General features: G+C 43.9%; 325 protein-coding genes, 16 tRNA genes and 2 pseudogenes. 171 read left to right on the top strand and 172 right to left on the bottom strand.

What is annotated here, in order from left to right; genetic code table 11:
- Positions 1-202: 202 nt before the first annotated feature.
- Positions 203-505: a 4a-hydroxytetrahydrobiopterin dehydratase gene (locus tag ACHUFN_RS01615; protein WP_394220578.1), complete on the bottom strand. Its 303-nt coding sequence runs from the start codon at positions 503-505 to the stop codon at positions 203-205.
- A gap of 172 nt (positions 506-677) precedes the next feature.
- On the bottom strand, positions 678-3,383 hold the full coding sequence (locus ACHUFN_RS01620; RefSeq protein WP_394220579.1) for a TonB-dependent receptor: 2,706 nt from the start codon (positions 3,381-3,383) through the stop codon (positions 678-680).
- Positions 3,384-3,802: 419 nt separating this feature from the next.
- Here ACHUFN_RS01620 and ACHUFN_RS01625 point away from each other — a divergent pair, with 419 nt between their 5' ends.
- Both ACHUFN_RS01625 and ACHUFN_RS01630 read left to right on the top strand, forming a co-directional pair.
- Positions 3,803-4,789 (top strand): mechanosensitive ion channel family protein, encoded by a 987-nt coding sequence (locus ACHUFN_RS01625; RefSeq protein WP_394220580.1) that lies wholly within the window; start codon positions 3,803-3,805, stop codon positions 4,787-4,789.
- Positions 4,790-4,806: 17 nt separating this feature from the next.
- Positions 4,807-4,971, top strand: a complete 165-nt coding sequence (locus ACHUFN_RS01630; protein ID WP_394220581.1) for an entericidin A/B family lipoprotein — start codon at positions 4,807-4,809, stop codon at positions 4,969-4,971.
- A gap of 79 nt (positions 4,972-5,050) precedes the next feature.
- Here the strand turns inward: ACHUFN_RS01630 and ACHUFN_RS01635 are convergent, their stop codons facing one another.
- Positions 5,051-5,500, bottom strand: coding sequence for a MaoC family dehydratase (locus ACHUFN_RS01635; RefSeq protein ID WP_394220582.1), 450 nt, complete (start codon positions 5,498-5,500; stop codon positions 5,051-5,053).
- Positions 5,501-5,732: 232 nt separating this feature from the next.
- Between ACHUFN_RS01635 and ACHUFN_RS01640 the strand changes: the two genes are divergently transcribed.
- Complete coding sequence (locus ACHUFN_RS01640) at positions 5,733-6,635, top strand: LysR family transcriptional regulator (protein WP_394220583.1); 903 nt, start codon at positions 5,733-5,735, stop codon at positions 6,633-6,635.
- 345 nt (positions 6,636-6,980) lie between these two features.
- Positions 6,981-8,027 carry a CobW family GTP-binding protein gene (locus tag ACHUFN_RS01645; protein WP_394220584.1) on the top strand — a complete coding sequence of 349 codons (1,047 nt, stop codon included), beginning with the start codon at positions 6,981-6,983 and terminating at the stop codon, positions 8,025-8,027.
- Between the two features lie 44 nt (positions 8,028-8,071).
- Here ACHUFN_RS01645 and ACHUFN_RS01650 read toward each other — a convergent pair whose 3' ends face one another.
- The gene (locus ACHUFN_RS01650) at positions 8,072-8,356 is read right to left on the bottom strand and encodes an amidohydrolase family protein (protein WP_394221029.1); all 285 of its coding nucleotides are present in this window, start codon (positions 8,354-8,356) and stop codon (positions 8,072-8,074) included.
- A gap of 99 nt (positions 8,357-8,455) precedes the next feature.
- Positions 8,456-8,908 (bottom strand): Fur family transcriptional regulator, encoded by a 453-nt coding sequence (locus ACHUFN_RS01655; protein ID WP_394220585.1) that lies wholly within the window; start codon positions 8,906-8,908, stop codon positions 8,456-8,458.
- A 350-nt stretch (positions 8,909-9,258) separates the two neighbouring features.
- Between ACHUFN_RS01655 and ACHUFN_RS01660 the strand changes: the two genes are divergently transcribed.
- The 3 genes from ACHUFN_RS01660 (at position 9,259) to ACHUFN_RS01670 (ending at position 11,265) form a co-directional block, all read left to right on the top strand.
- Positions 9,259-9,651, top strand: a complete 393-nt coding sequence (locus ACHUFN_RS01660) for a DUF3718 domain-containing protein (protein WP_394220586.1) — start codon at positions 9,259-9,261, stop codon at positions 9,649-9,651.
- A 535-nt stretch (positions 9,652-10,186) separates the two neighbouring features.
- Positions 10,187-10,585, top strand: a complete 399-nt coding sequence (locus ACHUFN_RS01665; RefSeq protein WP_394220587.1) for a DUF3718 domain-containing protein — start codon at positions 10,187-10,189, stop codon at positions 10,583-10,585.
- A 284-nt stretch (positions 10,586-10,869) separates the two neighbouring features.
- Positions 10,870-11,265 (top strand): DUF3718 domain-containing protein, encoded by a 396-nt coding sequence (locus ACHUFN_RS01670; protein WP_394220588.1) that lies wholly within the window; start codon positions 10,870-10,872, stop codon positions 11,263-11,265.
- Between the two features lie 95 nt (positions 11,266-11,360).
- Here ACHUFN_RS01670 and ACHUFN_RS01675 read toward each other — a convergent pair whose 3' ends face one another.
- The 4 genes from ACHUFN_RS01675 to ACHUFN_RS01690 form a co-directional block, all read right to left on the bottom strand.
- Complete coding sequence (locus ACHUFN_RS01675; RefSeq protein ID WP_394220589.1) at positions 11,361-12,254, bottom strand: alpha/beta fold hydrolase; 894 nt, start codon at positions 12,252-12,254, stop codon at positions 11,361-11,363.
- Positions 12,255-12,507: 253 nt separating this feature from the next.
- A complete protein-coding gene (locus ACHUFN_RS01680) occupies positions 12,508-14,307 on the bottom strand; it encodes an acyl-CoA dehydrogenase C-terminal domain-containing protein (protein WP_394220590.1) in 1,800 nt (599 codons plus the stop codon).
- 9 nt (positions 14,308-14,316) lie between these two features.
- Entirely contained in the window at positions 14,317-15,498 is a 1,182-nt protein-coding gene (locus ACHUFN_RS01685; protein WP_394220591.1) for an acetyl-CoA C-acyltransferase, read from the bottom strand.
- Between the two features lie 138 nt (positions 15,499-15,636).
- Positions 15,637-17,760, bottom strand: a complete 2,124-nt coding sequence (locus ACHUFN_RS01690; RefSeq protein WP_394220592.1) for a 3-hydroxyacyl-CoA dehydrogenase NAD-binding domain-containing protein — start codon at positions 17,758-17,760, stop codon at positions 15,637-15,639.
- Positions 17,761-18,004: 244 nt separating this feature from the next.
- On the opposite strand from ACHUFN_RS01690, the gene ACHUFN_RS01695 reads away from it, so the two are divergent.
- The 3 genes from ACHUFN_RS01695 (at position 18,005) to ACHUFN_RS01705 (ending at position 20,196) form a co-directional block, all read left to right on the top strand.
- Positions 18,005-18,916 carry a haloalkane dehalogenase gene (locus ACHUFN_RS01695; RefSeq protein ID WP_394220593.1) on the top strand — a complete coding sequence of 304 codons (912 nt, stop codon included), beginning with the start codon at positions 18,005-18,007 and terminating at the stop codon, positions 18,914-18,916.
- Between the two features lie 13 nt (positions 18,917-18,929).
- Positions 18,930-19,694: an SDR family NAD(P)-dependent oxidoreductase gene (locus ACHUFN_RS01700; protein WP_394220594.1), complete on the top strand. Its 765-nt coding sequence runs from the start codon at positions 18,930-18,932 to the stop codon at positions 19,692-19,694.
- 226 nt (positions 19,695-19,920) lie between these two features.
- Entirely contained in the window at positions 19,921-20,196 is a 276-nt protein-coding gene (locus tag ACHUFN_RS01705) for a hypothetical protein (protein ID WP_394220595.1), read from the top strand.
- Between the two features lie 130 nt (positions 20,197-20,326).
- Here the strand turns inward: ACHUFN_RS01705 and ACHUFN_RS01710 are convergent, their stop codons facing one another.
- Positions 20,327-20,692, bottom strand: a complete 366-nt coding sequence (locus ACHUFN_RS01710; protein ID WP_394220596.1) for a DUF4870 domain-containing protein — start codon at positions 20,690-20,692, stop codon at positions 20,327-20,329.
- Between the two features lie 351 nt (positions 20,693-21,043).
- Here ACHUFN_RS01710 and ACHUFN_RS01715 point away from each other — a divergent pair, with 351 nt between their 5' ends.
- From ACHUFN_RS01715 to ACHUFN_RS01725, 3 genes are all read left to right on the top strand, one after another.
- Positions 21,044-22,864 carry a M2 family metallopeptidase gene (locus ACHUFN_RS01715; RefSeq protein WP_394220597.1) on the top strand — a complete coding sequence of 607 codons (1,821 nt, stop codon included), beginning with the start codon at positions 21,044-21,046 and terminating at the stop codon, positions 22,862-22,864.
- A 163-nt stretch (positions 22,865-23,027) separates the two neighbouring features.
- A complete protein-coding gene (locus ACHUFN_RS01720; RefSeq protein ID WP_394220598.1) occupies positions 23,028-25,979 on the top strand; it encodes a ligand-binding sensor domain-containing diguanylate cyclase in 2,952 nt (983 codons plus the stop codon).
- 185 nt (positions 25,980-26,164) lie between these two features.
- Positions 26,165-26,797: an SDR family oxidoreductase gene (locus ACHUFN_RS01725; RefSeq protein ID WP_394220599.1), complete on the top strand. Its 633-nt coding sequence runs from the start codon at positions 26,165-26,167 to the stop codon at positions 26,795-26,797.
- 208 nt (positions 26,798-27,005) lie between these two features.
- Here ACHUFN_RS01725 and ACHUFN_RS01730 read toward each other — a convergent pair whose 3' ends face one another.
- From ACHUFN_RS01730 to yceD, 14 genes are all read right to left on the bottom strand, one after another.
- The gene (locus tag ACHUFN_RS01730) at positions 27,006-27,563 is read right to left on the bottom strand and encodes a pyridoxamine 5'-phosphate oxidase family protein (RefSeq protein WP_394220600.1); all 558 of its coding nucleotides are present in this window, start codon (positions 27,561-27,563) and stop codon (positions 27,006-27,008) included.
- Between the two features lie 48 nt (positions 27,564-27,611).
- On the bottom strand, positions 27,612-28,382 hold the full coding sequence (locus tag ACHUFN_RS01735; RefSeq protein WP_394220601.1) for a TatD family hydrolase: 771 nt from the start codon (positions 28,380-28,382) through the stop codon (positions 27,612-27,614).
- Positions 28,383-28,446: 64 nt separating this feature from the next.
- Positions 28,447-29,334, bottom strand: a complete 888-nt coding sequence (gene holB, locus ACHUFN_RS01740) for a DNA polymerase III subunit delta' (protein WP_394220602.1) — start codon at positions 29,332-29,334, stop codon at positions 28,447-28,449.
- On the bottom strand, positions 29,334-29,999 hold the full coding sequence (gene tmk / locus ACHUFN_RS01745; RefSeq protein ID WP_394220603.1) for a dTMP kinase: 666 nt from the start codon (positions 29,997-29,999) through the stop codon (positions 29,334-29,336). Before tmk ends, holB begins: the two co-directional genes overlap by 1 nt.
- Positions 30,000-30,062: 63 nt before the next feature.
- Positions 30,063-31,082, bottom strand: coding sequence for an endolytic transglycosylase MltG (gene mltG / locus ACHUFN_RS01750; protein ID WP_394220604.1), 1,020 nt, complete (start codon positions 31,080-31,082; stop codon positions 30,063-30,065).
- 149 nt (positions 31,083-31,231) lie between these two features.
- Entirely contained in the window at positions 31,232-32,083 is an 852-nt protein-coding gene (gene pabC / locus ACHUFN_RS01755) for an aminodeoxychorismate lyase (RefSeq protein WP_394220605.1), read from the bottom strand.
- A gap of 170 nt (positions 32,084-32,253) precedes the next feature.
- The gene (fabF, locus tag ACHUFN_RS01760) at positions 32,254-33,492 is read right to left on the bottom strand and encodes a beta-ketoacyl-ACP synthase II (RefSeq protein ID WP_394220606.1); all 1,239 of its coding nucleotides are present in this window, start codon (positions 33,490-33,492) and stop codon (positions 32,254-32,256) included.
- A gap of 78 nt (positions 33,493-33,570) precedes the next feature.
- Positions 33,571-33,810 carry an acyl carrier protein gene (acpP, locus tag ACHUFN_RS01765; protein WP_012518211.1) on the bottom strand — a complete coding sequence of 80 codons (240 nt, stop codon included), beginning with the start codon at positions 33,808-33,810 and terminating at the stop codon, positions 33,571-33,573.
- A 199-nt stretch (positions 33,811-34,009) separates the two neighbouring features.
- Entirely contained in the window at positions 34,010-34,750 is a 741-nt protein-coding gene (fabG, locus tag ACHUFN_RS01770; RefSeq protein ID WP_394220607.1) for a 3-oxoacyl-ACP reductase FabG, read from the bottom strand.
- Positions 34,751-34,759: 9 nt separating this feature from the next.
- Positions 34,760-35,689: an ACP S-malonyltransferase gene (gene fabD / locus ACHUFN_RS01775; RefSeq protein ID WP_394220608.1), complete on the bottom strand. Its 930-nt coding sequence runs from the start codon at positions 35,687-35,689 to the stop codon at positions 34,760-34,762.
- Between the two features lie 69 nt (positions 35,690-35,758).
- The gene (locus ACHUFN_RS01780) at positions 35,759-36,724 is read right to left on the bottom strand and encodes a beta-ketoacyl-ACP synthase III (RefSeq protein ID WP_394220609.1); all 966 of its coding nucleotides are present in this window, start codon (positions 36,722-36,724) and stop codon (positions 35,759-35,761) included.
- Complete coding sequence (plsX, locus tag ACHUFN_RS01785) at positions 36,721-37,746, bottom strand: phosphate acyltransferase PlsX (protein ID WP_394220610.1); 1,026 nt, start codon at positions 37,744-37,746, stop codon at positions 36,721-36,723. The genes ACHUFN_RS01780 and plsX overlap by 4 nt, the downstream gene beginning before the upstream one ends.
- Before the next feature lie 15 nt (positions 37,747-37,761).
- Positions 37,762-37,932, bottom strand: coding sequence for a 50S ribosomal protein L32 (gene rpmF, locus ACHUFN_RS01790; protein WP_012518206.1), 171 nt, complete (start codon positions 37,930-37,932; stop codon positions 37,762-37,764).
- Positions 37,933-37,935: 3 nt separating this feature from the next.
- Positions 37,936-38,469, bottom strand: coding sequence for a 23S rRNA accumulation protein YceD (gene yceD / locus ACHUFN_RS01795; protein WP_394220611.1), 534 nt, complete (start codon positions 38,467-38,469; stop codon positions 37,936-37,938).
- Positions 38,470-38,621: 152 nt separating this feature from the next.
- Between yceD and ACHUFN_RS01800 the strand changes: the two genes are divergently transcribed.
- A complete protein-coding gene (locus ACHUFN_RS01800; protein WP_394220612.1) occupies positions 38,622-39,251 on the top strand; it encodes a Maf family protein in 630 nt (209 codons plus the stop codon).
- A 16-nt stretch (positions 39,252-39,267) separates the two neighbouring features.
- Here the strand turns inward: ACHUFN_RS01800 and ACHUFN_RS01805 are convergent, their stop codons facing one another.
- Complete coding sequence (locus ACHUFN_RS01805; RefSeq protein ID WP_394220613.1) at positions 39,268-39,975, bottom strand: HAD family hydrolase; 708 nt, start codon at positions 39,973-39,975, stop codon at positions 39,268-39,270.
- Positions 39,976-39,978: 3 nt separating this feature from the next.
- On the bottom strand, positions 39,979-40,920 hold the full coding sequence (gene rluC / locus ACHUFN_RS01810; protein WP_394220614.1) for a 23S rRNA pseudouridine(955/2504/2580) synthase RluC: 942 nt from the start codon (positions 40,918-40,920) through the stop codon (positions 39,979-39,981).
- Positions 40,921-41,763: 843 nt separating this feature from the next.
- Here rluC and rne point away from each other — a divergent pair.
- The 4 genes from rne (at position 41,764) to ACHUFN_RS01830 (ending at position 48,760) form a co-directional block, all read left to right on the top strand.
- On the top strand, positions 41,764-45,105 hold the full coding sequence (gene rne, locus ACHUFN_RS01815) for a ribonuclease E (protein ID WP_394220615.1): 3,342 nt from the start codon (positions 41,764-41,766) through the stop codon (positions 45,103-45,105).
- Positions 45,106-45,230: 125 nt separating this feature from the next.
- Positions 45,231-46,385 carry an oxidoreductase family protein gene (locus ACHUFN_RS01820; RefSeq protein ID WP_394220616.1) on the top strand — a complete coding sequence of 385 codons (1,155 nt, stop codon included), beginning with the start codon at positions 45,231-45,233 and terminating at the stop codon, positions 46,383-46,385.
- A gap of 98 nt (positions 46,386-46,483) precedes the next feature.
- Entirely contained in the window at positions 46,484-48,073 is a 1,590-nt protein-coding gene (locus tag ACHUFN_RS01825; protein WP_394220617.1) for a sensor histidine kinase, read from the top strand.
- Between the two features lie 9 nt (positions 48,074-48,082).
- Positions 48,083-48,760, top strand: coding sequence for a response regulator transcription factor (locus tag ACHUFN_RS01830; RefSeq protein WP_394220618.1), 678 nt, complete (start codon positions 48,083-48,085; stop codon positions 48,758-48,760).
- A gap of 106 nt (positions 48,761-48,866) precedes the next feature.
- Here ACHUFN_RS01830 and ACHUFN_RS01835 read toward each other — a convergent pair whose 3' ends face one another.
- Entirely contained in the window at positions 48,867-49,331 is a 465-nt protein-coding gene (locus tag ACHUFN_RS01835; RefSeq protein ID WP_394220619.1) for a GNAT family N-acetyltransferase, read from the bottom strand.
- A 232-nt stretch (positions 49,332-49,563) separates the two neighbouring features.
- On the opposite strand from ACHUFN_RS01835, the gene ACHUFN_RS01840 reads away from it, so the two are divergent.
- Positions 49,564-51,888, top strand: a complete 2,325-nt coding sequence (locus tag ACHUFN_RS01840) for an FdhF/YdeP family oxidoreductase (protein WP_394220620.1) — start codon at positions 49,564-49,566, stop codon at positions 51,886-51,888.
- Between the two features lie 109 nt (positions 51,889-51,997).
- Here ACHUFN_RS01840 and fdhD read toward each other — a convergent pair whose 3' ends face one another.
- The 5 genes from fdhD to topA all read right to left on the bottom strand — a co-directional run bounded on the left by fdhD (position 51,998) and on the right by topA (position 58,050).
- Positions 51,998-52,870 (bottom strand): formate dehydrogenase accessory sulfurtransferase FdhD, encoded by an 873-nt coding sequence (gene fdhD, locus ACHUFN_RS01845; RefSeq protein ID WP_394220621.1) that lies wholly within the window; start codon positions 52,868-52,870, stop codon positions 51,998-52,000.
- Positions 52,860-53,408 (bottom strand): molybdenum cofactor guanylyltransferase, encoded by a 549-nt coding sequence (mobA, locus tag ACHUFN_RS01850; RefSeq protein ID WP_394220622.1) that lies wholly within the window; start codon positions 53,406-53,408, stop codon positions 52,860-52,862. The genes fdhD and mobA overlap by 11 nt, the downstream gene beginning before the upstream one ends.
- A gap of 200 nt (positions 53,409-53,608) precedes the next feature.
- A complete protein-coding gene (locus tag ACHUFN_RS01855) occupies positions 53,609-54,424 on the bottom strand; it encodes a zinc metalloprotease (protein ID WP_394220623.1) in 816 nt (271 codons plus the stop codon).
- 281 nt (positions 54,425-54,705) lie between these two features.
- Positions 54,706-55,257 (bottom strand): DUF2058 domain-containing protein, encoded by a 552-nt coding sequence (locus ACHUFN_RS01860; protein ID WP_394220624.1) that lies wholly within the window; start codon positions 55,255-55,257, stop codon positions 54,706-54,708.
- A gap of 135 nt (positions 55,258-55,392) precedes the next feature.
- Positions 55,393-58,050 carry a type I DNA topoisomerase gene (topA, locus tag ACHUFN_RS01865; RefSeq protein WP_394220625.1) on the bottom strand — a complete coding sequence of 886 codons (2,658 nt, stop codon included), beginning with the start codon at positions 58,048-58,050 and terminating at the stop codon, positions 55,393-55,395.
- A gap of 394 nt (positions 58,051-58,444) precedes the next feature.
- Between topA and astB the strand changes: the two genes are divergently transcribed.
- Positions 58,445-59,785, top strand: coding sequence for an N-succinylarginine dihydrolase (astB, locus tag ACHUFN_RS01870; protein ID WP_394220626.1), 1,341 nt, complete (start codon positions 58,445-58,447; stop codon positions 59,783-59,785).
- 605 nt (positions 59,786-60,390) lie between these two features.
- Here the strand turns inward: astB and ACHUFN_RS01875 are convergent.
- Positions 60,391-62,718 (bottom strand): winged helix-turn-helix domain-containing tetratricopeptide repeat protein, encoded by a 2,328-nt coding sequence (locus ACHUFN_RS01875; protein WP_394220627.1) that lies wholly within the window; start codon positions 62,716-62,718, stop codon positions 60,391-60,393.
- Between the two features lie 276 nt (positions 62,719-62,994).
- Positions 62,995-65,544: a beta strand repeat-containing protein gene (locus ACHUFN_RS01880; protein WP_394220628.1), complete on the bottom strand. Its 2,550-nt coding sequence runs from the start codon at positions 65,542-65,544 to the stop codon at positions 62,995-62,997.
- A gap of 114 nt (positions 65,545-65,658) precedes the next feature.
- On the opposite strand from ACHUFN_RS01880, the gene ACHUFN_RS01885 reads away from it, so the two are divergent.
- Positions 65,659-67,005 (top strand): dicarboxylate/amino acid:cation symporter, encoded by a 1,347-nt coding sequence (locus tag ACHUFN_RS01885; protein WP_394220629.1) that lies wholly within the window; start codon positions 65,659-65,661, stop codon positions 67,003-67,005.
- A 158-nt stretch (positions 67,006-67,163) separates the two neighbouring features.
- Here the strand turns inward: ACHUFN_RS01885 and ACHUFN_RS01890 are convergent, their stop codons facing one another.
- The 9 genes from ACHUFN_RS01890 to dnaQ form a co-directional block, all read right to left on the bottom strand.
- Positions 67,164-68,390: a lipoprotein-releasing ABC transporter permease subunit gene (locus ACHUFN_RS01890; protein WP_394220630.1), complete on the bottom strand. Its 1,227-nt coding sequence runs from the start codon at positions 68,388-68,390 to the stop codon at positions 67,164-67,166.
- Entirely contained in the window at positions 68,377-69,087 is a 711-nt protein-coding gene (gene lolD, locus ACHUFN_RS01895; protein ID WP_394220631.1) for a lipoprotein-releasing ABC transporter ATP-binding protein LolD, read from the bottom strand. The genes ACHUFN_RS01890 and lolD overlap by 14 nt, the downstream gene beginning before the upstream one ends.
- Before the next feature lie 87 nt (positions 69,088-69,174).
- The gene (locus ACHUFN_RS01900) at positions 69,175-70,728 is read right to left on the bottom strand and encodes an EAL domain-containing protein (protein ID WP_394220632.1); all 1,554 of its coding nucleotides are present in this window, start codon (positions 70,726-70,728) and stop codon (positions 69,175-69,177) included.
- Positions 70,729-71,019: 291 nt separating this feature from the next.
- Positions 71,020-71,096, bottom strand: a tRNA-Asp gene (locus tag ACHUFN_RS01905).
- Positions 71,097-71,126: 30 nt separating this feature from the next.
- Positions 71,127-71,203, bottom strand: a tRNA-Asp gene (locus ACHUFN_RS01910).
- A 30-nt stretch (positions 71,204-71,233) separates the two neighbouring features.
- Positions 71,234-71,310 (bottom strand) — tRNA-Asp (locus ACHUFN_RS01915).
- A 30-nt stretch (positions 71,311-71,340) separates the two neighbouring features.
- Positions 71,341-71,417 (bottom strand) — tRNA-Asp (locus ACHUFN_RS01920).
- Between the two features lie 215 nt (positions 71,418-71,632).
- Positions 71,633-73,120, bottom strand: coding sequence for a TIGR03503 family protein (locus ACHUFN_RS01925; RefSeq protein ID WP_394220633.1), 1,488 nt, complete (start codon positions 73,118-73,120; stop codon positions 71,633-71,635).
- A 64-nt stretch (positions 73,121-73,184) separates the two neighbouring features.
- Positions 73,185-73,904: a DNA polymerase III subunit epsilon gene (dnaQ, locus tag ACHUFN_RS01930; RefSeq protein WP_394220634.1), complete on the bottom strand. Its 720-nt coding sequence runs from the start codon at positions 73,902-73,904 to the stop codon at positions 73,185-73,187.
- A gap of 97 nt (positions 73,905-74,001) precedes the next feature.
- Between dnaQ and rnhA the strand changes: the two genes are divergently transcribed.
- Positions 74,002-74,472: a ribonuclease HI gene (gene rnhA / locus ACHUFN_RS01935; RefSeq protein WP_394220635.1), complete on the top strand. Its 471-nt coding sequence runs from the start codon at positions 74,002-74,004 to the stop codon at positions 74,470-74,472.
- 4 nt (positions 74,473-74,476) lie between these two features.
- Here the strand turns inward: rnhA and ACHUFN_RS01940 are convergent, their stop codons facing one another.
- Positions 74,477-75,454, bottom strand: coding sequence for an NAD(P)H-quinone oxidoreductase (locus tag ACHUFN_RS01940; RefSeq protein ID WP_394220636.1), 978 nt, complete (start codon positions 75,452-75,454; stop codon positions 74,477-74,479).
- A gap of 160 nt (positions 75,455-75,614) precedes the next feature.
- On the opposite strand from ACHUFN_RS01940, the gene ACHUFN_RS01945 reads away from it, so the two are divergent.
- A complete protein-coding gene (locus tag ACHUFN_RS01945; protein ID WP_394220637.1) occupies positions 75,615-76,808 on the top strand; it encodes a class I SAM-dependent rRNA methyltransferase in 1,194 nt (397 codons plus the stop codon).
- A 103-nt stretch (positions 76,809-76,911) separates the two neighbouring features.
- Here ACHUFN_RS01945 and ACHUFN_RS01950 read toward each other — a convergent pair whose 3' ends face one another.
- The 6 genes from ACHUFN_RS01950 to ACHUFN_RS01975 all read right to left on the bottom strand — a co-directional run bounded on the left by ACHUFN_RS01950 (position 76,912) and on the right by ACHUFN_RS01975 (position 85,425).
- Positions 76,912-77,142 (bottom strand): DUF2061 domain-containing protein, encoded by a 231-nt coding sequence (locus ACHUFN_RS01950; protein ID WP_394220638.1) that lies wholly within the window; start codon positions 77,140-77,142, stop codon positions 76,912-76,914.
- A gap of 282 nt (positions 77,143-77,424) precedes the next feature.
- Positions 77,425-77,727, bottom strand: coding sequence for a PilZ domain-containing protein (locus ACHUFN_RS01955; protein ID WP_015067025.1), 303 nt, complete (start codon positions 77,725-77,727; stop codon positions 77,425-77,427).
- Between the two features lie 237 nt (positions 77,728-77,964).
- The gene (gene hrpA / locus ACHUFN_RS01960; RefSeq protein ID WP_394220639.1) at positions 77,965-81,960 is read right to left on the bottom strand and encodes an ATP-dependent RNA helicase HrpA; all 3,996 of its coding nucleotides are present in this window, start codon (positions 81,958-81,960) and stop codon (positions 77,965-77,967) included.
- A gap of 100 nt (positions 81,961-82,060) precedes the next feature.
- Entirely contained in the window at positions 82,061-83,407 is a 1,347-nt protein-coding gene (locus ACHUFN_RS01965; RefSeq protein WP_394220640.1) for a Na+/H+ antiporter NhaC family protein, read from the bottom strand.
- Between the two features lie 453 nt (positions 83,408-83,860).
- Positions 83,861-84,280, bottom strand: a complete 420-nt coding sequence (locus tag ACHUFN_RS01970; protein WP_394220641.1) for a CBS domain-containing protein — start codon at positions 84,278-84,280, stop codon at positions 83,861-83,863.
- A gap of 161 nt (positions 84,281-84,441) precedes the next feature.
- A complete protein-coding gene (locus ACHUFN_RS01975) occupies positions 84,442-85,425 on the bottom strand; it encodes an isoaspartyl peptidase/L-asparaginase family protein (protein ID WP_394221030.1) in 984 nt (327 codons plus the stop codon).
- Positions 85,426-85,758: 333 nt separating this feature from the next.
- Between ACHUFN_RS01975 and sbcB the strand changes: the two genes are divergently transcribed.
- Together sbcB and ACHUFN_RS01985 are read left to right on the top strand one after the other, a co-directional pair.
- Entirely contained in the window at positions 85,759-87,189 is a 1,431-nt protein-coding gene (gene sbcB / locus ACHUFN_RS01980; protein WP_394220642.1) for an exodeoxyribonuclease I, read from the top strand.
- Between the two features lie 129 nt (positions 87,190-87,318).
- Positions 87,319-88,974 (top strand): FapA family protein, encoded by a 1,656-nt coding sequence (locus ACHUFN_RS01985; RefSeq protein ID WP_394220643.1) that lies wholly within the window; start codon positions 87,319-87,321, stop codon positions 88,972-88,974.
- Between the two features lie 32 nt (positions 88,975-89,006).
- On the opposite strand, the gene ACHUFN_RS01990 is transcribed toward ACHUFN_RS01985, so the two are convergent.
- The 5 genes and pseudogenes from ACHUFN_RS01990 to ACHUFN_RS02010 form a co-directional block, all read right to left on the bottom strand.
- Entirely contained in the window at positions 89,007-90,446 is a 1,440-nt protein-coding gene (locus ACHUFN_RS01990; protein ID WP_394220644.1) for a diguanylate cyclase, read from the bottom strand.
- Between the two features lie 94 nt (positions 90,447-90,540).
- Positions 90,541-91,776 (bottom strand): annotated as a pseudogene (gene kynU / locus ACHUFN_RS01995) (kynureninase).
- On the bottom strand, positions 91,766-92,182 hold the full coding sequence (locus ACHUFN_RS02000; protein ID WP_394220645.1) for an alpha/beta hydrolase family protein: 417 nt from the start codon (positions 92,180-92,182) through the stop codon (positions 91,766-91,768). The pseudogene kynU and the gene ACHUFN_RS02000 overlap by 11 nt, the downstream one beginning before the upstream one ends.
- A gap of 15 nt (positions 92,183-92,197) precedes the next feature.
- The gene (locus tag ACHUFN_RS02005; RefSeq protein ID WP_394220646.1) at positions 92,198-92,959 is read right to left on the bottom strand and encodes a hypothetical protein; all 762 of its coding nucleotides are present in this window, start codon (positions 92,957-92,959) and stop codon (positions 92,198-92,200) included.
- A 94-nt stretch (positions 92,960-93,053) separates the two neighbouring features.
- Positions 93,054-94,229: a thiolase family protein gene (locus ACHUFN_RS02010; protein ID WP_394220647.1), complete on the bottom strand. Its 1,176-nt coding sequence runs from the start codon at positions 94,227-94,229 to the stop codon at positions 93,054-93,056.
- 348 nt (positions 94,230-94,577) lie between these two features.
- Here ACHUFN_RS02010 and ACHUFN_RS02015 point away from each other — a divergent pair, with 348 nt between their 5' ends.
- The 7 genes from ACHUFN_RS02015 (at position 94,578) to ACHUFN_RS02045 (ending at position 103,109) form a co-directional block, all read left to right on the top strand.
- Positions 94,578-94,985, top strand: coding sequence for a MerR family transcriptional regulator (locus ACHUFN_RS02015; RefSeq protein ID WP_394220648.1), 408 nt, complete (start codon positions 94,578-94,580; stop codon positions 94,983-94,985).
- Positions 94,982-96,151 carry an isovaleryl-CoA dehydrogenase gene (locus ACHUFN_RS02020; protein WP_394220649.1) on the top strand — a complete coding sequence of 390 codons (1,170 nt, stop codon included), beginning with the start codon at positions 94,982-94,984 and terminating at the stop codon, positions 96,149-96,151. Before ACHUFN_RS02015 ends, ACHUFN_RS02020 begins: the two co-directional genes overlap by 4 nt.
- 236 nt (positions 96,152-96,387) lie before the next feature.
- On the top strand, positions 96,388-97,995 hold the full coding sequence (locus ACHUFN_RS02025) for a carboxyl transferase domain-containing protein (RefSeq protein ID WP_394220650.1): 1,608 nt from the start codon (positions 96,388-96,390) through the stop codon (positions 97,993-97,995).
- A gap of 11 nt (positions 97,996-98,006) precedes the next feature.
- Entirely contained in the window at positions 98,007-98,807 is an 801-nt protein-coding gene (locus ACHUFN_RS02030) for an enoyl-CoA hydratase/isomerase family protein (protein ID WP_394220651.1), read from the top strand.
- A complete protein-coding gene (locus tag ACHUFN_RS02035; RefSeq protein ID WP_394220652.1) occupies positions 98,797-100,806 on the top strand; it encodes an acetyl/propionyl/methylcrotonyl-CoA carboxylase subunit alpha in 2,010 nt (669 codons plus the stop codon). The genes ACHUFN_RS02030 and ACHUFN_RS02035 overlap by 11 nt, the downstream gene beginning before the upstream one ends.
- A gap of 3 nt (positions 100,807-100,809) precedes the next feature.
- Positions 100,810-101,706 carry a hydroxymethylglutaryl-CoA lyase gene (locus tag ACHUFN_RS02040; RefSeq protein ID WP_394221031.1) on the top strand — a complete coding sequence of 299 codons (897 nt, stop codon included), beginning with the start codon at positions 100,810-100,812 and terminating at the stop codon, positions 101,704-101,706.
- Positions 101,707-102,131: 425 nt separating this feature from the next.
- Positions 102,132-103,109 (top strand): transposase, encoded by a 978-nt coding sequence (locus ACHUFN_RS02045; protein ID WP_394220653.1) that lies wholly within the window; start codon positions 102,132-102,134, stop codon positions 103,107-103,109.
- 4 nt (positions 103,110-103,113) lie between these two features.
- Here ACHUFN_RS02045 and ACHUFN_RS02050 read toward each other — a convergent pair whose 3' ends face one another.
- The gene (locus tag ACHUFN_RS02050) at positions 103,114-103,899 is read right to left on the bottom strand and encodes an MFS transporter (RefSeq protein ID WP_394220654.1); all 786 of its coding nucleotides are present in this window, start codon (positions 103,897-103,899) and stop codon (positions 103,114-103,116) included.
- A 447-nt stretch (positions 103,900-104,346) separates the two neighbouring features.
- Entirely contained in the window at positions 104,347-104,880 is a 534-nt protein-coding gene (locus ACHUFN_RS02055; RefSeq protein WP_394220655.1) for an SRPBCC family protein, read from the bottom strand.
- A gap of 752 nt (positions 104,881-105,632) precedes the next feature.
- Between ACHUFN_RS02055 and glgC the strand changes: the two genes are divergently transcribed.
- On the top strand, positions 105,633-106,919 hold the full coding sequence (glgC, locus tag ACHUFN_RS02060; RefSeq protein ID WP_394220656.1) for a glucose-1-phosphate adenylyltransferase: 1,287 nt from the start codon (positions 105,633-105,635) through the stop codon (positions 106,917-106,919).
- A gap of 53 nt (positions 106,920-106,972) precedes the next feature.
- Here glgC and ACHUFN_RS02065 read toward each other — a convergent pair whose 3' ends face one another.
- Complete coding sequence (locus tag ACHUFN_RS02065; protein ID WP_394220657.1) at positions 106,973-107,776, bottom strand: alpha/beta fold hydrolase; 804 nt, start codon at positions 107,774-107,776, stop codon at positions 106,973-106,975.
- A gap of 70 nt (positions 107,777-107,846) precedes the next feature.
- Entirely contained in the window at positions 107,847-109,169 is a 1,323-nt protein-coding gene (locus ACHUFN_RS02070) for a spinster family MFS transporter (protein ID WP_394220658.1), read from the bottom strand.
- 170 nt (positions 109,170-109,339) lie between these two features.
- On the opposite strand from ACHUFN_RS02070, the gene ACHUFN_RS02075 reads away from it, so the two are divergent.
- Positions 109,340-110,155 (top strand): acyl-CoA thioesterase, encoded by an 816-nt coding sequence (locus ACHUFN_RS02075; protein ID WP_394220659.1) that lies wholly within the window; start codon positions 109,340-109,342, stop codon positions 110,153-110,155.
- Positions 110,156-110,183: 28 nt separating this feature from the next.
- Here the strand turns inward: ACHUFN_RS02075 and ACHUFN_RS02080 are convergent, their stop codons facing one another.
- Positions 110,184-111,029: an HDOD domain-containing protein gene (locus ACHUFN_RS02080; RefSeq protein ID WP_394220660.1), complete on the bottom strand. Its 846-nt coding sequence runs from the start codon at positions 111,027-111,029 to the stop codon at positions 110,184-110,186.
- A gap of 494 nt (positions 111,030-111,523) precedes the next feature.
- Here ACHUFN_RS02080 and ACHUFN_RS02085 point away from each other — a divergent pair, with 494 nt between their 5' ends.
- The gene (locus tag ACHUFN_RS02085) at positions 111,524-112,804 is read left to right on the top strand and encodes a glycosyltransferase family 4 protein (RefSeq protein WP_394220661.1); all 1,281 of its coding nucleotides are present in this window, start codon (positions 111,524-111,526) and stop codon (positions 112,802-112,804) included.
- A 57-nt stretch (positions 112,805-112,861) separates the two neighbouring features.
- On the opposite strand, the gene ACHUFN_RS02090 is transcribed toward ACHUFN_RS02085, so the two are convergent.
- Positions 112,862-113,254, bottom strand: a complete 393-nt coding sequence (locus ACHUFN_RS02090) for a SufE family protein (RefSeq protein ID WP_394220662.1) — start codon at positions 113,252-113,254, stop codon at positions 112,862-112,864.
- A gap of 14 nt (positions 113,255-113,268) precedes the next feature.
- On the bottom strand, positions 113,269-113,664 hold the full coding sequence (locus tag ACHUFN_RS02095) for a DUF2750 domain-containing protein (protein ID WP_394220663.1): 396 nt from the start codon (positions 113,662-113,664) through the stop codon (positions 113,269-113,271).
- A gap of 171 nt (positions 113,665-113,835) precedes the next feature.
- Between ACHUFN_RS02095 and ACHUFN_RS02100 the strand changes: the two genes are divergently transcribed.
- From ACHUFN_RS02100 to ACHUFN_RS02110, 3 genes are all read left to right on the top strand, one after another.
- On the top strand, positions 113,836-114,543 hold the full coding sequence (locus ACHUFN_RS02100; RefSeq protein WP_394220664.1) for a heme oxygenase-like domain-containing protein: 708 nt from the start codon (positions 113,836-113,838) through the stop codon (positions 114,541-114,543).
- 139 nt (positions 114,544-114,682) lie between these two features.
- Positions 114,683-115,492, top strand: coding sequence for an exodeoxyribonuclease III (gene xthA, locus ACHUFN_RS02105; RefSeq protein ID WP_394220665.1), 810 nt, complete (start codon positions 114,683-114,685; stop codon positions 115,490-115,492).
- A 37-nt stretch (positions 115,493-115,529) separates the two neighbouring features.
- Positions 115,530-116,171 carry an energy-coupling factor ABC transporter permease gene (locus ACHUFN_RS02110; protein WP_394220666.1) on the top strand — a complete coding sequence of 214 codons (642 nt, stop codon included), beginning with the start codon at positions 115,530-115,532 and terminating at the stop codon, positions 116,169-116,171.
- Between the two features lie 120 nt (positions 116,172-116,291).
- On the opposite strand, the gene ACHUFN_RS02115 is transcribed toward ACHUFN_RS02110, so the two are convergent.
- Together ACHUFN_RS02115 and ACHUFN_RS02120 are read right to left on the bottom strand one after the other, a co-directional pair.
- Positions 116,292-116,855, bottom strand: coding sequence for a phosphoribosyltransferase (locus tag ACHUFN_RS02115; RefSeq protein WP_394220667.1), 564 nt, complete (start codon positions 116,853-116,855; stop codon positions 116,292-116,294).
- Between the two features lie 77 nt (positions 116,856-116,932).
- Positions 116,933-118,237 carry a lipoprotein-releasing ABC transporter permease subunit gene (locus ACHUFN_RS02120; protein WP_394220668.1) on the bottom strand — a complete coding sequence of 435 codons (1,305 nt, stop codon included), beginning with the start codon at positions 118,235-118,237 and terminating at the stop codon, positions 116,933-116,935.
- Between the two features lie 174 nt (positions 118,238-118,411).
- Between ACHUFN_RS02120 and ACHUFN_RS02125 the strand changes: the two genes are divergently transcribed.
- From ACHUFN_RS02125 to ACHUFN_RS02140, 4 genes are all read left to right on the top strand, one after another.
- The gene (locus ACHUFN_RS02125; protein ID WP_394220669.1) at positions 118,412-119,011 is read left to right on the top strand and encodes a PilZ domain-containing protein; all 600 of its coding nucleotides are present in this window, start codon (positions 118,412-118,414) and stop codon (positions 119,009-119,011) included.
- Positions 119,012-119,072: 61 nt separating this feature from the next.
- On the top strand, positions 119,073-122,570 hold the full coding sequence (gene mfd / locus ACHUFN_RS02130; protein ID WP_394220670.1) for a transcription-repair coupling factor: 3,498 nt from the start codon (positions 119,073-119,075) through the stop codon (positions 122,568-122,570).
- Between the two features lies 1 nt (position 122,571).
- On the top strand, positions 122,572-124,248 hold the full coding sequence (locus ACHUFN_RS02135; RefSeq protein ID WP_394220671.1) for a CsiV family protein: 1,677 nt from the start codon (positions 122,572-122,574) through the stop codon (positions 124,246-124,248).
- Positions 124,249-124,402: 154 nt separating this feature from the next.
- Positions 124,403-124,918 (top strand): cob(I)yrinic acid a,c-diamide adenosyltransferase, encoded by a 516-nt coding sequence (locus ACHUFN_RS02140; RefSeq protein ID WP_394220672.1) that lies wholly within the window; start codon positions 124,403-124,405, stop codon positions 124,916-124,918.
- Between the two features lie 71 nt (positions 124,919-124,989).
- On the opposite strand, the gene nagZ is transcribed toward ACHUFN_RS02140, so the two are convergent.
- Positions 124,990-126,000, bottom strand: a complete 1,011-nt coding sequence (nagZ, locus tag ACHUFN_RS02145; RefSeq protein ID WP_394221032.1) for a beta-N-acetylhexosaminidase — start codon at positions 125,998-126,000, stop codon at positions 124,990-124,992.
- A gap of 98 nt (positions 126,001-126,098) precedes the next feature.
- Here nagZ and ACHUFN_RS02150 point away from each other — a divergent pair, with 98 nt between their 5' ends.
- Positions 126,099-128,471 carry a penicillin acylase family protein gene (locus tag ACHUFN_RS02150; RefSeq protein ID WP_394220673.1) on the top strand — a complete coding sequence of 791 codons (2,373 nt, stop codon included), beginning with the start codon at positions 126,099-126,101 and terminating at the stop codon, positions 128,469-128,471.
- Positions 128,468-128,938, top strand: coding sequence for a Cys-tRNA(Pro) deacylase (ybaK, locus tag ACHUFN_RS02155; protein ID WP_394220674.1), 471 nt, complete (start codon positions 128,468-128,470; stop codon positions 128,936-128,938). The genes ACHUFN_RS02150 and ybaK overlap by 4 nt, the downstream gene beginning before the upstream one ends.
- A gap of 62 nt (positions 128,939-129,000) precedes the next feature.
- Here the strand turns inward: ybaK and ACHUFN_RS02160 are convergent, their stop codons facing one another.
- The 5 genes from ACHUFN_RS02160 to pheS all read right to left on the bottom strand — a co-directional run bounded on the left by ACHUFN_RS02160 (position 129,001) and on the right by pheS (position 134,530).
- Positions 129,001-129,594, bottom strand: coding sequence for a hypothetical protein (locus tag ACHUFN_RS02160; protein ID WP_394220675.1), 594 nt, complete (start codon positions 129,592-129,594; stop codon positions 129,001-129,003).
- A gap of 590 nt (positions 129,595-130,184) precedes the next feature.
- The gene (locus ACHUFN_RS02165; protein ID WP_394220676.1) at positions 130,185-130,730 is read right to left on the bottom strand and encodes a hypothetical protein; all 546 of its coding nucleotides are present in this window, start codon (positions 130,728-130,730) and stop codon (positions 130,185-130,187) included.
- Positions 130,731-130,844: 114 nt separating this feature from the next.
- Positions 130,845-131,144: an integration host factor subunit alpha gene (ihfA, locus tag ACHUFN_RS02170; RefSeq protein WP_014949129.1), complete on the bottom strand. Its 300-nt coding sequence runs from the start codon at positions 131,142-131,144 to the stop codon at positions 130,845-130,847.
- 3 nt (positions 131,145-131,147) lie between these two features.
- Positions 131,148-133,535 (bottom strand): phenylalanine--tRNA ligase subunit beta, encoded by a 2,388-nt coding sequence (pheT, locus tag ACHUFN_RS02175; protein ID WP_394220677.1) that lies wholly within the window; start codon positions 133,533-133,535, stop codon positions 131,148-131,150.
- 14 nt (positions 133,536-133,549) lie between these two features.
- Positions 133,550-134,530 carry a phenylalanine--tRNA ligase subunit alpha gene (gene pheS, locus ACHUFN_RS02180; protein ID WP_394220678.1) on the bottom strand — a complete coding sequence of 327 codons (981 nt, stop codon included), beginning with the start codon at positions 134,528-134,530 and terminating at the stop codon, positions 133,550-133,552.
- A 310-nt stretch (positions 134,531-134,840) separates the two neighbouring features.
- On the opposite strand from pheS, the gene ACHUFN_RS02185 reads away from it, so the two are divergent.
- From ACHUFN_RS02185 to ACHUFN_RS02195, 3 genes are all read left to right on the top strand, one after another.
- Positions 134,841-135,698, top strand: coding sequence for a class I SAM-dependent methyltransferase (locus ACHUFN_RS02185; protein WP_394220679.1), 858 nt, complete (start codon positions 134,841-134,843; stop codon positions 135,696-135,698).
- A 461-nt stretch (positions 135,699-136,159) separates the two neighbouring features.
- Positions 136,160-137,011: a glycosyltransferase family 2 protein gene (locus tag ACHUFN_RS02190; protein WP_394220680.1), complete on the top strand. Its 852-nt coding sequence runs from the start codon at positions 136,160-136,162 to the stop codon at positions 137,009-137,011.
- A gap of 43 nt (positions 137,012-137,054) precedes the next feature.
- Positions 137,055-138,185 (top strand): glycosyltransferase, encoded by a 1,131-nt coding sequence (locus ACHUFN_RS02195; protein ID WP_394220681.1) that lies wholly within the window; start codon positions 137,055-137,057, stop codon positions 138,183-138,185.
- On the opposite strand, the gene ACHUFN_RS02200 is transcribed toward ACHUFN_RS02195, so the two are convergent.
- Together ACHUFN_RS02200 and ACHUFN_RS02205 are read right to left on the bottom strand one after the other, a co-directional pair.
- Positions 138,168-139,292, bottom strand: a complete 1,125-nt coding sequence (locus tag ACHUFN_RS02200) for a glycosyltransferase family 4 protein (protein WP_394220682.1) — start codon at positions 139,290-139,292, stop codon at positions 138,168-138,170. The genes ACHUFN_RS02195 and ACHUFN_RS02200 overlap by 18 nt on opposite strands.
- 133 nt (positions 139,293-139,425) lie before the next feature.
- The gene (locus tag ACHUFN_RS02205) at positions 139,426-140,523 is read right to left on the bottom strand and encodes a glycosyltransferase (RefSeq protein ID WP_394220683.1); all 1,098 of its coding nucleotides are present in this window, start codon (positions 140,521-140,523) and stop codon (positions 139,426-139,428) included.
- Positions 140,524-140,825: 302 nt separating this feature from the next.
- Here ACHUFN_RS02205 and ACHUFN_RS02210 point away from each other — a divergent pair, with 302 nt between their 5' ends.
- The 3 genes from ACHUFN_RS02210 to ACHUFN_RS02220 all read left to right on the top strand — a co-directional run bounded on the left by ACHUFN_RS02210 (position 140,826) and on the right by ACHUFN_RS02220 (position 145,165).
- Entirely contained in the window at positions 140,826-143,333 is a 2,508-nt protein-coding gene (locus ACHUFN_RS02210) for a right-handed parallel beta-helix repeat-containing protein (protein ID WP_394220684.1), read from the top strand.
- Between the two features lie 165 nt (positions 143,334-143,498).
- On the top strand, positions 143,499-144,335 hold the full coding sequence (locus tag ACHUFN_RS02215; protein ID WP_394220685.1) for a polysaccharide pyruvyl transferase family protein: 837 nt from the start codon (positions 143,499-143,501) through the stop codon (positions 144,333-144,335).
- Between the two features lie 20 nt (positions 144,336-144,355).
- On the top strand, positions 144,356-145,165 hold the full coding sequence (locus tag ACHUFN_RS02220) for a Stf0 family sulfotransferase (protein WP_394220686.1): 810 nt from the start codon (positions 144,356-144,358) through the stop codon (positions 145,163-145,165).
- A 50-nt stretch (positions 145,166-145,215) separates the two neighbouring features.
- Here the strand turns inward: ACHUFN_RS02220 and ACHUFN_RS02225 are convergent, their stop codons facing one another.
- The 7 genes from ACHUFN_RS02225 to ACHUFN_RS02255 form a co-directional block, all read right to left on the bottom strand.
- Entirely contained in the window at positions 145,216-145,815 is a 600-nt protein-coding gene (locus tag ACHUFN_RS02225) for a hypothetical protein (protein ID WP_394220687.1), read from the bottom strand.
- 193 nt (positions 145,816-146,008) lie between these two features.
- Entirely contained in the window at positions 146,009-147,451 is a 1,443-nt protein-coding gene (locus ACHUFN_RS02230; protein ID WP_394220688.1) for an oligosaccharide flippase family protein, read from the bottom strand.
- Between the two features lie 10 nt (positions 147,452-147,461).
- Positions 147,462-148,424, bottom strand: a complete 963-nt coding sequence (locus ACHUFN_RS02235) for a glycosyltransferase family protein (RefSeq protein WP_394220689.1) — start codon at positions 148,422-148,424, stop codon at positions 147,462-147,464.
- 66 nt (positions 148,425-148,490) lie between these two features.
- Positions 148,491-149,351: a glycosyltransferase family 2 protein gene (locus ACHUFN_RS02240; protein ID WP_394220690.1), complete on the bottom strand. Its 861-nt coding sequence runs from the start codon at positions 149,349-149,351 to the stop codon at positions 148,491-148,493.
- A gap of 46 nt (positions 149,352-149,397) precedes the next feature.
- Complete coding sequence (locus ACHUFN_RS02245; RefSeq protein WP_394220691.1) at positions 149,398-150,495, bottom strand: glycosyltransferase family 4 protein; 1,098 nt, start codon at positions 150,493-150,495, stop codon at positions 149,398-149,400.
- A 4-nt stretch (positions 150,496-150,499) separates the two neighbouring features.
- A complete protein-coding gene (locus ACHUFN_RS02250; protein WP_394220692.1) occupies positions 150,500-151,822 on the bottom strand; it encodes an O-antigen ligase family protein in 1,323 nt (440 codons plus the stop codon).
- A 2-nt stretch (positions 151,823-151,824) separates the two neighbouring features.
- Positions 151,825-152,964 carry a glycosyltransferase gene (locus ACHUFN_RS02255; protein ID WP_394220693.1) on the bottom strand — a complete coding sequence of 380 codons (1,140 nt, stop codon included), beginning with the start codon at positions 152,962-152,964 and terminating at the stop codon, positions 151,825-151,827.
- Positions 152,965-153,312: 348 nt separating this feature from the next.
- Between ACHUFN_RS02255 and ACHUFN_RS02260 the strand changes: the two genes are divergently transcribed.
- The 5 genes from ACHUFN_RS02260 to ACHUFN_RS02280 all read left to right on the top strand — a co-directional run bounded on the left by ACHUFN_RS02260 (position 153,313) and on the right by ACHUFN_RS02280 (position 158,580).
- On the top strand, positions 153,313-154,041 hold the full coding sequence (locus ACHUFN_RS02260; protein WP_394220694.1) for a transglutaminase-like cysteine peptidase: 729 nt from the start codon (positions 153,313-153,315) through the stop codon (positions 154,039-154,041).
- Positions 154,041-155,978, top strand: coding sequence for a bifunctional diguanylate cyclase/phosphodiesterase (locus tag ACHUFN_RS02265; protein ID WP_394220695.1), 1,938 nt, complete (start codon positions 154,041-154,043; stop codon positions 155,976-155,978). Before ACHUFN_RS02260 ends, ACHUFN_RS02265 begins: the two co-directional genes overlap by 1 nt.
- A 112-nt stretch (positions 155,979-156,090) precedes the next feature.
- On the top strand, positions 156,091-156,660 hold the full coding sequence (locus ACHUFN_RS02270) for a hypothetical protein (protein WP_394220696.1): 570 nt from the start codon (positions 156,091-156,093) through the stop codon (positions 156,658-156,660).
- 42 nt (positions 156,661-156,702) lie between these two features.
- Positions 156,703-158,112: an O-antigen ligase family protein gene (locus tag ACHUFN_RS02275; RefSeq protein ID WP_394220697.1), complete on the top strand. Its 1,410-nt coding sequence runs from the start codon at positions 156,703-156,705 to the stop codon at positions 158,110-158,112.
- 57 nt (positions 158,113-158,169) lie between these two features.
- Entirely contained in the window at positions 158,170-158,580 is a 411-nt protein-coding gene (locus tag ACHUFN_RS02280; RefSeq protein WP_394220698.1) for a 3-phosphoshikimate 1-carboxyvinyltransferase, read from the top strand.
- Between the two features lie 18 nt (positions 158,581-158,598).
- On the opposite strand, the gene ACHUFN_RS02285 is transcribed toward ACHUFN_RS02280, so the two are convergent.
- The 5 genes from ACHUFN_RS02285 to ACHUFN_RS02305 form a co-directional block, all read right to left on the bottom strand.
- Positions 158,599-159,372 carry a VpsP family polysaccharide biosynthesis protein gene (locus ACHUFN_RS02285; protein WP_394220699.1) on the bottom strand — a complete coding sequence of 258 codons (774 nt, stop codon included), beginning with the start codon at positions 159,370-159,372 and terminating at the stop codon, positions 158,599-158,601.
- A 1-nt stretch (position 159,373) separates the two neighbouring features.
- A complete protein-coding gene (locus ACHUFN_RS02290) occupies positions 159,374-160,105 on the bottom strand; it encodes a tyrosine-protein phosphatase (RefSeq protein WP_394220700.1) in 732 nt (243 codons plus the stop codon).
- A 9-nt stretch (positions 160,106-160,114) separates the two neighbouring features.
- Entirely contained in the window at positions 160,115-162,331 is a 2,217-nt protein-coding gene (locus ACHUFN_RS02295; RefSeq protein ID WP_394220701.1) for a GumC family protein, read from the bottom strand.
- A gap of 24 nt (positions 162,332-162,355) precedes the next feature.
- Positions 162,356-162,817, bottom strand: coding sequence for a polysaccharide biosynthesis/export family protein (locus tag ACHUFN_RS02300; RefSeq protein WP_394221033.1), 462 nt, complete (start codon positions 162,815-162,817; stop codon positions 162,356-162,358).
- 83 nt (positions 162,818-162,900) lie between these two features.
- Entirely contained in the window at positions 162,901-164,106 is a 1,206-nt protein-coding gene (locus ACHUFN_RS02305; protein ID WP_394220702.1) for an outer membrane beta-barrel protein, read from the bottom strand.
- 677 nt (positions 164,107-164,783) lie between these two features.
- Between ACHUFN_RS02305 and ACHUFN_RS02310 the strand changes: the two genes are divergently transcribed.
- Both ACHUFN_RS02310 and ACHUFN_RS02315 read left to right on the top strand, forming a co-directional pair.
- Positions 164,784-166,238 carry an undecaprenyl-phosphate glucose phosphotransferase gene (locus tag ACHUFN_RS02310; protein WP_394220703.1) on the top strand — a complete coding sequence of 485 codons (1,455 nt, stop codon included), beginning with the start codon at positions 164,784-164,786 and terminating at the stop codon, positions 166,236-166,238.
- A gap of 32 nt (positions 166,239-166,270) precedes the next feature.
- Positions 166,271-167,680, top strand: coding sequence for a mannose-1-phosphate guanylyltransferase/mannose-6-phosphate isomerase (locus tag ACHUFN_RS02315; protein ID WP_394220704.1), 1,410 nt, complete (start codon positions 166,271-166,273; stop codon positions 167,678-167,680).
- Positions 167,681-167,981: 301 nt separating this feature from the next.
- Here ACHUFN_RS02315 and rplT read toward each other — a convergent pair whose 3' ends face one another.
- From rplT to thrS, 4 genes are all read right to left on the bottom strand, one after another.
- Entirely contained in the window at positions 167,982-168,338 is a 357-nt protein-coding gene (gene rplT / locus ACHUFN_RS02320; RefSeq protein WP_012518092.1) for a 50S ribosomal protein L20, read from the bottom strand.
- 18 nt (positions 168,339-168,356) lie between these two features.
- Complete coding sequence (rpmI, locus tag ACHUFN_RS02325; RefSeq protein WP_012518091.1) at positions 168,357-168,554, bottom strand: 50S ribosomal protein L35; 198 nt, start codon at positions 168,552-168,554, stop codon at positions 168,357-168,359.
- Positions 168,555-168,671: 117 nt separating this feature from the next.
- Positions 168,672-169,211 (bottom strand): translation initiation factor IF-3, encoded by a 540-nt coding sequence (gene infC / locus ACHUFN_RS02330; protein WP_394221034.1) that lies wholly within the window; start codon positions 169,209-169,211, stop codon positions 168,672-168,674.
- 121 nt (positions 169,212-169,332) lie between these two features.
- Positions 169,333-171,249 (bottom strand): threonine--tRNA ligase, encoded by a 1,917-nt coding sequence (gene thrS / locus ACHUFN_RS02335; RefSeq protein WP_394220705.1) that lies wholly within the window; start codon positions 171,247-171,249, stop codon positions 169,333-169,335.
- Positions 171,250-171,687: 438 nt separating this feature from the next.
- Between thrS and ACHUFN_RS02340 the strand changes: the two genes are divergently transcribed.
- The 3 genes from ACHUFN_RS02340 (at position 171,688) to ACHUFN_RS02350 (ending at position 174,551) form a co-directional block, all read left to right on the top strand.
- Positions 171,688-172,572 carry a fructosamine kinase family protein gene (locus ACHUFN_RS02340; protein ID WP_394220706.1) on the top strand — a complete coding sequence of 295 codons (885 nt, stop codon included), beginning with the start codon at positions 171,688-171,690 and terminating at the stop codon, positions 172,570-172,572.
- A gap of 132 nt (positions 172,573-172,704) precedes the next feature.
- Positions 172,705-173,454, top strand: coding sequence for a pteridine reductase (locus tag ACHUFN_RS02345; RefSeq protein ID WP_394220707.1), 750 nt, complete (start codon positions 172,705-172,707; stop codon positions 173,452-173,454).
- Positions 173,451-174,551 (top strand): DUF3080 family protein, encoded by a 1,101-nt coding sequence (locus ACHUFN_RS02350; protein ID WP_394220708.1) that lies wholly within the window; start codon positions 173,451-173,453, stop codon positions 174,549-174,551. Before ACHUFN_RS02345 ends, ACHUFN_RS02350 begins: the two co-directional genes overlap by 4 nt.
- Positions 174,552-174,583: 32 nt before the next feature.
- On the opposite strand, the gene ACHUFN_RS02355 is transcribed toward ACHUFN_RS02350, so the two are convergent.
- The gene (locus tag ACHUFN_RS02355; protein ID WP_394220709.1) at positions 174,584-175,900 is read right to left on the bottom strand and encodes a mechanosensitive ion channel family protein; all 1,317 of its coding nucleotides are present in this window, start codon (positions 175,898-175,900) and stop codon (positions 174,584-174,586) included.
- A gap of 99 nt (positions 175,901-175,999) precedes the next feature.
- Positions 176,000-176,626: a CPBP family intramembrane glutamic endopeptidase gene (locus tag ACHUFN_RS02360; RefSeq protein ID WP_394220710.1), complete on the bottom strand. Its 627-nt coding sequence runs from the start codon at positions 176,624-176,626 to the stop codon at positions 176,000-176,002.
- A 410-nt stretch (positions 176,627-177,036) separates the two neighbouring features.
- Between ACHUFN_RS02360 and ACHUFN_RS02365 the strand changes: the two genes are divergently transcribed.
- The 10 genes from ACHUFN_RS02365 to ACHUFN_RS02410 all read left to right on the top strand — a co-directional run bounded on the left by ACHUFN_RS02365 (position 177,037) and on the right by ACHUFN_RS02410 (position 190,145).
- A complete protein-coding gene (locus ACHUFN_RS02365) occupies positions 177,037-177,870 on the top strand; it encodes a MurR/RpiR family transcriptional regulator (protein ID WP_394220711.1) in 834 nt (277 codons plus the stop codon).
- Between the two features lie 213 nt (positions 177,871-178,083).
- Positions 178,084-178,647 (top strand): DUF924 family protein, encoded by a 564-nt coding sequence (locus ACHUFN_RS02370; RefSeq protein ID WP_394220712.1) that lies wholly within the window; start codon positions 178,084-178,086, stop codon positions 178,645-178,647.
- Between the two features lie 215 nt (positions 178,648-178,862).
- A complete protein-coding gene (locus tag ACHUFN_RS02375) occupies positions 178,863-180,092 on the top strand; it encodes an amidase (RefSeq protein WP_394220713.1) in 1,230 nt (409 codons plus the stop codon).
- Between the two features lie 117 nt (positions 180,093-180,209).
- A complete protein-coding gene (locus tag ACHUFN_RS02380) occupies positions 180,210-181,787 on the top strand; it encodes a gamma-glutamyltransferase family protein (protein ID WP_394220714.1) in 1,578 nt (525 codons plus the stop codon).
- A gap of 177 nt (positions 181,788-181,964) precedes the next feature.
- Positions 181,965-182,783, top strand: coding sequence for a sulfite exporter TauE/SafE family protein (locus tag ACHUFN_RS02385; protein ID WP_394220715.1), 819 nt, complete (start codon positions 181,965-181,967; stop codon positions 182,781-182,783).
- Positions 182,784-182,793: 10 nt separating this feature from the next.
- Positions 182,794-184,062, top strand: a complete 1,269-nt coding sequence (locus ACHUFN_RS02390) for a pyridoxal-phosphate-dependent aminotransferase family protein (RefSeq protein ID WP_394220716.1) — start codon at positions 182,794-182,796, stop codon at positions 184,060-184,062.
- Positions 184,055-185,290 (top strand): allantoate amidohydrolase, encoded by a 1,236-nt coding sequence (locus ACHUFN_RS02395; RefSeq protein WP_394220717.1) that lies wholly within the window; start codon positions 184,055-184,057, stop codon positions 185,288-185,290. The genes ACHUFN_RS02390 and ACHUFN_RS02395 overlap by 8 nt, the downstream gene beginning before the upstream one ends.
- Before the next feature lie 36 nt (positions 185,291-185,326).
- Positions 185,327-185,692 carry an AraC family ligand binding domain-containing protein gene (locus ACHUFN_RS02400; RefSeq protein WP_394220718.1) on the top strand — a complete coding sequence of 122 codons (366 nt, stop codon included), beginning with the start codon at positions 185,327-185,329 and terminating at the stop codon, positions 185,690-185,692.
- Positions 185,693-186,051: 359 nt separating this feature from the next.
- Entirely contained in the window at positions 186,052-187,512 is a 1,461-nt protein-coding gene (locus ACHUFN_RS02405) for a uracil-xanthine permease family protein (protein WP_394220719.1), read from the top strand.
- Positions 187,513-187,754: 242 nt separating this feature from the next.
- The gene (locus tag ACHUFN_RS02410; protein ID WP_394220720.1) at positions 187,755-190,145 is read left to right on the top strand and encodes a TonB-dependent siderophore receptor; all 2,391 of its coding nucleotides are present in this window, start codon (positions 187,755-187,757) and stop codon (positions 190,143-190,145) included.
- A gap of 154 nt (positions 190,146-190,299) precedes the next feature.
- Here ACHUFN_RS02410 and ACHUFN_RS02415 read toward each other — a convergent pair whose 3' ends face one another.
- From ACHUFN_RS02415 to ACHUFN_RS02425, 3 genes are all read right to left on the bottom strand, one after another.
- The gene (locus tag ACHUFN_RS02415) at positions 190,300-192,303 is read right to left on the bottom strand and encodes a hybrid sensor histidine kinase/response regulator (RefSeq protein WP_394220721.1); all 2,004 of its coding nucleotides are present in this window, start codon (positions 192,301-192,303) and stop codon (positions 190,300-190,302) included.
- A gap of 136 nt (positions 192,304-192,439) precedes the next feature.
- On the bottom strand, positions 192,440-193,360 hold the full coding sequence (locus ACHUFN_RS02420; RefSeq protein WP_394220722.1) for a diguanylate cyclase: 921 nt from the start codon (positions 193,358-193,360) through the stop codon (positions 192,440-192,442).
- 224 nt (positions 193,361-193,584) lie between these two features.
- On the bottom strand, positions 193,585-195,690 hold the full coding sequence (locus ACHUFN_RS02425; RefSeq protein ID WP_394220723.1) for a two-component system response regulator: 2,106 nt from the start codon (positions 195,688-195,690) through the stop codon (positions 193,585-193,587).
- 220 nt (positions 195,691-195,910) lie between these two features.
- Here ACHUFN_RS02425 and ACHUFN_RS02430 point away from each other — a divergent pair, with 220 nt between their 5' ends.
- Positions 195,911-196,273, top strand: a complete 363-nt coding sequence (locus ACHUFN_RS02430) for an Hpt domain-containing protein (protein ID WP_394220724.1) — start codon at positions 195,911-195,913, stop codon at positions 196,271-196,273.
- Positions 196,274-196,353: 80 nt separating this feature from the next.
- Here the strand turns inward: ACHUFN_RS02430 and ACHUFN_RS02435 are convergent, their stop codons facing one another.
- A complete protein-coding gene (locus ACHUFN_RS02435; protein WP_394220725.1) occupies positions 196,354-197,367 on the bottom strand; it encodes an adenosine deaminase in 1,014 nt (337 codons plus the stop codon).
- Between the two features lie 319 nt (positions 197,368-197,686).
- Between ACHUFN_RS02435 and ACHUFN_RS02440 the strand changes: the two genes are divergently transcribed.
- Positions 197,687-199,018 (top strand): NCS2 family permease, encoded by a 1,332-nt coding sequence (locus ACHUFN_RS02440; RefSeq protein ID WP_394220726.1) that lies wholly within the window; start codon positions 197,687-197,689, stop codon positions 199,016-199,018.
- A 102-nt stretch (positions 199,019-199,120) separates the two neighbouring features.
- On the opposite strand, the gene ACHUFN_RS02445 is transcribed toward ACHUFN_RS02440, so the two are convergent.
- The 3 genes from ACHUFN_RS02445 to ACHUFN_RS02455 all read right to left on the bottom strand — a co-directional run bounded on the left by ACHUFN_RS02445 (position 199,121) and on the right by ACHUFN_RS02455 (position 201,049).
- The gene (locus tag ACHUFN_RS02445; RefSeq protein WP_394220727.1) at positions 199,121-199,387 is read right to left on the bottom strand and encodes a DUF3862 domain-containing protein; all 267 of its coding nucleotides are present in this window, start codon (positions 199,385-199,387) and stop codon (positions 199,121-199,123) included.
- An 89-nt stretch (positions 199,388-199,476) separates the two neighbouring features.
- On the bottom strand, positions 199,477-200,403 hold the full coding sequence (gene puuE, locus ACHUFN_RS02450) for an allantoinase PuuE (protein WP_394220728.1): 927 nt from the start codon (positions 200,401-200,403) through the stop codon (positions 199,477-199,479).
- Position 200,404: 1 nt separating this feature from the next.
- Complete coding sequence (locus tag ACHUFN_RS02455) at positions 200,405-201,049, bottom strand: TetR/AcrR family transcriptional regulator (protein ID WP_394220729.1); 645 nt, start codon at positions 201,047-201,049, stop codon at positions 200,405-200,407.
- A 450-nt stretch (positions 201,050-201,499) separates the two neighbouring features.
- Between ACHUFN_RS02455 and xdhA the strand changes: the two genes are divergently transcribed.
- The 7 genes from xdhA (at position 201,500) to ACHUFN_RS02490 (ending at position 209,768) form a co-directional block, all read left to right on the top strand.
- Positions 201,500-202,945 (top strand): xanthine dehydrogenase small subunit, encoded by a 1,446-nt coding sequence (gene xdhA, locus ACHUFN_RS02460; protein ID WP_394220730.1) that lies wholly within the window; start codon positions 201,500-201,502, stop codon positions 202,943-202,945.
- The gene (gene xdhB / locus ACHUFN_RS02465; RefSeq protein ID WP_394220731.1) at positions 202,938-205,310 is read left to right on the top strand and encodes a xanthine dehydrogenase molybdopterin binding subunit; all 2,373 of its coding nucleotides are present in this window, start codon (positions 202,938-202,940) and stop codon (positions 205,308-205,310) included. Before xdhA ends, xdhB begins: the two co-directional genes overlap by 8 nt.
- Positions 205,310-206,221 (top strand): xanthine dehydrogenase accessory protein XdhC, encoded by a 912-nt coding sequence (xdhC, locus tag ACHUFN_RS02470; RefSeq protein ID WP_394220732.1) that lies wholly within the window; start codon positions 205,310-205,312, stop codon positions 206,219-206,221. The genes xdhB and xdhC overlap by 1 nt, the downstream gene beginning before the upstream one ends.
- Positions 206,208-206,711, top strand: a complete 504-nt coding sequence (gene uraD / locus ACHUFN_RS02475; protein WP_394220733.1) for a 2-oxo-4-hydroxy-4-carboxy-5-ureidoimidazoline decarboxylase — start codon at positions 206,208-206,210, stop codon at positions 206,709-206,711. Before xdhC ends, uraD begins: the two co-directional genes overlap by 14 nt.
- A 95-nt stretch (positions 206,712-206,806) precedes the next feature.
- On the top strand, positions 206,807-207,133 hold the full coding sequence (uraH, locus tag ACHUFN_RS02480; RefSeq protein WP_394220734.1) for a hydroxyisourate hydrolase: 327 nt from the start codon (positions 206,807-206,809) through the stop codon (positions 207,131-207,133).
- Between the two features lie 5 nt (positions 207,134-207,138).
- Positions 207,139-208,422 (top strand): guanine deaminase, encoded by a 1,284-nt coding sequence (gene guaD, locus ACHUFN_RS02485; RefSeq protein WP_394220735.1) that lies wholly within the window; start codon positions 207,139-207,141, stop codon positions 208,420-208,422.
- A gap of 59 nt (positions 208,423-208,481) precedes the next feature.
- On the top strand, positions 208,482-209,768 hold the full coding sequence (locus tag ACHUFN_RS02490; RefSeq protein WP_394220736.1) for a urate hydroxylase PuuD: 1,287 nt from the start codon (positions 208,482-208,484) through the stop codon (positions 209,766-209,768).
- A 41-nt stretch (positions 209,769-209,809) separates the two neighbouring features.
- Here ACHUFN_RS02490 and ACHUFN_RS02495 read toward each other — a convergent pair whose 3' ends face one another.
- The gene (locus ACHUFN_RS02495; protein ID WP_394220737.1) at positions 209,810-211,087 is read right to left on the bottom strand and encodes a diguanylate cyclase; all 1,278 of its coding nucleotides are present in this window, start codon (positions 211,085-211,087) and stop codon (positions 209,810-209,812) included.
- A gap of 364 nt (positions 211,088-211,451) precedes the next feature.
- On the opposite strand from ACHUFN_RS02495, the gene ACHUFN_RS02500 reads away from it, so the two are divergent.
- A complete protein-coding gene (locus tag ACHUFN_RS02500; RefSeq protein ID WP_394220738.1) occupies positions 211,452-212,036 on the top strand; it encodes an NAD(P)H-dependent oxidoreductase in 585 nt (194 codons plus the stop codon).
- A gap of 109 nt (positions 212,037-212,145) precedes the next feature.
- Here ACHUFN_RS02500 and ACHUFN_RS02505 read toward each other — a convergent pair whose 3' ends face one another.
- Complete coding sequence (locus tag ACHUFN_RS02505; protein ID WP_394220739.1) at positions 212,146-212,505, bottom strand: winged helix-turn-helix transcriptional regulator; 360 nt, start codon at positions 212,503-212,505, stop codon at positions 212,146-212,148.
- A gap of 168 nt (positions 212,506-212,673) precedes the next feature.
- Between ACHUFN_RS02505 and ACHUFN_RS02510 the strand changes: the two genes are divergently transcribed.
- The 4 genes from ACHUFN_RS02510 to ACHUFN_RS02525 all read left to right on the top strand — a co-directional run bounded on the left by ACHUFN_RS02510 (position 212,674) and on the right by ACHUFN_RS02525 (position 217,013).
- Positions 212,674-213,375 carry a glutathione S-transferase family protein gene (locus tag ACHUFN_RS02510; RefSeq protein WP_394220740.1) on the top strand — a complete coding sequence of 234 codons (702 nt, stop codon included), beginning with the start codon at positions 212,674-212,676 and terminating at the stop codon, positions 213,373-213,375.
- 95 nt (positions 213,376-213,470) lie between these two features.
- Positions 213,471-213,962, top strand: a complete 492-nt coding sequence (locus ACHUFN_RS02515) for a (2Fe-2S)-binding protein (protein ID WP_394220741.1) — start codon at positions 213,471-213,473, stop codon at positions 213,960-213,962.
- The gene (locus ACHUFN_RS02520; protein WP_394220742.1) at positions 213,959-216,256 is read left to right on the top strand and encodes a xanthine dehydrogenase family protein molybdopterin-binding subunit; all 2,298 of its coding nucleotides are present in this window, start codon (positions 213,959-213,961) and stop codon (positions 216,254-216,256) included. The genes ACHUFN_RS02515 and ACHUFN_RS02520 overlap by 4 nt, the downstream gene beginning before the upstream one ends.
- Positions 216,257-216,266: 10 nt before the next feature.
- Positions 216,267-217,013, top strand: coding sequence for a hypothetical protein (locus tag ACHUFN_RS02525; protein WP_394220743.1), 747 nt, complete (start codon positions 216,267-216,269; stop codon positions 217,011-217,013).
- 89 nt (positions 217,014-217,102) lie between these two features.
- Here ACHUFN_RS02525 and ACHUFN_RS02530 read toward each other — a convergent pair whose 3' ends face one another.
- Entirely contained in the window at positions 217,103-217,597 is a 495-nt protein-coding gene (locus ACHUFN_RS02530) for an acyloxyacyl hydrolase (protein WP_394220744.1), read from the bottom strand.
- Between the two features lie 236 nt (positions 217,598-217,833).
- Between ACHUFN_RS02530 and ACHUFN_RS02535 the strand changes: the two genes are divergently transcribed.
- The 6 genes from ACHUFN_RS02535 (at position 217,834) to ACHUFN_RS02560 (ending at position 226,811) form a co-directional block, all read left to right on the top strand.
- Positions 217,834-218,472, top strand: a complete 639-nt coding sequence (locus ACHUFN_RS02535) for an NAD(P)H-dependent oxidoreductase (RefSeq protein ID WP_394220745.1) — start codon at positions 217,834-217,836, stop codon at positions 218,470-218,472.
- Between the two features lies 1 nt (position 218,473).
- Positions 218,474-220,402 carry a monovalent cation:proton antiporter-2 (CPA2) family protein gene (locus tag ACHUFN_RS02540; RefSeq protein WP_394220746.1) on the top strand — a complete coding sequence of 643 codons (1,929 nt, stop codon included), beginning with the start codon at positions 218,474-218,476 and terminating at the stop codon, positions 220,400-220,402.
- 273 nt (positions 220,403-220,675) lie between these two features.
- Complete coding sequence (locus tag ACHUFN_RS02545; RefSeq protein WP_394220747.1) at positions 220,676-221,830, top strand: efflux RND transporter periplasmic adaptor subunit; 1,155 nt, start codon at positions 220,676-220,678, stop codon at positions 221,828-221,830.
- A gap of 3 nt (positions 221,831-221,833) precedes the next feature.
- Positions 221,834-224,878, top strand: a complete 3,045-nt coding sequence (locus tag ACHUFN_RS02550; protein WP_394220748.1) for an efflux RND transporter permease subunit — start codon at positions 221,834-221,836, stop codon at positions 224,876-224,878.
- Between the two features lie 133 nt (positions 224,879-225,011).
- Entirely contained in the window at positions 225,012-225,437 is a 426-nt protein-coding gene (locus ACHUFN_RS02555; RefSeq protein WP_394220749.1) for a hypothetical protein, read from the top strand.
- 351 nt (positions 225,438-225,788) lie between these two features.
- The gene (locus tag ACHUFN_RS02560) at positions 225,789-226,811 is read left to right on the top strand and encodes an MBL fold metallo-hydrolase (RefSeq protein ID WP_394220750.1); all 1,023 of its coding nucleotides are present in this window, start codon (positions 225,789-225,791) and stop codon (positions 226,809-226,811) included.
- Between the two features lie 209 nt (positions 226,812-227,020).
- Here the strand turns inward: ACHUFN_RS02560 and ACHUFN_RS02565 are convergent, their stop codons facing one another.
- Together ACHUFN_RS02565 and ACHUFN_RS02570 are read right to left on the bottom strand one after the other, a co-directional pair.
- The gene (locus ACHUFN_RS02565; RefSeq protein ID WP_394220751.1) at positions 227,021-228,739 is read right to left on the bottom strand and encodes a sensor domain-containing protein; all 1,719 of its coding nucleotides are present in this window, start codon (positions 228,737-228,739) and stop codon (positions 227,021-227,023) included.
- A 408-nt stretch (positions 228,740-229,147) separates the two neighbouring features.
- Positions 229,148-230,689 (bottom strand): flavin-containing monooxygenase, encoded by a 1,542-nt coding sequence (locus ACHUFN_RS02570; RefSeq protein ID WP_394220752.1) that lies wholly within the window; start codon positions 230,687-230,689, stop codon positions 229,148-229,150.
- Between the two features lie 150 nt (positions 230,690-230,839).
- On the opposite strand from ACHUFN_RS02570, the gene ACHUFN_RS02575 reads away from it, so the two are divergent.
- Both ACHUFN_RS02575 and ACHUFN_RS02580 read left to right on the top strand, forming a co-directional pair.
- Positions 230,840-231,832 (top strand): AraC family transcriptional regulator, encoded by a 993-nt coding sequence (locus ACHUFN_RS02575; RefSeq protein WP_394220753.1) that lies wholly within the window; start codon positions 230,840-230,842, stop codon positions 231,830-231,832.
- Positions 231,833-231,931: 99 nt separating this feature from the next.
- Positions 231,932-233,137 (top strand): saccharopine dehydrogenase family protein, encoded by a 1,206-nt coding sequence (locus ACHUFN_RS02580; RefSeq protein WP_394220754.1) that lies wholly within the window; start codon positions 231,932-231,934, stop codon positions 233,135-233,137.
- A gap of 37 nt (positions 233,138-233,174) precedes the next feature.
- Here the strand turns inward: ACHUFN_RS02580 and ACHUFN_RS02585 are convergent, their stop codons facing one another.
- The 4 genes from ACHUFN_RS02585 to ACHUFN_RS02600 all read right to left on the bottom strand — a co-directional run bounded on the left by ACHUFN_RS02585 (position 233,175) and on the right by ACHUFN_RS02600 (position 237,694).
- The gene (locus ACHUFN_RS02585; RefSeq protein ID WP_394220755.1) at positions 233,175-234,911 is read right to left on the bottom strand and encodes a PAS domain S-box protein; all 1,737 of its coding nucleotides are present in this window, start codon (positions 234,909-234,911) and stop codon (positions 233,175-233,177) included.
- Between the two features lie 893 nt (positions 234,912-235,804).
- A tRNA-Val gene (locus ACHUFN_RS02590) sits at positions 235,805-235,881 on the bottom strand.
- 155 nt (positions 235,882-236,036) lie between these two features.
- Entirely contained in the window at positions 236,037-237,113 is a 1,077-nt protein-coding gene (locus ACHUFN_RS02595; RefSeq protein ID WP_394220756.1) for a patatin-like phospholipase family protein, read from the bottom strand.
- A 152-nt stretch (positions 237,114-237,265) separates the two neighbouring features.
- Complete coding sequence (locus ACHUFN_RS02600; RefSeq protein ID WP_394220757.1) at positions 237,266-237,694, bottom strand: MarR family winged helix-turn-helix transcriptional regulator; 429 nt, start codon at positions 237,692-237,694, stop codon at positions 237,266-237,268.
- A gap of 312 nt (positions 237,695-238,006) precedes the next feature.
- On the opposite strand from ACHUFN_RS02600, the gene hmgA reads away from it, so the two are divergent.
- A complete protein-coding gene (hmgA, locus tag ACHUFN_RS02605) occupies positions 238,007-239,302 on the top strand; it encodes a homogentisate 1,2-dioxygenase (protein ID WP_394220758.1) in 1,296 nt (431 codons plus the stop codon).
- A gap of 257 nt (positions 239,303-239,559) precedes the next feature.
- The gene (hppD, locus tag ACHUFN_RS02610; protein WP_394220759.1) at positions 239,560-240,633 is read left to right on the top strand and encodes a 4-hydroxyphenylpyruvate dioxygenase; all 1,074 of its coding nucleotides are present in this window, start codon (positions 239,560-239,562) and stop codon (positions 240,631-240,633) included.
- A gap of 90 nt (positions 240,634-240,723) precedes the next feature.
- Here the strand turns inward: hppD and ACHUFN_RS02615 are convergent, their stop codons facing one another.
- Positions 240,724-241,089, bottom strand: a complete 366-nt coding sequence (locus ACHUFN_RS02615; protein ID WP_394220760.1) for a VOC family protein — start codon at positions 241,087-241,089, stop codon at positions 240,724-240,726.
- 539 nt (positions 241,090-241,628) lie between these two features.
- Between ACHUFN_RS02615 and ACHUFN_RS02620 the strand changes: the two genes are divergently transcribed.
- The 7 genes and pseudogenes from ACHUFN_RS02620 to ACHUFN_RS02650 all read left to right on the top strand — a co-directional run bounded on the left by ACHUFN_RS02620 (position 241,629) and on the right by ACHUFN_RS02650 (position 246,808).
- Entirely contained in the window at positions 241,629-242,018 is a 390-nt protein-coding gene (locus tag ACHUFN_RS02620) for an ACT domain-containing protein (RefSeq protein ID WP_394220761.1), read from the top strand.
- Between the two features lie 4 nt (positions 242,019-242,022).
- Positions 242,023-242,523: a PTS sugar transporter subunit IIA gene (locus ACHUFN_RS02625; protein ID WP_394220762.1), complete on the top strand. Its 501-nt coding sequence runs from the start codon at positions 242,023-242,025 to the stop codon at positions 242,521-242,523.
- Positions 242,524-242,829: 306 nt separating this feature from the next.
- Entirely contained in the window at positions 242,830-243,177 is a 348-nt protein-coding gene (locus tag ACHUFN_RS02630; RefSeq protein ID WP_394220763.1) for an ArsC family reductase, read from the top strand.
- Positions 243,171-244,307, top strand: coding sequence for a succinyl-diaminopimelate desuccinylase (gene dapE, locus ACHUFN_RS02635; RefSeq protein WP_394220764.1), 1,137 nt, complete (start codon positions 243,171-243,173; stop codon positions 244,305-244,307). Before ACHUFN_RS02630 ends, dapE begins: the two co-directional genes overlap by 7 nt.
- A 15-nt stretch (positions 244,308-244,322) precedes the next feature.
- Entirely contained in the window at positions 244,323-245,021 is a 699-nt protein-coding gene (locus ACHUFN_RS02640; RefSeq protein WP_394220765.1) for a M15 family metallopeptidase, read from the top strand.
- Positions 245,018-245,260, top strand: a complete 243-nt coding sequence (locus ACHUFN_RS02645; protein WP_394220766.1) for a DUF2897 family protein — start codon at positions 245,018-245,020, stop codon at positions 245,258-245,260. Before ACHUFN_RS02640 ends, ACHUFN_RS02645 begins: the two co-directional genes overlap by 4 nt.
- A 338-nt stretch (positions 245,261-245,598) precedes the next feature.
- Positions 245,599-246,808, top strand: a pseudogene (locus ACHUFN_RS02650) (dicarboxylate/amino acid:cation symporter).
- Between the two features lie 150 nt (positions 246,809-246,958).
- Here the strand turns inward: ACHUFN_RS02650 and ACHUFN_RS02655 are convergent.
- From ACHUFN_RS02655 to seqA, 7 genes are all read right to left on the bottom strand, one after another.
- Positions 246,959-247,285: a heavy metal-binding domain-containing protein gene (locus ACHUFN_RS02655; protein ID WP_394220767.1), complete on the bottom strand. Its 327-nt coding sequence runs from the start codon at positions 247,283-247,285 to the stop codon at positions 246,959-246,961.
- An 88-nt stretch (positions 247,286-247,373) separates the two neighbouring features.
- On the bottom strand, positions 247,374-247,784 hold the full coding sequence (locus ACHUFN_RS02660; protein ID WP_394220768.1) for an HIT domain-containing protein: 411 nt from the start codon (positions 247,782-247,784) through the stop codon (positions 247,374-247,376).
- Positions 247,777-248,808, bottom strand: a complete 1,032-nt coding sequence (astE, locus tag ACHUFN_RS02665) for a succinylglutamate desuccinylase (RefSeq protein ID WP_394220769.1) — start codon at positions 248,806-248,808, stop codon at positions 247,777-247,779. The genes ACHUFN_RS02660 and astE overlap by 8 nt, the downstream gene beginning before the upstream one ends.
- 172 nt (positions 248,809-248,980) lie before the next feature.
- Positions 248,981-250,285: a putative bifunctional diguanylate cyclase/phosphodiesterase gene (locus ACHUFN_RS02670; protein WP_394220770.1), complete on the bottom strand. Its 1,305-nt coding sequence runs from the start codon at positions 250,283-250,285 to the stop codon at positions 248,981-248,983.
- A 210-nt stretch (positions 250,286-250,495) separates the two neighbouring features.
- A complete protein-coding gene (locus tag ACHUFN_RS02675) occupies positions 250,496-252,973 on the bottom strand; it encodes a glycogen/starch/alpha-glucan phosphorylase (RefSeq protein WP_394220771.1) in 2,478 nt (825 codons plus the stop codon).
- A 214-nt stretch (positions 252,974-253,187) separates the two neighbouring features.
- Positions 253,188-254,840 carry a phosphoglucomutase (alpha-D-glucose-1,6-bisphosphate-dependent) gene (pgm, locus tag ACHUFN_RS02680; RefSeq protein WP_394220772.1) on the bottom strand — a complete coding sequence of 551 codons (1,653 nt, stop codon included), beginning with the start codon at positions 254,838-254,840 and terminating at the stop codon, positions 253,188-253,190.
- Positions 254,841-254,886: 46 nt separating this feature from the next.
- Positions 254,887-255,690 carry a replication initiation negative regulator SeqA gene (gene seqA, locus ACHUFN_RS02685; protein ID WP_394220773.1) on the bottom strand — a complete coding sequence of 268 codons (804 nt, stop codon included), beginning with the start codon at positions 255,688-255,690 and terminating at the stop codon, positions 254,887-254,889.
- A 386-nt stretch (positions 255,691-256,076) separates the two neighbouring features.
- Between seqA and ACHUFN_RS02690 the strand changes: the two genes are divergently transcribed.
- Genes ACHUFN_RS02690 through ACHUFN_RS02700 form a run of 3 tightly spaced genes read left to right on the top strand, consistent with a single transcriptional unit; the run spans position 256,077 to position 260,255 of the window.
- A complete protein-coding gene (locus tag ACHUFN_RS02690; protein WP_394220774.1) occupies positions 256,077-257,024 on the top strand; it encodes an AAA family ATPase in 948 nt (315 codons plus the stop codon).
- Entirely contained in the window at positions 257,014-258,180 is a 1,167-nt protein-coding gene (locus tag ACHUFN_RS02695) for a DUF58 domain-containing protein (RefSeq protein WP_394220775.1), read from the top strand. Before ACHUFN_RS02690 ends, ACHUFN_RS02695 begins: the two co-directional genes overlap by 11 nt.
- On the top strand, positions 258,177-260,255 hold the full coding sequence (locus tag ACHUFN_RS02700; RefSeq protein ID WP_394220776.1) for a transglutaminase TgpA family protein: 2,079 nt from the start codon (positions 258,177-258,179) through the stop codon (positions 260,253-260,255). The genes ACHUFN_RS02695 and ACHUFN_RS02700 overlap by 4 nt, the downstream gene beginning before the upstream one ends.
- A 97-nt stretch (positions 260,256-260,352) precedes the next feature.
- On the opposite strand, the gene ACHUFN_RS02705 is transcribed toward ACHUFN_RS02700, so the two are convergent.
- Entirely contained in the window at positions 260,353-261,126 is a 774-nt protein-coding gene (locus ACHUFN_RS02705; RefSeq protein WP_394220777.1) for a transporter, read from the bottom strand.
- Positions 261,127-261,668: 542 nt separating this feature from the next.
- Between ACHUFN_RS02705 and ACHUFN_RS02710 the strand changes: the two genes are divergently transcribed.
- The 3 genes from ACHUFN_RS02710 (at position 261,669) to cynS (ending at position 264,940) form a co-directional block, all read left to right on the top strand.
- A complete protein-coding gene (locus ACHUFN_RS02710; RefSeq protein WP_394220778.1) occupies positions 261,669-262,517 on the top strand; it encodes a formate/nitrite transporter family protein in 849 nt (282 codons plus the stop codon).
- 98 nt (positions 262,518-262,615) lie between these two features.
- The gene (locus ACHUFN_RS02715; RefSeq protein WP_394220779.1) at positions 262,616-264,472 is read left to right on the top strand and encodes a protein kinase domain-containing protein; all 1,857 of its coding nucleotides are present in this window, start codon (positions 262,616-262,618) and stop codon (positions 264,470-264,472) included.
- A gap of 18 nt (positions 264,473-264,490) precedes the next feature.
- Positions 264,491-264,940 (top strand): cyanase, encoded by a 450-nt coding sequence (gene cynS / locus ACHUFN_RS02720; protein WP_394220780.1) that lies wholly within the window; start codon positions 264,491-264,493, stop codon positions 264,938-264,940.
- Here the strand turns inward: cynS and ACHUFN_RS02725 are convergent.
- From ACHUFN_RS02725 to ACHUFN_RS02765, 9 genes are all read right to left on the bottom strand, one after another.
- Complete coding sequence (locus ACHUFN_RS02725; protein WP_394220781.1) at positions 264,903-265,817, bottom strand: peptidoglycan-binding protein; 915 nt, start codon at positions 265,815-265,817, stop codon at positions 264,903-264,905. The two genes, cynS and ACHUFN_RS02725, sit on opposite strands and share 38 nt — an antisense overlap.
- A 12-nt stretch (positions 265,818-265,829) precedes the next feature.
- Positions 265,830-266,255, bottom strand: a complete 426-nt coding sequence (locus ACHUFN_RS02730) for a hypothetical protein (RefSeq protein ID WP_394220782.1) — start codon at positions 266,253-266,255, stop codon at positions 265,830-265,832.
- 11 nt (positions 266,256-266,266) lie between these two features.
- Positions 266,267-267,331: a hypothetical protein gene (locus ACHUFN_RS02735; protein WP_394220783.1), complete on the bottom strand. Its 1,065-nt coding sequence runs from the start codon at positions 267,329-267,331 to the stop codon at positions 266,267-266,269.
- Positions 267,328-268,458 carry a hypothetical protein gene (locus ACHUFN_RS02740; RefSeq protein WP_394220784.1) on the bottom strand — a complete coding sequence of 377 codons (1,131 nt, stop codon included), beginning with the start codon at positions 268,456-268,458 and terminating at the stop codon, positions 267,328-267,330. Before ACHUFN_RS02740 ends, ACHUFN_RS02735 begins: the two co-directional genes overlap by 4 nt.
- Positions 268,459-268,723: 265 nt before the next feature.
- A complete protein-coding gene (fusA, locus tag ACHUFN_RS02745) occupies positions 268,724-270,811 on the bottom strand; it encodes an elongation factor G (RefSeq protein ID WP_394220785.1) in 2,088 nt (695 codons plus the stop codon).
- Positions 270,812-270,994: 183 nt separating this feature from the next.
- Positions 270,995-272,092: a 23S rRNA (cytidine(2498)-2'-O)-methyltransferase RlmM gene (rlmM, locus tag ACHUFN_RS02750; protein ID WP_394220786.1), complete on the bottom strand. Its 1,098-nt coding sequence runs from the start codon at positions 272,090-272,092 to the stop codon at positions 270,995-270,997.
- A complete protein-coding gene (locus ACHUFN_RS02755) occupies positions 272,085-272,552 on the bottom strand; it encodes a DUF423 domain-containing protein (RefSeq protein ID WP_394220787.1) in 468 nt (155 codons plus the stop codon). The genes rlmM and ACHUFN_RS02755 overlap by 8 nt, the downstream gene beginning before the upstream one ends.
- A 35-nt stretch (positions 272,553-272,587) precedes the next feature.
- The gene (locus ACHUFN_RS02760) at positions 272,588-273,295 is read right to left on the bottom strand and encodes an alpha/beta family hydrolase (RefSeq protein ID WP_394221035.1); all 708 of its coding nucleotides are present in this window, start codon (positions 273,293-273,295) and stop codon (positions 272,588-272,590) included.
- Between the two features lie 2 nt (positions 273,296-273,297).
- The gene (locus ACHUFN_RS02765) at positions 273,298-274,200 is read right to left on the bottom strand and encodes a transcriptional regulator GcvA (RefSeq protein ID WP_394220788.1); all 903 of its coding nucleotides are present in this window, start codon (positions 274,198-274,200) and stop codon (positions 273,298-273,300) included.
- A gap of 216 nt (positions 274,201-274,416) precedes the next feature.
- Between ACHUFN_RS02765 and ACHUFN_RS02770 the strand changes: the two genes are divergently transcribed.
- Positions 274,417-274,695 (top strand): hypothetical protein, encoded by a 279-nt coding sequence (locus ACHUFN_RS02770; RefSeq protein ID WP_394220789.1) that lies wholly within the window; start codon positions 274,417-274,419, stop codon positions 274,693-274,695.
- A 59-nt stretch (positions 274,696-274,754) separates the two neighbouring features.
- On the opposite strand, the gene kdsA is transcribed toward ACHUFN_RS02770, so the two are convergent.
- The 6 genes from kdsA to hemA all read right to left on the bottom strand — a co-directional run bounded on the left by kdsA (position 274,755) and on the right by hemA (position 281,235).
- Complete coding sequence (gene kdsA, locus ACHUFN_RS02775) at positions 274,755-275,609, bottom strand: 3-deoxy-8-phosphooctulonate synthase (protein ID WP_394220790.1); 855 nt, start codon at positions 275,607-275,609, stop codon at positions 274,755-274,757.
- 20 nt (positions 275,610-275,629) lie between these two features.
- Positions 275,630-275,995, bottom strand: a complete 366-nt coding sequence (locus tag ACHUFN_RS02780; protein ID WP_394220791.1) for a SirB2 family protein — start codon at positions 275,993-275,995, stop codon at positions 275,630-275,632.
- 290 nt (positions 275,996-276,285) lie between these two features.
- The gene (locus ACHUFN_RS02785) at positions 276,286-277,851 is read right to left on the bottom strand and encodes a DUF3369 domain-containing protein (RefSeq protein WP_394220792.1); all 1,566 of its coding nucleotides are present in this window, start codon (positions 277,849-277,851) and stop codon (positions 276,286-276,288) included.
- A gap of 149 nt (positions 277,852-278,000) precedes the next feature.
- Entirely contained in the window at positions 278,001-278,840 is an 840-nt protein-coding gene (prmC, locus tag ACHUFN_RS02790) for a peptide chain release factor N(5)-glutamine methyltransferase (protein WP_394220793.1), read from the bottom strand.
- A gap of 19 nt (positions 278,841-278,859) precedes the next feature.
- A complete protein-coding gene (gene prfA / locus ACHUFN_RS02795; RefSeq protein ID WP_394220794.1) occupies positions 278,860-279,945 on the bottom strand; it encodes a peptide chain release factor 1 in 1,086 nt (361 codons plus the stop codon).
- Between the two features lie 15 nt (positions 279,946-279,960).
- Entirely contained in the window at positions 279,961-281,235 is a 1,275-nt protein-coding gene (gene hemA, locus ACHUFN_RS02800; RefSeq protein WP_394220795.1) for a glutamyl-tRNA reductase, read from the bottom strand.
- A 131-nt stretch (positions 281,236-281,366) separates the two neighbouring features.
- Here hemA and lolB point away from each other — a divergent pair, with 131 nt between their 5' ends.
- The 4 genes from lolB to ACHUFN_RS02820 all read left to right on the top strand — a co-directional run bounded on the left by lolB (position 281,367) and on the right by ACHUFN_RS02820 (position 283,949).
- The gene (gene lolB, locus ACHUFN_RS02805) at positions 281,367-281,993 is read left to right on the top strand and encodes a lipoprotein insertase outer membrane protein LolB (RefSeq protein ID WP_394220796.1); all 627 of its coding nucleotides are present in this window, start codon (positions 281,367-281,369) and stop codon (positions 281,991-281,993) included.
- On the top strand, positions 281,993-282,859 hold the full coding sequence (gene ispE / locus ACHUFN_RS02810) for a 4-(cytidine 5'-diphospho)-2-C-methyl-D-erythritol kinase (protein WP_394220797.1): 867 nt from the start codon (positions 281,993-281,995) through the stop codon (positions 282,857-282,859). The genes lolB and ispE overlap by 1 nt, the downstream gene beginning before the upstream one ends.
- A 33-nt stretch (positions 282,860-282,892) precedes the next feature.
- A tRNA-Gln gene (locus ACHUFN_RS02815) sits at positions 282,893-282,968 on the top strand.
- A 33-nt stretch (positions 282,969-283,001) separates the two neighbouring features.
- Positions 283,002-283,949: a ribose-phosphate pyrophosphokinase gene (locus ACHUFN_RS02820; RefSeq protein WP_394220798.1), complete on the top strand. Its 948-nt coding sequence runs from the start codon at positions 283,002-283,004 to the stop codon at positions 283,947-283,949.
- Between the two features lie 74 nt (positions 283,950-284,023).
- Here the strand turns inward: ACHUFN_RS02820 and ACHUFN_RS02825 are convergent, their stop codons facing one another.
- Entirely contained in the window at positions 284,024-284,329 is a 306-nt protein-coding gene (locus tag ACHUFN_RS02825) for a hypothetical protein (protein WP_394220799.1), read from the bottom strand.
- A 599-nt stretch (positions 284,330-284,928) separates the two neighbouring features.
- Here ACHUFN_RS02825 and ACHUFN_RS02830 point away from each other — a divergent pair.
- The 15 genes from ACHUFN_RS02830 to ACHUFN_RS02900 all read left to right on the top strand — a co-directional run bounded on the left by ACHUFN_RS02830 (position 284,929) and on the right by ACHUFN_RS02900 (position 293,020).
- Positions 284,929-285,384, top strand: coding sequence for a ribose-phosphate pyrophosphokinase (locus tag ACHUFN_RS02830; RefSeq protein ID WP_394220800.1), 456 nt, complete (start codon positions 284,929-284,931; stop codon positions 285,382-285,384).
- A gap of 87 nt (positions 285,385-285,471) precedes the next feature.
- Positions 285,472-286,473 carry an NADPH-dependent aldehyde reductase Ahr gene (ahr, locus tag ACHUFN_RS02835; protein ID WP_394220801.1) on the top strand — a complete coding sequence of 334 codons (1,002 nt, stop codon included), beginning with the start codon at positions 285,472-285,474 and terminating at the stop codon, positions 286,471-286,473.
- A 345-nt stretch (positions 286,474-286,818) separates the two neighbouring features.
- A complete protein-coding gene (locus ACHUFN_RS02840; RefSeq protein ID WP_394220802.1) occupies positions 286,819-287,451 on the top strand; it encodes a 50S ribosomal protein L25/general stress protein Ctc in 633 nt (210 codons plus the stop codon).
- 5 nt (positions 287,452-287,456) lie between these two features.
- Positions 287,457-288,038, top strand: a complete 582-nt coding sequence (gene pth, locus ACHUFN_RS02845; protein ID WP_394220803.1) for an aminoacyl-tRNA hydrolase — start codon at positions 287,457-287,459, stop codon at positions 288,036-288,038.
- Between the two features lie 42 nt (positions 288,039-288,080).
- Positions 288,081-289,172 (top strand): redox-regulated ATPase YchF, encoded by a 1,092-nt coding sequence (ychF, locus tag ACHUFN_RS02850; RefSeq protein WP_394220804.1) that lies wholly within the window; start codon positions 288,081-288,083, stop codon positions 289,170-289,172.
- A gap of 312 nt (positions 289,173-289,484) precedes the next feature.
- Positions 289,485-290,321 carry a peptidylprolyl isomerase gene (locus tag ACHUFN_RS02855; RefSeq protein WP_394220805.1) on the top strand — a complete coding sequence of 279 codons (837 nt, stop codon included), beginning with the start codon at positions 289,485-289,487 and terminating at the stop codon, positions 290,319-290,321.
- Positions 290,322-290,492: 171 nt separating this feature from the next.
- Positions 290,493-290,569: transfer RNA gene (locus ACHUFN_RS02860), tRNA-Met, on the top strand.
- A 35-nt stretch (positions 290,570-290,604) separates the two neighbouring features.
- Positions 290,605-290,689, top strand: a tRNA-Leu gene (locus tag ACHUFN_RS02865).
- Between the two features lie 2 nt (positions 290,690-290,691).
- Positions 290,692-290,767, top strand: a tRNA-Gln gene (locus ACHUFN_RS02870).
- A gap of 34 nt (positions 290,768-290,801) precedes the next feature.
- Positions 290,802-290,886, top strand: a tRNA-Leu gene (locus ACHUFN_RS02875).
- Between the two features lie 2 nt (positions 290,887-290,888).
- Positions 290,889-290,964: transfer RNA gene (locus ACHUFN_RS02880), tRNA-Gln, on the top strand.
- 52 nt (positions 290,965-291,016) lie between these two features.
- Positions 291,017-291,093, top strand: a tRNA-Met gene (locus ACHUFN_RS02885).
- Between the two features lie 35 nt (positions 291,094-291,128).
- Positions 291,129-291,213, top strand: a tRNA-Leu gene (locus ACHUFN_RS02890).
- Between the two features lie 2 nt (positions 291,214-291,215).
- A tRNA-Gln gene (locus ACHUFN_RS02895) sits at positions 291,216-291,291 on the top strand.
- Positions 291,292-291,613: 322 nt separating this feature from the next.
- Positions 291,614-293,020: an alanine/glycine:cation symporter family protein gene (locus tag ACHUFN_RS02900; protein ID WP_394220806.1), complete on the top strand. Its 1,407-nt coding sequence runs from the start codon at positions 291,614-291,616 to the stop codon at positions 293,018-293,020.
- Positions 293,021-293,193: 173 nt separating this feature from the next.
- Here ACHUFN_RS02900 and ACHUFN_RS02905 read toward each other — a convergent pair whose 3' ends face one another.
- The gene (locus tag ACHUFN_RS02905; protein ID WP_394220807.1) at positions 293,194-293,850 is read right to left on the bottom strand and encodes a cupin domain-containing protein; all 657 of its coding nucleotides are present in this window, start codon (positions 293,848-293,850) and stop codon (positions 293,194-293,196) included.
- Between the two features lie 16 nt (positions 293,851-293,866).
- Positions 293,867-294,487, bottom strand: coding sequence for a flavin reductase family protein (locus tag ACHUFN_RS02910; protein ID WP_394220808.1), 621 nt, complete (start codon positions 294,485-294,487; stop codon positions 293,867-293,869).
- A 92-nt stretch (positions 294,488-294,579) separates the two neighbouring features.
- Here ACHUFN_RS02910 and ACHUFN_RS02915 point away from each other — a divergent pair, with 92 nt between their 5' ends.
- A complete protein-coding gene (locus ACHUFN_RS02915; RefSeq protein ID WP_394220809.1) occupies positions 294,580-295,137 on the top strand; it encodes an acyl-CoA thioesterase in 558 nt (185 codons plus the stop codon).
- Positions 295,138-295,210: 73 nt separating this feature from the next.
- Here ACHUFN_RS02915 and ACHUFN_RS02920 read toward each other — a convergent pair whose 3' ends face one another.
- Positions 295,211-297,772, bottom strand: coding sequence for a TonB-dependent receptor plug domain-containing protein (locus ACHUFN_RS02920; RefSeq protein ID WP_394220810.1), 2,562 nt, complete (start codon positions 297,770-297,772; stop codon positions 295,211-295,213).
- A 670-nt stretch (positions 297,773-298,442) separates the two neighbouring features.
- Positions 298,443-298,613 (bottom strand): hypothetical protein, encoded by a 171-nt coding sequence (locus ACHUFN_RS02925; protein ID WP_394220811.1) that lies wholly within the window; start codon positions 298,611-298,613, stop codon positions 298,443-298,445.
- A 205-nt stretch (positions 298,614-298,818) separates the two neighbouring features.
- Between ACHUFN_RS02925 and ACHUFN_RS02930 the strand changes: the two genes are divergently transcribed.
- Positions 298,819-299,001, top strand: a complete 183-nt coding sequence (locus ACHUFN_RS02930) for a hypothetical protein (protein WP_394220812.1) — start codon at positions 298,819-298,821, stop codon at positions 298,999-299,001.
- Positions 299,002-299,159: 158 nt separating this feature from the next.
- Here ACHUFN_RS02930 and ACHUFN_RS02935 read toward each other — a convergent pair whose 3' ends face one another.
- Complete coding sequence (locus tag ACHUFN_RS02935; RefSeq protein ID WP_394220813.1) at positions 299,160-299,711, bottom strand: carboxymuconolactone decarboxylase family protein; 552 nt, start codon at positions 299,709-299,711, stop codon at positions 299,160-299,162.
- 152 nt (positions 299,712-299,863) lie between these two features.
- Here ACHUFN_RS02935 and ACHUFN_RS02940 point away from each other — a divergent pair, with 152 nt between their 5' ends.
- The 5 genes from ACHUFN_RS02940 to ACHUFN_RS02960 all read left to right on the top strand — a co-directional run bounded on the left by ACHUFN_RS02940 (position 299,864) and on the right by ACHUFN_RS02960 (position 307,985).
- Positions 299,864-300,454 (top strand): TetR/AcrR family transcriptional regulator, encoded by a 591-nt coding sequence (locus ACHUFN_RS02940; protein ID WP_394220814.1) that lies wholly within the window; start codon positions 299,864-299,866, stop codon positions 300,452-300,454.
- Positions 300,455-300,784: 330 nt separating this feature from the next.
- On the top strand, positions 300,785-301,510 hold the full coding sequence (locus ACHUFN_RS02945) for a TetR/AcrR family transcriptional regulator (RefSeq protein WP_394220815.1): 726 nt from the start codon (positions 300,785-300,787) through the stop codon (positions 301,508-301,510).
- Between the two features lie 13 nt (positions 301,511-301,523).
- The gene (locus tag ACHUFN_RS02950; RefSeq protein WP_394220816.1) at positions 301,524-302,621 is read left to right on the top strand and encodes an efflux RND transporter periplasmic adaptor subunit; all 1,098 of its coding nucleotides are present in this window, start codon (positions 301,524-301,526) and stop codon (positions 302,619-302,621) included.
- 2 nt (positions 302,622-302,623) lie between these two features.
- Positions 302,624-305,710, top strand: a complete 3,087-nt coding sequence (locus ACHUFN_RS02955) for an efflux RND transporter permease subunit (RefSeq protein ID WP_394220817.1) — start codon at positions 302,624-302,626, stop codon at positions 305,708-305,710.
- Positions 305,711-305,930: 220 nt separating this feature from the next.
- Positions 305,931-307,985 carry a tetratricopeptide repeat protein gene (locus ACHUFN_RS02960; protein ID WP_394220818.1) on the top strand — a complete coding sequence of 685 codons (2,055 nt, stop codon included), beginning with the start codon at positions 305,931-305,933 and terminating at the stop codon, positions 307,983-307,985.
- A 100-nt stretch (positions 307,986-308,085) separates the two neighbouring features.
- On the opposite strand, the gene ACHUFN_RS02965 is transcribed toward ACHUFN_RS02960, so the two are convergent.
- Complete coding sequence (locus ACHUFN_RS02965; RefSeq protein WP_173358796.1) at positions 308,086-308,262, bottom strand: hypothetical protein; 177 nt, start codon at positions 308,260-308,262, stop codon at positions 308,086-308,088.
- A complete protein-coding gene (locus ACHUFN_RS02970) occupies positions 308,262-309,464 on the bottom strand; it encodes an FAD-dependent monooxygenase (protein WP_394220819.1) in 1,203 nt (400 codons plus the stop codon). Before ACHUFN_RS02970 ends, ACHUFN_RS02965 begins: the two co-directional genes overlap by 1 nt.
- A gap of 304 nt (positions 309,465-309,768) precedes the next feature.
- Here ACHUFN_RS02970 and miaB point away from each other — a divergent pair, with 304 nt between their 5' ends.
- The 5 genes from miaB to lnt all read left to right on the top strand — a co-directional run bounded on the left by miaB (position 309,769) and on the right by lnt (position 315,424).
- Positions 309,769-311,202: a tRNA (N6-isopentenyl adenosine(37)-C2)-methylthiotransferase MiaB gene (miaB, locus tag ACHUFN_RS02975; RefSeq protein WP_394220820.1), complete on the top strand. Its 1,434-nt coding sequence runs from the start codon at positions 309,769-309,771 to the stop codon at positions 311,200-311,202.
- A gap of 29 nt (positions 311,203-311,231) precedes the next feature.
- Positions 311,232-312,359, top strand: coding sequence for a PhoH family protein (locus ACHUFN_RS02980; protein ID WP_394220821.1), 1,128 nt, complete (start codon positions 311,232-311,234; stop codon positions 312,357-312,359).
- Positions 312,356-312,832, top strand: coding sequence for an rRNA maturation RNase YbeY (ybeY, locus tag ACHUFN_RS02985; RefSeq protein WP_394220822.1), 477 nt, complete (start codon positions 312,356-312,358; stop codon positions 312,830-312,832). Before ACHUFN_RS02980 ends, ybeY begins: the two co-directional genes overlap by 4 nt.
- A gap of 116 nt (positions 312,833-312,948) precedes the next feature.
- Positions 312,949-313,806 carry a CNNM family magnesium/cobalt transport protein CorC gene (gene corC / locus ACHUFN_RS02990; RefSeq protein ID WP_394220823.1) on the top strand — a complete coding sequence of 286 codons (858 nt, stop codon included), beginning with the start codon at positions 312,949-312,951 and terminating at the stop codon, positions 313,804-313,806.
- 103 nt (positions 313,807-313,909) lie between these two features.
- Positions 313,910-315,424, top strand: coding sequence for an apolipoprotein N-acyltransferase (lnt, locus tag ACHUFN_RS02995; protein WP_394220824.1), 1,515 nt, complete (start codon positions 313,910-313,912; stop codon positions 315,422-315,424).
- A 186-nt stretch (positions 315,425-315,610) separates the two neighbouring features.
- Here lnt and pta read toward each other — a convergent pair whose 3' ends face one another.
- Positions 315,611-317,752 carry a phosphate acetyltransferase gene (gene pta, locus ACHUFN_RS03000; protein ID WP_394220825.1) on the bottom strand — a complete coding sequence of 714 codons (2,142 nt, stop codon included), beginning with the start codon at positions 317,750-317,752 and terminating at the stop codon, positions 315,611-315,613.
- A 45-nt stretch (positions 317,753-317,797) separates the two neighbouring features.
- The gene (locus ACHUFN_RS03005; protein WP_394220826.1) at positions 317,798-318,979 is read right to left on the bottom strand and encodes an acetate kinase; all 1,182 of its coding nucleotides are present in this window, start codon (positions 318,977-318,979) and stop codon (positions 317,798-317,800) included.
- 379 nt (positions 318,980-319,358) lie between these two features.
- Here ACHUFN_RS03005 and ACHUFN_RS03010 point away from each other — a divergent pair, with 379 nt between their 5' ends.
- Positions 319,359-319,808, top strand: a complete 450-nt coding sequence (locus ACHUFN_RS03010) for an Hsp20 family protein (RefSeq protein ID WP_394220827.1) — start codon at positions 319,359-319,361, stop codon at positions 319,806-319,808.
- A 106-nt stretch (positions 319,809-319,914) separates the two neighbouring features.
- Here the strand turns inward: ACHUFN_RS03010 and ACHUFN_RS03015 are convergent, their stop codons facing one another.
- The 6 genes from ACHUFN_RS03015 to dapB form a co-directional block, all read right to left on the bottom strand.
- The gene (locus ACHUFN_RS03015) at positions 319,915-320,454 is read right to left on the bottom strand and encodes an NUDIX domain-containing protein (protein ID WP_394221036.1); all 540 of its coding nucleotides are present in this window, start codon (positions 320,452-320,454) and stop codon (positions 319,915-319,917) included.
- A gap of 56 nt (positions 320,455-320,510) precedes the next feature.
- The gene (locus ACHUFN_RS03020) at positions 320,511-322,544 is read right to left on the bottom strand and encodes a methyl-accepting chemotaxis protein (protein WP_394220828.1); all 2,034 of its coding nucleotides are present in this window, start codon (positions 322,542-322,544) and stop codon (positions 320,511-320,513) included.
- A gap of 249 nt (positions 322,545-322,793) precedes the next feature.
- Positions 322,794-323,270: a transcription elongation factor GreA gene (gene greA, locus ACHUFN_RS03025; RefSeq protein ID WP_394220829.1), complete on the bottom strand. Its 477-nt coding sequence runs from the start codon at positions 323,268-323,270 to the stop codon at positions 322,794-322,796.
- A gap of 117 nt (positions 323,271-323,387) precedes the next feature.
- Positions 323,388-326,609, bottom strand: a complete 3,222-nt coding sequence (gene carB / locus ACHUFN_RS03030) for a carbamoyl-phosphate synthase large subunit (protein ID WP_394220830.1) — start codon at positions 326,607-326,609, stop codon at positions 323,388-323,390.
- 13 nt (positions 326,610-326,622) lie between these two features.
- Positions 326,623-327,753 (bottom strand): glutamine-hydrolyzing carbamoyl-phosphate synthase small subunit, encoded by a 1,131-nt coding sequence (carA, locus tag ACHUFN_RS03035; RefSeq protein WP_394220831.1) that lies wholly within the window; start codon positions 327,751-327,753, stop codon positions 326,623-326,625.
- A gap of 368 nt (positions 327,754-328,121) precedes the next feature.
- Positions 328,122-328,925, bottom strand: coding sequence for a 4-hydroxy-tetrahydrodipicolinate reductase (dapB, locus tag ACHUFN_RS03040; protein ID WP_394220832.1), 804 nt, complete (start codon positions 328,923-328,925; stop codon positions 328,122-328,124).
- 349 nt (positions 328,926-329,274) lie between these two features.
- Here dapB and ACHUFN_RS03045 point away from each other — a divergent pair, with 349 nt between their 5' ends.
- Positions 329,275-329,958, top strand: coding sequence for a cytochrome b/b6 domain-containing protein (locus ACHUFN_RS03045; protein WP_394220833.1), 684 nt, complete (start codon positions 329,275-329,277; stop codon positions 329,956-329,958).
- A gap of 85 nt (positions 329,959-330,043) precedes the next feature.
- On the opposite strand, the gene ACHUFN_RS03050 is transcribed toward ACHUFN_RS03045, so the two are convergent.
- The 6 genes from ACHUFN_RS03050 to grpE form a co-directional block, all read right to left on the bottom strand.
- The gene (locus tag ACHUFN_RS03050) at positions 330,044-331,948 is read right to left on the bottom strand and encodes a propionyl-CoA synthetase (RefSeq protein WP_394220834.1); all 1,905 of its coding nucleotides are present in this window, start codon (positions 331,946-331,948) and stop codon (positions 330,044-330,046) included.
- Between the two features lie 168 nt (positions 331,949-332,116).
- Positions 332,117-334,693 (bottom strand): bifunctional diguanylate cyclase/phosphodiesterase, encoded by a 2,577-nt coding sequence (locus ACHUFN_RS03055; protein ID WP_394220835.1) that lies wholly within the window; start codon positions 334,691-334,693, stop codon positions 332,117-332,119.
- Positions 334,694-335,186: 493 nt separating this feature from the next.
- Positions 335,187-335,672, bottom strand: coding sequence for a c-type cytochrome (locus tag ACHUFN_RS03060; RefSeq protein WP_394220836.1), 486 nt, complete (start codon positions 335,670-335,672; stop codon positions 335,187-335,189).
- 271 nt (positions 335,673-335,943) lie between these two features.
- Positions 335,944-337,074, bottom strand: coding sequence for a molecular chaperone DnaJ (dnaJ, locus tag ACHUFN_RS03065; RefSeq protein ID WP_394220837.1), 1,131 nt, complete (start codon positions 337,072-337,074; stop codon positions 335,944-335,946).
- Between the two features lie 201 nt (positions 337,075-337,275).
- Positions 337,276-339,198: a molecular chaperone DnaK gene (dnaK, locus tag ACHUFN_RS03070; RefSeq protein ID WP_394220838.1), complete on the bottom strand. Its 1,923-nt coding sequence runs from the start codon at positions 339,196-339,198 to the stop codon at positions 337,276-337,278.
- A 118-nt stretch (positions 339,199-339,316) separates the two neighbouring features.
- Complete coding sequence (grpE, locus tag ACHUFN_RS03075; RefSeq protein ID WP_394220839.1) at positions 339,317-339,940, bottom strand: nucleotide exchange factor GrpE; 624 nt, start codon at positions 339,938-339,940, stop codon at positions 339,317-339,319.
- Positions 339,941-340,162: 222 nt separating this feature from the next.
- On the opposite strand from grpE, the gene ACHUFN_RS03080 reads away from it, so the two are divergent.
- Positions 340,163-343,609, top strand: coding sequence for a hybrid sensor histidine kinase/response regulator (locus tag ACHUFN_RS03080; RefSeq protein ID WP_394220840.1), 3,447 nt, complete (start codon positions 340,163-340,165; stop codon positions 343,607-343,609).
- 64 nt (positions 343,610-343,673) lie between these two features.
- Here ACHUFN_RS03080 and ACHUFN_RS03085 read toward each other — a convergent pair whose 3' ends face one another.
- The 3 genes from ACHUFN_RS03085 to ACHUFN_RS03095 all read right to left on the bottom strand — a co-directional run bounded on the left by ACHUFN_RS03085 (position 343,674) and on the right by ACHUFN_RS03095 (position 347,967).
- Positions 343,674-344,567, bottom strand: a complete 894-nt coding sequence (locus ACHUFN_RS03085; RefSeq protein ID WP_394220841.1) for an aspartyl protease family protein — start codon at positions 344,565-344,567, stop codon at positions 343,674-343,676.
- Between the two features lie 218 nt (positions 344,568-344,785).
- A complete protein-coding gene (locus tag ACHUFN_RS03090; protein WP_394220842.1) occupies positions 344,786-345,451 on the bottom strand; it encodes a response regulator in 666 nt (221 codons plus the stop codon).
- A gap of 149 nt (positions 345,452-345,600) precedes the next feature.
- Entirely contained in the window at positions 345,601-347,967 is a 2,367-nt protein-coding gene (locus ACHUFN_RS03095) for a TonB-dependent receptor (RefSeq protein WP_394220843.1), read from the bottom strand.
- Between the two features lie 262 nt (positions 347,968-348,229).
- Between ACHUFN_RS03095 and ACHUFN_RS03100 the strand changes: the two genes are divergently transcribed.
- The 6 genes from ACHUFN_RS03100 to ACHUFN_RS03125 all read left to right on the top strand — a co-directional run bounded on the left by ACHUFN_RS03100 (position 348,230) and on the right by ACHUFN_RS03125 (position 354,826).
- Positions 348,230-349,525, top strand: coding sequence for a GntP family permease (locus tag ACHUFN_RS03100; protein WP_394220844.1), 1,296 nt, complete (start codon positions 348,230-348,232; stop codon positions 349,523-349,525).
- 156 nt (positions 349,526-349,681) lie between these two features.
- Positions 349,682-350,860 carry an E22 family MetX-like putative esterase gene (locus ACHUFN_RS03105; RefSeq protein WP_394221037.1) on the top strand — a complete coding sequence of 393 codons (1,179 nt, stop codon included), beginning with the start codon at positions 349,682-349,684 and terminating at the stop codon, positions 350,858-350,860.
- Positions 350,860-351,936, top strand: a complete 1,077-nt coding sequence (locus ACHUFN_RS03110; RefSeq protein ID WP_394221038.1) for an extracellular catalytic domain type 2 short-chain-length polyhydroxyalkanoate depolymerase — start codon at positions 350,860-350,862, stop codon at positions 351,934-351,936. The genes ACHUFN_RS03105 and ACHUFN_RS03110 overlap by 1 nt, the downstream gene beginning before the upstream one ends.
- Positions 351,929-352,696: a 3-hydroxybutyrate dehydrogenase gene (locus tag ACHUFN_RS03115; protein ID WP_394220845.1), complete on the top strand. Its 768-nt coding sequence runs from the start codon at positions 351,929-351,931 to the stop codon at positions 352,694-352,696. The genes ACHUFN_RS03110 and ACHUFN_RS03115 overlap by 8 nt, the downstream gene beginning before the upstream one ends.
- 130 nt (positions 352,697-352,826) lie before the next feature.
- Positions 352,827-353,339, top strand: coding sequence for a PAS domain-containing protein (locus ACHUFN_RS03120; protein ID WP_394220846.1), 513 nt, complete (start codon positions 352,827-352,829; stop codon positions 353,337-353,339).
- An 8-nt stretch (positions 353,340-353,347) separates the two neighbouring features.
- Entirely contained in the window at positions 353,348-354,826 is a 1,479-nt protein-coding gene (locus ACHUFN_RS03125; RefSeq protein ID WP_394220847.1) for a methyl-accepting chemotaxis protein, read from the top strand.
- Between the two features lie 135 nt (positions 354,827-354,961).
- Here ACHUFN_RS03125 and ACHUFN_RS03130 read toward each other — a convergent pair whose 3' ends face one another.
- The gene (locus ACHUFN_RS03130) at positions 354,962-356,122 is read right to left on the bottom strand and encodes an iron-containing alcohol dehydrogenase (protein WP_394220848.1); all 1,161 of its coding nucleotides are present in this window, start codon (positions 356,120-356,122) and stop codon (positions 354,962-354,964) included.
- A 259-nt stretch (positions 356,123-356,381) separates the two neighbouring features.
- Between ACHUFN_RS03130 and ACHUFN_RS03135 the strand changes: the two genes are divergently transcribed.
- The 6 genes from ACHUFN_RS03135 to tmpT all read left to right on the top strand — a co-directional run bounded on the left by ACHUFN_RS03135 (position 356,382) and on the right by tmpT (position 363,784).
- Positions 356,382-358,724 (top strand): fatty acid cis/trans isomerase, encoded by a 2,343-nt coding sequence (locus ACHUFN_RS03135; protein WP_394221039.1) that lies wholly within the window; start codon positions 356,382-356,384, stop codon positions 358,722-358,724.
- A 90-nt stretch (positions 358,725-358,814) separates the two neighbouring features.
- Entirely contained in the window at positions 358,815-359,690 is an 876-nt protein-coding gene (gene nadK, locus ACHUFN_RS03140) for an NAD(+) kinase (protein ID WP_394220849.1), read from the top strand.
- 254 nt (positions 359,691-359,944) lie between these two features.
- Positions 359,945-360,454, top strand: coding sequence for a DNA starvation/stationary phase protection protein Dps (dps, locus tag ACHUFN_RS03145; protein WP_394220850.1), 510 nt, complete (start codon positions 359,945-359,947; stop codon positions 360,452-360,454).
- 410 nt (positions 360,455-360,864) lie between these two features.
- Positions 360,865-362,550, top strand: coding sequence for a DNA repair protein RecN (gene recN, locus ACHUFN_RS03150; protein ID WP_394220851.1), 1,686 nt, complete (start codon positions 360,865-360,867; stop codon positions 362,548-362,550).
- 124 nt (positions 362,551-362,674) lie between these two features.
- On the top strand, positions 362,675-363,031 hold the full coding sequence (locus tag ACHUFN_RS03155) for an outer membrane protein assembly factor BamE (protein WP_394220852.1): 357 nt from the start codon (positions 362,675-362,677) through the stop codon (positions 363,029-363,031).
- 99 nt (positions 363,032-363,130) lie between these two features.
- Positions 363,131-363,784: a thiopurine S-methyltransferase gene (gene tmpT, locus ACHUFN_RS03160; protein WP_394220853.1), complete on the top strand. Its 654-nt coding sequence runs from the start codon at positions 363,131-363,133 to the stop codon at positions 363,782-363,784.
- Positions 363,785-363,906: 122 nt separating this feature from the next.
- Here the strand turns inward: tmpT and ACHUFN_RS03165 are convergent, their stop codons facing one another.
- Positions 363,907-365,193: a DUF445 domain-containing protein gene (locus tag ACHUFN_RS03165; protein ID WP_394220854.1), complete on the bottom strand. Its 1,287-nt coding sequence runs from the start codon at positions 365,191-365,193 to the stop codon at positions 363,907-363,909.
- Positions 365,194-365,894: 701 nt separating this feature from the next.
- On the opposite strand from ACHUFN_RS03165, the gene ACHUFN_RS03170 reads away from it, so the two are divergent.
- Positions 365,895-366,566: a DUF4097 family beta strand repeat-containing protein gene (locus tag ACHUFN_RS03170; protein ID WP_394220855.1), complete on the top strand. Its 672-nt coding sequence runs from the start codon at positions 365,895-365,897 to the stop codon at positions 366,564-366,566.
- Between the two features lie 41 nt (positions 366,567-366,607).
- The gene (locus tag ACHUFN_RS03175; RefSeq protein ID WP_394220856.1) at positions 366,608-367,186 is read left to right on the top strand and encodes a sugar O-acetyltransferase; all 579 of its coding nucleotides are present in this window, start codon (positions 366,608-366,610) and stop codon (positions 367,184-367,186) included.
- A gap of 220 nt (positions 367,187-367,406) precedes the next feature.
- On the opposite strand, the gene dkgB is transcribed toward ACHUFN_RS03175, so the two are convergent.
- The 6 genes from dkgB to ACHUFN_RS03205 form a co-directional block, all read right to left on the bottom strand.
- Positions 367,407-368,210 carry a 2,5-didehydrogluconate reductase DkgB gene (gene dkgB, locus ACHUFN_RS03180; protein WP_394220857.1) on the bottom strand — a complete coding sequence of 268 codons (804 nt, stop codon included), beginning with the start codon at positions 368,208-368,210 and terminating at the stop codon, positions 367,407-367,409.
- Positions 368,211-368,437: 227 nt separating this feature from the next.
- Positions 368,438-369,334 carry a 23S rRNA pseudouridine(2605) synthase RluB gene (gene rluB / locus ACHUFN_RS03185; RefSeq protein ID WP_014948949.1) on the bottom strand — a complete coding sequence of 299 codons (897 nt, stop codon included), beginning with the start codon at positions 369,332-369,334 and terminating at the stop codon, positions 368,438-368,440.
- Between the two features lie 40 nt (positions 369,335-369,374).
- Positions 369,375-369,968: an SMC-Scp complex subunit ScpB gene (gene scpB, locus ACHUFN_RS03190; protein WP_394220858.1), complete on the bottom strand. Its 594-nt coding sequence runs from the start codon at positions 369,966-369,968 to the stop codon at positions 369,375-369,377.
- On the bottom strand, positions 369,955-370,818 hold the full coding sequence (locus ACHUFN_RS03195) for a segregation and condensation protein A (protein ID WP_394220859.1): 864 nt from the start codon (positions 370,816-370,818) through the stop codon (positions 369,955-369,957). Before ACHUFN_RS03195 ends, scpB begins: the two co-directional genes overlap by 14 nt.
- A 146-nt stretch (positions 370,819-370,964) precedes the next feature.
- Positions 370,965-371,585 carry an L-threonylcarbamoyladenylate synthase gene (locus ACHUFN_RS03200; RefSeq protein ID WP_394220860.1) on the bottom strand — a complete coding sequence of 207 codons (621 nt, stop codon included), beginning with the start codon at positions 371,583-371,585 and terminating at the stop codon, positions 370,965-370,967.
- A 178-nt stretch (positions 371,586-371,763) separates the two neighbouring features.
- Positions 371,764-372,621, bottom strand: coding sequence for a PHP domain-containing protein (locus tag ACHUFN_RS03205; protein ID WP_394220861.1), 858 nt, complete (start codon positions 372,619-372,621; stop codon positions 371,764-371,766).
- A 278-nt stretch (positions 372,622-372,899) separates the two neighbouring features.
- Here ACHUFN_RS03205 and ACHUFN_RS03210 point away from each other — a divergent pair, with 278 nt between their 5' ends.
- From ACHUFN_RS03210 to ACHUFN_RS03255, 10 genes are all read left to right on the top strand, one after another.
- Entirely contained in the window at positions 372,900-374,612 is a 1,713-nt protein-coding gene (locus ACHUFN_RS03210; protein ID WP_394220862.1) for an anthranilate synthase component 1, read from the top strand.
- Positions 374,609-375,241, top strand: coding sequence for an aminodeoxychorismate/anthranilate synthase component II (locus ACHUFN_RS03215; protein WP_394220863.1), 633 nt, complete (start codon positions 374,609-374,611; stop codon positions 375,239-375,241). The genes ACHUFN_RS03210 and ACHUFN_RS03215 overlap by 4 nt, the downstream gene beginning before the upstream one ends.
- Positions 375,234-376,265 (top strand): anthranilate phosphoribosyltransferase, encoded by a 1,032-nt coding sequence (gene trpD / locus ACHUFN_RS03220; RefSeq protein ID WP_394220864.1) that lies wholly within the window; start codon positions 375,234-375,236, stop codon positions 376,263-376,265. Before ACHUFN_RS03215 ends, trpD begins: the two co-directional genes overlap by 8 nt.
- Complete coding sequence (gene trpCF, locus ACHUFN_RS03225) at positions 376,258-377,667, top strand: bifunctional indole-3-glycerol-phosphate synthase TrpC/phosphoribosylanthranilate isomerase TrpF (protein ID WP_394220865.1); 1,410 nt, start codon at positions 376,258-376,260, stop codon at positions 377,665-377,667. Before trpD ends, trpCF begins: the two co-directional genes overlap by 8 nt.
- A 20-nt stretch (positions 377,668-377,687) precedes the next feature.
- Positions 377,688-378,869 (top strand): tryptophan synthase subunit beta, encoded by a 1,182-nt coding sequence (trpB, locus tag ACHUFN_RS03230; protein ID WP_014976090.1) that lies wholly within the window; start codon positions 377,688-377,690, stop codon positions 378,867-378,869.
- Positions 378,869-379,678, top strand: coding sequence for a tryptophan synthase subunit alpha (gene trpA, locus ACHUFN_RS03235; RefSeq protein ID WP_394220866.1), 810 nt, complete (start codon positions 378,869-378,871; stop codon positions 379,676-379,678). Before trpB ends, trpA begins: the two co-directional genes overlap by 1 nt.
- 4 nt (positions 379,679-379,682) lie before the next feature.
- Positions 379,683-379,982, top strand: coding sequence for a YciI family protein (locus tag ACHUFN_RS03240; protein ID WP_394220867.1), 300 nt, complete (start codon positions 379,683-379,685; stop codon positions 379,980-379,982).
- 462 nt (positions 379,983-380,444) lie between these two features.
- Positions 380,445-380,714 (top strand): PepSY domain-containing protein, encoded by a 270-nt coding sequence (locus ACHUFN_RS03245; RefSeq protein ID WP_394220868.1) that lies wholly within the window; start codon positions 380,445-380,447, stop codon positions 380,712-380,714.
- Between the two features lies 1 nt (position 380,715).
- A complete protein-coding gene (locus tag ACHUFN_RS03250; RefSeq protein ID WP_394220869.1) occupies positions 380,716-381,390 on the top strand; it encodes a response regulator transcription factor in 675 nt (224 codons plus the stop codon).
- The gene (locus ACHUFN_RS03255) at positions 381,387-382,718 is read left to right on the top strand and encodes an ATP-binding protein (RefSeq protein WP_394220870.1); all 1,332 of its coding nucleotides are present in this window, start codon (positions 381,387-381,389) and stop codon (positions 382,716-382,718) included. Before ACHUFN_RS03250 ends, ACHUFN_RS03255 begins: the two co-directional genes overlap by 4 nt.
- Positions 382,719-383,143: 425 nt before the next feature.
- On the opposite strand, the gene ACHUFN_RS03260 is transcribed toward ACHUFN_RS03255, so the two are convergent.
- Complete coding sequence (locus tag ACHUFN_RS03260; protein ID WP_394220871.1) at positions 383,144-384,184, bottom strand: AI-2E family transporter; 1,041 nt, start codon at positions 384,182-384,184, stop codon at positions 383,144-383,146.
- Positions 384,185-384,257: 73 nt separating this feature from the next.
- On the opposite strand from ACHUFN_RS03260, the gene folX reads away from it, so the two are divergent.
- Together folX and ACHUFN_RS03270 are read left to right on the top strand one after the other, a co-directional pair.
- On the top strand, positions 384,258-384,626 hold the full coding sequence (folX, locus tag ACHUFN_RS03265) for a dihydroneopterin triphosphate 2'-epimerase (RefSeq protein ID WP_105931964.1): 369 nt from the start codon (positions 384,258-384,260) through the stop codon (positions 384,624-384,626).
- A 23-nt stretch (positions 384,627-384,649) separates the two neighbouring features.
- On the top strand, positions 384,650-385,546 hold the full coding sequence (locus tag ACHUFN_RS03270; RefSeq protein WP_394220872.1) for a TIGR01777 family oxidoreductase: 897 nt from the start codon (positions 384,650-384,652) through the stop codon (positions 385,544-385,546).
- A 103-nt stretch (positions 385,547-385,649) separates the two neighbouring features.
- Here ACHUFN_RS03270 and ACHUFN_RS03275 read toward each other — a convergent pair whose 3' ends face one another.
- Together ACHUFN_RS03275 and ACHUFN_RS03280 are read right to left on the bottom strand one after the other, a co-directional pair.
- Positions 385,650-388,172, bottom strand: coding sequence for an ABC transporter permease (locus tag ACHUFN_RS03275; protein WP_394220873.1), 2,523 nt, complete (start codon positions 388,170-388,172; stop codon positions 385,650-385,652).
- A complete protein-coding gene (locus ACHUFN_RS03280) occupies positions 388,173-388,871 on the bottom strand; it encodes an ABC transporter ATP-binding protein (protein ID WP_394220874.1) in 699 nt (232 codons plus the stop codon).
- Positions 388,872-388,887: 16 nt separating this feature from the next.
- Between ACHUFN_RS03280 and ACHUFN_RS03285 the strand changes: the two genes are divergently transcribed.
- The 3 genes from ACHUFN_RS03285 (at position 388,888) to ACHUFN_RS03295 (ending at position 391,024) form a co-directional block, all read left to right on the top strand.
- A complete protein-coding gene (locus ACHUFN_RS03285) occupies positions 388,888-389,544 on the top strand; it encodes an arylesterase (RefSeq protein WP_394220875.1) in 657 nt (218 codons plus the stop codon).
- A gap of 45 nt (positions 389,545-389,589) precedes the next feature.
- Entirely contained in the window at positions 389,590-389,772 is a 183-nt protein-coding gene (locus tag ACHUFN_RS03290) for a hypothetical protein (RefSeq protein ID WP_394220876.1), read from the top strand.
- A 277-nt stretch (positions 389,773-390,049) separates the two neighbouring features.
- Entirely contained in the window at positions 390,050-391,024 is a 975-nt protein-coding gene (locus ACHUFN_RS03295; RefSeq protein WP_394220877.1) for a transposase, read from the top strand.
- 28 nt (positions 391,025-391,052) lie between these two features.
- Here the strand turns inward: ACHUFN_RS03295 and dusC are convergent, their stop codons facing one another.
- From dusC to ACHUFN_RS03325, 6 genes are all read right to left on the bottom strand, one after another.
- Entirely contained in the window at positions 391,053-391,991 is a 939-nt protein-coding gene (dusC, locus tag ACHUFN_RS03300; RefSeq protein ID WP_394220878.1) for a tRNA dihydrouridine(16) synthase DusC, read from the bottom strand.
- A gap of 268 nt (positions 391,992-392,259) precedes the next feature.
- Positions 392,260-392,436, bottom strand: a complete 177-nt coding sequence (locus tag ACHUFN_RS03305) for a DUF1289 domain-containing protein (RefSeq protein WP_394220879.1) — start codon at positions 392,434-392,436, stop codon at positions 392,260-392,262.
- Entirely contained in the window at positions 392,433-392,654 is a 222-nt protein-coding gene (locus ACHUFN_RS03310; RefSeq protein WP_394220880.1) for a hypothetical protein, read from the bottom strand. Before ACHUFN_RS03310 ends, ACHUFN_RS03305 begins: the two co-directional genes overlap by 4 nt.
- Before the next feature lie 59 nt (positions 392,655-392,713).
- A complete protein-coding gene (locus ACHUFN_RS03315; protein WP_394220881.1) occupies positions 392,714-393,619 on the bottom strand; it encodes a M14 family metallopeptidase in 906 nt (301 codons plus the stop codon).
- Between the two features lie 393 nt (positions 393,620-394,012).
- Positions 394,013-394,088, bottom strand: a tRNA-Glu gene (locus ACHUFN_RS03320).
- A gap of 157 nt (positions 394,089-394,245) precedes the next feature.
- Positions 394,246-394,321: transfer RNA gene (locus tag ACHUFN_RS03325), tRNA-Glu, on the bottom strand.

The following is a 394,321-nucleotide window of genomic DNA, read 5'->3' on the forward strand; positions in this document are numbered from 1 at the left end:
CGCCAGAAATTACTGTTGAAACTGATTCAATTTCTGCCTCGCTTCAACGTGGTGCGTATTATACATAGGGACTTTCGCAACACAAGTGCCAAGGTGCGAAATATTTCATTTTTCTGACGGTTCGCAGTTTAATTGAGCAACATGTACAAACTTAATACAAAAAAGAGGGGCAAAACCCACTTCACCACTCTTATTAATTGCTTTATCTAAATTTTTCCATCTTTTCAGCAAGCGAAAAGTCTAATTCAGTTAGCCCATCAGCATCATGAGTTGTTAGCGTTACCTCTACTTTATTATAGACATTGAACCACTCAGGATGGTGCTTTAATTTCTCAGCCCAAATCGCTATTTGAGACATCCATCCAAAAGCGCGAATGAAACTTTTAAATTTGAATGTCTTTTTAATAGTGTCGCCGCTTTGCTCCCAATGCGTTTCGTCCGTCACTAACGCATTCAAGTCTTCAAGTTTTTGGCGAATTTCATTGTCAGACAGTTTCGTGGCCATTCTTCTCTCCTAATACGATGGTATTTATTATTAATCGATACTTTAATAGAAAGGTAAAAGATTTGAAGAGCTGCACAATTAATAAATGAAGGTGGGTGGAGAAATTGCTTTACAAAAAAGCCGGCTTGCTAGTGTTACCTAACGAAAGCCGGCTTAACATTCTGCTTAGTTATTAAAACTCAATAGCTAATCGAGCGTAAACCTGTCGTCCTCTTGGGTCATGCACTTTAGAGTCGAAGCCACTGTTTGTGAACAACTGAGGTGGCTCTTCATCAAATAGATTAATTGCCCCAACAGTTAACACATAGCTCTGCTCGGTGTCGTACAAACCGCCTAAGTCGATATTGTATTGCGCATCAACGGTTAAATGGCTATCCACTTCGAAGAAACCATTGGTACACCCCGTTAAATTAGCGGTGCCATCCGAACAGTTCTGGTCATCATCATAAGATGAGATGTAACGAAGGAAGATATTGGCAGCGTGAATATCATTTTGCCAAGCAAGACCTAAGTTTGCACGAAGCTCAGGTGAAGACACACCAATGTTGTTAAAGTTACGACGTCCAGCACCATCGATGTTACCGGCCTGAGGGTCCATCAGGTCGTATTTTGCAATGTAAGTTGCATTTAACGATGGAGTGAAATTACCAAAATCCGTTTCTATTTTGTAACTAGTCACGAAATCAACGCCCGACGTCTCAAGCGAACTTGCATTCACATAGGTATTATTAACTTGCAGCACAGGCCCAGTTAACGGGTCGCCTGCACGGACAATACGGTCAGCATTGGTTGGGTCTTCATTTAATACAGCCTGAGCATTTTCTTGGATAATTAAATCTTCAAATTCGAAGTTCCAGTAGTCCACCTCAACTGACATATCTCTAAATGGTTCATAAGAAAAACCAATATTGTATGCCGTTGACTCTTCTGGCTTAAGATCTTCATTACCCGATGTACGCACTGCAACAAATGCTACCGCACCCTGCACTGGGTCGATTAGCTGTTGTAACGACGTAGCGCCACCTTGTGCAAGAAATACTGTAGGTGCTCTAAACGAGGTTGAAATTGAACCTCGAAGTGAGAATTCATCCGTTGCACGCCATGACACTGCTAACTTAGGGTCGACCGTACTGCCAATTGTACCGCCGTAGTCTTCGTAACGCACTGCCAGCTGAACATCTAACTCATCATTTATTGGGAGTGCAAGTTCACCGAATGCAGCCCAAACATCCTGGCTTCCGTCAATATCGGGGTTACCGATAACGAAGGTAAAGCTATCTTGGTTTGAAAGCGCGTCGTAGTCTTGTTGAAGTTGGTTTTCACGATATTGCAAGCCAAGAGCAAGTGCAGCAAAACCACCATCCATTTCGAAAACATCAAACGAAGTAAATGCCTCAAATACTTCAAGGTCTGCTTTGGAATCGATGGTTTGTCTACCCGTGAATGAACTCACTACATAGTCAGAGTTTGGTGCGCTTGTGTATGACGTCGCGAAAGGATTGAAGAATTCACAACTTCCTTCACCTGGTGTACCTGTTATCGGATTACAATCAGAGCCGCCGAAGCCCAACAAAGCTAGCTGAAATTCAGTATTTAACACATCTGGTACAGTGAATATAAAATCATTCACTGCGCGAGTGTAGCTCACTTCCCAAAAACCTGAATCGGTCACGCCTTGTAAGTTAGTGCTAAAGCGTAAAGTATCTGATTCAGTGTTAGCAGGGTCTCCCGGGAAGCCATTTCCTTCCGCTCGTCCGAAAAAGGCAACAGATTGGCCGAATGGGTTTTGAGGATGATAATCAGGAACAATGGGTGACGTTAAAATTGGGAAGCTAGGTGCGCCACCACGCTCTGCACGGTTTCTTGCCGTACTGAATTCAGATGTCCATGTAATATCATTTCCGAACTCATATTCTGCACGCACGTAGGCGTTGGTGCGGCTTTCATCTGCAACATAAGAGTAGAATTTACCGAAATCGAAGCCACAGAAGCCAACCTCTAGCCCAGGAATAGTACCGCTTGGTGCTCTTAAGTCAGGTGCGCCGCCAAATTCTTCACATCCATAAGGGTCAATAATAGGTAATGGTCCCACTCCCGGGATATTCAAAAAGTATGAGCCTGGATTACCTAATGCGCTTGTATCGTCCTGTGGACGGCTCAAGCGTCTGTCACTTAAGAATAGTGGTGATCGATTGGTATAACTGATAGCCGCTAGCACACTGCCGTTGTCACCGGTTGCCCCCCACAAGCCTTGCAGAATGTACTCTTTATTGTCGCCATGAGCACCGTCTTGATAGTCAGCGCTGACCATAGCTCCGTCATAATTACGCTTTGTTATGAAGTTAACAACACCTGCAACCGCATCTGAACCGTACAAAGCTGATGCACCGTCTTTCACAACTTCCATGCGGTCAATTGCAATCATTGGCACAAGCGAGCTTGTATCTACAAAATTTAACCCTTCGTTTGTGGGCTGTGCGGTGACAACTTGGCGTTTGTTATTAAGTAAAACAAGGGTAGACGCGACACCCAAGCCACGTAAGTTAATATTCGACGTACCCGCCGTTGCGTTTTGTGTAAATGCGTCTGGATTGTTTTCTGCCCCCGTGTTGATGGTAAGGGTCTGTGTAATATCTGCAATATTTTTAGCGCCTATAGCTTCGATAGCGACGCTATCGACTACGGCTAGCGGTGAGGGTGATTCAAAGTTTTCGCTACGACGTACAAAACTACCGGTAACCAAAATAAGTTCAACGTCTTTCTTAGCTTCTTGCTCATTATCGACGTCAGATTCTTGGGCTGATGCGAGATAAGGCGAACAAAATAAAGCAGTACCGACCATTGCGGCAACTGCGGTCTTACGCGTTTTAAATTTCATAGTGTGATTCCAAATCTGGGCTTATCACTACCGGCACTACTATCCACACTCTCCGCTAGCAACAGGCTGTTCGATTTCGTGTTGTTATTGTGTGTAGCCAGAACAAAACACTGACCTACGTAATTGATACTATGCTTGAAATTCACCTTTGTAAATTTATTGTGAATAATATGTTTACATTAATTTTACGCATGGTCTGACCAGATTAATCTTTCAAGTAAGACTATTCGCGCATTCACCCCTGGGTGCTTGCGATTGAGAAGATGTTTCCCACAGTGAGAAATTTATTCACTATTCACTTACTTTATTTGGCCCGCATAATTATTTTATACCAACGTAATCAGTAGGTTAGGCAAAACTATCGAAAGGAATGATTTTTGTAACACCCTCGTCAATGTAAAAACAAGTGATTGAGGTCTATGGAATTTCCGAAAATAGATGAGGTATACAAACTATTAAGTGAAAAGCTCGAATCGTGGATAGAGGGCGGTATTACACTTCTTCCTAATATCGTTGTCGCATTTTTAATTGCTATTCTGTTCGGCATTCTTGCCAAAGTGCTTGGTAATGTTGCTGGAAAACTCATGCGCCGAACGTTTGAGTCTCGCCAAATCGCCAGCCTTCTTACGTCAATAATTAAAACCATCATACTGGTTGCAGGCATTTTCATAGCGCTAGATTTTGTAGGATTGAAAGGGACAGTTACATCATTACTGGCAGGTGCAGGTATTGTTGGTTTAGCAATCGGCTTTGCTTTCCAAGACATGACTGAAAACTTCATTGCAGGCGTTGCAATGGGCATTAGAAAGCCGTTTGAGATTGGTGATGTTATTGAGGCTGAGGGTGTTTTCGGCAATGTTAAAGAAATTAATTTAAGAAACACACTAGTTGAGACTTTCTATGGCCAACTGGAAGTTATTCCAAACAAAATACTCTTCCGCAATATTTTAACCAACTATTCTTATTTAGGGTATCGAAGAATAGAGGTACCCGTTGGTATTTCTTATGCTGATGATATTGAAAAAGCGGCTAAAGTTATAACTGATGCTATTAACGAGAAAGATTACGTAATCAAAAAGGAAGAGACTGCCGTTTATGCTGAATCATTTGGCGATTCGAGTATTAACCTGTTGCTATGGTTTTGGATTAGATATCCAGGCGAACCTGGCTTTATGGTGGTACGCCACGATGCAATAAGTACGGTTAAAACGGTACTTGAAGAAAACGACATTCTCATTCCATTCCCAATCAGGACCTTGGACTTCAACGCCAAGGGCGGGGATAAACTAAATGCAATGCTAAATAAGCAAGAAAAGCGCAGTTCAGATAGTAGTAAAACAACTTCATCAAACCCAAAGGCTGATGGAAAAGCGGGTGACAACCCTGAGCAACCCGCAGAAGAGTAAATATTAAGGAGATGCAAATGGAAATATTAGATTCAAAAAGACTAAGACACGCATTTTTTGTACTTACACTGGCGGCGAGCTTCGGTAGCTTGAGCGGTTGCGCCACAGTGGAAGGTGCTGGCAAAGATATACAAAGTGCGGGCGAAGCGATAGAGGAAGGAGCTGAAGAAGCATCTAACTAAGCAAGAAACCTTAGCAAAGAAACAAAAACCTGACGTGCGCAGTCTGCGCGCCTCAGGTTTTTTTATGCGCTTGCAAATTTTACGGCTTTAACACAGCCAACATAAGAAACCCACCAATTAACGCGGGATTACCCGTCGATTTCAAAAGGCATTTTGCCTCTACTTTAAACAATTTGCCTTGAGGCTTGTCACTCACGTCCACCAGTTTAAACTGGTATCTAACAGCATCATTACATTTGACAGGCTCAAGAAAACGCAGCTTATCAATGCCGTAATTAATCATAGAAGCGATTCGCTCGTTGGGAGCAATGACCTGAGCGAAAGCTTTAGGCATGAAGCTAGCGGTTAAAAATCCATGTGCAATTGTTGTTTTAAATGGACTTTCTCTTTCACAGCGCGCGACATCTAAGTGAATCCATTGGTGATCGCCTGTTGCTTCGGCAAACTGGTTAATCATGCTTTGTGAAATAGCTTGCCATTCAGGCTGTTCAAGCGTTTCCCCTACCGCCAAATCTAAAAGTGTTTTCATTTTAAAGTCCAATCTCCATTTATTCACGACAAAACTACTATTATTCACTTGAATGTTTCAATTAACTTTTAATAATAGGTATTTATAAACATTCTTGTTACACTAACGTAAATTTATCGTAGATGCTATGTAGCAACGCGTCACAGTTACATATTTATCGGCTGTGATTATCACCCGCGACTCTTCATCTATTGGCTTATTTTCAGGGGCATTCGCTCTTAAAGGATTAGTTATGAATCTCAATAGAATCGATTTGAACCTTTTTGCAGTATTCGACGCCATTTATACGGCAGGAAGCTTAACCAAGGCCGCAGATGTCTTATGTATTACCCAACCCGCTGTGAGTAATTCTCTCGCAAGACTACGCGAAATGTTAAATGATCCACTTTTCGTGCGTACTGGTCACAGCATGACACCAACGCCCGTGGCCCAAAACATTATTGTTCCTGCACGTCAGGCGCTGGCGCTTCTACGTAAAAGTGTTCAAGAAAGCCACACGTTCGATCCGCTTACCGCAGAAAAATCTTTTAATTTCGCAAGTAGAGATTTGCTTGAAGCGAGCATTATGCCGCGCTTGGTTGCTCGACTACAAAATTTAGCTCCTAACATTGGTTTAACCAACTACGAAATTCCCAGAAGCCAAGTTGTGTCGGCTATGGCGGCTGGTACGTTAGACTTTTTTGCTGATGCATCAACATTCACCGACCCGCACCTGTGCAAAGAAAAAATTGCACAAGACAGGTTTGTAGTATTGGCGCGTAAAAACCACCCTGCCCTTAAAAACGGATTAGACTTAGACACGTTTTTACGATTGGGCCATATCAACGTTTCTCAAAGAAAGTCTGGTGCAGGCCCCATTGAAATTGCGCTTGATAAAATGGGAAAAAGACGAAAAGAAGTGATGCGTGGGCAGCACTTTTTAACCGTGCCAAGCACCATTGTAAAAACCGACCTAATCGCTTGTTTGCCGTTTCATTTAGCTAAGCATTACGACCTAGCAATTTACGAAATGCCGTTCGAGCTACCACCTGTAGAATACTATTTATATTGGCACGTGAGCGCGGACCACGATTACGCTCATATGTGGATGCGTGAGCAGATTATGGAAGTTGCAAGCAACTTTAAGCCACATTAGTGCTTGCTGACACCATACTTAACAGCCCTGTCTTAAACAGGGCTTTTTATTATTGAGGTAACGACGACTATCTACCACTATCCATCGGTTAGGCCTTACCCATTAGTGCCTGTACCGCTGTACCGCCGCCCCGCGCTGCGGATGATTCAGGGGATAACGCGGGAAGGGACACTATCTCAATTCCTCTATTCGTATACTTAGTTTACCGACTATCAATAAGCAAACAATTTATAATTGTTATAGTATAACATTGCAAGCATATATAATAGGATTAGACGTAAGCTGAAACATCTCGTTTATGTAAGCTAACTTAATAAACCCAGCGCAGAAAAATAGGCATCAACAATGATTAAAGCAGTTCCAACCAATATCATCACAGGTTTTTTAGGTGTGGGGAAAACCTCTGCACTACTGCACCTTTTAAAACAAAAACCCAATAACGAACGCTGGGCAGTTCTCATAAATGAATTCGGAGAGATTGGAATTGATGGTGCCTTAGTAGAGGGTTCGAGTGTACAAAGCGCAACTAATCAACCAGATATTGGCGGCAACGCAAATACCCAAAACAAGCACAAACAAGTTTTTATAAAAGAAGTTCCAGGTGGATGTATGTGCTGTGCTGCTGGCCTGCCGATGCAAATTGCCCTGAACCAATTATTAGCGCAATCAAAGCCAGATCGTCTTTTAATTGAGCCCACTGGCTTAGGACATCCAGTAGAAGTGCTTCAAACACTTGCCGCCGAGCATTACCAAGACGTGTTAAACATTCAAAAAACAATAACGCTTGTTGACGCCCGTAAACTAAAAGACCCTCGTTACACTAATCACGATACGTTCAACCAGCAGATTGATATTGCCGACATCGTGATAGGCAATAAGCGCGATCTTTACGATGAATTCGACGCTGAACTATTATCAAAATACGTCGCGCAGAGAGGTAAGCAAAGCACGCCAGTGATGGCATGCGTAAAGGGTGAATTACCGCTCGCTCTACTCGAGGGAAAATCTTCTGCGTTAATCGAATTACAATCTCACTCCCATCACCACCATTCTGTAAACGATGTGCCATCAATCAATGAGCAGCCCTTCCCCGACTCTGGCTTTTTAAGGGTAGAAAACGCTGGTGAAGGCTTTAAATCGCTAGGTTGGCGATATTCGCCAGCCATTGAATTTAACCGCAGTGCGTTGTTACATTGGATAAAGTCACTAGATGTTGAGCGACTTAAAGCGGTGGTGATCACCAGCGACGGTATTTTTAGCTATAACCTTGTAGACAATACCGTCACTGAAAACGAGCTGAACGAATGTTCAGAGAGCAAGATAGAAATTATTGCCACCGAGCTTAGCCCGAGTTGGGATGAAGAGTTAGCGAATTGCGTGGTCTCTCGTTAACTCAACCTTCAAACTTTCTCGTTTCGCTACGTTTTATGACAAGGTTAGGCCTCGAAAAGCCTAACCGTTTTAGGATTATCAGCAGTCGGTGAGGTATTTGGCATTGAAACCACCGATGTAAAACCACCTTTAACCGCGGCCCTACTTCCTGATTCGATGTCTTCTTTATACTCCATTCCCGGCTCTCTGAAATGAACTTGAGGGTCAAGCAATCCAGGAGATAGAAACAAACCCGTAGCATCTATCGTCTTAATATTTTGAGATTCTATAGGTGTTTCTGAAATAGAAGTGATTTTGTTCTCTTCAATTACTACAGAAACACTAACCATTTCATCCACGTGTCTTCCCAGAAACTGGGTTGAAGTTGTTGCATTGTTTATAATTAATTTCATTACACTGGCAAATTGAGTTAGTGAGTAAAATGAACGCTATTTACAACGTTTACAGATACACGCCACTTCGAGGTGCGGCGTAATAATTTCGCATTCCAATGAATTGGCCTGATGAATAAGGTTGTCGTAGATTTTCGCATCTACCGACACTTCTTCAACACTGCCACACTGAACACAGATAAGAAATTGTGAGTAACCGTGGTGCTCGCAGCATTTTGCTCTAGAGCAGCCTATATACTTGTTATTCAAATTCAGCTTATGCACCAAATTTGCTTCCGTAAGAAACTCTAAAGCGCGATAGATAGTCATGGGCTTAACATCTTCTTTATACTGCGCTATATAAAGATCTCTAATTTCATAGGCGGAAAGAGGAAGCGCTGAGTCAATCAATAAACTTAAAACTTTTTTTCGATTTTCGGTTAACCTCAAACCGTCTGAAACGCACCGGTCTTTCGCAACAGCAAGTAAATTTTGAAATCGTTGCTCCATTTTTACCCCAAGGTCATACTGACAGATTTTCCGTATCGAATGTTTGTTTTAAACAGCACAATGAGTGAACAAATTTTGAATAGACTCAATGGCTTTCGACTGCAATCGTTACAGTATAACATAACGCATGCTAGACAGGTAAATTACATTAATCAAAAATAAATCTCAATCTCCCTCACCCTTTGCCATTACTGGGTTTTGGCGGTGTTGACTCTACTTTTTAAACGCGAAAAGTCATAACTTATAAATCTATATACCTGAGTATTGCTTGCGTTGTATTCAAGAATTATCTTTTGTCGTTTAATCCGCCCGAACAAAAATCCAACACGTAAATATTTGAGGAATTAGCCATGTTGAAAATTGTTAAAACTTCCTTTGTAATAGCTGCGACACTAGGTGTATCGGGCGTAGCACAAGCTGACATTAATGAAGCTTTAGCGAACATTTGCACTATCGTACAAGCAGACGATAAAGGTGAATTACGTAAGAAAATGCGCTCAGTTGAATCTGACTACAGCATGAAGTTAAAAGATTACTATTCTGGTATTAGCTGCAGCGGCAACAGCCTTATCCGCACCGCATTACTAAGTAATGCTGTAGAGGCAGGCGAACTGTTAGTAAAGAAAATGCCAAAAAGCGATTTAGAAGCACCTGAAGCAGATGGGAAGACATTGCAAGCTTGGGTTGCAGAAAACGGATTACAAGATAATCCAATTAACGCTGTAATTAACGGCCGTTTATAAGACCGTTTCACACCATGTGAACAATTCAACATGGTTGCAGAGAAATCTGCACTTTAAGAAGCGACCTTCGGGTCGCTTTTTATTTCCCTTTTAAAGTAGATGAATCTTGTTATTCAATTAGACTTTTTCAGCTCTAAGTGGAACCCTTAAGCTAGAGTGAACCAATACAAAGTGAAAGGCCTTAAACACACTCACTTGGCAGTGACTCCTAGGTAGGCAACAACAGTGCTTTTGGTTAAACAATAACGCTTCAGTGACAAATATTTACTTCTACAGTAAGTAAATAACTAAAGCAAAGCTGCTTTTTTGAACTTTTTCTGATTAATTTTCACGCTGAAAATTCCTTGTTTCATTTTGCCCTAATCCTTTAGGCGTAGAGGGCTTCAGAGCAATCTGCCGTTTCTACGCCTTTAGTTTAACGTATAACAGCACATACTTTGTTATTTGAATGAATGTTTTTCATTCAAATTGGTTGTTCTTTAATTAATTCCGAACAGACAAAACAAATAATTAAACAAACGAAGGAAATTTAACCATGTTGAAAATTGTTAAAACTTCTCTAGTCATCGCAGCTTCTACTCTAGCTTTTTCTAACGCAGCACAGGCTAACGATGTAAACGAAGCCTTAGCTAACATATGCACCATCGTTCAAGCAGACGACAAAGGCGAATTGCGCAAAAAAATGCGTCGCGTACAATCTGACTTTAAGCTCAAGCTTCGCGATTACTATTCAGGCGTCTCATGTGGTGGTCAAAGCTTAATTAGAACCGCACTTACCAACAATGCAGTAGAAGTAGGCACATTGCTTGTTAAGAAAATGCCAAGTAAAGATCTTTCAGAGCCAGAAGCAGATGGTAAAACGCTACAAGCGTGGATTGCCGAGCAAGGCCTACAAAGCTCTCCAATATCTGCCGAGCTTAACGACCGAATTTAAGAACAATTTCACATCACCATGTGAGTCGATTCAACATGGTTGCAGCGAATGCTGCAATGAAAGGCCCCGCTAACCCGGGGCCTTTTTATTTGTTTCGCAAATTCTACAACACCGTTTTGGAACTTGTTTGCAACATATCGCCAGATAGTTAAAACACCACCAGTTAGGTATTGTTTCGCATACCTCGTTATTTTACAGCATGTTTTCCAATTAGTTACTTTCGGGTTTAATGCCCCTCAACGAACGAACACAACCATATCAATTTTAACCGAAGGAATTTAACCATGTTGAAAATCGTTAAAACTTCTCTAGTAATTGCGGCATCTACTTTTGCTTTTTCTAATACAGCGCACGCTGACATCAATGAAGCGCTAGCTAACATCTGCACTATCGTACAAGCAGATGATAAAGGCGAACTACGCAAAAAAATGCGTAGCGTTCAATCAGATTACAAATTAAAGCTTCGCGATTACTACTCTGGCATTTCGTGCAACGGCCAAAGCCTTATCCGCACTGCACTTACAAGTAACGCTGTTGAAGTTGGTACTTTACTTGTTAAAAAAATGCCAAGTAAAGACTTAGCTGAACCAGAATCAGACGGCAAGACCCTTCAAGCTTGGATTGCTGAACAAGGTCTTCAAGACTCTCCTATCTCAGCAGAGCTTAACGGCAGAATCTAATAAAAACTAGTTAGTCACACCATGTGATAAAACGTTTCAACATGGTAGCGGCAGGACGCCGCGCTCGAGGCCCCTTTTATGGGGCCTCACCTTTTTCAGGCTTCAACAAAATCTACTATTCTTTTTAGTACCCATTGGGGATGTTCTCTGTGCAACCAATGTGATGCCGCTTTGTTAAAATGCATCTCAATCATTGGCACGTAGTGCTCTATGTTGTCAAGAACACTTATATCAAACGCATCGTCCTTTTCTCCCCACAACACTAAAGTGGGAATACGAATAAACACTTGTGGTATGCGGATCTTATCAAGTTCAGCTTTTGCCGCGTTCGCGCAAGGCACTTGCTGAGGCATTTGCCGATAGTAATTGAGCATCGAGGTTAGCGTGACTGGTCTGGCCCAATCCTTTTGCAACATAATTGCATAGTCAGACTCAGACTCGAATAACTCCTCGCCGAGCATCTGCTTTAGAAGTCGAAAGCCACTATTCTCAAGCTTTTGCTCTGCATTTAGAGCCGTGAGATTATGGATGTACTGACTTTTTTCTCGCTGCAATGAAGAGTTTTTTAAGGAAAGCGTGAACGTAGAGGGGTGCGCAGCATTTATAATAATGAGCTTTTTGAACAAAGTTTGATGGAAGGCCGCAAGCGGCCAAGCTACTGCCCCACCCCAGTCATGGCCAACCAGTATAATCTCTCTGCCCTTTTGGATATTCTCTATAAACGCAGCCATACGAGCAATTAATGCAGGCAATTGGTAAAGGCTAATGTCTGAAAGTGGACTTGAATGGTGATACCCAGGCAAGTCGGGAGCAATAATATCAAGGTAGGGGGGCATTAGAGATATCAAGCCCTCCCACGTATGAGCGTTTTCAGGGAAGCCATGCAGCATGACCAGCAGCTTTTGGTTCTTTTGGTTTTTTTGGTTACTTTTGCGATATAAGTAATGAATCGCGTGCCCGTTAATTTCAGCATAGTGTGAGGTAATCATCTGAGCTCCCTTCATTAATTTTGCGCTATTTTTATCAATTTGCGGTTACGCGTTTTATGCTTGAGAAGCATTAGCTTCAGCCACAGATGATTTTCGTCAAGCTTTCATTCAACATTTTGCGCGCAACAAAAATAGCCTAAAACAAAAAAGCCGAGCGAAATAACGTATCCAGAGTTTCGCTGGTTACCTCATTTGCTCGGCTTGTGTCTGCGTTTAATTTTGGCAGACACGTTGCGTTCAATTACCGCAATAATTACTCAATAGCAAACATACTCTCTGGCATAGACATCAAGTTATCAGCGCCTGATTGCATTGCAGAAACTAAAGAGCGAGTGCGTGTTAACAATCGGTCAAAATAAAAACCAGTGGTTAAAACCTTACCCTTATAAAATTCTGTTTCTGTGCTGCCCGCATCAAGCTGCTCTTGCGCTTTTACTGCCATTTTCAGCCAGAAATAAGCAACGGTTACGTAACCAGAGTACATGAGGTAGTCTACCGACGCCGCACCAATTTCATCAGGGTTTGATGCTGCCGCCTTACCAATATCCATGGTAATTTGCTGCCATTCGTCAAGGTGTGAACTTAGTGCATTAGTCCACGCACTAAACTGTGCGTTGTCACGTAGTGAGTTACAGTAGTCGCGTACTTCTTGTACAAACACGTTCAGTAATTCGCCATTTGAGCCCATAACTTTACGACCAAGCAAGTCTACTGCCTGAATACCGGTTGTGCCTTCATACATTGTACAAATACGGGTATCGCGGGCTAGCTGCTCCATTCCCCATTCTTTTATGAACCCATGTCCACCGTAAACTTGCATGCCGTAGCTTGTTGCTTCTTGCGCTGTTTCGGTTAGGAATGCTTTAACGATTGGCGTTAGAAACGCTAATTTTGCTTCCGCTACTTGCTTCTCAGCCGCGTCGTTACCGTATAGTGTTACATCTACCAATTGCATGCAATACGCCGCTAGCGCGCGATTACCTTCAGCAAACGCTTTTTGCGTTAGTAGCATGCGGCGTACGTCAGGGTGCACGATAATCGGGTCGGCAGGGCCGTCTGGGTTTTTGCGCCCAGTAAGCGAACGAAACTGTATGCGATCTTTAGCATAGCGAAGCGCACCTTGAAATGCTGCTTCAGACGCAGCCAAGCCTTCAAGACCAGTGCCAATACGCGCTGTATTCATAAACGTGAACATACAGTTAAGACCGCGGTTTGGTGGTCCAATCAAAAAGCCTTTTGCGCCATCGAAATTAATAACACAGGTTGCGCTAGCTTTAATGCCCATTTTGTGTTCAATGCTACCGCAGCTCACCGCATTACGGTCTTGTTTTTCACCATCTTCAGATACGTTGAACTTAGGAACAACAAACAGTGAAATCCCTTTTGTGCCTTCTGGTGCATCAGGCAAACGCGCCAACACAATGTGCACGATATTTTCAGACATATCGTGTTCACCCGCAGAGATAAAGATTTTTGTGCCTGTTAAGCTGTAGCTACCATCTTCTTGAGGCTCAGCACGACATTTAAGCATGCCCAAATCTGAACCGCAGTGCGCTTCCGTTAAGCACATGGTACCTGTCCATTCGCCGCTAACCAGCTTATCAAGGAACATCTTTTGCTGTAGCTCAGTACCGTGCGCTTTTAGCGTTTCCATACAGCCTTGGCTAAGGCCCGGATACATTGCCCAAGAATGGTTCGCACCAGAAAACCATTCAGCAATAATAGACGACAGTGAGTAAGGTAGTGCCTGACCACCAAACTCTTCCGGGTGAGACATGCTTGGCCAACCGCCTTCGACGTAGGTTTGATACGCTTCTTTAAAGCCTTTTGGCGTGGTAACTTCGCCATCAACCCACTTACACCCTTCCTCATCACCCGACGCGTTGATAGGTGCTAGTGTGTTTTCTGAAAACTTAGCCGCTTCTGCAAAGATAGCCGACACTAAGTCTTCGGACGCTTCATCGAAACCCAGTTTTTGATAATGATTCTGATAATTTAGTAGCTCATGTGTTACAAACATGGCGTCACGTTGTGGAGCTTTATAACCTTCCATACCCAATACCTATATAACTTCAAATAGACCAGCAGCGCCCATGCCGCCGCCGATACACATGGTGCAAACAACATATTTCGCACCGCGTCGTTTACCTTCGATGAGTGCATGACCCACCATGCGAGCACCGCTCATGCCGTAAGGGTGACCAATTGAAATGGCACCGCCGTTTACGTTTAATAATTCGTCTGGAATGCCCAACTTGTCGCGGCAATACAGTACTTGTACTGCAAACGCTTCGTTAAGCTCCCACAGACCGATATCGTCCATGGTTAATCCATGCTGCTTTAATAGCTTAGGAATGGCGAACACTGGGCCAATTCCCATTTCATCTGGCTCGCAACCTGCCACTGCAATGCCGCGATATATGCCCAGTGGCTGCGCATTGCCTTTAGCGGCAGATCGCTCATCCATAATGACAGTGGCACTTGCACCGTCTGATAACTGACTGGCGTTACCTGCGGTAATACAGCCACCTTCAATTACTGGATTAAGCGCTTTTAACCCTTCCAAAGTAGTCTCAGGGCGATTACCCTCGTCTTTAGACAGCGTTACTTCTCGCTCCGATGTCTCGCCCGTTTCTTTATTGAACAACGCTTGTACTGCTGTAATTGGCACAATTTCATCGTCAAACCTACCCGCTTCTTGGGCAGCTGCCGTGCGCATTTGACTTTGGAAGCCGTACTCATCTTGCACATCACGGCTTATGTTGTAGCGTTTGCCTACCACTTCCGCTGTTTGAAGCATAGGCATGTAAATGTCCTTGTGCTTGGCTACAAGCGCTGGGTCAACCGCGCGAAACATATTCATGTTCTTATTTTGAACTAAAGAAATTGAATCTAGGCCACCTGCAACCATGATATTGGTATCGCCCGTTCGGATTGAGTTTGCAGCAGAAGCAATGGCATACATGCCAGAACTACACTGACGGTCTAACGTCATTCCTGCTACCGTCACGGGCAAACCACCAGCGAGGCCGGCCAACCTACCAATGTTCATGCCGCCACTGCCTTGAGTTAACGCCGCGCCCATTACCACGTCATCGACACTGGCTGGGTCGATACCCGCACGTGCTACTGCATTTTGAATAGCATGGCCACCTAATGAAGGTGCCGGTAAATTGTTCAGTGCGCCTTTGTAGGCGCGCCCGATTGGCGTTCGAGCCGTACTTACAATCACTGCATCACGCATATTAATATTCCTTTCAGTTGAGCTGAAAGATCAGCTTAAAATTAACTCAGGCTTAATGCTTTGCTAAATGCAGCCGAGCCTTTCCTAATTCATTTAAGTAAAAGGCGTAAGCAAAAAAACTTACGCTCTTTCCTATAGCTACTTCGACTTATAGCTTTTGAATGTACTGCCTTCTTGCGCTAGTTTGACAAGTAAATCACTTGGCTCCAGCCACATTTTGCCGTACTCGCCTAGTTGGTCACGGTAGGTAGTTAATTTATCCAAAATGGTGCCAAGCCCTACTTCGTCGGCAAATTGCATAGGGCCACCGCGATACACAGGGAACCCATAACCGTAGACATAAATGACGTCGATATCGCTAGATTTAGCCGCAATACCTTCTTCTAAGATGGCGGCGCCTTCATTAATGAGTGAGTACATTACGCGAACAAGAATTTCTTCATCACTGATATCTGAACGCTGGACAACGCCTAAACGCTCGGCTTCTTGTTTAGCAATTTCTAGTACTTCTGGATCTGGGATAGGTACGCGACTGCCTGGCTCATAGTTGTAAGCACCGCGTCCTGTTTTAAGCCCGTTACGTCCCATTTCTACTAAGCGGTCAGCAACAACGCCGTAGGCGGGATCATGAGAAATATACTCTTGGCGAGACTGCCTCACGTAATAGCCGATATCTAACCCAGCCATATCACCCATAGTAAATGGCCCCATGGGCATGCCAAATTCAGTAAGCACCCTATCCACTTGCTCGGGCGATGCCCCTTCTAACAGCAAGCGGTTTGCTTCGCGGCCATATGGCTCAATCATGCGGTTGCCAACGAATCCAAAACACACGCCAACCAGCACCGCAACTTTCTTGATGCGTTTAGCCATTTTCATGCACGTTTTGATGACTTCTGGCGATGTTTTCTCTGCCTTGACGACTTCTAACAGTCTCATTACGTTGGCTGGAGAGAAGAAGTGAAGGCCAATCACATCTTCAGGACGTGATGTTGCTGTTGCAATCTCATCAATGTCCAACGTTGAGGTATTTGAAGCCAAAATAGCGCCCGGCTTACAAACTTTATCTAGTGTTGAGAAAACGGTTTTCTTCACTTCCATTTTCTCGAACACAGCCTCTATAACCAAATCAACATCGGCCAAATCGTCGTATGACGTGGTACCCGAAAGCAGCGCCATGCGGCTTTCTACTTGCTCTTGGGTTAACTTGCCTTTTTTGGCAGAGTTCTCGTAGTTTTTACGAATTAGCGCAAGTCCTTTCTCTAGCGCTTCCTCTTTAAGTTCGAGCATAGTTACTGGAATGCCTGCGTTAGCAAAGTTCATTGCAATACCGCCTCCCATCGTGCCAGCACCTATAATGGCGACCTTCTCAATATTGCGTTCAGGGGTGTTTTTATCAAAATCGCTTACATGACCAGCTGCTCGTTCAGCAAAGAAGAAATGTTGTTGAGCACGCGCTTGAGGCGTTTTCATGCATTCCATGAAAAGCTTGCCTTCGTTTTTAAGGCCGTCTTCAAACGATAATGTATAAGCGCCGCGCACTGCTTCAATACACTTAAGCGGTGCAAAAAAACCTCGGGCAGCCTTTTTTGTTTGCGCGGTTACTGCATCGAATACAGCATTTATTTCATCTGATAGTGTTAATTCAATATCGCTAGTGCGCTTAATCGCATTATCTGGAGTGATAGCTTGCAAATATGCTTTCGTATCTTCGAGTAAGTGCTCAGGCTTGTCTGAAATTTTGTCGAATACACCCGGAAGCTTCACAACTGAGGTAGGCTTGCCTGTAACAATCATTTCTAGTGAAGTTTTCACGTCGGCAAGGCGAGGAAGACGCTGCGTGCCGCCTGCACCAGGTAGTATGCCAAGATTTACTTCAGGCAGACCAACTTTGTTATCGGCAAAGGTAATGCGGTGATGACATGCCAGTGCTACTTCTAAGCCCCCGCCAAAGGCAGGTCCAGGCAGCACCGCGACAACAGGTTTGGAAGCATTTTCAATTTTATCTAATACTTCCGGCAACATCGGAGATAAATCGCCGCCAGAAAACTCACTTATGTCTGCACCACCAGAGAATATTGGCAGTGAAGAGGTAATAACAATTGCACTGACGCTTTCGTCGTTTAAGGCATTGTCTATGCCTTCTATAAGCCCTACTCGAATAGCACGAGAGAGCGCATTTACGGGTGCGCTTTGCATCGTTAGCGTAGCGACACCATGCTGCACTGCATACCCTACAACTTTATTTTCCATCTCAGTCATAACCATGTCCTGTTTATCACGTTAACTGGATGTTATGGCAGTGTTGCCAATCATCCAAGTTTATTGGTGTTATAGACATTCATCATAATATTTAATAATAACTGCCAGGCCCTTTATGAAGTCGTTTTCGCTCACAGAGCCTATTAATCCTCGCTTAAGGTTTATTTGACAGCCAGTGAAACCAGTGTTTTTGTTAACCGGTGAATATCTACACTTACAATTTATTTACAAAGGATGGTTAGCTATGCAAGTGCTGAAAACTCCAGAAAGTGCGTTTGACAAAATTACCGACTTTTCTTACACGCCTCATTACATACAAGTGACAGATACAATTAGCAGTGAAATTACAATGGCGTACTATCAGTGCGGCCCAAAAGATGGTCACACCGTGCTTCTTATGCACGGCGAGCCCACATGGGCATATTTGTACAGAAAAATGATGCCAATTTTGGCAGATGCTGGATTCAACGTAGTTGTGCCTGACCTTATAGGGTTTGGCCGCTCTGATAAGCCTGTACGAAAAGAAGATTACAGCTATGCAAGGCACTTTATTTGGCTTAAAGATTGGTTTACGCAAGTTGTCAAAGGCCCTACCACCTTATTCTGTCAAGACTGGGGCGGCTTACTTGGTTTGCGATTGGTCGCTGACATGCCAGATCAGTTTGCCAGTGTCATGGTCTCCAATACTGGCCTACCTACTGGTGATCATACGCCAAGCGAAGCGTTCACGAAATGGCGCAGGTTCTCACAAGATGTTCCTGTATTTCCTACATCAAGTATTATTCAAAATGCCACCGTAACGCCATTAGATGATGTCACGCTTGCTGCTTATGATGCACCTTTTCCTGATGAAAATTACAAAGCAGGAGCGCGGATGTTTCCCCTCCTGGTCCCTACAACTCCAGATAGTGCTGAGGCACAGGCCAATAGAGATGCGTGGGGAAAGCTAAAGCAATTCGACAAGCCCTTCATGACTGCCTTTGGTGATAGCGATCCTGTCACAAAAGGCGGCGACAAAATATTCCAAAAGTTAGTGCCAGGTTGTGAAGGCATGCCGCACACGGTGATCGAAAATGGGGGTCACTTTATCCAAGAAGATCAGGGTGAATTGCTTGCCAAGCTACTTATCAATTTCATTCAACAAACATCAAATTAATAGGAGTTACACAATGGATGCTCTACTCGATTTTACAGGACAAGTGGTATTAATCACCGGCGCAGGAAGCGGTTTTGGGCGCTTGTTATCTACAGGACTGGCTAATCGCGGTGCGAAGCTCGTACTAAGTGATATTAATGAAACCGCCCTTGAAGAGACGTATCAAGAAGTAAAAGCGTTAACCGATGTGGTGACTTTGGCGGGAAATATCGCAAGCGAGGCACTTAACAAATCCTTGGTGGAGAAGGCAATGGACAGCTTTGGCCGCTTAGATATTGCGGTTAACAATGCGGGGATTGCGCACACGCCTGCGCCCGTTCATCAAATGACAGAGGACATTATAGACTCTCAATTCGCGGTAAATGTCAAAGGCGTTATGTTTGGTATGAAATATCAAATTCCCGTTATGCTTGCGCAAAAACAAGGCCATATTTTAAATGTAAGTTCGCTGGCGGGCCTAGGAGGCGCACCAAAAGGCGGTGCCTACGCTGCTGCAAAGCACGCTGTGTCTGGTATTACAAGAACAGCCGCAGTTGAATACGGGCGTAAGAACGTTCGAGTGAATGCTATTTGCCCTTTCTACAGCCCAACAAACATTCTAAATGTTGATGGCTACAACACGCCCGAAGCGCGAGAGCAATTAGGTTTGGGAAGCCCAATGAAACGTCTTGGAGAACCGCAGGAAATCGTAAATACTATGATGTTGATGTTATCGCCAGGCAACAGTTACATGAACGGACAGACAATCGCTGTAGATGGTGGTGTAACCGCTTGGTAATGCCAGCTACATTTATGTTTCCAAAACCAAAGGTATTGATTGAAATACCTTTGTATAGCCCGCTATGCTTTCCTTTTAGTTAATTTCTTGTGTAATGGAAAGGAACAAGCAAAATCGACGAACGAGGCGCCTACAACCGCCTCTGCAATCGAGCTTCTTAAGCAAAAGTGACGGTGTTGTAGCCGTAATTCGATTTCACAAGCATGCTCAAAATAGAGAGAATGTAATGAAAAAGCAAAGTAAAAACATTTTATTAGCAATTACACTTTGCTCTGTGTTGCCTTTTCTCAACACTGGATTTGCGCAAGAACTGCAGCCCTCATTGCTTACAGAAAAAAAAGAATTATCTTCTCAACATTTCAAAAAAATTCGTCAGAGTAAGGCACTGGCCATTCACACGGTAAAACGTGCGTCTGTACCCACGTCAAAAGCGCCTAAACATAATAAAGGCCAATATCTTATTCATGGCTCGCTTCCTAGCGACCGCTACGACGCTCAGTAAAAAGCGATTTAATCGATTTACAATCAATTCATTATTCGCTTATTACAGCAAACGGTTGTTCTCGTTATCTGATACAAACATTTCGCCTTAAGAAACATAGCCTTTAATAAAACGGTTTTTCACTGCCAATCTAGCTTTTAAAAAACGTTATGCTTAGTGGGTAAACCCACAACTCCCCATTGTTGGCTTTCATTGCAGCAACAATAGCAAAAATGATATTCATCAAGCCAAGAACTAAAAATCCGAATGCACCGATTATTATAAACGTTAATACGAAACAGATTACCGAATAAACAAGCAAGCTTAATAGCCAGTTGGCCGTTACCCTCCCATGCTGGTCAATATTTTCATTTTGATCCCTGTGCGCTATCCACAGAATAAACGGTAAAATAAAGCCGAGCCCTGGTAAAACAAAACTAGACAATTGCGATAAATGAATGAGCGTGCAATAACTCCGTTTGGTTAGCCCCCAATAAAGAGGTTCTTCTGTTGGCATATCAATCCCTTATAGTAGGTGTGGCTTAAAATTGTGGATATTTATGTCCATGAATACACTATTTTGTGCTTTTCGAAAATGCGGCGAATAAAGCGATTAATTTAAAGGTGAACCCGCTTCTATATACATTTTTTGAAAGCCAATCGCTTTAATCACGAAACCTGACATTTTCTCTTTGTTTAACAGCAGCACTAAATCAGCATTAACTTTATACTAAACCTGAAGACAAAATAGCCAGACGTTCGCCTAATTTCAAATTTGTTTTACAAAAGGCACACACCGTTACACAATGCTAAAGCATGTCTTTGTGAACGCAGATTCACGACAAAAACAAATAAATAAGGACAACGTATGCTCAATCATAAACGTACTCTAATAGCAGCACTAGTAAGTGTAACGCTTATGGGGTGTGGTGAAAGTACTACACAGACAGAAACAAAACCTCAACTAACAGCACAAGATGCCAAGCAATTTTTGGTACAGGCACAAAGTGATATTGAAAAAATGCAGGTTCCTGCGGCTCACGCGCAATGGAGTTATGCAACAAATATTAACTTCGATACAGCTGCCGTAAGTTCGTATTTTAATGAAGTGCTGTCAACGAAAGTCGCCAGTCTAGCCAAAGAAGCGGCTAAGTTTAACGATGTTGAAGTAGACGCTGATACTCGTAGACAGCTCGATCTACTTAAAAATGGTTTGACTATGCCGCCTCCGGCAGACGAGCAAAAAGCAGAGCGCTTAGCGAAAATTGGTTCAGAGCTTAGCGCTATGTACGGCTCAGGCGAGTACTGTAGCGAAGATGGTTCGTGCAAAAGCTTAGTAGAAATGAGCGCGGAAATGGCGACGCTACGTGATGCCGACAAACTGTTGGAGTACTGGAAAGGCTGGCGTGAAGTATCTAAACCTATGGCGCCTCTTTATGCCGAACAAGTATCGCTAGCGAATGAAGGTGCAGCAGAGCTTGGTTTTGAAAATGTAAGTGCGCTTTGGCGTGGTAAATACGATATGCCAGCTGACGAGTTTCCAAAAGAGCTAGACCGCTTGTGGACACAAGTTGAACCCTTCTACGAGTCGCTTCACTGCCACGTTCGTGCAAAACTCGGTGAGCACTACGGTGAAGATGTCGTGCCACAAGATAAACCTATTCCAGCCCACCTTTTAGGTAACATGTGGGCGCAAACATGGGGCAATGTTTACGATATCGTAAAACCTCAGCAAGAAATGCAAGTGCCTGATGTTACCGCTGCGCTTGTTGAGCAAGGTTACGATGAAATTGCTATGGTAAAACAAGCAGAGTCATTTTTCTCATCGCTTGGTTTTGAAGAGCTTCCTGAAACGTTTTGGGAACGTTCGATGTTTCAGAAACCAGAAGGAAGAGACGTTCAATGTCACGCGTCTGCATGGGACTTAGATGACAAAGACGATCTGCGAATCAAAATGTGTATCCAAAAGACAGGTGAAGAATTTAACGTTATTCATCATGAGCTAGGTCACAATTATTACCAGCGTGCGTACAAGGGGCAACCATTGCTTTATCGCGGTTCTGCAAACGACGGGTTCCACGAAGCAATTGGTGACACCATCGCCCTTTCGATTACGCCAAAATATCTTAAGCAAATCGACCTCATTGACGAAATTCCTGACGCGTCAAACGATATTGGTATGTTGATGCAAGTTGCCTTAGATAAAATCGCCTTCATTCCTTTTGGTTTGATGGTTGATCAATGGCGCTGGAAAGTCATGGCCGGAGAAGTTACACCAGAGCAGTACAACGAGCTCTGGTGGGAACTAAGAGAGAAGTACCAAGGTGTTATGGCTCCCGTAGAAAGAAGTGCAGATGCATTTGATCCGGGCGCTAAATATCATGTGCCTGCAAACGTACCTTATACACGTTACTTCCTAGCACACATCCTTCAATTCCAGTTCCACAAAGCGCTTTGTGATATTGCTGGTGATGAGGGCCCACTGAACCGTTGCTCAATTTACGGTAGTGAAGAAGCGGGTAAAGCACTGAACCAAATGTTAGAGATGGGTATGAGCCAACCATGGCAAAATGCACTTGAAACATTAACAGGTTCACCAGAGATGGATGCGAGTACTATTGCTGATTATTTTGCACCATTGAAAACCTGGCTAGACGAGCAAAATGCAACTCGCCAATGCGGTTGGTAATTGATTGCGTAAAATAAAAATTGCACTAATTTTATATTAGTACTGCAAAAGACCTCGATTTATCGAGGTCTTTTTTTATACAAATTAAACTTTAGTCGCATTGTAAGTCTTGCTTATTAGCGTAACGTTGTTGTATAAAATTTAATAAAACTCTGAATGGATTATGAGCACCTTAACGCTGGTGAGATACATTGGATTTACGTTACTGCTAAACTGTTTTCTATTGCGCGCTGAAGCAATTTCACCGGCTTTTTATACATTTGACATGGACAGCGGAATTTCCCATGTTTCTGTAGCTGATATCGCAGAAGATAAATATGGTTTCATATGGTTAGCCTCACAATCAGGTATTGATAAATTTGACGGCTACACTTTTAAAAACTTTGGAATGTGGGGTGAAGACAAGTCTACGGGTTTGCAAACACTAACCGCACTTCAGGTTGAAGCAAGTACCGATGGGCAGTACATATGGATTGGAACGTTTAGCGGGTTGAGCCGCATCAACGTCGATACAGAAAAGTTTCAACATTTTGCGTTGCCCGCGTCAGAACCGTTTAATAAACAAGTCATTAACCGAATAAAGACTACCCATAACGGGCAGCTTTGGATTGTTTCTGAACGTAACTTGTACACCTACTCCCCTGCCTCTGAAAATGTGGAGCTGGTAGCCTATCTCCCCAATACAACGAGTACGCTGACAGACGTTGAACTAATTGGAAATACCGTTTACGTAACCTCTACCTCAGGTTTGTATAAACTTGATCCGTTTAAAAAATCCCTCGAACTGTTCGCTTTTGGTGACACCAACATTTCACGGCTTTTAAAAGCTGAAAAATCACGAATCTGGCTTGGCACGGCAACCCATGGAATATGTATGTTTAACCCTGACATACAAATCTCTGTCATTGCTAAAAACTGTACCTCAGAAGAGCACGGTTTGTCCGACAACTATGTGACCGATATTCTTCAGCAAAACAATGGGGATATTTGGGTCGCGACTGAGCGCGGGCTAAACATTATTGACACTCACACGCCGGACACTGTCACTCGCGTACAAATTAGTGAAAAAGATGCCGCAAATGAGCGCGTTTCTAGTCTCTATCAAACTAAAGCGGGTCTCGTGGTGGTAGGTACGAAAGATGATGGGTTCGCAATAAGCAATCCACAGCTAAGCAATTTCTTTTCAAAAGAAATTGGGGAAGGCCGAATAATTTCTTCGATTGCGAAATACAAAGATAACCAGGTGTGGGTGGCCAATGAAAAAGGGCTTTGGCTATATGACAGTACGAGTAAAAATCACCTAGGCCCCTACACGTCAAGCAATGATAAAAAAAACGATGAAGGCACCAATGACAAACTTCTCAGTGTTTTATACCAAGAAGAAAACGATACGCTTTGGGCAAGCACGAGAACGGGGCTTGCAAAGCTCAATAAACAAACCAACAAACTCGACATTGTCGCGTTTCAAGGGAAATCTGGATACACCATCAATATCGATCACGAAGGTGATATATGGTATGGGGGGTATAGCGATGGCGTATTCGTTTATCGCCCGTCAGAAGATAAAGTAGTAAGACAGTGGCCTTTGTCGTTAACAACACGAATTGTGTCTGAAGACAAGGAAACGGCGTGGTTAAGCACTGTATCTGGTTTATATATTGCAAATAAGCGTACTGGTGAATTAAAGAGTATCAGCAACTTCACTGACAAAGTTACCGATCAAACTGTAGTGACATGGATTTCGCGCTCTAAACGCGGTGGGTATTGGATTGGCACACAAGCAGCTGGGCTTTACTTCATGACTAAAGAGGGCGACAACCTCTCGTCTGTAAAAGTCACACAAATTAAACCCGAAAGCCGGCTGAGCAAAGTTTCTATAGGCGCTGTAGTCGAAGATGACGAATATGGCCTCTGGATTTCAACCATTGAAGGCATCACCTATTTAGCACCAGATTTATCTTCTCTGTCTTATTACGGTGCTGAAAATGGTGCACTTTCTACCGGATACTACATTGGCTCTGTGGCTGTAACTAAAAATAACACCATTTTATTTGGCGGAGCCGAAGGACTGACGCAGTTTACTCCTTCCCAGGTGGCTAAGGTGAAATGGTCTCCAGGTGTTCACCTAACCAACATTGAGGCTGTAAGAAAAAACGAAAGCGACGGCACGACTACTCAGCAACGCCGTAAATTGGGCAAAACAATAGAGCTAGATCATAATGACATTGCGCTTACCATAGAATTTGCCGCAACCGACTACATGAATGCAAATGAACTACAATACGCTTATAAACTTGTCGATTTCGAAAACAGCTGGCGATTAACCGATTATAAAACCCGAACGGCGACTTACACGAATTTAGATCCTGGCCGTTATCGTTTTACAGTAAAGGCAATAAATCAAGAGAATGAATGGAGCAACAACGAAGCACAGCTTGAAATAGTTGTAATACCGCCATGGTGGGATATGCCGATGTGGCGCGCGGTGATGGCGCTAGTGGGGTTGTTCTTTGTCTCGTCAATAGTATGGCTTCGTATTGCTTCACTAAAAAAACGATCAGCAGAACTGGCATTAAAAGTAGAAGAAAAGACCAAAGACCTAGAAGAAGCCGTTGAAAAACTAACGTTACTTTCAACGCAAGATGCATTGACGGGGCTTAAAAACCGACGCTACTTTACCCAACGTGCAAAAGCAGCATGGCAGGAATACCAGCGCCACAATCACACGTTTTCACTACTCATAGTTGATATAGATTTCTTCAAACGAATTAATGATGAGTATGGCCATCATGTGGGTGACATTGTGTTGGTTAAAATCGCAAGAATCTTGGAAGATAACTTAAGAGAAAGCGATGTAATTTCTCGTTGGGGCGGCGAGGAATTTCTCATTCTTTTACCATCACTTAAAGTGCAGGAAGCGTTTTGGGTTGCCGAGAAACTTCGCAAAACCATTGCAGAGCAAACCTTTGACGCACCTCCCCACTCAGTGAGCGCAACTATTACCTGTGGTGTAGCCGATATCAGAGACTATGATAGCGTGGAAGCCTGTATTCACGCCGTTGATAAGAAGCTATACATCGGCAAAGAATCTGGACGAAATGCTGTTATTAAATAAGGCCCAGCACGCCATTTAAAACCTTAAGTGGAGCGCAGAAAAAAACGCTTACACTGACCTAACCGTATTATGTCGACAATCTTCACCAGATGTATTTCATCGCAGTGATTGATCGCTTTCCCCTCTCCTGCCCTATGAATTCATGAATTCACATTATGTAAATACGAATGCAAGGAGGATAAATCATGGCAAATGTATTAGTCATTGGTGCATCGGGACAAATTGGCAAACAGGCAACCGTTAAATTGTTAGACGCAGGACACAAAGTACTGGCACCAGTAAGAAGCCCCGATAAACTGTCTGACATTCAAAACGATAACCTGACTGTTGTAGAGCAGGACCTAGAAAAGGATTTTTCGGCGCACTTCGAAGGGGTTGATGTTGCTGTATTCACCGCAGGCTCTGGTGGGAATACAGGCGCAGACAAAACCTTAATGATTGATCTCTGGGCTGCACGCAATGCGGTAAATTACGCAAAGGCGGCCGACACATCGAAATTTATCATGGTAAGTTCCATTGGAGCGGGCGACCCTGATGCGGTTTCTTCTGACATAAAGCCTTATTTAGTTGCCAAGCACATGGCTGATGAGCACCTTATCAACAGTGGGTTACATCATGCCATTTTAAGACCTGGCACACTGTTAAATGAACCTGGTACGCATTTAGTGCGCACAGATATGCCTAGCAACAAAGACGATGCTGTAATTCCAAGAGAGGATGTGGCAACGGCTATCGTAGAATGTGTTGCCAAGGAGAATAAAGAAAATGTGATCACTTATCTATTTAAAGGTGACACACCAATCTCTCATATTTTTTAATTCGTCTATCGCTATGTGTATGCGTTTAGTGAGATTTGAAAATTAATAGTGGATGCAAAACGTTGCACTAGATGATTGTTATTTTTTTAAGACCCGCTCGCGCCCTGATTAATTGTGATGAACTATAAGGGCAAAGCGAGCGGGCTTCTCTTTTTTGACGACACTTTGTACCCATGAATATCGTTAATGCTATTAAAGCCTGAGAGGCTTACGGAATTAACGACTGACAGACCCAATTGCCGTTTTCGTCTTTTTGATGCCACTCACGATTTTGTGGATTCCCTCTCAGGTTTAAATAATCTACGCCTTCAATTTTAAAGAGAATAGTACAGAAATGAGATGGCACCTGATCGAAGTCTCCTTCCACTTGCAACGCTGAACTGTCTTGTCTTGGCGTGCCGGGTTCCCCCCACAAAAACTGTTTTTTTCCAGCATCAGACAGCTTATTCCACTGGTGCGATACTAAATCAGCGTCCTGTACAGCCGTAATTAAGGTAGCTATACAAGAGAAGCGGTACTGCTCTCTGGTTTTTGAAAAATACCAGCAAGCTTGAGCATTAGGTTTTTGCCCTAGTTGTGCGAATTTTTCAGAGCGGGTATCTGAAATTACAATCAATTGGTTGTCGTCAGTAATACCTCTAAATACCACGGTTCGGCAATGGGGAACGCCGTCACTGTCTACTGTAGCCAGCTGAAAATAACGACTTTCAGGCATATTTCGGGTTTGATGCAAACTCTTGGTCAATCCTTGTCGCCATTGGGGCATGCGCACCTCCGCGTGCTTAATCGCTAATTATTTGCGGCCTGCCGCTAGCTATTTAGCGGCAAGAGAAAACAATGAATAAAAATTACGGGTGGTAATTTCGGCCAACTCCTTTACCGACACACCCTTTAACTCGGCAATGAACTCGGCCACTTCAACCACATAACCGGGCTGGTTCTGCTTCCCCCGATGAGGTACTGGCGCGAGCCATGGTGAATCGGTTTCAATCAGTAAACGCTCTAATGGAATAGCTTTAACAACCTCGCGTAACTCATCTGCCGAATTAAAGGTAACAATGCCAGAAATTGAAATATAAAAATCCATTTCAATGGCGGCCTGCGCCATTTCAAGCGATTCGGTAAAGCAATGCAGCACACCTTTTGTATGCGGTGCTTTGTGCTCGCGCAGTAAATTAATTGTGTCTTCTCGTGCATCACGCGTGTGAATTATTAGCGGCTTATTGGTTTCGTTGGCCACTTTAATATGGTCGACAAATGATGTTAACTGAACATCCTTGCTTTCTGGGCTGTAAAAATAGTCAAGGCCAGTTTCACCTATTGCAACCACTTCTTTACGCTGCGCTTTCTCTAGAAGCTCGTCGTAGCTACACGCCTCGTCTTGATGTAATGGATGCACGCCACACGACACCGAAACGTCGTCAAAGCTTCCTACTGCATCGAGCATTCTGTCGTAATCGCTGACAGATACACAAACACACAGGAAGTGCTCTACGCCCCGCGCTCTTGCAAAATTTAATGTTTCAGCCAGCTCTTCTGGCCCTTGCTTTAGTCGGTCTAAGTGACAATGAGAATCTACGAACAAACTACACCTGTTTATATTGAAACTAACAGACTGCGAGGTTGGTGGTTAGCGCAACCTGAATCTATTAGCGTTGAAACTGTTTTAGTAACCCAAAAAGAACCATAGACTTATTCACACCGGCATGTTGAAGTGTTTTAACTGCTTCAACGCAGGCCAAATAGCGTGAATAATCTGTACCTTGCTGACGTTTGATGTATTCGTCATGGGCCATTTGCTGACACCACAATGCAACTTGCTGTGCATTGTCTTGCCATTTGTTTGCAAGTGTTTGAACTTGCATTTTCGCATCACCCGCCAAGAGTGCCTGCATGCCATCGCTAAAACCGCGATAGCTTATATCCTCTTCACCAGACAGCGCTTCTTCAACGCGAAGTGGCGCATAGCCGTAAGCGGCGAGCAGCGCTTCACTTGCATCTTCTACGCCTTTGGCGCTTAAGTAGTTCAAACTGTCTGATACTGACGGTAACGTAAGTATTTGCCGCTCACATCGACTTAGAATGGTCGGCATGATCTTGTTAATGCTGTCAGTAATAAGTAGCAAGAACGTATTATTTGTGGGCTCTTCTAACGTTTTCAACAGAGCATTCGCAGCCGCTTCTGTCATGGTATCGGCCCGAGGGATCAGCAGCACCTTGTTCCCTCCCATTTGCGCAGTTCCAGACAGCTTCGCTATACCTTCGCGAATTTTATCTACGCCTAACTGCTTTTCACTTTCAAGAATATGAAAGTCTGGATGGTTTCCTGCCAGTCTTAAATGGCAGCTTTGGCACTGCCCACATGGCCCTTCAACACTTGGATGTTTGCACAAAAGAGTATGGCTAAGCCCCAACGCAAGTTGGTTTTTACCAATACCCTTAGGCCCCGTTAACAGTAAACCGTGGTGCAGTTTTTTTTCTAGATAACGAGAAACCAGCGTTGTGTAAGTGGCAGTAAACCAGGGCAACACTTGCATTAATTATTCCCTTGAGACTCGTGGCCTTGTGTAAGTGTATTACTGTGATTGTTAACGTAATCATTGATGATTGCGACAACGTCTTGATGAACCTTTTCCATGGGCTGCATTGCGCTAATTACGACAATACGCTCGTCTTTCGCTGCGAGTGATAGATATTTCGCTCGGGTGCGCTCAAAAAACGCAAGCCCAGCTTGCTCGATACGGTCTAGCTCTCCGCGTCCGCGCGCTCGTTCTAACCCGACAGCGGGCTCAACATCTAAATACACGGTTAAATCGGGTTTGAACCCTTTTAACGCGATATCACTGATAGCGGTCATTGTTTTTTCGCTCACACCACGACCGCCGCCTTGATAGGCCTGAGACGATAAGTCGTGTCTATCTCCTACCACCCATGCGCCTGAATCTAGGGAAGGAAAAATTTTATTGGTAAGTAGCTGAACTCTGGCAGCGTACATAAGTAATAACTCGGTTTCTTCGCTTACCGTTTCGTCCCAGTCGTGCTTTACACATTCACGAATGGCTTCTGCCATAGGTGTACCGCCTGGCTCTCGAGTTTGCTCTACGCGTTTGCCGGCATTTTTCAGAGATTCCACGATTAGCCCTATTACAGAGCTTTTTCCCGCTCCTTCAAGGCCTTCTACTACAATAAACTTTCCGCGCATTACTTTTAAACTCTATTCATTTTTTACTTTATCTGTGCAGAGATACTTATTCTTCCTGCACGTTTATCGTTTTAATTGGTATTTTCGCACAGCTGCGTTGTGGTCAGCTAGTGTTGAGGAAAACTGATGACTGCCATCACCCCTCGCAACAAAATACAACGCATCGGTTGCAAGTGGATGCAGCGCTGCCTTTATCGCAGCCTTTCCGGCCATTGCTATAGGCGTTGGCGGCAACCCTTTAATCACGTATGTATTATACGGTGTTGCTGTGCGCAAGTGCTTACGCGTGATGTTGCCATCAAATGAGGGTCCAATGCCGTAAATTACAGTAGGATCGGTTTGAAGGCGCATATTTTTGTTTAACCTGTTTACAAACACCCCCGCAATCATGTCTCGCTCTTCGGGCACAGCCGTCTCTTTTTCGATTATACTGGCCAAAATAAGTGCTTCGTACGGTGAGGCTAGCGGCAAGTCAATGGCGCGTTCTTCCCACTCACTCGATACAAAATCAACTAGCGCACGGTGGGCTCGTTTCAGTACCTCACTCGCTTTTGTCCCTAGAGTAAAAAAGTACGTATCTGCTAAATAAACGCCTTCTGTTTGCTGCATAATATTGCAACACCATTCTACGCCGTTATCTTGCGTGAGCTGACCTAAAACTTCTTCGTCTAAATCAAACACTAAATCGCTGTTTTGACGGAGTGTTTCAACCCATTGCTTAAGCGTAAGTCCTTCAACTAAACTTACGGCGAACAGGTGCTCCTCACCTTGCGTAAAGAGTGCAAACGCATCAACCATCGATTGACCAGGGCGTAACATATATGTGCCAGATTTAACCGATGTGCTACCCGCAAAAAACTTAAGCCACACTTTTGCAATAAACGGTGGCACATCACTCATACCAGTTTTACGCAAGTGCTTAACTGTCCTGTACGCATTGCTTCCCTTATCGATGGTAAACAACATCTCGGTTTCTAGTTTAAGCGGAGTCGTCACCTTCTCAGATACGTAAATTACGCCCGACGCTGCACCAATAACAGCAAGTAAAACCAGCGAGATTAAGACAACAATCAATCGCTTCATGCGTGAACTTCTCCGTTTTGCATTATTTTTAAATCCATTCTTTTTCTTTATGACAGTTTCTTTCGTCGTTAACGGGCTGTTTATAAGGTAAGTCCGCTAAGGACCGCTTCTCTCAAACGTGAATATTTGTGTCTTTAACTATGCCAGGTTTAGGTAGCCTTAACTTTAGCGAGCCGCGTTTTTAAAGCGTCAATAAGGCAGCTTTGCACTTCAAAGTTAACCACCGAAAAATCGGGCATGCGTAATTGCTTTACCGGCATCACACCCATTAAGGCATTCGTTATCACCACTGCACGCGCATTATGCAAATGTGAAAGATCATATTCACCAACCTGAAGCTCTTGGTTATCGTTTAACAGGGAATCGATAAGACACTGTCTTACAACGCCGTTCACCCCACTTCCTTTCAAGGAGGGGGTATACCACCTATCATTTGAATAAAAGAAAATATTACCTGCACTTGCTTCAACGACGTTGTCATAAGTATCGCAAACAATGGCATCGTCAAATTTGGCTTCATCAATCTCGTGTTTTACTAAAACTTGCTCTAACCTGTTCATGTGCTTTACGCCAGCAAGCATTGGCTGGATAGCTAAACGTGTTTGTGCGCAAATTAAAGATACCCCTTCGGTCACCATCGCATCATAATGAGCAGGATAAGGATGATTACTCAATCTTACTAACGCCTCACTGTCACTACTTCTTGCATACCCTCTTCCCGCTTGACCGCCGGAAATATGCACTTTCAGTACGTATTTTGAAAGAGCAGCGTTACTTGAGGTTTTGGCGAATGTATCGATGTACTGATTTATCGCCGACTCAAGAGCAAAGGTATCTATCTTGAGTTTTATTGCAGTGGCATCGTGCTCTAATCGAGAGAGGTGGTACAAGAACAATTCTGGCTTGTGGTTGTGTACCAAGATAGTGGTAAATACACCGTCACCATAATTGAACGCCCTATCACTAGATGAAATAGGCGTAGCGCTAGGAATTATTCTCACTGCCTACTCTTTTTCGTCATTATTTCGTAAGGGGGAGTATACCAACTTGCGATGGTCAGACAACTTATAGCTTATCTGATATTGACCAAGCACTCGTTATTCCAAGGCTAAACAAAAAAGGCAGCGTTGAGCTGCCTTTGGATAAAAGTGATTTTCACATTAAGTGAGCGTTAAATACGCTTGAAGATTAAAGAGCCGTTTGTGCCGCCGAACCCAAATGAGTTACACAGTGCATAGTCTTCGTTGAATGCTTTCGCTTTGTTTGCAACAAAGTCTAAGTCACAACCTTCACCCGGCTCATCTAAATTGATGGTCGGTGGTGCCATTTTGTCACGTAGTGCCAAAATAGTGAAAATCGCTTCAACTGAACCTGCAGCACCTAGCAAGTGACCTGTCATCGACTTGGTAGAGCTAACTAGCAGATTATAAGCGTGTTCGTTAAATACGCGCTTCACTGCAGCTACTTCAGCAATATCACCAGCAGGAGTTGAAGTACCATGGGCGTTAACATAACCAATTTCATTGGCGTTAACTTTGGCGTCGTTAATCGCGTTTTGCATTGAAGCCGCTGCGCCCTCTCCATCTTCTGGTGGAGAAGTCATGTGGTATGCATCACCGCTCATACCAAAGCCAACAAGCTCGGCGTAAATGGTAGCACCACGTGCTTTTGCTGATTCATATTCTTCAAGCATTACCACACCAGCGCCCTCACCCATGACAAAACCATCTCGGTCTTTATCCCATGGACGGCTTGCTGCTTGCGGATCGTCATTACGAGATGACAACGCGCGTGCTGCGGCAAAACCAGCCATACCAAGAGGAGTAATTGACGCTTCAGCGCCGCCTGCTAGCATGGCATCTGCATCACCGTAAGCAATAGTTCTTGCGGCAATACCGATGTTGTGAACGCCTGTTGTACATGCGGTCACAACGTTTAAATTTGGTCCTTTCAACCCTTCCATGATAGACAAAAAGCCCGAAATCATGTTGGTAATGGTTGATGGTACAAAAAATGGCGACACGCGCTTAGGGCCGCTATTTGTCAGCTTTAAGTGGTTTTGTTCAATTTGTTCTAAACCACCAATGCCTGAACCAATAGCCACACCTACTCGGTGAGCATTATCTTGTGAAATAGTTAAACCAGAATCGACCAAGGCTTGTTTGCCTGCTGCTATACCCAGCTGGATAAAGCGGTCCATTTTTTTGGTTTCTTTCTTTTCAATGTATTCCTGCGGATCAAAGTCGTTAATTTGACCTGCAAAACGGGTTGAATAGTTACTGCAATCAAAATGGGTGATTTCACCGATGCCGCTCTCGCCCGCGAGCAATTTGCGCCATGTGTCTTCGCTATTAAGACCCAATGGTGAAAGCATTCCAAGACCAGTAACCACTACGCGACGTTTTGTCACAAAAAGTCCTCGCTTTGGAACTAAGGTAGGAGAAACAAAAACGGCTCCTTGAAGAGCCGTTTTGTCGCTACTTAAGACTTAAGCGTCTTTGTTAGCGTTGATGTAGTCAATTGCAGACTGAACAGTAGTAATTTTTTCTGCTTCTTCGTCAGGAATTTCAGTATCAAATTCTTCTTCCAAAGCCATTACTAGCTCAACAGTGTCAAGTGAATCAGCGCCTAAATCGTCAACGAATGAAGCTTCTGCTTTTACTTCTTCTTCTTTCACGCCAAGTTGTTCAACGATGATTTTCTTAACGCGTTCTTCAATGTTACTCATAATTCTAGGTTTCCCTTAAACGTCACTAGATAATAAAAGTGCCGCTAGTTTATTTTGCAAGGTGCGTCCTTGCAAGCACCAGTTCAAACAAATTTTCTGGTCAAACCAGCGGCATTCGAAATTCGTAAAATACTATTTTTACATTCAAGTTCGGGTAAATACCACCCCAAACTAAGGAAAATTCGCAATTTTTGCGAATTTAACCCATATACATACCACCATTTACATGGATAGTTTCGCCTGTAATGTAGGCTGCACCATCGCTCACTAAAAAGGCAACGGTGGCTGCAATTTCATCAGGCTCGCCTAAACGGTTTGCCGGAATGTCTTTAAAAATGGCGTCTTTTTGGTCATCGCTAAGCGCCTTGGTCATATCGGTATCGATAAAGCCCGGTGCAACTACGTTGATTGTGATACCTCGAGAGGCCACTTCTCGAGCCATAGATTTAGAAAAACCAATAACCCCCGCTTTCGCCGCAGCATAGTTTGCTTGTCCAGCATTACCTGCACTGCCCACCACAGAACCAATATTTACAATACGACCAAAACGCTTCTTCATCATACCGCGAAGTACTGCTTTTGACAGTGTGAAAATCGACGTTAAGTTGGTGTCGATTATATCTTGCCACTCGTCATCTTTCATGCGCATTAGCAAATTATCGCGTGTGATACCTGCATTATTAACCAAAATATCGATACCACCGAAAGCTTCATTAATCGCTTTTAATGTGGCATCTACACTGTCTTTATCTGTAACATTTAGCGCAAAGCCCTTGCCGCCAAATTCAGAAAGATAATCACTGATCGCTTGTGCTCCATTGTCACTGGTTGCAGTGCCAATAACCGTTGCGCCTTGCTGAGCAAGCTGCATTGCTATCGCTTTGCCTATACCTCGGCTTGCGCCAGTAACAAGCGCAATTTTACCGTCTAATTGACTCATTGCGTTTCCTTATTGTTTTATTGCTTCAACACCATCAGGTGTGTTAACTGCAAGAGACACTAGGCTCTTATCAATACGTTTGTTCAATCCGGTAAGTACTTTACCAGGGCCTACTTCAATAACGCGCTCAACGCCTGCTGCCGCCAAGTATTCAACGGTACGCGTCCACTGAACTGGGCAATAAAGCTGTCTTACTAACGCGTTCTTGATGGCATCACCTTGAGTTTCAATGGTGACATCAACATTGTTCACAATATTGATTGCAGGCTCATTAACGTTCAATGACGATAGTGCGTCTTCTAGCTTGTCAGCTGCTGGACGCATTAACTCGCAGTGTGATGGAACACTTACTGCGAGAGGCAGTGCTCGCTTAGCACCTGCTTCTTTACAAGCGTTTGCGGCTTGCTCGGCTGCGTTCTTTTCTCCAGCAATAACCACTTGGCCTGGAGAATTAAAGTTTACTGGCGCAACAACGTCCCCGGTAGCAATTGCAGTTTGCTGACAGATATCAGCAATTGCAGCATCATCTAGTCCAATGATGGCATACATGGCACCGGCGCCTGCTGGTACAGCTTCTTGCATATATTTACCACGGGCTTCTACAAGCTTAATGGCATCAGCAAAATCCATTGCGCCGCCACATACTAATGCTGAGTACTCACCAAGGCTATGACCTGCTAAGTAATCTACATCTATGCCCTGCTCGCGAATAACACGCCAAATTGCAACACTAGCAGCTAGTAGCGCTGGCTGAGTGATATGCGTTTCATTCAGTTTACCGTCTGCATCGTTTTGGACTAAATCCCAAAGGTCATAACCTAGTGCGTCAGACGCTTCTTTGAACGTCGCTTCGATAATAGGAGAAGTCTCAGCGAGCTCTTTAAGCATGCCAACAGATTGAGAACCTTGCCCTGGAAATACACAGGCTGTCTTTGTCATGTCGATTCCTTATTATTTTTAATGTACTAGAAACGAGAAAACGTCGAAGATTGAATGCGTTTTGCAAGCTTAATAGCGCACAAGCGCTGATGCCCATGCAAATCCGCCTCCGAACGCTTCTAGTAATAAATGCTGCCCGCGCTGTATACGCCCGTCTCTGATAGCCGTATCTAGCGCTGTAGGTACGGTGGCTGCAGATGTATTGCCGTACTGCTCTAATGTAAGCACAACTTGATCTAGGGACATATTCAGCTTTTTGGCTGTGGCTTTAATAATTCTAAAGTTTGCTTGGTGTGGTACCAGCCAGTCAAGATCAGATTTTTGCATACCGTTTGCAGCAAGGGTCTGTTCAACCACTTCTGAAAGCTTGGTCACTGCCACCTTAAACACTTCATTACCACGCATAACACCCCAGTTCTCGTGAACGGATTGTTCGTCACCACGAGTTGGGTTGCCCACGTATAATAGATCACCGTACGAGCCCGCCGCGTGAATATGCGTAGAAAGAATACCTGGCTCGTCACTGGCTTCTATGATAGTTGCACCAGCAGCATCTCCAAAGAGTATAACCATGGTTCTGTCTGCTGGGTCTATCAAACGGCTCAAACAGTCGGTACCTACTACCAGAATGCGTTTCGCCATCCCCGATTTTATGTATTGGTCGGCAACGCTTAATGCGTAACAATAACCCGCACATGCGGCTGCAACATCAAATGCAGGGATGCCGTCTAAATCGAGAATACGTTGGATTTCACATGCTGTGCTTGGAAGCGCATAGCGACCACTTGTGGTAGCGCACACAATCATGTCAATTGATTTTGGGTCTATACCTGCCATCTCAATGGCTTTTTTGCTGGCTTCTGCCCCCATGGTAGCAGCGGTTTCATCTGCTCCAATAATACGTCGCTCTTTTATCCCGGTACGGTCAGTGATCCAATCGTCACTGGTGTCTACCATTTGCTCTAGATCTGCGTTCGTACGCACGTCGCTGGGATAATAGCTACCTGTTCCTATAAAGCGTGAATATTTGCTCAAAGCTGCTCCAACAATACCGTTTCTATCTTTGTCTTTATCTTTTCAGGTAAATGCATCTTTGCTTCTTTCATTGCTTGCACGATGGCGTAATAAAAGGCGTCTTTTTGTGCATTTCCATGACTCTTGATAACAATGCCGCGCAATCCTATCAGACTCGCACCGTTATACTGGTCGGGGTTCACGCTGTTATAGATAGATTTCAGTAATGGGAAGGCAATTTTTGCCAATAATCGGGTGTAAAAGTTCTTCTGTGACTGGCGTTTTACTTCGTTTATCACTAACTTAGCCAGCCCTTCGCTCGATTTAAGCGCTACATTTCCGGTAAAACCGTCCGTTACCACTACATCGGCATGATCGGTGAAAATGTCATCACCCTCTACATAACCAATATAATTAATACCTGGCGCATCTTTAAAAAGCTGGTCAGCAGATTTTACTTGCGCGTTTCCTTTGATGTCTTCTTCACCCACGTTGAGCAAAGCGACACGTGGCGATTCAATCCCGGCCACTTCTTGAGCAAGCACTGATCCCATAACACCGTATTGGAAGAGTATTTCAGGGGTACAGTTAACATTTGCGCCCAAGTCCAGCAGGAATACATTATGGTGCCCTGTTGTCGGCATCATATTAATAAGTGCGGGCCTATCAATGCCAGATAGGGTTTTAAGCAAATAGAAAGAAAGGGTAAGCAGCGCTCCAGTGTTTCCTGCACTAACGCATGCATTCGCTTCGCCGCTTTCGACAAGTTCGATAACGCGACGCATAGAAGAGTCTTTTTTATGTCGTAATGCAGATGTTGGGGCTTCGCCCATTTCAACTACTTGTGAACAATGCTCAATCGTAACGCGTGTGCGCTCTGCATCAGTAAGAGGTTGAATACCTGCTTTGATAGTGTCTTCGTCACCGCACAACGTAAAATGCACATCGGGGTGAAGTTGGATAGCCTTTACGGCTGCGGAAAGGATAACAGGGGGACCATGATCGCCCCCCATGATATCTAACGCGATGGTTAGTTTAGACAAAATGTAGTCGCCGTATTACGCGCCGATTACTTTCTTGCCTTTGTAATAACCGTCAGCGGTCACGTGGTGACGACGGTGAGTTTCGCCCGACGTTGAATCGACAGACAAAGTCGCGCCTGTCAATGCATCGTGTGAGCGACGCATACCGCGCTTAGAACGCGTTTTACGATTTTGTTGTACTGCCATAACTTACTCCTGGTCTCGCTTAAGTTCTTTCAAAACCGCGAAAGGGTTTTGTCGCTCTTGTTCCGGTTCAATCTTTCCAAACGACATATCGTCTTGCTTCACTGTACACTCCGACTCTGCATGAAGGGGCACAATTGGCAAAGATAACAGTAGCTCGTCTTCAAAAATTTGAAGCAGATTAACTTCTCCGTGGTCGTTGACCTCTACCGGTTCGTAAGCCTCGGGAATGATGTCATCGCTTTCCTGCTCTTCTCCCTGCACTGGAGTAAAACAGAATTCCGCTTCCACGGGATAATCGAGTTCACCATTACACCTTTGACAGATAAGTGTTACCTGCGTGGCTAAGCGGCCTTGAAAGACAGTAAGACCCTGCGCGTCTTTTTCAAACTGTACTTCTGCGTCCACATAGTCGTTGCATCGGACAACTGCTTCACTCAATCGTTCCATATCTTTAGACGCAATCACGCCCCGATAATCGGAACGTTTCATGGCACTTTTAGTCGGTTCAACCGAATGAGGGAGTTTCACTTTCTGCATAGGGCGCGCATGATATAGGGTCAACCCCTTCCTGTCAAAGCAAAATTGCGTTTAGAGCGCAATAAAAGACTGTATGTCTGTTATGGTGATAATGTAACATGCCTTATAAATCGCTTCATCGCAACATATTGATTTTACTAAAAGGAGTATTTGTGGCTCACCTTATCCTCGCTTCATCATCACAATACCGAAAAATGCTGCTTGCTAACATTGGAATACAAGTGGATACGCACGCCCCTGACATTGACGAAACGCCCCTGGAAAATGAAAGTCCTACGGCATTAAGTCTACGCCTAGCCGAACAAAAGGCACGTAAAGTTGCCGATGAATTAGAAAGTGTAACTAACAGCCCAATTATTATAGGCAGTGATCAAGTTGCGTTGGTGCAAACAGTAAGTGGTCCACAATTTTTAGGCAAACCAGATACATCTGAAAATGCGGTTAAGCAGCTTATGTCATGCCAAGGTAAGCAGGTTTCATTTTTTACCGCACTGTGTCTTCATCAACCTAGCACCAACACGACCATTACACAGGTGGATGAAACCCGAGTCATTTTTAGACATAACAGTGAAACAGCCATTCGCGCCTATGTGGAAAAAGAACAGCCTCTCGATTGCGCAGGTAGTTTCAAAAGCGAAGGCTTAGGTGTATTGCTGTTTGATAAAATAGAAAGCCGCGACCCTAACAGTTTAATTGGTCTTCCTATTATGCTGCTAAATGAATTATTGGACGCGCATTTTGATGTAGATTTATTAGCGATGGCAGCGCAGAAGAATAGCTGATTTATTTAAAACAGCGCTATGTAAATAGCGCTGTTTCTAGCTCACTAATGGAGTGAACTAGGGCTACTGGAGACAACGCCTCTAAATGAACCTGCGCATGCACGCCGTATGACACCCCTATTCTATCCATACCAATTGTTTTCGCCATTTGCATGTCGTAAGTTGTATCACCAATCATTACAGCATCTTCTATACCTATGCCAAGCTCATCTAGAAGCTGAAGCAACATGTCGGACGAGGGCTTAGACTCAGCCTCATCGGCTGTTCGAGATGCGCTAAAAAAATGACCCGTACCAGTTTGCTTCCATGCACGGTCAAGTCCGCGACGCGCCTTTCCGGTAGCCACGGCTAGGGTGCAACCTGCCTCTTTCAAATTACTCAGCAACTGGTTAACACCCTCAAATAAAGGGCATGGTGTTGTGTCACTGGTTACGAACGCCTCTTTATACGCTTGAACTAAACGCTCGGCCAATTCGTCATCTTGAATTTTAAAGAGCTGCTTAATAGCAGGCTTTAAACTAATTCCGATGATATGACCCACTTCTTCGTAGGTTGGAATTGGCATCGCACATTGTTTTGCTGCAATCTGCATGCAGCTAACAATTTTGTCAGCTGAGTCCATCAGGGTGCCGTCCCAATCAAAGATGACCAGCTTATAACGAGATTGCTTTTCACAAAATGAATGAGAAGGCTGCGGGTTGGCAGCCTGATTGTCTGAATTCATAACTTATAGTGCTTTAAGTGTATTAGAGAGAGCGTCATCCAAAGGCGCGGTAAATGTTACGCGTTCTTCGGTTGCCGGATGCAGCAGTGAAATACTGCGAGCGTGAAGAAACAGTCTGTTTAGCCCTTTTTGGCGCATTGACGCATCAAAATCCGCATCACCGTATTTTGGGTCGCAAGCAATAGGATGACCTGCATGCAAACAGTGAACGCGAATTTGGTGGGTTCTACCGGTAATTGGTGACGCTTCAACCAAAGTTGCTCCCGCATACTCTTCTAATATGCGATAGCGAGTTTCCGATGGTTTACCATCGTCACTAACACTTACCATTCGCTCGCCGGACTGAAGCACATTTTTACGAAGCGGCGCCTTCACTTTGAATCGGCTCTTAGGCCACTCACCTGCAACCAGCGCATTATATCGTTTGTCCATCTTGCCAGTACGAAGTTGTTCATGCATATGACGAAGTGCGGAGCGTTTCTTAGCAATTAAAATACAACCCGAGGTGTCGCGGTCAAGACGATGTACCAGCTCCATAAATTTGGCTTCTGGGCGTAAAGCTCTTAAGCCCTCGATTAACCCAAAGCTTAAGCCACTACCGCCGTGAACGGCCATTCCCGATGGCTTATTTATAACGAGAATACGATCGTCTTCAAACAAAATATGTGACTCTAATGAAGCGATCTTATCGAGCTTAGGCGATGGCGCAGGCGCACCTTCCGATACACGGACAGGTGGTATTCTAATTAAGTCATCGGCTTGTAACTTGTACTCAGGCTTAACACGACCTTTGTTCACTCGCACTTCACCTTTGCGCAAAATGCGATAAATCATGCTTTTCGGCACACCTTTTAGCTGAGTGCGTAAAAAATTATCGATACGTTGACCAGCCAAGTCGGCTTCAACCGTTACAAAACGAACTTTTTTGGGGGCTTCTTCTTTCATGGGCGCATTATACCTTAATGCAAACACCCCACCATACTGAAACTTACGTTTTACTGAAATATTTCGCACTTATGTAGCTATGCGAGGGTCAAGTCAACCGGCATTAGCGCACAGTTTTTAGACAAGACGAGTATTTTCCTTATTTAAGTACTCAATTAATACGAATTATTCATTCGCTTTCCTTGCTAAAATTCAAGTTTTAATGCGATAATTATCGATGTTTTTGACACGGTTAAATTCACGTAAAACTAAAGGTGTGGAACAGGCATTACGTTGCCGCACTTTAACAATGTGAAACGCAGCGTTATAAAAACAACAACAAGACCGAAAATCAGCACGCGCTAAAAGCGTGTTGTTTTAACTTGTAAACGATAAGAGCATGGTTTGAGCGTCGGTGACATCAGTAATGATAGGTGTTTAATGAAATAACACATTCATACCGACCCCGCGAGAGAGGCAACGACTACACTGCCGTAAGAAGCGAAACTGTGCTTGCGAACATAAAATAAGTTTGCCGTTTAGCTAACAGAATTAAATGACAATCGAGCGCTATAAACGATAGCGCTCGAATTAATGAAATGAGTAATAAGGGCTAGTCGCTCCCGACATCCTTAAAGCAGTGTGATTACGAATGCACCTTTACGACAGTAAGTGTCAATTCACAAGCGTACAGGTTTGCGCATAAGAAATGCGCTTGTTTTTTTCGCATAAGTGTTCACCCACCAGGGATAATGCGACGTTACAACAAGGTCCCCGTCCAGCCGTGAGGTTGCGCGGCGAGGGTTTGCACATGTCACTTTAATTTTGTGTCTTAACGGCTGTACGAAAACAGAGTTAGATACAATGAAAAGAATGTTAATTAATGCAACTCAGCAAGAAGAGTTGCGCGTTGCCCTTGTTGATGGGCAGCGGTTGTACGATTTAGATATAGAAAGTCCTGGACACGAGCAGAAAAAAGCAAACATCTACAAGGGTAAAATTACCCGTGTTGAACCAAGCTTAGAAGCTGCTTTTGTTGACTACGGCGCAGAGCGCCATGGTTTCCTACCCCTCAAAGAAATCGCCCGCACTTACTTCCCTAAAGGTTATAAATTCGAAGGCCGCCCCAACATCAAAGATGTGATTAAAGAAGGCCAAGAAGTTATTGTTCAAATTGACAAAGAAGAACGCGGACAAAAAGGCGCTGCATTAACCACATTTCTATCTCTAGCGGGTAGCTATTTGGTGCTCATGCCAAACAACCCACGCGCAGGCGGTATCTCGCGCCGCATTGAGGGCGATGAGCGCACTGAGCTTAAAGAGTCTCTGAGCAAATTAGATCTACCAGACGGCATGGGCTTGATTGTTCGCACTGCTGGTGTAGGTAAATCTTACGAAGAATTAGAGTGGGATTTAAAAGTACTGCTTACCCATTGGGAAGCCATTTCAAGCGTAGCTGAGGAGCGCGAAGCCCCTTTCTTAATCCACCAAGAAAGTAATGTAATTGTACGTGCTATCCGTGACTACCTACGCCGCGATATTGGCGAAATCCTTATCGATAAAACCAGTATTTACGAGCAAGCCTTACAGCACATTCAATTGGTACGTCCAGACTTCGCTAACCGCGTAAAACTATACCGCGGCGAAGTTCCGTTATTCAGCCACTACCAAATTGAAAGCCAAATTGAATCTGCATTCCAGCGTGAAGTGCGCTTACCATCTGGCGGCTCAATTGTTATCGACCCTACAGAAGCGCTGACTTCAATTGATATTAACTCTGCCCGCGCAACAAAGGGTGGCGATATTGAAGAGACTGCGCTTAATACAAACTTAGAAGCGGCAGACGAAATTGCACGTCAGTTACGTTTACGTGACTTAGGTGGCTTAGTTGTTATTGATTTCATCGACATGACACCAGTACGCCACCAGCGTGAAGTTGAAAATCGCATGAAAGATGCGGTAAGAAGCGATAGAGCACGTGTGCAGCTAGGTCGTATCTCTCGCTTTGGCCTTCTAGAAATGTCTCGTCAGCGCTTACGCCCTTCTTTGGGCGAGTCAGCGCATATTGTGTGCCCGCGCTGTTCTGGCCATGGTACTATTCGCGGTACTGAGTCTTTAGCACTGTCTATTCTTCGCATTTTGGAAGAAGAGAGCATCAAAGAAAACACCGGCCAAATTGAAGCACAATTACCTGTGCCTGTTGCAACCTATTTGCTTAATGAAAAGCGTAAATCTATTCAACAATTAGAAAAGCGTCATGGCGTTGATTTACTGCTTATTCCTAATGCAAACTTGGATACGCCGCACTACCAAGTACTGCGCCGCCGCCCAGATGACGTTGTGTCTGAAGCAAGCTACGACGTAGAGTTGATGCCAGCCGTAGAAGCAGAAGCAGAAAAAACCACCACGTCTGCACCTGTTAAGCGTGAAGAGCCTGCCCTTAAAGGCTTAGTTGCACCAACCGCTGCACCTGTTGTTGCTCCTAAAGAAGAGCAAGCCAAGAAAGCTGACGATGTGCCATCACTATTTGCTCGATTCGGCAAATGGATAAGCGATTTATTCGGTAGCGAAAGCGAAGAAGAAACGAATAAAGACAAGAAACCACAGTCAGACAATAGGAATAGAAATAACCGCAGCCGCAACAACGATGATCGTCGTCGCAAGCCGCGTAATAAGAATAACCGTCGTGGCAATCAGTCTCAAAACCGAGACCAAAGTAAAGATCAAAACCGCGATGGCGAGCAGCAAGATAACCGCAAACCGCGCAATGACCAGCGACAAGAACAGCGCCAAGACCAAGACGACAAGCGCAATAATAAGGGCCGCAAGCCTCGAAAAGCGCAACAGCCTCGTGACGAGCAACAAAAGGCTAAGCAAGACAAGCATGACGGCGAACAGCAAGAAAACCAAGCGCAGAAAAAGCGTGAAGTTGCTGAGCGCAGAAAACGCCGAGATAAACGCCGCAGCGTTCGCGTGAAGAAAGACGACAATGCAGTAAATACTGCAGAGCAAAACGACGCTCAGTCTGCTTCAACGTCACAAGAAGCGCCAGCGCAGAAAAAGCAAAAGGCCGATGCAAAGCCTCAGTCGCAAAAGCCTTCGAAAGCTGATAAAGCAGAGGCTCAAACTGACAATGCGGCAACACAAACGCAAGAAGTCAAAAAGCCTGCACCGAAAGCAGCTGAGAAGCCAGTTGAAGAAAAACCAGTAGCTGATGTGGCCGTTGTTGATGAAAAACAAACCACAGAAAGCGCAGAAGCAACTGAAACAAACGGTGAAGACAATGGGCAAAAACGTGAAGGCCGAGGCCGTTCTCGTCGTTCGCCTCGTCATGTTCGCGCAGCAGGTCAACGCCGTAAGAAAGAGTCTCAGCAAGTTGATGATGCAGAAACTCAGGCCAAACAGCCAGGCGAACTTGCACCTCAAGACGCCGAAGCTACCGTAAGCGCCTCTTCAACAACAGAATCACCTATTGTTGAGGAAACACAAGCGCAAGAGCCTGGTCAATTAGCACCAGCCGAAGCGCAGCCTGTAACGAAACAAGAGAAGCAAGAACAAGCGGCACTTGATGTAGAAGCTGTTCAGGATGAGCTTCAATTTGATGCAGAGCCTCCAGCGGCAGATAAACCTTCAGCGGCAGAAAAGCCAGCTTCAGCGCAGGAAGACGCGCCTGAAGACGTAGCGCCATCAGCTAGCACCAAGCCTGAAGTTAAAGCTGAACCTAAACCAAGCGAAGTGAAAGCCCCTTCTGTAAAAGAAGATGCTAAAGTTGACGCACCAAAAGCTAAAGACGACTCAGAAGCATCACCTGAACAAGTTGAAATCAACTTGGCAGATGCAGCTGAATCTAAAGGCTCAGAGCAAGTGAACGAAGCAAGCGCTGAATCATCGACTCAAGAAGCACAAGAAACAGCGACAGCAGTTGCTCAAGATAATACTGCGAAAGCAAAGATTTCTGTGGTAACAAGCCTTGCAGCGAGTGGCAAAGGTAAACGCGGTGCCTCGCACCCTATGGCGCTACCAGCAGCTGTTAGCGATGCGTTCATCGACGTAGCCCTTACTGCGAAAGCTGATGATTCAAGACCTAAGCTTGCTGTATCAGGTAAAACAGCGGCAATGGCTTATGTAACATCTCGAGCATCTGCATCGACAACGCTACCTCAGTCGGTTGACGCTGTAGTTGAGGCGAAAGCCGTGGCTGAATAACTGTTCAGGCACGCTAGCGTTTAGCTAGGCAAATGATTTAAAAGCCGCTTTCGAGCGGCTTTTTCTTTTGCTACAGTATTTTAAGTCACCTTTTTAGTTCACTTAAGGCGAAGTTAAGTAAAACAGTGAAAGATGCGGTAAACGAAAAATTTCTACATTGGTTAAACCAAGTATGCGGCGCGCGGGTTGTAGAAGCAGAAATGATCCAACCTCTATGGAGCGGTTTTGGTGCCTGCTTTCGTGCCAAATTAAACCGTTCTCACGACATTGCTATAACCAACAGCAAGCAAGCCAACAAACAAAACGAACACCACATTAAAGACCAACCCAGCCATGTAAATATTCCCAAGGAAGAGCCATGGGAAGATAACACTGCGCGTGTGGTTGTTAAATGTGCATCGCCGCCTAAAAACTTGTCGCATCCTAAGGGGTGGAATGGCTTAGCCAGTCACAAAAGAAAGTGTCGTTCATTTCGCGTGGAGAACCATTTTTACAGCGCGATGCAGTTGCAAACCAATGAAAAATGCAGGACAGCAAAATATCTCACACACGATGAAAATGGCGAAGCCAGTCTTCTTGTAATGGAAGACCTAGCCCACAGTGGTTATTCACGAACCGCAACGTCGCTAACCGTAGAGAGCGCCAAAACTGTACTAACGTGGTTGGCTTATTTTCACGCATGCTTTTTAACGGTTAAACGTGAAATCGATGGCCAAGATACTACGCTTTGGCGCGAAGGCACTTACTGGCACCTAGGCACGCGTGAAGATGAATTTAAAGCAATGCCAAGTGGCCCACTAAAACTGAACGCTCGCACTATTGCCAAACGCCTTAGTGACGCGCGTTATCAAACTTTAGTTCACGGTGACGCTAAAGTTGCTAATTTTTGCTTTTCTCAAGACTTTGCATCTTGCGCCGCCGTCGACTTCCAATACGTGGGCTATGGTGTAGGCGTTAAAGACGTCGCTTATTTTCTTGGCAGCGCGTTAACAACCGAGCAGCACATTGCTCATCGCGACTTACTGCTAGATTGCTATTTCAACGTACTAGAAGAGGCTCTGTGTGTGAGATTATACCAAAGTAAACATACTTGCCCTTTTGATGACATCGACATTAAGCACGTTGTTGAACAATGGAGAGGGCTTTACGCTTTTGCCTGTGCAGACTTTTACCGCTTTTTAGCCGGTTGGAGCCCTGAGCATTGGAAAATTGATACTGAATTGCAATATCAAACAGACATTGCTTTAGCAGCGCTGGCAGCGCTGGCAGCGAGTGGGTAAGTCAATTTACGGTAACAGCGCGTTTTTTATCAGTAAAAACTGTTCCATTAAATAAAACTTAGCGTATGTACAGGCAAATAATCATAGTGTATTTGCCAATGTATAAACGCAAACTTTATCTTTTTGGCTTGCTATCAACGTTTATCTTGCTGATAGCTTTAGCTAGCGCTGCTGTTTCGGCCCACTTGACGCGTAGTAACCTAACCCAAGCACAGCTAGCCCAATCACTTTTGTCTGAGCATCAGCAACTTTCCAGTATTTCATACCGACTCTTTAAGCAACTTACTGATGAGCTAATTTTTGGTAAAAACGCAAACCAAGCCAAAGTGCGCAATAAGCAACAACAAATTGAGAATTCACTTGAGCGTATAAAATCGTTAGAACTTGCGCAACGCGACGCCTTGGGGATAGAGGCGACACTAGGCAGCGTTGAAGATACTGATGAGTTAGAAGCGCTCATAAAAAGTATTGTCGAAGAGTTTAGAGAGATTGCACTTAGCAATGATAAAACACCGCTCAACCAGCAACAACGGCTTCAAACGCTACTTGAAGTAACAATAGACAACCAATTTAGAGAGGCCATTAACGCCGCTGTAAATCGACAAACGGGTGTGGTTTCTCGTATTAGCGCGAGCATTGAAACGCTCAATACCAGCATCGTCTGGTTTACAATTTGTCTAGGCCTTATTACCTGCCCATTTATATTATTGGGTTGCTATTGGCTTTTTCACGCACTCTATCAGCCCTTAACCGTAATTCGCACAGGCACAGATGCCATTGCGTCAGGCAATTATCACTATCGGCTTCCCGAGACACTCGACAGCGAATTTACAGACTTAGTGAAAGCACTAAACTCTATGATTGTTAGGCTGCAAGAACATGAAGATCAAGCCGACGCACACCGAAAACATTTAGAGTTTGAAGTAGAAAGCAGAACGCGGGCGCTCAAAGAGGCTAACAATAAACTCACTCAACTAGACGCCAAACGTCGTCAATTTATGGCCGATGTTAGTCATGAACTGCGTACACCATTAACCATTATTCGCGGTGAAGCACAAGTGACACTAAGACAAGCAGCGGCAAGCAATGAAATTTACAAAGAAACGCTAGAAACCATACTCGAACAGGCCATCAACTTAAGTAAATTGGTTGACGACTTGCTGCTTTTAGCCCGTGCCGAAATGCACGAATTCACTGTGGATTTGGTAAAAACCAACCTATATTCATTGTTAAATCAGCATATGCCGTTATGGCAGAAGCTAACAAAACCCAGAGTATTTAATATAGACTGGCAGGCACAACAAAATCTTCAAGTACTTGTCGACAAAGACCGTATTATTCAGGTTTTAACCATTCTTATTGAAAATGCGCATAAGTACTCTGAAATTAATGCACCTATTTCCTTGCGAATTGAAACTGACTCTCCTTACATAAAAGTCTCGGTAATAGATACAGGTGAAGGTATATCATCAAGCGACTTGCAACATGTATTCGAGCGATTTGTTAGGCTTAAGCGTAAAGGCAATGGTATGGGTTTAGGCTTATCAATAGCGAAGGCGATCGCACAAGCGCATAACGGAACATTAACCGCAGAATCTACGCTGGGTAAGGGCTCACAATTTACGTTAGCGTTGCCTATGTTAGAGGAAAATACTGAAATGCAGGCAGCGTTACCATCTAAGAAATAGGGTCACAATATGAAAATTCTTATTGCCGATGACGAGGCACCACTATTGCGTTTTCTATCAAGAGGTTTGAGCGCTGAAGGCTTTGAATGTGTTGAAGAACCTGCCTTGCATAACTTGGTTACTCGTATACGCCATGAATCACCAGCCATCATAGTTCTTGATAGAATGTTTGGTGATGAAGACAGTGTGGAATTGTTACCCGCCATCAAATCGCTGCCACAAGCGCCCATGGTTTTGTTGCTCACTGCGGTTGATGAAGTTCGCGAACGCGTGAATGGTTTGAAACAAGGTGCCGATGACTATTTGTGTAAACCTTTTGATTTCGACGAATTGCTGGCACGCATAACGGCGCTCAGTCGCAGAGTAACGCACAACCCCGTTTCTAGTAGCTTACTTCAAATTGGCCCTCTGGTAATTGACGACGAATCTCGTATAGCTACGCTGGGTGACCACGAAATGACGCTCACTAAGTTAGAATACGACATGCTGTACTACTTTGCGGAAAACGCTGAGAAAGTACTTTCCCGTGAACGGATTTTAAGCAGAGTGTGGCGAAGCCACAGCGATCCACTCACTAACGTGGTAGATGTATATATAAGTCGGCTACGTCAAAAGCTACAAGACAATGAAGCTGTTTCGATAGAGACACTGAGGGGTAACGGGTACCGATTGACCATCAAAAACTAGTCACGTCCTCTCATTGCCTATTGCGTTACAGTTTATCGAAGATTAAAAACCAACTTTCTTTGCACTGGTCGTCAATAGACGCCGACCAGTACCTCTAATACCCTTTTTAGGGCTTATTAGCGCCAAGTCGCTTCATATCGATATGGGGAATATCGTCTTCTAAGTACATAGGTGATGTAGCTTCAAACCCAAAGCTATTGTAAAAGCCCTTTAAATATTCTTGCGCGCCTATTTCAATATCGCAGTTTGGCCACAAGGCTTCACAGTGTTTTATCGCTTCACGCATAAGCTGTTTACCAGCGCCCTTCCCTCTGAACGCTTCAGTTGTGGCAACCCGGCCAATACTCACCGACGGATAACTCACACCTTGCGCCAGTAATCTTGCACACGCTACTAACGTATTATCTTGAAATCCCATCAGATGGCGTGTTTGTGGATGACGGTCTTTTTCATCTAGCTCTGGGTAGGCACAGTTTTGCTCAACAACAAAAACGTTTACACGAAGTTTAAGTAAATCGAAGAGTTGATGATTGGTAAGTTCATTAAATGTTAGAGCGTGCCAAGAAACCATGTTACCTCAATGAATTGTTTGTATAACTAAATGAATGGAGCGCTGCCCCAGAACCTTTACGAATGCGAAAATTCGACGCCCCTTTTTTACGTGTAACCCTAACAGATTTTTCTAAAAAAGTGCCCTTCAAAATGTGTATAACAGGATGCCGAACTTGTAGATTTCATACTATGGTATCGTTAAGGTGTTACCATATCATAGACACGCACTAATATCAGACGCAGCACTAAGCATGAGCGATCATCGCAATATCAGAAAATACAACAAACCCGCTGGTGGATGGGGCGCACTAAAAAGCATAACCCAAAGCTGGATTAAAAGTGAAAAGCCGATTAAAAACTTTCGGGCCATGCTAAAAACCAATCAGGACAAAGGTTTTGACTGCCCGGGTTGTGCATGGGGTGAATCACCAGAAAGTGGTTTAGTTAAGTTTTGTGAAAATGGCGCTAAGGCGGTGAACTGGGAGTCTACTGGCCGCTATGTTGATCCAGAATTTTTCTCTAACTATTCGGTCGCATCCCTAAGGAAGCACAGTGACTACTGGCTGGAGTCACAAGGCAGACTCACTCACCCAATGCGTTACAACGCTCAGACAGACTATTACGAGCCAGTGTCATGGGACGATGCTTTTTCGCTTATCGCCAAACATTTAAACGGTTTACGCTCACCTCACCAAGCGGAATTTTATACCTCTGGACGAGCGAGTAATGAAGCAGCCTATTTATACCAACTTTTTGTGCGCGCATTTGGTACTAATAACTTCCCTGATTGCTCAAATATGTGCCACGAAGCGTCAGGCCAAGGCATGAAGTCTACAATAGGTGTAGGCAAAGGCACGGTCACCTTCAACGATTTAGCAGAAGCAGACACCATACTTGTTATCGGCCAAAACCCAGGCACCAATCACCCTCGAATGCTAGAGCCCCTTCGTGAAGCTGTGCGACGAGGTGCGCAAGTAGTCTGCTTTAATCCATTAAAAGAGCGTGGCCTTGAGCGATTTCAGAACCCGCAGCATGCTGTGGAGATGCTAACCAACGGTTCAGAGCCAACCAATACCGCTTACTTTAGGCCAGCTCTAGGCGGCGACATGGCTGTAATGCGCGGCATTGCTAAATGGCTTTTCACCTGGGAACAAGAGGCGAAAGCTAATGATATGCCTTCGGTGTTAGACCACGATTTTATTAATACGCATACCAACGGAATGGATGACTATTTAGCGGCAGTAGATGCGACAAGCTGGGAACATATTGAGGCGCAAAGTGGCTTGTCGAAAGATGAAATTCATCGCGCAGCAACCATGTACAGACGCGGTAAACGAGTGATCATGTGTTGGGCAATGGGAATAACGCAGCACAAACACTCAGTTGCTACGGTTCAGGAAATAGTAAATGTTCAACTTTTACGTGGCAACGTTGGCAAGCCTGGGGCGGGGCTATCACCTGTTCGAGGTCATAGCAATGTACAGGGCGATAGAACCGTAGGTATTAACGAAGTGCCGCCTAAAGCGTTACTCGACGCGCTAGAAAACAAGTTTAAGTTTGCAGTACCTCGGGAAAAAGGTCACAACACCATACAAGCGATCCAAGCCATGGAAAAAGGTGAAGCAAAAGTGTTCATTGGCTTAGGCGGTAATTTCGCACAAGCAACACCCGATACACCTCGCACCCACGCCGCGCTCTCGAAATGCGAGTTGACCGTACATATCGCTACGAAGTTGAATCGCTCTCACCTGACCACAGGGAAAGATGCACTTATTTTACCTTGCTTGGGTAGAACTGAAATTGACATGCAGGCAGAGGGACAACAAGGCGTGACCGTTGAAGATACGTTCTCTATGGTCCATATCTCTTATGGTCAGCTTCCACCAAGCTCTCCTTCGCTGCGTTCTGAACCCGCTATCATTGCAGGTATCGCTAAGGCGACGCTCGGCAACACTCCCGTTGACTGGGATTTTTTAATTAGCCACTACAATAACATTCGAGACCTCATCGCAGATACCATAGAAGGCTTCGAAGATTTTAATACTAAACTTGCCCAACCGGGTGGCTTTCATTTAGGAAATGCAGCGAGCGAAAAACGCTGGCTTACGCCTTCAGGGAAAGCCGATTTCAAGCCTAATAGCCTGCTCGCTTCGTTGCTAAATGCCGAAATGCTTGCATTGGGTGAAAAGCCCGATCTTATCTTGCAAACACTGCGTTCACACGATCAATACAACACTACTATTTATGGGATGGATGACAGATATAGAAATGTATTTGGCGCAAGAGATGTATTGTTTGTCAATGAAAGTGATATTAAGAAGCTAGGGTTTAGTGATGGCGATAAAGTAGATATAACGTCGCTTTGGAATGATGGTAAGACCCGTAAAGTAAAGCAGTTTATGTTGGTGGCATATGATATCCCTGAAGGCCAAGCCGCTGCGTATTACCCAGAAACTAACCCGCTAGTTCCACTAGAAAGCTATGGCGATGGTTCTTTCACACCTACGTCTAAATTTATTGCAATTAAGCTTTCAAAAGCCGAACCTGATGGCCGAATTGCGGTATCTGCGCTTTAGTTTGATAGAAATGGGTCTATGAAGAAAGCTATGTTAGAGATCGTAAGGACTCCTTGGCTAGCGGTGCGATATTATGTTCGCGGGGCTATATTACGCATGCAGGGCAATTTTAAGCGTGCGGCGCATACGCCCTCGGTGGGTCGTGCTTGGGCACATGAATGAGAGTAACACCATAGCGGTTTGCCCACTTTACTGATAAAGCAGTGGGTGCAGATAACGTTACTAATATCCCTAACTTAGCGCGAATAGCTTTTTGCACCAGTTCTAAACTGCAGCGACTGGTTAATACAACAACATTTTCTGGTAAATACAATTGCTTCACTGCAATAGCACCAATTAGCTTATCAAAAGCATTATGTCTGCCAATATCTTCGCGGCAAGCCAGTACATTTCGCTTTGTGTCAATGTAAAGTGCTGCGTGCACTGCCCCTGTTACTTTGGCTTGCACTTGGGCGCTAGAAATAAGGCCCCTTAGACCTTTAAACCAACCGCTGTTTAGCGTAGGTAGCTGAGTTTTAATGAGGCTGGCATTCAATGGCGTTAGCTCAGGCATGGCACTTTCAAGCGCTTCAATACCACAAAGCCCGCAGCCCGACACCCCTGTCATCTGTCGTTTTTTTTCTTTTAATTTCCAAAAAGCCTGATTCGAAATTTCAACGTCGGCATTGATATGTTCGTTGTGATGCGCAATTTCAATACCGTATAGTTGCCTTGGGTGCTCAACAATATGGTTGCTTAAGCTAAACCCAACAATAAAGTCTTCAATATCACAGGGAGTAACCAGCATTACCGCAAAATTAATGCCGTTGTAACTAATACTTAAGGCAACTTTTTCTGCCAAGTCAAAAGCTTGTGTGTAAGGTTTTTCACTTAAAACCTGTGCGAGAGGCATCAACTCATCGGATCTTGAAAGTGCTGTTAGCTTCTTTTCACTTCTTTCTAACTTACATGAGGTCGCATTGGGCTTAATGTTATCGGTCATGTGGCCAGTCACTTGGTGCATTTACATTCAACCAGTGTGCAGAACTTTGGCCTGATTTTTCTTGAAGCGCCGCGGCTCCTACTTCTTCTAAGAACCCTACTACACGCCGTTTTTTTTCTTTAACCAAGTAACTGTTTAGCGCATTTTCGGTTGCCTGAGTAACGGGTAAATAAAAAGGTAAGAAGCGATTTTCAACATAGCACGCTGCGTTATGCTCACGACCGCTAGAAACCAACTGTGTTAAAAACTGAGGAGTCATTTGTGGCATGTCTACGGGCAGCACTAAAAGCTCGAAAAACGAGTTTGAGGGGCATAATGCATGAAGCGCAGCATGAACGCCTCCTAAAGGACCAACATCTTGAATTTTGTCATTTAAAAACCCCGGTTCATTTCTGCTAACCATGATTTCACTGCACTTCGCGCTTTGTAATAGCGAAGTCGCGCGGTCAATTAATGTATTACCTTTATAGCACATTAACGCTTTATCTTGCCCCATTCTGCGTGACTGCCCCCCGGCTAGCACAAGACCTATAAGCACATTGTCATCTTCCTATGTTTATCTATTACATCACGCATTATTACTTACAAAAATAACGTAATGCATATTTTTAACACTTGCTACAGTTTGCCATAAACTCGATTGTGAGTTTACAAAGGAAACAGCATTAATAAGCGCCACGTTAGTTAAATTTAAAAAAATGGAACACGTGGGCGACAATACTCGTCACTTTTGGGACTTTACATACTGTATTGTTTTTGACGTTGCGCTTTGGGTCGTCTTCTTTTAATAACCATTCCTGTAGAGAGTAAAAACAGCCAGACAGTCGCAGCTTCACTTACCGCATGAGTAACCGAAGTTAAATAACCAATATCGGCAAACGACGCCACTGTCGTATCACTTAACGTAATAGGAAAAGGGCCAATAAACCCCGTCATTAAATCAGAAGCGCCCCCAGGCCATGGTTCATCCCAATGGCTATTTGCCGTCCCATCTCCACCATTGAGCTCGACAGGAACAAACTCTGCATTTTCAACAAACTCTTTACGGTAAATATCCAAAGCATATTGCCCTGTATAGCGACCAGATCCATTGATATAGTTTGATTGACTGCCTGGAATAAAAGAATCGGTTGTCCACAACGTTCCGAACCCAATCACATGGGCCATTTCGTGAACAATGACATCAAATAGCTGATCGCGATTTTCCAATCGTGCTAAATCTGCGCTATCGAATTGCATTCTTCCTCTGTTCGAAAATACATACGGGCTATCTGAAAAACGGGTTATTCCTGTAAAAAAAGCAGAGCCTAAAACACCTCCAGGTCCATCAATGTTAACGCCACTTGCTTCGATGACAATGCTATGATTAAACGAACTTTGAACTCCCGTTAAATAAGATTCCCAAAAGTCAATGGCTTCACCGAAGAGGCTTGACTGAGACAGTGTTAAACCTCCGCGATCATTTATTGAAATGCTAAACAATCCGGCATTTACTGGGAATGAAATACCTACAGCAACCACAAAACTTAGCACTAACTTAAGTGAGCCATTCATGGCTTTCCTCCAAAAAACTAAGAAACAACGTAATAAGCGGATGAAACAGTAATGTTTGAAAAATTATAGTAGTAAAAACAGGAGTATGTAATTTAATTGAAGTTGTATATGTAGCGGCAGAATTGAAGAATTCTGAAGGAAGTCATTAAGTATTTATAAAAAGAAAGCGTATTTAGTGCAAATTACTTTCTACCACAAAGTTTTGGCTTCACATAAATAACAAAAAATTTGCTTGTCGCCGCAAGTTGATATTCTTCGATGACAAGCAAATTTCGCAATGGTTACCAGGTTAAATCATCTGGAATTTCATACTCGGCGTACCAATCGTCTTCATCTTCGTCTTTACCGTCACTGCCGCTTTTATCTAGGTCAGCGCGGTAGACAACGGACGCTTCGTCTCGCTGGGCAATTTTGTCAGCAACAGGGGTAGGCACAAGTTCGTAGGCATCGTCTAATAGCACAACGGCCAAGCGCCCCTTTGTCACTTGCTTATGCACTTCGTCGCTAACGTACATCCTCTTAACTACGTTATCGTGGGTAAAGTTAAGCAAGGTTTCCCCGTCTCGTGGCTGTTTATTTACAGTAATAAGCTGTTTTACTTGCGCCACAATTGAGCGTTTTTCTCGCTCTTGCTGCTGAAGTTGATTTAACTCGCGAGAGCGTGCTTTCTTCTCTTCAGCCGCTTGTTGCGCAGCAATGGTCGCTTCATCCACAACGGGCTGCTTCTGCTTATTTTTCTGCTTTTGCTTTTTACGCTTATCGGCGCGAGCTTGCTTTGCAGACGCTTTATCGGCCAAACCGGCTTTCAAAAGTTGGTCTTGTAACGAGGCCATAATTAACTCTCTATCAATCTGGGAATACGCTTCCGTCATAAAATCATTATCGACATTTCATGACGCAACAAGCCCGAACAAGTTCGGGCTTATAGATATTGGCTTAAGGCTTATTTTACCCTTGCTCTACTTAATTTACTTACTTTTTTTCGCTTTCGCTGCAGGCTTTTTGGCAGCTTGTTCTTGCCACTTTCCATCGTCATACCAAGCAGACCAACCTGTGGCTTTTCCGTTGTCATTTTCGGACATTACGTATTGCTGTTTAGTCTTTCTACTGTAACGGACTATCGCAGCGTTACCGTCCGGATCAGTCTTTGGTGCATCAGCAAGATAGTAGAATTTCGGCGAAATTCTATCCCTGAAACGTGCAAGTTCTTCCACTTTCGGCGCACGAGTCTCGCGCGACTTCGGGAAGTTATGAGCCGCCAAAAAGATTCCAGACGCACCGTCTCTAAGCATAAAGTGGGCATCGGATTTTTCACACGGTAGTTCAGGTAAGTCTACCGGATCTTCTTTAGGCGGCGCAGCTTCACCGTTTCTAAGCAGCTTACGCGTATTTTTACACTCTTCATTGGTACAGCCGAAATACTTTCCAAATCGACCGTTCTTAAGCTCCATATCGCTGCCACATTTGTCGCACTCGATAATTGGGCCATCGTAACCTTTAATTTTAAATGTTCCGGTTTCTACCAACGTACCGTCACAGGTTGGCGTGTTACCGCAAACATGGAGTTTACGTGTCTCGTCAACCAAGTAGCTATCCATGGCGGTGCCGCATTTTGGGCAACGCTTTTTAGAACGAAGCGCTTCTGTTTCAAGCTCTTCCTCATCGTCCACCTTAACCACTTCATCACCTGGGGTTAAGTTCATGGTATTTGTACAACGTTCTTTAGGAGGCAAGTTATAACCTGAGCAACCTAGGAACACCCCGGTTGATGCAGTTCTAACGTTCATTTCGCGACCACATTTATCGCATTCAATGCCCGCAGGAACAGCTTGATTCAGACGCATACCGCCCTCTTCAGGGTCTTTTTCTGCGTTTAACAGTTTGCCGTAGAAACCGCTGTAAAAATCGTTAAGGACATCTTTCCAGTCTTTATTGCCTTCGGCAATATCATCGAGATGCTGCTCCATGTTGGCAGTGAAATCATAACTCATTAAATCGTCAAAGTTTTCCATTAGACGATCGTTGACAATTTCCCCCATTTTCTCGGCATAAAAACGTTTATTTTCTAAACGTACATAGCCACGATCTTGAATCGTGGAAATAATACTGGCGTACGTTGACGGTCGGCCAATTCCACGTTTTTCAAGCTCTTTCACCAAAGACGCCTCGTTAAAACGCGCCACTGGTTTGGTAAAGTGCTGTTTAGGGTCAAGCGCCTTTAAGTCCAGTACATCGCCTTTTTGAACATCCGGCAGCATAAGCTCTTCTTCGCCTTTCTTGCGAAGCTGTGGCTGTACGCGGGTCCAACCGTCAAATTTAAGGACGCGGCCTTTTGCGGTTAGCTCGTAATCGCCTGCGGCAACTTTTATGGTAGTTGCATCGTATTTAGCTGGCGTCATTTGACACGCCAAGAATTGACGCCAAATCAGCTCATACAAACGCTGTGCATCACGTTCCATATCACCTAGGCTAGCCGCGCTAACATTTACATTAGAAGGGCGAATAGCCTCGTGCGCTTCTTGCGCCCCTTCTTTGCTGCCGTAGCGATTTGGCGAGTCAGGCAGGTACTTATCTCCAAAATTATCCGAGATGTATGACCTTGCACTGTCTAACGCTTCTTGACTTAAGTTCGTCGAGTCGGTACGCATGTAGGTTATGTAACCTGCTTCGTACAAGCGCTGCGCCATCATCATGGTTTTCTTTACACCAAAACCTAAGCGCGTACTTGCTGCTTGCTGCAGTGTAGAGGTAATAAACGGCGCTGACGGTCGGCTTTGCGTTGGTTTTGACTCGCGGCTTTCTACTGTGTAATTTGCCCCTTCTAATTCAGCCAACGCTTTATCAGTCTCAGCTTTATTTTTGGGCTTAAAGCCGCTGCCTTGGTACTTAGCAACCAACATGCGAAGTGCCGCTTTTTGCTGGCTGCTTAGGTCGGCGTGCACGTCCCAGAACTCTTCAGGAACAAAAGCTTTGATTTCTCGCTCGCGCTCAACAACCAAGCGAACGGCTACCGATTGAACGCGTCCCGCAGAAAGGCCTCGAGCAATTTTTTTCCACAATAGTGGAGATACCATGAAACCAACCACGCGGTCTAAGAATCGTCGTGCTTGCTGCGCATTTACGCGAGAAATGTTTAACTCACCGGGGTCTGAGAACGCGTCTTGAATAGCATTTTTGGTGATTTCGTTAAACACCACGCGCTGATAAGTCTTATCTTTTTTACCCAATAACTCTTGTAAGTGCCACGCAATCGCCTCCCCTTCGCGATCCAAATCGGTTGCGAGATAGATAGTGTCGGCATCTTTGGCTAGCTTTTTAAGCTCGTTTACAACTTTTTCTTTCCCTTGCAAAACTTGATAATGAGCCTTCCAGTCTTTTTCTGGATCTACACCCATTCTGTCTACAAGTTTCAAATATTCGTGACGACGAAGATATTCTTGGCGCTCTTCTTCGCTCAAAGTTTTGAGTTCTTTAGCCGGTTTTTTAGGCTCAACTTTGCCTAATGCCTTCGTTGGAAGATCTCGCACGTGGCCAACTGAACTTTTTACGATAAAATCTTTACCGAGATATTTATTTATCGTTTTCGCTTTGGCTGGTGACTCGACTATGACCAGTGATTTTGCCATATAATTGAACTAAACCTATTGATTTTAAATGACTAATTAAGTCAATTACTGAAAATTGGAGCAGCCTTGTACTATATATAGGGTGCTCGCTCTTTTTTAACATATATCTACAAAGTGAATGGAAAACAAGATCTTCTTCATACTTATTCTTCCCTTCGCTTTAAACGCACTCAAAAACTGTACAAAAAACAACCTCTGCGATTGGCATCGGCCTTAAAAGCCGTATAATGCCAGCCATTCCAAGCAAGCCTGACATTGATTTCAGGTTAAAAAAGTGCGTCGTTAGGCCCCGTGTAAAAACGAAAGCGTAGCCGATATTTGGAATAATTTTGGCAATACGAATGAAAAAATAGCATACGGGTCAAACGTAAAAACACCAAGAAAGAGGGAAAGTATGAAGCAGTTTGAAGTTAATTTTGATGGTTTAGTAGGTCCTACCCATAACTATGCCGGTCTGTCATTTGGCAATGTTGCTTCCCTGAACAACGCGAATGCGATAAGCAGTCCAAAGCAAGCAGCCAAACAAGGTCTTGCTAAAGCAAAAGCTTTATCTGACATGGGCATGGTTCAAGGCGTTTTGGCACCGCAAGAACGCCCTGACATTGCTGCACTTCGTCGATTGGGCTTTACAGGCTCTGATGCCCGCGTACTAGAAAGCGCTGCAAAGCATTCTCGCGAGATTTTCCTTGCTTGTTGCTCTGCTAGTAGCATGTGGACTGCAAATGCCGCTACTGTGTCTCCTAGTGCCGATACTGCCGATGGACGCGTTCACTTTACCCCTGCCAATTTAACTAATAAGTTTCATCGTTCGCTTGAACCACAAGTAACGGGCAATATTTTGCGCGGCACTTTCGCCAACGAAAAGCACTTTGCACACCACCAGCATTTACCCGATAACGAACACTTCGGGGACGAAGGGGCAGCTAACCATACCCGCCTTTGCAGTAATTATGGGCAAGCTGGCGTTGAGTTATTTGTCTACGGTCGTCACGCATTCGATACCAGCAAGCCTGCGCCGAAGAAATTCCCGGCCCGTCAAACCTTGGAAGCATGCCAAGCGGTTGCGCGCCTTCATGGCCTAGACGACGATGGCGTGGTTTATATGCAGCAGAACCCAGACGTAATCGACCAAGGTGTATTCCACAACGATGTGATCGCCGTTGGTAACCAAAACGTGTTGTTTTTCCACGAACAAGCGTTTTATCAAAAAGATGCTGGTTTCAAAGAACTTCAAGCCAAGTTTGGTAGTGAACCACTTCACTTTATTGAAGTTCCTACTGCCGAAGTGTCTGTTCAAGACGCAGTTAAAACGTACTTGTTCAATACACAAATTATTACGCTTCCTAGCGGCGATATGACAATAATCGCTCCTACAGAATGCGAGGAAAACGAAGCGGTTAAACGCTATTTAGACAAGCTTGTTACACTGGGTACCCCCATCAAGTCTGTAAACTATTTTGATGTCAAACAAAGCATGCGAAACGGCGGCGGACCTGCTTGCTTACGACTACGTGTTGCCATGAATGACCAAGAGCTTGCAGCTGTGAACCAAAATACGTTAATTAGCGACGCCCAATTTACTCGTTTAAATACATGGGTCGACAAACACTACCGCGATGAATTAAGCGAAGATGACTTGCGTGATCCGCAATTATTAATTGAATCACGCACAGCCCTAGATGAGCTTACTCAAATTTTGAAAATTGGCTCTGTTTATCCGTTCCAGCAAAGCTAGATAACGCAAGATACTTAGAAAGTCGGAACAAGACAGTCGATTCGCCCTGTTTAAAATCAGGTCAAGTAGGCGTTACCTTTAAGCTGTCGTTCCCCGCATAAAAAATCCAGTAGCATTTTTGTTTACTGGATTTTTTTATGCCATGAATTCGGCCTAGTCAAACAAACTCTCTTCAATCGCCTCAAATAAATGTGTGATGGCGCTAGCGCAAGTCCATTCTTCAGTTTTTTTCACCTTTCTTTCAAAAAATACTGCCGATTTACTCTAAACATACAAAGACCTGAAATCGACACGCTACTGGCAGAGGGGCCACCAGCGTCAATTCAAACGTTGCAATTTTTGTTAGTTTTGAACGTGTTTTTATCGATATTTTGTTTATACGTACTTTTTAGAAAGTGGCGGTTATTGAACTGGCACCTAGTATCTAGAGTTTTCCATTTAATTTTCTTGTGCGCGTCGGCCTTGTGTCTTATGTGGGCAGCACATCTAAAGCTCTTAATGCCAATAATAATGCTTAGTTGAACAACGACATCTGGGGTAACTCCTTTGACAGCTATTGCCGCTGTTGAAGGAGAAGCGCAGCTCTTGCTGCTTTCTTCAATTTATTAAAGCGAGTACTTTTCTTTCATTCGCTTGAACAATGCCCTTTTTTCTTCTTTATTCATTTCCAAAAATGCGTTTACACGAGCATTTATTTTGGCTCTGCGTTTGTTCTCTCGGTCAATCATTGCTTTAAATCGAGGATCGTCAGACAGTGGCTGAATCATGGGGCTTTCCCAATACATAAATGGAGAAAATGAAGCAACTGTGCTTTTACCAATACCCTGCTCAATCAACGCTAGATGCTCGAACGCCTTGTCGAAATTATCAAGCATTGTAAATGACTCTGCATGAGCTAAATGGAAATCATATTCATCTTTGTAAGACGGGTTAAGTTTGAAGTTAAAGACATCGTCTAAATGCTCTTGCCAACCTTCTTGGTTACGCAATTTCATTAAGTAAGCCATGAACGTATGCTCCCGCGGAGACCTTGAGCGTTTTATTGCGCGTATCAGCTTGTCGTAATTTTTGTTTATCTCTCCTGCATCGGCAAATTTCAGCATGATTTCAGCATATTGTCTTGATAACCACGACCTATAGGTTACATTTTCATCTATTTGTAATATCAAATCGACAGCTTCTTTTGGAGCGGAACGGCCTAAGCCAAATAAACGGTAGATAGGCCCTAGCTCAGCATTTAGTGGAAGTTCAGCCAACCCATTCAAGTTAAGGTCTCTGCCTAATTCTGTTTCTATCCTGATTTTGAGTTCTTTTATATTGGAAGCGGCAATTTTACTCTCGATCATATAAGCCAAGACATAAGCGTCGAAATAGCGGCGTTTGTGAAACAATTCAAATGCCTTTTCAGCGGATTGGGATACGCCTGTACCATTTGACATTACTGCGACATATTCTTCTTTTAGCTTGTTGTACGAGTCATTATCGTTTTGCCGTAAGTAGATATCCGCCATGCTGACATAAGGGCCAGTCACGTTCGCATCTAGCTCTTTTGCCCGTTTATAAAGTGCTAATGCCTGCGCTAAATCATCTTGTTTTTCAAAAATTAACCCTTTTACATACACTGGCGCCCAATACTCGGGTGCCAGCGTAATAGCTTCGTGAATAAACAACAATGCTTCTTCTAAGGAGCAGCGTTCTTTCTCGGCGCCAGAACTGGCACACGCGAGATGATACAGCGCTTCCGCACCCAAGTACTCCACATCTGAAGCGTTGGATGCAATGGCTCTATCAAGTAGACTTCTCGCTTTCATCAAATGGTCAGACCTGCCTCCAAAATATGATGAAAGTGAATAATAAGCTGCAAGCGACACTAACGGAGGATAAAAGTCAGGCTGAATATCCAAGGCCCTATTTAGATAAGGTATAGCCTCTGCCCACTCATACCACAGCTGACTGCGCACAGTTTGCATACCTTTAAGGTAATTAGCGTACGCACTAGGCTTGATAGCTTGATGATCTGAATAACCTATGGGCAACGCTTTTGCGTCGCCGAGATAACGAAAATTAGTTAGAACACTTTTATAGATTTCAATGAGACTATTTTCATCAAACTGATGCTGCTCGGTCCAAAGCATTTTTTGTGTATTAGCGTGAACAAGCGAGATAGAAATAGTTTTTTCATTTTTGACCGTGTTTACAGAGCCAGTAATTATATGGGAAACGTCCAAAACGCTGGCAATCTCATCGAGTTTCAAACGTGAGTCGAGCCTATCTACCGCCATCGGAGAAGCCACTCTCACATGCTGTTGAAAACTAATTTGCATCGCAATTTCATACCCTAGTCCTTTTGCCAAGTTACTTAACTCCGGGTCTGAACCAATCACTTCGAACGGCAGAACTGCAATACTATCTATGTGTTTAGGTGCAAATTTATTGTGAGCGAAGTAGCCAGCCAAAACGATAATAAAGAGGCATAGGGCCGATATAATTAAATTGAACGTGGTTAGCCGTCGCGAAAGCCCTGCATAACGCGCAGTTTTTGGTGGCGTGCTTTCTCTCACCACATTTTCATCTAATTCCCCACCTTGCTGGTCGACTTCTGCGAATGCTTCTTCTAATAAAGCAGTATTCAATAAGTAGCCGCGCTTAGGGACGGTCTTAATAGCTTTTTCTGCTCCGGGTTTAAAGTCTTTTAAAGCCTTGCGAATATCTGAGATTGCGCGAGTCAACGACTCATCAGCGCCAAAGCGACCTGGCCACACTATTTCAAGCACATGCTCTTTTTCAACAAGGTTGTTTGCGCTCTCAGCGAGCAGAGCAAAAACACGGGTACATTTGGGGGAGAGTCGAATCTGACGATTATGTTTCAAATAATGAAGAGAAGTGTTCAGCGTGAGACTGCCAAAGCTATAAATTTCCTTAAAGTCATTCATCAACCCTTCCTTGTAAACAGATAAATGCCGAACGTTAATTTGATTTATATTGCTAAAAACTGAGATGCGTTACAAGTTTTCGCGCATTCGCGATAGTAGTTTGAAGTTAAGCACGAAAATGAGCTACAAACAAATCCGTTTGCTCTCTCATTCCAATAGATAAGAGTGAAGAGATAGATGAGTTATCGAATAAAGAAGCTGCTCTGGCTTACATCAAAGTAAGTAGTGTTAAAGAGAACGGCCCTTAAGAAAGACCGTTCTGATAAATGAAATGCGCTATGGCGAAACCAGCGTACATTGGTCGGTAACCCCAAATGGATTCGCAGGTGGTGACGCTCCCTCATCGTTTAAGTCGTCACCAGAGATGCTCAATGTGTAGCGCATTTTAGCGCTTGCTTCACTGCCTGTAGATTGACCAAACACAGAGATGACCGCGTCGTACCAAACCGCGTAACTTCTTGGGTATCTATATTCTAACTCTGCATAGCCGTTTTCATCCGTTACCGCCGCACCATTCGCAAAAGAGATAGTGCCCACTAAACCAGGAGTAAGCATACCGTCACCATTGGTATCTTCATCACGTGGTGTGGTGTCTAGAATGCCGTTGTCGTTTACATCTTCTGTTTCACAGTTTTGGTTAACCACTGCAGCCCATTGCGATGCATCATCGTCAAACACCCAAAAGCCTGTTCTGTATTCACCACCGTTCACATACTTAACTGGCGCTACAGATGCAGTCAAATTCACGCCACTCACTGGCTGACCTGCTGAATCTGAAACAAATACACCGAAACGTTTCAAATAAGAAGTTGCCGTGGCTTCTTCTAACTCATTGCCCGTACCTAATGAAATATCAAACGCACGAGCACCTACTGTTAGTACAACATCGTCATCAATTGCAGGGTCGTCTGCTACAAATGCAGTTACTACTACCGCATCTTGTGTCGATACCGATCCAGAGGTAAACACTGTCGTCGCTATACCTTTGCTGTCTGTTGTAGACTGCGACGGAGAAACAAACCCAGTTGAAACGTCTGATACAGAGAAGTTAATAACGCTGTTCTTAACTAAGTTACCATCAATATCTCGCACTACTGCGCTAATGGTACTAGTTTGACCATCTGGGCCCAGAATGTCTGGCGACGCATCTGCAATAAGGGTGTGAGGCGTAGTTGCAATAAATTCAATTTGCGTTAATGCGGATACCAGCACATTTCCGCTTCCGTCGCTCGCTGACGCTGTAATAGATGAGATACCAGCGTTGTTTGCACTAATATCAATACTCGCCTGCCCTTGTGCGTCTGTGGCCACGGTTGAGCTTCCTGAGATAACACCTCTAGAAGCACTGAACGTTACGTTCTCCCCCACTACCGGAGAATTATTTTGTCGCCATTGAACTGTAATGGTTTGCGATTGACCCAGAGGCACTTCTTCAGTTGGCAAATTAACAAAGTTAAACTCATCTTGCTGTACTTGAACGGTAAAACTAGCCTCAGCATTAAGCGCTGTTGCAGTAATTGTATCTTCACCTGATGCAGATGCCGTGTAAGTTACCGTTGCTTGACCGTTTGCGCCAGTGTTGACAGTGGTGCTACTTAACGTGCCGTTGGCCGCACTTAATACAACGTTCTGATTCAGAATTGATGTACCGTCTGAGTCTTGAACACGAATGGTGTAGTCTACGCTATCGTTCAAAATAACTGATGAAGCGCCATTGATGGTGACTTCCGTACCCGAGATCGTGATATCAACCGTTTGAGAGAGGCTGCCAGCCCCTGCAGTAATCGTAATAGTGCGGTTAGACGCATCGTTTTGCGATGTTAAAATAGCGCGCGCAGTGCCGTCAGCAGCAGTTTGAGGCTGCGTTAACTGTATTTCAACGCCATCGCCAGATGCTGCAGAAAAACTCACGTCCACGCCTTCCATTAACACGCTTTGTTCGTTTTTAACCAAAGCGATTAGCTCAACTTGGTCGCTACCACTTGACGCAAGCTGAATGCTGTTTGCATAAAGTTCTAGCGATGCTGGTTCTTCACTTACTCCCGTGTTACCTGTAGAGCTAAAGGTTGTTGAATCTGATTCACCCGTAGCGAGCGTAGCCGTTACTTCACCATCGCCAGAAGCACTCCCTACTGACATTCCAATTGTCGCCACACCATCTGCATTCGTAAGTGCTGTAGCGGTATCGTTTGAAAACGTAGCGAGTTGGTCATTACTTAGTGAGAAAGTAAGTAGTAAGTCAGCTTGAGGTTCACCCAACGAGTTGGTGACCGTTGCTAAAGCAACCAACGCATTGCTTGGCGACAAACTATTGTCCGCCTCTCCTGATGAGTTCTGCAACGCTAAAGAAACACCAATGGTGGTTGGGTCAGTGGTATTAACAGCCGTTGCCGAAAAAGTTGTTGTTCCTGTCTCACCAGAGCCAAGTGTTGCCGTTATTTCCCCATCGCCAGACGCGGTACTGGCATTAAGGCGTAGCCTGGCAACACCGCTTGAATTTGTGCGAGCCGTGCCCGTGTCATTACCAAACTCAGCTAAATTTTCGTTACTTAGCGTGAATGTGAGCAACGCATTACTGTGAGGGCTGCCGTTTTGGTCTGTGACCGTCGCTACAACAAACAAACTGTTATCTTCTGATAGATTGTTATCGCTTGCGCCGCTCGAATTTTCCAATGACAAAGCAATTGAATAAGAAGGTGTTGGCGTACCGCCGCCCCCATTTCCGTCATCTGAGTCATCTCGAGAGACTGATGAACCACTCCCACCGCATGCTGCTAGCATAAATAATGCGCTAATAAGGCTTAGCGTTTTCGCTAATGTCGACATAATTCGTTCCTGAACCTCTTTTATTGACAATTGCGTCGTTTTTTATGTTTAAAAATCAACTGAATCTGGCAAACTACGGAAGATTAGAAATATAAAAATGTACAGGAAACATTAATGTCTTCATCTGCACACAAGTTAAGTCTAACCGCCCGCATATTTATCGGCATGGCTGCCGGTATCTTGACTGGCGTCTTACTCCAAGTATTGTTTGATGATAGCGGAGATTTCGCTTTTTCGATATTCGGTTTCGAGTTCTCAACGTATAACTTTCTTGTCGAAGGTATATTTTCCACTCTTGGTCAGATATTTATCGCCAGCTTGAAAATGCTGGTAGTCCCTCTAGTTTTCGTTTCTCTTATTTGTGGCACTAGTACGCTTACCGATCCAAGTAAACTAGGTAGACTTGGGGCGAAATCCGTTGGTTTATATATTGTCACAACGGCCATTGCGATAACACTGGCCATGAGTATGGCATTATTGTTCTCACCTGGCGAAGGTGCAAACATGATGACAGAAGTTGTCTACGAGGCTAAAGAAGCGCCCAGCCTTTCTGACGTTATTGTTAATATGTTCCCAAGTAATCCTATTAACTCGATGGCGCAAGGCAATATGCTTCAAATTATAGTTTTTGCAGTGCTATTTGGCATAGCAATGGCCATGACTGGCGATGCAGGGAAGCGACTGACTGCTATTTTCGAAGACATTAACACCGTTATTATGCGCCTTGTAACCATTATTATGAATTTGGCACCTTATGGCGTATTCGTTTTAATGGCTAAACTATTTGCAACCGTTGGCGGTGATACCATATTTAAGCTGGCTAAATACTTCTTCTTGGTGTTTGCTGTGCTGATTATTCACGGCTTAGTAACCTATTCGGCGTTGCTTAAGCTTTTATCTGGCTTAAGCCCCGTGATGCTGTTTAGAAAAATGCGCGACGCCGCTTTGTTCGCATTTAGTACATCAAGCAGCAGCGCAACCTTACCTGTCACAATGGAAACAGCGAGAAATAAACTTGGCGTAGGTAAATCTGTGTCGTCGTTTACATTACCGTTAGGTGCAACCATTAACATGGACGGCACTGCAATTATGCAAGGTGTAGCTACAGTGTTTATTGCACAGGTTTATGCGGTAGATCTCACAATGAGCGATTACCTAATGGTTATTCTTACCGCTACCCTAGCTTCTATTGGCACTGCGGGTGTTCCGGGCGTAGGTTTGATTATGCTGGCAATGGTCTTGCAACAAGTGAACTTACCTGTTGAGGGTATTGCGTTGATTATCGGCGTGGACCGACTGCTTGACATGACGCGTACCGCGGTAAATATCACAGGTGACTGCATGGTGTCGTGTATTGTAGCGAAAAGTGAAGGTGAACTTGACGCATCAGTCTTCAACGACCCGAAAGCTGGACTGAAAGAAGAAGATGTTGATTTCCAACACTTCGATAAAAATGGGTAACATGCTTTTATTGCAAAATTTCGAAGCTTGTACCACCTCAGATTGATACACCGCAAATGGGCCAGCTCTCTCGCTGGCCCTTGCATTTGGACTAATCAGGCACATTTTGCCCGCCGTTACGCAAAGTCTAGAACGCTCAACGGTAAAGTCTTCGGCGCCTAATGAAGTGCAGATGACGGAGAAACATTCGCCGCCTTGTGCGCAGGATAAAGGGTTGCCCCAATGCTTAGGCACATGGCAACAATTACCGTCACCAACACGTCATTGAAATGTAAGCTAGACGGTAAAAAGTCAATGAAGTAAATGTCGCCCGATAGGATCTCAACTCCTAAAGCTGACTCAATAAAGCGTACTATATCTGACAAATTTGGCGCGACAAGTAAAGCTAACGCCACGCCCACGGTTATTCCTACAACACCATTAATCACGCCTTGCAATATAAAAGTGTTGCGAATTAGGCTGTCTGTCGCCCCCATTGTTTTCAAAATCGCAATAGCGGCCTGCTTATCTCTTACTGCCATCACCAATGAAGAAACAATGTTAAAGCAAGCAACCGCAATAACTAAAGTCAGTGCTATATAAACTACTGCCCTTACCAACTGAATATCGTTATATAAGTGCCCTTGCGTACGAGTCCAGTCAGACATGTAAACCGCCTGCGGATAACTGTAACCGATTTCTCGCATTATGTCGTAGGCCGAAAAAGGGTCGCTTAACGTGAATCGGATCCCTTGCGCAACCGATGTGATTCCTATGGCTTCAGAGGCCATTTGCAAGTGCATAAGACCTAGTTGATTATCCAACTCTCCCCCAACTGATAGCACGCCAGATATGACAAGCGTAATTGAGCGAGGCGCTTTGAAAGTTAAATCTTGCGTTGTTTGAGGAATTAAAATTTGAACAGTGTCTCCAACGTTTAATCCCATCGACGAGAAAATGCCTTTGCCCACTATTAGTCCGTTGTTCTGTGATGCGAACCTCTGCCAATCTTCGCTTGTTATTCTCTCACTATATCTGTGGGCAACGCTCTCTGGAGAGACTCCAGTTACACTTATCGCTTTCAATTCACCTTTCGATTGCAGCATGCCTGTTAACCCTGTGTAAGGCGTAACACTCGCAACTCGGCTGTCTTGAGAAAGACGATAAATCTGCGCTTCTAAATTCTCTATCCCACTTTCACTTTTACTAAATAGTTCACCATGAGGAACCACACTTAAAATACGACTTGTCAGCTCTTTTTCAAATCCGTTCATCACACTAAGCAATACAATAAGGACAAAGCAACCCAGCCCTATTCCAATTGTTGAGGACATTGAAATAAAGGAAATAAAGCGCTGCTGAGAGCGCGTTTTCCTGAAACGCTGAGCTAGTTCAAAGGCGAGCATCTTGTCTCTCCTTGGATAACGTTTCGCTCGCCAACTGACCATCTTTAATTTTAAGGACTCTGTCCATTTTTCTAGCTAACCCAATATCGTGGGTCACTACCACGAAGGCTGTGCCTTTTTTCTCACTTAAACTGGTAAGTAACTTATAGATTTGCTCGCCGGTAGAGTCGTCGAGGTTTCCAGTGGGTTCATCGGCCAGCACTACTGAAGGCGCGGTGACGAGAGCTCGCGCTATTGCAACGCGCTGACGTTCTCCGCCAGACATGGTAGAGGGTAAGTGGTCGACACGGTGCGATAACCCTACTTCCTCTAGCATTTCATGCGCTTTTGCATGGGCAGCTTTTACAGACAAGCCTCGTATCCTCAGAGGCATTGCAACATTTTCTAAAGCGGTAAACTCGCCCAACAAATGATGGAACTGATAAATAAAACCCATTTCGTCATTGCGCAACTTAGCCAACGCATTGCTAGATAGCTTACCAAGAGGTTTGCCGTTAAACTCTACGTCGCCGCTAGTGGGTTTATCTAGACCGCCCAAAATATGTAAAAGTGTACTTTTACCCGATCCAGAGCTGCCCAAAATCGCGACATGTTCGCCGGTTTTTATAGATAATGAGACGTCGTGTAAAACGGGGGTAGCATTGCTGCCATCTTGATAGGTTTTGTTAATATTGCGGCAAATTAGCACGTCCTGCATGCGAGTGTTCTTCTATATTTTCCAGACGGTGAATGGTAGCGCTAAACACTACCAACACCAACCGAAAAATGACAGGGCTAAAGTGTGTTATTGTGTGTTTTGAATGCTTTTGACAAGAGCGCTAACGGTTTGCGGTTTGCCAAACAACCACCCCTGACCAAACCCAATTGTTAACTCTTTTAGTTCGTTGCACTGCTCAATGTTTTCAACACCCTCCGCGATTAAATCAACGTTTAACCCGTCTGCTATGCTCACAATATGAGGGATCAGCGATGAACGAATGCTATTGTCTTCCATGTCCATCACAAAACTGCGATCAATTTTGAGGTAATCACAGTTCAAAACCTTCAACTGGCTTAAATTTGAATAACCAACACCAAAGTCATCAATTGCAAATAAGAATCCTTGGCTCTTTAGCGACTTAATATGTTTAACTGCGCTATGTGTAGCAATTTGCTCATCTTCGGTGATTTCCAATACCAGCTTGAAGTTTTTTGTATTGATTTCAAGGAGGAAGTCTAAGTCCAAACATCCTTCACGGGTAAAGTCGAAAGGAAATAAATTGAACGACACCTTAAACCCTCCGGGGATATCAGGATTCTCGTTAAGTTCCTTCATTGCCGCAGTGATCATCTCTACTGTAAATTCCCACGTCATATCTTGTTCTTTAATTTGGGGAATAAATTCATCGGGATAAATTGGACCAAAGTCATCTTCAAACCGACTCAGTACTTCACAGCCAATTACCTGTCCAGACCTCAAGTCAACAAAGGGCTGGTACAAACAGTAAAATTTGTGCTCGCGTAATCCCTTGCTCACTCTCGATTCTAGTGAACGCCTGTTCCTTAAGTAGTTAAAGCTAAGCATGTGAGTTAGCGCTGCTGTCATCAGCATTATGAAAACAAACAACACGATTTTACCCATATGCAAATCGATGACCCGTCCTTGGTCTGATTTAACTTTTAGGCAGGTTTTTGTATAGCGCTCATCGCATTGCATAAACTGTAATGAAAAAAAGCTTGCACGGTTTTTCAATTCTTTATGACTCAGCGTTGAATCAACCAAATCTGGATTACCGGCCATGTGATAAAACTGCTCGCCGTTGTAAAAAAGCTGCCAATCTTGTGTATAGCTGTACCCAATAACACTATCCATATCTAAGACAGCATTGTAGCGCCCACGCTTAACAATTGTGCCCGTTGCTTGCTTGTCAAAGAGTTCTAGAGGGGTATTTATCCAAAATACGTCGCCAAGCTGTGTATGGAAGTCTGGTTCGGCTTCTTTAACGGGTTCTTTCAAAAGACCTAAATAAGTACTACACAAAAGCTTACCATCTTCATAAAACCCAATTTCTTTTACGAACCGAGAGCGAAACAACGTTTTTCTCATTTCAATGAGGTTATCTATATCGCATTTCTGATATGGCAGCGCGTTAAGATAATCAAGGGTTATCTCAGCATCCCTGAATACCATGCGTACACTATCTAAAATTTCTGAAGCACGGCTTTCTTCTCGTTCTTTAACAAACGTGAATATAGTGATGCCAAGAATCAGTGTTATTGCCACAACGCTTAGTGTTGAAAATCCAATCGCTTTGAGGTTGTCAGTGAAAAAGTACTGTTTTTGGTCGTTTTTGTTCATAAACCTTGTGTAGTTAAACAATTACGACGTAACTCTAGTACAAATTTAGAAAAATACACTACGACTTTAGGGTATGTGGCTGTTTGTTAGATATTTTTATGCTTTGTTGGAAGAATTTAAAAAACGAATAAAGAAAGATATCTGAGGGAAAAATTGGCTTTGCAGCACGAATAAAATCAAAATATACAAATAGCTATTCGTAGCAATGATTTGGCAGATGAAAAATAAAGCTTTCAGAAAAGAAAATTTTTATCCCCGAGGAGGGGAATAGGATTTATGACGTCTCATTAATGGCGGAGCGGACGGGACTCGAACCCGCGACCCCCGGCGTGACAGGCCGGTATTCTAACCAACTGAACTACCGCTCCGCATAATGGGAATGCGCTTTATTCGATTAATGGCGGAGCGGACGGGACTCGAACCCGCGACCCCCGGCGTGACAGGCCGGTATTCTAACCAACTGAACTACCGCTCCACATAATCGAGATTGCGCTGTATAACTAAATGGCGGAGCGGACGGGACTCGAACCCGCGACCCCCGGCGTGACAGGCCGGTATTCTAACCAACTGAACTACCGCTCCGCATAATGGGAATGCGCTTTATTCGATTAATGGCGGAGCGGACGGGACTCGAACCCGCGACCCCCGGCGTGACAGGCCGGTATTCTAACCAACTGAACTACCGCTCCACATCTTCAATGTTATCAGTAAGTTGACTTGGCTGTTGTTGCCCTGTCCCCTGACTGCGGCGCAGATAATACGTATTCCCCTATGTAGAGTCAACGCTTTTTATTAATAAAATTGTCATCTGCGGTTTGTTTGCCTGTTAAATAGGCATTATGTCGAAATAAAATTCAATATGAACAAATTAACAACGCAATCAATTATGCTTATCTCCCTTCACTCAAGCATCATCTTGCTTATTGCGCTTTTTAAACATATTAAGCAGTTTTTTCACCCCTTTTGGTTCTGGTTCCATAGTGAGGTCGGCATCAGTTGTTTGAGGTTTAGGTTTAGTAGCGCTTTCAGCCTTTAGAGATTTTGCCGGCTTTTTACGCAGGACTATTATGACCACTGCCGCTATTGCACCTAAAAGTACAATAGAACCATTAACTGCTACTAAGATAAGAGTAAGCGTATCATCATCCATTCCCTCCTTCGTCACTTCTGACTCAGTAGGGTCGCTTATTGTTGGTGCTGCTGTTAACGGTGTGCTGCCATCAATAATAGGGTCCTCGCTTTCAACTAATGGATCTTCTATCTCAGGTTCAGGAGGGCCTTCTGCTACAAAACTATACTCAGGCACATCTAAAATGAAGTCTCTTCCATCCATGGTCGTACCGTATGCGGTGAGCTTGACTCTGAAAACACCTTCTTCGTAAGCTACAATTAAGTGTTCGCGTGCTTCTGCTCCCCCTTCCGTAAGAGAGAAGTTTTGCATGTCTGTATTCGGAAACTTAATCTTGCCGTCAACAAGCAACGACTCTATATCCACTAACTCACGGTCAACATCAATAATAATTTTGTGATAGCCCTCACCACCACCATCCAGTTCAACGTCAATTACAACTGGATTCTCGTGTAAAACGATAAGCTCGCCAATCTGCTCACGCGTATACATTGGTGTGCTAACACGAAAGGTGGGTTTCCACTCCCCCGCTGGAATTTTTAAATTAAACTGGCCAGTAAAAACACCGTCACCAGGTCGTTCATCCATTCCTCGTCCATCGTCTTTAAACGTGGCGATGCTTTGGTCGCTAGAACCAAAATTCCCATAGTTGGGGTTATTAGTGCTTTTAAACTCAATATCTAAATCTACAACATTCCTAAATTGCTTGTTTTCAATAGGCTTGCCGTTATTTGTAAGGTAGGCAGTAGATTTGAGGATTTCACCAGCGAAAAGAATATTAGGTAAAGGGTCGGCGTGTAATTCTACGTCAGATAACACCATGACACGACTTTGCGGTAAAATTTGCCCTACAGCTTGCCATGGACCAGGCACGGGATTTTTTATCGTGATCATGTCGAAGGTATCAGAGTCGAACCACTGAACCTTCTCTTCATCGACGCGTCCTTGGAACAGTTTCGAGCCATCGGGCCTAACAAGCACGACTGGCGCTGAACCATACTCTCTAAAAAACACCATCGTAATTTCTTCCACGTTGTAATCAACGCGAAAACGGTTTTTTAGCAACTCTATAGAGTTGGTGTATTCGTCACCGAGGTCGGTTAGAGGCGACGTGTCAACGGGTTGATTCGTCGCCTGAGCGCTTTGAACTACGCTGTCAGCTAGTTCCCGAGCAGCATCACGCTCTTCTTCTTGAGATTGCGCCCCTGCGCTTAGGTGTATCAACAATAATGAAAAGACTGTCCATTTCAACCACACTCTCACGCTAAGCTGCTCCTGCCCTGTTACTATTCACATATATCTATTAGGTTATTCACGAGGAGTTAGTTTAAGACACCTCTTCCGGCTTTGGTCGCCATAGGCACTTGCCTCCCGCCTTTTCTACAATATCTAAGCGAGCCTCATGCTGTGTTATCTCATCGGCGGTAGCTTTTATAACCTTTAATTTATTTGCACTACGCTTAACTCTTCGAATTGCCGTAGAGTCAGCATCACTGCCTGAGCTCGACGCTAGCTTAAGTTTGGTTTGACCACCGGTCATCAAGAGATAAACGTCGGCCAGAATTTCAGCGTCCAGCAAAGCCCCGTGAAGAGTACGATGGCTGTTGTCTATACCGTAACGCTTACAAAGTGCGTCAAGGTTGTTTTTCTGCCCCGGATGCATTTGTCGAGCAAGGGTAAGCGTATCGAGTACATCACAAATTTGATGGGTAATTACGCCACTTGTCGACGCTTCCATTTTAAACTCGTGATCCATAAACCCAACGTCAAAGGGCGCGTTGTGGATGACGAGCTGTGCCCCTTTAATGAAATTTACAAACTCTTGAGCAACTTGTGAAAATGTAGGCTTATCAGCAAGGAATTCGTTAGTAATACCGTGAACTTCAATAGCTTCTTGTTCAATATGACGGCCTGGATTGATGTAAACGTGAAAGTGATTCCCCGTCAACCGGCGGTTTACCACTTCTACACAACCAATTTCGATAATGCGGTGGCCTTCTTTGGGATCAATACCAGTGGTTTCAGTATCGAGAACAATTTGGCGCATGGAACCTCTACTATAATTACGCTTTCGTTTTTTGATAGTATATCAACCCCTTCGCAATCCGCTAAGGGAAAAGACAAGTTAAATTAAAGGAAGCGCTGTGGCTCAAAAGACCATTCACATTTACACCGACGGCTCGTGTTTAGGCAACCCTGGACCAGGCGGGTATGGAGCTGTATTGATTTATAAACAGCATAGAAAAGAGTTGAGCGATGGCTTTGCACACACCACCAACAATCGCATGGAATTGCTGGCCCCCATTGAAGCACTAAACAGTTTAAATGAGCCATGTAAGGTTGAGCTAACAACCGACAGTCAGTACGTAAAAAATGGCATCAATCAATGGATCCATAACTGGCGTAAGAATGGCTGGCGTACCGCAGATAAAAAACCAGTTAAAAACGCAGACTTGTGGCAGCGTTTAGACGACGCGGTTAAAAAGCATGAGGTAAATTGGCATTGGGTAAAAGGTCATTCAGGGCACCCCGAAAACGAACGCTGTGATGACCTAGCACGCAAAGCGGCAGAAGCAAAGCCAACCAAGCCGGACGAGGGCTTTGTTGGCAACTAATCAATTACCAAGAGATAACTAACTTGCCTTGTGTGTCGTTATTTTCTAATCGCACATGGGGCTTGTCGATGTCGTCAATGTGGTAATGGGTGTCAATGTTCACCTTTAGTTCTTTATTTTCGAATGCAGGTAAACATACGGTGCTAAAGTCTCTTATCAAATCAGCCTTGTAATCGTCGCTTCGATTCCTAAGCGTTGTACCGATAATTGATGCTCTTTTGCCTAACAACAACGCCATATCCAAGTTATCGGCATATCGACCGGCGAGCATAGCAAGATACACTAACTTGCCATCTTGCTTCAGCACTTTTAGGTTTCGATTTAGATAGTCGCCGGCCACCATATCTAGCACCATATCTACGCCTTCAGGCCACACTTTAGTAAGCACATCATCAAACTGCTGCTGTTTATAGTTAATAAGGTGCTCTGCACCATAATCTTCACAAAGTGTAAGCTTACTCTGGCTTGATGCGGTAACTGCACTGTGTACGCCCCAATATCGACATAACTGAGTTGCAGCAAGCCCCACACCACTCGCACCGCCATGAATTAACGCCCGCTCGGCGGGTTTGATGTGGGCAATAGTGCGTAAACATTGAAATGCGGTTAAAAATACTTCGGCAAGTCCCGCTGCTTCATAAAAAGGCATACCATCAGGAATGAGCATTAAATGGGCAGGGTTAACAATAACTTCAGTGGCATAGCCACCACCCGCCACCAAGCCAAATACTTTATCACCTTCTTTAAATTCACTGACATCGCTGGCAACCTCAGCCACTACACCTGCCACTTCAAGCCCCAAAATTTCGCTTTCACCAGGCGGTGGTGGATACTTCCCTTGGCGCTGAAGCGTATCAGCTCGATTTACACCGAACGCTTTTACATCAACTTTCACTTTTTTGGATGTCAGCGACACCCCTTCACCTTCCTTAACGGTCAGTTCGTCAGGGTTACATCCTTTTTCAAAATCGACATAGAGCATAGTAAAATCCAATTTATTCAACAAAAGCTTGGTTACGTACCATATCAACAATCAGTTCGAGAATCTTCGCGTTTATTCAACACAGACCACATGAAATTGCGTATAATCCCGACCAATTACAATACTGTTTAATACTCATTTATTTAGCACGAGAGCCTTCATGTCAGCACAGGTCATATTACAACCCTCACGAGATAAATCACTTCGCCGTAAACACCCTTGGGTATTTGAAAGTGCGGTAGCTGAACTAAAAGGCCGAGCCCGTGTTGGCGATACGGTAGACGTGTTCGACTCTGAGGGCGACTGGCTAGGTAGAGGCGCATATTCTCCCAATTCTAAAATTCGCGTTCGCATGTGGACGTTCAAGAAAGACGAAAGCATAGACAATGGATTTTTCTTACGCCGACTGGAAACAGCCCTTCGCTTACGTAAGCGTTTGTTTGACCCTAGCAAAACTAACGCGTTTCGCTGGATTGCGTCAGAAAGCGATGGACTGCCGGGGATCACAATCGACCTTTACGACAATGTTGCCGTATTGCAGCTGTTAAGTGCGGGCGGTGAGAAGCACAGAGACAAAATAGTGTGGGCCATTACAAAATTAATGCCTGAGGTACATATTTACGAACGAAGCGATGTCGATGTTCGTAAAAAAGAAGGCTTAGAGCCTGTAACAGGCGTGCTTCATGGTGAGCCACCTATGCAAGTTACCGTTAAAGAAAACGGTATTAACATAGTGGTTGATATTGAAAATGGCCATAAAACAGGGTTTTACTTAGACCAGCGTGACAGTCGTGCTGCCGCAGCCCATTATGCTAAAGATGCCGACGTACTAAACTGTTTTAGCTATACAGGCACTTTTTCATGCTACGCTCTCTCTGGCGGTGCTAAATCGGTAACCAATGTCGATGTATCTCAGCCTGCGTTAGACTTAGCTAAGCATCACGTTGCCATTAATGGCTTAGACGAAGACAAAGCACATTACGTAAACCAAGACGTATTCAAAGCACTTCGCGAATATCATGAGCAAAACAAGCAGTTTGATATGGTTATCTTAGACCCACCAAAGTTTGTTGACAGCAAAGCCACCCTCAATCGTGCCGCACGTGGTTATAAAGACATAAACATGTACGGCATTCATGCCGTGAAATCTGGCGGGTTATTGCTTACCTTTAGCTGTTCTGGCCTGATGCCTGCTGACCTTTTTCAAAAAGTCGTGGCCGATGCAGCACTTGACGCTGGCCGTACTATAAAGATTATCGCACGACTGAATCAAGCTACCGACCACCCTATCATTGGTAGCTACCCAGAAGGCTATTATTTGAAAGGCTTGGTATGTGAAGTAACTGACGAATAAAAAGAAAATAGCGCCTAAACAGTTTATGTTCAGGCGCTTTTCATATTTTTCATTGTACGCTTCAATCTATGATGCCTAATTTTTGAAATGTTTTTAATAGTCTTCAAGAGACGAAAGTTATGTCTTGATTAGATGCCTTCGGAACCAGTACCGACTTCTCTTCGTTCGATTCAATTTTCTTCCACACCAGTTCATGGAAGTAAAACGCCACTGTGTTAATGGCTGGCTCAACTAATGCAACAGCGCCACCAACTACAACGCTGCCGGTAAGTATATATGCAACGGTAAAAGCCACAGAAAAGTGCATAACAGCAAAAGTGATAGTCTTTTTCATAATCTTACCCTCTTTCAATAATTCAGTTCGCTTTAGCAGTTTTTCTGCGTTGTTGAGAATTATCGTTCAGCAGAGCGTCAAATAGAAAACAGAAAAAATCGAACGCGCTGTTCAGTTTATTAAATGAAAGCGACGGTTGAGTATTTTTGGCAGATTAAAGAAGGTCAAAAAAGATGAATACGGTGAGATGCGTTGCCTTTCAACGGGCAAGGCGGCCTTTAACTATAAGGAATAAACACAAAAGGCGAAGTTTTAACCTCGCCCGAAAATCAAATGAACCGGCTACTTCATTTGAGAAATTTCTACGCCAATTATACAGCTAGACTCTGACTCGGGCTCACACCGAACAACCGTAGCCAAAGCAGCTAAAGATGGAATCTGTGAGCTAGAAGACTCAATAGCCACACTTACTTGCGTGCCTACTTCAATAGAAGGCTCATCGACTTCTAATGACATTCCAGTTGCACTAATATCTTTGCACATTGCCTGCATCGTACGGCTCGACTCATCATCAGTTATTTGTAACTGACAAGGCGAATTTACCATCATCCTGAAAAAATTTCGCTTATCGTCGTATCCCAACATCTCTACTTCTCCCGATTTTTAGCATTACGCTGACGACTACATCTGTTGTTATAGGGCGACGGCGATAACTTGTCAATCCAACTGCCCAAATTTTATTCAACAAACTTTAAAAGTAGACGTTGGTCTACCGCCTTAAAAACAATTTTCTGGTTAAGTTTTAAAAGCCCTTCGTCACCCCAGCACGCCCCATTATTGGGAAGCATGCCCGATTAAAACTAAATGCGAAAAACTGGTGCATTAAAAATCGGCAAGATAAAGCGTAATTCGTTTTGCCGAAATCGGATAGGCAGTACCGAGCTGCTGAGCAAACAACGACACTCGAAGCTCTTCAATCATCCAACGTGCATCTTGTAAGCCTTGTGGTACTTTACCCTTAGGATATTTGCCGCACGCTTTTTCCCATTCTTTAATCGACTTTTCTACAGTAGCCTGATGCATTCTGTCTTTATTCGGGTCGATAGGAAGCTTCTCTAGCCGGCGAGCTAAGCCTTTAATATAGCGATTCCAGTCATCTAGCCTACTCTCGCCAATTTCAGATACAAAGCCTGGGAAGACTAACGATGCCAAGTGAGCTTTGCAGTCGCCTAAAGCGTTGATCATAGTCAGGGGTACGTTGCCTTTCATTTGCTTTTGGCATTGATGGGCAAGGGTAAGCCCCTGCTCCACCTGCTTGGCTATCTCTAACACTCTGTCGTTAATGTTTGCACGCGCAATCTCTAAACAGGCATCGAAATCGACTTTGCTGCGAATGTCGGTGTTATTGGTTTTGCAGTAATCACTGACAATGGCGTCGATCCCCGCAAAAATACAATCATCAATTAATGCTTTCACTTGCCCAAATGGATTGAAATACAAACCCAGTTTGGCTTTGTTAGGTAATTTGCTTTGCAAATAATTAAGCGGCGACGGCATCGCGTTCTTGATCAAGACATTCACGCCTTGCTTGTGCAGCACTTGGGCCTTATCTGCCTCTTCAATTAACGCAATATCTACCTTATCACCCTTTTGCACCAGAGCCGGGAACGCCTGAACTTCAAACCCGCCAACTTTCTGCACAAAGGTTTCTGGCAAGCTTTCGAAATCCCATTGTTCTATGTTATTTCGCTCTAATTCCGGTGTTGCGGCTTTCTCAAAGGTTTGCTTCACCTGCCCTGCACACTGCTGTTTAAGCGCGTGCAGGTCGTCACCTTTGGCAATATCATCACCATTGTCATTAACTACCGCGAAGTGCATTTTTAAATGCTTATCAAGCTGATCTAAATTCCACTCTTCGCTTTCAATAATAACGCCTGTCATTTTGCGTAACTTATCGGTTACAGCTTCAAGCAAAGGCACCGGACGGTTGTTCTTATCCGTTTCACTGATATCAGCAAGACATGCTTCAGCAAAGTTGGGCGCAGGCACAAAGTTACGGCGCAAACGTTTAGGCAAGGTTTTAATTAACCCCACAATTAGGTCGTGCCTTAGCCCCGGCACCAACCAATCAAAACCTACGTTATCGACCTGATTGAGCACAGGCAATGGAATTACCACGGTAACGCCATCGTCTACTGCGTTAGGTTCAAAGTTATAGCGAAGCGGCAGCGTAATATTGCCCTGACGCCATACATCTGGAAACGCGTTTGCTACCGATTGCCCCGGCTGCTGGCGATATACGTCTTCTTCTTTGAAGGTTAAACTGTCGTTGCTTCCGTGTTGCTTAAACCACTTCTTAAATTCCGCGTCGTTATTGGCTTCAACCGGAATACGTTTCGCGTAAAAGCTAACAAGCTCTTCGTCATCAACTATCAAATCGCGGCGACGGGTCTTTTGTTCAAATTCGTCTGCCTGCTCAAGCAGTGCCTGATTTTCCTGTAAGAAGCTGTAATTTAGCTTTGTATTGCCCTCAACTAACGCTTCGCGAATAAAAAGCTCGTGGCAAATTGGCGGGTCGATAAGGCTGTAAACCTTCGCACGCTTCATCACTATGGGTAGCCCGAACAAGGTAACCTTTTCAAAGGCAATCACCGCGCCGCGTTTCTTCGACCAGTGTGGCTCTGAATAGCTTCTTTGCACAACATGCTCGGCCAAGAGCTCTACCCATGCTGGGTCTATTTTTGCCACCATACGAGCAAATAGCTTAGAGGTTTCTACAAGCTCGGCTGCCATTACCCATTTTGGCTGAGATTTTGATAATCCCGAACCCGGGAAAATGAGAAAGCGCGAGTTACGCGAGCCCATATACTCGCGTTCTTTGTCTTTAAAACCCATGTGCGACAGCAAACCGCTGGCAATGGCTTGGTGAATAGCTTGATAGTCGGCTTCTTGTTTTGAAATGCCAAAACCCAGTTCGGCAATAGATTTTTTGAGCTGGCTAACAATATCTTGCCATTCGCGCATACGTAAGTAGTTGATGAAATTCTGTTTACACCATTTGCGTAGTTGATTTTGACTCAGCGCGTTTTGCTGCTCTCTAAACGCCACCCACAAATTGTAAAGGCTGATAAAGTCAGAGTCTTTATCGTGGTATTCGCTGTGCTTCTCGTCTGCTTGTTGACGTTTCTCTTGTGGACGCTCTCGCGGATCTTGAATTGATAAACCCGCCGCAATCACCATGACTTCGCTAAGCGCATTAGTGCGCTCAGCTTCAATCACCATGCGCGCATAGCGAGGGTCGATAGGCAATCGTGCCACTTGACGACCTAATGGAGTGAGCTGCATTTTGCCGCTTTGCTTGGTCTTTCGGTTATCTTTGCCTTTCGCGATAGCTTGAATTTCTTCAAGTAAGCGGAAACCATCATTAATATTGCGATTATCCGGCGGCTGTACAAACGGAAAAGCGGCGATATCGCCTAACCCTAAAGCAAGCATTTGCAAAATAACCGACGCTAAGTTGGTTCGTAGGATCTCTGGGTCAGTAAATTCTGGGCGGCCTAAATAGTCATCTTCACTATAAAGGCGAATACAAATACCGTCAGACACACGGCCGCATCGCCCTGCCCGCTGATTCGCTGACGCTTGAGAGATGGGCTCAATAGGCAATCGCTGTACTTTACTTCTGGCGCTGTAGCGTGAAATACGGGCAAATCCAGGGTCGATGACGTATTTAATGCCAGGTACCGTAAGCGAGGTCTCTGCCACGTTGGTGGCAAGTACAATGCGTCTGCCGCTGTGAGATTGAAATATGCGGTTTTGCTCTGCCGCCGACAACCTCGCGTACAGTGGAACAATCTCAGTGTTGCGATAATGCTGTTTGCTCAAGGCATCTTGGGTGTCTCGAATCTCGCGCTCTCCGCTTAAGAACACTAAGATATCGCCCGGCGCTTCACGCATTAGCTCGTCGACAGCGTTTACGATGGCATCGCTTTGATCAATATCGTCATCATTATCTTCTGGCGCGTGGTAACGGATCTCTACCGGATAAGTACGTCCGCTCACTTCAATAATCGGCGCATTATTAAAGTGTTTAGAAAAACGCTCTGGGTCGATGGTGGCCGAGGTTATGATAAGTTTTAAGTCAGGCCGCTTGTCTAAAAGCTGACGAAGATAGCCCAGTAAGAAGTCAATATTAAGGCTTCGCTCGTGGGCTTCATCAATGATGATAGTATCGTACTGATTCAAGAAGCGGTCTTGCTGCATTTCTGCTAGCAGCATACCGTCGGTCATAAGCTTAACGTAGCTTCGCTCGCTTACCTGATCGCTAAAGCGAATTTTAAAACCCACCTTTTCGCCAAGTGGCGTGTTGAGCTCTTCAGCAATACGCGTAGCTACGCTTCGCGCCGCTAATCGTCTTGGCTGGGTATGGGCAATCATGCCATTTACACCGCGACCCAATTCTAAGCATATCTTGGGTAGCTGTGTAGTTTTACCCGACCCTGTCTCACCGGCAACAATAACCACCTGATTGTTAGCTATTGCTTCTTTTATGTCTTCTTTTTTATCGCTTACCGGCAGCGGCGGATATTCCACGTTAGGCAGATTGTCTTTGCGCCAATTGCGCTTTTCTATTGATGAATTAATGTCGCCTTCCAGCTTTTCAAACTGTGCTTTTAAGCTTTCTTCGCTGTAAGTGTTATCCTTTTTTGAGCCAATAGGCTTAGTTTTGTTTTTCTCTGCGTCTTTTCCTTCAACACTCGATGCATTATTTACTTTTTGCGCAAGCTGCGTAATGCGGCGCTTTAAGCGAAATTTATCAGCGCTTAAGCATTCATCAAGTTTGTTATAAAGAGGTTTTATTGCAAGTGGTGAAGACAAAGTGACATCCTAAAGCGTGTTTCTAATCATCAATAAAATTCGGGCGGTGATCCTAGAAGATACCGCCCTAAAAAGCCAGTGTGTTAAGCGTTACGAGAATTTAAGCGCTTTGGGTTAATTCATCGTTCTGCATGGTTTTAAAACGGGGAAATCCAAACCAAATGGCCGCCACACCAAATACAAAGATAAGCATGGGATACCAGCAATATGGCGTAATGGCCAACGGTGAAATACCCACTATGGCTGCTGCACTTAAAAGCTGGGCACCGTAAGGCACCAAACCTTGAAAACTACATGAAAAAATATCTAAAAGTGATGCTGTACGCCGTGGGTCAACGCCGTATTTCTCATTAAGGTCTTTAGCAATTGGGCCCGCGGTAACAATCGCAATGGTGTTGTTCGCCGTTGTAATGTCTAAAAAGCTGACCAAGCCAGCAATACTAAACTCAGCGCCTTTCTTTGACGTAACTTTACGGGTTAAGCGCTCAATTAACCAGGTTATACCGCCGTTAGCATGCATCAGCGCCACAATGCCGCCAATGGTAATGGCAATCATGGCTAAGTCTTGCATCCAGCCCATACCTTTTTGAATGCTTTGCATCATTGTTAGTGGCGTAAAGCTGCCCTGGACCAAGCCCACTAAACATGCACTGGCAATACCCACTGCAAGCACGCTTATTACGTTAAACCCTGTCAGCGCAAAAGCGATAATGCATAAGTACGGTGCTATGCGCCAAAAATCGTAGCTGCCGCCTTCAACAATACCTAAGGTATCAACATCGACCATAAGCAACAATGCCATAGTGACAATACACGCTGGTACGGCAACCATTAAATTCGCTTTAAACTTGTCTTTTAGCTGTACGCCTTGGGTTCGTGTCGCTGCAATGGTGGTGTCTGAAACAAACGAGAGATTATCACCAAACATAGCGCCCCCCACTACAATGCCTAGCGCCATTTCCACCGGCAGCCCAAGGCTTGTAGCAAGTCCAGCACCTATGGGCGAGAGTGCGGTAACGGTGCCCATAGACGTGCCCATAGAAAATGAAATGAAACAGCAAATTAAAAACAGACCGGGAAGTATCAGTGCAGAAGGCACAAATTGAAGGGCCATATTTACCGTTGCATCGCGAGCGCCAATATCGATAGTCACCGCGTAAAACGCGCCAGCAAGTAAGAAAATGAGCACTAGCAGAATGATGTTCTTATCCCCACCACCTTTGCAAAATGTTTGTACCTTTTCAGAGAAACTGACTTTCTTGTCCTTCGGATTCAAACATAAGCCATACCCGGCACTTATAAAGAACGCCACCAAAATAGGCATCGCGGTAATATCATTGGTCGTGATACCCGTTACTACAACAAGGATCACGAACAGTAAAATAGGCGTTAAGCCTAAAGGGTTTGGAGTTATCGGCTTTGCTGCAATGCCATTATTTTCCTGCACAGAACACTCTCTTCTTGTTTGATAGCTTGGTTGGACGTAGTAAAAAGGCTGCGTAAAAATGGCCAAAGTTCTGGCTGAGAATGCGCATAAAGCTTAAACAGGGTCATGTTAAGGCGTTTATACACTGTTTAAAGCTAAAGCGAGAAAGGATAAAAGTTTTTATCCAGGTTGAAAAGGAAATTGGCACAGTTTATACAAGGCTTTCTGTTCTATGAAAGATAAAGTGGCAAGCTATACAGAGGTGCGGCGCTTTTGTTTGGTTAAATAGCCACGTCACGAAGAGTAAGTGATAACTCGTTAGCCAAAGTGAAGATGTGAGATTTGTGATTGCACCGCCAAATCACCTAAGCGGACATATTCTCGATTAGTAATTGTTCTTTCAATAGAGACTGTTTAACACGCTAACAAGCGAAAAAATACAATGCTTGTTAACGTGTAACATCTCAAATGAATTTAGCCTGCGCGTTGATATCCATCGTGCAACTGCACGTCAATTGCACGAAGTACTTCCGTTCGGTTAATTGTGCCTAACAGCACGCCATCATCATCCACTACCGGATAAACACGTGGCTTTTCTTCTAATAACATTTGCGCCAGCTCGATCACTGACATGTAAGGTTTAATTGAAAGCACAGGCGTCCTCATGATTTCACCTACCCTACAAATCTGCTCTCTGTAATAACTTGACGCAATCATCTGAGCAATACAATCTTGTTCAGATAAAAAGCCAACTACTTTCCCTTTATTATCGAGTACTGGACCACCACTTTGCCCACTGGCTAGCAACACCTCGACCGCCTGAGCTACAGGCATGTCAATATTAAGCTTCACCGGATGAGTATTCATATAATCACTGACTTGCAACGATTCCATTTTCATTTCTCCAGCCGTGGCGCCTAATGTGACCTATATTGCTAACTATTGACGATACGGCACTTCAAATATTTTAACCACATGTGAAAGCTATTCCCCCACACTTAAAGATTAGACGCTTACGCGTTGACTAGCCAGAAAAATGAGCATTTTGACAGCATTTAGTTTTTGTAAATTGCAACTGTAACTTTACCCCCTTTACTCACGCTAGCTCGGTACATACCAGCTGAGTTAAAAGGCATTGCAATATTTCCTTTACTATCAATGGCTATCACGCCTCCTTCCCCACCAGCGTTAACTAATACCTCATTCACCACTGTATTTGCAGCATCGTCTAAAGTTAACCCTTGGTATTTCATGCGGGCGCAAATATCTGCAGCAACATTGTATCGAATAAAGTATTCGCCATGCCCTGTCGCAGAAACGGCGCAACTTTCATTGTCGGCAAACGTACCTGCACCTATGACAGGGGAATCGCCTATACGCCCGTATCGCTTCGCAGTCATTCCACCTGTTGACGTTCCGGCTACGATATTACCTTCGCTATCTAATACCACCGCCCCCACTGTTCCAAAGCGTTCATTGCCTTGCTGTGTGCCATACCCATTAGACGCTTGCTGCATACGCGCTTTAACTCTATCCAGTGCTTGCTTACGAAACTCGGTATCAAACACGGTATTCTCTACCTGCTCTAGGCCATTTTCTTCTGCAAAGCTTTCTGCACCTTCACCCGAAAGCATCACATGTGGCGATTCGTTCATAACCAATAACGCAGCTTCAATAGGGCTTCGTATTGTTTTTACTCCAGCTACTGCGCCGGCATTTTTGTTGCCACCGTGCATTATTGACGCGTCTAATTCATGTTCACCATCAAAAGTGTAAACGGCACCTATGCCCGCATTAAACAATGGCGATGTTTCAAGAATTTTAATAGTTTCGACTACCGCGACTTCTCCTTTTCGCCCTTCCTGTAACAGCGAATAACCATGCTTAACGGCTTTAGCTAACACGTTCTTATAGGCCGCTTCTTTCTGTGGCGTCATGGATGACTTTAAAATAGTGCCGGCCCCGCCGTGTATAGCTATGGCAACGTTCGATTTTTTCTGAAGCGTTTCAGCTGCTTGGGCAGCATTGCTTAACTGCATAGATGCTGCGATAACTGTACTAAGCGCAGCAAAGGTGTGACGAAACACCGCTTTTTTACGGATAAGGAAATGATTCAACGGGTTTACTCCAAATAGCAGTTTGATAACGACGATTAATCTTCAAATAGCAAACTAATTACTACGCGAAAATTGCCAGTTGCTAAACCTAACATGACACAATTTACGAAGGTTATCTAGGTTACCTCATGTAGGTCCAAGTCTCGCTAAAAGAAGAGCTGATTACGTATCGCCTATATAAACAGCAGTATTTGGTATTCAAATTTTTGCGGTGTACACTGCACACATTATTCAATTTATTACGCAACGGTGGTTATGCACACACCTACATTTTTGTGGCACGATTTTGAGACATTTGGCACTAGCCCACAAAAAGATCTCCCCTGCCAATTCGCAGCAGTAAGAACGGATATGGATCTAAATGTGATTGGCAAACCTATCAACATCATGAGCGCCATAGCCAACGATTACTTACCTCATCCTGAAGCCTGCTTAGTAACGGGTATTACACCTCAACAAACATTAAGAGATGGCAGTAACGAAGCTGATTTTGCTGCACGCATCTATCAAGAAATGTCGGTATCTAATACATGTAGCGTGGGCTTTAACAGTATCCGGTTTGATGATGAAGTTTCGCGTTATTTGTTTTACCGTAACTTCTACGCCCCTTATTCACGTGAATGGCGCAATGGCAATAGTCGTTGGGACATTATCGATGTAGCTAGAGCGTGCTATGCACTAAGGCCTGAAGGTATCAACTGGCCTTTACGAGAAGATGGTGCGCCGAGTTTCAAACTTGAAGCACTATGTGCTGCAAATAACATTGGCCATGAAAATGCGCACGACGCTTTGAGTGATGTTTACGCTACGATTGCTTTTGCCAAGCTGATTAAAGAAAAGCAGCCAAAGTTGTTCGAGTATGCACTTTCTTTACGCAGTAAGCATACAGTTATGCAAAAAATTGACGTGAGTAAACCGTCTGTGCTGCTACATATATCATCAAAGTTACCTGCTTCTCAGGGCTGCTGTACGTGGGTAATGCCAGTAGCAAAGCACCCGACAAATGGAAACGCCTTTATTGCCATCGATTTGTCTCACAATATCGAAAGCCTGATAAACGACACGCCGGAAGAAATTCGACAGGCTTTGTATGCTCCTTCAGATACATTTGACGATGCGCTAGAGCGCCCCGGACTTAAATTAATTCATGTTAATCGCTCACCCTTCATTACTACGGCAAAGGCGATGACAGAGGAAAACGCTGAGCGCCTTGGTCTAAACCGAGAGCGCTGTTTAGCTAACTATAAAATGCTTGCTGCTATGCCCGACCTTGGGGCTAAGCTTTTTGAAGTATATAACGAAGAAACTTTGGTAAGTGAACAAGATATTGACTACGCGCTTTACAGCGGTGGATTTCTTAATGATGAAGAGAGGCGTTGGTGTGAGAGCGTTATTAATACACAACCAAATGACTTAGCGATATTGGCTGAAAAAACGCAGCACGAAGGGCTAAGAAAACAACTATTTCGCTATCGCGCGCGCAACTTTCCCAACACACTTACCGCAGATGAAATGACAAAATGGCAGTATCACCGACAAGCACGTCTTACCGATCCCGCCTTTAGCGGTTCGATAACGCTCGACAGTTTTATGATGCGACTGGAAGCGTTGGCACACGAGCACAGTGAAAACCCTGAAAAACAGGCAATACTACGTGCACTATATCAGTATGCGGAAAATCTTTGACGAGGCTACTAGAACGTCTTAAATTAACAGGTACTACAGAAAATGGGCAGGCCGAAATAAGTCAACATCAAGAAATCAATTGATGCCGCCGATAATAAGAATATATGTGCGCAAGGGAATTAAGATGTTATGAATGGCGTTACAATAAGCTTTGACGAATCAAGAACTTATATTAACTTAACATTAACTCCTTCTGAGTTTTCGTCAGAGGTTGATATTAGGGAAATACGGAAGCAACTTGAAAGCGGAGAAACAAAGCGACTATACGTTTCAGAGAAATCGTTAAAGTCAGCATGTGATACTGCGAACCATTATTTCAAAACTGGCGATAGTACAGTTGTTCAAGAGCGCATAGGCGAACGCAAAAATGCCGAGGTTGAATTCCGTATTCCAGAAGACGGCATGCAGGCCAACCTTGTTCTTACCACACCCTACGGCGGCAAACTTCCTACACTAGGTGCCGTTACAACCCTTGCCCAAAAAAATAAAGTTGTTCGTGGCTTAAGCACTAAAGTCATAGAGTCTATGTTGAATGCGGCGAAACAATCTCCTCCAGGTACAGTGCTTGAACAAACTGTTGCTAAAGGTCTCCCAGCCAGAAATGGTAAAAATTCTAAATTTATTCCTCTAGTTCCCAATGCACTTGAACGAGTTTTAAAGCCTCAAACTGGTGATGGTGAACGTGTGGATATGCGAAATTTGGGCGAAGTTATTTGCGTCAAAGTTAATACACCTGTGCTACGCCGGACGGCCCCAACCAAAGGCCGCTCTGGGTTCGATGTGAAAGGTAACAACATGCCCGCCATTAGTGGTGAGTGGATTGATTTCAAGATGGGAAGCGGCACCGTTGTGTCAGATAGCGACGCAAATTTGTTGATGTCTGCAATTTCCGGGATGCCAAAATATCGCGACCAAATAATGAACATTGACGACACCTTTATCTGTAGTGGTGTAAATGTAGGGTCAGGCCATGTCAATTACGAGGGTGCAGTGCTTGTCAATGGCGATGTCACAGAAAAGATGCAAATAAAAGCATCCGGCGACGTCACCATAAACGGCTTTGTGGAATCTGCATACATTGAGTCTGGTGGCGATATCATCATCACCGAAGGTGCTATGGGTAAAGTTAACGATGCCCAAGGCGAATTTCAGTGCAGGTTAGTTGCAGCGGGCAGTATTCACGTTCAGCATGGTCAGGGTATAGATATTCAATGTAATGGCAATATTACCGTAGGTCGTCAGTTGGCATATAGCAGGTTGCGCTGTGGTGGCGCTGTTATTGTCGGGCAAATCGACAAACCTATGGGAAACCTGTTCGCATGCGATATCATTAGCCAAGACCGTGTCGAAGCTGGAACACTGGGCGCTGTTTCAGGTAGCACCTTGAAAGTTGATTTCAGTCCTGGCTTTAATCAATTGTTAGAGAGAAAAGAGTCTCTGGACGAGTTATTGCGTCAAATTCGCGAAAATAACCTTAAGCACAAGGAAAAAATTAATCTTATTCAAAGTAAGAAAGTGCCTAAAGAGTTACAAAAGAAAGTCGCTGAAGCACTGGAACTGTTTAACAATGAAAGTGCATTACTAGAGTGGCTTGAAAATAAAGCAAATGACGTAAAAGCTGCTAAAGAAAACTACCAATCGGACATCAGACTCATTGCAAACAAACGGCTGTACCCTGGTGTTTCGGCGAAACTAAACAATAGAAATTGGCGCTCAGAGCGGGAATATGACAGAGCGTGCATACGTTATGAGTCGCATCAGTGGCATTATGACCCGTTGATGTAGGCATTGCAGTTAACGGCTTTGCTTTTTTACAGTTACTCGGCAACGAATACGTTGCCGTAACCTTGTCTTTTTGATTGATACACAGCTTTAATCGTTCTCTCAAACCATTCTGCGAACTCTTCTGACTCACTGAGCTCGGAGATCCCCATTGCTGTTCTAAAGTTTTCATTTAAAATGTAGTGAGAAGTTAGGCTGTCCAATAACCTGACTGCAAGCGTATTGGCTGCGGTAAGCTCTGTTTGAGGGCATAGAATAATAAATTGTTCGCCACTAAACCTCGAAACGACATCCACCTCTCTGACCGTGTTCAGACAGTTTGTGGCCACTGCCTTCAAGGCTTCTTCCTTTAATGGCGAGTCAGAGAGGTCAGCACTCACATCCGCAGGCGATAACTCAATCACAATTAAAGACGCAGTGGTGTGAAAACGGTGAAATCGAGAAATTTCTTCCTCAGCACGCTGTATCATATGATTGCGATTGTACAACCCTGTTACGGTATCGTGAGCTGACAAGAATGCCAATGTTTTATTTTTTTCTAAAAGCGCAGCCTGAAGTGCACTAATTTCCTCGTTCTTTTGACTGATGATACGCTTGAAGCCACTTTTGTTGCGACTTTTTGTAATAAACAACAATAAAAACAACAGCACAATAACGGTACTCAGAAGCATCACAGTATAATTTCGGCTGTAGCGAACTTGAACATTGTTCCACTGCTTATAAATGTCAACTTTGCGAGTCTCTGGAATACGCTCTATTGCATAATCAATCTTGTCGACTAAATGGCCATAAGACTTATTTACACCATAAGCTAAAGAATCAAAAGGCTCTGCATACCCAACAATGTTTAAGTCTTTCAGTTTCAGGTTGTTGATGTGCATATTAACGCTCATCAGTGAACCTACCATGACATCAAACTCATCGTTAGCAAGCTGTTTAAGCCCTTCCTCTTCAGATGGAATTAGCTTTAAACGCAACCCGGGATAGTGTCGAGAGATATATTCAACCTGACGGTATCCTTGCACAATACCAACAGTGCGATTTCCAATTCCCGAGTAGCCCTGCAACATTGGCATTCCCGCCTTGGCAACAAGCACGTTTGGAGCTTCGAAATAAGGCTGACTGAAGTCTAAGAACTGCTTTCGATAGTCTGACGTGTTCATCATAGGGATAACCTGGCACTTCCCTTGTTGAACAAATTCTAAGCTCTGTTGCCAACTTTCGGTAGGAACAAGAGTGAACGTTAATTCTGATATCTCAGCAATAAGCCGCATATATTGTGCAGAAATACCTACATGTACACCATTTCTGATAGCTTCATACGGTGCCCAGTTTGGATCAATGCAATAAGTGACATCACTAGATTGCTCAGAGTCTACTTTCTGACCAGCAGCAACAAGGAAAGCGCTGAAAGCACTCGTTCCCAGAAACAATATTGTGCAAAGTAGATATCTTTTTATTTTTTTCAACCGCACACCCAAAACTTTTGAACACATCAACGACAACCGCGAAGTATTAAGCGTAAACCACGAAAATGCAATTAATTAGCTGATTTTATTCTTCAATTTTTCACGTAACGCTTTGTCTTTGCTGAAAATATGCGTTTTCATAACGTTTTTCTTTCATAATTACAGAAAGTAATGAAACAGCTTTTTCGATATCAGCAAAGCTCAGGTACAAAGGCGCAAAACCAATACGCAAAATATTAGGCGCACGAAAGTCAGCAATTACACCTTCTGCAATCCATGCCTGGCATATCGCGTAAGCCGCATCATGAGCGAGCGCAAAGTGACTACCACGGTAATCTATACTCGGGCTCACTATCTTTAATTCTTCTAATAGGCCAGCCCGCTTGGCTTCAGCCTCAAAAAAGGCCTGTAACTTTTTGGATTTCTCATCAATCGCTTTTAGAGAAACCTCTTCGAATACATCTAGTGCAGCATCTAAAACACTCATTCCAATGATGCCAGGAGTACCACACAGGTTTTGCTTAATAGAATTGTCGCCGTTGTAATCAGGCGAAAATGAAAACGGCGAGCTGTGTCCCATCTAACCAGATAGTGGCTGCTTGTATCGTGCCTGATGACGTTTCGCTACATAGATAAATGCTGGCGCACCGGGCCCACCATTAAGATACTTGTAAGTACAGCCTACCGCGAAGTCTACATTGCACTCGTCTAAATTAACGGGAAAAGCCCCCGCACTGTGTGCCAAATCCCATAAGGTAAGAATGCCTTTTTGGTGTGCTTGCTCTGTGACGGTTTGCATATCAAGCTTGTTGCCGGTTCTGAAATTAACTTGAGTTAGCATTAACACTGCTATGTCGTCGGTAAGATGTGCAGTAATGCTAGCCTCATCAATGTAGCGAATGGAGTAGTCGCCACCAAGTAAGTCTAAGAGCCCCTGTACCATATAGATATCGGTTGGAAAGTTATCGCGAGTGGTCGCTATTACCTTACGCTCCGGGTGCATTTTAAGTGCGGCGCTCAACACCTTAAACAAGTTGATAGAGATAGAGTCGCAGCAAACAACTTGTCCGTTTTTAGCACCAATCAAGCTGCCTATTTTATCTCCCACTTTCAATGGTAAAGAAATCCAATGGTGTTTATTCCAGCTGGTGATAAGGTCATTACCCCATTGGTGACCAACTACTTCATCAGCCCTCTGCTGAGCACTTTTCGGGAGAGGGCCAAGAGAATTACCGTCTAAATAGACAGTGTTCGCTGGCAACGAAAACAGCGAGGCCTTGTCGCGCAATGGATCTTTCGTATCAAGCTGTTCAGCTGAAAAAACCTTATTCATCATGTTCACTAATAACCTCAAGTAAAGCATCAAAGGATATGGATCTAGGGTGCAACCAATCGAAATGGCCACCATTTTTAATTAATTTTTTTTGTGCACCTGCTAGCACTGCATGTGCAGCAGGTACAATGCTGTCTGCGTCACCTTGTAATAAGGTGATAGGTGTTTTGCTAAGACGTGCTTCCGGCGTTGCTTTTATATAAGCCTCGGCGTTTTGTGTTGGCGTTGAATTCATAAACTGCTTTGTCGCTGTCTGACAGCTATTTTTGCCCATGGCATAGGCCTTTATATCGGTGATAGCAGCAAGCCCGATAGTGCGCTTGAGCACTGTTTGCGAATGTTGCAATGACAATGTTGAAAGTTGCTGTGCAGCCAGCAAAGCTAAATGACCACCTGCAGAGTGCCCCACAAGATACACGTTACTTTAACGCCCTTCATCCTCAATTCTTTGTAACGATGCTCTTACCGCATTCGTGACATCGTTCAAGCTTCCGGGCCAACCACCACCGTCATCGCCAACTCGTCGGTATTCAGTTGCGTAGACACCCATCCCACGGTCAGCCAACGTATTGTATAGCCCCTTAGCATGCTCATAACCATATGCATTTAGCCAGCAGCCACCGTGCACAAAAATAATGGCCGTATCTGTAAACTCCGTAAATGAAGACCGCTGGCCATGCCACACGTACACAGACTGCAATTTGTCGTTGCCATAGCTGAATTGCTCACTAACCTCGCTTGTTTGCAAGACACCCAACGCAGAGTACGGCACTTGCTCTAATTTTTCAGACGTACTTTTTTCTGACATGCCATCGTTTAGGTGGGTGTCATTCAACCTTTTTTGGGGCTGATTCGAGTGGGTGTCAACCGAAGTGTTAATTAACAATTGAGTAGGCTCTTGGCTAACAGCCGTTTGCATCGCGCTGGGTTGGGTCTCTTTGTTATTTCGTTTGTTAATTCTCTGCGTATTAGCGTGGGTGTCACTGTTGTCAGCGGCCGTAAAGTTAGTGGCAGCGCTTGCACTTTTATCGGTGGTCACATCGAATAGGTGATGGAGGTTGGTTTGATTGGATGAGGTGAGCTGATTGCCCAGCGTTTCGCTTGCATGGCTGATTGAAGCAGTCAGCATCACTATGATTGTTAGGGTAAATGCTTTCAAAAATAAAAAAATGTTGAAGTTTTTCATGCTTATTCGTTTTTATTTTATTAAAACACAGAGTAACGCGAAGTTGGCGTTACTCTGAGATTAAATATTCTACATTTAAGCTATGAAATAAGACTTACAACATTTCCACTGCTAGTGCTACACCCTCTCCGCCACCGATACAAAGTGATGCAATGCCTTTGCGAGCATTTTTTTGCTTAAGCGCATGAAGCAAAGTAACAAGGATACGCGCACCCGATGCACCAATTGGGTGGCCTAAAGCACACGCTCCACCTTTGATATTCACTTTGCTTTCGTCAAGGCCAAGTTTTTTAATCGCTAGCATAGTAACCATGGCAAAGGCCTCGTTAATTTCAAATAAATCAACGTCTTCTTTTGTCCAGCCAGCTTTGTCTAATACTTTTTCCATTGCGCCCACAGGTGCAACTGTAAAGTTTTCTGGCTCAATTGAATTAGTCGCATGAGCCACCACACGAGCAAGCGGCGTCAAACCAAGTTCTTTCGCTTTACTTTCACTCATCACAACAAGCGCTGCCGCACCGTCAGATATCGAGCTAGAATTTGCCGCTGTCACTGTACCGTCTTTTTTGAAAGCCGGTCTTAACGTAGGTATTTTTTCAGGGCGAGCTGAACCTGGGCCTTCATCAGTATCAACCACCACATCACCTTTTCGAGAAGATACTGTTACAGGCACAATTTCATCAGTAAATGTACCACTGTTAATTGCTTCATGTGCCTTTGATAATGAGCTTAGTGCAAACTCATCCATTTCACCTCGAGAAATGCTTTCATCATCGGCCGTGTCTTGGGCGAAACAACCCATTGCTTTTCCATCATACGCATTTTCCAACCCATCAAGCATCATGTGATCGAGCACTTGACCATGGCCCATGCGATAGCCCGTTCTTGCTTTTGGCAGCATGTACGGCGCATTGCTCATACTTTCCATACCACCAGCCACAACAGCCGTTGCACTACCTGCTTTTATTAGGTCGTGCGCCATCATCACAGCTTTTAAGCCAGAGCCACACACTTTGTTGATAGTTGTAACACCTGCACTTAACGGAAGGCCTGCACCTAGAGAAGCTTGTCGCGCTGGAGACTGGCCTAGCCCTGCTGGTAGTACGCACCCCATAATGACTTCATCTATTACAGAGACATCCACGCTTTCACACGCTGCTTTTATCGCAACTTCTCCCAGCTTTGTCGCAGCTAGCGATGACAAACTACCGTTAAACCCACCCATTGGAGTGCGTTTTGCTGCGACTATCACTACCGATTCGTTACTCATACTCGTGCCCTTAAAATTCATTAAAATTATAGAGTTAAGTGAAGAAAGCTATGCAGATGTATACAAAAGTAAACACCACTTACAGCCACAACGTCTTGCCTTCACCATGAAAAATTGACGTTAGCAAAATGTTACTTTACCTTAACGTAAAATGTAATTAACGTTAACGTAAACCTGTACTAAGTATGTGTCAACCAAACACTACGTTTAATATAGCGCCAGAAAACTACTACGGCTCTAAAACGATAGTGCTATTGCAAAGACACCCAACTTAACACAGTCGATTAATTACAAAGACACCCATGCAATACTCTGGGTGGTAAGCAGCGCTGATACAAGGTACGTGTAATGAATAATTACGACGATAAAACAACATACGCAATAGGCGAGCTCGCTAAAGAGTTTGATATTACTCCCCGCTCTATCCGCTTTTATGAAGAGCAAGGGTTGATGTCCCCGTCCAGAACGGGTCAAAACCGAGTCTATTTAAATAAAGACAGAGTAAGGCTAAAGCTGATTTTGCGAGGAAAACGCCTAGGTTTTTCACTTGCAGAAGTCAAAACGTTGTTCGACATGTACGACACAAACCCTAATTCGGCGGTTCAGTTAGAAGCCATGCTTGAAATGACTGAGCAAAAAAGAGCGGTGCTTAAACAGCAGTTAGAAGACATCCAAATGCTAATGACAGAACTGGATGATGTTGAAGCACGTTGCCGTGACGAACTCGCAGAACTAAAACGAGGAAATATCGCATGAACACCTCCTACCCTACTTTGAATTTTGGACTTGGTGAAGACATTGAAATGTTGCGCGACCAGGTCTATCAATTTGCACAAAACGAAATTGCTCCTTTAGCTGAACAAGCAGATGCAGATAACCAATTTCCTAACCAGCTATGGACCAAACTGGGCGATATGGGATTGCTAGGTGTTACCGTTTCAGAACAATACGGTGGCTCGGATATGGGATATCTTGCCCACACCATTTCAATGGAAGAAGTAAGCCGCGCCTCTGGCGGTATTGGCCTTAGCTATGGTGCCCATTCAAACCTCTGTGTAAACCAAATTTATAAAAACGGTAATGATGCCCAGCGAGAAAAGTACCTTCCAAAGTTGGTAAGCGGTGAGCACATAGGTGCGCTAGCTATGAGCGAACCAAATGCAGGTTCAGACGTTGTTAGCATGAAATTAAAAGCCGAAAAGCGTGGCGACAAGTACATTCTTAACGGCAATAAAATGTGGATCACTAATGGTCCTGACGCACACACGTTTGTTATCTACGCAAAAACCGATCCTAATGCAGGCCCTCGAGGCATCACTGCATTCATCGTTGAGCGTGACTTCCCTGGATTTAGCCGTGCACAGAAGCTAGACAAACTAGGAATGCGCTCTTCAAACACTTGTGAGTTAGTCTTTGAAGACTGTGAAGTTCCTGCTGAGAACATTCTTGGTAGCGAAGGTGAAGGTGTTCGCGTGTTAATGAGCGGATTGGATTACGAGCGCCTTGTGCTATCGGGTGGCCCGCTAGGTATTATGCAGTCTTGTATGGATATTGTTGTTCCTTATATTCATGATCGTCAGCAATTTGGTCAATCTATTGGCCAGTTCCAACTTATTCAAGGCAAAGTGGCTGACATGTATACCCAGATGAATGCGGCCCGTGCCTATGTTTACACGGTTGCACAGTCGTGCGATCGCGGTGAGACAACGCGAAAAGATGCGGCTGGTGCCATTTTATATTCTGCGGAACTTGCCACAAAAATGGCGTTAGATGCTATTCAATTACTTGGCGGTAACGGTTATATCAACGAATACCCTACTGGTCGCCTTCTTCGTGACGCAAAGCTTTATGAAATAGGTGCTGGTACGTCTGAGATTCGCCGAATGCTGATTGGCCGAGAATTGTTTAACGAGTCTAAGTAACCCGTTTTAGGGTGTCTGGTTTAAACCTCTTCATAGGTCGACAAAATACCTGTGGCGAGTAGCGGATTATTTCGCAAAGGTTTAACAAGACACCCAAGTTAAGAATCAAGACAAAATTCTGTAATAAGCTACTACACTGCATAGACACCCAACATACTTAAATTTGCTTAACGTGAGTGTCTTGCTAACTACGGTTAATGCGGCATCTTTATCGATGCACAACACAAGGAGGGGTTATGCCCGTTCTTCGCTCAAGTATAAATACCAAATCTGAAACATTTGTCGCTAATGCAGAACACATGCAGGCGCAGGTAGATGATCTTCTTGAAAAGATAAAACAAATTTCTTTAGGTGGCGGCGAGAAAGCGGCTGAGCGCCATGTGTCTAGAGGAAAGCTGTTACCACGTGACAGAATCAATGCACTTTTAGATGAAGACACGCCCTTTTTAGAAATAGGCCAGTTGGCAGCGTGGGAAGTGTATGACGACTATGTGCCGTGCGCTGGCGTGGTAGCAGGGATAGGCATCGTAGCTGGTATCGAATGCATGATTGTTGCCAATGACGCTACCGTAAAAGGCGGGACATACTACCCTCTTACTGTAAAAAAACACTTAAGAGCACAGACGATTGCTGAACAAAACAATCTTCCGTGCATTTATTTAGTCGACTCGGGCGGTGCTAATCTGCCGCGTCAAGATGATGTTTTCCCTGACAGAGAGCACTTCGGACGTATTTTCTTCAATCAAGCGAATATGTCGGCGAAGAACATCCCTCAAATTGCGGTTGTTATGGGGTCGTGCACCGCAGGTGGCGCTTATGTTCCAGCTATGGCGGATGAAAGTATTATTGTAAAAGAGCAAGCCACCATATTTTTAGGTGGACCACCGCTTGTAAAAGCTGCAACGGGTGAAGTAGTAACCGCAGAGGAACTTGGGGGTGGTGACGTACACACTCGAATTTCAGGCGTGGCTGATCATTTAGCGAACAATGACCATCATGCCCTATCTCTTGCTCGAAATGCCATATCGCGGCTAAACAGGAAAAAGCCCGAGTGCTTAGACGTAGCCGATGTGAAACCTCCACGCTACGATACTAAAGAGATATACGGCATTGTTCCGGCAGACAGCCGTCAAACCTTCGATGTGAAAGAAATCATCGCACGAGTTGTGGACGATTCAGACTTTGACGAATTTAAGCCGCTCTACGGCACTACGCTCGTCTGTGGCTTTGCTCGAATTTTCGGTTTTCCTGTTGGCATTGTTGCCAATAATGGCATTTTGTTTGGCGAGAGTGCCCTTAAAGGTGCGCATTTCGTTGAGCTATGTGCAATGCGCAAAATCCCACTTGTATTCTTACAGAACATCACGGGGTTCATGGTAGGCAAGCAATACGAGCATGGCGGTATAGCTAAACATGGCGCCAAAATGGTGACAGCAGTAGCGTGTGCAAATGTACCGAAACTTACTGTTCTTATCGGAGGAAGTTTTGGTGCAGGTAACTATGGTATGTGCGGTAGAGCTTACGACCCACGATTCCTCTTTATGTGGCCAAATGCGCGAATTTCAGTTATGGGCGGTGAACAGGCTGCAGGTGTACTCGCTCAAGTTAAACGCGATCAAAAAGAGCGCGCTGGAGAATCATGGAGCCAAGAGGAAGAAAAAGCCTTCAAGCAGCCCGTTATCGACACCTACGAAAAGCAGGGACACCCTTACTATGCCTCAGCAAGGCTTTGGGATGATGGCGTTATCGACCCTGCTGATACTCGATTAGTACTTGGACTTTCGCTATCAGCCACACTCAATAAGCCAATTGAAGATACCCAATTTGGCATATTTAGAATGTAGGAGCATGGGTCATGGATCAATCAGTATTATACAACGTAGATGAAAGAAACATTGCCACTGTCACACTTAACAGAGCTGACAAGCACAATGCTTTCGACGATGAAATGATAAGTGAACTTACTCGCGTATTTAAGTTAGCCGGTGAAGACCCAAAGGTAAGAGCGCTCATTTTACAAGCAAAGGGCAAGAGTTTTAGTGCAGGTGCAGATCTTAACTGGATGAAAAGAATGGCCAGTTACACTGAACAGCAAAATGAAACTGATGCTCATGCATTGGCAACTATGTTGCAAACACTTTACGCAATGCCCAAGCCGACAATAGCACGTGTTCAAGGTGCAGCTTTCGGCGGCGCCGTTGGCTTAATCGCGTGTTGTGATATTGCCATTGGCAGCAAGCTCAGTAAATTTTGTTTAAGCGAAGTCAAGATAGGACTTATTCCCGCAACAATTAGCCCGTACGTGGTAGAGGCGATGGGCGCGAGAGTATGCCGACGTTATTTCCAAACGGCTGAAGTATTTTCTGCACGCAGAGCAAGGCGACTTGGGTTACTGAGTGAGTCAGTTACAGAAGATGAACTCGATAGCACGATAGATAACATCTTATCCAATATTCTCAAAAATGGTCCTCAGGCAGTTGCTAAAGCAAAAGACTTGGTGCAATGGGTGTCTACGCAAGAAATTAATGATGCGTTGCTCACTAAAACAAGCAAACTTATTGCTCAAGTAAGAACCTCTGAGGAAGGGCAAGAAGGTTTATCAGCCTTTCTAGAAAAACGTAGTGCATCGTGGGTGGAGTTGAACAATGATAAATAAACTATTAATCGCAAACCGCGGTGAAATTGCCTGCCGTGTTATCAAGACAGCCAAGGCACAAGGCGTAAAAACCGTTGCGGTTTATTCGGAAGCTGATAAAAACGCGCTGCATGTTCAAATGGCAGACGAAGCTGTTTTCTTGGGGCCGTCACCGTCGAAGGAAAGTTATTTACGTGGCGATTTCATAATAGAAAAAGCTAAGCAACTTAACGTCGACGCCATTCATCCTGGTTATGGCTTTCTCTCTGAGAACGCTGAATTCGCTAACCTGTGCGCAAAAAACGATATAATTTTTGTAGGCCCACCAGCATCAGCAATTGAAGCGATGGGCTCAAAGTCTGCTGCTAAAAGAATTATGGAAGACGCTGGTGTTCCCCTTGTTCCTGGCTATCACGGTGATGAACAAAGTGAAGCAGTATTGAAAAGTGCAGCCGATGAAATGGGGTATCCAGTGCTTCTTAAAGCCGCTGCTGGCGGCGGTGGTAAAGGCATGCGCCAAGTTTGGAATGCGAAAGAGTTTTCTCAAGCGTTGAACGCGGCGAAACGTGAATCAATGGCCAGCTTCGGCGACGACCATATGTTGGTAGAAAAATACCTGACTCGCCCTCGCCATGTTGAAATCCAAGTTTTCTGTGACACCCATGGCAATGGTGTCTATCTCTTTGAGCGCGATTGCTCTGTACAGCGTCGTCATCAAAAGATAATTGAAGAAGCCCCTGCCCCAAATATGTCGCCTTCTGTACGTAAAAAAATGGGCGAAGCTGCAGTTCTTGCAGCTAAGGCGATTAACTACGTTGGCGCTGGCACTGTAGAATTTTTGCTGGACGAAGATGATTCATTTTACTTCATGGAAATGAATACACGTTTACAGGTTGAACACCCGGTTACCGAAATGATAACCCGTGAAGACCTTGTTCATTGGCAGTTAACAATTGCCGAAGGAAAGCCAATTCCAAAGCAACAAGATGAGCTAACGCTAACAGGACACGCATTCGAAGCTCGTATTTATGCCGAGGATCCTAGCAATGAGTTTCTTCCTTCTACCGGCACGCTGTCATTGCTACAGACGCCTATTGAGAGTGATGTAGTTCGCGTAGATACAGGTGTTGTTGAAGGTGATGAAGTAAGTGTGTTTTATGACCCGATGATTGCAAAGTTAGTCGTGTGGGCCGAGAACCGTGAAATTGCACTAAAACGCCTAATTAGTGCGTTGGGCGAATACTATATTGACGGGTTGAGCACGAACATCGACTTCTTAAAACGTGTAGCTTCACACCCTGCATTCGTTGCTGCCGAGTTAACGACCACGTTTATTGAAAAGCATTACGACTCGTTGTTTAGTGATACTAATAAGAAAGACACCCAAGCTAACTTAGCGGTGATGGCTTTACTTGCACTTCTAAACAGAAAAAATGACGCTGTTGATACTCATAAAACGCCAACGCCATGGTCAAATGCTGGTGCTTGGAGAGCCAATCATCAGCATAAAGAGACACTCACGTTAAATCACGAAAACGAAGAAACGTTAGTCGAAGTAACACATCAATATGAAGGCGGCCATAGCTGGCTAGTGTCAGTAGACGAACACGACTTCCAAGTGTCGGGCTCTATTGTCGATGGTAAGTTGCTAGCAACAATCGACGGCTACAGAACGACATTCTCGTTTTCTGACAACGGTGGCCAATATACCCTGTTCAACAAAGACACCCACGCTAAGTTTACTGTTGTACCGGCGTCTCTAGGAGAAGACGACCATGCAGATGATGATGCTAATTTTAGCGCGCCAATGAACGGTACTATTGTTGCTCATTTGGTTGAGAAGGGGCAGCTAGTTGAAAAAGGCGATCCCATTTTAGTTATGGAAGCGATGAAAATGGAGCACAGCATCATAGCCCCCTATGACGGTTCGGTTGAAGAGTTTTACTTCCAGCCAGGAGAATTGGTTGATGGTGGAGCGCTGTTGCTAGCATTTTCCGCAAAAGAAAACGCCGAGGCATAAATGATGTTTCCGCAAAAAGTTAGCATTGTAGAAGTTGGTCCAAGAGACGGCTTACAAAATGAAAAGTTAGCATTAAGTGCATCTCAAAAGGTGGAGCTAATAAACCTTCTATCTGAAACTGGTTTGAGACGTATTGAGGCTGGAAGCTTCGTTTCACCGAAGTGGGTGCCACAAATGGCTAATTCGGACGAAGTTTTCAAGACTCTGAACTATCAGCCTGATGTGCAATATTCTGCGCTTACTCCAAACCTGAAAGGACTTGAAGCGGCAATTGAAGCAGGAGTTAAAGAAGTGGCTGTATTTGGCGCTGCTTCAGAGTCTTTTTCTCAAAAGAATATCAACTGTTCGATTGCCGAAAGCCTAGAGCGCTTCGAAGCCGTTTTTAAGTTGGCCAGCGACAACAACATAAAAGTGCGAGGCTACGTCTCTTGTGTGATGGGCTGTCCATATGAAGGTAGTATCGAGCCTAAAGCAGTGGCGCAGGTAAGCAAATCTTTACTTGATATGGGGTGCTACGAAATCTCTCTTGGCGATACTATAGGTGTTGGTACACCAAAAGCGACCAGCCTCTTACTCGACGAAGTTCTCAAAGACATTGGAGTAAATAAGATCGCTGCCCATTTTCACGATACATATGGGCAAGCACTTGTTAATTTGTACACAGCCTTAGGCTATGGCGTATCTACTATTGACTCAGCTGTTGCCGGATTAGGTGGCTGCCCCTACGCAAAAGGCGCCAGTGGAAATGTAGCAACTGAAGATGTGCTTTACATGCTAAATGGCATGGAGGTTTCAACTGGTATAGAAATGGACAAGTTGCTTGTTGCATCTTCGTTTATTTCAAAAATCCTGGGACGCTCCCCTGTCTCTAAAGTCGCAAATGCATTGTTAGCGAAGTAAAAAAATCAAGAGCATGATTCTCATGGATCATGCTCTTTTCGCTTTCATCTGGTCCGTGATCATAACCGCCCAAACCAGACCCATTAATACCATTTCAGTAACGATGACACCCACTTCAAGCCTCTTAAGGTTATCGTGACGTACCTAATTCAAGATTTAAAAAACTCTCTTGAAGAATTTTTTAGTTTGGAGATTGATTTTTGAGAAATATTAAGAAGTCTGCATTGGGTGTCACTGGTAGTCAGAGAACTCTAAAAGATTCTCCTATCCCTCCTTAGAATGGGTGTCTTGATTAGACTTCTTTATTAGATTGCCTCTCTATTAGACCGCCTAATGTCTAAAAACACTCCTTGCGATCAGGTCACAAGACCCTCTGCAACTGATATGGTCTTACTCCCTTAATAACTTCAATGGTGTATATCATCATGGCGCGAAGTAGAAAATCGCTTATAAGCCTTACAGACACACCTTATTATCACTGCATTTCTCGTTGCGTGCGTCGCAGTTTCCTTTGTGGGTATGACCGGAATACTCAGGTTAGCTATGAACACAGAAAGTCTTGGGTAGAAGAACGTTTGCTTTTTTTGGGTCAAGTGTTCGCTATTGATATCTGTGCTTATGCGGTAATGAGCAACCATGTGCACGTGGTGCTATGTGTTAACAAAGAGTCAGCTCTTTCTTGGCCGCTCAAAACAGTTCTATCACAGTGGCATAAAATGCATAAAGGTACTCTGCTCACTCAAAAGTATTTAAAAGGCGAGCTTGTCAGTGAAAGTGAACTGAAAACTATCAAAAGTACCGCTGAAGTGTATAGAAAAAGACTCTACGACATCAGTTGGTTCATGAGAAATTTAAACGAATATATTGCAAGAAAAGCCAACGAAGAAGACGAGTGCACCGGAAGGTTTTGGGGGGGTAGATTTCGTTCTCAAGCGCTTCTTACCGAAAAAGCACTCATTTCCTGCATGGCTTATGTCGATTTAAATCCAATACGAGCGAAAGTTGCAAAAGGCCTCGGGGACTCTTTATACACAAGTATCAACCGTCGACTAAGCAAAACTCCCCACACTAAACGCACAAAGGGTTTAATGTCATTTAGAGATAATATTCAAAGCAAGCAACGAAGAGGTATAAATTTCACCCTAAAAGCTTACTGCGCACTGCTCAGAAGCTCTATCGAAGTGTTGGATACTAAAGAGTCACAAAGTGTAGCGGATGCAAAGGCTATTGAGCTCAAGTTGCTAAACATTAATAAAGAACAATGGCTTCAGGTTATAAGTAACTTTGAAAGCGCCTTTTCATTTGCTGTGGGCGATACCAAGTCAATGCTAATGTTTAAACAACACACCAGTAGAAAGCGAATAGCTAAACTAAAGACTACAGCGCTTTGCTTTAATAGTTAGGTGCTCACTTTTCATCAGGGAGAATCACCGAGGCTATAATTGCGCAAAAAAGCATGCCCGACATGATGTATACTACAGAAAACGTTAATATCGGCGTCAGCGCCGCATAAAGAGCGCCAAAGCCAAGCAAAATCAATCCGATTGCAGTATTTGAAAAGCCAACCAATTCAGTTCTGCCCTGCCCTTCTTTGACGTCTAAACTATAAGTTTTTCTGCCCGTTCTCACGCCAGCGTGAGCGACAGAGAGAATGAAAAACAACAGCGCTGAAGTAAAAATAGAAGAGGATTCAGATACAAGAAGCCCAATGCAGGCTGAAAGCGCCAATACCCCCGAGAGCCGTAGTGTAAGTTTGGCACTTTTGTCAGCGAGTTTTCCCCAGATGATAGATGAAAGTAACGCTGCAAGTGCCTCTGCGCCTATATATATTGGGAGAAGCTCTTGCACTTCGTCACTTTTCTCTAACATAAAATAGGGTGCTACTAATGCAGAATGAACAAATAGTCCTCGAACAAATATAAACTTGTAAATCGTAGCATTAAAATTTAGCCTAAATGGATTCTCCTGTGATTCTTTCACCTCTACCTTTGTCTTGATAGGCCACACGCAAATCAACGTAAAAACGAAAGACAAAAAACTTCCACTTAAGATCAATAGAAGTATATCTGAAGTGAAGGCGTCTCCGTAAATAACCAAAGGTACCGCAATAATAAGTGTAAGTATTCCAGAGACGGTAGATGCCACCCCAATTAAGCTGCCTCGCTCCCCCTTTTTAGCAACATTAGCCTCCATGTCTTTTACCGTAAGCGAGCAAGCTGAACGCCCTAAGCTCAATATTACAAGTGAAACTAGTACGAGAGCGCCTGCCTCAAACCCGGTAAACAAAACAGTAGACAAAAGTATACAAACAACTGAAAGCGCTTGTATCATCATTCCCAGGCGCCAAACAATATGTCTTTTGGGATGCTTTCGAAGATATATACTCAATAAAACTTGAGGAAGAAGGGCTCCCGACTCTCTTATAGGTACCAACCAGCCGACCATCCAAGCAGGCGCGCCAATGCTAATTAGAAGTGCAGTCAGTGTTGTTTTTGCTGAGATAAGCAAGTCAGCTAGTTTATTTAAAGATAATCCTGCGACGAGCCGAGTTTTTTGTTTCATTACGTTGAGATGTGTACCGCATTTTTGTTCATAAATTTACGGTACATATCCCGCAACAGATCATTGAATTGGCTTTGTTCAGTCTCCGTTTTCCACTAGGACTTTAAGGTTTTCTAACCCCATTTCAAAATCAGGTCCTATCATACTGTCCATCATTAAAGCAAAATATCGGTTGATTGGATTGTTATCAACTGATCCTTCGTCTCGCCATGTTACTCTACTCCCACTCGCCGTCGGTTCAATTTCCAGTGTCCCCGTCGAGCCCATGTCAAAGTCTGGAAAATACAAGCGATACAGAACACGTTTATTATGTTCTAACTGTGCAATTTCCATTTCACCGTTACCTTCTGTTTCACTTTGCCATTCAGAACGCATGCCAATTGCGCGGTCGGGACCAGAATAATTTAGCTTCATGTCGGGGTCACGCTTAAACCACACTCCCCACTTCTTCCACTCCCTGAGGTCAACAATGTATGGGTAAATTTCCGATGGCTGTGCATTAATTGTTATCGTTCTCTCAACGCTATAGTCTTTTGGAATAAAAAAGCTAGCAACTACAAGCATTAACACGACAACGCCAAGCACCGTAAAAAGTTTTTTCAATGCTCCCATTTAAAACTCCATAATCGAATTGACAATCCAAATATAACATTTAATTAACATTTGTCACTTAAAGTTAAGCGTTTTGATGCAAAGCTCAATTAACCCGTAAAATAGATGCCTAATTAAACATTATCAAAGAAGATAATTACAAATACACGCTAGATGCAACTTCAGCCTGTTGGTTTGTTTGCCCTTAATCTTTCTCAAATTTTCAAACTACCTCTTGCTCTCGGAGGAGATAGTCTGAAATCTTCAATCAGAAGCATTTTTATGCTGCATGGAGTTTCTAGGGTTAGCGATGGATGTCTTTGTGAATTTTGGGGTGGGTGTCTCGATAAACCCTAAAATGAACTCCCGTACTAGAAAGACGTTGTCTAAAGCCTTCGATTAGAAGCTTTTACATTTGCACGAAATTCATAAGGTTAACGGTGGGTGTCTTTATAAATTTCTTTGAATTTTGGGTGGGTGTCTCTATAAAACTCCGTCTCTCAAAAGCTTTGCTTGAAAGCTTCTGTTGGGTGTCATCGTAAATCTAGGAAGCTTGCCGCATAACACTATTTTAAAATTCTTTACAATTTCGACACAAAGCTCAAAATTCGCGCTGTCATTATAAAATATCTTGTGTAATATGGGGTTAGGTTATCAATAAAACCCGTTTGAACGGGTCTATCAAGCATAGCGCAGTCAATCGCAGCACTTCGTTTTCTTTTTATATTTCTATCGATACACAGTTATCGCTTTATTACAGGAGTTTATAGGAAATGGCAGATCAAAGTTCTCGTTACATCAGTAACCTAACTCGCGACACATATGCGCTCATCCTCGCGGGGGGTAAAGGTTCTAGGCTACACGAACTCACTAATTGGCGAGCCAAACCAGCCCTTTATTTTGGCGGAAAATTTAGAATCATCGACTTTCCGCTATCAAATTGTGTAAATTCAGGCATTCGACGAATAGGTGTAGTCACTCAATATAAATCTCATTCACTCATTCGTCATCTAGTGAGAGGCTGGGGTCACTTTAAAAAAGAGCTTGGCGAATCTGTTGAAATTCTGCCCGCATCACAACGATTTTCAGATAGCTGGTATGAAGGTACTGCTGATGCCGTTTTTCAAAATATTGACATCATTCGAGACGAGCTTCCCAAATATGTCATGATTTTATCAGGTGATCATATTTATCGAATGGATTATGGCGATATGCTAGCCAAGCATAAAGAGTCTGGGGCAAAAATGACCGTTTCTTGTATGTCAGTCCCACTTCAAGAGGCAGCAGGTGCGTTCGGTGTGATGTCAGTAGACGAAAACTTTCGTATTAATGGTTTTGAAGAAAAGCCAGCTAATCCTACCCCACTTCCAAACGATCCTACCCGCTGTCTTGCGTCTATGGGTAATTACGTCTTCGATACGGAGTTTTTGTTCGAACAACTGCGTGTTGACGCTGAAAATATGGGCTCACAACGTGACTTTGGGAAAGACATAATCCCATCGATTATTGCCGACCATCCTGTTTATGCTTATCCATTTGAAAAGAGTGGCGGCGATAATGCTTACTGGCGCGACGTAGGTACCATTGATTCGTTCTGGGAAGCAAACATGGAAATGGTAGCTCCCGTCCCACAACTCAATTTATATGATAGAAAGTGGCCTATTTGGACTTATCAAGAGCAGCTGCCTCCAGCGAAGTTTGTATGGGAAGATCATGATAGACGGGGCGAAGCCATAAACTCTGTGGTATCGGGTGGCTGCATTATCTCAGGCTCCACACTGCGCTCTTCGATCTGTTTCTCCAATGTAAGAGTGCATTCTTACGGTCTCATCGAAGAAGCAGTCATACTTCCTGATGTTGAAATCAAACGCCACTGTAAGTTGAAGAAGGTAATAATTGACCGAGGTTGCGTTATCCCAGAGGGCACGATAGTTGGCTACGACCATGACCACGACAGAGCACGGGGCTTTCGCGTTTCAGAGAAAGGTGTCGTTTTGGTAACTCGAGAAATGTTAGGTCAACCTGTAGGTGGTGTGAGCAAACCGAGAAAGCCAGAGTAATTTATCTTTGAAGGTTAATTTTGACGCTCACTACGTCGAAATTAACCTTCACGCTATGTGTTCCATTGAATTAGCTTGTCTTGTATAAACTCTGCAACTCGCTCCGGGTACTCCAAGGGAAACATATGACCTCCCTCTAGAACAATGTGTTCTATGTCATTTTGCTTCATAAGTTGCTTATACATTTGTGGTTTGCACACTTTACTTTTGCTGCCAGTTACCAGTACAGCTGGGCACTTAAGTTTGCCCTTGTACTTACCTAAATTGTGGGGGACATTCCGAAACAACGCAGCTTCAACCTCAGCGCGAAAAGTAAGAGCAATGTTTTCTCCTTTACGAGCTGTTACCGACTTTACGTAGTCACGTACACAGCGCTTATCCATGTCTCTAAATAGCGCTTTGCTATGAAAATAGGCTTCCATGTCAGTATTGCTGGGCCAACTCGTGTTTCGAGTTTGCGCGAGCTTCGCTGGCGTCAATTTGTTAATTAACGGCGTATGCTTAGCAAATTTAAAAAAATAGCTCAAAGGGCCTACAACTAAAGGAGGGTCTAACAATATGATCCCCCTGAATAGCTCTGGCGCTTCGCATGCTGCCATGTAGGTGATTACTGCGCCAAAAGAGTGCCCCACGCCAAATACGCCACGCTCATCCTTATTCTCTTTTTGTACGTGCCTAATAAGCTCTTGTACTTGGTTTCGCCAATTTCCATTTACTGGTAAATGTGGATCGTGTCCAAAGCGTTCTACGTGTAAACGGTTGAAGTGACTTGGTAGGGCTTCAAACAACGCTTGATAACTTCCCGCAGGAAACCCGTTTGCATGCGCAAAATGAAAACTCAACTCTGACGAAGACACCACTACACTCCTTGAACTCAAACAATAAAGGGGCCTCAAATCAGCCCCTTAACATCAAAGTTGGATAATACTACAAGCCTCTTGCTTCTGCCATTTCCCAATCCTTTACAATTTTCGTGCTTGTCCACAAGAACACGGCAATTGAAAGTGCGTAAGGAACAACAAGATAAATCAAAGCTTGCCTAAGCGCTTCGGTTTCTCCGAGTGAAGGCACAAGAGCTTGGCTAATTATACCAGTAAGCGTAGGCCCACCTCCTAACGCTATAATGTTAAGTACGAAAAAGAACAATGCCGTAGACATGGCCCGAACATTTACTGGTGCTAGCGTCTGAGCCATGGCAAAGCTCGGCCCTAGATAGGAACCGCTTGTAAATAAAAGGAGTGCCATCAGCGCTACTGATGTCGATAAATCTTGCACTTGCAGAGATACATAGAACGCTGGAACACCAATAATTAAAGCTATTGCTGGAAGAAGTGCGTACGCTTTTTTATTATGCTTGCCCCATCTATCAGCAATGTAGCCCCCTAACCAAACGCCTAAGGCGTAAGCAGTGCCGTTAATAATGCCAAAAACAATAAGTAGCTGCGTAATATCTAGGCCTGCGAAGGCACGTACATAGTAATCAATCACCCACGTCGAAATAGCATAATTACCGAAAGAGCCAAATGAAATGCCTAGCGCCATGCCCCACCATGTAGGAATTTTTAGCAGCGTTTTAAGCGAAGCTTTAACACTGGGCTTATCCGAATCATCTGAATTGGGTAACGATACCGTACGGGCTGGCTCTTTCACTGTAAGCTTTAGCAAAACTGCAAGCAAAACCCCGGGAATTCCAACACTGTACATAACAGTGCGCCAGTCTGCAGAGCCGCCCTGTAGGAAAAACGCCGAAGCAAAAAACGCTAACATTACACCAAACGGAATACCAAGAGAGTAAATAGCTAGCGCGCCTGCTCGCTTTTCCTTTGGAAACAGGTCCGAGATAATACTGTGCGATGGCGGACTTCCACCAGCCTCACCTATTCCAACTCCTATTCTCGCAATTGCTAGCTGCATGTAATTAGCAGCCAAGCCAGACGCTGCTGTAAAACCACTCCACAACGTTAATGATATTGCGATAATGTTTACGCGACTGTATCGGTCGGCAAGCCATGCAATGGGAATACCCATTACAGTATAAAGAAGCGCAAAATAAATGCCTTTTAACCAACCAAGCTGAGCGTCATCTAAGCCTAAATCAGCTTTAATAAAAGGTGAGAGGATCCCAATGATTTGCCTGTCAATGAAGTTGAAGGCGTACACCAAGGTTAAAATAAATAAAACATAGTTTCGGTAACTTTTAGATGCTCCAGCTTCCGTCGTTCGGATACCTTCAACATGTGTATGGGCCATAACAGTCCTTTTAAGTGACGATAAGACCAGTCTACGCATCAGGCAAAAAAATAAACAACTAAATGTTACTTATTTGTTAACATAACGAAAATTTCTAACTGAGGCTTTTCGTTCTATAGCGCTTAGGGTAGGATGACGAACACTTAACTCATCAGACCAGACAAGCAAGTATGACAGTAGACGAATTGCTCAGTATTCCTCAATTATCGCAAACATCACAAAACACGTGGAAAGTTGATGGACTTGTTATTCCCAAGACATGGGGACAAGGTCGCACGGCTTTCGGGGGTATTTCTGCAGGTATGCTTTATACCGCGGTAAAGCAGCAGGTAACTGACAACAGGGTATTACGCTCGTTTACTACGAACTTTGTTGGGCCATTGGCGCTTGAAGCCCCTTTTTCTATTGAAGTGACACTACTTAGAACTGGCAAGAATGTCTCTCAGTTCACTGCGCACGCTATTCAAGATGGGAAAAGCTGCGTTTTTTCGCAAGCATGCTTCGGTGTAGCACGGGATTCTAGTATTCACGTTGAGAATGTGGAAACCCACGACATGCCACAGCCAAACAAAGCGAAGTTCATTCCACAAATTCCTAAAGTAACGCCCAAATTCTTACGCTACTTCGATTTAGCAATTGATGATGGTGGCATTCCGTTTACGCGCAGGAAGACTAGCCATTACCACGGCTTTATGCGTTTTAAACACGCCCCCGAAGCCATTACTGACGCACATATCATTACAATGATTGATGCGTGGCCACCTACGCTTTTACAAATGATGAAGCTACCTGCCCCGGCAAGTACCGTTAGTTGGAATTTAGAGTTTATTCATCCTCACAAACCGGTAAACCCAACGGACTGGTTTGCTTACAAGGCGCACACCAGACAAGCCGCCGACGGTTATGGACACACTGAAGCGACGATCTGGGACAAAGACAACGAAGTTATTGCAATAAGTAGACAAACCGTAGCAGTGTTCGACTAGTCGCTACGGTTTGATAGAGGCACGTCTATTAATAAAGCATAAACGCGTTAGGATTAAATAACGAAATAACCGAAATACACTGCAAATTAGTTATATCTAACGCGTCTTCCAAATCTTCTCGATTTAGTGAAAGTACTTCATGCTGTTCCGGTTTCAAATTGTGATAGCTTGGATACACCTCAGGATTTACATTATCTAACGCCAACACATAAGCAAGTTGGAGAATTTTCTCTTCCAACGATGACGACTCTTCTTCAGCTTCGTGAATTTTAGCGATTGGCGTGTAAATAGACTTTGGTATATCCCATTTCTCAATCAACCTGGCAGAGAGATCAGTGTAAGTAAAACCTAACACACCAAATTGGAGCTCGGCTGGGCTAACCCTAGTATTGAACGCCTGGCAGCGCGTAGCGGCCTCTGGTAAAACCGATACTGTGACAAGTTCACCAATATTATGAAGAAGACCAGAAACGAAAAGTCGCTCGGGCTCACGTATATTTCGCAAATCGGCAAAGTATTTAGCTAACAGCCCACAAGAAACACTCTGCTCCCAGAATTTGTCTAAATCAATTCGCTGAGCATCCACATCGCTAAATGCCTGACTAACACCATAAGCCAACGCGAGATCATACGTAGAGCGTGTACCAACCACCTGAATGGCTCGAGTTACCGTGTCTATCTTATTTGGAAAACGATACAGCGCAGAGTTTGCTACTCTAAGAAGTTGTGTTGCTAATGACGGATCGAATGCGATAATGTCACCGATATCATCAATGCTTGAAGCTTCGTCATCCATACACGCTTTGAGCCGTGTTACTGAGTCAGGTAATACAAAGAGGTCTTCCGCTTTCGATACTAGTTCATCTAAATTCATTCGTGCACTCTCTTCAATGCCGCCTTTATCAATGTAGCGTCCAAGGCACCTCCATTCGCCTTATGTCAATTTATGTATAGGCACAAAATTCTGGTTGGTCAATAAATATCAACTAGTAAAAAAGTATGATTTCTTTGCTAATCAAAAAGTTAAACCTTAGCAATTCAACGGTCTAACAAAATTAAAACCAGTGTCTAATGTGACATTTTAAATTAGTAACATAACGTCTGTTACGTTATTCGATGTTAATGATATCGTTTGCTCTGCGCACAATGCGTTTTTTCGATATACGCTTATTATAGCGTTTTGCTACTTTTTACATACCTGTAATTCTAATATATCGAAAAACTTAGGGTAATTACCTATTAGAATGAGATTTTCTAGGGGTGGACAGCATATTGATAATGACCTACTTGAATTTATGCTAGCATGCGCAAAGTTTTTACCATGCCTACCTCGGCGGCACTCTTGAAGAAAAAGTTGTAATAGATTTCATGTTAAATATTGTTGTAATTGGTTATGTGTGGCCTGAACCAAATTCGTCGGCGGCAGGTCAGAATATGCTATCTTTGATAAAAAGCTGCTTAGCATCTGACTACAGTGTGACATTTTTAACGGCTGCTACTGATAGCGAGCACAAGGCTGACCTCAATGCCTTAGGCGTAAACGCTCATTCGGTCGCCCTAAACTGCAGTTCATTCAATACATTAATTGCTCGCATTAACCCAGACGTGGTTATATTTGACCGATATATGACCGAGGAGCAATTTTCATGGCGTGTAAAAGAAAGCTGCCCTGACGCGTTACGCGTTTTAAATACAGAAGATCTTCATAGTTTACGCCAAGCAAGGCATGAAGCGGTTAAGCAGCATGGCGAGGCAATGAACGCGAAACTCAATAGCGAACTTGCCCAGCGAGAAGTTGCAGCGATATTGCGAAGCGATCTAACGCTTGTGATTTCCTTAAGCGAAATGCGCTTACTAACACAGCATTACGGGGTGCCCTCTGCACAGCTTCATTACCAGCCGTTAGTTGTAGGAAAATCGGTTCCATCTTCTCTGCCTTTTGAAGAACGTGCACATTTTGTTCATATAGGTAACTTTCGCCATGCCCCAAACTGGGATGCAGTATTACAGCTAAAACAAAATATATGGCCCGCGATTAAAAAAGCGCTGCCTAAAGCACAACTGCACATTTACGGTGCCTACCCGCCCAAAAAAGCAACGCAGCTTCACAATGAAAAACAAGGTTTTTTAGTAAAAGGTTGGGCTGAAGATGTTGAATCATTAATGACAAGTGCCAAAGTGTTAATTGCACCGCTTCGGTTTGGCGCTGGCATAAAAGGAAAACTTCTGGATGCTATGCGATGCGCTACACCAAGCATCACAACATGGGTGGGTGCAGAAGGTATTGTATCGACAAATTCAGAAACCTTACTTCCATCCTACGAATGGCCGGGCGCGATTTGTAGCACAGATACGTCAAACGTAGCAGCCATAGAAGATTATGTTAACCAGGCAGTCTCGTTGTATACCATTAAAAGTGAATGGGAAAAAGCGAGTGCACTATCAGGTCAAGTTCTTGAAGCGTTTAAAAATCAACAGTCACGTCAACCGTTAACTGAAAGATTATTTCAACTGAAGCAGGAACTGAACGCTCACAGAGGCGTGTTGTTCATGCAAAGCTTACTATGGCATCAAACCCTGTCTGCAAGTAAATACATGAGCCAATGGATAGAGGCGAAAAACAAGAATAGCGACAAGACAGAGGGATGAATGGCAGCGACATTTTAGCTCGCCACTACTCTAACTTATCACTATTTTAGTTCGCCTTTATAGGCCTCTTAACTTTTTAATGACCGATTTTATACCATTGCCGCGAGACTGGCTTAAATAGCGCTCGAGCTGGCATTGCGCCAAATATTGTTCAAAATTAAACTCGCTACGCTGCTCGTCAGTTAAAGAATTAGCCTTTTCCAGTAGCACGGCTAAAACGCCTCGAATTACCTTACTAGGTGAAGAAGCCATCAACATACTCGAGGTGTTTGAGTAAGCAAGCCATACAGGGCTCTCACAGCCCTCTACCGCATTCTCTTTGGTGCGTTCAGTATCCGGTAGTGGTGCAAGGGATTTTCCAGACAGCATTAGCGTTCGAGTAAAATCATCCCACCCTTTGGCATTAGCTAATGCCAACGCAATTGGAAGCAAAGTATCAGGCGCGCTCATGTTAAATACTCAACTTAGCTATTTTTAAGCTCTAAAGCCAACTCTTCAGCGGTCATCACCAAGTTTTCAACATCACTCGTAGTTGGGAACATAACAAGCTCAACACCGTTTTTCTCAAGACCTGGAAGCCATGTTTCGGTAAATTCCACTAGCGAAACATTTACACATTGGCCGTCGATGTCATTCATATCAACAAACTTTTGAGCTAAGTCACGGTGAGGAAAGATAGGCAATTGAACGTTTTCGCCATCTTCAAACATAACAAAGCCTTCAGTTCCTTGTACTAACCAAACTTCTTCGGCTTTAACAATGTAACTCACTACCAACTCTTGACGCTCCTCTGCGCCTAGCTTCATTGCTTGTTCAATCACTGCATCGTTTAACTTGTCTGCAACTGTTTCTGGGAACACAATTTTTCACCTATCTCTAAATTTGCGGCAAGTATACCCGCCCTAATTATAGGCGCAACGTAATATGCATGAAAAAAATACACGGCTACCTACCTATAGCAAAGACACCCATGATAAAGTGATTAAAAACCACCATAATTAATTGAAGCTTAAGGCTAAGAGCTGTTACTCATGCGCAATCTTTTTACCGCTTTAAAGCAAGACACCCATGCAAATCATACAACCTTAGAAAAGACATTCCCCTTTTCGATGTATCACAAAAGCAGCCAGTTCAACAAAGACGCGTATGCCGAGCTCCTCGGTATCATGCAAGTTTTTCATCAAATAACGACAGAAGCTGTAAGAGATGGCGCATCAAAAGTGCCGGAGCTTAACCAAATAAGTTTGATGATAAACAGTGAAGCCGTACTAAATGCTATTAAGCAAGACACCCAATCGATAAATAGACGCCCCCAGCCACTTGCGCACTCAGTAAATGTTGAATTGAGTACTGATGACGAAGAAGCATCTAACATAGACACCCATGCTTGCGAACCATTACTCCCCCAATTTAGCTCTGTAGCATCAAAAACCATTGCGGCTATTTACGTATGGTTAGGCTCCTCGATGGGAGCAAATATTATTGCAAGGCGACTAGACGCCATGGAAGAAGACATACCCACACAGTATTATCAGGCCATGGCCAGCTGTGCTAAAACATGGGTGTCTTTCAAGCAAGAGGTTGATGCCCTTTTACCTTCTTTGGGTTTAGCTGAAGAGCGGTTTGTGAAAGAAACAGTGGCAGATGCCAATGCGTGGTTCGAATTTTTGATTTCAATGGGTATTCAAGCAGAGCGCAACCGCACGCTGTTTTCACAAGAAGAACTAAACGCGACCTGAACAAACCGATTTCAAAAGCTATAAATAAACTTAATCTCTCTTAACGTCCGAATGCATTAATATAGTGTCAATTCGTGATTAAGAGCATGTCTGCTTTCTGGTAAACTCTCACCAAGTTTTAAGCAACCTCAAATTTAATATGAAAGTAATCTCATTTAACATTAATGGTATTCGCGCCCGCCTGCACCAACTGCAAGCGGTTATTGACGCCCACCAGCCAGACATCATCGGTTTACAAGAAATCAAAGTTCACAACGAGCAATTTCCCGTTGAAGCTGTAGAAGCAATGGGATACCACGTTTATTTTCACGGACAAAAGAGTCATTACGGCGTGGCGTTTTTGGCAAAAAAAGAGCCGCTTTCAGTGTCTATGGGCTTTCCAACCGACGGAGAAGACGCCCAGCGTAGAATGATAATTTTAAAAACGACTGATGATGCAGGTCAGCACGTTACCGTGTTAAACGGTTATTTTCCTCAAGGCGAGAACGAAAAGCATGAGACCAAATATCCTGCTAAGCGAAAGTTCTACAAAGATTTAATGGTTTACTTAAACGAAAATCACACGCCAGATGAAAACGTGATTGTTATGGGAGACGTAAACATTTCCCATACCGATTTGGATATTGGTATTGGTGAAGAAAACCGTAAACGCTGGCTTCGAACGGGTAAATGCAGTTTCTTACCTGAAGAGCGTGAGTGGCTAAATACCGTAATCGACTGGGGGTTTGAAGATAGCTTTCGCACGCTAAACCCCGATTCGAATGACAAATTTTCGTGGTTTGACTATCGCTCGAAGGGCTTCAACGATAACAGAGGCCTGCGTATTGATTTAATTCTAGCCACAAAGCCTCTGCACGAAAAGTTGAGCGATGCAGGCATCGATTACGAATTAAGAGGCATTGAAAAGCCGTCGGATCATGCACCAATTTGGGCCGAGTACAAAAGCTAGTGGCCAAAAGATAAGACGCAACTACTGAGGAGCAAAAGTGAGTACTCTACAAGTGTTTGCACTGCTAATTTACGGCGCATTTTTATTAGGCGCAGCAAAGCAAATTGACTTCGCTCAATTTGCCAAAAATAAGCAGCAGCAACACGTTATTTTTGGTACAGCGTCTTCACTGTTTGTTTTATGGTTGTTCAAAGCAGGCATTTTTGAAGGCCTAGACGTTCATTTTCTAGGCCTTTCTGTACTTACCTTAATGCTTGGGTTTCGCAATGCTATTATTGCGTCTTTCATAGCGTTAATAGGTGCAAGCGCAATTGGGTATGGCTCGTGGGAGAACATCGGGGTTAATGGCTTGCTTGGTACCGTGCTGCCTATCGGTATTACCTACCTTTTCTACATGCTGTCATTTCATCACATACCGCGGCAGTTGTTTGTGTATATTTTTGTTTGTGCGTTTTTCCCTGCCGCGCTGTCAATTGCACTTAAAACCCTATCTTTGGGTGCGTACTTTTACATTGAAGGCACCTATACGTGGGATATTATTTTCGACAACTATATCTTGCTAATTCCACTATTAGTTTTTCCCGAGGCACTACTTAACGGCATGGCAATTACGCTACTTGTGATTTACCAGCCAACTTGGGTCTATACATTCCACGACAAGTTTTACCTCGATAACTGAATACCATCAAACCGTCGCTCAAAGGCAGTTAACAGCCATAAATTAATATTCAGTTGGCAAAAAAAACCGCACATACGTGCGGTTTATATATTAACGAGCAAAACAGCATTAGCTGAGTACTTACTTGTTGAACAAAATGTCCATAACGTCGGCCAGTTCGCCCTTGCCTTCGCGGATTTCTTCTTCAGACAGGCCTGCGATTTCGTGCGGGAACACTAACCATTCATCACTTTCGTTAACGTAGTAGTCAGGCACGATATCCGTTGTATTGTTCTGCGGCTTATACCACGGACACGCAATACGAATATCTTTTGGCATGTTCAAGCGCATTAGCTTATTGATTTGCTTAATAAGCGCATCAACACTGCGGCCTGAGTCAAAAACATCGTCAACTATCAACAACTTATCGTTAGCATTAGCGTTTTCAACCAAGTAATGCAACCCGTGAACACGGATTTCTTTTGATTGCTTGTTTATTCCGTAGTAAGACGAAGTACGCACTGCGATATGATCGGTCGACGTATTCTTAAACTCAAAGAACTCTTGTACTGCGATACCAATTGGAGCACCACCACGCCAAATACCAATAATAAAGTCAGGGCGAAAGCCGTCTTCATACACCTTTGCCGCTAAGCGAAAGGAATCCTGTAGAAGCGATTGCGAGGTGATAAAATTCTTGTTCATGACGTCTCACTGGGCAAAATCTAAAAGACCGCGAGTATAGTGAATTTCCCACTAGTTTGCACGGTATATTCAGCGATTTATTCGTTTTGAAGCGCTTGAGATGGTGCTATTTTCATCGCTTTGCGCGCAGGATATACGCTAGCAATAACGCACAAGGCCAAAGATAGAAAAGTAATACCTATAATTTGTACAACATCCATCTCAATTGGCAAACCGCTACCATCTGCTGCAAGCGCCAATGGCGATCCTATTAAATGCAGAACATTGTTAAGCTGTAGAGTTATGATAACGCCTAAAACCAGGCCGAACCCAGCGCCTTTTATGCCATTAAACAAACCATTTAAGACAAAAATCCACATTACCGTGCTAGGCAGCATACCTTGAGTTTGAAGCACCGCAATATCACCTTGCTTTTCTGTTACCACCATCACTAGCGCAGACACAATATTAAAAGCGGCCACGGCAATAATAAGCAACAGCATAAGTGTCATCATGTTCTTTTCCATTTTAACCGCATCAAACAGCGGCCCTTGACGCTCGCGCCACGTTTTAATGTGATTAGCAGAGACACCCACCGTATTCGTTAAACTATTAACCACGCCTAGGTAGTTAAATGCATCGTTTAAGAAAAGTCGCAACGACTGCTCATTGCCTTTGAGGTCACGCATCAACCTATTTACATCTTCAAGGTTCATGTACATTACTTTATCGTCCATTTGCGAGCCCATATCAAACACACCCACCACGGTTACAAGCCGTTGGCTAGGCATTCTGCCGAAAGGCGTATACACGCTTGCCCCCGCGACCATTACGCGCAACTTGTCACCAACTCTAGCTTCAAGCTTAATAGCAAGTGAACGCCCAATAATGGCTGCGAAGCTACCTTGAGTTAAATCCGCAAAACTCCCCTGCTCCATATGGTTTGCCACTAAGGTGTGTTCAATCATTATGTCAGGCTGTACACCATGAACCTGAACACCACGTAAATCTGAGCGAGATTGCACAACAGCTTCCGCCTCGCGGTAGGCCATACTGGCAACAACGCCATCAATGGGTGTCATGCTGATTTCATTTAGGTTAAACGACGGCGAGTTTTCCGAGTTTTCCATGGGTGTCTTGGAAAGATTTTGCGCAGCGTCGTTAGTTTCTGCCATTAGCGTGGGTGTCTTTGTTATTTCGATATGCGGCACAATGCCTAAAATACGTTGCTTTAACTGCCCTTCTAGCCCGTTCATTACCGACACTACAATGATAAGTGCCATTAAACCCAGTGCGATGCCGGCTACCGAAAATCGATTTATAAACGAAACAAAACTGGTTTGGCTTGACTTGTTAGACTTGGCATAACGGTACGCAATGAATGCAGAAAGAGGATAGAACATAGCGCCTTGCTTTTCAGTAATACGGTAATCTGACTCACACTTGGCTATGCTTAATGAATGAATAATTCAGATAAGTAGCCCAAAGGCGAGATGACGGGTTAACCCCAAAATAGTAAAGTAGGTATACTACGTGTAAGCTACTGGCTGCACAAGAATTAGTGGCAGAGGAATGATGTGAGCGAACTAAGCCTAGAACAAAAAAAAGCCCAATTCGAAGAATACTTCTCAATAGCGCACCGCATAAACGCTAATGTGCGACCCTTAGGTGTGAATGAAACAGTGCCTGACGAAGAAAATTTAGAAGAGTCGATGCCTTACGCTTTTCGTATTGCCAGCGAAATGGCTTCCATTGAAGCTCAAGCCCTTCGCCCTTTGCGCAATTTAAGCGACCATGCAGAGTCACTGGCAGATTACCTTAATCATCAGTCGCGAAAAATTGACCTAATGATGTCGTTCGTCTTACACCAGCAAGATGAGCCAGAATACCGTTTTAAAACCGTAAAGCTTGGTGGTGGCGGCGTTATCATTGAGTCACAAGAGGCACTTGAAGTAGGCACCCAAGCGGAACTAAAGCTTTTTCTTGATGCCGAAGCAGCAGCTATTTTTTGCTTCGGTGAAGTAATTGCTTGCGAGCAAGTTGAAGACAGTTACCATATCGCCTTTATTTTTAATACAATTCGAGAGCAAGACCAAGAGCTGCTGGTTCGTGCAAGCTTGCACATTCAAACTCAGCAGCTTAGAAAACGGGCAAAAGACAAAAAAGCGGGATCCTAACGGGGCCTAATATCAGTATATAAGCCGTAAAAATTATCTTGCACTTAAAAAACAGGACGTCATGACAGCCACTTTATTATCGCTACCTTTACCTGCGCCTAAAAAAGAAGCCTCATCACAAGATCACAAACATTGGGGTCAACTTCAAGGCAGCAGTGCCGCGCTTTGTATTAGTCAAACTCTTAACCAATACAATGGCCCAATAGTATTGATTACTGCTGACACGCCCTCGGCCATGAAGCTGGAAAAAGAAATAGCATTCTTTTTAAGCGATAATACAAAAGATACGCCAATTACCCTTTTCCCTGATTGGGAAACGCTGCCTTATGACTCGTTCTCACCCCACCAAGATATTGTTTCGCAGCGTTTAGAAACCTTGTTTCGTTTTACGCAACAAGGCGAAGGGATATTCATCGTTCCTGTTAATACATTAATGCAGCGCTTGGCCCCTACCAATTATTTAGCAAAGTACCTACTCATGCTAAATAAGGGCGACACGTTAGACAGAGATCAATTTAGACGAAACCTCGAACAAGCCGGCTACTTGCATGTAAGCCAAGTGATGAGTCACAGTGAATTCTCGGTACGCGGTAGCATTATCGACCTATTCCCAATGGGCAGCGACCAGCCATTTCGTATCGATTTGTTTGACGACGAAATTGACTCAATTCGTTACTTCGATACAGAAACTCAACGCTCAGGAGAAGCGGTGAATGAAATTCGTTTGTTGCCGGCACGCGAGTTTCCCACGGATAAAGAAGCCATCACGCTTTTCCGCCAGCAATTTTTAGAAAAATTCGACGCCAATAACGCATCAGAAAGCGTATTTTCTCAGGTAAGCAAAGGCACTATGCCAAGTGGCGTGGAGTATTATCTCCCCCTTTTCTTCGAAAAAACGGCTACCTTATTTGATTACCTGCACCCTAAAAGCTTACTTTTACTTCATGGTGACGTACAAGACGCCAGCGAGTTTTTCTGGGCTGATGTGCAAGAGCGTTACGAACAATACCGTTACAACTTAGCGCGACCACTGCTAGCGCCCGACGACCTATTCTTGCCAATAAACGAATTATTCGGCGCTATTAAACAGTGGCCAAGAGCGTCGCTTTCGAACAACGTTATTGAAGAAAAGCCGGGGTCGACTAATCTTCAGTGCGAAAAGCTCGACGACATCGCAATTAACTCTCAAAAGAAAGTGCCTGCCGAGCGTTTAATTAAAACGGTTAATCAAGCCACCGAGAACGGGGCGAAGGTACTGTTTTGTGCAGAAACCCAAGGCCGCCGAGAGGGGCTACTTACCGTTCTAGCGAAGGCAGGCATAAAGCCAAAGATTGTTGATAGCTTCAGTGATTTTATTGCAAGTCACAACAACATTGGCATCACCGTGGGTATGGTTGATAACAGCTTTCGCTGGCAAACCCAGGAAGGTGAGCTTTTATTTATCACCGAAACTGAGCTTTTAGGGCAAAAAGTAAGTCAGCGCCGTCTTCGCGATAAACGAACGGCTACTGATGAAAACGCGATTATTCGCAATTTGGCTGAACTTTCTATTGGCCAGCCTGTTGTTCACCTAGATCATGGTGTTGGCCGTTACCTAGGCTTGCAAACTTTAGACGCTGGCGGTGTCGCTACCGAATACCTGTGTATTGAATACGCAAAGCAGTCTAAATTATATGTTCCTGTTGCCTCGCTACACTTAATTTCCCGTTATACAGGGGGCGACGCTGACAGTGCCCCCGTTAGTTCACTAGGGTCTGATGCGTGGACGAAAGCCAAGCAGAAAGCCGCTGAAAAAGTGCGTGATGTTGCGGCAGAGCTATTAGATGTTTATGCCCGCCGCGCTGCAAAGCCAGGCTTTGCCTACAACATTAACTGGGACGACTACCAAGCGTTTTCAGATAGCTTTCCGTTTGAAGAAACACCCGACCAAGCACAGGCCATCGCTGCGGTTATGCACGACATGGGCAGCCCTTCTGCTATGGACCGCTTAGTATGCGGTGATGTGGGCTTTGGTAAAACTGAAGTTGCGATGCGCGCGGCTTTCCTTGCGGCAATCGCGGGCAAACAAGTAGCGATTTTAGTGCCCACCACCCTGCTCGCTCAGCAGCATTTTGAAAACTTCAAAGACCGTTTCGCCGCATGGCCATTTGAAATTGAAGTCATGAGCCGTTTTGTTAGTGGTAAAGCACAAAAGTCAGTGATAGAACGAATTGGCGAGGGCAAAGTTGACATTGTGGTGGGTACTCACAAGTTGCTGTCTAGCGACATCAAGTATAAAGACTTAGGCCTTGTGATTATTGATGAAGAGCACCGCTTTGGTGTGCGTCAAAAAGAGAAGCTCAAGTCTCTGCGCGCCGATGTTGATATCCTAACGCTAACCGCCACGCCTATTCCGCGCACGCTTAATATGGCACTGTCCGGCATGCGCGATTTATCCATTATCGCTACAGCACCGGCTCGTCGATTATCTATAAAAACCTTTGTGCAGCAGCGTAATAAAGCCGTTATTCGCGAAGCAATCATGCGTGAAATTTTGCGTGGTGGTCAGGTGTATTTCCTACACAACGAAGTGGATAGCATTGCGCGAACAGCAGAGGAAATTGCCGAAATTGTTCCTGAAGCACGTATTGCGGTAGGTCACGGTCAAATGCGTGAACGTGAGCTTGAAGGCGTAATGAGTGACTTCTACCACCAGCGCTATAACGTACTGGTGTGTACTACCATTATTGAAACCGGAATCGACGTGCCAAGCGCAAATACTATCATTATGGATAGGGCCGACCACTTAGGCCTAGCGCAGCTTCACCAGCTTCGTGGTCGTGTGGGTCGTTCGCATCACCAAGCGTATGCTTATTTGCTAACACCGCACCCTAAACGCATGACCAAAGACGCGGTAAAACGATTAGAAGCTATATCGCAACTTGAAGACTTAGGCGCAGGATTTGCGTTAGCAACACACGACCTAGAGATTCGTGGTGCGGGTGAGCTTTTAGGTGACGATCAATCAGGCCAAATTGCCAGCATTGGTTTTAGCTTATACATGGACATGCTGGATAAAGCAGTAAATGCGCTAAAAGACGGCAGAGAGCCTTCTTTAGACGACGCCATGTCTGGTCATACTGAAGTAGAGCTGCGTATTCCAGCCCTGCTGCCGGAAGACTACATTGCCGACGTTAACACTCGCCTTTCACTCTATAAACGATTAGCAAGCTGTGCATCGCAAGACGACATTGATGAGTTCCAGGTAGAATGTATTGACCGCTTTGGTCTATTACCTGAGCCTGCTAAAAACTTAATAGAAGTAGCTGAAATTAAACTAAAAGCGCAAGAGCTAGGCATTCTAAAAGTAGACTTGTCGGCACAAGGCGGTACCATAGAGTTCAAAGAAACCACTAAGGTAAACCCCGGCTATATTATTAGCCTTGTGCAAACCAAGCCAAACACATTTAAATTTGAAGGCAGTCAAAAGCTACGTTTGGTAAAAAATACAGAAACAGCTAAAGCGCGCATAGCGTTTATTAGCGATATTATTGCCGATTTTGCAAAGGAGTCGCGGTAACATGAAGTTATCTCGCTGGTGCCCGTTAGTTGCATCGATTAGCGCAGTTTTCTTAAATACTGTTTCATCTACAGCCCTCGCCAATGACGATTGGTGGTTCGATGTGGAAGTTATTGCATTTAAGCGCAACGTTGCACTTACTGAATTAGAAGAACAATTCTCACTGGCCGATAACTTATCAGCACCCCGAGCTCAAGCTGACATCATTAGCGATGTTATTGCACCCGACATAAGCTACCTTAAGCAAGGGCTACCAGTGTGCGGTGAAGATACGTCTGTAAAATGGCCGTCTAACGCTCTGATCAGTGTGCCTTCCAAAGATGTCGACTTTTTATCGCTGCCCAAAAATGAAAACGGGCAGCCTTCTGGCGCACAAATTTATGAGGAACTTAGTGCTACTAGAGAATTCGGCACCGATTTAAATTCCGAGTTAAGTTCTGAGCCAGATGCAGAATTAAATTCAGAGCTTACACCTGAGTTCACAACAAAGCGCAGCACGATTAACAATGCATCACCTGACCCATCCTATACTGAGTTAGGTGACGAAGACGTGGTGATAGAAAGTGAGGGTACAAACGCGCCTGATGCACAAACCATTGCAAGCTATTGGGCGTCTTTTTTTGGCGTAAACGATGCTACGCCAATTACTGTTCCTGCTTTCAAATACTGTGAAGAAGCTAAGCCATGGCTTAGCGCAACTATCACTCTGGTACCTAACGAAGGTGCAACACCAGACAACACAAAGAAAGCTGGCTTAGGTGACGAAACTATAGACGATGTTTCGGACAGCCCTACCCTGCAGTCAGCTATTGTTTGGAAAGTACACCACGTTGATAACAGAATGCCTACGCCTGCTAGTCTTCCTATTATTGTTGAAGGTCACGACTGGCCCTTGTCGTCAAAAGCCCATTTACTCACTAGCAATCAACAGGCGCTAGCATCTATTTCCCGTCAAATTCGCTCTAATCGCGACTTAGAGCGTTTGTTTCATGCAACATGGCGACAGCCGGTTATGTTTGGTAAAAGTAAAGCGTTCAACGTTCGCTTGTTCGGCGGCCAAAACTACGCACAGCAATTCTCACTAGATGGTGAAATGCGTGAACAAACATTATCAAATGCCAACAATAACGATTTTGACGCAAGCACCTCACCATTTGGATACGATTCAACAAGCGAGCTAGCACCAAATCAAAGTGCTGGTACCAATACAGAGTTTGAGCAACCTTCTTCAGAACTTTTCGTTGTTACTGATATTTTTACCGAACTTGAGGAGAGATTAGCAAAGCCTGAAGCCATTGATTACAGCGCTTTCAAGGCCCTTGAAGTACCAGTAATTATAGAGCAAGGTGATAGTGATACCAGCAATGCGTCGTTACGCACGCCTATTTGGGAAATTGACGGAACGATGAAAGTGTTCCTTAAGTATATTAATCGCGTACCTTATCTGCACATTGATAGCGAAATGTTTTACAGACAGCCTGTACCGATTAGTTACTTTAGCAGTGAAGATGAAAGCAGTGCTATGAATAATGCAGCTCCGTTAGAGTACAAGTTGGTTTCGGTTCCGCTGGCAGAGCAACGCAGAGTGATCAGTACGCAGCTGCATTATTTCGACCACCCACTGTTTGGTTTTGTTGTACAAATTCGAAGATACAACCGCCCTGAAATATCTGAGTAATACTTGATTTAAGAGCAATTAGGTTTGGGAAATAGTTTTTACCTCACAGAACCAAGCACGTCGCTTTAATGACAAAGAATTAATGACCTGATTGCGGAGCAAAGTCTGCAAAATAAAAGGTTTAAAATTAAGAGAGTTATGAATAAAGGGTTCTATGAAGATTTATACTCGCACAGGTGACAAAGGCAGCACCCAAATTTACGCTGATAAAGCGGTTCGCGTAGAAAAAGACGACCTAGTAGTTCAAAGCTATGGTGATATGGACGAACTAAACAGCCACGTTGGTTTGTTAGCCGCCTATGTCGATGATAAGCATAAAACGATGCTTTTTGATATTCAGCGAAATTTGTTTCAAGCTGGTTTTGCTATTTCAGCAAGCTCTACGCTAGCACAAACAGACATTGAAAAGCTAGAAAGCCTAATCGACCACATTACGGGCCAAATGCCGCCAAATACTTCGTTTGTTTTACCCGGCGGAAGCAAGGCAGCAGCGCAAGCGCATGTATGCCGTGCAGTGTGTCGGCGCGCCGAGCGCGCTGTAATTAGCTTATCTAAGCACTATGATGTGCCAGAGGTTGTACACGCCTACCTAAACCGTTTAAGCGATTTCTTTTTTACATTTGCACGTTTTATGAATGTAGAAGCAGGGGTTGAGGAAGTACGCGTTTAACTGTATTTTGCCGCTGAAGCGCTAAATCAACAAGCGCCCAGCAGGCAAATTAAACGGCCCAACATAAAGCGTTATCTTTCGCTCAGCGTTTTAATCAATTTTACTGCGCTTTCATATTTATCTTGAAGCCCTATTGGCATGCTACGTCCGTATAACGCCATCACGCGCTCCTGTTTCTTTGTATCCTTCGCGCTTAATTGTGAAAAGCGAGACTCTAGCCCATCAAGTATACTTTCAGCCCCTTTTGGATTGTTACAGGCGAGTACCATGTCGCAGCCTGCATCAAGTGCCGCCTCAGCTCGCTCTAAATAACTTCCCGCTACACTGGCACCATGCATCGATAAATCGTCTGAGAATACTGCGCCTTTAAAGCCAATATTGTCACTTAGAATACGTTGCAGCCACTTTTGTGAAAAACCTGCTGGCTGGCTACATACTTGGTTATAAATGACATGGGCAGGCATTACACCATCAAGTAGGTCGCGCTCAATTAATCGTTCAAACACCACCATGTCGGTATGTCTAATCTCGTCGAAATCGCGTTCATCCACGGGTAGCGCTATATGTGAATCGGGGGCGACACTACCGTGGCCAGGGAAGTGCTTGCCAATAGCTGGCATATTAACGACTTTCAATCCTTGAATTAAATGAGCAGCAAGACGAATAACGTCATCGGCATTATCTGCAAACGCCCTATCGCCAATGACTTGTGAAACGCCGTTTATATCAAGCACTGGCGCAAAGCTGAAATCGATATCTAGCGTTTTTAGCTCGTGCGCTAACACTAACCCACACGCTTTTGCATAGGCTGCGCTTTCATCTTGGTGCTCAGACTGGCGCAAAATTTCGCCCATGGCAGGTATGGCCGTAAAGCCTTCCCGGAAACGTTGTACGCGTCCTCCTTCGTGATCTACGGCTATCAATACAGGCTTTTTAGCGTAACGCCGTATGTCTTGAACAAGAGCAGAAAGCTGGCGTTTATCGTGGTAATTTCGGCTAAACAGGATAATGCCTCCCACTACGGGATGCGCTAGCTTTTCCTTTTCCTCAGGTAAAAGCTCTTCAGCCTGACAGTCCAACATTAATGGCCCCACGGCGCCGCCTTAGTATGTGTCATAAAACATCACTTCAATTTTGCAAGATCTGTGGTTAGGATAGAGAAAAATAAGGAGTTTTACACGTGATAAATTGGATCAAGTGGTTAGTTTTTGGCGCTTTGACACTGCTTGTAGTTGCTATTGCAGCGTTGTATACAACGCTGCATCTTAGTCTGCCTACACTGGAAGGAAATAGTGCTTCTTATCATGTTACTGCGCCAACTGATTTAAGTCGCGACGGTTTAGGTCAGGCTGTGATCAAGGCAAACGATATTTTCGATGCAGCTTACGCATTAGGCTTCGCACATGCCCAAGACCGCTTTTTTCAAATGGATCTACAGCGCCGCGCCGCTTCAGGCAGTTTATCGCAATGGGTTGGTGAAAAAGCGTTAGAGGTAGACAAAAAAGCACGTTTTCATCAATTTGAAAAGCGCGCCAAAGCCGCCTTTGAAAACCTGCCTTCAAGGCAACAAGAGCTATTAGTGCGCTATGCGCATGGTGTAAACGACGCATTGTCTGAATATACTCTACCACCTTTTGAATATTTAGCTGCAGGTGTTGCAATTAAGCAATGGCTACCCACCGATAGCATTCTTGTTATCTATAGTATGTATCTAGATTTGCAAGCTACCCAAGTTGAGCTTGATTTAGCAAGAGAAGCACTGCTTTCTACCTTTGGCAGCGATATTTATGGCTTCATAACCCAGCCCAGTAATTATCAAGCCGCGCTTGATGCCAGTGAAATCCCGTTACTTGATGCACCTATACCTGCCTATCCAGCCTCGCTTCGCTCACCAAATGCTACCCCCATACTGCACTCGCCAACAAAAGCGCCGCCAGAATCAACAGACGAAGAAACGGCCATCGCTCGCGCGCAATATAATGGTACTGAACTTCCCGATATTGGTAGCAATAATTGGGCAGTAACAGGAAAGCATACTGTATCAGGCGCAGGTCTTTTAGCGAATGATATGCACTTGAGCTTACGCGTCCCCATAATTTGGTATCGCGCCCAACTGAACTATCAAGAGTCGGGCAGCAATGTTCAAATGACAGGCGTCACGCTACCAGGGCTTCCAGGCATAGTTGTAGGAACCAACGGACATATAGCCTGGGGTTTTACCAACGCGAATTTAGATAACGTCGATTGGGTCGAGTTAACCGAAACAACAACCACCAAAACGGTTACAGAGAAAATTGCCCTTCCCGAAGGTGAACACGACTTTACCTTTGAAGTAAGCCAGTTTGGCCCAGTAAGAGAACTAAATGGCAAGCGTTATGCACTTAATTGGGTAGCTCACCACCCTTTTTCCGCTAACCTAAACATTGTTAATTTCGGCACCGCTAAAAACGTTGAAGCGGCGATCAAAATAGGAAAGCGTCTTGCGATACCTACTCAGAACTTAGTTGTGGTTGATGAAAACGGCAATGCTGCATGGCTGCCCGGTGGCGCGGTATTAGCAAGGCAGCAGGCGTCATTTACCGCGGTTAAAGAACGTGACGTTGAAAGTACTCCAACACGTGCTGAAGACTTACCACAAGTTGTTAACCCTGCCATGGGAAGAATTTGGACAGCGAACGCCCGAGTTATTTCCGCCGAAGATTTTAAACAATGGGGAGACGGTGGATACGCATTGGGCGCTAGAGGCCAGCAAATTAGAGACCGACTTTTTGAAAAAGACACTTTCAATGAAACTGATTTCTATGCCATTCAACTAGACAATCACGCGCAATTTCTTATTCCTTGGCAACACTTGCTATATGGTTTGCTCACTTTGCAAGATGTTGAATTTAAACCGGACCTTACGTATTTAAATACATGGAACGAGTGTGCATGCGAAGATTCGGTAGGGTATACGTTGGTTAAGTATTTTAGGCAGGAAGTGGTACAAACCCTCTTCGGAAGTTTACTTCTAAACCTAGATGAACAAGGTGTAAATAGCCGCACACTATTGCGGGGCATTGAGCCAGCGGTTTGGCAACTCATCCACAGTCAGCCAAAATCTTGGCTACCTACAGATACAGAAAGTTTTGACGAACTATTGGTCGATGCATACAGGCGCGCCAAACATAAGTTACTCGATAAGTATTCGCCCGTTGAAGCGAATATGGATACCCTAGCGTGGGGTAAAGTAAACACACTTTCTGTCAAGCACCCGTTTGCAAGCCAAATTCCATTTGTTGGAAACATGCTAAACATGCAACAAGTGGAAGGCTTTGGCGATACCTATATGCCCGCAGTTCAATCAACAGGGTTTGGCGCATCACAACGACTTTTCGTAAGCCCAGGTCATCTTGAAGACGCCATACTTACCCTCCCAGGAGGGCAGTCAGGTCACCCACTGTCAGAATTTTTTACAGCTGGATTCAATGACTATGCTACACATGCTGCAACACCGTTATTGCCAAGCGCATCTGTATTCACTCGCACGTTCTATAACAAAGAGGTCAAATGACACCCGCCATAGTCTTACTGCAGAAAAAGCGCGTTGAGCACAGCGTTTTGAAGTATGAACACGACGCGAATGCAGCTTCTTTCGGGTTAGAGGCTGTTGAAAAGCTAAACCTTAACGCGGATACCGTGTTTAAAACCTTGGTAGTAAGCACTGACAACAACAAGCTTGCCGTGGCCGTAGTCCCTGTAAACTCGAAACTTAGTGAAAAGAAAATGGCCAAAGCGTTAGGTGTAAAAAAGGTGGAAATGGCGCAGCCGAATGCTGTTATGGTTGCAACGGGATATGTATTAGGTGGAGTAAGCCCATTAGGGCAGAAAAAGCGGTTAGCTAGTGTGATCCACAAAAGCGCTGAAAGCCTCTCAACTATTCACGTAAGCGCAGGCAAACGAGGATTAGAGGTGGCACTTGCCCCTGCTGATTTAGCCTTTCTTATTAGCGCTCAATTTGAAGATATTTCGGTAAGTTAACTCATTACAACTTATTAAATTGCTAGCAAGTTTTTTTGCATAACCATCAACGCAACTTTGCGTTATGCAACTGCCGCCATTATATTTTTTAGGTTTTCGATGGGTTTAAGTCTCTTTTTAATCAACACGTCTTCGTTTATCTTTAGAATAATACTTTTCAGTAAGTCAGTGGTGTTTCCTATATGGGATAGCGATTTAAGAAGCTCAATGTCTTCGAAAATCTTTCGCCCTTTAAGCGATAAGCGCTTTTCTGATCTGCCTGTTGCCAAGTCACTTTGAAGGTAACTCGCTATTTTTTTCGCCGACTTTTCATCTTCAGACAATGCATGGATGTAATATTTCATCATACTTGGGACAAAGTCTGTCGTTGCACCGATTTCCATCGTTGCTAAATTTAGAATATCGATTAAATGTGCAGGTAAACGCCCTTCAACAGGTTTGCGCTTAGCCTCATATTGGCGTTTAACTGCAGGGGTGGATTGATGAGGTAACACGGTCACGCTGTCACACTTGTCACACACCCCCACCAAAACCTTTTTAACTACCCCCGTTCCATCACTGAAAGGAACATCTCTTAACTGAAATGTTGCATTTTCAAATGATTGACAGTTGCTGCATGCCACTTTTTGCGACTCGCCCACTTTGAAAATTTTCATATCTTATCCTCAATGGTGAACGCTAATAAAAACGCTATTAGGCTCAACAAAATACCACTTTATGTACCACTTCTGACCTGCTTGCTTTGTCTTAATTATGTGCACAGTAATAATTGTATCAAAATGATGGGGGCTGAAAGAATAATCGTTCCCTCGACTTCGACCTATAATTTTAGCAACCTCCTCAAGTGATACTTGCCCAATTGCTAATAGGTTTTTAACATCAATATCGTTTCGCTGTTCATGAGAAACATACCCCTTATTTAAACAGTCAACGACCTTCCGCTTTATTTCCCTATAACCCATCCGTGACCCACAATGTACGACAATGTGCGTACAAAATCAAATTTAGTTTTCAATGAATATAATATGGAAAGTAGCGAGGAGTATGAAGTTGGCCTAAGGTATAGGTTTATTGTGAATTAATGTTGAAGTGCAACTCGGTCAGAAGTCTTAGCTTTTTAGCACAGTAGGATGTAACTTTTGAGGTAACTACTTTTAACGAATTTCCGCCATCACAACGCGAAAGTTAGTAATTCAGTGGCAATACGACATAAGCTACTCTTTAGACAAGAGTAGCTAACAGCAGTCTACTTACCCGCTTGCACTAACCATTGTTCACGTGCTTCTTTAAGCGCGGCTTCATCAGGCTGCTCGCTTCCTGAAATAGCGACAGCAATTTGTTGAATAATCGCATCACGCTTTTCAATCAGTGCATCAGTACGCGGAAACAAGTCTTTGGCTTCCGGATATTGCTCTTTAAGCGTTTCGACCTCTTCCAATGCATAATAACGCGCTTCAAACGCCTCGTTATACAGCTGGCGTTTAGCGTTAAATATTACATATTCCTTCGCTGTTTCTGAAGTTAGGTAGTTCATATCTTCAGATGATAGATTGGCGGCCTGCCCTACTTTACGGGCTTGTGCCATCCAAGAATCCACTGCTTCTATATTCCCATCTTTTACGGCCTGCTTAACGCCTTCCTGCAAATCGCTAGCGTGAAGAATTTCCATGACGGTGATTAGCGGAACTTGCGCTGCATCTTGGTCTCGCTTGTCTGCATCTAGCGACAAATAAGCGAACCATGAAAAGGTAGCAGCAATAATAATAGCGAGAACAACAAGTGCTTTTTTCACACTTTCCTCCAAACAAAACGCATATGAAATTCAGTGCGGGTGCACTGTAAAAAGAAGCAATACAAAAAAGAGCGAGAGTTCTCGCTCTTTTTCAGTATTGTAACGACCTAAAGATTATTGGTCGACAGGTGCTGAGTTTTCAACTCGGCTTTTTAATTTTTGGCCTGGGCGGAACGTTACCACACGACGTGCTTTAATTGGAATGTCTTCACCGGTTTTTGGATTACGGCCAGGACGTTCGTTTTTATCACGCAGGTCAAAGTTGCCAAAACCTGACAGTTTTACTTGCTCACCAGATTCCAGAGCGCCTTTAATCTCTTCGAAAAAAAGCTCTACCAGATCTTTTGCATCACGCTTGTTAATGCCTAGTTTCTCGAATAGGTGTTCAGCCATCTCGGCTTTGGTCAATGCCATAGTTTACTCTCTTAACGCGGCCCCAAACTCAGATTCCAGACCTTTAACCACAGTATCCACAGCTTGCTGAATCTCAGCTTCTTCCAAGGTTTTATCCGGATCTTGTAAATGAAGTGACAAAGCAAGGCTCTTATAGCCAGGCTCAATACCCTTGCCTTTGTACTCATCGAACAAGTTTAGAGCAACTAGTTGATTTACGCCAATTTTTTCTATGTAAGAAAGTACATTTCCTACACGCACTTCATCTTTAACCGTAATTGCAATATCACGGCGGTTTGATGGGAAGCGCGATACGGGTACTGCTGACGGTAGTTTGCGGTCAGTAATGGCATCTACCACTAGCTCGAACGCAAATACACGGCCGTTAACACCAAGCAGTTTAGTGAACTGCGGGTGTATAGCACCAATATAGCCAACTTCTTCATCATTAAGCAAAATTTTTGCAGTCATACCAGGATGTAACGCGCTGTGCTGCCCTGTTACGAATTGGAACTCACCTGATTTACCTGTAAGTGCCAATAACGCTTCTACGTCTGCTTTTGCGTCGAAGAAATCAACTGGGCTGTCGCCCAAGTCCCAATGTTCTTCATTACGACGCCCTGCTACTACACCACCAATTACTTGCTGTTGCAACACACCATTTGGCGCATCTTGTTGAGGAATAAAGCGTAATCCGGTTTCAAACATGCGAACACGTTGTTGCTGGCGCTTCTGATTATAAGCAGTTGCACCTAGTAAACCCGGCCACAAACTTACGCGCATAACCGACATATCAGATGAAATTGGGTGTGGTAAAACCATACCTTTTACGTCTGGGAATAATGCGTTTTGAATTTTAGGGTCAACAAACGAATACGTAATTGCTTCATTGTAGCCACGACTAAGTAGCAATGACTTCATTGTGTTTAACGGCAGCTTCGCTTCTTGCGAAGGTAGCATTGCCAGCGTTGCTTTTGGTGCAACGTTTGGAATGTTGTTGTAACCGTACACACGAGCAATTTCTTCAATCAAATCTTCTTCGATTGAGATATCAAAACGATAGCTTGGCGCAATTGCTTCCCAACCTGCTTCAGTTTGGGTTACTTCCAAACCAAGACGGTTCAGCATTTCAGACACTTTTGCGTCGTCAATACTAATGCCGAGTACGCGAGACAAACGTTCGCGACGAAGCGTAACCGTTGCTTGTTTTGGCAGCTTATCTTCTGCCACAGCTTCAACAACAGGACCCGCTTCACCACCACAAATTTCAAGTACAAGCGCTGTAGCACGCTCCATCGCTTTGCGTTGTAGTTGAGGGTCTACACCACGCTCGTAGCGGTGCGATGCATCGGTATGTAAACCATACTGACGAGCACGGCCCATAATCGCATCGCGGCTAAAGAAGGCGCTTTCTAGCAAAATGTCTTGTGTTTCAGTGGTTACACCTGAGTGCAAGCCACCGAAGATTCCCGCCATCGCTAGCGCTTTGTTATCGTCAGCAATCACTAAAGTATTGCTTTGTAGCTTAGCTTCAGTTTCGTCAAGCAAAGTAAGGGTTTCGCCTTCACTTGCCATACGCACGTTAATGTTGCCTTCAATGCTTGCAAGATTAAACGCATGCATTGGCTGACCAAGCTCAAGCAATACAAAGTTAGTCACATCTACAATGGGGTCGATACTGCGAATACCGCAGCGACGCAGCTTTTCAACTAACCATAGTGGCGACGCAGCTTCAACGTTAACACCTTTAACCACACGGCCTAAATAACGTGGGCATGCGTCGTCAGCGCTTAACGTAATTGATAATTTATCATCGATGGTGGCGTTTACTTCAGCCACTTCAGGCTCGCAAACGTCAAGGCTGTTTAGTACACCAACTTCACGGGCGATACCGCGAACACCCAAACAGTCTGCACGGTTTGGTGTAAGGTCTACTTCAATGGTGTTGTCGTCTAATCCAAGATAATCGCGAATGTCTGCGCCAATAGGTGCATCAGCTGGAAGCTCGATAATACCGTCGTGGTCGTCGCTAATACCTAGCTCAGAGAAGCTGCAAAGCATGCCAAATGATGGCTCACCGCGTAGCTTCGCTTTCTTAATTTTGAAATCGCCTGGCAATACAGCGCCAACAACGGCAACGGCTACTTTAATGCCCTGACGGCAGTTAGGCGCACCACAAACGATGTCAAGTAGCTCATCGCCACCTACGTTTATTTTAGTCACGCGCAGTTTGTCGGCGTTAGGATGCTGACCGCACTCTACCACTTCACCTACTAGCACGCCTTTAAAATCGCCTGCAACTGGCTCAACACCGTCTACTTCAAGGCCAGCCATGCTCAACTGTTCAGACAACTCATGTGCCGACAGCGACGGGTTAACCCACTCTCTTAACCATTTTTCACTGAATTTCATGTATACACTCTGCCTTAGTTGAACTGCTTAAGGAAACGAAGATCGTTTTCAAAGAACGCGCGCAAGTCGTTAACACCGTAACGAAGCATTGTTAAGCGCTCTACGCCCATACCAAAGGCAAAGCCTGTATATTCTTCTGGGTCAATACCCACAGCTTTAAGTACATTTGGGTGCACCATGCCGCAGCCCAATACTTCAAGCCACTGACCGTTTTTACCCATTACGTCTACTTCAGCTGACGGCTCAGTAAACGGGAAGTAAGACGGACGGAAGCGAATTTCTAGCGACTCTTCAAAGAAGTGATGTAGGAAGTCGTGCAAAATGCCTTTAAGGTCAGTAAAGCTAACGTTCTTATCAACCATCAAACCTTCCACTTGGTGGAACATAGGCGTGTGCGTTTGATCGTAGTCGTTACGATATACGCGCCCTGGCGAGATAATACGCAATGGCGGCTTTTCCGCTTCCATGGTACGAATTTGAACACCAGAGGTTTGCGTACGTAGCATCATGTCTGGGTTGAAATAGAACGTATCGTGATCGGCACGCGCTGGATGATTCGCTGGAATATTCAGTGCGTCGAAGTTGTGAAAACCATCTTCAATTTCAGGGCCAGTTTTGACTGAGAAGCCAAGCTCACCAAAGAAAGATTCAATGCGCGCAATCGTGCGACTAACTGGGTGTAAATTTCCTGGCTTTTCTGTACGACCAGGCAAAGTTACATCTACCGCTTCTTCTGCTAGCTTTTTATTAAGCTCTTCTGTGAGTAAAAACTCACCTTTTGCAGAAATAGCCTGCTGAATAACCTGCTTTGCTTGGTTAATCTTCTGGCCAGCGGCAGGACGTTCTTCGTTTGATAACTTTCCAAGCCCTTTAAGTAAGTCGGTAAGTTTACCCTTCTTACCCATGAATTCGACCCTAACTTGGTCTAATGTGGCTGCATCTTCGGCAGCGTCAATCTGGCTCTGTGCCTGATTGATAATAGCGTCAAGCTCCATGTTTTCCTCAATTTACATGATGACTGCATGGCCAAAGCATAGGAAGAATTATTCTGTGCGCTTAGGCTTGCCTGAAATAAAAGCGGTAGTTTACACGAGTGATTGACATTACCGCTACCCTATATAGCTGATAATGACGAAATTTTGGTGGATAGGTTGGAAATTAGGTAGGCACAGATTGTTGTTTGTTAACTTCTTGTATATTCCGCGCACTTTTCATCCAATCGAATAGGCTAACTGCAGATACTCCTTGAACAATTGTTCACATTACTAATATCATCGACTGTAAATAAAAAACAACAATTACAATTTGATTATTACAGGGATTAGTAAAATGCAGTTAAGGAAACCTCTTCCTTCAAATCGTTCTTACGATCAAGTACTTAACCACTACCTCGTCGAAAAAGCACTTGCAACCAAACTTAAAGCAGCAGATAAAAAGTCTCGAAAAGAAATATACAGTTCAATGTATGATGAACTGTTTACCAAAGTTCCAGACCACCCGCGACTAACAAAACGTAGTGACGAAAAAGAAAGCCGTAAAAAGGTAGGTCACAGAATGGCTTTTATTAAAAGGTTTCTTAAACAAAACGAAGTTTTTGTAGAATTTGCTTCAGGAGATGGAAGGCTTCTAAAAGATGCAGCTGGGCATTGCAATCAAGCGATCGGCGTTGATATATCAGACCAGAGAGATGAAAATGAGCATTTCCCCGACAATGTCAGTGTAATTGTTTATGATGGGTATGACTTGTCAAAACTGACTGATGAAAGTGTGGACTTTGTATTTAGCGATCAGTTAATTGAGCATCTCCACGATGAGGATGTAGAGCACCACTTCACAACGGTCAAACGAATTTTGAAAAAAGGCGGCGCATACGCTTTTAGGACACCTCATGCTTTTTGCGGCCCACATGATGTTTCTCAATACTTTTCAGATTTTCCAGAGTGTTTTCATTTAAAAGAGTGGCGCTTTAATGATGTCAAAGCTATCGAGCGAATTGGCTTTAGTCGCGTGAAATACTACTGGAGCGCTAAAAACATTCACGTGCGTATGCCCCGCTTTTATTTTTCTATTTTAGAGTCACTTTTAGAAAATATTAATTCTTACAAGATACGAAAGATAACTCAGTTGTTTTTACCGTCTGTAACCTGTGTTTTAGTTAAGTGAGCAAGAATTAGTTCTCGATTTGCTGTTGACAAATAAACCATAACAATGTGGTCTATTTCAGCGTAAAACTTAAACGTAAGTTGGTTAAATAGCAGGCCCATGACGAATAAAAAAACACCGTTTGTTTCAACAATGCGTAGCTTGAAAATTCACAATAGAAATACGTTCAATTGAAGGTACGTTTGACATATAAACGAAATCTTGCACGGCTATCGTTGGAATAGACGGTAATTTATATAAAAGTAACCACGACACTTTATAAGAACGATAGCCTGTTTTTACGATGACGTCCGTGTTTCTTAGAACTATGACATTTGCTCGAAGTAGAGGGCATTAAACATATAATATGTCTAATGCTTCGCTGGTCTAATACTTGCTAGTTTTAAACATGCTTATAACTATCAGCGACTAAGTTTCGTTCGTGTAGGTTATCATTTTCTAAAACTAATCATGGAACAGAGATGCAAAAAACAGTTTCAGTCATTATTACAACTCATAATCGCCCTGATTATTTAAAAGAGTCTCTGACAGCAGTATTAAAACAAACGGTTATGCCTTCCGAGGTGTTTGTAATTGATGACGGCTCTTCAGTTAGTTACGAGGAAGTTCTTTCACTTTTCCCTTCCGAGCAATTCACTTACGTAAAAGTTCCGGTAGCATCTGGTGCAAATGCTGCGAGAAATTTAGGAATTAATAAATCCAAATCGGAGATCATTGCGTTTCTCGATGACGACGATATTTGGGATACGGATTACCTAGAACAACACATTGCGATGCACCAGAATGCGGACGCCGTGACTTCTGGCTATCGCTTCTTAGAAACACCAGAAAAAATTCATATTAATCCTATAGAAACGATCACCACAGAAGTGATAAAAAAAGGGAATAAGTTTTGTGGAATGAGTGGTGTTACTTGCAAAACATCGCTTGCTAAAAAACTCATGTTTGACGAGGAATTGAAAAACAGCCAAGACTGGGACTTTTTCGTTCGCGTAACATTGGAAAATGCCGTTTTTAAAAACATCCCCAAAGACATCTACTTCTATCGCAGAGGACATGTGAGTATATCCACTGAAGTGGCGAATATGCCCATGGAGAAGGTGTTTCCACGACTCAAAGCCTTCAAAAAACATCGTGAACTACTGGGCAATGAAGCCTATAACGACCGTGTTGCTAATCAGATACTGAGTCAGATTGGCAAAAAAAATAACAAGCTAGGCTGGATTGCATTGTCTGTGCGCGAGGCTGGATTGGTAGCCACATCAAAGGTTATTCTCGGTAAAGATAGAATAAGGAAAAAGTTTGGAAAATAAGCTGCGATAATCCAAGCTTCTTTTTCAAAACTAGTTTCGCCCTATGGAAAATAGAAAGGTTTTCTTTCTCATCAATTCTATTGGTTTTGGCGGTGCCGAAAGAGCACTCTTTAACCTGTTGAGTATTCCCGCTCTTTATTCAGCGCTGGACGTAAGCGTAATTCTGTTGGACAAAGAGCCCTTGGTGAGACAGCTGCCGTCGAACGTTAAGCTGTATCATCTCGATGCGAAGAGATCTTTAATGAGAAGTATGCGGCAACTTAACTCACTTCTGAGTAAAGAGAAGCCTGCACTTGTCGTGAGCTTCTTAGTTAGGGCAAATGTATGTAATGCATTAACTGGAATAACTCATCAACATAAAGTTATTCTATGCGAAAGAATGCATCTTAGTAGCCACTTAGATAACCAATTTACAGGCTTTAAGAGGTTTTTTGCTGGTCTAATACCACTGATAAGCTATCGTTGGGCTAATGCTGTGTTAGGCGTTTCAAGCGGTGTCACGAGAAATTTGATTGAACACTTTCACGTCCCCCCTCAAAAAGCTCACACAATATTTAACCCCTACAACATTGAAGCCATCAGAAAAGCGAGTGAGGAAGTCCCCGAAGTCTCTCTTCCTTCAAACTTTATCGTTAGCGCCGGAAGGCTAACTGCAGCTAAAAACTTTAAGCAGTTAATTAACGCCTACCTTATGTCGTCTGAAACCGCATCACTTTGCATTTTAGGTGAGGGCGAGCAGAGAGAAGAGTTAACTAGGTATATCAGAGATAGAGGGGCAGAAAAAAGAATAATTTTACTGGGTTACGCCAAGAATCCATTTTCTGTTTTCTCAAGAGCAAAGTACTATGTTTCTGCTTCGACCAACGAAGGCTTCCCAAATGCTTTACTTGAAGCAATGACAGTGGGACTTCCCGCAATTATGACAAATTGTCCTTCAGGGCCAGCTGAAATACTTGAAGGCGACTCGAACTTTACAAGTGACAAATGCCATTTGGGAAAATTTGGTATCCTAGTCCCCTTAAATAATGAACTTCAACTTACCCTTGCTATTAATCAAATGCAGGCCGACCAAATACGCGCTGACTATTCAGCTAAAAGTATAATGCGCGCTCAAGACTTTAGTATCGACAAAGTTTCGGCAGAATATTGGATGTTTCTAAGGCGATTTCTTTAACAATGTAGTGAACAGACTTTGGTGCTTTTTCGCATTTAATGACCAAGTGTTCTGTTTCTGAAGCGACTCCGCATGCTCACTTTTATAAATCGTAAAGTCTGATACCTTTAGCTTTCTGCTAAGGGCCGCTATATCCCCTCTTGGAAAGTAACTCTGTTCAGCCAATTCGAATTCTCGATGGGCAGCGATATCACTGGCAATAATGGGAGTACCAGCGGATAGCGCTTCTGCCAGCACTAAACAGTATCCTTCCATGTAAGAAGGGTTCACTAGTAATGCTGCATTTTGATAAAGAGAAGCAAGCTCTTCTCCTGTGCGTGTGCCAGCAAAAACTACATTTTCACTGGCCAGCTTTCTTAAACTCGCAACATAGCTATCTTCAATATAGTTTGAGCCTACTATTACTAGCTTCTTGTCTGACGAAGGTGCCGTTGAGAAAGCCCTAATCAAGTCATCAAACCCTTTAGTTTTATCTAGCCTACCAACAGCGAGAATATAAGACTTTGTCGTGAGGTTGAGCTCGCTCAATACGTTTACGTTACTTTTCCTTGTCTTTTTAAGAATCAGTGAACCTGCGTTTCTGATCACTAGCCGTTTGCGACGAAAAAATGAATAACGATGGTTTAGCTCTTCAAATACCGAGTTACTCACGCAAATTACTTTGTTAGCGAAAAGTACAGCATGCAGTTCACCTAGCTTAAGAACTAGCTTACCGTGCCAGCGCCATTTTGGCCTTTTATAATCAGCAGCATGGTGAGTAACTACGGTTTTAAAACCTAAGAGTCTAGATAATGGTGTGAAAAAACCCGGGCCTATCCCATGAAGATGAACGAGCTTGGGACGAACAAATAACCTAGCATATATAAGCGCGAAAAATGTGTGAACGAAGGTTTCAAGGCCGCTTATTTTTGGCGCTGCCAAAACGATAACGTTAACACCTTTATAAACGTATCTATTCACGTTGTTGTGTGAAAGTCGGCTTAAGACGACAACCTCTAAATCCGGATTGCTTTCAACCAAAAGCGGATAAAGGTTTTCACAAATAGTCTCGATTCCTCCCACAAAAGAAGGTATTCCTCTTGTCCCGATAACACAAATACGCGCCATCAATTGTTCCTTACAATATTATACGCTTCCATTCTGTAACTGAGTTAACGTCAAAACTAGAGTTAAAGAAGTTCCAAATTCCAAATAAATATAGTTTGATTATTATTTTACTGTCATGAAACCTGCAATACTGTTACATAGAATTTATTACATCAGCATAGCGCTCAGCCACATTTTGCCAGCTATAATTTGAGGCCTGCTCAATTGGTAAATTTCCCCAGTCTTTGTCAAGCGCCGCTCTCAACGCTTGTGAGTATTCTTGAGAATCCTCAACATTACAGACAAGTCCAGCATTACCAATCAGCGTTCTCCTCATCGCATCATCAGTGGCGACAACGGGTAATCCGCTCGCCATTGCCTCTAGGTAAACTCTACCGAAAGGCTCGTCTTCAGATGGCAGGGTAAATAAATCAACAGAACGGTAAACTTTTGGTATGTCAGAAAAATCTACTGTTACTATTTTGAATCTGTTAGGGCCTAATTTGCGGGTGCATAGCTCTTCAAAATATTGCTTATCTGGCCCATCCCCACAAATTAACAAAGCGCCTCCAGATACTTTACTCATAGCATCAACAGCCAAATGTAATCTTTTGTGATTCCTTTTGTTTAATGAACCTACCGTTAAAATTACCGGCCCATTCAAACCGTGGTCAAATTTCTCACCCGATGGGCTAAATAAGGAAAGGTTTACACCATTAGGTATAACCTCAACCCGCTGTTGAGGGTTTATCGATTGTGCGTAACGTTTCGTTTCTTCGTTAAACACAACTAAGCAGTCGGGTTTGAATTTAAGGTTTCTTCTTAAAACCTTGCCCCCTGAAACCATACCTGCCCTCTCAGTATACAGGATAGATGTTTTGTAGATTTTTCTAGCTACATAAGCAACTGCCAAACCACCATAATCGTTATTTGGATAGATGACATCAGCTTTTTTGAAAAGTAGATAAGGGGTATAGGTAAGAAAACTTGTTATTGCTTCAATCAGCAAAGAAGGGTTCGAAACGAAACGAGTTAGCAACCAATCAACCGTTTTGTTTCTTTGTGCTTTTTTAACTTTGCCTCTAGGGATGCAAGGAATAACAACGCTTAGAGCGCTGCACTTAGATGAGCTTAACAACCTAACATGAAAAAACTTTGCAAGATGCTCCGCCATCTCATAAGCACTCAATTGCGACCCACCACTCGATGAAAACCCAGCTTCAGGGTGGATAACTGCTACTTTTTTCTTCATACGATTCCCATTTTATGGTGCCTACTTTTATTGCGGCTTGTCGGTATTCATGTTCAAGTACACGTCAAGTCTCGCTTCAAGGTTAAACCGATGTTTTGCGTTGACCATGAAAATTAGTTTAAGCAATTTAAGTTCCGTTTTTTCTGTCCTTTAGTATCGTGCAGTTACATTGTAATTTTATGAAACGCAATTTTGCGCAGATCTTTACGCAGTACTTGCGACGTATATCAGATGTCACTACCCTTTATATGCAGTCCTTTTTTTTACTTTTCTTTTTTCATCGAACCCCATAAGGACATACCATGAAATCTCGAATTGTTACGAGCAATATCTGGCTCGTTTTGTTTACCTTGCTCTTTATCGTCTCTTGCGCAAGCAACACTGATAGGAACGAAACTACCGAGTACGCCGTTCAACCTGGTGATAGACTAAATACTTATTTACTGGAGAACCGCACTCAGACGAGTAACGTTAATGAACTATTGCTTCAATACAAAGGTTCGAAAAGTACTGAACACCTCATTAACCAATATCGCGACGAAATTACGAAACTTTTTGCTGATCGAGTTTTTGATATCACCGCTTCTATGAAGAGCGAAGAAATCAAAGCCAGATTACAACCAATTAGTGCTAAAGAAGCTACCGCGCTATTTTCTCTTTTTCCTATAGATACAGCTAAATGGATGAAACTGATTTCATCCTATTCAAACTTAACTCAAAGTGAAATTTACGAGTCAGCAATAACTGCAGGGCTAGACCCGTCTGTTGTTTTTGCTGCCTCTGCCGCGGGTTTTGAAAACACTGCGACTCCACTCATCAATTCCATCGGGTTGGTTATCTATGGTCAAGACGAATCGAGCACCGCCACTGTGCGTTACAGAGCTGATGACGAAACAAGCTGGCGAAGTGGGCTGAACTTATCCTGGGAACCAGTTTACGGTTCATTAGCAGGTAGTGTTGTGTACCTAAATGCAGACACAATTTATCATATTGAAGTACAAGTAACAGACCAATATGGCGTTCAACAGGAACACGTTTTTCAAACTAGAACTAAGCCCAACTCTCCACCTATAGACCCAGAAAAAATATATTACTTGTCAGACATATATTCAGGAGGCCAACTTGATTTAGAAGCGTTAAACATCAGTGGCAATGCTAACGGATACGCAAAAATCATTGGTGACGGCCAAGTTATAGAGGCTTCTAGCGACGTACTGGCAGCCGTGAACATCGGTGCTCAATCTTATGTCATGCTCGAAAATCTTGTAATTAAAGGCGGTCAACGTTATGGCATCTTTGCCAAGAAAGCTCACCATATCTGGATTAAAGGCTGCAACATCTCAGAATTTGGCCGTGAAGCAGTAGATATTAGAGACGGATTAGCTTATTCAAGCCCAACAACAAACTCTCCTATCAACTACGATTCGGGCATTTATTTAGAACGAAGCGGTATTGCTGTGATTGAAGAGTGCGAAGTGCACAGCCCAAATTTAGGTGCCAACAGCTGGGAAGTTGGGCACCCAAAAGGTGCAAATGCACTTCAAGTTTGGGCATATCATGATAGCGATGCTTACAGGGGCGAGTTTATTGTTAGGAACAATCGCTTCTATGGTGCCCCAAACCATAGATTTAACGATGTAATAGAAGGTCGAAAGAATTTTGAAAGACGCGGAGGCTTCGTTAAAAACTCGGCGATTTATGGAAACTATTTGGCCTATGCTAACGATGATCTAATAGAAATAGACGGTGGCCAACAAAATGTTTTGGTGTATGGAAATGAAATGGAGCAAGGATATGCAGGGATAAGCATTGCCCCTAATATGCTTGGGCCAAGCTATATTTTTCATAATTACATTCACAACCTTGGCGATGAAACGGGTAAAGAGTGGACTGCGATAAAAGCGGGCGGACTCATGGCCAGGCCGGCAGGCAAAACTTATGTCTTCGAAAACTTTATAGACGTTAATCGAAATGGTATTGCTGCATCAGGTGTTAACGGAGATACGACGTTTTGGATAGAGTCACAAAACAACATAATCTTTACCGATAATACTGGATACTCTGTTGGCTACTGTATATTCGATAAAGAAAAATTTTTTAAGAGTGTTAGCACCAACGACCTTTGTTTCAATAGAAAAACCATGGATGCGAGAAATGAATTCAATTTAGGAAATTTAGTTGAGCACCCTAGATCCGACGACTTAACCTATATAGATTCACTCACGGCTTCCGGCCCAACATCGCTCGAGATCGATGCCAGCACTTATATTCCTAATTTTTCCGATCAATTGATTGATACTCCACTCCAACAACCAATTGCTTCCAGCGCAAAATCTCTTTCAGAGAATTTTTGGACGTTTAACACCGACAATTTAACGTTTAGTCATTTTGCTAAACAGTATGACTACGGAGAAACAACGATTGAGGGAAAAACTAGCATTTCAATCACTGGAAACAATTGGGTGAAAATCCCCATTTCTTACGAAATTTCTAGCAATACAGAAATAAGTTTATCCATCCAAGTTGAAGGCGCTGGAACGCCTGAGATAGTCGGCGTGGGCTTCGAAACTGATAACACTGCCTCAAGCAGTCGTTTAGTTCGCTTCTACGGTACGCAAGATTGGGGCATTGACGCAGAAGAATATTTCTCTTCATCAACGAGTGAAGTAAACTTCCCTTTGGGTGAATATATTCAAGGCTATGTCAGATATATAGTTTTAGCTTTAGACTATGACGATATTAACCCAGAAGAAAACTCGACAAGAGTGACGTTCTCAGATTTGACGCTATCAGAAGCTGAAAGTCGTTAGTATGAAACGGCGGTAAGCAACTTACTCCATAAAAAGTCTCGTTACTTAATTCTTGCTAGCATAAAACTTGCTTGTGCGTTGTGTGATTACTTTTTAAGTAAATTAAGCATAACGTCACAATTTACCATTATCTTTACCACCTTATTACCGACAAGAGTACAAGTAGTGTTCAATAAACTTTTTAAAACTCGAACAGATACCGCAATCGAAACTACCAACAAGGTCTCGCAAGCGTTAAGTCTGCAAAACAAAAGTTACTTCTGGAACCCCAAAAATGGAGTTCCGAATATCGGAGATTATTTAGCATTTGAAACCGTCAATTTTGTACTTAACCTTAAAGACCTTCACCCTCTTGACATATCAACCGGTAAAATACTGTCGATAGGTTCTGTTCTTCACTTCGCGCAAGATGGTGACACCATCTGGGGAACCGGTAGAAATGGAAAAATATCCGAAGATAAGCACACTTACTCATCTCTTGATGTGCGCGCAGTTCGAGGTCCTCGCACTAAAAAGTATCTTGAAAGTAAAGGGATTCAAGTACCCGATGTTTTTGGGGATCCAGGAATTCTAGCTCCACTACTCTACCCTAAGGCCCAGCTAGACATCATTTACCCCGGCTCTGAGTCAGAAGTTCTTATTGTCCCTCAACTAAATGATGACCAAGCCATCTATGCTGACTATTCAAACCAACTTGTCTCTCCCCGCCAATTACCCGGTAGTTTTTTAGGTCAACTCACAAAAGCCAAAAAAGTAATAGCAAGCAGCTTGCATGGCCTTATTCTTGCTGAATCATATGGAATTCCCGCAGTGTATTACGACTCAGGTAGTGGAGAAAATATTTTCAAATACCACGACTACTACGAAGGAACTGGCAGAAAAGAATTTGCGATTGGCAGAACAATCGAGGAATGTATGGAATTAGCAACACAACCGATACCGAATTTAAAGTTAAGGCAGAAAAATTTACTCGAAAACTTTCCCTTCGATAAATACCAGTAAAACATACTGAGGCCATAGTTATGGATCAACAATTATACGAAGATCAATTCAGTGAGTCACACAACTTTCTTGAATCAACAGCTGCAATTAAAACATTGGTCATAGCATCGACTCCCCGTTCAGGAAGCCATTTTTTAGGTCATGCTTTACATAAGACAGGACACTTTGGTTTCCCTCTAGAATATGCAAACCCCAAAAACCTGAAAAAATGGGAAGAGGTACTTGGTGTTAAGGGAATACAAAACGTGCTTGAAAAATTGCAGTCGATACGCACTTCTCCAAATGGCGTTTTTGCAATCAAGTCGCACTATACTCACCTTCAAGGATTTGGTGGCCTTAGAGAGTTTACTAAGTTAGTAAACAACCCGTACTTCGTGCTGCTTACGCGACAAGACATTCTTAAGCAAGCTATTTCTCTATCTATTGCACGACAAACTGGCGTATGGATTTCGGGCCAACAAGCTAAGTCTGACGCCCTAAAATACGATGAAGCCGACATCACCTATTGCTTAAAACGCACCATATTACACAATGCTTCATGGAAGTATTTGTTAGCTTCTAGTAACGTAAAATATATGGAAGTTTCCTTTGAAGAGGCCAAAACAAACTTAGCTAATACAGTACGTACCGTGGCTAATTTTATGGAAATGGACATTCCCGAAAAAAATGTGCCAACAACACCCGCCACCAAAAAGCAATCAAACAGTGTGAACGAAGAATGGGAAGATAGATTTCGTCGAAGCAAACACAGTGAAATGCTATTGGATTTGGACCTTGCGCTTGGACACAAAAGTAAAAAGAGGCAGTTAAAAGAGTTATTGTTTAACTAAAAAAACCACGCTTATAGCGTGGTTTTTTTATTCGGAAGATTCTACATGAATTAAACTTTTCTGCGACCCGTAAGGCTAAGAGCCGCCAAAGCAAGGCCGAAGATCATAGCTGTACCAGGTGCGGGCACGTCAACCAATGAAGTTGGCGTGGTGACGATTAAATTTCTAAAGTTTGAGTCTGTATTAGTGTTTTCTTGGTCCTGATCTGCAATGAACAACATTCTGTTAAAACCAGTAAGGTCATAATTGGCTAGATCAATTGTAATGTTGTACCAGACACCAGCACTAAGGCTGCGTGCGAAGTCTTGATTACCATACTTCTGAGTTCCACCGAAATCAAATACCAAGCCACCTGTTCTGATTTCGCCATCATTATCAAAACCGATACCGTTAATTTCGCCGACATTGTTAGTCATAAACTCAAATGACAAAACACTGTTACTTAGTGTAGCAACATCAATTGGTGCTAGACTAACCCAATAATTGCCGAACACTTCGAGCCCCAGCCCGACATTTGTAACGTTATAACCGCCCCAGCCTCTCGAAGCCTGCAAGCCGTGCCCCTCAAGACTTGACTCATCAAATGTAATAAACGCTGCGTTAGCGTTTAACGACAACAACAAAAAAGCTAAACCAGTGAAAAACTTCATGTACAACAACTCCTAATATTCCCAACTTAATATGCTGCAATTATTATTCCAATAACACTTTAACCAACAAATTCAAACACTTAAAATAATACAGTTATTTTAGCTACAGCAATTTTTTAAGATTGTAAATTTTTCTGACATTTCCTTGTCACATTCACAATAGTTTCAGACCACCTATCTATACCATTAAGATTTAGGCAGATTTTCTTAATGACTTTGCTATCTTGAATACTTGCTTAACATCGCGATTAAAGAAAATCATTAGAGTCAAAATGTAAGTAATTACACCTAAACAAACAAGTACGGCAAGCCGAAAAATCGGTTCTAAGTCGTTAACAGCAAACTGTTTTGCTATGAAAATACTGACAATCATTACCATGCTTGAAACTATTGCAGGCAAGTTCACTTTTAACATCTTAATTAATGATATATCGAAGTGTTTCGAGGTAATTGAAAAAGATACTGGCAAGAGAAGGTAAGTTGTTATGGTGAGACTTGTTAACATTACCTCTACTCCAAACCAAACCGTCACTGCTGAAATTGCTAGTGTTCTGACAAACCCAACAACCTTAAGTTTTAATGCTGAAGCTGTGTAGCCACCAGAAATTAACAGATTAGGAAGATACCAAGCCATAATGGCTCCACTGATAGCTGCGGTAGAAATGGTGAGGTAAATGGCACTTGCAGAGTATTTTTCTCCGAATGCAACAGTAATAAACTCTTCACTTACAGCCCCTAAACCAAAGTAGCAGGGGGTTACAACTAATGACGAAAAGTAAACTATGTCATAAAGTCTATTTACCCTGTTATCTAGGTTAACTCTCGATAGAGACGGTACAATCATCCGATTTACTGAGGTAATGGTAAGCTGCCCCAAAATGTCATAGCCCTTCTTTGAAACAGAGATGAATGCAAATTTATCAGAGCCTAACACAGCCCCAACAAGTAAATTACTCCCTTTACTTTGGAAAAAATTTAATAAAGCTATTCCAAAAAGTGGCAAGCAAAAGTCTTTAATTTCTTTAACATGTAGTGAATTAATACCTAGCTTGACCGGTAGCTTTGATCTCCACATGAAAATTAGAAGTGTTACACCATGCTGCAGTATTTTGGAAATTACTATTGACCAGATCCCGAATGAGTTGAGCACTAAGATAATTGTTAAAAGGCCAAAAAATATAGAGGTGAGTGTTCTAACTGCAGTAATTTCCTTGTTCAAAAAATCTCTTTCTAATTTCGCAGAATAAACTGACTGAAGTGCCATGAATAAAGGCAACAATGAAAGAGATAAAATGACCAAGGATGCTTCCCTAGAATAGTACAGATAGGAAAGAGTTCCGCCTGCACCAGCCAGAATGGAAGAGACTATAAAAGCTAGAAGAAATATAAAAGTAAATACGCTCCTAAAGTAAGGCTGTTCCCATTTATCACGTTGTATTAAGTTTTGGTTGACTCCAACAGTAGTTAGCATGTTTGCAAACTCTACGACTAACAAACTAAAAGCAAGTAAAGCAAACTCTTCAACCGAAAGCTCTCGGGCTAAAATAGCATAGACGATGAATTCAACTATGCTGACAATAAGGGTTCTAGAAACATTCCACAAAGTTCCAGTAATTGTATTTCTTTGTATGCTCACAATGGCCTTCTTAATTATTAGACAAAATCTCTTGCCATCTTTTCGAAAGGCAACGTCTTGAATAATGCTTTGATGCTTCGTTTTTAACTAACTCTTTGTTTACATAATTTTTTTCAAATTCGTCGAACTGGTTCTCGTTGTCAGAAATCAAATGGACAAATTTGTGCTCATTTTGCTTCTGAGTTGAGAAAGCTGATTTTGAAGAGATAATATTGCACCCAAAGCTTACTGCGTGATAGAAAGTACCAGAAGAAATCATTGTATTGTCAAGATGGCTAATAACCACAAAATTAGCCTTACTTAATTCTTGGTTTAGCTCTTCATCTGTCAGGTATTTATTCACCCAGACCACCTTTAACTTACGCTTCTCTATGATATGCAAAATCTCCTTTTCATAACTCTGGCAATTACACTTCCCGAATATGCTCAACTTCTTTCCAGGGGGCCAAATAGAGAGAATATTATGAATTCCTTTGTATTTTTTAACAGCTCCAAAAATTAAGTACTCAAACTCCGAGCCAGCTAATTCTATTTCTTGTTTTTGAAGAGTATCGTCCGGTAGATAAAGAGGGTGAAACAAACCACCGCCAGCATATTTCTCTAGTGATAATTCGCGATAATTTAGACGTCGAAGTGTCGCTGTGATTAACTTGTAATAGCGAAACGTTCCAGTAGCGTTGTGAGGTTTAAAGTTATGCTTTATCCAAATTTTACGAGAGCAAAATAGAGCACCAAAAATTGCAATAAAGAGACATTTTATAGTAGTCGTGAACCTTACCCTAGGACTAAAGTTGCTCCCATAAGGGCGATCTTCAAGCCAATTCACGACTATCGGTCGTTTTTTACCTAATGAGCAAACAGCATTCTTTAAGTTTAATGGAATTACTTGATAGCCAGCATCTAAGAGCGCACTTTTATTAATCTCAACATATTCATTCAAATGAGTATATGGAACAAAAAAAACTTTCTTCACTGACAACTCCGTTTTTTATTTCACTTCGGTAAAATGCCGCTCTATTGTTAACTACAACAAAGTCTTCTATATGGACATAGGTCTATTGGTTAATTTTCTTCTCAGTGCATTAGAAAAAAAACTCACAGTGGTTCTAAAACCAGTCAAACGAATCGCCATCACTATCCAAAAAAGCTTATTTCTTTTAAACTTTAAAGAAATAAGAATCTGGTCACATACTCTCTTTTTAAACCAATAATCACCAAGAAAATTTTTGTGTTTTTTTGCAGATGCAAGCCGAGGAAGGATATCTTCAGGAGATAAATATCGAAGCTTTGCACCTATACCGTCAGCGTTTTGAAAACGATACAAAAATAGTCCTTTCGGAATATTTCTAAAATCGAACCCACTAAGAAACAGCCTTACAAACATATCCCAATCTTGCCCATTAGGAAGCGCTTCATCAAAGAGTAAGTGTTTTATCACCTCTCGTTTGCAGCTAAAACCTGACATTCCGCAGTAAGTATTTCCTCGTAACAAAGACGCTTGCGTAACTCTTGTGTCACTGTTAACCGCTATTACACTTTCTTTGCCTAATTGTTTGAAGCCTGTTACTACAGCATCTGCTCCTTCGTCATATTGCTTAATGATTTCATTGAGGTATTCAGGCAACCAAATGTCATCATCGTCCAAGAAAGCAATCACTGACCCAGAACTCTCTTTTATCCCAATATTTCTTGCCTTATTGGCACCACTTTTATTTTCTAGCCGAATGAGTCGAGCGTTAACTTTTTCTATGGCCTCAATAGCTTCCCTATAGGAGACTTCTGAGCAGTCATCAATAATTAAAATTTCTTTTGGCTGAAGTTTCTGTGAAGCTATGCCATTTAGTGCTTCTGATAAAAAAGCAGGTCTATTACATGTGGTAATTACAACTGAAATGTCCAACTAGATTCCTTTCTGACTGCATGGAGCTTGTACTCTAAACGGGCCGCTAAGTTATCAAATTTTTGGCGTGCCCCAAAGTGGTTTCAGAAATACTTTCCCAGTTGTATTTTTGTAGAAACTTTTCTCTATCAAGACTTAAATTCAAGTTAGAGAAGTTCGACAATTTCTCCGCTAGTTGGCTAACGTTTCCAACACCAAAATAACAATCGCTAGGCGCTTCAATATCGACATTGGGGGCAATATCACTAAGTAAAACTGCACAACCAGCACTGATTGCCTCAAGAGCTACGATTGGGAGACCTTCGTGATATGACGGTAAAACAAAAATCGATGCATGCTGATACAACGCTTTTAATTCGTTTCCCGATCGCCTTCCTGCAAAGGCAATATTTGATCCTGATGATTTCCTTAAATTCTTAGAATACTCATCTTGATGGTCAGCATCGCCAACAATACAGAGCTTGGCAGACGTACTAGATTGCTTGAAAGCTTCAACCAAGTCATGAAACCCCTTCTCTGGAACTAATCTCCCTACAGCTAACACATAGTTTTGTGACTCAATATCCAAATCTTTCGGCAAATAACTACTGCTAAGTTTTCCGGTTAGCGTTGGTAACATTCCATTAGGCACAAAACTAATTTTTTCTGCATGCTTTGGGTATGTAACTTTCAGCGCTTCACTTAAACTTCGCCCAACAACCAGAACTTTATTGCCAAACACAATTCCCATCTTCTCGCCAAACTTCAGCACTTTTTTAGCGAAAGGGCTCCACTTCTGTCTGTCGTAATCTGCGCCATGGTGAGTAACCATAACGCTCATACCAAGCAAACGAGCTAACGGCGTAAACAGTGCAGGGCCAATAGCGTGTAAATGAACAATATCAGGCTTTACGAACAACCTTGCATAAATGATGGCAATGAAAGTATGAAGAAAGGTCTCTAAGAGTTTGTGCCTTAGCGCCCAAACACTAATCACCTCGACACCTTCAAAGTTGGATTGTTTTTCATCTACATAGGGCGAGCGAGCGAGAACAGTTACTTCAACGCCTTGTTTCACCATCTTAGGATAAAGCTGTTGGCAATGGGACTCTATCCCTCCCATGACATCTGGGATACCTCTTAAACCAATTGCGCAAATCTTCATAAAACTAATCCGTAGTAGTTAACAGTGCTAAATGAGTTCTAAAACTGTACCTGGGTTTTGCCGGGGCCGTATTTCCCAAAGATACCCCTATCAAAATTGCAAAAAATATTAGCCCTTCTATGTTCCATAACGGCATGGTTGCTAAGTTCATTGTTAAAAAGCCAATTAAAGATAATGGAAGGATTTTTGATAAACGCTTGTCTTTTACGCCTGCGGTAATAATTAACGAATATGTGCAAAGAAACAAAAATGTAAGCAAGCCTATGTAACCATATTCGTAAAAGTATGAAACGTATGTATTGTGTGCGTAATGTTTGAAAACACCTTTCCACGATTCAGGCCCAAACCCAATTATTTGTCTCAGTAAATCTGAATTAGTGAGCGCATCGATATATTGGCTCCACAAATAAACCCTTGAGGACATAATGTCTTTCTCTGCTTCACTGAAATAAGCGGGAGCCTTGAATATCAGATCTAAATTCGACGCTAACGTACCAACGTCGGCAAACCTCTCTCTCAAAGTGAAAGAAATAGCAATGAAAACAAAAATGAGTAACATGGAAACCACTACTAAAACTGGCGCTTTTTGTGAAGGCTTTAAACGCTGCTCAACCAGTGAGTAATAGAAGACTGCGGCAATGGGTAAGATTGTAAGAACTGCCGTTCGATAATTAACTAAAATAAGCAGAAATACAGCAACAGTGAATAGCGTTGTTCGAAACTTAAAAGCATTTCTTTCTGTTAGCCCAAGCACAAAGATAAAACTTACAATAATCATAGAAAAAGCGGCCTCATGGTTATATCCACCGATATAACTTGCTGAGCCATCGTTTTCTGTGGCTTTCACTTCACCTAGCAAGATGGACAACACTTGCATTGCAACAGGCATAAAAAAGCACACTAACAACTTTTTGAATGTGGCACTGTGACCTTGCGCTCTAACCGATAAGAAAATTGCCCCAGTTAACACAAGGAAGTAACACCATTTAACTAAAACATTAATGGTGCCGGGAATTTTCATATTCACAAAACCACTGATTGCGATAGCTAAAAATAAAAAGTAGAACGGTAACAACTTCCTTAATGTAAAAACCGCAAAAGGCAGAAAGAAAAGCCCTAAGCCCGCTACGGATATACTTGAGAGTGCATTTATAGAAAAGCCCGCAACAAGAGATGGGTATGTAATAGTATGAAACGCAGACAAAAAGAACCGCAACCAAATTGCACATATGGCAAATGCTAGATACTTGTTGCAGTTACCTTTTATGGTTCGATAAACCAACACAAAGCTGATTAGGCCAACAACAACTTTTAACCCTTCAAACATGCTTATTTACAAACCTTATCTATTATTGCAGCTACTTTTTCTTGGAAGGCATGGTAAGAGAACTGCTGAGCGCAACTCCCACTCTTGGCTGCATACGAGGTGCGTAGGGCTTCACTTTCAAACAGCTTTAATGCGTCGCACACACCTTGAACGTTATTCATTTCGCATAGAATACCGTTTTTTTCTTGGCTTACACCAGAAACCTGATAAGGATATTTTTCTGCTAAAATTTCCGCAGGCCCAGACTCACAATTAGTGGCGATGACGGATTTTTCCAAACACATTGCCTCTACGATGGCATTTGGGAAACCTTCAGCATTCGATGTGCTAATAAAATACTCTGCACCGTTTACATAAGGATATGGATTAGATTTAAACCCCAAGAAGTGCACTCTTGTAGACACCCCCTGTTCATCGGCTAAAGTTTTAAGACTCGATTCTTCATCGCCTACACCAAGAATAACAAGGTCTTCCGATACATTTGCCTTGGCATATGCTTTTATAAGTAGAGAAAAGTTCTTGTTTTTTACTAACCGCCCTACCCCAATAACATAAGGTTTTCTGGGAAGATCTGTAACGTTTTCAGACGCCAACAACTTCAAGTTCTCAATATCATAGGGATTATAAAGCACTGACACTTTGTTTTCTGGCACTGCATAGTTTTCGATGAGATCAGCTTTTACCCCTTCCGATACCGCAACTACTCGTTCAGCTTTGTTGTAAAGCAACCGAACAAGCAAACGACTTACTGTGTCTTTTATTCCACCTGAAAGATGGCTGGTTGTGTTTACTCGTTCGCTGATAATTGATTTAAAACCAAGCTTTTTGGACAGAGCGACATTAAGAAAATTGCTACGTGTTAAAAAGCTGAACGCATACTCAGGGTTCAACTTTTCTAAAACGCTCTTCAGTTGTTTATAGCCTTCAATCAAACTTCCTTGTGAACGCAAAACCTTTTTATTTACGTATTCGGGACATTGATGAGACTCGGGTAAATCGTCAAGCAGCACAAGATGGACAGGAATTTTACGCTCACTAAAATAGGGCTCCATTATGGTTAAAAGCTTAACCATTACCCTTTCTGCGCCACCGCCTTCAAGTGAGTTTATAATAAACACCGCTGGACGCGTTGAGTACTTCATTAAAGTTCCTTTTCGTTGTAAAACAACAACAGTTTATTGTAATAATATCAGGTGCAGCTAATATTCGTAACACTCGAGTTACAGGTTATCCCATTCGTAGAGCGTGCATTTGTACTACTTAATATTTATAGATAGCATGATGCCGACTAACACTTATCACAAAATGTGAAACACGAATTATGCCAATAATGTAAGCGTCTTCGTGGAAACTGATTCTATTTAGTAAAAACCTTTCAAGTTTTCACCAAGTTTGCCATCATTAACCTATCCACAGGTGAGACAGCGTACACGGTTGTAGTGAAACATTTTTTACACTTGCCTTAATCTATTGCACAAAGTACCAACGGTTTGCACCAAAAAGAACGCTACGGCACGCGAACAAACAATCCAGTACACTCACGCAGTTTTATTACTGCTGCTCGTGCTGCTTCTTTTTCGGCGGTATGTTTATTGGCGATGGCCTCTGGCATCGCACAGCAAAAGACCGTTTTCACAGAACAGGTTTATCAGCGAATTTCACTTGTTTACGGTCAAAACGCATCTGAAGATGTTGCTGATTGGCGACAATTGATCGATGAATTACAACAAGACGCTATTGATGAAAAGCTGTACGCTGTAAATCGCTTTTTTAACCGTTTCGATTTTGTTGATGACCTAGTTCATTGGAACGAAAAAGATTATTGGGCTACGCCTATAGAATTTATTGCTACAGGGGCCGGAGACTGCGAAGACTACACCATCGCAAAATACTTCTCACTTATCGAACTTGGAATTCCTGAAGATAAGCTAAGGCTCATGTATGTAACCGCTTTAGAGTTGCGTCAGCCTCATATGGTGCTTGCATATTACGAAACACCAGCATCAATACCATTAGTTTTAGATAACATTAATCGACGCATATTACCGGCCAACAAGCGTAGAGACTTATCGCCCATTTACAGCTTCAATGGTAATGGACTGTGGGCAGCTAAAGCGATGGGAACTGGGCGAAAGCTAAGAGGCAGTGGCCCAATGAAAATGTGGGATGACATGGTAGAACGACTAGACCGCGTAATGTACGGAGATAAAGAAAAATAATGAAACTATCTACCCAATTAAGTACAAGTTTGGCTATATTTTTGGTGCTGGTGTTCGTCGGCTCTTTCATAATAAATGTAAAACTCACTCGAGAGTATGTGAATGAGCAGCTCGCTACCCATGCACAAGACACCGCAACATCTCTGGGGCTATCTATTACGCCTTACCTTGGGAGTGCGGATGGAATGATTGTTGCCGAGACTATGGTAAACGCCATCTTCGATAGAGGTTTCTATCAATATATTACCGTCACTGACATGGATGGGACCCTACTTATTGAGCGCAGTAATCCAGTTTCTCAGGATTCAGTACCTTCATGGTTTACTAACATCGTAGAGGTCAACCCTCCAGTTCAACGCACAGAACTTAATGATGGATGGTCACTGGCGGGAGAATTGACGGTTCAAAGTCATCCTGGCCTCGCTAACGAAACGCTCTATGAAAGCGTGAAACAAAGCGCGTTCATGTTCTTTGCAGCTTTTGTTGTTGCGTACATTGCGCTTCTTTTCATTATTAGCACCATTACAAAACCACTCAGAGTTGTAGTAGAGAAAATAAATGACATTCAAAACCAGAAGTTTTCTCAGATAAATTACAAGCCATTTACGCAGGAACTCACCTTTATTACTCAAGCCGTAAATAAGCTGTCCTCATCGGTAGAAGGGATGTTTAAGGAACTTACGCAAAAAGCTGAGCATTTTAAAGTACAAGCTTATGAAGACAGCCTAACTGGCGTGCAAAATCGAGGTGCTTTCACTCGGCATATGAATGCGTTATTAAGCTCCACCGCCCATGCTGAAGAAGGCTATTTGATTATTATTCGCCTAGCCCACCTCAACGCCATCAATACATCGCTAGGAGCACAAGAAGGCGATAATTATGTTGTTACTATCGCTAACCGCCTCAAGCGGTTTGTTAAGAAATCTGAAGAGAATTCGTATTTGTTTAGACTATCTGGTGCCGATTTCGCGTTGGTGACTGAAGCCGTTTCAAAAAGAGAGTGTGCAAACCGCATAGCATCGCTAAGTGAATCGTTGATTCACTTCAATCCACTAAAAGACGGCGATAGAACCGTGTGGATAGGAGCAGCACATTTTAATGATCAGCAGTCCTTTTCTGAAATAATGGAAAATGCAGATAGTGCATTAATGGCGGCAACAAAGCAGGCTAAAGGTTGGCAGTTTGCATCAGAATTAGCGCATATCCACAGCAATACTGCTTGGAAAGCGCGTTTAAACAACATACTTAAACAACAATACGCCGACATCCTTATTCAGCCAGTCATGAACATCGAGAAGAATACGCCCTCTTATTTTGAAGCATTTGCGCGCTTTAAGGACAAAGAAAGTGGTAGCGTAATTCCAATGTCTCAACTTATACCAGCCTCAGAGCGATTAAACCTTAATCCAGAAGTTGATAAACTCGTTGTAAGCCTAGTATTAAAAAAGCTGGAACAAACTAAATGCGATGTGGCCATTAATATAGCCAACGCCTCACTGGCCAGCCAAGAATTTCAACAATGGCTGACCTCAACGCTGAACCAAAATATAGCGCTATGCACTAAATTAGTGTTCGAATTCGAAGATTCGGCGCTTATTCACCACAAAGAAAATGCGATAGCACTTTGCAAAGTATTGAAAGAATTGGGTTGTCGTATAACTATTGAGCATTTTGGAGATAATCTTGCATCGCTTGCAGGGTTGAGGGCTATACAACCTCATTTTGTGAAAATTTCTGGTAAACTCACCAAAGATATTCACGTTGATAAAGATAATCAGCTATTCGTTAGTAGTTTGCTGAGCATTGCTCGTAGCTTAACTATCAATATTATTGCCGAACTGGTTGAGAATGAAGCTGAGTCTGAAGCATTAACTCAGTTAGATGTTGAATTTCAGCAAGGTTACTATTTTGCTAAACCAACGCTTTGGCAAGATTAATTTGAAAAAATAGGTATAACAAATACAAGACCTAACTCGTTTATTTGTTGTACAATATAGTGATGTAGAGCTAGCAAGGCGCTAGCCCGACGTTTTTATTAAAGGATAAGCTATGCGTAGCAACGTTATTTTATCTGTGCTCTTTTTTGTTTTTTGTTCTCTTTCAACGCTGTCTTTTGCACAAGAAGCAAGCGCTCCTGGCTCGCAAGTCAGAAGTCTATTAGTTTCTGAGATAGAAAGCGGTGTAGATCTTCAAGATGCTGTGACAGATGTGAGTCAAACTGTTCTCAACGAATCGCTGTTTTTTACCGAGCCTGGATTGGCCTATTTAACGCAAAATCAAGCGGTTTATCAATCGCTAGTAGCGCTTTTAAACGACAATGCGACAGGGTTTGAGCTAGCAATTGCCGGCTTCTCAGTGCTTCCAGAGCAGCCTAGCGAAGTGGTTACAATTTCAATTCTGATGTTTCCGGAAAGCGCCAATGAAATTTACGACATCGCGCTTCAAATGCAGATGTTGAATGAAGACGACGCGTTGCTAGCAGTCATTAACGCAGGTGTTGATCCCAGCACGTTAACGGCTACCGCAGCAGGTGGTGCAGGTAATACTTTCTCGCCTCTTGGCGTTGGGACTGGTGCAGCTGGTGCTGGCGGTGGCGATACAACTATTTCAGCCAACTAAATAGCAAACGCTTTTTATATTTTATTCATGTTGTAGTTGTTTATGCTTAGCTTCCAGAAAACCGAAAAGTTTCTTTTCGGTTTTCTTTTATTTACCCTATTTTGGCTTCCATTGCCGCTTGGTGCAAACCGCCCTTGGGCGTGGGCGCTAATGCAAATGTCGCTGTTTTTTATTGGCGCCGCATTGGTCCTTACACAGTCTTCTCTGCTCTCCCAACTTTACAATAAGTATAAGCCCTTCGTTATAATTTGGCTTGCGTTCCTAACGTGGCAGCTTGTTAACATTGTTCCACTGCCCTATTGGGTGGTAGAAACATTACGACCTGAACGTGTCTTGTATTTATTAAATAAAGAGGTTGGCAACCCACAAAGTACTGCATCTCAATGGCTTTCACTGAGTTTTGATGTCGGACAGAGCGATGTAGCGTTTTTTAAGTCTCTTGCCTATTGTTTCTTATTTTTCATTGCACTTACTCTGATTAACACGGGAGAGCGTTTGAGACACACGCTTATTGTGATAAGTGCTGCGGGCGTATTTCAAGCTGTTTACGGGGCACTAGAAGTAATGTCCGGCTTGAGTTACAGCCTGGTGTTTAAGCAACCCGTTTCTCATATAGCAACAGGCAGCTTTATTTACAAAAACCATTATGCCAATTTTTTGCTGCTTTGTTTAAGCGCGGCTATTGGCTATCTGATAGCTAGTTTGCATGTTGATACAAACACAAGTAAACGAGAAAAACTTCGCCGCTTAATAGGTTTTTGGCTTAGCAACAAAGTACTCTTTCGTATAGGCATTATTATCATGGTCATTGCATTGGTAATGTCTCGCTCAAGAATGGGTAACAGCGCATTTTTTATAGCGATGACGGTCACAGCTACGCTTGGCTTGATTTACTTTAAACCTCGCCAGAAAAGCTACGTTTTCTTGTTTGTTAGCATGCTTGTACTTGATATTTTGATTGTAAGCAGTCTTTTTGGTTTAAAACAAGTTCAAGATCGCCTAGAACAAACAAGCTTTGCGCAAGAAAGTAGAGATGAAGTAATAACCGATGCACTGCCCCTGCTTGGCCAGTTCGGAGTGATTGGTGCGGGCGGTGGCACTTTTTATACGATCTACCCCCATGTACAAAGTGAGAGTATTCAACACTTTTACGATCATGCTCATAACGAATACCTACAATTTAGTATTGAATTTGGTTTAGTGGGTGCGGCGCTTCTTGCCAGTTTGATTATACTTTGCAGTAAAAATGCGTTAAGTGCCATACGCAATCGGCGTCACCCTCTTCCTCGGGGCACTGCTTTTGCAAGCATTATGGCGATTATTGGTATGGCGCTACACAGTAGCGTAGATTTCCCTCTGCAAGCGCCTGCGAACACCGCTATTTTTATTGTTCTGTTAGCATTAGGCACATTAAGCAGAGACATTTCAATGGGTAGAAAAAGGCGTAAGTAGTACAAGTGCTTTACCCTCTCTTAAATTTCAACTTATGAGCCCTAAAAAGGAAGCCGTGTGGTTTTAAAAGTGAAACACCCTGTTAGAGAAGAGCCTAACGTTCAACATATGTTAGAACGTATGCCAAAGTCAGTCGCAGATTCCTTCAATGATGAGCAATTATCACATTTAAACACAGCATTAGCGGGAAGACGCTGGGGCAATCACAAAGTTGATGTGAGAGGGACAGTCAGCTTTTTAAGAAGCCGTTACTATTTCGTATTATTAGCAGGCAAAGATAAACGGGATTTATCGCGTACTGAACGTCGCATAGGCAGAATTGCAATGGCAGTAACCGTTGCCACGTTTTTCAGTGTTTCACTGTTATTCGGCCTAGTGCTGCTTTACATTTTAAAAAGCTGGTTAGGTATTAACTTATTTGAAGGGTTTTCTCTAGGTTTGTGGGATTGGTTAAAAGGAAAAGGATAGCAACTAGATAAATTAGCGCTAGTCGTAACTCACACAATTTGGGATACGCTTACGGACTGGATAGCTCGATGCCTTTAACCACCGGCAAACCGTCGCATTTGCGTTTTGTTTTTGTATGGTATTTAAGACGAAGTCTCTACTGAGCGGGTTTTGAATCCCTAAATCAAGATGTCGCTTAAGCCTGCTTTGAATTTTTACATAATGTACAGACCGGGCAGAAAACATCGCTAACCCGTATTCAGCAACAAATTTATGCACAATAGCATCTTGCGGCCCAACGTTTATGGCTCTATTTAAATACGTATAAAATGTTTCGTCCAATTCATTCAGCTTCCATTTGATAGAAGCTAACCCAATCCAACTCCCGCTCCAATTAGGCCTTAGCGCTAAACTCTTTTCGTAGCTAGCCGCTGCATGCGATAATTTGCGCGACTCGTTTTCTTTAATGGTTTGCATGCTTTCAACCGTAGCCGACTCGCTTTCGGAGTATGCCTTCCATTCGTAAAGCTGCCCTTGTATCTGATAATAAAGCGCATTTTTGGGGAAGTAGTTTAATGCTGTTGCAATTTTATCTAAGGCCCTATCAATGCTTTCAATAGACGCAAGCTCTGGCTTTTTTTGCCACAGACTAATGCTGTTTTTGACATTGTAATAAGCATTTCCAGCTATAAATAGCTGAGCACTCCACACCACGCACCACAGCGCCAACCCTCCAACTAGCAACCTAAGCGCGACACTTAACTTAACACTTGTCGCAATCTTGCTCCGTAACGCTCTAAAGTCCATTGCCATATTATTCTGGTTGCCTTGGTGCCGTTTGAACTATAGCGCTTGGTGTTTCAATGAAAACATTCTTTGCATATGTTGGGTTGAAATGAGCAACAACATCAAACGCCTCTTTCATGTCATTAGGGCGCCTAACTAGGTCATGTGTGTCAGAGGCTACAACATGAAACGCCTTCTTCTGCATAAGGCTAACAGCAAAATGTTCAACATTGTCACCGAAGCGTCCTGTCAAAGCGCCTGCAGTAACTTGAAAAAGGCAGCCCTGGCGTTGAAGCCATGTAAACTTATGAGGTTCAGCTAAGAGCTCTCTATTGCGTTCTGGGTGCGCAATTAGCGGCTGAATGTTGTTTCGCAACAACCATTTAATCAAAACATCTAAACCTTGCGGAATATGACTGTGAGGCATTTCTAACAGCAGCACTTGCTTATTGTTGTGCTTTCCTAAAAATAGAAGCTCGCCCTGCTTAAACCATACGGGAATAAGCTCATTCACTCTAACCTCTGCAGCGTAGGAAAGCGTGAGCGGAATTGAAGCATTAGTCACTGCTTCAACAAATTTGTCAAATACAGGTTTAATGGAACTAGGAGAGTTGTCGAAGTAACCTTTATGGATATGGGGAGTGCAAACCATATGACTAATTCCGCAGTCTACGGCTTGCTGAGCCATTTCTAAGGCAATGTCTAAAGACCTGGCACCGTCGTCGATACCAGGTAATATATGGCTATGTAAATCTATCAATAAATACTGTTAGCTGCCTTTATGACTTGTATAACCGTATTGGTCATAAAAACCAGCATACCTTTGTGCTGCACCAGATTTTCGTAAGTCTACTTGATTTAGTACTACCCCATCAAGACGATGGCCGACCTGGAGGAACCGAGAAAGGCCATTATTGATTAACTTTTCACTGGTGCTGTCTGCACGAACCACATAAATAACTGAATCACATGAGTTGGCAATTACCATGGAGTCACTTACTGCCTGCGTTGGCGCGGTATCAACAACAACATATTTATATTGGGTTTTAAGCTGGGCAATAAGCTCTCCAAAGCCTTTATCAGCCAACAGTTCTTGTGGATTAGATGGGATGGTCCCTGCGGAGAGAATATCAATGTTTGACTCTTCATCTCGCACCAAGCACTCATCAAACGTGTGTGACTTTAGGATAAGATTAGCAACACCTGGCTGGTAGTTCGGTATTCCAAACTGTTTACCCACGCTCGGACGACGCAAATCGGCATCAATCAAAATCGTTTTATCTAGTTGGCCCAACGCAAACGCTAGGTTAATAGAAACCGTAGTTTTACCTTCTTTTGGCACGCTAGAGGTAACCATTATCGCTTGCTGCTCTTTATCGAGGTTCAATAAAGATAAACTTGTACGAAGCGTTCGTACCGATTCGGCAAACTGATGCTTTTTACCATCGAAGTAAGAACGGATTGGCAAATCAGTCTTTTTCTTGTGTGCAAGCCATGGAATAAGGCCAAGCATACGCTGACCTAGTTTACGTTCAACATCTTCAACCGACCGTATTCCGCTATTTAGCGTCTCCATTGCTATTGCTAGAAAAACACCAAACCCAATACTAAATACAAAGGCTGCGCCAATCAGAAGCTTTGTGTTTGGCTCAGAAGGAACATATTTAGGTAACGCCGCGTCCAGAACTCGCGCGTTTGCCGATTCAAAACCACCTAGTTCATCGGTTTCCTTCAGGCGGGTAAAAAACGAGTTGTAAAGCTGCTGGTTAATGTCAACTTCGCGCTGCAGTGCCCTGCGCTGATTGTCAAGTGCAGACAAAGAACGGAATTCGGCTTTTGCTTGGGCAACTTCTTGTTCTAATTGAGCAACTCGTTCTTCAGACACTTCATATTGGGTCGTAATACTGGTGATCAGATCCCTAATCTGGCTGTTTAAGGTTTCCCTAATTGAAGTAAGTTCCGCATTCGCCGCAATCATTCTTGGGTGCTTTGGGCCGTAAACCTTGCTCAGTTCGCTCACACGCGTCATTGCTTTCGCCTCGTCTCGGCGTACGTCCCTGATAGTCGGATGATTTAGCACTTCTGGTAAACGAGCAATATCGTCAAGTGAAACGTCATTTCGCGTTTGCCTATAAATAACAGCGTTAAGCTTAAGCGCAGTTTGCGCATCGAGTAATTGCTTACTCAACTGTTCGAGTTCATCGGCGGCAAGCCCTACAACACCATCAATATTCACTACTTGGTTTTGTTCATAGAACTTAGCAAGATTTCGCTCTGCAACTATAAGCTTTTGCTTAAGGCCCTCAAGGCTATCGGTTAAGAACGAGGTGGCTTTGGCGGTCATATCAAGCTTAGCTTGAAGGTAGTTTTCAATGTAAACATCGGCTACAGCGTTGGCTAACTCTGCTGAAAGCGAGGGAGATTCTGTTGTAATGGTAATTCTCATCACTTGGGTGTTATCAACCATCTCAACGGTGAGGGCTTTCATTAAAAGTGATGTTGCTTTGCGCTTTTTAGCCGCCAATATTTGCTCGTCAGTCAGTTCCTTTGGCTCTTCTTGAGGTAGAAACGGCAACGCTTCAATAATTTGTGCTTTCAACTCATCTAATAAGCCTGGGCCTTCATCGAAAGGCATAAACTCTTCGTTATTATAAAGCGACAAGCTTTCAACGGTGCGCTCAGCAATTTGACGCGACTGCAGAATTTCAAACTGAGTTTGCATATAGTCTTTACGCTTTGTGTCCAGACCATACACTTCTTCAATAGAAACAACGTTCGCTTTTTCGGCTTCAACGAGAATCGTTGTGGTAGAGGTATACATTGGCGTCATACGCATCACCAGCAACGCAACCAAAATTGTAAAAGCAATTGCTAGTGAAACAATACGAAATGCGTAACGCTTGATAATTCCCAAATAATGAGCAATGTCGATGGTTTCGTTGTCAAACACACCAGCATTAAACTCTTCCCTGCCATTTACTGCCATTTTAATTCCTGCACGCTACGTAATTTAGAAGAAACGCTGATTGATTGTAATGATATCACCAGGTTGGATCATATCGCTGACGGTCACAGTGAACTCGTTTGTCCTGCCGTTTTTTTCACGAATTATGGTAATTTTGTCGCGCGCTGCACGCTCGGTGTATCCTCCCGCAAGCGCTGCGGCTTTGTTTACCGACAATCCTGGCTGATAGGGATAACCGCCAGGCCTTTTTACTTCACCATCAATAAAGAAGGGTCTGTATTCAATTATTGCAACGGAAACCGAAGGGTTTACTAGGTAGTCACCCAGCAAACCATCGTAAATTTTCTTTTCAACTTCGTCAGCTGTTAGCCCTACAAGTTTTACCTCACCGAGAAAAGGATAATTAATTGTTCCTACATCAGGTAAACGAACTTCCATAGAAAGATCGTCCTGACCGAAAACACTTATGCTAATTCTATCACCTGAACCTAGTTGGTATTGGCTCATGCTTAAGTTGCCCTGCTGTGCAACCGCAGCATGACTAACCGTTAAAAAAAACAAAATGACTAAACTAATAAATGGGTGTTGCTTCACAACGTAACCTCTGCGGATATTCCAACAACATTTCGATCGTATCCAATCAACTCTCGATTACTGTCACGATCGGCTAATTGGTAGAATAGAGAAAACGATAGATATCTACGGGCCTGATAATTCAATGAAGCCATGTAGTTCATAAATTCATCATCTCTATTTTCAATGTCTTCTCCGGTTAAAATGTATTCATCAGTTGCTCGTGACACTCTTACAGACGAAGTTAAACGGTTGAGCCATTCATGGTTCCAAGACACATCAAAGCCCCTGTGCCTGATGAAGTTACCTTCACCGTTTGTTTCTCTAGTATCTGCACTCGTTGAGAAACGAAATGATGTGTATGAAAGCGGTTGCCAATCAATACCTACTTCCCAATCAGTACCATAGAAGGTACTACGTTCAGCTGCCTCAAAATCTTTTTCCTTGTAACCTACTTTTGCAAAACCCGTGGTCGCTGCTGTAGATTCCCACCTAAGACCTAAAAGAATTCGTGTTTCATCACTGTCGCGAGTAACAATGCCTATTTGGTTGTCATACCTTACATACGTTTGAGAAACATCAAGAAGCGCAGTGGTGGCCGGGCCGATACGATAACCAAATTCAGCCCCAACTAGGTTTTTGACCCTATCACGTATCAAATACACTTGCTCAGATCTGTCATAATCGAGAGTTTCTCGATTTGCTTTGAACGTTAACATACCGTCAGAGGTAACGGCACCATATGAATATTCGCCGCCAATTGATGTGCTTATATATCGGTCAGGCGTATCTATGGCAGTACCAAGCCCCAATGAAAAACCTGTACCGCGTTCTTCGTGTCCATCTTCAAATTGGGCAATAGCGTTTAACCTATGACGACTATTTAACTCATATTCACCGGAAGCTTCTACAAAGTGGTCGGTATAGTCATCAGCGCTACTTGAAAAGAACACGCCTCTTTCTAGACGATAGCCTACTTGGAATGGGTTTCCATCTACTTGTGTAACTGCAATCACCTCAGGTGAAAAGATTGCACGCCAACTGAAAATCTCGGGGTCTTCACCACGGGCGTAAGCAACGTTATCGACATACGCCATCGAGGACGTAAATGACGGGATTAAATCAAATTTCCCTGCCTGAATTCGACCAGCCTCTTGGGCACATAGAGTCGGTGTGGCGCAAATCACCGACATTGCTACGATGCTTTTGGTCCTTTTTAACATGTTATTTCCTTCCTACGATGGCTTTGGTGTATTAAAACAGTGCATTTTTTAAAGTGCGTTTTTTTAATGACCCATTAGAAAACGCTGTAATCAGCGATGCAGCCAACAATGAGTGTAATTCTTACAATGTACTGCGGCTATTGCCTGCATAGTTCTTGAACAGTCTTCACGGAGCAATAGGCGTGCCGTTTTTTCTTCTCTTTATTTGTAAAATAAGTTACCCCCACTCCCCGGAACCCGGGGTTGTGAGCGATAATGTCAGCCTTGCCAGTGAGATAGCCCTATTTGTCAAACTATACATAGGTATTGTTTCACCTATATGTCCGCAATTTAATTGCGTTATATGCTATCTTATTTATATTGCCGATGAAAAGTAGTAGCGCGGTATTCTACCTAATTTGCACCATTTTAGTACGAAATAAACATGGTTCCTGTAATAAAATTACAACATCAATATAATATAGTTTTCTGTGATAGTTGAGCTTATAGGTAGATAGATTTCAACGCGAATATAATCAGCACGTTGCGTTAATCTATTTTTGTTGCTTGAAAGTGGGCACAGTACTTGCCTAATCATCCATAAGTTGTCTTCGCTATTCTTCTTAATCACGGCTTAGCTTGTTTTTGTTGTCATTAGCTTTGGCTACAGACTTCACTTTTCACTTAGAGATACTTCAATGGACAATAGAGTAGAATCTAACAAAGCACTTAAAGCTCACCCAGTAGAGCCCAGTACCAATGGTGGTTTGGTTGTCAGAAACCAAAGTGGTTTTTCAACTATTTATAGGCTGATTGACCTTTCCTTGGTGACGATATTGTATTATTCGTCAGCAGCCTATTACGGTACACAAATTGATACTACCAGCTTAATTCTTTTATTTATCAATGTGATTTGCTTTCAGATTTCAGCTGAAGGCGTTGAATTATATCGGTCATGGCGAGGTCACAGAACGCCTGAAATGCTAAGAGCTGCAGCGATTACCTGGGCATTGAGTATCTTGGGTACAATGTCGATGGGTTATTTCTTTGTTCAAGAGATTAAGACACCTCCCCCTGCAATTTTATTGTGGTTTGCTTCGTCGTTCGTTGTGCTCATTCTGTGGCGCTTTATGATGCGAAAATTCCTCTTTCGTATACGTAAAAGCGGATTAAATACTCGTCGTTCGATTATTATTGGCGCAACCCATTTAGGTGCAAATGTCGCTCTTCAGATACAACAAAACGAACATTTAGGCATTCGCTTTAATGGCATTTATGATGACAGAGAGGCTGAACGACTTCCTCATGAAATGCAAGGAGCGGTGCTGGGTAACATAGAAGCCGCCATCGAAATGGCTAAACGAAACGAAGTTGATTACATTTATATTGCTCTTCCCATGAGTGCCGAAAATCGAATTCGTGCCATTCTTGAACAGTGTAGCGACACGACAGCTAACGTTTACGTTATTCCAAACTTCTTCATGTACAACTTGCTGAACGCGCGCTGGCAAACCGTGGGCAACGTTCAAGCGCTGAGCGTTTATGATACGCCGTTTCAAGGTGCAAGTGACGTTCTCAAGCGTTTAGAGGACGTTGTGCTGAGTAGTTTGATTTTAATGTTGATTTCAGTCCCAATGTTATTTATTGCCGCTGCGGTTAAGCTGACATCCAAAGGACCTGTGATATTCAAGCAAAAGCGTTACGGGCTAGATGGTAAGCAGATTACTGTTTATAAGTTTCGCTCTATGACTACTCAAGACAATGGGGCTGTTGTGAAACAAGCTACAAAGAATGACGCTCGTTTGACTAAGATCGGTGGTTTTTTGAGACGGACATCTCTTGATGAGCTCCCTCAATTTATTAATGTTCTACAAGGCCGCATGTCTATTGTAGGCCCCCGCCCTCATGCCGTAGCCCACAATGAAGAATATCGAAAAATTATTACCGGTTATATGCTACGACATAAAGTGAAGCCAGGTATTACTGGCTGGGCGCAGGTTAATGGTTTACGCGGTGAGACAGAAACAACTAACAAGATGGTTCAGCGCGTTGAGTACGACCTAGACTACATACACCGCTGGTCTATTTGGTTCGATATAAAAATAGTTTTCATGACCGTTTTCAACGGGTTTATTAACAAAAACGCTTATTAGTGAATTCTAAATAGAGAAAAGGACATCAGTATATGAAACCTGTTGTATTGGCGGGCGGCAGTGGTAGCCGCCTCTGGCCAAAGTCTCGCGCTGCTTTACCAAAACAATTCCTATCTTTAACATCAGACAGTACGATGCTCCAAGACACGATCACTCGTCTTAATGGCACCAACGCTGAGCCCCCGGTATTTATCTGTAACGATGCGCATCGTTTTTTAGTTGCTGAACAATTGCGGAAAAAGAATATTGCGCACGACGGAATTCTTTTAGAGCCAGTGGGCCGTAATACAGCGCCCGCTATTGCATTAGCAGCTCTACATGCTACTAAAGATGATGAAGACCCGGTATTACTCGTTCTTGCTGCAGACCATTCGATTAAAAATGAAACTGCTTTTCATGAAGCGATAATCAAAGCTGAAACGCTCGCTGAGCAAGGCAAACTGGTTACATTCGGCATTGTTCCAGACCAACCTCATACTGGCTATGGATATATTAAGGCTGGTGCGGCCCTGAACAACGGCTTTGAAGTAGCAGACTTTGTTGAAAAGCCTGAACTTGAGACAGCCAAGCAGTATGTTGAGTCGGGCGATTTCTTTTGGAACAGCGGCATGTTTATGTTCAAAGCAAGTCGTTACATTGAAGAGTTGCACACACACAACCCAGAAATGCTAGAAGTGTGTCGTCAGGCTATTGAAACAGAAGCCCCCGACCTAGATTTCATTCGAGTAGATAAAGACGTGTTTGCGACCTGCCCTGACGACTCTATCGACTACGCTGTAATGGAAAAGACAGATAGCGCGGCCATGGTTCCTCTTAATGCAGAATGGAGTGATGTTGGAAGCTGGACATCGTTATGGGAAACATCTGAAAAAGATAATAACGGTAACGTGTGTATTGGCGACACTATTTTAGAAAACACGAAAAATAGCTATATAAACGCCGAGCAGCGCCTTGTTTCTGTTATTGGCCTAGATGATGTTATTGTTGTCGAAACGAAAGATGCCGTGATGGTTGCTCACAAAGATGACGCACAAAGCATTAAAAACGTCGTAAATAAGCTCAAAGCTGAAAAGCGTCCAGAGTTTGAGTTTCATCGTGAAGTCTTTAGACCGTGGGGTAGCTACGACTCTATTGATAGCGGCGCTCGATTCCAAGTAAAACGCATTACGGTTAAACCTGGCGAAAAGTTGTCAGTTCAAATGCACCATCACCGTGCTGAACACTGGATAGTAGTATCAGGTAGTGCCAATGTCACCATTGATGACGATACCCAATTAGTGACTGAAAACGAATCAGTGTACATCCCTATTGGCGCAGTGCATGCCTTAGAAAACCCCGGTAAGATTCCGCTAGAGCTTATAGAGGTTCAATCTGGTGCGTACCTAGGTGAAGATGACATTGTAAGGTTTTCTGACCGCTACGGACGTGTAGAGAAGAAATAAAGCGCTTCTCGCTAATGTATAAATATGAGCAGGGCTTCGGCCCTGTTTTTTTGACTGTGAGTAACAGTAAGCGAAAGAGCACTATTCTGCCGCAGAAGCTATGCGGCTGACGATTTAAACCAGCGTAGAGTATTACTAAGGTAAGAAGCCAATTTATGGATGAGAGGCAAATATAGAACGAATGAAAGAGTTGTGTGGATGAAGAGTACTTTGCTTTAAAACCGCATAGTAGCCAGAAACGAAAAAAGGCGAGCATCCTGCTCGCCTTTTCCGAAAGAACTTAAACTTAATTAGTTAATAATTAAGCTAAAGCGCCTTTAGCCGCTTCGACTAGTGCGCTGAAAGCTGCTTTGTCATGTACTGCGATGTCGGCAAGGATCTTACGATCGATTTCAACAGACGCTTTCTTCAGACCGTTGATGAAACGGCTGTATGACATACCATTTTGACGTGCAGCAGCGTTGATACGTGCAATCCATAGTTGACGGAATTGACGCTTGCGCTGACGACGGTCACGGTAAGCATATTGACCAGCTTTAGTTACAGCTTGTACCGCTACGCGATAAACACGTGAACGTGCGCCGTAATAACCTTTTGCCTGCTTGAGGACTTTTTTGTGACGAGCACGTGCGATAGTGCCGCGTTTTACTCTAGCCATTAATCAGTCTCCTAAGTCTTATACGTAAGGCAACATGCGCTGAACCAATTTGGTATCAGAGTCATGAACCAGTTTTTTGCCACGAAGGTGACGTTTACGCTTAGAGCTCTTCTTAGTCAGAATGTGACGTAAGTGAGACTGTTTGCTTTTAAAGCGGCCAGAACCCGTTTTCTTAAAACGTTTGGCGGCACCGCTTACAGTTTTCATTTTAGGCATTGCTAAAACTCCGCATTGTTTAATATCGGTACGTTTGGTGTGCAGTCACCTAATACCGGTTAATGTTTAGCAGCAAGGTGTTTCAGGGTGCAGATTCCCGAAAACTTTAGACCGTTACTACTTCTTATTTGGGGCTAGCACCATGATCATCTGACGGCCTTCCACACGGCGTGGGAAAGACTCGCAAGTAGCGATATCTTCTAAATCGGTTTTAACGCGGTTTAGTAGATCGATACCGATGTCTTGGTGCGCCATTTCACGACCGCGGAAGCGAATCGTAACTTTGGCTTTATCACCACCTTCAAGAAAGCGACGCAGGTTGCGCAGTTTGACCTGGTAATCGCCTTCATCAGTGCCAGGGCGAAATTTAATCTCCTTGACCTGAATTTGCTTCTGTTTTTTCTTCTGCTCTTTTTGAGCTTTACTTTTTTCGAAGAGGAATTTGCCATAGTCCATAACTTTACAGACTGGCGGCTCGGCATTTGGACTGATTTCTACTAGATCTAGGCTCGCTTCTTCAGCGGCACGCGTAGCTTCTGCTAGCGAAACCACACCAACCTGTTCACCGTCTTTGCCAATTAGTCTTACTTCTCTGGCTTTAATCTCATCGTTAATGCGGGCTTTATCGCCCTGAGCCTTGTTATTAGCGCCTTTAATGTGCTATTCCTCCAAACATTTAATTCTTTTGTCTGCTTTTGGGACCGTTAACCATTTTGATTAACTTGAAATAAAACCAAAAGCAGACACCTTAATTGTGCATTATACACAATTTGCTCAACTACTTAATCGTCTTTTCAACAACTTCTTGCTGAGCCATGGCAATAAAGTCTTCCAGGCGCATTTTGCCTAGGTCGTCACCGCGACGAGATCGCACTGCTACTTCGCCCGCTTCCATTTCTTTATCGCCTACCACTAGCATATATGGGATACGCTTCAGTGTATGTTCGCGGATTTTAAAGCCGATTTTCTCATTTCGCAAGTCAGACTTTGCTCTAAACCCTAAATTTTGCAGTTTTTTCACACAATCTGACGCGTATTCAGCTTGTTTGTCAGTAATGTTCATTACTACAACTTGCTGAGGTGCCAACCAAAGTGGGAAGAAACCTGCAAATTCCTCGGTCAAAATGCCGATAAAGCGTTCTAAAGAACCCAAAATCGCACGGTGAATCATTACCGGCACTTTGCGTTCACCGTCTTCGGCAACATAAGTAGAACCTAAGCGGCCCGGCATTGAGAAATCTAGCTGAACGGTTCCGCACTGCCATGCACGGTCTAAACAGTCGTGCAGCGTAAATTCAATTTTCGGTCCGTAGAACGCGCCTTCTCCAGGCTGATAATCGAATTCGATGTCGTTCGCTTTTAGTGCTTCAGCAAGCGCAGCTTCTGATTTATCCCAAATCTCGTCAGCACCAACGCGCTTTTCAGGGCGAGTAGACAACTTAACTTTGATATCTTCAAAACCGAATGCAGCGTATGTCTCGTACACCATCTTAATACAGTCACTCACCTCTGCTAAGATCTGTTCTTCTGTACAGAAAATGTGAGCATCATCTTGGGTAAATCCACGTACACGCATTAAGCCGTGCAGTGCACCCGATGGTTCGTTGCGGTGACAGCAGCCAAACTCCGCCATTTTTAGCGGTAAGTCACGGTACGATTTCAAACCTTGATTAAAAATTTGCACGTGGCCTGGGCAGTTCATTGGTTTTACTGCATATTCACGCTTTTCAGATTCTGTGGTGAACATGTTGTCGGCATACTTATCCCAGTGACCCGACTTTTCCCAAAGCGTTCGGTCCATCATTAATGGGCCTTTTACTTCGTCGTAGCCGTATTCACGCAATTTTTTACGAACAAAGCTTTCAAGCTCTGTATAAATTGACCAGCCATCGTTATGCCAGAACACCATACCTGGTGCTTCTTCTTGCCAATGGAATAAGTTAAGCGCTTTACCAATTTTACGGTGGTCGCGCTTTTCTGCTTCTTCTAAGCGCTGTAAGTAAGACTTAAGCTGCTTTTTATCTGCCCACGCTGTGCCATAAATGCGCTGAAGCATTTTGTTGTCGCTGTCGCCACGCCAGTAAGCCCCTGCCACTTTCATTAATTTAAAGTGATGACAGAATTTCATATTCGGTACGTGCGGACCGCGACACATGTCAATGTATTCTTCATGGTGATAAAGCGCTGGGTTATCTTCCTTGCTGATATTCTCATCAAGGATTTCCATTTTGTAGCTTTCGCCGCGTGCTTCAAATGCATCGCGAGCTTCTTGCCAGCTCACTTTCTTTTTAACCACATCGTAATTGGTTTTAGCCAATTCAAGCATACGCTTTTCTAGCTTGGCTAAATCTTCCTGGGCTAGGCTTTCTTCCATATCAACATCGTAGTAAAAACCGTTGTCGATAACTGGGCCGATAGCCATTTTGGTGTTTGGCCATAACTGTTTAATAGCGTGACCTAACAAGTGCGCGCAACTGTGACGAAGAATCTCTAAACCTTCATCGTCTTTTGCAGTAATAATTTGAAGTTGTGCGTCCGCGTCAATCATATCAACGGCGTCAACTAACTCACCGTTTACTTTTCCTGCAATGGTTGCTTTGGCTAAACCAGGGCCAATATCGTTTGCAACATCTAATACAGAAACAGCGTTATCGAAAGCGCGTTGGCTTCCATCAGGAAGGGTAATTACAGGCATTCTAATTCCTTTACAGTGGTGACGCCTACTCTGCGCCACATGCATATTTTAAAAAATTTAATCGTGCTCTTTGGCACTCGAAGTTTGCTTATTAACTTAACGAAAGTAGTGACATATCGACTACCCAAGCACTCCACTTCTTTTACATAGCAGTGGGGCTTAACTCAAAGCAAGTGGTGGATTATAACCAGTGTATGGTCAACTTCAATATTCAAAACTCTTTCTTGGCCACGATCGTGAAATTTATGTGTTCTAAAGAATGTTTTTGCTCATGAAAATATGCAATTGTTCATTTTTATCCCATACTTTAGACTAAGGCAAAATATCTATATGGGCTAATGCTTTGTTGCGCACAGACCTCCATGGAGGTTAAACAATTAACTCGTACGCCTTTTCAAAGTCTTGATTGAAATTAACAAACCAAGCAGAGCGTGTAATATGTGGCACTTTATCAGCGAGCATATTTCAGATGAAACCCAGCAGTTTTTTAGCTGCCAAAAAGCCGAACGCGTGAGTGGCGGAGATACACACGAAAGTTACATTATCAAAGACACCACCCACCGATACTTTGTTAAAACTCGCCAATACGATGAAACTCAGCAACTGTCGCATGAAGCAGAGGGGCTGACGGAAATCGCCAACACCCAAACTATATTAACGCCGCGGGTAATTTGTCACGGCATCACCACCAATGAAACACCGAATATGGAGTACCTTGTGCTTTCGCACATTCGATTCATTGAACCTAGCGCTGAGGACTATTTCACATTAGGGCAACAGCTAGCTGCACTTCATGCTGTTAATGCGTTTACTAGCTACGGGTGGCCACACGACAACTATATTGGTGCTAATGTTCAAACCAATGGGCGAATGGCTTCATGGGCAGACTTTTTTGCTGAGAAACGCATTGGCAGTATGCTTGAGCGTTTAGCGTCAAACGGGCTTTGGAAAAGCGAAAATGGTGATATCGATGACATTGTGACGCGAATTAGACACCTTCTTAGCTTGCATCAACCCCACCCTTCATTATTGCACGGTGACTTATGGGCGGGTAACGCCGGCTTTAGCAAAAAAGGCCCTATTTTATTTGATCCCGCTGTTTATGTTGGCGACGGTGAGTCCGACTTGGCCATGGCTGAACTGTTTGGCGGCTTCCCCAATTCTTTTTTTGAAGGTTACCATCAACACAGCCCAATCGAAAAAAACTACAGTTTAAGAAAACCAATATACCAGCTTTACCATATTTTAAATCACGGGTTATTATTTGGCGCGCATTACATCGCACAAGCAGAACAAATTTTAGACGATATCTACAGGCACTAAAAATAATCAGGGATCCTTTTGCGGCTGCGCACTGAAAAGTATCACAGAATATTGAATGGGGAGCCCCTATGCTTTTTAAAAAGAAACTGTAGATATGTAATAAAAGATTTAAAATAGAGAGCAGCATTTATCATGACAAATTCAAGCCCTGTGGCACTGATAACCGGGGCGGCTAAACGGATTGGTGCCGCAATGGTTCGCCAACTTCACGGTGAGGGCTATCGCGTTATCATTCACTATGAGCATTCAAAAAATGACGCACTAGCGCTAGCTGAAACACTGAATATTCAACGCACAAATTCAGCTGCGTGTATCCAAGCAAACCTTTGTGACCCGCAAGAAGCAAGAAATCTCGGCGAACGTGCACTATGTCTGTGGGGGCGGCTTGATGTTTTAGTCAATAATGCATCAAGTTTTTATCCAACACCTGTAGGTGACATTTCAGAAGACGACTGGACATCGTTGGTCGGCAGCAATGTAAAGGGGCCTTTGTTCTTATCTCAAGCTCTTACCCCCGCGCTAACACAGAGCCAAGGTTGCATTATCAATATGGTCGACATGCACATAGACCGCCCGCTTTTAAAGCACAGTGTATACTTACTTGCTAAATCTGGCCTAGCTTCGTTAACTCAGTCTTTAGCGGTAGAGTTAGCACCGCATGTTCGCGTGAACGGCATCGCACCTGGTGCAATATTGTGGCCAGAGCGTTCTATGGATAATCAGGAAAAAGATAAGCTTGTATCCAGTATCCCATTAGGCAAGTTGGGCAATCCGAATGATATAGCAACAACCCTCTCTTTTTTGATATCTGCCCCCTATATCACAGGGCAAATCATTTATGTTGATGGCGGTCGCAGTCTATACACGGGTGCGTCGGCATGACTTTTTCGCAGCTAAACCAAGCCTGTCAATATACTATCCTAAGCATTAGCCTATTTGTTTTGGCTGGCTGTTTTGGCGGCGATACTGTTAAGAAAAGTATCAAGGACTACGCAGAGCGGCTCTCTAGAGTACTTGATACTTCTCTACCCGACACCTTTGATGATCATCTTGTAACGCCTCTTCCCAGATTGACAGACTCAGCCACACTTAAACACAATATCGAGGGAATTAGTATAAATCTGCGTGAGTTCTATGCGTTGCAGGATTGCGAACTTGGCACGGTAGTCGCCCAACGCAATACGTCGCTAGGTAAAAGTCAGCTCCCCTCTCAAAGATTAGTCCATGAAAGTAAGCTGCTTAGTGTTCTTAAAAACTGCGAAGCCAGATTAAAAGAAAAAAAAGAGGTAAATCAAAGTGAAACTGCGCTCGCCGCCACCATAGCCTCATGGCAGGAACAGAAAGCACGAGATTACACAAAAACATGGGCAAACCTTATTCAAAGTAGCCAAGAGGTACGCTTGGCGTTAAACACACCAGAGCGATTGTTTTCTGTTGAAAATAATAAAGACGCACTCTCAAGTGTAAACGCACTTTTTTACCTCAATAGTCTAAATGAGGGAAAGCTGGAGGATAGTGATACGAACATTGACTCTCCTATAGATAGCAGTGAACTGGAACAGCAGCTTCAAATTATTCGCTCAGCGCGTTTGCCCGCTACGCTTTGGCATACTCAACAAATATTAGCGAACAGCCTTTCGCAGCTAACTCAAATGTTAAACACCGAGCTTGACGCGGTAAGCTGTCCTCAGGGCAGAGCAAGCGACAAAGCAAAAATACTTCGCAACGTCTTTTATCTTTTTTTTATTGAAGAAATTCAACCTGTAGGCAGTTTAGTGAACCAATACCACTATAAACTAGCACCACTTTGGGAAGCGTGGCTTGCTGAGCCCTCATTGCACAATGACTTTAAACGCTATATTAAGCAACAAACGCAAGACGGTTTTACACAGTACAGTAACGCCATGCAAGAACATGTGAATTTATGGCAAGGGTTCCTTGGCAGATGCAACCTGTCACCTGTCGCCCCCGTTTCATAAATACTGAAAGGGTGTGCTTCTCAGTGTGCTGCCTAAAGAATATTCTCGCCGGCTTCAGGATCTCTTGATCTACGTGCTTGCTCTCTTATTTCCTTGGCTTCAGAAGACACGTCATCATCAATCGGCGCGCCTTTCATAGTTTTTTTATCAGTTGTCGCACTTGCTTCGCGCGGCTGATTTTTTACAGCGTGGCTATCGGCATCACGTTGTAGATTCTTATTGAAAGACTTAGAACGGTCATCATCCATTGAATCCAAGCCTTTATTTTCATTCGTACTCGCTTCACGCGATAGAGCATTGACGTTTTGTTCTATTGACGACGGGCCCACTTCTTTTAAGGTTTCTGGCTCGTCAGTTATGGCATTATCGCTTGCATTTTGAACAAGCAAACCTTGGGGAAAAATACGCTCTCTTGCGTCATCTGGCATGCTAATGTTGGCGTCTAAAAATGCCTGAGTGATGTTGCGCATCAAAACCGACGCCATCTTAAGCACACTCGTTGTCTCTACATCCACCCAAAAATAAACTTTAACGTTATAGGTAGACGCACCTAACTCATCAATAAGGATTTGTGGTTCTGGGTCTTTCAGTACCTTCTCTTGTTGCGCTGTAATTCGCTGAGCGATTTGCTGCGCTTCTTGGATATCTGAGTCATAGCCAACCCCTATTACAAAATGCCCTCTCATAAGCGGGTTGGCAGTTAAATTTTTGATTACGCCTTTATAAATAGTGGCATTGGGAATTTGAATATGGTTGCCATCGAAGTCAACCAGCGTGGTTGCCCGCGCGGTCACCTTCTGGATGATGCCAGTGAAGTCGTTTACTTGAACAATGTCGCCTATTCTAAACGGCCGTTGAATGGTTAGTAATAAACTTGAAATGAAGTTTTCTGCAATGTCTCGAAATGCGAAGCCAAGAATAAGCCCAACCACACCGGTTCCACTTACCACTGCAATAGCAAACCCCGTTAGTCCTGCTAAAAACAGAAAAAGATAAATACCGAGTAAAATGAGCACTAGACCAACGCTTCGCTGAATCACCGAGCGCAGTAAAGGCGAGGTAGTTGTACGTGTAAAAGGCTTAACCAGTATTTTCGCGGCATGTGGCGCAACAAGGATAAAAGCCGCCATAATGACGATACCAAGTGCAAGCCCAGGCAAACGGTAAAGAAAAGCCTCCCACAGCTCGCTTAACAGCGACTGTGCGCTGGATAGACTGGTAATGGCTTCACTTGCATCGCCGTCTTGCAGAATCAACGGGGCACTAAAAGCTCTGTAGGCAGAGTGCTTTTCAAACACCGTGTAACTGGCTAAAACGTGCGTTAAAACAGTAAACAACGCATTAAACATAACCTACTTCCTTGGTTTGGGATTTATGGTGCCATGTTTTAGTTACACAACAAACACAACATTGAAAAAAGAGTGTTATCTGAAATTTAATTCAGTAATTTACGATGCAATAACCAAATAAGATCCTAAGCCAATGGTGAAGAGGTAACTTCCCCATATCGCGTGTTCAATCACCACCACAGGTGTTGAACTTGTTTGCATGTATCGATAGCCAAAAATAGCACCGCCAATCCAAGAAATAACGACAGCTACCCAATTTCCGTAAACCAAATGTGCTAACCCGAACAAAAATGTACTCAACGCCCACCTTGCATGTTTAGACGGTAAAATACGCTTGTAACGATGGAAGAAATAAGTGCGAAAAATAATTTCTTGTGGGATCACCGACACCACTGGATAGAGGAGCAAAGTGGCCACCCACATCCATGGCTCGTTCATAGGCCAATGCAGGAATAGTTCAGGTTTTACTAAATAAACCACTAATGCAAGCAGACTAGCCCATGGCAAGAATAGTTTAAGAGTACTTTTTAAATGTGTTCGATAGTCGTCCCAACGCCATAATTTAATTGGTTTAAATTGCTTATCAGCTAACAACATTGCTAAGCAGCAAAGCCCCATTACACCTAAAATCGGCATCAGATAATTTGCAAAATGCTTAATCCAATAAAGAACAACAAGGGGAAGCGTTATGAACAATAAGATCAATTCAGACCAAAGCTTTACCACACCGCACCTCTGAGTTTTAGCCTTGTTGCGCTGCCCCTTTGCGATGAGCTGAGGAAATCGAACCAACAAGATAGTTACCAACCAATGACACTTTTGTGAATATTTACCCTTCACTTGTATGAAAGTGTAGTGCCAAATTGTAAGAGTTGGGCAGGTGAATAAATGCGACTTTAGCCCTAAAGACTATCGGCAACCTTGTAAGCCTCTCTATTTCTTGAAATTTTACATTGCGCGTTCAAGGTTAGAATTTCTAAAAGTAATAAATCAGGCTCGCTCCAAGCGCCTTTTTAATTGTTTGGCGTTTCTAACTATGCCTACAAATAACTTGGCAATGTCGCCAAATACAGGTAGTGATTGTATATCGCACAAAAGTCGTGAAATAATTGCATAAGATAGACAAGGCGATACTAATGACAAAAAACAGCCCTAACGACGTTCTACAGCAAATAGAAAAACACTATGCCTCTTTATCTCCCTCGGGCAAGTCGATTGCGCATTATATTCAGCAAAACCCGATAGCGGTGCTTAGCCAGTCAACCTCATTAATTGCTGAAAAATCTGGCACATCGAAAGCAACCGTAAGTCGGTTCTTTCGTCAGTTAGGGTTTGACTCGCACCAACAAGCAAAAGCAGCGCTTGTTCAACTGCGTGAGCAAGGTGTTCCTGTTGTCAGCCCCTCCAGTGGTGTTCTTCAACACGAAAGTGACAGTAAAAACCTAGCAAACACGTTTGAAGGTACGTCGTCTGAAGCCCTTGCGGAAATAGCGAAGCAGCTCGCCTTCGCCAGCCAAGTTACTTTGATAGGGTTTCGTAACGCCTACCCTATTGCGCTTCATTTCAGGCAACAGCTTAAGCAAATTCGCACTTCGGTACGCGTGCTCCCCCAACCAGGGCAAACGCTGAGCGAAGACATTATTGACCTTACCGAAAATGATGTAGTTGTCTTGTTTGGGTTTCGTCGCAGAACACGTCAATTCAAGTTTGTACTAAACAGCATTAAACATTGTAAAACTGTGCTAATTACAGATCCTACCGGACAAGGTTATCGCAATGATGTCGACCATTTGCTCATAACCCACATTGGAAGCGACTCGCCTTTTGACAGTTATGCAGCGCCTATGAGTCTTGTTGCATCTCTTTGCAACCTTACCTACGACGCTCTAGGAAGTAAGGCTGCTGATCGCGTAGATGCAATCACCGATGTATATATCCAGATGGACGAATTAGAAAGCCCGAAGCGTTAGCACTTCCAATAGAACACTTTTTGCGCAATACTATATTAAATCCACAAGCAGAGATTTTAGATTTTACAAGTGCAAAGGAAACTATCGCACTTTAAAACGGGTATAAGTAACAGCAAAAGAGTTCATTCAATGCTTGAGTTGTTGCCGCACAGGTATGTATAGACTTACCCGATAATTTAATTTCACTTCTGTAAGCGTGTTGTTGGAGTCTATATGGATAAAACGCAGGTAGTCATGGAAGAAGCTAACGGTGTGCTAGACTTTTGGTTTGGAGAATTAACGCCTGACCAATGGTTTAAGGAAGATTCAGCACTAGATAAAACGATTACTACGCGATTCGCAAAATTGCGTGCTGCGGCTGCCAAAGGCGAGTTATGGCCTTGGCGCGCTACGGCTATGGGTCGCCTTGCAGAAATAATCCTTCTCGACCAGTTTTCACGAAATATTTACCGCAACCACGCCGATGCCTATAGCACCGATAATATTGCTTTAATATTGGCGCAAGAAGCAGTAAGTGTTGAAGCAGACAAAGTACTCACACCACAGCAATGCGCATTCCTTTACATGCCATTTATGCACAGCGAATCATTGGCTATTCACGATGTGGCAGTCGAACTATTCTCTCAAGAGGGGCTTGAGCGTGAATATGAGTTCGAGAAACGTCACCAGCAGGTGATTGAAAGGTTTGGACGCTACCCTCACCGCAACCATGTGTTAGGGCGCGAATCTACACCAGAAGAATCTGCTTTTTTAAAAAGAAATCCACAAGGGTTCTAGTGTAAGCCTGTAATTTAAAATTCGGCTGACGCTCAAAAAAAACCGTTCATGCTTGGAAGGCTTCCTCTCGACAGCTGATTTTTCCAAATCTTCGCAGCACAGTAATCTATTTTTGCTTGTCTCCAACATGGTAACAATTGTTTCTCTTGACTTTAAACTGAAACAGTTGTTTCATTAATGTAAGACGGACAATAAATAAAAATAAGTAGCACGCTGTGAGCTCTCCTTTCGTATTGAAGCCTTGTGATGCCAGATTTACACAGGCAGTTGAAAACTTAAAAGCAACAATTACTAGTGATAGCAAAGCGCATTCGTCTTTAAACCAGACAAAGGCCTCTCTTCGTGGATTGGAGCTAGCGGTAAAAGATTTGTTTCACATTAAAGGGTTGCCAACTGCAGCGGGAAACCCAGATTGGCTTGCAACGCACGCGTTACCTGAAACAACTAATTGCTGCGTTCAAAGCATGCTTAACTCGGGCGCTATTTTTAAAGGCAAGACGGTTACCGACGAGCTCGCGTACAGTTTGCATGGGCAAAACAAGCACTATGAAGATTTGATAAACCCAATTGCCCCCGAGCGTATACCCGGTGGTTCATCTTCAGGGTCCGCTGTAGCGGTGAGTTCACACCTTGCTGACATAGGTTTGGGCACTGATACCGGAGGCTCTATACGTGTTCCAGCAAGCTACCAAGGGTTGTGGGGGCTTCGAACCACACATGGCGTGGTAGCGTGCGACAACATGGTCGCGCTCGCTCCCTCATTTGATACCGTTGGCTGGTTGACGCGGGATTTAGACACATTGCAGCGGGTCGCAGAGGTTTGTATACCCAGTTCTACGCAAAAAGAATTTGCTAAAAAACCTCGGTTAGGATTTGCAGAACATTTGTTCAATCAAACAGCGCATGGCTCTCTATGCGGTTCATGGCTAAAAAAGCTTGCTCACAAGAATGACTGTATTGCCTTTTCAAAGGCGAGGTTAGACTTGAATGCGCTGAAAACCGCAGCCACATTTCGCACCTTGCAAGGCGCCGAAATATGGCAACAACACGGCGAATGGATTGAAGAAACTCAACCCGATATCGCTTCAGATATCATGTTGCGTCTGGACTGGTGTAAAACTATAACAACACACGATATACAACAGGCCAAAGCGCAACAAACAGTGGTGGTTAACCAACTAAAAACATTGTTTGAAGAAGTAGAAGTATTGGTGATCCCCACAACACCCGGAATTGCACCTCTATGCAACGCCGATGAAACGACACTGGCAAATGATAGAAACGCCTTACTTGCGCTTACAGCAATAGCTGGCCTTGCAGGGCTACCTCAACTGCATTTGCCATTGTTCACCCTACACAACGCCCCGTGTGGATTATCGCTGGTGGGCAAAAAAGGCAACGATCTTGCACTTCTCGCGTTAGCGAAGGCACTAACCACTCGCTAAGGGTGTAAAGCGCACGTTGGTGAGCTTTTACATTTATCTAGAAAGTGGAAGGAAGACGCTGCGCTCTTATGATCACTAATCTATGGCGCTGTTGCTGAATTTTTGAAGGAATTAAAAATGAGTGAAAAACCAAACATTGCGTTTACTGCCCCCCACTTTGCGGCATCACAAGTGGGCTTAAACATATTGGAAAAAGGCGGCACCGCAATTGAAGCCATGGTAGCCGCTGCAGCGTCAATTGCAGTTGAATACCCGCACATGAATGGTATGGGCGGTGATGGATTCTGGCTAATAAGCGAACCAGGCAAGAAACCAATTGGCATTGACGCATCTGGCGTGGCAGCAAAAGGCGCAACACCGGCATTTTATGCAGGCAGCGAAACTATTCCCAGCCGAGGTGGCAAATCTGCCTTAACCATGGCTGGCGCTGTAGCTGGCTGGCAAGCCGCGCTAGAGATAAGCAATGAATGGCAAAACCCAATGCCGCTTAGCACATTATTTGACACTGCGATAAGTCAAGCTAACTGGGGTATTGAAGTAACGCAAAGTTTGGTTGATGCCAGTAACAAAACCTTTGATGAGCTGAGTGTTGATGAGAACTTCCATCAATTCCTTATCAAAGGGAAAGCGCTTAAAAAAGGAAAAATTCTTAAGTTAGCCAAACTTTCCGAAACCTTGAAGCACCTTGCAGAGAAAGGGCTCGACGATTTTTATAACGGTGAACTGGCTTCAAAGTTAGCTGAAGACTTAGAAGCGGCTGGCTCCCCTATTCGGCTTGAAGATTTTAACAATTACACAGCAACTATTGTTGAGCCTTTATCGGTGTCCACCAGCAAAGGTAAGCTGTACAACCTGCCTGCACCAACACAAGGCGTAGCGTCGCTGATAATCTTGGCGCTGTATGACAAAGTACAGCATTTAGGAAATACCGATGCTGACATGGTGCATTTACTTATCGAATGCACCAAACAAGCCTTCATTGCGCGTAACGCGAATGTGACAGACCCATCTCGAACACCAGTTGATTTGCAAAGCTTATTAAGTGACGACGCACTAAATGAGATGGTTAAGAACATTTCTTTGGAAAAAGCGCTGCCATGGCCTCATGAAGCGAAGCACGGCGACACCATTTGGATGGGCTGCTGTGATTCCGAGGGCAGAATGGTGAGCTACATACAGTCGCTTTACTGGGAGTTTGGCTCTGGTGTTGTGAGCCCTCAAACCGGCATCGTATGGAATAATCGGGGCACCTCTTTCTCACTAGACTCAAACAGCAATCAGTTTTTAGCTCCGGGGTTGAAGCCTTTCCATACTCTTAACCCGGCGTTTGCTGAACTTGTTGACGGTCGTCGCATGAGCTACGGCACTATGGGTGGAGAAGGACAACCTCAAACCCAAGCAGCACTCTTTGCCCGCCATATTTATCATGGTCAACCTGTTGCAAAAGCTATCTCGCTGGGCCGATGGCTGCTGGGCAGAACTTGGGGTGATCAAAGTCACAATTTAAAAGCAGAACGAGATTTAGTTGAATACGTGGGCGACAGCTTATTAGGGCGCGGCCACGACATGGTCACCGTTGACCCTTGCAACGAACTTATGGGCCATGCTGGCGCGATTATTCGCGATACAGACGGAACGGTAAGTGGCGCTAGCGACCCAAGAAGTGATGGGAAAGCCTATCTGGGCCACCGCTAGGCCAATGAAACAAACTTGGCACATTAATTTTTGTGACCAGAAATTTAATAATCGGTTTTAACCACCGGTTTAATGAGCTAAGCCACAAAAGCGTCGTTGCTTTCAGATTGCGACAGCCCTCAAAGGCACTGCGCTGAAATAGTTGGCATAAACAAACGTTGAAGAGATCCATATCAAATGCAGTTTTTAATAGACAACCTTACGGTTATTTTGTCGCTTGTAGGTACTGGCGTGTTTGCAGGCTTACTTGCAGGCATGCTGGGCGTTGGCGGCGGTATAGTTATTGTACCAGTACTATTTTTTTTGTTTCAGGCCCTTGGAGTGTCGCCTGAAAGTGCAATGGTTATTGCCACCGCCACATCACTTGCCACTATCGTCCCAACCTCTGTGAGCTCTATTCGCGCGCACCACAGTAAAGGCAATGTTGACTTTGCATTATTAAAAGCGTGGGCAGTATTTATATTAATAGGCGTACTAGTGGGGAGCTATGCAGTAACCGTAGTCAACCCAACATTCTTAACCTTGCTATTCGGTGTTATTGCCACTTTGTCTGCTATCAATATGCTTATTGGTAAAAAAGACGCATTATTCAATAGCCTTCCCGGACAGGCAGGTCAGTCGATTATGGCAACCTGCATAGGGTTGTTTAGCTCAATGGTAGGAATTGGCGGCGGAACACTTACCGTCCCTATCCTTACATTTTGCAACTACCCTGCCCATAAGGCGGTTGGCACCGCTGCTGCTGTAGGATTAATTATTTCTCTTCCCGCTGCCCTTACTTTGCTATTTGTTGGCACTACACCTGCTGACGCCCCTTTCGCTACCTACGGCTACGTAAACTTGCTTGGTTTTGCATGCATCGTTCCGCTTACGGTGTTGTTTGCACCCATTGGCGCCGCTATTGCCAATAAGCTAGACGCAGGATTACTTAAGAAAATCTTCGCCGTTGTTCTTACCATTACTGGCTTGCGCATGTTAGCGCAAGTACTTATCTAGGAGTGCTTCTATGTCCAGCGGAATGTCTAACAGAACTTGCGCACCACTTTCTCCGCCACCGCGATTGTTAATGGGCCCTGGCCCAATTAACTGTTACCCCCGCGTATTGAGCGCCATGTCTACGCAACTAGTGGGGCAATATGACCCCGTGATGACTGGCTATATGAATGAGGTTATGCAGCTTTATCGCGATGTATTTAATACTCAAAACCAGCAAACGTTTTTAGTTGACGGTACGTCTCGGGCTGGCATTGAAGCCGTTTTAGTATCGGCAATAGAGCCAGGAGACAAAGTGCTAGTCCCCATTTTCGGTCGCTTCGGTCATTTGCTTGCTGAAATTGCAGAGCGCGCTGATGCTGAGGTTCACACCATTGAAGTACCTTGGGGAGAAGTGTTCTCACCAGCGCAAATTGAAGCGGCAGTGAAAGAAATTAAACCTAAATTACTTGCTATTGTGCAAGGTGATACGTCTACCACCATGCTGCAACCCCTTGAAGAAATTGGTGAAATCTGTGAAGCACACAATGTTTTATTCTATTGCGATGCTACCGCGTCAGTGGGCGGAAACCCTTTAGATGTTGACGCGTGGAAATTAGACGCAGTTTCCGTTGGTCTGCAAAAATGTTTGGGCGGCCCGTCAGGCAGCGCCCCTATTACGCTAAGCGATAAGTTTGTCAAAGTGGTACGCACGCGCCATCACGTTGAAGCAGGTATCCGCGATGCGCACCACGAAGCCGCGCGAGGCCCTAAAATTCGCTCTAACTATTTCGATTTACCCATGATCATGGATTATTGGGGTGAAGAGCGTTTAAACCACCATACGGAAGCGGCCAGTATGCTTTATTGCGCGCGCGAATGTGCACGCTTGCATTTAGAAGAGGGACAACAAAACGTTATCGCACGTCATAAGGTGGCGGGCGACGCCATGCTTGCGGGCATTCAAGCCATGGGGCTTCAACCCTTTGGCGATCTTAAGCACAAAATGTATAACGTTGTAGGTGTTCACATCCCTGATGGCGTTCACGGCGAAGAAGTACGTGAAACCTTACTTCTTCGCTTTAATATTGAAATTGGCACCAGCTTTGGCCCACTGAAAGGGAAAATATGGCGCATTGGAACAATGGGCTACAATGCGAGAGAAGATGCTGTGCTTCATACACTTCAGTCGCTAGAAACTGTACTTCGCATGCAAGGTTTTGCATTACCTTGGGGCAAAGGGGTAGATGCTGCTCTCGCTGTATATACCGATGCCAAAGCGGCGGGAGTCGCAAATGCATGAATTCGCTGAATTAGCGACTCAAGTAATGGCTAGGTGCGAGACGCTAGGCACCTTAAGCCAAGACCCGAACTGTCTAGACAGGCGCTATTTAACAGAACAACACAAGCTTGCTAATCAATTAGCCTCAGGCTGGATGATAGAGGCTGGCATGACCACCTGGCAAGACGCGGTAGGCAACATTTGGGGCCGCTATACTTCAAGCGTGCCAAATGCGCCGCGACTAATTTTAGGTAGCCATTTAGATACCGTACCTAACGGCGGCAAATACGATGGAATGCTAGGCGTTGTTGCCGCTATTTCATTGGTGGCAATGTTTGACGGCACACAAACCAAATTTCCCTTCCACATTGATATTATAGGCTTTTGTGACGAAGAAGGGACCCGCTTTGGTACTACACTACTAGGAAGCCGCGCGCTTACGGGCAAGTGGCAAGAGCAATGGCGCCATTTGAAAGATGAAAATGGTGTGAGCCTAGAACAAGCCATGGCGAACTTTGGCCTGAATTTCGATGCGGTTATTAGTGCCGCCATTTCACGTACTGATATTCTAGGCTATTTAGAATTGCACATCGAGCAGGGCCCAGTATTAGAGCAAGAAAATTTGCCAGTAGGTGTTGTTAGCGCAATTGCTGGCGCAAAACGTTTCAATTTCGTACTTGAGGGAATGGCTGGTCACGCTGGTACGGTACCCATGTCTATGCGACGTGACGCGCTATGTGCAAGTGCAGAAATGCTATTAGCAGTGGAAAGTATAAGCCTACAACGTCCTGGCGTTGTAGCAACGGTAGGCAAAATTGAAAACGCTCCCAACGGGGTAAATGTGATTTCTGGTCGCACACGATTTTCGTTAGATATCAGAAGCGAAGATGACAGCTTGCGTGATTCGGTTTTGGCAGAAATATTGCAGAAATTTGATGAGATCGCGCAAACAAGGCACATATCGTTAAACCGTGAACAAACCCATAGCGCACCCGCGGTACATTGCGACACACAGCTTAAAAACGCGTTAATTCGCGGTGTTGAAGAAAGCGGTATCACACCGCGGGTATTAGCCTCGGGCGCGGGGCACGATGCTATGGCAATTGCAGATATTTGCCCTGTTGCCATGTTATTTACTCGCTGTAAAGGCGGTATAAGCCATCATCCTGCTGAATCGGTCACTCACGATGATGTATCAGCAAGCTTGTCAGTACTATACAAAACAATTTGTAAACTCAAACACGCGTAGAACTCAAAACACCACAGTTTTTAATATGGGGACATAATGAAAATAAAACGGATTTACAACGATGCAGCGGGTAAAAGCCACTTTGGTGAAGTTGATATTGCATTAAAAGACGGCGGCCCAATTGGCATGCTTTCAGAAAAATTCGGTGCAGATAAAATTATCTTTCGAGAAACGCCAGCGGATTACGACTTTAAATGGCACCCTGCCCCTGCACGACAACTTCTTTTCATTATTAAAGGCCGAGCGGAGTTTACGGTGTCTAACGGTGAACGACACGTATTTGGTGCTGGCGACGTTTTGCTGTTAGAAGATACAGAAGGTGAAGGCCATTGCTCAAGAGCGATGTACAATGAAGTACGTCATTCAATTTTTGTGACGTTAGACGACGGCGTTTCCTTGTAGGCTTAGCTTTTTATACTTAATTTAAAAATGCGCTAATTTAGCGCATTTTTTTGATTTAGCACCAAAAAAGCGCTTTTAGTTCTTCACTCGCATATATTTCAACCCAAAACGCAAAGCTAATTACTATAAATACAAATACTTACAAAATCACACCGAGATAGACCAGTTGGTCAACAACTTGCAGTCAAGAACGCTTTCAGCCTAATTAATACTGCTTATGCTATTTGTCGAACGAGTCTACTTCCCCCTACCTCTTTCCTTATTACGTTTTTATTTAAATGTTAGGTTCAGCGAACATTCTTGTGCATTCGTCTGTGAACTCGACTCCGCTGCCAGCATGAATAAAAAAGGAAAGAAACATGTCTTCTGATCACAGCGACTTACTATACGATTTACACGATGAGCCAGCGTTTCTTCCTTCGCTTACCGCCGCATTCCAGCACTTACTGGCAAGCTTTGTTGGGGTGATCACGCCCACGCTCATTGTGACATCATCATTGGGTCTTACAGAGTTTACACCTTATCTTATCAGCATGGCCTTGTTGGTAAGCGGCCTTGGAACAGCAATTCAAACTAAACGCATTGGTCCAATAGGCAGTGGCTTAGTGGCAATTCAAGGCACTAGTTTTGCGTTCATTAGCGCATTGATATTGGCCGGAAGCAAGGTAAAAGCAAATGGAGGGACACCTGAAGATGTCTTGGCACTGTTGTTCGGCCTTACTATGGCAGGTGCTACCGTTGAGATTGTGTTTAGCTTTTTTGTGAACAAACTTAAACGCATAATTACGCCGCTTACTACCGGCATTGTGATTACCGCTATTGGCCTTAGTTTAATTAACGTAGGCATGACCGACCTCGCCGGAGGCTTTCACGCCCCTGACTTTGCCAGCACCGACAACTTAAGTGTTGGCCTTGGTGTATTACTCATTATTGTTTTTTTGAATGCGTCTAACAACGCTTGGCTTCGTTTGAGTGCGATTTTTGTCGGAATGGCCATAGGTACTATTTATATTTGGCTCACTCATGGCCTTGATTTTGGAAACCTCGCTTCTTTACCCTTAATAGCTGTCCCCACTCCATTTGCATTCGGTATTGCGTTCGATATGCAATTATTTCTACCTATCGCTCTTATCTATCTATTTAGCGCAATAGAAACCGCTGGAGATTTAACGGCAAACAGCCTTTTCTGCAAACAACCAGTAGATGGCCCAGTTTATTTATCAAGAGTAAAAGGCGGTATTTTAGGAGACGGCGTTAATTCTTTACTTGCCGGTATGCTAAACACGTTCCCAAACACCACGTTTGGTCAGAACAACGGCGTTATTCAACTAACGGGCATTGCCAGTCGAAAAGTCGGCCTGTTTGTGGCTGGTTTATTTGTTTTTATTGGTAGCTTCCCTATTGTAGGCGGTGTACTTCAAGCTATTCCAAAACCCGTATTAGGCGGTGCTACGCTAGTAATGTTTGCGATGGTCGCCGTGGGCGGCTTAAAGCTGCTTGCCACATACGCGCTAGATAGACGAAGCAGTCTTGTTACCGCCTGTGCATTAGGTATGGCGATTGGTGTGATGATGGTACCAGAAGCACTCGCCAAACTGCCTCAATGGCTTGAAAATATCTTACTTTCACCCGTAACATCTGCTGGTATTACCGCGGTAGTTCTTGACTTGTTCTTACCTGATCAAAAAATCTCAACTCGAGCAAGTAAACCTTTGAAACCTTGTCAGTATATTGCGTTCAGCAAGCCATTAACCCCTGGATTACCAAGCCTCCAAAACAAACAGGTTGCTCCTTTTCTTTTTAGTGCAAGAAACCGCTAATAATCACCGTTTGAGTGCACTCGATAGTGCACTTTTTATCATTTACATAAAAATAACAATATAAGAACAACATTATATTTTTTTATCCATATAATTCAGCAACTTAAGAGCAGGTTAAAAGTTGACCAACTGGGCAAGTAATTGGCACCTATCCTGCTAACTCTCTTGCAGAAAACACAGCGTACTAGAAATATTGCGTACATAAAGCCCAAAAAAAGGGCAATAAAAACAATGAGGAAACCATGAAAAACACTACATTCAAATTATCTCCTCTAGCAAAAGCTTTCGCGATGGCCACTGCGGTCGCTCTATCTTCGCAAGCCTTTGCTCAAGAAGAGACAGAAGTGAAGGAACGAGAAGTAGAGAAGATTCAGGTGACAGGATCGCTAGGGAGTCTTCCAGGCCAAGACGTTGAGTCTGTATTTGGCTTTGGCAAATCCATACTTGAAACGCCGCGCTCAGCATCGACTATTTCTCAAGAACAGATGGAGCGTTTCAACGTATCTGATATCGATGAACTTGTAGCGTTCGCGCCGGGTACATTTACGCAGTCGTTTTTTGGTGTTGCGGGCTCTTTGGATGTGCGCGGTACGCCGGGCGAAGTATACTTTCGTGGTGTCAGACGCTTAGATAACCCTGGAAACTACCCGACGCCTATTGGTGCATCTAGTAGTGTTGATATTGTGCGAGGACCAGCATCTCCTATTTATGGCCCTGCAAAAATCGGTGGTTATCTTAACTTCAATCCTAAGTCAGCAAAAGTTGGCAGAGGTCAATATTTAGACAGCCCAACAGGCCAATTCTCTTATACCACTGGCTCTTGGGATCGAAATGTCCTTACAGCAGAGGTTGGCGGACCTAGTAAAGTTGTTGGAAAAGATCTTGGTTATTACATTTACGCTGAATTAGAAAACTCAGACTCATTTTATCGCAATAGCGAAACTGATCAGACCGTGGTTCAGGCAGCATTTGACATGGACCTCACTGATAACCTCAGCATTGAGTTTGGTGGCATGTACCATAAATATGATGGTAACCAGAATGCTGGCTGGAACCGTGTTACACAAGATCTTATTGATAACGGCACCTATATAACGGGTGATGCCAAACCGCTTGATGCCGATGGCGATGGAAGCATTAGTCACTTTGAATACTTTGCTGCAAGCTTATTTACCGAAGTGACTGACCCACTTACTGAAGACGGCTCTAGTTTTAGTGAGGACATGGCCCTTGTAAACGTGGGGACGGCTAAACTTGGACGCGATCAAACACTTATTGCCGCTGATGATGTATTAGAAAACGAAGTTACCACGCTATATTTCGATATGATTTACTACGCTGACGCATGGGAAATCAAAAACCAGTTCTTCTATGAAAGTTATGAAAACTTAAATGAAAACGCCTACGGTTTTTCTCAATTTCACGACGCCTACGTTATCGAAGACAAGTTAGTCTTCGCCACTGAATATGAAACTAATAGCTTGTTTGCGCAATTCCAAGTCTCCCCATCAATCCGATATACAGATTTTGAAAGTGGCGACGACTTTATTAACGAATATTTTGACCGTCGTGATTTAACCGGGCCATCAACAGCGCTGGATAGACGACTACTGGCAACTAGAGCGGGTTTTGGTTACTCAAATTACGATGTGGGGAATTATCTGAATTTGGGCCTTGCAGCAATGACAGACCTTACATGGGAAAACGGGTTGAACATTGTATTAGGGGTTCGGTATGACTCAATTGATGTTGAAAGCACTACTCCTGGTGGTATCACCTTATTCGGTGGCGATGAAGATGTCAGCGCCGAAGATACAGAAGATGGTATTTCTTGGAATGCCAGTATTTCATACAAATCTGAGCTTGGTTTAATTCCTTATATTACCGTCGCTGAGCAAGCAACAATTGTAGCTGGCCAAGGAGCAAATATTGACGTTGAGGGTATTCCTGGCGGTTACTTTGATACCTCTGAACTATTTGAATATGGTGTAAAAGGCTCTTTCTTGGACGACAGCTTATACGTTGCGCTTTCAATCTACGAGCAAGAGCGCACCGACATTAATGCTCAGGCCACAGTAACAAATAACACCACATTGAATGAGGGAACTGAATTTGAGCTAAGATGGGTTGTGAATGAGCAGCTTGTTTTAACTGCGGTATATACGAACATTGAAGTAACCAATCTAACCGTTCTAGATGGCGGTGGCTTCCAGTTTGGTTTCTTTGGCGCTGAAGATTTAGTAAACGTCGATGACCCATCAGTGTTCTTCGGTGGTACACCTAACGGTAACACCGCATATGGCAACGCGTCAGCTATCAAAGCTGGTATTCCTGAAAATACATACGGCCTTACCGCTACCTATGACTTCTTAAATGGATACGCAGCGAGTGTAAGCGTTGTTAATGCCGATGAAGTGGCGTCTGGTTTCTCAGGTGCAGTAACGCTGCCTTCATATACGCTAGTGAATGCAGGTTTATCTTATCAAGCTGAAAACTGGTCGCTAAACTTAACGGTTAAGAACTTAACTGATGAACGCTATTTCCGCGCAAACTTCCCTGACTTGTTCGGCAGTCAAATTGTACTTCCAGAGTTACCGCGTCATTGGAATGCTAAGTTCACTTACGCATTCTAAGGTCACTAAAACTGATGACACTGCCGTTGATAACCTAGCGGCAGCGTCTATATAAAGTGATATCGAGACTTTCTAATAAACAGCCCAGCGCTTACGCGTTGGGCTATTTTTAAATAATCATTCATAAAGATTAACTGAGTAAGCGCAATTTACTCTAGGCTGTAACCAACTTGGTATTCAATGCGTATCTTACTTGCAACGAAACATCGTTTTGAACGATGGGCTTAGACAAAAAGTCGACCATGCCCGCATCACTGCACTTAGATTTGTCTTCTGGCGTTGTATTTGCAGTCACCGCAATTATCCGACCATTTGGGGGCAAAAGGTTTTCTTGAAGAATAGCCTTTGTTGCGTTAACGCCATCTAACACAGGCATCGCACAATCCATAAAAATCACGTCGTATTTTTTGGTGCGTGCCATTTGTACCGCAATTTCACCATTTTCCGCTTCATCGGGAACATAGTTAAACTTTTCCAGCATTGATGCCAGAACCAAGCGATTTATATCATTGTCATCAACAACCAGAATATTTAAGGGTAAATCCAATAGTTCTGGTGATAACTCAATATCTGTCTGCCCCCCTTTTTCTAGTACTGACATTTTAACCGGAATAGCAAGGTCGAAGCAGCTGCCTTTGCCTAACGTTGAGCGCACTTCTAACTCACCGCTCATCTTGTCCACAAGTTGATTAACGATGGAAAGGCCTAAGCCATTACCATTTAATTCTTCTGAAGCACATTCCGTTTCGTTCTGAAAAGGACTAAAAATGCGAGATAAAATGTCATTACTCATCCCTGTACCAGTGTCTTCAATGGAAGCGAGTAACACTGGAATTTCACCTTGCTGTTTAAGTGTGACTTGAACTGATATATAGCCTTTGGAGGTAAACTTTACGGCGTTCGATAACAAGTGTGTTATTACTTGGCTAATTCTAGCCGCGTCGCCATTAACATTGGTTTGCTCATCGAAAGACAGGACTGCATACAGCCTTACGCCTTTTTCAGCGCACTTTGTTTTGAATACATCCACAATATCTTCAATCAGTGAGCGAATACAGAAGTCACCGAAATTAAGGGAAAACTCGCTATTTATAATAGAGGTATAGTCGAGTACGTCGTTGATAAGAGCTAATAAGCGGTCGGCACTGTGAAGCGCTAAATCTGCTTTGCGAATGCGGACATTATCTTTGGTTTCAAATTTAATGGCTTGAAGCATGCCAGTTATGCCGTTTAGCGGAGTTTTCAATTCATGACTAATTCGCGAAAGCAACATTCCACGTTCTTTTGATGACTCCTCGGCCTCTCTTCTACGCTCTTCTAACTCCAGCCTCAGCTGAACCGAGTTGTTTACGTTTTGAAGGGTTCCGAATAAGCGCACACACTTACCGTGCTTCATTTCTGCCATGCCATGGGTTTCAATCCATACCGAATTGCCCTTTGCTGACACAAGCTCAAGTGTTGCGCTCCAGGGCTCTCCTGTTTCCATTGAGTTTGAAACAATGCGATTTATTTCGTTTCGGTCAAAGCCTTCTTTGTAAAAGTTAATCGCCGTATCAAGTGTTGGAATGAAATCGTCAGCCACTTCGTGAATTAAACGCGTTTGCGATGACCACATCAGCGCATTGTTGGTTAAATCGACCTCCCAGGTGCCTACATTAGCGACACTTTGGAGCTTTTCATAAAGGGCTTTTTGTTTGCTTTCTGCTTTTTCAATATGAAACTTCTCAAGCAGCACATTCAACCAATCGTCGATTAAAGCAAGTTTGTTCATATTGTTGGGCTGGTCAGGACAAGCATTGAAAAAGACTAAACACACTTGCTTTTCGTCTAGATTATGGAACCGACCACGAATGTATTTTTCAGCACTAAAATAAGTACTAAACCACTGTTTAAAGCGTGAGGAACATATTGTGCTGTTTTCAGGGAAATTCTTTTCGATTGAATCAGACGGCGAATGTAAGGGCACAGATTTGAAACTTGGTAGGTGGGCAGGCGATGCTTTAACAAGCGTATGCACCGCTTCACCGTCCACTTGAACGAGCAAACCTTGAAAAACACCAAGCGAGTCACACCCTCGCTGAACCAAACTTGTCAGCGATTTTTTAAACTGATTTTCCAGTTTTACGTTCAAATTTGAATGTTCGTCAAAATAAAGCATGGTTTGCTGCCAAAGCGAAATATCTACAAGAGAAACGACGTGTTTAGATAAATAATAGCGCGAGAATTGTACTCAGAAAATTAAACAATAGGATAGGATTTGTTTACCTAAGTTTGAACATTCTCACGTCAAAGCGCTAGCCCCAAGCTTGGTTTCGTCCTTGCTCTTTCGCTTTGAAAAGGGAGACATCAGCGTCCTCAATCATTGCAGCAACATTTTTTTCAACCACCTCTGCCGCATCCCATGCTGCGAACCCTGCGCTAATAGAAACGCTCCCATCAATGCCTTTGCTATGCGGAATTTTGGCAGTAGATACAGCATCAACCAACTGATTAGCAACAAGCTTCGTTCCTTGTTTATCGCTGAAGGGCAGAATTACTAAAAATTCTTCCCCCCCAAAACGAATAACCGCGTCTTTTGGGCGCTTAACCGTATTTGATACGATTTGTGCAACCGTTTGTAGACACGTGTCTCCGTCAAGATGCCCATAGGTATCATTAAATAGTTTGAAATAGTCGATATCGATCATAATCGCTCCGACAGTACCTTTATCTCTAGCAATCTGCCGAATTAACAATGGTATTTCTTTGGTCAGATACATGCGGTTATACAAGCCTGTAAGTTGATCGTGAAACGTCATCATTTCAAGAAACTCAGTACGCAGCTTGTTTTGAAGGTGGGTTTTAACCCGGTGCGTCAAAGTCGAAGCATTCACGGGTTTCATCACAAAATCGGAAGCCCCTACTTCCCAACACGCATTCTCACTCTTGATGTCCAGAGTGGATGTTACAAATACAACGGGGATATGCTGAGTGTCGGGGGAAGATTTTAAGGCCTGACACACTTCTAAACCATTGATGTCTGGCATGTTCATATCTAGCAGTACTAAATCAGGTAATTTTTCAGCACAACCAGCTATGGCTTCTTTGCCTGAATGTGCGGTAGAGCATTGAAAGACGGGGTCGAGAATCGACTCTAACAACAATCTACTCATTGGCTCGTCGTCAACAATTAATACGTTGCACTTGTTAAACGGCTTTATTTCTTTTTGATCCATTAGGTACTTCATTTGCCTACTACAACAAGGCAGCGCAATTAGATTAACTGGAATTAATGTTTTAGCAATATCAAAACAATAACAATGACTTGTTCAGTCTACCAGCTAAAGTTTACCAAATGTGGAGAAAAGTCCATGCTCTGCTTTTAAAAAAGGTATGGGAATATATACATAGTTATAAAGGCGGAAATGCGGAAAGCGGGATAGGTCATCGAGAGGTGGCACTACGCCACCTCAGTATCGCTTATGAATTTAGTGAAGAAGTCGCTCATCATTATAGGTCGACACATAAAATACCCTTGCCCAAGATGACAACCTAAGTCTTTGAGAGCGCTAAAATGTGCCTGAGTTTCTATACCCTCTGCTACGATTGACAGCTCGAGGCTAAGGGCCATGTTAACAATAGCGGTTACAATGTCATGTGCTTGCTGTTCTTTATCCATATCAATGACAAATGAGCGATCTATCTTAAGCACGTTAAGCGGAAACTGGCGCAAATATGATAAACTAGAGTAGCCTGTTCCAAAATCATCAAGGGCAATAGTAACGCCCAAATCAGTTAACGCATACAAGATGTCTCTAGTTTGCTCGAAGTCATGCATAAGAGCTGATTCTGTCACTTCAAGCTCTATTGATGAGGCGTCAATACCCGCTTCCTTAATTATATCCTCGACTTCATATGCAAACCCAGGGTTTGAAAGCTGCTTGGCTGCCACATTGACAGCAATTTTAAAGGTTTGCCCTTGCTTATTGCACTGAGCAACAAATTCGCAGCTTTTTTGCAAAACCTGTTTTCCAAGTTGATGTATTAACCCTGTCTCTTCAGCAAGAGGAATAAACTCGTCAGGCCCAATCACTTTGCCATTTTCATCAAACAGCCTTACTAGGCTCTCAGCACTCATAACCATTCTTTTTTCAAAATCGTACTTCGGCTGTAGGTAAATGGCTAATGTATTGTTTTCTATCGCTTGCCTTAGCTTTATTTCCATTTCTACACGGTGATGCATGGCATGCTGTAAGTCTTTTGAAAAGAAACTAAATGTGTCTTTCCCTTTGGATTTTGAGCGGTACATAGCAGAGTCGGCATGGCGCATCATTTCTTCTGCGTTGACGGCGTCTTGAGGATAAAGGCTAATCCCAATACTGAAACTAAGCTGGTGAGGAGTGCCGTCAATTTCAATGGGCTCTCTGCCCGCCCGCAAACAAGCCATGGCTATGCTATCGGCACTGTAGCCTGAACCAATGTCTGGCAATAAACAAGCAAACTCGTCTCCCCCAACACGGGCCAGTGTGGCATTCGTACCCAGAACACTTGTAAGACGTTTTGCTGTTGTTGCTATAACGTAATCACCCACCTGGTGACCAAGACTGTCGTTTAAATATTTGAAATTATCAATATCAATTAATAACAATGCGATACTTTGTTTATTGCTAAAACTGCCCGAAATAGCATTGACCAGCCGGTCGTGAAGTAAAACTCGATTTGGCAAACCAGTGAGCTGATCATGATTGGTCAAATGCGTCATTTTAACCGCCATTTCAATCGCCTCAGACACATCTTGGAAGACCATTACCGCGCCAGACAACCGGCCATTTTCATCTAGAATTGGCGAAGCACTATCTTCCACTCTAAATACTTGATTGTGTTTACTGACTAAAGTCGCGTTAAACGACATCGCCACAGGTCTCATCACTTCTAGTGCGTAAAGTGCAGGGTTTAAAAGGCGCGCGTTAGTCGATGCATCACGCAAGTTCATCACTTCATCAATTGGCGTTCCTATCGCTTCAGCTTCATTAAACCCTGTAAGCCTTTGCGCAACAGGGTTAATAAATGTCACCTCACCAGCAGCATTTATTGAAATAACGCCATCAGCGATAGAGTTCAACGTAATTGCAAGGTGCTTTTTTTCCGCTTCCAATTCAAAGTTCACACGCGCGAGCATAGACTTTTGATGCTGAATCGTAAGGTGATTTCTCGCTCTCATTCGACACAACTCAATGTCAATGGGTTTCGATATAAAATCGATGGCACCTAAAGATAACGCGATGTGCTCGTTATCTGAGTCACTATGGGATGTAATGAAGATGACGGGAATTGCTGAAGTTTCTGAGCTTGATTTAAGTTGTTTGCACACGTCAAAACCGCTCAGTTCCGGCATGCTGATGTCTAGGATGACCAAATCTGGTTGTTGTGCTTTTATTACCGAAAACGCATCCAAACTTCGCGTAACAGCCACAACTTCTGCCAAAGGCTCTATTGCACTTTCTAATAATAAAAGTGTTGTTGGCTCATCATCAATGATGACTACTTTTTGTGTCTCATTTTCCATGAGAAATACCACACTGTGTAAAAATAACAAATTAAGTATTGCTGTAGCTTTAAAAAAAAACATTATCCTTTAGTATAAGTTTAGAAAGTATGAACAAAAATCAAGCTAAGCATTTGACTTCCATGTATTTAATCAACCATAGTAATGGTTAAACCATGCGTAAGTACCGCTTTATTTAAGTAACGCTATACCTAAATGACAATGAACTCTGGTGAAAGTAATGGATGCTAAAAACCCTAACAATACTTATACAAAAGAACAGCTTTGGAACCGAGACGCTGCCATAAGCAGATTAGCGGGGAACGAAGGACTGCTCAATCGCATTGTCGATATGTTTTTATCGCAAATTGAACAAAAACAGCTTTCATTGAAGGACGCAGCTGATAGACAAGACGCTGAAGCCGTGCGGTTTAACAGCCATGCTATGAAAGGGGTATCTGGAGACGTAGGCGCAGATGCAATAAGGGAAAGGGCCTGTGCAATTGAGGCTCAGGCAAAGCAGGGGGACTTAAGCCAAATAAACGGTGATATCAGAGCACTAGACGACATCATTAATCAAACCATCTCGGTCATGCGGTATTAGTTCTCGCGCAGATGGTTTACTGTTTCACTGCCTTTAAAGTTTTCTAAACGAGCTCCAATGTTTTGACGTCACCAAAGGCCTTAACTGGCATCGCCTTTCAGTTCGTATACACGTTCGATAAACGCTTGCTTGACTTCTTCAGGTAAAAAGCTGGCTTTAAAACTATTTGCCGCCAACAAACGAATTGTATTCTCGTCGATATGCAATGATGCCTGCAGAGCCTCAAAGTTGTCATTCAAAAAGCCGCCAAAATAGGTAGGATCGTCCGAGTTGACCGTGACTAATAAACCCGCGTTCAGAAGGTCAATAATGTTGTGATCTTGCATATCATCAATCACACACAACTTTACGTTGCTCAGCGGACAAACCGTAAGTGGGATTTGCTTTTCTTTTAGATGCGCCATTAAGGCCTGGTCTTCTTGGCATCTTACGCCGTGATCAATTCGGTCTACGTCAAGCAGCTCGATTGCTTCCCAAATGTAAGATGCAGGCCCTTCTTCCCCTGCATGAGCCACAATTTTAAAACCAAGTGACTTGGCTTTTTTGAATACTCTTTCAAATTTAGACGGTGGATGCCCTAGTTCTGAGCTATCTAACCCTACCGCAGTGATATACTGATAATAAGGCTCAGCAGCTGAAAGCGTTTCGAAGGCAGCGCTTTCTGGTAGATGGCGTAAGAAAGACATAATCAGATAGCTGCTAATACCGTATTCTTCTTTGGCTTTTTCCATAGCCTTTAGAAAGCCTGGCATAAAAACGTCAAACCCAATATCTCGCTCTGTATGCGTTTGTGGGTCAAACATAATTTCAGTGTGAACAATGTTGTCTTTGTGGCATCGAGTTAAATACTCCCACATCAGGGTGAAGAAGTCCTCTTCATCTCTTAAAACACCTGCCCCTGCATAATATAAGTCCAAGAAACTCTGTAGGTCTTCAAAGTTATATGCAGCTTCTATTTCTTCCACGCTAGTGTAAGGTAATGATACACTGTGCTTGTGTGCTAGGCGCCACATGAGTTCGGGCGTTAAGCTACCTTCTATATGCAGATGCAATTCGGCCTTTGGAATGTTTTGAATTATTGATGACAGCGACATGGCCCCTCACTTATTTGCACATTAACAATGCAATGGCATTTAATTGGTGCGTAACAGTTTATCTTTAAAGCAATCTGTAAACGAGTTCTATTACTCATTTTGGTTTTGTTTGCGGTTTTTTTAGCATCATCTATGTTATCTAGTGACCGTTTGGCTGGCTTTGTGCTGCCTAGCTACTGGCATTATGTCGTACAGTGGTTGTTGATTAATCATTGTACTTAATCGTAAGTTAGCACAAAACGCACCAACAAGTTGACTAATTGGTCAGTTTATTGCTTCAACGCACAAAACACTTAATAAAAAATATAGAGAACTCTTGATGTCCAACAACGTAATTGAACGGCTTTTTAAGCTTCAGGAACACGGAACAACAATAAGAACAGAGATAATAGCAGGGCTTACAACGTTCGCAGCCATGTCCTACATACTTGTAGTGAACCCCGGTATTCTAGGGTTAAGTGGTATGCCCGTAGAGGGTTTAATTACTGTGACAGCATTAGCCGCGTGCATTGGCACACTAATGATGGCGTTGATGACCAATTATCCTATCGCACTTGCACCTGGCATGGGCTTAAATGCTTTTTTTGCGTTTACCATTTGCCTAGGCCGTGAAATTCCGTGGGAGGCAGCTCTTGGCATTGTTTTTTGGAACGGTATTCTCTTTTTAATCCTCTCACTCACTGGTGTGCGAACCAAAATTGCCGAATCTATACCTCCTTCCCTCAAAGTTGGCGTGCAATGTGGCATTGGTTTATTCATTGCGTTTATCGGCCTGAAAAATGCGGGGCTTGTGGTTGATAACCCCGCAACTTTTGTACAGCTAGGCGACCTTTCAAACCCAGCCGTTTTACTGGCGCTGTTGGGGATAATTTTTACGATCGTGCTAATGGTGAAACGTGTCACAGGTGCAATTTTAATTTCAATTATCACGCTTACTCTCATTGGCGCGTTTATCCCGACAGAAAACGGCATGTTAACCGCTGCACCTTCCGCTGTTGTCGGTATGCCTGAATCAATATCAAACACTTTTATGGCCATGGACTTTTGGTATCCCATCGATCACCTAGCCGAAACGTGGGACCTTATATTCGCCCTTATGTTCGTGAACATGTTTGATACCATTGGTACCCTAATTGGTGTTTCTCGCAAGGCCAACCTGCTCACGCCTGACGGAAAACTACCCAAGATAGGTTCAGCAATGACCGCCGATGCATCTGCCAGTATTGCTGGTGCGCTAGTAGGTACATCTCCTGTAACCAGCTATGTAGAATCGGCAACTGGTGTGTCAGCTGGAGGAAGGACTGGCCTTACCGCCATTGTCGTCTCGGTATGTTTTTTATTATCACTTTTTCTAACGCCATTAATGAAAGTTATTCCATTAATGGCAACTACGCCGGCACTTTTAATGGTGGGCATTTTAATGATGGAGTCGATTCGACAAGTCGACTTTGACGATCTAGGTGCGTTGGCGACAGCATCGGTTGCACTTATTGCGATGCCGCTAACATTTAGTATCAGCGAAGGTATTGCGCTGGGCTTTATTACTTACGTAGGTATAAAAGTAGGTACTGGTAAGTTTAAAGAGGTGACGCCCCTCACCTATGCGTTAGCTATTGTCTTCTTACTTCGCTACTTACTGGATTTAAAGTAAACACCGCAGCGTTTACAGCTAAAATACGCGCGTAATATAGTGACGCGGTGGCTTTATAAGCCACCGCGTTTTACAAGAATTAACTTAAGTTAATTTTGAGGGTTACTGTAAACCATCGTAAGAAAAGGTAACGGCTTTGTTGCCCATGAATACGATTTTAACGTGTTTGGCATCTTCATTGCCCCACGTACATGCTGTTGCACCCATTGTTTTTGCGCAGTTGTCTGCTGAGCCCAGCACCGCCTCTACTTCATCTTGTGTCATGCCCATTTCTAGCTTGTCGTAGTTTTCTTTGGTTAATTTTGAGCAACCACTAAGTGCTAATGTATTCAGTGCTAAAAATACAATCATGGCTAATTTGGCTTTCATGGTTCTGTTCCTTTGTTTAGCGAAGGCAGTATTTGTCCGCTCAGTGCGCTTGCCTGTAATTTTTACTGCAGTTTCTACTGTAAACGCTACTAACGCGGTTTGTCACTATCATCTTTTGGATGACTGTCTAACCAATGACGAGCGATTTGCTCTCGCGTGGCTAACCATACTTTATCATGCGATTTTACGTATTCGATAAAACGCTTTAACGCTGCCATGCGAGCTGGTCGGCCAATAATGCGATTGTGAAGACCGATTGACAGCATTTTTGGGGCTTCCTCGCCCTCTTCAAAAAGTACATCGAATGCATCTTTTAAGTAAGTAAAAAACTGTTCACCACTATTAAAACCTTGTGGCGTCGCAAAGCGCATATCGTTGGTATCTAGCGTGTATGGCACCATTAATAATGGTTTGCTGTAGTGACAGTCGTAGTAAGGTAAATCATCGGCGTAAGAGTCAGCGCAATATAAAATATCATCTCTTTCTGCGATTAGCTTAAGCGTGTTAGGGCTTGTTCTTCCTGTGTACCAACCCACAGGTTTTGAGCCCGTTATCTGTTCATGAAGAATAATCGCGTCATCTATTTGTTTGCGCTCTTGTTCTTCGTTCATGTCTTGGTAGTGTACCCAGCGCATGGCGTGACTGGCAATTTCCCAACCAGAGTCAATCATGGCCTTCACCGCCTCAGGATGCCTTTGCAAGGCCATGGTGACACCAAAAACAGTAACGGGAATGTCGTACTTGTTAAGTAAGCGGTGTAAACGCCAAAAACCAGCCCGGCTTCCGTATTCGTATATTGACTCCATACTAAGATGACGGTCTTGATATGCTTGAGCACCAATGATTTCTGATAAGAATATTTCTGACGATTCATCGCCATGAAGTACACAGTTTTCACCGCCTTCTTCATAGTTTAATACAAATTGGACCGCTATTTTAGCATTACCCGGCCAATTTGCATGGGGTACACGTTGGCCATAACCCACTAAATCTCTTGGATAAATTGGCTCTATCATGCTATACCTCGAAGGTTTCCGGCACAGATAGTCCGCATCCGCCTAACACAAGCTTAACCACCTGTTTAGTGGCATCTTCAAAGTCAGATTTCGTCATTTTTTTACCGCGAAGACGGGTTATTTGTGCAGAGAAATCTGCATAATGCTGCGTACTAGCCCAAATTGAGTAAAGTAAGTACTCGCCTTCTACAGGGGGAAGCTTGCCAGCTGCAATCCAGTCGTCAATGACAGCTAAGCGCCCTTTCATCCAAAGTGCGTGCTCTTCATCGAAGTAGCCACTTAAGTTTTGTGCACCATTGATGATTTCCATCGCAAAAATCTTAGATGCCATAGGATGCGTTCGCGACACTTCCATTTTTTCAGCAATATAGTTAGCAAGAACTTCTGCCGGGTCGTCTTCAACCGTCGCTTTGTCAAAACGCGAGTTCCACAGTGAAAGGGTTTCTTCCAAAACCGCAACGTATAACTCTTGTTTGGTTTTGAAATAATACAAAACGTTAGTTTTGGGAAGCCCTGCTTCATCAGCAATTTTTTGAACTGCCGTTCCTTTGAAGCCAAATTGTGCAAAACACTTTTCAGCAGCCTGGAGTATTTTTCTTCTGTTCATAGCACCAACGCCAGCGTCAGCACTTTTTACCTTTATCATTATTATTTAAATTCCTTTGCAATCTACTTTGCAAGCGCACAGGCAGAATAAATGCTGCATGCCTTAACGATAGGTTAGCATTTATTGCCGACGCGTTGCTACGTTGTTATCGATCATCCACGCCCCAAGCGGCATATTGACCTTCTCAAAACACAAGTTATGTCGTTTAAGCTAAACCTTGCACGAATCCTGCCCAAACCTTGCATAAATCTTGCTTGCATTTAATTGGGCATGCCTTAACCCAGGCAACGATGTTCACAAAAGATGTGCATCTATGAAATATTAAACTGACATAAACCCACTGATTACAACTAAAATTATGAAAAATCATGGCCTTTAATAACTTGGCCATTTTTTATAAGCAATTAATTGACCATATGGTCTACTTTTATTGCAAAAATACAGCTATATTAATGAATACATCAATGAATATAACAAGAAGGTGTGCGTATGATTCGCTTTCTAATAAATAACGATTTCGTTGAATTGAATGAAGCGAGAGCTGATCTCACCCTTCTACAGTTTATTCGAGAACATCGTAAGAAAACGGGCACAAAAGAAGGCTGTGCGGCTGGCGATTGCGGTGCATGCACTGTAGTGCTCGTTGAGCCAACGTCACCTGACAACCCTAAAAAACTTAACTATCGCACAGTGAATAGTTGCATCACTCTAATGAGCGCGGTGCACGGTAAACAATTACTATTCGTTGAACATTTAAGCGATGGTAAACACTTACACCCCGTGCAACAAGCCCTCGTTGAACATCACGGCTCTCAGTGTGGCTTTTGCACACCGGGCTTTATTATGTCTATGTTTGCCTTGTATCACAGTAATACCCAACCGAACCGCGACGAGGTGTTACACGCATTATCAGGCAACTTATGCCGCTGTACTGGCTATCGTCCTATCATTGACGCCACTTTGGCTGTATGTAAGCAGACACCACACGACCAGTTTTCAGCTAGAGAAGACGAAACGCTAGCAGCACTGATGTCGTTATCAAATGAGCGACCGTCTGGCACAGCCAACATCCATACACCCACTACACGTGAGGCGTTAAAAGCGCTCGTTAAAAAATACCCCCAGGCACAACTGGTTGCCGGAAGTACCGATTTAAGTTTGCAGTTCACGCAACAACTCAAAGAAGTGCAAACGCTCATCAGCGTAACTCACGTAGACACACTCAAACAATGCACCAAAAACAAGCATTCTCTTACTATTGGTGCAGCAGTGCCGCTCAGCGATGCTGCTCCTTTGCTTTTGAACGCTTTTCCACAAGCGGCAGAGCTAGTTACTCGCTTTGCGTCATTGCCTATTCGCAATCAAGCAACCATTGGCGGAAACGTGGCCAATGCCTCGCCAATTGGCGATATGCCACCGCTGTTGCTCGCACTAAACGCCACATTGCATTTAGATAACGGCGAAAAAGTACGAACCTTACCTATCAGTGAATTTTTTACTGGCTATCGCAAGACAGTGTTAGCCAATGATGAATGGATAAGCGCAATAGAATTACCCTTAAAGCAGCCCAATCAAACGTTAGCTGCGTATAAAATATCGAAGCGATTTGAAGACGATATTTCAGCGGTGTGTGCCGTTTTTAATGTTACGTTAGAAAATGGCAAGGTAGAGGCAATTAGAAGTGGTTTTGGAGGTGTTGCCGCCATGCCATCGACCTGCACTTCTCTAGAGAGTGTATTGAAAGGCAAGCAATTCTCTAGCAATGAGTGCCTGAATTTAGGAAAACAAGTCTTGTTTGATGCCTTTACGCCCATAGATGATGTGCGGGCTAGCGCAGCCTATCGCAAAACGGTTTTAGCTAATTTATGGCATCGCTTCTGGTTAGAAAGCCAAACAGCAAACAACATTGAAACTCGGGTGGTGCAACATGCGTAAGTTAATTGACGCCCCTTCTCCCTCACAAGCTAACGAAAAGCAAGGCGTTGTTCATGTCTCGAAGAAACATGAAAGTGCAATACGCCAAGTACAAGGTAGTGCCTACTATGTTGATGATGTAGTTGAACCTCAGGGTACGCTTTATGCCGCAGTAGGTGTAAGTGATTGTGCCAAAGGCACGATTAAGTCTATCAATCTTGACGTCGTTCGCGAAAGCGAGGGCGTGGTTGATGTTATTACCATCAACGATGTACCTGGCCATAAAGATATCGGCCCCGTTTTCGAAGGCGACCCATTGCTTGCCAATGGTGAGATAAAGTTCTTCGCACAGCCTGTATTCGCGGTGCTCGCTACCTCTGTGACGTTAGCCCGTCAAGCCGCGCTCAAAGGAAAAGTGGATGTAACTGAAGCCGCACCTATACTTTCTGCAGAAGCAGCCCACGAACAGCACGCTTTTGTACGCCCGCTCCACCGATTTGGTCAACATGCAGCGCGCGTAAACGATACATTTGCAAAGGCTACGTATAACGCATCTGGCACGTTAAGTATTGGCGGCCAAGAGCACATGTACTTAGAGGGGCAAGTGAGCCTTGCGATCCCCGATGAAGAAGATCGCATGAAAATCTATACGTCCAGTCAGCATCCAAGTGAAGTACAAAAGCTAGTAGCAGAGGTGCTTGATGTTAAACTTCACCGCGTAATGGTGGACATGCGTCGTATGGGCGGCGGTTTCGGCGGCAAGGAAACGCAGGCGGCTCAATGGGCGTGTATTGCCGCATTACTCGCTATGCGCAATAAGTGCGCGGTTAAACTTCGCTTACCACGCTTTACCGACATGCATGTTACTGGCAAACGCCACCCGTTTGAAAATGCATTTGATGTAGCTTTTGACAATACCGGTAAAATTGAAGCTACCCGCATGACAATTAACGGTATTTGCGGCCACTCTCCTGACCTGTCTGATGCTATTGTGGATAGAGCCATGTTCCATGCCGATAATAGTTACTTCCTTGGCGATAGCGACATTACTGGGCATAGGCTACAGACCAATATGGTGTCGCATACCGCATATCGCGGCTTTGGTGGTCCGCAAGGCATGATAATGGCTGAGGCCATGATAGATAAAATAGCCCGTGCCACCGGAAACGATCCACTTTCGGTGAGAAAGCGTAACTTATATGGCCCCACCACTGGCACCACCACACCCTATGGTATGGAAGTCGAACACAACTTTTTGCCTGGCATGATTACCGAGCTTGAAGACAGCGCGCAATATTGGCAGCGCAGAGAGGCTATTTCTGCATTTAACCGCGAGAGCCCAGTGATAAAAAAAGGCCTTGCATTAACCCCTGTTAAATTTGGTATTTCTTTTACCGCCAAGCATTTGAATCAAGCTGGTGCCTTGGTGCATATTTATACAGACGGCAGTATCCAGGTAAATCATGGTGGCACTGAAATGGGCCAAGGACTTCACACCAAAATAAGCCAAATTGCAGCGAATGAATTTGGTTTAGACCTAGATATGATTGAAGTGACCGCCACCCGCACAGATAAAGTACCCAATACCTCGCCGACTGCCGCGTCTAGTGGTACAGATTTAAACGGCAAAGCGGTTCAAAATGCGTGTATTACACTTAAAGCACGTTTAGCCAAATGCTACGCCAAAAGCCTCGACCTTGAAGACCGTGCAAGTGACGTTCAGTTTAGCAACCAACACGTAGTATTAGGTGAGCACAGCATTGCCTTCACCGAGCTTGTTCAGCAGGCCTATTTTGCACGAGTATCGCTATCTTCAAGCGGTTTTTATAAAACACCTAAATTGCAATATAACCGCGACACAGGCGAAGGCCGGCCATTCTTCTACTTCGCCTACGGTGTTTCAATGAGTGAAGTATCTATTGATACCCTTACTGGCGAATATACACTGGACAAAGTAGACATTATTCACGACGTGGGCGATAGCCTTAACCCGGCTATTGATATTGGCCAAATTGAAGGCGCATTTATTCAAGGTATGGGTTGGCTTACCACCGAAGATCTTAAGTGGAACGACGCGGGTAAGCTAATTAGTGAAAATATGGCAACGTATAAAATTCCGGCCATTGGCGACACTCCAAAAGCGTTTAGCGTTAAGCTATTTGGCAAAAAGAACGCAGAGGACAGCATTTACCATTCAAAAGCAGTAGGCGAACCACCGTTTATGCTAGCTATTTCAGTGTGGTGTGCCCTTAAAGATGCGATTTCTAGCTTATCTGGCTACACCGTTGATCCACAGTTAGATACACCAGCCACCCCGGAACGTGTATTAAAGGCTATTAACGCTATCGTCGCTACCCAACAAGCAGAAAGCCGAGGTGGTGTCTGATGAATTCCGCGTCGAAACCATCCTCCTTTCGCGCTAAATATTGGCATGAAGGCATAGCCGAATGCCAACAGCATAATGAAGGCTATGTGTTAGTGACAGTCGTGAATACTGCTGGCTCAACACCTCGTGAGGCGGGCAGTAAAATGGTGGTGACGGCATCGCATTGCATAGATACTATTGGTGGTGGACACCTTGAGTTTGACGCTATTGCCCGAGCGCGGGAATATCTTGCCCAAGGAACTCCATGCACCAAGCTTCACAGCTACCCATTAAGCAGCTCGTTAGGCCAATGTTGTGGTGGCGCAGTAAAAGTACTGTTTGACGTTTGTAACGTGCATCAGCAACACATTGCTATTTTTGGCGCAGGCCATGTCGCAAAAGCGTTAGTGCCTATTTTGGCTCAGTTACCCGTGCGTATTTCGTGGATAGATAGCCGCGATGACTTATTTCCAACCTCACTGCCAGCCAATGTACAAAAAATAGTAGAAGAAGAACCCGAAAGCGAAGTAAGGCACCTTGATGAAAACAGCTGGCTTATCGTACTAACTCATGATCATCAATTGGACTATCGCATTACCGAGCAAGCGTTAAAACAGCCTTCGCTGCCTTTTGTGGGCTTGATAGGCTCTGACACAAAAGCGAAACGTTTCATTACGAAGCTGAGTCAACGAGGGTTTGATGAAAATGCATTAGCGCGACTCGTAACGCCTATCGGTAATCGCGATATTCCTGGCAAACGCCCTATTGAAGTGGCTGTATCTATTTCGGCACAAATTATCGAGCGACTTCACAATAGCGACTTAGCTAAAGACGCTAAAAGAGCTAGCGAACCACTTGAACCAGAAAGCAAGATACCGGTTCAACACAATGTGCTTACCAACAATAAGGACACGAAAAGTGACGTTAAATGAGTTAAATGCGCTAAACGCTGAAGAGGCAACTTCTTGGTTTGAGCAGTGCTGCGCGGCAAAAGCGTGGGTTTATCAAATGGTGAATGCACGCCCGTTTCGCGACATGAACTCACTTATTAGCGAAACGAAAAGTGCGTGGGCTAAATGCGGTGACGATGACTACTTAGAAGCGTTTACTGCGCATCCAATGATTGGCGATGTCGATTCTCTGCGTAAAAAGTTTGCCAACACCAAAGCCATTGCCGCAGGAGAACAATCAGGGACCGCAAGTGCGTCTGAGACGGTGTTGTTCCAGTTGAAAGAAGCTAATCAGGCCTACTTAGACAAACACGGGTTTATATTTATTATTTGCGCGACAGGGCTTTCTGCGCAAACCATGCTAGAAGCATTACAAGCTCGACTTCCAAACGCTACACAGGAAGAAATTAACAATGCCGCTGCTGAGCAAATAAAGATAACCCTTTTACGTATTAACAAGGCATTGGACTAATGCCTGATTCTCAATTAAACCCTGCTGCATTTGTTTTGTCGCTTTATACAAACCGCAGTGTTAATACGAATTGAAATGAAGTTAAGGAAACCAGTATGAACACGCTTTCAAGCCACGTACTTGATACCACACTAGGTAAGCCTGCTCAGGGCATTGCGCTAACCCTTACATTGCCTGACGGCAGCACGCTTTTAGGTGAAACAGATAACGATGGCAGGTTTAAAAATTGGGGGCATAAAGGCAGCTTTTCTGCTGGGGTTTACACCCTGCGATTCCACTGCAAGCCTTACCTCGAACAAACTCACGGCAGCAGTTTTTATCCACATATTGATATTACGTTTGAACTTAATGAAAACGGTGGTCATTATCACGTACCACTGCTTATTTCTCCATTTGGTTTCAGTAGCTACAGGGGCAGCTAATTAACATGCAGCTTTTTCGTGCAAGCATTGCGCACTTTCCTAAACAGACCTCACAATTTGATAATGACATCGCCATTTTTAAAGACGGTGGCTTGTTAGTAGACGGCAAAGAAATAAAAGACATTGGCACATTTAACGACATCAATGAGCGCTATCCGGCCGCCACTGTCACAGATTTATCAGGAAAATGGATTCTACCCGGCCTGATAGATAGCCATTTGCATTACCCTCAAACACAGAGTATCGCTCACTATGGCGAGCAGCTTTTAAGCTGGCTTGAAAACTATACGTTTCCTGCAGAAATGCAATTTGCCAACGGCGAGCATGCCGAGCATATCGCTACCGTCTTTTTGAACCAACTTTTGAAAAATGGTACTACCACAGGTTTTGTGTTTACCACGGTGCACAAAGGCAGCTGCGATGCGCTATTTAGTGCAGCAAGCGAAATAGACATGGCAATTGTAGCGGGTAAGGTGTGCATGGACAGGAATTGTCCAAGCGAGCTGAAAGACTGTGCGAGTACCGCGCAAGCAGACAGTGCACATTTAATTGAAACTTGGCACAACAAAGGACGTAACCGCTATGCGTTAACACCTCGCTTTGCTCCTACTAGCACAGAAGCTCAGCTTGCTGCATTAGGCGAGTTAGCGCAGCAGTATCCTGACGTTTTTATTCAAACTCACTTATCAGAGAATCTGGATGAAATTGCTTGGGTCAAAAGTTTGTTTCCGAATGCGGATGGCTATTTAGATGTTTACGACACTTACCACTTAGTGCGCGAGCGCGCGGTATTTGGTCATGGTATTCACCTTACGCCTAATGAGTGGGCTCGTTTGGGCGAAAGCGGTGCAACTGTTGCGTTCTGCCCCACCTCCAACTTGTTTTTAGGCAGTGGTCTTTTTGATATGACCGCGGCTAGAGCCAACAAGGTTCACGTTGCGATGGCCACCGATGTTGGTGCAGGCACCACGTTTAATATGTTTAAAACCTATGGCGATGCCTACAAGGTGAGCCAACTGCGCAACGAGCCTATAAGCCCACTAGAGGGGTTTTATCTTATGACACAAGGTGCAGCTGTGGCACATGCCCTTGATAGTGAAATCGGTAATTTGAATCCGGGATCAACCGCTGACTTCATAGTTGTTGAACCTAGGTTCGATGAGTTAACGCGCTTAAGAATAAAAGAACACGCTGAATTTAATGATGTGTTTTTTGCCTTGAGCATTTTAGGCGACGATCGTGCTATCGATCAAACGTGGATAAGCGGAACATGTCGCTATAAGAAATAATAAATTAATGTGAGCTACAGTCGGGTCGGTTTTCCGGCCGCAGAATAAGGAGAATAATAATGCCGTGGCTAGATTGGATAAGTTTGTTTGTACGCTGGTTTCACGTGGTGGCGGGTGTTGCGTGGATTGGCGCGTCTTTTTATTTTATCTGGCTGGATAACAACTTACGTACCCCACCCAAATGGAAGCAAGACAAAGGGATTAAAGGCGATTTATGGGCAATTCATGGTGGCGGCTTTTATGAAGTTGCCAAATATGCTTATGGCCCTGAGAAAATGCCTGAGACCTTACACTGGTTTAAATGGGAAGCATACACAACGTGGTTATCAGGCTTTGTACTTCTAATCATTGTTTATTACTTTGGCGCCAGCGCTTATCTTATCGACCCTTCCGTGAACGCAATGTCTCCCGCTATGGCAATATCACTGGGCTTAGGGCTAATATTTGGCGGTCTAGCCTTGTATGAATTTGCATGTCGCAGCCCGTTAGCAAAATACCCACTTGCCTTTGGTATCGGCTTAATTGCACTGATTTGTGTTGTTAGCTATTTATCAACCCAATGGTTTAGCGGCCGTGGCGCTTACATACACGTGGGCGCACTAATCGGCACCATTATGGCGGGGAACGTATTTTTTAATATCATGCCCAACCAGCGCAAAATGGTAGCGGCCGTAGCAGATAAAAACGATATTGACCCTCACTGGGGGGCTAGCGCGAAATTACGCTCGGTACACAACAATTACTTCACGTTGCCGTTGCTGTTCATCATGATTTCAAATCACTATCCAATAACGTATCAGCACCCTCACAACTACCTAGTACTTATTGCGATGATGGCCGCTGCAGCTTGGATAAGACATTTCTTCAACCTTCGCCATGTTGGCATTACAAAGCCAAGTATTTTGGTAACAGGCGCAGCGGCGATGTTAGCGATAACGATATGGGTTTCTTGGCCGCAACAAACATCAACGCAGCAGGTTAGCCAAAGTGATGCCTTTAGCGCACCAAATACATCCCAGCTTGCTGTACACCAAGCTGATAAACACGGTGCTAAAACGCTGAATAATAATGGGGAGCCTGACACAAGCGCAATGGTGACTAATGCTCGTGTGGCAAATTTAGTAGCCGCGCATTGTGTTGGCTGTCATTCACGTACTCCAACCGATGACATCTTTAAAGTGGCACCTTTAGGTGTGGTATTAGATTCATGGGAAGACATTGAAAGGTTTGCGCCGCAAGTGGTTCGAAGAACAACGGTAACTAAAGACATGCCATTTTTAAACAAAACGAAAATGACCGAAAGCGAGCGTCAAGATATAGCCCGCTGGTTCTCACAAAGACAATAATATAGATGCGCGATGTAGATGAGCAGTTAAACGGCTACTTGCTACATCGCTTTATCAATATCGATTTGGTCTTGCTGGCAATGCTTTTTCTGGTACATGATTTCATCAGCGGCATCTAACCATTCCTGAACGGTGGTAAACGCTTTGTGCCATTCAACCCAACCTAAGCTAAAGCAAATTGGCTCTGTCTTTTCATCATCAATGTAAAATTCAAAAGTATTTTTCAGCACTCTATCAAAGAACGCTTCGGTTTCTTCCGCGTTAGTGCCGTAAAGCAGAACGACGAACTCGTCGCCACCTATGCGTCCGAATCGATCACTTTCACGAAGTAGGCTACTCATCTTGTGAGAAAACTCGACAAGCGCCTTATCCCCTATTTTGTGACCGTATTTGTCATTTATTTCTTTGAACTTATCAAGGTCAATGTAGACAAGCGTTGAGGTTTGTTGCCCCCTTTCCATTCGCGCAATTTCGTCATTCAATTGGCTGAATATTTCTCTTCTATTTGCAAGCCCGGTTAGCGAGTCAGTTTTGGAAAGGTGTTCTAGCTTAGTCACCGCACCCATTAGCGCTTGCTGCTGTGTCTTCTCCCTCGTTATATCATCAGCCGTACCAAGAATAAGCGACTGCATTTCGCGATCGTCATAAATAAAACTTCCTCGGTCGTGCAGGTACTTTACCTCACCTTTTGAATTGTATATGCGATACTGAATATCCCAGTTCTGCAAGGGGCGCTTGTTAAATAGTTTGAGTACACGTGCTTTATCATCTTCGTGAACGTAATCAATAAACGTCAACGGGTTACAATAAAGCTCAAATTCATTGCGACCAAAAATATTAGCGTAGCCATCATTGACGTATTTAAGCTTTCCTAAATCAGGGGTTGCAACCCAAATAAAGGTTCTATCTGAAAACGCGCTAACAATTTTACTGAACAAGGCATCTACTTGGAAAAGCTCAGATTGAATACGCTTTTTCTCGTCAATATCTTCAACGATAGAAATGAAATAGTCGGGATTGTCCTGCTTGTCTCTAACCAGAGAAACCGAAATTTTTGCCCAAACTTTTTCACCATCACGCCTCATAAAGAGCTTTTCAGCTTCGTAATCGTTAACTTCGCCTTTCAATGCGCGCTCTATATACTGCAAGTCCCCCTCAAGATATTCTAGGGGGGTCAGTTCTTGAAACGTAATTTTAGTGAGCTCTTCGTTCGAATAACCCAAAAATTCACACAATCGCTTATTAACACGAATAAAGCTCCCATCCACACTAACATGGGCCAAGCCCACCGGACAAAAGTAGAAAGTTTCTTCAAACATAGGGCATCGCCCCGCTACGTAATTGCATTCCGTCGCCTCAATAAATGGCTCTCAATTTATTTTGAGTGCTATATATACTTTGGTAGTAACCATTATAGATTAACTTTTTTAGTTAACTTTAAAATCGAACTAAGAAAAAAGCTTAGACTGCGCAATAATTTAGCGAGATATCGGCGAGTATTATGTGAACAGTTCGATGAACATCACCTCTCAAAAAAACCAAAAATTTAAAGCCCACTAAATCAACGGCCTACACTCAATTGCGTCAAAAAATCTGGTAGTAACCTTTTTCCCACTGGTTGATTAATTACACTATGAAACCAAAATATACTTACTAAGAAATTTATTATCAGGAGTTTTTACTATGAGTAACGTACTCATTATTAATGCGCACCACTATTACCCGTTTTCAGAAGGTCGCTTGAACAGTTCACTTGTTGAGAGAGCGGCAGCTCATCTATCAAACAAAGGCTATAATATTCGAATTGTTACCATGAAAGATGATCACAACGTGGATGAGCAACTATCGTTGCACCAATGGGCAGATATAATTCTACTTCAATCACCAATTAACTGGATGGGTGTGCCGTGGTCTTTTAAAAAGTATATGGACAAAGTTTATACAGCTGGTATGGGTGGAGCCCTGTGTAACGGAGATGGGCGCAATGCAGAAGAGCCTAAGAAAAATTATGGAACGGGTGGAACGTTAAAAGGCAAAAAATACATGATGTCTGTAACCTTCAACGCTCCTGCTGAGTCTTTCAACGATAAAGATGAATATCTTTTTGAAGGAAAAAGTGTGGATGATTTATTATTTCCAATGCACGCAAACTTTCGCTTTTTTGGGCTAGAAGCCCTTCCTACTTTCGCGGCATTCGATGTGATGAAAAATGCTGATGTTGAAAACGACTTTTTGCGCTTCGAGGCGCATATCGCTGAACACTTTTAATTTTTTAATAAATTCAAAGAAAAAAGGTGTAGATGTGACATAAGCCAACTATTAAGCGGTGAACCTTTCTCATCACCGCTTTTGATTGTTCAGCTTTAGGCAATTAGGATTAATCGTTGGAGTGACTTTCAGACCAAACTCGAAGCTGCTCAAGAATATCTAACGCTGAGCGCCCAAAATCCGTTAGGCTATAGGCAACAGCAATGGGACGAGTGTCAATAACGTTACGAATCACCATACCATTGTTTTCCAGCTCTTTAAGGCGTTGGTCCACCATCTTACGGCTAGCGCCTCCGAGCATTCTGCACAAGTCGTTAAATCTAACAGGCTCATCTTTTAAATGGTAGATTATAGACCCCGTCCACTTTCCACCAATTAAACGCATTCCGCGTTCTATCGCACAAGGCTCCGTACAAGTATTTAAAACGGTTTTTCTACCCTTAGCGTCTGTTTTTATTTCGCTTTCCATCAAATTTCCTAAAAATACCACCTAGTAACTAAAAGTATACTAATTGTTTGTTTGAACAAGGTAACTAAAATAGACCACATAAGCAAGTTTGCCCTTGAGTTTACCTTTAGTTAATTAGTCTGTATTCAACGAAACAGGTTCACTGCGGGCGTCTTTGGAGCATAAGCCATGAAAGATATTCATTTATACACCGCAAGCACAATGAACGGGTGGAAGCCAGTCATCTTTTTAGAAGAGGCAGGTGTAGATTACGACTTAACCCACATCGACTTTTCCTCTCGACAGCAAAAGTCTCCTGAATACCTAGCTATAAACCTCAATGGGCGGATCCCAACTATCATCGACAGATCTAACAACGATTTTGTGGTTTTCGAGTCCGGCGCCATTCTTTGGTATTTAGCCAAAAAATATCAAAAATTTATTCCGTTAAACAGCAACATGGAATCTGAGGTTCTTCAATGGCTGATGTTTCAAATGGGCGGTATTGGCCCAATGATGGGGCAAGCCATGTTTTTTCAGCGTATTGCGCCCAAACAGGGTGAACACAACTCCTACGCCATTGACAGGTACATTTCAGAAAGTCGACGCCTTTTAGAAGTACTAAACACAAGGCTTGAAGGTCGCAGTTATTTAGTAAACGACGAGTTCACTATCGCTGACATGGCAACCTACCCTTGGGCCAGAGCCTATCATTGGGCAAAAGTAGATATTTCGGGTCTAAAAAACCTTGAAGCATGGTTTAACCGCATCGATCAACGCGAAGCAACTCAGCGCGCACTAACTATTCCAGAACCTTTTGAAGCTTTCTTTGGCAGAGGGGATTCAGAAGAACAAGCTAGGCAAGAGAAAGCCAACGCTGACAGATTTTAATAATACTACTTAAAACAGGCAAAACAGACCGTTCAAACCAAGTGCAGCGCCTTGGCGAGAGCTGATTAAACTTTAACTTCACGGTGACAAAAACCATGATTGAATTTACGTTAAATGGAAAAAAAGTGCAGACAGATGCTGCATCAGATACGCCTCTCGTTTGGGTAATACGCGATGAATTTGGATTAAAAGGTACCAAATTTGGGTGCGGTGTAGCGATGTGTGGCGCATGCACGGTGCATATTGATGGTAACGCTATTCGCTCTTGCTCCTATCCGGTTTCATTAGCAAAAGGTAAGAACGTAAACACTATTGAAAGCTTCAATAACGAGCATCCCTTGCAATCTGCTTGGGTTGAAGAACAAGTACCCCAGTGTGGCTACTGCCAGTCTGGTCAAATCATGCAAGCAGCGACGTTGCTAGACAGAAATCCAAACCCGAGCGATCAAGATATCGTTAATCACATGAGCACAAATTATTGTCGCTGTATGGCTTACGCGCGCATAAAAAAGGCGATTAAGCGTGCCGCAACGTCTTCAGTTCAATACTTTGATCCCAACGCTTCATCAGAAGGTGAAAACGCATGAGCATGAAAAACATCTCTCAAGAAAAGAAAGACATGATCAACTTATCTCGCCGTTCTTTCATGGTGGGGTCAATGAAGACATCTTTATTCATGGCATTTGGCGCTGCCGCGGTTCCATCTCTGTTGTCAGCGAAAGAGAATATTGAAACAAAACAGTTTTCACCAAATATTTGGTTTGAAATGGATACAGATGGCAACGTCACCGTTAACATAGCCAAAGCGGAAATGGGGCAGCATATCGGTACGCCAATCGCTAGAATCTTGGCTGATGAGCTTGAGTGCGACTGGGAGAAAGTGTCTATAGTTCACGTCGATACGGACCCGAAATGGGGCTACATGGTAACAGGCGGCTCGTGGTCAATTTTCCATACCTACAAACCTATGTCTCAGGCGGGCGCCGCCGGCCGCATGGTGTTAATTGAAGCAGGAGCAAAACTGCTTGGCGTGCCTGCTGATAGTTGTAAAGCAGAAAAAGGCTTTGTCATCTCGGGTAACAAGAAAGTTAGCTTCGGTGATATTGTAGCGAATGGCAAAGTAGACAAAACGTTTAGTGCAGATGAACTTGCGGAATTGCCGATTAAACCGGGTAAGAAACGCCACCTTATTGGCGTAAACACAGACTACAAGGCGTTGGATATCCCCCCTAAAACTAACGGTACTGCGGTTTACGGTATTGATGTTGAAGTGGAAAACATGCTTTATGCACGCCCAATTCTCCCTCCTACCCGCTATGGCAGTTCAGTGACGAATGTTGACGACAGTAAAGCTAGGAACCTACCGGGATACAAAGGTTATAAAGTACTTACCGACCCGAGCGGTACCATCGAAGGCTGGCTGACTGTATTGGCAACAGACTACCCTACCGCGATTAAAGCTGTTGATTTGGTGAAAGTTAGCTACAACGCTGGTAAAACTGCCAATGTTTCTGAAGCTGACATTCAAAAAGAAGGCGAAAGAATTGTGCGTGACCGCAAGAAAGGCACCGTTTTTGTTGATGAGGGAAATATAGAGCAGGCACAGAAAAAAGCGGCACAAACCATTGAGGCTTTATATACCACTGCAACTGCAAACCATTTCCAACTAGAACCACTTAACGCTATCGCTGAATTTAAAGGTGGTAAATGGCATATTCATACAGGTAATCAGTGGCAAAGCCTAACACTTCCTACTGTAGCTAAAGCCGCAGAGGTTCCAGAAAGTGATGTGATCCTTCACCAGTATTATCTTGGCGGTGGTTTTGGACGACGCCTTTATGGAGATTGGATTGTTCCAGCATTGCTTACAGCCAAAGCTGCTGGCCAGCCAGTCAAACTGGTGTTCATGCGCCCAGATGATACATTGTTTGACCAACCCCGCTCTGCCTCTACCTCACTGTTTAACGCATCGTTCGATGAAAATAATCAGTTTTTAGGCATGGAGCATGCCCTTGCGGCAGGCTGGCCAACACTAAAAATGGCACCAGGTTTTCTAGCACCGGGAGTAAGCGGCGAAGGAAAAGTAGATATGTTTTCGGCATCTGGCGCCGACCACTGGTACACCATGTCTCACCATCGCGCACGTGCTGTTAACAATAAGGTTGCGCAAGATACGTTTACACCAGGTTGGCTGCGTTCGGTAGGTCAAGGTTGGATTGTATGGGGCTTGGAATCATTTATTGACGAAGTGGCGATGAAAGCCAACCAAGACCCTGTCGACTTCAGGCTTGCTATGTTAGACGGAAAAGGTAAACAAGGGGGCAAAGCGCCAGAAAGTGTTGGTGGTGCCACACGACTTGCCAATACGCTTGAAATTCTCAAGAAGAAGACTGCGAATGTAAAACTTGGTGCTGACGAAGGTATTGGCTATAGCGTAAGTGCAGGTCAAGAGCGCACTATGCCAGCTTGGCTTTCAACCGCAGCCCATGTTCATGTTAATAAGCGCACAGGAAAGATGACGGTTAAGAAGCTATGGGTTGTGTCTGATGCCGGTATTGTTATCCATCCAGATGGCGCAATGGCGCAACTTGAAGGTTCACTGCTGTGGGGATTGAGCTTGGCACTGTTTGAACATAACGAAGTGATAAATGGTCAGGTTTCAAAAACAAACTTACATACCTACCTTCCACTGCGTATGAATGATGTCCCAGAGATGGATATTGAACTTGTGGAGAGCGATGAGTTTCCTGTAGGACTGGGTGAGCCAGGCGTTATTGGGGTCGCGCCCGCTATCGGTAATGCTGTATACCAAGCTGTTGGCGTAAGACTACGTCATTTGCCTATGCTTGCTCAGCATGTGTCAAAAGAACTTGAGGCATAAGGAAAATAATATGAAGTTTATATCAACTTTAATGGTTTTCACGCTCTCAGCGTTCGTGCTAAGTGCATGTATGGCAAGCAATAGCGACGAAGGGGTTCGCAACAATACGACTACTACCGTTGAAGAAGTGACAAATTCAACGCCAGCATTTGAAGCTTATCAGCAAGACCCTAACCCAACGACAGCATTTAACTACTTATTCGATGTGGCAACACATCCGCGATGTGTGAATTGTCACGGCGTGATAGAAGATGGTGCTCACCGACCAACCGTGGGAGACAACAAAGTTCCGCACCCTATGAATATTACCTCTGTGAACAATTTGAAAATGGCGGTTCAAGACGGAAAGTTTGTTCAGGTTGGCGAAACGCACCCCGTAAACTGCCGTGGTTGTCACCAGAATGAAAATGCGCGTGAGCCAGGTAGACCACCTGGCGCAGCAAATGAACTTATGCCTGGCTTTGTGTGGCATATGCCACCGCCTACTATGATCATTGGCAATGATATGACTCCTTCGAAGCTATGCAGTAATTGGTTGAACCCACAGCTCAACTCATTTCTCGCCCAGCGCGGTGGTCGCAACGATATGAAAACATTCAAAAAAGAATTTGAACATCATGCCAGTGATGACCCACTAGTGAGATGGGCATGGAACCCTGGCCCAGGCAGAACACCTGCACCTGGTACACATGCACAGTTCGCTCAGGCAATGTCTGTATGGATTAACGGCGGCGCACCTTGCCCTACTGACAGTTAAGTTAAAAAAAGGCTTTGACCAAAATTGAACAACCCGCGTTTTAGCGGGCTGTTCAATTAATACGGTAGTGATAACCCGTTAACGCGAGATTAAAAATGGTACAGAGCGCTTAAAACAAACGACTCGGAACCGGGATTTGTATCCCCTAACCCACCGTTTGAAATATGACCGATTTCGGCTTCTAACGAAAAGGTTTCAGAGAGCTTGTATAAACCAGAAAGTGATGAGTAGAACTCAATGGTGTCGCCCAAATTTTCAGACTCATCAACAATACCCGCATGAAAAGCAACGCGGACAGAAAAGTCGTTGTACTTGTAGACATCTTTTGCCAAACCCGCTGCAAAATAATGCTGGCCTTGGTTTGCATTTACCAGAAGTACGGTAGGTCGTAAGCCGTAAAACGAATCTAACGGTTTATGAATGTAGGCGACGTGAATGGCATGGCGGTCAGCGTCATCAAATAAGTTCCAAACCGCTGCTCCTGCTTTAAGATCGCTCCCTTTCGGCAGCGCTTGCGCAGTAAGAGAAACTGAAGAGGTAAGTAAAGATAATACAAGTGCGAGTGTTTTTGCTGTTGTTTTCATGTTTATACTGTTCTAAATAAAGGTTAAATATTACGCTGTCATTCAGGATTTCCACCCTTGTGCGTAAAATAGTAACCCAAGTTACTTTTTTCAACCTAAGGTATTTTTGTAACCTTATAACTTTGATGAACTATAAATTCACATTCGCTCTAAAAGTTCATGTTGCATTTAATGAATAAATTACCCTGCGCAGATTCACTAAACTTTGTACGGTAAACAAATTTAAGTAGAGATGTATGACTGACATTGACGATATTGAAGAGATAAAAAACAGTAAAAAAGCATTAGTTCTGTTCGCTCACCCGGCACAGACTCGCTCAGAAGTAAACGTTCCTCTTTTTCATGAAGCCCAATTAAATAAGCATGTAACTGCTGTCGATTTGTATGCCGAATATCCTGATTTCAATATTGATATTGAGCGAGAGCAGCAGCGTTTAGTCGACCACGATGTCATTATTTTTCTGTTTCCTCTTTACTGGTACTCAACGCCTTCCATTTTAAAAGAGTGGCAAGATTTGGTGTTGGAATATGGTTTTGCCTATGGACATGAAGGCACTGCACTTAAAGATAAATTATTTCTTTGTGCGTTAAGCGCAGGCGGTAAAGAAGAAGCCTATCAAACTGACGGTTTCAATCATTACACTATCAGGCAACTACTCCAGCCTTTAGAGCAAATGGCTCAGATCACGCATATGACCTACATCGCCCCTTTTGCAATATTTGGCTCTCGTACTGCTCAGGAAGAGCATCGGGTAGCTCAGCACAAATACAAGTGGGTAACTTTGCTGAACAAGCTAACAACCAACACCCTAGATTTAGAAAAAGCAAAGCGCGTCGAGAATCTCGCAGACCTTTGTACAACTCAAGGAGATTAACGTGACTGGCTATTTCTTATATGCATTTATCTACTTGGTTGCCGCTGTCATAGCCGTGCCCATTGCGAAGCGCCTTGGGTTAGGGTCTGTACTAGGCTATTTAATTGCTGGGCTTGTAATAGGGCCAGTATTCGGCCTTGTTGGCGATGAGACGGTTGCCATTCAACATTTTGCTGAATTCGGCGTAGTAATGATGCTTTTTTTAGTTGGGTTAGAGCTTGAGCCTCGCTCTTTATGGGCAATGAAGTCAAAACTTATGGGGTTGGGCGGCTTTCAATTAGCGTTAACCACCGCTCTTATAACTGGCGTCGCCTTGTTGCTTAATCAGCCCTTTAGCATTGCTCTTACTATAGGTCTTATTTTCGCTCTATCTTCAACGGCCATTGTTTTACAAACATTGCAAGAAAAAGGGCTTCAAAAAACTGAGGGAGGCAAAAGCGCCTTTTCTGTGTTGCTGTTTCAAGATATAGCTGTTATTCCCATGCTTGCGCTTATTCCCTTGCTTGCCATACCCGAACTCGTTGCCGCAGGAGGCGAACATGGCGCAGCTGAATCACACGATAGCTTAAATTTAGTAGAAGGGCTTGCTCCATGGGCTTCTGGCTTGGTGATCATTAGCTCAATTGCCTTTCTTACTATTGGCGGACACTACTTAAGCCGCCCTTTATTTAAGTTTGTTGCCGCATCGGGTTTACGAGAAATATTTACGGCCACGGCGCTTATGTTAATTATCGGTATTGCCGCGTTAATGGGACTGGTTGGGCTCTCTCCTGCCCTTGGCGCATTTTTAGCGGGCGTGGTTCTAGCTAACAGTGAATTCAGGCATGAACTTGAGGCCAATATCGAGCCGTTTAAGGGGTTATTGCTGGGCCTCTTTTTTATAACGGTAGGGGCTGGCATTAACTTTTCAGTGCTTAGTGAGAGCCCGATGTTGATAGCAGGGCTAACTGTCGCGGTTATGCTGGTGAAAGCCATTGTACTGTTTATCATCGCCGTAATTTTCAAAATAAAAGGCACCAATAAATGGCTATTCACACTCAGCCTTGCTCAGGCGGGTGAATTCGGTTTCGTACTACTCAGTTTTGCCTCGCAGAACTATGTGCTGCCAAGCGACATTATTTCTGTACTTTCTCTTGTTGTGGCTATCTCTATGTTCTTAACGCCAGGGCTTTTCATCCTATTCGACAAAGCCATTATTCCTCACTATAAGAATGCGAAATCGCAACGTGATGAAGATATTATTGATGAAAAAGGTACCGTGGTCATTGCCGGGATTGGTCGTTTTGGGCAGATTGTAAATCGCCTCTTAGCAGCTAATGACGTTAAAACGGTTGTGCTCGATATTCGTTCTGAGCAAATAGACCTTTTCAGACGCTTCGGCAATAAAGCGTATTTTGGTGATGCATCTAAACCTGACATATTGCATACCGCAGGGGCGCACGAAGCATCTTTATTGGTTATCGCCATTGACGACAGAGAAACAGCAGCAGAGATGGTGAAATATGCCAAACATGCTTTTCCCCATGTAAAAGTACTTGCCCGTGCCTTTGACCGTGGTCATGGCTACCGCTTGCGCCAGCTAGGCGCAGATTTTGTGGTATCTGAAACGTACCACAGTGCGCTTGAAATGGGAGCGGAGGCATTACGCTCACTCAATATTCATCCTTTCCAAGTTGAGCGACAAAAAATGGCCTACAAAAATATTGAATCTCAACAAAACGATGTGCTGTATCACGCGTGGGTGGATGATGCGAGTGGCGAACGGGTAGACAACAATTACCTAAAACTGTTCAGCGAACTAGAATCGCTTATTGAAGATGCGCTGAAAACCGATTTACACGACAGACATTCGAAGATGCGTGGTTGGACTCCACCACCAAAGGGTTATGCAGAGAAGCTCGCGCCAGATGAAAAGCCTAATGAACACTAGTGTTAACTTTGATGGTAGTAACTAAACCGTTTGTTTAAGTGCGTTTTCGCTTAACTTTGCTGCTTTGGAAGCCACGGAACACGAATAGTGTAAAAAATGAGAAAAACCTGATCGAAATGGTGGAAAACGCGATAACCAGTATATATAAAATTCATCGTATACTAATTGTTCCCTACTCACCCATAGCTTAATCGGGTGCGTTTCAATACGCTTTGAAATACCCCACTGAGTTAATTGGGAAACAGAAGTGGTCTATTTAAATGGAGAGTTACCATGTTGTCTGAAAAAAATCTCTGCCGCGCCTTTTTAAAGCGAGGGCTTGTCGCTTTAATTGCACTTACAGGAATAAGTGCATGCGAAGAAGCTCCCTCCCCGCCTAAAGCCGTATCATCAACGCCGGTAACCCTTTATAACGTTCAGCACTCAGACGAGACTATTGCTAAATTCCCAGGGCAAGTTGAAGCGTCAGAATACTCAAATTTGTCGTTTCGAATTGGTGGAAAACTTCAAGAACTTAACGTAAAAGCTGGCGAGGAAGTGCAGGAAAATCAACTCATCGCTCGCCTTGATGACAGAGACGCTAGAGCACAGCTAGCAACTGCGCAGTCTCAATTCGATGTTTCATCTGCGATGTTTGAGCGAATGGAAGCGTCGGTGGAAAAAGGCGCAGTAAGTCGCTCTACTTTCGACGAAGCGAAAGCTAACTTCTTAGCCGCGAAGGCAAGCCTAACCAACGCGCAGGACCAGCTAAGCTATACGGAGCTTCGCGCCCCCTTTGCAGGGCTTATTGCATCTGTACCCGTTGAAAATTATCAAGTTATTGTACCCCAGCAAACTATTGCAGAACTTCATATGCCTGGTGCCATTGACGTTACGTTTCAGCTGCCAGAACAAAAAATGCGCATGATTGACCGCTCACGAGCACGTGAAAACCGCAGTTCCGAAATTGCATGGGTGACCTTTTCTGGTGTGCCGGAAAAGCGTTACGCGGCCATGTATAAAGACCACGAAAGTACCACCCGACAAGGTGAGCTTAGCTACGAAGTTACCATTACCTTGCCTGAACCTGACGACATCAACGTGCTGGCAGGCATGAGCGCAACAGTATTGTTAGATATGTCTAAGCTAATTGAATCGGATGCCAAACTTTGGCTTGTGCCTTTTGGCGCTGTGGTGACCGACAACAACGACCCGAACAAAGCCATAGTGTGGCGTTTTAAACCAAACAGCCAGAGCGCTGAGAATGGTTACAACAACTCGAAAAAAGGCACCGTTGAGGCCGTTGAGGTGATGATTACACGAGGTATATCGAACGGACTGCTTGTTGAAGGCCCGTTAAATGACGATGATAGAATTGTGGCTGCGGGTGCTCACCTTGTAAAAGAAGGCCAAGCAGTGACGGAGTGGACGAAAGAAGGAGGCCTGTAAGCTATGGTCGAGTATTTTTTTCGTCAAAAAGTCATCAGCTGGATGGTCGCCATTATTTTGGGTGTTGGCGGCATTGTTACGTTTTTAGGGTTAGGCCAACTTGAGTTTCCTGAATTTACCATCAGAAATGCGCTTGTTATCACCCAATATCCTGGGGCGACGCCTGAACAAGTTGAAGAAGAAGTCACTCTTCAGCTTGAAAAGGCCATTCAGCGAATACCTAATGTAAAACGTATAAGCTCTGTAAATATGGTGGGCTTATCGCAAATTACGGTAGAGCTTAAAAGCGGAGTTCAAGCCAAAGACCTAGAGCAGTATTGGGACAACCTTCGACGCAAAGTGAGCGACGCCCAAGCAGCGTTGCCACCTGGCACCAGTACTTCAATTGTAAACGACGATTTTGGTGATGTTTTCGGCCTACTGCTTACCCTTAAAAGTGAAGACTATTCGCTGAAGCAAATGGAAGACTTTGCCGATTTAATGCAGCGAGAAATTCAGCTTGTTGAAGGCGTGAAAAAGGTGTCTATTGCGGGCACGGTAAACGAGCAAATTATCGTATCTCTTGATCACGACAAAATGAAAGCGCTGAACGTGTCAGCAGACTCAATTGCTGGCCTTTTAACAGCACAAAACATAGTAGGTAATGCGGGCTCAATAAAGGTGCAGGGCAAACGCCTGTCTATTCAGCCCACCGGCGAATTTGACAACCTTGAGGCGCTAGGTCAGGTAGTGATTGGCTCGCCAGCTAGCGGCCTCATTCGCCTAACCGACATCGCAACCATTGAGCGAGCACTTAACGATACACCTTCCATTCTTTATCACAGTTCTGGTACTCCTGCCCTGTCTATTGGTGTTTCATTTGCGTCAGCGGTTAATGTGGTTGATGTAGGTAAGCAGCTAGATACTAAAATTGCTGAACTAGAGCAGCGCATGCCACTTGGTATGACCCTTAACACCGTTTACAACCAGCCCACGGTGGTCGACGACTCTGTTACTGGCTTCTTGATAAACCTTGTAGAGGCGGTTGCCATTGTTATTTTCGTTCTACTTCTTTTTATGGGCTGGCGAAGCGGCGTTTTAATGGGGCTTATACTCGTCCTCACGATATTGGGCACCTTCATTTTAATGTCTGTTAAGGGCATTGAACTTCAAAAAATATCCCTTGGCGCGCTTATCATTGCGCTAGGCATGTTGGTAGACAACGCCATTGTCGTTACCGAAGGTATGCTAATTGGCGTAAGAAAAGGGCAAACCAAGTTACAGGCCGCAAAAGATGTAGTGTCTCAAAATGGCCTCCCCTTGTTAGGGGCAACTGTCATCGCCATTACTGCCTTTGCGCCAATTGGTTTGTCGCCAGATGCCACCGGAGAATTTGTAGGCTCACTTTTTTGGGTGTTGTGTTTCTCGTTATTTTTAAGTTGGATTACTGCGCTTACTATTACCCCATTTTTCTTTGACTTACTGTTTAAAACAGAAAAAGAACGAGGCGCTGGCGATGATGAAGACCCGTACAAAGGCATTGTATTTACCGTTTATAAGCGCGTGCTTACCAGTGCAATAAACCATCGATACATCACCATTACTCTTGTGTTACTCGCGCTAGTTGGCAGTGTTGCATCAGGGCGATTTGTAAAAAATGCTTTTTTCCCAGACTCGTCAACGCCTCTTTTCTTCGTTGATTTATGGCTACCTGAAGGCAGCGATATTTTAACGACAGAGCAGTCGATTCGACGCTTAGAAGATAAAGTGCTTGATATGCAAGACATTGCTAACGTAACTAGCGTTATAGGCGGCGGTGCACAGCGCCTTACGCTGACCTACGCCCCAGAGGACAGGTACGCCAGTTATGGGCAACTTATTGTTGAAACCAATACGGTGGAATCACGCGATGCACGCATGCGAGAAATTATCGAGCTGGTGCGCGAAGACTTTCCGAATGTTCAATACAAAGTAAAAGCGCTTCAAGTAGGCCCTTCCGCAAAAGCTGCTATTGAGGCACGAATATATGGACCAGAACCAGATGTATTGCGTGAGATAAGTAGCGATATAGAAGCTATTTTTCAAGCAGAAGACACCATGGACAGTGTGCGTTTATCGTGGAGTAATAAAGTCCCGTTTGTAGAGCCTGTATTTTTAGAGGAGCAAGCGAGGCGCATTGGCGTAACACGCGACGCCGTGCATACAGCATTTTTGCTTAACAACGAAGGACAAACCGTTGGGCTTTACCGAGAAGGCAGTGATCTCATTCCCATCGTAATGCGCAACGACCTGAATCAACGTTACGACATCGATAACCTTGCGTCGCTCAATGTTTGGAGCCAAGAACAAGGCAAATATATTAGCATGGCCGATGTAATCAGTAATGTGGATGTGTCGTTGGACAACCCCATTATTAAACGCCGAAATCGCGTGCGCATGCTAGCGGTTTATGCTGAGCCATTACCGCTATCAGGCGAAACCGCAGCCAGTGTTCAAGCAAAAGTGCGTCCTTTGGTTGAAGAACTGTCTTTACCTGATGGTTATCGTATTGAATGGGGCGGTGAATACGAAACCTCTCGCGATGCACAAAGCGCGCTATTCGCCAGCATGCCCATTGGCATATTAGGCATGTTCATTATTACTGTTTTGCTATTCGGCAAGGCTCGCCAAGCACTTGCCATATGGGGCGTTATTCCACTTACCACCATTGGTATAATTGGGGGCTTAGTGCTTGTAGGTGCACCTTTCACGTTTATGGCTCTTTTAGGTAGCTTAAGCCTTATTGGTATGGTGCTTAAAAACGGTATTGTACTCATGGAAGAGATTAACGTGCAGGCAAAAGGTGATTATGGCGCATTCGATGCGGTGGTTGTGGCATCTGTTTCCCGTGTACGGCCCGTGTCTATGGCAGCAATTACTACAGTACTGGGAATGATCCCGCTATTCTCAGATGCATTTTTCGCCTCTATGGCAGTGGTGATTGTGTTTGGTTTAGCGGTAGCAACGGTACTAACTCTACTTATATTGCCCGTGCTTCACTGTACATTCCACGGTATTAAGTCAGAGTAAACCTTTCGCCTTTAAAGTTAAATTTGGAGGCGTGCTAAAACTGCCTTAACATTAAACATCATAGCCAGCATCGCATGCTGGCTTTCTTTCATATTGTCTAAAGCCAGCAGCGCGCTGCACAGGAAAGATGAACATGACTGCCCTCTCTCAATTAAAAGGCTATTATTTTACAGCAGTACTCAGTTTGTTGTTTGCTGTTATTGGCTTTTCCTATAATGCGTGGCGCATGGAAGTATCGGAGAGCAATAGCAATGTGCGGACCGCGTCATTCGAAGTCTTAAAAGAGTTGGCCGCATTAGAGCGCGTGGTGTTTGCATCTCATTATGACCAAGATTCAGTGCGAGGAAATCCAAGAGAAGGCTGGATAACCGTTGGGGTTATTTCCGATTTAAGCGTTCTAATTGGGGAAGGTGTCGAAGTAAAAGCAAATGCGCTTAAAGACACATGGTCTTCGAAATGGGAACAGCTTCCCATTAGTGAACCGGCGGCAATAAAAATTGGCGCACAAATAGATGACGTGAGAAGTGAAATAAAGATTGTTCTAGCTGGTCTTGAGTAACCTGAAGTTTAAAAAGCATCAAGTTATAGCATGCTAATGATTCAAGCTACTTCACGTCAACTAGACGCGACCTAACAAGCCCCTACCCCAATATACTTTTGAATCAAAGGAGCCTTTCCACAAGGGCTCTTTCTTAATCGGTTTTAGTGCCACAGATCTAAAAAACGATAACAGCGCTCTATTACATTATTTGCTCTACTTAGCGTTTACTTCAATAAAATTACACTTCCCAGTTTACTTTTTAAGATTATCGTTTAAAATATGTAAACTACACTGTGCAGTATACTTTTAATTTAAGGTGATAGCATGCCCGTTTTTAATTGCACACGCTTTCTTGTTGGAGTTTTATTTATGACATCTTTTTGTAGCGCTTCAAATTCAATTGCAGCAAACGCAACTCAACCTGAAAAATTCACTAACACCCATATTGAATATAAAACGACATGGCAAGACATGTGGAAAGTAACCAAAGCTTACTTTCGCGATGATAGAAAAGCGGCTACGCCAAACTTTGATATTCCCGTTTCAGAACTAACATCGCAAATGCTTAACGATGTTTCAGAAGATAGCGTGATAAAACTAGGGCACTCCACTACCCTGCTCAAGCTTGCCGAGCGTTATATCTTGATAGATCCTGTGTTTAGTGAACGTGCATCACCCGTTCAGTGGATGGGGCCAAAACGTTTTCACAAGGCACCTATTTCACTTGACGCTTTGCCCCACATTGACGCTGTTATTATTAGCCATGACCATTACGATCATTTGGACAAGGGCAGCATAGAAGTACTTAAACACAAAGTTAAAGTCTTTATTACGCCATTAAGAGTAGGCAATCATTTACGTGACTGGGGGGTAAGCAGCGATAAAATTGTTGAGCTAAACTGGTGGCAAAATACCCATGTTGCCGGGATAGAAATAATCGCCACGCCTTCACAGCACTTTTCGGGTCGCAGCCTTTTTGATAAAGATGAGACGCTTTGGGCTAGCTGGGTTATTCGATCACCTAATACCAACATTTTTTACAGCGGAGACTCAGGCTACTTCGAAGGGTTTAAAACCATTGGGGAAAAATACGGTCCGTTCGATTTGTCTATGATTGAGACCGGTGCATACAACGAGCTTTGGTCTGATATTCATATGCTGCCGTCAGAAAGCCTTCAAGCCCACATCGATGTTCAAGCAAATGTGATGATGCCAGTGCACAATAGTACATTTGATTTAGCGCTACACAACTGGAATGAACCGCTAATAAAAATTACAGAGAAGGCAGGTATTAAAGGAGTCCCCATTAGCATCCCAATATTTGGTGAAATTGTTCCAATCAAAAATGCGGCTGAAGCTCCTAACAAAACATGGTGGTTAGACGAAAGGTAAGTAGTAACAACAGTGTAGTTGCTTCATTATTACTCGCTTAACTGCATGTTTTGCAGCATATAGGCCACAGACTCACAACGTGTGTTCAATGCCAAATAGCTTAAAATGACTGCTTAGTTTTATCTGATAGATTCGATGCCTAACAAATTTTAAAGCAAAAGAGCTAAAAAGGAGGTGGAGAAAACACCTCCTGCTATTGATTGTACTGTTTATTTTTTGAGCATTTTTTCAATGTCGTCAGCGCTCACTGGTTTTGAGAAAAGATAACCTTGCGCAAACTCAACATTGAGTAGTTTACAATAACCAGACTGGCTTTCGGTTTCCACTCCTTCAACCACGATGTTTAAGTCGAGCTTGTGCCCCACATTCACAATCGCTTCCATCAAAGCACTGTCGTAAGCATTTTCTGGCGCACCTTTCAAAAATGAGCGGTCAATTTTTAAGTGACTGACGGGAAACTCTTTAAGGTAACTAAGTGAAGAATAACCTGTACCAAAGTCATCAATTGATATTTCGACGCCCAAATCTCGCTGAATTCGAAGGTTCTCTAGTATTACCTTATCCGATTTGATGAAAACATTCTCGGTTAACTCAAGACCAATATCTTTCGGTGCTAATCGGTATTGTTCTCTGCACTCCGTTAGGCGCTCAAAATATGCACTCTGTTCAAGCTCTTTGCCCGAAACGTTTATGTCAACGCGAATATTAAAGCCTTGTTGTTTCCACAAATACGCTTGTTTACATGCTTTTTGTAAAACCCAGTTTCCAATTTGAATAATCAACTCACTGCGCTCAGCAATGGGAATGAAGATATTGGGCGGTGCCGCTTTTTCTTTATCTTTCGGACACCACCTTAATAGCGCTTCACACGACGCCACTTCACCTGTTTTCAAATCAATTTGGGGTTGGTAAAGAAGCTCAAATTCATCGTTTTCAAGCGATTCATGCAAATGAGCAGCAATGCTTCTCTGCTGACGAAGTTTTTGACTTAATGCACGAGTAAAAAAATGATAGCGATTACGCCCTTCCGCTTTCGCTTGATACATCGCCACATCAGCATTTTTAAGTAAATCATCAATACCCGCTCCATCTTTAGGGTACATGCTAATGCCGATACTTGATGTGATATAAACGTTTTCAGCGCTAAGGGCAAAGCTCTGCGTAAAGCAGTCTGTTAAATTTCGAGCAATACGAGCACTTTCAACTTCACTGTTTATGTTCGTTGCAACAAAAACAAATTCGTCCCCTCCAAAGCGAGCAAGAATTCCTTTGCTTTCGATACTGCTCGACAAGCGTTTAGCGACAGAGCGAAGCAACTCATCGCCCCAATTGTGGCCTAAGGTATCGTTGACCTCTTTAAACATGTCTAAATCGATAAAAAACAGTGCTAGGCCCGTGTTGTTGAGTGAAGCCTCTTCAATAGACGATTTTAAGAACTGCTCTAGCAAACGTCTGTTTGGTAAGTCAGTTAATAAATCGGTAGATGCCATTCGCTCCAACTCTTGGCGAATTTCATGTTGCTCACTCAGATCAATATCAACGCAGTACATTTCTGGGGAGTCCGTCCCCTCTTTTAACATTACGTGAGATGAGAAAACGTGAATGTCGTCGCCGCCTTTTTTCTTGAGTACAAGTTCATTAGACGGGATGGCCTCCCCCTTTTCTAACCAGCGCTGATGTGAATCGATTACGGCGTCTTTCATTTTAAGGGGAATTATCAAATCTTCGATTTTTTGACCCAATGCTTCTTGTTCGCGAAAGCCATACATGTCTTCGCTTGATTTGTTCCAGTAAATTACTTTGCGATGCTTGTCGTAACCCTGCACCGACACTTTTGGTAAGGCACTAATAAGTTCAAGGAACCGCCTTTCAGCTGATCCATGCTGTTGAAATAACGGGGGCTCTCGATATTTCTTTGAGCTCATCATACTCCTGCGAGTCCTAAATTATTGGTTAGCATAAGTAAAAAGTGGCCACCATTGTTTTAGTGTAGACTAAAAGCCAGTGACTATCTGACATTAAGGGTAAATTTAAAACTAAAGTGCTTATTGAACAGAAACGTGGTAAGTCTCAAACGCAAGGAATAACGTGAGGTTCATCGTTTAAGTTCGAAAAAGTGTGAGATTAAAAAAGAGTAGAAGTAGGCACTTACTCCGAGGCGAGGAAATTACCACTAGTGTTATTAGATGCCAAGCTTTAACTTAGTAGCCTGATACTGACCGCTTAAAAAGTAACAACTATGGCGCACTTTTCAACTATCTGAATATTTTATCTACGCCGGTAAGTACATGAGTAATTTTGTGATCCGTGATAACACGTATGCATGAACGCGTTGCTCATGAAGCTTCACCAATATCGTTGGTCTGGTACCTTTTTTCAGCGGCCTGCCTATGAAAAGCAGACAAGTGTTGTGTATCGTCAAAACGCAAAACACCATCGGCGATACCGGAATACTTTATTGCCATCAGATCTTTTAAGTAAAAGTCTTTATTCCGCCATGGAAAATGCAAGCCTTGTTTAGGAACTGTCGGTGCGGCTCGCAAGATATAGCCAGAATTAAGGTCAACAATTCCCTCAGATTCTTGTTCCTCTTCAAGGTACGGATAAACCGAGCTGTAGTGATTTTTTTCTAAATAGTTAAACAAACGACATATGTATTGATAAGTGAGCTCAGCTTTTAACGTCCACGATGAATTTGTGTAACCAAAAATCATCAATAAATTTGGAATGTTGCTAAACATCATTCCTTTGTAGTTTGTCAGGCTATTGGGTATAACCTTTTGACCGTCGACTTCCACCGACATTCCGCCCCATAACTGAATTTCTAAGCCAGTAGCAGTGACAATGACATCAGCATCAATATGCCTGCCATTTTTCAGTTTTACGCCTTCTTCAGTAAAGGCATCAATATGTGCTGTAACAATAGAAGCGCTACCGCTATTTAAGCATTCAAATAAATCGCCATCTGGAACCATGCAAACACGCTGATCCCATGGTTTATAGCGTGGCTTAAAATGTGTATCCACATCTATGTCGTCATTCAACGCTTTTGCCGTATCTTTTCGAATCACTTTAGCGATGAAATCGGGAAAACGCTTTGATAGAAAATAAGTTGCTTGCTGCAACAATACATACTTAGCCCGCATTATCTTATTGGTGAGCTTTGCAGGCAGGAAGGAAGATAAAAACCGGTACACTCCATCAGAAGAGGGGCGATTGTAAATATATGTTGGAGACCGCTGTAACATGACCACATGACGAGCTTTATCAGCAAGTTTCGGAACAAGCGTTACCGCGGTGGCGCCCGAGCCAATCACAACAATGCGTTTATTTTTATAATCATAGTTCTCGGGCCACTTTTGTGGGTGAATAATATCTCCCTTAAATTTATTGTGCCCTTCAAACTTCGGTAGATAACCGTTCTCGTAATTATAATAGCCTGTACAAGACACCAAAAACTTACAAGAAACTTTGTACTCGCTTGTGTCGAAACGCCTAATAGTGCATGTCCAACGATCAGTTTTAGAGCACCAACTCACATTGACTACTCGCTGACGAAACCGAATGTGCTTTCTCAAGTTTTCTTCTTCAACCAGTTCACGAAGGTAGTTATTGATTCGGTCTGCTGACCCAATATATTCTCTTTCTTTCCAAGGCTTGAAAGAATAGGCAAAGGTATACATGTCTGAGTCGGAGCGAAGCCCCGGATATTTAAAAAAGTCCCACGTCCCACCAATACTGTTTCGACTCTCAATAACAGCAAAACTATCGTTCTGGCGATGCTTTTTAAGCGTGTAGCACATTCCTAACCCTGAAATACCTGCGCCTATAATTAACACATCTAAATGTTCTGCAGTTTTTCGTTCTGTCGATTGCATGCTTCACCAATAACGCTCCATTAACATCATTTACATTATCGCTACCTCCTCATTTTCGATATGGTAATATCAGTCAATAATTGTCAATTTCAGTCACACTGACGGACTAAGGGTAAGCTATTGCCGAATTTTGAAAAGACTATCTCAGTTATGAGCATGCTTCCTTTATTTAGCGCGTTACAAGAACAAGGCATTAAGCCAGAAGCACTGTTGGCGAAACATGGATTGCAGTTAGATAAATTGTCTGCAACCAGTCAAATCGACTTCAATACTCATGCCGAGATAATACGAGAGGCATTGCCGTTTGTTGACGATCCTCTGTTAGGTATAAGGCTGGGAGAAAGAGTTACCATGACGTCCTACGGATTATTCGCCATGTTATTGCTAAGTGCACCATCACTTAAACACATGATCGACTGTGCCGTGCAATATCAACGACTGTCGCCAAACATTTGCCATGTTAGCGTTCACTACGTTAATAATTATGTAGAGTTGCGACAAACACTTCCTCAACTTTGTGACCAACGACTAAAAACATACTTTGTCGATTACGACTTTGCAGGTACGGCAGCGTTTATTCGAGAAGTCACCCGAGGCATGCCTGATTTAACAATAAAGAGTGGCATTGCAAGAGAGCAGCCTGAAAGAGATAAGCTCACGGCGTTTACTTGCTTGTTAGGCACAACACCACAATTTGGGCAAACGTTTAGTTGGGTTCGCATACCTACTAAAATGATGACCTTAAAAAGCCACCACAGTAATGCGCTTGCGCACAATCTTTACAAAACACAAGCTCAAGCGCTAATTCGTCAAGTTTTTTCTGAATCTAGCGATATTGTGGCTCAAATAAATGTGATGTTAGATGGCTATAATGGCCTGCCCTACCCAAACCAACCGGATATTGCATCACAAATTGGCATTAGTGAAAGTACAATGCGAAGGCGCTTAAATACGCAAGGCACAAGTTTTAGAGCATTGGCCGAGAAACATAAGAAAAATCGCGCTCAGACGCTCCTTCGGCTGGAAAATACGTCAGTACAACACATCGCATTGCGGCTTGGTTATGCCGACTCACCTACATTTGTAAAAGCGTTTAAAAAATGGACGGGCCTAACACCTCGTCAATTTCGGCTATCGATGTAGTCTGCTTATACCTTCAGATAGAAAATTAAAATGCTGCTGACATTGCGCATACGCGTTGAACCATGCATGCTTTTCAAAAAATAACAATATGGAAACACAATGCTAAAAGAAAAACCTACTTATGATTTAGTTTTATATGGCGCGACGTCTTTTGTCGGGCAAATCATGTGCGAGTACCTCGCCGAATATCAGGGTGAAAGCGTATCCTGGGCCATGGCTGGTCGCAGTGAGCAAAAGTTACGTGAAGTTAAGCAGCGCATTGGTTTAGATGTACCTCATATTGTTGTATCTGCCGATGATGAAAATGGCCTGCGCACGATGTGCGAACAAACTAACGTTGTTATAACTACAGTGGGCCCCTATGCACTTTACGGTGAAAGTGTCGTTAAAGCATGTGTGGATACCGGAACCGATTACTGCGATTTAACTGGTGAGCCTCAGTGGATCAAGCGCATGTTGGATAAGTACCAATCTGCTGCCGAAAACAGCGGGGCGCGTCTAGTTAACTGTACGGGCTTTGATTCCATTCCTTCCGATTTGGGCGTCTATCAACTTCAAAAGCTGGCGATTGAAAGAACAGGTCAACCTGCCAAACAAATTAAAATGCGCGTTCGTCGAATTCGTGGAGGCGCATCAGGTGGCACAGTGGCCAGTTTACTCAATGTGTTGAAAGAGGCGAGAAACGACGCAAGTTTGCGTAAAGCGCTAGTGAACCCCTATGTGCTCTGCCCCGAAGGTCATGGCTTTTCAGTACGCCAGAAAAATCATAAAAGCGCAGAGTATGACAGTGAATTAGACATGTGGACCATGCCCTTTGTCATGGCGTCAATAAATGAACGAGTAGTCCACCGAAGTAATGCACTATTGGGTACTATGTACGGTGACAACTTTAAATACGATGAGGCGATGTCAGCCAAAAATAAGGGTGTTGCGAAAAAGACAACCTTTGGCTTAGGCGCTTTTATGGTAGCGGCAAACATTTCACCTTTGCGAATGCTTCTAGAGAAGTTTGTTCTGCCTAAGCCAGGAGAAGGCCCCAGCAAAAAAGAACAGCTTAATGGAATGTATGACATGCGTTTCTATGGCACGCTAACCAATGGTGAAAAGATTGAAGTTAAAGTTGTTGGCGATCGAGATCCTGGGTACGGCTCGACGGCCAAAATGATAGTTCAATCGGGACTGTGTATCGCCAAAAACATTCCCGATGTGAAGGGCGGCTTTTGGACGCCAGCATCGGCGCTTAATGACGCCTTAATTGAAAGGCTTGCAAAACATGCCGGCGTGATAGTTGAAGAAGTCGATTAACTGTTTTAGAGACTTCTAAGTAGGTAAAACGGTGCTGTTAAGCACCGTTTATATAACCACTTAATTGTTCAACGTGTTGTCGAGTTTCATCAATTAAACCATCTATTTCACCTGCCGACTGTGTTGTTCTTAGCGCCAAGCTTCTAACCTCATCGGCAACCACCGCAAACCCTCTGCCTGCTTCGCCGGCTCTTGCAGATTCAATAGCCGCGTTAAGTGCGAGAAGATTAGTTTGGTCCGATATGCTGTTTATGGTGTCAATAATAGTACTAATCTTCGACAATACTTGGCTCATTGCTTCGTGGGTTTTTGAAAGTACTTGGTTACGTTCAGAAACATCTGTTCCATAAAGAAGTATTTTATTTAAGTTACCGTCTTCGTCTTGAACCGGAGAGATTGCTGCATCAATCAATGTTGTTTGGCTACCTAATGAGAAGCTAATCTGCTTGTTGATAAAAGAGCCTGACAGCAACATTTTCCATTCTTTTTCGTCGACATAGCTTGAAAGTGGTTTTAGCCCCGACAACACTTGATTTTTACTCTCGGCTTTCAGCGCCTTTAAGCCAACAGGATTGATAAGAGTTAATTGCCCTTTTTTATCAAATTCTAAAATAATGTTAGCTTTATTAATAGCCGCAAGCCTAATGTCATTTTCAAGCGCAACACGCTTTGTACCATCGACATTCGCCTGAATAGACACAAATTGCTTAACGCGATTGTGCTCATCAAAAACGGGGTTTATAGCAAGACTTATCCAGTACGGCTCTCCTGACTTCGTGTAGTTAAGGATCTCCTCGTAAAACGGCGTTTGATCAGTAAGGTTTTTACGAATGCGTTTTTTAGTTTCTTCAGACGTATGCTTACCCTGTAACAACGACCCGGGCTTTTTTCCTACAGCTTCTGATTTGGTATAACCCGTTAGCTTTGTAAAGCCGGGGTTCACGTACTCAATGATTCCACTCGCGTTGGTTATAATTACCGAGTTATCTGTTTCATTCGCAACAAGCGAAAGCAAAGCCACTTGATCACGTTGCGCTTTTTCCGCAGTGATGTCTTTAACAAATGCGGTGTAAGTAATTCGACCATTCAGCTCCACTTTTGACAACGAAAGGTTACCCCACACTTTCGACCCATCCTTGCGTTCAATTTCAACATCACGTGACGTTCCCACAATTTTGTCTTCGCCAGTGGTCCTGTTTCTGTTCACCATTTCATCGTGGCCACTTTGAATTGCTTTGGGCACCAGTAATTTAACGTTTTTACCAATAACCTCTGCCCTGCTGTACCCCCACAGCGTTTCTGCAGCTTTATTGAAAAAGGTAACAATGTTTTTCTCGTCAATACTCACAACACCGTCTATACATTGTTCAAGCGTCTGATCAATGCGGTCTTGCGCCTGCTTTTGGGCAGTTATGTCTTTGATAAACGCGGTGTAGTGAATACCATCTTTACGCTTCACTTTGGACAGGGACAAGCTGCACCATTTGCGCTTTTTCTCTTTTGTTTCAATTTGAATATCACGCGATGTTCCTACAATCTTATCAGGACCACCATTTCTGTTTGCGTTTACATATTTATCGTGATTGGCAGCAAACTCTTTTGGCACCAAAATCTTAACGTTTTTTCCAAGCACATCTGTTTTGGAATAACCAAAAAGAAGTTCGGCAGCACGGTTCATGTAGGTAACGTTATTTTTAGTATCAATGCTAATTACTGCATCGATTGCTTGATCTAAAATTTCGCGGGTATCGTCTTGTTTATTCCCAAATATCATAGTGAGTACTTCTTTTTTGATTTGTTTGAAAACAGCAGATCAATTGCTAAATTTGATTCCCTTCTGCGTTACTTTCTTTTGGGGGTAATTTAAGCTCCTAAAACGGCGTTTTGAGCTGTGTAAATGGGTGATATCGATATAACAGAAAAGCGCAGTTTCTGAATTTCATTAAGGTAACGTTGTTCAGAGTTTGCGCGCTAGCAATGTAAAAAGATTGATGAGGACTGAGCCTTGCTAAACCAAAAAGTTTTGCTATGCAGGTGATGCACAGAGTTTTGGAAGAAATTTGGAACGTTTGCTGAACTACAGTTAGGAAGCGAAAACCTATACATCGTAGGCTTCTTATAAATACAGGAAAAGAAGACAACAGTGCGGCTAAAAAAGTAATAGCGCGACAGTTTTCTATATTAAAACTTGGTATAAAGTCGACGCTGTAAGGCGTAAAAGGCAAATAGGTCATGTTCAGTCTCTGCTGGCTTAAGCCACATTCAATCAGGCTCATTGGTTGCTACAGTCGTAGCACTTTAAAGCCGTACGCGACCAGCATGCTAGACAAACTTCAAATCCCTATGCTCTTTACGTATTATTAACATTTTATTATATAAATAGCGAACTTTCTCTTTTCGAGGTTGATTAAAACTTCAGTTCCCCTCTCTTCAAATTTATACATTTTTTAATGTTCCGCAATTATACTTAGGTAGATTACGCGGCTGGACAGAGCAGTGAGCGAACTGCACTGTGTGTCATATAGAGACTGACATTGTGAAGATTGTTAAATGAATTAGAAATTTTGACGGTTTTACTGGTGATTAATGCAGCTTTTATAGCGAAGAAATTCAGAAAACAAGCCGAAGAAATTTGAGTGTATTGGAGCAGTTTTGTATAAAAATAGATGGTGCGTCTACCCTGATTCGAACAGGGGACCTCTACCATGTCAAGGTAGCGCTCTAACCAACTGAGCTATAGACGCATATAGCGGTTGCTTAAGATGAGTGGCGAATGCCAAGCAACGGCGCGTATAATACTTAGCGAGGGCGATGCCTGCAAGAAAAACTTTTCAAAACAAGCTTAAGTGACTAATTTGACAGCAATTCGTTAAATTCTCACCCTACTTTTGCTGCTTGCCTACATCATTTTAAATGGGAAAGGCTTAATGGAATCGACGAGCGTTCCATCATTTACGGCACGCATGAAATACTCGCCCAATTTGTCCGTCTCTTTCAAAACCGTTTGCCAATATTGGATGCGTGTTGGTGCATCTAGTACCTCAAAGTCTTTGCGATCAGGAATTTTGCTATACGGCAAGCTGGCAACAAAAGATGCAGACGGCACCAGCATTACAACATTGTCATAGCTTGTACGATGCGGCACTCTCCCCTTCAGCCCTTTGTCAAACCAGCCTGGAATAGGTTTGTCGTAGAAGTGAGGATATAACACAAGGCCATCGTCAGGTCCAAATGACAGATCAAAATGATAGTCTATTATCCCACCGTCGCGATACATACCATCTGGTGCGCCTTCAATCTGCTGAACACCCTCAATAACCACTGGAATGGAGCCCGAAGCTAACAAGGCGCTGTGAATGTTTCCTTGCGTTAATTCATGGTACTTAGTAGGAAGCTGGTATGGGTCTTTTATAGAAAATTTGGTGTTAGGCGTAGAAAATACATAGCGTGTATAAAGGCGTGAAAGGTGCTTACGATTAAACGTGTTAGCCGCGGCACTCATAGCAAGGCCTGATAGCTGCCTAAACTTTCCTTCGAAACGTGTTGAACCCAAGCATTTAGCCACAATAAGGTGCGCTTTAAAGCGGGGGTTGGTTAGAACTTCTTGCTTACCAGAGTCATTAACCATTTCTTTCAGTAAATCTTCTGCTTTTGCAGTGATTTCTCTAGGCGTGGGTTTATTGCTGCTGTAAGTCGTTGTTGAATAAGACGATGCTAAACGATTTATCGCTGCCAACGGATCGTTTTGAACGGCGCAAATAGTACGAAATGCACCGGCGGACGAACCGATGACATGAATTTGATGGTCAACATTGGCAAACCACTCAGGAAACAATACGCGATCTAAACCCGCTAGTGAAAACCATTTTGGTCCACCCGAAGCACCTAAAAAATAACTAAACAGTTCGGGGGTAAACCCGTGCTTCATAATTGTTTCGCGTGCTTTTTTACCTGCGTATACGTCTAAGGGTGCCACTTAAATTCCTTGTTTTGCTGGGGTAAAGCGCTACTTTCCCCTTAATTTATCTTGTTCGGTGAAATTTAACAGCTAAGGCCTTGAAAGTAACCTTTTTGCCTTGGCGTAAAGTGCTCCTCAGACCACATAAATTAATGCCTTCACCACGAAAATTAAGGCGTTAGTGCATGTATCACTTTTAGGAATATTCGATACTCATCTTTAGTGATATTTTTAAGACGATTATTTTGCCAACTGACTACACGAGGTAATATAGTGTTGTAAACCTCCTCACCTTGTGTTGTTAGCCTTATCAGGAATGCGCGTTTATCTGATTTACTTGCACGCTTAGTTACCATGTCTTTTTTCACTAACCGCTCTATTGCCCGTGAAACTTGAACCTTATCTAAGCGCGTTGCAGTTACGATGTTTTTTGCTGTAATTGAGGGGTCGCGCATTTTTTCATGACGTGCTCCTAGTGTTGCCACTATTCGCCATTGTGGCATGGTTAGCTGAAAAGCGGCGTACTCTTTTGAAAGCGACTCACTAAGGTCACTAGCAAGCATCGTTACTTTATAAGCAAGCATTTCTTCTAACTGCACCGGGCTACTCCTTCTTCATGTGTTCTTTGTCTTCGCTTTTCACTTCTATGGTCGCCGGTTTAAAAAAGCATCTGTAAAGCTATCGTACCAATAAAGCACCGCTGTGCATTCGCCGTCCTAATTTCAACCATTGCTTTACATTTAATTTACCTCTAGCCTAATACAAATAGTTTCATTTGCAACTAAATAGAACGCTGCACAAGTGCTTTTAACAAGCGCCATGTCAGTTGAACGACATTGTTTGTTCTGGCTGGTATGAGTAAGTAGCGGATTTTTTTGTTTCTAGGCGTTTTGCCTTTTATGGAGTGGTTTATGGATAACTTGTCATATTTAACGGGGTTTAATAACGAGCATGAGACCGAGGCGCTACCTGGCGCTCTTCCTAAAGGTCAATTCAGCCCTCAAAAAGTTAATTATAAACTTTATGCCGAACAGTTTAGCAGCACCGCGTTTACCGCACCACGAGCAGAAAATCGTCGCAGTTGGACTTATCGTTTACGCCCTTCCATCGCAATGGGCGATTTTGTCAAAATTGACAATGGCCTTGTTCGCACTGCCCCAGAGACAGACATTCCGTGCCCGCCTAACGTATTAAGATGGAACCCGATTCCGTTGCCTGAAGACAATGTGGACTTTGTAGACTCACTTGTCACCATTGCCACCAATGGAGATGCAAAGGCTCAAACTGGCATGGGCATTCACTGCTATAGCGCAAACGCTAACATGCAAAACCGTGTTTTCTATTCATCTGACGGGGAAATGCTGATTGTACCGCAACTCGGCGACATGCTTCTTACTACTGAATTTGGAAAGCTACATTTAACAGTAGGCGAAATTGCCGTTATACCGCGCGGAGTAAGGTTTGCGGTAAATCCAACTAATGGCCCAATTCGCGGTTATATTTGTGAAAACTATGGGCACCCTTTTGTCTTGCCTGAACGCGGCCCTGTAGGTGCAAACGGCTATGCCAACCAAAGAGATTTCTGCTACCCCACAGCATGGTTCGAACACAGCGATACACCCTACACCATGGTGAACAAATTTTGCGGAAACTTATTTGAAGCCAAGCTAGATCATTCGCCCTTCGATGTGGTTGCGTGGGTTGGAAACTCAGCCCCCTATAAATACGATTTATCTCGTTTCAATGTCATGAACACGGTAAGTTTCGACCACCCTGACCCTTCAATTTTTACCGTTTTGACATCACCATCAGAGCTTGAAGGCACAGCGAACGTCGATTTCGTCATTTTCCCACCAAGATGGATGGTCGCTGAAAATACTTTTCGTCCTCCTTATTATCACAGAAATATAATGAGCGAATTTATGGGACTAATTGAAGGGTTGTACGATGCCAAGGAACATGGCTTTGTGCCGGGAGGAATGAGCCTTCACAATTGTATGACACCTCACGGACCTGAGGCGGAAGTGTTTGAGAAGGCGTCTAATGCTGCTTTATCGCCGCAACGCTATGAAAATACTCTGGCATTTATGTTTGAATCGCGATATGCCATTGCACCTACCGAATTTGCAATGAATAGCGACATACGACAACAAGACTACCTTTCATGCTGGAAAGGTCTGAAAAAGTACTACAACGGTGAAAAGTAGAATAACTAAGCAGATGTACTGTTTTATGAACACTCACCCACCCCTGCAGTAAAGTTTATTATTATTTAATATCATATAGATAGGGCAATTAAGCTTGCCCTATCTACTCATTCAAAATCAAACTGACCACAAAACGTTACAGCTATTCTTTCCAACACGTAAAACGACTCAATGCCCTGCTATTGCTTGCTTTTTCACTCCAGCCTTACAATCGAGCAACAATTATAAAATGTGATTTACGTTGAGGAAGTATCGCTATGGCTGATTTATTTGACAACCCTATTGGTTTAGACGGGTTTGAATTTTTGGAGTTCACCGCGCCTAAGAAAGGAATGCTTGAACCTATTTTTGAAGCTATGGGGTTCACTCGTGTTGCTCGACATAAGTCAAAAGACGTAGAGCTTTGGCGTCAGGGCGACATTAACCTTTTGAGCAATTACGAAAAGAACTGTCACGCAGCCTATTATGCAGAGGAACACGGTCCTTCTGCTTGCGGTATGGCGTTTCGCGTCAAAGACTCGCAGCACGCCTATAAAGAAGTGCTCGCTCGTGGGGCGCAGCCAATGGACACCCAAACAGGTCCAATGGAATTAAGACTGCCTGCCATAAAAGGAATAGGTGGTGCCAGGCTGTATCTTATCGACCGATATGAAGGCGAAAACACCATTTATGACATCGACTTCAACTGGATTGAAGGCGTTGACCGTCACCCTAAAGGCTGTGGTTTCCACACCTTAGACCACCTTACTCACAATGTGTATCGCGGACGCATGAACTTCTGGGCTGGATTCTACGAAAAGCTGTTTAACTTCAGAGAAATCCGTTATTTCGATATCAAAGGTGAATATACAGGCCTATTGTCAAAAGCAATGACAGCGCCAGATGGAAAGATACGCATACCCCTAAACGAAGAGGCAGTGGGCGGCGGTGGCCAAATTGAAGAGTTTCTTATGAAATATAACGGCGAAGGTATTCAGCATATTGCATTCGCCTGCGACGATTTGGTGGAATGCTTAGACAAACTTAAAGCAAAAGGCATGAAGTTTATGACGCCTCCGCCAAATGCTTATTATGAAATGCTTGAAGAGCGTCTTCCTGGACACGGCGAAAATGTGGATGAATTGCAAAAACGCGGCATTTTACTAGATGGCACTACACAAAACGGCGAACCTCGTTTATTGCTTCAAATATTCTCTGAAACGGTTTTCGGGCCTGTTTTCTTTGAATTTATTCAACGAAAACAAGACGAAGGGTTTGGTGAAGGTAACTTCAAAGCCTTGTTTGAGTCTATCGAACGTGACCAAGTGAATCGTGGTGTGATTAACAAATAAAACGTAAAGCACATAAAAAACAAAGGCAGCGTGACATCGGTTTACGCTGCCTTTTTTGTGTCTAGCGGAAACAGTTGATTTAACGTTGCGCTAGTCCTGTCCCTTTTCATACAACGCGCAAGCTGCACCACTTGGATCTTTGATGACACAAAAACTGTCTTTTCCATGGTGGCGAATTTCACCTATCATTTTTCCGCCTTTTTCAGCTACAGCATCCAGTGCATCTTGAAGGTTAGCCACAGTAAAATAGTTAATCCACCCACTTGGATACTCTTTATTAACTCCTCGCTTATGGCAGATGCCGCCAACAGGAGTGCCATCGCTTTTCATCATTACGTAGTCGCTGTAGCCGCCCATGTCTATCGCTTCTTTTTTCCAACCCATTACTGCTTGATAAAAGCTGACAAGCTCGTCTGCATTTTCTGTTGTTATGTCACACCATGAAGAATCTGACATCGTATTACCCTCTTTATTATAGTGATTGGCTTTACTCGCACTCGATGTAATATCAGCGATATTATTTTGCTATTTTGTTGAAACAAGGCTCAAGGTGCTTCAGCGAGCAAGCAAATATTACCGTAAAAGCTGACGTTGATTCGCCCGCCCTACGCTTGTTAAATTTTCGATCGATATATATATGTTATAGCTGATTCTATCGTGCTAACCCAATCAAAATCTCAACTTATCAAAGCTATTATTAAAGGGTGAATTTCGGAAAAAAGCGACTTTTGTCAAGCTAAGAAATTGCAAATTCGCTAAACATTTTTTATTTTAGTGGTAGACATGACCTGTGGAAAATGCTTGCAAATTTGAGAATGTTATCCACTGAACATTGTTTGTACAGTTTATTTTTTTATTTTATAACAGCAACTTACAATAAGACCCCAAACTACTCAACAAACTTATCCACAGATTAAGTGGATAACACGTAGCACTTAATCACAGTTAATGGTTTAATGTGAATATCTTCGAAGTTTTCTTTTTTTCGGTTTCTCATGCCCAAACAAACACTTTTAGTCAGATCATCTTTGTTTACAATTCACAGTTTAGATCCTGAGAGTAGCATTCCGGCTTCCGTTCTCAATAGCCCACTATTTTTCTTGGGCAAAACTGAAGAAGAATTGTCGATCGTTGTGCCAGACTCTGTTGAAGTACCTTCATTAGATAGCGATGAGGGCTGGCGCGCACTAGAGCTCTTAGGGCCACTTCATTTATCCCTTGTGGGCATTATGGCTCAAATTGGTCAGGTGTTAGCATCGGCAAAAGTCGCAATATTCGTTGTATCTACATTCGATACTGACTTTTTCCTTGTGAAAGACAATAAGTTGAAAGATGCCATTAGTGCACTTAAAAAGGCTGGCTACACAGTGAACGAGGACATTTGAAACCGTGAACGTTAAGCAATTGCAGTATGCGCCAGACAATTTCACTAAGCAATTCGTCACACTTAGTCCTTTTTCGGGGCAAGTCATTCCACTGTCGCAGCTTGATGAACCCTTTTATAGAAATGGAGACATGGGACCGGGTGCCGCAATAACCTCTACTTCTAATATAGTTATCTCTCCCTTTTCTGGCAAAGTCCTCAATGTGTCGCCGCTAGACTATTCTATTGATATACAGTCTTCGGCAGGGCTTAAGTGCAGAGTTAAATATGGCGGTGATACCAGCCATCTTCATGGCGCTCAATTTGGGTGTACGCTACGAAAAGGCGATGTATTGCAAGCAAAACAGATGCTTTTCACCGTGAACTCCGCATGGCTAAAGCAGCGTGGTATTCGTAATTCGTGTTCTTTTACTTTGCTGAATGCAAAGGCGCTTATGGGCGTATTACCAACGCATCAAAAATTTGTCGAGGCTGGTGAGGATCCGCTTTTGACCCTTTACTTGTAGTGCTCCCCTCACTACTTTTTTGCGTAAATCGCCGTTGATTGAATTTTTAACTGTAGCGTCATACAGCCAAAACCATTTCTTTCATGGCTGTAGCGTTAAGTTTTATCTTGTGAAAAAACCATCGCAAGTAAGTTTATCAACATATCAACAGATTGTATGATGTAACAAAAAGGCCAATAAATATGATAGGCGCACTGTTATCTGGAGCTTTTACGTTTATGTGTTAGTGCAATTTAAGCGTCATTTTCCGCCCCTTCGAAGCACAGTGTCATTCATTTTCAAACAAGTAGTACGGAAGAAATCACTATGAGCACAATCCTTTACGGGATCCCAAACTGCGACACCATCAAAAAAGCAAAGAAATGGTTAACCGATAACGATGTTTCGTTCTCATTTCACGATTATCGCAAAGACGGCATCGATCATGACTTTCTCAACCGTGCCGAATCAGAGTTGGGTTGGGAAGCCATGTTAAACAAGCGCGGCACAACTTTTCGCCAGCTAGAAGAGCAAGAGAAAGCGAACCTAGATAAAGACAAAGCACTTGCTTTACTAGAGCTTCACCCCGCTATGGTTAAGCGCCCTATCCTTCTCCACAACAATGCTTTTCACATTGGCTTTAAACCCGCACAGTATGAGGAAATATTTTGTTAAATGACTCAGTAATTGAAATTGCCAAGCAATTAATTAACCGCCGTTCTGTGACACCAGAAGATGCGGGTTGCCAGGAAGCCATGAGCGAATTTCTAGGTTCACTGGGGTTTAACAATGAAACCATGGTATTTGAAGATACTACTAACTTATGGTCTCGCCGCGGTAACGAAGGACCCATTTTTTGTTTTGCGGGTCACACCGATGTTGTGCCTAGCGGCCCTGAAGATGCATGGAAAACCCCACCATTTACTGCCACTGAGGTAGACGGTTATTTACATGGCCGCGGCGCGGCTGATATGAAAGGCAGCCTTGCTGCGATGCTGGTAGCAACCCGCGAATTTGTAAATAAATACCCAGACCACAAAGGCAGTATTGCTTATCTTATTACCAGCGATGAAGAAGGCCCTTTTATAAACGGTACAACGCGTGTTATCGATACACTTGAAGCTAGAAATGAAAAAATTGACTGGTGTATTGTTGGCGAACCCTCTTCTACAGAAGAAGTGGGTGATATCGTAAAAAATGGCCGAAGAGGCTCCCTAACTGGTGACTTGGTAGTAAAAGGTGTGCAAGGCCATGTCGCCTACCCTCATTTAGCTAAAAACCCTGTGCACAGCGCAATGGCGGCACTTGATGAGTTAGCGAAGTCACACTGGGATAATGGAAATGAATTTTTCCCTCCCACCAGCTTTCAAATTTCAAATATTCACGCGGGCACCGGTGCGGGCAACGTGATACCAGGCGAACTGCACGTTTGTTTTAACTTTCGTTTTTCAACTGAGGTTACTGACAAAATTCTTATTGAGCGTGTTTTAGCTATTTTAGATGCTCACGAATTGGAGTATGAAATTAAGTGGACCTTCAACGGTCAGCCATTTCTAACTGATACTGGCGCGTTGCTAGAAGCCACGCAAGGGGCGATTGAAGCAGTTAAAGGGTCACCGACAGTGCTTTCTACTGCTGGCGGAACATCTGATGGTCGTTTTATCGCGCCTACTGGCGCTCAGGTAATAGAACTTGGGCCGGTAAACGCAACCATTCACAAGATAGACGAATGCGTAAAAATGGCAGACCTAGAGCAGCTGGCTGACATGTATTTCGGTATTCTTGTGCGCTTGCTGGCTAAGTAGCATTTAATTTTCATTATGAGTGATTTATCAGAGAAAGCATGGCTAGGCCAGCTAAACGAGCATTTGGTTGACGCTGGCAATGGACATAGGCTGCATAAAGACACTATTTCTCCGTTTTTAGCCATGCAGGACGCTGCGCAAAAAGACGGAATAGACTTACAGCTTGTAAGCAGCTATCGCGATTTCGATAGGCAAACCGCTATCTTTAATCGCAAGTGGAACGGCCATGCCCAGCTTTTAGACGTGACCGGCGCGCCACTGGCTTTTGACACATTAAGTGATAATGACAAACTTCACGCAATTTTGACGTGGTCAGCGTTACCAGGTGGGAGTCGCCATCACTGGGGTACCGATGTTGATGTATACGACAGAGCCGCAGTTAAAAACTGGGATGGTGACTTTAGCTTAGTGGAAAGTGAATATGATAAAGGCGGCCCTTGCTTTGCTCTATCCTCGTGGCTAGATGCAAATATGCACCGTTTTGGCTTTTATCGTCCATTTTCTTTAAATAAAGGCGGCGTTGCCGTTGAACCATGGCATTTAAGCTTCAAGCCCACCGCCTCAGTGTTTGAAAAAGCAAGAAATTTACACGGTTTCACCCTTGCTCTTGAACAAAGTGATATTGAAGGTAAATCGTTTATTTTGCCTCAACTGCCAACCCTGTATAATCGATATGTTTTAAATAACGGGCTTAAGCCGACGGAATTCGCATGAGTACTACCTGGGTTATTGTGGTCATTGTTTTAGTATTAGGTGTGGTGATTGGCAACATCACACTACTTAAATACAGTGCAAAGTTTAAATTTCCAACGCCTTTAAAGCCTTATGACGACGATGACAAAGATGACATTGAGACAAAAAATCAAACCAAAGCATCGCCGCCCGGTACAAAAAGCGCTAACGAAAGCGAAAGTGAAAAAGCTCAGAAAAATAGCGATAAATCGTTGAAGTAACTGTGCCTGTTATATTTTGTGCATAGCGTTCACCAAACAGGTAGATGCCGCTCGGATATGCGAGTAGCTGACGATTTCTGCTGTGTTGCGCCTTTATTTTCCGAAAGTTTTTTCAGCGCTCTAGGCTGTTTTAACGCTCTAGGCTGTTTCTTCGCGGAAAACCTTGCCCGAAAATAACGGTTTTGTAATACGAAAAAGGCGCTATAGCCCTAAACTCGCCGAGACGACCAAAGGCTATAACTATCCCATTCCTACAAACAAAAACACTCTAAGAGGTTCTAGACGTGTCTAAAAATAAATCCTTACTTAGCAACATCGGTGTTCAAGTCGTAATTGCGATGATCGTTGGTACTGCTGTGGGTGCTTTCATGGGGCAAGATGCCGCCATGTTCGCGCCATTAGGCGCTATTTTTATCAACCTAATAAAAATGCTTGTTATCCCCCTTGTCGCAGTGGCACTTATATCGGGCGCAGCAGGGCTAGGGAATAGCACCAATGCGGGAAAAGTAGGGCTTTCTACCCTTGCTTATTTTGGCCTAACTTCCGCTTTAGCTGTAGCACTTGCGCTCATAATGGGCGAGATATTCAAGCCAGGAATTGGCATCGATGTGTCATCAGTTGAAAGCATTTTCTCAGGCGAATACGCGTCTAAAGGCGAGTTGCCGTCATTTTGGGCCACCATTACTGGCATGATCCCCACCAACGTATTTAAATCGCTAACCAATGCCAACATCCTTCAAATATTGGTCTTTTGCCTTTTCTTCGGTTTAGCGCTTTCCAAGCAGCCCAAAAAAAAATCGCGAACCTATCTTAAATGGTATAAACACCATTGTTGATGCGATGGTGTGGATGATCAATTGCGTTATGAAAATTGCTCCAATCGGTGTGTTTGGCCTTATGGCAGAAGCAGTGGGTACGTTTGGCTTTGCGGCCCTAATGGTAGTGTTCAAACTTTTCTTGGTATTTACTGCGGCTATCTTAGTATTTGGCTTCGTCATTTACCCTCTGCTAGTACAGCTTTTTACAAAAACGTCTGCAAAATCTTTTTTAGTTGCCATGAAAAAGCCACAGGCGGTGGCGCTTTCAACCGCATCATCAATGGCCACGCTGCCAGTAACCATGAATACCGTAGAAAATGAACTGGGTGTTCGAAATGCTACGGCGTCGTTTGTGTTGCCCCTTGGCGCTACCATCAATATGAGCGGTAATGCTATTTACTACGGACTCGTCGCCGTGTTCTTTGCGCAGCTTTTCAATATCGACCTAACGCTGGGAGCCTATATCGCTATCATTCTTACCTCTACTCTAGGTGCGGTAGGTCAAGCTGGCGTGCCGGGTCCCTCTTTCTTGGTGGTAGCAGTTTTACTTGCTGCAGGTATTCCGATTGAGGGCTTACCGCTTCTTTTCGCGCTAGACCGTATTTTCGACATGATTCGCACTGCCCTTAATATCACAGGTGATGCAGCATGCGCGGTGATTATTGATACAATCGCTATAGATGAGTCTGATGTGGTTGAAACGCCCACCCAAGTTAAAGTAGAGCACTAGACTTAGCCTTCGAAAAGCAAAGAAAAAGGTGGCCTTCCATAGTGCCACCTTTTACGCTTATTAAGCCACTGTTAATACTAAAGCTAGATTGCAAAGCAAGCTGTGCAAATAGACCCGCCTCTTAACACTGGTCCTTAATTTTGACTTAAGTTATAAAGGCGTCGTCTTAACCGCTGTACCGCTGATGCTTACCATCAGCATACTGCCTTTATCGCCTATCACTTGATAATCTAAATCGATACCCACGACTGCATTAGCACCTAGACTTCTTGCTTCGTGTTCAAGCTCGGTAAACGCCAGCTTTCGTGCCGTTGTAAGTTCTTCTTCGTAAGACCCAGAGCGGCCACCCACAATATCGCGAATAGAAGCAAATAAGTCTTTAAATACATTTGCCCCCATTACCGCCTCGCCAACTACAATGCCATAGTAAGCTTCTATCTTATGCCCTTCTAGTGTGGGGGTAGTTGAAACAATCATGCGTAACTCCTTTTAATGTGAACCTTTATTGTCGACTACTGTTACTGCCGACTATCGTTTTTATTGATGCTTGGTGGGAACAACCGTTTTAAGCATTATCTTTAAGCCATTGCCCGATTAACTGTATAAGCGCCTGTGCTTTGTTATCTTCATAAGGTATCGCTGCTTGATTGCCCCATACAGGTTTAGGCCACGCGCAGTCAGTTTCATACCGTGCCACGTGGTGGACGTGCAGTTGGCGTACAACATTTCCAAGCGCTGCCACGTTAAGTTTATGCGGTGAAAACAAGGCCTGCATAGCTTTGGACGCAAGCGCAGACTCTTTTAACAACACCATTTGTTCATCTTCAGATAAGTCGATGATTTCCGCTAAATCATTTTTCCTAGGCACTAAAATAAGCCAAGGAAATTGACTGTCGTTCATTAACAGTACACGACAAAGCGAAAGGTCGCAGACAAAAAATGTATCATTGTGTAAACGACTATCAAGTTTAAACATCAAGTTTATCCAGAGTCGTTGGCACAACCGTTAACAAGGCACGTTGACCAATTGCCACTTTCGCGTTGGGAAAAACAATGGCTTCGCCGTCTTGCTGCGCCACGTATTGCTTGCTCGGCTCTGACGCCAATACCGTGCCTTTAGCGTAATCAGTAAAGTTAGGCGTATCGTCATCGAAATGAAGTTCAAACTGTTCTTCATTACGGTTTATTACTTGATTTACGCGGTAAATATCAAGGTCTTTCATATCCACAGTAGGCGCGTAGTCTTCTTGGGTAATTAGCTGAGTAATTGCATGGCGTGCGTCTTCAAAGCGGCGCATGTCGTTCTGCCCAAACGGACGTACTTTCCCCAACTCTACGGTAAAAGCATGCGCATTGAATTGATGCGACGAAAAATAGCTAAACGTAGTAGTAGAACTTTCAGATAATAAAATAGTTTTTACACCACACGCTGCGAGAAAAGCGAGTTGCCCCTTGCTATGAATTCTTTCGTGAAGGTAAGGATACACTGCGAATTTTTCATTTTTTGAGGCACGAATGGCTGTATGTAAATCATAGTGATAACGCGTACCACCAGCGGCTTCAAAAAATGAACGAACAGAGTCTTCAAGTAGCTTCGCGCGTTCGCGCTCAGCGTTCACTAAGCCTTCGCCTTTTGAATGCGCCCCACTAAACAAGCGATTCATATTCTCTTTGACAAATCGCTCACCAATATCCATAGCAGGTAAATTACCGAACAGGAATAATACATCGTGAGCCAGTGTAATTGAGCCAGTAAGTATGCCTTTTACCAAATCATCGCAAATCTCAATCGGCGCGGTCTCGTTTCCGTGAACGCCGCAAGATAAAACGATTCGCTTACGATTGTGAACCGTTGACTCCACAGAAAAACTAATGATACCTGGCGCTGTTATTTTTGCGCATGTACCGTTTGATAGAGTGAACTGAAGGGGGTGTTCGAATAGCGCAGGTTGTCGGCGAGAGAGTGCTAAAAATTCGCCGCTTTCAATGAGTTCTTGCATAGATGTCTGCTTTACTTAGTCTGTCTAGTCTTGAATATTATAAGTGTAACGAGACAGACAACTAAAATCACGCAGTCTCAGTGTTTTGTTGCCGTTTGCTGTAAGTAATAAACAACGCCGCCACTGCCCTTCGTTATGCGGCATAACGTTTAAAGCTGCGTTTTCTTCCAGGCTAAGCTTGTGCTCGAAGTGGGGAATTGCCAATAATTATTTCTTGCTGAGTCAGCTGAATAAAGTCTTTAAATGGAATAGCGCGAGAGAACAAATACCCCTGCCCCTGAGAAACACCAATTTCACGTAAGATGTGAAGTTGTTCCAACGTTTCAATGCCTTCAGCAACAACGCAGCAGCCTTTTGCTTGGCCAATTACTCTCGCCGCTTCAATTATAGCCCGATTGACAGGATGTGCTTCCAACTCCATGACGAAGGATTTATCAATCTTCAATGCGTCTAAATCAAGGTCACGGATATAGGCAAGATTAGAGTACCCCTTGCCGAAGTCATCAACTGAAATAGTTACGCCTAAATGCCGTAATTCATCCAGCTGTTTTTTGACCATTAGGGAGTTTGACAACGCGACGTCTTCAGTAAGCTCTAGCTCAATTAAAGACAAAGGCATTGAATAGGACTTACTGAGCATACTAAGCGTAGAGACCAATTGGTTATCATACAATTGCGTTGGAGAAATGTTGACTGACAAGACAATGGGCATTCTCATCACGTCAAGCTCAGCAAGAGCTCTAAACGCTTGTTCCAATGTCCAGTAGCCAAGCTCGCTCATCATATTATACGATTCAGCCGCTTCAATAAGCGGACCGGGAAATAGCACGCCGTCAAGCGGGTGATTCCAGCGAAGCAAACACTCTGCGCCTACTATATCTAGTGTCTTGAGATCTACTTTTGGCTGATAGTAAAGCTCTAATTCATTCTTTGCTAATGCACGCTTTAGATCCGCTTTTAGCGCCAAGCTTCTGCCGGTGTCTGTCTTATCTGACTTGGTTAATGCAAAGTAATTTTCGTATTTGTTTTCTTTGGCTTGTTTAAGTGCAGTCTCGGCACGCGACACAAACGTCGTAATGTCAAAGTCGCACTTAGCACTGCATACAACACCCACATTAAAATCGGCTATAAACGCAGTATCTTCGTAATGCATCGGTGATTTAAAATGTTCAACCAAGCGCTCAAACATTTGTCGCATTACTGTACCGTTACTTTCGTTGGGAAAAACAATACCGAAAACATCACCACTAATACGGCCAACTAATACCGTTTGTCCGAAAATAAGCTGTATGCGATTGGCGATTTCAAGCAAAAAGCGATCGCCAATATGAATACCTAGACTTGTTGTCACATCAGAAAAACGAACTACATCCACAAGCATCAGTGAAATAGAAGCGCTACGACATGCATGCTTCGAAATGCTATCGATAAACGCATAGCGATTGGGAATGGTTGCCAGTGATGTGTGTTGGTTCATGATGTTTTCCTTGAGCTTTACGCTTCGAGGTACTAAAAACAACTAGTTGTATAAAACCATGGCGTTACTAAAGGCGCAACGAGAGTAACGTATTATTTTGCATACTGCCTTATACTTTTAAACAACACAACATTGACATTGAACGTATTTCTGGCAATAAAAAACCCGGCTAGTGTAACACTGCCGGGCTTTTCTTTTCAGCTTCTGCGATTAGCTTTCAATCTTACACGGTGAAAGCTTCCATACGCGCTCTACGTAGTCACGAATTGAGCGGTCTGAGGTAAATTTACCCATTTTAGCGGTATTAATGATAGCCATTTCAGCCCAGCGCTCTTTATCTCGATACGCCGCATCTACGGCAATTTGTGCATCAGAATAAGCGCGGAAGTCTGCAAGCACCATGTACGGGTCGCCGTTATCCAGTAAGCTTTGCTTAATTGATACCAACGCACCTGGCTTACCTGGTGTGAAGTAGTCTGTTTCTAACCAGTCAAGCACGGCTTTAATTTCTGGGTCTTTATAGTAGTAGTCATGAGGGTTGTAGCCGTTAGCTTTAAGCTCGTTCACTTCTTCAACTGTCAGACCAAAGATAAAGATGTTGTCGTCGCCTACTTCTTCAGCAATTTCTACGTTCGCACCATCAAGTGTACCGATAGTAACCGCACCGTTTAGTGCAAGCTTCATGTTACCTGTACCCGACGCTTCTTTACCTGCCGTACTGATTTGCTCAGAAACATCAGCCGCAGGAATCATTTTCTCAGCAAGCGATACGCGGTAATTTGGCAAGAATGCCACTTTAATCTTGTTGTTTACACGTGGATCGTTGTTAATCTTGTCAGCGACTTTGTTGATAGCATAGATAATATCTTTAGCCAGCTTGTAACCCGGTGCCGCTTTTGCGCCGAATACGAATACGCGTGGATGCATATCGTAATCTGGGTTTTCAAGAATACGGCGATACAATGCCATAATATTTAGTAACGCTAGATGCTGACGCTTGTACTCGTGAAGACGCTTAATTTGCACGTCAAAAATTGCATTTACGTCAACTTCTAAATCCAGTGACTTGCGAATTTCATCGGCAAGCAATTCTTTGTTCTCAAGCTTCACTTTCATGAACTGCTTTTGGAACGTTTTGTTGCTCGCAAACTTAGCTAAGCCTTGCAACTTATCCAAGTCACGCGGCCAGTCTTCACCAATCTTCTTATCGATAAGCTTAGACAGAGCAGGGTTACATGCTTTCAACCAGCGACGCGGCGTAATACCGTTAGTTACGTTCGTTAACTTACCAGGGTAAAGCTCATCGAACTCAGGGAACAATGATGACTTAACTAGGCGAGAGTGCATTTCTGCTACGCCGTTCACCGCAAATGAACCAATTACCGAAAGATGACCCATACGTACCATTTTCTCGTTACCTTCTTCAATGATTGAAAGCTTTGCTTTCATTGCATTGTCGCCAGGCCACTTCTTATCAACCTCAGCCATAAAGCGGTGGTTAATTTCATAAATGATTTCTAAGTGGCGAGGAAGGATTTTTTCAATCATTCGGGCCGGCCACTTTTCTAATGCTTCTGGTAATAGCGTGTGGTTGGTATAGGCGAATACTTTGGTACAGATAGCCCACGCTTCATCCCAACCTAGCTCAGCGCGGTCAACAAGAATACGCATCAACTCAGGAATAGAGATAGCCGGGTGTGTGTCGTTAAGCTGAATAACAACCTGATCTGCAAAACGGCTCCAGTCGTCGCCATGTGCGCGCTTGTAACGACGGATAATATCTTTCAGTGAGCACGAGCAGAAGAAGTACTGCTGAATAAGACGCAGTTCTTTACCTGCTTCTGTCTCATCGTTTGGATAAAGTACTTTTGATATGGTTTCTGCAGATACGTTTTCACGCTGTGCATCTACGTAACCACCGGCATTAAATACGTCCCAGTTGAAGTAATCTGACGCTTCAGACTGCCATAAACGAAGAACGTTTACTGTTTTACCTTCATAGCCAACTACTGGAATATCCCAAGGCACACCTTTTACAATTGAACCAGGGTGCCATTCTTTAAGCACACGGCCATTTTCGCCATATTTGGTTTCAACGTAACCGTAAAGCGATACTTCTTGAATCGATTCAGGACGGCAAATTTCCCACGGGTTGCCGTAATCACGCCAGCTATCAGGTCGCTCTATCTGTGCACCACTCTTAATTTCTTGACGGAATAAGCCATGCTCGTAATGAATACCGTAACCGATAGCAGGCAACTCCATGGTCGCTAGCGAGTCAATGAAGCACGCCGCTAGTCGCCCAAGACCGCCGTTACCTAGCGCCATGTCTGGCTCTTCTTCAAGAATGTCAGAGATTTCAACACCTAGCTCTTTCAATGCGCCACTAGCAACATCGAATAAGCCAAAATTTTGCAGGTTGTTTGATAGCAAACGGCCCATCAAGAATTCAGCAGAGAAATAATGAACGGCTCGCGTATCGTTCAAATAATGGCTTTTTTGGGTTTTTCGCAATCCTTCAAGCACTTGCTCTTGAATTGCCGCACAGGTTGCTTTCCACCAAGCGTGATTGTTTGCTTTATTTTCGTCGGTGCCTAGCGTGCAGTGTAAGTGTTTGATAACCGCTGACTTGAATGCAGCTTTATCGATCACAGGAGAGGTTTGCGTCTTGGTCGCTTTAGCGTTCATTTTGCGTCTCACTCTTAATTAGACGGTGTTTACACACCAAAAAGTAATTTAATTACAATATAACGTAAGAATCTGAGTGCAATATAGCAGTGGCCCACCAAATGTGTTGTAAAAATATTGTTAAAATTACAAAAAACCGCATGAATTCGTATGCATTCATGCGGTTTTTAACATTTATTTTACAAATAAAACTTTATCTGTACTTTTTTTGAACTTACTTGATAATTTTATCTACAAGCGCCTGAGCTTCGGCAATTAGCTCTTGTAAGTGACTTTCACCTTTAAAGCTTTCCGCATAAATTTTGTAGATTTGCTCCGTGCCTGAAGGTCGTGCAGCAAACCATCCGTTTTCGGTTGATACCTTTACGCCACCAATGGCTGCATTATTACCGGGAGCGTGAGTTTGAACAGCTATAATAGGTTCACCTGCTAGTGTGTCGCTGGTCACTACCGATGCGTCCATCGCAGATAACTTTTGTTTTTGCTCAAGCGTTGCTGCTACGTCAACACGATTGTATACGGGTGCCGCGAATTTTTCCGTAAGCGCTTGGTAGTGCTCACCTGGATCTTTGCCAGTAACAGCAAGGATTTCCGCCGCTAGCAAACACAAAATAAAGCCGTCTTTATCCGTCGCCCACGTACTTCCATTGCGTTCTAGAAAAATACCACCAGCACTTTCCTCACCGGCAAAACCAATGGTGCTGTTAGATAAGCCGTCTACGAACCACTTGAAACCAACTGGCATTTCAGCCAAAGGCTTTCCGAGGCTTTTGGCAACGCGGTCAATCATGCTACTAGACACCAGCGTTTTACCGATATTTAGCTCGTTTGGCCATTCAGGTCGATGCGTGTACAAATAGTTTATTGCCACCGCTAAATAATGATTTGGGTTCATTAACCCTGCACTTTTACAAACGATACCGTGACGGTCAAAGTCTGGGTCATTTCCCCACGCAAGGTCAAAATTATCTTTGAGCTCAATAAGCCCCGCCATCGCGTAAGCAGACGAGCAATCCATACGAAGTTTACCGTCTTTGTCGCGGCGCATAAAACCGAATTGCGGATCGACGGCGTCATTAACAACAGTAATATCAAGTCCATACTTTTCAGCGATACGCGACCAATATCCTACGCCAGCACCACCTAATGGGTCGGTGCCTAGTTTTAGTTTTGCGTTCGCAATGGCTTCCATGTCGATGACTTTCGATAAGTCTTCAATATAGGGTTCCATAAAGTCTTCTTCACGCACAAGCTTGCGCGCTGTCGCCTGACGAATATCAATACGCTGAACATCTTTGTTACCATCTGCAATTAACGCATTGGCGCGTTCTTGAATTTGCTTAGTTACGTCGCTGTCCGCTGGGCCGCCGTGAGGCGGGTTGTACTTAAAGCCACCATCTGATGGAGGGTTATGGGAAGGCGTAATGACAATACCGTCTGCTTTGTCGGTGTTATCTGCTCGGTTGTAGCGAATAATAGTGCGAGAGATAACAGGCGTTGGCGTATAACCCATACTTTCGTTATCTGCGCGCTGTACAACAACATCGACGCCGTTTGCACAAAGCACTTCTATGGCAGTAATCATGGCTGGCTCAGAGAGCGCATGCGTGTCTTTACCAACAAACAATGGGCCGTTAATTCCTTGCAGCTTGCGGTATTCTACTAAAGCTTGGCAAATTGCGCTGATATGCGTGTCGGTAAACGTAGCATTAGCGGCTGTTCCTCTGTGGCCAGACGTGCCAAAAGAAACCGCTTGGCCCGGATCGTTCATATCCGGTTTGAAGCTGTAATACTGGCTTACTAACTGTGCAACGTTAATGAGCTGCTCTTTTGCTGCATGTTCTCCAGCTTGCGGATGTAATGCCATGAAAAAGTCCTTATTTAGAAGTTTCGTTATCTTTATACGCGGCTTGCTATTTACCTTCAGATGAGAAACGCGCAGTTACGGTTTCAATTACATCAGGTTGATAGCCTAAGTTACGCAAAACCTGTTCCAGCATATTCGTTTTCTTAGCAGTATTATTGTTTGTCACTACCCAAAAAGGGCTGTCAGGGATAGCTTTCGGGTTTGTGCTACTTCCATTTTCAAGTAATGCATCTTTACTTGTCGCAAAATACGTACGGTTTTTGCCTTTGATACTTTCAACATTTGAAAAGTTTTCTGCATTAAGCTTGTGCGCTGCACTTAAAACAAACAAAAATTGATCTACGCGCTTGGTGAACGTAGCGAGTGCATCTGTTGATACCGCATCAAGAATGTCTTTTTTACTGTGCGACTCAATTTGGGTTTCAGCTGAAGGTGCTAGCGGCTTATTTTTAACAGCCATTGTGTTAGCTGGCGCTTTTGCAGCAGCTTTAGCCGTGGCTTTCTTAACAACTGTTTTTGGCGCTGCTTTTGCCGGCGTGCTTGCTGGCACTTTTCTAGGTGCACTCACCTTTGGCGACTTTGCTGGTGCCTTGGGCTTTACTTCATCTTCCGCTTTCGAGCTTACAGTGCTTGCACTCTCTTTTTCTTCTGCATTTTTTAATTCACTTGTTTTTGCAGTAGTAGACGAAGTACCGTTTACCGCAACATTATGTTGAGCAGCGCCATGTGAAACTGCACCGTCTTCAGGTAAAAGTAAACGTCTTAAAATCTGTGATGCACTCTCACCAATATGCTTAGTTTGGCTGGCGATGTAGGCATATAAATCGTCATCTATTTCAATGCTTTTCATAACTACTTCCTTTTTAAGAAGCACCATTATAGACAACACAGCTTAACTACGCAGCACTTAATAACGGTTGTTTGATGGTTTCTGCATCTATAAAACCGCACAGCGCTGTTTGTCCTTTGGCAATTGCCTAACTTTGTTCAAATATCACTCTTTTTTTTAAAAAACAGACTGCACTTGAGGTGCGGATGTACCATGAAAGCTCACCTATTCTTTAAAACAAAGCTTTGAAAGTGAACAAGCCATTGGTATACCTGCGTATAAAATCTAACAGGCTTTTTCATAGAAAGCCTGAAGCTAACATTGCTACTATTACTTATAAACACGGTGGCTTTAAAAGGTCTAAACTTTACAGTGACACCGTTTCATTAAATTAAAGTGACAAGTCTATGCGCCAAGATATAACTGATGTACAACAGGCCCTCAGCCAAAAAGTTATTGGTAAAAGTCACCAATTAAAATTGGCGATAACCTGTTTATTGGCCAATGGGCACTTACTGATTGAAGACTTGCCAGGAATGGGAAAAACCACACTCTCCCATGCACTGTCGCAGGTTTTTGGCCTCCACTATTCTCGCATTCAGTTCACCTCTGATTTGCTTCCGTCTGATATGTTAGGGGTAAACATTTTCCACAGCCACGAAAGTGACGAATCTAAGCGCTTTAGCTTTAGACACGGCCCTATTTTCAGCCAAGTGGTGTTAGCTGACGAGCTCAATAGAGCAAGCCCTAAAACACAAAGCGCGTTATTAGAAGCAATGGAAGAAAGGCAGGTAAGTATTGATGGCGTTACCCACTCGCTGCCCACGCCATTTTTTGTGATAGCAACACAAAACCCCAGCAATCAATCGGGCACTTATCCACTCCCAGAATCTCAATTAGACCGATTTTTTATGCGTATTTCTTTGGGGTATCCAGCATGGGAAGCGGAAAAAGCCATGCTTCTGCAAAAAGACGCATCAACGCCTCTTAAGAAAATGCTTAGTGAAGCTGATTTATGCCAGATGCAGCGCGACGTTAGCGCAGTGCATGCAAGCGATGCAATTATCCACTACATATTAAGACTAGTCAGTGAAAGTAGAGAAAGTAATGACTATCCCAACCCCCTATCACCGCGGGCAAGTCGTGCGCTGTTGCAAGGCTCTAAGGCGTGGGCTTTTGTTTCTGGTAAAGACTATGTGACGCCCGAAGACGTACAAGCAGTGTTTGTTGCAATTACCGCGCATAGGCTGACATTGTCTTCGCATCAACTCACTCATTCGCAGCGTTCTAGTGCGATTAACGGTGAGAAGCTCAGCCAAAAATTACTCGATAGCGTTGACCCCCTTGCAGCATAAGTCTTCAAAAACCGTGTGGCCGCTACATGGATATTTTAGACGCCGCTTAGTTAAGTGGTTAGACAGACGCATTCCCCCATCAAGCGAGCACCACCTTACCCTGAACAGCATTTTTATTTTACCTACGGGATTTGGCTGGTCATTTATTTTATTATCGCTGTGCTTATTTCTTCTCGGCACAAATTATCAAAATAACCTTATGTTGCTGCTGAGCTATTTGTGTTTAAGTATTATGTTACTTACTCTCTTTTACACGCACCAGAACTTTGCACGATTAGCATTGAAGGCTAAATCAAGTGACCCTTTTCACTGTAATGAAGAGGGTGAATTACGTGTACAAGTCATTCCTCATGTTAATTCTCAATCTAAACACTGTAACGGAGAGTTGCTGCTCACTTGGCTTAACGATGCAAATTCACTAAACGCTTATACCGAAGTATCTGACGCTGTCGATGCTACACACTCAGCCAAGCAATCCGTTTTCCGCGTTTCTTTAAATACTGCTACAAATGAAAGCAACAAATACTGTCAAACGTTCAGTATGCCCTTGAACATACCGTATAGGGGCCGCTTTGATTTGGGTCGATTGACCATTGCGTGCGACTTCCCGCTCGGACTTTATAAATGTTGGACTCACCTAGATTTTAAGCAGCATGTGACGGTCTATGCCAGACCTCAAGAAGGGCCGGTGTTCATTGAAAAGATAAGCAATGCAGAAGAATCTAATAACGAAAGTCACACAAAAGACCCAACAGGTAATGAAGATTTTTATTCCTTGAGTGATTACGAAATTGGACACCCCTTAAATAGAGTGTCGTGGAAGCACGTGGCTAAAAATGGTAACTGGGTGTCGAAATCCTTTACTTCGCAAGGTAACGATAGCGATATTATTTCAATTTCATCTGCGATAGATACAGAAACCGCCGTTTCTGCTTTGACCCACGCTGTGATGCATTGGACGGAGTCTGACAGAGCATTTGGCCTTCGCTACAAAGGCATCAATACTATGCCCAATCATGGTGTCAGACACTTGCATGATTGTCTTAGCGCGCTGGCTTGCTTAGATAGCTCTTCTGGTGTGACTTACACCAACTCTGACAAGGCAGTTACATTTTCCTCGGCAAAGAAAGGCGAATCGATGAGGGCGGTCAAATGAGTGAAGCTGCGAAAACTGGCTATCCCTCCGACATTTCAGCGCTCGATTTTCTCAAAAAAGAAATGTCTCAGCCGCGCACAACCGCAATCCTTTTGTTGTGCACAGCTTTTTCATTTTTATTGATTACATTAACCGCTCCTTTAATGACTTGGGTTCTCGTGTTAGGGGGGTGTGCAGTTATAGTGAGAGTCGCAGGTATTCGTGCAATTAATAGTTTACCTACCGCACAAACGGTTAATTTATTAGCCGTACTCGCTGTATTTGCACTGACATGGTTTGGCTTTTCAATAGGCTTGCTTGATAGCATGATCAATCTGCTTACCATTGCATGCTCACTTAAAGTCATGCAAGTTGATAATAAGCGGGACTTTCATTTACTTATATGCGCCAGTTTATTTTTAATAGGCTGTGGCTTTATTTCATCGCTAAGCATTTTTGCATGGTTCGGCTATACGGGCCTCGTCGCTTTGCTGCTGTGCTCCACCGCTATTTATCATGGCGCTTCACTCCCTATTACTACAAGTATTAAGTTTGTCAGCCTGCTCGTTGCTCAAGCGCTCCCCATTGCCCTACTTCTATTTTTGCTGTTACCTCAATTACCTCCGCTTTGGCAAATGCCCACGTCAAAATCAACAGAAACCGGGCTGTCTGACACTGTAACGCCGGGAGACATCGCCTCATTGGCTACATCATCAAAGCTAGCTTTTAGTGCTGCATTTGAAAGTAGCGAGGACGTACCTGAAACAGCAGCTAGATATTGGCGCGCAATGACACTGGAACACTTTGACGGAAGAACATGGTCAATAAGCCCAAAACGAAAACAGGCCGAAGCGCAATTGGCGTTTATGGACAAGCCGTCCCCACTTTCTTTGCTTGCTGACAATTACACTGGCGTTGCTACCTCTTACGAACTCATTGTAGAGCCGACACAACAAACATGGCTATTTGCGATGGCGCCCTCCTTACCAAATAACCAAGTAAACAATATTTTTGTTAAAAGCCTTTTTGATTTTACCTTAAGAGCTAATACGCCTATCACAAGCAAAAAAGCCTTTTACTTTCGTTACCTTCCTAATGCGAACATTAGTAATGGGATAGGAGATTTTGAAACACAGATAAACCTACAAGTTTCAATGAACGGAAACCCGAAAACCCGAGAGTGGGGACAATCACTCGCTAAACAATATGCCAGTAAGCGAGATATCGTGAACGCAGTAATGCAAGCGTTTAGAGAGAACGGTTTCCGTTACACCTTGTCTCCAAACGCTATGCCAACCGACCCTATTGACCGTTTCTTGTTCGAAGAGCGCGCTGGTTTCTGTGCTCATTACGCTGGTGCAATGGTGTACGCTCTGCGCGCTGCAAATGTTCCAGCTAGAATGGTAACGGGTTATCAAGGCGGCAGCTCCCTCAATGAAAACGTACTACAAATTAGACAATACGATGCGCACGCTTGGGTAGAAGTGTTAATTGATGGGATATGGTTAAGGTACGACCCCACCAGTATGGTTGCGCCCTCCCGTTTAACTCTTGGCCTTGAAAGAGCTTTAGAAGAATTAGGCGAATCTCGCCAGCCCAGCATCTTAAATGATTTAAGCAACTCAGCTTTATTTGCCACTTTGCAAAGTTGGTTTCAGCAACTTGATTATTCATGGAGTAAGTGGGTGCTTGGTTTTGACGATAAGGCGCAAACAAGCATGTTAGAAGACATATTGGGAGCACTTACGCCGCATAAAATGCGCATGGTGTATTTATTTGCCTTTGGTGTGATTGGGCTTGTGTTGGCCTTTTACTTCCTACCAAACAGGCACAAAGCTAAGCTTCCGCTTTCTCATCAAATACTATTTCAAGCGGTAGAACAAATAGAGCAAAAAACAGGTGTTAAAAGAGAGCATAAGACACTGGCTGTGTATCAAAATGAAATAACGCCACAACTAAAAGTGGAAGCATCTTCAGCGTTTTGCCAATTATGCCGTCAGTTTGAACGCATTAACTACCTGCCCGATAACGATAAAAAGGCGGAATTACTGACCATGAAGCAACAACTCAAGGCGCTAAAGCAGGCGCTGAAGTAATACACCTCATGTTTTAAACAACTGACCAAGCTTAAAGAGTCCAGGAGCCCATAAACCTTCAAGTGTTGCGGTGAGACCAAGGCTTTACTAGTGCGAATTAGAAAAGCCAAGCAACACCTGCACCGATAAAGTTATCGGTATCATTGTTAAGCGCAACACCAGCACTTACATCTAGCTGTATTGTGTCTTTTAGTAGGTAAGTGATACCTGCATCGACCAGTGCGGTTGATGGTTCATTTCCATAAGGTTTAGTTGCGAAAAGTTCGACGAAAGTCCCTAACTTTTCACTGTATAAATAATTGAGGCCCAACGCGATTTGCACATCATGAATTCTGCCCTCCTCTGCTTCAAACGACGACATTTGAATATTAGCGAACGCCGAGACGTGCTCGTCGACATTAGCATCCCATAGCAGTCCCACTAACGGGTCCACATTATCAGAAGTGCTCTCTTTGCTACCCACGGGTAAAGAGACAAGAGCAAGAGCACTTAAATTCCAGTTACCCGCTTCTATTAAACTGTATTTACCGCCCACAGACACATCGCTAAATGACCAAACCGCGGGCTCTGTATCTGCGTCAGATAAAATGGCGCCGTTAGTAATGACATCCCATTCTAGTTTATCGGTTATTCCACCTCTTACTGTAAGCTGAGGAATAGCTAACGCGTTAGGTTGATTGCCATCGCGCCTAAAGTCGGATTGAACCCCCACCTCTACAATATATCGGCCCGGATTGACCGTGTATGTCCCCGAAGAAAGCCCAGGTCGGTCAGGTTGCACCGTTTCAGAGGCGAGCAAAGGCAAGCTAAAGAAAGCACCTATTGCACATGAAATACCAATTATTGGGGCCCGAATTTGCGACAAAGCCATGCGGAGTTCCTTGATAAAATTATTCTCAATATAAAGCTAAGCACACTTTAAAGCGTGCGTGTGAGTATCAGAATGTACCTGTAAACCAATTTCTCATCACCGGTTTTTACTCAAATCTTACGGCGCTTCCACACGTCGTTACTGCACCTTCAATATACAAGCCCCCACCTTTTTAGTGCATTTACACATTGTTGCGCTTTAGATAAAAACAAGTTTTGTGTGGGGCGAATAAAACATAAAGCCCTGATTTTTATGCTTATTAAGTAAATCATTTATCTATTTTTTGTTATTGGCACCTTTCTCGCTTTACCTAGCGTAAGGGCAATAGCCAGAAAGCGTAAGTGTATGTGCAACGGCGTACATTCAACTAACGGTTTACTGACCTGTCACTAACAATGCTTCAGTTTTGGACAAAGGCGTCCCCAGCACTTTCTAACGAGAGTGTTGCGGACGCCTTTTTTTGATCTGCAATAAAGTGTTAAGACGCAGCAACCCGACTCAAGAACGGTAACAAATTGATAACTACAACGTGAGGTGAAACCATGGCTTATCTTCTCCCCGCTGAATTCGCTACTAAAATGGTAGACGCAGGCGAAGCAAAGATTTATATGTCGACACGCGATACATTAATTCGCGCCTATATGGCTGGCGCTATATTAGCACTGGCAGCAGTTTTTGCAGTGACTATTGCTGTTCAAACGGGCGTATTTCTTTTAGGCGCAGTATTATTTCCCGTGGGCTTTTGCATGCTCTACCTCATGGGCTTTGACCTTCTTACGGGTGTATTCGTACTCACGCCCTTGGCTTGGCTCGCGCAGCGCCCTGGTGTAACGCCAAAACAAATTTTACGAAACTGGGGCTTAGTATTTTTAGGTAACTTTGGCGGTGCATTAACGGTCGCGTTCATGATGTCGTTTATCTTCACCATGGGTTACAACGTTGATGGTGGAGCTATTGCAACCAAGGTCGCCAGTATTGGTGAAGCTCGTACGCTAGGTTACGCTGAGCACGGCGTTGCGGGTTGGTTCACCATTTTTATTCGCGGCATGCTGTGTAACTGGATGGTGTCGTTAGGCGTCGTTGGCGCAATGATTTCAACCCACGTCAGCGGAAAAGTACTTGCAATGTGGATGCCCATCATGCTGTTTTTCTTTATGGGCTTTGAGCACTCTGTTGTAAATATGTTCCTTTTCCCATTTGGCCTAATTATGGGTGGCGAATTCTCTGTTATGGATTACTTCATCTGGAACGAAATTCCAACTGCACTTGGTAATTTAGTGGGCGGCTTAGCGTTTACAGGTCTTACTCTTTACACCACACATGTTAAAACACTGCCCAAGCGTACGATCCCTGTTAATAAAGCAGCAGCTTCAGAAACGCTGCCAATATAACCAACTCAAGAACCAAGGCCACCACGATACTGCATTTAGCAAGATCAGTGGTGGCATTTCTCTTTCGCGATTACAGTGAACTAACAGAGAAACGCAACATGACAAATAAGCGAGCAACGCTAAATAGCCCAACTTGGTCCTGCCCTTATAGTCTCAGTGTTAGTGCACACACCTCCCGTGGCGTAAAGCCTATCAATCAGGATGCTTATTCCTTCAGCCTTGCCACATGTGATAAGGATCGCAGCAGTATTTTTGTTATTGCCGACGGACTCAGCAGCAGCACGGTAAGCCAAGTTGCCAGCGATTTTGCCACCAGCCAATTTATAAAACTGTATAAAATAGCGCCTGAGCAATGGTCGGTGAAAACGTGTGCTGAATCGACAATAAAAGAAATAAATGCGCTGCTTTATACCCGCACTCAAAAAAGCCCGTTTTGCTACACACCTGAAAAAGGCTATGTCTGCACCTTCACAGTGGTTATTTTATCTGGCAACCAATTAGATGTTTTTCACGTGGGGGATTGTGAGGTTCAGTTTATTTCGGCCGGCGAAGAAAACCCCAGTTGGCTTACTCGTTCTCACCGATGCGCGTCTGACAGCCCGCCTTCGCATTCATACCTATCAAGAGCTTTAGGCGCAATACCAAACATAAAAATTGACCATATTTCAATGTCAATTAACGCGCCTAGCTCAATAGCGATGAGTTCAGATGGCGTTCATGAGTTCGTGTCGCTTTCCACTATTATCAAACAAGTGAACAATGCCGAATCGCTTTGTGACAACAAAGCCGCACTGGTGGTTCATGAAGCATTTAATAAAGGTAGCGACGACAACCTTACGCTCGTTCTCATAAAACTAGTTTTAAATAAAACCGCGAACATAAACAACAATGTAAAACGCGGATTGGCGAGCAATTCGTCTATGCACTCTTGTACTGATTGCAATGAAGTTAAAGAAGCTACTGCGCACAAAAGCGACGATTATGTTTTAGACCCTCTAACCACTGGTGATGAAATTGATGGCATTCGACTAGAGCGCCAACTGTATACGTCAGCACGAAGCCATGTATTTGTTGCAGCTCCACCAGCTAGTGCAAAAGCAGATAAAAATAACGCTATAGTCGTAAAAATACCCGCTACCGACTTGGCCCAAACCCACGAATCTCTGAACACTTTTTTAATAGAAGGTTGGTTTGCCAGACGAGTAAACTCGCCGCATGTTATAAAAAGCCCAACTATTAATGAACTTGGTGTAACTCACTGTCCTTCGGCTTATTACAGCGTAAGTGAATACGTGAAAGGGCAAACGCTGGCACAATGGGTTATTGATAACCCTACGCCCTCGCTAGAACAGGTAAGGAACATCATCGAACAAATCGCTAATGGCCTTCAATCACTGCATCGGCAAGGTATTCTTCACAGAGATATACGTTTAGAGAATATAATAATTAGCGCGCAAGGGCACTGCACCATTATTGATTTAGGTTCGGCGGCGTTAAAAGATGCCCCTAGCCTTTACAGCAATACCACTATTCCTGGTACAGCGCTCTTTGCTGCCCCTGAGTACTTTTTGGGGAATGTGGGAACAGAACGTTCAGACTTATTCTCTTTAGCTGTACTCACCTATTTTCTGTTGTGTGGTAGATACCCGTATCAAACACGCCTTGCCCACTGTCGTACGTTCGCTGAACAAAAAAAGCTGAAGTACGAAACCGCGCTAGATGCACAACGCCCAATACCGACTTGGGTTGATGGCACACTTAAACGCGCTTTAAACGTAAACCCAGACAAGCGTCATTCGGCGCTATCAGAGTTCGTTTTCTCGCTTCGTTATCCAAATCCAACACAACAAAACGCCTACGAGCCTTTAGTAAAACGACACCCTCTTTTTGTGTACAAGGTGCTTTTGCTGGCACTTATCTTCAGCAATCTAGTTACGCTCATTTTGTTTAACTAACCATTTAAGGAATTAAAAATGATTACATCGAGAACCCAAGTTACCGACATGATCCAATCTGCCAAAATTTTAAAAGGTATTAAATGGAGCCAAATAGCAGAAGTGGTTGGTCAGTCAAAAGAATGGAGCACGGCAGCCTGCTTAGGACAAATGGCCATGACTAAACCGCAAGCAGAAGCGGTAGGTGAATTGCTCGAGCTTACCGATGAAGCTGTCGCATGGCTTCAAATAGTACCGTACAAAGGATCGCTACCTACCGAAGTCCCTACCGACCCACTTATTTATCGCTGGTACGAACTAGTCAGTGTGTACGGTACAACGCTAAAAGAACTTATACATGAAGAGTTTGGCGACGGCATTATGAGCGCCATCGATTTTTCAATGGATTTGCAGCGAGAAAACGACCCCGAGGGCGATCGCGTAAGTGTGGTTATGTCAGGGAAGTTTCTGCCGTATAAGATGTATTAGCAATTAAATCTGCTTCCATTCTTCGACGTTTGCGAATACCTGCAAGAGAATGGTTTTGTTGCATATTACCTATTTCAGTTGCTAGGGCTGACCAGTTGTGTTGTTCTATTGGTGCGCTCAAACACGACAACGCACTGTTGTTCGGCCCTCGATTAAACGCCAACGACAACAGGGCTGTATGCACCGTGCCAGGACAGCTCTCGCCTTTCACATTTGGAAAGCGCTTAGCCACCGCCACCCAATATGGCACCGCAATATATGGCATTACCTTCAGCGCCTGCCCCTTTGTTATTCTAATACTTAGAAGCTCTAGCGATTGATTGAGAAAGGCTTTAGCATCTCTTCCTTTTAAGCCTAAGCACCGTTTGCATGCTACAAGTTGAATGGGGTTGAGCATTGATGCGTAGTGTTTGTTGAGCTCTTCAGGCTCTTGTTGCCCTAAATCAAAGCCAGGGTCGAGTGTTACGCCAGATGCTCCGCCAGGCCAGTAAGCCTTTCCGGCATGGCCTTCTCGGTCATGTAGCCACGTAAGGTCGCCACGAAACAACGACCATTGTGCGCCTAAACTTGGCTCACCATACTCTGTCTGCGCTTTTTGTGATTCATTAGTAACATGGTAAATACTTTTACTCGTGTCATCGTGAACGCCAGACTCCAACAGCTGCTCTATGCGCATCCAAGTTGCGTTATCAACGATACTCGTCACTGGTAAATTTTGCTCTTTTTGAAATGTTGAAACGGCGGTTTCTGTGCCTACCCCAAAGAACCCATCAACAGCCATAGGTATAGACAAACCATTAAAACAACGCTGTAAGTGCATCACTTCGGCTTTACAGTCGGGACGTCCTGTGGCAAATCCATCGTAAAGTTTTAGCATGATATTTCACCTCTAAATCAGTCCTTTAATTAAGGTTTTAACCCCACTTATAGCAACAGACGTAGTTTTGTTGCCAAAGTCCTTCCACCGTGTTTGCCTTGCGTTTAATTCACCTTCTGCTTGAGTAACCAACTTCGCCAGTTGGTCCATTACTTCCTTTTGCTCTGGGTCAAGTGGAGTGAGTTTGTTTCCTGCACCTTTTAGTTGCTTTATTTGCTCTATGAGTATTTCGTCACGCTGTCGCTCTTGGGCAATAAACTGCTCATGCTCAGCCTGCATTTTCAATGTCAACTCGTCGAGGCTTTTGGTTACTTCCACTTCAAGATTTTTAAATGCGTTTGTCAGCCATTCGTCCATTTTAGCCGCGGCTGAGTTAACCACTTGCTGCGCTTCTTGTGATAATTGAGGGTCTAAATCAGGTGGTCTGAAGTTTGGCATTTTATTGTTCCTTATGAGCTTGAATTAAGGAAGTTCGTGATTTCTCTTTCAACTTGGTGTTCTGTATTGGTAAAAAGATCATCCAAAACACTTTTCATCGCATTAATACTCTCACCAATAAGTTGGTTTGCAGTATCATTTAAGCCAGCACTAACAATGTTTCCAACAGGCATACCCAGCACGCCACTCAATGTCTGATTAAGTGAAGTTGTATATGACGCGACCTCTTCTTTAGTTCGCTCTGACACTCCCTCTAATATAAGTTCCCATACTTCGGGCTTATTAAGGTCTGCTTGCAAGAGCACTAAGGCTTGTTTAGTTACAGCCCAGTGTTCTGTAATGGCGTTTCGCTCCAACTGTAATTGCTTTATGTCAGAATCTAACTTATCTCTCATTTTGCTGAGGTCATCTTTAGATAAAAGTGACTCGCTTTTTCGATACCCCGAAGGCAAAGATACCTGTTGTGCTTTTGCTTTGAGTTCGTTTCTGAACTGATGGTTATACTCTGTTAAACGCTGCCAAATTACAGTTTCTTGTTTGTAGCCAAGATGAATGATGTGCTCAGAAACCAGGGAGTACTGACGGTATTGTTCGGCGAGCGTCCGATAGTTATCAAATCCCATTTCGCTGCATCCACTGCTTGGTTTACTGCATTGATGAGAGACTAACTGTGATTTTATTGCGTCAGCTTTATCGCGAAATTCATTTTGCTTTTTTACGATTTGAGGCCAAAACACGTCTTCAATCGTTTTATCGAAAGTACGCGTTATATCTTCAAATACCCGTTTATCAAATTGACTAACTACATCTTGAACCCACTTTTCGCGCGCGCTTTGCTGATGTTGATTTAACGCAGACATCCGCTCTCGCTCAGCCATTTCCAGCGCGTTGTAAATCTTGCTTATGTCGGCGCTAGCTTCTTGCAATGACAAGCTATAAGCATCTATTGTTTCAATATGGCGTTCGTGTAAAAAATTAACTTCGCGATGAAGTTTATCGTGAACACGTCGTGAACTATCAGTGGACTGACACGCGCTGATTACAAAAATCAGGACCAAAAATAAACTGTTTTTCATTTGCGGGCCTCCAATTTCATGACTTCAGTTTTTACTATTTCGTCTTTGATATCGAAGGCTGTTTGTTTAATTTCTTGGTAAGAACGGGGCGCTAACAAATTGAGAAACTGCGCTTGGTAGGCCTGACGACTTGCCAGTATTTCTGCAGGTCCTTTCTCAACAGAAGCTTGGGCTTTGCCCAGTAAGTGATCGCCCAACCGGCTAAACAAATTAACGGTTTTACGCGAGTAAAAACCCAGCACGAATGCAAGCAATGGTAAGCTGTAAGTGCCTATTTGGTACTCGCCTAAGTCAAACCACCCTACTGCGATTGCCGTGACCAATATCCACGCAATAATAGGCCCGTAAACTAACTTGGTGTAGGCCACCCAGCGTTCGTTTTGTTTAAAGTTATTGTTTCTTAGGTACTCGGCAGATTTAACCAATAAGTTTGCCAGTACGCCAAATACGGCAAAGAAAATAATTTCCGCAGAACTCCCTTCAGGGCTAGACCAAAAGAATGACTGAGCGCGACTTATTCTAAGGGCACTCGCATCAATGTACTGCGCAAACGATTGCTGTTTAAGCTGTGATAAGTGACCTTTTAAACGTGATAAGGCTGCATTAGATTCTGCGTATCCATTTAAGTTATGTAATTCAATATGTAACTTTGACACTTGGCGTAGTGGCTCATCCCAAGTAGCTTGGTAGCACAGATTCTTTTTAGGTTCACAGCTTTTAAGAGATGACTGACTCAGAGCTACTTCTATGAGCTGAGTTGGGTGTTGCTCTGCATCCAATCGAAAGTTTTTCGACTCTCTGTCTAAGCTTTCTTTTAAGCGATGTGCGTCGATGCGAATATTTTCCATTAAATGCCTAAGGGTGGCATTTCGTTCATCTAGCCGATTTAGAATTGGCGTTGCTTTCGATTTCCCAACATTCCAAGTTAGCGTTGTGGCGTCAAATAATAAAAATTCACCTTGTGCAGTTAAATAGAAAGCGTCGTTTACATTGTTCTTAGCGAAACGCCCTTCAGGGTCAATGGCTAAATGCAGCAAGATATAAAGTACGATCCACGCAACGGTGGCAATGAGAAGGAAATGAACAAACGTTTGTCCGGGGCGCTTAGTTGGGGTCAGATTATGCATATACCTAAATCCCTGGCGAGCACTCAAATCAACTACAGGCTAACTTCAGCCAAACTGCGCTTTAGTGTTAATTATGTTTATGAATATAAGTTTAAGCTTACACTATAGGTTATTTTTTAATCTTTTTCCAAAATCTACGTTTGAATTTGAGACAATCATGCGCTCGTAGAAATTAGGACAAAAAAAAGCCGGTCATACGACCGGCTTTTTAAAAATCTTTGAAGCGTTAGCCAGCCCGAGGCTAGCTAACGTTCGCAAAGGCTAATTACTTAGCAGCTTTACGTGCTTTTGCTTCTTCAATTACTTTGTCAGCTACGTTCTGAGGACATGCTGAGTAGTGGCTGAATTCCATAGAGAACTGACCACGACCAGATGTAATAGTACGTAGGTGACCGATGTAACCGAACATCTCAGATAGAGGTACGTCAGCTTTGATGCGAACACCAGTAGCGCCAGCTTCTTGGTCTTTGATCATACCACGACGACGGTTAAGGTCACCGATTACGTCACCAACGTTGTCTTCTGGGCTGAATACGTCAACTTTCATCACAGGCTCAAGAATTTGAGGACCTGCTTTTGGCATTGACTGACGGAATGCACCTTTCGCTGCAATTTCGAACGCGATTGCTGATGAGTCAACTGCGTGGAAACCACCGTCGTATAGTTCAACTTCAACGTCTAGTACTGGGTAACCAGCTAGAGGACCTACTTCCATCATACCTGCGAAACCTTTTTCGATTGCAGGGAAGAATTCTTTAGGTACGTTACCGCCCACAACTGTAGATGTGAACTTGAAGCCAGAGTTAGTTTCGCCTGGCTTGATGCGGTAATCAATCTTACCGAACTGACCAGAACCACCAGACTGCTTCTTGTGCGTGTAGCTGTCTTCAACAGGTAGCGTGATAGTTTCACGGTATGCAACCTGAGGTTGACCAACTTCTAGCTCAACGCCGTAAGTACGCTTCAAGATGTCTACTTTGATGTCAAGGTGAAGCTCACCCATACCTTTAAGGATGGTTTCGCCTGAATCTTCGTCAGTTTCAACTTGGAAAGATGGATCTTCTGACACTAGCTTACCGATAGCGATAGACATCTTTTCGTTAGCGCCTTTGTCTTTTGGCTTAACAGCAATTGAGATTACTGGCTCAGGGAAGATCATTGGCTCAAGTGTACAAGGGCTCTTCGGGTCACATAGAGTGTGACCAGTTTGAACGTTCTTCATACCAACAACAGCTAGGATGTCACCTGCTTGTGCAGAAGTAAGTTCACTACGTTCGTCAGCGTGCATCTCAACCATACGGCCGATACGCTCAGTTTTACCTGTTGCGCTGTTAAGAATAGTGTCGCCTTTGTTTAGCTTACCAGAGTAGATACGGATAAACGTAAGGGCACCGAAGCGGTCGTCCATGATTTTGAACGCAAGAGCACGGAACGGCTCATCAACAGATACTGTTGCTACTTCGCCAGTAGGCTCACCAGTTTCTTCATCAGTTAGTGGCTGAGGATCTACTTCTGTTGGAGAAGGTAGGAAGTCAACAACTGCGTCAAGAACTAGCTGAATACCTTTGTTCTTAAATGCAGAACCACAGTAAGTTGGGAAGAACGCTAGGTCACGAGTACCCTTACGGATACAACGCTTGATGTCTTCTAGAGACGGCTCTTCGCCATCCATGTAAGCCATCATTAGGTCGTCGTCTTGCTCAACAGCAGTTTCGATAAGTTGCTCACGGTATTCGTTCGCTTTATCAACCATGTCTGCTGGAATATCTACAACTTCGTAGTTCTCAGGAAGACCTGAATCGTCCCAGATGTACGCTTTCATGTCTAGAAGGTTAACAACACCTTTAAACTCGTCTTCGATACCGATTGGAAGTGTCATTACTAGTGGGTTAGCAGCAAGTACTTTCTTAACTTGGCCAACAACACGGTAGAAGTCTGCACCCATACGGTCTAGCTTGTTAACGAAAATACAGCGTGCAACGCCTGATTCGTTAGCATAACGCCAGTTAGTTTCTGACTGAGGCTCAACACCGCCAGAACCACAGAATACACCGATACCGCCGTCTAGTACTTTCAGTGAACGATATACTTCAACTGTAAAGTCAACGTGTCCCGGAGTATCGATGATGTTCATGCGGTGATCTTTCCAGAAACAGGTCGTTGCTGCTGACTGGATAGTAATACCACGCTCAGCTTCCTGCTCCATGAAGTCAGTAGTTGATTCACCATCGTGAACCTCACCAGTTTTATGGATTTTACCAGTAAGCTTCAAGATACGTTCTGTTGTGGTAGTTTTACCCGCGTCTACGTGGGCGAAAATACCAATGTTTCTGTAATGAGATAGTTCTGACATTAGTTCACTTTCATTGGTTCAGAGTAAAAAAACGGCCGGATTATAAAGGATTTCTGTACTAGATTTACACCTTTTTTAGCATAAACCTTAAATTCGTTTACTGTAATCCGCGCCACCATTAATTCTTTTCTATAAATATCAGCAACTTAATAGTTAATGACACTTTTTTGAAAAATAACAAAATCACACCTCATCTTTTGAAGTGCGAACAATTGTTACTGTAACTTCATCTCTGTCGTGGTAGAGATGCCTCACCTTAACCGCAAATGCATCTTCTAGCGCATCTAAACGGCTTTTTAGCAACGTCATGGCTTCAACTACAGTTTCATAACGTTGTTTCATAGGTAGCTTTAAGTTGAAAATCGCGTGTGTTGCCCAGTGTTTAACCAGCCAGTCACCCATCAACTTTGCTACCCTATCGGGTTGCTCTATCATATCACATACAAGCAAATCTACACGACCAAATTGTGGTCGATACGTAAACCCGTCTGCAGCGTGATGTTCAACCAATCCCGTGCTCATCAAACTATCCGCAATGAGCCCATTGTCGATAGCTTCAACATACATCCCGCGCTTAACCAATTGATAGGTCCAACCACCAGGGCATGCACCTAAATCAACAGCACGCCCTCCCGTTCTAAGCACTTTAGTCTGTTGCTTGGCAGTCAACATATTTACCAGCGCATCTTCTAGTTTAAGCGTCGAGCGACTTGGCGCATCACTAGGAAACTTCAACCGACAAATCCCTAAATGTTCACTGCTTGCATGGCTGGGTAATGTATAGCCAATATAGCAAATTTCAAATGACTCGAAGAAAATATGTAATTTGGGGTTACCTAAGTTTTCTTTCGTTGTTAACCAACCTGCTTTTCTTAAGGCTTGGCGAAGAGGTACGGTAAACTTGCGGCAAAACTTAGCGAGCGTCTTTCCATCTTCCGTATCAGGATATTCCACATCGATTGCCCCGAAAATAGAAAAAGGCTTTTCTATTTCCTTCAAGGTCTCAAGTACTTGCCCTACCCTGTCCTCTTTCTCTATATCCTTTAGTGTGGCAAAAACAGCCACCAGCTGACGTGGAAAAATACTGTCGTGAACGGCGAACTGCGAAATGGTTTGTTCTAGCTGCGTGGCATCATATAAATGGTAAAGTACAAAGCCACTGTTTTTCTTCGACACAGGATAACCGTAACACTGGGCTTCGCCATATTTAGACGTGAGTTCGTTGGCCGTGTCGTTTTCATAACCAGGTCGGCAATAGCTCAAAATACTGGCGTTAGACATTATCTGCCCCCGGCTTATGGTTAACGTTGTTTTGCCCTTTGTGTTGTTGCTTTGTCCCCTTGTGACCCTTTATCAGTCCAACCACTAACAGCACCCAGCCAATAATAAAGAACATGCCCCCAAAAGGCGTTACCGGGCCAAACCATTTTATGCCGCTTATTGCTAACGCATATAAGCTACCGCTAAACAACACGGTTCCAATAACAAAACAGAGCGCAGCGCGATTCGCCCACGACGACGAGACAAACGCCGAAAGTGCCGGTAATAACAACAAAGCTAATGCGTGATACATTTGATAACGCACACCAATTTCAAAAGTGTTAAGCTGCTGCGCCGTCAACACGCTTTTTAGGCCATGTGCACCGAAAGCGCCAAAAACTACCGCTAAGCCCGCCAGCAGCGCACCCATAATAAGATAGGGCTTGGCAAGAGTCGCCAAACCTAGGTTTTCATTTTTCATTAAATTCGTTGTTCGCTCTGATTTCTGACTAATCATTAATTACGTAAAACGCTATCTATAAAAGACGCGGTAAGCGCGGCTGCTTGAACAATATGCTCTTGCTGGGTTTTACCGCTAGCTTTTCGAGGCTTAAAACTGTGATCGCCGTCTTCTAAATACTCGCACTCTATGTGTGAAGATAGCGCGTAGCTCTTTTTGTAACTCTCGACTTCACTCTTAGTTCCAAAAGTATCTCGCTCACCCTGAATAATAAGCATAGGCTTAGATGCCGTTGACAGATGCTCGGTTCGCGTTTTCTCGGGTTTGCCAGGTGGATGAAACGGATAACCCAGCGCTATCGCGCCTTTTACGTTACTCACCGACTCATACACCATACTCGCCATGCGCCCGCCCATCGACTTTCCACCGATGAACACAGGCAAGTTATGCAAGGCTTTGTTATCTTTGCAGCAGGATGCAACTACCGCAGTAAAGTGTGACATGAGTTTATCCGCTTTATCGGGAGGTCTACGTTTCCCTGTTGCTTTGATAGTTTGCATGTAAGGAAAGTTGAAGAGCACCACAGATATACGATGTGAAACGAGTTCCCTCGTAATGTCCTGCATAAAGTCATGCTCTTTTCCTGCACCCGCGCCATGCCCTAGAACCAAAGAGGCTACTGGCATCTTAGCCTCGTGCACTTCAATATCAAAAGTGTGTTGTTCTATTTTTGCGCTTGCAGTAGTCGTATCTTCACTAGGCATCACTACAGTAAATCCTCTTGCTCGGCTTCAACCAACGCTAAAATCCAGTCTCTAAAGGCTGCAATTTTACCCAATTCCGCCTGAGACTCTTCGCAGACTAAATAAAACGCATCACGACTTTCTACCCGCTCTTCAAACGGCATAACAAGACGACCAGCCTCAATTTCTGGCCTTGCAAGCACGGTATTGCCCAACGCAATACCCTGACCGAGTGCCGCGGCTTGCAATACCAACATAGAGTGACTGAAAACCGGCCCTTGGTTTACATTTACCCCAACTACCCCAACGTGTTTTAACCAGTTTTTCCAAGCAGTTCGGCTTAGGTCGTGTAGCAGAACATGGTGCCGTAAATCAGACAAACTCGATAAAGGTTTAGGACCTTGAAACAACAATGGCGAGCAAAGCGGTGTTAAAAACTCTCTATGTAACTGATCAGCCTGAAGGCCAGTCCATCGCCCTTTGCCGTAATAAATAGCAACGTCTACGTCATCTTCTAAAAAGCCTTCGTCAAAATCGACCGCTTTTATTCGCACATCAATATCGGGGTGAGCCAAACTAAACTTATGAATACGAGGTACCAACCATTGGCTGGCAAAGCTCGGTGGCATGGCCACTGTTATAGCCCCTTTACTTCCTTTGGCGAGTAGCCTTTCAGTCGCATCCTGTAAGTTTTTGAAAATATCTTTAAGCTCTAAAAAATAGGCCTGCCCTTCTTCCGTGAGCAGCAATGTTCTATTTCTTCTAAGAAACAGTTTCATTGATAAGAAATCTTCAAGTGCCTTAATCTGATGGCTGACGGCTGCTTGGGTAACAAACAGTTCATCGGCAGCCTTAGTAAAGCTTAAATGGCGCGCAGCCGCTTCAAACGATTTAAGGGCGTTAAGTGGGGGTAAACGTCGGTGCATATATTGTTTTTAATCCAGTGTGACCGAAGCATGACATTTTCATTAGTTTTTCTAATGACAAACCATACTTTTACTCGTTTTATTTTTCACCACCCGCTGACTATAATTTACCCGAAATTAAAAAAGAACATTTAATTTCAGCGTTTTATGATGAACATTTGTTAAACATTTTAACATTCATCAACAATTATTTAATTATTTTTATTAGGTGTGAAAATGAAAAAATTACTTTTAGCTAGCGTTTCTGTTATGGCGTTCGCAAGCGCTGCTGCAAATGCTAACGCACAACCAGAAAAGATCAATCTAGAATCGTTAATCAATACCGCAATGACCAGCGTAAAAATGGCTGAAGTGTTGCCAGAAAACGATGCACACATTGTCGTTAAAAAACAATCAAAAGCTATTTTGGCTGAGCAGACCCAAATTAAGCTTCACAAGAGCTTATTAGCAATGACAAAAGGTGAAAAGCGCTTAGACGTTACAGAAGCGGAATAAGCAACTCACACACCTGATACGCATGCCGGTGCTTGCACCGGCATACGCCATCACACTTTTTAGGTATTACTTGTATCTAACGGGTCAAAACCTTTGACCAGTTCGTCTAATGCTTTCATTTGCTGTAAGTACGGCTCTAATTTAGCCAAAGGCAGCGCACAAGGCCCGTCACATAGCGCTTCATCTGGGTTCGGGTGAGCCTCAATGAACAAGCCTGCTAAACCTAATGCCATACCACTTCTTGCTAATTGTGCCGCTTGAGCACGACGACCGTCTGCAGATGTAGCACGACCTCCAGGCATTTGAAGCGCATGAGTCGCATCAAATATTACTGGGGCATATTCTTTCATTGCATCCATACCAAGCATATCAACAACTAGGTTGTTGTAGCCGAAGGAGGTTCCACGCTCACAAAGAATAACCTTATCGTTGCCCGCTTCGCCTAACTTTCCAATGATATGGCGCATTTCGTGTGGCGCTAAAAACTGCGGCTTCTTCACGTTAATTACGCTTCCTGTTTTCGCCATCGCAACAACCAGGTCTGTCTGGCGAGCTAGGAAGGCAGGTAACTGAATGACATCGACCACGTCTGCTACTGGCGCCGCTTGATGCGGTTCATGTACATCAGTGATAATTGGAACATTAAACGTCGACTTTATTTCTTCAAAAATGCGCAGCCCTTCTTCCATTCCGGGGCCTCGGTACGACGTAACCGATGAACGGTTCGCTTTATCAAATGAAGCTTTGAAAACGTACGGTATGTTAAGTTTTTGCGTGACTTCAACGTAATGCTCTGCGATGCGCATGGCAAGGTCGCGAGATTCAAGTACATTCATTCCGCCAAAAAGAACGAAGGGTAAGTGGTTAGCAACTTTAACGTTACCAACATTAATAATCTTTTGAGAATCAGGCATTATATATTTCCAATTAAATCTTAAAAAAGAGGCTGTTTAGTGACGGCGACCATTGCCGTTGCCATTAAAACGCCAAGCGCTGCAACAAAGAAGCCCCATTTGCCTAAGGTAGTCTTTGCTTTTTTCAGCGCGAACAACCCAAACACAATGTAAAGCACTACACCGATTACCTTAAAGGTTAGCCATGCATTTACGAAAGGATATTGAGATAAGAGTATGCACAACCAAATTGCACTCGCAAGTAACACAGTATCAATAACGTGCGGAAGAATTTTAACCCATTTTTTGCTTAAGCTTGAGGCATCAAACTGACTCCAAATGAAACGAAATACAAAAAATAAAATGCTTAAACCAACGGCGGTTAAGTGAAGGTGTTTTGCCATCATGTACATAGTTTTTTCCTGTTCTTATTAGATATCACGCGCGACGGTTAAATCGGCATGAGCAAGTGTGCTTCCTAAGCTTATCAACTTGATTATACGTGCAGAGAATTTAAAAAAAACAGGCGCTTTTTTGCACCTGTTTTCATTTATAGCGCAACTATTAGCGCGTCATTGTAGCGTATATCAACATGTAAATAACCGAGAATTAAGTCATATTGCCTTAACATGTCAACATTTTAGGTTCATTGCTATAAGTTAGCTGCGATTGCGAAAACTAAACATAACAACACGCATTACTTGGCATCGGGAAAGCGTGCCTGAATCTCCAGAAATGCCGGAAGGTTATCAAGCAAACACTCGACTAATTTAGGATCAAAGTGTTTACCACTTTCATCCCTTATTACCTTCTCTACTTTATCGATTGTCCATGCCGATTTGTAGGGCCTTTCATTTACTAAGGCATCGAACACATCCACTAAAGTCGCAATACGGCTTTCTACATCAATGCTTTCGCCTTTTAAACCATCTGGGTATCCCTTTCCATCCCAGCGTTCATGATGTTGTTTTGCAAGCTTCGCTGCCAGCTGAATGGTAGGGCGGGTCGAGTCTTTTAAAATCTGATACCCAAACTCTGCGTGTTGTCTAATTTTAAATATCTCTTCTTCAGACAGCAGTGTGGTTTTTTGTAGAATGGATTTAGGCACAATCGATGTACCAATATCGTGAAGTGGAACAGCAAGGCGAAGTGCGTGAACCGACTGCTCATCTAACCCCGCTTTTTTTGCGAGAAGCTGCGCCATCTCAATTATTCTTGTGAAATGGTTAGAACTATTAGTCTCATGCTCTAAAGCACGTCCCAATCGCTCAATTATTTCTTTTTGTGTGGCTTCAACGTCAACCGTTTTTAGTACATTATCAAACGCTAATTGCACGCTATCAGAAAAACGCTTAACAAGATGTCGGTCACTTTCTCCTATTCGTCGAGGCAGCCCAGATAAGTACAAAAGTGCGCCGTTATGGCTTTTGCTATTGCAATAGGCAACGACGTGATCTTCAGCGTACACAATCTGCTTTTCACGCATCGCTTTGGTACAAAGAGCGTATTCCTGCGCACTAATAGCATCTTTTAGCGGTACACCTTCTTTACTGGCATACTCACCATTCCCCGCAAACACATAAAGTTCGTCATCATCAAGTTTTTTATTACCTGTATTAATCGTACGCGACGTGGTAGCAACAGCCGTGGTGATGTAGGCGGCATCTTTAGAGCACCCTAAAATTGAAGCGAGCTGTTGAATAATGCCCTGCATAAACTTCTCGAGAGAACGAGATGAAAACAAATCAACAGAAGCATCAATTATCTTTTCTAAGCCCCGCCTGTTTTCTTCTATTACAATAATATCGCGATATGAACGCAAAGATGCGATGATGACAGTGAAGAGTTTTTGCGCGGTAAGCTCAGTTTTAGATTTGTAATCGTTAATGTCGTAATTAATGATGACATCTTTTTCAGGGGCTTGGCCAGGCTGGCCAGTTCGCAAAATAATGCGAGTGAAATGATTATCCAACTCGTTACGAATATACTCAGCCACTTGAAGGCCGGCATCGTCGGTTTCCATAACCACATCAAGTAGCACTACAGCAATATCGTCTTGGGCTTTAAAAATTGCTTTAGCCTCTTCTCCGCTGTATGCACTAACAAATTCAAGGGTTTTACCGTTTAAACTGAAGTCGTTTAGCGCTAACTTGGTAACTGCATGTACTTCAGGTTCATCATCAACAATAAGTACTTTCCAGCTACCCAGATCGTCTACTTCATTTTCGAATTCGTCTTCTGCGAAAAAAAAGTCATCATTCATCTGGTACATCCTGTAGTGTAAGAAATTGTTTCACATAGCGCTTTTGTATTCTGAATTGCTTTTAAATACTAATCCAAAAATGAATATTAGCAAGTTTGCAAATAAACGAAGTAGGTTACATTTAAGTTGGTCTGACTAAATATGGCTAACTAAGCCCAACGCCCCAATGTCACGCGATCATTATTTCCATAGTCTTTGACCGTTTCGACACTTACAAACCCCTTGGCAACAAGTAGCGCTTTAACATCATCTCCTTGGTCAAAACCATGTTCAAATGCTAATAAGCCATGCTTATTTAAAAAATGGGGGGCATTGTCGGTAATTAACTTAATATCTTCTAAGCCATGTTCCCCCGACGTCAGTGCTGTAATCGGCTCGAAGCGTACATCGCCTTCCTTAAGGTAAGGGCTAGTTTCATCAATATAAGGTGGGTTTGACACGATAATATCGAATGTTCGGCCTTCAAGCGCTGTAAACCAGTCACTTTGCACAAAACGGGCGTTTGTAATGCCATTTGCTTTAGCATTACGTGTAGCAAGGTCTACCGCATCGCCTTGAAAATCTACGCCAATCACCGAAGCGTTTGGTAACTCGCTTGCTAACGCCAACGCAATGGCGCCTGTACCGGTTCCTAAATCACAAATTGAAAGCGCATTATGCTGATGCTGATTTGCCCAATTAAGCACCTGCTCCACAAGTATTTCAGTGTCTGGTCGAGGAATAAGTGTGTGGGGTGAGGTGAAAAGTGATAGGGTCCAAAAGTCGCGTTTACCCGTGATGTATGCAACAGGCTCACCCAATTTTCGCCTAGAAATGGCTGTTTCAAATTGTGCTTTTTGAGCAGCATCTAGGGTTTTATCTGGCCATGTGAAAAGATATGTTTGGGATTTATCTAGAATATTGGCCAACAGAACTTTGGCATCAACTGAGGGTGATTCACCACCCTCTAGTTGATGTATTGCCCAAGCAAGGGCTTGGTCTATGCGCATGTTTGTTCTTCAGCAAGCATTATTCATCAGAGAGCGACGCAAGCAGGTCGGCCTGATGCTCTTGTAGAATTGGGTCAATAAGCTGTTTCAAATCACCTTCTACCACTTCGTCTAAACGATAAATCGTTAAATTAATGCGGTGATCGGTAACGCGCCCTTGCGGGAAGTTGTATGTGCGAATTCGTTCAGAACGGTCACCACTACCTACAAGGCTCTTACGGGTCGACGCCTCTTCTGCCGCACGCTTCTCTTCTTCAATTTGATTTAATCGCGCTTGCAACACAGACATCGCCTTTGCACGGTTTTTATGCTGCGAACGCTCATCCTGACATTCAACCACTAAACCCGTTGGCAAGTGAGTAATACGAATTGCTGAGTCGGTTTTGTTAACGTGCTGACCACCCGCACCTGACGCACGGAACGTATCGATACGAAGTTCGGCAGGATTAATTTCAATGGCCTGCGACTCAGGAATTTCAGGTAAAACCGCTACTGTACACGCTGATGTGTGAATACGGCCTTGTGACTCAGTTTCTGGTACGCGCTGAACGCGGTGGCCGCCTGATTCGAACTTCAATACGCCGTACACGCCGTCACCGCTTACGCTAGCAATAACTTCTTTATAGCCACCGTGCTCGCCTTCATTCGCGTTTACCAACTCTACTCGCCATCCGCGGCTTTCAGCATAACGGCTGTACATACGGAACAAATCACCAGCAAAAATAGCCGCCTCATCACCGCCCGCTCCAGCACGTATTTCTAGGAAGCAGTTGTTGTCGTCGTTAGGATCTTTAGGCAAAAGTAAAACTTGAAGTTCTGTTTCAAGGCGTTCAATTTCCGCCTTGGCATCTTTCATCTCTTCTTGTGCCATTTCGCGCATTTCAGCATCGTCTTCGTTCAACATTTCTTGCGCTGAGCTTAAGTTTTCTTGCGCTTGCTGATAAGCGTTAAAGCCCGCGACCACGTCTTCTAGCTGACTAAACTCTTTTGACAAATTGCGAAACTTATCCTGATCGCCGATAACTCCAGGGTCGCCTAGCAACGCCTGAACTTCTTCGAAACGCTCGACTAAGTGTTCGAGTTTCCTAACTACCGACTCTTTCATATGCTTCTTATTACCTTATTTATTATCGTCTGACGAAAAGCCAGATAAATCTAATGCCTGTCCCATCCAACGGCTTAACGCCGGGTCATCGTGCATGGCCGCCTCGCGTAACGCTAAGGTAGTTGGATGCAACAGCGTATTGGTTAGTTTATACGCCATTTCTTCTAATACCGTTTCGGCATTTTTACCTTCTGCTAATTGCGCTCTGGCTTTTTCTACAATATCGTCACGCTGTGCCATGCCTTTTTGGCGATACTGTCTTACTAAATCTATCGATTGTTGCGACTGTTTCCACGTCATGTAGTCGCCAGCTTGCTTGTCGATAAGCTTTTCGGCTTCTTTTGCAGCTTGTTCGCGGTTTTCTAAATTCTTTTGAACAATGTGCTGCAAGTCATCAACGGTATAAAGGTAGGCATCGCCTAACTCATTAACCTCAGACTCAATATCTCGTGGTACGGCAAGGTCAACTAAAAACATTGGCATGTTTTTGCGCTGTTTAAGCGCTTTTTCTACCATACCTTTGCCAATCAGTGGCAACTGACTCGCCGTAGAGCTTATTACAATATCAAAGTCTTTTAGGTGCTCGGGCACTTGCGACAACGTGTATACGCTAGCTCCAAGCGTTTCTGCTAAGGTCTCAGCTCGCGCTACTGTTCGGTTGGCAACCGCTAGGTGGCTCACACCTTGTTCTTTCAAATGCTGCGCGACCAGCTCAATGGTTTCGCCCGCACCAACAAGTAACACGGACCGCTTGGGCAATTCAGCGAATATATGCTTAGCCAACTGAACTGCTGCGTAAGCCACGCTAACAGCATTCGCACCAATATCGGTCTCGCTGCGCACGCGCTTAGCCACTGAAAACGTGTGCTGGAACAGCTTATCAAACTCGCTGTTTATCATACCTGAGTGTTTGGCATCACCAAAAGCCTGCTTAACTTGCCCTAATATTTGAGGTTCACCTAATATTAGTGAATCTAGGCCACTGGCCACCCGCATGATGTGCTTTACCGCTTCGTCTTGTGAAAGAATGTAACTGTGATTGGCGATCTCGTTTACATCCAAGTGATGGAAGTCACTTAACCATTGCAGAAGTTTTCGGCCTGTATTGTCTTGGGTATTTACATAGAGTTCAGTTCGATTGCAGGTCGACACAATGACTGACTCTTCTATCCCATTCAGCTTTTTTAAACTCGCAAGCGCTTCCACCAGAGAATCTGGTGTAAAAGCCACTTTTTCGCGAAGTGCTACTGATGCTGTTTTGTGGTTAATACCGAGGGCGAGTAAAGTCATTAAAATCTGTGCTGGCAACGTCGGAGCGGCATTGTACGAAAAACCCAAAATGATTGAAAGTGTTGGTGAAACTGTGTTCCCATAATGTCACAACTAAATGTGTTTTATTTTTATACAGGTGTCGTGCCTTAATGATTCGCTTATCTACCCTTTTACTTTGCTTTTGCCTTTTATTAAGTGCATGTACAACCGCCCCCAAAGGCCCAGAAAACGCGGTCAACCTTACCTCTCAGCTTGAAAAAGTAGCACAAGTACAACAGTGGCAAATGCGGGGTAAAATTGCTTTTCGTCAAGGTAAGGAAGCGGCCAGTCTTAATTTGACTTGGAAAAACGATTCCGGTGATTTTGGTTTCCGATTAACCAATTTCCTAGGGGTAAGTTTGGTTAATTTGACAGTTTCAGAACAAAAATCAGTTTTAGAAGCCGACGGCGAAACTTATGTTAATGCCCTTCCCGAGCCGCTAATTTATCAAATTACAGGCATGGTAATTCCCGTGGAGTCTCTCTTATCTTGGGTTAAGGGCTTGCCGATTGAAGGCGATAAATTCACGTTAACCGATAAGGGGCTTGTTGATACCCTTGAAAGCTATTGCCCTGCCTGTCGAAATTGGCAAGTTGCTTACGGCAATTATGGCAGCGTTCAAATGGAAAATGGTAGTTCAGTGTGGCTTCCGCACAGTATTACACTTGTACAAGAAGAAATGCCGAATATCCCCCAAACCCAGCTAAAAATTAAAATTTATCAGTGGACACTGTAGTGAAGTCATCTGTTACAACACAAAAAGATTGGTGGCCCTCGCCCGCCAAACTCAACCTTTTCTTACATATTCTTGGCCGCTACGACAACGGCTATCACCAGCTTCAAAGTTTATTTCAAATGCTGGACTACGGCGATGCACTTGCCTTTGATATTAGTACAGACGACACAACGATTCGCATGGAAACACCACTGGCTGGTGTACCAGACGATGAAAATTTGATTGTAAAAGCAGCACGACTGCTGGCAACAAAAACACAATGTAATAAAGGTGCCGTTATTTCGTTGGATAAGCGCCTTCCTATGGGGGGCGGCATCGGTGGCGGATCGTCAAATGCGGCTACGACCTTAGTGGCGCTAAACCACTTATGGAAAACAGGTTTAAGTGAGAATGAACTAGCCGAGCTAGGTTTAGCGCTAGGTGCAGATGTGCCCATTTTTGTACGTGGCCTAACGGCTTTCGCAGGAGGCGTTGGCGAAGACATTACACCAGCTCCTCAACCAGAACTGTATTTTCTTGTGGCCAATCCTAACGTTCACGTTAGTACAGCCGAAGTATTTACTTCACCGGATTTGCCCAGAAATACGCCGGCAATGTGCTGGGAAGACTATAAATTTGAAAAAACTTGGAATGATTGTCAGCAATTAGTCGCGAATCGCTATCCGGAAGTTGCAAAATTATTACAGTGGTTGGTACACTACGCACCGTCGCGAATGACGGGCACAGGTGCATGCGTGTTTGCCACTTTTTCTGACTACACTTTAGCCGAACAAGTTAGGGCTCAAATGCCTGAAGCTTGGCAGAGTTTTGTCGCAAAAGGTGTGAATCGCTCACCACTATTAGATAAATTAGAACAACAAAGATAGCGTGTACGCCACATCGGACAAGAACTTAAAAATTGGGGTATAGCCAAGTTGGTAAGGCAGCGGGTTTTGATCCCGCCATTCGTAGGTTCGAGTCCTGCTACCCCAGCCAAACCTCTTTTATCAACGCACTGAGGAACCACTTGTGCCAGATATGAAGCTCTTTGCAGGTAATGCCGTACCAGAACTTGCCCAGAAAGTTGCCGATCGCCTCTACACCAAACTTGGAAATGCCAAAGTTGGCCGTTTCAGTGACGGTGAAATTAGCGTAGAAATTCATGAAAACGTCCGTGGCTCGGACGTTTTTATTATTCAATCTACGTGTGCACCTACTAACGATAACCTTATGGAACTTATTGTGATGATCGATGCATTGCGTCGCGCATCAGCTGGTCGTATTACAGCGGTAATTCCATATTTTGGTTATGCACGCCAAGACCGTCGTGTTCGTTCTGCTAGGGTGCCAATTACTGCGAAAGTAGTGGCTGACTTCCTTTCAAACGTTGGTGTTGACCGCGTACTTACCATCGACCTACACGCCGAACAGATTCAAGGTTTCTTTGACGTTCCGGTAGATAACGCATTCGGTACTCCTATCCTTCTTGCTGATATGGTAAGACGTGACTTTGCCGACCCTGTAGTCGTTTCTCCAGATATTGGCGGTGTAGTACGTGCTCGAGCTACTGCGAAACTACTTAACGACACTGACCTTGCAATTATCGACAAGCGCCGCCCTAAAGCGAACGTAGCTCAGGTAATGAACATAATTGGTGACGTGAAAGACCGCGACTGTATCATTGTTGACGACATGATTGACACTGGCGGTACGCTTGCTAAAGCGGCAGAAGCGCTAAAAGCACATGGCGCGCGCCGTGTTTACGCATATGCAACGCACGCAATCTTCTCGGGTAATGCAGTAAATAACCTTAAAGAGTCTGTTATTGACGAAATTATCGTTACTGACTCGATTCCTCTTAGCGCAGAAATGCAAAAAATGGGCAAGGTTAAGCAGCTTACGTTATCAGAAATGCTTGCAGAAACTATTCGTCGCATTAGCAACGAAGAATCTATTTCAGCGATGTTTGAATACTAACGCACACTAAAAAGCGAGTGAGACAATGTCTTAACTAGCATTGTTTCACTCGCTTCTCTTTAAAAAAGCATTGATTAGTTATCAATGTCATCTTCGTCGTCTTCTGGCATGTCTACATCAACAACAGGTACTTCAACTTCTTTAGTCTCTGTTCTTACGTCAACGTCTACGGTATCCACGTCATACTCAGGCAGCTCACCGCCCTCCACGTCAATATCTGGCATTTTGCCGTCATCCGTTTTCTCTACTTCATATTCCGGTAATTCACCCGATTCTACTTCGACATCAGGCATTTCACCATCTTCAGTCTTGTTTACGTCACATGCACTTGCCGCTAGTGCCAGACTCGATACCGCAAAAATTTTAGTTAACTGCTTCATTTTCTCTCCTTAAAAACGTTGCTATAGATAACCTTTGCTAAAGGCATATTTTATATGTAATACATCGACTTTAGGTTAAATGAAGGTAACCAAATCTCGTCTTTACATAAACCATTGTGAGTGTAGCAGGGTCTATGCCAACTCCTTCCTCGAATTCATCTGCGGCAAAATAGAAAAATGTATTATCGTCTTGCTAAACTTTTTTAATAAAGAAAAATCAAAACATAACGTAGTAAACAATAAAGAATAAAAGCATCTTAATATCAGCTAGTTATTAAAGAATTAGTAAAACGTATTTTTAAAACCACATAAGTGGAGCGTCCTTTTCTATTTGTAAATACATGCTGTTTGCTTCAACCGTTTCCTTATCTCCTTAAGACAATTCGCAAACTCTACTTCCATCTAGATTAAACGCGATTGTCTGTTGAAGTGTAAAAAAAATGTATACGATTCGGTGTTTTTTGTAGAAATTACTTAAACGGCGTGGAAGACTGTTTTTTGGAAAAGAGTTTACGGGCAGTAACACGCTTAAATTGTGGTTTACCGTTTTTCAGCGTAAATGTTATGTCCCTTTACTCATTTGATAGAGGAATAAAAGAATGAAAAAAAATCGATTAAAACTAGCACTCATGTTCACTTCTGCACTCACGCTTATCGCTTGCTCTTCGGAAGAGGAGAATAAGGACGTCACAATGGTAGATAAAGAAAACAAAACGCATACTAAGACTGAGTCTATGCCTAAAGAACTTGTCGCTGAACCTGTTACCCAAGCCGAAGCGGTTGAAGGTAATGCAAAAGGCGAAGTGAACATGAAGGGTAGCATTATATATAAAGATTTAGAGGGCGGTTTTTATGCCTTTATTGCTGAAAACGGTGATCGTTATACCCTACATGGCCTAGATGAAACTTATCAAAAGAACGGCCTTATTGTTGAAGTAAAGGGCACACCAAAGCCGGATATGATCACATTCACACAATTTGGTACCGTGCTTATGGTATCTGAAGTCAAAGTGCTTGATACCAGCAAGGTGATTAATAACCTTCAAACTCAATGATCGATATGTTGGTGAGGTGTGTAGCAAATTCATAAATCATGGTTTTTGCGCTAATAGTGCAAACTAACACTAAAAGGACTGGTTACAATGATAAATGCGTATGCCGCTAAAGAAGCGGGCGGAAAGCTGGAAAAGTTTCAATACGATCCTGGTGAGCTAGGTTCTCACGATGTTGAAATAGACGTAGAAAGTTGTGGAATCTGTCATAGCGATTTAAGCATGTTAGACAACGAGTGGGGCATGACAGAATACCCATTTGTACCCGGTCATGAAGTGGTTGGCACGATTAGCAAAGTAGGTGCACATGTTACGTCCCTTGAAGTGGGTCAGCGCGTAGGCCTAGGTTGGCACGCCAGCTACTGCAATAGCTGTAGAACCTGCGAAGAAGGCGATCACAACCTTTGTGCCGACGCAACGATGACTATCGGTGGTCGCCACGGTGGATTTGCAGACAAAGTGCGAGCACAAGCACGCGCGGTTGTCCCATTACCCGATTCTATCGATAGCACTAAAGCAGGCCCGCTATTTTGTGGCGGTATTACGGTATTTAACCCTTTAGTTCAGTTCAATGTTAGCCCTACAAGTGAAGTAGGCGTGGTTGGTATTGGCGGTTTAGGCCACCTTGCTCTTCAGTTTTTAAATGCGTGGGGATGTAAAGTTGTCGCTTTTACGTCTAGCGAATCTAAAAAGGAAGAAGCTTTAGAACTCGGCGCTTCTGACACTATCAATAGCCGCGATGAAGATGAAATTAAAAAAGCTCGGGGGCGATTCGATTTAATCATTTCTACAGTGAACGTGAAGTTAGATTGGAATCTGTATTTATCAACGCTTGCGCCAAAAGGCCGACTACATTTTGTAGGCGCTACATTAGAGCCACTTGATATAGGCGCATTTAACTTAATTGGTGGGCAGAAAAGTGTGTCGGGCTCGCCAGTGGGTAGCCCTGCAACTATCAAAACCATGTTAGATTTTGCTGCGCATCACAATATTGAGCCTGTTACCGAAACATTTAAATTTGATGATGTGAATAACGCTGTAGAAAGGTTAAGAGAAGGCAAAGCACATTATAGAGTGGTGCTCACCAGATAAAGTCTGGCAAAATGGCTGTCTTAACGCCTAAACGCCCATGAGTAAATGAGTTAACCACTAATCTGTTACGAGAGCTTTCGTTATACTGCACCTAATACATTAAAACGCGCGCTTAGGTGCGCGTTTTTTCTGTGCCACTACCGCCTATATGTATGGGTTTGTATTTTTTGTGGGCTTTGGCAATTGTATGTTTTGGTGTGTGGTGTTAGAATTCGCCGCCCTTGAATTTTGGGTCGGTGTTTTATTGTGCATAAAAACGTATTTTTAAGCGTAATTCACACCAATTAACAGTGAGTTTTGGTCGCAAAAACTCACATCATTAGACTTATATATTGGAGACAGACAATGTCTGAAGCAATTTTTAACCTAGACGCTTCTGTTCGTACAGACCTAGGGAAAGGTGCGAGCCGCCGCCTACGTCGCGAAGATAAGCTTCCTGGTATCATCTACGGTGGTGAAGAAGCACCAGTTTCTATCACTCTAGATCACAACAAAGTGAACAACGCTGCTGACTTTGAAGCGTTCTACTCTCACGTTCTTACATTGAACGTTGACGGTAAAGCTGTTGAAGTTCTAGTTAAAGACATGCAACGTCACCCGTTCAAGCCAAAGATCACACACATTGATTTCCAACGTGTTATCGCTGGTCAAGACGTTCACACTAACGTACCACTTCACTTCGTAAATGAAGACGCTTCTGCTGCTGCTAAAGCTGGCGGTATTGCTGAGCACCACGTAACTGAAATCGAAGTTACTTGTCAGCCTAAAGATCTTCCAGAGTTCATCGAAGTAGACATGGCTGCTGTTGAAATGGGTCAAACTGTACACCTTTCTGACCTAACTCTTCCAGCTGGCGTAGCTTCTGTTGAACTTGCTAAGAACGACGAAGCTCACGACCTAGCGGTTGTAACTGTTAAGCCTGCTCCAAAAGCGGCTGACGCAGAAGAAGACGGCGAAGAAGCAGCTTCTGAGGAATAATCCTCTTGGCTGATATCCGCCTTATCGTGGGTCTGGGTAATCCAGGCCCCGAATATGAAAATACCCGACACAATGCCGGTGAATGGTTTCTCAACCAACTAGCCGACACCTACAACGCCCCGCTAAAACCAGAAACAAAATTCTTCGGTAAAACTGCTCGCATTACTATTGCTGGCAAAGATATCCGTTTGCTCTACCCCACTACGTTTATGAATAAAAGTGGACAAGCCGTAGCAGCACTGGCTAACTTTTACCGCATAGAACCAGAACAAATATTAGTAGCGTTTGACGAATTAGACTTACCTCCCGGCGTAGCGAAATACAAAGTGGGTGGAAGCTCAAGTCAAAATGGCGTACGTGACATTGTGGCTAAAATGGGTAACAACAAGAATTTTTTGCGTTTGCGCATAGGTATTGGTCACCCAGGTCATAAAAGCCGGGTTACAGGTCATGTACTTGGAAAGCCAGCAGCAGAAGAAAAAACAGCCATTGAAAGTGCCATCGATGACGCGGTACGCTGTACTGAAATTTTGCTAAAAGAAGACCTTAAGCAAGCACAAAACAGGTTACACTCGCACAAAGGGTAAACCTTAGCCAGTTATCACTTTTCCAAACTAAGGATCCATATCATGGGTTTTAAATGCGGTATTGTTGGCCTACCAAACGTAGGTAAATCAACACTTTTCAATGCATTAACTAAAGCAGGTATTGAAGCGGCAAACTTCCCTTTCTGTACCATCGAGCCAAACACGGGTGTTGTTCCTGTGCCAGATCTTCGTTTGGACAAGTTGGCTGAAATCGTAAATCCACAGCGCGTCATTCCTACTACCATGGAATTCGTGGACATTGCTGGCTTAGTTGAAGGTGCCTCTAAAGGTGAAGGTTTAGGAAATAAATTCCTAGCCAATATCCGTGAAACCGACGCTATCGGTCACGTAGTGCGCTGCTTTGACGATGAAAACATTGTTCACGTAGCAGGTCGCGTAAGCCCTAAAGATGACATTGATGTTATTAACACCGAGCTTGCACTTGCTGACCTAGAGACCACAGAAAAAGCATTACACCGTGTTGCCAAGCGCGCTAAAGGTGGCGATGCTGATGCCAAGTACGAAATGAAAGTACTTGAGAAGATTAAGCCACACTTAGACGAAGGCTTGTTACTTCGTTCACTGGAGCTTACCAAAGAAGAGCTCGCTGCAATTAGCTACATGAACATGCTTACCCTTAAGCCAACCATGTACATTGCAAACGTGAATGAAGACGGTTTTGAAAATAACCCTTACCTTGACCAAGTGAAAGAAATTGCAGCAGGCGAAAATGCCACTGTAGTTGCAGTGTGCGCGGCTATTGAGTCTGATATTGCTGAACTTGAAGACGACGAGCGCGACGAGTTCATGCAGGACATGGGACTTGAAGAGCCAGGCCTTAATCGTGTAATTCGCGCAGGCTATAGTCTTCTTACGTTACAAACGTATTTTACTGCGGGTGTAAAAGAAGTACGTGCTTGGACTTTCCCAGAAGGTTCAACAGCGCCACAAGCGGCAGGTAAAATTCACACTGACTTCGAAAAAGGCTTTATTCGCGCTGAAATCGTAAGCTACGAGCACTTCGTTGAATTCAACGGCGAACAAGGTGCTAAGGATGCCGGTAAATGGCGTCTAGAAGGTAAAGATTATATTGTTAAAGACGGTGACGTTATTCACTTCCGCTTTAACGTGTAACAGGTAAAACCTAATTAGAAAGCCACCGCAAGGTGGCTTTTTTGTTTGCGCTAAACAAATGTGAAGCGTAAATTGGCCTGATATAACTAACAAAAACTATTGGCTTCAGCAATAATGGTTAACCACTTCATAAATACACATTCCCCCGTTTTTATGCAAAGTCAATTTATGTGCATACAGCGATACAATGTACTTAAAGTATTAATGGTAATGTTTTGTTTACTGAGCTTTACGAGCTTTTCCTTTGCTACGTCAAACCAAACGAAAACAATAGCTACCAAACCAAATAGTATTGATGGCGAAAAATCATCAATGATGGCAAACAAAAATACCGTTCAGAAAAACACAATTTTACAAAACACGTCGTCGGGTTGGTATCACGTGCCTCAAGGTAATACGGCGACGTTTAAAACCACATACGGCGATGTAGTTGTTGCACTTCACCCTGCGCTTGCACCTAAACATGTCGCAAGGTTTAAAGCCCTTATTGGCGCAGGCTTTTACAACGAACAGGCGTTTTATCGTGTGGTAGACGGGTTTGTTGCTCAGGCCGGAAGCAACGATACTCACGATGCAACTCAATTTACTCCTACACTGCTAAGCCCTATCAACGCTGAATTTACTCAACCGCTTAATAGCAATGTAAGTGTTGTTGAAACAAACGATATGTTTGCACCTAATTCCGGCTTCTTAGACGGCTTTCCTGTTGGTATAGATAAAGAGCGTAAAGAGATGTGGGGGCTTCACTGCCCTGGAGTGGTTGCCTTTGCGCGAGATAGCGAAAAAGATACGGCCAGTACAGAGTTTTACATTGTGATTGGCCAAGCGCCGCGCCACTTAGACAGAAATATGTCGGTGGTAGGTCGCGTGGTGAAAGGTATGGACGTGCTTCAAAAACTTCCGCGAGGAAATAGAGATACAGGTGGCGTATTGGATAACATCACCCAAAATAGCAAAATAAAACAGGCATACATGCACTCAAATAACACTGCGCCTTATTTTGTACAAACAGCACGCCATGAAGAATACCAAAGACGGGCAAACACAGGGAAAAATTTAGATAACCCGTTTTTTCACGACAATATGTATGGGCCGCGCCCTATTGACGTGTGTTATTACCAAACAAAAACCAGCAATAAAACGTGGTAAATAAGTACTTTAACTTGTGCAAGTTGTTCAATTTCACGGCTTTTTGTGCGTATTTCACCCTAATGCGCACACTTAATGAGCATTTAAAAAAAGTTAGTAAAAAAGGGGTTGACGGTTGCCAGTCATATACGCATAATACGCGCCACTTCCTGAGAGGGAAGAGAATAGCAAGGCTACGTAGCTCAGTTGGTTAGAGCACATCACTCATAATGATGGGGTCGCAAGTTCGAATCTCGCCGTAGCCACCAATTCTCTTTAATACCTTTTAGGAAAGTTTAGCTGCGCGGAAGTGGTGGAATTGGTAGACACGCTGGATTTAGGTTCCAGTGCTTCACGGCGTGAGAGTTCAAGTCTCTCCTTCCGCACCATTTGGGGTATAGCCAAGTTGGTAAGGCAGCGGGTTTTGATCCCGCCATTCATAGGTTCGAGTCCTGTTACCCCAGCCATTCTTTTTGAATGACTATTGCAGCTAGCGTCTACGCGGAAGTGGTGGAATTGGTAGACACGCTGGATTTAGGTTCCAGTGCTTCACGGCGTGAGAGTTCAAGTCTCTCCTTCCGCACCATTTGGGGTATAGCCAAGTTGGTAAGGCAGCGGGTTTTGATCCCGCCATTCATAGGTTCGAGTCCTGTTACCCCAGCCAAATTCTTGAGAAGCCGCTCATAGAGCGGCTTTTTATTGAAGATATAAGTTAAGGCTACGTAGCTCAGTTGGTTAGAGCACATCACTCATAATGATGGGGTCGCAAGTTCGAATCTCGCCGTAGCCACCAATTCTCTTTAATACCTTTTAGGAAAGTTTAGCTGCGCGGAAGTGGTGGAATTGGTAGACACGCTGGATTTAGGTTCCAGTGCTTCACGGCGTGAGAGTTCAAGTCTCTCCTTCCGCACCATTTGGGGTATAGCCAAGTTGGTAAGGCAGCGGGTTTTGATCCCGCCATTCATAGGTTCGAGTCCTGTTACCCCAGCCATATTCTTGAAAAAGCCGCTTTTATGAGCGGCTTTTTCATATGTGCAATTTAATTGTGCTGAAGAAAACCCTTACCTCCCCTTCATCTTGAAGATATTTGCTATATACGAGCACAAAACGTCATAGTTTCCGTACGTTTTCATTGACCAATTTTTTAATGGTCGTGCTAGTATTGTTTTTTTATCGATATAGCTCGGCATATTCAAGGCCTTAGCAAACCTTTGTTTGTTTAAGCCATCGCGTTTGTTCTGGCAGCATTTCTGTCATGTTCAGTTCACTTACACACGCCGAGTAACAATTAAAATAATAACGAAGGAAAGTGCGTGATAAACGAATTCGTTTCATTAGTTAATAATATTCTTTGGGGAGACGGCCAGGTACTTATCATTATGCTGTTGGCATGTGGTATTTGGTTTACGGTAAAACTTGGCGGCGTGCAGCTTCGCCACTTCGGTCATATGTTTAGCTTGCTTAAGGGCAGCAACACCTCTACCAAAGATGGTATCAGTTCATTTCAAGCGTTGTGCACCAGTTTGTCTGCGCGCGTGGGCACGGGTAACTTAGCCGGTGTTGCTGTAGCCATATCACTAGGTGGCGCAGGCGCTATCTTTTGGATGTGGATGATAGCACTTTTAGGCATGGCCACAGGCTTCGCTGAAAGTGTATTAGGCCAGCTTTATAAAGTACGTGATGAAAACGGTGAGTTTCGTGGTGGCCCTGCTTACTATATCAAACAAGGTTTAAATAAAACCTGGCTAGCAGTGGCGTTTTCTTTATGTCTGTTTTTCGGCTACGGTTTCGTATTTAGCGCTGTTCAAGCCAACACTATTACCGATGCATTAAACAATGCGTACGCTTTCCCTAGCGAATATGTTGGCTTGGCCATTATTGCGTTGGCCGCATTAATTGTTGTGGGCGGACTGAGAGGCATTGCACGATTCGCTGAATTTGTTGTGCCGTTTATGGGTATTGGCTACGTGCTTGTAGCTCTGGCTATTACCTTTATTAATATCTCAGAACTACCTGCCATGTTGCTTGATATTGTGAAGTCGGCATTTGGTTTACAGGAAGCTGGCGCTGGTGCTCTAGGTGCCGCTATTAAAAACGGTATTCAACGTGGCCTTTATTCTAATGAAGCGGGCAGCGGTTCGGTGCCGCACGCAGCAGCAAGTGCTGTGCCTAACCCCAACCATCCTGTATCTCAGGGTTACATTCAGATGTTAGGTGTGTTTTTAGATACACTAATTTTATGTACATCCACGGCCTTTATTATTTTACTTGCTGGCGGTTCAAGCTCCGATCAAATGGAAGGCATCCGACTTACCCAAGATGCGATGAGCAGCCACTTAGGCGAAGGCGGAACAGACTTTGTAGCAGCCGCTATCAGCTTATTTGCGTTTACGTCGGTAGTAGCTAACTATGCGTATGGCGAAAGTAACCTTCACATGTTTAAGCTAGACAATAAAATTGGCCGCTCAGTGTATACCATTGGCTATTTAGGCATGATTTACTGGGGGGCGCAGGCAGCACTGCCACAGGTGTGGGCAATGGCCGATATGGCGTTAGGCTTAATGACGGTTATTAACATCATCGCTATTGTGTGGATGACCCCAACAATTGTATCTATCAGCAAAGACTACTTTAAGAAAAAAGACAGTGGCGAAAACATGGAATACAAAGTGGGCGACTGTGAAATTCAAGGAAAATCTGAAGATGGTGTGTGGGATTAATTCCGACACTTAACTCATTAATATGTCATTGAATGTGAAATGACTATATTAGATATGGCATAAAAGGCTAACCTCAAGTTAGCCTTTTTTATTTCTAGCGAACGCTCGCATTACCAACATTGGCTGTGTGATAGCTACTGTATATTGAGTTTAAAACAGTAGACGATGGCACTCTACAACGCCACCGGCAAATGCCCTGTCTTAACCCAAATCACGGTTTCTTCGTCAACATAAGGATGATGCTGACTCATATGAGGGTTACGCAGCCATGTGCCTTTTGGGTATTCACCATGTTCATCTTTAAATGTACCCGATAGCACAAAAATTTCTTCACCGCCGAAGTGTCTATGAGGTTTAAATACCTCACCTATCGGCCACTTTACCAACGCCACATGCTCGTGCTCAAAGTTATGTAGCGGCATCACTTGTAAACCGCCCTGCCCTGGCAGCCATTCTGCTTTATTCGTATCTACCCGTACTTCACTTAAATCACGCTTGTCGAACTGATTAAGCTTAACCAGAATCACACAGCCTTCTTTACTAAATGGGCTGTGCTTGCTGCCTGGCGGGTTACGAAGGTAGGTGCCTGCAGGGTAGTCGCCGTGCTCGTCACAAAACACACCTTCGAGCACGAAAATTTCTTCACCGTAAGGGTGACCATGCTGCTTAAAGCTAGCGCCTGCCTCGTACTTAACCACACTCGTTGTGTGGCCAGACTCTTTTGCTTCGCGTTCTAAAGGCTTGCGCCAAACAGTAGCGGATGGTGACGCTTGCCACCCTTGCATTTGCGTATTAATTGCCAAGCGTTCATCAAAATTCATATTAAGCATCGTTAATCCTTATCAACTACTCGGGCCTAAGCAATTCGAAAAAGTTGTCTTGGGATATAGTGTAGTAGTCTCCGCGCCCACCGCCACGACTTACTGGTGCACTCTTAAGCGTGCTATAAACACCGTTTTCAATGAGCGACTTATCAATGTGCACACCCACTACCTCGCCCATAACAAACCAACTATTTACAGTATCACCTGATGCTGATTTGAGTTGCACCACATCGGTCAGCTTACATTCCATACTTACTTTACTGGCTTTTACGCGTGGAACACTGACTACTTCACTTTCTACGGTTTGAAGCCCGGCATGGTCAAATTCACTTTCTTCAGGTGCCAGAGGCTTGCTTGTTGTGTTCATCGCGTTAATCAAATCTTCCGATACGAGATTCCAACAGAACTCGCCGGTTTCCTGCACATTTACCAGTGAATCTTTCTTACTGCCAACTACCGAAAAGCCAATAATTGGCGGCGTGTAGTTTAGCGCGTTAAAAAAGCTGTAAGGCGCAAGGTTGAGTACACCAGCTTTTGACTGTGTTGATATCCAACCTATTGGGCGTGGTGCGATAATGGCGTTAAATGGGTCGTGGGCTAGGCCGTGACCGTTTTTGGGTTGATAAAAGTGCGATTGCGACAAAACCATTCCTTACTATTTGTGCTAGGGTTGAACTATAACTGATATGAACGCTCGTACCGCTCTTTTCAAGGGCTATTGAATAAAGGCTGTTTATGACTGCACGAAGTGTCGCTTTCTCTAGAACGAGACTCACAGAATTAATGGTGCCCTCTTTTGCCAACTTTGGCGGCAAAGTACATGGTGGGGTTATTCTATCCTTAATGGATAAAGTGGCCTATGCATGTGCCAGTAAACACGCAGGTGCCTATTGCGTTACCGTAACCGTTGACGGTGTAGAGTTTTTACAGCCTGTAGAGGTGGGCGACCTACTCCATCTTGATGCTACCGTTCATTATGTGGGAAATACTTCATTGGTTGTGGGAATTAAAGTCACGACAGAAAATATAAAAACCAACGAGGTGAAACACACCAATAATAGCTTTTTCACAATGGTTGCCAAAGACGATAGCGGCACGCCAGTAGCAGTGCCTGAGCTTGAATTGTCAACGCACCACGAAATGCGAAATTTCGTAACCGCTATTCGCAGAGCAAAAATAAAAAAAGAAGCGCAGGTTCGTTTACAGCACGATTACGATGCCTTTATCCCCAAAGAAGATTTTGCGTTACTGGATGAGCACAGATGCACGGTAACGTTTGAAAGAAACGATTAACTCACGTTAACAAAAAGGCCAACTTATAAATCAGTTGGCCTTATAAACTTATTCTCAGCTATATAAATCCATCTTAGAAGCTGTACGAAACTTTTCCGTACACAAAACGCCCTGAAAAGCCGTAAGGCGAAAACGGTGAATACGCGAATAGTCGCGAGAATGTTGTCACGTCTTCAACAAGCTCTCTAGTAGGGTCAGGATAAACATCGAATACGTTGTTTGCACCTAAAGACACCGACAAGCCTTCAGTCAGCGCAATACGAACATCTAAGTCTGTAATCCACTCTGACGGAATAATTTCATTGCGCTGTGGATTTGACGACGGATCTTCAACTTCGCCATAACGCGTGGTGCGAAGCGTAGTTGTGTAGCGATCGTAATTCCACGTTACACCTAAATTTACTTTACTGTCTGGCGAACTGGTTTCAAATCGGCGAAGTTCAACATCACTAAATAAGTTACCTTGGTCAACGCCTGCGTCTTGTAATACCTCTGGTGCATCTATTACGCTGGTTACTTCGTTATCGTTGAAGTTTGCACCTGCATTGAAGTTGAACGCGCCAAAGTCAACCGTGTTTAAGGTATAAGTAGAAACAATATCAACACCCTCAGTGCGCGAATCGATAGCATTTAAGAAGAAGCGTGCGCGCGTCGCTCCGGTTCCTTCAAGCAATGCCTCGATGCCGGGTCCAGATAAGTTATTCGACAACACAATACGGTCATCGATATCAATGCGGTAGAAGTCTACGGTTAAATTAAAATCAGCAGTGGGTGAATAAGTAAAACCCGCACTGTAGTTATTAGACTCTTCTGCATCAAGGCCTGGGCTTCCTAGCGCTTGCGCAACGTCACTTGACGGGGCGAATGTTCCAGTTTCTGTTGGTTCGCCATCGACAAATACGGTAGCAATTGAAGTAAAGAACTGCTGCTGAAGCGAAGGCGCTCTAAAGCCTGTTGATACAGACGCACGAAGTGCAAACGCATCACTTAGCGTAACGCGATGAGACATTTTCCAGTTAAATGTACTGCCAAAATCTGAATAGTCTTCATAACGACCTGCTACTGCCACATTCCAGTTTTCAATAACATCGGCTTCTAAATCTACATACACACTGTAGTTATTACGGCTGTTATCGCCTGCTGATTCTGGTGTGAAGCCAGGAAATACCTGCGAGCCAGATGCGCCGAATGGGCCGTTAACAGGGTCTGTCACCGCTCCGCCTGGACCGAACGAGCCTTGAATGTAAGAGCCTTCTTCACCTGCCGTTATTTTATAGCCTTCGTGACGATACTCAGCACCCATTGCGAAGTTCATTTCGCTATAGAATAACCCTGTATCAACCAAGCGTGACGCGTCAGCGTTTACAATAGTTGTATCGTATTCAAGGGTTCCAGCATAGAATTCTGTTGGGCTTGTTGGACCAAGCGACGTGTTAAGCGTATTGATTACTCCATACTCTAACTCGTTGCCACCGTGGGTTAATGACAAGTCATAGTTCCAAACATCACCATAACCTTTAATGCCCGCGATTAACGACATATCTGTTATATCGGTTTGAATTGAGGGCAAGAAGCCGTCTGGGTAAATTTCTACAATGTTTCTTGAATCTTGCGCTCGGCGATAAAATCCACTGCCCACGGAGTCTCGGGTGCTATAGCCAGCCGTAGTGTAAAATTCTACGCTATCAGAAATTGCCTTACCCGCATTTACAAAAAGCCCGTAATCTTCTACTTCACCGTTTCCAAAAACATGGTTGTAGCGATTAATCGTTAGTTCGCGAGGGTCCAAATCGCCATTTGCGTCACGGCTGTAGTTTTCACGTTGATCGTAGTCTGCGCGGTTAGCTTGTCCTCGATCTCGGTATTCTGCAGATACATTTACAAAACCATCGTCTCCCCATTCAAAGCCTACGTTGCCCCGAATTGTTAGGGTTTGACCATCTGTTAAGTCTCTGTCGCTTCCTTCGCTAAATGCCAAATTACCTTCGCCGTCAACACTTACACCTTCAAGGTTTGGAACACCGTCCATAGAAGTAACGTTTGCGCCGTAGGTGACAGACACGTCGCCCCCCTCAGCGGCGTCTTTAAGCACTATATTAATAACGCCAGCTATGGCGTCTGAACCATATTGTGCTGCAGCACCATCACGAAGCACTTCAATACGCTTAATTGCGTTAGCGGGAATAGCGTTTAAGTCGACCGCTGATGAACCACGACCGACTGAACCGTTGAGGTTTAATAGCGCTGATGTATGACGGCGCTTACCGTTCACCAAAACTAACGTATGATCAGGTGCCAAGCCGCGAAGCTGCGCAGGACGAACATGGTCAGTACCATCTGTTAACGACGGTTGCGGAAAGTTAAAGCTTGGCAATAACTGGTTAAGAATCATGTTTGTTTCAGTTAAGCCTGTCGCTTCGATTGATGAGGCGTCAATAATATCGATAGGTACTGGAGAGTCATTTACCGTTCGGCCAACACGGCGAGAACCTACAATTTGAATTTGTTCAACATCTTGCTCATCAAAAGAGGTTTGCTCTTGGGCAAGCACTGACGAAGAAAAAGACATTCCAGCAATTGCAGAAGCAATTAAAGAAAGTTTAAAAGCCGAAGCGTTAAATTTTGCCTGTTGCATTGTGATGTTCCTGAATTCTTATAAGTTTTGCTTTTTGAAGTGCGTTGTCTTCTACTGATTCGAAGCAAAAATAGACTTAAAAATTATGTTATTTCTGTAGTTGAGGTACTGCTAAACGCCAGATTGTCTGAACAGACTTATTATTATTAGAAAAGATAAGCGAGTGATGCTTGCATAATGAGTAAATCACAAAAAGATTCTTTCGCACAATACTAAAGTTGTAATAATTCTTTAATATCGACGACAAGCAGTTTTTTAAAGATAAAGCGGCAGAGATATTACCTGTAAGGAGTTTAATCGAGCTAAGTGAGTATGCATGGCTTGCTTAACTTTTCGTTAGCGGCGCTCTTTAAATGCACAATACTTTATTAAAAAAGCGTTCTTTTTCGAACGCTCTTTATAAACAAAGTTACTCACCCTAAATAGGGCTAACGCAAAACCATTGCGTTCACACACTGAAAACGTATCTTAGCGTGAGTCAATCACAAGAAAACCGAAAGCGTTACGCTTTTTTAAGCTTCTTCTTCAATTTTTTTAGCTTACCTTCTTGCTTAGAAATTTTTGCTTTTGTTGCTTTGATTTCTTTTTTTAACTCTTTCTTCTTTGACATATTTTATTCCTTATCGTGATTGCTGTGCTACTTACTCCAAAAATAAGTATAGCAAAGTGTTCATTCATCGCTGTTTTCGGCAATGAACTTTCGAATGAAGTGTCTTACTTCACGAGCAGCAGATGTGTCTAACGACTCACACAATGCAATAAACTGAGCACGTTCTTCGTCGTTAATTCGAATAATCATCTGACTATTCTTTTTCTTTTTTTTGTTGTTTTTCTCAGACATGTTAAATCCTTGCAAAGACAGGTTATCTTTGTCCGAGTTAAAGGTATATCTCATGTATATACGACACAAGATATTTTGAACTGTTCGTTCATTTTTTTCATAAAAGGTTAATGTGGCCGTCATAATAGTGACTTCGGGCTAATACAAAGTAATCAATATCAAAACGGATACAACAAACCAACCCGAAACAGAAGTGAAGTAGACCATGACACAAACACAATCTATCACGCATTTATCGTGTTTCATCGAAGCAGTGGCTATCGCTAAACAAAACAAGTGTTGTAATTGCGACGATTTGAAAGCGCAGTTGCAGCAAAGGGGCTACGAAGAGTTGGTGGCAATGGAAACGGTAGAAGAGTTAAGCCCTCAATTACCTTTGGCATCTTAAATTTAGCGAACCCGGATAAAAAGCCATGTTGCTAGCACTCTTAAATTACATACTATTTAGTATGCTACTCTTGAGCTTATGCGACTATGCACGCAAACGCGTCAACCAGAAACAAAAAACGGAAGCTAAGCCTCCGTTTTAAAAATCTTTATTTGTGATTATTTTGGTGACCAATCAAACTTTTTGAATGGCTCATCCACTGACGTATCTGCTAGATGGTTCGTGTAATTACTCATCACTTTTTGCGCCAGTATAAGTATTATTTCAAGCAGCTGTTGGTGCTTATAGCCAGCGCTGTAAAATGCGTCTAGCTGCGCGCTATCAACATGCCCTCGTCCACGAGTTACTGCAAGCACTGTTTCTTTTAACGTATTCAATTTACTGTCTGAAAGCGTTTCGTCATTGCGCAGTTCTTCAATTAAGTCATCGCGAACTTTCATGCTTTTCGCAATTCCGGTATGTGCTGGTACACAGTAGTGACACGCGTGTTCTACATTGATCGCCTGCCAAACCACCGTTAGTTCTTCTGCATTAAACGATGTTTCTTGTGCTAGCTTGTGCAGTACTTGATAGCCTTCAAGCAACGTTGGAGCTTCAGCCATCACCGCATGCAAATTAGGGATCATGCCAAATGCCGCTTGAGAATTATCTAATAATGGCTTCGCCGCTTCTGGTGCAGTGTCTTTTGTGTGTAAAGTAAAATCGCTCATGTCACTCTCCTATTGATGTGATCAAAAGTGTTGAATAACGTTCAGAGTTACTCTTAACACTTCGTGTGAGATCAATAATAGGTTTACTTGAACGATCGTTCAAGTGATAATTGAACACATGTTCAAAACATTCACGTATAAGGTATGCAGCTATGAAATATAACCACGATGACGTTATTGAGAAAGCAACCACGCTTTTTTGGCAACGCGGCTTTCAAGCAGCTGGCATGCGTGATATTCAGCAAGCACTCGATATGCGCCCAGGCAGCATATACGCGCGGTTTCAAAGTAAAGAAGGCTTGTTCAAATTAGTGGTCGAACACTACGCGCAGAACAGCGCTTCTCGCTTAAAGCAAGTAGACGAGGCTAACTCTCCTTTATCTGCATTGCGCACTTTTTTTTCTGACGCCCTGACAGGACCGGACGAACACCGCTACATGCGCCAGTGTCTGCTCATTAAGTCTATCGCTGAATTTGATGTCATTGGCGACGTAGCACAAAAAGCCGTGCTTGATAGCATGTCAGTACTTAAAACAGGTTTCGAGGATATAGTTAACGCGTGTATTGAAAAAGAAGAACTGCCAGCTCATACACCGGCAGAATTTGCGGCAGAATGGCTACAGAATCAATTTGTAGGTCTACGGGCGTTCGCTCTGTTGCAAGATTCGCCAAACGCTGTTTTAAAGATGATAGACAAAGTCCTGATTGACCTTAAAACTCAATGGCCTTCTTTTCCTCATTAAAAATAAGGTTAACTACTAAAAATTGTTATTTTAATTGGCAGCGCTACTGCTGCCAACTTTTACACCAGCTGTAAGCTTCACCAGCTGTTGCATTAAACTCCTGCAGCTTTGTAATAAGAACGCTTTCAATGCCACCCCCTCTTCCATTTGGTCGGCTTTCTACCTAAATTTCGACGATCACTCCGTGCCATTTCTGCCTTAAAAAATTTTAAGTGACTTAGTAAACACTCTGCTTTAACATGCTTCGAATATCATTCGAATGAAATTCGAACTTCATTCGAGCACCCAAAGATTGGGTGTTATTATTCGATACCGGTCAATGAGGGTTTTATGGCACCTGCCGCTAAATTAACTAACGAAGAGCAACAGCGAAAAATTTTGGATGCTGCTGTTCAATGTATTGCTGACTCTTCGGTGACAAGTTTCACCATGGCAAAAGTAGCGGCGAAGGCTACGCTTTCCATGGGCTCGGTTTATAAGCATTTTCAGTGCAAAGAAGACATTGTAATGGCATTAACCAGTGCATCTTTTTTGCATATCTCTTCTGTTTTTCAGCATGTCTTTAACCTCCCTCTCACCACACCTGAAAAAATTATCGCGTTATGTTTGTTGTCACCTGAAAAAATGCAGCTGTTTTCTTTTGACAGCGAGCTTGAGTCTTACGCAACAAATGACGCCGTTATTCGCAAAGCGTCACCTCAATGGACACAAAAGATGATTGAAGCTGGGGCATTATGCGAGCAAACGTTTAAGTCGAGACTGGCTGAAGGAATTACCGCAGATGACTTCGCTAACAGCGTCGACCTAGACGCCTATATAGAAGAAATAACGGTAAGTGGTTGGGCAATGAACGTGGGATACGAACAGGTTTTACGCGTGCAGCAATCTCGCCAAATTGTTGAAGGCAACGCCTCTTTATCAATGCCATTAAAGACAATGGATCCACTCGTTCGCAGTATGGTTCGACTTATAAACAGCTACCCATGGCAATATCCTTTAACAAAAGAGGCGGTAGACAAAACCGCAACATTACTCACTGAAGAAAACCTTCGATAAAGGGAACCTAATTATGAATATTAAACGTTGGTTAGTCAGTATTGCCCTTATCCTTTTGGTAATCGCATCACTAGGTTTTGTAAAATTTCAGCAGATACAAGCTGCTATTGCCTTCGGTGAGTCCTTCCCAGAACCATCAGGCAGTGTAAAAAGTGAAATCGTCTCAACGCAGCCTGTAACGAACCAATATGAAGTTGTAGGAGAAGCAAAAGCGACAAAATCGCTTGAGCTTACCATTGAGTATGCAGGCTCCATTACATTTGTGGGTTATAAGCCTGGCGATAATGTTAAGGCCGGCCAAGTGTTACTTCGCCAAGACATCAGCATTGATGAAGCAAATTTAAAGGCAGCCCGTGCAAGGCTTAAATTAACTAATGCACAATATGGCCGCCAAGCAAGCTTGCTTAAACAAAAACGAACGAGCCAAAATGATGTCGACATTGCTGAGGCAGACATGTCAATTGCTGCAGCAGAAGTAGAACGCTTGTCGTCTGTTATAGCCAAGAAAACCATTACTGCACCGTTTGATGGCACAGTTGGCCTTGAAGATTACCAAGTTGGCCAGTTACTTGACGTGAACACAACAGTGACTCGAATTGTTGGCGACTCTGATGTGATTTGGATTGACTTCTCGCTTCCTCAAACAGCGATACAACCTAGCGTTGGCGACAGTATTATTGTTAACACTATCGGGCAAAACTCACAAAAGTTTCAGGCTCGTATCATTGCTCGCAACCCGCAAATTAATGAAACGTCGCGACAAGTCACTTTCCGAGCATCTCTTGATAACCAAGGCAAACACCTTACTCCAAATCAAATGGTCAACGTTATTGTTGAAGGTGAAAAAGTGAATACCGTATTGGTGCCTACCAACGCCATTTATCGCGACCATACGGGTAGCTATGTTTATTTACTAAAACAAGACGAACACAGTGACTGGCGTGCTCACGCCGTTGCCGTTACCTTAGGCAAGCGCTTGAACGATAAGCAGGTTGTTTTGAGTGGGCTTAGCGGCAACGAGTTCATAGCAACAGAAGGCGCGTTCAAGCTATCAGAGGGCCTATTGGTATATACACACGTGCCAGAGACGGTTAGCGAGCGTGGAGAATAACCATGAGCATGCCAAACGACAATAAGCCTTCAATAATGGACGCATTTGTTACCAAGCCCGTGCTTGCTATTGTGCTGTCTGTGCTGATTTTGCTGGCTGGGCTTAACGCCGCCAATAACATTTCTGTACAGCAATACCCCAAGATCAAAAGTGCATCGTTGGTGATCAACACAGTTTATACGGGTGCATCTGCCGACGTGGTGAAAGGCTATGTGACCGAACCTATTGAGCGTGTTACCTCTACCGTGCCCGGAGTCGATTATGTCGACTCGGTTACAACGGCTGGCCTTAGTAAAGTTACTGCCTGGTTAGAGCTTAATCACGATACCACCGATGCGCTTTCTGACCTTACTACCAAGCTCAATCAAATAAAGTTTGAACTACCTACAGGTGCAGAAGACCCTGCCATTGATATTATTCGCGCAGACAGCCCTTACGCCGTATTTTACTTAGATGTGGAAGCGAAAAACGAGACACGCAGCGAGCTCAGCGACTATTTAACCCGCAATGTTGTTCCTGTTCTTAACGATATAAACGGCGTACAAAAAGTTACGCTAGAAGGCGGTCGAAACCCAGCTATGCGTGTATTACTCGACCCCGACAAACTTGCGGTTTACGGATTAAGCTCAAGTGAAGTGTTCACTGCACTTCAAGAGAACAACACCATAGCTACATTGGGTTATAGCGAGAACAATCGTCAGCGCATCGATTTAATGGCAAATACCAACTTAAGCTCGGTTAATGACTTCGAGCAGCTAATTATTCGAGACGATGGCGGTAGCCAACTGAAGCTTGGTGACGTTGCACAAATAGCCTTGGGTGAAGCTGAAGGCATTGTCACAGCTCGTCTTGATGAAAGAACCACGGTGTTCTTGGCAGTATGGGCACTACCTGGTGCCAATGAAATTGAAATTGGTGACGCATTGTACAAGCGGTTAGACGCAGTCAATGCAACACTACCAGAAGGCATGAAAATCACCACCGGCTACGACGGCACGCTTTACATGCGAGATTCAATTAAAGAGATTTTCACCACGTTAATTGAAACCGTGCTTTTGGTTGGTATCGTGATTCTGTTAATGATGGGGTCTTTCCGTACCGCACTGGTTCCTCTTATTACCATACCCATATCGGTGTTGGGTGCTATTGCGGTTATCTCTGCCATTGGTTTTTCGCTTAACCTACTCACCATTCTAGCCATTGTACTTTCTGTCGGCTTAGTCGTAGACGACGCCATTGTAGTGGTTGAAAACGTGGCTAGGCACATGCGTGAGGGTAAACCTCGCCTGCAAGCCGCACTTATTAGCTCAAGACAATTGTTGGTTCCCGTTATTGCCATGACACTCACGCTTGCAGCAGTTTATGCGCCAATTGGCTTTTTAACTGGCCTAACCGGCTTTTTGTTTAGAGAATTTGCTTTTACCCTAGCGATAGCCGTGCTTATTTCTGGTGTGGTGGCCGTAACGCTTTCTCCTATTATGAGCGCTTATGTAAACCCAGAAGGTGGCAAAGAAGGGCCATTTACACAACGCGTTAATCACTATTTCGACAACTTGCAACAGGCATATCAGCGTCTATTAGCACACTGTTTTGCATGGCGAGCGCAAATTGCGGTTATTGCTGTTGTATTCTCTTTGCTAAGCGTACCCTTTTATTTGTTTTCACAAAAAGAATTAGCCCCTACTGAAGATCAAAGCTCAATTAACGTTGTTGTAGAAGCGCCGCCAGAATCGTCACAACAATATACGTCTGAAAAAATGAATGACACGGTTGCTGTACTAAACGCAACTGAGGGTGCCAAATTTACATGGCAAATATTAACCTCATCAGCAGGGTTTGGAGGCGTTGAACTTGCGCCTTTTGACGAACGCGAGCAATCGGTTCACGATATGATTTTTGATCTTTACGGTCGTTTGGGAAGTGTTACCGGTCTTACCCTGTTTCCGGTTCTTCCTGCATCACTGCCCACCGCGGGCCAATTTGATGTTGAAGTGGTGTTTCGCACCACCGATGATGCGAAAACAATGAAAATGTACGCCGACAAAATTATCAGCAAAGCCAATGCGTCAGGCAATTACATGTTCGTTAATACCGACCTTAAAATAGATTTACCTCAAGCGGAATTGCGCATTGATAAAGCGCTGCTTGCAGACTTAGGGTTAACCGTACAAGAGGTGAATAATCAACTGAGCGTGCTGATGTCGAGCAACTTCGTGAATTATTTTAACAAAGACGGCAAAGCATACCGCGTCATCCCTATTGTTGACGATAACAGTCGATTCAACCCAGAGAACATTTTAGATATGAAGGTGCGCGCGGACTCAGGGCAATTGGTACCAGTGTCTTCATTTGCAACGTTAGATACCTTTACAAGCCCTCGCGTTCTTGGGTCGTTCAACCAGCAAAGCTCATTTAGGATTTTAGCTGGCGTGTTACCTCACATCACGAAAGAGCAAGGATTAAGTACTATTGAAGCTATTGCAAGTGAGGTTTTGCCAGAAAGTTATTCCGTAGATTACGCTGGTGAGTCTAGACAATTGCGCAAAGAAGGTAACACCATGCTTGGCGTATTGGGCGTAGCGCTGATTATTGTTTATTTTTTACTTACCATTCAATTTAATAGCTTTAGGGATCCACTGGTGGTGCTGCTTGGCTGCGCGCCTTTGGCACTCGCTGGGGCATTAATGCTGCCGTTTTTATCGCTCACTTCCATTAATATCTATAGTCAAATTGGCCTTGTAACACTTATAGGGTTAATAGCTAAAAATGGCATTTTGATTGTTGAGTTTGCAAATCAACTTCAGCTTTCAGGCCTGCAAAAGCTAGAGGCAGTTAAAGAAGCAGCAGCCACGCGATTACGACCCATACTGATGACCACAGGTGCAACGGTGCTTGGTCATTTTCCGCTGGTGTTAGTAACAGGCGCTGGTGCCGAGGCTCGTAATAGCATTGGGATAATATTAGTAGCAGGTATGTTAATTGGTACCTTTTTTACGCTTATTGTTCTGCCGCTACTGTACGCCGCGTTGGCGACTAACCACAGAATCACGCCTCACGTTGCAGAAGCGTCTTTGAAGCGTGCAGCGTAAAAAAACCTGCATCAGCAAGCGTTTACCCACGCTTGCGGTGTTCGCTTACCAAGTAATCTTACGTGAGATGCGATGAATAACGGGGGCCTGACGGCTATTCTTTGATGGCTATACTTTGAAGACTATACGTTGAAAAGCATATTTTGAAGAGCTTCGCACTCTGGTACGGCGCTCTTATTCGAACTATACTTTGGCCAACCGTAAATGTGTAGTCTACGTTATGAAGCTGTTGTTACCTGCGCTGTTTATTTTCTTCGTTGTTCTGTCAGGGTTAGCTCAGGCTCAGTCAGTATCGCCTGATGATGTCGTGCAAGCCCGCGAAAACGGCAAACTTGACCTTGCAGATAGCACCGCAACAGCCTTGCTTAAATACGCCAATGATGCCAACAACACCCCGCTTCAAGCAGACGCCCTTTATCAACTTGGCCGCAACGCCATGGAGCGTAATAATTACGCGCAGGCCCATCAATGGCTGAGTCAGGCCAATACGCTTTATTTAGATTTAAACGATGAGCTGTCTACGGCGAAAACGTATCGTCAAATTGGACTAACATACCGTTACCAATCAGATTACGCTACAGCGCTTGAATACCTTTATATGGCCATGGCCATTTATCAGCGTAACGGCTCTGCACAAGACTTATCTTCCATTAATAACAGTTTGGGTGTTGTACTTGAAAAAATGGGGCAGTTCAACGAAGCCGCTGCCCATCACCAATTGGCGCTGGAGATAGACTATAAGTTGAACGATGAAACGGGTATTGCCTCTGGTCTTTACAATCTTGGGGATATTCGTCGCGTATTGGGTGACTACGAACAGGCACTGAAGTATTTTCGCCAAGCATTGGCACTTGATGAAGCAAGCGGCAACAAGAAAAACATTGCCTACAGTAGCTACAAGGTAGGCTACGTAAATTTGCAGTTAGGTCGGTACGAGGACGCCACCCAATACATGCAGCGGGCGCATACCCTTTTTACCGAAATTGGCGCCAAACGCGACATTGATTGGGCGCTTTCTGGGCTAAGCGAAGTGGCTTTCAAAGACGGAAGATTGTCCGAAGCCAAGTCTCTCGTTAGTGAAATCATCGCTCGGGCAGAAAAGCATCAATACAAAAGCTTGTTGATTGACGCCTATCACATCCTTATTGAAATTTATGTTGCCCAAAAACAGTACGACGAAGCGCTGGCACTTATTGAAAAGGCTATCGAATTGGCGGAGTCAACGGGGGAATCCCATCAGGTCTCTCAATTTTTGGCCACAAAAGTAAACGCATTAGAAGAACAAGCGTCCTTTCGAAAGGCCTATGAAGCACTTAAGCGCCAAAAACATTTGGATGACGCGCTTTTCAATCAAAGGCGCATGGACGCTCTTGCTTCAACGCAGGCACAGACTGAGTTTATTCGCCGAGCAAATCAGATAGCGTTATTGGAACAACGGCAAGCGCTACAGAAAGTTCAAGCCGAAAATGAGCGCGACGACAGGCGAAACCTGTTCTTGGGTGTGCTTGTATTGGTGTTAATGGCATTCTTGTTGTATTACCGCCGCACTCAACAAAAGTACATGCAAAAACTTGAACATGAGGTTGCATTACGGACCGCGGAATTAAAAAACGCCAACGAGGAACTTGAAGCGCTTAGTCTGACCGATAAGTTAACGGGGCTGAATAACCGTCGATTTGTTGAAAGTCAAATTGACGCTGATATTACAAGCGTGTTGCGTAAACACCGACAAACCAATAGCCCCCTTTCTCAAAAGGATGCTGACCTATGTTTATTTGTCATAGATTTAGATAAATTTAAACGTATAAACGACACCTTTGGCCATACTGCTGGCGACGAGGTTTTGCAGCAAGCGGCAAAAAGACTGAAACGCATTTTCCGAGATTCAGATTTCATTGTGCGTTGGGGAGGTGAAGAGTTTGTTGCAGTTGCCCGCTTTATTAATAGAGAAAATGCAGAAGCGCTGGCCAAACGCATCATTGATGATATTCAGCGCACACCGTTTGCGCTAGGTAATAGCGTGAATGAAACAATAACGTGTAGTGTAGGCTTCGCCTGCTTTCCCTTCTCTTGCAACGCACAACGCCATAATACGATGTTAGACATTTTTACTGTAGCTGATAACTGCCTTTATGCCGCTAAGGGCGCGGGAAGGAATAAATGGGTTGGTATCTTAGATATCGCCGACACAAGCATTCTTCCCCTTCCTTCATCAATTCCTGCGTTGAAGGCGTTAGAAGAAAAGCGAATGCTCACGCTGTCTTTAAAACCCTAAGCTCTTACAGGCTACGTTACATTGCCACTGAAAAAAGAATATTCATAAATTTAAACACTGTTGTTACTTTGTCAAACCTGTAATCGGCAAGCCGCGTCAATTAGGAAAACAGCAGTCTCAACAATTGGGCAATGAGCAAGATTCCCATTAACGGCCAAATCCACTTCGCCCATTTAGCTGCATCTTCATTACTAATACGCATTTTAGAGCGCTCTATCAGCGGTACAATCAGTGCTAACGCACCAAATAACACCGCGAGTAAAATTAATACTTCCATTATCGTAACCCTATCGCATATTTAAGCACTTCTTGCTTAGCAGGCTCTATACGCTGCGCCACAGAAAGAAGCTGATTTCTTATCCATTTAATGGGGCCAACTTCATTACTAAACAAGGTATAAAAGCCGTCCATTGCTGTCATCATTACCAAGTTATCTCGCTTTCGAGGCTTTTCATAGTCGGCAATAAGCTTTTGAGAAAACGCCTTTTCAATTAATGCCAATTGTTTGCCATTAGTGTTGGCATTTGAAAAATTAGCAGTAACAGATAAAAAAGCCTCTATATCTTTAAAGCCTAAATTAACGCCCTGCCCAGCAAGTGGATTTATTGTATGCGCTGCATCACCAATTAACGCACAACAGCCTTTCACGTAGTGATTGGCATGGGAGCGGGTAAGCGGGAAAACGGCCTTATCGATAATGGAAAAGCTATTATTTCCCTGAGTTAACTCTTCTGGAAACGTGTTAAGAATTTCATTTACAAGCTGGTTGGCTTTCAAGCTTTTAATCCGATGTAGCTCATCGGGTGAGTCGTACCAAACTAGCGAAGCGTAATTGTCAAACATAGGCAAAAACGCCTTTGGCCCGCTCGACGTGAATTGCTGCCAAGTAATTGGCTCAACCGGTTTGTCCATTTCAATGGTAATACCCATTGCTTGCTGAGCGTATTGCCAGCCCGTTGTGCCAATGCCTGCGGCTTTTCTCACTTGAGAGTTCGCACCGTCAGCGCCAATGAGCCATTTTGCTTGAACCGCCCTGCCGTTTGATAACTTTACCGTTGCCGTATCGGCTAATTGAATATCGGTGACGCGTTGACCGCTAATTAACTCAACATTATCAAACTGTTTAAGGGCTTCATGGCAACCTAATTGCAGCAGACGGTTTTCCACAAAAAAGCCCAGTTGTGGCATGTCGATGCTTTGCGCGGTAAAATCCGTTCTATGCGCTGGGTCATCCCACACGCTAAGGCCTTTATAGGGTTTAACGCGCATGGCGGCAATGTGCTCCCACGCGCCGAGCGCTTTTAACAGCGTAACCGATGCCTCGCTTATGGCCGAAACCCTAAGGTCTGGCCCATCGTCAGCATTAAAAGGAGCCGGTAAATAAGGCTCAATGACCACCACTTTGAACTGTTGCTGTGCCAAACCTAGTGCCAGTGCAGCGCCGACCATACCGCCGCCATTTATACAAAAATCGACCATTTACTCTCCTTAAAACACGCACTTGCATTATGTCTTAAAACACAAAGCGCTGTGAAGTAAAACGTAGAACTGGCTTGCCCTAGATCAATTCTTAACGAATCGTCGTAAGACACTGGGAATATGTTCGCATAACAGGTAAAATATGCGGCTATTTTGAACATCTTCCTGTAACTGACATTTTCGGTGTTTTTCGCATGGGCGATTTAAGCGTCACGTGTAAAAACATTCCAGCAGGCATCTTAGCTAAACCGAGGTGATACTGCTTTCACTTACAGGAACACTAACAGGTTATCGAATAGTTGTTATGACTAAAAAGCTGTATATCAAAACCTGGGGCTGCCAAATGAACGAGTACGACTCGGAGAAAATGGCAGACTTACTAGACTCAACGCATGGCTACAGTGCTGCCCAAAGCGCTGAAGAAGCCGATGTTATCTTGCTTAACACATGCTCAATTCGTGAAAAAGCACAAGAGAAGGTGTTCCACCAGCTTGGCCGTTGGAAAACACTAAAGCAAGATAAACCTGAACTTATTATTGGTGTGGGCGGCTGTGTAGCCTCTCAAGAAGGCGACACTATTCGTCAGCGTGCACCGTTTGTCGACTTAGTGTTTGGCCCTCAAACCCTGCACCGCTTGCCTGAAATGATTAATCAGCTTCAGGGCGGCGCTAAGTCAGTGATTGACGTTAGCTTCCCAGAAATTGAGAAGTTCGACCGTTTGCCAGAGCCACGTGCCGAAGGCCCTACTGCATTCGTTTCTATTATGGAAGGCTGTTCAAAATACTGCACATTTTGCGTAGTGCCTTACACCCGTGGTGAAGAGGTAAGCCGACCGGTAGATGACGTATTGCTTGAAATTGCACAGCTTGCTGGCCAAGGCGTACGTGAAGTAAACCTGCTAGGTCAGAACGTTAACGCTTATCGCGGCGAAAACTATGACGGTACAATTTGTCGTTTCTCTGAGCTACTTGAATTAGTTGCAGCCATCGACGGTATCGACAGAATTCGTTACACCACGTCACACCCAGTTGAATTTACTGACGACATCATTGATGCATACGCGTCTATTCCAGAGTTGGTAGACCACCTACACTTGCCTATTCAAAGTGGCTCTGACCGCATTTTGAATCTGATGAAGCGTGGTCACACGGCAATAGAATACAAGTCTAAAATGCGTAAGCTTAAAAAGATTCGCCCTAACATTAGCTTGTCGAGCGACTTTATTATTGGTTTCCCTGGCGAAACTGATGCCGACTTTGAAGCTACCATGGATTTAATTCAGGCTGTGGATTACGACCTAAGCTTCAGCTTTATTTACAGTGCCCGTCCAGGTACACCTGCTGCCGACGCAGTGGATGATGTGAGTGAAGAAACGAAGAAACAGCGTCTTCACCTGCTACAGCAGCGTATAACGCAGCAAGCGCTTCGCATTGCTCGTCACATGGTGGGAACAGAGCAGCGAATTTTGGTTGAAGGTCCGTCTAAGAAAAACCCAATGGAGCTTTCTGGGCGTACTGAAAATAATCGTGTAGTGAACTTTGAAGGCACACCAGACATGATTGGCGAATTCGTTGATGTGAACATTACAGACGTATTCACTAACTCACTTCGTGGCGAAGTTGTAAGAAGAGAAAGTGAAATGGGCTTGCGTGTTGCCGTTTCGCCCCAATCTATCATGGCAAAGCATCAGGCAGATTTGCCAGATGAGCTTGGCGTGGGTCAATTTAACCCAGCCTAAATACATTTTATAGCGAGGAAAAAAGTAGCTTGAGTACATTGGTTAGTAACGAATTTGAATTAGAACCGGCAGATAGTAAACGTTTGTCGAGTTTATGTGGCCCCTTTGATGACAACATCAAACAAATAGAACGCAGGCTTGGTGTAGAGATCACCTATCGCAATAACGCGTTCAAGGTGTTGGGTGAACCGCAGCAAATAAAAAGTGCTAGCGAATTACTTAAGCTTCTTTATATAGAAACTCAGCCTATTAAAGGCCGTATTCCTGAGCTAGAAGCAGAGCAAGTTCACCTTGCCATTCAAGAAGCCCGCGTTATTGAAAAAGACGCAACTGGCGGCTATGGCAAAGAGGTGAATATCAAAACTAAGCGCGGTGTTATCAAGCCGCGCAATCCTAACCAAGCGCAGTACGTGGCAAACATTGTTAACCATGATATTGCTTTCGGTATTGGCCCTGCCGGTACAGGTAAAACCTACCTAGCCGTTGCTGCTGCCGTTGACGCACTTGAACGTCAAGAAATTCGTCGTATTCTACTTACTCGTCCTGCGGTTGAAGCGGGTGAAAAGTTGGGCTTTTTGCCAGGCGATCTCTCACAAAAGGTCGACCCTTACTTACGTCCCCTTTACGACGCCCTTTTTGAAATGCTGGGCTTTGAGAAAGTTGAAAAGCTTATGGAGCGCAACGTGATTGAAGTTGCGCCGCTCGCCTACATGCGCGGGCGTACGCTAAACGACGCCTTTATTATTTTGGATGAAAGTCAAAACACTACGGTAGAGCAAATGAAAATGTTCTTAACCCGTATTGGCTTTAATTCGAAAGCGGTGATCACCGGTGATATCACTCAGGTAGATTTACCTCGTGGTGCTAAATCAGGTCTTCGTCACGCCATCGAAGTGTTAAGCGAAGTAGATGACATTTCATTTAACTTCTTTAACGCTGAAGACGTGGTTCGTCACCCTGTGGTTGCGCGTATTGTTAGAGCCTATGAGGTGCATGACGCCGAACAAGAGCGACAGCGTCAAGCGCGCAAAGAGGAAGCACTGCGACTTCAGCGTGAACAGGCTTCTCGAGATAGCAGCTCTGAGCGTTCAAACGAAGGCCCTGAGCGATCAAACGACGATAACGCCTCGCAAACGAAAGACGACAACGCATCGTGACCGCCATAATTGACGTACAACAAGCGTTTGAAGGTGACGAGGCCATTTTATCTGCCATCCCCTCACCTTCAGAACTTGAGCTTTGGGCTAACGCGGTGCTTAAGTACGAAGGCTTAAGTGAGCAAGAGGTCACTATTCGCTTTACCGACGAAGCAGAAAGCCAAAGCCTTAATCATGAATACAGAGGAAAAGATAAACCGACCAATGTGTTGTCTTTTCCTTTTGAAGCTCCTCCTGGTATCGACATAAATCTATTGGGCGACCTTGTAATTTGTGCACCCGTTATCAGCCGTGAGGCTGATGAGCAGCAAAAAAAAGTGAGCGATCACTACGCACACATGACTGTCCATGGCCTGTTGCATTTAATGGGTTACGACCATATTGATGATGCTGAGGCTGAAGAAATGGAAGGTAAAGAGATTGATATTCTCGCTGGCCTTGGCATTGATAACCCCTACGAAGCTAACGATTAACAAATCATCACAAGCAATTGTTATTTAAGCACTTTAACACTTAATAACAATAAAACATTGACGACCAGCACGAACCATTTTAACGTTGGCGTTGAACTAACAATTAAACGGACATTATGAGCGACGATAATCCTCACTCTACCAACGGCTCATCAGGCAAGAGTTGGTTAGATAAACTAAAAAATTCAATTTCTGGCGAGCCGAGAAGTAAAGAAGAGTTAGTATCGGTTATTACTGATGCTGAACAAAACGAAATCATAGACCCACAAACCCGAGAAATGATTGAAGGGGTAATTGGGGTAAATGAAATGCGAGTAAGGGACATCATGATCCCTCGCGCTCAAATGACCACCATTGATGTTGAGCAAAAGGTAGAAGAGTTTTTACCTGTTATGCTTGAATCAGCCCACTCCCGTTTTCCAGTCATCAGCGAAGATAAAGACCATATCGAAGGTATTTTGCTAGCTAAAGACCTTCTCGCCTTTGCCTTTAACGCTGAAAAAGAATTCAATCTTCGCGACATTCTTCGCCCCGCGGTTATTGTTCCTGAGAGCAAACGCGTAGACGTATTGCTTAAAGAGTTCCGCCAACAGCGCTACCACATGGCCATTGTAGTAGATGAATATGGCGGTGTTTCTGGGTTGGTCACCATTGAAGACATTCTTGAAATTATTGTGGGTGAAATTGAAGACGAATACGATACCGAAGAAGATGGTACCGACGACATTCGCCCTTTGAATAAGTCGACCTACACCGTAAAAGCCTTAACTCCAGTTGACGATTTTAACGAGTTTTTTGAAACCAAGTTTAGTGAAGAAGAAGCCGACACCATTGGTGGTATCGTGCTGAAAGCGTTTGGTCATATGCCTGAAACCAATGACGAAATTACGATTGGTGATATTCAATTTAAAGTGACTAACTCTGATAAGCGCCGACTCATTCAACTTAAGGTTTCAGTGCCTTCACTCGAGTAGTGAATAAGCAAACGGTCTCTGTCCTAACATAGGGTAGCGTGAGCATTAACTCGCTTATCCTATGTTTTCAACCACCTTATTTACTCACCATCAGATGGCACCTATGCTGAAACGGTTTATTCCCCACCTCATTCTTTTGTTAAGCGGTGCAAGCTTAACGCTCGCCTTTGCACCTTTTAATATGTGGCTTTTAACCATTCCTGCTTTTGCACTTGCTATTCGCCAGGTAATGAAGCTAAAGCATCGCCCTTTTCTTGCTGGCTGGCTATTTGGCGCTGGCTGGTTTGGTGCTGGTATAAGCTGGGTGCACGTAAGCATTGCTAACTTCGGCGGAATGCCGCTTATTGCCTCTATTGGCATTATGGCGCTATTGTGTGGCTATCTAGCGCTTTACCCTGCTCTTGCCACCAAACTCACCGCCAAGTATTTTTCACCGCATTTGTGGCCTTTAGCTTTGCCCCTTTTCTGGGTAACAGCTGAGTGGCTAAGAAGCTGGATGCTTAGCGGCTTTCCATGGCTTTCATTAGGCTATAGTCAGCTAGACAGCCCGCTGTCAGGTTTTGCACCTATTATTGGTGAAACGGGAATCAGCGCGCTTATCGTAATAAGCGCTACCCTTTTTGCGCTGGTGCACAATAAGCGAACCCTTGCTAACGCAACATTGGTTGCGGTTTGCCTATTTACCAGTGGTTACCTATTGAAGCAACACACGTGGGTTACGCCAAAGGCAACGTATTCTGTTGGCATGGCGCAAGGTAATATTGCGCAAAGTTTACGATGGGTTCCAGAGCAAGATGGCCCCACCATGGACACCTACTGGGCATTAACCGAGAGCTTATGGGATAACGACCTCATTATTTGGCCGGAAGCCGCGGTTCCAAAGCTAGAGCCATTAGCCCAACCCTATCTTGCAAAGGTAAACGAAAGAGCCTTTCAAGAAAACACAGCCCTAATCACTGGTATTGTTAATTACAACTGGGAAACCGACGAAGCTTGGAATAACCTTATCGTGCTTGGTAAGCGCACGCCAGATGCAGCTTATCCCGACTACCAGTACTTCCACAACAATCGATTTTCCAAACATCACCTATTGCCTGTAGGTGAATTCGTGCCTTTCGAAGACTGGCTTCGCCCGCTGGCTCCTTTGTTTGATTTGCCTATGTCATCGTTCTCTCGTGGCGATTATCAGCAGACAAACCTCGAAGCTAATGGTATTCGCCTTGCCCCTGCAATCTGTTTTGAAATTGCCTTTCCTCACCAGGTCATGGCGAATGTTTATGAAGAAACCGATATGATTATTACGGTAAGTAACGACGCCTGGTTTGGCCGCTCGCATGGGCCAGCCCAACACTTGCAAATTGCACAAATGCGCGCGCTCGAATTAGGTCGCCCTGTTGTGCGTGCAACCAATAATGGTATCACCGCGTTCATCAATCATAAGGGTGAAGTGACTGCGCGACTTCCGCAATTCATTGAAGGTAATATAACGGCACCCGTCGTCGCAACCCGCGGGTTTACGCCATATTATCATCTGCAAGAGCTAGGGGTTTGGTTTATTGTTATCGCATTATTTTCATGTGCAATAATGATTAAAAGAAACCAACGCCAATCATCCTAAGCGTGTTGCGAGACAGCACGTGATGGTATCTCGCTGCTTTTTTGCTAATCACCAAATAAAAAAGCCCTCACTCGCTGGTATATCCATCGATTAAGGGCTTTTCAGTTTCTACTTCTTGTTGCCTTCACTGCGCTAGTAAATAACCAGAACACGTAAGACAGTTACTAATTACAACAGCGTTTAACCTTATGCGTTTCCTGCTGCTTGAATAGCGGTAAGCGCAATAGTAAACACGATGTCATCTACCAAGGCACCGCGACTTAAGTCGTTTACTGGCTTTCTCATGCCTTGCAACATTGGACCAATACACACTAAATCAAAACTACGCTGTACCGCTTTGTACGTTGTGTTGCCGGTATTAAGGTCTGGGAACACAAATACGTTTGCCTTTCCTGCTACTGGGCTATTAGGCGCTTTGCTCTTGCCTACGCTTTCGATAGCCGCTGCATCGTACTGTAGCGGCCCATCAATAAGTAAATCGGGGCGTAAACGCTTGGCAATTTCGGTTGCTTCACGTACTTTCTCTACGTCAGTTCCCGCACCCGATGATCCGGTGCTATAGCTAATCATTGCCACGCGCGGCTCAATGCCGAACATTTGTGCAGACTCAGCTGACTGTATCGCAATGTCGGCTAACTGCTGAGCGTTAGGGTCTGGGTTAATCGCGCAGTCACCATAAACCAGCACTTGGTCAGGCAGAAGCATAAAGAACACCGAAGACACCAATGATGCATTTTCAGCGGTTTTAATTAGCTGCAAGGCCGGACGAATAGTATTAGCCGTGGTATTAACTGCGCCTGACACTAACCCGTCTACATCGTCTTGTTGAAGCATCATTGTGCCCAATGTTACGTTGTCATCAAGTAGTTCATTGGCGACCACTTCAGTAACACCTTTGTGACCGCGCAGAGCTACCAAGCCATCTACGTAATCATTCTTAATAGCGCTTGGCGATAAAATTTCTACGCCTTCGCTTAGTACAACGCCCTGTTGCTCTGCCACGCGTCTTATCTCGGTTTCATCACCAAGTAGCACAGGTCTGGCCAAGCCGCGTTTAGCACAAATTGATGCAGCGACAACCGTTCTAGGTTCGTTCCCTTCTGGAAGCACAATGCGTTTGTTGACTTGCCTTGCACGATTGGTAAGGTAAAAACGGAATGCCGATGGAGACAGTTTTTTCTGTCGAGACACTTTTTCTGTGAGTGAATTAACCCAATTTGCATCAAGACTTTCTGCAGTATGCACCATGACTTTTTCAATGCGCTGACTGTCATCAACCGGCACTTCTTGGTTAAAGGCATTTAGTGCTTGAGCAGTCTGCCACGTATTCGAGCTCACTAGCATAACAGGTAGACCTGTTTCCATGGCCTGACTGCATAGCGCCATAATGTTTTCATCTGGCTGATATCCACCAGTCAGAAGAAGCGCACCTAACTTGGTTCCATTTAGGGCCGCTAAGCAGCACGATACAAACACATCGCCTCGGTCGCCCGACATCACCAACAGTGCTCCGGGCTTAAGCGTATGGGTCATATTGTGAATTTCTCTGGCGCAGAACGTGACACTGCTTAATCGGCGTTCCGCCAACTCGCCTTCATTTAAAAGCGTTGCATGTAAATGCTCGGCAACATCGGTGGCGCGAGGAGAAACCAACTCTGCACTCCAATCAATTGTGCCCAGTAAGCTCAACCCTTTTTTGAAAATAGGCAAATCGCGTAACGCCTGAGTACGGGCTTCGTCATGCTCAGGCGCTTCTATCGCCCCCATGTCGGCGCGAATTCGACCATGATCATCTAGCGGCGCGTTAACTTTATTGAAAATACAGCCCACGACTTTCTGGCTTTTGTGGCCGCCGTATGTGTCGACCACAATCTCTAAACGGTGATTAATGTCGGTGGTGGAATCGTTTCCGGGCACCGTCACAAAAACTATATCGGCATCTAATGCTCGACTAATTTCTAAGTTTAAACGCTCAGCGTAAGGGTGATGACGTGTGGTTACCAAACCTTCTATAACCGTCACAGCCTCTTGTACACTGTGCTCTTCAAATCGCTCAATGATTTCTTCTAAAAGCTCATCAGTACTGTCGTTGCTAATCATTCGCTCTACATATTCAAGCTCGAAGGGCGTAATTGGTGAAACGCTGGCGTGGTGAGCAATAATGGCGGTAGAGCGTTCTTCACCATTATCACCTTTTCGCGGCTGCGCCACTGGCTTGAAAAAGTTAAGCTTAATTCCCTGCTCTTCTATTGCCCTAACAAGGCCCATGCTGACCGTTGTTAGGCCCACACTGGTGCCAACGGGGATCAACATAATTCTGCGAGACATATCTACTCCTGCTATTTGCTAACGCGTTGCAATTGCAAATTCAATTTACGCAAAGGTGGCAGCTTCTGCTGCAATTACCCACTCTTCGTTTGTAGGCACTACGTAAACAGCGCTTGATGCCGTTTCAGTAGAAATTTTCCCACCCTTTCCAAATCGTGCTTCTAGGTTCTTTTGCTCGTCTAGTGTAATGCCAAAGTGGGCAAAATAGTCCATTGTGGTTTCGCGAATAAGCGATGAGTTTTCACCTATGCCGCCAGTAAACACAATGGCATCTAACGTAGGTACGGCTACCATGTAACCGGCAATGTACTTGGCTAAGCGATAGCAAAAGATTTCAATTGCAAGTAAGGCACCTTCGTGACCTTCAAGAGCCGCATCTTCTAGAGTTCTGCAATCGTTACTTAGTTCAGAAATACCCAATAAACCAGACTCTTTGTTCAGTAAATCACTGATTTCATCAGCGGTTTTGCCCAGTTTTTTCTGCAATGTTCCAGGTAGGCTTGGGTCTAAATCACCACATCGCGTTCCCATAACCAAACCTTCAAGAGGAATAAAACCAAGGCTGGTGTCGACAGCTTGCCCTTTTTCGATAGCCGACACACTGCAACCATTACCTAAGTGAGCGCTGATGATGCTTGTGTCCGATACGGGCTTGTTAAGCATTTTTGCCATGCTATCAAGAATAAACTTGTGGCTGGTGCCGTGAAAGCCATAGCGTCTAATACCATGCTCACGATAGAGCGACATAGGCAGTGCATAAATAAATGCTTTTTGAGGCAAGGTTTGAAAGAAAGAGGTGTCGAATACTACCACGTGCGGTAAGTCTGGATACGCAGCCTGTGCGGTAACAATACCCTTTAAATTGGCCATATTATGCAGCGGTGCCATGCTTGCGTAGTCTTCAATAGCTTCAAGAACGCTTTCATCAACAAGTGCAGCTTGTTTGAATTTTTCACCACCGTGCACGACCCTGTGACCAATAGCAATGGGCTGTACACCTGTTCCAGCAATAACCTTCGAAATTGCCTCAAGGGCTTCGGTATGGCTCGCTTTTTCAGGCAGTGATAGCTTCTCTTTTTTACCATTGAGCTTGTAAGACAAGCTTGCATCACTATTACCCAACGCTTCTGCAATGCCTGAGAGACCAGCTTCGCCAGTTTCAGCATCAATTATCGCGAACTTTACGGAAGAACTTCCGCAGTTTAGTACTATTACGTCTTTCTTCATGTTTAAATTTTTACAAATAATATGGAAAACAATTCGTTAAAACTAATTGTAGCATTTATAAACAGTTGGATTGGTTAAACAATTGCTAAATGTTTTATAAAAAGTATCGAATACGCTCACTGCCTCTTTGCTTTAAAACATAAAACACGTGTTCATCGTTTTCGCAAATATGTCTTTAGTCTTTTTTTTAAAAAATAACCGATAAAAATCATACAGTTAAAAATTAATTAGAAAAATATTCACTTTTTTAGCTTGAAAAGCGATTGGTGTATTCCTATATAGAATTTGTCGGCGCTGAAAGGTCAGGTCGGCAAAACCGCCGCCGCAATGTCGGGGCATTTAAACTTTAAACATATTGCTTAATTTTGAGGATATGACTATGCGTACTATCGATCTATCTCCACTTTACCGTTCATTCATTGGCTCTGATCATCTTGCATCATTAATCGATGCAGCATCGCGAGCTGAAAAGCAAAGTACTTACCCGCCGTATAACATCGAGTTGCTTGGCGATGACAAATATCGCGTTACTATGGCAATAGCGGGCTTCAGCAAAGACGACGTGTCAATTCAGGTTGAGGAAAACACACTCACCATCACCGGCACTAAGAAAGCTGAAGGGGAAGATAAGGAAAGTAAAGAACGTAAGTTCTTACATAAAGGCATCTCAGAGCGTAACTTTGAGCGTAAATTCCAACTTGGCGACCATGTAAAAGTGTTGGCAGCTGATATGGAAAACGGCCTATTACATATCGATATGGAGCGAGTCATTCCTGAAGCCAAGAAGCCTCGTCAAATAGAGATTGGCTCTCGTTTAATCGAGAACTAAAACTTAACATTCTTGGTTTGTTTCCCAACTTTTAGCGGCGCCTTTCGGCGCCGTTTTTTTTCGCTATAGAGATGAGTGGTGCCTTCTACAATTCACATGCATAACATCAAATAAAGCCTTTAAGCATTGCTAGGCCAACTGCATTGCACGTGCTGGCATCTTTAATTTCACCAGTTACAATTTTACGTTTTAGTTCGCTTAGACTAATCTCCACCACGCGCAAGTCTTCTTCTTCAACATCTAGTTTTTGTGCACCTTGGGTTAGCCCTTTCGCAACATAGATATGGTAGCCTTGATTGCAAAACCCATACGCTAAATATTGAAACCCTACATACTCCATTGTCTGTGCACTCAAGCCTGTTTCCTCTTCAAGCTCTCCTTTTGCAAGTGCTACGGGGTCAGCATCAGGGTTGGCCTCCCAAGCACCTTGAGGGAGCTCTAACTGACGCTGCTTAATCGTGTAGCGATATTGCTCAACCATATAAACCGTATCGCCTTCGATAGGTAAAATAATGGCGAAGTCAGGCTTTTCAACAACCCCATAAATTCCCTCATTACCACTGCTTCGACGAATTTTGTCTTCCCTTACGCGCAGCCACTTGTTTTCGTACACCACTTTTGTATCAAGCGTCTCGATCTCAGCCATCATTCTCACTTTACGTCTTGTTCACTATAAATATTAACCTCAAGCTTTAATATGCCTCAATCGGCTTTAAAGCCATCAATTGTTCGTTGCAATAACTGATTGTTTTGCTGCATTTCGTCTGACAATTCAGATAATTTTTGCGCTATTTGGAGTTCATGGCTTGCAGCCTCCTCTACCGAAACCACGTCTTTGGCAACCTCTTGAGTGGTTACAGATTGCTGCTCTGCAGCAGACGACATATTATTAGCCATTAGCTCAAGCTGGCTTGCCGCTTCTTTCACTTTTTCTGCGGTTTGTCGCCCTTCGCTTGTCGTACTCATCGATGCCTCGATAGACTCCACATTTTTATTTATATCGTTGACCACAACAACACTTGCATCTTTTAGGCTCACCAAAAGTGTTGAAATTTTATCAGACGACTCTCTACTGCTTTGCGCTAGTTTGCGAACTTCATCAGCGACCACCGCAAACCCTCTACCATGTTCTCCCGCCCTAGCTGCTTCAATGGCCGCATTCAATGCAAGTAAATTGGTTTGATCGGAAAGCGTATTAATGGTTTCTAAAATGATGCCAATTTCGCTAACTTTTAACTCCATTTGCGCCGCATTAGATTGAACATTGCGAATATCGTTAGATAATACCGCCATACTATTACGAATATTGTCGTTGGCCGCCAATGATTGATCGGCTAAGCGGTCTAAACTTTGGCTAGCATTTAGAGTGTCTAGCGAGGAGTTAGCGATTTCTTGACTCGTTGCCGCTACTTCTTCAATTGCAGATGCAATATTGGCAGTAAGCTGCTGCGTGCTTCCCGCATCGCTAAGCATTTCACTACTCGATGTTTCTAATTTGTTTGAAAGCCGAGTACTTGTGCTAATTGACTGCCCCAGTCCTCGCACTAAATCGCGAAGGGCTAAAATTGTGGTATTCACTGACCGAGATATTTCACCAAGCTCGTTGCTGGTACTCATAGAAACGTCAATTGTGAGATCGCCTTTTTGCGCAATTTTATCTAGATTCGAAACAAGTACGGTTAGTTGACCGGTGATGATACCTATTAACACTTTATAAATTAAAGCGATAAACAAGGTTACTGTAATGATGATGATAACAATAGTAATTAGCGAAGCTTTCGAATCGCTTGCATTTTCGTTAGCGCCCTTTTGAGCATTTTCAAATACGGCCGCGAGAACATCAGCTATTTGTCCAATCTGATCGGTTGCCAAGCTAAACCAATTATTGCTAGAGGGTAAGGACGAAAAGGACGGGTCAGTTTCCACAACACGTGCCGATATCGATTCTACCTGACGAGCGCTTTGCGAATTCATGGCGCTTTCAAATTGATTTCTCAACGTCTCTTCCAACCCTAGTGTTAGTCTTTGTGCTAGGTAGGCAACGTCATTTGAATACATAGTAATTTCGTTGCTTACACTTTGACTGATGCTACGCTTTGCTAAGACCGCGTTTATCTTTCCTCTTCGTTGCCCCAACCTTTCTTTGAGTTCAGCCAATGACAGGCCTTGAAGTAGCTGCCGTTTGGCATTTTGATCATTAACAAGAATAACTAACGCGTTAGCAGCGCCTAGCGCTTTTTTATTGAGGTCACTGTAAAATGAGAAGGCACTCCCACCATTCAGCTCGTCAACACTGTTTCGAACCCTTGGTTTTTCTTTCTCTGCGTCAAAAAGCGGAATTAGAAGGCTTTCTACATCTAGTTCCTCGGGCCATTCTTGGTTAACCAAGGAATGTAGCGTCTCAAAGGCTTCATCGGCATTTTTTCGCTGCGACAGAACTTTCTGCCTTGCTTCAGGGCTCGGGTTACCCAAGAAGCCTGCTGTAAGGCCACGTTCCACGGCGTGATGATGAGCAACTCTTTCAGCAGCGTTTACTAACGAAACTAATTGTTTATCTTGTTCAGCTTCTTTCATAGATAAAACAAGCTGGCTGATATCTTTGAATGCAAGAAATGCAATTGAAAGAAACAATGTTCCCGTTCCTATCAGTGTAAGTTGAACCACAGAAAGTCTACTAAAAATTGTCACAGTGTTGGCCTCTATCCCATTTGGAAAGTCGAGTATGAAACCTGACATTTCCAATTATTTTCCTTATTTAAAAGACAGTTAAATAGGCGTGGCGACAGCCCATTCAATAGGAAGTATAGGCGGCATTAAAAATGATGTAGGACTTTTATACTATCAATAAGTACAAGATTAGGAGCGAATTACTTGAAAGGGAGAAGCTATTCAACGCTCAGCAACACAATTGTGTCGAACAACAAGCACAAAATTGGAAACGAGAGAACGAAAAGTGCCAGCAGCGAACGCCGCTGGCAAGAGAAATTAAATGTATTCTACTTCGATGATTTCAACTTCAACCGCACCTGATGGCGTTTGAATAGTTACCATATCATCAAGCTCTTTGCCTATAAGGCCGCGAGCAATGGGTGAATTTACTGAAATTAGGTTGTTTTTGATATCCGCTTCGTCATCGCCCACGATGCGATAAGTGGTTTCTTCGTCGGTATCGACATTTAAAATGGTAACCGTGGTGCCAAAGATGACCTTACCCGTGTTTTCCATTTTTGTTACGTCGATAATTTGCGCGTTTGAAAGTTTGCCTTCAATGTCTTGAATACGACCTTCACAGAAACTTTGCTGTTCGCGGGCCGCATGATATTCAGCGTTTTCTTTCAAGTCACCATGCTCACGTGCTTCGGCAATAGACTCGATAATACGTGGGCGTGTTTTAGTTTTTAGCTCGTTTAGTTCGTCACGCAGCATTTGAGCGCCGCGCGCTGTCATTGGATACTGACTCATGAATACAGTCTCGCTCAACTAGTAGTTTAAACAGAAAAGTGCGCCGCGAAGGCGCACTTTTTATTCGTTCACACAAATGTAATAGAGTAAGGATACCTCGTATCCTTACTTATGTCATTAGTGTTTAAGTCTTGCGTGTAGTTCTTGAACTGACGCGACTTTATTGCGGTCGTCGGCAGACTTCGCGCGAATAGTAGCAAACGCTGCGTTCATTGTAGTCGTGTAAGTCACTTTATTTAGCAGTGCTTCGCGACGAATGTACACAGAGTCAGTAATCGCTTGGCGGCCTTCCGTAGTATTAACCAAATAAGCGTATTCGCCGTTTTTGATTGCATCTACAATGTTAGGGCGGCCCTCTGACATTTTGTTTACCACAGTACTCATTATGCCCGCATCGTAAAGCTCAGTCGCAGTACCGCGTGTCGCCTCAATACTGAAACCGGCTTCAACCAATGCTTTCGCTAGTTCAATCATCCGAGGCTTATCGTTATCACGAACAGAGATAAGCGCTTTCCCTTCCTTAGGCAGTGGCGCACCTGCACCTAAGTTGGCTTTGGCATATGCTTCTTCAAACGTATCACCTACACCCATCACTTCACCTGTTGAGCGCATTTCAGGGCCTAACAGTGGGTCAACACCTTGGAACTTAGCAAACGGAAGTACCACTTCTTTTACCGAGTAGAAAGGTGGAATAACTTCTTCAGTGACACCCTGCTCCGCCAGGCTAACGCCTGCCATTGCACGTGCTGCTACTTTCGCAAGCGGAACGCCAGTGGCTTTCGATACAAACGGAACCGTACGCGCTGCACGAGGGTTAACCTCGATAAGGTACACTTCGCCGTCTTTAATCGCGAACTGCGTATTCATCAAACCCACTACACCAAGTTCAAGGGCCATCGCGCGCACTTGCTCGCGCATCACATCTTGAATCTCTTTAGATAGCGAGTGTGGAGGCAATGAACACGCAGAGTCACCAGAGTGAACACCCGCTTGTTCAATGTGTTCCATAATGCCGCCTATCACTACGTCTTTACCGTCGCAGATAGCGTCGATATCAACTTCAATGGCATCATCAAGGAAGCGATCTAGCAAGACTGGCGCGTCGTTAGACACTTTCACCGCTTCGTTTAGGTAACGCTTAAGGTCTTTAATGTCGTATACGATTTCCATCGCACGACCACCTAGTACGTAGCTTGGGCGAACCACCAGCGGGAAGCCAATCTCCTCGGCCATAGCTAGGGCTTGCTCAACGTTGGTAACCGTAGCATTAGCAGGTTGCTTAAGGTTAAGCTTGTTAACCATTTGCTGGAAACGCTCACGGTCTTCAGCACGGTCAATCGCTTCAGGCGATGTACCCATAATTGGTACGCCAGCCGCTTCTAGTGCACGTGCTAGTTTAAGTGGGGTTTGACCACCGTATTGCACGATGACGCCTTTAGGCTTCTCTTTCTCAACAATTTCTAACACATCTTCAAGCGTCACTGGCTCGAAATACAGGCGGTCAGACGTGTCGTAGTCAGTTGACACCGTTTCAGGGTTACAGTTGACCATAATGGTCTCGTAACCGTCGTCACGCATTGAAAGCGCTGCGTGAACACAGCAGTAATCGAACTCAATGCCTTGACCGATACGGTTTGGACCACCGCCCAATACCATGATCTTATCTTTATCCGTTGGCGCAGCTTCACACTCTTCATCATACGTTGAGTACATATAGGCAGTGCTTGTTGAGAATTCTGCCGCACAAGTATCTACGCGCTTGTATACTGGAGAGATACCAAAACCACGACGGGTTTCACGAATATCGCTTTCTGCTACTTTGGTTAGCTCGGCAAGACGCGCATCTGAGAAACCTTTACGCTTAAGTGCACGCATAAAGTCAGCATCGATACCTGGTAAACCAAGCTCTGCTACTTTCGCTTCAAGAAGAATAAGATCTTCAAGCTGTACAAGGTACCAGCGGTCAATATTGGTAAGGTTAAATACCTCTTCAACCGTCATGCCCATGCGGAATGCATCGCCGATGTACCAAATACGCTCTGCGCCTGGCTGACGAAGTTCGTACACCACTTTATTTCGAGACTCAGGGTCTTCAAGGTCAACCATTGGGTTTAAGCCATTAGCACCTACCTCTAGGCCGCGAAGGGCTTTTTGTAGTGACTCTTGCTGATTACGACCAATTGCCATCACCTCGCCCACCGACTTCATTTGCGTCGTTAGACGGTCATTTGCACCGGCGAACTTTTCAAAGTTAAAGCGTGGAATTTTAGTCACTACGTAGTCGATTGACGGCTCGAAAGAGGCTGGCGTTAAACCACCTGTGATGTCATTCGCCAATTCATCTAACGTGTAACCTACCGCAAGTTTCGCTGCTACTTTTGCAATTGGGAAGCCAGTCGCTTTAGAAGCAAGCGCTGATGAACGCGATACACGCGGGTTCATCTCGATGATAACCATGCGGCCTGTTTTAGGGTCAACACCAAACTGTACGTTTGAACCACCGGTTTCAACGCCAATTTCACGCAGCACAGCCATAGCTGCATTACGCATAATTTGGAATTCTTTGTCAGTTAACGTTTGCGCTGGCGCTACGGTAATCGAATCACCCGTGTGCACACCCATTGGGTCGAAGTTTTCGATAGTACATACAATAATGCAGTTATCTGCTTTATCACGTACTACTTCCATTTCATACTCTTTCCAACCTAGCAACGACTCGTCAATAAGAAGCTCATTAGTAGGAGAAAGGTCTAAGCCGCGGTGACAAATTTCGTTAAACTCGTCGATGTTGTACGCAATACCACCGCCGGTTCCACCCATAGTAAAAGACGGACGAATAATACAAGGGAAGCCGATTCGGCTTAATACATCGTGCGCTTCATCCATGCTGTGCGCAATTTCCGCGCGAGGACACTCAAGGCCAATGTTTTTCATTGCCTTGTCGAAACGCTCGCGGTTTTCTGCTTTATCGATAGCATCTGCCGTTGCACCGATAAGCTCACAACCGAACTCTTCTAAAACGCCGTGCTTGTCTAGCTCTAGCGCACAGTTCAGTGCAGTTTGGCCACCCATAGTAGGTAGAATGGCATCTGGACGCTCTTTTTCGATAATTTTGCGTACAACTTCCCAATGAATTGGCTCAATGTATGTGGCATCTGCCATTTCAGGGTCGGTCATGATGGTTGCTGGGTTAGAGTTAACCAAAATAACACGGTAGCCTTCTTCGCGAAGGGCTTTACACGCTTGCGCGCCTGAATAGTCGAATTCACAAGCCTGGCCGATAACAATAGGGCCAGCACCAATGATAAGAATACTTTTTATGTCGGTACGTTTTGGCATAGCGGGCTAATTCCTACTGCTTGTGTTGTTCAATAAGTTCAATGAAGTGGTCGAAAAGCGGTGCCGCTTCATGAGGACCCGGACTCGCTTCAGGGTGCCCCTGGAAACTGAACGCAGGCTTGTCGGTGCGATGAATACCTTGCAACGACTTGTCGAACAACGAAATGTGAGTTACTTCTAGGTTATCTGGCAAACTAGACTCATCGACAGCAAAACCGTGGTTTTGGCTGGTGATCATAACTACATTGCGCTTAAGGTCTTTAACCGGGTGGTTTGCACCGTGGTGACCGAATTTCATCTTCACTGTTTTCGCACCACTTGCAATAGCAAGTAGCTGGTGCCCTAGACAGATTCCGAAAACCGGTGTACCCGTTTCAACGATAGTTTTAATTGCAGTGACCGCGTAGTCACATGGCTCAGGATCACCTGGTCCATTTGATAGGAATACGCCATCAGGGTTCATGGCAAGTACGTCTTCAGCAGGCGTTTGTGCAGGCACCAAGGTTACTTTACAACCGCGGTCAGCTAGCATGCGAAGAATGTTGTTTTTAACGCCGTAGTCATAAGCAACAACATGGTACTTAGTTTCGCTTGGCGTTACATAGCCTTTGCCAAGTTCCCAGCTGCCTTCAGTCCATGTCTTTGGCTCAGTAATGCTTACTACTTTTGCCAAATCCATGCCTTTTAGGCCAGGGAAAGCTTTTGCTTGCGCTAGTGCGCTAGACTCGTCTAATTCATCAGAACAAATAATGCAGCCATTTTGTGCACCTTTGTCTCGCAAGATACGCGTTAAGCGACGTGTATCAATGTCGGCAATACCCACAACGCCTTTCGCTTTGAGGTATTCAGACAAAGTTTGCTGTTGACGAAAGTTACTAGCAACAAGTGGTAGGTCACGGATGATCAGACCTTTCGACCAGATTTTATCTGCTTCGACGTCTTCTTCGTTAGTGCCGGTGTTGCCAATGTGTGGATAAGTAAGGGTGATGAGTTGTTCAGCGTAGGATGGGTCGGTGAGAATTTCTTGATAGCCGGTCATGGAAGTATTAAAAACGACTTCCCCAACGGCGGAGCCTGTAGCGCCTATCGCCGTACCTTTAAAAACAGAACCATCCTCTAACACCAAAAGGGCAGAATTAGCCAAGTCAACCTCCAGATTAAGGATAACTATGTGTTTGTGCAGTTTTCTGCACAAACCCCACAAAAAACGGGAGTTATTGAAAACAATACATCCCGCTTTACGATCTTTGCAGCTAATAAAACCGCACTCTTCAGCCGTTTCTGCGGCCTCAGAATACGAAATTCTGGCAAATTCCGGCGAGTATACATTAATGACCGAAAATGGCAAATTTATTTGTGATAATTTACAAAAATAACGCTTATACCGCTATTTTTGCACAGAACTTCTGAAAGTATGACTTATTGGTCAAGAAAAATGCAACTTTACTTTAACAACTTAAAAACGCATTCACGTTACGCCGCTACTCGGTACTTGCAAGCCGATTAAAAGCACTACAGCTTTAATTCAAGAACATCAACCATTGAGTATAGACCAGGTTCTTTATCGCACAACCACTTTGCGGCATGCACTGCACCTTTTGCGAAAGTCAGGCGACTTGACGCTTTATGCGTTATCTCTAGGCGCTCGCCAATATCAGCAAACAATGCGGTGTGTTCACCTACAATATCCCCTGCCCTTATGGTGGCAAAACCAATTGCACCTTGGTCTCTTTCTGGCTCTTTCCCTTCGCGACCGTATACGGCGCACGTCTTTAAGTCTCGGCCTAGCTCATCGGCAATGGCTTCACCAATTGCCATGGCTGTGCCTGATGGCGCATCTTGCTTGAATCTGTGATGGGCCTCAGTAATTTCAATATCTGCCGTTTCTCCAAGTACGCAGGCGGCCTGGCGCACCAATGACAACATTAGGTTTACGCCAACACTGTAGTTTGCAGCGAAAACTATAGGAATGTGTTTTGCGGCGTTATCAAGCGCAGCAAGTTGTGCATCATTGAGGCCAGTAGTACCAATAACAACAGGCATATTATTTTTAACACACCACGCTAAATTGCTTTCGATAACAGAAGGCAACGTAAAGTCGATCATTACATCTGCATCGTCTTTACGAAGCGTGGATAGCGCAGAACAATCGATCGCTTTTTTACCAATTCCGGCAAGTTCACCGACGTTAAGCCCTACCCAAGGGGAATCATCACGAACTGTCGCCACACTAAGCTCTGCGTCATCATTTAAATCGAGCGCTTCAACAAGTACTCGCCCCATGCGTCCGTTGGCGCCAAACAATCCTACTTTCATTCTACATTTTTCACTTTTATAGACCTTCAACTAGCAAGCATTTTGCCAAATGCCGTCACTATTGCAATGTCAGATTAATATTAAATACGCATAATTAGGAACTCCCTAGGGCCAATACGATAGACGCGATTGTTTGTAGACTAAAACCCTGTGAAATTTAGGTGTTTCTCTACTGAAATATTACGCATATATAAAAAAGGGCAAGAATTCAGCCTTACTTAGCATTATGCGGTGGTTAAGGATTGGGACAAATAGAGGCTTTATGCCGCTGGGCATACTTGTTTTATCTAGCGAGTTAAGCGACGCTAGCAGCATAACAACGTAAAACTACAATATTTTGTAAAACATCATGCAGAAAATTCTTGTTTGGGACTTACCCACCCGCCTTTTTCACTGGTTACTAGTAGCCAGTTTTTTAGCGCAATATGCAACGGCAAAATGGCTTGATAATGCAGTTCAATGGCATTTTTACATTGGATATTTCACATTATTTCTTTTAGTTTTTAGGCTGATATGGGGGTTCGTTGGAACGCAACACGCCAAGTTTAGCAGCTTTATCACTGGCCCCGGTCGAGTCATTAGTTATATAAAAACCTTATTTCGCCGGGATTCAGTGCCGGCTATTGGGCACAATCCGCTAGGTGGTTGGTTTGTCGTCATTATGCTGGTACTGTTATTTGTGCAAGCCGTCTCTGGATTATTTATGACTGACGATATTTTCTTGGATGGTCCTTATCGTCAATTAGCCAGTGACGCTGTGCTAGAAATGATGAACTCTCTACATCACCGCGCGTTTGATATATTGCTTTATGTGATTGCACTTCATATTGGCGCAATCGTATTTTACAGCGTATACAAAAAGCAGAAGTTGGTTCCAGCAATGGTGCACGGAAACAAGGTATCAAAAAGCGTAGGTATCTCCGACTCGCGTATTCTTCGCGCTGTTTTGGTCGCATTAGTGGCAGCAGTTTTGGTTTATGTTGCCATCGAGATCTATCCGCCTGCCCCACAAGTCGATGAATACTATTACTAAATAAAAAGCTGCCTTTTAACTTTCAGTATTTAACATTTCGTTTAAGTCGCTGCTGTTGCTGGCAGCGACTCACCTTCTAGTGAAATTAAACCGCACTTGGTGCATTCACCAGCCCTTTATCTCTCATCAACGACTCAATTTCTCGCACGCTCGATGGGTCATCTATTGTAGATGGTACGGCCACTGATTCGTTGGCGGCAATTTGACGCAGTAACTTCCGCAGTATCTTTCCTGACCGCGTCTTTGGTAAACGGTTTACCACTATAGCTCGTTTGAAACATGCTACCGGACCTATGGTATCTCGAACTCGTTGCACTAGCGCTTTCTCTAATTCATTTTCATCAACGGTTACGCCATCTTTTAGTAACACTAGGCCTACTGGCAGTTGCCCTTTAAGCGAATCGTTAACTCCTATCACGCTACACTCAGCAATGTCGGGATGTGCTGCGAGCACTTCTTCCATCTCGCCTGTTGATAAACGATGACCAGCTACATTAATAACATCATCGGTACGCCCCATTATAAACACGTAGCCGTCTTCATCTATATAGCCGTTGTCACCCGTACTGTAATAACCTTCAAACTCTCTAAGATAACCATCAACGAACCGCTGATGATCTTGCCAAATCGTTGTTAAACATCCTGGTGGGAGCGGTAACTTAATAGCAATGGCACCTTTTTCACCTTCGCTTTGTTCTTCATTGCCACTTTTAAGCACTTTGACATTGAACCCTGGTGTTGGAACACTCGAAGAGCCAGGTTTAGGCTGCATTGGCTCTAAACCCATTGGGTTAGAGCAAATAGGCCAGCCTGTTTCTGTTTGCCACCAGTGATCGATAACTGGCACACCAACCTTTTCACTCGTCCAATAATACGTTGGAGGGTCTAGTCGCTCGCCCGCCATAAATACGGTGCGTAAACTCGATGTGTCGTGTTGGCTTAAGAAGATTGCGTCGGGATCTGCCTTTCTTATTGCACGAAATGCCGTAGGCGCAGCAAAAAGTACATTAATATTATGAGCTTCAACCATGCGCCAAAATGCACCTGCATCAGGAGTACCAATCGGCTTTCCTTCGTACAGAACCGTGGTTGCGCCTTTAAGCAGTGGCCCGTACACAATATAGGAATGACCCACAACCCAACCTACATCAGATGCAGCCCAAAATACGTCTTGTTCACTTATTCCGTAAATAGCACTCATTGAGTAATGAAGCGCGACAGCATGTCCACCATTATCTCTCACTACGCCTTTAGGCTTGCCGGTTGTACCTGACGTATACAGAATATATAAGGGGTCGGTCGCTTCTACTTCAACCGGCGCAGCAGGTTGGCTTGATTCAACTAGCGCTTGCCAATCGTAGTCACACTCACCATTTAACGTAACTTCAAGTTGTGGTCGTTGAAATAACACACACGCATGTGGTTTATGCTGTGAAATTTCCATTGCTTCATCTACTAAAGGCTTATACGGCAATACCTTGCTACCCTCTATTCCACATGAAGCGGTTACAATTACTTTGGGCTTTGCATCATCTATTCGTACAGCAAGCTCTTTAGCTGCAAACCCACCAAATACTACAGAGTGCACTGCGCCAAGTCGGGCACAAGCAAGCATCGCAATGACAGCTTGGGGGATCATTGGCATATAAATGATAACGCGATCGCCCTTTGACACACCTAATTGAGATAAACCTCCAGCAAAGCGTGCTACATGTGAGAGCAGCTCGCTGTAAGTAAAGTGTTGAGTGGTTTGTGTAACGGGCGAGTCGTATATCACTGCTGTTTTATCACCACGACCATTTTGAACATGGTGGTCTAACGCGAGGTAACACGTATTAAGTTTTCCTCCCCTAAACCAGTCGTAATAGCCATTATCGGTTCTTTCACAACCTTGTTCCGGCACTTGAAACCACGTAATTTTACGTGCTTGTGCTAGCCAAAATTCGTCGGGACGTTCAATTGAGGCAATGTATTCGTTTTTATAAGTCATAACCATTTCCTACGTAGGGTTTTTATTCACCCTACTGCAGTTCAACGAGATCTGCTTATAAGACTTCAGGCGTAGACCAGCTAACATTATGATTTATTTTAATTTAAAGATTGTAGAGCATGCCCTTTTAGTTTTCAGAGATCGCTGCTCACTTCTCAGGCACAGTGGCTAATCTTGCGACTGAGAAATCTTATGACGCCAGTCTTCAACGTTCATTGGTTTATCTAAGTAGAAACCTTGAAATGCACTGCAACCACAAGCCTTAGCTTGATCTAACTGTCCTGTGGTTTCAATGCCCTCTGCAACCGTATTTAGATGAAGTGCCTTTGCCATGTTGCAGATGCTGGTGACCAATAGTGTTTTTTGTTGCGATCCTTCCAACGCCTCAATAAAAACTCTATCTACCTTGAGCTCTGTAATGGGCAAGTCTTGCAGATAATTCAAATTGGAATTACCCAAGCCGAAGTCGTCTATAGATAAGCTAAAGCCTTGTTCGGCCAATTCTCGAACACGACATTGAATTATACTTACACCTCTTATTAAAGCGCCTTCAGTAAGCTCTAATGTTAAATCTCTGTGCGAAACGCGCCATCGGTTTACGATGGCCACAAATTTACTTACAAAGTCAGCCCGCGCTAAATGCTTTGCGCTAATGTTGACCGACAATTTCGTTTTTACCTGCAGCGACTGACATTCACTAAGAAGCTTGCAGGCTTCATTACACACCCAGAGTCCAAGCTCAGCTATAAAATCATTTTCTTCAGCGATAGGAATAAACTCGGCAGGGTTGACCACACCCAAATACGGGTGCTTCCACCTTAGTAGCACCTCAGAGCTGACAACCTTGTTTTTTATATCGTATTGGGGCTGCAATTCAACAAATAGCTCGCTATTTGATATCGCTCTACTGAGCGAGTGCTTGATGTAGTTATAGCGCTCGATGTCACTCGCATTTATGTGAAAATACTCATGTTCGTGTGAGCCATGTTGATTGTCCTTTAACTCTCTCAACGGCTTTCTGGATAAAAGCTCTCTTATCTTTTTGAAAGTAAAGTGCTTCACAGGGACTGTACAGCTGATGGTTTGTGTTTCTATATTCAATAAACTGTTATGTAAAGTAATAGGAACTAGAACGTGATCTTTAAGAAGTTGTGCACATTCTTCTGCCGCCGTTAACGACTGACTCTCTTCATAAAAGTACTGATGTAGGTGAATATAAAACGTCCCTCTGTCACATTTGAAAATACTTGCATCACTTTCTTTCTTCACCTCAAAAACCCGAGTAAACCGGCTGGCTAATATACGTAATATATAGTCGATTGTTGGTTCGCCGAAAGCATCTTCATATTCCTTTACGTTGTGAATAGCCATTCGAAAAAACACAGAGTAAGGTTTAACCGATTTAGTGTCTTTCGCTTTTTCGCTTAGGTAGCATTCGAATTGATGCAAATTTGGAAGGCCGGTAACAAGGTCAGTTAACGCAAGTTGCTTGAAATGTTCAATTTCGTAATGCTGAACCGAAACATCGCGTATTGTTGCAACGATTAACTTTTGTTTGTGCACTGTGCACTGGGATAAATGAACTTCGCAGGCGATACGTTTACCGTTTTTGTGGCGCAGACATTCGTTCACAACGCCACTTTCACTACAAAGCTGCACGCCTAACTCTAAATTTAGAAAGCTGGACGGAGCATTACTATTTTGCACTTTAGTTGCAATGAGCTTTATATCCTGCCCAATCAATTCATCTGGAGCGAAGCCTAGTATGCCTGTCACACGGTCATTAGCCGCTAAGATAGTGCCATTTTCGTCAATGCTCAACACGACACTGTCTACATTGTCTAGTAAGGTTGCGAGGTAGTCAGTGTAGTTATGTTGTGAATCAGAAAGTCGTTGTATTTCAGTCTCATCTTGAGCCACGCCATATAAACGCGATAGTTTTAGACCGTTAACGCTCTCACGCCGAGCTTGCACAAACACGGTAAGCTTAATGTTCTTTTTTCGACCCTGCTTGTCTTGAAAGTATATGTGTTTTACAAACTGCCTACTATTTTTAAGTGCCTTAAATACGCTGTATTTAAGGCTGTTCCTAACCGAAGGCGTAAGCATTTCCAATACGTCTTGTAGGCTTACGCTTTTGGCTCGGGGCACCCCCATAAGCGTTTTCATGACTTCAGTGAGTGAAACTACACCAGTAAACCTGTCTATCTGCCACGCACCGACTTTAGATATTGAACTGACCTCCTCTAACAGGGCTAACTGCTCTGATAACTTGTCTGAATAAGGATGCCGAGCCAATTCATATTGGTAATTTACTTCTACTTTCTGGCGCAAAATATCTATCAATGAATGTTGTTGTGCATTCAGCACGTTGTTCTTAACAATAATTAAAACAACGCCCATCACCTCGCTTTGCATATCGCGAACAGTTGCCACCACGACATAGTTATCATTATGTTGTTGAAGCGGTGGCGGAAATACGAAGTCGCGACCAGGTATTGGCGCACTCAAAGGGGTTAGAGGGAGCATAAGTAAAACATGAGATGGGAACACTATGCTTTCAGCTTCAAGTGATTGATGGCTTGAGTCAGACGAAACGATTGTTGCGCGACCATTATTCGGGTTTACCGAAGCCAGTAGCATACAAAGCGACTCGGTTTTTGTCCTACTTTCATTAAACAACACAGAAATGTTCTGCTGGGTCATGCGCAATGTTGACAGCATGCGTTCACTACGTAAATCCATCTAAGCGAAACCTTATGGTAACTCATCGAACTCAGCATAAACGAAAGCAAACACGGCACGAAAAAGGAAGCACTAGCGCGGTGTTTTTGAGAGCTTGCTGATATTTACTGTTTCATTTAATGGCAAGCTAGTTGGTTTTAAAGAATTGAACTGCGACATCAAAATGCCGACACCAACAACTTATCACGATGAGGAAAAGTGCCAAAAACTAACTTCTAACATAGCCAATTATTGTACAATTTTCCAGCAGATTTAAACACGTAAACGCTTTTAGTCACCCATGCAGTTTGAGTAACAGGAAATGGATGCGTTGAAGAAGAGCGTGTTGCGTTTCGGCATAAACACACCTTATTGCTTTTTTAAGCACACAAAATACACGCTCTTGAAACCTATTCTAAAATCAGGTCAGTCGAAACCATGTTACCTGCTTTTGCAACAGCCTAAAAAACGTATTAATCCAGCTGTTGTTCAAGGTTTTGAAAAGCTGTAGTAACTAGTCTTTTTTATAATCGTCGTGGCATGACTTACAGCTAGCGCCAACTTTGCCGATTGCGCCTCTATATGCACTTTCATCCCCAGATTTAACTGCAGCTTGTAAACCCTGAGCCGACGATTTAAGTGCCATTATCTTCTTTTCGACATCAGAGAAATTTTCCCAAACCCCATCTTTCGCACCTGTCTCAACATCAAACTTGCGAGTATCCACAGAAAGGTAATCGCCCATCATGTTTGCTAGTTGCTCAAGGCGTACAGCATTGGTTTGCATTACGCTTTCGTTGTAAGGTAGCACGCCTTTTGCCATGCCGCCCAATGGCCCCATGTTACTGCGAACTAATTGAAACATAGCCTGACGATATTGCGTTGCTGCTTTTGCGTGTTTTTCTGACGATGCTTCTGTGACCTCAGCGGCAAACGCTGAAGAAGACACTATTGCGCCTACCGTTGCAGCAACGATTAGTGATTTACGAGAAAATTTCATGCCTGTTCCCTATTTAAAATTGAATTATTTTTACGGTCTTTAATGCGTCATGCGACCTTTATTAACAACAAAGAAGGTTTCGCCTTGTCGATTAGTTTATCGTGACGAATAGTCAACGTAAGCGCAAGATTTTTAGCGCTAAAAGTAGGTAAAGAAAATACTAACTTCGCAAAACATCATCAATTGGCCATCATTGATGATAGTGACTGAAACAGAAAACAAAAAAGCCCTCGGCTGAGGGCTTTTACTTAAAACAATTTTTTCGACAACCTTAGTTGGTCAAGTCGTCAAAAAACTTCTTAACACCATCAAAGAAACCTTGTGCTTTTGGGCTATGCTTACTTGACGCTTTGCCCATCGACTCTTCAAGCTCTTGAAGTAGCTCTTTTTGGCGAGAAGACAAGTTAACTGGTGTTTCTACCACAACCTTACACATCAAGTCGCCCATCGCGCCACTTCGAACCGATTTAACACCTTTACCACGTAAACGGAACATACGTCCGGTTTGTGTCTCAGCGCTTATCTTCAGTTTCACTTTACCGTCTAGCGTTGGAACTTCAAGTTCACCGCCTAGAGCAGCAGTTGTGAAACTTAGCGGCACTTCACAGTACAAGTTGTTGCCATCGCGTTTAAAGATATCGTGCTCGCGTACGTGTACCTGAACATACAAGTCGCCTGGAGGAGCGCCATTTTCACCAGCTTCACCTTCGCCTGACAAGCGAATACGGTCACCTGTGTCTACGCCAGCTGGAATCTTAACGTTAAGGGTTTTTGTTTTCTCTTTACGACCATGGCCATGACAGCTATTACATGGATCTTCAATGATCTTACCTTTACCCGAACACGTTGGACAAGTTTGCTGCACAGCAAAGAAACCTTGGCGCATTTGAACTTGGCCATTACCGTGACAGGTTGGACAGGTTTTCGGTGACGAGCCACTCTTTGCACCAGAGCCATCACACACGTCGCACTCAACCAGCGTAGGCACACGGATATCTACGCTTTTACCGCGAACGGCTTCTTCTAGTGAAAGTTCTAAGTTATAGCGAAGGTCTGAACCTTGGCGTGCACGCGACTGACGACCTCCTCGGCCCCCGCCAAAGATATCGCCAAAAACATCACCAAAGATATCGCCGAAATCGGCACCACCACCGAAGCCACCGCCACCACGGTTTGGATCAACACCCGCATGGCCATACTGGTCGTATGCTGCACGTTTTTGCGAATCTGACAGAATTTCGTAGGCTTCCTGGATTTCTTTAAACTTATCTTCCAGAGCTTTATCGCCTTGCGTACGGTCAGGGTGATATTTCATCGCTAGCTTCTTATACGCTTTTTTAATTTCGCGTTCGCCTGCGCTTTTATCTACCCCGAGTACCTCGTAGTAGTCTCGTTTCGACATATCGTTTATATATCCTACTTTTTTGTCGACAAGCACTTCATGCTTATCGAAGCTACATCTGACTGTTGTGAAAATAACCTGAATACTTATTCAATAACGCCAAGTCATTTACACAACAAAGGCGCAACAAGAATTTCCTGCTGCGCCTGAACTGCTTACAAAGCCCGCTAGCTTTCAAGATAGCGAGCCTAACGCAACAGTTTACTTCTTGTCGTCTTTCACTTCTTCGAATTCAGCGTCAACAACATCATCATCAGCTTTTTCAGAAGTTTGCTGCTCAGCACCTTCAGCGCCACCAGCGGCCGCTTGCTGTGCTTGTGCTGCTTCCATCAGCTTGCTAGACGCTTGAATAAGCTCTTGCGTTTTCGCTTCGATTTCTGCTTTATCTTCGCCTTTAGACGCTGTCTCAAGAGCGGTAAGCGCTTCTTCAATTGGCGCTTTGTCTTCTGCACTTAGTGCATCGCCAACTTCTTCAAGTTGCTTGCGTGTAGCGTGGATCATGCCATCAGCTTGGTTACGCGCTTGAATTAGCTCTTCAAACTTCGCATCAGCTTCTTTGTTCGCTTCTGCATCTGCTACCATTTTTTCTACTTCTTCGTCGCTTAGACCTGAAGAAGCTTTGATGGTGATCTTCTGCTCTTTACCTGTGTCTTTATCTTTCGCAGACACGTGTAGGATACCGTCAGCATCTAGGTCGAAGGTTACTTCGATTTGCGGTACACCGCGCGCCGCTGGACGAATACCTTCTAGGTTGAACTGACCAAGAGACTTGTTGCCGCTTGATTGCTTACGCTCACCCTGTAGTACGTGTACCGTTACCGCAGACTGGTTGTCTTCAGCTGTTGAGAAAGTTTGTGACTTCTTCGTTGGAATAGTCGTGTTCTTCTCAATAAGTACTGTCATCACGCCACCCATTGTCTCAATACCTAGAGACAGAGGAGTAACGTCTAGAAGTAGTACGTCTTTAACGTCACCAGAAAGTACACCACCTTGAATTGCCGCACCTACTGCTACCGCTTCGTCAGGGTTAACGTCTTTACGTGGCTCTTTGCCGAAGAATTCAGTTACATACTTCTGTACAAGTGGCATACGTGTTTGACCACCAACAAGAATGATGTCGTTAATGTCACCTACAGAAAGGTCTGAATCAGCAAGCGCTTGCTTAAGCGGGTTAAGCGAGTTCTTCACTAGATCTTCAACCAAAGACTCAAGCTTCGCACGCGTTAGCTTAATTGCTAAGTGCTTAGGACCTGTCGCATCAGCTGTGATGTAAGGCAGGTTAACTTCAGTTTGTTGTGAAGAAGAAAGTTCAATCTTAGCTTTCTCACCGGCTTCTTTAAGACGCTGCATAGCAAGCGGATCTTTACGAAGGTCGATGCCTTGATCTTTCTTAAATTCTTCAACTAGGTAGTTGATAACGCGGTTATCGAAATCTTCACCACCTAGGTGCGTGTCGCCGTTAGTCGCTAGTACTTCAAACGTGTGCTCGCCGTCTACTTCATCAATTTCGATGATTGAGATATCGAACGTACCACCACCTAAGTCGTATACTGCAACAACGTTATCGCCTTGCTTCTTGTCCATGCCGTAGGCAAGGGCAGCAGCAGTTGGCTCGTTGATAATACGCTTAACTTCAAGACCTGCGATACGACCCGCATCTTTCGTTGCCTGACGCTGAGAATCGTTGAAGTAAGCTGGAACAGTAATAACCGCACCGGTAACTTCTTCACCTAGATAATCTTCAGCAGTCTTCTTCATTTTCTTAAGTACTTCAGCAGAAACCTGCGGAGGCGCCATTTTTTCGCCTTTCGCTTCTACCCACGCATCGCCATTGTCAGCCGCTACAATTTTGTAAGGCATAATGTCGATGTCGCGCTGTACTTCTTTGTCTTGGAAGCGGCGACCAATTAGACGCTTAATAGCGAATAATGTGTTTGTAGGGTTAGTTACCGCCTGACGCTTTGCAGACTGACCAACTAGTGTTTCACCATCGTTTGTGTAAGCGATGATTGAAGGGGTTGTACGATCGCCTTCCGCGTTTTCAATTACGCGAGGTTTGTCGCCGTCTAATACTGCGACACATGAATTCGTTGTACCTAAATCGATACCAATGATTCTACCCATTTCGTGTCTCCGAAAAAGTTTCTTAATTCTGTACTTTTAGTGGGGTTATTCCCCACCTTTTCAATAGATGTCAGTAAAAAAACTGACATTTTTGTGTGTTTGTCGCAAAAAGCGTGTCTTACACTTGCGTATCAACACCGTCGCTTGGCGCACGCGATACCATTACCATGGCTGGGCGTAACAAGCGGCCATTAATTTGATAACCTTTCTGCATTACGGCCATTACCGTGTTTGGCGCGTGGTCTGCGCTTTCTTGCATCGACATAGCCTGATGCAGATCAGGGTTAAAGGTTTCGCCCTGCGGATCAATAAGGCTTAATCCGAATTTCTCAATAGTGCTTAAGAAAGTTTTGTGGGTCATTTCCACACCTTCTAAAAGCGGTTTAATCGCTTCGTTGTCGCTATCTGTCATTTCGATAGCGCGCTCAAGGTTGTCAATAACTGGTAGCAACTCACCAGCAAAGCGCTCAAGTGCAAATTTACGCGCTTTTTCAACTTCACCTTCTGCACGACGACGGGCGTTGTCCGCGTCTGCACGAGCACGTAGAACACCGTCTTGCTGCTCTTTAATTGTGGCCTGTGCTTCAGAAAGTGCGGTTTCTAGTTCATAAATGCGCTGCGCATTTTCATCTAGCTCTGCACCTTCAGCACCTGACGCATCTACTTGCGCCTCTTCAGCGCTTTGTACAGTTTCATCAACTGTATTTTCTTGTTCTGCCTGCACGTCGCGATTATCGCTCATGCCTACCTCCAAACGTTTTTCTTAATTAGGCAATGCCCAATAACCTTAAAATCATTGGGAATAAGTCTGTTGCGCTTATTTATGGGGCTAGATTTAGGGCGATCAAGGGTATCCACAATATTTTTGTGGATGTATGGCAAAAAAATTTAAAAGGCGTGTTAATGTTAGCTAAAAAAGCGCGCAGAAAACGGTTAATAAACGCGTTAATCACACGGACTTTGTATGCTCAGTATTTGGACGGTTGGTACCATTGTCGGTTTTTACCTTATCGCATTATTTGCGGTGGCTTTTTGGGGTGACAAACGTTTGCGCGACAACCGTCAGCACCCTGTTCTCTATAGTTTAGGGCTGGGTGTTCACTGCACGTCTTGGGCATTTTTCGGCACCACTTCGCAAACGGCGCAATACGGGTGGGCGGTTATCCCTACTTATCTGGGAATTATGTTGACCATGGCCTTTGCGTTTCCCGTTGTGCTTCACATAAGTCGACTTTGTCAGCAACACAACATCAGTTCGTTAGCTGACCTTATCTCACTGCGATACCAGCACTCTCACCTAATTGCCGCCTTTATTACTCTACTGTGCTTTATTGGCGTTGTACCCTATATTGCGCTTCAACTCGATGCGATTACAAAATCGATAAACTTGCTAACTGGAGAGCCTCAAACCAGCACACCGTGGCTGAGTATTTACGTGGCAAGCTTACTTGCGCTATTTGCCATTGTTTTTGGTACACGTACGCTTAATTTAACCGATAAACATCCCGGTTTACTGCTTACCATTGCGTTTGAGTCAGTTATAAAACTTGTTGCGTTATGGGCTGTAGGCCTTTTCGTTTGTTTTTACCTGTTTGATGGCGTGTTAGATTTGGTGTCTAACGTATCCACCAATAGTGCTGCTCGAGACGTCATTTATGCTGATAGCGCGCCTTGGGTGTATTTCTCTCACGTTGCGCTTGGTGTATGCTCTATGTTCGTCTTACCCCGCCAGTTTCATATGAACTTTGTAGAGCAAAATGGTGAAGGTGAGCTAAAAACAGCGCGCTGGTTATTCCCGCTTTACTTATTCGGTATGACGCTGTTTCTTATCCCAATTGCGCTCGCTGGAAAAATACTGCTTCCAGCAACAACCAGTTCTGACGCCTACGTGCTTGCGCTTCCTTTATATGCAGACAATATCGCCCTTTCGTCATTTGCTTTCATTGGCGGGCTGTCGGCCACCACCAGCATGGTTATTGTTGCCACGCTAGCGTTGGGGATCATGATTTCAAATAACGTAGTTACGCCGCTATGGCTTAAAGCGCGATTAAAGACGGCTCCTAATCGCTCCATGGAACCAAGTAAAATACTTTCCATTCGTCGCCTAACTGTATTAGTGGTACTTACCATTGCGCTTTGGTATCACCTAAACATCAGCCAGGCCGCTCCTTTGGTAAAAAGTGGCGTAATTGCTATAGCGTTACTTGGGCAATGCATGCCAGCGCTAATGTTTGGTATTTATTGGCACAAAAGTAGTAAAGCGGCGGCAATAAGTGGGCTTCTGGTAGGGTCTGTTTGCTGGGCATTATTCTTACTCTACCCTAGCCTACTATCTAGCTATTATTTCGACCCCGTGCCTACCGATCAGGCGCTTGGACTGGGCTTCGCGTATTCGCTATTAGCGAACTGCTTCACTTTTGTAGCGGTGGCACTGATTACCTCGCGCGATGGCAGCCAGCAAGATGCGAATAATACAGTAACGCCTGACACACCGCGCCTCATGGTAAAGGTACGAGACTTAATTGCCCTTACTGAACGGGTTTTGGAAAGCGCAACACAATCGATACTTATTAAACAACTATCGGTGGATGTAAGTCGTGCTTCAGACACCGGATATGCCAGTCAGGCGCTTATCGACCGGGTAAACAAACTGCTTGCTGCACAAGTAGGGGCGCCTAGTGCAAGAATTTTACTGGGTGCCATTGCTAATGCAAGAAACGATACCCTACCAGAACTGGTCGATTGGGTGGAAGAAGCATCTCAGTCTTTTCAGTTTAATCACGAAGTGCTTCAGTCATCGGTTCAAAACATTGAACAGGGTATTAGCGTACTTGATGACAAGCTTCAGTTGCTGGCCTGGAACGACCGATACGTTGAACTGTTTTCCTACCCAAAAGGCTTTTTAAAAGCCGGCATGCCTGTAACCGAAATACTTAAATACAACGCAGAGCGAGGGCTTTTCAGCGCTTCATCAATAGAAAAACGAGTAAGCTACATGCTTAAGGGCACCAGGCATAAACATATTCGTAAACAGCCCGATGGCAAAGTAATAGAGCTAAACGGGGCGCCGCTTCCTGGTGGCGGATACGTAACCACTTACAGCGACATAACCGAATACATAGCAATCCAAAATGAGTTGGAAAGCGCTAAACAAGACTTGGAGGCAAGAGTTGCACTTCGCACTTCGGAATTAGAAGAAGCAAAGCTTCAAGCGGATAAAGCCAACGAGAGTAAAACGAAGTTTCTGGCCGCTGCGGGTCACGATCTAATGCAACCGTTTAACGCTGCAACCTTATTCGCGAGCATGCTTAATAAAAAGACGCAAGGCAGCGAATTGGCCGAGTTATCAGAAGGCGTGGTGAATTCACTAGATAATGCTCAAAGCCTGTTAACCATGTTGCTTGAAATGACAAAGTTAGACTCGGGCGTACTCACGCCAAAGAGGTCGACTTTTTCAGTTGATGAAGTGCTGTCTTCTTTGGTGCAAGAGTTTCGCGTAATTGCTAAGCAAAAAGGTATTGAGCTTAGATATGTTCGCACTCAAATTGTTGTGTATTCAGATAAAAACCTTTTGCGACGGGTACTTCAAAACTTGCTCTCTAATGCCGTACGCTACACGACTAAAGGTTGTGTGCTGGTAGGTGTGCGGCGCTGTTCATCAATGGAATCAGTAAAGTTATGTGTTTACGACACCGGTTCGGGTATAGCGCCTCACCAACAGCGAGACATCTTTAGTGAGTTTCATCAGCTTCAAAGCAATAACAAAGGAGAAGGCATCGGGTTAGGGCTTACCATAGTCGATAAAATTTGCCGTTTGCTTGAACACAATATTGCGCTTAATTCATCACTTGATAAAGGTAGCTGCTTTAGTGTTGCTGTGCCAAGAGCACAACAATCTGAGTGCGCGGTGGAAAACGCAAACAAAGATACTACAAACCAAACCACAGCGAATACTGCGGGTTCGCAGCACAGTGAGACCATTACACCTTTACACAACGTCACTTATCAATTGAACTCCTCGAGCTCTGGACCTAAGCAATTTTTAAAAGGCACGCGTTTTTTACTTTTAGAAAACGATGAACAAGTTGCACATGCAATGTGTACATTGCTAAAAGACTGGGGAGCTGAAACGACGTTGATTGTAAGTGTTACCGATGCCTCGAACGTTTCAGCACAACATTTCGACGTTCTTATTGCAGATTACCACCTTAACTATGGAGAAACGGGTTTTGATGCCGCTACGAAGCTTTCTCAATTAAACATCAGCTTCACGCTTAAAATTCTTGTAACGGCGAACAGAAGCAATGAGGTGAGAGAAGAAGCAGCAAAACATCAATTTAGTTATTTACCGAAACCCGTTAAACCAGCGGCACTTAAACGCACGCTAAAGCAATCGCTTCGCCAGCACTAGTATGAACTAGGTTGCAATTTTAGTGCTGGCTTTCAGCCTAGTTAAAGCATCTGCTGGACAGGCGCTAACTATTCGGCAGCGCAATGTGAAGTTCCCCGCGCTTGTAATCTAAAGTAACAATGAAGTCTTTCAGCAGGTCGTAGCCAATTAACCCCACAACGCGTTTGCCACCAATTCTGCTGCTGGAACTTTTGTATCGGCTTTCTAAGTTAGTTTTCTGCCCCTCAGCAGGAAAGCTCACCTTCACGTCACTGATCTCATAAGGCCCAAATTGTACAACGTCAGAGGTGGCAAATTCATTCACTCCAGATGAATTCGCGCCAAACGCTGTCGTAGCACCTTCAACCTTATCGAGTAACCCTGCTCTAGATGCGGAGTTGCGGTCAATTAGAATGGTGCCTGAATTGCCTGTATCAATACGCAACCAAAGCGAAACGCCGTTTATTTCAACTTGCGCTATCGGCATGCCACTGCCCTTTTGTGAGGCTGCTTTAACGTTAGCAACTTCTCGCATGTTAACCGCGTCTCGTGTGACTAGTCGGAACTTTTTTCGAGGATAATCAAACTGAACAATAAAGTTGTTAAAAAAGCCAGCGCCCAGCAACAAGCCGTTCGTATGGTGCCCTAACCTCACTTCTACCAATGAGTCTAGTTCGAACATAGTGCCAAATATTTCAACGTCTACATTATTATATGCATTATGTTTTTCACGTTCGAAAACCCCCTGAATGTTGACAGGCTGACCTTTATCTAGCTCAAGCTTGTGCTTGCGAATAAACGCAGAGTTTATGCTATTTATTTGAGCACCAGAGTCTAACATCGCTCTGCTTTCTATACCCTCAATTGAAACAGGTAAAAAAACATGACCGCTGTCTAGCGTGAAATTAGTCCACGATGTAGCCGCGCTAAATACATTTGTAGAAACAAAAAGAAGGGAAAATAGTAGAAACCGTTTCATAAAATCCATTTACGTTATTAAATCCTTATTCCTACGTTACCATATCAAATTGACGAGTACTATCGAGCAATATGGAGAGCTTTTACATGGAGAGCTTTCATGCTTTTGACGCGCAATGACTGAAAAGTGTAAAACGCTTAGTTAGCTAGTGGTTGATGGCTATAACTTGGTCACACAGAGGGCTAACTGAAAGGCTAATGAATATGATGGGCAGAAACCTAATTTAAATGCATGGCATTTTTGAACGCAATGCCAGCCTTGGTTCTATTAATAACTTCAAGTTTTCTTAGCACCGCAGACACATGTTGCTTAACGGTAGACTCAGATATTGCTAGTTCGTAGGCAATTTGTTTATTCAGAAGTCCATCGGAAACCATGCGCAGCACTTTGAGCTGATGCGGCGTTAATTGCTTTAACTTGTTTGTGAAGTTGTCTGCGTCAACGGCGTCTGGGTTGTTTGCTCCAGTCTGCAACGAAGTACTAACGCTCATTTGCGCTATCGGAGGCATCCAAGTTTCACCTTCAAGCACGGTATTTACCGCTTCAATTATACAGTCGACTGAGGCTGATTTTGGAATAAACCCACTTGCGCCCAGTGCAAACGATTTTTCCATAACATCGGCGTCTTCCTGTGCCGTTACTACCACAACTAATATATCAGGAAATGTAGCGTGTACTTCTGCAAGACCATTTAGGCCTTCATTGCCGGGCATTGTTAAATCCAAAAAAAGGATATCAATATCTTCGTTGTCATGCAGGCAAGTGAGAGTGTCGGGAAAGGTAGAGGTTTCTACAAGCGTAAAATGCTCAGCGCTTCTTAGCGCATGGCACATAGCAGCCCTAAATAAAGGGTGATCGTCAGCAATCAAAATTTTTACAGACATAATGCTATCAACTTGTAACTACCTTGTTAATTAACATACTACCACGTCAAAAATAAAAATATAAAAAAGTAAGCGTATACACGGTATAGCCTTAACAAATGCCCGCAACTCACATGAACTGCGGGCATTGGTATTAGGCGCGATAGCATTTAGAATCGGTAGCCCACCGTTAAATGAACGGTGCGCGGGTCACCATAATAACCAATAAGTGTGGTGTCTCCGCCAAGGCCTGGGCCAAAGTTACCTTGCTCGTCACGCGTTACGAAATCATACCCACCCACTAAGTACTCTTCATCGGTAAGGTTTTTAACATGTAAGCCAGCGTACCAGTTACCTTCAATGCTCTCCCAGCGCGCGCTCAAATTCACCATACCGTACGCATCTTGTTGAATAAGATCGCTGGTCTCGAAAATCAGATAGTCGTCGCGATAATAGTAGTTAGCATTAAACGAAATAGCGCCAAAGTCGGTTTCCAGAAGGTAGTTTGCATTAAAATTAAAGGTGTTTTCTGGCGTGCTTGCCAAGCCAATAAGAGGCGGTATCGCATTGTTTTCTTTAATTTCAAAATCAATAAAGCCATAGGCCACATCAAATTGTAAGTTATCTGTGGCAACCCACGTCATTTCTAACTCGGCGCCTTTCGCTGCCGTTTCTGCTGCGTTGCGCAGGCGTTGATCAAGCGCGGTTGGGTCAGACAAATCGCCTTCTACACCAATGTATTGACGGTCTTTATGATCATACGAAAATAACGTAATGTTCATTCGAAGCGCGTCGCTTAAATCACTTTTCACACCCACTTCGAAACTATCCACTACCTCTGGCTCAACTCCAGGCTCGTTCACTTGTGCACGAGGGTTAAAGGTGCCCGACTTGAAGCCTTGCGAATAACTTGCAAAGAACATGGTGTCGCGGTTCATTTGATATTCCACACCTAAACGCGGAGTGAAGCGCGACCAACTTTCAACTGCTGGGGCATCTAAAACGCCATCGCCGTCTGTGTCTGTACCTAGTACTTGCGGAACAAGCTGACCGTCTGGACGCACATAGCCGTCTATCCAGCCTGTGTAAGGGTAAACATTGTCGAAAACAAGCCCGTTATTAACAATGGCCGACTTCTCTTCATCGGTATAGCGTGCACCTAAAGAGAGCGACACTTTGTCGGTAACGTCATAGCTCATTTGCGCATAGGCAGCCCAGCTTTCAGAATTGTTGCAGCCTGTTACCTCGCGGGTTAACCCCGGCGCGCCAAGCGACTGGCCTAACACGCCCAAAATAGCATCGAAGTTCCCGCAGCTTTCGCCGTCATAAAAGTACAGCCCAGAGACTAAACTGAATGTGTCGCCTACATAGTTTGCCTGAAGCTCGTGGGTATCGTTACTATCATCGTATTCTGCAGGCACATCAAAAATAGGCAACGGTGTATTGTCAAAATCGATATTTGTCGGGGAGTAGCTCTCTCTGTGTGAGCCAATATATTTAAGCTCTAAATTATCATTGACGGTGTAACGCGCTAGCCAGTTGTACCCTTCTAGTTCAACTTTGTTCCACGTTGGCAGACTGGTATAAGAATCAAAGACCGAATCTGGAACCGGTGCATCTGTTAGTATGCTGGGAATTAAGCGATAGCCCCCTTTGGCGTTAGAGGTGTCTTCGGTTTTATCCCAACCGATTCTAAAAAACAAATCGTCACTGGGGTGCACTTCAAGCGTAACTCGCGCAGCCCACAAGTCTTTGTTGTAGTTTTCTTTGTCTTGATTTGGCAATGCGCTTACTAAATACTCACCAAACCCGTCGCGATTTAAATTAGCGTAACCCACACCAAGATATACCGTATCTTCAACTAGTGGTAATTGCCCAGTAACTCGAATATCGCGCTGGTTATAGCTTCCCACCGTTGCTTCAACGTTCATTTGGGTATCGCCGGTCATCTCTTTTGTGACGTACTTAACAGCGCCCCCTATTGTATTTTTACCGTATAGGGTTCCCTGCGGCCCGCGCAACACTTCAATTCGCTGCACGTCTAAAAGGTCGAGTACCGCACCTTGAGGGCGCGCAATATAAACATCATCAACATAAATACCTACGCCCGGCTCATATCCCCACAGTGGGTCTTGCTGGCCTAACCCTCGAATAAAGGCGGTAAGCGTTGAGTTAGTGCCTCTGCTGGTTTGTAGCGTAGTGTTTGGCGAGAACTGCTGTATTTCGGTGAGCACCATAATGCCTTTTTCACCAAGCTCCACTGCCCCTACCGAGGTAATTGCAACCGGCGTTTCTTGCAGTGATTCAACTGTTCTGCGGGCAGTCACTTCAATGCGTTCCAACTTTCCTTTTTCCTCATTTTGATTGTTGTCATCAGCTTGAGCGTCTTGTGAAAAGGTAGGTGTTGAAAACAGTACACTGGCTACAGCGAGCGCACACAAGCTGTGCACCGGTCTCTTTGATGTACGCGTTTCTACAGAGTTCAGGGTCGATTGATAGGGTGCAACCAAGCCATTTGTGTGTATTGATTTAGACATAGTGAGTCCTTGTTGTTCTAGATTCTTGTCACTGCTGGATGAATTGCCTACGGTCCAAACCACTTTAGTTAATTAATTGTTAATAGTATGTAGTACCATCGTACTATGGGATTTTGACAAAAGTAACGTCAAACTTAATCTCTATAACGAATGCTTTTTTGTTGATTTGTATACACTTAATTGCTTTAGGTGTAGGCAAGTCTTCAATCGACTTAACTGTTTTGGATCATCTGCGGTCACAGATTTTTAAGGAATAATAACTATGTTAAGTATGATTGGCTTGGTAGGCGGTCTGTTGTTGCTTATTGTTTTAACAATACGCGGAATGAACCTTTTTATTGCCGCACCTTTGTGTGCGCTTATCGTGGCTGTCACCAATAGTATTGGTGTTTTCACAGGTGACGTAAATTTTGTACAAACCTATATGAGCGGCTTCTCCGGTTTCATCGCATCGTGGTTTTTTATGTTTTTACTTGGCGCATTGTTCGGTAAATTTATGGAAGACACGGGCGCAGCGGATGCAGTTTCTCGGTGGATTATCACCAAAATTGGTTATAAACGCGCAGTGTTAGCAGTGGTGCTGGCTTGTGCTATTTTGACATATGGCGGTGTTAGCGTATTTGTTGTGGCGTTTTCGGTTTACCCCATGGCAGTGAGCTTATTCAAAGATGCTAACTTGCCGCGCCGTTTCATTCCTGCCGCTATGGCCTTTGGCTCGGTTACCTTTACCATGACTTCTGCGGGTTCGCCTGAAATTCAAAACTGGATCCCCATAAAATACTTGGGCACCTCACCCTTTGCTGCTTGGGAAGTGAGCCTAATCGTTGCCGTCTTCATGGCATGCTTTGGATACTGGTGGCTAGCCAAAATGATAAGAAAAGCGGTGAGTAACGGTGAAGTATTTGAATCTAGAGCTAGCGACCCACAGGTACGCGAGCGCGAGCTTCCCCACCCGCTTACAGGAATTATTCCACTGCTCGTAGTGTTGGTTATCTCCTTCCTGTTTCATGAAGAACTGGCTCAGCTGGCGCTTATTTTGGCGTTAGGCGGTGGCGTATTGTGCTTATTAGTAATTAACTACAAACACTTTCAAAGTCTGTCGATGGCAATAAATGCAGGAACAACGGGGGCCCTAATTGCCATAGGTAATACGGCAGCGGTAGTAGGGTTTGGTTCTATCGCGAAAAATACCGAGGCGTTTCAATCAACGGTCGCGCTAATGACACAAATACCCGGTAACGAACTTATTGGTGCTGCTATTGCCGTAAGTGTTATTGCGGGCTTAACGGGCAGTGCATCAGGCGGCCAAGCTATCGCCCTTCCTCTTGTAGCGCCTCACTACCTTGACCAAGGTGTTGAACCTGAACAGCTGCATAGAATAGTTTCAATATCTTCAGGTGCATTGGACTCGCTGCCTCATAATGGTTATGTGGTAACCACCATACGCGCCATCTGCAACGAAACGCATCAAGCGGCATATTGGTCAGTGGGAGCACTTACCGTGGTTGTGCCGCTAATTGGCCTCGCCATGGCCATTGGCTTATTTAGCGTTTTGTGAAGTCGTCAGCGTTTAATGGATGTAGCAACGCACTCAATAAAATAGCGCTGTTTCAAAAGGACAAATTTTATGTATAAGAAAACCTCGCTTCTCTCTTTGCGGTTCACGGTCATTTTCTTAGCTTTAATGTTAAGTGCTCACGCGAATGCTAATGAAATGAAGCGCGCTGACTCGATGCTTGAAGCTTCTTTAAGTACACAGACTTTACTTTTGGAAAAACAAGTATTTGAAATACCTCATTTCAAAACGTTTGGGGGGAAACAAATAAAAGATGTCCGGGTAGGTTGGGAAGCTTACGGCAAACTTAACGACACCAAAAGTAACGTCATTCTTATTACGCATTACTTTTCGGGGTCATCCCATGCGGCGGGCAAATACAATATTAACGATGCCGCCCCCGGTTACTGGGACAGCTTAATTGGCCCGGGAAAAGCCATTGATACCGAGCGCTTCTACGTTGTCAGTGTCGACACACTGGCTAATTTAAATGCTTACGCCCCCAATGTTATAACAACTGGCCCTTCGTCAATTAACCCAGATACAGGAAAACCCTACGGATTAGATTTTCCGATAATCACAATACGCGACTTTGTGAATGTACAAAAAACGCTACTTGAAAGCCTAGGTATAAACAAGCTTTATGCTGTTATTGGGCCTTCGATGGGGTCTATGCAGGCCATTGACTGGGCGAGCGCTTACCCTGATTGGGTGGAGCGCATGATTTCAGTTATCGGCGCAGGTCAAAGCGATGCCTGGACGACTGCAGCCTTAGAGCACTGGGCAACACCTATCAAGCTTGATAAGCAATGGAACAATGGTAACTACACAAAAGAAACAGCCCCTCTCGCAGGTTTAGCGGCATCACTAATGTTAATTACACAAAATGCACTTACTCCTTCGTTTTTTAACGAGCAAGGAAGCACGTTAGGGTTTGAAAATATTGAGACCGCACCGCTTAACGATATTCGTCAGTCGCACAGCATTGTAAACTGGCTTTTTGAGCGCGCGCAGGCTCGTGCAAAAACGATGGACGCCAATCATCTTTTATATTTAGTTCGCGCTTGCCAACTTTTTGTTGCTGGGCATCAAGATAACCTTCAACAAGGTTTAGCAAAGATAAAGGCGAAAACGCTCTTTATCCCGGCCCACACTGATCTGCTTTTAATGCCATATTTATCGCAAAGGGCCCATCAAGATTTAACTTCAATGAATAAAGACAGCACCTTGATTACGCTAGACGGCAAGTTGGGCCATTTAGAAGGAGTAACCAACATTTCCGCTCAAGCGCAAGCAATTCGTCAATTTTTAGAAAACGAAAAGGCAGCAATGCAATGATGAACACAAAATCCTATTTACGCCGCGCGCTTTGTCTTTCTTTACTAAGCGCATTATCCTTCAGTTCGGCGTTAGTGGCCCAAGACAACATGCCTAACAATGCAGCACAAAACATTGATAATCTTACCCTTGATTTAAGCAATGTGACCGTGTCTGGATTGTCTTCGGGCGGTTACATGGCAACGCAATTTCAATTGGCCCATAGCGATTGGGTTACAGGCGTTGGCGTAATTGCCGCTGGTCCTTACTTTTGTGCTCAAGGCGACATTACTACCGCCCTTGCGCAGTGTGTGAACAAGGTAGAGGGCGAAATTGACCTTGAAGCGCTCAATCAAAAAGCCAAGCAGTATGAGGCTGACGGTAAAATTGCATCGCTTTCCAACATGAAAGACGCCAAAGTATGGCTTTTACACGGCACCCGCGATACACGAGTAGTGGCTGATGTCAGCAATCTGCTTTTTGAGCAATATAAAAAATGGACAGACACTCAAAATATTGTGTATGTGAACGACAAACCCTTCGCGCATTTGTTTCCAACCCAAGATAAAGGCATAAGCTGTGTGATGTCAGACAATCCGTTTATTGGTGATTGTGATTATGATGCAGCCGGTGCCATGCTCTCGCACCTTGTTGAGGGAATTTCAGCACCAGATGACACCCTTTCAGGAAAGCTACATTCGATAGACCAGCAAAAAATTGCGGGAAGCAATGCTAAAACATTGGCAAGTGAAGGCTTTGTTTATGTGCCTGAAAGCTGTGCCAAGGGTGAAACCTGCAGCGCGCACATTAGTTTCCACGGTTGTAACCAGTACGCAGATGCCGTTGGTGATGCCTACACCACGCAAACCGGTTTAAATGAATGGGCAGACGACAATAATATTGTTGTGCTGTACCCACAAACGAAGAAGTCACTCTTTATGCCATTAAACCCACAAGGCTGTTGGGATTGGTGGGGCTACGCATCTAGCGACTACGCTAACAGAGATGGCGCGCAAATTAGCGCTGTAAAGCAACTGCTCTTCTCATTAAACAGTGGTTCATCATCGACTAAACCAGTAGGAGACGCTAGTGAGTAAGCGAACAGTATTTATAACAGGCGGCGCGAGCGGCATTGGCTTTGGCATTGCTGAATCAATGATGAAGCAAGGCCATCATGTCATCATCGCAGATATCAACGAACAAGCGGCAAAGGAGGCAGTGACCACGCTTGCACATTTGGAAGGGTCGGCCAGTGCCGTGGCCGTTGACGTATGTAACGCTCAGCAAGTTGCTGCGCTCCCTGAAGTGCTAGGCAAACACTCCGTTGACGTACTTATTAATAACGCGGGTATCCAACACGTGTCTCGCATAGAGGATTTCCCTTCGGATAAATGGCAACAGCTTATTAATATTATGCTTGTTGGCCCTGCCCTCTTAACCCAAACCTTTTTGCCCGCCATGCGTGAACAAAACTATGGGCGTATTATTAATGTAGGTTCAATTCATTCTCTTGTAGCGTCGCCATATAAGTCTGCTTATGTCGCTGCGAAGCACGGCCTGTTAGGGTTTGCAAAAACCATTGCCCTTGAAACCGGTGACTGTGATGTAACAATCAATACCCTTTGTCCTGCCTATGTAAAAACCCCTTTGGTAGAGCAGCAAATTGCGGCACAGGCGAAAGAAAACAACCTTACTGAGGAAGAGGTAGTAACAAAGATAATGCTAGAGCCTATGCCAAAAAAACAATTCGTAAGTGTAGAAGAACTGGCTGACACGGCGAGTTTTTTAATGTCGCCAAGCGCCCGAAATATTACTGGCCAAACTATGGTGCTGGATGGTGGCTGGACTGCACGCTAAAAAGTTAGACTAAAGGCTAAAGTGCTTCATCGAAACTTTTAGCCTTTCTTTGATCTGCATCTAATTTCTTTTTTTAAAACTTCAATACAGTACGTCTCAAAATAATCCAAATTTTTAGTTGGCAGTATTGATGGCTAAAGAAATCAACTTTTCCCCAAATGAAATTATCGTTAGCAAGACAGATTTAAGCGGTCGCATTACTTACGCCAACCGCCTGTTTATGCGTGTTTGTAATTATCCAGAGTCGGAGTTACTTGGTAAACCACACCGGATTATTCGACATCCGGACATGCCTAGAGGTGTTTTCTACGGTATGTGGAAGACGCTGAAAAGCCACGAGGAATTCTTCGGTTTCGTAAAAAATAGTACTTATGACGGTAACTATTATTGGGTATTTGCCAACGTTACGCCTGACTTTCACAATCAAAAACCTGTCGGTTACTACTCTGTTCGACGAGTTGCACCGAAAGGAGCGCTCACCGATATTATCGACATTTATGAAAAAATGAGAGAAATCGAACGTAAGTGCGACAAAGCGAGCGCACCAGAAACGAGTTGGGAATGGATGGTTAACTATTGTGCTGAGCAAACCAGCACAAACTATGACGAATTTATTCTTAACCACTATCAACAGTATCGATAGGCTTCTTTGTGAATACTCAAAAACACACCAGTAAAAACTACCCTTTCATACATCAGAAATATGCCCTCACGTGCATTATTTTTGCGCTACTTTCTCTTCTAATTAGCGCAATAAACTTATGGCAGTATGGGCTCAACATTCCTAATATTGTGTCACCTATATTGACAAGTAGTTTCGCACTCATCGCATGGATTGACCACAACAAACCTATTAAAGCATTGGATACTATAGAAAAAACGTTAGATCAAGCTCGCGCGGGTAATACCTACGTTAGAAATACCAATACCAAAGGGCTTGGTGAAGTGGGCAGAGTAGCTTGGGCATTAAATGACTTTCTAGATATCATTGAGTCCAACTTCAAAGAGCTGTCTAACAGTTTTCACGCCACAAGTCAGCGCAAGTTTTTTCGTAAAGGGCTTACTGATGGAATGCCCGGAGAGTTTGGGAAGATGATGACCAACGTCAACGTAGCAATAAAGGGAATGGAAGATGCTGACACCTTTGCTCGTCAAAATAAGCTTATGAGCGATCTGCATCAGCTGAATACCTCAAATTTGTTAGTTAATTTAAAAAATAGCCAATCAGATTTAAGTTTACTGTCGTCTAAAATGGATGACGTGTTAGATATTGCGACAGAGAGTAGAGATGGCGCACATAGAAGTCGTGAGACCGTTTCCGGTATCAACGATGCCATTAGTGATGTTAATGAACGAATGGAGACAGTTGAAGTTACTGCGCGAGAGCTGGAAAACCAAAGTCATAAAATATCTGAAACAATCAAGTTAATTAGTGATATTGCCGATCAAACTAATTTGCTTGCGTTGAACGCTGCTATAGAAGCTGCCCGTGCTGGCGACGTTGGGAGAGGCTTTGCAGTTGTGGCAGATGAAGTACGCAACCTTGCAACACGCACGCGCACCTCTACCGAAGAGATTACAGAAATTATTAGTAAATTGAGGGCACAGATAGACTCGATGGTTCACCACACGTTAAATGTTAGCCAGCAAACCAAACAAATTGGGGACGAAGTAAAAACGTTTCATCATAACTTTGATAACGTTGCCACTGCTGCTCAGTCAACGATTACGTTGATGTCTCAAACAAAAGACCGCGCTTTTGCATCGCTTGTTCAGTTAGACCACGTGATTTTTATGCAAAATGGATATATTGGTCTTGAGAAAGGCGGTGTAGGCGAAGAGGCTGACGCCGTCAGCGATGCGCATACTAACAGCCGATTGGCTAAGTGGTACAACAGTGATGCTAGCAAAAAAACGTTCAGCGGCACTAAAGGTTACAGAAACCTAGAAGCACACCATGTCGAAGTGCACGAACACGTGCAAGAGGCATTTGACCTAGTGAAGATGGACTGGATGAAAGACGACACCATACTCAATGAGCTAGTAGAGAGAATAAGAGTTGCAGAAAATGCCAGTAAAGGCATGATGCAATGCATTAGCGATATGCTTACCTATGAAAAGGCTGGCTAACGCCAAAGCGAGCCTTTAAATTGAAAGACCGCGCAACGTCCATCCGATGGCAATTTTGTGCATGCCACCGTTTGTAACGTTACTATGCCCGGCGCCTTCTTGACGAAGGCCGCTGGGCAACAAAACAAATGTTGCTTAACGATACAGTGACTGATACAAATTAATCACCTCATCTACAGTCGGCACCAATGGGTTGTTAGCCGGTGAGCCCGACGCGATTGCCTGTTCTGCCATAGTCACTACTTTAGCCAGAAATTCATCTCTATCAATACCGAATTCTGCAGGTGTAGGCACCTGCAAATCTGCATTAAGCAAGTTTAACTCGTGAATTAACTTTTGATTGGCTGCGTCGTCTGTATCACTTTGAGAGGCAACTCCCATCGCACGAGCACATTGAGCATAGCGCGAAGCGGCACCAGGTATAGAAAAAGCGGTAACTGTTGGCAGTAACATAGCGTTCGACAAGCCGTGAGGCACATGAAACGCAGCACCAATAGGTCGACTCATTCCGTGCACAAGCGCCACCGATGCATTTGAAAACGCAATACCAGCAAGCGTTGAGCCTAGCATCATCGACTCTCGTGCAGTTTCATTTGAGGGGTCTGCAAAAACAGTACGCAAATTAGGTGCAATCAGTGCCATTGAGGATAATGCCTGTGCGTCACTATAAAGGTTGGCTTTACGACTCACAAAAGCCTCAATAGCATGAGTAAGCGCGTCAATCCCCGTATCAGCAGTAACCCGAGCGGGTAAGCTTTGCGTTAAACTGTAGTCGACCAGCGCTGCTGTTGGCATAAATCCCAATCCGACACACAGCATTTTTTCTGTCGTATCTTCATCAGTAATAATGGTAAATCGCGTAACCTCAGAGCCCGTTCCCGCTGTTGTGGGAATGGCGACAATGGGTAATCCGGCTTCATTAACGACTCGAGGGAATTTGTAGTCGCGCATTTCACCCCCGTACTTGCCTAATATGGCAATGGCTTTAGCACTATCTATTGGGCTACCACCTCCTAAAGCAATAATGCAGTCGTAAGGCTTGGTTTTGAGAGCATCAACACCTTTGCGAATAGACGAAACTGTGGGCTCAGGAACTGTATCTGAAAAGACATCGACATCTATGCCTGCTTCCTCAAGTACATTTACAATGGCTGCACTGTACCCCAACTCAACCATAACCTTGTCGGTAACCAATAACGGCGTTTTGCAATTCAGTCCTTTCAACGTCTCAGCGATACGTTGGCTGGCGTGTCTTCCTATATGCATCACTCTTGGTAAGATGATTTGATGAGACATTTTTTCCTCCCTGCGATAGTCATTATTCCAATTATGGTTTAACCCAGCATACTTTCTACTTCGTTCAACGCAACGGTAATGTAAGTTTTTTGTTAGCAGCAACTATTGATGATGAAGCCGTCATCCTGACCTCTTATTTAAAGGTGTAAAGGCTCACTACGTATTCACGCGATGATAGCGTTTAAAATATCGCCATACTTAAATGAGTGTTAGACTGGCAACAACGCATCTTTGGAACACTATTATGAAAAAACTCTTTATGGTTTCATTGCTTATAGCCGTCATTGCACTAGCAATATGGCAATGGCCGAAACCTGAAGCACCTCTGCTGTCACCGAGCGACACCATTCCTACCATGGCGCAATTGCCTGATAATTTTTTTGGTGAGCAAGTTAACCCGGTACTTACAAAGCGCTGTGTGGTGTGTCATGCGTGTTATGACGCACCCTGCCAGCTAAAAATGTCATCTGCAGAAGGCATAGCCAGAGGCGCCAACATAGAAAAAGTATACGAAGGCACGCGCCTTACTGCAGCCCAGCCAAACAGAATGTTTCTTGACGCTCACTCAGTAGATGCATGGAGGGAGAGAGGCTTTTTCGATGTCCTACCTTCCAATAAAGACGCAAACACTTCGCCTACGCAATCGTCGGTGCTAGCGCAAATGCTGCTATTAAAGAAACAACATCCATTGCCCCAAACCACTCATTTGGGCAATGGCTTTGATATTAGTTTAAACAGAGAAAATCAATGCCCAACAATAGATGAAATGGGAGAGTACATTGCAGGCCAGCCTCTAGGCGGCATGCCCTACGCGCTGCCAGGCCTATCGGATAGTGAGCACGCCACACTTATTCAATGGCTTAATCACGGGGCTCCTCTGCCTTCACCCTCTACACTTGCTAATGAATTAACTGAGCAAGTACTTCAGTTAGAAGCGTGGCTTAACGGCAATAGCAACGAGATGCAGCTTTCTGCGCGCTACATTTACGAACACTTGTTTACGACGCACCTTTATTTCGAAGAATTGACTAAGAAAAACAAAACGCCGCAGTTTTTCAACTTGGTTCGTTCTCGCACTCCTCCAGGAGAGGCGCTAGACATTATCGCAACCCGCAGGCCTTTTGACACACCTAACGTGGAACGCGTTTACTATCGCTTGCAACCTGTATCCTCCACTATCGTGAGTAAAACACATCAGGCATACGCTATTAATCAAGCATTGTTGGATAAATGGCAGGCGTGGTTTGTCGAAGCGAATTTTACTGTTGAAACTCTCCCCTCTTACGAACCGGAAGTGGCAGCGAATCCGCTCACCGCTTTTACCTTGCTGCCAGTAGAAAGTCGCTATCGATTTATGCTTGAGCGCGCTCAAAACACCATAATGGGTTATATCAAAGGCCCAGTATGCCGTGGTCAAGTGGCGCTAAACGTGATAAACGACCGATTTTGGGTGTTCTTCGTCGACCCAGACATTGCCGCCTCTGAACAAGTGAATGCTTTTTACACCTCGCAAAAGGAAAACCTCCATTTGCCCGCTGAAAAAGACAGTACAGCACTTGCGGTTAATTGGGTGAATTACGCTAAGCGCCAGGGCGAATACATGCGCGCTAGAACGGCCTTCTTAAACAGTGAATTTGAAAACAAAGAACACCTTAATATTTCAAGTATTTGGGACGGCGATGGCAGCAACACTAATGCCAGCTTAACGGTGTTTCGTCATTTTGATAACGCAACGGTAGTGAAAGGGTTAATGGGTGAGCCACCTAAAACCGCATGGGTTATCGATTATGCCTTATTAGAGCGTATTCACTACCTGCTAGTGGCAGGGTTCGATGTATACGGTAACTATGGGCATCAATTAATGACCCGCCTGTATATGGACTTTCTACGTATGGAAGGTGAGTCTAATTTTCTAAACTTTCTACCACCGCTTTCTCGTCGCACGCTTCTTGACAACTGGTATCAAAATGCAAGTCCTGAACTGACCGACTATTTAGAAGGGGATATCAATAGCTTCGATCAGCCAACAGGCATTGCGTTTGAAACCAACACCCCACAAAAAGAACTTTACCAAATGCTTATGCAACATTTATCGAACGTGCAGCCTGCTAAATCGACTTATAACAGGAACATACTTTCTACCAAACAATTTGAAGTATTAGCAAACTTAGATTTTCTGCCAGCGCAACAAGCTACATTAATGCCAGAAACCACGATGGTTGTGGTAAAAGATGACGAAAACCCTGACAATATTGATGTGTTCACTGTATTGCGAAACAGCGCTCATTACAACGTGAACAGTCTTTTCGAAGAAGAGGAAAACCGAAACCCTTCTAAAGACTCTATCACGTTAGTGCACGGCTTATTGGGCAGTTATCCTGATGCGTTTTGGTATATCAATGCGTCTGAAGTAACAGCATCTGTCGATCAGCTCAAATCGATTAAAAGTGAAGCAGATTATGAAGCTCTGCTAAACCGTGTTGGTATGCGTCGCACCAACCCCGCGTTTTGGGCATTCAGCGATAAACTCATTAAGTGGTCAAGTAAGCACTACCCCATTGAAGGCGGGCTACTGGACTACAATCGATTAGAAGATCGCTAAAGCGTGCATTGTGTCACGGTTTGTACTTTTCTTTTGCAAATCACCTGTGCTAATGTCCAACCATTGGAAATGAAAGGACATTAGCATTCCATGCCCTATCAAACCGTTGCTTTAATTGGAAAACCTCAACACGCTGCTACTCACGACAGTCTGAATATTTTAGCGGAATATTTGCTGGCAAAAGGCTGCAAATTATTGGTTGAGGAAAGTATTGCTGAAGAGCTTGAAACTGAAAACTTTGAAAGTTGTAACCTTGTAACTATTGGAAAAGAAGCAGACCTTGCCGTTGTTGTTGGCGGTGACGGCAGTATGCTTGGCGCTGCACGTGTGCTCGCTCGCTTTGACATACATGTTGTAGGCGTAAACCGCGGAAATCTGGGCTTTTTAACAGACATCCACCCTGATGATATTGTTCAGCAACTTGACCTTATCTTTAACGGTGACTGCGTTGTTGAAAAGCGCTTTTTACTCGAAGTTGAGGTGTATAGGCATGAAAAGCTCAAAAGCAACAATTCAGCGGTGAACGAGGTTGTACTCCACCACGGAAAAGTTGCTCATATGATGGAGTTTGAAATTTACATCGATGAGCAGTTCGTATTTAGTCAGCGTAGCGATGGTTTAATCGTTGCCACACCAACAGGCTCAACGGCTTACTCATTGTCAGCAGGCGGGCCAATCATCATGCCCAAGCTAGACGCGCTTACATTGGTGCCTATGTTCCCACATACGTTAAGTAGTCGTCCTATTGTTGTAGACGCTGATAGCCAGGTGTCGATGAAAGTGTCTAAGGTAAATAGCGATTCACTTCAAGTAAGCTGTGACAGCCACATTGTATTGCCAGTGTTGCCCGGAGACGAAATTCGTATAAATAAGAGCGTCGATAAACTACACCTTGTTCACCCCAAAGGTTATAGCTATTTCAATGTACTTCGCAAAAAATTGGGTTGGGGTAGCAAACTATACTGACCTAATGGCTCTTATAAGCAAGATCGTGCATTTATTACATAAGCCTGTAGCATTTTCTTGAACGCTACAGGCTTGAAAAATAAAGAATTTTTAATACTCTTAAATTTCCGTAGATTTATCCGAGACTTAACAACGTTGAGGAATTCGGCACACCTGTTGCAGCTACCAGTTCAAGTTTCAGCACGTTGGTTTATGTACTAGACCTTATCGATATATTTCATTTTGCTGATTTATTGCACTCAACAGGAGATATCATGAGTAATACCAATATCAAATTCACAGCCCCAGGAATGGATAATGATACCGCTGCCAAGACAATTGAGGTATTGGAACAACGATTGGTCGCGCTATTAGACTTGCAACTAACTCTCAAACACATCCACTGGAATGTGGTTGGTCCAAACTTCATAGGCGTACATGAGATGCTAGACCCACAAGTGGATGCTGTGCGTGAAATGACAGATACAATTGCTGAGCGTATAGCGACACTGGGGGGCGTGCCTAAGGGAACACCCAAGGCCATCGTAGAAGGCCGTAGTTGGGAAGATTATAACATTGGAAAGGGCTTAGTAATTGACCATTTGAAAGCACTTGATGCGGTATATGAAGGCGTTAATGGCGATCATAGAAAAGCTATTGATAATCTGGGCGAAATGGATGCTGTATCTGAAGACATGGTGACGGGTCAATTAGCCGAACTAGAGCAATTTCAATGGTTTGTACGTGCTCATCTTGAATCTGCCGACGGTGAGCTACAGCAGTAACAAATTAGCTGGGTATTAGGGTTTGAGAGCTTAGTGTAAAGGACTGAGTGTAAGCGCTTTTAACCTCTACTTTAGGCCCAATATATAAAGTTGTTTATTAAAGGAGAGCCAGCGCTCTCCTTTTTGCTGCGCGCCCTTTTATTGCTATAGTTTATACGCCTTTCAAAATCATTTCTCACTGCACTGTACGGACAGTAATAAAGCGTATCGCCTCAATTTAAAATTGTGGTTGTGATCACATATGAACGACAGAATTAATTCAAAACTATCTACTTGATCTACAAAGGTCTTATAAATTAATACCTAATTTTTTATAAAATTTTTACCGACTTAACTTTACTCTCACAAAATACTGTATATATTATCAGTTACTGTATATATCATCATGTTCAACTTTTTCGAGTGTGGTTATGTTAGCGCATCTTTCTATTTCCAATTTTGCCGTTGTAAAACAACTGTCTGTTCAGCTTGAAAATGGCCTTACCGCAATTACGGGTGAGACCGGTGCAGGTAAATCCATTGCTATTGATGCATTAAGCCTATGTTTAGGTGAACGCGCTGATGCAAATGCTGTTCGAAAAGGCAGTTCAAAAGCGGAAATCATTGCTCACTTTAATTTAAACGGCAATGAAATGGCAAAAGCGTTTCTTGATGAACATGAGTTAACGTCAGACGAAGATGAGAACAGCTGCTTTATCCGCAGAGTTATATCAAAAGAAGGCCGTTCAAAAGCGTTTATTAATGGCATCCCAGCCTCACTTCAGCAATTAAAAGGTTTGGGTCAGTTTTTACTGGCCATTCACGGTCAGAACACTCACCTTCAATTACTAAAAGAAGACCATCAAAGAGAGCTAGTAGACGGCTATGCTCAACATGGTGACGCACTAAGTAAGGTGAAAGAGACCTACTCGGTTTGGCGTGACAAACAGCGCACCTTAAAAGCTCTGCAAGAACAAGCTCAGCAACGTGAAGATCGCTTGCAGCTTCTGACTTATCAGGTTCAAGAGCTTGACGAATTTGCAATTGAAGAAGGCGAATTTGAAGAGTTAGAAACAGAACACAAGCGCTTAAGCAACGGTCAAAGTCTTTTAGAACAAGCACAAACCAGTGTATATAACTTGTACGAGAGTGATGAAGGCAATGCGCTATCTGTCATTCAAAGCAGCATTGAGCGATTAGGTGAATTAGAAACACACGATGCAAGCTTAACGCCCATTATCGCATTATTAAACGATGCAGCAATTCAGGTGGAAGAAGCAGCTGGCGAGTTGCGCAGTTATTGCGATCATTTGGAAATAGACCCGCTGCGTTTGCAGCAGGTTGAAGCGCGTTATGCTAAAGCCATGGAACTGGCACGCAAACATACCGTAATGCCTGAGGGGCTTTATCAACATCACCAAGAATTGACCGCTGAATTTAATTCGTTGTCAGAGCAAGAAACACTGTTAGGCACGCTAGAGTGTGAAGTAGACGGCTCACGTGCTACCTATTTGACCGCGACAAAAGGGCTGTCTGAAAGCAGGCAACGTGCTGCAGCCAAATTAAGTGAAGATATTGAAGCACAAATCCGTCAAATGAATATGCCTCATGCAAAAGTTGATATCCAAATACAGTACGACGAGCTTAAAAAACCTGTTAGCTCAGGGCTTGATACGGTTGAATTTAGAGTGTCGACAAATCCTGGCCAAGACGCAGACAAACTGGAAAAAGTGGTTTCTGGTGGCGAGCTTTCACGCATTGGGTTAGCCATTCAAGTCATCGCAAGTGGGCACCATGCCACACCTACCATGATTTTTGACGAAGTAGATACTGGTATTAGCGGACCAACGGCCTCAATCGTTGGCGGCCTGCTTCGTAAATTAGGGAAACAAGCGCAGGTAATGTGCGTTACGCACTTGCCTCAAGTGGCAGCACAAGCGCACAATCAACTGTTTGTTACAAAACTTACGGATGGTGAAAGTACAGAAACACAAATGTTGGCGCTCACTAAACAAGACAGAATTGACGAACTAGCACGCCTACTTGCCGGTGATAAAGTAACCAAATCAGCGTTAGCTAACGCAAAAGAGCTGCTTAAAAGCGCGTCGTCGAACTAAAATGCAGTTGATTGGTCATAGTTGTCAATGTAGCATGCCATCGCGCTTGCAATAAAACAGCCACGAAATTAGCGATTGCAAAGTTCGTTGGCACTAACAAAGGCAATACTGGACAATTTAACGAATGAAGTTGCAACATCTACTAGTAATTCTTGGTATTACACTAACATCAACCGCTTGCTCGAACTGGATTTATAGAATCGATGTTCCTCAAGGAAACTTTCTTGACCAAAGAGACGTTGATAAGCTTCGCGTTGGAATGACTAAAGAACAAGTTATTTATGTATTAGGTAACCCTGTTGTTCAAGATTCATTCGACGATGACACTTGGTACTACGTCTACGACATGAAGCGCGGTATGAAAAAACGTGGCGAAGATTTCCAAAAACAAATGATCATTAACTTTGTAGACAACAAAGTTACCACTGTTGAAGGTGACTTCGAGTTATCAGAAGACTTCAACACACCACTTGATAATTAAGCTTGTTTAAGAAGGTAGCGCAATTAAGCTACCTTTTTTTATTGCAAGCTTCACTGAAAGTTATCCTTCAGAGATTAACCACACCGAATTGAGGTCTATATGGAACATAGTTTTTGGCACAGTAAATGGCAAAAGAACGAAATTGGATTTCATGAGCCAGAGGGTAATGCGCTTCTTGTAAAATACGCATCTGTTCTTTTAGACACCGATGATCTCAACACAACCCAAAAACGAATATTTGTTCCTCTATGTGGGAAGACTCGTGATATCGGCTGGCTACTCTCTCAAGGTGTGGAAGTAGTGGCCGCTGAGCTTAGTGAAGTAGCCGTTATACAGCTGTTCGAAGAGCTTGGTGCTGAGCCTACAGTAACCAGCACCGCCAATGGAAAAGTTTACGAAAAGGGCGGCTTAACGATTTACGTCGGTGATATTTTTAAACTCACGCCAAAAGACGTAGGCGTCGTTACCGGGGTATATGACAGAGCTGCACTGGTGGCTTTACCTGGCCCCCTACGTGAACAATATGCTGCGCACTTAACCGACATTACAAAACGAGCGCCACAGCTAATCATTTCATTTGAATACAACCAAAATGAAATGGCTGGTCCTCCGTTTAGTGTAAATGAAGATACTGTAGACTCGCTTTACTCAGAGAATTACCACATCCAAAGACTAGAGCGTTCCGTGCTTGAAGGTAAACTGAAAGGTAAGGTAGACGCTGACAATCTCGTGTTTCACTTAATTGCGAAGTGATTTTAAAATTACGTATTGAAAGCTAGTCGCATTCGCAACTCAAGTTATTGTCTGATTGAAAACACTCCAAAAGCTGTTTGTCTAAACGAGTAAACACTAATTCGAGTACACAGCAAGAGGCGCTACACGCCAATAAGCGCCTCTATTCCAAATAGCACTGCCCCAATTAACCCGCCAACAATGGTGCCGTTAATTCTTACTTTTTGTAAATCCCGTCCAATATTAAGCTCCACTTGTTTTGCCATTTCACGCTCATCCCAACTGTTTATCGTATCTCTGATATGACGTGTTAAGAATTCAGCCAATTCAGGTGCCATATATTTTGCTGCTTCACCGATATGCTTGTTAAACGCGCGTGCTAAGTCACTGTCTTGTGTGAGTGTGGCGCCTAAATCACTTAAAAGCCCTGAGACTTTGGTTTCAGCTTTTCCATTCTGCTCTTCAAGTGAGGTTAACAGCCACTGGTGAAATTTAGCCCAAGACTTGTGCACATACTCTTTTAAAGCCGGATCATTAACAACTTTTTCTCGGTAACTATTTACCTTTTTCTCCATCAACGGGCTGTGTTGCAACTCGTATAAAAACTCATGTACTTGTTCATCAAATGCATGGCGAATTGGATGGTGCTCATCTTGATAAATATCTTCTAGAATACTCGACACAGCTTTAACCGCAATTAATGCCCCCTGCTCGCTTAGCCAGCTAGACGGTAGTAATTTTTCGATGCGGCTGTACTCGGTTTTAAGCCAAACGACCAATGTGTCTGCTATGTAAACTTGCGTTTCTGGCTCAGCGAGCAGCGTGGAAAGCTTTCCCAATACTCTGTCTAGGACAACTTGATGTTGACGCTCTTTTGTTACCGCACCTAACGATGTTGCCATTAATTGCCTAAGATCTAACTGGTTCAGTCCTTTTTGCGTGGTCTTTGCGATAAATGCCTTCACTGGTTTGTCATCAAGAACTCGCAATACTCCAGCAAAAGCATCGCATAAAAACCGACTTAACCTCGTCGAGTTTTTATCTACTGATAACCATCTGCCTGCGCCTTTGGCAGGGTCGCTCTCGCGAATGAGCTTTTCTATTGCTTCAGGATGGAAAAACTTCTCTTTAACAAAAAGGGACAAATTGTTAGCGATAACAGACTTATTGCTGGCAACAATATTCGTATGTGGAATAGGATATTTCGCGGGAATAGGCTTAAATAACGCAGTTACTGCAAACCAGTCAGCAAGACCCCCTATCAGTGCAGCCTCGCTCGCCATTTTAATAAGCCCCATCCACCAAGCACCTTCTAACTCTGTGAAAGTTTTGGGAAGTAGAATTGTAAGAACAAACACACAGGCTGCAAAAATCAAACACGCTAGTGCAAGCCTTTTCGCCTTATTTAATTGGGTAAATTTATCCTGCATGTACTACTCCGTTTCAATTGTCCACGTGCCATTTACCAACGATGGCGCTCCATATCCCTCTAACCCTAGAAGCCGCAAGGTGATATGTTTAAAGCAGCTTAACTTAGTCGAAAATATTCACGCTACCTGTTATTTCGACATTGTTTTTGTCAGTAGATTGAGGCATTGCTGACTTTGATTTACATATATTTCTTTTAGCATGCAAACGATAGGCCTATATACCACAATAAAGATTCAGTAATAACCCAAAAATATTAGTAAGTGCCCTGCTCATTAAGCAGTGCCATTTGAGTGTCTGTCCTAAACTGTCCTCACTCATTAAGCAATGCCACCTCAGTGTCTGTCCTAAACTGTACTCGCTCATTAAGCAATGCCACCTCAGTGTCTGTCCTAAACTGTACTCACTCATTAAGCGATGCCACCTAAGTGTCTGTCCTAAACTGACCTCTTTACCGTTCTTGCCTCTGTGTGCATTCAGTAGGTGTTTGCTTCTTATTCAAATTGCGGTGGTCAAATTCACCATGCAGTAGCAAACAAAACTACTTAGTGAACCATTCCGCTATTCAGCGAACACTCCCTTTTAGCCAAAATCTCTAACACACTGATATTTAAAGACATTAAACAATGGCACGAAACATGATAAACATGTGGTATAACCAAGATATAAATCAAAAATAAAGCACAATAAAGGATATAAGAATATGAAAAAGTTAACGTTAGCCAGCACTGCAATGTTACTTTCGGCCTCGTTACTTTCAGGTTGCGTTATTCACGTAGGCGACGCTAGCGCGCTAGAAGGTGGTGATTTAAGCTCTATTCTCGGTAATATTGACATTGCAGAGGGAAAACATGCTGGCGATATTTCTTCTGTAAACGGTAACGTAGAGATAAGCGACCATGCGGGCGCAGATGAAGTTAGCATTGTGAACGGCAATTTAGAGATGGGAAGCCATGTAACCGTTCGAAACATCGATATCGTAAACGGAGACGTTAGCGCATCCTCTCATCTAACGGTTCTTGATGGCCTAGAAACAGTAAACGGAAATGTAACACTTCCGTCGCACAGCAAAATAGGCGGTAGCGTTGAGACCGTTAACGGCGACATAACAGCTACAGATACAAAAATCGATAAACACATTGAAACACGTAATGGTGACATCACACTTTCTGGTGACACTCACGTTATGGGCGATATTGTTTATAAAGAAAATGAAAATTCGTGGGGCGATAGTTCGAATGATAAACCCACCCTGTCTATAAGTGGTTCAGTTATCGTTGATGGAAGTATTGTTTTAAACCAGCCAGTAAACTTAGACATTGAAAGTGAAGCGCTTAAACAAAAAGTCGTTGTAAGCTCTAGAAGTGCACAGTAACGTAATGGCTAACTAAAGTAAGCCTTACGTTATGGGATTTCATGACTGAACAAGAAAAAATGCTGGCTGGCGAATTATATTTTCCGTCAGACAAAACACTAACGGCATTGCGCAAGCAATGCCGAATTCATTTAGATGAACTCAACGCTACCTGTCAAAGCGATCACAAAAAACGTACTCGATTACTCAAGCAGCTATTTGGCAGCACAGGAAAAAGGCTGTACATAGAATCGTCGTTTAAGTGCGATTACGGCGAAAATATTTATGTGGGTGAAAACTTCTACGCCAATTTCAATTGTGTCATTTTGGATGCCGCTAAAGTCACCATAGGCGACAACTGCATGATTGCACCTCAGGTGGGTTTGTATACAGCTACACACCCGATAGACCCAAAACAGCGTGCAACGGGTATCGAATTTACCAAACCTATCACTATTGGTGACAACTGCTGGATTGGTGGAATGGCAGTAATAAATCCAGGCGTCACTTTGGGAAATAACGTGGTTGTAGCTTCTGGCGCAGTGGTAACCAAGTCGTTTGGTGATAACGTGGTTATCGGTGGCAACCCAGCAAAAGTAATCAAAAACATAGATGTAAAGAATGCAGACGCTAGCGTGTAACAGGCTCACGCTAGCGCTTTTATAAATTTGGCGACTGTCACCCACATTTTTAATTGCTAGCGCGCTGGCACAACCTAATTAGCCAAACTTCTCAATTCTGAAAAAGCCGCCTTTGAAACCACAAAGGCGGCCCGATGACATTTATTTCAGACACACGTAACGTGGTTTCATCTGATATTCGCTTGGAAGATTGATAAAAACGAAGGTGTACGATAAAGTGTTAATCCCAGCTTGGCGCAAAATCAGGGTTTACAATACGTTCACCGTTGTCCAAGCCATCTACAAGCGCAAGTTCCTCTTCGCTTAACTGTACGCCGCCGTAGGCTAGGTTTTCCGCTAAGTGCTCTTTACTGGTTGATGAAGGAATTGCATAAATATGACGCTTCTCCATCCATGCCAATACGACTTGTGCGGGCGTCGCGTTATGGTTTTGCGCAATTCGTAATAAAGTTTCGTCCTTCATTACCTTTCCCACAGCGAATGGCATGTAGGCGGTCGCCTTTACGCCCTTTTCCTTGCAGGCTTCAACAACTTTCTTATTTTGCATGAAAGGATGGATTTCAATTTGGTTTGTATAAACTTCGCCTTTTCCCAACATCTCTTCAGCGTGGTTTAACAAATCAATTGTGAAATTAGATACACCAATATGACGGGTCAGGCCTTGTTCTTTCGCTTTTGCAAGACTGCCTAAGTAACTTTCCAGCGTTACATCACTGCCTGGATACGGCCAATGAATTAGAAGCAAGTCAACATACTCTAGCTTCAATTTTTCCAAGCTTTCATGAACGCTTGGAATAAAGTGGCCTTCACCTAGAGATTCATGCCACACTTTGGTTGTTACAAATAGCTCGTTTCTATTGAGGCCGCTAGTTTTAATCGCATCACCTACCTGCGCCTCGTTACCGTAAATTTGCGCGGTGTCGATGTGCCTGAAGCCAACTTCCAGCGCCTTGCTCACAGATTCTCGGGCTACTTCACCTTCTAACCGAAACGTTCCCATTCCTAGCTGAGGCATATCTTTCATTACCGTCTCCTTATCCATGTTAGCCAAATACAATCTGCCGTAGCAGATACACTTTTGCTACGCCTTCGTGGAAAAAGAAGATCGCCTAAAGCGATTAAATAACGATGGTAAAGCTATTATTCATGTAAATTTAAAGAGCTTTAATCACTCCCTACTTACCGCTGAATACAAAAAAGCCGCGAGCGTGAGCTTGCGGCTTTAGTACATACCTGAACGTTTATTTAACGCTACTTTCGTTTTGCAGGGCGCCCAGCACGTTTGTTTAAGCCTTGTTGCTTGCGCACTTTATGCTTTTTAACCGAGCGACGCATACGGCTTAAGCGCGCGTGGTCAAGTTTACCTTGACGCACGTTAACCATCGTTTGCGTTTCATCTGGCAGCTGAACGTGGCTACGAAGCGCGTTCACGTCTTCTAACCCTAGTTCCACCCACGCACCTTGCGGTAGACGCTTTTGCAGTTCAATTGGGCCATACTTAACGCGAATTAAGCGGCTAACCTGCACGCCTTGTGATTCCCAAAGGCGACGTACTTCGCGGTTACGCCCTTCTTTTAACGTTACGTTATACCAGCGGTTCATGCTTTCATCTTCAGCATGCTGAGGCGTAGGCGCACCAGAGATAGTAAGAAACTTAGCTTCACCGTCTTCTAGCTCCACACCCTTTTGAAGCGTATGTAGCGTTTTACCCGTAACTTCACCAAATACGCGAACGGCGTATTCGCGCTCTACTTCGCACTTAGGGTGCATAAGGCGGTTTGCTAATTCACCGTCGTTAGTGAATAACAGTAAGCCACTGGTGTTCATATCTAAACGACCTACTGTAATCCAACGTCCTAGTCGAATAGCAGGAAGGCGGTCAAATACTGTATCGCGACCTTCAGGGTCGTGACGGCTACACAATTCACCTTCGGGCTTGTTGTACATCAGCACCCGGCAAATTGGCTGTTCAGTTTGGCGAGAAAGCAAATGACCATCCACACGAATCTGTGCAGTGTGATCAACTCTATCCCCTAAAGTAGCTTTGGTACCATCGACCGATACTCGGCCTTCTTCAATCCAACGTTCCATTTCTCGTCGCGAGCCTAGCCCTTGGTTAGCCAGCACTTTTTGCAACTTTTCAGTCATGGGTTTTCACTCTTTAATTGCTTGTTTACGGTCGCACGGTCTATTCAGACGGTGCCTCATTTAACACCTTAAGCGGCGAGTCTGACGCAATGCTTTCTGCCATATTTTCGAAAGCGTCAGCATTGGGCAAATCGCTCAACGACGTCATCGAAAAATAGTCTAAGAAGCCTTTGGTAGTTGCATAAAGCGCTGGTCGCCCAGGCACTTCTTTGTGGCCTACTACCTTAACCCAGTCTCGTTCTGTGAGTGTCTTTATAATATTACTGCTTACCGCCACGCCCCTTACCTGCTCGATTTCTCCGCGTGTAATAGGCTGACGATAGGCAATAAGCGCCAATGTTTCGAGCATTGCTCTAGAATACTTTGGCGCATTTTCCTGCCACAATTTACTTAACCACGGACTTAACGCATCTAACGACTGAAAACGATAGCCACTCGCGACTTCCACCAGCTGAATACCTCGTGGCTGATAATCTAACTTTAGCTCGTTAAGCACCTTACTCAAGGTTCTGTCGGCAACGGTAAACTCATTAAGTACCGTTTCTTTTAAATGCTGCTTTGAAATTGGTTTATCAGCAACAAATATTGCTGCCTCTACTAATTGTTTAAGCTGCGCCGTGTTAATTTTCTTCATGGGCACCTAATTTTACATGAATTTTTGCGTAAGGACCTGCCTGAATGCATAAAATTAGCTGTTCTTTTACTAATTCTAGAATTGCTAAGAAACAAACCACTACGCCAGCTTTCCCTTCATCCACCGTAAATAGGCGTTCAAGCGGCGTATATTCTGCTGTTGTAAGTAACGACAAAATAAGCGACATGCGCTCTCGGGTGCTCAGCGCTTCCCGTTCAATAGTATGGTGCTCAAAAGCTTCAGCACGTTTCATGGCTGCGCTAAACGCTAATACAATTTCTGCTAAAGAAACATCAGGCTCAATACGAATTGGCGCTACACTCTCACTCAGCTCAACATGTGGTTGGAAAATATCACGCTCTAGTCGTGGCTGAATATCTAAATCTTCCGCTGCTTGCTTTACTAGCTCGTATTCTTTTAATCGGCGAATAAGCTCTGCGCGAGGGTCTTCTTCTTCGTCGGAATCGTCACTGCGTTTAGGTAGTAGAAGCCTGGACTTAATTTCTGCCAATATGGCTGCCATCAGCAAATACTCTGCCGCCAGCTCAAGTTTCAGCGACATCATGGCATCCACATACTCCATATACTGCTTGGTAACATCAGCGATGGGCAATGTGGTGATATCAAACTTCTGTTTTCTGATTAGATAAAGCAATAAGTCGAGAGGCCCTTCAAAGGTCTCTAATATGACTTCTAGCGCATCTGGGGGAATGAAAAGATCTTCAGGTTTTTCAATTAGCGCTTCGCCATTTATGAACGCTAGCGGTAACGGTTGCTGGACGGGCGTTGCAAGCGACTTTTCAGTCGGCGATTCATTGCCTGTATTTTTTTCTTCAACAAGTTCTGACACAGTTCGACAACCGTTTCTCACACGCTATCAAAGCGACTATTATTGATTTTATTATTTAGGTGCTTACGCTGCATCCCATCAACATTGTTTCTGAAAACACACTTGCTTAACCAGCGAATATCTAAACCAATGCTGCACATATAAGGTTATTCAAACGGAGATGGATCGCCCGTACCATGGCGTAAAATTACCGGCGCATCTTCCGATAAGTCCACCACAGTCGTTGGCTGCTCGCCAATGTAACCACCGTGAATAATAAGCCCAACTTGCTTTTCTAAGTTGTCGCGAATGATATCAGGGTCTGATTCAGCCATGGTGTTGCCTGGCAAAATCAAAGACGTAGACATTAACGGCTCGCCCAGCTCTTCTAACAACGCTAGCGCAATGGCGTTGTCAGGCACACGAATACCAATGGTTTTTCGTTTAGGATTTTGCAAACGCTTTGGTACCTCACGGGTCGCTTTCAACACAAACGTGTAGTGCCCCGGCGTATTGTTTTTAATTTGTCTAAAGGCCGTGTTGTCTACTTTTGCATAAATCGAAAGCTCAGACATATCTCGACACATTAAGGTAAAATTGTGGTCTTTATCTATTTGACGAATGCGACACAGTTGCTCAAGCGCCTTTTTGTCTTCCATTTGGCAGCCTATGGCATAGCCTGAGTCGGTAGGATACACTACAACAGCACCTTCCCGAATTAACTCGCAGGCTTGGCTAATTAAGCGCTTTTGCGGGTTGTCGGGGTGTACATAGAAAAATTGACTCATAAATACTTCCTTTTCAAAAAAGCGTCATCGACAGCACTACTTTGCCAACCGGGTGTGTGACTGTCTACTTGTTGGGCTTCTGTTGGCCTATTTGTTAGTGAAAACGCTCATCAACCGCACGTTAACTATTTAACTTACACCACAGGTTTATACCGTGACAGTGTTAAATTAGATTTTCTTAACTCTCAGCCGTCAGCCCTTCAAACAGCTGCCAATTATGCCATACCGGCGTGAGTTTACTGCTAATGCCTAGGTTCTTACCCAGCTCAGTCCAACGAGACGGGAAGTGAAAATCAGAGCCCGCCGATGCTAACAACTGATGAGTTTGCGCAAGCTCGTTGATAAGTTCCTGCTTTGTTTTATTGATACCTGGGAACACAGTTTCAATAGCATCGCCACCGGCTTGTTCAAACAAGGCCACCAAGCGCCGTAGCCACTTTGCTGTCATGTCGTAATGGGCAGGATGAGCAAGAACGGCTTGTCCACCTGCTTCGTGGATCCATGTGATAGCCGTTTCAATGCTTGGCCACTCAGCTTTAACGGCCGCTCGTTTGCCTTTCCCTAAGTACTTTTTAAACGCGGCATCCATACTGGGCACGCCGTAATTGTTTACCAATACTCGTGCAAAGTGAGCCCGCGTTACCTGCCCAACGCCCGCCAGCGCTTTTGCGCGCGCTAAAACACCCTCAAAGCCGCACTTTTCAAGCTTATCGGCAATTTTCTCAGCCCGGGTTTCGCGAGTTTGAGACTGACCTTGCAGCCGCTCAAGAAACATTGGGCAATGTCTGTCCACATTTAACCCAACTATATGGATGTCGAAACTGTGCCACGTAGTTGAAATTTCAACACCATCAATAATGGTTAGCGCTCGTTTTTGCTTTGCTTGCGTAGCATGCGCTTCTTCCAAACCAGCAACCGTGTCGTGGTCGGTAACAGCAAGTGCATCCACCTGCATAGTGTGCGCGCGAAGGATTAATTCTTCTGGCGTTAAATGGCCGTCAGAGTATTTTGTGTGACTATGTAGATCTATTTTCAATGTCTTATGCAAATTTTAGGTTGACACAAAAGGCAATTTGTTTTCTTCTATATACACAAAGTATACGTACTAACCGCTTCAAATCCTATTGAAGTTTGGAAAAACAACGAGTAATTCATGCATTCATACAATATTTCAACAGCAATGACAGTTGCAGCTTGGTGGTGGCACTCCCTAACTTAACGGGCGGTGTGCACTGTAGTGCGTGAATGAATACACATAAAGGCCCGTTTATACGGGCCTTTTTTTTATCTTTTTGCAATTGGAGAGTAGCAAAAATGAGTTTAGCGGAACTGGGAACTTCCCCAGGCAAAGTAGAAACAATAGAGCAAGTTGGGAGATATGTGGACGACCCCCTTGCTGCGTTTGCCCATTTATGCGGAAACAAAAGCAACGCGCTGCTCTTAGAGTCAGCCGAAATTGATTCTAAAGATGACCTACAAAGCTTGCTAATGGTTGATGCAGCGCTGCGTATGGAATGCAGAGGCAACCGCGTTGAGGTGACAGCGCTCACCGCAAATGGCGCTTCTGTGTTGCCCTTATTTGCTTCTCACGCACCAGATGGCTTAAACGTCAAAGAAAGGACAGACACTTCAATTACGTTGGTGTGCAATGACGCTGACAGCGAGCTTGATGAAGACAGCCGATTAAAAGCCGCGAGCGTAATGGACGCACTTCGCATTGTAATCAACAAGATTACGCCTATTCGCCAGCACCCCCACGCAGTCTTTTTAGGCGGCGTATTTGCCTACGACATGTTGGCAGGCTTTGAAAAGTTGCCTGGTGTCGCAGAAGGTGAAAATGACTGTCCAGATTTTGTATTCTATTTAGCTGAAACCTTAATTACTGTTGATCACCAAACTCGCGAAACGCATTTAATTGGCAGTGTATTTAGCGGGCAAGATGTTGCACAGCAATACTTTGCCATAGCGCAGCGCTTAGAGTCGATTCATCAGCAGCTACACGATATGCCTGCCAAGCCCGTGCTAGTAAGCACAAATGCAGCAAAGCACATAGAGGCGCAAAGTGGACAGTCACTCGTTTCAAATACCGATACCGTACACGGACAGTCACTTTCTTCTTTTGACCCAAGCGTTGAAGTTAGCGTTGATTTAAGTGATGAACAGTTTTGCAATCATGTGCTCGACCTAAAACAGCACATTCTAGCCGGCGACATTTTTCAGGTTGTGCCCTCGCGCACATTCTCTCTCCCCTGCCCGTCGCCGCTACTTGCCTACGCTAAACTTAAAGAATCAAATCCAAGCCCTTACATGTTTTACATGCAAGATGCCGCTTTTAGTATATTTGGCGCCTCTCCAGAATCAGCGCTTAAATACGAAAGGGAAAGCAATCAGGTAGAGATTTACCCTATTGCCGGTACTCGCCCTCGCGGTAAGCGCCCCGACGGCAGTATTGATAGAGATTTAGACAGCCGTATTGAGCTAAACCTTCGTGAAGACACCAAAGAAAAGTCTGAACACATTATGTTGGTTGACCTTGCCCGAAATGATGTAGCCAAGGTAAGCCGCCCGGGTACGCGCTATGTAAAAGATTTACTTAAAGTCGACCGTTACTCTCACGTGATGCACTTAGTGTCACGTGTGGTAGGCCAGCTGCGTGACGATTTAGATCCACTGCATGCTTATCAAGCCTGCATGAATATGGGCACCTTAGTTGGCGCACCAAAAATAAGCGCAGCTACATTAATTCGTGAAGTAGAGCACAAGCGCCGAGGCAGCTATGGTGGCGCCGTTGGTTACCTAAATGGCAATGGCGATATGGACACTTGTATAGTTATACGTTCAGCCTTTGTTAAAAACGGCAAGGCCTACATTCAAGCAGGTGCAGGCGTTGTACACGACTCTATTCCACAAGCCGAAGCAGATGAGACCCGTGCTAAAGCACAAGCGGTAATTGGCGCGGTTAAAGCGGCGCTTCTGGAAGAGGCCCAAGGCATTGACGTTGCGTTACATGAAGGAGGCAATGCATGAACCAACAAGTGACCACCTTATTTTTGCTCGACAATGTAGATTCATTTACCTACAACCTTGTTGATGAACTGCGCACTTTAAATTTAGATATAAAAGTATACCGCAACACGGTATCTGCAAATGCGCTATTTGAAAGAATGCAGGAGCAAGCTACAAAAGGCCCAGTGCTTCTTATGTTGTCGCCAGGTCCAGGCGCACCAAGTGAAGCTGGCTGTATGCCTGAGCTACTTAAAAAGGTACACGGCGTGTTCCCCGTTATCGGAATTTGTTTGGGGCACCAAGCCATTGTTGAACATTACGGCGGCACCGTGGGTCGCGCCAGCCAAGTTATGCACGGTAAGTCTTCTGCCATTACCCATTCTGAAGACGCCATGTTTAAAGATCTGCAGCAACCTTTACATGTTGCACGTTACCACTCTTTAGTGGCACATACCTTGCCTGAAAACCTTACTGTTTGCGCTTCTACAGTAAACGATGACGGCAGTGAGGCCGTAATGGCAGTTTACAATAGCGAAGATCGCATGTTGGGTTTCCAATTTCACCCAGAATCTATTTTAACAGCCCACGGCAGTTTGCTGTTAAAGCAAAGTATTGACTATTTAACGTTACAGGAAGCAAACCATGCTTAACGCGGGCCCTCTACTAGAACAAATTATGCTGCGAGAATCGCTGTCGCAAACCGAGGCATACAGCTTGTTTAACAGCATCATGCACGGAGAGCAAAGCGAAGTGATGATTGCCTCTGTGCTTACTGCGCTGAAAATGAAAAAAGAGTCACCTAGCGAAATTGCGGGTGCGGCGAGTGCTATGGTTGCAAACGCACTGCCCTTCCCAACACCGTCTTATGAATTTGCCGACATCGTTGGTACGGGTGGCGATGGTCACAACACCATTAATATTTCTAGCGCCGCAGGAGTTGTGGCCGCATCGTGTGGTGTGAAGGTAGCGAAACACGGAAATCGCAGTGTGTCGAGCAAGTCTGGTTCTGCTGATTTGTTTCGCCAGTTTGGACTTAATTTAGAAATAAGCCCAGAAACATCGCGAAAATGCTTAGATGAAGCAAATTTCACATTTCTTTTTGCACCGGTTTATCACGCCGGCATGCGTCACGCAGCCCCCGTGCGCGCTGCAATGAAGACTAGAACCTTATTTAATATACTGGGGCCACTGGCGAACCCAGCGGGTCCAACTCACGGCGTTTTCGGCGTATACTCTCCCGAACTGCTTGAACCCTATGCAAAAACGCTTATGTTGCTTGGTCAGCATCGCGCCATGATTGTGCATGGCGACGGCTTAGATGAACTAGCACTTCACGGCGAATCAATGATTTACGACCTTGAGCATGGCGATATTCGCAAGCTTACCGTTACCGCTGAAGACTTCGGTTTACCTCATTATCCACTTTCTGCAATTGAAGGTGGCGAGCCTGAAGAAAACAGACAGTTTGTTGAAGCGGCGCTAAACGGCGAAGGTAAAGAGGCACACCGCGCAGCTATCGCAATGAACTGCGGAGCACTGTTGAAAGTAACCGGTAAAGCCTCAACCTTTAAAGAAGGGGCCGAAATGGCGATGAACGCTATGGCCGAGGGGTTGCCGACGCAGTTATTAACGAAGGTTGCCCAAATTACTCAGGAGGTAAGCACGAATGGCTAATGTGCTTGAGAAAATTGTTGCAGACAAACGAGAAGAAGTGGCCTCACGTAAAGAAGCGCTGCCGCTAGAAAACTTCAAGGCTGGCCTAGTGCCTTCCCAAAAGAGTTTATTTGCGGCACTTAGTGAGCCAAACGCAGGCTTTATTTTCGAATGTAAAAAAGCGTCGCCTTCAAAAGGCCTCATTCGAGAGCATTTCGATTTAGACGAGATTTTAGCGGCTTACACGCCTTACGCTGCCGGTATTTCAGTGCTAACAGACGAGAAGTATTTTCAGGGTAAATTTGAGTACTTAGCTTATGTTACTGAGCGCGTTGCTCAGCCTGTGCTTAACAAAGATTTCTTCGTTGATACCTATCAAGTGTATTTAGCCCGTCACTACAATGCCGACGCAGTGCTATTAATGCTTAGCGTGCTAGATGATGACGAGTATCGCGAGTTGGCAAACATTGCTAATGCTCTGTCGTTAGACATTCTTACCGAAGTAAGTAATGAAGAAGAGATGAAGCGCGCCATTGCCCTTGAAGCTAACATTATTGGTATCAACAATCGCAACTTACGCGATCTTTCTACCGATTTAGCCACCACCGAACGCCTTGTGCCCATGCTTGAAAAAGCCACGCACGATTACGTGGTTATTTCAGAGTCGGGCATTTACACACACCAAGACGTGCTTCGTTTAGCGCCTGTATCCCAAGGCTTCTTAGTGGGCAGTGCTTTGATGGCCGAGGCTGACCTTCCACGCGCAGTGAAAACGTTAGTGAATGGTGCAGTTAAAGTGTGTGGGCTTACCACCCCAGAACAGGCACAAATGGCATTTGATAAAGGCGCAAGCTTTGGCGGGCTGATCTTCGCTGAAAAATCGCCACGCTGTGTGAGTGAAGCACAGGCTTTGACCATAACGCAAAGCGTTGACGGAGCTTTTGTGGGTGTGTTTGTTAATCACGACATTGATGAAGTGGTGTCGCTCGCCGCCTCGCTTAACCTTTTTGCCGTGCAGCTTCACGGCAGCGAAGATGACGCCTACATTTCTGCGCTTGCTGCCAAGCTCCCAGAAAGTTGTGAAATTTGGAAAGTCGAAGGTGTTAAAGCAACCTCTTCTGACGCACTACCAGAAGCAGTGGACAGTCACTTAAATAATAGCCTTGTAAGCCGCGTTCTTCTGGATTGCCAAGTAGGCGATGCAAAGGGCGGTACAGGCGAAGCGTTCAACTGGCAGTTATTAAATGACATTGAAGCGAAGCATAAGTTGGTGCTTGCTGGCGGTATTAGCCCCGAGAATGTCTCAGATGCTATTGCAACTGGCTGTGGCGCTATCGATGTGAATTCAGGCGTAGAAACTACACCCGGCGTGAAAAGCGAAGATAAACTCGACGCGCTTTTTACCGTTTGCCGCCGTTACTAATTTAAAAACAGGACAACGTAATGAACCAGTTAGATACAAAATTTGGCGAATTTGGTGGCATGTACGTGCCCGAACTACTTATTCCGGCGTTAGATCAGTTGGAAAAAGCATTTTTGGATGCCAAGGACGACCCGACATTTAACGAAGAGTTTTTATCTCTGTTAAAAGACTATGCCGGTCGCCCCACATCTATGACATTAACTCGCAACCTAGTGAGTAACCCTAAGGTAAAATTATACCTAAAGCGCGAAGACTTACTGCACGGTGGCGCGCACAAAACTAACCAGGTGTTAGGCCAAGCGCTACTTACTAAGCGCATGGGTAAAAAAGAAGTCATCGCCGAAACTGGCGCAGGCCAGCACGGTGTAGCAACCGCGTTAGCATGTGCATTGCTTGGGCTTAAAGCGCGTATTTATATGGGTGCGAAAGACGTTGAGCGCCAAGCACCAAACGTGTTCCGTATGAAGCTTATGGGCGCAGAGGTTATTCCTGTAAACGCAGGTTCTGGTACGCTTAAAGATGCAGTAAACGAAGCCATGCGCGACTGGTCTGCGAACTATGATAAAGCGCACTATTTATTGGGCACCGCCGCGGGTCCTCACCCCTTCCCTACCATTGTTCGTGAATATCACCGCATGATTGGTGAAGAGACTCGCGCACAAATTATGGAAAAAGAAGGTCGCTTGCCTGACGCAGTAGTAGCATGTGTGGGCGGAGGCTCAAATGCTATCGGTATGTTTGCCGACTTCATTGATGAGCCTTCTGTGCGCTTAGTGGGCGTTGAGCCTGCGGGTAAAGGCGTGCACACCAAAGAACACGGTGCAACAATCGTGACGGGCACAAAAGGTATTCTTCACGGCGCTTACACCTTCATCATGCAAGACAAAGAAGGCCAAATTGAAGAGAGCTATTCCGTATCGGCGGGGCTCGACTACCCTGCGGTAGGCCCTCAGCATGCTTACCTTCACGACATTGGCCGCGCGGAATATGTGGCCGCCACTGACGAAGAAGCGCTGAATGCATTCCAATTGCTTGCACGAAAAGAAGGTATTATTCCTGCCCTTGAGTCGTCACATGCCCTTGCTCATGCGCTGAATATGGCAGATGAAGCGGAAGAAGAAACCATAATCGTAGTGAATTTATCGGGTCGTGGCGACAAAGATTTAGCGCACGTAATCAACATTTTAGGGGACGATTTATAATGGATAGATATGCACAAATGTTTGCGGGCCTTGATGAAAAGAACCAAGGCGCATTCGTACCTTTTGTTATGGTAGGTGACCCCGATTTAGTACAATCTGAAGCCATTATTTGTCAGCTGGTTGAAAGCGGTGCAGACGCACTTGAATTGGGTATCCCTTACTCTGACCCCATCGCTGATGGCCCTACTATCCAAGCGTCAGCCATTCGCGCATTAAGCAACAAGGTGACGGTGGCAGATTGCTTGGTCGTAATTTCACGGGTTCGCGCGAAATACCCTAACGTTCCAATTGGTTTGTTGCTTTACAGTAACTTGGTTATGGCCCAAGGTGTTGAGAAATTTTACAGCAAAGCGCAAGAAGCAGGCGTTGATTCAATTTTGGTTGCAGACGTGCCAATTCGCGAAGCGGCGCCTTTCCAAAAAGCTGCCGAAGCAACAGGCATTTCACAAATATTGATTGCCCCGCCGAATGCCACAGACGAAACCATGGAAAAAATTGGTGAATACTCAAAAGGCTATACGTATTTACTGGGCCGTGCGGGCGTTACTGGCGCAGAAACGGCAGCAAACGTGCCTGCATCAGAGCTTATTGAGCGCTTAAACAAACACAAAGCAGCACCAGCATTGTTAGGTTTTGGTATCTCAACACCTGAACAGGTTAAATCTGCTATTGACGCAGGTGCCGCTGGCGCGATTTCTGGCTCGGCGACGGTGAATATCATCGCTGCCAATTTGTCGGACAGTCACAAAATGCTAAGCGAACTCGGCAGCTTTGTTGAAAGCATGAAAGCAGCAACGGCAAAAGGATAAGCGCATGCTATATATGATTTGTGCTACCGATGTAGCAGACAGCCTAGAAAAACGCCTTGCGGCGCGTCCTGCTCACCTTGAGCGTTTGAATGCGTTAAAAGGTGCAGGCCGTTTGGTAATGGCGGGCCCCTTTCCTGCGGTTGATAGCCCAGATCCTGGCCCAGCCGGGTTTACTGGCTCGCTAGTGGTAGCTGAATTTGATTCACTAGAAGCTGCTCAAGCATGGGCAGACGCCGACCCGTATATTGAGGCTGGTGTGTATGAAAGTGTTGTAGTTAAACCTTACAAAAAGGTATTGCCTTAGGTTTTTAAGCTATCTTTTGTTTTTAGATAGCGATACATAGCCACTCAAGCGAAAGCCCCTGAAAACCGGATTACTCTGGTTTTCAGGGGCTTTTTTGTTTCATTGACTGTTATGAAGAGAGCTTGCGTTAATTGTGGACAGTCACTCGTTTGCTAACCGACATATCGAAGCTAATTGTGGACAGACACTTTATTGGTTGAATCTAATTGTGGACAGACACTTTTTCAAAGTAAGCGTAAAGATTATTCAGCTTACTTCAACAAATAAGCACTAATTTTGAGGTACAGCTCGCAAAGTTTGTGTCTGTCCACGTTATTGGTTTACCAGCAATGTCATTTACTTAAGGCTTATATACAGTTTTTAATCAGCGAGGTAGACTAACCTAAGTTCAGAATGGGTTCAGTTTGCAACGTTATACTTATCTGTAAGTTGGACTGAGTGGGAAAATAATTGTGAGGTTGTATGACATTATCGCTTCGTGCTGCATTGGTTTGTTTAGTGTTAGCTCTATCTAACATCGCACCAGCAGCGGCATTGCAAAACTCTGGCGGCGGTATATCAAAAAGCGAAGCTGCGGAGCGCGCACGTGTAGCAGTAAATGGCCGCGTTTTGAAAGTAGAGCAAACCTCAAAAAACTACCGTGTAAAAGTGCTGACAACGTCAGGACGAGTAGTATCGGTAGACGTAGACAAACGCTCAGGCAAGGTAAAAACAAGTAAAGATAAGGATTAACATGCGTATCCTCGTAGCCGAAGACGATAGCAGATTATTGACTCAACTGGACGCACTACTTCAGCAAAACGGTTACAGCGTTGACTTAGCCGACAATGGTGAGCACGCGCTTTTTCTAATTCAAGAGTACAACTATGACCTCGCCATCGTCGACATTGGTATGCCAAAGCTTGACGGCTTTGAGGTTATTAGAAAAGCCCGTCAGGCTGATATTTCCTGCCCTATACTTATTTTAACTGCAAGAGATAGATGGCAAGAAAAAGTTGAAGGGTTGGATGCGGGTGCTGACGACTATCTTACCAAGCCATTTCACAATGAAGAGCTACTTGCCCGAACTAAAGCATTAATTCGACGTTCTTCGGGTCAAGCAAACCCTACTATCCAGTTCGGCCCTATATCGCTGGATACGGTCAGTGAAGAGCTATCGCTAAACGGCCAACCACTAGAGTTAACGGCGTACGAGTATAAAGTTATGGAATACTTGATGCTTAACCCGCAAAAGGTTATCTCGAAAACAGAGCTTACCGAGCACATCTACGATCAAGACTTTGATTTAGACAGCAATGTTATTGAAGTTTTCGTAGGTAGATTGCGCAAAAAACTCGACCCATCTGGAGAATTAAAACCTATTGAGACCCTTCGAGGTAGGGGTTACAGGATAAATAGAAGCTTATGAGGCAGTTGTCGCTTCGTTTGCGAAGCATCTCTCTGGCAATTGTACTGCTGGCCTTTTTTGCGCCTTTTACTGTTGTTATTTTAGATGAAGCTTATACAGATAGTTTAACTCAAGCGAAAATGAGCGAGCTTCGGCTGATGAATTTAGGCTTACTTTCTGCTTTCGAACTAGATGGCGACATGCCCTACATGCCCGAAATTTTGTACGAAGAGCAGTTAAATCTTCCGGGCTCAGGCTATCTTGGCATTATCGTATTTCGAGATAAAGTGATTTGGCAATCTGCGTCAGCCCTCGAATACACTTTTTCGCCACCTGAAATAGATGTTGCAGTGGGCAACGAGTTATTTCTAGAGTCTCACACCCCCTCATTTGAAGAGAACGCTTCATTTTTTGTATATGCTTTCACTGCGGAGTTTGCATCGAGTAGAGACTTCGAGCCCGTCAGGTTTTACATATTCAACAACAAAGCACTTTTTGAGGACGAGAGAAACACGTTTTTAAACACTACATGGCAGTGGATATTCACTCTTTGCGTAGCGCTTCTTATCTTCATCATCGTTGGTATTAGCCTTGTTCTTCTGCCTGTTAGAAAGCTGATTGATGAAATTTCACAAACATCTAGTGGCCATAAACGACAGCTTGAGGCACGTTATCCCGTTGAATTTGATTCTTTAAAGCAGTCTATTAACGGGTTACTTCAAACTGAAGCCGCACAAAGAATAAGGTACAAAAATAGCTTAGGCGATTTAGCGCATAGTTTGAAAACTCCGCTTGCCGTCGCATCAGGGAGCAAAGGCCTAACCGCAGAAGTGTATGAGGCTTTACAACAAATCGATAAAATAATTAAGCGCCAATTGAAACGGGCGAGTGCGGGTAAGTTGGGATGGCAGCAGGCAATCAATGTTCTTCCGGTTCTGCACAAGCTTGCTGATGCCATGGACAAAGTGTATCAAGACAAAGCACTTACGATTGAGCTCGAGTTAGACGAAAACACCCAATTCAAAGGCGACGAAACCGATTTAATGGAGCTTTGCGGCAACTTATTAGACAACGCGTGTAAAGCAGCTAAAAACAGAATTATTGTTTCAGCAGAAACAAAAAACAGCTGGCTTACGATTAAAGTTGAAGATGATGGTCCAGGTATACCTGACGATAAAAAGCTGCATTTGTTAGAGCGAGGTACGCGCCTTGATGCGTATACAGAAGGCCATGGCATTGGTATGGCATTAGCCGCTGACTTAGTCTCGATTTATGAGGGGAGGATGAGAATTGAGGATAGTGCACTTGGCGGTGCCTGTATAATTCTTGAGTTTCCCAATCACGATTGATGCCTTATCTGACACTTCTTGAAGAACTCTCATATTGTTTTGAGTGACTTCCAGAAGCAACACTACTCTGGACAGTCACTTAATTCACAAGGTGCAGCTAACGTAAAAGATACATGTAATGAATCGGACAGACTCTTATAACGTTACTCGCTCATTGCCTATTCAACAGCTTTCATCTGTAACGAGAAAGTGTCTGTCCACTTTTTACGTACGCATGCTATGTTTCGGACACACACTTCCTACATCACGCAATCATCGCCGACTCAACAGCTTTCATCTGTAACGAAAAAGTGTCTGTCCACTTTTTACGTACGCATGGGATGTTTCGGACACACACTTCCTACGTTACTCGATCATTGCCTATTCAACAGCTTTCATCAGTAACAGATAAGTGTCTGTCCACTACTTTTATCAAAGCTCTGTCTTTAGGCCGTAGTCTTCTCACCTTCACTCGATAACAGAACTGCAAGCCACTTGCTTTCCTCGCGAGATTCCAGTGCTATTTTTACAACCATGGTTAATGGCACTGAAAGCAGCATACCAACGGTACCCAGCAACCAGCCCCAAAATATCAATGAAAGGAATACCACAAGTGTAGATAGCCCCATGCCCTTACCCATCAACCTGGGCTCTACCATATTACCCATTATCGTATTGACAAGCACAAAGCCTAGCGCAGCAAAACCCGCAGAGGCAGGGCCAAGCTGAACGAAAGCAATTAATACCGCGGGCACCGCAGCAATTATAGAGCCGATATTGGGAATAAAATTAAGCATAAAGGCCAAGACTGCCCAAAGCATAAAGTGATCAACTCCCATCACATATAGCCAAACGCCAATAATTAGCCCCGTTCCTAAGCTTACTACCGTTTTGATTGCCAAATAACTGTTTACTGAACGAATAAATCTGTCGATATGTTTAAGCTTCATGTCAGGGTCTGCCAGTGCTATATGCAAGCGACGAGGAATACTATCGGCTTCAAAAAGCATGAAAATTACAGTAAGGAGAATTAAGAAGAGATTGGACAGTACGCCCCCCATTCCACTTATAAAATTTGTTGCTACCGACATTGCTGTTGCGGGGTCAAGGTGGGAAGCAATGAGCTCTCGATTAATATGAATATTGAATTCAGCCAATTTCGTCACAACCCAAGCGAACTCTGTATCCAGCTTACTTCTATACTCGGGCAAATTTTCTCGAAACTCGGTCATTGACTGGCCAACTAAGCCAGCTAAAAGAAAACCAAAAACAACAATAAGTAGTATAACAAAGGTGATAGAAAGCCACTTAGGCACACCAAATTTAGATGTCCAACGTATGATTGGGCTACATGCTATAGCGATAAAAATAGAGAGAAAAAATGGCACCATGATCGTACTGGCCGCTTTAATTCCGGCCATTACCACCACTAAACATGCTAAAACGATAAGAATTTTTGCTGTTGGCGAGCGTAGTTCCATTGACATTTTGTGCTACATTCCTGACTGAAACGACAATACTTTACAACGACTTATAAACAACTACAAACAAGAGACACCGATGAACTTTAATCTTGCGACTATAAAAATTAAAAACCTAAGACTACGCACTTACATTGGCATCAATGAAGATGAGATAAAAAACAAACAGGACGTGGTTGTAAATGTAAAAATTGACTACGACGCAGAAAAAGCAACTAACACTGATGATATGAGCGACGCACTCAATTATAAGACTATCACCAAAGCCATCATTAAGCTTGTGGAAGATAATCGCTTTTCACTTCTAGAAAAGCTTACCGCAGATGTTTTAAGTATTGCTGCAGAGCACTCATCAGTTCGTTACGCCGAAGTTGAAGTAGATAAACCCCACGCGCTTAGATTTTCTGATTCGGTATCATTAACACTATCTTGCAATAAGTCTGAGTAAGTTAATCCACCAAGGAGTTTACCGTGAACATTCTAATGACTGGCGGTACTGGGCTAATTGGACGCGAATTTATTCGACAATATTCGCGCGAACATACGTTCACTGTGGTATCACGCAATATAGCTAAAGCCAAAAGCATATTGGGAGATAACGTCGAAGTGGTAGAAGCTATTTCTGAGGTTAAGAATTTCGACACTTTCGATGCCGTCGTGAATTTAGCAGGAGAGCCAATAGCCGATAAGCGGTGGACAGACACTCAAAAAAAGCGAATTTGTGACAGCCGTTGGAATATAACCACTGAACTCGTTTCAAAATTTAACGACAGCGCTAATCCGCCAAACGTATTCTTATCAGGCTCAGCTATTGGATTTTACGGAAATCAGGGCGATAAGGTTGTAACCGAAGATACGCAACCACATGTGGAATTTACCAACGAGTTATGCGCGAAGTGGGAGTCAATTGCCAATAGTGTAAACCAGGAAAAAACGCGGGTTGCGACACTTAGAACTGGTGTGGTTCTGACTAAAAAAGGTGGAGCACTTGATAAAATGGCACTGCCTTTCAAGTTGGGCGCTGGTGGTACACTGGGTAGTGGCGATCAGTATTTAGCTTGGATTCATTTACAAGATATGGTGGGTGCTATTGCGTTTTTGCTAAATAACAACTCTTGTCGAGGTGCTTTTAATTTAACAGCACCTGAACCGGTTACTAATAAAGTCTTTTCAAAATCCTTAGCCAGTGCCCTCGGCCGACCTTGCCTATTCAATGTACCAAGCTTTGTGATGAAAATAGCAATGGGCGAATCATCTACGATGATTTTAGAAGGACAGCGAGTGATCCCACAAAAGCTCACCGCCGCTGGATTTACGTTTGCTTATCCCTCAGTTAAGGAAGCTTTAGACGAAGTTTACGGCGCATAGCCATAAGCTTTTTTTCAATGTTCATCTTCAATGTGGACAGACACTCGCTTAATCAAAGTGTCTGTCCACAATTCCCTTTCACAATTCCCTTGCCTGCATTCCTCTACACCATATTCCGTAGCATTTGACTGGTGTTAAGTGTAAGTAAGCGCCAGCAACCGAACGCACCTAATATTCCTACAACAATTGCGCCAACGCTTGGTGCTATCGCCCAATATTCAGGGTGCAGACTCGCTTCCATTTGAAACACTGAGGTCTGAAGCATGTATAGGCTTAGCTCGTTCGCCATTGCCGCCATAAATCCAGCTACAACTCCAATTATCACAAACTCAAAAATAACGCTTTTGCGTATGAGTGCGCCCTTGGCACCAAGTGTACGAAGAATAGCGATTTCCTGCCTACGCTCATCCATGCTTGCCTGAACCTGAGCAATTAATACTAAACTTCCCGCCATCAATACCAACACTAGGATAAACTCTACCGCTACAGAAACTTGATCAACAATATCTCGTAGCTGATTAATCCGCGCGTCGACGTCAAACATAGTTATTGACGCAAACGGTTTTAAAAGGTTAGTTAACTCAGCTTTCCTTTCGGTAGGAAGGTAGAAGCTAGTTATATAAGTAGGGCTGAATGCGGCCATTGCATCAGGGTGAATGACGAAGAAGAAATTAGGCTGCATCGTTTGCCAATTAACCTTGCGAACGCTTGTTATTTTCGTCTCAACGATTTCACTTCCCACATTAAATGTAAGTCTATCGCCCATTTTAATGTTTAAACGCTGCGCGACCCCCTCTTCTATGGATACGGGAAACCAGCCCTCTTGATACTTTTCATCAAAATCACCGTGCCAATTACCTTCAACAACTTCATTTTCTTTCTGTAAAGTGTTGCTCCACGTAAGGTTTGCTTCTCGCCCGAGACCTCGTCGGCCCTCTCTATTAGGCTCATCTTCTTTAGAAACCTCGCTGTTAACCCCTTCCCCATTTACCGATACAAATCGGCCACGGATAACGGGATAGAACTCTTCAATTTTAACGCCGTTATCAGCAAAGTGTCTGTCCAATTCAGGTTGTATGTCTGGCGTGATATTTATTAAGAAGTAATTTGGCGTGCCTTCAGGCAATTGTGAGCGCCATTGAGAAACCATGTCGTTTCTCATGACCAACACTACAAGCAGCAACATTATCGTAATTGAAAAACTAATTAGTTGGACGCTGTTGTCCATTGCGCGGCGTTTTATGCGCGCCCACGCTAATTGCCAAGGGCCCATTCTACCGCTTCCAAGTTTACGCCCAATAGCGATGAGAACATACGTTGCGCCCAGTAGACCTAAAACCAGAGCCACACCAGATGCGAATAAAATAGCGCTAATTTTTAGGTCTTGGCTGTACATCCACATAAGTAAAAATATCGCACCACCAGATGCGGCGAATTGGATGCTTCTTGAACGTAAATTGGCGGAAATGTCCTTTCTTAACACACGCAGTGGTGGTACCGAGAACAGCTGTAAAAGCGGATATAACGAGAAAAGCAGTGCGCACGTGGCACCTGTTGCAACGGCAATCAAAAGCGGCCGCCAATGCCAAACATCAAGCGATACATCGACTCTATCAGCCACCAGCGTAACTACGACTTGCTGGCCTATGAAACCAATAATTAGACCAATTAGAATACCAAGTGCAGTAATAAACAAAATCTGAAACAGGTAAACTTTGCGTATAACGCTGCTCGTCGCTCCCAACGTCTTCATAATCGCTACAGGGTCAAAGTGACGCTGAGCGTAACGCTGTGCAGCAACCGCAATAGACACTGCGGCCAAAACAATTGCTAATAAGCTTGCTAATAAAAAATAACGCTCTGCGCTTGCTACCGAGCGCCCAATTGCCGACTCGTCGTCCTCTACCGTACGCCAAGAATGTAAATCATCATTAAGCTTCGGTAACAACCACGCGTTAAAGCTTTCAACGTCACTGGCATCTCCTGCAAAAAAGCTAACATAGCGCGCTCGGCTTCCTGGTCCAGTAACTGCGGTTTTCTCTAGATCACTAAGGTTTATCAGAGCAATCGGGTCTGTATTGAACACGCTGAATCCAGCATCAGGAATATCCACCAATACTTGAGTTACCGTGAACACACCATCGCCAATTTCAATGTCATCACCAATAGAAAGGCCCAAGCTTTGGAAGAGGCGAGACTGAACCCAGGCTTCCCCTTCTTGTGGTAACTCTGCTGTAGTGCGTTTTTCGCCGAAGGGTTGGTCTGTGATGTTGACGGTTCCTTTTAACGGGTAGGCATTGTTAACCGCACGCAAGTCCACAAGCGACATTTCATCGCCTTTAAATACCATAGAGCGGGTGGCGACTTGCTTGGCCGTTGTTAACCCCTCTTCTTGTGCTTTGGCTAACCATTCCTCGTTTACCGGGTCGTCGGAGCGAAGCTGAGCGTCAGCAGCAATGAACGCAGCCGAGCGAGATTTTAGCGCTCCCTGAAGCCGCTCACTAAAAAGCGACAGCGACAATACTGCAGCGACAGATAAAACAATAGCGAACAAAATTATAGTGAGCTCACCGCGTCGAGCCTCGTGCTTGAAAAGTCGCCACGCTAAGTTAAAAGATGTCGACATCTACACTGCCTCTTTCTTATTCAAAGCATTAGCGCCCGTCGTTTCTACTAACTCGCCCGCATTCATGGTTAGTTGTCTGTCACAGTGCTCAGCAAGCTCGTTGTCATGGGTTACCAAAACAAGAGTAGTACCTTTTTCCCTATTCATTTTAAACAGCAACGATTCTATTTTTTCACTGTTTTTAGCATCAAGATTTCCAGTAGGTTCGTCAGCAAATAGAATTTTAGGAGAGGTAATAAATGCTCGCGCAATAGCGACACGCTGCTGCTCACCGCCTGAAAGCTGATTAGGGAAATGATGCGCGCGGTGCTTCAAGCCAACTTGCTCAAGAATATCTAATGCAAGCGCTTTAGGGTTATCAAGCCCGGCTATTTCAGCAGGCAACATAACATTTTCAAGCGCCGTTAAACTTTGAACCAGCATAAAGCTTTGAAAGATAAACCCTACTTTTTTCCCCCTTAAAATGGCTCGCTCTTCTTCATTCATGCTATGAAGCGCGTCACTGTCTAGGAATATTTCGCCTTCTGTAACTTGGTCTAGCCCCGCCAGTAAGCCTAAAAGTGTTGATTTTCCTGAGCCTGACGCACCAATAATGGCAACCGACTCACCAGACTTGACTTCAAAAGAAATAGGGCGAAGGATCTGCAGAGAACCTTCACTCGTATCCACTACTTTGGTTACAGCATTAGCTTTTATCATATGGGGTCATCAATTCGTGTTAGTTAAATTTCGTAATTTATTCGCTTTGTTACTTATTATTTTAATACCCTTCCAAGCGCTATCAGATCAAGCCGAACAGGGCAACACAAGCGAAAATGCGGTTTTACTCATCTTAGGTGACAGTTTATCCGCGGCCTATGGATTACAGCAACATGAGGGATGGGTCAGTTTGTTACAAAAAATGTGGCAAGACGACAACATTCCGATTGATATTGTAAATGCTGCGGTGAGCGGAGAAACCACAGATGGTGGTTTAGCACGTTTCCCTCGTTTGCTAGAGCAACACAACCCCACCCATGTTTTAATTGAATTAGGTGGAAACGATGGCCTACAAGGCCACAATATCAGTAAAATTAAGGGCAACCTTAATTCGTTGGTAACAGTAGCGAAAGAAAGTAACGCCGAAGTATTTCTTCAAGAAATGCAAATTCCTTCTAACTATGGGAAACGCTACACGCAGATGTTTACACAAAACTTTAGCAAAGTAGCTGAGTCGCAAAACGTGCAAAAAATTCCCTTTTTTCTTGAAGAGATAGCGCTTAACAAAGATTTAATGCAAAACGACGGTATTCATCCGAATGCTGATGCTCAGCCTTTAATTGCGAATTTCATGGACAGACACTTAAGAAGTTTAATCCTTAATGCTAAATAATTGTGCTAACCTAGTTAGATAATTTGTTTTCAATGAGGTTTATTTATGGATGTTTCATCTGTTAATTCTGCGCCAGTTTCAACTGTTTTAGAGTCGCCTCAGCGTCAGACGCAGCCGCTCGAACAGCGTAATGTTCAAGAAACTCGTGAAACGCAGCCTCAAAATACGCAGCAGACCTCAAGCAGTTCAGACTCTCGTGTTGGATCGAGAGTTGACGTATTTGTGTAACACTTCACTTTACTGCTAACTCATTTTATCGACGGACAGACACTCTCCTCATCGCTATCAATAACCAAATGGAGAGCTAAATAGAATTGTAGTAGTGGACAGTCACTTTGTTTAACGTGTGTCTGTCCCTTGTTTAATATTTTTTCAATTTCGAACTCCCTCTTTAACTCTGCATTTTTTTAGAGCAGCTTTTTTAGGCATTAAAACTGTCCTAAAGACCACTTAAATTTGAATCCGAAAATCTCATAATGTTCTTAAATAACTTTGGGATACGGATATGCCTCTACCTAGATACAAACAAATAAATACAGAAGTCACACCTTATTACCACTGCATCTCTCGCTGTGTAAGGCAATCGTATCTTTGCGGCAAAGACACACGAACAGGAATAAATTACGAGCATAGAAGAAAGTGGATTCAAGATAGGCTTCACAGGCTAACACAAGCCTTCGCAATTGATTTATGCGCTTACGCTGTAATGCATAATCACATTCACATTGTACTTCATATAGCGAAAGGTAGAGCTGATAGTTGGACGATGGACGAAGTTTTGCTTCGATGGCGCATGTTTTATAAATGCCCGCCAGTAGTTCAGCGATACCTAGATGATTTTGATTCAGTAACGCTTGAAGAGCTCACAGAATTGCAATCGCTGTCGGTAATTTACCGAGAGCGTCTTCAGAGTATCAGTTGGTTTATGCGATTGCTGAACGAATATATTGCAAGGAAAGCAAACAAAGAAGATGAATGTACCGGATACTTCTGGGAACGACGATTCAAATCTCAAGCCATTCTTGATGAAAAAGCACTCGCAAGCGTGATGGCCTACGTCGATTTGAACCCTATACGAGCCAAAATTGCGACAACACTAAACAATTCCCACTATACAAGTATTCAATATCGTTTGAATGCAAAACGTTCAAACAAAGTACCTAGGTTTTTAATGCCATTTTATGATGGAAAACACGAAAATAAAGTGAGTCTTCCCTTTGATTTCTCAGATTACTTGCAACTAATCACTGAGACGTTGACCGCGGAGAAAAGTCAATCGTCTCGAATAGGCGCTAAATTGCCGAGTAGGCTTTTAACTAAACTAGGTATGACAAAAGAAAACTGGCAATTAGTAACCAGTAATTTTGAAACGCTGTTTACTGGCCCTGTTGGCTGCCCTGAAATGATGAATAATTTTGCCAAGTGCTGCCACCGATCGTGCCGTCCCAATGTTACGAATGCACAGAAATACCTTTCCTGAGGGAAAATTAACGTTAAGATCGGAAACTCTACATATTAGCCTGGCGAGCCAATACATCAACGATGTCTTGCGAATTCGTGAGACGTCTAATATCGTTAAATAGCATCTCTGCTTCAGGATACTGTCTTTTTAGATAACCACACCATTGCTTTATTCGATTGGGGTAGTACTTGCCTTTATCGCCGAATATTTCGTAACCAGAATACTGTATTAGCAGTGCAGCGAGCTCAGACCAAGGCATTGGGGCGTTATTCTCTTTTATGCAAAGTGCTAAATTTGGAAGTGCCAAAGCCCCTCTTCCAATCATCAAATTTGTACATCCAGACTGACTTTGGCAACGCCTAGCATCGTCAGCGCTCCAAATCTCTCCATTAGCGACAAGAGGTATGTCAGTATGTTGCTTAATTTTTGCAATCCAGTCCCAGTAAGCAGGCGGTTTATACCCTTCAGTTTTAGTTCTAGCATGCACCACCAGTTCCGAAGCGCCTGCTTCGGTTATTGCAATGGCATTATCAATAGCAAGCGATTTATCTTCAAAGCCTAATCTGATCTTGGCAGACACTGGGATTTCAGCCGGCACTGCGTCACGAACGGCTTTTACAATGTCGAAGAGAGTCTGGGTTTCTTTTAGTAAAACCGCCCCCCCCTTACTTTTGTTAACTGTCTTTGCAGGGCAGCCAAAATTCAAGTCTACGCCTGGAGAACCTAGCTCGACTGCAGTTTGCGCATTTTCAGCAAGCCATTGTGGATGTTGCCCTAATAGCTGAACCCTTACTGGCACACCGGATGGTGTTTTTCCACCATTATGAAGTTCAGGGCATAGTCTATAAAACGTTTTTTTGGGTAGCTTCTGATCGACAACCCTCACAAACTCAGTAACGCACTGGTCGAAACCACCCACACGAGTGAGCATATCTCTCATTAAGTGATCTACAACGCCCTCCATAGGGGCAAGCATTACTTTCATTACAAACTTCTCGAATAGATGAAACAGAAAATCGGCGCGGGAGTTTAGCAAAAAGTGGAGATGCCAGCTAGGCTTGAATGCTTACTATTTCAACTAAAGTGACTGTCCGCACTTGTGCACACTTGTTCTGTACTAAATACTCAAAGCACTATTCAAGTAGAAAGCAAACTACGCGTGAGTATCCTCTGTTTTGTTAGCGCTTTTCTGTTGGCAGAGAGGTTAAAGGGAGTGTCTGTCCTTTAGTCGTTACTCTTGAGTCCAATCGCTTTTACGATTCTTCATAAGCACTTCTGTTTAGCTCTTTTAATCGAACAAATACAGATTCTTTTTGGCGCTCTGTGTATGTCCGCCAATGAGTTATTTCGTCAATAGTACGCCTGCACCCAATACAAACGTCTTCATCGTTTAGCTTACACTGGGCAATGCATGGAGATTCTAAATTCATAGTGTCTGTGTGTTGTCTAAATCATTTAAATTAGTTTGTATGCGCGTAGTGGCAATACTTGCCAGCGTCGCCTCAGACAGCTCTTTGTCTGACCACAAACACACGTGGCAACCGTAATGCGAATCGAGATATGACTTAAACTCAGTGTCTGTCCCACATTCATATTTTACCAAATTTTGTTTTTTTCCATCGTAAATGACCGCAGAATACGTAAACACAAAGAGCCTCCTTTAAAAGAGGCTCAAATATACATCTAGACGTCTAAACGTTCAAGCGTCTATTTGATAAATTCCAGAGCTGCGCAAATAGCTGCAACCTGCGCGTCGTTACAATTTTCAGGAGTAGCGTTGTCGCTATCAGGGTAAACTTCGGTCGTTGTCACATACTTCGCGTCGGTCATCCCCCCACAAAGGTATAGCGCTTTTTTGTCGTAGCAAATAACACCTTCACTTACTACATCAGCACCAATTATTTTACCGTTCTCGTCCGCTGGCGCGATATGCGTCACTTGTTTTACAGCGTCAATAACCGCCTTTTGAAACGCTAATTGGGGATTAGGCGTGTTTGCTACTGTGTAAAACCCATCAGGTATATTCCAGTTGTCATGCGTTACGCCGTCTCGCGCTGCGAGTGCTGGCCGAAACTCGCTGTTATCAGTATCAGTGGTTTCATGCAGGTCAATATGGAGCGATAGCGCTACCCCTAAGTCAGACGCTAGCTTCATAAGTTGCGCTGACTCGGGAGCTGGAGAGTCAGAAAAGAAAGAGCGATTTGGGTCCAATGCCATCGGGTTCCATCTATTAATTGTCTCATATCCCCATGGGCTTATACATGGCACTACTATCACATTAAAGTGCTTAGCATAGTGCGACAGCTTTGTTTCAATAAACTGAAGTGCGCCTTGCACACCACTTGTCTCATAGCCATGAACACCGCCTGTAACCAACACTGAAGGCTTGTTTTGGTCTATTCTCTCTGGCAACACGGCATAAAGTGGATAGCGCGCCTCATCGTAAGGTAATGCACCATATTGATTTAACTCAAAACCGTTTGGAACAATATTAGAAAGTTTATCGAGCACTTCTTCTTGATAGCTTCTTCTTACAATCTGCTGTGCTTTCCACTCAGCTTTTTCTTCATCGCCCCACGGCTTCCCGGTGGTTCCTATTGGATAATTCTGCATATAACACCTCTTTTGTATTCTTGAGATCATAACAGTTCGAAAAGCTCACGTATCTACCACATTGAATATCCAAAAGCAGTCGTGACATAAGATCTTTACGCATTAAACTTCAGAAAAAAGACCGCTTGCTAGTAGAAATGTGTCATTTGTGTATTTAAACCTAAGGTATAGAGTTACCAGTCTCTAGAATATAGTGGGTTTGTCGCTTTGGAAAAATACGAGTGTCTGTCCACTGCTGTTCTTTTTCTAAAACCATTTGAAACAAGCGATAACCTACTTAGCAAAGAAAAGTGACACTGTTTAGAATGTTGAAGAATTAAAAAAGAAAGTGACTGTCCAAAATATTTAAGAGGCAGAAACAAAAAACCAGCCGGATGGCTGGTTTTTTCGATATGGCGTCCCCTAGGGGATTCGAACCCCTGTTACCGCCGTGAAAGGGCGGTGTCCTAGGCCTCTAGACGAAGGGGACTGAAAATCTTCTTTCGAAAGCTCCGCTTTCGAGATTTTCAGTAAGGCAAAGTGAGCCAGCGAACTGAGCGACCTTTCCTTACCGAAACTTTCAGTCAGAAGTTGAATAATCAACTCCAGCCTATTTCACAGTTTTAATCGACTGTGACGCGATAAAATGGCGTCCCCTAGGGGATTCGAACCCCTGTTACCGCCGTGAAAGGGCGGTGTCCTAGGCCTCTAGACGAAGGGGAC

It is taken from the genome of Alteromonas gracilis, from assembly GCF_043642145.1.
GTDB classification, from domain to species: domain Bacteria; phylum Pseudomonadota; class Gammaproteobacteria; order Enterobacterales; family Alteromonadaceae; genus Alteromonas; species Alteromonas gracilis_B.

Coding starts and splice junctions, on each gene's coding strand:
- ACHUFN_RS01615 (WP_394220578.1), bottom strand. CDS start 505: ATGGCCACGAAACTGTCTGACAATGAAATTCGCCAAAAACTTGAAGAC.
- ACHUFN_RS01620 (WP_394220579.1), bottom strand. CDS start 3,383: ATGAAATTTAAAACGCGTAAGACCGCAGTTGCCGCAATGGTCGGTACT.
- ACHUFN_RS01625 (WP_394220580.1), top strand. CDS start 3,803: ATGGAATTTCCGAAAATAGATGAGGTATACAAACTATTAAGTGAAAAG.
- ACHUFN_RS01630 (WP_394220581.1), top strand. CDS start 4,807: ATGGAAATATTAGATTCAAAAAGACTAAGACACGCATTTTTTGTACTT.
- ACHUFN_RS01635 (WP_394220582.1), bottom strand. CDS start 5,500: ATGAAAACACTTTTAGATTTGGCGGTAGGGGAAACGCTTGAACAGCCT.
- ACHUFN_RS01640 (WP_394220583.1), top strand. CDS start 5,733: ATGAATCTCAATAGAATCGATTTGAACCTTTTTGCAGTATTCGACGCC.
- ACHUFN_RS01645 (WP_394220584.1), top strand. CDS start 6,981: ATGATTAAAGCAGTTCCAACCAATATCATCACAGGTTTTTTAGGTGTG.
- ACHUFN_RS01650 (WP_394221029.1), bottom strand. CDS start 8,356: ATGGTTAGTGTTTCTGTAGTAATTGAAGAGAACAAAATCACTTCTATT.
- ACHUFN_RS01655 (WP_394220585.1), bottom strand. CDS start 8,908: ATGGAGCAACGATTTCAAAATTTACTTGCTGTTGCGAAAGACCGGTGC.
- ACHUFN_RS01660 (WP_394220586.1), top strand. CDS start 9,259: ATGTTGAAAATTGTTAAAACTTCCTTTGTAATAGCTGCGACACTAGGT.
- ACHUFN_RS01665 (WP_394220587.1), top strand. CDS start 10,187: ATGTTGAAAATTGTTAAAACTTCTCTAGTCATCGCAGCTTCTACTCTA.
- ACHUFN_RS01670 (WP_394220588.1), top strand. CDS start 10,870: ATGTTGAAAATCGTTAAAACTTCTCTAGTAATTGCGGCATCTACTTTT.
- ACHUFN_RS01675 (WP_394220589.1), bottom strand. CDS start 12,254: ATGATTACCTCACACTATGCTGAAATTAACGGGCACGCGATTCATTAC.
- ACHUFN_RS01680 (WP_394220590.1), bottom strand. CDS start 14,307: ATGGAAGGTTATAAAGCTCCACAACGTGACGCCATGTTTGTAACACAT.
- ACHUFN_RS01685 (WP_394220591.1), bottom strand. CDS start 15,498: ATGCGTGATGCAGTGATTGTAAGTACGGCTCGAACGCCAATCGGGCGC.
- ACHUFN_RS01690 (WP_394220592.1), bottom strand. CDS start 17,760: ATGACTGAGATGGAAAATAAAGTTGTAGGGTATGCAGTGCAGCATGGT.
- ACHUFN_RS01695 (WP_394220593.1), top strand. CDS start 18,005: ATGCAAGTGCTGAAAACTCCAGAAAGTGCGTTTGACAAAATTACCGAC.
- ACHUFN_RS01700 (WP_394220594.1), top strand. CDS start 18,930: ATGGATGCTCTACTCGATTTTACAGGACAAGTGGTATTAATCACCGGC.
- ACHUFN_RS01705 (WP_394220595.1), top strand. CDS start 19,921: ATGAAAAAGCAAAGTAAAAACATTTTATTAGCAATTACACTTTGCTCT.
- ACHUFN_RS01710 (WP_394220596.1), bottom strand. CDS start 20,692: ATGCCAACAGAAGAACCTCTTTATTGGGGGCTAACCAAACGGAGTTAT.
- ACHUFN_RS01715 (WP_394220597.1), top strand. CDS start 21,044: ATGCTCAATCATAAACGTACTCTAATAGCAGCACTAGTAAGTGTAACG.
- ACHUFN_RS01720 (WP_394220598.1), top strand. CDS start 23,028: ATGAGCACCTTAACGCTGGTGAGATACATTGGATTTACGTTACTGCTA.
- ACHUFN_RS01725 (WP_394220599.1), top strand. CDS start 26,165: ATGGCAAATGTATTAGTCATTGGTGCATCGGGACAAATTGGCAAACAG.
- ACHUFN_RS01730 (WP_394220600.1), bottom strand. CDS start 27,563: ATGCCCCAATGGCGACAAGGATTGACCAAGAGTTTGCATCAAACCCGA.
- holB (WP_394220602.1), bottom strand. CDS start 29,334: ATGCAAGTGTTGCCCTGGTTTACTGCCACTTACACAACGCTGGTTTCT.
- tmk (WP_394220603.1), bottom strand. CDS start 29,999: ATGCGCGGAAAGTTTATTGTAGTAGAAGGCCTTGAAGGAGCGGGAAAA.
- mltG (WP_394220604.1), bottom strand. CDS start 31,082: ATGAAGCGATTGATTGTTGTCTTAATCTCGCTGGTTTTACTTGCTGTT.
- acpP (WP_012518211.1), bottom strand. CDS start 33,810: ATGAGTAACATTGAAGAACGCGTTAAGAAAATCATCGTTGAACAACTT.
- fabG (WP_394220607.1), bottom strand. CDS start 34,750: ATGAGTCAATTAGACGGTAAAATTGCGCTTGTTACTGGCGCAAGCCGA.
- fabD (WP_394220608.1), bottom strand. CDS start 35,689: ATGACAAAGACAGCCTGTGTATTTCCAGGGCAAGGTTCTCAATCTGTT.
- rpmF (WP_012518206.1), bottom strand. CDS start 37,932: ATGGCAGTACAACAAAATCGTAAAACGCGTTCTAAGCGCGGTATGCGT.
- yceD (WP_394220611.1), bottom strand. CDS start 38,469: ATGCAGAAAGTGAAACTCCCTCATTCGGTTGAACCGACTAAAAGTGCC.
- ACHUFN_RS01805 (WP_394220613.1), bottom strand. CDS start 39,975: ATGAATTCAGACAATCAGGCTGCCAACCCGCAGCCTTCTCATTCATTT.
- rluC (WP_394220614.1), bottom strand. CDS start 40,920: ATGAAAGAAGAAGCCCCCAAAAAAGTTCGTTTTGTAACGGTTGAAGCC.
- rne (WP_394220615.1), top strand. CDS start 41,764: ATGAAAAGAATGTTAATTAATGCAACTCAGCAAGAAGAGTTGCGCGTT.
- ACHUFN_RS01825 (WP_394220617.1), top strand. CDS start 46,484: ATGTATAAACGCAAACTTTATCTTTTTGGCTTGCTATCAACGTTTATC.
- ACHUFN_RS01830 (WP_394220618.1), top strand. CDS start 48,083: ATGAAAATTCTTATTGCCGATGACGAGGCACCACTATTGCGTTTTCTA.
- ACHUFN_RS01835 (WP_394220619.1), bottom strand. CDS start 49,331: ATGGTTTCTTGGCACGCTCTAACATTTAATGAACTTACCAATCATCAA.
- ACHUFN_RS01840 (WP_394220620.1), top strand. CDS start 49,564: ATGAGCGATCATCGCAATATCAGAAAATACAACAAACCCGCTGGTGGA.
- fdhD (WP_394220621.1), bottom strand. CDS start 52,870: ATGACCGATAACATTAAGCCCAATGCGACCTCATGTAAGTTAGAAAGA.
- ACHUFN_RS01855 (WP_394220623.1), bottom strand. CDS start 54,424: ATGAATGGCTCACTTAAGTTAGTGCTAAGTTTTGTGGTTGCTGTAGGT.
- ACHUFN_RS01860 (WP_394220624.1), bottom strand. CDS start 55,257: ATGGCCTCGTTACAAGACCAACTTTTGAAAGCCGGTTTGGCCGATAAA.
- topA (WP_394220625.1), bottom strand. CDS start 58,050: ATGGCAAAATCACTGGTCATAGTCGAGTCACCAGCCAAAGCGAAAACG.
- astB (WP_394220626.1), top strand. CDS start 58,445: ATGAAGCAGTTTGAAGTTAATTTTGATGGTTTAGTAGGTCCTACCCAT.
- ACHUFN_RS01875 (WP_394220627.1), bottom strand. CDS start 62,718: ATGAATGACTTTAAGGAAATTTATAGCTTTGGCAGTCTCACGCTGAAC.
- ACHUFN_RS01880 (WP_394220628.1), bottom strand. CDS start 65,544: ATGTCGACATTAGCGAAAACGCTAAGCCTTATTAGCGCATTATTTATG.
- ACHUFN_RS01885 (WP_394220629.1), top strand. CDS start 65,659: ATGTCTTCATCTGCACACAAGTTAAGTCTAACCGCCCGCATATTTATC.
- ACHUFN_RS01890 (WP_394220630.1), bottom strand. CDS start 68,390: ATGCTCGCCTTTGAACTAGCTCAGCGTTTCAGGAAAACGCGCTCTCAG.
- lolD (WP_394220631.1), bottom strand. CDS start 69,087: ATGCAGGACGTGCTAATTTGCCGCAATATTAACAAAACCTATCAAGAT.
- ACHUFN_RS01900 (WP_394220632.1), bottom strand. CDS start 70,728: ATGAACAAAAACGACCAAAAACAGTACTTTTTCACTGACAACCTCAAA.
- dnaQ (WP_394220634.1), bottom strand. CDS start 73,904: ATGCGCCAAATTGTTCTCGATACTGAAACCACTGGTATTGATCCCAAA.
- ACHUFN_RS01940 (WP_394220636.1), bottom strand. CDS start 75,454: ATGCTCTATGTCGATTTTGAAAAAGGATGTAACCCTGACGAACTGACC.
- ACHUFN_RS01945 (WP_394220637.1), top strand. CDS start 75,615: ATGTCAGCACAGGTCATATTACAACCCTCACGAGATAAATCACTTCGC.
- ACHUFN_RS01950 (WP_394220638.1), bottom strand. CDS start 77,142: ATGAAAAAGACTATCACTTTTGCTGTTATGCACTTTTCTGTGGCTTTT.
- ACHUFN_RS01955 (WP_015067025.1), bottom strand. CDS start 77,727: ATGTTGGGATACGACGATAAGCGAAATTTTTTCAGGATGATGGTAAAT.
- ACHUFN_RS01970 (WP_394220641.1), bottom strand. CDS start 84,280: ATGGAATCGTTGCAAGTCAGTGATTATATGAATACTCATCCGGTGAAG.
- ACHUFN_RS01975 (WP_394221030.1), bottom strand. CDS start 85,425: ATGCAGTTAAGCAATGCTGCCCAAGCAGCTGAAACGCTTCAGAAAAAA.
- sbcB (WP_394220642.1), top strand. CDS start 85,759: ATGCACACACCTACATTTTTGTGGCACGATTTTGAGACATTTGGCACT.
- ACHUFN_RS01985 (WP_394220643.1), top strand. CDS start 87,319: ATGAATGGCGTTACAATAAGCTTTGACGAATCAAGAACTTATATTAAC.
- ACHUFN_RS02005 (WP_394220646.1), bottom strand. CDS start 92,959: ATGAAAAACTTCAACATTTTTTTATTTTTGAAAGCATTTACCCTAACA.
- ACHUFN_RS02010 (WP_394220647.1), bottom strand. CDS start 94,229: ATGAGTAACGAATCGGTAGTGATAGTCGCAGCAAAACGCACTCCAATG.
- ACHUFN_RS02015 (WP_394220648.1), top strand. CDS start 94,578: ATGAATAATTACGACGATAAAACAACATACGCAATAGGCGAGCTCGCT.
- ACHUFN_RS02020 (WP_394220649.1), top strand. CDS start 94,982: ATGAACACCTCCTACCCTACTTTGAATTTTGGACTTGGTGAAGACATT.
- ACHUFN_RS02025 (WP_394220650.1), top strand. CDS start 96,388: ATGCCCGTTCTTCGCTCAAGTATAAATACCAAATCTGAAACATTTGTC.
- ACHUFN_RS02030 (WP_394220651.1), top strand. CDS start 98,007: ATGGATCAATCAGTATTATACAACGTAGATGAAAGAAACATTGCCACT.
- ACHUFN_RS02035 (WP_394220652.1), top strand. CDS start 98,797: ATGATAAATAAACTATTAATCGCAAACCGCGGTGAAATTGCCTGCCGT.
- ACHUFN_RS02040 (WP_394221031.1), top strand. CDS start 100,810: ATGTTTCCGCAAAAAGTTAGCATTGTAGAAGTTGGTCCAAGAGACGGC.
- ACHUFN_RS02045 (WP_394220653.1), top strand. CDS start 102,132: ATGGCGCGAAGTAGAAAATCGCTTATAAGCCTTACAGACACACCTTAT.
- ACHUFN_RS02050 (WP_394220654.1), bottom strand. CDS start 103,899: ATGGAGGCTAATGTTGCTAAAAAGGGGGAGCGAGGCAGCTTAATTGGG.
- ACHUFN_RS02055 (WP_394220655.1), bottom strand. CDS start 104,880: ATGGGAGCATTGAAAAAACTTTTTACGGTGCTTGGCGTTGTCGTGTTA.
- glgC (WP_394220656.1), top strand. CDS start 105,633: ATGGCAGATCAAAGTTCTCGTTACATCAGTAACCTAACTCGCGACACA.
- ACHUFN_RS02070 (WP_394220658.1), bottom strand. CDS start 109,169: ATGGCCCATACACATGTTGAAGGTATCCGAACGACGGAAGCTGGAGCA.
- ACHUFN_RS02075 (WP_394220659.1), top strand. CDS start 109,340: ATGACAGTAGACGAATTGCTCAGTATTCCTCAATTATCGCAAACATCA.
- ACHUFN_RS02080 (WP_394220660.1), bottom strand. CDS start 111,029: ATGAATTTAGATGAACTAGTATCGAAAGCGGAAGACCTCTTTGTATTA.
- ACHUFN_RS02085 (WP_394220661.1), top strand. CDS start 111,524: ATGTTAAATATTGTTGTAATTGGTTATGTGTGGCCTGAACCAAATTCG.
- ACHUFN_RS02090 (WP_394220662.1), bottom strand. CDS start 113,254: ATGAGCGCGCCTGATACTTTGCTTCCAATTGCGTTGGCATTAGCTAAT.
- ACHUFN_RS02100 (WP_394220664.1), top strand. CDS start 113,836: ATGCGCAATCTTTTTACCGCTTTAAAGCAAGACACCCATGCAAATCAT.
- xthA (WP_394220665.1), top strand. CDS start 114,683: ATGAAAGTAATCTCATTTAACATTAATGGTATTCGCGCCCGCCTGCAC.
- ACHUFN_RS02115 (WP_394220667.1), bottom strand. CDS start 116,855: ATGAACAAGAATTTTATCACCTCGCAATCGCTTCTACAGGATTCCTTT.
- ACHUFN_RS02120 (WP_394220668.1), bottom strand. CDS start 118,237: ATGTTCTATCCTCTTTCTGCATTCATTGCGTACCGTTATGCCAAGTCT.
- mfd (WP_394220670.1), top strand. CDS start 119,073: ATGACAGCCACTTTATTATCGCTACCTTTACCTGCGCCTAAAAAAGAA.
- ACHUFN_RS02135 (WP_394220671.1), top strand. CDS start 122,572: ATGAAGTTATCTCGCTGGTGCCCGTTAGTTGCATCGATTAGCGCAGTT.
- ACHUFN_RS02140 (WP_394220672.1), top strand. CDS start 124,403: ATGAAGATTTATACTCGCACAGGTGACAAAGGCAGCACCCAAATTTAC.
- nagZ (WP_394221032.1), bottom strand. CDS start 126,000: ATGTTGGACTGTCAGGCTGAAGAGCTTTTACCTGAGGAAAAGGAAAAG.
- ybaK (WP_394220674.1), top strand. CDS start 128,468: ATGACACCCGCCATAGTCTTACTGCAGAAAAAGCGCGTTGAGCACAGC.
- ACHUFN_RS02160 (WP_394220675.1), bottom strand. CDS start 129,594: ATGAAAATTTTCAAAGTGGGCGAGTCGCAAAAAGTGGCATGCAGCAAC.
- ihfA (WP_014949129.1), bottom strand. CDS start 131,144: ATGGCATTGACCAAAGCCGAGATGGCTGAACACCTATTCGAGAAACTA.
- pheT (WP_394220677.1), bottom strand. CDS start 133,535: ATGAAATTCAGTGAAAAATGGTTAAGAGAGTGGGTTAACCCGTCGCTG.
- pheS (WP_394220678.1), bottom strand. CDS start 134,530: ATGGAGCTTGACGCTATTATCAATCAGGCACAGAGCCAGATTGACGCT.
- ACHUFN_RS02190 (WP_394220680.1), top strand. CDS start 136,160: ATGCAAAAAACAGTTTCAGTCATTATTACAACTCATAATCGCCCTGAT.
- ACHUFN_RS02195 (WP_394220681.1), top strand. CDS start 137,055: ATGGAAAATAGAAAGGTTTTCTTTCTCATCAATTCTATTGGTTTTGGC.
- ACHUFN_RS02200 (WP_394220682.1), bottom strand. CDS start 139,292: ATGGCGCGTATTTGTGTTATCGGGACAAGAGGAATACCTTCTTTTGTG.
- ACHUFN_RS02205 (WP_394220683.1), bottom strand. CDS start 140,523: ATGAAGAAAAAAGTAGCAGTTATCCACCCTGAAGCTGGGTTTTCATCG.
- ACHUFN_RS02210 (WP_394220684.1), top strand. CDS start 140,826: ATGAAATCTCGAATTGTTACGAGCAATATCTGGCTCGTTTTGTTTACC.
- ACHUFN_RS02220 (WP_394220686.1), top strand. CDS start 144,356: ATGGATCAACAATTATACGAAGATCAATTCAGTGAGTCACACAACTTT.
- ACHUFN_RS02225 (WP_394220687.1), bottom strand. CDS start 145,815: ATGAAGTTTTTCACTGGTTTAGCTTTTTTGTTGTTGTCGTTAAACGCT.
- ACHUFN_RS02245 (WP_394220691.1), bottom strand. CDS start 150,495: ATGAAGATTTGCGCAATTGGTTTAAGAGGTATCCCAGATGTCATGGGA.
- ACHUFN_RS02250 (WP_394220692.1), bottom strand. CDS start 151,822: ATGTTTGAAGGGTTAAAAGTTGTTGTTGGCCTAATCAGCTTTGTGTTG.
- ACHUFN_RS02255 (WP_394220693.1), bottom strand. CDS start 152,964: ATGAAGTACTCAACGCGTCCAGCGGTGTTTATTATAAACTCACTTGAA.
- ACHUFN_RS02265 (WP_394220695.1), top strand. CDS start 154,041: ATGAAACTATCTACCCAATTAAGTACAAGTTTGGCTATATTTTTGGTG.
- ACHUFN_RS02270 (WP_394220696.1), top strand. CDS start 156,091: ATGCGTAGCAACGTTATTTTATCTGTGCTCTTTTTTGTTTTTTGTTCT.
- ACHUFN_RS02275 (WP_394220697.1), top strand. CDS start 156,703: ATGCTTAGCTTCCAGAAAACCGAAAAGTTTCTTTTCGGTTTTCTTTTA.
- ACHUFN_RS02285 (WP_394220699.1), bottom strand. CDS start 159,372: ATGGCAATGGACTTTAGAGCGTTACGGAGCAAGATTGCGACAAGTGTT.
- ACHUFN_RS02295 (WP_394220701.1), bottom strand. CDS start 162,331: ATGGCAGTAAATGGCAGGGAAGAGTTTAATGCTGGTGTGTTTGACAAC.
- ACHUFN_RS02300 (WP_394221033.1), bottom strand. CDS start 162,817: ATGAGCCAATACCAACTAGGTTCAGGTGATAGAATTAGCATAAGTGTT.
- ACHUFN_RS02305 (WP_394220702.1), bottom strand. CDS start 164,106: ATGTTAAAAAGGACCAAAAGCATCGTAGCAATGTCGGTGATTTGCGCC.
- ACHUFN_RS02310 (WP_394220703.1), top strand. CDS start 164,784: ATGGACAATAGAGTAGAATCTAACAAAGCACTTAAAGCTCACCCAGTA.
- ACHUFN_RS02315 (WP_394220704.1), top strand. CDS start 166,271: ATGAAACCTGTTGTATTGGCGGGCGGCAGTGGTAGCCGCCTCTGGCCA.
- rplT (WP_012518092.1), bottom strand. CDS start 168,338: ATGGCTAGAGTAAAACGCGGCACTATCGCACGTGCTCGTCACAAAAAA.
- rpmI (WP_012518091.1), bottom strand. CDS start 168,554: ATGCCTAAAATGAAAACTGTAAGCGGTGCCGCCAAACGTTTTAAGAAA.
- thrS (WP_394220705.1), bottom strand. CDS start 171,249: ATGCCTGTAATTACCCTTCCTGATGGAAGCCAACGCGCTTTCGATAAC.
- ACHUFN_RS02340 (WP_394220706.1), top strand. CDS start 171,688: ATGTGGCACTTTATCAGCGAGCATATTTCAGATGAAACCCAGCAGTTT.
- ACHUFN_RS02345 (WP_394220707.1), top strand. CDS start 172,705: ATGACAAATTCAAGCCCTGTGGCACTGATAACCGGGGCGGCTAAACGG.
- ACHUFN_RS02350 (WP_394220708.1), top strand. CDS start 173,451: ATGACTTTTTCGCAGCTAAACCAAGCCTGTCAATATACTATCCTAAGC.
- ACHUFN_RS02355 (WP_394220709.1), bottom strand. CDS start 175,900: ATGTTTAATGCGTTGTTTACTGTTTTAACGCACGTTTTAGCCAGTTAC.
- ACHUFN_RS02365 (WP_394220711.1), top strand. CDS start 177,037: ATGACAAAAAACAGCCCTAACGACGTTCTACAGCAAATAGAAAAACAC.
- ACHUFN_RS02370 (WP_394220712.1), top strand. CDS start 178,084: ATGGATAAAACGCAGGTAGTCATGGAAGAAGCTAACGGTGTGCTAGAC.
- ACHUFN_RS02380 (WP_394220714.1), top strand. CDS start 180,210: ATGAGTGAAAAACCAAACATTGCGTTTACTGCCCCCCACTTTGCGGCA.
- ACHUFN_RS02385 (WP_394220715.1), top strand. CDS start 181,965: ATGCAGTTTTTAATAGACAACCTTACGGTTATTTTGTCGCTTGTAGGT.
- ACHUFN_RS02390 (WP_394220716.1), top strand. CDS start 182,794: ATGTCCAGCGGAATGTCTAACAGAACTTGCGCACCACTTTCTCCGCCA.
- ACHUFN_RS02395 (WP_394220717.1), top strand. CDS start 184,055: ATGCATGAATTCGCTGAATTAGCGACTCAAGTAATGGCTAGGTGCGAG.
- ACHUFN_RS02400 (WP_394220718.1), top strand. CDS start 185,327: ATGAAAATAAAACGGATTTACAACGATGCAGCGGGTAAAAGCCACTTT.
- ACHUFN_RS02405 (WP_394220719.1), top strand. CDS start 186,052: ATGTCTTCTGATCACAGCGACTTACTATACGATTTACACGATGAGCCA.
- ACHUFN_RS02410 (WP_394220720.1), top strand. CDS start 187,755: ATGAAAAACACTACATTCAAATTATCTCCTCTAGCAAAAGCTTTCGCG.
- ACHUFN_RS02415 (WP_394220721.1), bottom strand. CDS start 192,303: ATGCTTTATTTTGACGAACATTCAAATTTGAACGTAAAACTGGAAAAT.
- ACHUFN_RS02420 (WP_394220722.1), bottom strand. CDS start 193,360: ATGGATCAAAAAGAAATAAAGCCGTTTAACAAGTGCAACGTATTAATT.
- ACHUFN_RS02425 (WP_394220723.1), bottom strand. CDS start 195,690: ATGGAAAATGAGACACAAAAAGTAGTCATCATTGATGATGAGCCAACA.
- ACHUFN_RS02430 (WP_394220724.1), top strand. CDS start 195,911: ATGGATGCTAAAAACCCTAACAATACTTATACAAAAGAACAGCTTTGG.
- ACHUFN_RS02435 (WP_394220725.1), bottom strand. CDS start 197,367: ATGTCGCTGTCATCAATAATTCAAAACATTCCAAAGGCCGAATTGCAT.
- ACHUFN_RS02440 (WP_394220726.1), top strand. CDS start 197,687: ATGTCCAACAACGTAATTGAACGGCTTTTTAAGCTTCAGGAACACGGA.
- ACHUFN_RS02445 (WP_394220727.1), bottom strand. CDS start 199,387: ATGAAAGCCAAATTAGCCATGATTGTATTTTTAGCACTGAATACATTA.
- puuE (WP_394220728.1), bottom strand. CDS start 200,403: ATGATAGAGCCAATTTATCCAAGAGATTTAGTGGGTTATGGCCAACGT.
- ACHUFN_RS02455 (WP_394220729.1), bottom strand. CDS start 201,049: ATGATAAAGGTAAAAAGTGCTGACGCTGGCGTTGGTGCTATGAACAGA.
- xdhA (WP_394220730.1), top strand. CDS start 201,500: ATGATTCGCTTTCTAATAAATAACGATTTCGTTGAATTGAATGAAGCG.
- xdhB (WP_394220731.1), top strand. CDS start 202,938: ATGCGTAAGTTAATTGACGCCCCTTCTCCCTCACAAGCTAACGAAAAG.
- xdhC (WP_394220732.1), top strand. CDS start 205,310: ATGAATTCCGCGTCGAAACCATCCTCCTTTCGCGCTAAATATTGGCAT.
- uraH (WP_394220734.1), top strand. CDS start 206,807: ATGAACACGCTTTCAAGCCACGTACTTGATACCACACTAGGTAAGCCT.
- guaD (WP_394220735.1), top strand. CDS start 207,139: ATGCAGCTTTTTCGTGCAAGCATTGCGCACTTTCCTAAACAGACCTCA.
- ACHUFN_RS02490 (WP_394220736.1), top strand. CDS start 208,482: ATGCCGTGGCTAGATTGGATAAGTTTGTTTGTACGCTGGTTTCACGTG.
- ACHUFN_RS02495 (WP_394220737.1), bottom strand. CDS start 211,087: ATGTTTGAAGAAACTTTCTACTTTTGTCCGGTGGGCTTGGCCCATGTT.
- ACHUFN_RS02500 (WP_394220738.1), top strand. CDS start 211,452: ATGAGTAACGTACTCATTATTAATGCGCACCACTATTACCCGTTTTCA.
- ACHUFN_RS02505 (WP_394220739.1), bottom strand. CDS start 212,505: ATGGAAAGCGAAATAAAAACAGACGCTAAGGGTAGAAAAACCGTTTTA.
- ACHUFN_RS02510 (WP_394220740.1), top strand. CDS start 212,674: ATGAAAGATATTCATTTATACACCGCAAGCACAATGAACGGGTGGAAG.
- ACHUFN_RS02515 (WP_394220741.1), top strand. CDS start 213,471: ATGATTGAATTTACGTTAAATGGAAAAAAAGTGCAGACAGATGCTGCA.
- ACHUFN_RS02520 (WP_394220742.1), top strand. CDS start 213,959: ATGAGCATGAAAAACATCTCTCAAGAAAAGAAAGACATGATCAACTTA.
- ACHUFN_RS02525 (WP_394220743.1), top strand. CDS start 216,267: ATGAAGTTTATATCAACTTTAATGGTTTTCACGCTCTCAGCGTTCGTG.
- ACHUFN_RS02530 (WP_394220744.1), bottom strand. CDS start 217,597: ATGAAAACAACAGCAAAAACACTCGCACTTGTATTATCTTTACTTACC.
- ACHUFN_RS02535 (WP_394220745.1), top strand. CDS start 217,834: ATGACTGACATTGACGATATTGAAGAGATAAAAAACAGTAAAAAAGCA.
- ACHUFN_RS02545 (WP_394220747.1), top strand. CDS start 220,676: ATGTTGTCTGAAAAAAATCTCTGCCGCGCCTTTTTAAAGCGAGGGCTT.
- ACHUFN_RS02550 (WP_394220748.1), top strand. CDS start 221,834: ATGGTCGAGTATTTTTTTCGTCAAAAAGTCATCAGCTGGATGGTCGCC.
- ACHUFN_RS02555 (WP_394220749.1), top strand. CDS start 225,012: ATGACTGCCCTCTCTCAATTAAAAGGCTATTATTTTACAGCAGTACTC.
- ACHUFN_RS02560 (WP_394220750.1), top strand. CDS start 225,789: ATGACATCTTTTTGTAGCGCTTCAAATTCAATTGCAGCAAACGCAACT.
- ACHUFN_RS02565 (WP_394220751.1), bottom strand. CDS start 228,739: ATGATGAGCTCAAAGAAATATCGAGAGCCCCCGTTATTTCAACAGCAT.
- ACHUFN_RS02570 (WP_394220752.1), bottom strand. CDS start 230,689: ATGCAATCGACAGAACGAAAAACTGCAGAACATTTAGATGTGTTAATT.
- ACHUFN_RS02575 (WP_394220753.1), top strand. CDS start 230,840: ATGAGCATGCTTCCTTTATTTAGCGCGTTACAAGAACAAGGCATTAAG.
- ACHUFN_RS02580 (WP_394220754.1), top strand. CDS start 231,932: ATGCTAAAAGAAAAACCTACTTATGATTTAGTTTTATATGGCGCGACG.
- ACHUFN_RS02585 (WP_394220755.1), bottom strand. CDS start 234,911: ATGATATTTGGGAATAAACAAGACGATACCCGCGAAATTTTAGATCAA.
- hmgA (WP_394220758.1), top strand. CDS start 238,007: ATGGATAACTTGTCATATTTAACGGGGTTTAATAACGAGCATGAGACC.
- hppD (WP_394220759.1), top strand. CDS start 239,560: ATGGCTGATTTATTTGACAACCCTATTGGTTTAGACGGGTTTGAATTT.
- ACHUFN_RS02615 (WP_394220760.1), bottom strand. CDS start 241,089: ATGTCAGATTCTTCATGGTGTGACATAACAACAGAAAATGCAGACGAG.
- ACHUFN_RS02620 (WP_394220761.1), top strand. CDS start 241,629: ATGCCCAAACAAACACTTTTAGTCAGATCATCTTTGTTTACAATTCAC.
- ACHUFN_RS02630 (WP_394220763.1), top strand. CDS start 242,830: ATGAGCACAATCCTTTACGGGATCCCAAACTGCGACACCATCAAAAAA.
- ACHUFN_RS02640 (WP_394220765.1), top strand. CDS start 244,323: ATGAGTGATTTATCAGAGAAAGCATGGCTAGGCCAGCTAAACGAGCAT.
- ACHUFN_RS02645 (WP_394220766.1), top strand. CDS start 245,018: ATGAGTACTACCTGGGTTATTGTGGTCATTGTTTTAGTATTAGGTGTG.
- ACHUFN_RS02655 (WP_394220767.1), bottom strand. CDS start 247,285: ATGATTGTTTCAACTACCCCCACACTAGAAGGGCATAAGATAGAAGCT.
- ACHUFN_RS02660 (WP_394220768.1), bottom strand. CDS start 247,784: ATGTTTAAACTTGATAGTCGTTTACACAATGATACATTTTTTGTCTGC.
- astE (WP_394220769.1), bottom strand. CDS start 248,808: ATGCAAGAACTCATTGAAAGCGGCGAATTTTTAGCACTCTCTCGCCGA.
- ACHUFN_RS02670 (WP_394220770.1), bottom strand. CDS start 250,285: ATGAACCAACACACATCACTGGCAACCATTCCCAATCGCTATGCGTTT.
- ACHUFN_RS02675 (WP_394220771.1), bottom strand. CDS start 252,973: ATGAACGCTAAAGCGACCAAGACGCAAACCTCTCCTGTGATCGATAAA.
- pgm (WP_394220772.1), bottom strand. CDS start 254,840: ATGGCATTACATCCGCAAGCTGGAGAACATGCAGCAAAAGAGCAGCTC.
- seqA (WP_394220773.1), bottom strand. CDS start 255,690: ATGAAAAGCATTGAAATAGATGACGATTTATATGCCTACATCGCCAGC.
- ACHUFN_RS02690 (WP_394220774.1), top strand. CDS start 256,077: ATGCGCCAAGATATAACTGATGTACAACAGGCCCTCAGCCAAAAAGTT.
- ACHUFN_RS02700 (WP_394220776.1), top strand. CDS start 258,177: ATGAGTGAAGCTGCGAAAACTGGCTATCCCTCCGACATTTCAGCGCTC.
- ACHUFN_RS02705 (WP_394220777.1), bottom strand. CDS start 261,126: ATGGCTTTGTCGCAAATTCGGGCCCCAATAATTGGTATTTCATGTGCA.
- ACHUFN_RS02710 (WP_394220778.1), top strand. CDS start 261,669: ATGGCTTATCTTCTCCCCGCTGAATTCGCTACTAAAATGGTAGACGCA.
- ACHUFN_RS02715 (WP_394220779.1), top strand. CDS start 262,616: ATGACAAATAAGCGAGCAACGCTAAATAGCCCAACTTGGTCCTGCCCT.
- cynS (WP_394220780.1), top strand. CDS start 264,491: ATGATTACATCGAGAACCCAAGTTACCGACATGATCCAATCTGCCAAA.
- ACHUFN_RS02725 (WP_394220781.1), bottom strand. CDS start 265,817: ATGCTAAAACTTTACGATGGATTTGCCACAGGACGTCCCGACTGTAAA.
- ACHUFN_RS02730 (WP_394220782.1), bottom strand. CDS start 266,255: ATGCCAAACTTCAGACCACCTGATTTAGACCCTCAATTATCACAAGAA.
- ACHUFN_RS02735 (WP_394220783.1), bottom strand. CDS start 267,331: ATGAAAAACAGTTTATTTTTGGTCCTGATTTTTGTAATCAGCGCGTGT.
- ACHUFN_RS02740 (WP_394220784.1), bottom strand. CDS start 268,458: ATGCATAATCTGACCCCAACTAAGCGCCCCGGACAAACGTTTGTTCAT.
- fusA (WP_394220785.1), bottom strand. CDS start 270,811: ATGTCAGAACTATCTCATTACAGAAACATTGGTATTTTCGCCCACGTA.
- rlmM (WP_394220786.1), bottom strand. CDS start 272,092: ATGTCTAACGCCAGTATTTTGAGCTATTGCCGACCTGGTTATGAAAAC.
- ACHUFN_RS02755 (WP_394220787.1), bottom strand. CDS start 272,552: ATGAAAAATGAAAACCTAGGTTTGGCGACTCTTGCCAAGCCCTATCTT.
- ACHUFN_RS02760 (WP_394221035.1), bottom strand. CDS start 273,295: ATGCCTAGTGAAGATACGACTACTGCAAGCGCAAAAATAGAACAACAC.
- ACHUFN_RS02765 (WP_394220788.1), bottom strand. CDS start 274,200: ATGCACCGACGTTTACCCCCACTTAACGCCCTTAAATCGTTTGAAGCG.
- ACHUFN_RS02770 (WP_394220789.1), top strand. CDS start 274,417: ATGAAAAAATTACTTTTAGCTAGCGTTTCTGTTATGGCGTTCGCAAGC.
- kdsA (WP_394220790.1), bottom strand. CDS start 275,609: ATGCCTGATTCTCAAAAGATTATTAATGTTGGTAACGTTAAAGTTGCT.
- ACHUFN_RS02780 (WP_394220791.1), bottom strand. CDS start 275,995: ATGATGGCAAAACACCTTCACTTAACCGCCGTTGGTTTAAGCATTTTA.
- ACHUFN_RS02785 (WP_394220792.1), bottom strand. CDS start 277,851: ATGAATGATGACTTTTTTTTCGCAGAAGACGAATTCGAAAATGAAGTA.
- prmC (WP_394220793.1), bottom strand. CDS start 278,840: ATGCGCATAGACCAAGCCCTTGCTTGGGCAATACATCAACTAGAGGGT.
- prfA (WP_394220794.1), bottom strand. CDS start 279,945: ATGAAAGAGTCGGTAGTTAGGAAACTCGAACACTTAGTCGAGCGTTTC.
- hemA (WP_394220795.1), bottom strand. CDS start 281,235: ATGACTTTACTCGCCCTCGGTATTAACCACAAAACAGCATCAGTAGCA.
- lolB (WP_394220796.1), top strand. CDS start 281,367: ATGATTCGCTTATCTACCCTTTTACTTTGCTTTTGCCTTTTATTAAGT.
- ACHUFN_RS02825 (WP_394220799.1), bottom strand. CDS start 284,329: ATGAAGCAGTTAACTAAAATTTTTGCGGTATCGAGTCTGGCACTAGCG.
- ACHUFN_RS02830 (WP_394220800.1), top strand. CDS start 284,929: ATGAAAAAAAATCGATTAAAACTAGCACTCATGTTCACTTCTGCACTC.
- ahr (WP_394220801.1), top strand. CDS start 285,472: ATGATAAATGCGTATGCCGCTAAAGAAGCGGGCGGAAAGCTGGAAAAG.
- ACHUFN_RS02840 (WP_394220802.1), top strand. CDS start 286,819: ATGTCTGAAGCAATTTTTAACCTAGACGCTTCTGTTCGTACAGACCTA.
- ychF (WP_394220804.1), top strand. CDS start 288,081: ATGGGTTTTAAATGCGGTATTGTTGGCCTACCAAACGTAGGTAAATCA.
- ACHUFN_RS02855 (WP_394220805.1), top strand. CDS start 289,485: ATGATGGCAAACAAAAATACCGTTCAGAAAAACACAATTTTACAAAAC.
- ACHUFN_RS02905 (WP_394220807.1), bottom strand. CDS start 293,850: ATGCTTAATATGAATTTTGATGAACGCTTGGCAATTAATACGCAAATG.
- ACHUFN_RS02915 (WP_394220809.1), top strand. CDS start 294,580: ATGACTGCACGAAGTGTCGCTTTCTCTAGAACGAGACTCACAGAATTA.
- ACHUFN_RS02920 (WP_394220810.1), bottom strand. CDS start 297,772: ATGCAACAGGCAAAATTTAACGCTTCGGCTTTTAAACTTTCTTTAATT.
- ACHUFN_RS02925 (WP_394220811.1), bottom strand. CDS start 298,613: ATGTCTGAGAAAAACAACAAAAAAAAGAAAAAGAATAGTCAGATGATT.
- ACHUFN_RS02930 (WP_394220812.1), top strand. CDS start 298,819: ATGACACAAACACAATCTATCACGCATTTATCGTGTTTCATCGAAGCA.
- ACHUFN_RS02935 (WP_394220813.1), bottom strand. CDS start 299,711: ATGAGCGATTTTACTTTACACACAAAAGACACTGCACCAGAAGCGGCG.
- ACHUFN_RS02940 (WP_394220814.1), top strand. CDS start 299,864: ATGAAATATAACCACGATGACGTTATTGAGAAAGCAACCACGCTTTTT.
- ACHUFN_RS02945 (WP_394220815.1), top strand. CDS start 300,785: ATGGCACCTGCCGCTAAATTAACTAACGAAGAGCAACAGCGAAAAATT.
- ACHUFN_RS02950 (WP_394220816.1), top strand. CDS start 301,524: ATGAATATTAAACGTTGGTTAGTCAGTATTGCCCTTATCCTTTTGGTA.
- ACHUFN_RS02955 (WP_394220817.1), top strand. CDS start 302,624: ATGAGCATGCCAAACGACAATAAGCCTTCAATAATGGACGCATTTGTT.
- ACHUFN_RS02960 (WP_394220818.1), top strand. CDS start 305,931: ATGAAGCTGTTGTTACCTGCGCTGTTTATTTTCTTCGTTGTTCTGTCA.
- ACHUFN_RS02965 (WP_173358796.1), bottom strand. CDS start 308,262: ATGGAAGTATTAATTTTACTCGCGGTGTTATTTGGTGCGTTAGCACTG.
- ACHUFN_RS02970 (WP_394220819.1), bottom strand. CDS start 309,464: ATGGTCGATTTTTGTATAAATGGCGGCGGTATGGTCGGCGCTGCACTG.
- miaB (WP_394220820.1), top strand. CDS start 309,769: ATGACTAAAAAGCTGTATATCAAAACCTGGGGCTGCCAAATGAACGAG.
- corC (WP_394220823.1), top strand. CDS start 312,949: ATGAGCGACGATAATCCTCACTCTACCAACGGCTCATCAGGCAAGAGT.
- lnt (WP_394220824.1), top strand. CDS start 313,910: ATGCTGAAACGGTTTATTCCCCACCTCATTCTTTTGTTAAGCGGTGCA.
- pta (WP_394220825.1), bottom strand. CDS start 317,752: ATGTCTCGCAGAATTATGTTGATCCCCGTTGGCACCAGTGTGGGCCTA.
- ACHUFN_RS03005 (WP_394220826.1), bottom strand. CDS start 318,979: ATGAAGAAAGACGTAATAGTACTAAACTGCGGAAGTTCTTCCGTAAAG.
- ACHUFN_RS03010 (WP_394220827.1), top strand. CDS start 319,359: ATGCGTACTATCGATCTATCTCCACTTTACCGTTCATTCATTGGCTCT.
- ACHUFN_RS03015 (WP_394221036.1), bottom strand. CDS start 320,454: ATGGCTGAGATCGAGACGCTTGATACAAAAGTGGTGTACGAAAACAAG.
- ACHUFN_RS03020 (WP_394220828.1), bottom strand. CDS start 322,544: ATGTCAGGTTTCATACTCGACTTTCCAAATGGGATAGAGGCCAACACT.
- greA (WP_394220829.1), bottom strand. CDS start 323,270: ATGAGTCAGTATCCAATGACAGCGCGCGGCGCTCAAATGCTGCGTGAC.
- carB (WP_394220830.1), bottom strand. CDS start 326,609: ATGCCAAAACGTACCGACATAAAAAGTATTCTTATCATTGGTGCTGGC.
- dapB (WP_394220832.1), bottom strand. CDS start 328,925: ATGAAAGTAGGATTGTTTGGCGCCAACGGACGCATGGGGCGAGTACTT.
- ACHUFN_RS03045 (WP_394220833.1), top strand. CDS start 329,275: ATGCAGAAAATTCTTGTTTGGGACTTACCCACCCGCCTTTTTCACTGG.
- ACHUFN_RS03050 (WP_394220834.1), bottom strand. CDS start 331,948: ATGACTTATAAAAACGAATACATTGCCTCAATTGAACGTCCCGACGAA.
- ACHUFN_RS03055 (WP_394220835.1), bottom strand. CDS start 334,693: ATGGATTTACGTAGTGAACGCATGCTGTCAACATTGCGCATGACCCAG.
- ACHUFN_RS03060 (WP_394220836.1), bottom strand. CDS start 335,672: ATGAAATTTTCTCGTAAATCACTAATCGTTGCTGCAACGGTAGGCGCA.
- dnaJ (WP_394220837.1), bottom strand. CDS start 337,074: ATGTCGAAACGAGACTACTACGAGGTACTCGGGGTAGATAAAAGCGCA.
- dnaK (WP_394220838.1), bottom strand. CDS start 339,198: ATGGGTAGAATCATTGGTATCGATTTAGGTACAACGAATTCATGTGTC.
- grpE (WP_394220839.1), bottom strand. CDS start 339,940: ATGAGCGATAATCGCGACGTGCAGGCAGAACAAGAAAATACAGTTGAT.
- ACHUFN_RS03080 (WP_394220840.1), top strand. CDS start 340,163: ATGCTCAGTATTTGGACGGTTGGTACCATTGTCGGTTTTTACCTTATC.
- ACHUFN_RS03085 (WP_394220841.1), bottom strand. CDS start 344,567: ATGAAACGGTTTCTACTATTTTCCCTTCTTTTTGTTTCTACAAATGTA.
- ACHUFN_RS03090 (WP_394220842.1), bottom strand. CDS start 345,451: ATGTCTGTAAAAATTTTGATTGCTGACGATCACCCTTTATTTAGGGCT.
- ACHUFN_RS03095 (WP_394220843.1), bottom strand. CDS start 347,967: ATGTCTAAATCAATACACACAAATGGCTTGGTTGCACCCTATCAATCG.
- ACHUFN_RS03100 (WP_394220844.1), top strand. CDS start 348,230: ATGTTAAGTATGATTGGCTTGGTAGGCGGTCTGTTGTTGCTTATTGTT.
- ACHUFN_RS03105 (WP_394221037.1), top strand. CDS start 349,682: ATGAAGCGCGCTGACTCGATGCTTGAAGCTTCTTTAAGTACACAGACT.
- ACHUFN_RS03110 (WP_394221038.1), top strand. CDS start 350,860: ATGAACACAAAATCCTATTTACGCCGCGCGCTTTGTCTTTCTTTACTA.
- ACHUFN_RS03120 (WP_394220846.1), top strand. CDS start 352,827: ATGGCTAAAGAAATCAACTTTTCCCCAAATGAAATTATCGTTAGCAAG.
- ACHUFN_RS03130 (WP_394220848.1), bottom strand. CDS start 356,122: ATGTCTCATCAAATCATCTTACCAAGAGTGATGCATATAGGAAGACAC.
- ACHUFN_RS03135 (WP_394221039.1), top strand. CDS start 356,382: ATGGTTTCATTGCTTATAGCCGTCATTGCACTAGCAATATGGCAATGG.
- nadK (WP_394220849.1), top strand. CDS start 358,815: ATGCCCTATCAAACCGTTGCTTTAATTGGAAAACCTCAACACGCTGCT.
- dps (WP_394220850.1), top strand. CDS start 359,945: ATGAGTAATACCAATATCAAATTCACAGCCCCAGGAATGGATAATGAT.
- recN (WP_394220851.1), top strand. CDS start 360,865: ATGTTAGCGCATCTTTCTATTTCCAATTTTGCCGTTGTAAAACAACTG.
- ACHUFN_RS03155 (WP_394220852.1), top strand. CDS start 362,675: ATGAAGTTGCAACATCTACTAGTAATTCTTGGTATTACACTAACATCA.
- tmpT (WP_394220853.1), top strand. CDS start 363,131: ATGGAACATAGTTTTTGGCACAGTAAATGGCAAAAGAACGAAATTGGA.
- ACHUFN_RS03165 (WP_394220854.1), bottom strand. CDS start 365,193: ATGCAGGATAAATTTACCCAATTAAATAAGGCGAAAAGGCTTGCACTA.
- ACHUFN_RS03170 (WP_394220855.1), top strand. CDS start 365,895: ATGAAAAAGTTAACGTTAGCCAGCACTGCAATGTTACTTTCGGCCTCG.
- ACHUFN_RS03175 (WP_394220856.1), top strand. CDS start 366,608: ATGACTGAACAAGAAAAAATGCTGGCTGGCGAATTATATTTTCCGTCA.
- dkgB (WP_394220857.1), bottom strand. CDS start 368,210: ATGAAAGATATGCCTCAGCTAGGAATGGGAACGTTTCGGTTAGAAGGT.
- rluB (WP_014948949.1), bottom strand. CDS start 369,334: ATGACTGAAAAGTTGCAAAAAGTGCTGGCTAACCAAGGGCTAGGCTCG.
- scpB (WP_394220858.1), bottom strand. CDS start 369,968: ATGAAGAAAATTAACACGGCGCAGCTTAAACAATTAGTAGAGGCAGCA.
- ACHUFN_RS03200 (WP_394220860.1), bottom strand. CDS start 371,585: ATGAGTCAATTTTTCTATGTACACCCCGACAACCCGCAAAAGCGCTTA.
- ACHUFN_RS03210 (WP_394220862.1), top strand. CDS start 372,900: ATGAGTTTAGCGGAACTGGGAACTTCCCCAGGCAAAGTAGAAACAATA.
- ACHUFN_RS03215 (WP_394220863.1), top strand. CDS start 374,609: ATGAACCAACAAGTGACCACCTTATTTTTGCTCGACAATGTAGATTCA.
- trpD (WP_394220864.1), top strand. CDS start 375,234: ATGCTTAACGCGGGCCCTCTACTAGAACAAATTATGCTGCGAGAATCG.
- trpCF (WP_394220865.1), top strand. CDS start 376,258: ATGGCTAATGTGCTTGAGAAAATTGTTGCAGACAAACGAGAAGAAGTG.
- trpB (WP_014976090.1), top strand. CDS start 377,688: ATGAACCAGTTAGATACAAAATTTGGCGAATTTGGTGGCATGTACGTG.
- trpA (WP_394220866.1), top strand. CDS start 378,869: ATGGATAGATATGCACAAATGTTTGCGGGCCTTGATGAAAAGAACCAA.
- ACHUFN_RS03240 (WP_394220867.1), top strand. CDS start 379,683: ATGCTATATATGATTTGTGCTACCGATGTAGCAGACAGCCTAGAAAAA.
- ACHUFN_RS03245 (WP_394220868.1), top strand. CDS start 380,445: ATGACATTATCGCTTCGTGCTGCATTGGTTTGTTTAGTGTTAGCTCTA.
- ACHUFN_RS03250 (WP_394220869.1), top strand. CDS start 380,716: ATGCGTATCCTCGTAGCCGAAGACGATAGCAGATTATTGACTCAACTG.
- ACHUFN_RS03255 (WP_394220870.1), top strand. CDS start 381,387: ATGAGGCAGTTGTCGCTTCGTTTGCGAAGCATCTCTCTGGCAATTGTA.
- ACHUFN_RS03260 (WP_394220871.1), bottom strand. CDS start 384,184: ATGTCAATGGAACTACGCTCGCCAACAGCAAAAATTCTTATCGTTTTA.
- folX (WP_105931964.1), top strand. CDS start 384,258: ATGAACTTTAATCTTGCGACTATAAAAATTAAAAACCTAAGACTACGC.
- ACHUFN_RS03275 (WP_394220873.1), bottom strand. CDS start 388,172: ATGTCGACATCTTTTAACTTAGCGTGGCGACTTTTCAAGCACGAGGCT.
- ACHUFN_RS03280 (WP_394220874.1), bottom strand. CDS start 388,871: ATGATAAAAGCTAATGCTGTAACCAAAGTAGTGGATACGAGTGAAGGT.
- ACHUFN_RS03290 (WP_394220876.1), top strand. CDS start 389,590: ATGGATGTTTCATCTGTTAATTCTGCGCCAGTTTCAACTGTTTTAGAG.
- ACHUFN_RS03295 (WP_394220877.1), top strand. CDS start 390,050: ATGCCTCTACCTAGATACAAACAAATAAATACAGAAGTCACACCTTAT.
- dusC (WP_394220878.1), bottom strand. CDS start 391,991: ATGAAAGTAATGCTTGCCCCTATGGAGGGCGTTGTAGATCACTTAATG.
- ACHUFN_RS03305 (WP_394220879.1), bottom strand. CDS start 392,436: ATGAATTTAGAATCTCCATGCATTGCCCAGTGTAAGCTAAACGATGAA.
- ACHUFN_RS03315 (WP_394220881.1), bottom strand. CDS start 393,619: ATGCAGAATTATCCAATAGGAACCACCGGGAAGCCGTGGGGCGATGAA.